Annotated in this window: 411 protein-coding genes, 4 tRNA genes, 3 rRNA genes, 8 pseudogenes and 1 riboswitch (2 of these 427 running past the window's edge); of the genes and pseudogenes, 168 read left to right on the top strand and 258 right to left on the bottom strand. The window is 69.2% G+C overall.

Features of this window, described 5'->3' with window-relative positions; translation table 11 throughout:
• Positions 1-812 carry the 3' portion of an AIM24 family protein gene (locus FOH10_RS10725; RefSeq protein WP_143980597.1) on the top strand. 580 nt of this gene lie to the left of the window's left edge, so the window shows 812 of its 1,392 coding nt (coding positions 581-1,392); the start codon falls outside the window, past its left edge; its stop codon occupies positions 810-812.
• 27 nt (positions 813-839) lie between these two features.
• Here FOH10_RS10725 and FOH10_RS10720 read toward each other — a convergent pair whose 3' ends face one another.
• The 3 genes from FOH10_RS10720 to FOH10_RS10710 are packed head-to-tail and all read right to left on the bottom strand — an operon-like array spanning position 840 to position 2,909.
• Entirely contained in the window at positions 840-1,682 is an 843-nt protein-coding gene (locus FOH10_RS10720; RefSeq protein ID WP_186000787.1) for an SCO6745 family protein, read from the bottom strand.
• A gap of 42 nt (positions 1,683-1,724) precedes the next feature.
• On the bottom strand, positions 1,725-2,075 hold the full coding sequence (locus FOH10_RS10715) for an HPF/RaiA family ribosome-associated protein (protein WP_029932244.1): 351 nt from the start codon (positions 2,073-2,075) through the stop codon (positions 1,725-1,727).
• A 57-nt stretch (positions 2,076-2,132) separates the two neighbouring features.
• The gene (locus FOH10_RS10710; protein WP_228811121.1) at positions 2,133-2,909 is read right to left on the bottom strand and encodes a helix-turn-helix transcriptional regulator; all 777 of its coding nucleotides are present in this window, start codon (positions 2,907-2,909) and stop codon (positions 2,133-2,135) included.
• Positions 2,910-3,185: 276 nt separating this feature from the next.
• Here FOH10_RS10710 and FOH10_RS10705 point away from each other — a divergent pair, with 276 nt between their 5' ends.
• Positions 3,186-4,073, top strand: a complete 888-nt coding sequence (locus tag FOH10_RS10705) for a DoxX family protein (protein WP_143980596.1) — start codon at positions 3,186-3,188, stop codon at positions 4,071-4,073.
• Positions 4,074-4,250: 177 nt separating this feature from the next.
• Here the strand turns inward: FOH10_RS10705 and FOH10_RS10700 are convergent, their stop codons facing one another.
• The gene (locus tag FOH10_RS10700; protein ID WP_186000786.1) at positions 4,251-4,709 is read right to left on the bottom strand and encodes a PaaI family thioesterase; all 459 of its coding nucleotides are present in this window, start codon (positions 4,707-4,709) and stop codon (positions 4,251-4,253) included.
• A 79-nt stretch (positions 4,710-4,788) separates the two neighbouring features.
• Here FOH10_RS10700 and FOH10_RS10695 point away from each other — a divergent pair, with 79 nt between their 5' ends.
• The gene (locus tag FOH10_RS10695) at positions 4,789-5,634 is read left to right on the top strand and encodes an NAD(P)H-binding protein (protein WP_143980594.1); all 846 of its coding nucleotides are present in this window, start codon (positions 4,789-4,791) and stop codon (positions 5,632-5,634) included.
• Positions 5,635-5,798: 164 nt separating this feature from the next.
• Here the strand turns inward: FOH10_RS10695 and thpD are convergent, their stop codons facing one another.
• The 6 genes from thpD to FOH10_RS10665 all read right to left on the bottom strand — a co-directional run bounded on the left by thpD (position 5,799) and on the right by FOH10_RS10665 (position 10,513).
• The gene (thpD, locus tag FOH10_RS10690; RefSeq protein ID WP_143980593.1) at positions 5,799-6,683 is read right to left on the bottom strand and encodes an ectoine hydroxylase; all 885 of its coding nucleotides are present in this window, start codon (positions 6,681-6,683) and stop codon (positions 5,799-5,801) included.
• 22 nt (positions 6,684-6,705) lie between these two features.
• On the bottom strand, positions 6,706-7,101 hold the full coding sequence (locus FOH10_RS10685) for an ectoine synthase (protein WP_029932238.1): 396 nt from the start codon (positions 7,099-7,101) through the stop codon (positions 6,706-6,708).
• A gap of 1 nt (position 7,102) precedes the next feature.
• A complete protein-coding gene (ectB, locus tag FOH10_RS10680; protein ID WP_143980592.1) occupies positions 7,103-8,374 on the bottom strand; it encodes a diaminobutyrate--2-oxoglutarate transaminase in 1,272 nt (423 codons plus the stop codon).
• The gene (ectA, locus tag FOH10_RS10675; RefSeq protein ID WP_342355920.1) at positions 8,371-8,841 is read right to left on the bottom strand and encodes a diaminobutyrate acetyltransferase; all 471 of its coding nucleotides are present in this window, start codon (positions 8,839-8,841) and stop codon (positions 8,371-8,373) included. Before ectA ends, ectB begins: the two co-directional genes overlap by 4 nt.
• A gap of 164 nt (positions 8,842-9,005) precedes the next feature.
• The gene (locus tag FOH10_RS10670) at positions 9,006-9,755 is read right to left on the bottom strand and encodes a sensor histidine kinase (RefSeq protein ID WP_143980590.1); all 750 of its coding nucleotides are present in this window, start codon (positions 9,753-9,755) and stop codon (positions 9,006-9,008) included.
• 26 nt (positions 9,756-9,781) lie between these two features.
• Positions 9,782-10,513, bottom strand: a complete 732-nt coding sequence (locus tag FOH10_RS10665) for a response regulator transcription factor (RefSeq protein ID WP_029932234.1) — start codon at positions 10,511-10,513, stop codon at positions 9,782-9,784.
• A 177-nt stretch (positions 10,514-10,690) separates the two neighbouring features.
• Between FOH10_RS10665 and FOH10_RS10660 the strand changes: the two genes are divergently transcribed.
• Together FOH10_RS10660 and FOH10_RS10655 are read left to right on the top strand one after the other, a co-directional pair.
• On the top strand, positions 10,691-11,083 hold the full coding sequence (locus tag FOH10_RS10660) for a DoxX family protein (RefSeq protein ID WP_143980589.1): 393 nt from the start codon (positions 10,691-10,693) through the stop codon (positions 11,081-11,083).
• Between the two features lie 219 nt (positions 11,084-11,302).
• On the top strand, positions 11,303-12,199 hold the full coding sequence (locus FOH10_RS10655) for an RNA polymerase sigma-70 factor (RefSeq protein WP_143980588.1): 897 nt from the start codon (positions 11,303-11,305) through the stop codon (positions 12,197-12,199).
• 28 nt (positions 12,200-12,227) lie between these two features.
• Here FOH10_RS10655 and FOH10_RS10650 read toward each other — a convergent pair whose 3' ends face one another.
• Positions 12,228-13,367, bottom strand: a complete 1,140-nt coding sequence (locus FOH10_RS10650) for a lipase family protein (protein ID WP_143980587.1) — start codon at positions 13,365-13,367, stop codon at positions 12,228-12,230.
• A gap of 119 nt (positions 13,368-13,486) precedes the next feature.
• Between FOH10_RS10650 and FOH10_RS10645 the strand changes: the two genes are divergently transcribed.
• The 3 genes from FOH10_RS10645 to FOH10_RS10635 all read left to right on the top strand — a co-directional run bounded on the left by FOH10_RS10645 (position 13,487) and on the right by FOH10_RS10635 (position 17,157).
• Positions 13,487-14,104 carry a TetR/AcrR family transcriptional regulator gene (locus FOH10_RS10645; RefSeq protein WP_143980586.1) on the top strand — a complete coding sequence of 206 codons (618 nt, stop codon included), beginning with the start codon at positions 13,487-13,489 and terminating at the stop codon, positions 14,102-14,104.
• 120 nt (positions 14,105-14,224) lie between these two features.
• A complete protein-coding gene (locus FOH10_RS10640; RefSeq protein WP_143980585.1) occupies positions 14,225-15,283 on the top strand; it encodes a DoxX family membrane protein in 1,059 nt (352 codons plus the stop codon).
• 143 nt (positions 15,284-15,426) lie between these two features.
• Complete coding sequence (locus tag FOH10_RS10635; RefSeq protein WP_143983999.1) at positions 15,427-17,157, top strand: FAD-dependent oxidoreductase; 1,731 nt, start codon at positions 15,427-15,429, stop codon at positions 17,155-17,157.
• 12 nt (positions 17,158-17,169) lie between these two features.
• Here the strand turns inward: FOH10_RS10635 and FOH10_RS10630 are convergent, their stop codons facing one another.
• Entirely contained in the window at positions 17,170-18,354 is a 1,185-nt protein-coding gene (locus tag FOH10_RS10630) for a DUF1444 domain-containing protein (RefSeq protein WP_143980584.1), read from the bottom strand.
• A gap of 16 nt (positions 18,355-18,370) precedes the next feature.
• Positions 18,371-19,861 (bottom strand): serine hydrolase domain-containing protein, encoded by a 1,491-nt coding sequence (locus tag FOH10_RS10625; protein ID WP_143980583.1) that lies wholly within the window; start codon positions 19,859-19,861, stop codon positions 18,371-18,373.
• Between the two features lie 36 nt (positions 19,862-19,897).
• On the opposite strand from FOH10_RS10625, the gene FOH10_RS10620 reads away from it, so the two are divergent.
• Positions 19,898-20,524, top strand: a complete 627-nt coding sequence (locus FOH10_RS10620) for a TetR/AcrR family transcriptional regulator (RefSeq protein ID WP_143980582.1) — start codon at positions 19,898-19,900, stop codon at positions 20,522-20,524.
• A 101-nt stretch (positions 20,525-20,625) separates the two neighbouring features.
• On the opposite strand, the pseudogene FOH10_RS35530 reads toward FOH10_RS10620, so the two are convergent.
• A pseudogene (locus FOH10_RS35530) lies at positions 20,626-21,102 on the bottom strand (arsenate reductase ArsC); the annotation flags it as partial.
• Between the two features lie 72 nt (positions 21,103-21,174).
• On the opposite strand from FOH10_RS35530, the gene FOH10_RS10610 reads away from it, so the two are divergent.
• Entirely contained in the window at positions 21,175-23,136 is a 1,962-nt protein-coding gene (locus FOH10_RS10610; protein ID WP_143980580.1) for a molybdopterin-containing oxidoreductase family protein, read from the top strand.
• Positions 23,133-26,114: an ATP-dependent RNA helicase gene (locus FOH10_RS35525; RefSeq protein WP_143980579.1), complete on the top strand. Its 2,982-nt coding sequence runs from the start codon at positions 23,133-23,135 to the stop codon at positions 26,112-26,114. The genes FOH10_RS10610 and FOH10_RS35525 overlap by 4 nt, the downstream gene beginning before the upstream one ends.
• 152 nt (positions 26,115-26,266) lie before the next feature.
• On the opposite strand, the gene FOH10_RS10600 is transcribed toward FOH10_RS35525, so the two are convergent.
• From FOH10_RS10600 to FOH10_RS10590, 3 genes are read right to left on the bottom strand one after another with little or no spacing between them, the layout of a single operon-like run.
• Positions 26,267-27,037 (bottom strand): SDR family NAD(P)-dependent oxidoreductase, encoded by a 771-nt coding sequence (locus tag FOH10_RS10600; protein WP_143980578.1) that lies wholly within the window; start codon positions 27,035-27,037, stop codon positions 26,267-26,269.
• 44 nt (positions 27,038-27,081) lie between these two features.
• Positions 27,082-29,442, bottom strand: coding sequence for a glycoside hydrolase family 65 protein (locus FOH10_RS10595; RefSeq protein ID WP_143980577.1), 2,361 nt, complete (start codon positions 29,440-29,442; stop codon positions 27,082-27,084).
• Entirely contained in the window at positions 29,439-30,191 is a 753-nt protein-coding gene (locus FOH10_RS10590) for a beta-phosphoglucomutase family hydrolase (protein WP_425326138.1), read from the bottom strand. Before FOH10_RS10590 ends, FOH10_RS10595 begins: the two co-directional genes overlap by 4 nt.
• Positions 30,192-30,373: 182 nt before the next feature.
• Between FOH10_RS10590 and FOH10_RS10585 the strand changes: the two genes are divergently transcribed.
• Together FOH10_RS10585 and FOH10_RS10580 are read left to right on the top strand one after the other, a co-directional pair.
• Complete coding sequence (locus FOH10_RS10585; RefSeq protein WP_244962062.1) at positions 30,374-31,081, top strand: response regulator transcription factor; 708 nt, start codon at positions 30,374-30,376, stop codon at positions 31,079-31,081.
• On the top strand, positions 31,078-32,361 hold the full coding sequence (locus FOH10_RS10580) for a sensor histidine kinase (protein WP_143980575.1): 1,284 nt from the start codon (positions 31,078-31,080) through the stop codon (positions 32,359-32,361). The genes FOH10_RS10585 and FOH10_RS10580 overlap by 4 nt, the downstream gene beginning before the upstream one ends.
• On the opposite strand, the gene FOH10_RS10575 is transcribed toward FOH10_RS10580, so the two are convergent.
• Entirely contained in the window at positions 32,294-33,454 is a 1,161-nt protein-coding gene (locus tag FOH10_RS10575; RefSeq protein WP_143980574.1) for a lactate 2-monooxygenase, read from the bottom strand. The two genes, FOH10_RS10580 and FOH10_RS10575, sit on opposite strands and share 68 nt — an antisense overlap.
• 110 nt (positions 33,455-33,564) lie before the next feature.
• Here FOH10_RS10575 and FOH10_RS10570 point away from each other — a divergent pair, with 110 nt between their 5' ends.
• Positions 33,565-34,599, top strand: coding sequence for an Lrp/AsnC family transcriptional regulator (locus tag FOH10_RS10570; RefSeq protein WP_143980573.1), 1,035 nt, complete (start codon positions 33,565-33,567; stop codon positions 34,597-34,599).
• Positions 34,600-34,607: 8 nt separating this feature from the next.
• On the opposite strand, the gene FOH10_RS10565 is transcribed toward FOH10_RS10570, so the two are convergent.
• On the bottom strand, positions 34,608-35,498 hold the full coding sequence (locus FOH10_RS10565) for a class I SAM-dependent methyltransferase (RefSeq protein ID WP_143980572.1): 891 nt from the start codon (positions 35,496-35,498) through the stop codon (positions 34,608-34,610).
• Between the two features lie 242 nt (positions 35,499-35,740).
• Positions 35,741-35,930, top strand: a riboswitch (cobalamin riboswitch).
• A gap of 29 nt (positions 35,931-35,959) precedes the next feature.
• Between FOH10_RS10565 and FOH10_RS10560 the strand changes: the two genes are divergently transcribed.
• From FOH10_RS10560 to FOH10_RS10540, 5 genes are read left to right on the top strand one after another with little or no spacing between them, the layout of a single operon-like run.
• Complete coding sequence (locus FOH10_RS10560) at positions 35,960-36,994, top strand: ABC transporter substrate-binding protein (RefSeq protein ID WP_143980571.1); 1,035 nt, start codon at positions 35,960-35,962, stop codon at positions 36,992-36,994.
• Positions 36,991-37,989, top strand: a complete 999-nt coding sequence (locus tag FOH10_RS10555) for a FecCD family ABC transporter permease (protein ID WP_244961864.1) — start codon at positions 36,991-36,993, stop codon at positions 37,987-37,989. Before FOH10_RS10560 ends, FOH10_RS10555 begins: the two co-directional genes overlap by 4 nt.
• Positions 37,986-39,053: a FecCD family ABC transporter permease gene (locus FOH10_RS10550; RefSeq protein WP_244961863.1), complete on the top strand. Its 1,068-nt coding sequence runs from the start codon at positions 37,986-37,988 to the stop codon at positions 39,051-39,053. Before FOH10_RS10555 ends, FOH10_RS10550 begins: the two co-directional genes overlap by 4 nt.
• On the top strand, positions 39,050-39,853 hold the full coding sequence (locus FOH10_RS10545; RefSeq protein ID WP_143980570.1) for an ABC transporter ATP-binding protein: 804 nt from the start codon (positions 39,050-39,052) through the stop codon (positions 39,851-39,853). The genes FOH10_RS10550 and FOH10_RS10545 overlap by 4 nt, the downstream gene beginning before the upstream one ends.
• The gene (locus tag FOH10_RS10540) at positions 39,850-40,470 is read left to right on the top strand and encodes a (2Fe-2S) ferredoxin domain-containing protein (RefSeq protein ID WP_143980569.1); all 621 of its coding nucleotides are present in this window, start codon (positions 39,850-39,852) and stop codon (positions 40,468-40,470) included. Before FOH10_RS10545 ends, FOH10_RS10540 begins: the two co-directional genes overlap by 4 nt.
• Before the next feature lie 157 nt (positions 40,471-40,627).
• Here FOH10_RS10540 and FOH10_RS10535 read toward each other — a convergent pair whose 3' ends face one another.
• The 8 genes from FOH10_RS10535 to FOH10_RS10500 all read right to left on the bottom strand — a co-directional run bounded on the left by FOH10_RS10535 (position 40,628) and on the right by FOH10_RS10500 (position 49,047).
• Complete coding sequence (locus FOH10_RS10535) at positions 40,628-42,082, bottom strand: NADH-quinone oxidoreductase subunit N (RefSeq protein WP_244961862.1); 1,455 nt, start codon at positions 42,080-42,082, stop codon at positions 40,628-40,630.
• A gap of 1 nt (position 42,083) precedes the next feature.
• Positions 42,084-43,577 carry a complex I subunit 4 family protein gene (locus FOH10_RS10530; protein WP_143980568.1) on the bottom strand — a complete coding sequence of 498 codons (1,494 nt, stop codon included), beginning with the start codon at positions 43,575-43,577 and terminating at the stop codon, positions 42,084-42,086.
• Positions 43,578-43,623: 46 nt separating this feature from the next.
• Positions 43,624-45,555, bottom strand: a complete 1,932-nt coding sequence (locus FOH10_RS10525; RefSeq protein WP_143980567.1) for an NADH-quinone oxidoreductase subunit 5 family protein — start codon at positions 45,553-45,555, stop codon at positions 43,624-43,626.
• Positions 45,556-45,559: 4 nt separating this feature from the next.
• Positions 45,560-45,862, bottom strand: coding sequence for an NADH-quinone oxidoreductase subunit NuoK (gene nuoK / locus FOH10_RS10520; RefSeq protein ID WP_143980566.1), 303 nt, complete (start codon positions 45,860-45,862; stop codon positions 45,560-45,562).
• A complete protein-coding gene (locus FOH10_RS10515) occupies positions 45,859-46,422 on the bottom strand; it encodes an NADH-quinone oxidoreductase subunit J family protein (RefSeq protein WP_143980565.1) in 564 nt (187 codons plus the stop codon). The genes nuoK and FOH10_RS10515 overlap by 4 nt, the downstream gene beginning before the upstream one ends.
• Positions 46,423-46,440: 18 nt before the next feature.
• Positions 46,441-47,364, bottom strand: coding sequence for a complex I subunit 1 family protein (locus tag FOH10_RS10510; protein ID WP_143980564.1), 924 nt, complete (start codon positions 47,362-47,364; stop codon positions 46,441-46,443).
• Entirely contained in the window at positions 47,357-48,286 is a 930-nt protein-coding gene (locus tag FOH10_RS10505; RefSeq protein WP_143980563.1) for a hypothetical protein, read from the bottom strand. The genes FOH10_RS10510 and FOH10_RS10505 overlap by 8 nt, the downstream gene beginning before the upstream one ends.
• 419 nt (positions 48,287-48,705) lie before the next feature.
• Positions 48,706-49,047, bottom strand: a complete 342-nt coding sequence (locus tag FOH10_RS10500; RefSeq protein WP_425326137.1) for an NADH-quinone oxidoreductase subunit A — start codon at positions 49,045-49,047, stop codon at positions 48,706-48,708.
• Between the two features lie 297 nt (positions 49,048-49,344).
• On the opposite strand from FOH10_RS10500, the gene FOH10_RS10495 reads away from it, so the two are divergent.
• Positions 49,345-49,560 (top strand): DUF6480 family protein, encoded by a 216-nt coding sequence (locus tag FOH10_RS10495; RefSeq protein WP_143983993.1) that lies wholly within the window; start codon positions 49,345-49,347, stop codon positions 49,558-49,560.
• Positions 49,561-49,697: 137 nt separating this feature from the next.
• Here the strand turns inward: FOH10_RS10495 and FOH10_RS10490 are convergent, their stop codons facing one another.
• Positions 49,698-50,600, bottom strand: a complete 903-nt coding sequence (locus FOH10_RS10490) for an alpha/beta hydrolase (RefSeq protein WP_143980562.1) — start codon at positions 50,598-50,600, stop codon at positions 49,698-49,700.
• A 339-nt stretch (positions 50,601-50,939) separates the two neighbouring features.
• Here FOH10_RS10490 and FOH10_RS10485 point away from each other — a divergent pair, with 339 nt between their 5' ends.
• Both FOH10_RS10485 and FOH10_RS10480 read left to right on the top strand, forming a co-directional pair.
• Positions 50,940-51,734 (top strand): ADP-ribosylglycohydrolase family protein, encoded by a 795-nt coding sequence (locus FOH10_RS10485; protein ID WP_244961860.1) that lies wholly within the window; start codon positions 50,940-50,942, stop codon positions 51,732-51,734.
• Between the two features lie 65 nt (positions 51,735-51,799).
• On the top strand, positions 51,800-52,645 hold the full coding sequence (locus FOH10_RS10480) for a 3-hydroxybutyryl-CoA dehydrogenase (RefSeq protein ID WP_039818716.1): 846 nt from the start codon (positions 51,800-51,802) through the stop codon (positions 52,643-52,645).
• Between the two features lie 75 nt (positions 52,646-52,720).
• Here the strand turns inward: FOH10_RS10480 and FOH10_RS10475 are convergent, their stop codons facing one another.
• Positions 52,721-54,712 carry an alkyl/aryl-sulfatase gene (locus tag FOH10_RS10475; protein ID WP_244961858.1) on the bottom strand — a complete coding sequence of 664 codons (1,992 nt, stop codon included), beginning with the start codon at positions 54,710-54,712 and terminating at the stop codon, positions 52,721-52,723.
• A gap of 309 nt (positions 54,713-55,021) precedes the next feature.
• Here FOH10_RS10475 and ligA point away from each other — a divergent pair, with 309 nt between their 5' ends.
• On the top strand, positions 55,022-57,013 hold the full coding sequence (gene ligA, locus FOH10_RS10470; RefSeq protein ID WP_143980561.1) for an NAD-dependent DNA ligase LigA: 1,992 nt from the start codon (positions 55,022-55,024) through the stop codon (positions 57,011-57,013).
• 124 nt (positions 57,014-57,137) lie between these two features.
• Here the strand turns inward: ligA and FOH10_RS10465 are convergent, their stop codons facing one another.
• Positions 57,138-57,614, bottom strand: a complete 477-nt coding sequence (locus tag FOH10_RS10465) for a MarR family winged helix-turn-helix transcriptional regulator (RefSeq protein ID WP_143980560.1) — start codon at positions 57,612-57,614, stop codon at positions 57,138-57,140.
• A gap of 92 nt (positions 57,615-57,706) precedes the next feature.
• Between FOH10_RS10465 and FOH10_RS10460 the strand changes: the two genes are divergently transcribed.
• From FOH10_RS10460 to FOH10_RS10450, 3 genes are all read left to right on the top strand, one after another.
• On the top strand, positions 57,707-59,281 hold the full coding sequence (locus FOH10_RS10460; RefSeq protein WP_244961856.1) for a DHA2 family efflux MFS transporter permease subunit: 1,575 nt from the start codon (positions 57,707-57,709) through the stop codon (positions 59,279-59,281).
• A gap of 185 nt (positions 59,282-59,466) precedes the next feature.
• A complete protein-coding gene (locus FOH10_RS10455) occupies positions 59,467-60,813 on the top strand; it encodes a diguanylate cyclase domain-containing protein (protein WP_143980558.1) in 1,347 nt (448 codons plus the stop codon).
• A complete protein-coding gene (locus FOH10_RS10450; protein ID WP_143980557.1) occupies positions 60,810-61,619 on the top strand; it encodes an SAM-dependent methyltransferase in 810 nt (269 codons plus the stop codon). The genes FOH10_RS10455 and FOH10_RS10450 overlap by 4 nt, the downstream gene beginning before the upstream one ends.
• A gap of 34 nt (positions 61,620-61,653) precedes the next feature.
• Here FOH10_RS10450 and FOH10_RS10445 read toward each other — a convergent pair whose 3' ends face one another.
• Together FOH10_RS10445 and FOH10_RS10440 are read right to left on the bottom strand one after the other, a co-directional pair.
• Entirely contained in the window at positions 61,654-62,874 is a 1,221-nt protein-coding gene (locus FOH10_RS10445; protein ID WP_143980556.1) for a cytochrome P450, read from the bottom strand.
• Positions 62,875-62,980: 106 nt separating this feature from the next.
• Positions 62,981-64,945 (bottom strand): heavy metal translocating P-type ATPase, encoded by a 1,965-nt coding sequence (locus FOH10_RS10440; protein WP_143980555.1) that lies wholly within the window; start codon positions 64,943-64,945, stop codon positions 62,981-62,983.
• Positions 64,946-65,040: 95 nt separating this feature from the next.
• Here FOH10_RS10440 and FOH10_RS10435 point away from each other — a divergent pair, with 95 nt between their 5' ends.
• Complete coding sequence (locus FOH10_RS10435) at positions 65,041-65,403, top strand: ArsR/SmtB family transcription factor (RefSeq protein ID WP_029932191.1); 363 nt, start codon at positions 65,041-65,043, stop codon at positions 65,401-65,403.
• A gap of 89 nt (positions 65,404-65,492) precedes the next feature.
• Here the strand turns inward: FOH10_RS10435 and FOH10_RS10430 are convergent, their stop codons facing one another.
• The 5 genes from FOH10_RS10430 to FOH10_RS10410 all read right to left on the bottom strand — a co-directional run bounded on the left by FOH10_RS10430 (position 65,493) and on the right by FOH10_RS10410 (position 70,170).
• Complete coding sequence (locus FOH10_RS10430; protein ID WP_143980554.1) at positions 65,493-65,999, bottom strand: SRPBCC family protein; 507 nt, start codon at positions 65,997-65,999, stop codon at positions 65,493-65,495.
• A gap of 112 nt (positions 66,000-66,111) precedes the next feature.
• Positions 66,112-67,329, bottom strand: coding sequence for an RNA polymerase sigma factor (locus FOH10_RS10425; protein ID WP_143980553.1), 1,218 nt, complete (start codon positions 67,327-67,329; stop codon positions 66,112-66,114).
• Positions 67,326-67,661, bottom strand: a complete 336-nt coding sequence (locus FOH10_RS10420; RefSeq protein WP_143980552.1) for a YciI family protein — start codon at positions 67,659-67,661, stop codon at positions 67,326-67,328. The genes FOH10_RS10425 and FOH10_RS10420 overlap by 4 nt, the downstream gene beginning before the upstream one ends.
• 120 nt (positions 67,662-67,781) lie before the next feature.
• Positions 67,782-69,083, bottom strand: a complete 1,302-nt coding sequence (locus tag FOH10_RS10415; protein WP_143980551.1) for a 2-hydroxycarboxylate transporter family protein — start codon at positions 69,081-69,083, stop codon at positions 67,782-67,784.
• Between the two features lies 1 nt (position 69,084).
• The gene (locus FOH10_RS10410) at positions 69,085-70,170 is read right to left on the bottom strand and encodes a tartrate dehydrogenase (RefSeq protein WP_143980550.1); all 1,086 of its coding nucleotides are present in this window, start codon (positions 70,168-70,170) and stop codon (positions 69,085-69,087) included.
• Between the two features lie 135 nt (positions 70,171-70,305).
• Between FOH10_RS10410 and FOH10_RS10405 the strand changes: the two genes are divergently transcribed.
• Positions 70,306-71,214, top strand: a complete 909-nt coding sequence (locus FOH10_RS10405) for a LysR family transcriptional regulator (protein WP_244961855.1) — start codon at positions 70,306-70,308, stop codon at positions 71,212-71,214.
• Between the two features lie 19 nt (positions 71,215-71,233).
• Here FOH10_RS10405 and FOH10_RS10400 read toward each other — a convergent pair whose 3' ends face one another.
• Both FOH10_RS10400 and FOH10_RS10395 read right to left on the bottom strand, forming a co-directional pair.
• On the bottom strand, positions 71,234-71,425 hold the full coding sequence (locus tag FOH10_RS10400) for a hypothetical protein (protein WP_143980548.1): 192 nt from the start codon (positions 71,423-71,425) through the stop codon (positions 71,234-71,236).
• A gap of 6 nt (positions 71,426-71,431) precedes the next feature.
• On the bottom strand, positions 71,432-71,671 hold the full coding sequence (locus FOH10_RS10395; RefSeq protein ID WP_143980547.1) for a hypothetical protein: 240 nt from the start codon (positions 71,669-71,671) through the stop codon (positions 71,432-71,434).
• 267 nt (positions 71,672-71,938) lie between these two features.
• On the opposite strand from FOH10_RS10395, the gene FOH10_RS10390 reads away from it, so the two are divergent.
• The 3 genes from FOH10_RS10390 (at position 71,939) to FOH10_RS10380 (ending at position 73,668) form a co-directional block, all read left to right on the top strand.
• Positions 71,939-72,847 (top strand): helix-turn-helix domain-containing protein, encoded by a 909-nt coding sequence (locus FOH10_RS10390; protein WP_244961854.1) that lies wholly within the window; start codon positions 71,939-71,941, stop codon positions 72,845-72,847.
• Positions 72,837-73,043 (top strand): DUF397 domain-containing protein, encoded by a 207-nt coding sequence (locus tag FOH10_RS10385; protein ID WP_143983990.1) that lies wholly within the window; start codon positions 72,837-72,839, stop codon positions 73,041-73,043. The genes FOH10_RS10390 and FOH10_RS10385 overlap by 11 nt, the downstream gene beginning before the upstream one ends.
• A gap of 322 nt (positions 73,044-73,365) precedes the next feature.
• The gene (locus FOH10_RS10380) at positions 73,366-73,668 is read left to right on the top strand and encodes a DUF6342 family protein (RefSeq protein WP_143980546.1); all 303 of its coding nucleotides are present in this window, start codon (positions 73,366-73,368) and stop codon (positions 73,666-73,668) included.
• A 75-nt stretch (positions 73,669-73,743) separates the two neighbouring features.
• Here the strand turns inward: FOH10_RS10380 and FOH10_RS10375 are convergent, their stop codons facing one another.
• Positions 73,744-74,331 (bottom strand): TetR/AcrR family transcriptional regulator, encoded by a 588-nt coding sequence (locus FOH10_RS10375; RefSeq protein ID WP_244961853.1) that lies wholly within the window; start codon positions 74,329-74,331, stop codon positions 73,744-73,746.
• A gap of 31 nt (positions 74,332-74,362) precedes the next feature.
• Entirely contained in the window at positions 74,363-74,965 is a 603-nt protein-coding gene (locus FOH10_RS10370) for a class I SAM-dependent methyltransferase (RefSeq protein ID WP_221937951.1), read from the bottom strand.
• Positions 74,966-75,093: 128 nt separating this feature from the next.
• Between FOH10_RS10370 and FOH10_RS10365 the strand changes: the two genes are divergently transcribed.
• The 3 genes from FOH10_RS10365 to FOH10_RS10355 all read left to right on the top strand — a co-directional run bounded on the left by FOH10_RS10365 (position 75,094) and on the right by FOH10_RS10355 (position 77,604).
• Positions 75,094-76,002, top strand: coding sequence for an NAD(P)/FAD-dependent oxidoreductase (locus FOH10_RS10365; RefSeq protein ID WP_186000785.1), 909 nt, complete (start codon positions 75,094-75,096; stop codon positions 76,000-76,002).
• 70 nt (positions 76,003-76,072) lie between these two features.
• Positions 76,073-76,711 (top strand): hypothetical protein, encoded by a 639-nt coding sequence (locus tag FOH10_RS10360; protein WP_143980542.1) that lies wholly within the window; start codon positions 76,073-76,075, stop codon positions 76,709-76,711.
• Between the two features lie 284 nt (positions 76,712-76,995).
• Positions 76,996-77,604 carry a class I SAM-dependent methyltransferase gene (locus tag FOH10_RS10355; RefSeq protein WP_143980541.1) on the top strand — a complete coding sequence of 203 codons (609 nt, stop codon included), beginning with the start codon at positions 76,996-76,998 and terminating at the stop codon, positions 77,602-77,604.
• On the opposite strand, the gene FOH10_RS10350 is transcribed toward FOH10_RS10355, so the two are convergent.
• The 6 genes from FOH10_RS10350 to FOH10_RS10325 form a co-directional block, all read right to left on the bottom strand.
• On the bottom strand, positions 77,596-78,975 hold the full coding sequence (locus FOH10_RS10350; RefSeq protein ID WP_186000784.1) for a glycosyltransferase 87 family protein: 1,380 nt from the start codon (positions 78,973-78,975) through the stop codon (positions 77,596-77,598). The two genes, FOH10_RS10355 and FOH10_RS10350, sit on opposite strands and share 9 nt — an antisense overlap.
• Positions 78,976-79,679: 704 nt before the next feature.
• Positions 79,680-79,756 (bottom strand) — tRNA-Pro (locus tag FOH10_RS10345).
• 153 nt (positions 79,757-79,909) lie between these two features.
• On the bottom strand, positions 79,910-80,116 hold the full coding sequence (locus FOH10_RS10340) for a hypothetical protein (protein WP_143980539.1): 207 nt from the start codon (positions 80,114-80,116) through the stop codon (positions 79,910-79,912).
• 145 nt (positions 80,117-80,261) lie between these two features.
• Positions 80,262-81,278, bottom strand: a complete 1,017-nt coding sequence (locus FOH10_RS10335; RefSeq protein WP_244961852.1) for an alpha/beta hydrolase — start codon at positions 81,276-81,278, stop codon at positions 80,262-80,264.
• A 3-nt stretch (positions 81,279-81,281) separates the two neighbouring features.
• Complete coding sequence (locus tag FOH10_RS10330; protein ID WP_143983988.1) at positions 81,282-82,223, bottom strand: acyl-ACP desaturase; 942 nt, start codon at positions 82,221-82,223, stop codon at positions 81,282-81,284.
• Between the two features lie 36 nt (positions 82,224-82,259).
• Positions 82,260-83,489: a lipase family protein gene (locus FOH10_RS10325; protein ID WP_143980538.1), complete on the bottom strand. Its 1,230-nt coding sequence runs from the start codon at positions 83,487-83,489 to the stop codon at positions 82,260-82,262.
• 312 nt (positions 83,490-83,801) lie between these two features.
• On the opposite strand from FOH10_RS10325, the gene FOH10_RS10320 reads away from it, so the two are divergent.
• From FOH10_RS10320 to FOH10_RS10310, 3 genes are all read left to right on the top strand, one after another.
• The gene (locus FOH10_RS10320; RefSeq protein ID WP_143980537.1) at positions 83,802-85,061 is read left to right on the top strand and encodes a PucR family transcriptional regulator; all 1,260 of its coding nucleotides are present in this window, start codon (positions 83,802-83,804) and stop codon (positions 85,059-85,061) included.
• Positions 85,062-85,230: 169 nt separating this feature from the next.
• Complete coding sequence (locus FOH10_RS10315) at positions 85,231-86,025, top strand: ACT domain-containing protein (protein ID WP_143980536.1); 795 nt, start codon at positions 85,231-85,233, stop codon at positions 86,023-86,025.
• An 85-nt stretch (positions 86,026-86,110) separates the two neighbouring features.
• Positions 86,111-87,121 carry an AurF N-oxygenase family protein gene (locus FOH10_RS10310; RefSeq protein WP_143980535.1) on the top strand — a complete coding sequence of 337 codons (1,011 nt, stop codon included), beginning with the start codon at positions 86,111-86,113 and terminating at the stop codon, positions 87,119-87,121.
• 1 nt (position 87,122) lies between these two features.
• Here the strand turns inward: FOH10_RS10310 and FOH10_RS34765 are convergent, their stop codons facing one another.
• On the bottom strand, positions 87,123-88,754 hold the full coding sequence (locus FOH10_RS34765) for a VOC family protein (RefSeq protein ID WP_186000783.1): 1,632 nt from the start codon (positions 88,752-88,754) through the stop codon (positions 87,123-87,125).
• Between the two features lie 186 nt (positions 88,755-88,940).
• On the opposite strand from FOH10_RS34765, the gene FOH10_RS34760 reads away from it, so the two are divergent.
• Positions 88,941-90,017, top strand: a complete 1,077-nt coding sequence (locus tag FOH10_RS34760) for a CSLREA domain-containing protein (RefSeq protein ID WP_186000782.1) — start codon at positions 88,941-88,943, stop codon at positions 90,015-90,017.
• 114 nt (positions 90,018-90,131) lie between these two features.
• Here FOH10_RS34760 and FOH10_RS10300 read toward each other — a convergent pair whose 3' ends face one another.
• Positions 90,132-91,115 (bottom strand): acyl-ACP desaturase, encoded by a 984-nt coding sequence (locus tag FOH10_RS10300; protein WP_143980533.1) that lies wholly within the window; start codon positions 91,113-91,115, stop codon positions 90,132-90,134.
• A 194-nt stretch (positions 91,116-91,309) separates the two neighbouring features.
• On the opposite strand from FOH10_RS10300, the gene FOH10_RS10295 reads away from it, so the two are divergent.
• Positions 91,310-91,915: a TetR/AcrR family transcriptional regulator gene (locus FOH10_RS10295; protein ID WP_143980532.1), complete on the top strand. Its 606-nt coding sequence runs from the start codon at positions 91,310-91,312 to the stop codon at positions 91,913-91,915.
• On the opposite strand, the gene FOH10_RS10290 is transcribed toward FOH10_RS10295, so the two are convergent.
• Positions 91,807-92,748: an alpha/beta hydrolase gene (locus FOH10_RS10290; RefSeq protein ID WP_143980531.1), complete on the bottom strand. Its 942-nt coding sequence runs from the start codon at positions 92,746-92,748 to the stop codon at positions 91,807-91,809. The two genes, FOH10_RS10295 and FOH10_RS10290, sit on opposite strands and share 109 nt — an antisense overlap.
• Positions 92,749-92,947: 199 nt before the next feature.
• Here FOH10_RS10290 and FOH10_RS10285 point away from each other — a divergent pair, with 199 nt between their 5' ends.
• From FOH10_RS10285 to FOH10_RS10275, 3 genes are read left to right on the top strand one after another with little or no spacing between them, the layout of a single operon-like run.
• Positions 92,948-93,532: a hypothetical protein gene (locus tag FOH10_RS10285; RefSeq protein ID WP_143980530.1), complete on the top strand. Its 585-nt coding sequence runs from the start codon at positions 92,948-92,950 to the stop codon at positions 93,530-93,532.
• Positions 93,529-93,861 (top strand): transcriptional regulator, encoded by a 333-nt coding sequence (locus FOH10_RS10280; protein ID WP_039817432.1) that lies wholly within the window; start codon positions 93,529-93,531, stop codon positions 93,859-93,861. Before FOH10_RS10285 ends, FOH10_RS10280 begins: the two co-directional genes overlap by 4 nt.
• A 49-nt stretch (positions 93,862-93,910) precedes the next feature.
• Positions 93,911-94,570 carry an NAD(P)H-binding protein gene (locus tag FOH10_RS10275; RefSeq protein WP_143980529.1) on the top strand — a complete coding sequence of 220 codons (660 nt, stop codon included), beginning with the start codon at positions 93,911-93,913 and terminating at the stop codon, positions 94,568-94,570.
• 144 nt (positions 94,571-94,714) lie between these two features.
• On the opposite strand, the gene FOH10_RS10270 is transcribed toward FOH10_RS10275, so the two are convergent.
• From FOH10_RS10270 to FOH10_RS10255, 4 genes are all read right to left on the bottom strand, one after another.
• Positions 94,715-96,817 carry an AMP-binding protein gene (locus tag FOH10_RS10270; protein ID WP_143980528.1) on the bottom strand — a complete coding sequence of 701 codons (2,103 nt, stop codon included), beginning with the start codon at positions 96,815-96,817 and terminating at the stop codon, positions 94,715-94,717.
• 104 nt (positions 96,818-96,921) lie between these two features.
• A complete protein-coding gene (locus FOH10_RS10265) occupies positions 96,922-97,623 on the bottom strand; it encodes a universal stress protein (protein WP_143980527.1) in 702 nt (233 codons plus the stop codon).
• Positions 97,620-99,755, bottom strand: a complete 2,136-nt coding sequence (locus tag FOH10_RS10260; protein WP_143980526.1) for a glycosyl hydrolase family 65 domain-containing protein — start codon at positions 99,753-99,755, stop codon at positions 97,620-97,622. The genes FOH10_RS10265 and FOH10_RS10260 overlap by 4 nt, the downstream gene beginning before the upstream one ends.
• Positions 99,756-99,841: 86 nt before the next feature.
• Positions 99,842-100,408 carry a hypothetical protein gene (locus FOH10_RS10255; RefSeq protein WP_143980525.1) on the bottom strand — a complete coding sequence of 189 codons (567 nt, stop codon included), beginning with the start codon at positions 100,406-100,408 and terminating at the stop codon, positions 99,842-99,844.
• A gap of 229 nt (positions 100,409-100,637) precedes the next feature.
• Between FOH10_RS10255 and FOH10_RS10250 the strand changes: the two genes are divergently transcribed.
• Together FOH10_RS10250 and FOH10_RS10245 are read left to right on the top strand one after the other, a co-directional pair.
• Positions 100,638-100,898, top strand: a complete 261-nt coding sequence (locus tag FOH10_RS10250) for a hypothetical protein (RefSeq protein ID WP_143980524.1) — start codon at positions 100,638-100,640, stop codon at positions 100,896-100,898.
• 354 nt (positions 100,899-101,252) lie between these two features.
• Positions 101,253-102,425 carry a Cmx/CmrA family chloramphenicol efflux MFS transporter gene (locus FOH10_RS10245; protein ID WP_143980523.1) on the top strand — a complete coding sequence of 391 codons (1,173 nt, stop codon included), beginning with the start codon at positions 101,253-101,255 and terminating at the stop codon, positions 102,423-102,425.
• Positions 102,426-102,639: 214 nt separating this feature from the next.
• On the opposite strand, the gene FOH10_RS10240 is transcribed toward FOH10_RS10245, so the two are convergent.
• Complete coding sequence (locus FOH10_RS10240) at positions 102,640-103,233, bottom strand: TetR/AcrR family transcriptional regulator (protein WP_143980522.1); 594 nt, start codon at positions 103,231-103,233, stop codon at positions 102,640-102,642.
• 76 nt (positions 103,234-103,309) lie between these two features.
• Here FOH10_RS10240 and FOH10_RS10235 point away from each other — a divergent pair, with 76 nt between their 5' ends.
• Entirely contained in the window at positions 103,310-103,900 is a 591-nt protein-coding gene (locus FOH10_RS10235) for a hypothetical protein (RefSeq protein ID WP_143980521.1), read from the top strand.
• A 15-nt stretch (positions 103,901-103,915) separates the two neighbouring features.
• On the opposite strand, the gene FOH10_RS10230 is transcribed toward FOH10_RS10235, so the two are convergent.
• On the bottom strand, positions 103,916-104,506 hold the full coding sequence (locus FOH10_RS10230) for a PadR family transcriptional regulator (RefSeq protein ID WP_244961851.1): 591 nt from the start codon (positions 104,504-104,506) through the stop codon (positions 103,916-103,918).
• Between the two features lie 22 nt (positions 104,507-104,528).
• Complete coding sequence (locus FOH10_RS35200; protein ID WP_221937950.1) at positions 104,529-106,340, bottom strand: PDR/VanB family oxidoreductase; 1,812 nt, start codon at positions 106,338-106,340, stop codon at positions 104,529-104,531.
• A 348-nt stretch (positions 106,341-106,688) separates the two neighbouring features.
• On the opposite strand from FOH10_RS35200, the gene FOH10_RS35520 reads away from it, so the two are divergent.
• The gene (locus FOH10_RS35520; RefSeq protein WP_244961849.1) at positions 106,689-123,017 is read left to right on the top strand and encodes a non-ribosomal peptide synthetase; all 16,329 of its coding nucleotides are present in this window, start codon (positions 106,689-106,691) and stop codon (positions 123,015-123,017) included.
• Positions 123,018-123,021: 4 nt separating this feature from the next.
• On the opposite strand, the gene FOH10_RS10180 is transcribed toward FOH10_RS35520, so the two are convergent.
• Positions 123,022-123,288, bottom strand: a complete 267-nt coding sequence (locus tag FOH10_RS10180) for a hypothetical protein (RefSeq protein WP_029932128.1) — start codon at positions 123,286-123,288, stop codon at positions 123,022-123,024.
• Between the two features lie 167 nt (positions 123,289-123,455).
• Here FOH10_RS10180 and FOH10_RS10175 point away from each other — a divergent pair, with 167 nt between their 5' ends.
• Complete coding sequence (locus FOH10_RS10175; RefSeq protein ID WP_143980519.1) at positions 123,456-124,850, top strand: MFS transporter; 1,395 nt, start codon at positions 123,456-123,458, stop codon at positions 124,848-124,850.
• 48 nt (positions 124,851-124,898) lie between these two features.
• Here the strand turns inward: FOH10_RS10175 and FOH10_RS10170 are convergent, their stop codons facing one another.
• The 8 genes from FOH10_RS10170 to FOH10_RS10135 all read right to left on the bottom strand — a co-directional run bounded on the left by FOH10_RS10170 (position 124,899) and on the right by FOH10_RS10135 (position 133,337).
• On the bottom strand, positions 124,899-125,138 hold the full coding sequence (locus FOH10_RS10170; protein WP_143980518.1) for a hypothetical protein: 240 nt from the start codon (positions 125,136-125,138) through the stop codon (positions 124,899-124,901).
• Positions 125,135-126,403 (bottom strand): MFS transporter, encoded by a 1,269-nt coding sequence (locus FOH10_RS10165; protein WP_143980517.1) that lies wholly within the window; start codon positions 126,401-126,403, stop codon positions 125,135-125,137. The genes FOH10_RS10170 and FOH10_RS10165 overlap by 4 nt, the downstream gene beginning before the upstream one ends.
• Positions 126,404-126,427: 24 nt before the next feature.
• On the bottom strand, positions 126,428-127,282 hold the full coding sequence (locus FOH10_RS10160) for a GAF domain-containing protein (RefSeq protein WP_143980516.1): 855 nt from the start codon (positions 127,280-127,282) through the stop codon (positions 126,428-126,430).
• A gap of 67 nt (positions 127,283-127,349) precedes the next feature.
• The gene (locus tag FOH10_RS10155; RefSeq protein WP_143980515.1) at positions 127,350-128,891 is read right to left on the bottom strand and encodes an FAD-dependent monooxygenase; all 1,542 of its coding nucleotides are present in this window, start codon (positions 128,889-128,891) and stop codon (positions 127,350-127,352) included.
• 42 nt (positions 128,892-128,933) lie between these two features.
• Positions 128,934-130,148: a cytochrome P450 gene (locus tag FOH10_RS10150; protein ID WP_143980514.1), complete on the bottom strand. Its 1,215-nt coding sequence runs from the start codon at positions 130,146-130,148 to the stop codon at positions 128,934-128,936.
• Positions 130,145-131,677 carry an MFS transporter gene (locus FOH10_RS10145; protein ID WP_051038023.1) on the bottom strand — a complete coding sequence of 511 codons (1,533 nt, stop codon included), beginning with the start codon at positions 131,675-131,677 and terminating at the stop codon, positions 130,145-130,147. The genes FOH10_RS10150 and FOH10_RS10145 overlap by 4 nt, the downstream gene beginning before the upstream one ends.
• Positions 131,674-132,348 carry an HAD family hydrolase gene (locus FOH10_RS10140; protein WP_143980513.1) on the bottom strand — a complete coding sequence of 225 codons (675 nt, stop codon included), beginning with the start codon at positions 132,346-132,348 and terminating at the stop codon, positions 131,674-131,676. Before FOH10_RS10140 ends, FOH10_RS10145 begins: the two co-directional genes overlap by 4 nt.
• Positions 132,345-133,337, bottom strand: coding sequence for a ScbA/BarX family gamma-butyrolactone biosynthesis protein (locus tag FOH10_RS10135; RefSeq protein WP_143980512.1), 993 nt, complete (start codon positions 133,335-133,337; stop codon positions 132,345-132,347). Before FOH10_RS10135 ends, FOH10_RS10140 begins: the two co-directional genes overlap by 4 nt.
• A 353-nt stretch (positions 133,338-133,690) precedes the next feature.
• Between FOH10_RS10135 and FOH10_RS10130 the strand changes: the two genes are divergently transcribed.
• Positions 133,691-134,428: a respiratory nitrate reductase subunit gamma gene (locus FOH10_RS10130; protein ID WP_143980511.1), complete on the top strand. Its 738-nt coding sequence runs from the start codon at positions 133,691-133,693 to the stop codon at positions 134,426-134,428.
• Here the strand turns inward: FOH10_RS10130 and FOH10_RS10125 are convergent.
• The 5 genes from FOH10_RS10125 to FOH10_RS10105 all read right to left on the bottom strand — a co-directional run bounded on the left by FOH10_RS10125 (position 134,343) and on the right by FOH10_RS10105 (position 140,009).
• Entirely contained in the window at positions 134,343-135,005 is a 663-nt protein-coding gene (locus tag FOH10_RS10125; RefSeq protein WP_143980510.1) for a response regulator transcription factor, read from the bottom strand. The genes FOH10_RS10130 and FOH10_RS10125 overlap by 86 nt on opposite strands.
• Positions 135,002-136,831: a sensor histidine kinase gene (locus FOH10_RS10120; RefSeq protein WP_244961847.1), complete on the bottom strand. Its 1,830-nt coding sequence runs from the start codon at positions 136,829-136,831 to the stop codon at positions 135,002-135,004. Before FOH10_RS10120 ends, FOH10_RS10125 begins: the two co-directional genes overlap by 4 nt.
• 197 nt (positions 136,832-137,028) lie before the next feature.
• Positions 137,029-137,340 carry a hypothetical protein gene (locus tag FOH10_RS10115; protein WP_143980509.1) on the bottom strand — a complete coding sequence of 104 codons (312 nt, stop codon included), beginning with the start codon at positions 137,338-137,340 and terminating at the stop codon, positions 137,029-137,031.
• 214 nt (positions 137,341-137,554) lie between these two features.
• Complete coding sequence (locus tag FOH10_RS10110; RefSeq protein ID WP_186000781.1) at positions 137,555-138,709, bottom strand: LLM class flavin-dependent oxidoreductase; 1,155 nt, start codon at positions 138,707-138,709, stop codon at positions 137,555-137,557.
• 46 nt (positions 138,710-138,755) lie between these two features.
• The gene (locus tag FOH10_RS10105) at positions 138,756-140,009 is read right to left on the bottom strand and encodes a family 2 encapsulin nanocompartment cargo protein terpene cyclase (protein ID WP_221937949.1); all 1,254 of its coding nucleotides are present in this window, start codon (positions 140,007-140,009) and stop codon (positions 138,756-138,758) included.
• 214 nt (positions 140,010-140,223) lie between these two features.
• On the opposite strand from FOH10_RS10105, the gene FOH10_RS10100 reads away from it, so the two are divergent.
• Positions 140,224-140,649: a hypothetical protein gene (locus FOH10_RS10100; protein WP_143980507.1), complete on the top strand. Its 426-nt coding sequence runs from the start codon at positions 140,224-140,226 to the stop codon at positions 140,647-140,649.
• Between the two features lie 67 nt (positions 140,650-140,716).
• Here the strand turns inward: FOH10_RS10100 and FOH10_RS10095 are convergent, their stop codons facing one another.
• A complete protein-coding gene (locus FOH10_RS10095; RefSeq protein WP_143980506.1) occupies positions 140,717-146,185 on the bottom strand; it encodes an ATP-binding protein in 5,469 nt (1,822 codons plus the stop codon).
• 223 nt (positions 146,186-146,408) lie between these two features.
• Here FOH10_RS10095 and FOH10_RS10090 point away from each other — a divergent pair, with 223 nt between their 5' ends.
• Positions 146,409-146,786: a hypothetical protein gene (locus tag FOH10_RS10090; RefSeq protein WP_143980505.1), complete on the top strand. Its 378-nt coding sequence runs from the start codon at positions 146,409-146,411 to the stop codon at positions 146,784-146,786.
• 80 nt (positions 146,787-146,866) lie between these two features.
• Here the strand turns inward: FOH10_RS10090 and FOH10_RS10085 are convergent, their stop codons facing one another.
• Positions 146,867-147,922 carry an AraC family transcriptional regulator gene (locus FOH10_RS10085; RefSeq protein ID WP_186000780.1) on the bottom strand — a complete coding sequence of 352 codons (1,056 nt, stop codon included), beginning with the start codon at positions 147,920-147,922 and terminating at the stop codon, positions 146,867-146,869.
• Between the two features lie 365 nt (positions 147,923-148,287).
• Between FOH10_RS10085 and FOH10_RS10080 the strand changes: the two genes are divergently transcribed.
• From FOH10_RS10080 to FOH10_RS10060, 5 genes are all read left to right on the top strand, one after another.
• Entirely contained in the window at positions 148,288-148,542 is a 255-nt protein-coding gene (locus FOH10_RS10080; RefSeq protein WP_143980503.1) for a hypothetical protein, read from the top strand.
• A gap of 312 nt (positions 148,543-148,854) precedes the next feature.
• On the top strand, positions 148,855-150,096 hold the full coding sequence (locus FOH10_RS10075) for an oxygenase MpaB family protein (protein WP_143980502.1): 1,242 nt from the start codon (positions 148,855-148,857) through the stop codon (positions 150,094-150,096).
• 26 nt (positions 150,097-150,122) lie between these two features.
• On the top strand, positions 150,123-150,434 hold the full coding sequence (locus FOH10_RS10070; RefSeq protein ID WP_143980501.1) for a hypothetical protein: 312 nt from the start codon (positions 150,123-150,125) through the stop codon (positions 150,432-150,434).
• A gap of 110 nt (positions 150,435-150,544) precedes the next feature.
• Positions 150,545-150,856 (top strand): DUF1707 SHOCT-like domain-containing protein, encoded by a 312-nt coding sequence (locus tag FOH10_RS10065; RefSeq protein WP_143980500.1) that lies wholly within the window; start codon positions 150,545-150,547, stop codon positions 150,854-150,856.
• 136 nt (positions 150,857-150,992) lie between these two features.
• Complete coding sequence (locus FOH10_RS10060; protein WP_143980499.1) at positions 150,993-151,199, top strand: hypothetical protein; 207 nt, start codon at positions 150,993-150,995, stop codon at positions 151,197-151,199.
• A gap of 158 nt (positions 151,200-151,357) precedes the next feature.
• Here the strand turns inward: FOH10_RS10060 and FOH10_RS10055 are convergent, their stop codons facing one another.
• The gene (locus FOH10_RS10055) at positions 151,358-152,023 is read right to left on the bottom strand and encodes an ArsR/SmtB family transcription factor (protein ID WP_143980498.1); all 666 of its coding nucleotides are present in this window, start codon (positions 152,021-152,023) and stop codon (positions 151,358-151,360) included.
• 92 nt (positions 152,024-152,115) lie between these two features.
• Here FOH10_RS10055 and FOH10_RS10050 point away from each other — a divergent pair, with 92 nt between their 5' ends.
• The 3 genes from FOH10_RS10050 to FOH10_RS10040 all read left to right on the top strand — a co-directional run bounded on the left by FOH10_RS10050 (position 152,116) and on the right by FOH10_RS10040 (position 153,868).
• Positions 152,116-152,325: a hypothetical protein gene (locus FOH10_RS10050; protein ID WP_143980497.1), complete on the top strand. Its 210-nt coding sequence runs from the start codon at positions 152,116-152,118 to the stop codon at positions 152,323-152,325.
• Positions 152,295-152,555, top strand: coding sequence for a hypothetical protein (locus FOH10_RS10045; protein WP_143980496.1), 261 nt, complete (start codon positions 152,295-152,297; stop codon positions 152,553-152,555). Before FOH10_RS10050 ends, FOH10_RS10045 begins: the two co-directional genes overlap by 31 nt.
• Positions 152,556-152,617: 62 nt before the next feature.
• Positions 152,618-153,868 (top strand): MFS transporter, encoded by a 1,251-nt coding sequence (locus FOH10_RS10040; RefSeq protein WP_143980495.1) that lies wholly within the window; start codon positions 152,618-152,620, stop codon positions 153,866-153,868.
• Between the two features lie 26 nt (positions 153,869-153,894).
• Here FOH10_RS10040 and FOH10_RS10035 read toward each other — a convergent pair whose 3' ends face one another.
• On the bottom strand, positions 153,895-154,368 hold the full coding sequence (locus FOH10_RS10035) for a MerR family transcriptional regulator (RefSeq protein WP_143980494.1): 474 nt from the start codon (positions 154,366-154,368) through the stop codon (positions 153,895-153,897).
• The gene (locus FOH10_RS10030; protein ID WP_244961845.1) at positions 154,365-154,757 is read right to left on the bottom strand and encodes a hypothetical protein; all 393 of its coding nucleotides are present in this window, start codon (positions 154,755-154,757) and stop codon (positions 154,365-154,367) included. The genes FOH10_RS10035 and FOH10_RS10030 overlap by 4 nt, the downstream gene beginning before the upstream one ends.
• A gap of 216 nt (positions 154,758-154,973) precedes the next feature.
• On the opposite strand from FOH10_RS10030, the gene FOH10_RS10025 reads away from it, so the two are divergent.
• Positions 154,974-155,852, top strand: coding sequence for an alpha/beta fold hydrolase (locus FOH10_RS10025; protein WP_143980493.1), 879 nt, complete (start codon positions 154,974-154,976; stop codon positions 155,850-155,852).
• A 68-nt stretch (positions 155,853-155,920) separates the two neighbouring features.
• On the opposite strand, the gene FOH10_RS10020 is transcribed toward FOH10_RS10025, so the two are convergent.
• Both FOH10_RS10020 and FOH10_RS10015 read right to left on the bottom strand, forming a co-directional pair.
• Positions 155,921-156,967: a terpene synthase family protein gene (locus tag FOH10_RS10020; protein WP_143980492.1), complete on the bottom strand. Its 1,047-nt coding sequence runs from the start codon at positions 156,965-156,967 to the stop codon at positions 155,921-155,923.
• Positions 156,964-158,010: an SAM-dependent methyltransferase gene (locus FOH10_RS10015; RefSeq protein WP_143983982.1), complete on the bottom strand. Its 1,047-nt coding sequence runs from the start codon at positions 158,008-158,010 to the stop codon at positions 156,964-156,966. Before FOH10_RS10015 ends, FOH10_RS10020 begins: the two co-directional genes overlap by 4 nt.
• A 190-nt stretch (positions 158,011-158,200) precedes the next feature.
• On the opposite strand from FOH10_RS10015, the gene FOH10_RS10010 reads away from it, so the two are divergent.
• From FOH10_RS10010 to FOH10_RS10000, 3 genes are all read left to right on the top strand, one after another.
• A complete protein-coding gene (locus tag FOH10_RS10010) occupies positions 158,201-158,776 on the top strand; it encodes a hypothetical protein (protein ID WP_143980491.1) in 576 nt (191 codons plus the stop codon).
• A 161-nt stretch (positions 158,777-158,937) separates the two neighbouring features.
• Positions 158,938-159,978, top strand: coding sequence for a transposase (locus tag FOH10_RS36255; RefSeq protein WP_143980490.1), 1,041 nt, complete (start codon positions 158,938-158,940; stop codon positions 159,976-159,978).
• A gap of 212 nt (positions 159,979-160,190) precedes the next feature.
• Entirely contained in the window at positions 160,191-161,279 is a 1,089-nt protein-coding gene (locus FOH10_RS10000; protein ID WP_143980489.1) for a hypothetical protein, read from the top strand.
• 70 nt (positions 161,280-161,349) lie between these two features.
• Here FOH10_RS10000 and FOH10_RS09995 read toward each other — a convergent pair whose 3' ends face one another.
• The 6 genes from FOH10_RS09995 to FOH10_RS09970 form a co-directional block, all read right to left on the bottom strand.
• Positions 161,350-161,925: a hypothetical protein gene (locus tag FOH10_RS09995; protein ID WP_143980488.1), complete on the bottom strand. Its 576-nt coding sequence runs from the start codon at positions 161,923-161,925 to the stop codon at positions 161,350-161,352.
• A 188-nt stretch (positions 161,926-162,113) separates the two neighbouring features.
• The gene (locus tag FOH10_RS09990) at positions 162,114-162,596 is read right to left on the bottom strand and encodes a hypothetical protein (RefSeq protein WP_143980487.1); all 483 of its coding nucleotides are present in this window, start codon (positions 162,594-162,596) and stop codon (positions 162,114-162,116) included.
• Between the two features lie 10 nt (positions 162,597-162,606).
• Positions 162,607-163,164, bottom strand: a complete 558-nt coding sequence (locus FOH10_RS09985) for a hypothetical protein (protein ID WP_143980486.1) — start codon at positions 163,162-163,164, stop codon at positions 162,607-162,609.
• A 317-nt stretch (positions 163,165-163,481) separates the two neighbouring features.
• Positions 163,482-164,066, bottom strand: a complete 585-nt coding sequence (locus FOH10_RS09980) for a hypothetical protein (RefSeq protein ID WP_143980485.1) — start codon at positions 164,064-164,066, stop codon at positions 163,482-163,484.
• 78 nt (positions 164,067-164,144) lie between these two features.
• Positions 164,145-165,086, bottom strand: a complete 942-nt coding sequence (locus FOH10_RS09975) for a hypothetical protein (protein ID WP_143980484.1) — start codon at positions 165,084-165,086, stop codon at positions 164,145-164,147.
• Positions 165,083-166,873: a hypothetical protein gene (locus tag FOH10_RS09970; protein WP_143980483.1), complete on the bottom strand. Its 1,791-nt coding sequence runs from the start codon at positions 166,871-166,873 to the stop codon at positions 165,083-165,085. The genes FOH10_RS09975 and FOH10_RS09970 overlap by 4 nt, the downstream gene beginning before the upstream one ends.
• 366 nt (positions 166,874-167,239) lie before the next feature.
• On the opposite strand from FOH10_RS09970, the gene FOH10_RS34755 reads away from it, so the two are divergent.
• A complete protein-coding gene (locus tag FOH10_RS34755; protein WP_186000778.1) occupies positions 167,240-167,413 on the top strand; it encodes a hypothetical protein in 174 nt (57 codons plus the stop codon).
• Positions 167,410-168,087: an HAD family hydrolase gene (locus tag FOH10_RS09965; protein ID WP_143980482.1), complete on the top strand. Its 678-nt coding sequence runs from the start codon at positions 167,410-167,412 to the stop codon at positions 168,085-168,087. The genes FOH10_RS34755 and FOH10_RS09965 overlap by 4 nt, the downstream gene beginning before the upstream one ends.
• A gap of 99 nt (positions 168,088-168,186) precedes the next feature.
• Here the strand turns inward: FOH10_RS09965 and FOH10_RS09960 are convergent, their stop codons facing one another.
• The 6 genes from FOH10_RS09960 to FOH10_RS09935 all read right to left on the bottom strand — a co-directional run bounded on the left by FOH10_RS09960 (position 168,187) and on the right by FOH10_RS09935 (position 172,761).
• Positions 168,187-169,389 (bottom strand): DUF3558 family protein, encoded by a 1,203-nt coding sequence (locus FOH10_RS09960; RefSeq protein ID WP_186000777.1) that lies wholly within the window; start codon positions 169,387-169,389, stop codon positions 168,187-168,189.
• Between the two features lie 169 nt (positions 169,390-169,558).
• A complete protein-coding gene (locus tag FOH10_RS09955; RefSeq protein ID WP_244961842.1) occupies positions 169,559-169,921 on the bottom strand; it encodes a recombinase family protein in 363 nt (120 codons plus the stop codon).
• A gap of 554 nt (positions 169,922-170,475) precedes the next feature.
• Positions 170,476-170,552: transfer RNA gene (locus tag FOH10_RS09950), tRNA-Pro, on the bottom strand.
• A 100-nt stretch (positions 170,553-170,652) separates the two neighbouring features.
• On the bottom strand, positions 170,653-171,006 hold the full coding sequence (locus FOH10_RS09945; RefSeq protein ID WP_143980480.1) for a DUF3703 domain-containing protein: 354 nt from the start codon (positions 171,004-171,006) through the stop codon (positions 170,653-170,655).
• Positions 171,007-171,094: 88 nt separating this feature from the next.
• Positions 171,095-171,817 (bottom strand): helix-turn-helix transcriptional regulator, encoded by a 723-nt coding sequence (locus FOH10_RS09940; protein ID WP_143980479.1) that lies wholly within the window; start codon positions 171,815-171,817, stop codon positions 171,095-171,097.
• Between the two features lie 14 nt (positions 171,818-171,831).
• Positions 171,832-172,761 (bottom strand): LysR family transcriptional regulator, encoded by a 930-nt coding sequence (locus FOH10_RS09935; RefSeq protein WP_143980478.1) that lies wholly within the window; start codon positions 172,759-172,761, stop codon positions 171,832-171,834.
• Between the two features lie 139 nt (positions 172,762-172,900).
• Here FOH10_RS09935 and FOH10_RS09930 point away from each other — a divergent pair, with 139 nt between their 5' ends.
• The 3 genes from FOH10_RS09930 to FOH10_RS09920 are packed head-to-tail and all read left to right on the top strand — an operon-like array spanning position 172,901 to position 176,987.
• Positions 172,901-174,286, top strand: a complete 1,386-nt coding sequence (locus FOH10_RS09930; RefSeq protein WP_143980477.1) for an MFS transporter — start codon at positions 172,901-172,903, stop codon at positions 174,284-174,286.
• A complete protein-coding gene (locus FOH10_RS09925) occupies positions 174,283-175,044 on the top strand; it encodes a 3-hydroxybutyrate dehydrogenase (protein WP_143980476.1) in 762 nt (253 codons plus the stop codon). The genes FOH10_RS09930 and FOH10_RS09925 overlap by 4 nt, the downstream gene beginning before the upstream one ends.
• A complete protein-coding gene (locus FOH10_RS09920; RefSeq protein ID WP_425326136.1) occupies positions 175,041-176,987 on the top strand; it encodes an acetoacetate--CoA ligase in 1,947 nt (648 codons plus the stop codon). Before FOH10_RS09925 ends, FOH10_RS09920 begins: the two co-directional genes overlap by 4 nt.
• On the opposite strand, the gene FOH10_RS09915 is transcribed toward FOH10_RS09920, so the two are convergent.
• Positions 176,965-177,564: a TetR/AcrR family transcriptional regulator gene (locus FOH10_RS09915; RefSeq protein WP_143980475.1), complete on the bottom strand. Its 600-nt coding sequence runs from the start codon at positions 177,562-177,564 to the stop codon at positions 176,965-176,967. The two genes, FOH10_RS09920 and FOH10_RS09915, sit on opposite strands and share 23 nt — an antisense overlap.
• Positions 177,565-177,713: 149 nt before the next feature.
• Between FOH10_RS09915 and FOH10_RS09910 the strand changes: the two genes are divergently transcribed.
• From FOH10_RS09910 to FOH10_RS09900, 3 genes are all read left to right on the top strand, one after another.
• Positions 177,714-178,574: an alpha/beta fold hydrolase gene (locus FOH10_RS09910; RefSeq protein WP_143980474.1), complete on the top strand. Its 861-nt coding sequence runs from the start codon at positions 177,714-177,716 to the stop codon at positions 178,572-178,574.
• 42 nt (positions 178,575-178,616) lie between these two features.
• A complete protein-coding gene (locus tag FOH10_RS09905; RefSeq protein WP_143980473.1) occupies positions 178,617-181,004 on the top strand; it encodes a beta-glucosidase family protein in 2,388 nt (795 codons plus the stop codon).
• A 220-nt stretch (positions 181,005-181,224) separates the two neighbouring features.
• Complete coding sequence (locus tag FOH10_RS09900; RefSeq protein WP_143980472.1) at positions 181,225-182,766, top strand: alpha/beta hydrolase; 1,542 nt, start codon at positions 181,225-181,227, stop codon at positions 182,764-182,766.
• Positions 182,767-182,833: 67 nt separating this feature from the next.
• On the opposite strand, the gene der is transcribed toward FOH10_RS09900, so the two are convergent.
• From der to steA, 11 genes and pseudogenes are all read right to left on the bottom strand, one after another.
• Positions 182,834-184,252, bottom strand: coding sequence for a ribosome biogenesis GTPase Der (gene der / locus FOH10_RS09895; protein ID WP_029928419.1), 1,419 nt, complete (start codon positions 184,250-184,252; stop codon positions 182,834-182,836).
• Positions 184,252-184,965: a (d)CMP kinase gene (gene cmk / locus FOH10_RS09890; protein WP_051037135.1), complete on the bottom strand. Its 714-nt coding sequence runs from the start codon at positions 184,963-184,965 to the stop codon at positions 184,252-184,254. Before cmk ends, der begins: the two co-directional genes overlap by 1 nt.
• Before the next feature lie 17 nt (positions 184,966-184,982).
• Positions 184,983-186,074, bottom strand: a pseudogene (locus tag FOH10_RS09885) (pseudouridine synthase); the annotation flags it as partial.
• 554 nt (positions 186,075-186,628) lie between these two features.
• Complete coding sequence (gene scpB / locus FOH10_RS09880; protein WP_143983980.1) at positions 186,629-187,315, bottom strand: SMC-Scp complex subunit ScpB; 687 nt, start codon at positions 187,313-187,315, stop codon at positions 186,629-186,631.
• Positions 187,316-187,992: 677 nt separating this feature from the next.
• Positions 187,993-188,916 carry a segregation and condensation protein A gene (locus FOH10_RS09875; protein ID WP_186000894.1) on the bottom strand — a complete coding sequence of 308 codons (924 nt, stop codon included), beginning with the start codon at positions 188,914-188,916 and terminating at the stop codon, positions 187,993-187,995.
• A 248-nt stretch (positions 188,917-189,164) separates the two neighbouring features.
• Complete coding sequence (locus FOH10_RS09870; protein ID WP_029928428.1) at positions 189,165-190,061, bottom strand: ParA family protein; 897 nt, start codon at positions 190,059-190,061, stop codon at positions 189,165-189,167.
• A 159-nt stretch (positions 190,062-190,220) separates the two neighbouring features.
• Positions 190,221-191,183, bottom strand: a complete 963-nt coding sequence (gene xerD, locus FOH10_RS09865) for a site-specific tyrosine recombinase XerD (RefSeq protein ID WP_051037133.1) — start codon at positions 191,181-191,183, stop codon at positions 190,221-190,223.
• A 212-nt stretch (positions 191,184-191,395) separates the two neighbouring features.
• Positions 191,396-192,058 carry an NUDIX domain-containing protein gene (locus tag FOH10_RS09860; protein ID WP_143980471.1) on the bottom strand — a complete coding sequence of 221 codons (663 nt, stop codon included), beginning with the start codon at positions 192,056-192,058 and terminating at the stop codon, positions 191,396-191,398.
• A complete protein-coding gene (locus FOH10_RS09855; RefSeq protein WP_143980470.1) occupies positions 192,055-193,797 on the bottom strand; it encodes a CTP synthase in 1,743 nt (580 codons plus the stop codon). Before FOH10_RS09855 ends, FOH10_RS09860 begins: the two co-directional genes overlap by 4 nt.
• Before the next feature lie 76 nt (positions 193,798-193,873).
• Complete coding sequence (locus FOH10_RS09850; RefSeq protein WP_143980469.1) at positions 193,874-194,797, bottom strand: copper transporter; 924 nt, start codon at positions 194,795-194,797, stop codon at positions 193,874-193,876.
• 7 nt (positions 194,798-194,804) lie between these two features.
• Positions 194,805-196,016, bottom strand: a complete 1,212-nt coding sequence (steA, locus tag FOH10_RS09845) for a putative cytokinetic ring protein SteA (RefSeq protein ID WP_029928437.1) — start codon at positions 196,014-196,016, stop codon at positions 194,805-194,807.
• A gap of 211 nt (positions 196,017-196,227) precedes the next feature.
• On the opposite strand from steA, the gene FOH10_RS09840 reads away from it, so the two are divergent.
• Positions 196,228-196,647 (top strand): SRPBCC family protein, encoded by a 420-nt coding sequence (locus tag FOH10_RS09840; RefSeq protein ID WP_029928439.1) that lies wholly within the window; start codon positions 196,228-196,230, stop codon positions 196,645-196,647.
• Positions 196,648-196,797: 150 nt separating this feature from the next.
• On the opposite strand, the gene recN is transcribed toward FOH10_RS09840, so the two are convergent.
• From recN to FOH10_RS09820, 4 genes are read right to left on the bottom strand one after another with little or no spacing between them, the layout of a single operon-like run.
• Positions 196,798-198,570 (bottom strand): DNA repair protein RecN, encoded by a 1,773-nt coding sequence (gene recN / locus FOH10_RS09835; RefSeq protein WP_143980468.1) that lies wholly within the window; start codon positions 198,568-198,570, stop codon positions 196,798-196,800.
• The gene (locus FOH10_RS09830) at positions 198,548-199,606 is read right to left on the bottom strand and encodes an NAD kinase (protein WP_081592396.1); all 1,059 of its coding nucleotides are present in this window, start codon (positions 199,604-199,606) and stop codon (positions 198,548-198,550) included. Before FOH10_RS09830 ends, recN begins: the two co-directional genes overlap by 23 nt.
• Positions 199,603-200,574 (bottom strand): TlyA family RNA methyltransferase, encoded by a 972-nt coding sequence (locus tag FOH10_RS09825; RefSeq protein ID WP_143980467.1) that lies wholly within the window; start codon positions 200,572-200,574, stop codon positions 199,603-199,605. The genes FOH10_RS09830 and FOH10_RS09825 overlap by 4 nt, the downstream gene beginning before the upstream one ends.
• Before the next feature lies 1 nt (position 200,575).
• Positions 200,576-200,845 carry a hypothetical protein gene (locus FOH10_RS09820; RefSeq protein WP_081592394.1) on the bottom strand — a complete coding sequence of 90 codons (270 nt, stop codon included), beginning with the start codon at positions 200,843-200,845 and terminating at the stop codon, positions 200,576-200,578.
• A 119-nt stretch (positions 200,846-200,964) separates the two neighbouring features.
• Here FOH10_RS09820 and FOH10_RS09815 point away from each other — a divergent pair, with 119 nt between their 5' ends.
• Positions 200,965-201,729, top strand: coding sequence for a class I SAM-dependent methyltransferase (locus FOH10_RS09815; RefSeq protein WP_143980466.1), 765 nt, complete (start codon positions 200,965-200,967; stop codon positions 201,727-201,729).
• Between the two features lie 287 nt (positions 201,730-202,016).
• Here the strand turns inward: FOH10_RS09815 and FOH10_RS09810 are convergent, their stop codons facing one another.
• From FOH10_RS09810 to FOH10_RS09780, 7 genes and pseudogenes are all read right to left on the bottom strand, one after another.
• Complete coding sequence (locus FOH10_RS09810) at positions 202,017-202,925, bottom strand: HAD-IIA family hydrolase (RefSeq protein ID WP_143980465.1); 909 nt, start codon at positions 202,923-202,925, stop codon at positions 202,017-202,019.
• 457 nt (positions 202,926-203,382) lie between these two features.
• Positions 203,383-204,309 (bottom strand): annotated as a pseudogene (locus FOH10_RS09805) (hypothetical protein); the annotation flags it as partial.
• A gap of 1,178 nt (positions 204,310-205,487) precedes the next feature.
• A 5S ribosomal RNA gene (rrf, locus tag FOH10_RS09800) occupies positions 205,488-205,604 on the bottom strand.
• A 97-nt stretch (positions 205,605-205,701) separates the two neighbouring features.
• Positions 205,702-208,813, bottom strand: a 23S ribosomal RNA gene (locus FOH10_RS09795).
• A 296-nt stretch (positions 208,814-209,109) separates the two neighbouring features.
• A 16S ribosomal RNA gene (locus FOH10_RS09790) occupies positions 209,110-210,628 on the bottom strand.
• Together the 16S, 23S and 5S rRNA genes form the textbook arrangement of a ribosomal RNA operon.
• Before the next feature lie 577 nt (positions 210,629-211,205).
• Positions 211,206-212,486 (bottom strand): tyrosine--tRNA ligase, encoded by a 1,281-nt coding sequence (tyrS, locus tag FOH10_RS09785; RefSeq protein ID WP_039818447.1) that lies wholly within the window; start codon positions 212,484-212,486, stop codon positions 211,206-211,208.
• Positions 212,487-212,666: 180 nt separating this feature from the next.
• On the bottom strand, positions 212,667-213,344 hold the full coding sequence (locus FOH10_RS09780) for a FadR/GntR family transcriptional regulator (protein ID WP_143980464.1): 678 nt from the start codon (positions 213,342-213,344) through the stop codon (positions 212,667-212,669).
• A 210-nt stretch (positions 213,345-213,554) separates the two neighbouring features.
• Between FOH10_RS09780 and FOH10_RS09775 the strand changes: the two genes are divergently transcribed.
• Entirely contained in the window at positions 213,555-215,069 is a 1,515-nt protein-coding gene (locus FOH10_RS09775; RefSeq protein ID WP_143983978.1) for a 2-isopropylmalate synthase, read from the top strand.
• Positions 215,070-215,159: 90 nt separating this feature from the next.
• On the opposite strand, the pseudogene FOH10_RS09770 reads toward FOH10_RS09775, so the two are convergent.
• From FOH10_RS09770 to FOH10_RS09755, 4 genes and pseudogenes are all read right to left on the bottom strand, one after another.
• Positions 215,160-215,612, bottom strand: a pseudogene (locus tag FOH10_RS09770) (Clp protease N-terminal domain-containing protein); the annotation flags it as partial.
• Positions 215,613-215,699: 87 nt separating this feature from the next.
• On the bottom strand, positions 215,700-216,323 hold the full coding sequence (locus tag FOH10_RS09765) for a DNA-3-methyladenine glycosylase (protein WP_143980462.1): 624 nt from the start codon (positions 216,321-216,323) through the stop codon (positions 215,700-215,702).
• A 45-nt stretch (positions 216,324-216,368) separates the two neighbouring features.
• Positions 216,369-217,266 (bottom strand): annotated as a pseudogene (locus tag FOH10_RS36250) (RNA polymerase sigma-70 factor).
• A 10-nt stretch (positions 217,267-217,276) separates the two neighbouring features.
• Entirely contained in the window at positions 217,277-218,446 is a 1,170-nt protein-coding gene (locus FOH10_RS09755; RefSeq protein ID WP_143980461.1) for an NAD(P)/FAD-dependent oxidoreductase, read from the bottom strand.
• Between the two features lie 233 nt (positions 218,447-218,679).
• On the opposite strand from FOH10_RS09755, the gene FOH10_RS09750 reads away from it, so the two are divergent.
• Positions 218,680-219,399, top strand: a complete 720-nt coding sequence (locus FOH10_RS09750; RefSeq protein ID WP_143980460.1) for a DsbA family oxidoreductase — start codon at positions 218,680-218,682, stop codon at positions 219,397-219,399.
• A gap of 192 nt (positions 219,400-219,591) precedes the next feature.
• Here FOH10_RS09750 and FOH10_RS09745 read toward each other — a convergent pair whose 3' ends face one another.
• A complete protein-coding gene (locus tag FOH10_RS09745; protein WP_143980459.1) occupies positions 219,592-220,758 on the bottom strand; it encodes a low temperature requirement protein A in 1,167 nt (388 codons plus the stop codon).
• Positions 220,759-220,895: 137 nt separating this feature from the next.
• Here FOH10_RS09745 and FOH10_RS09740 point away from each other — a divergent pair, with 137 nt between their 5' ends.
• Entirely contained in the window at positions 220,896-222,416 is a 1,521-nt protein-coding gene (locus FOH10_RS09740) for a multicopper oxidase family protein (protein ID WP_143980458.1), read from the top strand.
• Positions 222,417-222,427: 11 nt separating this feature from the next.
• On the opposite strand, the gene FOH10_RS09735 is transcribed toward FOH10_RS09740, so the two are convergent.
• The 5 genes from FOH10_RS09735 to FOH10_RS09715 form a co-directional block, all read right to left on the bottom strand.
• The gene (locus tag FOH10_RS09735) at positions 222,428-223,132 is read right to left on the bottom strand and encodes a flavodoxin family protein (protein WP_029928839.1); all 705 of its coding nucleotides are present in this window, start codon (positions 223,130-223,132) and stop codon (positions 222,428-222,430) included.
• 6 nt (positions 223,133-223,138) lie between these two features.
• Positions 223,139-223,564, bottom strand: a complete 426-nt coding sequence (locus FOH10_RS09730; RefSeq protein WP_143980457.1) for a hypothetical protein — start codon at positions 223,562-223,564, stop codon at positions 223,139-223,141.
• Positions 223,561-224,658 carry a molybdopterin-dependent oxidoreductase gene (locus FOH10_RS09725; RefSeq protein ID WP_143983977.1) on the bottom strand — a complete coding sequence of 366 codons (1,098 nt, stop codon included), beginning with the start codon at positions 224,656-224,658 and terminating at the stop codon, positions 223,561-223,563. Before FOH10_RS09725 ends, FOH10_RS09730 begins: the two co-directional genes overlap by 4 nt.
• Before the next feature lie 197 nt (positions 224,659-224,855).
• Entirely contained in the window at positions 224,856-225,554 is a 699-nt protein-coding gene (locus tag FOH10_RS09720; protein ID WP_143980456.1) for a TIGR04282 family arsenosugar biosynthesis glycosyltransferase, read from the bottom strand.
• Between the two features lie 124 nt (positions 225,555-225,678).
• Positions 225,679-226,344, bottom strand: coding sequence for a glycosyltransferase family 2 protein (locus tag FOH10_RS09715; protein WP_186000775.1), 666 nt, complete (start codon positions 226,342-226,344; stop codon positions 225,679-225,681).
• A gap of 124 nt (positions 226,345-226,468) precedes the next feature.
• Here FOH10_RS09715 and FOH10_RS09710 point away from each other — a divergent pair, with 124 nt between their 5' ends.
• Genes FOH10_RS09710 through FOH10_RS09700 form a run of 3 tightly spaced genes read left to right on the top strand, consistent with a single transcriptional unit; the run spans position 226,469 to position 229,669 of the window.
• Positions 226,469-227,944, top strand: coding sequence for a hypothetical protein (locus tag FOH10_RS09710; RefSeq protein ID WP_186000774.1), 1,476 nt, complete (start codon positions 226,469-226,471; stop codon positions 227,942-227,944).
• A 5-nt stretch (positions 227,945-227,949) separates the two neighbouring features.
• On the top strand, positions 227,950-228,648 hold the full coding sequence (locus FOH10_RS09705; RefSeq protein ID WP_039812861.1) for a response regulator transcription factor: 699 nt from the start codon (positions 227,950-227,952) through the stop codon (positions 228,646-228,648).
• The gene (locus tag FOH10_RS09700) at positions 228,638-229,669 is read left to right on the top strand and encodes a sensor histidine kinase (RefSeq protein ID WP_186000773.1); all 1,032 of its coding nucleotides are present in this window, start codon (positions 228,638-228,640) and stop codon (positions 229,667-229,669) included. Before FOH10_RS09705 ends, FOH10_RS09700 begins: the two co-directional genes overlap by 11 nt.
• A gap of 386 nt (positions 229,670-230,055) precedes the next feature.
• On the opposite strand, the gene FOH10_RS09695 is transcribed toward FOH10_RS09700, so the two are convergent.
• On the bottom strand, positions 230,056-231,111 hold the full coding sequence (locus FOH10_RS09695; RefSeq protein ID WP_244961840.1) for an NAD-dependent epimerase/dehydratase family protein: 1,056 nt from the start codon (positions 231,109-231,111) through the stop codon (positions 230,056-230,058).
• Between the two features lie 360 nt (positions 231,112-231,471).
• On the opposite strand from FOH10_RS09695, the gene FOH10_RS09690 reads away from it, so the two are divergent.
• From FOH10_RS09690 to FOH10_RS09680, 3 genes are read left to right on the top strand one after another with little or no spacing between them, the layout of a single operon-like run.
• A complete protein-coding gene (locus FOH10_RS09690) occupies positions 231,472-232,203 on the top strand; it encodes an ABC transporter ATP-binding protein (protein ID WP_143980454.1) in 732 nt (243 codons plus the stop codon).
• On the top strand, positions 232,200-232,985 hold the full coding sequence (locus tag FOH10_RS09685) for an ABC transporter permease (protein ID WP_143980453.1): 786 nt from the start codon (positions 232,200-232,202) through the stop codon (positions 232,983-232,985). Before FOH10_RS09690 ends, FOH10_RS09685 begins: the two co-directional genes overlap by 4 nt.
• Entirely contained in the window at positions 232,982-233,584 is a 603-nt protein-coding gene (locus FOH10_RS09680; RefSeq protein ID WP_143980452.1) for a TetR/AcrR family transcriptional regulator, read from the top strand. The genes FOH10_RS09685 and FOH10_RS09680 overlap by 4 nt, the downstream gene beginning before the upstream one ends.
• Before the next feature lie 108 nt (positions 233,585-233,692).
• Here the strand turns inward: FOH10_RS09680 and FOH10_RS09675 are convergent, their stop codons facing one another.
• Together FOH10_RS09675 and FOH10_RS09670 are read right to left on the bottom strand one after the other, a co-directional pair.
• Complete coding sequence (locus FOH10_RS09675; protein WP_228812302.1) at positions 233,693-233,917, bottom strand: Trm112 family protein; 225 nt, start codon at positions 233,915-233,917, stop codon at positions 233,693-233,695.
• A gap of 10 nt (positions 233,918-233,927) precedes the next feature.
• Positions 233,928-236,084 (bottom strand): hypothetical protein, encoded by a 2,157-nt coding sequence (locus FOH10_RS09670; protein ID WP_186000893.1) that lies wholly within the window; start codon positions 236,082-236,084, stop codon positions 233,928-233,930.
• A 288-nt stretch (positions 236,085-236,372) separates the two neighbouring features.
• Here FOH10_RS09670 and FOH10_RS09665 point away from each other — a divergent pair, with 288 nt between their 5' ends.
• Entirely contained in the window at positions 236,373-237,461 is a 1,089-nt protein-coding gene (locus FOH10_RS09665) for a glycosyltransferase family 2 protein (RefSeq protein WP_143980451.1), read from the top strand.
• Positions 237,462-237,470: 9 nt separating this feature from the next.
• Here FOH10_RS09665 and FOH10_RS09660 read toward each other — a convergent pair whose 3' ends face one another.
• The gene (locus tag FOH10_RS09660) at positions 237,471-238,070 is read right to left on the bottom strand and encodes a class I SAM-dependent methyltransferase (RefSeq protein WP_143980450.1); all 600 of its coding nucleotides are present in this window, start codon (positions 238,068-238,070) and stop codon (positions 237,471-237,473) included.
• A gap of 192 nt (positions 238,071-238,262) precedes the next feature.
• Between FOH10_RS09660 and FOH10_RS09655 the strand changes: the two genes are divergently transcribed.
• Entirely contained in the window at positions 238,263-239,690 is a 1,428-nt protein-coding gene (locus FOH10_RS09655; protein WP_143980449.1) for an RNA-guided endonuclease TnpB family protein, read from the top strand.
• Between the two features lie 65 nt (positions 239,691-239,755).
• Here FOH10_RS09655 and FOH10_RS09650 read toward each other — a convergent pair whose 3' ends face one another.
• Complete coding sequence (locus FOH10_RS09650) at positions 239,756-240,247, bottom strand: GtrA family protein (protein ID WP_372341645.1); 492 nt, start codon at positions 240,245-240,247, stop codon at positions 239,756-239,758.
• Positions 240,244-242,553, bottom strand: coding sequence for a hypothetical protein (locus tag FOH10_RS09645; RefSeq protein WP_425326135.1), 2,310 nt, complete (start codon positions 242,551-242,553; stop codon positions 240,244-240,246). Before FOH10_RS09645 ends, FOH10_RS09650 begins: the two co-directional genes overlap by 4 nt.
• Before the next feature lie 193 nt (positions 242,554-242,746).
• Here FOH10_RS09645 and rffA point away from each other — a divergent pair, with 193 nt between their 5' ends.
• The gene (gene rffA, locus FOH10_RS09640; protein ID WP_143980448.1) at positions 242,747-243,886 is read left to right on the top strand and encodes a dTDP-4-amino-4,6-dideoxygalactose transaminase; all 1,140 of its coding nucleotides are present in this window, start codon (positions 242,747-242,749) and stop codon (positions 243,884-243,886) included.
• 26 nt (positions 243,887-243,912) lie between these two features.
• Here the strand turns inward: rffA and FOH10_RS09635 are convergent, their stop codons facing one another.
• Complete coding sequence (locus FOH10_RS09635) at positions 243,913-246,858, bottom strand: AMP-binding protein (protein ID WP_143980447.1); 2,946 nt, start codon at positions 246,856-246,858, stop codon at positions 243,913-243,915.
• Between the two features lie 409 nt (positions 246,859-247,267).
• Here FOH10_RS09635 and FOH10_RS09630 point away from each other — a divergent pair, with 409 nt between their 5' ends.
• The 3 genes from FOH10_RS09630 to idi all read left to right on the top strand — a co-directional run bounded on the left by FOH10_RS09630 (position 247,268) and on the right by idi (position 250,272).
• Positions 247,268-248,674 carry a family 2B encapsulin nanocompartment shell protein gene (locus FOH10_RS09630; protein ID WP_143980446.1) on the top strand — a complete coding sequence of 469 codons (1,407 nt, stop codon included), beginning with the start codon at positions 247,268-247,270 and terminating at the stop codon, positions 248,672-248,674.
• Between the two features lie 150 nt (positions 248,675-248,824).
• On the top strand, positions 248,825-249,703 hold the full coding sequence (locus tag FOH10_RS09625; RefSeq protein ID WP_143980445.1) for a geranyl diphosphate 2-C-methyltransferase: 879 nt from the start codon (positions 248,825-248,827) through the stop codon (positions 249,701-249,703).
• On the top strand, positions 249,700-250,272 hold the full coding sequence (gene idi, locus FOH10_RS09620) for an isopentenyl-diphosphate Delta-isomerase (RefSeq protein ID WP_244961837.1): 573 nt from the start codon (positions 249,700-249,702) through the stop codon (positions 250,270-250,272). The genes FOH10_RS09625 and idi overlap by 4 nt, the downstream gene beginning before the upstream one ends.
• Before the next feature lie 6 nt (positions 250,273-250,278).
• On the opposite strand, the gene FOH10_RS09615 is transcribed toward idi, so the two are convergent.
• The 4 genes from FOH10_RS09615 to FOH10_RS09595 form a co-directional block, all read right to left on the bottom strand.
• Complete coding sequence (locus FOH10_RS09615) at positions 250,279-250,995, bottom strand: GntR family transcriptional regulator (protein WP_143980444.1); 717 nt, start codon at positions 250,993-250,995, stop codon at positions 250,279-250,281.
• Positions 250,996-251,058: 63 nt separating this feature from the next.
• Complete coding sequence (locus FOH10_RS09610; RefSeq protein ID WP_186000772.1) at positions 251,059-251,616, bottom strand: hypothetical protein; 558 nt, start codon at positions 251,614-251,616, stop codon at positions 251,059-251,061.
• Positions 251,617-251,715: 99 nt separating this feature from the next.
• Positions 251,716-252,939 carry a globin domain-containing protein gene (locus FOH10_RS09600; RefSeq protein ID WP_143980441.1) on the bottom strand — a complete coding sequence of 408 codons (1,224 nt, stop codon included), beginning with the start codon at positions 252,937-252,939 and terminating at the stop codon, positions 251,716-251,718.
• A 14-nt stretch (positions 252,940-252,953) separates the two neighbouring features.
• Positions 252,954-253,403 (bottom strand): RrF2 family transcriptional regulator, encoded by a 450-nt coding sequence (locus tag FOH10_RS09595; RefSeq protein WP_029928884.1) that lies wholly within the window; start codon positions 253,401-253,403, stop codon positions 252,954-252,956.
• 214 nt (positions 253,404-253,617) lie between these two features.
• On the opposite strand from FOH10_RS09595, the gene ilvA (FOH10_RS09590) reads away from it, so the two are divergent.
• Positions 253,618-254,847: a threonine ammonia-lyase gene (gene ilvA, locus FOH10_RS09590; protein ID WP_143980440.1), complete on the top strand. Its 1,230-nt coding sequence runs from the start codon at positions 253,618-253,620 to the stop codon at positions 254,845-254,847.
• 51 nt (positions 254,848-254,898) lie between these two features.
• Here the strand turns inward: ilvA (FOH10_RS09590) and FOH10_RS09585 are convergent, their stop codons facing one another.
• The 4 genes from FOH10_RS09585 to FOH10_RS09570 form a co-directional block, all read right to left on the bottom strand.
• Entirely contained in the window at positions 254,899-255,222 is a 324-nt protein-coding gene (locus FOH10_RS09585) for a DMT family transporter (RefSeq protein WP_029928888.1), read from the bottom strand.
• A 121-nt stretch (positions 255,223-255,343) separates the two neighbouring features.
• Positions 255,344-256,765, bottom strand: coding sequence for an argininosuccinate lyase (gene argH / locus FOH10_RS09580; protein WP_143980439.1), 1,422 nt, complete (start codon positions 256,763-256,765; stop codon positions 255,344-255,346).
• 31 nt (positions 256,766-256,796) lie between these two features.
• The gene (locus tag FOH10_RS09575) at positions 256,797-257,693 is read right to left on the bottom strand and encodes a class I SAM-dependent methyltransferase (protein WP_143980438.1); all 897 of its coding nucleotides are present in this window, start codon (positions 257,691-257,693) and stop codon (positions 256,797-256,799) included.
• Between the two features lie 35 nt (positions 257,694-257,728).
• Positions 257,729-258,931 carry an argininosuccinate synthase gene (locus tag FOH10_RS09570; RefSeq protein ID WP_039812818.1) on the bottom strand — a complete coding sequence of 401 codons (1,203 nt, stop codon included), beginning with the start codon at positions 258,929-258,931 and terminating at the stop codon, positions 257,729-257,731.
• A gap of 273 nt (positions 258,932-259,204) precedes the next feature.
• On the opposite strand from FOH10_RS09570, the gene FOH10_RS09565 reads away from it, so the two are divergent.
• Complete coding sequence (locus FOH10_RS09565) at positions 259,205-260,113, top strand: alpha/beta hydrolase (protein ID WP_244961836.1); 909 nt, start codon at positions 259,205-259,207, stop codon at positions 260,111-260,113.
• Here the strand turns inward: FOH10_RS09565 and FOH10_RS09560 are convergent, their stop codons facing one another.
• From FOH10_RS09560 to FOH10_RS09520, 9 genes are all read right to left on the bottom strand, one after another.
• Positions 260,114-260,893 carry a helical backbone metal receptor gene (locus FOH10_RS09560; protein ID WP_308212882.1) on the bottom strand — a complete coding sequence of 260 codons (780 nt, stop codon included), beginning with the start codon at positions 260,891-260,893 and terminating at the stop codon, positions 260,114-260,116.
• A 142-nt stretch (positions 260,894-261,035) separates the two neighbouring features.
• Positions 261,036-261,833 (bottom strand): maleylpyruvate isomerase family mycothiol-dependent enzyme, encoded by a 798-nt coding sequence (locus FOH10_RS09555; protein WP_143980436.1) that lies wholly within the window; start codon positions 261,831-261,833, stop codon positions 261,036-261,038.
• Between the two features lie 51 nt (positions 261,834-261,884).
• The gene (locus FOH10_RS09550; protein ID WP_051037122.1) at positions 261,885-262,406 is read right to left on the bottom strand and encodes an arginine repressor; all 522 of its coding nucleotides are present in this window, start codon (positions 262,404-262,406) and stop codon (positions 261,885-261,887) included.
• Positions 262,403-263,344: an ornithine carbamoyltransferase gene (gene argF / locus FOH10_RS09545; protein ID WP_039812809.1), complete on the bottom strand. Its 942-nt coding sequence runs from the start codon at positions 263,342-263,344 to the stop codon at positions 262,403-262,405. Before argF ends, FOH10_RS09550 begins: the two co-directional genes overlap by 4 nt.
• Positions 263,341-264,558, bottom strand: coding sequence for an acetylornithine transaminase (locus FOH10_RS09540; protein WP_039812806.1), 1,218 nt, complete (start codon positions 264,556-264,558; stop codon positions 263,341-263,343). Before FOH10_RS09540 ends, argF begins: the two co-directional genes overlap by 4 nt.
• Positions 264,555-265,454: an acetylglutamate kinase gene (gene argB, locus FOH10_RS09535; protein ID WP_143980435.1), complete on the bottom strand. Its 900-nt coding sequence runs from the start codon at positions 265,452-265,454 to the stop codon at positions 264,555-264,557. The genes FOH10_RS09540 and argB overlap by 4 nt, the downstream gene beginning before the upstream one ends.
• Complete coding sequence (gene argJ / locus FOH10_RS09530; RefSeq protein WP_143980434.1) at positions 265,451-266,662, bottom strand: bifunctional glutamate N-acetyltransferase/amino-acid acetyltransferase ArgJ; 1,212 nt, start codon at positions 266,660-266,662, stop codon at positions 265,451-265,453. The genes argB and argJ overlap by 4 nt, the downstream gene beginning before the upstream one ends.
• The gene (argC, locus tag FOH10_RS09525; RefSeq protein WP_143980433.1) at positions 266,659-267,717 is read right to left on the bottom strand and encodes an N-acetyl-gamma-glutamyl-phosphate reductase; all 1,059 of its coding nucleotides are present in this window, start codon (positions 267,715-267,717) and stop codon (positions 266,659-266,661) included. The genes argJ and argC overlap by 4 nt, the downstream gene beginning before the upstream one ends.
• A gap of 68 nt (positions 267,718-267,785) precedes the next feature.
• On the bottom strand, positions 267,786-268,928 hold the full coding sequence (locus FOH10_RS09520) for an alkaline phosphatase family protein (RefSeq protein WP_186000771.1): 1,143 nt from the start codon (positions 268,926-268,928) through the stop codon (positions 267,786-267,788).
• A gap of 117 nt (positions 268,929-269,045) precedes the next feature.
• On the opposite strand from FOH10_RS09520, the gene FOH10_RS09515 reads away from it, so the two are divergent.
• Positions 269,046-269,537: a nitroreductase/quinone reductase family protein gene (locus FOH10_RS09515; RefSeq protein ID WP_143980431.1), complete on the top strand. Its 492-nt coding sequence runs from the start codon at positions 269,046-269,048 to the stop codon at positions 269,535-269,537.
• Positions 269,538-269,571: 34 nt separating this feature from the next.
• On the opposite strand, the gene FOH10_RS09510 is transcribed toward FOH10_RS09515, so the two are convergent.
• The 7 genes from FOH10_RS09510 to FOH10_RS09480 all read right to left on the bottom strand — a co-directional run bounded on the left by FOH10_RS09510 (position 269,572) and on the right by FOH10_RS09480 (position 276,716).
• Complete coding sequence (locus FOH10_RS09510) at positions 269,572-269,931, bottom strand: DUF6188 family protein (RefSeq protein WP_143980430.1); 360 nt, start codon at positions 269,929-269,931, stop codon at positions 269,572-269,574.
• Positions 269,932-270,048: 117 nt separating this feature from the next.
• Complete coding sequence (locus FOH10_RS09505) at positions 270,049-271,086, bottom strand: hypothetical protein (RefSeq protein WP_143980429.1); 1,038 nt, start codon at positions 271,084-271,086, stop codon at positions 270,049-270,051.
• Positions 271,087-271,127: 41 nt separating this feature from the next.
• Positions 271,128-271,634 carry a PspA/IM30 family protein gene (locus FOH10_RS09500; RefSeq protein WP_143980428.1) on the bottom strand — a complete coding sequence of 169 codons (507 nt, stop codon included), beginning with the start codon at positions 271,632-271,634 and terminating at the stop codon, positions 271,128-271,130.
• 90 nt (positions 271,635-271,724) lie between these two features.
• Positions 271,725-273,170, bottom strand: a complete 1,446-nt coding sequence (locus tag FOH10_RS09495; RefSeq protein WP_143980427.1) for a GntP family permease — start codon at positions 273,168-273,170, stop codon at positions 271,725-271,727.
• 3 nt (positions 273,171-273,173) lie between these two features.
• Positions 273,174-273,800: a bifunctional 4-hydroxy-2-oxoglutarate aldolase/2-dehydro-3-deoxy-phosphogluconate aldolase gene (locus FOH10_RS09490; protein ID WP_143980426.1), complete on the bottom strand. Its 627-nt coding sequence runs from the start codon at positions 273,798-273,800 to the stop codon at positions 273,174-273,176.
• A complete protein-coding gene (locus tag FOH10_RS09485) occupies positions 273,797-275,458 on the bottom strand; it encodes an N-acyl-D-amino-acid deacylase family protein (protein WP_143980425.1) in 1,662 nt (553 codons plus the stop codon). Before FOH10_RS09485 ends, FOH10_RS09490 begins: the two co-directional genes overlap by 4 nt.
• Complete coding sequence (locus tag FOH10_RS09480; RefSeq protein WP_143980424.1) at positions 275,412-276,716, bottom strand: type III PLP-dependent enzyme domain-containing protein; 1,305 nt, start codon at positions 276,714-276,716, stop codon at positions 275,412-275,414. The genes FOH10_RS09485 and FOH10_RS09480 overlap by 47 nt, the downstream gene beginning before the upstream one ends.
• Positions 276,717-276,876: 160 nt before the next feature.
• Between FOH10_RS09480 and FOH10_RS09475 the strand changes: the two genes are divergently transcribed.
• From FOH10_RS09475 to FOH10_RS09465, 3 genes are read left to right on the top strand one after another with little or no spacing between them, the layout of a single operon-like run.
• Positions 276,877-277,905 (top strand): sugar kinase, encoded by a 1,029-nt coding sequence (locus tag FOH10_RS09475; protein WP_143980423.1) that lies wholly within the window; start codon positions 276,877-276,879, stop codon positions 277,903-277,905.
• Entirely contained in the window at positions 277,902-278,645 is a 744-nt protein-coding gene (locus FOH10_RS09470) for an IclR family transcriptional regulator (RefSeq protein WP_143980422.1), read from the top strand. Before FOH10_RS09475 ends, FOH10_RS09470 begins: the two co-directional genes overlap by 4 nt.
• 44 nt (positions 278,646-278,689) lie before the next feature.
• Positions 278,690-279,097 carry a RidA family protein gene (locus tag FOH10_RS09465; RefSeq protein ID WP_029928933.1) on the top strand — a complete coding sequence of 136 codons (408 nt, stop codon included), beginning with the start codon at positions 278,690-278,692 and terminating at the stop codon, positions 279,095-279,097.
• On the opposite strand, the gene FOH10_RS09460 is transcribed toward FOH10_RS09465, so the two are convergent.
• The 5 genes from FOH10_RS09460 to FOH10_RS09440 all read right to left on the bottom strand — a co-directional run bounded on the left by FOH10_RS09460 (position 279,087) and on the right by FOH10_RS09440 (position 285,907).
• Entirely contained in the window at positions 279,087-279,860 is a 774-nt protein-coding gene (locus tag FOH10_RS09460) for an alpha/beta hydrolase (protein WP_043600369.1), read from the bottom strand. The two genes, FOH10_RS09465 and FOH10_RS09460, sit on opposite strands and share 11 nt — an antisense overlap.
• A gap of 535 nt (positions 279,861-280,395) precedes the next feature.
• A complete protein-coding gene (gene pheT / locus FOH10_RS09455; protein ID WP_143980421.1) occupies positions 280,396-282,897 on the bottom strand; it encodes a phenylalanine--tRNA ligase subunit beta in 2,502 nt (833 codons plus the stop codon).
• Between the two features lie 28 nt (positions 282,898-282,925).
• Entirely contained in the window at positions 282,926-283,987 is a 1,062-nt protein-coding gene (pheS, locus tag FOH10_RS09450) for a phenylalanine--tRNA ligase subunit alpha (protein WP_143980420.1), read from the bottom strand.
• 189 nt (positions 283,988-284,176) lie between these two features.
• Positions 284,177-285,139, bottom strand: a complete 963-nt coding sequence (locus FOH10_RS09445) for a DUF8129 domain-containing protein (protein ID WP_029928939.1) — start codon at positions 285,137-285,139, stop codon at positions 284,177-284,179.
• A gap of 108 nt (positions 285,140-285,247) precedes the next feature.
• A complete protein-coding gene (locus FOH10_RS09440) occupies positions 285,248-285,907 on the bottom strand; it encodes a nitroreductase family protein (protein WP_143980419.1) in 660 nt (219 codons plus the stop codon).
• A 69-nt stretch (positions 285,908-285,976) separates the two neighbouring features.
• On the opposite strand from FOH10_RS09440, the gene FOH10_RS09435 reads away from it, so the two are divergent.
• Positions 285,977-286,363: a winged helix-turn-helix transcriptional regulator gene (locus FOH10_RS09435; protein ID WP_029928943.1), complete on the top strand. Its 387-nt coding sequence runs from the start codon at positions 285,977-285,979 to the stop codon at positions 286,361-286,363.
• On the opposite strand, the gene FOH10_RS09430 is transcribed toward FOH10_RS09435, so the two are convergent.
• Positions 286,317-286,835, bottom strand: a complete 519-nt coding sequence (locus tag FOH10_RS09430; RefSeq protein WP_143980418.1) for a DoxX family protein — start codon at positions 286,833-286,835, stop codon at positions 286,317-286,319. The genes FOH10_RS09435 and FOH10_RS09430 overlap by 47 nt on opposite strands.
• A gap of 35 nt (positions 286,836-286,870) precedes the next feature.
• Positions 286,871-288,322: an MFS transporter gene (locus FOH10_RS09425; protein WP_143980417.1), complete on the bottom strand. Its 1,452-nt coding sequence runs from the start codon at positions 288,320-288,322 to the stop codon at positions 286,871-286,873.
• A 103-nt stretch (positions 288,323-288,425) separates the two neighbouring features.
• Between FOH10_RS09425 and FOH10_RS09420 the strand changes: the two genes are divergently transcribed.
• Positions 288,426-288,995, top strand: a complete 570-nt coding sequence (locus FOH10_RS09420; RefSeq protein WP_186000769.1) for a TetR/AcrR family transcriptional regulator — start codon at positions 288,426-288,428, stop codon at positions 288,993-288,995.
• A gap of 56 nt (positions 288,996-289,051) precedes the next feature.
• The gene (locus FOH10_RS09415; RefSeq protein WP_143980416.1) at positions 289,052-289,399 is read left to right on the top strand and encodes a hypothetical protein; all 348 of its coding nucleotides are present in this window, start codon (positions 289,052-289,054) and stop codon (positions 289,397-289,399) included.
• Positions 289,400-289,469: 70 nt separating this feature from the next.
• Here FOH10_RS09415 and FOH10_RS09410 read toward each other — a convergent pair whose 3' ends face one another.
• The 4 genes from FOH10_RS09410 to infC all read right to left on the bottom strand — a co-directional run bounded on the left by FOH10_RS09410 (position 289,470) and on the right by infC (position 291,757).
• On the bottom strand, positions 289,470-290,273 hold the full coding sequence (locus FOH10_RS09410; RefSeq protein WP_143980415.1) for a TrmH family RNA methyltransferase: 804 nt from the start codon (positions 290,271-290,273) through the stop codon (positions 289,470-289,472).
• A gap of 114 nt (positions 290,274-290,387) precedes the next feature.
• Complete coding sequence (rplT, locus tag FOH10_RS09405; RefSeq protein ID WP_029928952.1) at positions 290,388-290,768, bottom strand: 50S ribosomal protein L20; 381 nt, start codon at positions 290,766-290,768, stop codon at positions 290,388-290,390.
• Positions 290,769-290,869: 101 nt separating this feature from the next.
• On the bottom strand, positions 290,870-291,064 hold the full coding sequence (gene rpmI, locus FOH10_RS09400; RefSeq protein ID WP_029928954.1) for a 50S ribosomal protein L35: 195 nt from the start codon (positions 291,062-291,064) through the stop codon (positions 290,870-290,872).
• Positions 291,065-291,133: 69 nt separating this feature from the next.
• Entirely contained in the window at positions 291,134-291,757 is a 624-nt protein-coding gene (gene infC, locus FOH10_RS09395; protein ID WP_081592384.1) for a translation initiation factor IF-3, read from the bottom strand.
• Positions 291,758-292,137: 380 nt separating this feature from the next.
• Between infC and FOH10_RS09390 the strand changes: the two genes are divergently transcribed.
• The 5 genes from FOH10_RS09390 (at position 292,138) to FOH10_RS09365 (ending at position 298,887) form a co-directional block, all read left to right on the top strand.
• Positions 292,138-292,509 (top strand): DUF1844 domain-containing protein, encoded by a 372-nt coding sequence (locus FOH10_RS09390; protein ID WP_029928958.1) that lies wholly within the window; start codon positions 292,138-292,140, stop codon positions 292,507-292,509.
• Between the two features lie 464 nt (positions 292,510-292,973).
• Positions 292,974-293,801, top strand: a complete 828-nt coding sequence (locus FOH10_RS09380) for an LppX_LprAFG lipoprotein (RefSeq protein ID WP_029928960.1) — start codon at positions 292,974-292,976, stop codon at positions 293,799-293,801.
• Between the two features lie 315 nt (positions 293,802-294,116).
• Positions 294,117-295,577 carry a fatty acid desaturase gene (locus FOH10_RS09375; RefSeq protein ID WP_029928962.1) on the top strand — a complete coding sequence of 487 codons (1,461 nt, stop codon included), beginning with the start codon at positions 294,117-294,119 and terminating at the stop codon, positions 295,575-295,577.
• Between the two features lie 176 nt (positions 295,578-295,753).
• Positions 295,754-296,866: a type III polyketide synthase gene (locus FOH10_RS09370; RefSeq protein ID WP_143983967.1), complete on the top strand. Its 1,113-nt coding sequence runs from the start codon at positions 295,754-295,756 to the stop codon at positions 296,864-296,866.
• A gap of 35 nt (positions 296,867-296,901) precedes the next feature.
• A complete protein-coding gene (locus tag FOH10_RS09365) occupies positions 296,902-298,887 on the top strand; it encodes an ATP-binding cassette domain-containing protein (protein WP_143980414.1) in 1,986 nt (661 codons plus the stop codon).
• A gap of 10 nt (positions 298,888-298,897) precedes the next feature.
• On the opposite strand, the gene FOH10_RS09360 is transcribed toward FOH10_RS09365, so the two are convergent.
• The gene (locus FOH10_RS09360; protein ID WP_143980413.1) at positions 298,898-299,749 is read right to left on the bottom strand and encodes a helix-turn-helix transcriptional regulator; all 852 of its coding nucleotides are present in this window, start codon (positions 299,747-299,749) and stop codon (positions 298,898-298,900) included.
• Between the two features lie 150 nt (positions 299,750-299,899).
• Between FOH10_RS09360 and FOH10_RS09355 the strand changes: the two genes are divergently transcribed.
• The gene (locus FOH10_RS09355) at positions 299,900-300,685 is read left to right on the top strand and encodes an SDR family NAD(P)-dependent oxidoreductase (protein WP_143980412.1); all 786 of its coding nucleotides are present in this window, start codon (positions 299,900-299,902) and stop codon (positions 300,683-300,685) included.
• A 128-nt stretch (positions 300,686-300,813) separates the two neighbouring features.
• Here the strand turns inward: FOH10_RS09355 and FOH10_RS09350 are convergent, their stop codons facing one another.
• From FOH10_RS09350 to FOH10_RS09340, 3 genes are all read right to left on the bottom strand, one after another.
• Positions 300,814-301,896 carry a DUF6585 family protein gene (locus FOH10_RS09350; protein WP_143980411.1) on the bottom strand — a complete coding sequence of 361 codons (1,083 nt, stop codon included), beginning with the start codon at positions 301,894-301,896 and terminating at the stop codon, positions 300,814-300,816.
• Positions 301,897-302,663: 767 nt separating this feature from the next.
• Entirely contained in the window at positions 302,664-305,741 is a 3,078-nt protein-coding gene (uvrA, locus tag FOH10_RS09345) for an excinuclease ABC subunit UvrA (protein WP_143980410.1), read from the bottom strand.
• Positions 305,742-305,851: 110 nt separating this feature from the next.
• The gene (locus FOH10_RS09340; RefSeq protein ID WP_063821475.1) at positions 305,852-306,685 is read right to left on the bottom strand and encodes a sigma 54 modulation/S30EA ribosomal C-terminal domain-containing protein; all 834 of its coding nucleotides are present in this window, start codon (positions 306,683-306,685) and stop codon (positions 305,852-305,854) included.
• 189 nt (positions 306,686-306,874) lie between these two features.
• Between FOH10_RS09340 and FOH10_RS09335 the strand changes: the two genes are divergently transcribed.
• Entirely contained in the window at positions 306,875-308,605 is a 1,731-nt protein-coding gene (locus FOH10_RS09335) for a GAF domain-containing sensor histidine kinase (RefSeq protein ID WP_143980409.1), read from the top strand.
• A 22-nt stretch (positions 308,606-308,627) separates the two neighbouring features.
• Here FOH10_RS09335 and FOH10_RS09330 read toward each other — a convergent pair whose 3' ends face one another.
• A complete protein-coding gene (locus tag FOH10_RS09330; RefSeq protein ID WP_228812307.1) occupies positions 308,628-309,818 on the bottom strand; it encodes a beta-ketoacyl synthase N-terminal-like domain-containing protein in 1,191 nt (396 codons plus the stop codon).
• Between the two features lie 191 nt (positions 309,819-310,009).
• On the opposite strand from FOH10_RS09330, the gene FOH10_RS09325 reads away from it, so the two are divergent.
• The 3 genes from FOH10_RS09325 to FOH10_RS09315 all read left to right on the top strand — a co-directional run bounded on the left by FOH10_RS09325 (position 310,010) and on the right by FOH10_RS09315 (position 314,090).
• The gene (locus FOH10_RS09325; RefSeq protein WP_342355918.1) at positions 310,010-311,350 is read left to right on the top strand and encodes a sensor domain-containing diguanylate cyclase; all 1,341 of its coding nucleotides are present in this window, start codon (positions 310,010-310,012) and stop codon (positions 311,348-311,350) included.
• Positions 311,351-311,359: 9 nt separating this feature from the next.
• Entirely contained in the window at positions 311,360-311,704 is a 345-nt protein-coding gene (locus tag FOH10_RS09320; protein ID WP_143980408.1) for an antibiotic biosynthesis monooxygenase family protein, read from the top strand.
• 88 nt (positions 311,705-311,792) lie between these two features.
• Complete coding sequence (locus tag FOH10_RS09315) at positions 311,793-314,090, top strand: HelD family protein (RefSeq protein ID WP_244961830.1); 2,298 nt, start codon at positions 311,793-311,795, stop codon at positions 314,088-314,090.
• A gap of 102 nt (positions 314,091-314,192) precedes the next feature.
• On the opposite strand, the gene FOH10_RS09310 is transcribed toward FOH10_RS09315, so the two are convergent.
• From FOH10_RS09310 to FOH10_RS09300, 3 genes are all read right to left on the bottom strand, one after another.
• Positions 314,193-314,645 carry a universal stress protein gene (locus FOH10_RS09310; RefSeq protein ID WP_039812738.1) on the bottom strand — a complete coding sequence of 151 codons (453 nt, stop codon included), beginning with the start codon at positions 314,643-314,645 and terminating at the stop codon, positions 314,193-314,195.
• A 446-nt stretch (positions 314,646-315,091) separates the two neighbouring features.
• Complete coding sequence (locus FOH10_RS09305; protein ID WP_143980406.1) at positions 315,092-315,508, bottom strand: DoxX family protein; 417 nt, start codon at positions 315,506-315,508, stop codon at positions 315,092-315,094.
• 75 nt (positions 315,509-315,583) lie between these two features.
• Positions 315,584-316,462 (bottom strand): AraC family transcriptional regulator, encoded by an 879-nt coding sequence (locus tag FOH10_RS09300; RefSeq protein WP_143980405.1) that lies wholly within the window; start codon positions 316,460-316,462, stop codon positions 315,584-315,586.
• A gap of 59 nt (positions 316,463-316,521) precedes the next feature.
• On the opposite strand from FOH10_RS09300, the gene FOH10_RS09295 reads away from it, so the two are divergent.
• Positions 316,522-316,992, top strand: a complete 471-nt coding sequence (locus FOH10_RS09295) for a VOC family protein (protein WP_143980404.1) — start codon at positions 316,522-316,524, stop codon at positions 316,990-316,992.
• Between the two features lie 26 nt (positions 316,993-317,018).
• On the opposite strand, the gene uvrB is transcribed toward FOH10_RS09295, so the two are convergent.
• Positions 317,019-319,184: an excinuclease ABC subunit UvrB gene (gene uvrB / locus FOH10_RS09290; RefSeq protein ID WP_143980403.1), complete on the bottom strand. Its 2,166-nt coding sequence runs from the start codon at positions 319,182-319,184 to the stop codon at positions 317,019-317,021.
• A 162-nt stretch (positions 319,185-319,346) separates the two neighbouring features.
• Entirely contained in the window at positions 319,347-319,787 is a 441-nt protein-coding gene (locus tag FOH10_RS09285; RefSeq protein WP_029928996.1) for a hypothetical protein, read from the bottom strand.
• 171 nt (positions 319,788-319,958) lie between these two features.
• Between FOH10_RS09285 and FOH10_RS09280 the strand changes: the two genes are divergently transcribed.
• Positions 319,959-320,483, top strand: a complete 525-nt coding sequence (locus tag FOH10_RS09280; RefSeq protein WP_143980402.1) for a ribonuclease FAU-1 family protein — start codon at positions 319,959-319,961, stop codon at positions 320,481-320,483.
• A gap of 115 nt (positions 320,484-320,598) precedes the next feature.
• Here FOH10_RS09280 and coaE read toward each other — a convergent pair.
• A pseudogene (gene coaE, locus FOH10_RS09275) lies at positions 320,599-321,528 on the bottom strand (dephospho-CoA kinase); the annotation flags it as partial.
• A 291-nt stretch (positions 321,529-321,819) separates the two neighbouring features.
• Between coaE and FOH10_RS09270 the strand changes: the two are divergent.
• Positions 321,820-322,032 (top strand): hypothetical protein, encoded by a 213-nt coding sequence (locus FOH10_RS09270; protein ID WP_029929002.1) that lies wholly within the window; start codon positions 321,820-321,822, stop codon positions 322,030-322,032.
• Positions 322,033-322,270: 238 nt separating this feature from the next.
• Here FOH10_RS09270 and FOH10_RS09265 read toward each other — a convergent pair whose 3' ends face one another.
• The gene (locus FOH10_RS09265) at positions 322,271-322,636 is read right to left on the bottom strand and encodes a DUF5655 domain-containing protein (protein WP_143980400.1); all 366 of its coding nucleotides are present in this window, start codon (positions 322,634-322,636) and stop codon (positions 322,271-322,273) included.
• Positions 322,637-322,737: 101 nt separating this feature from the next.
• Positions 322,738-324,198, bottom strand: coding sequence for a 30S ribosomal protein S1 (gene rpsA, locus FOH10_RS09260; protein WP_143980399.1), 1,461 nt, complete (start codon positions 324,196-324,198; stop codon positions 322,738-322,740).
• 284 nt (positions 324,199-324,482) lie between these two features.
• On the opposite strand from rpsA, the gene FOH10_RS09255 reads away from it, so the two are divergent.
• Positions 324,483-325,355, top strand: a complete 873-nt coding sequence (locus tag FOH10_RS09255) for a class I SAM-dependent methyltransferase (protein ID WP_143980398.1) — start codon at positions 324,483-324,485, stop codon at positions 325,353-325,355.
• 72 nt (positions 325,356-325,427) lie between these two features.
• Here the strand turns inward: FOH10_RS09255 and FOH10_RS09250 are convergent, their stop codons facing one another.
• The 8 genes from FOH10_RS09250 to FOH10_RS09210 form a co-directional block, all read right to left on the bottom strand.
• Positions 325,428-325,592 carry a type II toxin-antitoxin system antitoxin gene (locus tag FOH10_RS09250; protein ID WP_115061653.1) on the bottom strand — a complete coding sequence of 55 codons (165 nt, stop codon included), beginning with the start codon at positions 325,590-325,592 and terminating at the stop codon, positions 325,428-325,430.
• A 2-nt stretch (positions 325,593-325,594) separates the two neighbouring features.
• Positions 325,595-326,479, bottom strand: a complete 885-nt coding sequence (locus FOH10_RS09245) for an SPFH domain-containing protein (protein WP_029929010.1) — start codon at positions 326,477-326,479, stop codon at positions 325,595-325,597.
• A gap of 45 nt (positions 326,480-326,524) precedes the next feature.
• Complete coding sequence (locus FOH10_RS09240; protein ID WP_143980397.1) at positions 326,525-326,770, bottom strand: hypothetical protein; 246 nt, start codon at positions 326,768-326,770, stop codon at positions 326,525-326,527.
• Positions 326,771-326,804: 34 nt separating this feature from the next.
• Entirely contained in the window at positions 326,805-328,958 is a 2,154-nt protein-coding gene (locus FOH10_RS35510; RefSeq protein WP_244961829.1) for a dipeptide ABC transporter ATP-binding protein, read from the bottom strand.
• On the bottom strand, positions 328,955-329,974 hold the full coding sequence (locus FOH10_RS09225) for an ABC transporter permease (RefSeq protein ID WP_051037115.1): 1,020 nt from the start codon (positions 329,972-329,974) through the stop codon (positions 328,955-328,957). The genes FOH10_RS35510 and FOH10_RS09225 overlap by 4 nt, the downstream gene beginning before the upstream one ends.
• Complete coding sequence (locus FOH10_RS09220) at positions 329,974-330,987, bottom strand: ABC transporter permease (RefSeq protein WP_244962058.1); 1,014 nt, start codon at positions 330,985-330,987, stop codon at positions 329,974-329,976. The genes FOH10_RS09225 and FOH10_RS09220 overlap by 1 nt, the downstream gene beginning before the upstream one ends.
• Before the next feature lie 83 nt (positions 330,988-331,070).
• Positions 331,071-332,624 carry an ABC transporter substrate-binding protein gene (locus tag FOH10_RS09215; RefSeq protein ID WP_143980396.1) on the bottom strand — a complete coding sequence of 518 codons (1,554 nt, stop codon included), beginning with the start codon at positions 332,622-332,624 and terminating at the stop codon, positions 331,071-331,073.
• 235 nt (positions 332,625-332,859) lie between these two features.
• On the bottom strand, positions 332,860-334,260 hold the full coding sequence (locus FOH10_RS09210; RefSeq protein WP_143980395.1) for an FAD-binding oxidoreductase: 1,401 nt from the start codon (positions 334,258-334,260) through the stop codon (positions 332,860-332,862).
• Positions 334,261-334,331: 71 nt separating this feature from the next.
• Between FOH10_RS09210 and FOH10_RS09205 the strand changes: the two genes are divergently transcribed.
• Positions 334,332-335,225, top strand: a complete 894-nt coding sequence (locus FOH10_RS09205; RefSeq protein ID WP_143980394.1) for a LysR family transcriptional regulator — start codon at positions 334,332-334,334, stop codon at positions 335,223-335,225.
• A 219-nt stretch (positions 335,226-335,444) separates the two neighbouring features.
• Here FOH10_RS09205 and FOH10_RS09195 read toward each other — a convergent pair whose 3' ends face one another.
• From FOH10_RS09195 to FOH10_RS09180, 4 genes are all read right to left on the bottom strand, one after another.
• Positions 335,445-336,197, bottom strand: a complete 753-nt coding sequence (locus FOH10_RS09195; protein WP_029929023.1) for an amino acid ABC transporter ATP-binding protein — start codon at positions 336,195-336,197, stop codon at positions 335,445-335,447.
• A 26-nt stretch (positions 336,198-336,223) separates the two neighbouring features.
• Positions 336,224-337,186, bottom strand: a complete 963-nt coding sequence (locus FOH10_RS09190; RefSeq protein WP_143980393.1) for an amino acid ABC transporter permease — start codon at positions 337,184-337,186, stop codon at positions 336,224-336,226.
• Between the two features lie 9 nt (positions 337,187-337,195).
• Complete coding sequence (locus FOH10_RS09185) at positions 337,196-338,110, bottom strand: ABC transporter substrate-binding protein (RefSeq protein WP_051037114.1); 915 nt, start codon at positions 338,108-338,110, stop codon at positions 337,196-337,198.
• Positions 338,111-338,252: 142 nt separating this feature from the next.
• The gene (locus FOH10_RS09180; RefSeq protein WP_143980392.1) at positions 338,253-339,335 is read right to left on the bottom strand and encodes an isocitrate/isopropylmalate dehydrogenase family protein; all 1,083 of its coding nucleotides are present in this window, start codon (positions 339,333-339,335) and stop codon (positions 338,253-338,255) included.
• Positions 339,336-339,454: 119 nt separating this feature from the next.
• Between FOH10_RS09180 and FOH10_RS09175 the strand changes: the two genes are divergently transcribed.
• The gene (locus FOH10_RS09175; protein ID WP_143980391.1) at positions 339,455-339,958 is read left to right on the top strand and encodes a 2'-5' RNA ligase family protein; all 504 of its coding nucleotides are present in this window, start codon (positions 339,455-339,457) and stop codon (positions 339,956-339,958) included.
• A 964-nt stretch (positions 339,959-340,922) separates the two neighbouring features.
• Here FOH10_RS09175 and FOH10_RS09170 read toward each other — a convergent pair.
• On the bottom strand, positions 340,923-341,333 hold the full coding sequence (locus FOH10_RS09170; protein WP_143980390.1) for a single-stranded DNA-binding protein: 411 nt from the start codon (positions 341,331-341,333) through the stop codon (positions 340,923-340,925).
• Positions 341,334-342,275: 942 nt separating this feature from the next.
• A complete protein-coding gene (locus FOH10_RS09165; RefSeq protein ID WP_244961828.1) occupies positions 342,276-342,680 on the bottom strand; it encodes an NUDIX hydrolase in 405 nt (134 codons plus the stop codon).
• 140 nt (positions 342,681-342,820) lie between these two features.
• Between FOH10_RS09165 and FOH10_RS09160 the strand changes: the two genes are divergently transcribed.
• Complete coding sequence (locus FOH10_RS09160) at positions 342,821-343,477, top strand: HAD family hydrolase (RefSeq protein WP_143980388.1); 657 nt, start codon at positions 342,821-342,823, stop codon at positions 343,475-343,477.
• Here the strand turns inward: FOH10_RS09160 and FOH10_RS09155 are convergent.
• Complete coding sequence (locus FOH10_RS09155) at positions 343,474-344,748, bottom strand: NsdA family TPR-like regulatory protein (protein WP_143980387.1); 1,275 nt, start codon at positions 344,746-344,748, stop codon at positions 343,474-343,476. The genes FOH10_RS09160 and FOH10_RS09155 overlap by 4 nt on opposite strands.
• A gap of 160 nt (positions 344,749-344,908) precedes the next feature.
• Here FOH10_RS09155 and FOH10_RS09150 point away from each other — a divergent pair, with 160 nt between their 5' ends.
• The 14 genes from FOH10_RS09150 (at position 344,909) to trxA (ending at position 352,823) form a co-directional block, all read left to right on the top strand.
• A complete protein-coding gene (locus tag FOH10_RS09150; RefSeq protein ID WP_143980386.1) occupies positions 344,909-345,376 on the top strand; it encodes a hypothetical protein in 468 nt (155 codons plus the stop codon).
• Positions 345,373-345,633: a hypothetical protein gene (locus tag FOH10_RS09145; RefSeq protein ID WP_143980385.1), complete on the top strand. Its 261-nt coding sequence runs from the start codon at positions 345,373-345,375 to the stop codon at positions 345,631-345,633. Before FOH10_RS09150 ends, FOH10_RS09145 begins: the two co-directional genes overlap by 4 nt.
• Positions 345,630-345,896: a hypothetical protein gene (locus tag FOH10_RS09140; protein WP_143980384.1), complete on the top strand. Its 267-nt coding sequence runs from the start codon at positions 345,630-345,632 to the stop codon at positions 345,894-345,896. The genes FOH10_RS09145 and FOH10_RS09140 overlap by 4 nt, the downstream gene beginning before the upstream one ends.
• Positions 345,896-346,078, top strand: coding sequence for a hypothetical protein (locus FOH10_RS09135; protein WP_143980383.1), 183 nt, complete (start codon positions 345,896-345,898; stop codon positions 346,076-346,078). Before FOH10_RS09140 ends, FOH10_RS09135 begins: the two co-directional genes overlap by 1 nt.
• A gap of 58 nt (positions 346,079-346,136) precedes the next feature.
• Positions 346,137-346,391: a WhiB family transcriptional regulator gene (locus tag FOH10_RS09130; RefSeq protein WP_186000768.1), complete on the top strand. Its 255-nt coding sequence runs from the start codon at positions 346,137-346,139 to the stop codon at positions 346,389-346,391.
• On the top strand, positions 346,391-346,711 hold the full coding sequence (locus FOH10_RS09125; protein WP_143980381.1) for a hypothetical protein: 321 nt from the start codon (positions 346,391-346,393) through the stop codon (positions 346,709-346,711). Before FOH10_RS09130 ends, FOH10_RS09125 begins: the two co-directional genes overlap by 1 nt.
• A gap of 6 nt (positions 346,712-346,717) precedes the next feature.
• Positions 346,718-347,362 carry a DUF2637 domain-containing protein gene (locus FOH10_RS09120; RefSeq protein ID WP_143980380.1) on the top strand — a complete coding sequence of 215 codons (645 nt, stop codon included), beginning with the start codon at positions 346,718-346,720 and terminating at the stop codon, positions 347,360-347,362.
• Positions 347,363-347,408: 46 nt separating this feature from the next.
• On the top strand, positions 347,409-348,743 hold the full coding sequence (locus FOH10_RS09115; RefSeq protein WP_143980379.1) for an FtsK/SpoIIIE domain-containing protein: 1,335 nt from the start codon (positions 347,409-347,411) through the stop codon (positions 348,741-348,743).
• Positions 348,740-348,922, top strand: coding sequence for a hypothetical protein (locus FOH10_RS09110; protein ID WP_143980378.1), 183 nt, complete (start codon positions 348,740-348,742; stop codon positions 348,920-348,922). Before FOH10_RS09115 ends, FOH10_RS09110 begins: the two co-directional genes overlap by 4 nt.
• Positions 348,919-349,095 carry a hypothetical protein gene (locus tag FOH10_RS34750; RefSeq protein WP_186000767.1) on the top strand — a complete coding sequence of 59 codons (177 nt, stop codon included), beginning with the start codon at positions 348,919-348,921 and terminating at the stop codon, positions 349,093-349,095. Before FOH10_RS09110 ends, FOH10_RS34750 begins: the two co-directional genes overlap by 4 nt.
• Positions 349,095-350,768: a replication initiator gene (locus tag FOH10_RS09105; RefSeq protein ID WP_143980377.1), complete on the top strand. Its 1,674-nt coding sequence runs from the start codon at positions 349,095-349,097 to the stop codon at positions 350,766-350,768. Before FOH10_RS34750 ends, FOH10_RS09105 begins: the two co-directional genes overlap by 1 nt.
• 9 nt (positions 350,769-350,777) lie before the next feature.
• Complete coding sequence (locus FOH10_RS09100; RefSeq protein WP_143980376.1) at positions 350,778-351,002, top strand: helix-turn-helix domain-containing protein; 225 nt, start codon at positions 350,778-350,780, stop codon at positions 351,000-351,002.
• A 56-nt stretch (positions 351,003-351,058) separates the two neighbouring features.
• Positions 351,059-352,318: a tyrosine-type recombinase/integrase gene (locus FOH10_RS09095; RefSeq protein ID WP_143980375.1), complete on the top strand. Its 1,260-nt coding sequence runs from the start codon at positions 351,059-351,061 to the stop codon at positions 352,316-352,318.
• A 139-nt stretch (positions 352,319-352,457) separates the two neighbouring features.
• Positions 352,458-352,823: a thioredoxin gene (trxA, locus tag FOH10_RS09090; protein ID WP_029929033.1), complete on the top strand. Its 366-nt coding sequence runs from the start codon at positions 352,458-352,460 to the stop codon at positions 352,821-352,823.
• 143 nt (positions 352,824-352,966) lie between these two features.
• On the opposite strand, the gene FOH10_RS09085 is transcribed toward trxA, so the two are convergent.
• On the bottom strand, positions 352,967-353,410 hold the full coding sequence (locus FOH10_RS09085; protein WP_143980374.1) for a 2-isopropylmalate synthase: 444 nt from the start codon (positions 353,408-353,410) through the stop codon (positions 352,967-352,969).
• A gap of 384 nt (positions 353,411-353,794) precedes the next feature.
• Between FOH10_RS09085 and FOH10_RS09080 the strand changes: the two genes are divergently transcribed.
• Positions 353,795-354,136, top strand: a complete 342-nt coding sequence (locus FOH10_RS09080; protein ID WP_143980373.1) for a four-helix bundle copper-binding protein — start codon at positions 353,795-353,797, stop codon at positions 354,134-354,136.
• A 177-nt stretch (positions 354,137-354,313) separates the two neighbouring features.
• Here FOH10_RS09080 and polA read toward each other — a convergent pair whose 3' ends face one another.
• A complete protein-coding gene (gene polA / locus FOH10_RS09075; protein ID WP_244961827.1) occupies positions 354,314-357,055 on the bottom strand; it encodes a DNA polymerase I in 2,742 nt (913 codons plus the stop codon).
• A gap of 144 nt (positions 357,056-357,199) precedes the next feature.
• Between polA and FOH10_RS09070 the strand changes: the two genes are divergently transcribed.
• Both FOH10_RS09070 and FOH10_RS09065 read left to right on the top strand, forming a co-directional pair.
• The gene (locus tag FOH10_RS09070) at positions 357,200-357,526 is read left to right on the top strand and encodes a hypothetical protein (RefSeq protein ID WP_143980371.1); all 327 of its coding nucleotides are present in this window, start codon (positions 357,200-357,202) and stop codon (positions 357,524-357,526) included.
• Between the two features lie 56 nt (positions 357,527-357,582).
• Positions 357,583-357,655 (top strand) — tRNA-Trp (locus FOH10_RS09065).
• A 57-nt stretch (positions 357,656-357,712) separates the two neighbouring features.
• On the opposite strand, the gene FOH10_RS35505 is transcribed toward FOH10_RS09065, so the two are convergent.
• The 6 genes and pseudogenes from FOH10_RS35505 to FOH10_RS09040 all read right to left on the bottom strand — a co-directional run bounded on the left by FOH10_RS35505 (position 357,713) and on the right by FOH10_RS09040 (position 363,992).
• Positions 357,713-358,426 carry an ABC transporter ATP-binding protein gene (locus FOH10_RS35505; RefSeq protein ID WP_228812569.1) on the bottom strand — a complete coding sequence of 238 codons (714 nt, stop codon included), beginning with the start codon at positions 358,424-358,426 and terminating at the stop codon, positions 357,713-357,715.
• A 189-nt stretch (positions 358,427-358,615) separates the two neighbouring features.
• Positions 358,616-359,572, bottom strand: a pseudogene (locus tag FOH10_RS35500) (ABC transporter ATP-binding protein); the annotation flags it as partial.
• Positions 359,569-360,801: a branched-chain amino acid ABC transporter permease gene (locus FOH10_RS09055; protein ID WP_143980369.1), complete on the bottom strand. Its 1,233-nt coding sequence runs from the start codon at positions 360,799-360,801 to the stop codon at positions 359,569-359,571. The gene FOH10_RS09055 and the pseudogene FOH10_RS35500, both read right to left, overlap by 4 nt.
• Entirely contained in the window at positions 360,798-361,835 is a 1,038-nt protein-coding gene (locus FOH10_RS09050) for a branched-chain amino acid ABC transporter permease (RefSeq protein WP_143980368.1), read from the bottom strand. The genes FOH10_RS09055 and FOH10_RS09050 overlap by 4 nt, the downstream gene beginning before the upstream one ends.
• Positions 361,836-361,927: 92 nt before the next feature.
• A complete protein-coding gene (locus FOH10_RS09045; RefSeq protein WP_244961824.1) occupies positions 361,928-363,151 on the bottom strand; it encodes a branched-chain amino acid ABC transporter substrate-binding protein in 1,224 nt (407 codons plus the stop codon).
• A 214-nt stretch (positions 363,152-363,365) separates the two neighbouring features.
• A complete protein-coding gene (locus FOH10_RS09040; protein WP_029929050.1) occupies positions 363,366-363,992 on the bottom strand; it encodes an ANTAR domain-containing response regulator in 627 nt (208 codons plus the stop codon).
• A gap of 219 nt (positions 363,993-364,211) precedes the next feature.
• Between FOH10_RS09040 and FOH10_RS09035 the strand changes: the two genes are divergently transcribed.
• Positions 364,212-364,298 (top strand) — tRNA-Leu (locus tag FOH10_RS09035).
• Between the two features lie 303 nt (positions 364,299-364,601).
• Entirely contained in the window at positions 364,602-365,060 is a 459-nt protein-coding gene (locus tag FOH10_RS09030; RefSeq protein WP_186000766.1) for an NUDIX domain-containing protein, read from the top strand.
• 281 nt (positions 365,061-365,341) lie between these two features.
• On the opposite strand, the gene hutC is transcribed toward FOH10_RS09030, so the two are convergent.
• A complete protein-coding gene (gene hutC, locus FOH10_RS09025) occupies positions 365,342-366,115 on the bottom strand; it encodes a histidine utilization transcriptional repressor HutC (RefSeq protein ID WP_244961821.1) in 774 nt (257 codons plus the stop codon).
• A 206-nt stretch (positions 366,116-366,321) separates the two neighbouring features.
• On the opposite strand from hutC, the gene hutI reads away from it, so the two are divergent.
• Together hutI and FOH10_RS09015 are read left to right on the top strand one after the other, a co-directional pair.
• Positions 366,322-367,503: an imidazolonepropionase gene (gene hutI, locus FOH10_RS09020; protein WP_244961819.1), complete on the top strand. Its 1,182-nt coding sequence runs from the start codon at positions 366,322-366,324 to the stop codon at positions 367,501-367,503.
• A 138-nt stretch (positions 367,504-367,641) separates the two neighbouring features.
• Positions 367,642-368,139, top strand: a complete 498-nt coding sequence (locus FOH10_RS09015) for a hypothetical protein (RefSeq protein ID WP_143980366.1) — start codon at positions 367,642-367,644, stop codon at positions 368,137-368,139.
• A 35-nt stretch (positions 368,140-368,174) separates the two neighbouring features.
• Here the strand turns inward: FOH10_RS09015 and FOH10_RS09010 are convergent, their stop codons facing one another.
• Complete coding sequence (locus FOH10_RS09010) at positions 368,175-369,746, bottom strand: bifunctional phosphatase PAP2/diacylglycerol kinase family protein (RefSeq protein WP_244961818.1); 1,572 nt, start codon at positions 369,744-369,746, stop codon at positions 368,175-368,177.
• Between the two features lie 357 nt (positions 369,747-370,103).
• Here FOH10_RS09010 and FOH10_RS09005 point away from each other — a divergent pair, with 357 nt between their 5' ends.
• From FOH10_RS09005 to FOH10_RS08980, 6 genes are all read left to right on the top strand, one after another.
• On the top strand, positions 370,104-371,396 hold the full coding sequence (locus tag FOH10_RS09005; protein ID WP_143980365.1) for a hypothetical protein: 1,293 nt from the start codon (positions 370,104-370,106) through the stop codon (positions 371,394-371,396).
• 100 nt (positions 371,397-371,496) lie between these two features.
• Positions 371,497-372,333 carry a helix-turn-helix transcriptional regulator gene (locus tag FOH10_RS09000; protein WP_143980364.1) on the top strand — a complete coding sequence of 279 codons (837 nt, stop codon included), beginning with the start codon at positions 371,497-371,499 and terminating at the stop codon, positions 372,331-372,333.
• 381 nt (positions 372,334-372,714) lie between these two features.
• On the top strand, positions 372,715-373,644 hold the full coding sequence (locus FOH10_RS08995; RefSeq protein ID WP_186000765.1) for an SDR family oxidoreductase: 930 nt from the start codon (positions 372,715-372,717) through the stop codon (positions 373,642-373,644).
• A gap of 96 nt (positions 373,645-373,740) precedes the next feature.
• Positions 373,741-374,241 (top strand): monooxygenase family protein, encoded by a 501-nt coding sequence (locus FOH10_RS08990; protein WP_029929071.1) that lies wholly within the window; start codon positions 373,741-373,743, stop codon positions 374,239-374,241.
• A gap of 208 nt (positions 374,242-374,449) precedes the next feature.
• Positions 374,450-375,169: an arsenate reductase/protein-tyrosine-phosphatase family protein gene (locus FOH10_RS08985; RefSeq protein WP_143983959.1), complete on the top strand. Its 720-nt coding sequence runs from the start codon at positions 374,450-374,452 to the stop codon at positions 375,167-375,169.
• Between the two features lie 160 nt (positions 375,170-375,329).
• The gene (locus tag FOH10_RS08980; protein ID WP_244961814.1) at positions 375,330-375,692 is read left to right on the top strand and encodes a hypothetical protein; all 363 of its coding nucleotides are present in this window, start codon (positions 375,330-375,332) and stop codon (positions 375,690-375,692) included.
• 57 nt (positions 375,693-375,749) lie between these two features.
• Here FOH10_RS08980 and FOH10_RS08975 read toward each other — a convergent pair whose 3' ends face one another.
• From FOH10_RS08975 to FOH10_RS08925, 11 genes are all read right to left on the bottom strand, one after another.
• A complete protein-coding gene (locus FOH10_RS08975; RefSeq protein WP_244961812.1) occupies positions 375,750-376,661 on the bottom strand; it encodes an acyl-CoA thioesterase in 912 nt (303 codons plus the stop codon).
• 1 nt (position 376,662) lies between these two features.
• Positions 376,663-378,087, bottom strand: coding sequence for a pyruvate kinase (pyk, locus tag FOH10_RS08970; protein ID WP_172544850.1), 1,425 nt, complete (start codon positions 378,085-378,087; stop codon positions 376,663-376,665).
• 120 nt (positions 378,088-378,207) lie between these two features.
• A complete protein-coding gene (locus tag FOH10_RS08965; protein WP_029929080.1) occupies positions 378,208-378,876 on the bottom strand; it encodes an amino acid ABC transporter permease in 669 nt (222 codons plus the stop codon).
• Between the two features lie 14 nt (positions 378,877-378,890).
• Positions 378,891-379,646, bottom strand: coding sequence for an amino acid ABC transporter substrate-binding protein (locus FOH10_RS08960; RefSeq protein WP_143980361.1), 756 nt, complete (start codon positions 379,644-379,646; stop codon positions 378,891-378,893).
• Between the two features lie 191 nt (positions 379,647-379,837).
• Complete coding sequence (locus FOH10_RS08955) at positions 379,838-380,326, bottom strand: TM2 domain-containing protein (protein WP_029929085.1); 489 nt, start codon at positions 380,324-380,326, stop codon at positions 379,838-379,840.
• Positions 380,327-380,365: 39 nt separating this feature from the next.
• Positions 380,366-381,751 (bottom strand): prolipoprotein diacylglyceryl transferase, encoded by a 1,386-nt coding sequence (gene lgt, locus FOH10_RS08950; RefSeq protein ID WP_244961811.1) that lies wholly within the window; start codon positions 381,749-381,751, stop codon positions 380,366-380,368.
• Positions 381,752-382,331: 580 nt separating this feature from the next.
• The gene (trpA, locus tag FOH10_RS08945) at positions 382,332-383,132 is read right to left on the bottom strand and encodes a tryptophan synthase subunit alpha (protein WP_143980360.1); all 801 of its coding nucleotides are present in this window, start codon (positions 383,130-383,132) and stop codon (positions 382,332-382,334) included.
• Positions 383,129-384,394 (bottom strand): tryptophan synthase subunit beta, encoded by a 1,266-nt coding sequence (gene trpB / locus FOH10_RS08940; protein WP_143980359.1) that lies wholly within the window; start codon positions 384,392-384,394, stop codon positions 383,129-383,131. The genes trpA and trpB overlap by 4 nt, the downstream gene beginning before the upstream one ends.
• Before the next feature lie 8 nt (positions 384,395-384,402).
• The gene (gene trpC, locus FOH10_RS08935) at positions 384,403-385,221 is read right to left on the bottom strand and encodes an indole-3-glycerol phosphate synthase TrpC (protein ID WP_029929096.1); all 819 of its coding nucleotides are present in this window, start codon (positions 385,219-385,221) and stop codon (positions 384,403-384,405) included.
• A gap of 149 nt (positions 385,222-385,370) precedes the next feature.
• Positions 385,371-386,480, bottom strand: coding sequence for a TIGR02234 family membrane protein (locus tag FOH10_RS08930; protein WP_143980358.1), 1,110 nt, complete (start codon positions 386,478-386,480; stop codon positions 385,371-385,373).
• Positions 386,477-388,027: an anthranilate synthase component I gene (locus FOH10_RS08925; protein WP_081592374.1), complete on the bottom strand. Its 1,551-nt coding sequence runs from the start codon at positions 388,025-388,027 to the stop codon at positions 386,477-386,479. The genes FOH10_RS08930 and FOH10_RS08925 overlap by 4 nt, the downstream gene beginning before the upstream one ends.
• A gap of 141 nt (positions 388,028-388,168) precedes the next feature.
• On the opposite strand from FOH10_RS08925, the gene FOH10_RS08920 reads away from it, so the two are divergent.
• From FOH10_RS08920 to FOH10_RS08910, 3 genes are all read left to right on the top strand, one after another.
• The gene (locus tag FOH10_RS08920) at positions 388,169-388,474 is read left to right on the top strand and encodes a hypothetical protein (RefSeq protein ID WP_029929101.1); all 306 of its coding nucleotides are present in this window, start codon (positions 388,169-388,171) and stop codon (positions 388,472-388,474) included.
• Between the two features lie 167 nt (positions 388,475-388,641).
• On the top strand, positions 388,642-389,280 hold the full coding sequence (locus FOH10_RS08915) for a GNAT family N-acetyltransferase (protein ID WP_143980357.1): 639 nt from the start codon (positions 388,642-388,644) through the stop codon (positions 389,278-389,280).
• 73 nt (positions 389,281-389,353) lie between these two features.
• Entirely contained in the window at positions 389,354-389,815 is a 462-nt protein-coding gene (locus tag FOH10_RS08910) for a peroxiredoxin (RefSeq protein ID WP_029929104.1), read from the top strand.
• A 441-nt stretch (positions 389,816-390,256) separates the two neighbouring features.
• On the opposite strand, the gene FOH10_RS08905 is transcribed toward FOH10_RS08910, so the two are convergent.
• Positions 390,257-391,288 (bottom strand): NAD-dependent epimerase/dehydratase family protein, encoded by a 1,032-nt coding sequence (locus tag FOH10_RS08905; RefSeq protein ID WP_143980356.1) that lies wholly within the window; start codon positions 391,286-391,288, stop codon positions 390,257-390,259.
• A gap of 87 nt (positions 391,289-391,375) precedes the next feature.
• On the opposite strand from FOH10_RS08905, the gene FOH10_RS08900 reads away from it, so the two are divergent.
• From FOH10_RS08900 to FOH10_RS08890, 3 genes are all read left to right on the top strand, one after another.
• The gene (locus FOH10_RS08900; RefSeq protein WP_039812651.1) at positions 391,376-392,002 is read left to right on the top strand and encodes a TetR/AcrR family transcriptional regulator; all 627 of its coding nucleotides are present in this window, start codon (positions 391,376-391,378) and stop codon (positions 392,000-392,002) included.
• Between the two features lie 91 nt (positions 392,003-392,093).
• Positions 392,094-392,696 (top strand): permease, encoded by a 603-nt coding sequence (locus FOH10_RS08895; protein ID WP_143980355.1) that lies wholly within the window; start codon positions 392,094-392,096, stop codon positions 392,694-392,696.
• A 202-nt stretch (positions 392,697-392,898) separates the two neighbouring features.
• Positions 392,899-393,447, top strand: a complete 549-nt coding sequence (locus FOH10_RS08890; RefSeq protein ID WP_115061659.1) for a MarR family winged helix-turn-helix transcriptional regulator — start codon at positions 392,899-392,901, stop codon at positions 393,445-393,447.
• Between the two features lie 81 nt (positions 393,448-393,528).
• Here FOH10_RS08890 and hisI read toward each other — a convergent pair whose 3' ends face one another.
• From hisI to cynS, 5 genes are all read right to left on the bottom strand, one after another.
• Positions 393,529-393,876, bottom strand: coding sequence for a phosphoribosyl-AMP cyclohydrolase (gene hisI / locus FOH10_RS08885; protein ID WP_039812648.1), 348 nt, complete (start codon positions 393,874-393,876; stop codon positions 393,529-393,531).
• Positions 393,877-394,066: 190 nt separating this feature from the next.
• The gene (hisF, locus tag FOH10_RS08880; protein WP_029929117.1) at positions 394,067-394,840 is read right to left on the bottom strand and encodes an imidazole glycerol phosphate synthase subunit HisF; all 774 of its coding nucleotides are present in this window, start codon (positions 394,838-394,840) and stop codon (positions 394,067-394,069) included.
• Entirely contained in the window at positions 394,837-395,655 is an 819-nt protein-coding gene (locus FOH10_RS08875; protein ID WP_143980354.1) for an inositol monophosphatase family protein, read from the bottom strand. Before FOH10_RS08875 ends, hisF begins: the two co-directional genes overlap by 4 nt.
• A 3-nt stretch (positions 395,656-395,658) precedes the next feature.
• Positions 395,659-396,390, bottom strand: coding sequence for a bifunctional 1-(5-phosphoribosyl)-5-((5-phosphoribosylamino)methylideneamino)imidazole-4-carboxamide isomerase/phosphoribosylanthranilate isomerase PriA (priA, locus tag FOH10_RS08870; RefSeq protein ID WP_143980353.1), 732 nt, complete (start codon positions 396,388-396,390; stop codon positions 395,659-395,661).
• 62 nt (positions 396,391-396,452) lie between these two features.
• Positions 396,453-396,902: a cyanase gene (gene cynS, locus FOH10_RS08865; RefSeq protein ID WP_143980352.1), complete on the bottom strand. Its 450-nt coding sequence runs from the start codon at positions 396,900-396,902 to the stop codon at positions 396,453-396,455.
• Positions 396,903-397,118: 216 nt separating this feature from the next.
• Here cynS and FOH10_RS08860 point away from each other — a divergent pair, with 216 nt between their 5' ends.
• Positions 397,119-397,946 carry a formate/nitrite transporter family protein gene (locus tag FOH10_RS08860; protein ID WP_039812631.1) on the top strand — a complete coding sequence of 276 codons (828 nt, stop codon included), beginning with the start codon at positions 397,119-397,121 and terminating at the stop codon, positions 397,944-397,946.
• 55 nt (positions 397,947-398,001) lie between these two features.
• Here FOH10_RS08860 and hisH read toward each other — a convergent pair whose 3' ends face one another.
• The 4 genes from hisH to hisD are packed head-to-tail and all read right to left on the bottom strand — an operon-like array spanning position 398,002 to position 401,811.
• Complete coding sequence (gene hisH / locus FOH10_RS08855) at positions 398,002-398,646, bottom strand: imidazole glycerol phosphate synthase subunit HisH (RefSeq protein WP_143983957.1); 645 nt, start codon at positions 398,644-398,646, stop codon at positions 398,002-398,004.
• Positions 398,647-398,687: 41 nt separating this feature from the next.
• Positions 398,688-399,302, bottom strand: a complete 615-nt coding sequence (gene hisB, locus FOH10_RS08850; RefSeq protein ID WP_029929128.1) for an imidazoleglycerol-phosphate dehydratase HisB — start codon at positions 399,300-399,302, stop codon at positions 398,688-398,690.
• 29 nt (positions 399,303-399,331) lie between these two features.
• Positions 399,332-400,477, bottom strand: coding sequence for a histidinol-phosphate transaminase (locus tag FOH10_RS08845; RefSeq protein WP_143980351.1), 1,146 nt, complete (start codon positions 400,475-400,477; stop codon positions 399,332-399,334).
• Positions 400,474-401,811, bottom strand: a complete 1,338-nt coding sequence (gene hisD / locus FOH10_RS08840) for a histidinol dehydrogenase (protein ID WP_143980350.1) — start codon at positions 401,809-401,811, stop codon at positions 400,474-400,476. Before hisD ends, FOH10_RS08845 begins: the two co-directional genes overlap by 4 nt.
• A gap of 421 nt (positions 401,812-402,232) precedes the next feature.
• On the opposite strand from hisD, the gene FOH10_RS08835 reads away from it, so the two are divergent.
• Positions 402,233-402,640, top strand: coding sequence for an FHA domain-containing protein (locus FOH10_RS08835; RefSeq protein ID WP_186000764.1), 408 nt, complete (start codon positions 402,233-402,235; stop codon positions 402,638-402,640).
• 9 nt (positions 402,641-402,649) lie between these two features.
• Here FOH10_RS08835 and FOH10_RS08830 read toward each other — a convergent pair whose 3' ends face one another.
• Entirely contained in the window at positions 402,650-402,937 is a 288-nt protein-coding gene (locus tag FOH10_RS08830) for a putative quinol monooxygenase (RefSeq protein ID WP_143980348.1), read from the bottom strand.
• A 19-nt stretch (positions 402,938-402,956) separates the two neighbouring features.
• Positions 402,957-403,991 carry an aldo/keto reductase gene (locus tag FOH10_RS08825; RefSeq protein WP_221937947.1) on the bottom strand — a complete coding sequence of 345 codons (1,035 nt, stop codon included), beginning with the start codon at positions 403,989-403,991 and terminating at the stop codon, positions 402,957-402,959.
• 139 nt (positions 403,992-404,130) lie between these two features.
• Between FOH10_RS08825 and FOH10_RS08820 the strand changes: the two genes are divergently transcribed.
• Positions 404,131-404,985 (top strand): helix-turn-helix transcriptional regulator, encoded by an 855-nt coding sequence (locus tag FOH10_RS08820; protein WP_143980347.1) that lies wholly within the window; start codon positions 404,131-404,133, stop codon positions 404,983-404,985.
• A 141-nt stretch (positions 404,986-405,126) separates the two neighbouring features.
• On the opposite strand, the gene FOH10_RS08815 is transcribed toward FOH10_RS08820, so the two are convergent.
• Entirely contained in the window at positions 405,127-406,692 is a 1,566-nt protein-coding gene (locus tag FOH10_RS08815; protein ID WP_143980346.1) for a serine/threonine-protein kinase, read from the bottom strand.
• 220 nt (positions 406,693-406,912) lie between these two features.
• Positions 406,913-407,776, bottom strand: coding sequence for an arylamine N-acetyltransferase family protein (locus FOH10_RS08810; RefSeq protein ID WP_143980345.1), 864 nt, complete (start codon positions 407,774-407,776; stop codon positions 406,913-406,915).
• A 245-nt stretch (positions 407,777-408,021) separates the two neighbouring features.
• Between FOH10_RS08810 and FOH10_RS08805 the strand changes: the two genes are divergently transcribed.
• From FOH10_RS08805 to FOH10_RS08795, 3 genes are all read left to right on the top strand, one after another.
• Positions 408,022-410,511, top strand: a complete 2,490-nt coding sequence (locus tag FOH10_RS08805; protein ID WP_244961808.1) for an ABC transporter permease — start codon at positions 408,022-408,024, stop codon at positions 410,509-410,511.
• A gap of 59 nt (positions 410,512-410,570) precedes the next feature.
• Positions 410,571-411,749 (top strand): winged helix DNA-binding domain-containing protein, encoded by a 1,179-nt coding sequence (locus FOH10_RS08800; RefSeq protein WP_143980344.1) that lies wholly within the window; start codon positions 410,571-410,573, stop codon positions 411,747-411,749.
• Positions 411,750-412,010: 261 nt separating this feature from the next.
• On the top strand, positions 412,011-412,502 hold the full coding sequence (locus FOH10_RS08795; RefSeq protein WP_143980343.1) for a tellurite resistance TerB family protein: 492 nt from the start codon (positions 412,011-412,013) through the stop codon (positions 412,500-412,502).
• Positions 412,503-412,513: 11 nt separating this feature from the next.
• On the opposite strand, the gene nadC is transcribed toward FOH10_RS08795, so the two are convergent.
• From nadC to nadA, 4 genes and pseudogenes are all read right to left on the bottom strand, one after another.
• A complete protein-coding gene (nadC, locus tag FOH10_RS08790; protein ID WP_039812593.1) occupies positions 412,514-413,374 on the bottom strand; it encodes a carboxylating nicotinate-nucleotide diphosphorylase in 861 nt (286 codons plus the stop codon).
• A 277-nt stretch (positions 413,375-413,651) separates the two neighbouring features.
• Positions 413,652-413,969 (bottom strand): hypothetical protein, encoded by a 318-nt coding sequence (locus tag FOH10_RS36245; RefSeq protein ID WP_143983954.1) that lies wholly within the window; start codon positions 413,967-413,969, stop codon positions 413,652-413,654.
• Positions 413,970-414,413: 444 nt separating this feature from the next.
• Positions 414,414-415,718, bottom strand: a pseudogene (locus tag FOH10_RS36240) (L-aspartate oxidase); the annotation flags it as partial.
• Positions 415,719-415,797: 79 nt separating this feature from the next.
• Entirely contained in the window at positions 415,798-416,868 is a 1,071-nt protein-coding gene (gene nadA, locus FOH10_RS08775; protein ID WP_143980342.1) for a quinolinate synthase NadA, read from the bottom strand.
• 78 nt (positions 416,869-416,946) lie between these two features.
• Between nadA and FOH10_RS08770 the strand changes: the two genes are divergently transcribed.
• Positions 416,947-417,732 carry an NUDIX hydrolase gene (locus tag FOH10_RS08770; RefSeq protein ID WP_143980341.1) on the top strand — a complete coding sequence of 262 codons (786 nt, stop codon included), beginning with the start codon at positions 416,947-416,949 and terminating at the stop codon, positions 417,730-417,732.
• Here the strand turns inward: FOH10_RS08770 and FOH10_RS08765 are convergent.
• A complete protein-coding gene (locus FOH10_RS08765; RefSeq protein WP_143983953.1) occupies positions 417,695-418,402 on the bottom strand; it encodes a response regulator transcription factor in 708 nt (235 codons plus the stop codon). The two genes, FOH10_RS08770 and FOH10_RS08765, sit on opposite strands and share 38 nt — an antisense overlap.
• 148 nt (positions 418,403-418,550) lie before the next feature.
• Between FOH10_RS08765 and FOH10_RS08760 the strand changes: the two genes are divergently transcribed.
• Complete coding sequence (locus FOH10_RS08760) at positions 418,551-419,525, top strand: GlxA family transcriptional regulator (RefSeq protein WP_143980340.1); 975 nt, start codon at positions 418,551-418,553, stop codon at positions 419,523-419,525.
• A gap of 227 nt (positions 419,526-419,752) precedes the next feature.
• A complete protein-coding gene (locus FOH10_RS08755; RefSeq protein WP_143980339.1) occupies positions 419,753-420,529 on the top strand; it encodes an Rv0361 family membrane protein in 777 nt (258 codons plus the stop codon).
• 6 nt (positions 420,530-420,535) lie between these two features.
• Here FOH10_RS08755 and FOH10_RS08750 read toward each other — a convergent pair whose 3' ends face one another.
• Together FOH10_RS08750 and FOH10_RS08745 are read right to left on the bottom strand one after the other, a co-directional pair.
• Complete coding sequence (locus FOH10_RS08750) at positions 420,536-421,159, bottom strand: suppressor of fused domain protein (RefSeq protein ID WP_143980338.1); 624 nt, start codon at positions 421,157-421,159, stop codon at positions 420,536-420,538.
• Between the two features lie 96 nt (positions 421,160-421,255).
• Entirely contained in the window at positions 421,256-421,450 is a 195-nt protein-coding gene (locus FOH10_RS08745; protein WP_039812578.1) for a hypothetical protein, read from the bottom strand.
• A gap of 111 nt (positions 421,451-421,561) precedes the next feature.
• Here FOH10_RS08745 and FOH10_RS08740 point away from each other — a divergent pair, with 111 nt between their 5' ends.
• Positions 421,562-421,912, top strand: a complete 351-nt coding sequence (locus FOH10_RS08740; protein WP_029929176.1) for a hypothetical protein — start codon at positions 421,562-421,564, stop codon at positions 421,910-421,912.
• A 19-nt stretch (positions 421,913-421,931) separates the two neighbouring features.
• Here FOH10_RS08740 and FOH10_RS08735 read toward each other — a convergent pair whose 3' ends face one another.
• The 3 genes from FOH10_RS08735 to bioB form a co-directional block, all read right to left on the bottom strand.
• A complete protein-coding gene (locus FOH10_RS08735) occupies positions 421,932-422,645 on the bottom strand; it encodes a DUF2567 domain-containing protein (RefSeq protein WP_186000763.1) in 714 nt (237 codons plus the stop codon).
• A complete protein-coding gene (gene bsaP, locus FOH10_RS08730) occupies positions 422,645-422,878 on the bottom strand; it encodes a biotin synthase auxiliary protein BsaP (RefSeq protein WP_051037126.1) in 234 nt (77 codons plus the stop codon). Before bsaP ends, FOH10_RS08735 begins: the two co-directional genes overlap by 1 nt.
• 69 nt (positions 422,879-422,947) lie before the next feature.
• Complete coding sequence (bioB, locus tag FOH10_RS08725) at positions 422,948-423,961, bottom strand: biotin synthase BioB (protein ID WP_029929181.1); 1,014 nt, start codon at positions 423,959-423,961, stop codon at positions 422,948-422,950.
• A gap of 108 nt (positions 423,962-424,069) precedes the next feature.
• On the opposite strand from bioB, the gene FOH10_RS08720 reads away from it, so the two are divergent.
• Positions 424,070-424,654, top strand: a complete 585-nt coding sequence (locus tag FOH10_RS08720) for a TetR/AcrR family transcriptional regulator C-terminal domain-containing protein (RefSeq protein WP_029929182.1) — start codon at positions 424,070-424,072, stop codon at positions 424,652-424,654.
• Between the two features lie 9 nt (positions 424,655-424,663).
• Here the strand turns inward: FOH10_RS08720 and FOH10_RS08715 are convergent, their stop codons facing one another.
• The 3 genes from FOH10_RS08715 to FOH10_RS08705 all read right to left on the bottom strand — a co-directional run bounded on the left by FOH10_RS08715 (position 424,664) and on the right by FOH10_RS08705 (position 428,089).
• Positions 424,664-425,791 carry an alpha/beta fold hydrolase gene (locus FOH10_RS08715; protein ID WP_143980336.1) on the bottom strand — a complete coding sequence of 376 codons (1,128 nt, stop codon included), beginning with the start codon at positions 425,789-425,791 and terminating at the stop codon, positions 424,664-424,666.
• Positions 425,792-426,254: 463 nt separating this feature from the next.
• Entirely contained in the window at positions 426,255-426,938 is a 684-nt protein-coding gene (gene bioD / locus FOH10_RS08710; protein WP_143980335.1) for a dethiobiotin synthase, read from the bottom strand.
• Positions 426,935-428,089, bottom strand: a complete 1,155-nt coding sequence (locus tag FOH10_RS08705; protein ID WP_143980334.1) for an 8-amino-7-oxononanoate synthase — start codon at positions 428,087-428,089, stop codon at positions 426,935-426,937. The genes bioD and FOH10_RS08705 overlap by 4 nt, the downstream gene beginning before the upstream one ends.
• Before the next feature lie 108 nt (positions 428,090-428,197).
• On the opposite strand from FOH10_RS08705, the gene FOH10_RS08700 reads away from it, so the two are divergent.
• Positions 428,198-428,509: a hypothetical protein gene (locus FOH10_RS08700; protein ID WP_143980333.1), complete on the top strand. Its 312-nt coding sequence runs from the start codon at positions 428,198-428,200 to the stop codon at positions 428,507-428,509.
• Between the two features lie 34 nt (positions 428,510-428,543).
• Here the strand turns inward: FOH10_RS08700 and FOH10_RS08695 are convergent, their stop codons facing one another.
• Entirely contained in the window at positions 428,544-429,812 is a 1,269-nt protein-coding gene (locus FOH10_RS08695) for an adenosylmethionine--8-amino-7-oxononanoate transaminase (RefSeq protein ID WP_143980332.1), read from the bottom strand.
• Positions 429,813-429,969: 157 nt separating this feature from the next.
• Here FOH10_RS08695 and FOH10_RS08690 point away from each other — a divergent pair, with 157 nt between their 5' ends.
• Positions 429,970-430,914, top strand: a complete 945-nt coding sequence (locus FOH10_RS08690) for a bifunctional helix-turn-helix transcriptional regulator/GNAT family N-acetyltransferase (protein ID WP_244961801.1) — start codon at positions 429,970-429,972, stop codon at positions 430,912-430,914.
• Positions 430,915-431,135: 221 nt separating this feature from the next.
• Here FOH10_RS08690 and FOH10_RS08685 read toward each other — a convergent pair whose 3' ends face one another.
• Positions 431,136-431,576, bottom strand: a complete 441-nt coding sequence (locus FOH10_RS08685; RefSeq protein WP_143980331.1) for a MarR family winged helix-turn-helix transcriptional regulator — start codon at positions 431,574-431,576, stop codon at positions 431,136-431,138.
• A gap of 35 nt (positions 431,577-431,611) precedes the next feature.
• Here FOH10_RS08685 and FOH10_RS08680 point away from each other — a divergent pair, with 35 nt between their 5' ends.
• The 3 genes from FOH10_RS08680 to treY all read left to right on the top strand — a co-directional run bounded on the left by FOH10_RS08680 (position 431,612) and on the right by treY (position 436,852).
• Positions 431,612-432,163: a cupin domain-containing protein gene (locus tag FOH10_RS08680; protein WP_143980330.1), complete on the top strand. Its 552-nt coding sequence runs from the start codon at positions 431,612-431,614 to the stop codon at positions 432,161-432,163.
• Between the two features lie 148 nt (positions 432,164-432,311).
• Positions 432,312-434,438, top strand: coding sequence for a glycogen debranching protein GlgX (gene glgX, locus FOH10_RS08675; protein ID WP_425326134.1), 2,127 nt, complete (start codon positions 432,312-432,314; stop codon positions 434,436-434,438).
• Between the two features lie 11 nt (positions 434,439-434,449).
• Positions 434,450-436,852 carry a malto-oligosyltrehalose synthase gene (treY, locus tag FOH10_RS08670; protein WP_143980328.1) on the top strand — a complete coding sequence of 801 codons (2,403 nt, stop codon included), beginning with the start codon at positions 434,450-434,452 and terminating at the stop codon, positions 436,850-436,852.
• Between the two features lie 84 nt (positions 436,853-436,936).
• Here treY and FOH10_RS08665 read toward each other — a convergent pair whose 3' ends face one another.
• The 3 genes from FOH10_RS08665 to FOH10_RS08655 form a co-directional block, all read right to left on the bottom strand.
• Positions 436,937-438,145, bottom strand: a complete 1,209-nt coding sequence (locus FOH10_RS08665) for a DUF2235 domain-containing protein (RefSeq protein WP_143980327.1) — start codon at positions 438,143-438,145, stop codon at positions 436,937-436,939.
• A gap of 231 nt (positions 438,146-438,376) precedes the next feature.
• Complete coding sequence (ilvA, locus tag FOH10_RS08660) at positions 438,377-439,741, bottom strand: threonine ammonia-lyase IlvA (protein WP_143980326.1); 1,365 nt, start codon at positions 439,739-439,741, stop codon at positions 438,377-438,379.
• 157 nt (positions 439,742-439,898) lie between these two features.
• Positions 439,899-440,333: a nitroreductase family deazaflavin-dependent oxidoreductase gene (locus FOH10_RS08655; RefSeq protein ID WP_029929211.1), complete on the bottom strand. Its 435-nt coding sequence runs from the start codon at positions 440,331-440,333 to the stop codon at positions 439,899-439,901.
• A gap of 85 nt (positions 440,334-440,418) precedes the next feature.
• Between FOH10_RS08655 and FOH10_RS08650 the strand changes: the two genes are divergently transcribed.
• The gene (locus FOH10_RS08650) at positions 440,419-440,634 is read left to right on the top strand and encodes a hypothetical protein (RefSeq protein ID WP_143980325.1); all 216 of its coding nucleotides are present in this window, start codon (positions 440,419-440,421) and stop codon (positions 440,632-440,634) included.
• Between the two features lie 67 nt (positions 440,635-440,701).
• The gene (locus tag FOH10_RS08645; RefSeq protein ID WP_244961800.1) at positions 440,702-441,346 is read left to right on the top strand and encodes an MspA family porin; all 645 of its coding nucleotides are present in this window, start codon (positions 440,702-440,704) and stop codon (positions 441,344-441,346) included.
• 21 nt (positions 441,347-441,367) lie between these two features.
• On the opposite strand, the gene dnaE is transcribed toward FOH10_RS08645, so the two are convergent.
• On the bottom strand, positions 441,368-444,865 hold the full coding sequence (dnaE, locus tag FOH10_RS08640) for a DNA polymerase III subunit alpha (protein WP_051037125.1): 3,498 nt from the start codon (positions 444,863-444,865) through the stop codon (positions 441,368-441,370).
• Positions 444,866-445,174: 309 nt separating this feature from the next.
• Positions 445,175-446,323: a serine hydrolase domain-containing protein gene (locus FOH10_RS08635; protein WP_244961798.1), complete on the bottom strand. Its 1,149-nt coding sequence runs from the start codon at positions 446,321-446,323 to the stop codon at positions 445,175-445,177.
• Between the two features lie 253 nt (positions 446,324-446,576).
• Here FOH10_RS08635 and FOH10_RS08630 point away from each other — a divergent pair, with 253 nt between their 5' ends.
• Both FOH10_RS08630 and FOH10_RS08625 read left to right on the top strand, forming a co-directional pair.
• Positions 446,577-447,965 carry an alpha/beta hydrolase family protein gene (locus tag FOH10_RS08630; protein WP_143980323.1) on the top strand — a complete coding sequence of 463 codons (1,389 nt, stop codon included), beginning with the start codon at positions 446,577-446,579 and terminating at the stop codon, positions 447,963-447,965.
• Between the two features lie 59 nt (positions 447,966-448,024).
• A complete protein-coding gene (locus FOH10_RS08625) occupies positions 448,025-448,642 on the top strand; it encodes a class I SAM-dependent methyltransferase (RefSeq protein ID WP_143980322.1) in 618 nt (205 codons plus the stop codon).
• Between the two features lie 360 nt (positions 448,643-449,002).
• On the opposite strand, the gene FOH10_RS08620 is transcribed toward FOH10_RS08625, so the two are convergent.
• The 5 genes from FOH10_RS08620 to rarD form a co-directional block, all read right to left on the bottom strand.
• On the bottom strand, positions 449,003-449,224 hold the full coding sequence (locus FOH10_RS08620; RefSeq protein WP_143980321.1) for a hypothetical protein: 222 nt from the start codon (positions 449,222-449,224) through the stop codon (positions 449,003-449,005).
• A gap of 132 nt (positions 449,225-449,356) precedes the next feature.
• Positions 449,357-450,034 (bottom strand): response regulator transcription factor, encoded by a 678-nt coding sequence (locus FOH10_RS08615; RefSeq protein ID WP_143980320.1) that lies wholly within the window; start codon positions 450,032-450,034, stop codon positions 449,357-449,359.
• Positions 450,016-452,352, bottom strand: a complete 2,337-nt coding sequence (locus tag FOH10_RS08610; RefSeq protein ID WP_143983950.1) for a sensor histidine kinase — start codon at positions 452,350-452,352, stop codon at positions 450,016-450,018. Before FOH10_RS08610 ends, FOH10_RS08615 begins: the two co-directional genes overlap by 19 nt.
• 240 nt (positions 452,353-452,592) lie before the next feature.
• Positions 452,593-452,997, bottom strand: coding sequence for a VOC family protein (locus tag FOH10_RS08605; protein WP_143980319.1), 405 nt, complete (start codon positions 452,995-452,997; stop codon positions 452,593-452,595).
• Positions 452,998-453,109: 112 nt separating this feature from the next.
• Positions 453,110-453,994 (bottom strand): EamA family transporter RarD, encoded by an 885-nt coding sequence (gene rarD, locus FOH10_RS08600; protein ID WP_143983949.1) that lies wholly within the window; start codon positions 453,992-453,994, stop codon positions 453,110-453,112.
• A gap of 253 nt (positions 453,995-454,247) precedes the next feature.
• Here rarD and FOH10_RS08595 point away from each other — a divergent pair, with 253 nt between their 5' ends.
• Together FOH10_RS08595 and FOH10_RS08590 are read left to right on the top strand one after the other, a co-directional pair.
• The gene (locus FOH10_RS08595; protein ID WP_143980318.1) at positions 454,248-456,758 is read left to right on the top strand and encodes an HAD-IC family P-type ATPase; all 2,511 of its coding nucleotides are present in this window, start codon (positions 454,248-454,250) and stop codon (positions 456,756-456,758) included.
• A gap of 111 nt (positions 456,759-456,869) precedes the next feature.
• Positions 456,870-457,700, top strand: a complete 831-nt coding sequence (locus FOH10_RS08590) for a PhzF family phenazine biosynthesis protein (protein WP_143980317.1) — start codon at positions 456,870-456,872, stop codon at positions 457,698-457,700.
• 7 nt (positions 457,701-457,707) lie between these two features.
• On the opposite strand, the gene FOH10_RS08585 is transcribed toward FOH10_RS08590, so the two are convergent.
• From FOH10_RS08585 to lspA, 5 genes are all read right to left on the bottom strand, one after another.
• Complete coding sequence (locus tag FOH10_RS08585; RefSeq protein ID WP_143980316.1) at positions 457,708-458,619, bottom strand: ADP-ribosylglycohydrolase family protein; 912 nt, start codon at positions 458,617-458,619, stop codon at positions 457,708-457,710.
• An 83-nt stretch (positions 458,620-458,702) separates the two neighbouring features.
• Complete coding sequence (locus FOH10_RS08580; protein WP_143980315.1) at positions 458,703-459,113, bottom strand: hypothetical protein; 411 nt, start codon at positions 459,111-459,113, stop codon at positions 458,703-458,705.
• 209 nt (positions 459,114-459,322) lie between these two features.
• Positions 459,323-460,138, bottom strand: coding sequence for a hypothetical protein (locus tag FOH10_RS08575; protein WP_244961796.1), 816 nt, complete (start codon positions 460,136-460,138; stop codon positions 459,323-459,325).
• Positions 460,139-460,153: 15 nt separating this feature from the next.
• Positions 460,154-461,080, bottom strand: a complete 927-nt coding sequence (locus FOH10_RS08570; RefSeq protein ID WP_143980314.1) for an RluA family pseudouridine synthase — start codon at positions 461,078-461,080, stop codon at positions 460,154-460,156.
• Positions 461,077-461,373, bottom strand: partial view of a signal peptidase II gene (gene lspA, locus FOH10_RS08565; RefSeq protein WP_221938018.1) — the 3' portion only. Its footprint extends 219 nt past the window's final position; 297 of the gene's 516 nt are visible here — the last part of the coding sequence; the start codon falls outside the window, past its right edge — the gene reads right to left on this strand; its stop codon occupies positions 461,077-461,079. The genes FOH10_RS08570 and lspA overlap by 4 nt, the downstream gene beginning before the upstream one ends.

The raw sequence follows: 461,373 nt of genomic DNA, 5'->3' as shown, positions 1-461,373 counted from the left end.
CCGTCCCGCCGAGCCCCGGGTACGCACCCGCCCACCAGTCCCCCACGCCGGCACCGCACCGAGGAGCCCAGCCCATGCAGAGCGATCTGTTCAGCCCCAGTTTCGCCGAGGCGACCGGTCTCGGCATTCAGAAGCAGGGCAGCAAGATGATCAAGGTCGGCCTCGATGGCGAGGTCATGGCGCGGTCCGGATCCATGGTCGCCTACCAGGGTGAGCTGCGATTCCAGGCACTGGGCTCCGGTGGCATCGGACGCGCCATCCAACAGCGGCTCACCGGTGAGGGCGTACCGCTCATGAAGGTGTCCGGGCGCGGTGATCTGTTCCTCGCCAATGCCGCCGCCGAAGTGCACATCATCGACCTGGACGGCAGCGACGGCCTGACCATCAACGGGGCCAATGTGCTCGCCTTCGACCCGACGCTGTCCTACAACATCAAGCGGGTGCAGGGCGCGGCGGGCTACGCCAGCAATGCCGGATTCTTCAACTGCGTCTTCACCGGTCGCGGGCGCATCGCCATCACCACCGAGGGCACCCCGGTCGTGCTCCAGGTCGACCAGCCGACCTACGCCGACCCCCAGGCCGCCGTGGCGTGGTCCTCCAGTCTCCAGACCGGCGTCAAGCGCAATGACTCCTTCGGCCTGGGCCGCCTCATCGGACGTAGCACCGGCGAGGGTATGACGCTGTCGTTCTCCGGCCGCGGCTTCGTCATCGTGCAGCCGTCCGAACTGCCGCCCGGCGGCCTCATCGGCGGCACGGGCGGCGGTCAGGACGCCGGACAGAGCGGCGGCGCACTGGGCGGGCTGTTCAGTTAGCCCGCCCTGGATGGCGCCGAGGAGGACTCAGAGCGGATGCGCGCCCATGGGATTCGGGAACGGCACCGCACCGCCGCGGGAGACCAACCGGGCCGCGGGCGTGATCAGCTTCAGCATGTCCTCCGCGTCGGGGAGATCCCGATAGGCGTCGGCGGCCAGGGCGTCGGTGCGGGTCTCGACATGGACACGCAGCGCGCGGCCCGCATCGGAGAGCTCCTGTCCCGCAAGCAGTCCGCGCGCCCGCAGCCGGTCGGCCGCTGCCTCCCAGTCGTCCCGGCTCCAGCCGCGATTGTCGAGCCAGATCTGCTCGGGCGTCCCGGTGTCGGCGGAGAACAGCACGTGCGCCGCACAGCCGTCGATGCCCTCGGCGAGCAGACAGGCGACATGACCGTCCCCGCGATGTTCGCGCAACGCCGTCGCCGCCTGCCACAGCGCCGCGACCGGGGATTCCGGTTCGGGCACATCGCGATTGGCGGCGAACAGCGAACGTCCGCCGGGCGGTGCGGCGGCCACCGCGGCCCGCAGACCGGGCAGCACCCGCTCGGCCAGCTCCTCGATGTCCGGCGTCACCCGGGTCAGCGCCGCGGCGGCCGAACGGGCCCGATCCGCGAGGATGGTCTCGGGGTCGGCGTAGTCCCAGGCGTCCGGGATCGCCCGCCGCACCATACGCGGGTGGAAGTTGTAGAAGGTGGCCTCCACCACCCCGGGCCGGACCGCGCCGAACGGGGCCGCGCGGGAACCGAAGTAACCCATCCAGTACCCGCGCAGCCCAAGGGTTTTGCGATCGGCGATGCATTCGGCGGCGAAGTAGGTCACGGCGTGCAGCGGTTCGAGCGCCCGCCACATCTCACGAGCGAAAGCGTTGTCCATGACCTCGACCCTAACCCCTGACTTCACCTACATGAAGTCACATCACTCGGCCGGGATGTGCCGAATGCTCTCCCCGCCCTTGACATCTCGCTGCCGACCGAATCGGGAACTCAGCAGCGACACCATCTCGCGGGCCGCACCGTCATAGGCTTGCTCGATGGTTGCCGCCTTGTGCGTCACCACCACCGGCCCCTGACCCGCCGGACGGGCCTCCAGCGTGCACTTCTTGTCGTCCGCGCCGCCCTTGTCCCCGTTCTCGTCGTTCAGATAGACCTCCACGCGGGTGATCCGATCGCCGAACCGACCCAGCACGTCGGCGATCCGCTCCCGGGCCGCATCGAGCAGCCCCTGATCGCCTTCCACAGCCCTACCGGTATTGACCAGAATCTCCACGGAATCTCTCCTCTTCGAAATGCTCCGGGATGAGCCCCCTCCACAGTAGCCGTCCGCTCACCGCCGGACGCCGAGGAAGAACTGAATGTGTCCGGGATGACGGCCGTAATCCACGCGGAACATGTGCACCGCCAGCGAATATTCGGCACCGGAGTCGATATCGCGCAATAGCATACGTGGATCGTCGCGTCCATAGGTTGTCCCACCCGTCGCCCACATGGCGCGGAATTCCGGGTACGCGCCGAGTTCCTCCAGGAGATCACCGGCCCAGGCGGTATCGCCGGATTGGCCGATCAAACCGCGTAGCCAGTCCACCGTGAGCGAGGCTTCCCGCTCCCATTCCACCATCACCCGCCGCGAGTTCGCATTGCCGAAGAACCAGCGCAGAATACTGACATCCTCGACCAGCCCCGGGAATGCCGCCGCGTAGGAATCATTGCAGGCCAGCACATTCCACCGGGTGTCGACGAAGGCCGCCGGATTGGGCCCGTGCACCTCCAAGCCTGCGCGCATATCGTCGGAGATACCGGCCCGCAGGTCGTCGACGTCGGGAAACGTGTCGTCGTGGAGTCCGGCCAGATCGAACAGGTGGCGACGCTCGGCATCGGAGAGGGGATGCACGCGGTCGAGAAAGGTGCTGAGCGCCTCGATGACCTGTTTGGTGGGATGTTCGCGAGCGCCGCTCTCCAGGTGCGTGATATAGCTGGCGCTGACCCCGGCGGCGAATCCCAATCGTTCCCGGGAGACCCGGCGATCATCCCGCAGTTTGCGCAGCAGACCGCCCAGTGTCGGCGGGCGCGGTTCATCGGGTCGGTCGTCGGAAGGTATACGCAACAATGGATTCCGCTCCCCCTGTTACTCGGGTCCGCATCGCGCCGAAGGCACGCAATTCCGACCTGGACTGACGGCCAGAATCGTAAAACACCTGTCGCACACCTGTTACTTATACAGCAAGTTGTCAGCTACATCACAGATCGACGCAGGGCCGGATGAGCCGGCCCGTTTCGCGAACGCGCCCGCTCGGCGCGGTATGCCACCCTGGTGGGGCCGACCGACCGCAACCGCGGCCAGGAGCGCGGCGGGAGCACGACGCGATTTCGGAGGGAACCGATGAACCGAGAACGGCTCGCCCTGGCGTCCGGCTGGGCATACACCGCGGTCCGGGTGCTGCTGTCGCTGGCGATGATCGCCTTCGGCATGGTGAAAGTCGTTCCGACGCAATTCATCACCTTCACCCTGCCGGGCGCCATGCTGGTCCCTCTCGGTGATTCCTCGCCCTCGGGCATGCTGTGGAAGTTCATGGCGACCTCCACGCCGTACACGGTGATCACGGGCGCGGTGGAGGTGCTGGGCGGGCTGCTGCTCATCTTCCGGCGCACCACCCTGCTCGGGGCCCTGGTCTCGGCGGTCGCACTGGTCCAGGTGAGCATTCTGAACCTCAGCTACGGCGTGCCGGTCATCCTGACCCCACTGCTCATGCTGGCCATGGCCCTGGTGGTCGCACTGCCGTGGTGGTCGCGGCTGCTCGATGTGCTGATCCGCAACCGGGATTCGGTCGCCCTGCCCGAACCGCCCGCGGCGGGGCGGCGTCGCCGGCGGGCGGGAACCCTCGCCCACCTCGCCGCAGCCGCCGTCGTCATCGCCGCCATGGGGGCCAATGGAATTCGCAGCTACAACGACTACACCGAGCGGATCTCACCCCTGGACGGAGTGTGGGCGGTGGACACCTACGAGGGGGCCGGACCGCGCTGGGTGCGCCTAGCCATCGACGCCCGCCCCGCCGCTCAGCGCCTGGCCGTGACCCGCGACACCGGCGAGCTGCTGACCACCGAGCTGAGCATCGACGCCGCGACATCTCGACTGCGCCTGGACGATTCGACGCTCGACTACCGCCAGCACGACAGCACACTGCGGCTGACGGGAGAGTTCGACGGCACACCGGTCGATATCACCCTGCACCGCATTCCCCTGCGCGGCGAAACCCGCGACTTCCGCTGAGCGGCAGCCGCTCTGTTTCCACACCCGGCTGCGCACCCGACACCCACCGGCTCGGCCGCACACCCGCCCCCGACCCGGCCGCACCCTCCACCCGGGCCGCACGCCCGATACCTCAGCCCCGGCAGTGCGCTCGGTATCACTGGATGACGGGTGGCGGGTGATGGATGGCCGCGGGCGTCAGATGCCCAGTGCCGGAATATCACCCGGCCGGGCACCGTGCGCCAGGAAGTGTTCGGGCTCGACCACGATGAACAGGGCGTCGGCCGTGGCGGCGGTCTCGCCGTCGAGTTCCAGCCGCGCGGCGATGTGCAGTTTGCGGCCCTCGCGCCGGTCCAGCGCGGCCCGCACGGTGACCGGGCGGCCGAGTGGAATCGGCCGAGAGAACGCGATATTCAGCTGCGCCGTGACCGCCGGGAGCGTGTGCCCGAGCAGGATCGCGCCCGCCGCCTCGTCGAGCGCTGCCGAGGCCACGCCGCCGTGCACCAGTCCGGGCGCGCCCTGATGACACTCGTCGAAGACGACGGTGCCGGTGACCTCGTCACCGGACCGCCGGAAGTCGATGTGCAGCCCGGACCGGCTCTCCGGCCCGCAGCCGAAGCAGTTGCCGTGGTGTTTGGGCAGGATGGTCCCGGTCACGCACACTCCTTTATTTGAGAATCATATGTGTCCCGAATGTTACCCGAGCCAGCCGGTAGCGGAGCGATAGCCTGTGGCCATGACCGAAGTGATCGCCGTCTCCGGCGCGAGCGGGCAGATCGGCGGACGAGTGGCGCGCCTGCTCTCCGACGCGGGCCTGACCACCCGGCTGCTGGGCCGCACCCCCACCCGGATCCCGGCCATACCGGGCGCGACCACGGCCCGCGCCGACTTCGCCGACCCCGAATCCGTCACCACCGCCCTGGCCGGTGCGCACACCTTCTTCCTCGTCTCCGCGACCGAATCCGCCGACCGGGCCGCCCAGCAGGTCGCCGTGGTCCAGGCGGCCCGCGATGCCGGGGTCGAGCGCATCGTCTACCTGTCCTTCGTCGCGGCCGCGCCCGACTGCACCTTCACCTTCGGACGCGACCACTGGTACACCGAACAGGCCATCCGGGCCTCGGGGATGGAGTTCACCATCCTGCGGGACAACCTGTACCAGGACCTGATCCCGGCCTTCGCCGACGAGCACGGCGTCATACGCGGGCCCGCCGGTGACGGTGCGGTGGCCGCGGTCGCCCGCGCGGATGTGGCGGCCGCCGCCGCGGCCGTGCTCACCGGCAAGGGACACGCCGGCGCGATCCACGATCTCACCGGTCCGCGCGCCTTCACCCTGACCGAGGCGGCCGCACAGATGACCGAGATTCTGGGCCGCCCCTACCGCTACGACCCGGAAACTCTCGCGCAGGCGTACGCGTCCCGCGCGAAATACGATGCGCCCCCATGGGAGCTGGACGGCTGGGTGACCTCCTACGCGGCCATCGCCGCGGGCGATCTGGATACCGTCACCGATGCGGTGCGGAGGCTGACCGGACGCCCGCCCACCGATTTCGCGGACTTCCTCACCACGCTGCGCCGAACCTAGAACGCCAAACCTGGAGCACCGAATCCAGTGCGCCGAACCTGGCGCACCGGACCTGGTACGCCCGCCCGACCTGGTACGCCCGACCTGGCCTGGTACGCCCGACCTGGCCTGTAGACAGCATCGCACCCCGCCCGGATCCGAGCGGGGTGCGATGCCGTCATGAGTCAGCCGATGGGCGTGAAGTCCCGGCTGCCGATGTAGGTCGGCCGCGGTGTATCCGCCGCGAACGGCGCGACCAGCGCGTTCTCCACGCTGTTGAACACCAGGAAGATGTTCGAGCGCGGGAACGGCGTGATGTTGTTCGACGAGCCGTGCATGATGTTCGAGTCGAACAGCAGCGCCGAGCCGGCGGCACCGGTGAACTGGTTGATGCCGTAGGTGCTGGCCAGCTTGGTGATGTCGTCCTGGGTGGGGACACCGATCTGCTGCTCGCGCAACGAATCCCGGTAGTGCTCGGCCGGGGTCTCACCCTGGCAGGGCACGAAGGTGCGATGCGACCCGGGCATGAGCATCAGGCTGCCGTTGTAGGGATAGTTGTCGGTCAGTGCGATCGACAGGCTCACCGCGCGCGGAGCGGGCATACCGTCCTCCGCGTGCCAGGTCTCGAAGTCCGAATGCCAGTAGAAACCGGCCCCCCGGAAGCCGGGCATGTAGTTCACCCGGCTCTGGTGGATGTAGACCTCGGAACCCAGAATCTGTTCGGCGAGTCCGCGAATCCGGCTCTGGCGCACCAGATCCGCAATGGCGTCACTGAGCTTGTGCACCTCGAAGATCGAGCGCACCCGCCGCGACGTCTTCTCGATGATCAATCGCTCATCGAGCCACAGGTCCGGATCATCCGCCAAACGCCGGGTCTCCGCCGAGAATTCGGCGACCTCGGCGGGGTCGAGCAGCGCATCGATCACGGAGTAGCCGTAGGGCTCGAAGGTAGCCAGTTCCGGGGACTCGATGTGGCCCCACACCGTGGGATCGGTGCGCTCGATGTGGGCGCGCGGTGTGCTGGTCCGGGTCTGGTAGCGATCGATTACGGTGTTGTCCGACAGCGTCATTCGTTCCTGACTCCCAATCTCCCTACTCGGCGGCGACGGCGACCAACGGATAGACGCCGTTCTCGTCGTGGACCTCCTGTCCGGTGACAGGCGGATTGAACACGCACATCATGCGCATCCGCTCACGCACCTCGAGGCGGTGACGTTCGTGGCCGTCGAGCAGGTACATCGAACCCGGACCCAGCTCGTACTTCACGTCGTTGTCGAGGTCGACGAGCGTCCCCTCGCCCTCGACCAGCCACACCGCCTCGATGTGGTTGAGATAGTGGAACTCGTGCACGGTTCCGGCCTCGATGGTGGTCTCGTGGAAGGAGAAGCCGACACCGTCGCCCCCGAGCACGATGCGCTTGCTGCGCCAGCCCTCCCCGGCCACGTCGCGGTCGGTCCCGGTGATCTCCGCGGTGGTACGAACGATCACGTCAGGCCGCCTTTCCGGTGCAGACGGAATCCACGGCACCGGCCAGGATCTCCAGACCGTGATCGAGTTCGTCCGGGGTGACGGTCAGCGGCGGCAGCAGTTTCACCACTTCGTCCTCCGCACCGGAGGTCTCCACCAACAGACCGCGCTCGAAGGCCACCTGGCACACCTTGCCCGCCTGCGAGGCGTCGTCGAAGACGAGGCCCTGCACCAGACCGCGGCCACGCGTGGACAGGCCGTCGTAGGCGGAGGTCAGGCCGGTCAGCGCCCGCTCGGCGCGCGCGCCCTTCTCCAGGGTGGCCCGCTCCAGGGTGTCGTCGGACCAGAAGTGCTCCAGCGCCGCGCGGGCGGTCACGAAGGCCGGGTTGTTGCCGCGGAAGGTGCCGTTGTGCTCACCCGGCGACCACTGGTCGAGTTCGGGCTTCATGAGCACCAGCGCCATCGGCAGGCCGTAGCCGCCGATGGACTTCGACAGCGTCACGATATCCGGCTTGATACCCGCGATCTCGAACGAGAAGAACGGGCCGGTCCGACCGCACCCCATCTGCACGTCGTCGACGATGAGCAGGATGCCGCGCTCGGCGCACAGCTCCGACAGCTGGCGCAGCCATTCGGCGCGGGCCACGTTGACGCCGCCCTCGCCCTGCACGGTCTCGACGATGACGGCCGCCGGGGCGTCCTGACCCGACGAGGAGTCGTCCAGCACGCGCGCCATCCACGCCAGGCCGTCCATGTCGTCGAGGTAGCCGTCATACGGCATGGCGGTCGAATGCACCAGCGGAACACCGGCACCCGCGCGCTTGGTCGCATTGCCGGTCACCGACAGGGCACCCAGCGTCATGCCGTGGAAGGCATTGGTGAAGTTGAGGACCGCGGTGCGCCCGGTCACCTTGCGGGCCAGCTTCAGCGCCGCCTCGACGGCGTTGGCGCCGGTGGGGCCGGGGAACTGCACCTTGTACTCCAGCCCGCGCGGGGCCAGCAGGGTGCGGCGCAGGGTGTCCAGCAGATCACGCTTGGCGACGGTGGACATGTCCAGGCCGTGGGTGATGCCGTCGCGACCGATGTAGTCGAGCAGCGCCTCCTTCAGCACCGGGTTGTTGTGCCCGTAGTTGAGCGAGCCCGCGCCGGCGAAGAAGTCCAGGTAGTCCCGACCGTTCTCGTCGTGCAGCCACGCACCGCGGGCGGTGTCGAAGAGAGCGGGCCACGAGCGGCAGTAGCCGCGCACGTTCGATTCGAGATCCTCGAAGATGGTCATCGTCTCGGTGGTGGTCATCGGATCTCCTCCAGTGTGGTCGGCGGCGTGATGCGGTACAGGCGCTCGGCCTCGTGCTGGTCGGGGAAGTGCTCCCGCTCGAAGAGTGGATAGTCGGCGATGACGGCCCGGCGGCGACGCGTGAGCGAATTGAACATCGCGATGGAGGCCGGGTTGTCATCGGAGATGGTGGTCTCCAAGGTCGAAACCCCGTGGGCGGCACAGCTGTTCATCAGGGTGTCGAGCATTTCGACGCCCAGACCGCGGCCGCGGTAGGCATGGTCCACGGCCACCTGCCAGACGAACAGTACGTCGGGGGCTTGTGGACGGCAGTAGCCGATCACGAATCCGGCGATGTCACCGTCGATTTCGGCGACGACGGACGTTCCGGCGAAGTCGCGGCACCACATCAGGTACGCGTAGCTCGTATTGGTATCCAGCACGCGGGAATCGCGGGCGATTCGCCAGATACTGCCACCGTCCTCCACCCGTGGGGATCTGAGTGTGAACGTGGAGCCGTCGGGGGGTTCCACCAGAAGCTGATCGATAGTTACGGGGAATTGGCTGAATGGTGTCTTCATGACCATTTCAGAGTGGCGGCCGAATCTTGAGATGAACCGGTCGGCTTCATTGCGATCGTATGACGAGCCCGTTACCCGCGTGTGTCACATACCGGAAGTCGGATAATGAAACGTGCTCCGCCACCGGGACGTTCACCACATTCGACACGCCCGCCGTGCGCCGACACGGTCTCGGCCACCAGAGCCAACCCGATGCCGGTACCGGTCACCGTCCGACGTCCCGCACGCACCGTCGTAAAGCGATCGAAAACACGTTTACGATCGGCGACAGCGACTCCGGGACCGGCATCGTCGACCATGATGACGGCTTCGTCACCATTTCGTCGCAATGTGATCCCGACAATGCCGCCGCCGTGCCGCACGGCATTGTCGAGCAAATTGCCCACGGCACGTTCGAGTTCCAATTTCCGGCCGCGAATCATACTGTCCTGCACGACCGTCAATAATTCGGGTGCATGTTTTCGCCCGGATACCGTGTGAATCAATAATTCTTTCAGCGACAGCGGGTCGGCGTCGCCCGCATGCACCCCCGCCTCCATCCGGGCCAGGGCCAGCATGTCGTCGAGCACCCGGCGCAGATGTTCGATCTCGTCGGTGACCAGCCCCAGGGCCAGCCGGCAGCGCTCGGGCAGATCCGCCTCGTAGCGCTTCAGCACGCCGACACTGGTGATGAGGGTGGTCAGCGGAGTACGCAATTCGTGGCTGACGTCACCGACCAGTCGGCGTTCCCGCTCCACGCTGCTGCGCAGCGAGCGCACCACCGGTTCGAAGGTGCGCCGGCTCACCCACATGCCCAGGGCGAGTCCCAGGGCCAGGGCCACCACCGCGGTGACGACCAGGAGACCGATCACCGCTGGACGTCGAGTCGGTACCCCAGCCCTCGAACGGTCACGATGAGTTGCGGATCCGAGGCATCCCGCTCGATCTTGGTGCGCAGTCGCCGGATGTGCACGTCGACGATGCGCTCATCGCCGAAGAAGCCGCGATCCCACACCCGTTCCAGCAGGGTGCCGCGACTGAGCACCCGCCCGGCCGAGCCGGCGAGTTCGCACAGCAGCCGGTACTCGGTGAGCGTGAGGTGGATCTCCTCGTCACCACGGCGCACGATCCCGCTCTCGGTGGAGAGCACGAGCGGGTTGCCGGCCTGCTCGTCGAGCACCATGGTGCCCAGCTCGGAATCCGGATCCTCTTCCGCGGCAGCCTGTTCGGCGAACCGCGCGCGCCGGGCCACGGCGCGCATGCGCGCGGTGATCTCCTTGACCTCGAACGGCTTGGTGACGAAGTCGTCGGCGCCCGCCTCCAGCGCGGCCACCACGTCGTGGGTGTCGTCGCGGGCGCTGACCACGATGATGGGGACGTCGTGGTCGCGGCGGATCTCGCGGATGCAGGTGAAGCCGTCCATACCGCCCAGCATCAGATCCACGATCATGAAATCGGGTGCTCCGTTGTCACGCAGCTGCCTGAGCGCGACCTCTGCCTCCTCCGCCTCAGCGACGTCATAGCCCTCGTCCTCCATGGCCAACCGCAGGGCCACGCGAACGCGGTCGTCATCCTCCACGATCATCAGGTTCGCACTCATATCCCAATCCCAGCCGGACGCGGCTTCGCGTCCACCACGCACACCTCTAGTTCGTTCGGACAGTCCCGACAAAGTGGAGTACCCGGGTCCACCTCCGTCAAACTCGGACACCGCCGAACCTGTGGCGAACCCCCGCCGCTACCCCTACCGAGCAGCCGGTATGGCAGGGTGTCGCATGTGTCACATTCTCGCGCGCGGGCGGCCTCGGCCGCTTCCCTACGTTTGACCGTACTCCTGGGCGTGGCCGGCACCATGCACTTCCTCGCCCCCAGGTTCTTCGACGCCATCGTCCCGCGGTCGCTGCCCGGCAGCGCACGGACCTACACCTATGCCTCCGGCGTCGCCGAACTCGGGATCGCCGGGCTGCTCGCGGCGCCCCGCACCCGCCGCGCCGGCGGTGCGCTCGCGGCCCTGCTCTTCGTCGCCGTCTTCCCTGCGAACGTCCGGATGGCCGCCGACTGGTACCGCGATCCCGAACGTGCGCTGCCGCTCAAGGCCGGCGTGCTGCTGCGCCTCCCGCTCCAGGTGCCACTGGTGACCGAAGCGGTGAAGGTGGCACGCACCGGCTAGCGAGTCGGCCGACCGTGCGATCCCGTCCCCCTGGCGGCCGGACGACGGATGCACCGAGACCGAACGGGCCGTCCCGCTCGTGCGCCATGAGCTGTCGGGAGCGATCTGTGCCCGAACGCCGCGAGGCGTGGCGGCGATCACGGCCCCGGCGTGTCACATGCGCGGCGGCCGCGGAGTCTGGTGTGTGACATACGGTCGAGGACACGGACAGGAGTCACCATGCACGAGGCCGACGGCACGGATGCGGCCACCGCGGCATTCGTCACCCACCGCAACCTGCTCTTCACCGTCGCCTACGAGATACTCGGTTCGGCCGCCGACGCCGAGGACGTATTGCAGGAGACCTGGCTGCGGTGGACGGGCGTCGACCTGGACGCGGTGCGCGACGAACGCGCCTACCTGGTGCGGATCACCACCCGCCAGGCGCTCACCCGACTGCGCACGCTGGGCCGCCGCCGGGAGTCCTATGTCGGTCCGTGGCTGCCCGAACCGCTGCTCACCTCACCCGATGTCGCCGAGGACCTCGAATTGGCGGAGAGCGTCTCGATGGCCATGCTGCTGGTGCTGGAGACCCTCGCGCCCACCGAGCGCGCGGTCTTCGTCCTGCGCGACGTCTTCGACCTGGGCTACGACGAGATCGCCGCCGCCGTGGACAAGACCCCGGCCGCGGTGCGTCAGATCGCGCACCGGGCGCGGGCGCACGTGGCCGCGCGCCGCCCGCGCGGGGTGGTCTCCCCCGCCGAGACCCGGCACGCGCTGGACGCCTTCCAGGTCGCGGTGGAAACGGGCGACCTGCGCCGCCTGCTCGACATTCTCGCCCCGGACGTGGTGATGCTGGGCGACGGCGGCGGCATCAAGCAGGCCATCACCCGACCCGTGGTGGGCGCGCACCGGGTGGGCCGCCTGCTGGCCGGTGGTCTGGACCGGCACGGCGGGATGCTGACGGTCGAGCCGGTACAGGCCAATGGCTTCCCGGCCCTGGTCGTGCGGATCGACGGTGCGATCGACGGCATCGTGGCCGTGCGGATCGACGACGGTCTCGTCACCGGGCTCTACATCGTGCGCAATCCCGAGAAGCTGTCGCATGTGACATCCGAGACCGCCGTCAGCCGCTGAACCGGCGCGACCGGCGACCGATCCGCCTTCAGGCGAAGAGCCGGGCCACGAACGGCCTGCTGTCCGGCAGCGATGCCGCCATGGTCGCGCTGTGGTCCTTGCCGGGGTAGATGTGCACCTCGGGACGCACGCCGTGCGCTTCCAGATCGGCGATGAGCTTGGTGGTCAACGGAATCGGCACATCGGTGTCGTTGGTGCCCTGTCCGATGAACAGCGGGCGGTCGTATCCGGACATGGGCACGTCGAGCACGGTGCGCGCCCGTGCGATGAGATCGCCCTCGGCGAGCGGCCGCGCCAGCAGTTCGCCGAGCGCCACTCCGGCCGCGCGCTGGGTCATGGGCGCGTAGCACAGGGTTTCGGCGGCGGCCACCAGTTCCTTGCCGAGCGGCGACAGGTAGCTGTCCAGATCCAGATCGGGCAGCGCCGTGCGCAGACCGTTGAACACATAGGTGCCGTAGGCCGTCAGGGCGGCGGACCGGACGGGCATGCTGTCCGGGCCGAGCAGGCCGAAGACCTCGGCCACGTTGGAGGCCGGACCCGTCGCCACCGCGCCGCGGTAGTCGAGTTCGGGTGCGTAGCGGGTGGCCTGAGCGGCGGTGAAGACGGTCGCGCCGCCGCCCTGTGACTGCCCGATGGCCACCCACTTGGCGGCCAGCGAGGCATCGACCGCGCGGGCCGCGCGCACCATGTCGATGGCGGCGTTGGCCTCGGCGCGACCGTCCAGGTAGGCGTGTCCGCCCGGGGTGCCGAGTCCGATGTAGTCGGTGGCGACCACGGCGTAGCCCTGGTCCATCCAGGTGCCGAGGTAGTCCAGGTCGCGCTGGGAGCGGCCTGCGGTCGAGGGCGCGCAGGCGTCGCCCACGCCCACCGTGCCGTGTTCCCACGAGAGCACGGGCCAGCCGCCGGGCGGCGGCGTTCCGGCGGGGACGAAGATCGCGCCGGTGGACAGGGCGGGCGCGCCCGCGGAGTCCTGGGTCCAGTAGGTCAGCCGACGGGCCGATCCGGTGCCGGGGATCCACAGTTCGGCGGGCAGGGCCGCGTCGCTGACGACGGTGCCCGGTGCGGAGGTGTGCGCCGCGCTCGGCGGATCGGCCGCCGCGCTGCCCGCGAGCGGCGCGCTCGCCACTATCGCCGTCGAAACCAGGGTGAGTATTGCGCGTCGCGTCATCGCGGCCCTCTCGCATCGGTGAGCAAATGGTGTCACAGTGAGACACTTCGATCAGACTAACCGGAAAAGTGTCACGGTGTGACATCAAATAGTGTGGGTTGGACAACGAAGGGCGGGACATGCCGGAATCGGTCGGACTGCGCGAGCAGGAGAAGGCCCGCGTGCGCCGGGAACTCATGGACGCCGCGCTGCGGCTGTTCGAGCGGCAGGGGTACGAGCAGACCACCGTGCAGCAGATCGCCGACGCGGTGCGGGTCTCGCGTCGCACCTTCCACCGCCACTTCCCGTCCAAGGCGGCCGTGGTGTTCGGCCACGAGGAGGACCTCGTCGCCTTCCTGCTCGCGGCCATGGACCGGCGACCGCCCGAGGAGTCCGCGCTCACCGCGCTGCGCGGCGCGCTGCGCGAACTGCTCGTCCACGAACCGGATGCCGAACAGCGGCGCGAACAGGCCGCCACCGTCCGCCGCGCCCGCCAGGTGCTGATCACCAATCCCGAACTGCGACAGGAGAATTTCACCGGGGCGGTGCTGCGCCGCCACGTCCTCGCCGAGCACTTCGCCCGCCGCGCCGGACTGGCCGAGGCCGATCTGCGCACCCAGGTCGCCGCCGCGGCCTGCTTCGCCGCCCTGGGCGTCGGACTCGACCACTGGGTGGTGAACACCGACCGCTCGCTGTCCGCCCTCCACGAAACCCTGGACGGGGCCATCGCCACGCTGCAGGACGGCCTCGACGTCTGATCCGCGCCCGATACCGCCCTATACTCGGTAGCTACAGCGTTGCCCGCCGGTACGTTTGAATTCCGGCGCAGGAGATACCCACCGACAAAGTGACCTATTTCCGAAGCAAGGGGCCCGTTGATGTTGCTACGACGACTTGCCCGGCCGCTGCTGGCCTCCGCCTTTCTCGCGGATGGGGCCGACACGCTCATGCACCCGGACGAACGGGTGAAGGCGGCCAACACCCTCCTGGAGCAGCAGCGTGAATCCCGGTTCGCCGGGGTCGCCGAGAAACTGCCCGCCGATCCGGCCACATTGGTGAAAATCAACGCCGGCGCGCAGATAGCTGGCGGGGTGCTACTCGCCACGGGCAAGGTGCCGCGACTCGCCTCGCTGATGCTCGCGATGACCGTGGTGCCATCGGCGGTGACGAATCAGGATTTCTGGCAGGAGACCGATCCCACCCGCAAGGCGGCCAAGCGGACCGCGTTCTTCAAGGATATGAGCCTGCTCGGCGGCCTGCTCATCGCCAGCGCCGATACCGAGGGCAGGCCGTCGCTGGGCTGGCGCGGCCGCCGGGCCGCCCAGCGCACGGCCGCCGCCGTCTCGGCCGCCCTGCCGCTGGGCGCGAGTGACCACGCCGGTCCGGCCGTGCGAGACCGCCTGCACGACACCGCCGTTCGCGCCCGCCACGTAGCCGAGGTGGCGGCCTCGAAGGGGGCGGAGGTGGCCGGAACCGCCAAGGAGCGTAGCCAGGAGTTGGCCGAGGTCGCGCGCGAACGTGGACCGGAATGGGCCGAGACCGCCCGCGAGCGCGGCACCGAAATCGCCGAGATCGCCCGCGAACGCGGCTCGCACCTGGCCGAGATCGCCCGCGAACGCGGACCCGAACTGGCCGAGGCCGCCCGGGAACGCGGCAGCCATCTGGCCGAAATCGCCCGCGAACGCGGACCCGAGTACGCCGGTGCCGCCCGCGAACGCAGCGCGCACCTCGCCGAGGTCGCCCGCGAACGCGGACCGGAATGGGCCGAGACCGCCCGCGAGCGCAGCGCGCACCTGGCCGAACTCGCCCGCCAGCGCGGGCCCGAGGTCGCCGACGCGGCCAAGGGCCGGGGCGCGGAGTGGACGGCCCGCACCCGCCGCCGCGGCGAACGGATCGCGGGTTCGGCGCGCGGCCGCACCACCTCGCGCCGCCGGTAGTCGACCGCGGCGTCGCCACCCGCCTGGCCGAAAGTACCGATTTCCTGACCGCAGCTGTGTCCCGTCGCGGCCGTGACCGCTCCTACGGTGGAGCGAATTCGGCAGCGACGGCGAAAGGTACGGGCAGCGTGGATCTCGACGGCATGGGTGACGGCAAGGGTTTCGACTACGACGTACTCGTGATCGGTTCGGGGTTCGGTGGCAGCGTCACCGCGCTGCGGCTGACCGAGAAGGGGTACCGGGTCGGCGTACTGGAGGCCGGGCGACGCTTCGCCGACGACGAATTCGCCCGCACCTCCTGGCGGCTGCGCCGATTCCTGTGGGCCCCGAAGCTCGGCTGCTACGGCATCCAGCGGCTGACCCTGCTGAAGAACACCTTCATCATGGCGGGGGCGGGCGTCGGCGGTGGTTCGCTGGTGTACGCGAACACCCTGTACGAGCCGCCCGCCGCCTTCTACGCCGACCGGCAGTGGGCGCACATCACCGACTGGCGCGATGAACTGGCACCGCACTACGACCAGGCCAAACGTATGCTGGGCGTCACCGTCAACCCGGCCACCACGCCCACCGACCGGGTGCTGCGCGAGGTCGCCGAGGAGATGGGCGTTGGCGACACCTACCGTTCGACACCGGTGGGAGTGCTGTTCGGCGGCAAGGGAATCCGGCCGGGCACCGATGTGCCCGACCCGTTCTTCGGCGGCGTCGGCCCGACCCGCCGCACCTGCACCCACTGCGGCGAATGCATGACCGGCTGTCGCCACAATGCCAAGAACACCCTCGTGAAGAACTACCTGTACCTCGCCGAGGCCGCCGGTGCGGCGGTGCATCCGCTCACCACGGTGGTCGATGTGCGGCCGTTGGAGACCGGCGGCTACGCCGTCGAGACGGTGCGCACGGGCCGCTGGGTGCGCACGCGTCGGCGGGTGTTCACGGCCGAGCAGGTGGTGTTCTCCGCCGCGGCGCTCGGCACCCAGCGGCTGCTGCACCGGCTGCGCGATTCCGGTTCGCTGCCGCACATCTCACCGCGGCTGGGCTATCTGTCGCGCACCAATTCCGAGGAATTGCTGTCGGTGCGCACCCGTCGCCGGGGCTCGGACTACACCCGCGGTGTCGCGATCACCTCGTCGATCCATCCCGATGCCGACACCCATGTCGAGCCGGTGCGTTACGGCAAGGGCAGCAACGCGCTGGCGCTCATGGTCACCGCCATGGTCGGCTCCGACGACGGCACGCCGAACTGGCGGCTGTGGCTGCGGGAGATGCGCCGCGGGCCACGGGATCTCGCCACCATGCACAATCCCCGACGCTGGTCGGAGGAGATGATCGGCCTGCTGGTCATGCAGTCGGTGGACAATTCCATCACCACCTACACGCGGCGCGGGCTGTTCGGCCGCCGGATGACGACCAGACAGGGTGAGGGCGAACCCAATCCGAGCTGGATTCCGGCCGGACACGAGGTGGCGCGCCGGGTGGCCGACAAGATCGACGGTATTCCCACCGGCTCGATGAGCGCGGTGGCCGGTATCCCCATGACCGGACATTTCATCGGCGGCTGCGCGATCGGCGATTCCCCCGAAACCGGTGTGGTGGACCCCTATCACCGCCTCTACGGTCATCCGGGCCTGCACGTGATCGACGGCTCCACGATCTCGGCGAATCTGGGCGTCAATCCGTCGCTCACCATCACCGCCCAGGCCGAGCGGGCGGTATCGCTGTGGCCCAATCGGGGCGAGGCCGATCCCCGACCCGCCCCGGGCGCGCCCTATCGGCGGGTGCGACCGGTGGCCCCGGCACATCCGGTCGTTCCGGCGGCGGCACCGGCCGCCCTGCGGCTGCCGATCGTGGAGATCACCGGAGATCCGCAGCGCGCCTGAGGATCCCCCCGATCACAGCGCCACCGCCGCCGCGTGCAGCCGCGCCAGCGTCGCCTCGTCCGGCCACCGGCGCAGTTCGAAGCGCGGGGGATGCAGTCCCGGAATCGGCACCAGCCCCAGCAGCTGCACCACGGTATCGAACGGCACCGTGCACACCAGGTCGATCTCGCCGTCGGCGTCCATGCGCGCGAAGTGCACGTAATCGGCCTCGGGCAGCAGGTATTCCACGTCCTCGCCCACGATGGTGGAGGTGACCGGGCCGTCGTCGGTGGACTGGAACATGACCGCGCCGACCATGGCCGGTTCGACATCGCTGAGCGGTTCCAGATCGAGGTCCTCCTCGAATTTGGCGGTGAGAATCCGAGTCTGGATGCCGTATTCGGTCACCGCCAAGCCGCTGCGGGCCCGCCGCGCGTACTCGGGGGCCGGTTCCGGACCGGCCTGGTCGTAGGGCACCACCATGCCGTACTCGTCGAGGGTGTAGCCCTGCGGTGAGATGGGCCGGGCCGCCTCGCCGTACTGCTGTTCCACCATCTCGAAGACGGCGGGCAGCAGGTCCGGATCGTCGGGCACCACGAGCAGGGTGTGGTCGTCGGGGATGAACGCCACCGGGCGGTGCTCGCCCCCGGCGTAGCTGGCCAGCCAGCCGGGCAGCAACGGCCAGGAGCCGAAGTAGGCGTCCCCGTCGTCGACGAAGCGCAGCAGGCCGAGTTCCTCCGGTGATCCCGGGCGGGCCAGCTCCGCGAGATTGTCACGCGCGGCGGCGAATACGGCTTCCGGTTCGACGCCCCAGTCCCGCACCATGTCCAGTGTCACGTAGGCGCGGGTGCGGGGCAGGTCGACCACCACCGTCTCGTTGACGAACGGGAACGCGGGGCGGCTCAGCGGCGCGCTCATCCGGTCGAAGTCGTCCAGACCGTAGGTGACCGGCCGCAGCACGGCCCGCAGCAGCGGGCGCACCTGCGCCCAGTCCTCGGGCGCCTCGTCGGAGCTGGTCATGGCGGCCACGAAGTGGGCGATCCGTTCGGCGCGCTCGGCCGCCTCGTATCCGGCGCACTCCCGGAAGATATTGCCCAGATAGACGATTCGGTCACCGCTGTGCCGAATCGAGAACTCCTCCGCGAGATACTCCGCGTCCGTCACCCCGTGTGCCCGCAGACTCCCCAGCACCGCCTCGGCGAACCGCTCCTGCTCCATCCCCGCGCTCTCCCCATCATTCGTCCGTGCCGATCGCAGTTCGATTCTGCCGCCACCCACCGACAGCCCGCGCCACCACGGCCAGGCGCAGCACGAGCAGCAGAGTGGCGGTTCCGAGGACACCGTAGACGAGCCAGGCGATATCTGGGACCCACAGCGCCAACTGCCCGAGTCGCACTCCCATCCGCTCGGGCAATGCCAGCGCCAGGCCGTAGAGCAGGGCAGGTACGACCGTCAGCCAGACGGCGGTGGCGAGCGCGAGACGCCACCGGCCGTCCCGCCGGACCGGGCGGGTGAGGGCACGCGCGGTGAGTCCGGACGCTGTGATCAGGACGGCGAGGAGAGCGACCAGGACGCCGAGCATGAGCGCATAGGCCCGGTCGGGCGCGCGCGGAGTCGCGGCCGCGCCGGAAACCAGTTGCGCCAGGCCGAAACCGGTGTCCAGCAGCTGCGTTTCGTGCACGGGGCTGGAGACGTTGGTGAGCAGCACCACGGCCCGCTCCCGCTCGGGCAACAGGATCACCTGCGCGAAGAATCCGGGAGATGAGCCGCCGTGCCAGATCATGGGCGTGTCGGCGCCGTCCAGGGTCCAGCGCCGCCAGCCGAGGCCGTAGTAGGAGTCCGGACCGGTCCGCGCCGCTGGGTCGAACATGGCGGTGCGCTGGTCGGCGGAGATGCCGCCTCCACCGAGGGCGGCGCGGGCGAATGCGGCGGCGGCGCCGACGGCGCCGCCGAGATATCCGTAGCCCACGCCCGCCGGGTCGTAGCCGGTGGCGAACGGCACGGCCCGTCCGAAGACGAACCGATGCCCCCGGGGCACCCGCTCCGCGTCCACCGCGCTCGTCACGGCGGTACGCATACCGAGCGGATCGAGCACCCGTTCGGCGAGCACCCGCGCGAACGGCCTGCCGGTCACCGCCTCCACCACGGCCGACAGCAGCAGGTAATTGGTGCTCGAGTAGTGGTGGGTCGTGCCCGGCTCGCTCACCAGCTCCGCGGTGGCCAGTTCCGGCAGTACGTCGCCGGGTCGGCGATCCGGATCGGTGCGGTCGGTGTAGCGGGTGGTGGTCGCGAGGCCGCTGGTCTGTTCGAGCAGGTGGCGCAGGGTGATCCGGGCCGAGCGGGTCGCGTCGCGCAGCCGGAACGACGGCAGGTACGCGGTCACGGGCGCGTCGAGCCGCAGTTCTCCGGCCGCGGCCATGGCGGTGACCAGGGTGGCGGTGACCGGTTTGGCGACCGAGCCCCACAGGAACGGGGTCGCCGCGGTGATATCACCGCCGTCCCCGTCGTGCCCGAAGGTGCCGGTGTGCACGGTTCCAGATTTCTCCACCACGGCATAGGCGAGGCCCGGCAGCTCGACCTGGCTCATCCGGGTGCGCGCGAAATCGTCCATGCGCGCGTGCAGGTCGTCTCCGCTGGTGGGTTCGGATCTCGCGGTTGCACCGCTCAGCAGTAGCAGCGCGAGGACCGGCACCAGCCACCCCGCTCGCCGTAGCAATATGTTCATATTGGAACGGTAGTCATATGGCGGTATGGTTGTCACGTGCCGCGTTTCGCCGACCACGATCAACGCCGCGAGCAGATGGCTCGCGCCTTCCAACGCCTGCTGGCCAGTGACGGCCTCGCCCGCGTCACCTTCGCGCGCGTCGCCGCCGAGGCGGGTATCTCGGTCGGACTCATCCAGCACTATTTCGACGGCAAGGACGCCCTGCTGCGGTTCGCCTACGCGGACTGCCTGCGCCGCATCGATACCCGGATCGCCACCCGCATCGAGGCGGGTGAGGCGGCGCACGAACCGATTTCGACCATGCTGCTGGACTGCCTACGCGAACTGCTGCCCCTCGACGCGGAGCGGACCATCGAGTTCCGGGTGGAGCGCACCCTCTGGACCGCCGCCTTCACCGACGAATCCCTGGCCACGATCGCCGCCCGGGCCACCGCCGACACCCACCGGCGCATCGCCGCCGCCATCGACAACGGTAAGCACTGCGGCGAGGTCGATACCACGGTGGACAGCACCTCCGCCGCCACCATGATCCTGGCCACCACCCGCGGCCTGGCCGACGCCCTGGGGCTGGCCCCGTCGCCCGGCACGAGCGTGGCGGACGCGACGCTGCGCCCGCCGCTGGCGCTCGTATTCACCGGCGAATGCCGTTATCACGAGCGCTGATTCACGTCGGGTGCGGCATGCACCGTCACCGACATGACTCCGGACCTGCCCCATCGGGATCACCGAACCGGAGATCGACGCGACGCGCTGAACGCGACGTCTCACACCCGGGCCCGGTCCACCACCGGCAGGCCGAGGTCGGTGACCAGTCGCCGTACCCGCTGCTCGATGGAGTCGCGGATGGCCCGCACCTCGTCCATGTCCCGGTCGGCGGGATCGGGCAGCCACCACTGTTCGAAGCGGTGACCGGTCAGGATCGGGTCGGCGTCCCCGCAGCCCATATCGATCACCACGTCGGCGGCCCGCACGAGATCGTGGGTCCAGCGCTTCGGGTACTCGCCGGAGATGTCGATGCCCCGCTCCGCCATGGCGCGCACCACGAGCGGATTGAGCGCCGAACCCGGCGTGGAGCCGCCGGAGCAGCCGGTGGCGCGATCGCCGACCAGCCGGTTGAAGAATCCGAGCGCCATCTGGGAGCGCCCCGCATTGTGGGTGCACACGAACAGCACGGTGGGGCCCGCGGGGGCGTCGGAGGTAGGTGTCGGGGCGTTGACGGGACCGTCTGTCATCTTCCCCTCCTCTGGGTGTGGAGACCTGGGCCGGGCGCATGGCTGCGGCCGGGCATCCTCCGCCAGAATACGATCGTTTTCATGAAGGTTCTCGGCGCGTGCCCGCTCGATTGCCCCGACGCCTGCTCCTGGGAGGTGACGGTGGCCGATGGTGTCGCGGTGGGTCTGCGCGGAAACAAGGCGCATCCGGTCACCCGCGGCGCACTGTGTGTGAAGGTGAATCGCTATCTGGAGCAAGTCGATTCCCCCGATCGGCTGCGTCATCCACTGCGCCGCGTCGGCCCCAAGGGCGCGGGCCGGTTCGAGCGGATCGGCTGGGACGAGGCGCTCGACGAGATCGCCGAGCGAGTGACGCGGATCACCGCGGAGTTCGGTGGCGAAGCGGTGTGGCCGTTCCACGGCACCGGCAGTCTCGGTTACATCCAGGGGCTGGAGGGCTTCGCCGGACGGCGGTTCTTCAATGTGCTGGGAGCCAGCCTGCACGATCCGACCATCTGCTCGGTGGCGGGCGGGACGGGGCTGAAGTACACCCTCGGCACCTCCGGCGGCATGGATCCGGAGGACTTCGTGCATTCCCGGCTGATCCTGCTGTGGGGCACCAATCCGCTCACCTCCGGTCATCACCTGTGGAAGTTCATCCAGGACAGCGGCGCGTACACGATCGCCATCGACCCGGTGCGCACCCGTACCGCCGAGCGCTGCGACGAACACCTCGCCCCGCTGCCCGGCACCGATGCGGCGCTGGCGCTGGGACTCATGCACGTCATCGTGTCGCTGGGCGCGCAGGACGACGCCTACCTCGCCGAGCACACCGAGGGCTGGCCCGAATTCCGTTCCCGCATCGCGGAATACACCCCGGAGCGGGTGGCCGCGATCACCGGGCTGCCGGTGCGGCGCATCGTGGCGCTCGGGGAGCGAATCGCCCGCACCCGGCCCACCGCCATCCGCGCCTCGCAGGGCATGCAGCGCCACGACGGCGGCGGTATGGCGCTGCGGGCGCTGGCCTGCCTGCCCGGCGTCACCGGGGATTGGGCGATGCGCGGTGGCGGACTGCACTATTCGACCAGCGGGCATTTCCGGCTGCGGGACGCGGAGCTGCGGCGCATGGATCTGCTGCCGCATCCGGTGCGCACACTGTCCTCGACGCGGCTCGGCGAGGCACTGCTCGACACCGATGATCCGCCGGTCAAGGCGCTGTTCGTGATCGGCGCCAATCCGGTCGGGTCGAATCCGGATCAGCGCCGGGTGATCGAGGGGCTGCGGCGGGAGGATCTGTTCACCGTCGTGCTCGAGCATTTCGCCACCGACACCGTGGATTACGCCGATATCGTGCTGCCCGCCACCATGCAGCCCGAACATCTGGATGTGCTCGCCGGATACGGCCACCTGTACCTGGTGTGGAACGAGCCCGCGGTGGCACCGCCCGGTGAATGCCTGTCCACCACCGAGACATTCCGCCGCCTAGCCCGGCGTATGGGCATGACCGAACCGGCGCTCTACGACTCCGACGAGGAATTGGCGCGGCAGTTGTTGCAGGATCACGATATCGAGCGCTTGCGCGCCGAGGGATTCCTGAAGGTGGACAAGGGGCCCGTACCGGCGGGCAAGCTGAGCTTCGTCTCCGAGCGGGCGGTGCGCGCGGGGCACGAGCGGCTGCCCGATTACACGCCACCGGGCGATCCGGGCGACGGTCTGGTGCTGATTTCGGCTGCCTCGCACTACTTTCTGAACAGCACGTTCGGCGCGAATCCCGAATTGCGGCGGCGGGCGGGCGAAGCCACGGTCGCCGTCCATCCCGAGGACGCCGCGGACCGGGGACTCGCCGACGGCGCACCGGTGCTGGTGTCCAATGCCCGCGGCGGTTTCGAGGCCGTGGTCGCGGTCACCGATCGGGTGCGGCCCGGTGTGGCCGCCACCACCAGGGGCCGCTGGGCCAAGTTCTCCGGCGGTGCGACGGTAAACGCGACCATCGCCGAACGGGATGCGGACTACGGCGGCGGCGCGGTGTTCCACGACAATCGCGTGCGGATCACGCCGCGATGAGGCTGCCGGAGCTACCCGATCTGCCGGTCCGCGCGGCCCTGCCCGGGATCGTCGAGACGGTGCGGGAGCGCGGGACCGCGGTGCTGGTCGCGCCGCCGGGCACCGGGAAGACCACGCTGGTGCCGCTGGCGCTGGGCGCGGACAGCGCGGGCCGGGTGGTGGTGGCGGAGCCACGGCGGCTGGCCGCCCGCGCGGCGGCGGCGCGGATGGCGTCGCTGCTGGGCGAACCGGTCGGCGCGACGGTCGGCTATTCGGTGCGCGGCGAGCGGCGGGTGGGCGCGGCGACGCGCATCGAGGTGGTCACCTCCGGGCTGCTGGTACGCCGGTTGCAGGGGGATCCCGAGCTGTCCGGGGTGGGCGCGGTGGTTCTCGACGAATGCCACGAACGCCATCTCGACGCCGATCTGCTGCTGGCCCTGCTGCTCGACGCGCGTGCCGGACTGCGCCCGGACCTGCGGGTGCTGGCCACCTCCGCCACGGTGGCCGCCGACCGGCTGGCCGTGCTGCTCGGTGCGGACGAGGCCGCGGCCCCGGTGCTGGAGGTGCGCGGGCGGACCTATCCGGTGGATGTCGCCTATGTCCCGCCGCTGCCCCGCGAGCGCGCCGAGGCGCAGGTCGCCCGGGTCACCCGGACGGCGCTGGCCGACGCCGACGGCGATGTGCTGGTCTTCCTGCCGGGCGCGGCGGAGATTCGCCGCACCGCCGATCTGCTGTCCGGGGTGGACGCCGATATCGTCCCGCTGCACGGCCGTCTCGCCGCCGCCGCGCAGGACACGGCCCTGCGCCCCGGCACTCGGCGGCGGATCGTCTTGTCCACCGCGGTGGCCGAATCCAGTCTCACCGTGCCCGGGGTGCGCGCGGTCGTCGATTCCGGGTTGGCGCGCGTCCCCCGTGTCGACCACCGGCGCGGACTGTCCGGCCTGGCCACCGTCCGGGTTTCGGCGGCGGTGGCCGATCAGCGCGCGGGCCGCGCGGGCCGCGAAGCACCGGGGTGGGCCTGGCGCTGCTGGCCGGAATTCGAGCACACCACCCTGCCCGCCTTTCCGGAGCCGGAGATCCGCACCGCCGATCTGACCCGGCTCGCCCTGGAACTGGCGTCCTGGGGGATTCCGGACGGCCACGGCCTGGCCTGGTGGGACGCCCCGCCGCCGGGCGGCCTGTCCGCCGGGCGGGAGGTGCTGCGCGCCCTCGGCGCGGTGGACGCCGGCGGCGCCATCACCGCGCGCGGCCGCCGCATGGCCACCGTGGGCCTGCACCCCCGCCTGGCCCGCGCCCTCCTCGACGGCGCCGCCCTCGTCGGCCCCCGCCACGCCGCCGAGGTGGTGGCCCTGCTAGACGACGACACCCTCGCCACCGCCACCGATCTCGCCACCGCCCTGCGCACCCTGCGCCGCGACCGCCCCACCCGCTGGCAGCGCGAAGTGCACCGCCTCACCCGCCTGCTCGACCACCCCGGCACCCCGACCGACGAGTCCACCTCCTATGCGGCCGCCACCGAGCTGTCCACCGAACCACCATCACCCACAGCGACGTTCGACCGCGCGCAGGAAGAAGCACAACCATCCGCCGCGCACGACCCCGCGGCAGCGGACCCGCGAGCGCACCCGACGCACGACCTCGCGAAGACAACGGACACGCGAGCGCACCAGGAGGGCGATCACGCGACAGCAGTAGCCGATCGCGCGAAGATGAGCGGCATACGAGCCCCCACCTCGCACGGCCCCGCGACAACAGCAGAAACGCAAGCGCATACGGCAGGCGTTCGCACGAAATCAACGGACAAACAAGCGCATACGGCGAGCAGTACACCGAAAACAGCTGACGCACAGGCACATGCGTCCGTCGATATCGCGAAGGCAGCTGACACACATACGGCCGGTGATCGCGCCAGAACAGCTGACCCACACGCTCGTGCGGTGGACGATCGCACGAAAGCACCGGGCGTACACGCTGATACGGTGGGCGATCCCGCGCGGGTGGCAGGTATGCGAGCGCGCGCGGTGGACGATCCGGCGGTGGTGGTGGCGCTCGCGCATCCGGAGCGGCTGGCGCGGCGGCGGAGTGCCGGGTCGGCGACCTATCTGACCGCGGGCGGTACCGCCATGGCGCTGCCGCCGGGGTCGGGGCTGGGGGACGGCGAGTGGCTGGCCGTGGCGGTGGCGACACGCGATCCGGGCCGAGCGGAGGGGCGAATTCGGTTGGCCGCCCTGGCCGATGCCGAACTCGCGCGGCAGGCCGCGCCCGCGCTGCTGGCTACCACGGACGAGGTGGACTGGGTCGACGGGGAGGTGGTGGCGCGGCGGGTCGAGCGGCTCGGCGCGATCACGCTGTCGGCGCGACCGCTGCGGGATCCCGATCCGGCGCTGCTGGCGGCGGCGGTGCGGCGCGGGTTGCGGGAGCACGGGGCGGGGCTGCTGCGCTGGGATGCGGATGCGCACACTCTGCGGGCGCGGCTGGATTTCCTGCACCGCACCCTCGGCGCGCCCTGGCCCGCCGTCGACGACGACAGCCTGCTCGACGATATGGATCGCTGGCTGGGCCCCGAACTCGACACCGCGCGCCGCCGCGCCGACCTGGAACGCGTCGACGCCGGGCAGGCACTGCGCCGGCTACTGCCCTGGCCGGAGGCCGTCCGCTTCGACGAGTTGGCCCCCGAACGGCTGGAAGTGCCGTCCGGCAGCGCGATTCGCCTCGACTACTCCGCCGATCCCCCGGTACTGGCGGTGAAGGTCCAGGAGATCTTCGGCTGGACCGAACCACCCCGGCTGGCCGACGGCCGGGCGCCGATCCTGCTGCACCTGCTCTCCCCCGCCCAGCGCCCGGTCGCCGTCACCGCCGACCTGCCGTCCTTCTGGCGCACTGGCTGGCCCCAGGTCCGCGCCGACCTGCGCGGCCGCTACCCCAAACACGCCTGGCCGGAGGACCCCACCACGATGCCCGCGCACCGCGGCACCGCCCGCCGCGCGTCTCGCGGCTGAACACCCCGCATCCCGAGCGAGCGCAACGGTCCGGCCAGCACCCGGCGGCGACGCGCGGTGGGCCGACGCGTGCCCTCCTCGAATCCGCTGCGCACCGGCCCGCCCACAACGCACCGCCCGCGAGGTGCGCCGCGTCCGGGGCATTCGCCAGGTCAGACTCCGTAGCCGCCGTCCACGTCCAGCTTCTGGCCGCTGATGAAATCGGCGCGGTCGGAGGCGAGGAAGCAGACGGCCTCGGCGATGTCCTCGGCGTCGCCGAAGGTGCGCAGCGGGATGTTGTTCCGGGCCGCGTCCAGGGCGCGGGCATCCAGGTCACCGCTGCTGATGAGCCGGTCGGCCATGCCGTCGGTGGTCATGCCCGGGCCGACGCAGTTGGCGCGGATGCCGTAGCGCCCCTCTTCGGCGGCGATGGCGCGGATCGCGGCCTCGACCGCCGCCTTGGGGACCGAGGAGAGAGCGTCGCGGATGGGGAAGCGAGCCGTGGCGGCGGTGGTGATGGCGACGATGGTGCCGCGGCTGCTGCGCAGGGCGGGCAGGGCGGCGTGCACCGCGTTGAAGAATCCGGCGACGTCGGCGTCCACCTGGCCCCGGAGATCCGCGGGCGCGATACCGCTGAGGTGACGCATGGGCACGTGCGGCCCGGCCGCGTAGACGAGGGTGTGCAGACCACCGCATTCCCGCACCACCTCGCCGACCACCGCGGCCACCCGGTCCGCGTCACCGAGGTCGAGCTGCCATGCCCGGGCCGTCCGGCCGCGCTCGGCCGCCTCCCGCAGCACGGGGTCGAGCCGCTCCGGCGATCGGTGGTAGGTCAGCGCGACCGCGCTGCCGCGCTCGAGCAGCATGCGCGCCGTGGCCCGCCCCAATCCGCCGCTGGCGCCCAGTACCAGCGCCACACCATCGCGGTGGCCGAAATCGTCCATGGGTCATTGATAGCCCACCGAACCCAACCAAGCAACTGCTTGGTTCACGAGCGGGCCGCCCGCTGCCGTCGATACGGTTCACGCCCGGGCGGCACCGCGGGCCGCGGCACCCGCGCACCCTTCGGAATCGGAAAGCTGCGCGGCTCCTCGGCCAGCTGGAATCCGGTGCCGTGATGCGTCAACCGCAACGGGTCCCCCGACAGCAGGGTGTAGGTGGCGACATGGTCGTGGATCTCCACCGACAGCCGCCGCCCCCGCCACACCAGCCGGAACGCGATGCGCTCGAGTTCGTCGGGAAGCGCCGGGGCGAAGGAGATCTCGCCGTCGTGGTCGCGCAGCCCGCCGAAGCCGCCCACGCAGCCCAGCCAGGTGCCCGCCAGCGAGGCGATGTGCAGCCCGCTGCCGACATTGCCGTGCAGGTCGTGCAGATCGGTCAGCGCCGCCTCCACGCAGTAGTCGTAGGCCAGCGACAGGTGCCCCACCTCGGCCGCGAGCACCGCCTGCGCGGCGGCCGACAGGGACGAATCCCGGACGGTGAGCGCCTCGTAGTAGTCGAAGTTGCGCCGCTTCTGCTCGGCGGTGAACTCGTCCGGGCACAGATACATGGCGAGCGTCAGATCCGCCTGCTTGATCACCTGTTTGCGGTACAGCGCGAAGTACGGGTAGTTCAGCAGCAGCGGATAGTGCTCCGGCGGGGTGGCGGCGAAATCCCACCGGGCGTAGTGGGTGAAGCCCGCCGACTGCTCGTGCACGCCCAGTTCGTCGTTGTGCGGCACCAGCATTCGCGCGGCGCGGTCGCGCCAGCGCGCGGTCTCGTCGGCGTCCACGCCGAGTGCGCGGGCGGTATCGGGGTGGCGTGCGCAGGCCGCCGCGGCCGCGTCCAGGTTCCGCCGCGCCATCAGGTTGGTGTACAGGTTGTCGTCGGCCAGGGCGGAGTACTCGTCGGGGCCGGTCACTCCGGCGATGCGGAATCCGCCCGCGCCGTCCTCGTGGCCGATTCCGTCCCACAGTCGCGCGGTCTCGACCAGCAGTTCGACGCCGAGGTCCCGTTCGAACCGTTCGTCCCCGGTGGCCGCGACATAGCGCACCACCGCGTGCGCGATATCGGCGTTCACATGCACCGCGGCGGTCCCCGTCGGCCAGTAGCCCGACCCCTCGGCCCCGTCGATGGTGCGCCACGGGAACATCACACCCGGCTGCCCGAGCCGCCGCGCATGCTCGCGGGCCCGATCCAGGGTGGAGTGCCGCCAGCGCAGCGCGTCGCGAGCCACCACGGGCATGGTGTAGGTGAACACCGGCAGCACGAAGGTCTCGGTGTCCCAGAACGCGTGGCCGTCATAGCCGGTGCCGGTGAGCCCCTTCGCGGGGATGGCCCGGCTCTCGCCGCGCGCGGCCGCCTGGAGTACGTGGAACAGCGCGAAGCGCACCGCCTGCTGCAATTCCGGATCGCCGTCGATCTCGATATCGGCGTCGGCCCAGTAGGCGTCGAGGAATTCGCGCTGGCGCTGACGCAGTGTCTCCCACCCGGTTTCCATCCCGGCGGCCAGCGCCGCCTCCACCTGGGCGCGCAGGGCGGGGGTGGAGCGGCGGCTGGACCACCCGTAGGCGAGGTATTTGGTCAGCCGCACGCGGTCACCGCGGGCGAGATCCACCGCGATGGTCAGCCGCGCCAGATCGTCCTCGGCGTAGATCTCGCAGCGCGGCGTGACCGCCACGGCCAGTTCGTGATTCATGGCGGCCGCCATGCGCAGCCCGGAGCGTCGGGTGTGATGGCAGAGCGTGGCCGAGTGGTCCCGGGCGGTGGCGAAGTCCGCGGCCAGGGGCCGGTCCAGGGCCGCCGCCAGCCGCGGATCGTCGCGCGGCACGCTGATCGGCTCGTTGACCAGCAGGTCCGACTGCACCACCAGTTCGAGGTCCGCGTCCAGCGGTTCGACCTCGTAGTGGACGACCGCCAGGGCCCGCTCGGTGAAGGAGACGAGCCGTTCGGAGTGGATGCGCACCCGCCGCCCGGTGGGCGACTCCCAGACGGTGGAACGGCGCAGCGTCCCCGAGCGGAAGTCCAGGATCCGTTCGTGCGCAATGGTTGTGCCGTAGCGCAGATCCATGGGCTCGTCGTCGACGAGCAGCCGGACGATCTTCCCGTCGGTCACGTTGACCACCGTCTGCCCCTCCTCCGGATAGCCGTATCCGGCCTCGGCGTAGGGCAGGGTGCGTTTCTCGTGGAAGCCGTTGAGGTAGGTGCCCGGGGTGCCCACCGGTTCCCCCTCCTCCAGCGTGCCGCGCAGGCCGATATGGCCGTTGGAGAGCGCGAAGATGGATTCGGTGCGGTGCAGCGCGTCCAGATCCAGTCCTTGCCAGCGCAGGTGCCAGGGCGTGATCTCGAATCCGGGATCCGGTGCCGTCATATCCCGTCCCCGAGCCGGTCCAGATCCGGCACCACCACATCCGCGCCCGCGTCGCGCAGCGCCTGTTCGTGGCGGCCGTCGCGCATCCGGTCCACGCCGACCACGTACCCGAAGCCGCCGGCCCGCCCGGCACGCACGCCCGAGACGGCGTCCTCGAAGACGGCCGCGTGCGCGGGCGCGACGCCCAACGCCGCGGCGGCGGCGAGGAAGGAGTCGGGCGCGGGTTTCCCGCGCAGCGCACGCTGCCGGATGACGGTGCCGTCGACGCGGGCCTGGAACGCCTCGCCCAACCCGGCGGCGGCCAGCACGACCCCGGCATTGGCGGAGGAGGTCACCACCGCCACCGCGAGTCCGGCGGCCCGCACCGCCGCGAGATAGTCGACCGACCCCGGGTACACCCGCACCCCTTCCCGCTCCAGCAGGTCCAGCAGCAGGCGGTTCTTGGCCTCCCCGAGCGCCGTGACCGTCCACGCCTCGGGCGGGTCGTCGGGCGCGCCGTCGGGCAGTTCGATATCCCGGGATCGCAGGAACTCGCGCACCCCGTCCAGCCGGGGCCGACCGTCGACGTAATCCAGATAGTCGGTGTCGCTGAAGGGACGAAACCCTTCTCCCACATACTGTTCGAGGAATCCGTCGAAGGTCAGCCGCCAGGCCCGGCGGTGTACCGCGGCGGTATCGGTGAGCACCCCGTCGAGATCGAACAATCCGGCGGCGATGGATTCCGGCAGCCCTGGCACCTCTCGCGTCACCCGCCAGCGATACCCAACGGTCTGTCAGCCAAACGCGAACGTTCTAGCCATTCCCTAACCAAGTGTTAGCCGTACTCGAAATCCGACCCCGTACCGTCGCTCGGGTGTTCGTCCAAGCATCGTGCCCACTGCCCTCCACCACCCCTCGCGCCGAGCGATAGCTGCGCGTTCGCGGGTTTAGTCTGAGGGCTGTGGTGAGCAATCGCGTGCTGGTGGTCGACGACGACGCCCGGGTGTTGGCGTCGGTGACGCGCGGGCTTCGGCTCTCCGGATTCACCGTCGATACCGCCACCGACGGTGCGGCCGCGCTGCGGCGGATCGCCGCCGTGGCCCCCGACGCGGTGGTGCTGGATCTGAACATGCCCAAGCTGGACGGCGTCGGTGTGGTCACCGCGCTGCGCTCACTCGGCAACGAGGTGCCGATCTGCGTACTCAGCGCGCGCTCGGCCATCACCGACCGTATCGGCGCACTGGAGGCCGGGGCCGACGACTACCTCACCAAACCGTTCGACCTGGGCGAATTGGTGGCCCGGCTGCGCGCCCTGCTGCGCCGGGTCCCCGCGCCGGCCGCCCGGACCGCGGACCCGTCACCCATCGTGGTCGGCCCGCTGGTGATCCATCCGGGCAGTCGCCGTGTCTACGCCGACGACGTTCCGCTCGACCTGACCAAGCGCGAATTCGACCTGCTCGCCGCCCTGGCCACCGCGCCCGGGCAGGTGTTCAGCCGTGCGCAGCTGCTGCGGCTGGTGTGGCAGTACGACTTCGAGACCCAGACCAAGGTGGTGGACGTCTTCATCTCGTATCTGCGCCGCAAGATCGAGGCCACCGGTTGCCCGCGCGTGGTGCACACCGTGCGCGGGGTCGGATTCAGCCTGCGGGAGGAGCCGTGAGGCGGCCCGTCTCCCTGCGCACGCGCGTCGCGCTCGCCAGCGCGCTGTCCGCGGCCCTGGCCATCGTCGCCATGAGCGTGGTGTTCCTGCTCATCGTGCAGACCCGAACCGATGACGAACTCGATGCCGCGCTGCGCTCACTCGAGGTCGTGCGGGTGGACGGGACGGCGTCGGCGGCGGCCTGCGACGGCCGGGTGGTCCGCCTCGAACCGAACGGCGACGGCTGCTGGGAGCTGCCCGCCGATCTGCGCGAGGGCGACCGGGTGGATCTGGGACTCGCGGTACCGCGGGACGTGGTGGCGACGGCGGTGGAGCGCAGGCGATTCCACATCGTCGCCGTCGCGCTCTCGGCCATCGCGCTGGCCGCCGCGCTCGGCTGGTTCTTCGCCCACCGCAGTGTGCTGCCGCTGCGCCGGCTCACCGCGGCCACCAAGGATGTGGGCACCCGGCTGTCCCTGGACTTCCCGCGCCGCACGGCCACCACCGAGACCGCCGAGCTGGCCACCGCCATGGACCAGATGCTCGGCCGCATCGACGCCGAACGCCGCCACACCGCCGACGCGCTGGCCACCGCCCGCGATTTCGCGGCCACCGCCGCCCACGAACTGCGCACCCCGCTGACCTCCATGCGCACCGACCTTCAGGTGCTGTCCGGCATGGAGCTGCCCGCGGCGACGCGCGCCGAGATCCTCGCCGACGTGCTGGCCGCCCAGGGCTCCCTGGAATCGACCCTGTCCGCCCTGGAACGGCTCGCCCTCGGGGAGCTCACCACCGACGCCGACCGGGAGGAGGTGGATCTCGACGAACTCGTCGACGAGGTGGTCGACGACGCGCGCCGCCGTCACCCCGACGTCACCCTGATCTCCACTGTCCCGCAGCCGATTCGGCTGGCGGGCCTGGCCGCGGGCCTGCGCTCGGTGGTGGACAACGCCATCACCAACGCCATCCGCCACGGCGGCGCGACCCGCGTCGAGGTGGCGGCCCGCCGCGCCTCGGCCGGAACGGTCACCCTCACCGTGGACGACGACGGCACCGGAGTGCCGCCCGAGGAGCGCGACAAGGTCTTCGACCGCTTCTACCGCGGTCTCGACACCGAAACTCCCGGCAGCGGACTGGGACTCGCGCTGGTCGCGCAACAGGCCCGCCTGCACGGCGGCACCGCCGCCCTGACCGACAGCCCCCTCGGCGGGATCCGGTTGACCGTCACCCTCGCTACCGCACCGCGCGCAACGCCTCCGGGGTCAGGTCCTTCAGCGTCGGATAGCCGTCCACCGCCATGATCAGATCCGCCTCCGCGAGCAGGGTGCGCAGCACGTGCGCGATGCCATCGGCCCCGCCCAGCGCCAGACCGTAGGCGTAGGGGCGGCCGATGCCGACCGCCGACGCCCCCAGCGCTAGCGCCTTGACGATATCGGCCCCGGAGCGGACCCCGGAGTCGAACAGCACCGGCACCCCGCCCGCCGCGGCGACCACCTCGGGCAGCGCGTCCAGCGCGGGCAATCCCCCATTCGCCTGCCGCCCACCATGATTGGAGCAGTAGATGCCGTCGACCCCGCCGTCCACCGCGCGGCGGGCGTCGTCGGGGTGGCAGATGCCCTTGACGATGAGCGGCAGCTCGGTGAGCGACCGCAGCCACGGCAGATCGTCCCAGGTGAGCGGATTGCCGAAGAGCTGGATCCAGCGCAGGATGGCGGCCTGCGGGTCCTCCTCGGGGGTGCGGTCCAGTCCGGCGCGGAACACCGGATCGGTGAAGTAGTTGGCCAGGCAGTGCCCGCGCAGCTGCGGAAAGTTGCCGGTGGACAGATCACGCGGCCGCCAGCCGGTGACCCAGGTGTCCAGGGTGACCACGATGCCCCGGAAGCCCGCCTGCTCGGCCCGGCGCACCAGGCTGGCGGCCAGTTCGCGGTCGGTGGGCGTGTACAGCTGGAAGAAGCCGGGCGTGGCACCGAATTCGGCGGCGACCTGCTCCATCGGGTCGACGGTCAGGGTGGAGGCCACCATCGGAACGCCGGTGCGGGCCGCCGCGCGGGCGGTGGCCAGATCGCCGTGCCCGTCCTGCGCGCACAGTCCGATCACTCCGATCGGAGCCAGGAAAACCGGTGCGGGCCAGGTGGTTCCGAACAGCTCGACGGACAGGTCACGCTGTTTGGCCCCCACGAACATGCGCGGGATGAGCCCCCAGTGGTCGAAGGCGGTGACATTGGCGTCCTGGGTGCGCTCGTCGCCCGCGCCGCCCGCCACATACGACCACACCGAGGGCGGCATGGCCGCGCGCGCCCGATCCCGCAGCTCCGCGAAACTCACCGGCAGCGGCGGCACCACACCGCGCAACCCGTTGAAGTAGATCTCGTTCTGGTAGTCCCCGAACGCCATGGCCGACTGCCCGCCTTTCCGATGCGAACTTTCTCTGTGCTCGACGAGAGTGCGATACTGGGCTCCCACAGCGGTCCACGTGCAGGAAATCCACGCGAGAGCGGTAGTGAATGCAGGATCATTGCGAACCGATCGGTGAGGATGAGCTCGCGCTCATCCACGCCCTGCAATTGCGCCCCCGCGCCTCCTGGACTGAGCTCGGCGCGGTCCTGGGCGTCGACCCGGTCACCGCCGCCCGCCGCTGGAGTCGGCTGCGGGCGCGCGGGGCGGCCTGGGTGACGGTGTCCCCGGGACCGCGCCTGCTGGACCGGATCACCGTGGCCTATGTCGAGATCGATTGCGCCGCAGGTGAAGCCGCCACGGTGGCGGCGCGGTTGGCGACGCATCCGCATATGGTGACCATCGAGCGCACGGCCAGCGCCCAGCGGCTGTTCACCACCGTGGCCGCCGCCGATCTGGCCGCCATGTCGCGCTACACGCTGGACATCCTGCCGACGCTGCCCCACATCGGTGCGGTGCACGCCAGCCTGGTCACCCACATGTTCGCCGAAGGCGGCGACTGGCGCATAGACGCCCTGGATCCCGCGCAGCGCACCCGGCTCACCGCACCGCCCGCCCGGTCACCGGCCGATCGCGACCGCTTCCGGCTCACCGAGGTCGATCGCGCCCTGCTGGGCCTGCTGGCCCGTGACGGCCGCACGCCCTACGCCGAACTGGCCGCCGCCCTCGCGGTCAGCACGTCCACGGTCAAACGCCGGGTCGACGACCTCACCGGACTCGGCCTGTTCCGCTTCCGCTGCGATTTCGCCCGCCCGCTCGGCGGCTGGCCGGTCGCGGTCACCTTCCGCGCCACCGTTCCCGCCGCGGACCTCCCCCGTATCGGTCACGCCGTGGTGGCACTCCCCCAAACCCGCAACTGCGCCGCCACCACCGGCACCCACAACCTGCTCGTCCAGGCGGGCCTGCACACCATGAGCGATGTGCTGCGCTTCGAGAACACGCTCACCGCACTGCATCCAGCCATGACCATCGCCGAACGCGTCATCACCCTGCGCCACGACAAACTCCTGGGCCACCTGCTGGACCGCTACGGCCGCACCGAATCCGTGGTGGCGGCCGACATCTGGTCCGAACCCGGTGCCTGAATCGACGGTCAGCGCGGACGCCGGGCGACGACGGCGAAGTTCAATGGAACGCGCGGCGCGCCCGCGGGCAGCGTCCAGCCTTCCGGGCAGGCGACGAGTTCCGGGAAGGCGTGCCAGTCCATGTACGGCAGTTCGCGCAGCGACTCCGTCACGAGCCCGGCGTCCAGCAGGACCGTGACGATCTCCTGGAGGTCGTGCCGCCACTCGTGGTTGGTCGCGTGCGCGATCTGCCCCGCCGAACCCGGTGTGTAGCTGCCCGAATCGGTGTAGGTCTGTACGCCGCCGCCGGACAGATAGTCCTCGCTGATCTCCCAGGGTTCGAAGCCGAGCGCCCCGAGCAGCGGATGGTCGTCGCGGATGAGGAACACCCCGCCCGGTTCCAGCAGATCGTGGACGGATTGCGCCCACGCGTCGAGCTCCGGCAGCCACACGATGGTTCCGGCGCTGGTCACGATGGTGCTGAAGCGCCGGTCGAGCAGTGCGGAGGCGAATCGCGCGTCGCCCTCCACCCAGGTGATCTCGCGCCCGTCCGCCGCCGCGATGCGGGCGGCGTGGCGCAGCGAGTTCGGCGACAGATCCAGACCGTGGACGTCGACCGCCCCGAGCCGCGCCCAGGAGACGGTATCGGTGCCGATATGGCATTGCAGGTGCAGCAGCGACCGATCCCGGATGCCGGTGTCCGGGAGGTGCGGGGCCAGGACGGACAGATCGTTGCGCACCACCGTCGAGATGCGGGTCGGTTCGTTCAGGAATCCGTCCACGTCGTACATGCCCGAGCGCGCGTGCACGTCGGCGCGGTCGTCCCAGTTCGCCCGATTGTCGGCTATCGCGGTGTCATCGGCGATGGCGGTGTCGTCGGCTATGGCGGTGTCGTCGGCTGTCGGGGCGGCATCATGCATGCCGTCCGGTCTACTACCGCGGGTGGCCGTCGCACCACTGAATTTCGGCGACCTGGGCGCGCACCTCGTCGACGTGTTCGCCGCAGCCGGCCCACGTCGTCTTGCCACACGTCTCGCACGGCACCGGGTAGCACATGGATTCATCTCCTCACGTCGGCCGAGTCGAGCATACCGGCGGCATACCGGCGGTTCGCCGGCCGCACCTCCGGCTACGAGCGCGGATGCCCGGTTCGCGAACTCTGCTACATTCGCCGGGCCGTGGTGTTCGGGAAACCGGTGTGGAACCGGTGCGGCCCTCGCCACTGTGATCGGGAGCGACGAATCGTTCCGGGCGACAAGGTCGTCCGGAGCCACTGGGGCCCTGCCCTGGGAAGGTGGATTCGCCGCGCGACACCCGTCAGCCAGGAGACCGGCCACGGCGCTGTAGTGCCCGTTCCACGAGGACCTGGAAGGCGGTCGTCTTGACCACGTTTGTTTCCGCGCGCCTGCGGATCGGCGCGTTGCTCGCCGGTGCCGTCGCGCTCGCCGGGTGTGCGCCCGCGGCCGACACCGCTGTCGGCGACGCCGCCGTCACGCGCGTCAACTGCGGTATCGATATCGGCGTCGATGCGCCGCCGCAGCGCATCTATGCCGCCTATCAGCCGTCCATCGAGATCGCGCACGCCCTCGGGGTCACCGACCGCCTGGTCGGGACGGCCTTCCTGGACGCGGCGGTGCTGCCCGAATACCGGGACGCGCAGGCGAGCGTCCCGTACGTCGAGAAGCTGCCGAGCCGGGACGAATTGCTGTCCCAGCAGCCCGATTTCGTGCTCTCCGGCTACAACGGGGTGTTCGCGAAATCCGCTCAGGCCAGCGTCGGCACCCGCGCCAGCCTGCACGAACTCGGGGTGCGCACCTGGGTGCTGAGTCCGCTGTGCCCGAGCGCCGACGGACTGGCGGACGAGGCCATCGACCCGGCGACGGTGCGATTCGACAACGTGTACGCGGATCTGCGCGATCTCGGCGCACTATGGGGTGTGCCCGAACGCGCCGAGCAGGTGGCGACCGATCTGCGCGACCGGATCGAGGCGGTGCGCGCGACGGTCGCGGGAGCCGAACGCCCCCGGGTCGCGGTGGTGACGCCCAAGGACGACGGTTCCTACACCGTCGCGGGCGGCATCGACTTCGTCACCCGGATCATCGAGGCCGCGGGCGGGGTGAACGCCTTCGCCGACCTGACCGCCCGCCGCAATGTGCCGATCGGCGCGGAGGAGATCATCGCCCGCGATCCCGACATCATTCTGACCAGCCTGTGCTGCGAGGCCGGCTACACCCGCGCCGACGGGCAGTCGCAGGCCGACACCATCACCGGCAATCCGGCCTTCGCCAATCTGACCGCGGTGCGCGCGGGTGCGGTGCACCCCTTCCTGTTCGCCGATCGGGCGGCTGGGGTGCGAATCGCCCACGCGACCGAACTGGTCGCCGAGTTGATCCACCCCGATCTGTTCGGGCGGTGAGTCGCGGTCTGCGCGGCGTCGGCATGCCGGTGGCCCTCGTCGCGCTCGCCCTGGTCTGCCTCGCCTCGCTGCGGGTCGGGACGCATCCGATCACCGTCGATCAGGTGGCGGCGGCGTTCACCGACTTCCGGGGCACCGACGCGGATCGGGTGGTGCGCTACATCCGGCTGCCCCGCACGGTGGCCGGACTGCTGGCGGGTATCGCGCTCGCCCTGGCCGGGGCCGTCATGCAGGGGCTGACCCGCAATCCGCTCGCCGGACCCGGACTGCTGGGCATCAATTCGGGTGCGTCGCTGGCCATCGTGATCGCCATGGGCGTGCTCGGCCTGAGCGCGCCGGGCGGAGTCGTGTGGTTCGCCTTCCTCGGTGCGGCCGTCGCGGCGGTATTCGTCTACACGCTGGGGTCGCTCGGCTTCGGCGGCGCCACCCCGGTGAAGCTGGCCCTGGCCGGTGCCGCGTGCGCCGCGCTGTGCGGTTCCATCACCACCGCCGTCACGCTGCTGGACCGCACCACCTTCGACAACTTCCGGTTCTGGGTGGTGGGTTCGCTGACCCGCGCGGATATCGAATCCGTCTGGGCCATAACGCCGTTCATCGCCGTCGGGACCGTGCTGGCGGTGGCGGTGGCGCGCTCGCTCAACGCGCTCGCCATGGGCGAGGACATGGCGCGCACACTCGGCACGCGGCTGGTCACGGTGCGCGCGGTCGGCGCGGCGGCCGTGGTGCTGCTGGCGGGCGCCGCGGTGGCCATCGCCGGACCCGTCGCGTTCATCGGCCTGGTGATCCCGCATATCGCGCGGGCCCTGGCCGGACAGGACTACCGCTGGATCCTGGCCTGGTGCGCGGTGCTCGGCCCGACGCTGCTGCTGGCGGCGGATGTGCTCGGGCGCGTGGTCGCGCGTCCGCAGGAGATCCAGGTCGGCATCATCACCGCCTTCGCGGGATCGCCGTTCTTCCTCTATCTGGTCCGCACTCGGAAGGTCGCGACGCTGTGACGCCCATCCGATCCGCGGTGCTGCCGCCGGGCACCGTGCTGCTGCGCTCCCCCGGCGGACGGATAGTCGTTCGCGTACAACGCCGTTCGGCCCTGCTCACCGTGGTGTTCACGGTGGCCGCGCTGGTCGTGGCGGCGTGGTCGCTCACCGTCGGCCACTTTCCGCTCACCGTCGGCGATGTGCTGCGGGTGCTCGGTGGGGGCGGCACCCTCATCGAATACGACGTGGTGGTGCGGGATCGGCTGCCGCGTGTGCTCACCGGGCTCTGTGTCGGGGCCGCCTTCGCGGTCTCCGGCGCGATCCTGCAACGCGTCGCGACCAACCCGCTGGTCAGTCCGGAGATCATCGGGATCAACACCGGCGCGTCGCTGGGCGCGCTGGTGGTGAGCGTGGTGCTGGGCGGTTCCGGTCCGCTGCTGGTCGGCGGCGCGCTGGCGGGATCGCTGCTGGCCATGGCGATCATCTTGGCGGTGGCGACCAGGAACGGCCTGGACGGCTACCGGCTGGTCCTGGTCGGCATCGGTGTGACGGCCATGCTGTCGGCCGCCATCTCCTTCGTGCTGACCCGGGCGAACATCTACGAGGCGCACACCGCCGCCCGTTGGCTCACCGGCAGCCTGGCCAATCGCGACTGGAGCCATGTAGCGCTCGGGGTCGCGGCGTTGGCCGTGGTGACGCCGCCGCTGCTGGTGCTGGCCCGTACCCTGCGGCTGCTCGAACTCGGCGACGAGCTGGCGGCCACCCTGTCCGGACGCCGCGGACCGCACCGCACCACCCTGATCGTCCTCGCCGCGGTGGCGGCGACCCTGGCCACGGCGGCGGCCGGACCCGTCGCCTTCGTCGCACTGGTCGCTCCGCAGATCGTGCGGCGGCTGCTCGCCGAGCGCGATGCCGGGCTGGTCCCGGCCGCCGCGGCGGGCGCGCTGCTGGTGGTTACCGCCGATCTGGCCGCCCGGCGGTTGTTTCCCGCCGAACTCCCGGTCGGGGTGGTGACCGCCGTGCTCGGCGCGCCCGTACTCGTCTATCTCCTGGCCCGCGCAACCCGAATCGGACACGCTGGATGACCGCTCACCTCACCACCGCTCATCTCACCACCTCGGCGCTCACCCTCGCCTACGGCGACACACCGGCCGTCACCGACGCCACCGTGGACTTCCCCGCCGGGGCGCTGACCGTCATCGTCGGCCGCAACGGCTGCGGCAAATCGACCCTGCTGCGCGGGTTGGCCCGCCTGATCTCGCCCGCGGCGGGTGCGGTGCTGCTGGACGGCGGCGATATCGGGCGGCTGCCCGCCCGCACCCTGGCCCGGCGTCTGGGGATGCTGCCGCAGCAGCCGACCGCCCCGGACGGCATCACGGTCGCCGACCTGGTGGGCCGCGGCCGCCATCCGCACCAGCGCTGGTTCCGCCAGTGGTCCGAGGCCGACGAGGCCGCGGTGCACCGGGCCATGGCGGCCACCGACACCCTCGAACTCGCCGACCGCAGCCTCGACGAGCTCTCCGGCGGGCAGCGCCAGCGAGTGTGGGTCGCCTTGGCGGTGGCGCAGGATCCGGAGGTGCTGCTGCTCGACGAGCCGACCACCTTCCTGGATCTGACCCATCAGCTCGATGTGCTCGACCTGCTGCGAAATCTGTTACCGCGCACCATCGTCGTGGTGCTGCACGATCTCAATCTGGCCGCGCGCTACGCCGATCACCTGGTCGCGGTGCGGGACGGCCGCGTGGTGGCGCAGGGCGCGCCGAGCGAGATCGTGCGCCCCGATCTGGTGGCCGAGGTGTTCGACCTCGACTGCACCGTCATCGACGATCCGGCCACCGGCACACCCCTGGTGGTTCCCGCCGCGCGAAAGGTCCGTACCGCATGAGCCGCCGCCATATCCTGGTCGCCCGCCCCACGCCCGCCGGTGTCGACCTCCCCGCCGTCGAGGCGCTGGCCCGCGCCTGCGAGATGGGCTACGCCCTGCTGGATCAGGGTGAGCCGACCATCCACCAGGTGCTGGACGCGGCCGCCGACGACGACGTGCCGGTCACCCTCATCCCCCTGGCCGTCCCGCGCGACCGCTACCTGGAGACCTGGATCGCCCGCGCGGTGGCCAACTGGAAGGAAACCCGCGACCGCGACCTCGATCTCCGCATGACCGAGAGTATCGACGGCACAGCGGATTTCGCCGCCCTGATCCGGGCCCGCAATCAGGACGCGGGCACACCCGTCACGGCCAGCCCGCGTGCCTTCCGCAGCCCCGCCTGGTCGGAGATCCCCGAACACAGCACCCATATCCTGGTCTGCCGCGGGCCCCGCTGCACCGTCTACGGCGCGGCCGAACTCCACCGCACGCTGCGTGACACCCACCCGGATGCCCTGATCACTCCGACCGGCTGTCTGCATCCGTGCAATCTGGGTCCGCTGTACATCACCTACCCCGACGGCCGGTGGCATTCGGGGGCGGCGGTGGAGACCGCCGAGGCGGATCGGGTCGGTTAGCCGATCGTCAGCGGCACCGGCCGAGCTACGGGAAATCCACCGCGGCTCGGCGGGCAACCCCGATCGGCACGGCGGCAACCCAATCAGCACGGCGGGCAGCCAGATCAGCACGGCGGCAACCCAATCAGCACGGCGGGCAGCCAGATCAGCACAGCCGCTATCCGAATTCCAGTGCGTCCCAGACCGGTCCGGCGAGCAACCCGATCAGCACGGACAGCACGGCCGCCGCGTAGGCGGTGACGGCGGCCGCGCCCGGCGGGGACGGTTCGATATCGCCGCCGCCGCGCACGACCGGAACCACCCAGCGCAGGTAGTAGAAGACGCTGGCGACCGTATTGACCAGCGCCAGCACGGCCAACCAGCCCAGTCCGGCGTCGAAGGCCGCGGTGAAGACGGTCAGCTTGCCGACGAACACACCGGTGGGCGGGGTGCCGATCAGGCCGAACAGACACACCAGCAACGCCGTTGCGAGGGCGGGTCGACGCCGCAGCAGCCCGGTGTAGTCACCGAGGGCGCGCCGGTCGGGCAGCGCGCACACCACCGCGAAGGCACCGAGATTGGTCACCGCGTAGGCGGCCAGATAGAGCAGGATCGCGGGCACGGCCAACTCCGACCGGCCCACGGCGGCGACGCCGACCAGCAGGTATCCGGCCTGGCTGATGGTGGAGTAGGCGAGCAGGCGGCGAACATCGGTCTGGAAGAAGGCGGCGAGATTGCCCAGGGTCATGGTGGCGGCGGCGATGACCGCGATCAGCACCCCCCAGCGCAGCTCCCCGTCCGCCGACACCACCGTGCCGAATCGTGAGATCGCCACGATGGCACCAAGTTTCGGCACGGTGGTGACCACGGCGGCCACGGCGGCATGGGTGCCCTGGGTGACGTCGGGCACCCAGAAGTGCGCCGGTACCGCCCCGGCCTTGAACAGCAGCGCGCCCAGCAGTGCGACCGCGCCCACCGCCAGGGCGGCGCGCGGGGCCGTCGGCGCGGCCTCGGCCAGCGCCGAATAGGTGGTCGCTCCGCCCGCGCCGAGCACCAGGGCCGCGCCCAGCAGCATGGTGGTGCCGAACAGCGCGCCGAGCAGGTAGTACTTGAGGGCGGCCTCCACCCCCGCGGAGTCCTTCTCGAACGCCGTGAGCGCGTACAGCGGAATACTCGCCAGCAGGTAGGCGGTGATCAGCACCAGCAGATCGGCGGCTCCGGCCAGCAACACCGCGCCAAGTCCGGCCAGGGTCAGCAGCACCACGAATTCGGATTCGCGGGCGGCGGCCCGGGTGCCGGGCCACGACAGGGCCAGGATCAGCAGTAGGGAAACGGCCACCGTCAGACGTACGGCGTTGGTGGCGGTGTCGATATCGTAGGTGGCCTCGAAGATGGTGGCGGGCGGGTCGTTCCAGACCGCGACCGTCGTCACCAGGGTCGTGATCGCGGCGATGGCGGCGAGCAGCCGTACCGGCCACTGCCAGGTGCGCGGCAGGAACGAGCCGAGCAGCAGACCCAGCACCGCGGCGGCGGCCAGCGCCGCCTCCGGGGCGAGCGCCGCCAGATCCGCGCCCATCTCGCCGCTCGCGGCGAGCACGGCGACACCTCCGTGGGCCGCGCTGTCGGTCCCCACGTCAGCCCTCCACCAGCAGCCCGAGCATCCGAGCCGACGGTTCGATCACATCCAGCAGGAAGCGTGGAGCCAGCCCGATGACGAGGGACCCGGCGAGCAGCGGGATGATCGACCACGCCTCGGGCGCGGTGACATCGGTGAACTCACCGATGCGCTTCGGCCCCAGGAAGATGCTCTGATACGCCCGCAGCAGCAGCGCGGCGGTGATCAGAATACCGGTGAGCGCGATCGCCGTGAGTACCGGTGCGGGTGCGAAAGAGCCCAGGAATACCTGGAATTCGGCGATGAATCCGGAGAAGCCGGGCAGGCCGAGCGAGGCCATGGACGCGACCGCCGTGGCCGCGGCCAACACCGGGGCCGCGGCGGCGAGCCCGCCGAAGGCGTCCAGGTCGTAGGTCTCGCGCCGCGCGTACAGCACCCCCGCGATGAGGAACAGCGCCCCGGTGATGAGCCCGTGGCTGACCATCTGCGTGACCGCACCCGAGATCGCCAGCGTGCGCGCCTGTTCGGAATTGCCCGCCACCAGACCGGCCGCGCCCAGGGCGAGCAGGATGTAGCCCATGTGGTTGACCGAGGTGTAGGCGATCATGCGCTTGAAATTCCGCTGCGCCAGCGCGACCAGCGCGCCGTAGAGCACACTCACCACGCCGACGATCAGCAGCACCAGGGCGAAACGTCGCCACGCCTCCGGCAGCAGCGGCATGGCGATGCGGACGAAACCGTAGGTGCCCAGTTTCAGCAGCACACCGGCGAGCACGGCGGAACCGGCGCCGGGCGCTTCGGTGTGGGCGGGTGGCAGCCAGGTGTGGAAGGGCACCGTCGGAGTTTTGACGGCCAGGCCGAGCACGATCGCGGCCAGTGCGATCGAACCGCGTACCGTGTTGTCCGCCAACGGGTTCGCGGCCGTCAGTTCGACGATGTCGAAGGTGTGCGGGTCGGCGGCCAGGTACAGGATGATGAAGCCGAGCAGCAGCGCCAGCGATCCGATGAAGGTGTAGAGGAAGAACTGCAAGGCCGCCCGGCGCGCCTGCCCGTGGCCCCACCCGTTGATCACGAAGTACATGCCCACGATCGACAGATCGAAGAACACGAAGAACAGCACCAGATCCAGCGAGACGAAGACTCCCAGGCAGACGGTCTCGAGGAACAGGAACAGCGCGGCGAACCAACGCACCCGGCGGGTCTCCCGCAGCGAGTAGACCGCACACGCCAGGAACAGCACGGTCGTCATGGCGACCAGCGGCAGACTGAACCCGTCCAGGCCGAGGTGATAACTCGCCCGCAGGCTCGGAATCCAATCGACGCGTTCGGTGAAAGCGAAGTCGCCGGGTGCGGGCGGGGTTCGTCGGTAGGACCACCAGAGCGCCGCGACCAGCACGACTTCGGCCGCGCTCGCGGCCACCCAGGCCCAGCGGACGGCACGATCGCCCAGTCGGGGTACGGCGGCCAGGATCAGCGCCGCTGCCAGTGGTAGGAACACCAGCACACTGAGCATTCCGCACCTCCTCTCGTATCGGTCATCCCCTGTGTCCGTGTGGAACTCACGTCAGCACCAGCAGCACCGCTGCCAACAGCACCATGAGCACTGTCGCCTGGGCGTAGTACTGGTGCACCGCACCGGTTTCCGGACGTCGCGCCCACCGAGCCAACTCCCGTGCGCCCGCGGCGACGGCCCCGACAGCACGGGCGATGGCGCGTTCCGGGCCGTGGGTGGTCGCGCGGGCTGCCGCCATGCTCGCGGCAGCGGTTCCGCGCACCGCTGCGGCGAGCGCCCGGTCGTCGAAACCGGCCAGTCTCCTGGCGAGTTCGGCGACGCCCCGCGCGGCCGAGCCGGTCCCGGCGGCGAGCACCCGGTCGTCGAACCGGGCCAGTGCGTGCGCCGCCGCCAGGACCGGTGCGGCCACGAATCGACGCGCCGCCGATTCCAGTCCCAGCCACCCGGCGAGCGGGGCGGGCGCGGGAATGTCACCGCGCCAGCGGATCACGGCGGCCACCCCGGCGACCCCCGCCACGGCCACGGCCCCCGAGAGCAGCAGTTCCGGCCCGGTGATCGCCGGTGCCGGTATATCCAGCAGGGCGGCGAACTCCGTTCGGACCACCGGCAGGGCCGCCGCGCCGCCCACCACGGTGGCGGCGGCCAGTACCGGCAGCGGCAGCGCTTGCGCGGCATTCACTCGCCGCGTCCCGGTTTCCGCACCGTCCCAGTGCTTCTTGGTATCGGCGACCGGCCGCGACCACACCAGCGTCAGCGCGCGACCGGCGTACAGCGCACCGAGTACTGCGGCGGCGTATGCGGCGATGAACAGCGGCGTCGACGTCTCGTGTGCCGCCACCAGCACGCCTTCCTTGGTCGGCCACAGTGCCAGCGGCGGCACCCCGGCCAGCGCCAGTGCCCCGATCGTGAAGGTCACGCCGACAACGGGATACGCGCGGGCGGCCCCGCGCAGCCCGGTCAGGTTGCGGGTGCCGAGGGCGGTCAGCCACGCGCCCGCGCCGAGGAAGAGCAGACTCTTGGTGGCCGCGTGCGCCACCAGATGACCGGTGCCCGCCACCACACCGCCCATGCCCGCGGCCGCCACCATCAGCCCCACCTGCGCGCAGGTCGACGCCGCGAGCAGCTGTTTGAGGTCGCTCTGGCACACCGCCACCGCACCCAGCGCGACGGCGGTGGCCAGACCGCCCCAGGCCGCGACCGACCCGGCCCACGAGGTGGCGGCGAGCAGCGGCTCCAGGCGCAGCAGCAGATACGCGCCCGCCGCCACCATGGTGGCCGAATGCAGCAGCGCCGACACCGGACTGGGACCGGCCATGGCCCGCGACAGCCAGAAGCTGAACGGCAGCTGCGCCGATTTCCCGAACGCCGCCAACAGGATTCCGGCGGCCGCCGCATCCCGCCAGCCGCCGCCGGTCTCCGCCAGGGCATCGAGGGCCAGCGTGGCCGCTCCCCCGGCCAACACCGCGCCCGCGGCGAGATAGAGCCCCAGATCCCCGGCGCGCGTGGTGAGGAAGGCGACCAGGCCGGAGGCGGCCCGGCGCGGATCGGACCAGTGAAATCCGATGAGCGCGTAGGAGGCCGCACCCATGATCTCCCACGCCAGCAACAGCGTCACCAGGTTCCGCGCGGTCACCGTGACCAACATGGCGGCGGCGAACACCAGCATGAGTCCGTGGAAGCGCGCCGGCGGCTCGCCGCGCCCGAGATCACCGGCGGCGAAGACCAGGACGGCGGTGACGAGGGCGGCCACCGTCACGACCATGACGGCGGACAGACCGTCCACTCCGAGCGACAGCGGGATGCCGGAGAGCAGCGGCACCGATACCTCGCCGCGCCCGACGGCGTTCAGCGCGGCCAGCACCGTGGTCGAGGCGGCGACCACCGGTGCCGCGACGGGCGCGAGGCGGTCGGCGCGGCGACCGCACAGCAGCAGCGCGACCCCGGTCAGGGCGGGCAGCGTGATCAGCGACCACAGCACGGCCTCACCCCTTCAGATCCGTCGCATCGTCCACCGTGTCGATATCGCGCGCCCGGAAAACGATGGTGGCCACGGCGAATCCGGCCGCCATCTCCACCGCCATGGCCGTCACCGCGACCACCACCAGCACCTGCGCGTCGGCGGTCGGCCAGGCGAAGTACCAGAACGCGGCGGCGGCGACCAGCACCGCGTTGATCATGAGTTCGAGCCCCATCATGATCATCACGATGGACTGCTGGGACAGCACGCCGTAGAGCCCGACGCTGAACAGCGCGGCGGCCAGCACCAGGAATTCGGGCAGGTTCACGACCGCACCCCGCCCTCGACCGGATCGTCGGGTATCCGGCGGTCGAGCCGATCCCCGTAGCGGTCGTAGCGCCCCCGATGGGTGGCCAGTACCACCGTGGCCACCATGGTGGTGAAGAGCACCAGCCCGACGATAATCATCACCAGCATCTTCGAGCCCATCAGCGCCTCGCCCAGCGCACGGGTGGGATCGGCGGGCGGTGCGTCCTCCCGGCGCGGCCAGTCGACGAGCAGTGCCACGGCGCTCAGCGCGACGAACACCGTCCCCGAGATGACGAGCGCACCGATTTTGTTGTGCACCATGCTCATCGGCATGAGTCCGGCCGGATTCATCATGTACATGACCATGAACAGCACCATGATCACCATTTCCATGATCATCATGAGCACCACCAGGACTCCGAGGTAGGCCAGTTCGACCAGGAATACGGTGCCCGCCGCGAACAGGAACGACAGCAGCAGCGCGAAGGTGGCCCGCGCCATCGAATCCACCCGGAACACCGCCACCCCGGCGGCCACGGCTCCCACCGCGCACACCCAGAACAGGATGTGGGACAGCATCTTCCGACCTCCCGTCGCTCAGCGCAGCACCAGAAGCGAGACCACCAGGGCCTGCACCAGGGTGAGCGGCAACAACACCAGCCACGCCACCTCCATATAGCGCGACATGCGAATCGTGGGCCAGCGTCGACCCAGCCAGACCAGTACCGCCAGCACCGCAATGGTTTTCACCAGCGTCCACAGCCAGCCCGGCAGCCACGGCCCCGCACCGCCGCCGAGGAACAGCGGCACCGCCATGGCCGCCGCGGCCACGAACAGCACCCGCCGCGCCACCCGCAACAGCAGCCGGTCCGGCCCCGACACCTCGGCGAACACTCCCCCGGCGAGATCGGTGCCCGCCGGGGCGTCGAACGGCCGGGTGAACGCCATGGCGGGTACCGACAGCAGATAGACCGCGAAGGCCACCGGCATGATCAATACGAACCACCGGTCCTGTTGCGCCGCGACGACATCCGCGATCCGCAGCGAGCCCGCCCCGACAGCGGCGCAGGTCAGCGCGAACATGTGCGGCAGCTCGTAGGCCACCCCCTGCGCCACGAACCGATATCCGCCCACCAGCGCGAACACCGAGTTCGACCCCCACCCCGCCGACCACACCGCCACCCAGGCCACCACCTCGACCGCATTGAACCAGACCAGACTCACCCCGCCGTCCAACACGACGGCCCCGCCGACCGGCACCAGCGCGGCGGCCAGCACCCCCGCCAGCAGCAGGACGAGTCCGGCGGCACGCCACAGGAGTACATCCGCACCCACGATCCGGCGACGCTGCTGAACCAGCCCCAACACCACCGCCCGCCAGGGTGCACCCACCGCCGCCGCGACGGGCGCGCCCGCCGCACGGGCGCGGAGGACGGCGTCGGCCGTGGCGGTGCCCCAGGCCATGGCCAGCACGCCGGCGGGCAGCAGCACGGTCAGCCACCACGGTGCGAGCTCAACCATGGACGACCTCCCGCGGTGCGTGACACAGTACGTCCGGATCGGGATCGAGACCGGCCACGATCAACCGCGCCTCCGCGAGCGTGACACCGGCGAGAAGCTCCGGCAGTGCCGCCAGGGTCCAGGTCGTGCGGGTGGTTTCCGTCGCGGGGAAATCCGCTGTGCGCCGGGCGATCGCCGCATTCCACTCGACGCTCGCGCGATTCGACAGCAGCTGGCCGATCTCCGTGAGCCAGGCGTCGAGGCGATCCGCGGTGTCACCGGCCAGACCCGGCGGCGCTCCGGGGCCGTCCGCGATCGTCCCCACCCCGCGCAGTGACCACCGCAGCGTCCGGGACCGCCGGACCCGGCGAATCCACCTGTGCCCCAGTGATTCTCCTGCATCCGCAGGACCATCGGCCAGAACTCGGTCCCGCAGCAGACGCCCCGCCGCCGCGGCATCCTCCCACCCCGCGACGGTCAAGAGCGTCGCCACCGAATCCACCCGCCGCGCCACCGCATACCGACGCCTCATCCATCCGCCGTCCCCCGCCTCGACCCGCCCCACCCACGGCTCCAGCCAGAACGACCCAGCTCCCTCCGGCGCAGCCAGCGTGGAAACCTCTGCGCTGGAAACGATCCCACCCTGCACCCGAGCGGTGACCACCAATCCGGCGGGCCACCACGGCAGTACCGGCCCCAGCGATACGGTCACTTCGTCCAGCGTCAGCCCATCCCGATCCGCCGCCCGCTCGGCCATAGCCAAGCCCCCCGGCATCTCCACCCCCTCGTGCCCGTGCCCGCCGTGCCCGCCGTGTCCGCCGTGTCCGCCGTGCTCCGCATGCCCACCGTGCCCGTGCCCACCGTTCTCGTCACGTGCACTGCGCTCACGACGTTCGTCGTCCGCGTCGGGTTCGCCATGCGCACCGGTTCCACCGTGCTCCATCCGAGCACATCCGGCGTGGCCAGCGGATCGAGGGAGATCGCCGTCTACCGCAGGATGGACGGCCTGATCAGGTGCCTGACGGATCCGCGGGTGAGCCGGGTGCGACGGGAGTTCGCCACCACCCGCTCCGGATCTGAGCCCATCCCTCGCGGCAGCGAGTTCGGCTGCGGCCCAGTGTGGTTCGTGGATATCGACACGAATTCCGGGCAGGGGCATGGCCTCGTGGACGCGCCCGACGGCGTCCTCGAATTCCGCGTCCCCACGCCCGGCCACGATCAGCAGGTTGGCGGCGGCCGGACTGTCGGCCCACCGCCCCCCGTTCTCCCGCACCACGCGTTCGACGGCGACCCGCACACCCGCCCCTCCGGGAGCGACCGCCAACAGCGGCGCGATCGCCATCCGCCCGCGTAGCCATCGGGTCAGGTCCACCGCAGTGCCCCCTCACGCCAGGCGTAGAGCACCGCGACCATGAGCACAGCCAGGAATCCGAACATCTCGATGACCGCGCTCGAGCCGAGGTCGGCGACCACCACGGCCCACGGATACATGTAGGCCATTTCCATATCGAAGGCCAGGAACAGCATGGTGACCGCATACCACCGCACGTGATACCGCGACACCGCGTGCTCGCGCGGGGCCGCCCCCGACAGGAACGGCATCTGCTCCGCCTGCGGCGTGGGCCGTACGGCGCGGGCTGCCGCGTACAGCACCGCCGTGGACGCCAGCACGATCCCCACCAGTACGAGCAGATGCGGCACCACCGGCGATCACCTCCCGTCCGTGTACGAGCCGCCGCGTGATCCCGCGACCGCGTACCACCAGCGCCCCGGCCAGAGGGCATCTCCGGTGACGGTACCCCGCTGGCACCCGGCCAAACGGCGACCGCCACGCCGCAACATCACGCCAGCGCCCTGCGCACCGCCCGCCCCCGCGACCGATCCGGATTAGCTCCCCCGATGCCGGGTACCCGAGGCACACGACGCACAGCTATGCGTATCCCGACAGCCCCGCATCCGGGGACCGCAGTCGACCACGAGGAGTTGTCAGCAGTCGTGTCCATGGATCCCGCCCCCGAGCGCACCCCCGACCTCGAACCCGGCGGCGGAGTCGCCCCCGGCTCCACCCCGCCCGACACCCCGCAAACCTCCGGCCTCTCCGCCCCGGAGCCCCGCACCCGCCACCACTTCCCACCCACCGGAGTCCTCGCGATCACCGCGATCCTCCTGATCGTGGCGGTCTTCATCGTGGTCGCCATCGCCATCGCCGTCAGCTGAGTACGGCCGCCAACCCGATCTCGGGCGGCGCGCTGCCCACCGGGTCGGTACGGCCCTCCACGACGGAGCGGCCACCGTCGCGCGGTGGGCCGACCGCGCCCGCCGTCGGCCTGTGGCCCGACCTCGGGATGACCCGGTCAGACGTTGCTGCGCACCTGGTCGTCGGCCGGGGCTACCGCGTCGCGGAAGAGCGCACCCGCCGCGTCCGCGGCCGCGTCGATCAGCCGGGGATCGTCGTAGAAGTCGATCTGGCCGACCGAGTCCAGCCACAGTTCGGACTTCGGTGATGTCACCGCCGCGTAGAAGGCGCGCGCCCACGGCGGGACCAGCGCGTGTTCGGAGTGGACGAGCAGGAACGGCACCGCCAGTCGGGCGGCGGCTTCCTGTGCGTCGAAAACGGCTGAGTGTTCGAAGGATTCGACGGCGAAGGCATTGGTGTAGTTGGGTACGGCTCCGCGGTCGGTGCCGTAGTACTCGAATGCCTCGCGCAGCGGCATCGCGACGTCACCGTTGTCGGCCGCGACCGCCGGAATACTTTCGACCTCCCCGGTGGCGAGCCGCCGCTCCCGGGCCAGCCGTCCACGCTCGACCACGGCCGCATCCGGCGGCGCGGCCGCGGTATCCGGGTACACCCCCGCCACCCCGGCGAAGGCGCGAATCCGCGGATCGTCCGCAACCGCCCGCGCCATATAACCGCCTCCGGCGCAGACGCCGAGTGCGACAACGGGTTTCCCCGAGAACCGCGCATCTTGCTCCAGAGCCGATACCGCCGCTGCGATATCTGCGGCCTTGCCCAGCGGATCCTCCAACTGCCGCGGCACCCCCTCGCTCTCCCCGAAGGTGCGGTGATCGAAGGCCAGCGCCGCGAACCCCCGCCGCGCCAGCGCCGCCGCGTACACCCCCGCCGCCTGCTCCTTCACCGACGTCAACGGCCCGGTGGTGATCACCACCGCCGTCGGCTCCCCCTCCGGCAGATACAACGTGCCCACCAGCCGATCGCCATCGCGGGTGAACGTGAACGGAACTGTCGTGACTGTCATGCCGGCTCTCCCGATCCGTGTCGAAAACCTCTGTCTTCTCGTCGGATTCGACACTAGGCCCGCACCCGTGACATCGGTAGAAGGCACTTGTAGGTGCCCTTGGAACGGATCCGCGACTCCACCGGAGGCCGGCCTCGGCGCGGGTATTGCGATGGCCGCGGCTATTGCGATGGCATTGCGTGATTGGCACCATGGCAGCGGTATGTCATTGATTACCGATGCCGCTCGGGACAGTCTCGACGGCTTATCCGTAGGTGATGCGCTGGGCGCGCAGTTCTTCGTTCCGGGGCGTTCGGTACCCGAGCTACTCGCCGGTCGTCCACCGGCCGGTCCGTGGCCGTGGACCGACGACACCGAAATGGCCTGCTCGGTCTACGCGCAGCTCCGCTCCAGGACCATATCGACCACGACGCGTTGGCGGCGGCCTTCGCCGACCGCTGCGAGCCCTACCGCGGCTACAGCGGCGGCACCGTCGTCGTGCTGCACCAGATTCGCGACGGCCGCCCCTGGTCCGACGCCGCCGGCGCGCTGTTCGACGGACGCGGCTCCTGGGGGAACGGAGCGGCGATGCGGGTCGCTCCGCTGGGCGCGCGTTTCGCCGGGGATCCGGACCGTGCGGCGGCCCAGGGCGCGCGCTCGGCCGAGGTGACCCACCGGCACCCGGAAGCGATCCTGGCCGCCATGCTCGTCGCCGTCGCGGCGAGCCACGCGGCGGCCACCCGCGGAAAACACTGTCCACCAAGCGAACTGCTGGAAGCGGTGGAGCCGTACCTGATCGACGGTCGCACCTCGGACGGCCTTCGCCGGGCCCGACGTCTGCTCGGCCGATCGGTCGCCGAAGCAGCCTATGAGCTCGGCAACGGCGCTCAGGTCAGCGCGCAGGACACGGTGCCGTTCACGTTGTGGGCGGCGGCCACCTTCCTCGACGACTATCCGGCCGCCGTCACCGCGTGCGTCGAGGCCGGGGGCGATGTGGACACCACGGCCGCCATCGTCGGCGGCATCGTGGCAGCCCACACCGGAGTCGGAACCGGGGACGGCGTCCGCGGGGTGCCACCGTCCTGGCTGTCGGCACGCGAGCCGCTGCCGACCTGGGCGACCGACGCGGAGCGCTCACAACCCGCGCCCAGATGAATGTGGGTGCGCCCGATCGAGCAAGATGGGTCGGCGAGAATCCCGAGTACAAGGAGACAGCGACAGTGCAACGCATCGGAGTGATCGGCGGCGGAACCATGGGTGCCGGTATCGCGGAGGTGGCGGCTCGCGCCGGCGGATCGGTCCTGGTTCTGGAGCGCGACACCGAGGCGGCCGATGCCGCTGTGGCCCGGATCGAGAAGTCCCTGGCGCGGGCGGTGAAGTCGGGTCGGCTCGAGCAGGCCGCCGCCGACGAGGCTCGCGCGCGCATCACCCTGACCACGGCCATCGACGATTTCGCCGACCGCGAGCTGGTCATCGAGGCGGCCCCGGAGATCGAGTCGCTGAAGACGGACTTCTTCACCAAGCTCGACGGCATCGTCTCCCCCGAGACCATCCTGGCCACCAACACCTCCTCGATCCCGGTGATCCGGCTGGCCAATGCCACCGCCAACCCGGGCCGCGTGGTGGGCGTGCACTTCTTCAACCCGGTCCCGGTGCTGCCGCTGGTCGAGATCGTGGTGACCCTCAAGACCGACCGCGAGGTCGCCGACAAGGTGACCGCCTACGCCCGCGACATCCTGGGCAAGCGCACCATCGAATCCAAGGATCAGGCCGGTTTCATCGTCAACGCCCTGCTGATCCCCTACCTGTGCAGCGCGATCCGCATGTACGAAACCGGTTTCGCCAGCGCCGAGGACATCGACGAGGGCATGGTCAGCGGCTGCGCCCACCCCATGGGCCCGCTGCGCCTGACCGACACCGTCGGCCTCGACGTGACCCTCGCCGTCGCCGAATCCCTCTACGCCGAATTCGGCGAACCGCAGTACGCGCCCCCGGTCCTGCTGCGCCGCATGGTCGACGCGGGCTACCTCGGCCGCAAGACCGGCCGCGGCTTCTACACGTACTGATCCGCGCGGCGGGGTCGCCGGCCACGCCGTCGACCCCGATCGTGGCCGTTGCGGCGACCGGCGGCGTCCAGACCGCTACGGGGTGACGATATTGAAATTCGGGTCCGGGGTGTCGAGTACGCCCGTCAGCTGCCGCAGCTTGCCCGGATCACCGGAAACCCGCACGTCTCCCGACGCGATCGCGTCCTCCACCGGTTTCGCGCCGGTCAGCACGCTGATGAGGGTGGGTCGTGACAGGGTGAGGGTGGCGTCGGGATCGGGCCCGGTGAAGTCGGGTCCGACGACGAAGTGAATGAGCACACCATTGCGTAGTTCGGTGCGGTAGGTGGTGTTCTCGTCGGTGATGACCCAGTCGTTGACCATGTGCAGATCCCAGGCTTTCGGCCCGTCGACGAGGAAGGCCACCGAGTCGAAGACCTGGTCGACGGTGAGCGCGGCGATCATGGTCGGCGAGGTCGGTTTGGTCGGGGTGCCGAAGTTACCGTTGCGCAGTTCGTAGGCTCCCGACAGGTAGAAATTGCGCCAGGTGCCGTTCTCGGAGCCGTAGCCGAGTTGTTCGAAAGCGCTGGCCTGCAACATCTTCGCCTTCTCGTTATCGGGTTCGGCGAAGATCAGGTAATTGAGCAGCTGCACGGTCCAGCGGAAGTCACCGTCGTCGTAGGCGGCGCGTGCCTTCTTCAGCACCTCCTCGGCACCGCCGATGGCCTCGACGTGCCGCTTGCCCTCCTCGACCGGCGGGTGCTCCCACAGATGGGCGGGATTGCCGTCGAACCACCCCATATAGCGCTGGTAGACGGCCTTGACGTCGTGGCTGACCGAACCGTAGTACCCGTGGTTGTACCACTTGGCCTCCAGCGCGGGCGGCATCCGCATCATCTCGGCGATCTCGGTGCCGACGTAACCCTGATTCAGCAGACGCAGCGTCTGATCGTGCAGGTAGGCGTACGTATCACGTTGCAGGGACAGCCATTCGGTGATCCTGTCGGTGCCCCAGGTCGGCCAGTGGTGCGAGGCGAAGGCCACATCGGACTTGTCGGCGAACAGGTTGATGGCCTCGGTCAGGTACCGCGACCAGACGTGCGCGTCGCGCACCAGCGCGCCACGCAGCGTGAGGATGTTGTGCAGGGTATGGGTGGCGTTCTCGGCCATGCACAGCGCGCGGTGGTCGGGGAAGTAGAAGTTCATCTCCGACGGCGCCTCGGTGCCCGGGGTCATCTGGAATACGATGCGCACACCGTCGATCACCTCCTCCTGTCCGGTGGCGGTGATGTCACGGGTCGGCGCGATGAGGCTGACGGTGCCGGTCGAAGTGGTCATGCCCAGTCCCGCGCCGACCTGGCCCCGGTCATTGCGGGGCAGTGCCGCGCCGTACATGTACGCCGACCGCCGCGCCATCGCGGTTCCGGCGTAGATGTTCTCCGACACCGCATGGTCCATGAACCCCTGCGGTGCGAGTACCGGCACCCGCCCGGACCGCACGTCATCGATGGTGGTGACGCCCATGACGCCGCCGAAATGGTCGACGTGCGAGTGGGTGTAGATGACACCGACCACCGGTTTGTCACCCCGGTTGGCTCGATACAGGTCCAAGCCCGCCCTCGCGGTCTCGGTGGAGATGAGTGGATCGATCACGATCACCCCGGTATCGCCTTCGATCAGCGTCATATTGGACAGATCCAGCCCTCGGATCTGATAGAAGCCGGGCGTCACCTCGTAGAGCCCCTGCTCGAGCACCAACTGCGACTGCCGCCACAGGCTCGGATGCACCGAATTGGGGCAGGTGCCCTGAATGAAGGAGTAGGAGTCGTTGTCCCACACCACATTCCCGTTCGCATCCTTGACGACGTCGGGTTCGAGCGCGGCGACGAACCCACGATCGGCGTCGGCGAAGTCCTGCTGGTCGGAGAAGGGCAGCGCCGCGGTCGCCTGCTGCTGTCGATCGACGATATGACCGCTGGGGTCGATGGGTATCTTCCTCGCCTGCTCAGCTTCGGACGCCGCCGAGTCGTCACCGCAACCGCTCACACCCGCCCCCATCCCTGCCGCGACCACAGCGGCCGCACCCATGCTGAAAACGCTGCGCCGGGACAGATGGGGCCGAGGTGGCTCCGAGGTTTCACGCATGTCATCGTCGATCACTCACTTCCTCCTGCATCGAAGGGAATGCCGCCGAACCGATCGCAACTTCTGCACCGTCTACGCCGCTGCCACCCGCGCGTGGGCTGCACTGTGCATAGTGGCAGAGTGGCGGCGCGAACCATGGCTGAAGGCACCCCGTGTGTCGCGGTGCGGCGGCTGCGACTGCGGCTGCCGAATCGGGTCACTCGAGAACGTCTCGCACCTGCGTGTCGGTCGGTATCGGTAGCGTCTGCGGTTGTGGAGACTGGGGAACGCATACAACAGCTCGCGGACCGCATCATGGCGCTGCGGGACGCCTACTATCAGGGCTCGCCGCTGGTCGCGGACGCCGAGTACGACGCGATCGAGGACGAGCTGCGCGATCTGGTCGCGGCGCATCCGGAGCTGACGCCCGATCCGAATCCGCTGGAGCAGGTCGGCGCGCCGACTGTGCTGCACGCCCCGATCCGGCACGCGCGTCCCATGCTGTCGCTGGAGAAGGCGACCACGCCCGAACAGGTCGAGGCGTTCTTCAACCGCTTCCCCGGCCAGCCGGTGGTGGTGATGCCGAAACTCGACGGCCTGTCGCTGTCGCTGGTGTACGAGGACGGGCGGCTGACGCGGGCGGTGACCCGGGGCGACGGCACCACCGGCGATGATGTGACCGTGCTGGTCCGCGCCCTGGTCGACGGGGTGCCCGAGCGGATCGAGGCGCCGGGCCGGGTGGAGGTGCGCGGCGAGGCGGTGATGCTGCGGTCGACCTTCGCCGCCTACAACACCGCGCATCCGGACAAGCCGCTGATCAATCCGCGCAATGCCGCCGCGGGCACGCTGCGCGCCAAGGATCCGGCCACCGTGGCCGAACGCCGGCTGCGATTCTTCGGCTTCGATCTCGACACCTCCGCGGGCGGAGCGGCGCTCGATCTGGAGGAGGGTCTGACGACGCTGGGTATCGCGGGCGCGCAGATGCGCCACTGCACCGACGCCGCGCAGGCGCAGGCCGCCATCACCGCCATCGAGCAGGGCCGCAACGCGCTGGATTACGACCTGGACGGGGCGGTGCTGCGCCTGGCCGATCGTGATGCCTACGCGGCGGCCGGTACCCGGTCGAGCTCCCCGCGCGGCGCGCTGGCGTTCAAGTTCGCCGCCGAGGAGAAGACGACGCTGCTCGCCGACGTGGTCTGGGATGTGGGCAAAACCGGCAAGATCGTGCCGGTGGCCTGGTTGGAGCCGGTGTTCGTGGGCGGCACCACCGTCACCAAGGCGACCCTGGCCAATCAGGAGGTGATCCGGGCACGCGACATCAAGATCGGTGACACGGTGCTGGTGCGCCGTGCGGGCGATGTGATTCCGTTCGTGGCGGGCGTGCTCGACGCCTCGAAGCGCACGGGTGCCGAACGTGAGATCCTGCCGCCGACCGCCTGCCCCTCCTGCGAACAGCCGGTGACCGAACAGGGCAACAGCCGAGAACTGTTCTGCACCAACGTGTCCTGTTCCGCGCAGACGGTGCGGCGGCTCATCCACTGGGCCTCGCGCGCGGCCGCCGATATCGACGCCATCGGTCCGGTGTGGATCGAGCGCCTGGCCGAGGCGGGCATGCTGACCAACCCCTCGGATTTCTACACGCTGACCAAGGAGAGCCTGCTCGATTTCGACCGGATCGGCGAGGTCTCGGCCCAGCGCATGATCGATTCGATCGACGCCAGCCGCCAGGTCGGCCTGCGCCGCGCCCTGATCGGATTGGCGATCCCGATGGCCTCCGACGGCACCGCCGCCCGCCTGGCCCGCTCCGGTTTCGCCTCCCTGGAGGAGGTCGCCGAAGCGGGCGAGGAGCGCTTGGTGGCGGTGGAGGACATCGGCGCGAAGGTCGCCGCCTCCCTCATCACCCACCTCACCCGCCTGCGCCCGGAACTCGAGCGGCTACGCGCGGCGGGGGTCTCCCTCGACGTCCGCGAGGAGGACCTGCCGCCGGTCGTCGCGGCGGGCGCGCCCCTGGCGGGCAAGACGGTGGTCATCACCGGCGCGATCAGCGACCCGCGCTCCGGCGAGAAGGTCGCCCGCCCCACCTTCCAGCGCCTGTGCGAAAAGGCCGGTGCCACAGCGGCATCCTCGGTGTCGGCGAATACCGACCTGCTCATCACCGGTGCGGGCGTCGGCGACGCCAAGCTGACCAAGGCGGAGAAGCTCGGTGTGGAGGTCGTCGACCAGGGCCGGATCTGGACCATGCTGATCGACGCCAATATCGTCTGAACCCGCGCTGGCCAGGTGGTCCGCACCGCAGCCGATCCCGCGGGCGCGCAGTCTGCCCACGCACCGTCCCGAGCCCACCCTGCGTCGGAGACGCGCCGTCGACGCGGGGCGCGGCCGTGCGGGACTACTCGGACACCTCCGGGCCCACGAGGGCCGCGCCCAGTTCGACGAGGAGCTCCTCGAAGCGCAGCAGCAGTTCTGGTGGGTACTGGGCCAGGACCGCGTCCTGCCGGCGGTTGGCGGAATCGAAGAAGTCGTCGGCGAGTTTCTTGGCTCGCGCGCTGCACCGCAGCGTGACCACGCGGCGGTCGGCGTGCTCGCGGCCGCGGGTGATGTATCCGGCCCGTTCCAGGCGGTTCAGCAGGGCAGTCATGGCCCCGGAGGACAGTGCGATGCGTTTGGCGAGCAGGGCGGGTTGCAGCGGGGTGCCCGCCTCCTCCGCCGTGGCGATTTCCAGCAGCGCGAAGGCGTCGGTGGCGTGCACGCCGAGCGATTCAGCGAACCGGCGGCCGAGCTCGGTGAAACCCGCACCGTAGCCACGCAGCGCTTCCCCAAGCCTGTCCCGTTGTGCCGCAATGCTATTCGCCTGCTCTCGCGCCACCGCCGCGCCTCCTGTCCCCGACTACTCCGGATTGACAACTTACCGCGCCGCAAATTACCTTCACCATGAAGTTACTTTATCATGGAGGTATCTTGTCGACCGAAACAACCACTCCGACCACCCGCTCGTGGTTGGGGTTGATCGCGGTATCGCTCGGCGTGGCGTTGATCGTCGTGGATCTGACGATCGTGAACGTGATCGTCGCGCCGATCATCGATGACCTGTCCATCACCTCGACCGAGGCGCAGTGGATTCAGGAGTCCTATGCCATCGTCTTCGCGGCCCTACTGCTGCTCACCGGGCGGCTGGCCGATCTGTGGGGCGCACGCCGCCTGTTCCTGCTCGGGCTCGCCGTTTTCGGTGTGACGAGTCTGCTCGCCGCCGCCGCGCCGAATGGCGAATTGCTCATCATGGCGCGATTCCTGCAGGGCATCGGCGGCGCGATGATCCTGCCGACCTCGCTGGCCCTGGTGAACGCCACCTTCACCGGGCAGGACCGGAGCCGGGCCTTCGCGGTGTGGGGCTCGACCATCGGCGCGGCCGCGGCGGTGGGCCCGCTACTGGGCGGCTGGCTCGCCGGGTTCTCTTGGCGGTGGGCGTTCGGCATCAACATTCCGCTGGTGATCCTGATCGCGGTGGGCGCGCTGGCCTACCTGCCCACCACGCCACGTGGCCGGGGCGGGGTCGACGCTATCGGCGCCGTCCTGTCCGCACTGGGGTTGGGGCTGCTGGCGTTCGGGTTGATCGAGGGCCGCTCCTACGGCTGGTTCGCGACCACCGAACCGCTGCGTATCGCCGGATTCACCTGGGACAGCGGACCTTCGCCCGTCCTGGTCGCCTTCGCCCTGGCGGCGGCCGCGCTGGTCGCCTGCTGGCGCAGGCAGGACGCGCTCGCGCGGGCCGGCGCCGAGCCCCTCCTGGATACCGGACTCTTCCGCATCGGCTCCTTCCGCAAGGGCAATATCGTGACGCTGGTGGTCGGCATCGGTGAATTCGGCATCATCGCGGTGCTGCCGCTGTGGCTGCAGTTCACCCTGGACTACAGCGCGGTTCAGGCCGGTCTGGCCCTCGTTCCGCTCGCGGTGGGCAGCTTCTGCGCCAGCGGCGCGAGCTTTTCCCTGACGGCCTCGGTTTCCGCACTCGGCCAGGTCCGGATCGGCCTGGCGCTCGAGGCGGTCGGATTGACGCTGCTCGGCCTGTGCGCGGCGGCGGACAGCGCGTGGTGGCCGATCGCCGTCGCGTTGTTCGTCTACGGTGTCGGTGTCGGCTTCGCCACCGCCCAGGTGACCAATGTCGTTCTCACCGAGGTGCCCGCCGATCGGGCCGGACAGGCGTCCGGCGTGCAAAGCGCGGCACGGGAACTGGGTTCGGCCCTGGGCATCGCGGTGGTCACCACCGTCTTCTTCACCGCCCTCGACACGGGCCTGCGCGATCGGCTCGCCCCGGGCCAGGACGGTCTGGCCACCGCCGTGACCGACAGCGCCGGATCGATGATTCCCGCACTCGCCACCGATCCCGGCACCGCGGCCACCGCCGTGGCCGCCCGGGAAGCGATGACCTCCGGCCTCGGCATCGCCGCCTACCTCTGCGCCGCGCTGCTGGCGCTGTCCCTGGTCAGCACGGCGTTGCTCCCCACCGCGAACAAGCCCGCGAACACCGTCGCCTAACCGGGTCGACGCCCCTCGGGAATCGGTTCGGCTCGGCGTGGCCGGTCTCCGGCCGCAAGATCATCTTCCGCTGCGGCACAGCAGTATTCGTGGCGTCCAGTTCTTTTCGGGCGGTTCGCGACGAGGCATGGTAGAACGAGGTGATCGGCCGGGCCGACCTCGGCCGGGGACAGGGAGAGGACGGGGTGGGACCGATCGACGGTGCCGATGTGCGAGACCTGGCCCGTCACTGGCGGAAAGCGCTGTCGGACACCAGCTTCGTACCACGGGCGGCCGATGAGGTGGAGGATCTGTTCGGGCGGTGGATCCGGCGGCTCGCGTCGGCGCTCGACGGCGAGAGCTTCGACCCCGAGACCGGGTCCGAGATCGGGATCGGGCTGGTGGAGCTGGGATACAGCGCGCCCGTCGTCGTGACCCGCTCCGCCGCCGTACTGAACCGACTACCCACCCTGCTGCACCGACTACCGGAGTACACCTATCGCACCCGCCTCGCCGAACTCATCGGCGGCCTGGGCACCGGATACGCCGACGCGTTGCGCGAGCGCACCCTCGCCGAGCAGGAGGCGATCATGCGCGGAATCGCCGAGGCGCGGCATGCGACCGCGGAAGCCTTGCAGGCCAGCGAGAAACGCTTCCGGGTCATCTTCGACAACGCACCGGCCGCCATTGCCGTCGGCGACGTCTTCGGGCGGATCATCGACGCCAACGCCGCCCTCTGCACCATGCTGCGGCTACCGGTCGAGCGGCTGCTCGGCACCGCCGTGCTGGACTATCTGCATCCCGACGATCTGCCCGACGTCCAGGAGATGATCTACCGGGACCTGGTCACCTCCGGCACCGGAACCGTCCGTTTCGAGAAGCGATTCCGTACCGCCGACGGCGAATGGCTGTGGGGCGCACTGGCGGTGACCTTCGTGACCGGTATCGGCGACGGCCAGGACTATCTGCTCGCCATCGGCGAGGATGTCACCGAGCGGCGACGCGTGCAGTCGGCGCTGCATCACCAGGCGCGGCACGATCCGCTCACGGGGCTGCCCAACCGGCTGCTGCTGGCCGAGGAGTTCGCCGCCGTCCGGGAACGCACCGCGACCGAACTGGTCGGCCTGTGCCTGCTGGATCTGGATGGCTTCAAACAGGTCAACGACCGCAACGGGCACGGCGTCGGCGACCGGCTGCTGATCGCGGTGGCCGAGCGGCTGCGCGAGCGGGCGGGCTGCCCCGGCCGGTTGCTGGTCCGGCTCGGCGGTGACGAGTTCGTCGTGTTGATCACCCCGCCGACGACCACCCCGGATGTGATCGCCACCGCGCACGCGCTGATCACCGCGCTGGCCGAACCGATCCCGCTCGACGACGAGGCGATCGCCGTCTCCGGCAGCGTGGGAGTCACGGTGCGCCGTGCCGACTCCGGTGACCTCGACACCTTGATCGCCGCCGCCGACCGCGGCCTCTACCGCGCCAAATCCCGTCGGCGCGGCACCTGGACCCTCGACACCGATCCGATCACCACGACCGAAAGACGCGTATCCCCATGACCACCCTTCCCGACTGGGCCCCGCCCACCGTCGACCCCACCGTCCCGTGCGCGGCGCGCATCTACGACTACTGCGTCGGCGGCATGCACAATTTCGAGGTCGACCGCGAATTCGTGCGCCGTGGCTCGGTGCTGTGGCCGGAGCTGCCCTCGATCATGCGCGCCAACCGCGCCTTCCTGCGCCGCGCGACCCTGGAACTGAGCCGTGCGGGAGTGCGGCAGTTCCTCGACATCGGTTCCGGCATCCCCACCTCCGGCAATGTGCACGAGGTCGTCCAGGCGCTCGATCCGGCCGCACGGGTCGCCTATGTGGACATCGACCCGGTCGCGGTGTCGATGAGCCGGTCGCTGCTGACCGACGTGCCGAATACCGTTGCGGTGCACGGCGATTTCCGCAATATCGACGATATTCTCGCCGACCCGGATATCCGTGGGCTGATCGACTTCGACCAGCCCGTGGCCGTACTGCTGGTGGCCATCCTGCATTTCATCCCCGACTCCGCCGACCCCGCCGGTTTGATCGCCCGCATCCGCGACGCCCTGCCGAAGGGCAGCTATCTGGCCCTGTCGCACTTCAGCAGCGACGGACCACCCGAGGCGGTGCAGGGCGTCATCGATATGACCCGCGCGACGCCCACCCCACTCCAGTTGCGCCCCTACGATCGGGTGCGCGCGCTGTTCGACGGATTCGAACTCCTCGAGCCCGGTCTGGTGACTCTCGAGCGCTGGCGACCCGACGCCGAGGAGCCCGCCGAACCGGCCACCAACCGCTTCCACGACTACGCGGGCGTCGGCATGACCCGGTGACCACGCCGACGTCGATGCCCGCGCACCGAATCGGTCACTCGTAGGCGACCTTCCAGCTCTTGATGGCGTTCAGCCAGCCCGAGCGCAGCCGCACGGGCGGGGAGATCTCCCGCAGGTCGGGCATCACGTCGGCGATGGTGTCGAACATCAGGTCGATCTCCAGGCGGGCCAGATTGGCCCCGGCGCAGTGGTGATTGCCGGAGCCGCCGAAGGCGACGTGCGGATTGCGCTCGCGCAGGATGTCGAACCGGAACGGGTCGTCGAACGCGGACTCGTCGAAATTGGCCGAGGCGTAGAACAATCCGATCCGATCTCCCTTCGCGATGGGCTGGCCGCCGATCTCGGTGTCGCGCAGGGCGGTGCGCTGGATCGCCACCACCGGGGTCGCCCAGCGCACGATCTCGTCGGGCGCGGTGCGTGGACGCCGCGCCCGGTAGATCTCCCACTGCTCCGGATGGTCGACGAACGCCTTCATGCCGTGGGTGATGGCATTGCGGGTGGTCTCGTTGCCGCCGACGATGAGCAGCACCACGAACCACGCGAACTCCTCCGAGGTCAGGCCCGCGCCGTCGACATCGGCCCGCAGCAGTGCGGTGGCGATATCGTCGGCCGGGCAGCCGCGCTTGCGCTCGGCGAGGTTCCACGCGTACCCCATGACCCCGGCGGTGGCCATCCGGTGATCACCCTCGTAGTCCGGATCGTCGTAGCCCATCATCTGATTGGTCCACTCGAACAGCTGCGCGCGGTCGTCCTGCGGTACGCCCAGCAGCTCCGCGATGGCCTGCACCGGCAGCTCGCTGGCGACCTGCTCGACGAAGTCGCCGCCCCCGGATGTCCTGGCCTCCCGCACGATTCGTTCGGCGCGCGCCCGCAGCGCACCCCGCAGCGACTCCACCGCGCGCGGCGTGAATCCCCTGGCGATGATGCGCCGATACCGAGTGTGCTTGGGCGGGTCCATATTCAGCAGCATCGCGCGCTGGATCTCGATCTCCGCGCGGGTGGCATCGCTGGGCTGCCGGATGACCGCGGTGTTCTCCTCGGCGGAGAACACCTCCGGATTCCGCGAAATCTCCTTGATGTCTTCGAGTCTGGTGACGACCCAGTAGCCGCCGGTGTCGAACCCGCTGCTGGCGTCGGGCTGCGGATTCCAGTACACCGGTGCGGTGCGGCGCAATTCGGCGAACTCCTCGACGGGCAGCCGCTGGGCGAGCAGGTCCGGATCGGTGAAATCGAAACCGGGGGGCAGAGACGGCACGGAACCTCCTGTGACACATGAGCATCAGAAGTGAACCACGCCTGAACCAAAGTGGCGCGCCGGACGACCCACCTGAGACGGGCGACACCGTAGGCCGCGCGGCGACCTATGTGCCGCGCCGCCACGCGGATTCGCGCAGCAGCCGAAGACCGTTGAGCCCGACGATGATGGTGGAGCCCTCATGCCCGGCGACACCCAACGGCAGCGGCAGGTTGCCGACGAGGTCCCAGACCACCAGCACACCGATGAAGGTGGCGGCGATGGCGAGATTGGCGACCACGATGCGGTGCGCGCGCCGGGACAGGTTGATCACGGCGGGGACGGTGGTGAGGTCGTCGCGGACGACAATGGCGTCGGCGGCCCGCAGCGTCAGGTCCGCCCCGGCTCCGCCCATCGCGATCCCGACGTGCGCGGCCGCGAGCGCGGGGGCGTCGTTGATGCCGTCGCCGACGACGGCGACCTGCGCCCCGTCGGCTTGCAGCCGCCGCACCGCCTCGACTTTGCCATCGGGCAGCAGTTCCGCTTGGACGTCACCAATGTCGAGCCGTTCGGCGAGCCGCTCCGCCGCGATGCGGTTGTCACCGGTCAGCAGCACCGGCGCGGTACCGGTCACCACGCGGGTGGCGGCCACGGCCGCACCGGCCTCGGCCCGCGGCTGATCGGAAATGGCAAGTACGCCAATGGGTGCACCCGCACAGGTCACCACCACGGCCGTATGGCCGCGGCGCTGGAAGTCATGGACCGCGGCGGTCGCGACCCTGTCGACCTCGCCGCCGCGTCCGACCAGCAGCGCCGCCGGTGCGCCCACGCCTACGAGGCGGTCGCCCACCAGCGCCGAGACACCGTGTCCGGGCCGGGCGGTGAACTCCCCCACCGCATCCCATCGGAGTCCGCGGGCGTCGGCGGCGCGCACGATCGCCGTGGCGAGCGGATGCTCACTGGGGTGTTCGGCGGCCGCGGCCAGCCGCAGGAGTTCGTCGTCGTCGACACGCGGGTCCAGCGCGCGGATGTCGACGAGTTCGGGGGTGCCGCGGGTCAGGGTTCCGGTCTTGTCGAACGCGACCCGGGTGATGGTGCCCAACTGCTCCATGACCACCGCGGATTTGACGAGCACGCCGTGCCGTCCGGCATTGGCTATCGCGGCCAGCAGCGGCGGCATGGTCGCCAGTACCACCGCGCAGGGCGACGCGACGATCATGAATGTCATGGCCCGCAGCAGGGCGCGCTCGAGCGAATCGCCGAGCAGCAGCGGTATCGCGAAGACCGCGAGCGTGACGGCGACCATGCCCACCGAGTAGCGCTGTTCGATCTTCTCGATGAACAGCTGCGTCGCGGCCTTGGTCCGGCTGGCCTCCTCGACGAGCGCGGCGATGCGCGCGACGACCGAATCGGCGGCGCGGCGGTCCACGCACAAGCGCAGCATGCCGGTGCCGTTGATCGTTCCGGCGAACACCTCGTCACCGGTCGTCTTGGGCACCGGCAGCGGTTCGCCGGTGATGGTGGCCTGGTCGACGTCGCTGCCACCGCCGATCACGCTGGCATCGGCGGGAATTCGTTCACCGGGGCGCACGATCAGCACGTCCCCGATCTCTAGATCGGCCGCCGCCACCGTGTGCTCGCGGCCGTCCGCGGCGACCCGGGTCGCGGTTTCCGGGGCCAGGTCGAGCAGCCCGCGAATCGAATCCTCGGTGCGGGCGGTGGCCAGGGCTTCCAGCGCACCGGACGTGGCGAAGATGACGATCAGCAGTGCGCCGTCGGTGATCTGGCCGATCGCGGCCGCACCGATCGCCGCCACCACCATGAGCAGATCCACATCGAGGGTCTTCTCGCGCAACGCACGCAGCCCGGCCAGCCCCGGTTCCCATCCGCCCGCGGCGTAGCAGGCCAGGTACAGCGCCCACCGGAGCGCGTCCGGAGCATCCGCCAGCTGTGCGGTCAATCCGAGCAGGAACAGCACCGATGCCAGTGCCGCCCATCGCATTTCGGGCAGCGCGAACAGTCTCGTCCGGCGCGGCGGCGCGGCGGCCGGTACGGGTGCGGGGCGGTTCGGCGTCACGGTCGACACGGCCATGCGTCACCTCCGAGGCGAAGTCAGGGAACCCGGACACCATAGCAGAACATATGAAGACGTCTTCATGCGTTGTGTGCACGGTAAGCTACCTCGGTATGGGACACGGAGTCGAGGGACGCGACCGACCCGTGACGCGTTTGGACGCCGACGCCGCTGCGCACGTCGCCAACACCCTCCAGGCGCTGGCCACACCGAGCCGCCTGCTCATCCTGACCGAGCTACGTCAGGGCCCGCTGCCGGTGACCGAACTCGCCGACGCGGTCGGCATGGAACAGTCCGCGGTCTCCCACCAACTCCGCCTGCTGCGCAACCTCGGCCTCGTCACCGGCACCCGCTCCGGCCGCAGCATCATCTACAGCCTCTACGACAACCACGTCGCCCAACTCCTCGACGAGGCCGTCTACCACAGCGAACACCTCCGCCTCGGCCTGTCGGACCGGCCGGAGACCGCGGGGTAGCCGCGGTCGCGCCCGGCCGTCGCACCGCGCCCCCTCCGATACCCCGACGGGCGCGAGGCGGGCGCGGTGTTCCGTGATGTCGGTCGGATTCAGTACTTCGTGATGGGATCGCCGGTCCCGGTGGTGATCAACTGGGGCAGGCTCTCGGTGATGTAGAAATTCCAGCCGCCGTAGCACGCCTCGAAGCACTCCGATTCCCCGGCGCTGAGGCCCACATGGGTGAAGTGGAGGGTGGTGCCCTCCGGGGTGGCGGTGAGGTCGAAGACGACGTCGGTGCCGGTCCATTCGTCCTGGTCGTCGATGAAGGTGAGCACCGAGTCCACGACGTGCCAGACCACGCGTTCGCCGGGCACGGCCTCGGTGATGCGGAATCGGCAGTAGCGGATGCCGGTCTTGTCCCGAACGGTCTCGCCCGCGTACGCGCTGTCGTCGGTGAAGATGAATTCGTCGTGCCGCGCGACGGTGTCGCCGATAATGTTCTCGTTCCACCAGCCGCGCACGTCGGTGACGGCCGCGTAGACCTCGGCGGGGGTCCGGTCGACGGTCATGGTGGCGGTCAGGTGCTGGGTGTTCGACGTTTGCTGGGTGTTCGACATTGTCGTTCCTCTCCATCGGGTGGTTTCGCCCCACCGACGAAGGCCGATGCGCGGGATCGACATTGCCGCGAACTTTTTTCTCGAGAATCTTCCCCGATGGCCGCGACGCTGGTCAGAGCCCGCGCAATCGGTCGGTGAGGTAGCGACGCTCGGCATCGGTCGGGGCCAGCCGCAGGGCTTCCTCGTAGGCAGCGGCCGCCGCATCGGCCCGGCCGTCGCGGCGCAGCAGATCGGCCCGGGTCGCGGGCAGCAGGTAGTAGCCGTCCAGGCGTCCGGATGCGGCGAGTTCATCGACCAGCGCGAGACCGGCCGGGATGCTATCGGACATGGCCACCGCCACCGCGCGGTTGAGATCGACAACGGGTGAGGGAGCCAGTCGTGCCAGCTCGCCGTAGAGCAGCGCGATCTGCGCCCAGTCCGTGGCCGCGGCATCGGGCGCGGTGGCATGGCAGGCGGCGATCGCGGCCTGCACCTGATACGGCCCGGGTCGCCGCCGGGCCAGCGCCTCGTCCAGGATGGCCACACCCTCCGCGATCAGCGCACGATCCCACCGCGACCGGTCCTGATCCTCCAGCGTGACGAGCATGCCGTCGGCGGTGCGTTGTTCCCGGCGCGCCTCGTGCAGCAGCATCAGCGCCAGCAGACCGCGCGCCTCGGGTTCGGCGGGCAGCAGGCGAGCCAGCATCCGGGCGAGATGGATCCCCTCGGCCGTCAGCCCGCGCCGTCCGTCGGCGTCGCCGTAGCCCTGGTTGAAGATCAGGTAGAGCACCGCCAGCACCGCGGGCAGTCGGTGCGGCAGCAGTTCCGCGGGTGGCACCCGATACGGGATCCCGGCCTCGACGATCTTGCGTTTGGCGCGCACCAGGCGCTGCGCCATGGTGGATTCGGCGGTCAGGAACGCGCGCGCGATCTCGGCCGTGCTCAGACCCGCCAGCGTCCGCAGGGTGAGCGCGACCCGGGCCGGAAACGGCAGCGCCGGATGACAACACGTGAAGATCAGCCGCAGCCGTTCGTCCGGAATGGCCGCCGTGGACGGCTCGACCGGGTCCCGGATCAGCACGGCGAGCTGGCGCAGCTTCCTGTTCGCGGCCGTATCGCGGCGCAGCCGGTCGGTCGCACGGTTGCGCGCCGTCGTGGTGAGCCAGGCACCCGGGCGCTGCGGAACGCCGTCCCGCTCCCACGTCACCAGCGCCGCCGCGAAAGCGTCCTGCGCGCAGTCCTCGGCCAGCTCCCAATCTCCCGTCGCCCCGATCAGGGTCGCGACCACCTGCCCCCACTCGTCCCGATACGCCGCCGACACGGCGTCCCGAATCTCCTGCGGCGCGGTCATTCCCACACTGGCCGGACTTCGACGCACCCCCGGCTCGCATACGGGTGCCGCGCCGCGATCTCGATCGCCTCGTCCAGGTCCGCGCACTCGATGATGTCGATACCGCCGATGAAGTCCTTGGTCTCCGCGAACGGCCCATCGGACACCAGCGTCTCCCCGTCCCGCACGCGCACCGTCGTCGCATCGGCCACCGGCCGCAACCGCGCCCCGCCCAACGTACCGCCGCGCCGCTCCACCTCCGCCGAATACTCCGCGAACGCCGGATTCGCCGCGATCTCCGCCATACTCGGCACGATCGTCTCGTCGTCGCAGATCAGCAACACGTACTTCATGCCCCCAATATGCCGGATGGACCCATGGCGATCCACCGCCCCGCCATCCGACCCGTCGCGTTCCCCGGACCGGATCACCGATCCCGCCCGACCGGTAGCCATCCGGTCTGTACGGCGGGGTCAGTGCGGGATGACTCGGATCAACCAGGCCGCCGAGATGACTGTCGACACCCCGCCGATGCGCGTGGAGATCTGCGCGAACGGCATCAGGTTCATACGCTGCGACGCGGACAGGATCGCCACGTCGCCGGTGCCGCCGAGCCCGCTGTGGCACACGGTGACCAGCGCCGCGTCGATCGGGTACATCGCGATGACGCGCCCGACCACGAATCCCGTCGCCGCCATGGTCAGCACGACGGCCGCGCAGGCGAGCACATAGCCCGGTGACAGCACACCCATGACGCTGGCCAACGGCAGGTACAGCATGCCGAGACCGACCATGGTCGGGTAGATGAAGTGGCGCGAGATGATGCTGTAGACGGCGCGCGCGTCGGTCTCCGCCACCGCGGGGAACACGCCGAACAGCTTGCACAGCACCGACAGAACGATCACCAGTACCGGCGCGGGCAGGTGCACCACGTGCTCGAGCAGTGTGGCGAATACGAACAGGCCCGTAATGGTGAGTACGCCGAACGCGTAGTTCGGTTCGCGGTCGCTCACTTCCGGTGGCCGGGTCACCAATGCCGCGTCCGGAGACTTCACCAGCTGCCCACCGCCGTCCAGGGCTGGTCGGCGATCACCGAGCCGGCGCAGCGCGCCCGCGGTGATGATGGCGATGATATTCCCGATGATCGCGGCCGGAATCAGTTCGGCCACATAGCTTCCCGGCTCGCCACCGAGCGCGGACGCGTACGCCGACGACAGTGGGATGACGCCTTCACCGATCCCGCCGCCGATGATCGGCACCACGATGTAGAACAGCGCACGGTGGAAGTCGTAGCCGAAGGCCATCGCCGTCCCGAGTCCGGCGGCGACCGCGACCGCGGTACCGGCGATCAGCGGCGGGAAGATCCGCACCAGTCCACCGACCATCAACTGTCGGCTCATTCCCAGGATGCTGCCGACCACCAGGGTGCTGATCACGAAGTACAGCCAGTTGGCGTGCTTCATCAGCACCGTCACCGCGTCGAGGGTGTTCTGTTCGAAAGCGCCCAGGTAGACCAGAATCGACGGTCCCATCAGGCAGACCAGCGCTCCCCCACCGATTCTCGAAATGACCGGCAGACGATTGCCGAGCGGTCCGAGCAGCGTGCCGAGGCCGACGATCACCGCCAGTCCGCCGATCATGTTCTCCGGCACCGCGTCGAAGGCGCCCGCGACGACTACGACGGTGGTCAACGCCACCGGAACGAGCAGCGGCACCCCGTCCAGGCGCGGCAGACCGCGCCGCAATGTCCGGCCGGTCCTGTCCGTCAGACTCATGTCAACCCGCCGTACGTTCCAGTTGCGCGCAGATCGCCTTGCCCAGCGATTCGGTGGTGCCGGTGCCACCCAGATCCGGTGTCAGGGCGTTACGGCCCTGCGCCAGCACGGATTCCACCGCGGCCAGTACCGCGGCCGCGGCGGCGTGTTCGCCGAAGTGGTCGAGCATCATCGCGCCGCTCCAGATCTGGCCGATCGGGTTGGCGATGCCCTGCCCGGCGATATCGGGCGCGGAACCGTGCACCGGTTCGAATAGGCTGGGAAAACGGTTCTCCGGGTTGATGTTTCCGCTCGGAGCGATACCGATGGTGCCCGTACAGGCCGGGCCCAGATCGGAGAGGATGTCGCCGAACAGGTTGCTCGCCACCACGACGTCGAACCAGTCCGGATGCAGTACGAAATTCGCGGTGAGGATGTCGATGTGGAACTTGTCGACCGTGACGTCCGGGAATTCGGCGGCGACGGCCGTGACGCGTTCGTCCCAGTAGGGCATGGAGATGGAGATGCCGTTGCTCTTGGTCGCCGAGGTCAGATGCCTTCCCGGTCTGCGCTGGGCGAGTTCGAAGGCATAGCGCAGGATGCGGTCGACACCGGTGCGGGTCATCACCGTCTCCTGGACGACGGTTTCGCGGTCGGTGCCCTCGAAGATGCGGCCGCCGATGCTGGAGTACTCGCCCTCGGTGTTCTCGCGCACCACGTAGAAGTCGATCTCTCCCGGCGCGCGCCCGGCCAGCGGGCTGGTGACGCCCGGCAGCAGGCGCACCGGACGCAGGCTCACGTATTGGTCGAAGTGCCGACGGAATTGCAGCAGACTGCCCCACAGCGAAATATGGTCGGGCACCACCTCCGGCCATCCGACCGCGCCGAAGAAGATGGCGTCGAATCGCCGGAGTTCGTCGAACCAGCCGTCGGGCAGCATTTTCCCGGTTGCCGTGTAATAGTCCGCATTCGCGTAGTCGAAGTGCTCGAACTCGATCCTGAAATCGAACTCACCGGCCGCGGCGTGCAGTACTCGAATTCCCTCCGGAACGACTTCCTTGCCGATGCCGTCCCCGGGAATCGCAGCGACACGATACGTCTCACCCATCGTGGTGAATCTCCTTGATACCGCCCACTTTCGACTATCTGTGGGATGGGTCACAACGGTAGGCTTCGGTCGCTCGGCAAAGAAAGCGCTGACCGCGCAAAAGACTCTTTCCGAAACGGAAACAAGGGAGGCCCGGTGCGCGGCGGACTCAGTGACGACATCCTGTTCTTCGACATCCTCGCCCGCTGCCGCAGCCTCACCGAGGCCGCGCGCGAGTTCGGTGTCTCGGTGTCCGCGGTGAGCAAACGCCTGGCCCAGATCGAGGCTCGGCTCGGCGTCGCACTCATCCAGCGGACCACCCGCCGACTGACGCTCACCCCCGAGGGCCGCCGCTACGCCGCCGGTGCCGCGGCGATCGCGGCGCAGTTGGAGGAACTCGAGGATTCACTCACCGCACAGCACGACGAATTGCACGGACGTGTGCACATTCGCTCGACCATCGGGCTCGGCCGGGCGCACATCGCCGCGCTGGTCGCGGAATTCGTCGCCATCCATCCCGGAATACAGGTCGATCTGGAGCTTTCCTCGGTGCCACTCAATATCGCCGGCACCGGGTTCGATATCGACATTCACGTAGGCGCCCTACATGATTCCCGGCTCACCGCGACCCGCCTGTGCCGCAATCGCCGCATCGTGTGCGCCGCGCCGGAGTACCTGCGCCGACACGGCGCGCCTGCCGACCTGCCCGAACTCGAGCGCCACAATTGCATGGTCCTGAAGGAGAACGACAGCGACTATGCGCTCTGGCGATTCGAGCCGGAGGGGAAAGAAGCCGCGATCCGCGTCGCGGGCAATCTCGTCAGCAATGACGGCGATGTCATCACCCGCTGGTGCCTCGAGGGTCACGGCCTGATCATGCGCTCACTCTGGCACGTGGCCCTGCTACTGCGCGAGGGCACGCTGATCCAGGTGCTGGCCGATATCCCGACCCCCAGTGCCGATATCTACGCCGTCTTCGCCGCACCACCCGCCCTCCCCCGCCGCACCCGAGCCGTGATCGACCATCTGAAGCACGGTCTGAAGGAACGCATCACGTTCCCGTAGCCTGTCGCGCCGATTCCCGTCAGGGCCGGACGTTCTCGTTGCCGGTCCACCCGAGCCCCTCAGTGCCGGGCCGCGCGAAACGGCACGTGGACGGGTCGCAGTCACTGTGCAGCGCAACCACCGCCTGCTCCCCATAGGGCCGGACGGTCGACGGATCCAGCGCGCAGTCCGCCAGTTCGAGATTGCGCGGTGCCTCATACGTGAAACCCACTGCCGCTCACCTACGCCCGTGCTTACCGGCGACACGATGCCTGCCGTGCTCGACCGGCATCAGCACCCGATTACGGCGCAATCGCCCACACCGGACCAGAATCGCCCGCGCCGCCGCCTTCGCGGCGCACACGGTGACCGGGTGCTCCCGATGTAGCGCCCACACCACCACGGCCTCCCGCTCGGTCCAACGGTCCTTACCTGGTGCGGCGCAGTCCTCGAACGATGCGCCCTTGGCTACCAACATGATCGGCCTTCTGGTCGAGGGAATGTGGAGCCCCCGATGACCGGTACTGCCCGAACCGGAATCGAATCCTCCACCGAGAGGGGCACACTCAGCGCGATCCGAGCCGTGGACGAGGTTCCGAAGCCGGTCTGCGGAGTTCCCGGCCACCTGGGGTGAATCCATTCGTACGCTCCCCGAACGCAGTTTGAAAGATTTCATCTTGCCAGTTGCAGAAATTCCTGACGCGATTCCAAACCAACGCGCAGACTTGTTCCAAACTGTGACCACATGAATAGTGAGGCTCAGAAAATGACTGGATCCACGGTCCCGCGCAGGATGCTCGGCCGCCAATTGAAAAGGCTGCGGGAGCAGTCCGGCGTATCACCTTCAGCAGCAGCCAAGGCGATCGAGGTATCCACGCAGACCCTATGGCGCATGGAATCCGGTCAGCCGGGCCCGAAGCTCAAGGAGTTGTACGTCGGCGTCCTCTGCCGGATGTACGGAGCGAACAGCGAAGAGACGCAAGCCCTGACCGGGTTGGTGGCGGAGGCGAAGAAGCCGGGTTGGTGGCACTCGTACAGCGATGCCATTCCGGCGCACTTCGACCTGTTCATCGGCTTGGAGGAAGCAGCCAAGCGCTTGACCACCTTTCAGCTCACGCTCGTACCCGGGCTGCTTCAGACTCCCGAGTACCGGCGCGCCGTGGCCTGGGTCGAACTCCCGAATCATCCGACGCCCGAGGTCGATCGACTCGTAGAGGTTCACGAGCGGCGCCGAGCGAGGCTTCGAGACAACGGCGACCGGTTGAGCCTGGACGTCCTGCTCGCCGAATCGGCCTTGCATCACGAGGTAGGCGGTGCGGCGGTAATGGCGGGGCAGCTTCGGCATCTCGCGGAGATCGGCACGTTGACCAACGTTTCGGTGCGCGTGATCCCCCAATCCGTCGGAAGCCACATCGGGCTGATCACCGGATCGTTTGTGATGCTGGAGTTTCCGCCGCATCCGACATCCCGCCTGACCGAGCCGCCGGTCGCGTACGTTCAGGGTTACACCGGGGCGCTGTACCTGGACCAGCACACCGAGATCGGAAAGTATCGCGACGCCCTCGTGCGGCTGGGACATGTAGCGTTGGATCGAGAAAGGTCCAGGAGCCTGTTACTGGAGATGGTAAGGGAATATGAGCAGCGTGAACGTTGACCTGTCCGGCGCAGCGTGGTTCAAGAGCACACGATCCGCGACCCAGGACACCTGCGTCGAGGCTGCGCACCTGAGCGCGGGGCACGTCGGGGTCCGCGACAGCAAGAACCCCGCCGGACCCGCGCTGATCTTCACCCCCGGCGCATGGGACGCCTTCGTATCCCGCGTCAAGAATGGCGAATTCGACCGCCCCTGACCGGACGACTCCAGCCCCCGGACCCGCGAGAGTCCGGGGGCCTTTGTTTGCGACCACAACTCATCGACCATCCCGTATCGACCGGTCCGTATGTCGCTCGAATTATGCTGTGGCACAACATAATACGTAGTCCATGTTCGCGCGAATCGACAGATGCCGACCGTTCCGGCGGCCTATACTCATCCGTGGAACATCGATGATTCATCTTGTCGGAGAGCAACTTTCGGCCCACTCCCCCACCATTCCCGGGCCACCCTCCGCCGCCGTATCGGCGCACCAGAACTCGGGGACACCTCCCGGGAAACACAGATAGGAGATCATCATGCCCGACATCGACCTGGGCCTGGCGACCGACTGGGACGAAGGTGACACGCACGGCCGAATTCGGTTGCGGCAGAACCAGCAGTACCCGAGCTCACCGAAGAAGGACGTACTCATCAGCTCCCCGGTGAGCATCGAACTCTCGGTGAACACCAATTACAGCACTTCGCAGGAGGCGGACAAGATCTTCTTCACCACCCACCACGGCCACCAGAAGCGCATCATCGCGATCCTGGATTCAGACGGCAATCTCTCCATCGCCGGTCACATCCGAGAAGGCATCCAGGATCTGAAGTACACCTGACGTCGACGGTGCCACACACCGGCGTTGCGATGAGCTCTCCGGCCCGATCGGGGAACTCATCGGTCGGAGCCGCGCTCAGTGCCGGTCCACGGCTCCGACCACGCGCCGGAACAGCGTCTGCACCGCGGCGGTGACGTCGACATCCGGATGATGGTGGCACGGACCGACATACGCATGGGTCAGGAAGTCGGCGGTGAGTTCGGGGTCGGCGACATCGAACTCACCGGCGGCGGTGCCGTCGCGCAGCAGCGTCACCAGCAGCTCACGGGCGGCATACATCGGCTCCTCCCCACCCGCCGCGCCCAGTTCGTGGAACAGCAGATGATAGAGCTCGTGGTCGTCGCGTTCGACGGCCAACCAGTCGGCCACCAACCCGTCCAGTCGCGCGGTCCAGCTCAGCCCGGATTGCTCCAGGCGCGCCGCCGGTTCGGCGAGCATGCGCTCCCACATGCGTGACTGCAAAGCGGCGAGCAGTTCCTGCTTGGACGCGAAGTACAGATAGATGGTCCCCTTGGCGACCCCGGCGCGGGCGGCGGCCTTGCTCATCGTCAGCGCGTCGTACCCATCCGCGAGCAGCAGTTCGGCGGTCGCATCGAGGATCTGACGGCGACGCACATCCGGCGGCTGAAAGCGGCCGGTAGGCGTGGACCTCTCGGTGGGCACGAACTCTCTCCTCGGATCGACTGGCGTTCGGTCAGTGGCCGCTCCCCAGAATGTCATGCGCGGCGCGGGCGACGAGCACCAGCGCCGCTTCCCGAGGGACCGGCGATTCGTCGCCGCGATGCCGGTGCGCGGGAACGAGCACCCGCTCGAGCCGCTCGACACGCAGCCCTGCCGCCACGATCCCCTCGTCCAGCGCGGCAGCGGTGACCAACTCGCCCGGGCCCGCCCAGGTGGTGCGCTCCCCATCCCATTCGGCGAGGACGAGCGTGCCGCCCGGCGCGAGTGCCGCGGCGATGGTCGCATAGGTGGCGGCCTGCGCGGCCGCACCGACCGGTAGCGCGTACGAGCTGAGCACCAGGTCGTAGCGAATCTCGGGACGCCAGGTGACACTGTCGCCCAGGACGAGTTCCAGTTCCAGCCCGCGCGCACACGCGCTCGCGCGGGCGCTCGCCAAGGCTCGGGGCGCGATATCAACGCCGGTGACCCGCCATCCCCGCCGAACCAGTTCCAAGGCATTCCCACCCGCGCCGCAGCCCAGGTCGAGCGCGGTGCCGGGAGTCAGGGTGGCGGTATGGGCGAGCAGTGGCGTGTCCGGGGGGCATGGTGTCGCTGCCGTCGCCGCGATACACGGCATTCCAATCGAAATCGGCCATGTGATGAGCGTCTGACATGGGGTTTTCCTCAATGCTTGATATGACTGACCTTCAGTCATTAGTATGACCGTTGGTCAGTCGATTGTCGAGCCATTCGGAGGTACAACCCGTGAACATCACCCACTACGACACCGTGATCGTCGGCGGCGGCCCCGCCGGACTCACCGCGGCCATGGCCCTCACCCGCTACCGCCGCCGCACCCTGGTCGTCGAATCCCCCGAACCGCCGCGCAACGCCGCCTCGCACGGCATCCACGGACTGATCGGACTCGACGGCATCAGCCCGGCCCAACTGCGCGCCCGCACCTGGGCCGAACTCGACGCCTACGGTCTGGCCACCCGCGCCGACACCACCGCCGACGACATCACCCGCGACGAGGGCGGTTTCACCGTCACCCTCGGAGACGGCGGACGAGCGCGAGCCGCGACCGTACTGCTGGCGACCGGCATGGTCGACATCCATCCCGATATCGACGGGCTCGCCGCCTGCTGGGGCCGTACCGTCATCCACTGCCCCTTCTGCGTCGGCGAGGAGAACGCCGACCGCACCTGGGCGGTAATGGCCGGCGATCCGGACTTCGCGGCCATGATCCCGACCGCCTTCCGCGCCTGGACCTCCGATGTCGTGGTCATCGCCCCGCCAGAGCTGGAACGGGCCGACGAGATCCGCTCGCGCCTGCGCGAGCAGGGCAGCGACCTGATCCAGGGCGAGATCGCCCGCTTCGCACACCGCGACGGCGACCTGTCGGCGATCGAATTCACCGACGGCCGCGCACTCGCCCGGCAGACCCTGCTCTGGCACCTGCCGCAGCGACAGGTGCCATTGATCACCCGACTCAGCGAAACTCTCGGTCTGACACTGGATTCCGACGGCCTCGTCACCGTCGACCGCAGCCAGCGCACCTCGATCGACGGCCTGTACGCCGCCGGGGACCTCACCACGCTGTACCAGGGAGCGATGAACTCCGCCGGTGCGGGCGCGGCCGCCGCGGACGCCATCCACTTCGCCGACTTCTGATCGCCCATCCGCGCCCGAGCGGCACCGCACCCGTTCGCAGTGCCGCCGGAACCCGCACCCGGAGGTTCCCGTGCCCAGCCTCGCCACCGCCTTCCCCGACTACATCCAGCGCATCGGCGACCGCACCCCGCTCTACACCGCCGTCGCCGACCACACCGGCGCGCGGCGAGTCCTCTACCCCGGCAGCTACCTCGACATAGCACCGTCCTACGTGTGGCCCTCGGTCACCTATCTGGACTCGAATGCCCGGGCGCGCAAAGCATTCGCCGACCCCGACCGCCCCGGGTCGCTGGTACGCGCCCACCGCCGCTACCCCGCCGAACCCGACATCGAGTTCATTCCCGGGGACTACACCCGCACCCTCGCCGAATTACCCGGCGCACACTGGGATCTAGCCCTGTCCCTCTACGCCGGCCCCATCTCCGAGTACGTCGCCCACTGCCTGCGCCCCGGCGGCTGGCTGCTGGCCAACAACAGCCACGCCGACGCCGGCCTCGCCCACCTGAACCCGAACTTCGAACTCACCGCCGCCCTCCACCGCAACGGCAGCCGATACCGCCTCGTCACCGACGATCTCGACCAGTACTTCCAGCCCACCCGAACACCCCACCCCACCCGCACCCAACTCCGCACCGACGGACGCGGCGTCCGCTACACCCACCCGGCCGACGCCTACCTGTTCCGCAGGATGTCGCGGCCGTCCGACTGACCCGATCCGCCGCCGACGGGCTCCGCGATCCACAGCGTCACCATCGGCCCCGACGACGCATCGCGCGCTGCCGGCCACAGGATGCGAGCCTCCGCTTGCTCGGCTGTGAGCCCAGCGTCCGTCTGGCTGCCACGCTGAGCCGGACGAACCCTCGCTGAAGCTCATCGCCATCAGACTGGACGCGGTCCGAGGCCCCAGGCGATCTGTCACCGGGGCACGAAGCGTACGGCCGGCACGGCGGTGGCACAGTGGAACGGGTCCGGACCGAGCGAGGAGGATCAGACATGAGTGGTCGTACCCCGAGCCAGTGGGAGGAACTCATCGCGGCAGACCCGGCGCATTCGACGTGGTACGTGGAGCGCTTTCGGGCGCTGGCGGCCAAGGGCACCGATATCGTCGGTGAGGCGCGCATGGTCGATGCGATGCTCGAGCGTGGCAGTCGAGTCCTGGATGCGGGCTGCGGTCCGGGCCGGGTGGGCGGTTACCTGCATCGGGCCGGTCACACGGTGGTCGGGGTCGATATCGATCCGGTGTTGATCGCCGCGGCCGAACAGGACCATCCCGGCCCGACATGGATGGTCGGCGATCTCGCCGAACTGGACCTTCCGGCACGCGGCATCACCGCGGAGTTCGATGTCATCGTGTGCGCGGGCAACGTCATGACATTCCTGGCGCCATCCACCCGCACAGCGGTACTGACCGGATTCGCACGCCACCTCGCACCCACCGGCCGCGTGGTCGTAGGGTTCGGCGCGAATCGCGGTTACGAGATCGAGCAGTTCCTGGCCGACGCGGCACAGGCCGGCCTCCGCTGCGACCTACGCCTTGCCACCTGGGATCTGCGACCGTTCACCGACGAATCCGATTTTCTGGTGGCGGTGTTCTCACGATAACGAGGTACCGGTTGCGCGGTGTCGATGTCCGTCGCTGGCGCGAACCGCCGGGCGAGCGGCCGACCGTAGCGGGTCGGTACTGTCGCGTCCGATGACGTATACGGCCGCCGCCGCGGCCAGCAGTGAATAGCAGCTGGAGTAGAAGGGTACGGCGATGGCCGCCCACCAGGTCGGTATGTCGTCGCGAGGGAGCATGAACAGGCCGATGCCGATGGGGTGGGGTGCGTCCTGGAGTGGGGGACGGTCGGGGTAGTTCCACCACCAGCAGAAGCTGACGAGGAACACGATCGCCGCCGGGAACAGGCGGTAGCGTCCGGTGCTGGTGCGGGCGTGGTGGACGGCGAGGACGAACAGGGGGACGAACCAGATCCAGTGGTGGCCCCAGGAGAACGGGGAGGCGCAGGCCGAGGCCATTCCGGCGATGGTGACCGACAACAGCGTGTGGCCGCGGCGGTAGGCCAGCGACGCGGCGTGGAGACCGAGAAGGACCAGTGGTGTGGCGACGGCGAGCCACATCCACGTGGGTGGTACGTACACCGTCGAGGCGGGGCCGTGGACGGCGAAGCGGTCGGCGTCGAAGAAGCGCAGCAACTGGGCGAGGAGTCCATAAACCGATTGGTTGGCCGGTGAGTCGACCGGGCCGACCCGGGCGGGTGCGGTGAACTGCCGTGTCCAGTAGGTGGTGGAGTCGGTGGGCCGGATCAGGAACCCGATACCGATCGTCGCGGCGAAGGTGGCCGTGGCGGTCCAGAAGGCGCGCCACTGCCGGGTCCAGACAAGATAGACGAGGAAGAACGCGGGCGTGAGTTTGATGCCCGCGGCGATCCCGACCCCCACGCCGCGTGACAGGCTGGCGCGGGGTCGGGTCAGGTCCCACACCACCAGCAGCACCAAGAACACATTGATCTGCCCGAGCCAGATCGTCGATCGCACCGGCTCGAACGCGGTGCACACCACCGCCAGTGCGGTCGCGAACACCCAGGTGCGTGCGGTGTCGCGGTAGCGAAGGGCGCGCAGGCAGACCACGACGAGCGCGATCAGGGCGGCCATGATCGCCAGCCACCACAGCGTCTTGGCTACGACCGGTGTGGTCAGGGTGAACACCACGAACAGCAGTGCGGCGAACGGCGTGTAGGTGAACTCCATCTCGAAGAAGACCGGAGCGTCGTACAGGCTGGCCCCGTATCGGATCGCCGCACCGCCCGCGGTGTAGACGTATTGGTCGACGTCGTTGTCGAACAGCCCGTAGTAGGGGGCGCCGATCGGAATGGCGTACAGGTGCCATGCGACCGTGGCCAGCGCCGCGACGACCGCCACCACGACGGCACCGGTCGAGACCTGGTGGTATGCCTTCCCGGGATCGGTCGTCACCGGGGTTCGCCGTCTGTCGCACGTGCTCGTTGCCATCGTTGATCTGTGCCCTCACGTCGAGTGACATCCCTGCCATCAGGTCGCGCCGCGTGTGGCCTGCCACCCGCTCCCCTGACGCCCGGCCACGGCCGTCGGTCCGCGCCGGAACCTACCCCGGGCCGCCGGTATCCCGCCGTGACGATAGCCGATTCGTTGCCGATGTTGCGTGTACACGTCCGCCACTCGGCTCCACATTGCGGCGTACTCGCGCGAGGCGCTGGTCACAGGCGTGTTCTGCAACCCGAGTGCCTAGGTGCCACCATGCATGGTGCGGCGACGGCATCGAGGTGGCTACGCCGGAATCCGTCCAGGCCGGGAGTCAGATCGGCTCGGGAGCATGGTGGTTGCGACGGGCGTACACGGATGCGCAGCTGACCACCGATTTCGACCGAGAGCCGCATCGGGGTTACCTTGCGGCATCGAAATCGTCTCGGTGACAACGACTTTCAGGTAGAAGTCCTGTTGTCCGACATCGTATCGCGGTATCGCGCCGACGGACCCGCCGTCATGGCACGACGGTGCCGCCTCAGCGCTCGCCACCTTCGCGACCAGTCCGATCCTGCTCCGCTCCACCCACACCGACTCGCCGACTGCGTAGGCGTTGGAAGCTGCCGACAACCTGGCCGTAAAACGCGAATGGTCGGAGGCGGGAACCGCCTCCGACCTGGTCGGGCTGACAGGATTTGAACCTGCGACCACTTGACCCCCAGTCAAGTGCGCTACCAAGCTGCGCCACAGCCCGTTGCACCCGCTTGCGGGTGCTCGACGAGATTACCTCACTACCCCCCTCGGGAACCAAATCGCGAGAACAGGCCGGGTTGCGGGGGGCGGTGGACCGGGGGTCGGGCGGGCGGGAAGAAGCTGGGCTTCTTCCCGACAACCGCTGCCTGTGGGGTCAGGAGCTCGGGCCGCTGTGGCTGTGCTGGCCGCCGCGCTGTTTGGCCTCAGTGGGCTGGGCTTGGGCGCCCTTGCGGCCGGCCTCGTGCGGATCGGCGGAGTTCTCGCTGCCGAAGCTGCCGGTGCTGGCCTGGCCACCCTTGCGGGCCTGCTCCTCGGTGTCCGAGCGGTTCCCGAACTGGCCGGGATTCTTCGGATTCGCCATGACGGAACCTTTCCGTGCGTCGGTTCTACTTCGAGGTGGGCCGCGATGCGACCCTGTCGACGCACTACCCGGCGAGCCCCGGAATAACCCGCCGTGTACCGAACTTCCGACGCACACGCCAGCGGCCTGCGGCGATGGGCGAAAATCATTCCGCCGCAACGTCCAGCGCGCCCGCGAGGGTCCGCCACGCCGGTTCCAGCTGAGCCGCGAAATCCGGCCAGGCGTGCAGACCGGCCGGTGCGTAGTGGACGGTGGCGGGAATCCCCAATTGCGCCAGGCGCTGTGCGAACCGTTCGGTGCAACTGCGCGCCCCGGCCTCCAGAGCCACACCGCCGCCGGCTTTGCCGAGGGCGTCGGCGATATCGGGGGCCTGGGCGAGGGCGATGAGGTTCGCGGGGCCGGGCATACCGCTGGCGACCGACAGGTGGATGGTGGTTCCACGCAACTGCTCGGCGCCGAGCAGACTGTCGTGCGCCAACCAGTCCGGTGAGGTCGGTGGACCCCAGAGGTTGTCCACATTGCCGCCGCGGGAGCCCACCGTGATGCGGGTGATGGCGCGGCCGAGTTCGTCGGCGGTGGAGTAGCAGCCGCTCATTCCGGCCACGGCCCGATACTGGCCGGGGTGGCGTTGGGCGATCATCACCGCGCCCTGTGCGCCCATGGAGACGCCCGCGATGGCGCGGTGACCGTTGCCGCCGAGATAGTCCTCGACGATGGGCGGCAGCTCCTCGGTCAGGAAGGTCTCCCAGCGGTTGAGTCCGAGCTTCGCGTCGTAGTGGTGCCAGTCGGTGTACATGCTGCCCATGCCGCCGCTGGTGAGCACCACGTCGACCGGCTTGTCGGCGAAGAACTCCCGCGCGCCGCCCTGGGTGATCCAGTCGGAGGTGGCCTCGGCCTCCACGCCGTCGAGCAGGTACAGGGTGGGCCGGGGCGCGTTCCCCGCACCGCGCAGCACATCCACCGGCACCACGCGGCGCATGGATTCGGAGACGATATGCAGTCGCTCCCAACGGTTTCCGCGCACCTCGGTGTCCACCAGCTCGGTGCGCAGCACGGTGGGATCGGCGACCTCCACCGGGTCCGGCCACACCATCGGCGCCGCGATCACCGGGGCGACCGCCAGGGCCGTCGCCACCATCGCCGTGCCGATACTCGCGCGCACGGCTCAGCCCACCGCCGCCGCGGCCCGGGCCAGCGCCCGGTCGCGCTGTTCCTCGAAGCGGCGGGCCTTCACCTCGAGATCCTCGAGGTAGGCGTGCAGTTCCTCGCGGGCGCGTTCCCCCTCACCCGACAGGTCGGTGCGGTCGAAGACACGCCAGGTGCGCAGCACCGGTCGCAGCACCGAGTCCAGATGCTGGCGCAGATCGTAGATGCCGTTCTTGGCGAGCAGCACCGCGTTGCGCCGGAAACCCGGCTGGGTCAGGCCGGGCATCTGGAATCGGGTCACCACGTCGGTGATGGCGCGCAACATCTGATCGGGCGTGAGATCCAATGCGGCGGAGCCGATGCGGCGGTAGAAGATCATGTGCAGGTTCTCGTCGGTGGCGATACGGGACAGCATGCGCTCGGCGACCGGTTCGGCGCAAGCGATTCCGGTATTGCGATGACTGATACGGGTCGCCAATTCCTGCAATGTCACGTATGCGACACCGCTGAGGAACTGTGAAATCTGTTCGGGACTGGATATTCCGGTGGTCATATGCGCCATGCGCGCGCTCTCCAAGGCGACCGGATCGACAGCCCGGGTGACCACCAGATAGTCGCGCATGACGATGGCGTGCCGATTCTCCTCGGCGGTCCACCGGCCCACCCAGGTACCCCACGCGCCGTCCATCCCGAGGGTGTCCGTGATCTCCCGGTGATAGGACGGAAGATTGTCCTCGGTGAGCAGATTCGTCACCATGGCGGCACGGGCCACCTCGGACAGCGAGGATTGTTCCGGCTCCCAGTCGATTCCGCCCATGGCCGCGAAATTGCGGCCCTCGTCCCAGGGTACGTAGTCGTGTGGATTCCAGTTCTCGGCATGCCGCAGATGTTCGTTCAGATGCCGCTCGGCCACGGGCTCCAATTCCAGCAGGATTTCACGATCGGTCAGTGCGGTGAACAACACGTACTCCTCAGGCGGTGGCGATATTTCGATTCGTCAGCAGGTTCCGGTGGCCGTTTCCCCGCGGAAGCGGGCGTCGATCCAGGTCAGCACGTGCGGCAGCCCGAGCACGGCGGCGGTCAGATGGTCGGGGACCGGCACGGTCAGCGATTGCACCGTCACGCCCGCCGCACACCACCGTCGCACGGTGTTGTCAATCGCGTCCACCGGCACCAGTCCGTCGATGGGCGAATGCCATTCGAAGATCGGCATATTCGGTGTGCCGTCGTAGAGTTCGAGACTGTTCTCCTCCACCACGGCACGCGCCTCGCGGTCGTCGATCATGGAGGTGCTGGCGGCGAAGTCGAGTGCACCGCGCCCAGCGCCTGCTGCGAGCAGGTCGTTGGTGCAACTATTGGCGATCTGCTGCCGTACCAGCATGCCGCGATCGTTGAATTGGGAGCTGATCGGGAAGCGGCGCGGATATTCGCGTTCCAGCCCGAGCCCGGCCGCCAAGGCGAGGCCGAAGACCGGGTGCGCGCCGAGACCGAGGCTTTCCAGCATCTTCACCAGATTCATGGGCACCCCGCCCGCGGCGGCGCCGTCGATCCGCAATTCGGGCGCATAGGTTTTCGCCAGTGCCGCCGCCCAGGCCGTGGCCATGCCGCCACCGGAGTAGCCCGCCATCACCACCGGACTGCCGGAGAGCCGGAACTGCTCCACCCGCTGGACCGCCCGAATGCCGTCCAACGTGATCAAACCGCCCAGTTTCGCCGCGCCGTAGGCGAAGTTCGGCCCGAGATGGTCGGGCATGGCGATACTCCACCCCCGGCGCAGCGCGAAGTTGTAGGCCGGGGCCTCGCGCACCATGAGATTCGGGTCGTCGGTGTAGAGCACCCGCGAGACCGAGCACTGCGCGCCGAGGCCGTTGATGATGTGCTGATACGACAGCAGTGGACCGTCGATGTCGCGGTGGTGTGGAGTCAGCACCGTGGTGACCGCGGCGATGGGATCGCCGGCGGAATTCGTGGAACGGAACTTCACCAGGTTGATATCGGTATCCGGAAAGATCGGCAACGCCGGCATAGGTCGTATGTCCAGCACATCGCCGGGTGCGTACTCGGCGATATCCGCGGGTTGTGCGTAGAACGGATCCGGATCGGGGGCGGGGTAAATCGGCCGGGCCTGCGCCGCCGGTGCGAGTACCGCCACCAGCAATCCGGCCGCGAGCGCCACGGCCGTGCGAGACCAGATCCGAACCCTTCCTTTGCGTGCGTGCCGAAGCATATCCCGACTGCCCTTCGTCCACCCGCGAACCATGTCGGGAGAGGCTATTCAGTCGAGCGGCCGAAAGCAGCAGTCGATCGGAATCTCCTGATATCTCACAAGTTTCGGGCAGTACCGATGGTGATCGGGCCGTGATGTGTCCAGCCCGGGCGTTCTCGCCGAAATCCGCGCGGACACCGTTGTGAAGTGTCACAGTGGCGGTGTGCCGGGCACCGGCAATCCGACAGATCAGCCCGAAACCTACCGCCGACACCGGAGGCATGGTTAGTGTTATCCAGCCGCACAGGTAGTTTGGCGCGGAAGGAGTCAGCCATGCCCGTCGACAGCACCGAAAGGCCGGGTCTCACCTTTTCCGGGAGACCGATGTCCTCGCCGCTCAAGGACGTCTGGGCGCTGTCCCGGCAGATGGTGGGCCACTTCGTCGAGAACGTGGCACCCTGCGGAACCCTGCCCGGGGACGCCATCTACGGCGATGTCACCACCATTACCCGCACCTGCCTGGAAATCGCCGTCAGCATGCTGGACGGTCGCGATATTCCCGCCAAAACCGAGCGGCTGCACGAGGCCGCCGCACAGTGGGCGCGTGAGGGCGTACCCATCGACACCATCCACCACGCCATCCACGAGGGATTCAAGATCGGATTCGATCTGGTGGTCTCCGCCGCCACCGCACGCTATCGCGGTGACGACGAATTGCGGTTGTCCCCGGGCGATTACGACAACCTCATCGACGGGGCCAAGCTGGTGGTGGAGATGCTGGATCGGATGACCTCCACCGTCTCGCTGGCGTACGTGCGCGAATTGCGTTCCGTCGTCAGCGAACACCACACCGCCGTGCACACCCTGACCTCGGCGCTGCTCGGCGGCCATCCCACCTCCACCATGGCGCGCGAGTGCGGTATCGAGATCGCCGATTCGTATTCGGTATTGGCGCTGACGATCCCACCGCATCCCGAGGAATCCGATCCCACCCTGGACGGCAAGGTGGTGGCGCGTCGCAAGCTGCGCCGGGTACAGGCCGAACTCGCCACGCGCTGCGCGGATGCCGCACTGTCGCTGCTCAGCGTCGACGGCGGCACCATCCTCATCCCGGTGACGGCCAAGCGGCCCGAGGAGCTGGACGACCTGGTCACCGATCTCTCGCGCGCCGCGCGCGTGCCGATCACGGCCACCACGGTCAGTGCGACGCCGCCGGAGATTCCCACCGCCGCCGAACAGGCGCACGACCTGCTCGATATGGTGCACCGCCTGCACTGCGTGCGCGGCCTGTACCGCTTCGACGACCTGGCGCTGGAATACCAGCTCACCCGGCCGGGTCCCGGTCGCGAGTATCTCGGCTCGCTGCTCGATCGACTGGACGAACACCCGGAACTGCTGGAAACCCTGCAACGGCATATCGCCAACAACCTCAACCGGCAGCGCACGGCGCGCGTGCTGCATGTGCACACCAATACGGTGGACTACCGGCTCAAGCGCATCGCCCAGCTGACCGGATTCGACCCGACCCAGGCATCGGGCCTGTGGTACCTGCGTTCGGCCCTGGTGGCCCGGAGTTACCGCACCACAGCCTGACTCGCTCGGGAGCTCCCGGGGCAATCCGGGTGCTACCCGTCACTGTGTAACCGCCGCTGTGCGGCAGGCCACTAGAAAGCGCTAGGGCACAGCGCTTTTGCCGCCAACCTTCACTGTGTTGTTACAGCTGTGCACGGTGCCGAAACGTCGGTCGGCGACCGTGGTCAACATGAAGCGAACCGATGTCCTGGCCTGTGAGGTATGCGGACGTCTGCCGCATCCGCACCGCACCCGCCTGGCGCTGGCCAAGCTGGCGGCGGTGTTCCCGGTGGAGCTGGCGCTGCACGCCCTCGTCGTTCACTACCATCTGCCGTATCTCGCAACGGTTCTGGTGCTGACCGTCACCACCACCATCCTGGTCATCTGGGTGGTCGAACCCTCGGCCATGCGCATGCTCGGCTCCTGGCTGCACGGCCCGGAGCTGCGGCACCGCGACCATGTGCGCCGCGCCGACTATCTGTGGCGGATCCGCGTCCGCATCGACGACTCCCCCGGCCGCCTCGAATCGCTGGCCAAACATCTGGCCAACCGCCGCGCCAACATCCTCACCGTGCACGTGCACCATCTGGAGAACGGCGTCCTGGACGAGTTGGTGGTGTCCACTCCCGCCGATGTCACCACCCACACCCTGGAGACGGCCGTGATGCGCGCGGGCGGCACGGTGGTCGGCATCTGGCCCGCACCGGCTCTCGCACTCGTCGACGGCCAGACCAAGGCGCTCACCCTGGCCACCCGGCTCGCCGCCGATCCCGACGAACTCCCGCTGGTGATCGCCGAACTGCTCGGCGCGCAGTACGTCACGAGCACATCCGTATCCCGCACCCCCGGCGTCACCCTGGAGATCGACACCCACCCGGAGCTGCCCATGACCTTCGTCCGCGCCGGCGAGCCGTTCACCCCGGCGGAGATCGCCCGCGCCCACCGCCTCACCGACCTCGCGTTACTGGTCACCCACCAGCGCTGATACCGCCAACCATTGACTGATACTGCGCGTAACACTTAACGTGGGGGTGTGGTGCCGCAGGCACCCGTCGGAAAGGAGGACAACGGTGTCCACAATCACCGATGCGCAGTCGGACCCGGTGGCGGATCAGGCCGCCGAATACGCGCGCACACTCTTGCTGCTGTCGGAGGGGTCGGTGGACCGGCACTTCGATCCGTTCCACGATATCGATTGGGACAACCCCGATTTCGATCCCGACACCGGTCCCGAACGCTGGACGCTGCCCGCGATCGGCGATCTGCTCGGCGCGCACCCCTGGTATCGGGCGCTGCCGCTGGAGCGGCGCATCGCCATCGGCAAATACCGTCAGGCCAATGTCGCCAAGGTCGGCTTGCAGTTCGAATCGCTGCTGATCAGCGGCATGGTGCAGCACACCTTCTCGCTGCCCAACGGCTCCCCGGAATTCCGGTACTGCTCCCACGAGATGATCGAGGAGCACAATCACACCCTCATGTTCCAGGAGATGGTGAACCGCATCGGCATCGACGTTCCCGGCATGGGGCCGCTGGTGCGGCAGGTGCGCCATATCGTGGTGCCGATGGCGGTGTTCTTCCCGAACCTGTTCTTCATGGCGGTGCTGGCCGGTGAGGAACCGATCGACCACATCCAGAAGCAGGTGCTGCGGTCCGGGCAGGAGGTGCACCCGATCATACGCGGCGTCATGGCCATTCACGTGGCCGAGGAGGCGCGCCACATCTCCTTCGCCCACGAGTTCCTGGAACACCATGTGCCGGAAGCCAATCCGGTGAACAAGTTCGTCTTGTCGCTGGCCATGCCGATCGTCATGCGGATCGCCGGGCGGGCGATCGTCACACCGCCGCGCGCCTTCTTCGACGAGTTCGACATTCCCGACCGCGTGCGCAAGGAGCTGTTCTACGGATCGCCGGAGGCCAAGCAGACCTTCGCCGACTACTTCGTGGACGTGCGGGCGCTGGCCAAGCGCATCGGACTGATGAACCCGGTGGCCAAGCGGGTGTGGAAACTCCTCGATATCGACGGCCCCACCAGCCGCTACCGGTCCGAACCGCTGCGCGCGGGCGTGAGCAAGGTCGCCTGACTCACCGGCAGGTCGCCGCGAAGGCGGACAGTTCGACCCTCGGATGGTCGGCGGCGAGGCAGCTCACCGCCGCACCGTCCAGGGTGCCGGTGCCGAATTCCATGGCGACACTGCCGATCACACCCGTGTTGCGGGAGTCGATGAGCTTACCCCGCACCCCGGAGACCGAGGTGCGGTCGATGCTCCCGCGCATCACGTCGGTGTCGCCGACATTGACGATCGCCAGCCCGTTGGCCGCCGCGCCGGTGACCGTCGTGTCCCGGATGTCGAAGGTGAGCCGCGCCGTCGCGGGTTCCGGGCCGGTGGGCGTATAGCTGATGAGCCCGATGCCGTCGGCGCTGCAATCGCCGAAGCGCGAGTCGGCGACCTCGAGGTGGGTGCTGCCGGTGCGGCCGAAATTCGTCGTCACCAGGCAGCTGCCGAGGTTGGCCGGAATCACCGGATTGAGCACCGCCGCCGGGAAGGTGGAGTGGAAGGCGCTGACATTGTTCAGGGTCAGCGACTGCCGCGCCCCCTCGGTGCTGAGGTTGTAGCTCTCGATGATGTCGCCGCGCACATGCTCGAAGGTGCTGTTGCTGACCGTCACCCGGCTCTGCGGGGTGCCGTTGGTGGTGACGTACTCCAGACCGTTGGCGGAGAAATTGCCGTGACCGTCCCGGAACTCGTTGCGGTCCACCGTGACATCCATGACGGCTCGGCCCATGGGGTTGATGAACAGCCCTTCGCTGTCGGCCAGGTGATTGAGCGGCGACGACAGCGGGGCGACGCCGATCTGCTGGTTGCCCACCAGGTCGGCGGTCAGGCGCGCGGTGTCACCGGCCTGGAGCCCGAGGGCGAGGACCGACAGTTTGGCCAGTCCGAGGTTGATATCCCGGATGGCGTTGTCGCGCAACCGGGCGTCGACCACGCTGGTGCCGTGTGCGCGGATATCGATACCGTCGCCACAGGCGGTGTCGTGCACGATATTTCCTTCGATCCGGATGGTGCCGGTCGCCGCGGAGAAGTCGGCCATGATGGCCGCCCAGCCGTTGTTGAGGATGATGAACTCCGGCAGCGGATCCGCCGCCACGCCCACCGCGATGCCGGGCGGCAGGGTGAACGGCCCGATCATGAAGCCGTCGGCGCACCGCCGGTTGGTTCCGGTGACCCGATTACCGCTGATCACGGCGTCCGCGGCATCGTGCCCGTAGATGCCGCCGCGTTGTGCGCCGTCGATGACCAGATTGCGGACCTGGACTCCCGGGGCCAGCCGCACCGCGTCTCCGTCGTTGTCACCGGTGGTATTGGTGAGCCGTGGCAGTTCGGCCCCGTCGGGCGCACCGATGACCTCCGCTCCCCCGCCCACGAGCCGCTGCCCGGGTTTGAGCGCGATGCCGCCGTCCAGGGCCGCGGCCGCGGGCTGGATCACGATGGTGTCGCCCGCGCGGGAGGCCGCTGCGGCCCGGGCCAGGCTCTCGAAGGGTGCGCCCGCCTCCCCCGACCCGCCGGGCGCGGCACCCGCGCGCACATACCAGGTCATCGAATCCGGTTGTGCCTGAGCGATTCCCGTCGCAGCCGCGACACAGGCGAGCAGGGCGACCAGCGGAGCCGCCATGCGGGCGGTGCTGCGGCGGGTGTGTTCGTTGCTGATCATGACACTCCGGATTCGGCACAGGAATTGCCCATACCCTGCCAGTTCGGTTCGAAAACCGTCCATCCGGCAATCTGCCAGGATTTCTCCGCCGCCGTTGTGCACTCGACAGTAATCCGATCGTTCTACCTCGCCGCCCGAACGCCTTCTGCTACACCGGAGGACACCGATGCGAGAGTGGTTGTGCGTATGAAGATCTCCACAATATCCAGCGTCCTCACCGGAATTCTCCTCGCCCTGTGCACCGCCTCGCCGTACGCCGCGGCCGACTCCGGTTCGGCGGGCCCGGCCGTATTCACCGTATCCACCACGGCGGACGCACCGGCGGCGAATCCCTTCGACGGGCAGTGCCGCACGGACGCAGGGGAATGCACGCTGCGGGCCGCCGTCCAGGCCGCGAATGTGCGGCCGGGCAGCACCATTCACATTCCGGAGGGCCGCTATGTGCTGACCGTGCCGCCGAATCCGTGGAATGTCAACGGCCCGTTCATCGATCCGACCACCGGCGATCTCGATATCACCGCCGACACCACCCTGGTCGGCGCGGGCCGCGACCGCACCGTCATCGATGCCGCGCACATCGACCGGGTCATGCTCACCACCGCCACCGTGTCGATCAGCGATCTGACCGTCACCGGGGGCAGCGCCGCCCAGCACGAGATACCGTTCTTCGAAACCGGCGGCGGCGGTATCGCCAACTCCGGCAGGCTGCGCCTGGACCGGGTGCTCGTCACCGGCAATGCCGCCGACTACGGCGGCGGCATCTTCAATATCCCGGTGGCCGATATGCGGATGACCGACAGCATTGTCACCGGCAATTCCGCGGGCGAGGCGGGCGGCGTCCGCTGCGACAACACCTGCGTCTTCACCCGCTCGGCCATTACCGACAATCATGTCGTCAATCCGCATCGCAGCTGGTATCGCATCGGCGGATTCGCCGGGCGCGGCGGCGGTCTCGATATTCGCGGGGTCGGTGAGGTGGTACTCATCGACACCACGGTGACCGGTAATACCGCGTCCGACGGAGGCGGGGGGATCAATATCGCCCCCGCCTATCTCGACACGCTGCCCTACCAATTCACCGATGCGGTGAATCCCGGAATGGGCAGGCTCATCCTGCGCGGTTCGACCATTGCGTACAACACCGCGGGTATGGGTGAGCAGAATTGCAAGAAGGTCTTCGCCGTCATCATCTCCACGGGTGCCAATCGCAGCAATGACGACTCCTGCGATCTCACCGCGGCGGGCGACGAGGTCCATCCCTGACGAGAACGGAGGGAATCCGCCATGGGTTCGTTCAATGTCGGCGACTGGATGACCGCACTGGGCCAGGGTTTCACCTGGATCGTGTCCATCCTCGTCTCGGGGGCCACGGCGGGCTCATCGTGACGAGCGGACCGGATCGGCGGGTGACGCGCTTCGTGCCTGTTCCCGCGCCAGCGCCCGATCGCGCTGCTCCTCGAATCGGGGGATCTTGACGGTCTCCAGGTCCTCCAGGAAGGCCGCCAGCCGCTCCCGCGCCTGTTCACCGCGCGCACCGAAGTCGTTGCGGTCGAAGATGTTCCACTGCCGCACCACGGGCATGAGCACCTCTTCCAGATGCTGGCGCAGATCGTAGACGCCGTGTTTGGCCATGAGGACGCCGTTGCGGCGGAAGTTGGGCATCCCCGCGCCCGGCATGCGGAAGTTCTCGACAATGGTGTCGATGGCCTGCATGGCCTGATCCGGCACCAGATCCAGGGCCGCGCCGCACATGGTGCGGTAGAAGATCATGTGTAGGTTCTCGTCGGCCGCGATGCGCTGCAGCATGCGGTCGGCGACGGGGTCGTCGCACACCCGCGCGGTATTGCGGTGGCTCACCCGGGTGGCGAGTTCCTGAAAGCTGACGTAGGCCACCGAGTGCAGGAACCCCAGACCGTCGTCGAGGGCGGCGGCCGGGGCGCCGAATCCGTTGGTCATATGCGTCATGCGGTCGTGCTCCAGCGCCACGGGATCGACGCCGCGGGTCACCACCAGATAGTCGCGCAGGACGACGCTGTGCCGCTGCTCCTCCGCGGTCCAGCGCCCCACCCAGGTCCCCCAGGCCCCGTCCTGCGAGAAGTTCTCGGCGATCTCGCGGTGGTAGGACGGCAGATTGTCCTCGGTCAGCAGATTGGTGACCAGCGCCGCCTTGGCCACGTCGCTGAGCCGGGATTGCCCCGGCTCCCAGTCCACGCCATCCAGCATCGCGAAATTGCGGCCCTCGTCCCAGGGCACGTAATCATGCGGATGCCAGTCCTTGGACATCTTCAAATGCCGGTTCACGCACTCCCCGGCCACGGGTTCCAACTCGGTCAAGATCTCTCGCTGCGTCAATGCGCGCACACCGCACTCCTCGAACCGGTTCGGGGCCGCGTCGATTCGCGGCCTGAATCGCCCACACCACCAGGACGGCCGAGGCGCCGGTAGGGACGAACGTCCCGTCCAAGATCGGCTAATGTCATCACCGCCCCGACGGCTATGCTCGAAGCATCGACACACCGCGAAAACAGCCACGCCAGCGCCGGTCTCGGGAGACCGTGGCGGTGGTGCTGGAGGCCGCCGCGCAGCTGTTCTCCCGGGAGGGGCTGGCGGCGACCACCAATCGCATCGCCGACCGGGCCGGGGTGTCGATCGGCACGGTGTACCAATACTTTCCGAACAAACACGCCATCCTGCGCGCGCTGGCGCACGCGCACGTCGAGGAGGGCGGACGCCGCCTGGGTGCGGTGTTCCGGCGGCTGCGCGCCGAGCGGCCGCCGTTCCCCGAGACCCTGTACGCCATGCTGGACGCGGTGGCCGACCTGCACCGCGATCGCCCGGCGCTGCACGGCCTGCTGCACCGGCTCGCGCCGCGGCTGCCGGAGGAGGTGGCGGCGCTGCGCGCGTTCGAGGACCATCTGGTCGATGAGGTCGCCTACCACCTGGAACGGTGCGGGCGCGGTGGCGAGGATGTCGAACTGGCGGCCCGGACGCTGGTGCACGCGGTCGACGCGCATCTGCACCGGGTGCTCACCCGGCACGCGATCGACACCGATCAACTGGTGCGTTTCGCCGAACTGTTGGTACCCGATCCGGTGACGGCCGCGAGCACGGAGCGCAGCGCGCCCGCGAGTTCGGTCAGGCCGGGTTCCTCGATCGGGTAGTGGCCGCAGTTGGTGAGCAGCACCGCCTCGGTGGGTGCGGCGATTCGGCGGAGGAAGCGCAGGCTCAATTCCGGCGGCGTCCACCGGTCGGCGGCCGGGTGCACGAGGGTGACCGGCGCGGCCGTATAGCGTTCCGGCGGGGTGTGCGCGAAAGTCAGGAAGCTGGCGAGGAATCCGAGCGGGATGTGGACGCCGCCGCCCCGCGGATCGGTGGCGCACAGCCGCGACAGTTCCGGATTCAGACTCATCGCCCGCATATCGACCAGCCAGCGAATGGGGACGCGCACCCGTCCGAGGAGCGGGTCGAGCGCTCGCAGCACCGGCGCGAGCGCGGCCGTGGCACCGATGCGCGCGGCCGCCCGCCGCGCCGCCGGATCGGCGGGGTCGAGCAGACAGGTGGCGACCACATGGGCGATCCTCCCGGTGCGCGCCGCGACCTCGTAGGCCAGCATGCCGCCCATACTCGCGCCGAACAGCAGCAGCGGGCGCTCGTCGCGATCCCGTTCGGCGGCGACGAGATCACACAGCAACTCCACCCAGTCGCCGTAGCGCGCCCCGGCCGGATCGGGTTCGACGGTGTCGCCGTAGAGCGGCAGATCCGGGGACAGCACCTCGATCCCGGCCCGTGCGGCCAGCGCCGTCAGCGGCCACAGCGCGGCCGAGTAGCCGCCCGCGCCGTGGATCACCAGGGCGCGGGCGGGCGATTCGGGCGCGTCCGCCCGGGCGATGTGCACGCGGCGACCGCGCCAGGACCACCAGGTGGAGGTCGGCGGCGGCAGGGGTTCGCGGCGGTAGTCGGCGGGGAGGAAGTGGGCGTATCGCTCGAAGTCCATACCTCCAGCGTCATCGGTGCGACGGCGGGCGACAACTCGCGTTCCGCCGCTGCGTGGAAGCCAGCGAAATCACGCTGACCTGCGCTTTTTCCATCCTTCCGGACGGGAGGCCGGATGCTGCTCAGTTTTCCGGACGCCACCGCGTCAAGGGGCCTCACCACGCCTTGACCGACGTAGCTTTGCGGCGCAAAGTGAATATATGAACTCTGCATCACAAAGTAATCCCGGTTCCGAGCAGGCCCGGCAACTGGTGGACGATATGGAACACCTCACCCGACGCGGCTGGAAGCTGGCCGCCCCCATGTGGTTCCCCATGCTGTGCATCGCCGTCACCACCCTCGCGTCGGTACCGGCCGCCATCCTGTTCGAGGGCACGAACGCCATGGGCTGGTACTGGATCGTCGTCTCCCTCGCCGCCGCGCTCGCCTGCGGCTGGTACTTCTCCACCCGCCGAGTGCAGCTCCCGGATCTGCGGGGCGGCATCGTCATACTGGCCGCACTGGGTCTGCTGGTATCCACGCAACTGCTCGGCTGGTTCTACCGGGGTGAGTGGGCGCTGGTGGCCCCCTGGCTGGCCGTCGGCGTCGGACTCGCCGTCTTCGCGGCGGCACTGCGGTCGCTCACCACGGCCGCGGTCGCCCTGGCCAGCATCGCGGTCGCGGTCATCGTCGGCATCACCGAACCCGAGCACGGGTACGCGCTGCTCGCCCTGGTGGTCGGTGTCACCGCCGCGCTGGCCGCCATGGTGGAACTGGTCCGCACCGACGCCGGTACCGCCGCATGAGCGACCCGCACCCCTCGCTCGACCTCGACGATGTCGTGCACCAGCGCACCCGGCTCGGCATCCTGGCTCTGTTGCGCTCCGGTGTCTCCATGGAATTCGGTGTGCTGCGGGACAATCTGCGCCTCACCGACGGCAATCTGAACCGGCATCTGAAGGTGCTCGAACAGGCCGGGCTGATCACGGGCAACCGGGTCACCGGCCGCGGTCGACCCAAGACCTGGCTCGCCATCACCGCCGCGGGCCGCGACGCCCTGGATGCCGAACTCGCCACCCTGCGCGCCCTCATCGAGGCCACCGAACAGCCGGCGCCCGAGCAGGATGCGTCGTAGGCGCGTGGCCGACTGGTCTCCGCCGCACGGCCACAGGCATGATCGGGATATGAAGGTTTTCCAGATCGGTGCGGCCGGGGGTGTCGGACGGCGGCTCGCGCGGCTGCTGACCGACCGCGGCGACGAGGTCAGCGGCATGTATCGCAATCCCGAACAGGTCGAGACCGTGCGGGAATCCGGCGCCGTGCCGGTGCCGGGGGATCTCATCCACGATTCCGTCGACGAATTGGCGAAGAAGCTGGCCGGGCACGATGCCGTGGTGTTCTCGGCGGGGGCGCACGGCACCGGCATGGATCAGACCACCGCCATCGACGGCAAGGGCCTGGAGAAGGCCGCCGATGCCGCGGCGCTGGCCGGGGTGTCGCGATTCGTGCTGGTCTCGGTATTCCCGGAGGCGGGGCGAAATCGGGAAACCACCGAGGGTTTCGAGCACTACATGCGGGTCAAGAAGATCGCCGACGCCTATCTGACCCGCACCGACCTGAACTGGCTCATCGTCCGCCCGGGCACGCTCATCGACTATCCCGGCACCGGCCGGGTCAACGCCGGGCTCGCCATCGAGTACGGCAGCGTGCGTCGCGACGACGTGGCCGCCTTCCTCGCCGCCGCCCTGCACGAACCACGCCTGGACCGGATGCTCGTCGAACTCACCGGCGGACAGACCCCGGTGGACGAGGCCGTGGCCCGCCTGGTGACCGCGACGCCCTAGGCCCACACGACACCCCCTCTCGGATGCCGGGATTGCCCACGCTCGACGCCGTGAGTCGCCAGCGCCGGTTCGGCGGGTGAGCGTCTGAGCACGTCGGCATCGCGATAACCCAGCGCCGTGGGGGTGCTGCCCGGCCGCCGCACGTCATTCTCCGAGCCGGATCGCCTCGCCGGATGCCGCCGCGACGTCACCCTCCTCCGGTGTGATCAGCAGACGTTTGAGCACCTTGCCCGTCTCCCCGCGCGGCAGACCGTCGAGGAAGGCCACATCGCGCGGTACCGAGACGCGGCCGAGACGGTGGCGCAGGTAGCGGCGCACCATCTCCGAGTCCAGCCCGGCCCCGGCATTGCGCACCACGAACGCCGCCAGGCGCTGTCCGAAGTCCGGATCGGGCACGCCCACCACCGCGACCTCGTTGACCTGGGGCAGCTGGGCGAGCGCCTCCTCCACCGGACGCGGGAAGACGTTCTCCCCGCCGGAGATGATCATCTCGTCCTCCCGGCCCGCGATGAACAGCCGCCCGCTCACATCCAGATAGCCGAGATCGCCCGTATCCAGCAGTCCGTCGTTCTCCTCGGGTGGCACGGCATTGACATAGCCGTCGAACAGCATCTGGTTGCCGACGAAGATGCGGCCGGTGACGCCCACCGGCACCGGCCGCCGATCGTCACCCAGTACCGCGATCTTCGTGCCCAGCGGCGGTCGCCCGGCCGTCATGGGAGAGATGCGCAGATCCTCCGGCGTGGCGATGGTCGCCCACGACACCTCGGTCGAACCGTAGATGTTGTAGAGGATGTCGCCGAAGGTGTCCAGGAAGCGCAGCACCGTCGAACCCGCCAGCGGCGCACCGCAACTGGCCACGACGCGCAGGCTGGAGGTGTCGTAGCGCGCCCGCACCGCGGTCGGCAGGTCGAGCAGTCGCTGCGCCATGGTCGGCACCACCAGCAGGGTGGTGACCCGGTGCTCGGCGACGAGGCGCAGGGTGTCCTCCGCGTCGAACCGCGCGGGCAGCACCACGGTGGCCCGCAGCGCCGCGCCGAGTTGCAGTCCGGACAGCCCCCAGGTGTGGAACAGCGGGGCCGGTATGAGCATGGTGTCGTTCATCCGCAGCGGAATGCGCGAGAGCAGGGCGGCGAGGGCGCCGAAACCCCGTGCGTTCGGTCGCCGCGCGCCCTTGGGCGCGCCGGTGGTGCCGGAGGTGAGCACCACCAGCCGACCGGGCTGCGGCGGTTTGCGAAACCCCTTCGCCCCCAATTCGATCAGATCATCGATGGTGAGCCGCCCGGCCGTGGGCCGGTCGCCGTCCGTCGTCACCCGGGGGATGCCCTCGTGCAGATAGCCGACCAGCGATTCCAGCTCACCGTCGACGAACAGGGCCGAGAGCCGGTCGCGCTGCACGATCTCCTCGATCCGCCGCGCCGACAGTCCGGCATTGAGCAGCACCGTGTCCACGCCGAGTTTCCCGGCGGCGACCATGGTTTCGACCATCCCCGCGTGATTGCGCGCGAGCAGGCCGAGCGCGTCGCCGAAACGCAGCCCGAGCGCGCCCATGGCGTGGGCCAATGCGTCACTGCGCCGGTCGATCTCGGCGTAGGTGCGGCTGCCGTGCCCGTCCACCACGGCGACGCGATGGGGCGCGCGGGCGGCTCCGGCGGCGTAGGCGCCCGCGAGATTGAACCCCCAGCGCGCCAGTCCGCGCAGTTGCCGGACCACCAGGTCGGGACGGCTCGGGCCCACCACACCGGTCTCGAGCATCTGCCGGGCCACCCCGACCGCCCGCCGTACCCGCGAGTCCTCACCATTGACCGCGACCGAGGTCGCCTTCCCTCGCACGATATCGGCGGCGCGCTCCAATCCGGTTCGAATCCAGCGCACCACCGCGGATTTCGGCAACTCCGCCAGCCGGGGATGCAGCCGCCCGACGGCGAAGCAGGTCACCGTCACCCGCGTGCGCGCGTCGTCGCCGACCATCCGCACGGTCACGAAGCTGCCGCGGGCCGGACACTGCAATTCCAGGCTCTCGCCCGCGCGGCCCGCCCGCACCCGCACCTCGAGGATGGCGATACCGGTGTCCGGGGTGCCGATGCGAAAGAGCACCAGCGGATTTCCCTCGACCACGCCCACCTGTTCGCATGCCCCGATCCCGGGGTAGACGCGTGGATAGGTCTCGGGTTCGAGCAGCAGCGCCCACAGCGCATGCCTCGGAATCGCTATCTCAGCGGCCGCATCGAAGACATCGGTCACCACCGCAGCGCCACTCCTTGCCGGGCCCGCGCACACCAATCCGGTCGGGATCGCTCCGTTCTACCGATCCGCACGGCGGCGGGGAGTGGAATGCAGCGGTTCCCGGTCTATTCACCAGTCGCGGCCGAATCGCTTATGACCGAGCACAATCGGGCCCGCACGGGGATCACCATCACCGGGACCGCCGCCGCGTCGACCGCCGCGCGCACGGTGCGGGCGTGATCGGGGGCCAGACGCCGCGACCAGCCCAGGACGACCAGATCGGCCTCCCGCGCCGCCACCTCGACCACATGTTCGCCGGGTGCACCGCTGCACAGGGTGATCTCGGGGCACAAATGCGGTACCAAGGGGGCGCAGAACCGTGCCCGGAATTCCGCCTCCCAGGCTTCGCGGGCGTGCGCGGCCTGATCCCAGCACGCCGGTACGGTGCGTGCGTCGAACACGTGCAGCAGGACGAGTTCGATTCCGGCGGTGTGGAACAGCCGAGCGGTCTCCGACACTGCCCGCGCCGCCTCCTCGGTGCCGTCGAGCGGCAGCAGCACGCGTTCGATGGCGCCGGGCGTGCCGCCGGGCCGCGGTGTCACCACGGCGGGGACCAGAACCAGGGGATCGCGCGCGTGTTGGAGCAGCCACCAGACGTCGTCGAATCCGACGACGCCCATCAGCACGTCGGGATCGTCCAGGGCGTCGAGGAATTCGGCGTCCGAGGCGTCCTTCGGCGTGTACCGGGTGCCCAGTCGCAGGGATCGGGCCAGGTCGGCCGCGATCACCTCGGTGGTGGGTGCGGGCCGGACCAGGATATCGGTCATGGGGTCTCCTCATCGGTGGGCCACCAGGCCGCGCCGACGACGGGGTGTGCGGCGCGGTCGCCGACCGCCACGGTCACCGGGCCGTCGCTGTGCACGCCGACGCCGGTGTGGGAGATGTCGAGCCGGATGCGGCGGCCCAGGCAGTGGAAGGCCAGCCGCAGCCGCGGCCAGCGGTCCGGCAGCACCGGCCGCACCCGCAGCACGCCGTCGCGCACCCGGACCCCGGCGAAGCCGGTCAGCATCGCCTGCCAGACTCCGGCCACGGTGGCCATGTGCAGGCCCACCGCGGTGCTGCCGGTGCGATCGTCGAGATCGAGCCGCAGTGCCGCGCGCAGCATCTCCAGCGCGGCGTCGGCACGTCCGGCGCGTGCCAGCAGCGCGGCCATGGCGGCGGGTGACAGCGAGGAGCCGTGCGCGGTACGCGGACCGTAGAAGTCGAGGTTGACCGGCAGCGAACCGGGCACGGTCTCCTCGGGCACCAGGTGGTGCAGCATCAGCGCGTCGGGCTGTTTGATCAACTGCGAGCCCGTCACCCGACGCTGCCCGAGCAGGACGTCCACCGCCACCGGCGGCCGGGCGCCGACGTCGGCCATGGTGAGCGGTTCCAGCTCGAAGTATCCGGCGAACTGCTCGTAGCGGCCGTCCGGGTGCGCCTGGTCCACGATGTGCTCGGCCAGCTCCCGCCAGCGCGCGAATTCCGCTGCCTCCTCGGCGTTCCGGGGATGCAGGCGGGCGGCACGACGCAGATTCCAGCGAGCCATGACATTGGTGTAGGCGTTGTCGTCGACCGTTTCGTGGTACTCGTCCGGGCCGATCACGCGGTCGATGTGGCCGCGACCGTCCGCGTCCACCCGCACCCGCGCGGCCCAGTAGGCGGCGGTCTCGGTGAGCAACTCACGCGCGGTGGTGTGCGCGAAATCGGGACGCCCGCACCATTCGGCGAAATGATCCACCGCCCAGGCCACATCGGCGGTGATGTGCTCCTCGAGGTCGCCGGTGAGAATGGGAACCTCGGTGCCGCCGAGGAATCCGCTGCGCGGGGTGACGTCGAAGCCGTCGGCGGCCGACTCCCAGGGGAAGCGCGCACCGACGCGGCCGTCGGCGCGAGCGCGGGCACGCGCGCCCGGCAGCCGCCGCAGCCGGTAGGCGATCATGGCCTCGGCGGCGGCGGGATCGATACTCGCCATGGCGGGCAGCACGAAGGCGTCGGCGTCCCAGAACACGTGGCCGCGATAGCCGGAACCGGAGATGCCGCGCGCGCCCACCGCGGATTCGCCGTGCGCGCCCGCGTTGTTCCAGAGTTGGAAGAGCGCGAAGCGCACGCCCAGTTCGACTTCCGGATCGTCGGGCAGTTCGATGCCGACGGCGGACCAGCGCCGCGCCCACACCCGGCGGTGCTGCGCGAGCAGCTCGTCCACCCCCGCCTCCCAGGCGTGGCGCAGCTCGCGCAGGGCGCGGCTCGCGCCGCCGCCGTCGGCATCGGTGGCGCAGGCGGTGATGCGGTCCAGGCGCGCGGTGCCGTCGGCCGCGGTGAGCCGCTGGGAGGCCGCCGCGGCGATCCCACCGCCGGTGTCATCGGATTCGACTCGCAGACAGCGTGTTTCGGCGCCCAGATGCGGGGAGACCGCGGCGAGTTCGGTATGCCGCACCCCGGGTTCCGGCGGCGGTGGATGCAGCGGTGGGCCGGGGTCCAGCCGCCCGGCGTCCGCCTCGGCGCGCAGCACATGCAGGCCGGGCCGGTCGGCACACGCGAAGCGGAGGCTGTGAAAGTCCTGTCCCCCTCCGGTTTCGCTGTGGTGCAGGACGCCAGCATACAGGTCGAGGTAGCGCCGACCGCCCGCTACCGGAGGGTCGACGCCGAGGACCGTCCAGCGCGGCCCCTCCAGCAGATGCTGCTCGGGACCGGTTCCCGCGTACACCCCCTGGGCGAGAATGCCGGGCGCCGCGTCGATATCGGCATCCTCCGGCGCGCCGCGCGCCGCGATACCGCCCTCGGCGACGGTGAATACCGCGGCATCGGCGACCTCCGGGCGGTTCGCCTGCTGCGGTACCGTCCATCGCCGCGGATCATGGGCGCGCTCGACGGCATCGTCGTCGGGTGTCGCGTCCGGAGCTATGTCGAACAACCCCATTGTCGTTCATCTCCCTCGTCTTTCCTGCCCCGAAGCGGGCCATACCTCTACGATCCGCCACCCGGTCGCCCGGTGCCACCCCCTGGTTACGACAGTGCGCGGTAGGGGCCGCGGGTGGCCAGTGGGCGGTAGGTGGGCCGATGCGTACGCCGGTCGATGAACGGCGTGGCATCGCAGAACCGCTGCGGGAGTGGCGGGTTGGCAGGGCGCTGCACCACCGCGGGCTTGCTGGGCGGTCGCTCCGCCACCCCGGCAGGCGGCATGGTATACGGGTACCGCAGTGTGCTGAACTGAAATATCAAGCAGCACAGCGCAATCAGCGCGCCGACCAGCCACGCGGAGGCACCGGAGAATCCGATCTGCTTGAACCACACCGCAATCCCGGCGGACAGCAGTGCACCGACCGGAGCGGCCGCGCTCCACAACAGTCGGGCGGGCACGGCCCGCGCGGCAAGCACGCAGCCCACCCCCAGCCACCACGGCGGGCAGAGCGCGACCGCGGCCAGGCCGTGCAGCGGGGCGGTGAGCACCTGGAGCGTACCGGGATCCGGATGTCGCAACCAGCCGTCCACCACCGCGTTCGCGATCGAATAGGGTACGGCGACCGACAGTGCGGCGATCGCTGTCCAGCTGGTCCAGACCTTCGAATCCATGGGTGCTCCTCTGGCAGGGGGACGCGCCGGGATGAACGCCGACGTCCGCCCCGACCGGCGAGGCGACCGGGGTGCCGACCGTCTCTTCAGCTCTATCGCCCCCGCCCCCACGAATGTTGCCTCTCGGTAACCAGGCGCCGATGTGTCGTCCACCACCGGCCGTGGCGCACCCGCGCCAACCGTTCACTCCCCCATGGCCCCCGCCCCGTCCCGGGGTTAGTGTCGGACCATGGTGCGCACCGCTCTGGCCGCGGCGGATCCCGACGAACCAGACCACGCCGCGTCCACCACCCGCCCCCACCTGGGTGTCGTCCCCGGCACCCCCGATCCGGGCGAGCTGGATGCCGACCGTTTCGCTTACTTGGTCTTCACCGCGGCGGACGCACAGCGCCTGCCCGCCTCCGCCCGCCACCGCATCGCGGCCTACATCCACCTCCAACTGGCCACGCTGGAGGAGTTCGGCGACACCGCCGAATCCGCCGAGCACTGACCCGAAACCGTTACCGCGACCGGCGACTCGTTCCGCACAGCACGGACGCGGTAGCGACACCCGCTTGCCGCCGGACCGGGCGGCATCGACCGCGTCCTGGATGCTCTCCAGGGCGCGGATCACAAATCGGTTGGTGCGCCGCACCCGAGTTGTTACGGTGTGCGACGTGAATTCCCCGGAGGCGTCCGAACGATAGCCGACCGGCCCACGGGTCGGTCGGCGTAGCGAGCGCAGCTCCACCGGTCCCGTGCGCGACCGGTGAACACGGCCGTCTCGCGACGCCGGATGTGTTGTTCCACAACCATCTCAGGCGCCGTCCACGCGACGCGCCTCGAATACGGGGAGTCTTCTCTCATGCCCTTCGTGGTGTACGTTCTCGCCGCCGCGGTCTTCGCGCAGGGAACGTCGGAGTTCATGCTGTCGGGGCTGCTGCCCCGCATCGCGACGGATCTCGGGGTCTCACTCGGCGCCGCCGGGTTGCTCACCTCGCTGTTCGCCGCGGGAATGGTGCTCGGTGCGCCCACCATGGCCATGGTGGCGAGCCGCCTGCCGGTCGGGATCGCGGTCACCGCATTCCTCGGCCTGTTCGGCGCCGTCCACGTGATCGGCGCTACGACAACGGATTTCGGAGTACTGCTGGCGACCCGGGTGTTCGCCGCGATCGCGAACGCCGGATTCCTGGCGATCGTGCTGGCCGCACTGCCACGCTGGGTCGGTCCGGCGCTGGTGGGTCGGGCGACCGCGGTCGTGGTCTCGGGGGTGACGGTGGCCTGCATTGTCGGGGTGCCCGCGGGGACGCTGCTCGGACAGCTGTGGGGATGGCGGTCCGCCTTCTGGGCCGTCGCGGCCGTCAGCGCGCTGCTGCTGATGCCGGTGTGGGCGCTCGTTCCGCGTGGCGGCGACGAATCGGCCGCACCGCGAACGGCGGTGCGACGCGAGTGGGCGGTGGTCGCCGACCGCCGGGTGGTCCGTGCCGGGCTGATCGCGATCCTGGTCAATGCCGCGACCTTCGCCGCCTTCACCTATCTCGGCGCCATCACCGCCGATATCGGTGTGGATCCGTACTGGGTGCCGGTGGTGCTGGCGTTGTTCGGCGTCGGCTCCTTCGCCGGGGTGACGGTCGCGGGGCGGTACAGCGACCGGTACCGCGACCGGATCGTCACCGGCGGCACCGGCGCGCTCGTCGCGGTCTGGGCGGTCACCGCTCTGACCGCGCATACGCTCATCGGGCTGACGGTCATGGCGGCGGTGGCGGGCGCGCTCGCCTTCGGCGTCGGATCGACGCTGATCGCCACGATCGTGGGGACGGCCGCACCGGCCGCGCCCCGTATCGCGGGTGCGCTGGCGACCACCGCCTTCAATCTCGGTGCGGTACTCGGTCCGGTGGCCGCCGGAATGCTCGTGGACGCCACGCGGCGACCGGTGGCGGCGCTGTGGTGCGGCGCGCTGCTCGTCGCCATCGCCGCGAGCGTGCTCGTACTCGGTCGCCGCGACACCGCGGCGGAGGTGTCCACCGCGCCACGCTGAGCGCCGCTGTCCGTCGACATCCGTCCGCGTCCATCCGTATCACCCGGATGCCGACGGCACGGAGGCGTCGGCGGTTCGCCCTCTCGCGACACCGCGGAGTCATCGACTCCGCGGGGAGCCGCTGGTTCGGGACACCAGCGGCTCCCCGCGTCAGCAACTCCGGACGTCAGTAGCTTCGCGCGTCAGCAGCTTCACGCGTCAATGGCTCGACAAGTCAACGGCTCGGTCCCGCAAGGTCTTTCAGGTAGGCGCGCACGGTGGCTTCGATGCGTGCGGCGTCGGTGGGGGTGACGAGTTCGTGCAGGGCGATGCCGTCGATGTACGCGTGCAGGCGGGCGGCCTCGGTGGCGGGGTCGCGGGTGGTGTGCAGGTGGCCGGTCTCGGCGAGGTGGTGGCACAGCTGGCGGCAGAGGGCGGCGATGGCGCGCTGGGATCGCTCGGCGAGTTCGGCGAGACGCGGATGGGCCGGGGATTCGGCGATGAGCGCGACATTGACGCGCATCTCGGTGCGGCGCGTGTCGTCGGCGGGCAGCAGTTCGAGCAGCATGGCGGTGACCATGTCCACGGGGTCGGTCACGCCCGTGTGGGCGCGCACCCGCCGCTCGGCGTTGGTGTGAACCAACTCCATCGAGTAGGCGAGCAGATCGGCCTTGGTCGGGAAGCTGTGCCGCAGCGATCCGAGCACGATGCCCGCCTCCGCGGCGACCGTGCGCAGGGATACGGCACTGACGCCGCTGTCCACGATGAGCCGCCAGACGGCGGCGGCCACCTCGGCTCTGCGCTGGTTCTGGTCGATGGTCTTCGGCACGGATTCCATATTAGCTCAACTGTGCTAGATTGGAGTCCTGTTCTAGCACAATTGAGCTAATACGAGGGGTCGCGCGATGTTCGAACTACTGGGGGAACACCCCATCGCCGGAGTCATCCTGGCCTGCGAGGTCGGCCTGTGGGTGCTACTCGGGCTGGGCTTGGCACTGCGCTATCTCGCGCGCCTGCGGCGGCTGAGCACCGCTGTGCTGCTGGGCATTCCGCTGCTGGACGTGGTGCTGGTGGTCGCCACCGCCATCGATCTGCATCGCGGCGCGGTCGCCGATGCCACCCACGGGCTGGCCGGTGTCTACCTCGGTTTCTCGGTGGCCTTCGGTCCGACGCTGGTGCGCTGGGCCGACGCCCGCTTCGCCCACCGCTTCGCGGGCGGCCCGCCTCCGGTGCGGGCACCGAAATCCGGCCCGGCCCGCCGCCGATACCTCTGGCAGGAGTGGCTGCGGGTGGTGAACGCCGCGACCATCAGCTCCGCGACCCTGGGGCTCCTCGTCCTGTTCATCGCCTCGCCGGAGCAGGATCAGACCCTCATATGGTGGATCGGCCGCGTCTGGGTGGTCGCCGGGCTGTGGTTCGTCTTCGGACCACTGTGGGAATCCGGGCGCGGACACCGGGAACCGACCGATCGAGATCGGGTCGGCAGCAACGCCTGAACCCGCGCGACACCGTCAGCGTTCGTGCAGATCGTGCCAGAACTCGCCCAGCGAACGGGAGTCGCGGCGCAGGTGCTCGCCGAAGCGGGTGATGAAGCGGAGTTCGGCCTCGATGAGTTCCAGGCGGTAGTCGCACTCGATGAGAAAGATGGGATCGACGTCCTCGGCCGCCCGCACGATCGTTCGCAGTTCGGCGGCCGCGTCGTTCAGCGCGCGACGGCGACGGTCGAGGAGGTCGGGGAGCTCGTCCGGCGGCAGCACGACGATCAGCGAGAGCGCGGCCTGGAAATGCGAATACTCCTTGGCGGGCACGGCCACCAGCTCCCGCATCCGCTCCCGCAGTGCGACCCGCCCGGCCTCGGTGTGCCGGTAGACGGTGCGTTCGGGCCGCTGGCCCTGCCGTTCGGTGCGCTGGGCTTCGACATAGCCGGCGCGAACCAGCTGTTCGACGACCATGTACACCGAGGCGTGCTTGTAGTCCATACTGCGGGCGGCATTGCGATCCTTCAGCAGTTTGCCCAATTCATAAGGATGCATGGGCCTTTCGAGGAGGTACGCGAGCACGGTCAGGGCGAGCCAGTTGCGCAGCGGATCCCGGTTCGCCACCCGGTACCTCCTCTCGCCCGTCCTAGATGTCGAGCACGATGCGCTGCCCGTGCGCTCGCGATACGCAGGGGTAGATGATATCGGTGCGCTGGCGTTCGCCCGGGCCCAGCACATCGTCGCGATGGTCCGGCCGTCCGGCCAGCACCCGGGTGACGCAGCTGCCGCAGACGCCGTCCTCACACGACAGGTCGACCGCCGGATCGACATCCCGCAGGACCGAGAGCAGCGTCCGATCCTCCGGCACCCGCACCACCACTCCCGTGCGGCGCAGTTCGGCGTCGAAGGCCGAGTTCTCGACGCCGTCGCGCGCACTGGCCGCGAAGCGCTCCAGGTGGAGTGAGCCGTGCGGGCAGGCCGCCGCCATGGTCGCGGTGACGGCGTCGAGCAGTTCGGTGGGGCCGCAGCAGTACACCGCGACGCCGGGCGCGGTGTCCCGCAGCAGTGCCGCGATATCCGGGCGAGCCCGGGTGTCGGCGGGCAGCAGTGTCACCCGCTCCGGGTACCGGTTCCGCAACTCCGGCGCGAAGGCCATGGTCGACAGGGATCGGCCGCGATACACCAGACGCCAGTCCGCGCCCCGGGCCTGCACGTGCCGGATCATGGGCAGGAAGGGGGTGATCCCGATACCACCCGCGACGAACAGATAGGACGGAGCGTCGACGAGCGGAAAGTTGTTGCGCGGACCACGGATTCCGACGCGGTCGCCGACACGAAGGTGGTGGATCTCGAGCGAACCGCCCCGGCCTCGCGGCTCCTTGAGCACCGCGATGCGGTAGCACCCGGTGTCGGCGGGGTCGCCGTGCAGCGAGAACTGCCGCACCCGCCCCGACGGCAGCACCACGTCGATATGCGCGCCGGGCTCCCAGGGCGGCAGGCCGTCGTCATCCGCGGCGCGCAGCGTGAGGTCGACGGTGCCGTCCGCGACCATCCGGGTACCGGCCACCACGGCCGCGTGCGCAGGTTGCCGAACTCGCTTGCCCGTCACCGACTTTCGACCCCACCGCGTGGTGCCGCCCGGCTTGTACAGCGACAGCAGCACCGCGCCGATCAGACTCACGGCCGACGCGGCGAAACCCCACAGCGCCACATCGGCGGCCGCGGTGAGATCCGCCGGGGTGCCGCCGGTATCGGCCAGCACCGCGGCCTGCGCCGCCGCGGTCTCCAGGGCGTTGTGCAGGAATCCGAACGCCATCACCAGGATCGCGACCGCGATCACGAGTTTGGCCGCCAGCCAGTAGTACCGGATCACACCCCACGGCGTGGTGATCCCCAGGGCGAGGCCGGTGAGGAAGGTGGCGAAATTGCACCAGGGCAGCAGGGTGATGTCGAAGGCGGCCATCAATTCGTAGGCCACCCGGCTGGTGTCGATATCGGCCGCCGTCAGTGCGACGAAGGCCATGGCCGAGATCGCCACCGCGACACCGACCCAGCACGCCGCGGCGATCACGTGCGCGGCTACCAGCGCCTTGCGGGTGCGCGGGCGCACCCGCCCCGCCAGCAGCGCCAGCGCGGGCACCACCAGCCAGGTGCCGAACATGGCGATCAGATCGCCCACCGCGAATGCCTGCGCCAGCGCGAGGACCACCAGCGACCAGCCGAGCGCGAGCGTCACCGGCCGCGGCGGCGCGGGCCGCACGGTGAGCCACAGCGCCAGCCCCGCGCTCAGCACGGCGAGCACCACCCACAGCGGGCGATGCACCGTCGGCAGGTAGGGCGGGAAGACCGGCGGCACCGCCAGCGCGAGCAGGGCGGCGCAGCAGAAGGCGATCAGCAGCGCACGGGCGGGCCGCGCTGCGGTCGCGGTGCGGGGCCCGGTGGATGTTCCGACCGACATCGGGTACCTCGTTCCTGGATCAGTCGATATCGACTATTCGAGTATGCGAGCGACGATCGCGTGCCACATCCGGGATCTCCCTGACTTCACACCCCCATGGCGATCAATCCGGAATAGCCATGAGCTATCGATGCGCGAGATCGCTCCCGGCTCGGCGAATGGCTACGGATCGGCAACCCTCGACCGTCCCGGCCTGCGAAGAAAGCGGGTGAGTGCACACGGCTGGGCAACCTGTGGTCTGATATGTCCCCGAATGCCCCCAGAATCGATGTCTTCCCGGTCACTCACGGCCGGGTCCGTCGGTATCTACACACCACGGGCTCGACGCGAGAGGATTGCAGTACTCGAATGGACAGGGTTCGTCGCACCGTTCGAGAACGCAGCCGCCGCCGGTCCAGCAGCCCGCTGTTCGTACAGCTGCTCACCAGCGCGATCGAGAGCGCGTCGGATTCCATTGCCATCAGCTATGACCCGACCGGAGAGGTCGGCGCGCGGCGGGAGATCAGCTATCCGGAGCTGGACGCGTCGTCGTCGCGGCTGGCACGGGAGCTGATCGCCCGGGGCGTCGGGCCGGGCGACGTGGTCGCCATCGGGTTCACCCGCTCGGTCGAATCGGTGCTGGCGGTCTGGGCCGTCGCCAAGACCGGTGCCGCGTACGTGCCGGTCGATCCGACGCTGCCGCCGGAGCGCGCCGCGTTCATCGTGGCGGACTCGGGTGCGGTGCTCGGGGTGACCGGGACGCTGCCGACCGGACTCGATACCGCGATCGACTGGCTCGAACTGGATGATCCGGCGCAGCGGGAGCGGATCGCACGGCAGCCCGCACATCCGGTGTCCTATGTGGACCGGGTGCGCACCCTGACCGAACGGCATCCGGCCTATGTCATCTACACCTCGGGCTCCACCGGTCGCCCGAAGGGCGTCGTGGTGACCCACACCGGTCTCGCGCCGCTGGTGGCGGCCGCGCGCGAACGCTATCGCGTGGACGCCCACTCCCGGGTGCTGCACGTCTGCTCCCCGAATTTCGATGTCTCCGTACTGGAATTGCTGCTCGCGTTCAGCACCGGCGCGACCCTGGTGATCGCGCCCCCGACCGCCTTCGGCGGTGACGATCTCGCCCGGCTGCTGCGGAGCGCGCGGGTGACCCATATGCTCATCACCCCGGCGGCGCTGGAGACGGTCGATCCGGCCGGACTGGACGAGCTGCGGGTCGTGGTGGTGGCCGGTGACGCGTTCGGACCGACCCTGGTGCGCCGGTGGGCGGCCGGGCGGTCGTTCTGCAACGGCTACGGCCCCACCGAGGCGACGGTGCTCGCGACCAGCAGCGAGGCGCTCATCGCGGACGAGCCCGTCACCATCGGCACGGCGCTCCCGGGTATCGGTGCGGCGGTGCTGGATTCGCGGCTGCGGCCGGTACCCGACGATGTCGTCGGTGAGCTCTACCTGTCCGGCCCCGCACTGGCGCAGGGGTATCTCGGACGGCCGGGGCTGACGGCCGAGCGGTTCGTGGCCGGACCGTTCGCCGGGGCGGGCGCACGGATGTACCGCACCGGAGATCTGGTGCGCCGCCGCGCGGACGGCGCGCTCGAGTACGTGGGCCGCTCGGATTTCCAGGTGAAGATCCGCGGTTTCCGGGTCGAACTGGGCGAGATCGACGCCGCGCTCACCGCGCACCCCGATATCGACTTCGCGACCACGCTGGGCATCCGCGCCCCGTCCGGGGCGACGGTGCTGGTGTCGTATGTGCTGCCGTGCGCGGGCGTCGTCGTGGACACGGGCGAGCTCACCGCCTTCGCGGGCGCGTCGCTGCCGGGCCACATGGTGCCGTCGGCCGTCATCACACTCGACTCGATTCCGCTGACCCCCAACGGCAAACTGGACCGGCGGGCGCTGCCGGAGCCGGTGTTCGAGACGACGGTGTCCCGAGATCCGGTGGGGCCGTTGGAGACCGGCATCGCCGAACTGTTCACCCAGGTGCTCGGGGTGCGGGTCGGCGCGGAGGACTCGTTCTTCGCCGTGGGCGGTGACAGTATCCTCTCGATCCAGCTGGTGTCGCGGGCGCGGGCGGCCGGCATCGTCTTCACGCCGCGCGATGTGTTCGAACACCGCACCGTCGCCGCGTTGGCGCGGGTCGCGGTGGTGGGTGCGGACGCGGTGCCGACACTCGCGGAACTGCCCGGCGGCGGTGTCGGCGACATGCCGCCGACCCCGGTACTCGCGGCGCATCTGGCCGACGGCCGCTCGTACGGACGGTTCACCCAGCAACTGGTGCTCGCCCTGCCCGAGCGGGTGGACCGGGCCGGACTGGTCGCCGTGCTGACCGCGGTCCTGGACCACCACGACATGTTGCGTGCCCGGGTGCGGCGCGTGGACGGCCGCTGGGAACTGCGCGCCCTGCCGCCCGGTGCGGTGGCCGCGGGTGAGCTGCTCATCCGCGTGGACGCCCCCGCCGACCGCACGGTCGACGAGTTGAGCGAGATCGCCGGTGCCGCACTGGACTCCGCGCTCGACACCCTCGACCCGGCCACCGGTCGGATGATCGCCTGCGTCTGGCTGTCCCGCCCGGACGGCCCGGACGCACTCGTGCTCGCCGCCAATCACTATGTGATCGACGGTGTTTCGTGGCGCATCCTGATCTCGGACCTGGTCACCGCCTGGGCGCAGCACACGGCGGGCGGGCCGATCGCCCTGCCCGCGGTCGGCACCTCCTTCCGGCGGTGGGCGCACGGACTGGCCGAGGTCGCGGCCACCCGCGCCGACGAACTCGATCACTGGCTGCGGACCCTGGCGATCGCCGATCCCCCGCTCGGCACCCGGCCGCTGGACCCGCGCGTCGACACCGCGGCGACCGTCCGGCAGTTCAGTGTCGAACTGCCGCCCGCCGTCACCCACGCGGTGCTGACCGACCTGCGCACCCGCTACCGGGGCGGTGTCGACGACGGCCTGCTGGCGGCGCTGGCGCTGGCGGTGCGCACGTGGCGGGCCCGGCGTGGAATCGACAGCGCGGCAACGCGTATCCGACTCGAGGGACACGGCCGCGAGGAGCAGGTGGTGCCCGGCGCCGACCTGACGCGCACGGTCGGCTGGTTCACGAGCATGTATCCGGTGGCGCTGGATCTGTCCGGCATCGACACCGAGGCCGCCTGGCAGGGCGGAACCGCGACCGCCGCGCTGCTGAAGGCGGTCAAGGAGCAGCTCATCGCGGTGCCCGACCACGGCATCGGCTTCGGCATCCTGCGGTATCTGCACCCGGACGCCGGGACGCGACTCGCCGGCGATCTGGGCCAGATCGGCTTCAACTATCTCGGCCGCGTTTCGGCGGGCGATATCCCCGATGCCCTGGCCGACGGCGGTTGGCTGCCCACCGCCGACTGGGGTGAGCCGCGCGCGCACCAGGATCCGACCATGCCCGCACCCGCGGTGGTGGATGTCAACGCGGTGGTGACCGAGGGTGAGACCGGTGCGCGACTGTCCGCGTCGTTCGCCTACGCCGCCGAGATCCTCGACGAGGCGGCCGTGCGCGAGCTGGCCGCGGACTGGGTGGCGGCGCTGACCGTCCTCGCCGATCACGCGCACGATCCGACGGCCGGTGGCCTGACCCCGTCCGACGTCCCGCTGGTGCGGGTCCGCCAGGGCGAGCTCGAGCACTGGCAGACGTCGTATCCAGGGTTGGCGGACGTGCTGCCGCTGTCCCCGCTCCAGCTCGGGCTGCTGTTCCTCACCCAGGTGTCGGAGGCCGAGGCCGATCCGTACCTGCTCCAGTGGGCCATGGAATTGTCCGGCGCGGTCGATCTGGAGCGGCTGCGACGGGCCGCGCAGGGCATGCTCGACCGGCACGCGGTGCTGCGCACCGCCTTCGTCACCACCGCCGACGGCACCCCGGTGCAACTGGTGGCCGACGGCGTGGCGGTGCCGTGGTGCGTGCTCGACGGACCCGACACCGATCCGGCGGCGCTGCTGTCCGCCGAGCAGCGGCGCGGATTCGATCTCACGGTTCCCCCGCTGCTGCGGTTCACGGTGTACCGCACCGATTCCGGGCGCACCCATCTGGTGTTGACCGCGCACCATCTCCTGCTGGACGGCTGGTCCATGCCGCTGCTCATGAAGGAACTGCTGCTTTCCTATGCCGCGCACGGTGATTCGACGGTGCTGCCGCCGGTGCGCCCGTATCGCGACTATCTCGCGTGGCTGGCGCGCCGCGATCGGGACGCCGCCACCCAGGCGTGGCGCACCGCGCTGGAAGGCGTGTCGCCGACCCGGGTGAGCACGGTTCTCACCGGACCCACGGAACCGGATGCCGGACACGGGGTGTGTGCCGCCGACCTGACCGAGACCGAGACCGCCGCCCTGCTCGACGCGGCCGCGGCCGCCGAGGTCACCGTGAACACGGTGGTGCAGGCGGCCTGGGGGCTGGTGCTGGCGAGCTGTGTGGGACGCGACGACGTGGTCTTCGGCGCGGTGGTCTCCGGACGACCGCCCCAGCTCGACGGCGTCGACGATATGGTCGGCCTGTTCGCGAACACCATTCCGGTGCGGGTGCGCTTCGACGCCGACGAACCGGTACGGCACCTGCTGACCAGACTCCAGCACGAACAGGTCGCACTGCTCGACGCGCATCACATGGGCCTCACCGAGATTCAGCGCACCGCGGGTGCGGGCGAGCTGTTCGACTCGCTGCTGGCCTTCGAGTCCTATCCGGTGGACGCGGACGGACTGCGGCAGGCGTACGGCACCATCGACGGCCTGGAGATCGACGGCCTCCGGGCGGTGAACTTCACGCACTATCCGGTGGCCGTCGAGGTCGAGGTGGGAGCGCGGGTGCGCATCGCGGTGCAGTACCGCCGCGATACCGTCACGGCCGCGTGCGCGCAGGCGCTGGCGGACCGATTGCGGTCACTGGTCGGGGAATTCGTGGCGGCACCCGAGCGCACGCCCGCAGAGCTGGCCGCGCGGCTCGACGCCGGCGGCGACATGATCGCCCACGCCCGCTACTGGCGGGCGGCGCTCGCCGAGCTGCCCGAGGAGTTGAATCTGCCGGTGGATCGGCCGCGCACCGCCGCGGGCACCACCACCGTCGCACGGCTCGAGACCGACCTCGACGCCGAGATACGGCAGCTGCTCACGGATTTCGCGCGATCCCGGGACACCACCGTGTTCACCGTCGCGCACGCCGCCTTCGCGGTGCTGCTCGCCCGGCTGTCGGGCGCCACCGATATCGCCATCGGCGCTCCGACCGCCGCGAATTCGGCCGATATCGTGATGCTGCGGACCGCCGTGCCCGGTGGCGACGGTTTCGAACGGCTCGTCGCCCACGCCGACGACAGTGCCCGACAAGCCTTCACGCACGCGGACCTGCCCTTCGACGGCCCCGTGCGGACCATGGTGTCCGCCGGGCCCGCGCTCCCCGACCGCTCCTGCGAGTTGACGCTGCGGCTGCCCGAGCACGGCCGCACCGTCGAATTCGGTTATGCGCCGGAGCTGTTCGACCGGCCCACCGTCGAGGTGTTCGCGCGGCGCTTCCGACGCCTGCTCCGCGCCGCCCTCCGGGAGCCGTCGCGACCGGTCGGCGATCTGCCGCTGCTGGCGGCCGACGAACTGGCCCTGCTGACCGCGGTGGCCCCCGACGCCGTCATGGCCACCGGTCTGCTGCCGGACCTGCTCAGCCGCGGGCTGGCGCTGGGCGCGGACCGGGTGGCGGTGCGCTACCGGGGCCACTCCCTCGATTACGGCGAACTCGACTCCGCCAGTTCGCGATTGGCGCGCCTGCTGATCGACCGGGGCGTCGGCCCGGAGCAGTTGGTCGCCGTGGCGCTGCCGCGCTCCTCCGAGATGGTGCTCACCGTGCTCGCCGTCGCCAAGGCCGGTGGCGCGCACGTCCCGGTCGACCCGGCCCATCCGGTCGAGCGCATGCGGCACATGGTGACCGATTCCGGTGCGGCACTGGGCATCACCACCACCGAGTACGCGCACCGGCTGCCCGATGACATCCCCTGGCTGCTGCTCGACGATCCGGACATCGAGCGGGACCGCGCGGCGCGGTCCGGCGACGCGGTCTCCGAAGCCGATCGCCGTGCGCCACTACGCATGCACAATCCCGCCTACGTCATCTACACCTCGGGTTCGACGGGCCTACCCAAGGGCGTCACCGTCACCCATACGGGCCTGGGCGGGCTGCTCGACGAGGCGGTGCGGCGCTACGAGCTGGAGCCGCACCACCGCTTCCTGCACATCTGCTCACCGAGTTTCGATCCGTCGGTCCTGGAGTGGCTGTGCGCGCTGTCGGTGGGCGCGACGCTGGTCATCACGCCGCCGGAGATCATCGGCGGCACCGAGCTGGCCGAGCTGCTGCGCACCGAGGCGGTCACCCACGCCATCATCACCCCCGCCGTCCTGGGCACCGTCGATCCGAGGGGACTGGACGCGCTGGCGGTGCTGTCGGTGGGCGGCGATGTGACGACCCCCGAGCTGCTGGCCCGCTGGCAGCCGGGGCGGCGCTACCTGAACGGTTACGGCCCGACCGAGACCACCATCATCTCCTCCTACGCGGAACTGGAACCGGGACAGCGCATTACGATCGGCGAGCCGGTGCGCGGCATGTCCGCACTGGTGCTCGACGCCCGCCTGCGGCCCGTTCCGCCGGGCGTCGCCGGTGAACTGTATCTGGCGGGCGGCGGGCTGGCCCGTGGCTATCGCAACCGGCCCGGGGCGACCGCCGCCCGCTTCCTCGCCGATCCGTGGGGTGAACCGGGCGCGCGCATGTACCGCACCGGTGACGTGGTGCGCTGGTACGCCGCGCCGCACGAACGCGCCGGGAATGTCGCCGATCCCGCGGTGCGCTGGCAGCTCGACTACGTCGGCCGCACCGACACCCAGGTCAAGGTGCGCGGCTTCCGGGTGGAACTCGGTGAGATCGACGCGGTGCTCACCGCGCACGCCGATATCGACTTCGCGGTCACCCTGGGCCGGACGCTGCCGTCGGGAGCCACCGCACTGGTGTCGTATGTCCGCGCGGCACCGGGCCGCACGGTCGACACCGCCGCCCTCACCGCCCATGCCGCGGCTGTGCTGCCCGCGCATATGGTGCCCGCCGCGGTGCTGGTGATCGACGAGGTGCCGCTGACCGCCCACGGCAAACTCGATCACCGCGCCCTGCCGGAACCGGTGTTCGCGACGGCGGTGACGCGCGCGCCCCGGGGGCCGGTCGAGACCCGGCTGGCCGAATTGTTCGCCCAGATGCTCGGTGTCGCGTCGGTCGGCGTGGACGAGTCCTTCTTCGCCGTCGGCGGCGACAGCATCATGTCCATCCAGCTGGTGTCGCGGGCCAAGGCGGCGGGCATCGTCTTCACCGCCCGGGACGTGTTCGAACAGCGCACCGTGGCCGCCCTGGCCCGAGTGGCGAGCGTGGGATGCGATGCGGCGCCACCGGCACTGGCGGAGCTACCCGGCGGGGGCGTGGGCGAGATCCCGCTGACCCCGGTACTCGCGGAATTCCTGGCCACCGGTTCCGCCGACCGATTCGCGCAGACCATGGTCCTGGCGCTGCCGGAGGACATCGACCGCGCCGGACTGGTCGCCACGCTCGGCGCGGTGCTCGACCGACACGAGATCCTGCGCTCCCGGGTGTGGCGGGACGCGCACCGCTGGCGGTTCGAGACGCTGCCCCGCTCCGCCGTCGACGCCGAAACGCTGATCACGGACACGGCGGTGCCCGCGGACGTCGAACGCGCGGAACTAGCCCGGATCGGCGGTGCCGCGGTCGATTCCGCCCTGGCGGCGCTGTCCCCCGCCACCGGCCGGATGCTCGCCTGGGTGTGGCTGCGCCGCCCCGACGCCGCCGACGTGCTCGTCATCGCCGCGCACCACTACGTGATCGACGGCGTGTCGTGGCGCATCCTCATTCCGGACCTGGCCACGGCCTGGGCGCAGTATGCGGCCGGGCGGCCGATCGCGCTGCCGCCGACCGGTACGTCCTTCCGTCGCTGGGCGCACGGGCTGGTGGACGCGGCCCGCGACCGCGTCGGCGATATCGACTACTGGCTGGGAGTGCTGGCCACCCCGGACCCGCCGCTGGGCGCGCGGGCACTCGATCCCACCGTCGACACGCAGGCCACGCTGCGGTCGGTCACGGTGCCGGTACCGGCGGAGATCACCGAGGCGATCCTGACCACCCTGCCCGCCCGCTATCGCGGCGGCGTCAATGACGGGCTGCTGGCGGCGCTGGCCATGGCGGTGCGCGCCTGGCGGTCCCGGCGCGGCATCGCGGCCCCGGTGACCCGAATCCGGCTGGAGGGCCACGGGCGCGAGGAAACCGTGGTGCCCGGCGCGGACCTGAACCGCACCCTGGGCTGGTTCACCAGCGTGCATCCGGTGGCGATCGACCTGACCGGGCTGCCGGACACCGATCCGGGAGCGGTGGTCAAATCCGTCAAGGAACAGCTGCTCGCGGTGCCGGACAAGGGGATCGGCTTCGGCCTGCTGCGTCACCTCGAACCCACCGCCGCCGACCGGCTCAGCGGGGATATCGGCCAGCTCGGCTTCAACTATCTGGGCCGTACGGGCGTTTCGGCCGACGCCGTCGCGCACGACTGGATGCCGACCGCCGCGCTGGGCGACCTCGAGGTCGACTACGACCCCGCCGTGCCGCTGGGCACCGTCGTCGACATCAACGCGATCACCGCCGAGACACCGGACGGCCCCCGGCTCGAACTCGGATTCGGTTATGCGAGCGGCATTCTCGACGAGGCCGCGGTGACCGAACTGGCCGCCGACTTCGTCGCCGCGCTCACCGCGTTGGCCGAGCATGTGCGCGACCGCGCGGCCGGTGGGCTCACCCCGTCCGATGTGCCGCTGGTACGGGTGTCCCAGGCCGAGCTGGACCGTTGGCACGCCGACCATCCGGGCCTGTCGGACGTGCTGCCGCTAGCACCACTGCAGAATTCGCTGCGGGTGCTCATGGAATTGCTCGACGGCTCCGTCGACGCCTACATCATCCAGCTCGCCGTGCGCCTCACCGGAGATCTCGACACTCCCCGGCTGCGCCGCGCCGCGCGCGCCATGCTGGACCGGCACGCGAATCTGCGCTCCGCCTTCGTCGCCGCCGCGGACGGCACCCCGGTCCAGGTGGTGGTGGACGACCTGGAGGTGCCGCTGCGGGTCGTCGAGGGCGTCACCGAGGCCGAACTGCCGGAGCTGATCGCCGCCGAGCGGCGCCGCGGTTTCGACCCCGCGATCGCGCCGCTACTGCGATTCACGGTGTACGCCACCGATTCCGGGACGCGCCACCTCGTGCTCACCGGCCATCACATCCTGCTCGACGGCTGGTCCATGCCACTGCTCATGCGGGAGCTGCTGGTGCTGTACGCGACCGGCGGCGACACCGCGGCGCTGCCACCGGTCCGGCCGTATCGCGACTATCTGCGCTGGCTCTCCCAGCAGGATCGCCCGGCCGCGGCGCGCGCCTGGTCCGAGGCGCTGACCGGCGCCTCCCCCACCCTGCTCGCCCCCGAGCTGACCTGGCCCGCCGCGACCGGAACCGGTTTCGGGCGCTGTGATGTCGAGCTGTCGAACGAGCAGACCGCCGCGCTCACCGCCTACGCCGCCGCGGCCGAGGTGACCGCCAATACGGTGCTCCAGACGGCGTGGGGGCTGACCATCGCGGGCAGCACCGGTCGGGAGGACGTACTCTTCGGGGCCACCATCTCCGGCAGGCCCGCGCAGCTCGACGGCATCGGCGAGATGATCGGCCTGTTCGTGGACGCCATTCCGGTGCGCGTCCGCTTCGACGCGGGGACCACCGCACGGTCGCTGATCGACGGTGTGCAGGCCGAGCAGGCCGCCCTGCTGGACCATCACCATCTGGGGCTCGGCGCCATTCAGCGTGCGGTCGGACGCGGTGAATTGTTCGACACCATGCTGGTTTTCGAGTCCTACCCGGTGGATGTGGCGGGGCTGCGGCGAGCCGGTGCGGCCATCGACGGGCTGCGGATCGAGGACATCGAGGCCGAGGATTTCACGCACTATCCGATCACGGTGCTGGTCTTCCTGGAACAGCGCACGCTGATGCGGGTGAAGTACCGGCGCGACCTGGTCGCCGACGCGACGGCGCGGGCCGTCGCCGACCGCCTGCACCGGGTGCTGACCGGGCTGCTCGCGGACCCGGACCGCACGGCCGCCGCCTTCGCCCGGGAACTCGACCGCGAATCCGGCGACACGATCTCGCGCTCCCGCTACTGGCGTACCGCGCTGGCCGGACTGCCCGAGCGACCGGAACTGCCGGTACACCGGGCCGCTGGCCCGAATCCCCGTGGGCGCGTGACCTTCTCTATCCCCGCTCCGGTTCGGGCGGGACTGCACCGGCTCGCGGACCGCACCGGGGTGGCCTGGACCACGGTGGTACGCACGGTCGTGGCGGCGGCGATCGGGCGGCTGGCGGGTGTCGACGATATCGCGCTGGGCACCGCGCGGCCGGGCGGCGACCGCGCCGACCTGGTACTGCGGACGCGGGTGGACAACGCCGCCCCGTTCCGAGACCTGCTCCCCCGGGCGCACCGCGACGCGGTGGCGGCATTCGAGCACGCCGATATCGGACTCGACGAGGTCGCCGCGCTGATCGACGCCCGGCAGCCGCTGTTCCGGGTGGCGCTGTCCTTCCAGCGTCCACCGGACCCGCATGCCGATGTGGCACTGAGCATGTCGTCCGACGGCCAGGGTGAGCTGGCGTTCGCCGCCCGGGTCTTCGACACCGACGGCGCGACCGTCTTCGCCCGGCGGATGGTCCGGATGCTCGCGGCGGTCGCCGAGCGACCCGACACCCGGGTGGCGGATCTGCCCCTGCTCGTCGACGACGAGTACGAGCGCCTCACCCGCATGGGCGGCGGGGTGCCGACCGCCGTGGGCGCGCTGCCCGATCTGCTCACTCGGGGAACCGAATTCGGCCGAGATCGCGTCGCCGTACGCGCGGACGGTCGCTCGTACACCTACGGCGAACTGGACGACCACTCCTCCCGGCTGGCGCGGGTGCTGATCGAGCGCGGTGTGGGGCCGGACACCGTGGTGGCGCTGGCCTTGCGGCGCTCCTACCGCATGGTGGCGGCCATCTGGGCGGTCGCCAAGGCCGGTGGCGCGTATCTGCCGCTGGACCCCACCCATCCGGTGGAGCGCATCCGACTCATGCTGACCGATTCCGAAGCCGCCCTGGGGATCACGCTCACCGACCAGCTGCCCGCCCTGCCCGACGCCGTGGACTGGCTGACGCTCGACGATCCCGCCGTGTGCGCGGATCGGTCCCCGGCGGCGGTGACCGACACGGATCGCCGTGCGCCGCTGCGTCCGTCCCACGCGGCGTACGTGATCTACACCTCCGGATCGACGGGCCGCCCCAAGGGCGTCACCGTCACCCACGCCGGACTCGGCGCACTCGTCGGCCACTCCGCCGAACTGCTGCGGCTCGACCCCGATTCCCGCATGCTGCACGTCTGTTCGCCCTGCTTCGACCAATCGCTCGAGGAGATCGCCACCGCCTGCTACAGCGGCGCCACGCTGGTGCTCGCCCCGGCGGATACGGTCGGCGGCGCCGAACTGCACGAGCTGCTGCGCACCGAGCGGGTGACCCACACCATCATCACGCCCGCCCTGCTCGACACCGTCGACCCGACCGGGCTCGACGATCTCGCGGTGGTGTCCGCGGGCGGCGAGGCCACCACCCCGGACCTGCTGGCCCGCTGGCAGCCGGGGCGGCGCTTCCTCAACGGCTACGGCCCCACCGAGGCCACCATCGGCGCGACCTACACCACGCTGCGGGCGGGCGAACCGGTGTCGATCGGCCGTCCGATACCCGGCGGCTGGGCCGCGGTGCTCGACGACCGGCTGCGGCCGGTGCCACCGGGTGTGGTGGGCGAACTGTATCTGGCCGGTCCGGGCCTGGCGCGCGGCTATCACAACCGCCGCGCCACCACCGCCGAGCGATTCGTCGCGCACCCCTGGGGTGTGCCGGGCGAGCGCATGTACCGCACCGGCGATCTGGTGCGCTGGGTCGGCGTTCCGGCCGCCGGAGCGGTCGGCGGCACGCTGGAATACGTGGGCCGCACCGACTTCCAGGTCAAGGTTCGCGGATACCGCATCGAACTCGGCGAGATCGACGCGGTGCTCACCGCGCATCCGGAGGTGCGCGCCGCGGCGACCATCGGACGCGAGCACGGCGACGGCGCGGCGTCCCTGGTGTCCTATGTGGTGGGCCACGGCGTCGATACGGCGGAGCTGACCCGCTGGGCGGCGGATCGCCTGCCGTCGTACATGGTGCCCGCGGCCATTGTCGCGCTGGATGCGCTTCCCCTGACCGCCGTCGGCAAGCTCGACCGAAAGGCGTTGCCCGAACCAAGTTTCCACCCGCGCGCGTACCGAGCGCCCGCGACCGTGCCCGAGCGGACCGTCGCGGCGGTGTTCGCCGAGGTGCTCGGGCTAGAGCGAGTCGGCGCGGACGACGACTTCTTCGCACTGGGCGGCAACTCGCTGCTCGCCACCCGGGTCAGCGCCCGGCTCGGCGCGGCGGCCGGTGCGCCGGTGCCGGTGCGGCTGGTGTTCACCGCGCCGACCGTCGCGGGCCTGGCGTCCGAACTGGCGACGATCGGCGGCGCTCCGGCACGTCCCGCACTGGTGGCGGGCCCACGGCCGGAACGGATTCCGCTGTCTCCCGCGCAGCGGCGGATGTGGTTCCTCAACCGGTTCGACGCCGAATCCGCCGCCTACAACATCCCGGTCGCGCTGCGTATCAGCGGCGCGGTGGATATCGAGGCCATGCGACGGGCGTTCACCGATCTGGTGCTGCGCCACGAGATTCTGCGCACCGTCTACCCGCACCACGACGATGGACCGGTGCAGGTCGTGCTGCCGCCCGAGGACGGCGGCGTACCCCGGCTCGAGGTGGGCACGCTGCCCGCCGCCGAGGTCGCGTCGGCGGTCGCCGCCCTGGCGGCCACCGAATTCGACGTGACAGCGCGGGTGCCGCTGCGGGCGGCGCTGTGGCGGGTGGACGCCGACGAATTCGTGCTGGCCCTGGTCGTCCACCACATCAGCGGTGACGGCTACTCGGGCGGGCCGCTCACCCGAGATCTGGTGGCGGCCTACGCGGCCCGCGCCGCGGGCCGGGCGCCGGAGTGGAGCCCGCTGCCCGTGCAGTACGCCGATTACGCGCTGTGGCAGCGCGACCTGCTCGGCAGCGAAGCGGATCCGAACTCACCGGCGGCCCGGCAGATCGCCTACTGGCGCGACGCACTCGCCGGATTGCCGGACCAGCTGGATCTGCCCGCGGACCGTCCGCGCCCGGCGGTGCGGTCGTACGCCGGTGGGCGGGTCGAACTCGGTATCGACGCGAGCACCCATGCGGCGCTGGTGGAGCTGGGGCGCACGCGGGGCGCGACACTGTTCATGGTGGTGCACACCGCGTTCGCGCTCCTGCTGTCCCGGCTGTCGGGCAGCGACGACATCGCCGTCGGCACCCCTATCGCCGGGCGCGGTGCGGCCGAACTGGACGATCTCATCGGCATGTTCGTCAACACCCTGGTCTTCCGCACCCGCGTGGAGGCGGATCTGGATTTCACCGAACTGCTGGATCGGCAGCGCGACACCGACATCCAAGCGTTCGCACACGCCGATGTGCCGTTCGAGCGGCTGGTCGAAGTGCTGAATCCGGCCCGGTCCACCGCCCGGCATCCGCTGTTCCAGGTGGGTCTGTCCTTCCAGAATCTGGCCCCGGTGGCGATGGAGCTGCCCGGCCTGCGGGTGACCGCACTGTCGGCCGATCGGCAGCTGTCCCAATTCGATCTGCACCTGATCCTGGCCGACGCCTACGACGCGCACGGCGCGCCCGCGGGCATCGGCGGCGCGCTCACCTATGCCGCGGATCTGTTCGACGAGTCGACCGCGCGGGGTTTCGCGGACCGCTTCCTGCGGGTGCTCGACGCGGTGGTGGCCGATCCGCGCGTGCGGCTCGACGCCATCGATGTGCTGCTGCCCGCGGAGCGGGCGCGCATGCGCTCGGTGTGCGACGACACCGCGCATCCGACGGATGCGACCGAGACGCTGGTGTCACTGCTCGACGCCGCGGTCGCGGCCACCCCCGACGCGCTCGCCGTGGTGGCCGCCGACGGTGAGCGCTGGACCTACCGCGATCTCGACGTCCGGGTGAACCGGCTGGCGCGCCACCTGATCTCGCTCGGCGTCGGACCGGAATCACGGGTCGCGCTGGCCCTGCGGCGCTCCGTGCGACTGGTGGTCGCGATGTACGCGGTCAGCCGCGCCGGTGGCGCGTACGTGCCGGTGGATCCAGATCAACCCGCCACCCGCACCGACTACATCCTGACCACGGCGGCACCGGTGTGCGTGCTGACCGATACCGCAACCGGTTTCGCCACCGCCGCCGCACCGGTGGTCACCGTGGACGCGCTCGACGGCGATACGGCGAGCGCGGACCCGATCACGGCCGCCGAGCGGCGCGCGCCCGTGCGCCCCGGCCATGCGGCCTATGTCGTCTTCACCTCGGGTTCCACCGGCCGCCCCAAGGGCGTGATGGTGACCCACGGCGCGATTGTCAACCAGTTGCGCTGGAAGACAGCGGAATTCGGGATGACCGCGGCGGACGCGGTGCTGGTGAAGACGGCCGCGACCTTCGACCTGTCGGTGTGGGAGTTCTGGTCCGCCGCCGCCTGTGGTGGCCGTCTGGTGCTCGCCGCGCCGGACGGGCACCGCGACCCGGCCCACCTCACCGCCCTCATGGTCCGCGAGGGCGTCACCACCCTGCATGCGGTGCCGTCCATGCTGGAGGCGCTGCTGATGACCGGGCGGCTACCCGACTCCCTGCGCCGCATCCTGGCCATCGGCGAGACGTTGCCCGCCGCACTCGCACACCGCTACGTCGCCGCCGCACCGCAGGCGACCCTGGCCAACCTCTACGGCCCCACCGAGACGGCGGTGTCGATCACCAGCCATCGCGTCACCGCGGCCGATACCGCGTCGGTGCCGATCGGCGCGCCGGTGTGGAACAGCCGGGTGTACGTGCTGGACGCACGGCTGCGCCCGGTGCCGGTCGGTGTCCCCGGCGAGCTGTATCTGGCCGGGGCGCAGCTGGCGCGCGGCTATGTCGACCGCGCGCGGCTGACGGCCGAGCGCTTCGTCGCCGATCCGTTCCGGCCGGGTGCGCGCATGTACCGCACCGGCGATGTGGTGGCGTGGACCGCGGCCGGTGAACTCGACCATCGGGGCCGCACCGACTTCCAGGTCAAGATCAACGGCTTCCGCATCGAACTCGGCGAGATCGATGCCGTACTGGCCGCGCATCCGGAGGTCGACGCCGCGGTCACCGTGGGTCGGGAAACCCCGGCCGGGGCAACGGTTCTGGTGTCGTATGTGGTCGGAGTCCGGGACGGCGCGACGGATTCGGCGCGGCTGCTCGCCTGGGCCGCCGCGGCGCTGCCCGCGCACATGGTGCCCGCCGCCGTCGTGGTGCTCGACCGGCTGCCGCTGACATCGGTCGGCAAACTCGACCGAAACGCGCTGCCCGCACCGGAATTCGCGTCCCGCACCTACCGCGCCCCGGTGACGGCCCTGGAGACCACGGTCTGCGAGACCTTCGCCGATGTGCTGGGCCGCGATCGCATCGGCCTGGACGACAACTTCTTCGAGCTCGGCGGCAACTCCCTGCTCGCCACCGACCTGGTGGCCCGGCTGAGTACCGCCGTGGCCGAGGCGGTTCCGGTGCTGTGGATGTTCACCACGCCCACCCCGTCCGGCATCGTCGCACAGTTGCGCAACCGGGGCTCCGACAGTGCCGGTACCGAGGCCGCCTTCGATATCCTGCTGCCGCTGCACGGTGGCGACCCCGCCCGTGAACCGCTGTTCTGCGTCCATCCCATCGGCGGCGTCGCCTGGTCCTTCGCGGGCCTGGCGGCCCACACCGACCGACCGATCTACGGTCTGCAATCACCCGCACTCAGCTCGACCGCGCCCCTGCCCGATTCGATCGAGGATTGGGCGCGGCTGTACGTCAAACATCTGCGCGCCGTACAGCCCGACGGGCCCTATCATCTGCTGGGCTGGTCGCTCGGCGGTGTACTCGCCCACGCCATGGCGGTCCAGCTCCAGGACGAGGGCGAGCGGGTCGCGCTGCTCGCGGTCATGGACAGCCACCTGCACCGCACGTCGGCCGAAACACCCGGCGAACCGTCCCGTGCCGAAACACCCGGCACTGAAACACCCGGCACTGAAACACTCAGTGCCGCAAGGCCGTCCGTCACCGTGGCGGACCTGCTCGGCGGGCTGTTGGGCGAGCGCGCCGCCGACCTGGAGCCGGGCGCCGATCCGGACCCGGCCCGGCTGGCCGAGCTCATGCGCACGCTCCCGGAACCGTTCGGCTCCTTCGGCACCGACCGCATCGAACGCGTCGTCACCGCCGCGTTCGACTCGGCGGCCCTGGTCGCGGCCTATCGTCCGCGCCCCTTCGCCGGTGATGTCGTCTACTTCACCGCCGCGCTGGACGATCCGACCGGAACCAGCGGCGCGGCGACGTGGCGGGCGGCGGTCACCGGGGCGATCCACAACCACTCGGTGTCCACCACGCACTGGCGGATGACCACCGATGCCGCTCTCCGCCGCATCGCCGCGGCGCTCGACGACCGGTCCCGCTAGTCGATCACCGCCAGGGCAGACATCCCGCGGCGCGCAGCCGCGCCACCAGCCCGGAGTCGACCGTCGCGCTGGAACCCTGTCCGGCGGCGAGGGCCAGCGCCAGATCCGTACCCAGACCGGCGCCGATGGAGCAGCCGAGCAGGGTGATGTCGACGGATATCGTCTCGTCGCCGCCCCCGGGCGCGGGTTCGTCGGCTCCCGCCGTACCGGTCGCGGTCATGGTGGCCGCGGCGAGCGCCGCGGCGATTACGCCAGCCTTGATCGTTCGCACGGCAGGCAGAGTAGCCGACGTCACCGTACCCCCGCTTGCCATATACCCCCATGGGGTATACATTTCCGGTGTCGCGACGACCACCCGAGAGGAGACCGCCATGTGCGAGTGCCGATGTCCCCATGCCCGCGAACCGCCAGCCCAGCCCACTCCCAGGAAGTACCCCGATGCGTACCACGCCTTCGACCGCCACCCTGTTCGCCCATCACGACTATCTCCGACTCTTCGTCGCGCAGCTGTCCGCGCTGTTCGGCACCGGACTGACCACCGTCGCACTGGGATTGCTCGCCTACGAGCTCGCCGGTGGTGACGCCGCCGCCGTACTCGGCACCGCACTGACCATCAAGATGCTGGTCTACGTGACGGTCGCGCCGATCGTCGCCGCCTATGCCGATCGGTTCCCGCGCCGCGCGTTCCTGGTGTCGCTCAACGCCGTTCGCGCCGCGGTGGTGCTGGCCCTGCCGTTCATCGATCAGGTCTGGCAGATCTACGCACTGATCGCGGTGCTCCAAACCGCCTCGGCCGCCTTCACTCCGACCTATCAGGCAATCATTCCCGACATCCTGCCCGACGAGCGCGAATACACCCGCGCACTGTCCGCCGCACAGCTGGCCGCCACCATGGAGACACTGCTGAGCCCCGTACTCGCCGCCGCGGCCCTGGCCGTGATCAGTTACCACTGGCTGTTCGTCGGCACCGCCGTCGGTTTCGCCGTCTCGGCCGCCCTGGTGCTCGGCACCCGCGTTCCGAACGCCACCGGCGCGAACTCGGTCGGATTCGCCGACCGGATCGCGATCGGGATGCGCATCTTCGCCGCGACGCCCCGGCTGCGCGGACTACTCGGCCTGAATCTGGTGGTGGCCGCCGCCGGGTCGATGATCATGGTCAATACCGTCAACTACGTGCGCGACACCCTCGGCGGCACCCAGTCCGGCGTGGCACTGCTGCTGGCCGCCAATGGTTTCGGCACCATGCTCGTCGCACTGGCACTGCCGCGCGTACTCGACCGTCTCGGCGCACGGCCGGTCATGCTGACCGGTGCCGCCACCCTGGCCACGGCACTCGCCGCCGCCGTCACGCTCTCCCTGGCGGGCACGGGCGCATGGCGCTGGACCGCGGCCGCCGTGATCTGGGCCGTCGTCGGCGCGGGCACCGCCGCCGTTCTGACCCCCACCGGACAGGTCCTGCGGCGCTCCTCGCGACCGGCGGACCGCCCCGCCCTCTTCGCCGCCCAGTTCTCGCTCTCCCACCTGGCCTGGCTGATCACGTACCCCATCGCCGGATGGCTCACCACCGCCGCCGGTTTCACACCCACCTGGACCGTCCTCGGCGTCCTCGCGCTCGCGGGCATCGCGGTGGCCGCGCGGATGTGGCCGCGCCACGACCCGGAGGTGATCACCCACCTGCACGAGGTCGGCAGCATCGACCCGGTCCGCCTCGCCGACGCCGTGCGCGTGAGCGATCGGCACTACCGGCACACCCACCCCTATGTCATCGACGCCGACCATCCCCGCTGGCCCACGGCGGCGGACCGCACACCGCGGCCGGCGCTGGCGGCCTGACCACGTCGAATACCGCGGGCGCCCGGCATATCCGGGCGCCCGCCCACCTCACAGCAAATCGCGGGCGGGTGAGCCGGGCGTATCCGTGCCTGGCGCGGACACATCGGTGCCGTCCGGGGTGAACAGACCGGGAATGCCGAGTTCGGTGGCTGCCTCCAGGGAATCCCACCCTGCGGCAACGGCATTGGAGAACAGTTCCAGACGATCCTGCCCCGCGGCGGCGTATTCGTGGACGGCCGCGGTGTATCTGGCTCTGGCGGCGCGCAGCGCCTCTCGTGTCACGTTCACCTTGACCACACTATCGGCAAATTTCCAGCAACGGAACCCCGCGCCCGGTGATCTCGCCGCGCGGACGCCAGATTGGTCCAGGCGCTCACCAGCAGCAATACCACCACGTAGGCGGGAAGTACCAGGTCGGAGGTGGTGGTCATCTGCTCGAAGAACGGTGTGGTGCCGCCGAATACGGCGACGGTGATGCCATAGGGCAACGCCTGGCCGAGCGCGCGGTGCCGGGCGGGGAACAGCGCCGACATGCTGGCGGGCAGGGTGGCGCACAGGCAGGCCAGCAGCACGGTGGCGATGAGGATGACCGCCCAGTAGGTCACCGGGGTGGCGTGCTCCAGCAGCAGGTGCAGTGGAATGGTCGCGGCGGCCATGGCGAGGGTGCCGCCGAAGAGCGTGCGCCGCACGCCGATCCGGTCGCCGAGCAGACCGAACGCGGGCAGGGCCAGCGCGAAGACCACGGTCGCGCCGACACCGGCCCACAGCACCCCGTCGTCGTCCAGGCCCAGCACGGTCAGGGCGTAGGCGGTGGGCGCGGCGGTCCACAGGTAGTACGCGGAGGTGACGCCGACCGTCAGCCCCGCCACCACGGCCATCGGGCCCAGCAGCGCACGCCGGTCGCGCACCGGCCGGGGCTCGGATCCCCGCGCCGCCCGAGTATCCGGCAGCCGCAGCCGCAGCAGGAAGAACGCGGTGGCCGCGATCCCGCCCAGCAGGAACGGCAACCGCCACCAGCCGTCCAGCAGCGCCTGCCTGCCCAGGACCGATACCAGCACGGCCGCGAGCGCACTCGCGGCCAGCTTGCCCGCGGCGGCGAAGACATAGAACATGCTGGTGAACAGGCCGGTCCGGGCGGGCGGCGCGCACTCGTAGAGATAGGTCTGCGCCACCGGCAGTTCACCGCCCTGGGACAGCCCGAGCAGCAGCCGCCACACCAGCACCAGCACGGGTGCGGCCGGACCGATCACCGCCGTCCCCGGTGTCAGCGCCATGCCGTACGCGGCCGTCCCGGCGCCCGCGACGCAGACCAGCATGGCGATCCGCCGCCCGCGCCGATCCGCCAACCGGCCCAACAGCACGCCGCCGAGCGGGCGCGCCACGAATCCAGCGGCGAACACACCGAATCCGAAGAGCAGCGACCGCCGCAGGTCACCGGCGAAGAAGACCGGCGCGAAGTAGGCCACCAGCAGTGCGTACAGCACCCAGTCGTAGCTTTCCAGCGCGATACCGGCGCAGATGACACCCAGGCGGGGTGTGCGAACACGGGCCATGGTGTCTCCCCGGTCTATTCGGGACTACGGAGGTGGGATCACCCGCAGCGCAGTCGATTCGGGCAGTCCGGGCAACGGGATCGAGGGTCCGGCGGGCGCGGACGCCGCACCGCGCACCACCGCCGCGGGCAGGAAATCCGGTGGGGCGGTGAGCCAGGCCCGCACCCGCCCCGAGGCGGTGTGCACCAGCGCGGGGCGGGCGTCCGCCGCCACCGCCGCCAGCACGTCGGCGCTCAGCAGCTCCGCCGGTGTGGGCGGTTGGTCCGGCAACTCCTGGCTGATTCCGTGCAGCAGCAGTCGTCCTTCCCGATGAGCACCGCGAAAGGAATACCGCACCTTCATGATTCGGCCGTCCGGTCGACGCATGAGCCACTCCCCCGTTCCGGTGGCATCGGCTGCCGCGGTATCGATGGCGGCCAGCGCCTCGGCGATCTCGGGCAGCCCGATCAGGGTGGACAGCACCTCGGTGATGGACGGTTCGCTCGCGTCCGGGAATCCGTAGAACGCCGCCGTACCCGGATGGGGCACCGCCCGCGGTCGGCCGGGGTCGGTCACATCCCAGGTCCAGCCGAGCGCACCGGGCGGCGGTGGCGGGTTCTCATCGCGGCTGCCCAGCCACACCATGACCGCGTGCACCTGGCGGCCGGGGCCGAGAATCGGCCGGGCGTAGGCGAGCCGGGTACCGGGGGTGAGATCGACCAGCGTCTGCGAATCCTTGAGATTGTCGACCACGACGCCCACCAGCTTGTGCACCATGGCCAGCGAGCTGCCCCGGAACACATTGCTCAGCGGCCGCCACTTGCGCGCACGCGAACCGGCGGCAACCACTGTCGGGGCATCCGACAGTGTCTCGATGACCAGCCACTCACCATCACCCACCGCGATATCCCCGGCCCTCCATGGTTGCCGATGGTAACGAACATGGGCAGGATCCGCAGTCCAGAGATCAGCCAGCAAACTCACCTCGGCTCCCGCCCGAGCCCACCGGATCCCCGGCCGTCGCGGTGCCGAACCAGAAGGCGAGCGTGGCGGCGAAACCGGGGCGCAGCGCACCGCCGGTATCGCGGATACCGTCGCCGGACCAGGCGACATAGCCGTCCGGGCGAATGAGCACGACCGGCGGTATGCCCTCCGGCAGCCGGTCGACCACGACCACGTCCACGAGCGGGTGGGCGAGCGCGGCACGGTCGGCGGCCGTGCCAGCCGTCAGCAGCACCGCGCGTCCCGCCGTGAGCAGATCGCCGATGGTGCGCGCCCCCGCGCCCGGCACCTCGACGGTGAGGTTCGGGAAGAACTCACCCGCCCACGCACCGTCATCGGGCGCTCCCGGATAGCTCACCGATTCACCGTTGATGGTGTCGGCGAGCCGGTCGTGGGCGTCCGGATTGCTGAGCAGTTCCCGCACGAATCCGCGCAGCGGATCATGGTCGGGCGCGGGATTCATGAGCATCGCCTGCACGCGCGTGTTCTCCACCAGCCGCGCCGCCACCGGCTGTCGTTCGGTCGAATAGCTGTCCAGCATCGCGGGATTCGCGCCGCCACGCAGTACCGAGACCAGCTTCCAGCCCAGATTCACCGCATCCTGCAAACCGGTGTTGAGCCCCTGCCCACCCAGCGGGTAGTGCACGTGGGCGGCGTCTCCGGCCACGAACAGCCGCCCGTCCCGGTAGTCGGTGACCAGGCGGGTGAAGTCGCTGAATCTGCTGGTGTACTCCAGATCCCGCAATTCCACCGGCCGGCCGGTGATGCGCTCGACCGCCGCCGCGAACTCCGCCGCCGTGATCGGCCGCCGCCGATCGGGTTCCGGGCCGTCGAATTCGAAGGTGATGATGCGGCTGGAACCGAATCGGTTCAGGTTCAACAGCGTCCACCCGCGCGGGGTGGGCTGCCAGCCCGGCCGCAGCTGCTCCGGGTGGGGCAACCGCGCCATGCCGAGCATGGCGCGCAGGGTGGGCGGATACTCGACCGTGGGGAAGTCCCCGGATTCGCGGACGATACCGCGTGGGCCGTCGCAGCCGATCGCGTAATCCGCTGTGAGCGTGTGGCTCTCCGTCCCCTCACGAACGGAGAGCGTGACCCGGCCGGAATCCTGCCGGACCGCGGTGACGGTATGACCGCGCCGGATGAGCGCGCCCAGATTCGCCGCGCGCTCCCCGAGCGCCCGCTCCAGGTCGGCCTGGGCGAGCCCGATCATGACCGGTCCCTCGATGGCCCGGGTGCGCAGCGTGAGCCACGGATATCCGGCGAACTGAAAGGGCTCCCGCACGATGTCCCGGTAGTCGGCGTCCACCCGCGGGAAGCGCAGGATGCCGCGCCGCGCCAGGGTCTGAATGGCCCGCGCGTGATAGGTGCCCGCCTTGGGCTGCTCGCTCACCTCGGTGCGGGTCTCCAGCACCACGACCGAAACACCGTGCAGCGCGAGCTCCCCGGCCACCAGCATGCCCACCGGGCCGCCGCCGACCACGGCCACCTCACAGTGCTGCGTCATCCTCGGCTCCTTCCTGTCGGTCACATCCGTCACGTCGATCGGTTACCGGGGCCGGATCGGCAGTGCCGCGGGCCGCCGCAGTCCGATCCCGAAATCCCACGGCACCGCGGCGGGATCGACGGCGAGTTCGGCATCGGGACAGCGCCGGAACAGCTCCGTCAGCACCGCGATCAGTTCCATCTGCGACAGCGCCGACCCCATGCAGCGGTGCATGCCGTACCCGTATTGCAGATGCTGGCGCGCGGGTCGCTCCAGATCGATGACCAGCGGGTCGGGGAACACCTCCGGGTCACGGTTGGCGGCCGTGACCCACGGGTAGACGATGCTGCCCGCCGGCAGCGCGCCCGCGGCGGTGACCAGCGGATTGGTCAGCATGCGCGGGAACGCGCCCGGGGTGCCGAGCGGCATCAGGCGCAGGATCTCGTCCACCAGGCGTGGCACGTAACGCACCGGATCGGCGGCGACCCGCCGGTACAGCGGCGGATGCGCCAACGCGGCGTAGGCGGTCTTGGCGAGCATGGTGGCGATATTGTTGTCGCCGCCCAGCACGATGCCCATCACCGTGCCCTGCAACAGCCCGGTGTCCACGGCGGCGAACTCCGGTTCGGCCGCGCGGCGCTTGTAGACGGCCAGCAGACCGGTGTCGTCGTGCAGGCTGTCGTCGGCGAGCAGGCGACCGACCCAGCTCCACAGTTCGATCCACGCCGTCTCGATACCGGCGATATCGTCGCGATCGGCGTACTGCACGATGCGACCGCGCTCGTTCATCCAGGCGGCGTGTTCGAGCGGAACGCCGAGCAGCGCCAGGGCGGTCTGCGCCGGAACGACGCGGAACACATCACGGACCAGGTCGGGATCGGCCGCGGCGGCGAGTCGGTCGAAGGCCGCGGCGGCGAACCGGGCCACCGTCGGTTCCCAGGCCGACAGCGCGCGGGCGCTGAATTCGTGCGAGACGAAGCGGCGCACCACCCCGTGCACGGGTGCGTCCAGATTGATCAGCACCTCCGGAGCCCAGTTGGTCGGCATGAAGGACGGACCGCCGTCCACATTGCACAGTTCGCGGCTGGATGTGCTGTCCAGCAACAGGGTTCGCACATCGTGGTAGGCGCTCAGGCAGACGGCGGTGTGGCCGCTGGGCAGTTCGATGCGGTCGAAGCCGTCCGGTTCGTCCGGCAGTCGCCGCACGAACGGCTCGGGGGTGTCCAGGTGGGGGATGTCGGTGACGCGGATGCGGGTGTCGGGCAGGCTGAGAGTCATCGCGGGTCCTCGGATTCGGGTCGCAGCAGCACCGCGACCAGTAGGACGAACAGCAGGGAGAGCGCTGCCAGTACCCACAGCACGGGGTGGATGGCGCTGTTGTAGGCCGAGGCCAGCACGGCGGTGTCCACGGCGGGATCGACGGCGGACAGATCGCCGGCGGCGGTGGCGGCGGCGGCCTGGTCGACGACCGCCGGACCGAGTGTGTCGGGCAGCAGTTCACGCACCCGGCCGCCGACCACGGTGGCCAGCACCGAGCCGTACACGGCCACCACCACGGCCTCACTGCCGAGCCGCACTGTGGAGACCAGACCCGACACCATGCCCGCCCGGGCGGGCGGCACCGAACCGATGGCCTGGCCGTCGACGAGGCCCACCCCCAGTCCGAATCCCGCCCCGAGCAGCACCAGCGGGCCGACGATGAGTGCGATGTTCCGATCCACGCCGACCACGGTCAGCCAGGCCGCGCCCAGCACGTACAGCGCGACACTCACCGTGAGGATCACCCGTGGTGAAACACCCTGGTGGGCAAGGCGTCCGGCGATGATCGGGGCGACGACCACCGGCACCGTCATAATGAGCATGACCGCGCCGACGGTGGTGGTCGGCATATCCCAGACCACGGTCAGGAAGGTCGGGAAGTAGGTCAGCAGCGCCACGAAACCGACCGCACCCGCCACCGGCACCAGCAGCAGTCCGACCAGGGTGGGGTTGCGCAGCAGGGACAGATCCAACAGCGGATTGGCCGTACGCCGTTGCGCCGCGGCGAATCCCGCCAGCACGAGCACACCGGCGACCAGCAGCGCGAGGGTGCCCGGCCCGGCCCAACCCCAGGTGTTGGACTGCACGATGCCCGCGATCACCAGCGCCAGACCGGAGGCGAACAGCGCCGCACCCCGATAGTCGATGGGCGGCCGCTCGGCGTGCGCCACGTCGCGAATGCCGCAGACCGCCGCCAGCGCGAAGGCCAGCAGGATCAGCAGCGCGTTCACCGCGAACATGCCCGGCCAACCGACCAGCCCGATGGCCGCCGCGGAAATCGACGGCCCGAAGCCGAGCCCCACCCCGGCCACCGTGCCGAACAGGGCGAACACCCGGGTCCGCTCCGCTCCGTCGAATTTCGACGACAGCAGCGCGCCGCCGCAGGCGAAGATGGTGGCCGCACCGACCCCGGCCAGCGCGCGGGCGATATCGAGCACCAGGATGGTCGGGGCCACCGCGCTCACCACCGAGGCCAGGAAGAACAGGGCCGAGCCGACCAGGAAACCGCGGCGCAGTCCGAGATGGTCGGCGAGCGATCCGGCCACCAGGCTGAAGGCCGCGAAGGTGAGATTGAAACCGTTCACCACCCATTGCAGCTGGGCGGGGGCGTTGCCGAGGTCCTCGGCGATGCGGGGCAGTGCGACACCGGTGCCGGAGACTCCGGTGGGCACCACCAGCACGGCCACCAGCACCGCGGCCAGCAGCAGACCCCGCCGCTCCACCGGAAGGTGCTGCGCGACACCTGGTTTCACCATCGACTCGGTCATGCCCGCTCCCCCGTGACCGCGACGGACACCGGCGACGGCTCATCGAGCCGGGCGTTCAGCTCCGCGATCGCCTGCGCCGCGTCGACGAAGCGCACCGCGCGCCAGCCCGCCGCGATGGCGGCGGCGCAGTTCTCGGCGAGATCGTCCACCAGCACGCACTCTTCGGCGGGCACCCCGGCGCGTTCCCGCGCGAGGTCGAAGATGGCGGGATCCGGTTTGCGCACCCCGACCCGGCACGAGTCCACGATGTGGTCGACCGCGTCGTCGAGATCGACCATGCGCCGCCAGACCGGCTCCCACTCGACCACGTTGTTGGTGAGGATGCCGACCCGGTGACCACGCGCACGCAGGTCGAACACCAGTTGCCGCACAAGCGGATTCACGTCATGGCCGGCGAACCACTGCGCGCCGAACTCGCGTTCGCTGCGGGAGAGGTCGACAGCGGGATCGCGCTCACGCAGGGCGGCGTGCAGCCGATCCACCCACTCGGTCTCCGGCAGCATGGCCAGTTCGATCGGGGCCAGCGGCGCCACACCCAGGTCGGCGGCCACGCGGGCCATGGCCCATCGCAGCGCCGCCGGGGCGATGCCGGTCTTGCGTTCGTACGCCTCGAACAGCTCCGCGATGGGCGGCGAGAGCACGCCTCCGAAGTCGAGATACACCATGCTCATGCGCGCACCCCCGGCATCGGCGCGCGGCCCGGCCGCCGCAGTGCCACCAACCCCTCGGTGATCACGGCATCGCCCTGCACCATCTCGATGCTGAACTCGACGGTGTGATCGCCGGTGACCGGCAGCGGTTGCGCGCGGGCGCGGGTGGCCAGTTCGAGCTCGCCGAAGCGCAGGAAGGTGGCGCGCACGGTGGTGAGCACCAGGCGCTGCGGGGAGAGGCCGAAGAGCTCGTGCGCGGCCACCACCGCGGTCTGCCGGAACGCCTCGAAGATCACCGCGCCCGGAATGTGGTCCAGCGGATGGTCGAACAGGCTCGGATGGTGTTGGTCCACCACGATTTCCGCGTCCAGCACCGAGGTGTCGGCGGTGAATTCGCCGAGGACCACATTGTCGATGCTGCGCCGCCCCACCAGTTCCGGTGCCACCCGGCGTTCCAGCGGATAGGGGCGGGCAGCGGTCAGGTCCAGTGCCGCCCGCCCGCGGGTGCGCACCTTGTCCCAGGCCGCGCCCGGCATCCACTGGATGGCCATCTCCATGGTGGCGACCGAGGTGCCGTCGAGTTGGATGTCGATGGCCAGGGTGATGCCGATGACGACGTCGTCGCGCTGCTTCTCCTCGACGATGGTGGCGTCGAGGATGCCGTACCCGGGATGCGGTCGCACCACCAGCCCGGCCAGGTGGGAAATGCGTAGATTGCCGGTATTGAAGATGAACTTCTGATCCATGCCCGCGCCCACGTAGCGGTGCGCGATCAGGATCGACGCCTGCCGGGAGCATTCCAGCAGCAGCAGCGGATCGTAGGTCGCCGCCTCCGCCACGTGCTCGCTGTAGTAGCTGTGCTGGCGCGGCAACTGAATCCCCAGTCGGAACCGGGGGTACTTCTCGCAGATGATGTCGGTCAGGAACACCTCGCTGATGGCGCTGCGATGCACATGCTCGCGAGGTACGACGGTGGAATACGACAGTTGTGGCTCGATCACACGGGACATGGGTGCTCCGAGGTGGTTTCACGGTGTCGCACCGGCCAACGGCCCCATTGCCGGGCAGCAGCGAACATCCAGCCGAAACAGCGGAAAACCAACCAACGGCCTCGGGCATGGAGGGCAGGAGAAGGGCCGTCCAGCGACTCGCGATCGGTGTCGTTCACGCTACCGCACCCGCGACGGTGTTCAAGTTGTGCTCATGTGACGTACAACTCTGGACAGCGTGCGTATCATGTGCGGCGTCGCACCGTCGGCTCGGCACGGTTCCGCTCTTCGGGCCTTTCGGCACTTTTCCAGCATCCACCGGCATGCCACTGTGATCGCGACACGGCAGGACACGGACAGCAAGGAAGTCAGCCATGATGGTCGCGCTCTGGGTGTGGCTACCCTGCGCCGCCGCGCTCTCGTTCGTCATCGGCCATGTCTGGCGCTACCGCCACGACGGCTTCCGCTCACACCTCTACGGCCCGCGTCTGGACCGCGCCCAGCGCTTCGGTATTCGCGCCTTCCGCATCGGCGTCCCCCTGCTGTTCGCGGTACGAGTCGCCGAAGCCCTTGCCGCCGGGCCACATTCACGCCCCCAGGGCTCCCTCGGCGCCATCCTCCTGACACTCCAACTGGTGGCCGTCCCGCTGGCACTGGCCGGCGCGGGCCTGCTCCTGGTCCCGCCGCTGATCTCCGCCGACATCCGCTCCCGCGTCACTCCGGTGGACCGCATCACCCTGCCGGTCCTGGTCGCCACCATGACCACGGGCATCCTGGTCACCTTCGACACCGGATCCACCGACAACCGATACCGCACCGCCGAAACCCTGTTCACTTGGGCACGTTCCCTGGCCACACTGCACCCCGCCCCCGAGGTCATGCACCACGCCCCCGCCGTCTACCAGGCCCGCGCACTCGTCATCATGGCGCTGTTCGCGATCTGGCCCTACACCCGCCTCGCCGGAATCTTCACCATCCCGGCCCTGCACCTGGCCGGTCGGCTCGCCGCCGCGCGACGGCCTCGGATCACCGCTTCCCGGCGTCGAGGTGGCGCAGCACCGCCAGCACGCGTCGGTGATCGTCGGGCCCCGGCGGGAGATCCAACTTGGTGAAGATCGCGCCGACGTGCGTCTCCACCGTGCGCTCGCCGAGGAACAGCGCCGCGGCGATACCGCGGTTGGATTTGCCTTCGGCCATGAGCGCCAACACTTCACGTTCCCGGGGAGACAGATCGTCGATGGGCAGACGGCGGTGGTGCGGGCGGGCCATCATGCGGCTGATGAGGCCGGGGTCGATGGCGCTGCCGCCCGCCGCGACCCGGCGCAGCGCCTCCAGGAACTCGTCGATGTGGGAGACGCGCTCCTTCAGCAGATAGCCCAGACCGGCGGCGCTGTCGGCGAACAGATCCATCACATGCTCGGTTTCCACGTAGTGCGACAGCAGCAGGACCGCGGTGGCCGGGTAGCGGGTGCGGATCGCCCGGGCCGCGTGCACGCCCTCCAGGGTGTGCGTCGGAGGGAGGCGAATATCCACCACCGCCACCGCCGGATGTTCCGTGGCCACGATGCGCAGCAATGCCGTGGCGTCCGCGGCCGTACCCACCACCTCGAGCCCCTCCTCGCGGAGCAGGAGCGCGATACCCCGGCGCAGCAGGGCCGAATCGTCGGCGACGGCGACGGTGAGGGTCACGCCGTCACGCTCCGCAGGGGGAAGGTCGCGGTCACCGTGGTTCCCGCACCGGGCGGGCTGTGCACCTCGAAGGTCCCGCCGAGTGCCGCCACCCGGTCGGCCAGCCCGTCGAGCCCGCCGCCGGGTGACACCACCGCCCCGCCGCACCCGTCGTCGACGATGCGCAGGCGAAGCTCGTCTTCATCTGTCTCGCAACGGATCTGGACAGTTCTGGCGTCCGCGTACCTGGTGGCGTTGGTGACCGCCTCGGCGGCGACGAAGTACGCGGCGGCCTCGATGACGGCCGGTGGGCGGGACGCCGGCTCGCCCGTGACACGCACCGGCAGGACGGCCCGCTGCGCGAGCGAGTCCAGCGCCGCGGGCAGGCCACGGGCGGCGAGCATCGGTGGGAAGACGCCACGCGCGAACTCCCGCAATTCCGCCAGCGCGGTGTCCAGTTCGCCGACGCCCTCGGCGAGCAACGCGTCGCGGGTCGTGATGTCGCCCGCGCGCCGAGCCCGACCGAGCAGGATCGCGGCGGCCACCAGACGCTGTTGCGCACCGTCGTGCAGGTCGCGTTCGACGCGACGGCGCGCGGTATCGGCGGCGGTCGCGAGCCGCTCCCGGGAGCGGCGCACCTCACCCAGCTGCTCCTGGAGGTCGGCGCGCAGCCGGTCGTGCTCGAGCGCCAAGGCCGCGGCGGCGCGGACGGCGGCCAGCAACTCCGGATCGGCCGCCGGCAGTGCGGTGTCGAAGACCAAGGCCCCCACCGGAACTCCACCGCGTTCGAGCACCGTGGCCGATTGCGGTCCCCCCGGGACGGGCAGCGCGCGCCACCGACCCTCGGCGTCCACGAAGCACCCGTGCTCCGCTGCGTAGGTCCACAGCGCGAGGGTGGGGTCGCGGACCGCGCGCCGCAGGGCCGTCACGAAAGCCCCGGCGGGCGGCGCGGAGCCGATGGCGGTGACGGCGCTGCCGACCGCGACCCGCGCCAGCTGATAGCGGATCACCCCGAGCGCCACCGCGACCGGCAGCACCGCCGAGGTCGGATAGCGCAGATCCAGCAACCAGGCATTCTGCGATCCGGGAAAGCGCACGGCGGAGGCCAGGATGCCGACGGTGACCACGATCGCCACCAATCCGGCCGCACCCAACGGCAGGAAGGCCGACCGATAGGCGGGCGATCCGACGCGCCAGCGCCGGGCGATCACCACCGTCACCACGAGACCGCAGACCGCGGCCACCCCGCCGACGGTCAGCTGGACGACCGTGGCGATCGTCGGATCATGGTGCACCAGTAGCAGATTCACCGATGTCGACGGATACGGCGTCGCCACCGCACGCGGATCGAAGAACATCCATTCCACCGACACCCCGACGGTGGCCAGTACCCAGCACGCACCCACGAACCAGCGCTCCCAGCGATATCGCAGCCGACCGGTCGGAAAACCGAGCAGCACCTGAATCAATACCGGCAAATACAGGTTCGTCACCACGGCCGCGATCGTGAACAACGCCGGATCACTGGATCGCCGCAGTCCACCGAGCAGCCACAGCAGGCCCGCCACAATGATCAGCGGACCCGTCCACTCCCCCGGCCGCGCCCGCCATGCGATGAAACCCGCCGCCACGAACGCCGTTCCGGCACCCAGGAACAGCACCAACTCCCACACCCCGAACACCGGCGGGTACGGCCCCCGCGCCGCCACGAACGACTCCCGCGGACCCAGCAGCAATGTTCGCGCCGGATCGTGCATGGCCGCCGCCGACCAGTCCATCGCGACGACGACCGCGCCGACCACCAGCGCGGTCGCCAACACCACGGCGAAGGCCGCCCGACAATTCACCGCACACCCCGAAGCGCCATCCCGACCGCTCACAGCATGCGCCGTCCACCGCCCCGAAACCAGGGCCGGTGGTCATGCACCGCGGTCCGGTGCGCGACCGGGAGCCGGTTCTCGGACCGACCCCCGGCAACCCCTGCGCACCCGTGGCGGGCGGATGCGGGCCCGAATCACCCGTGGGATCTGGTCAGCGACCCCGGTCAGCCGACGAATCCGCCGGGAAACGCGATGCCGTCGCCCCCCAGACACACCCCGTTCACCCACCCCGGTGCCAGAAACGGCACAGCGGGTCCTCCGACACCGCCGCCCGGTGTGGTCGCGACACCGACGCCGGGCAGCCCGTACAGCAGACAGGTGGACGATTGATCCAGCGGATCGGTGGTGGTGACGATCCCCTGCGCTCCGGGTGCGACCAGGTCCGGATGGACATACGGGAAGGCCGAGGCGACCCCGGACCCGAGAACGGTCATCAACGCGACAGCGGCCGCGGTCCACAGTGCTCGCATTTTCATAGTTTTCCCTCCGATTATCGTGCACCGCAGCATATTTCGCCGCCTCGGTGCGAACTGTGAGCCGCTGCCGATCCGTCCTTCCCGGTCGGCGACCGCCCATCTCGAAGGTATGTCTCCCCACCGCCGCCCACCTCCGTGCTCACCCGGAGACGGCTCCGTGCCAACGCGGTCCGATCGGTGACCGAGGTCCGGGCCACCAGCTCACCGGGACGCGCTAGCCGGTCGGCCGGGAGCCCACGCCGCGGCGGAGTTGGGCGGCCAGCCAGAGCACCACGCCGTAGCCGAAGGCGGCGTCAGCGGCGGAGACCAGGGCGGAACTGGGGAAGACGATGGCGTGGCGCAGGCCCGCGTCGGCCAGGGCGCGCAGCCGGTTCAGGATGTCGCCGGGGGTGCCGATGGCCAGCCACTCGTGCAGGACCTCATCGGGTACCTCGGCGATGGCCTCGCGCACGTCGGTCGCGCTGAGGTGGTGTGGCATCAGGTCGATCAGGCCGCGGAAGTCCGGTCCGAAGGGGTGTTTCGCGCCGCAGCGGGTCCAGACCGCCGCCGGGGCGAACAGGCCCAGGTAGCGGACGGCCGGGGCGCGCAGGATGCGGCGCAGGCCCGCGGGTGTGCGGGCGGTGAGCATGGTGATCATCGCGGCGGGCACGATGGCCTCGGGATCGCGACCGGCGGCGCGGGCGGCGTCGTGCACCAGCGCGAGCCGGCGCTGATACTCGTCCGGGGACATGGATTCCCACGGATACCAGCCGTCGCCGTAGCGCCCGGTCAGCGCCAGCATGCGCGGGCCGTGCGCGCCGATCCAGAGGCGCGGCAGCCGGTCGGCGGGAACGGTGAGATCCATGGGGGCGCGGTCCAGGCGGTAGTAGCGGCCGGTGAAGGTCATGGGTTCGGTCGCGGTCAGGGCGGCGCGCAGCACCCGCAATGCCTCCTCGAACCGATCCACCGGCCGGTCCCACTCGAATCCGTAGGGCTCGAGGTTCTCTCGCTCACCGCATCCGATGCCGAGAATGGGCGCGCGCTCGGTCATATGCGCCAGAGTGAGGAAGGTCTGCGCCAGCAGTACCGGATGGCGGCGGTGCGGGTCGGTGGCGCCGACTCCCAACCGCACCCGCCCCGCGCTCGCGGCCAGATGCGCGAGCAGCGGGGCGAAGTCGAACTGCTCATCCGGGCTGCGCACCGTCTTCGCCTGCGGCGTGAAGTCGGCATCCCAGGCGGCCCTGGGGAACACGCTGATCAGATGATCGGTCGCCAGTACCGAATCCAACCGCCCGAGCCGTGCCATGCGCACCACGAATCGTGCCGCCCCCAGCGGCGGGTTGATCCCGGTGAGCGTACCGACGGCGAAGGATTTCCGCGCATCCGACATCACAGTTCTCCTGGCGATCATGGTGTGCCACAGCGCTGTTCGCGCGCTATCGATAGCGGGGATTGGTGTTGTGCCACTCGAACGAGCCGCCGATCCAATCGCGGACCCCGCGCAGGAACAGCTGCAATTCCGGCGACGGAATCGCCCGCAGCGCGCGATGTTCGGCCTCGAACTCCCGCACCGTGCGGTTGTGCAGGTCGACGGTGATCTCGGTGGCCTCGGCCAGCGAACAGCCGCGATCCGCCGCGATCTGCAACACCATATTGCAGACCGGATTCGCGTCGGCGGCGTCCTTCTTGACCGAGAGCAGATCATTGACGAGCACACACGCGGTGCCCGCCCGGAACGCGGCCCGGCGCACCCGTTCGTCGTAGAACAGATTCGCGGGCACCTCGTAACCCGCCACCGGGTCGATCAGCGTCATCGAGGTGTAGAACGAATCATGTTGGCGGGCGGCGAGATACTCCCACGCGGACGGCGCCTGCCCGGTGTGCCGCCAGGCCGCGTACGCGGTCCAGGACACGAACATGGAGAAGGTCGCGTAGCAGGCGCGCTGCACCTGATCCGGGGTCGCGTGGCGGCGCAGATTCGAGACGGCGGAATCGAAGGCGCGCAGTACCTTGTCGGTGCGCAGCGTCTCCTCCAGCGGCACACTGAATTCGCCCGCGTCGGGCACCGGGTCCAGCGCGGCCATGGCCATGGTCAGGCGCTGCGGCAGCCGGGTCGGATCCGCGCCCAGCGCCGAATCGTCGGCGTAGTAGTCGTCGGCCATCCACCACGCGGTGTTCATCTGGGCGGCGATCAGCAGCCGGTCGGGATCGTCGGAATCGGTGTGGGTCAACATGACCAGCCGCCCGTAGCCGGTCTCGCGCAGCTTGTCGAGTTCGTCGTCGGTGCAGCCGATGGATTCGGCCCACACCACCAGGCGGTCGTCGATCGCCGCGGCCAGATTGTCGTCGACGCGGGCGGCGGGCGGACAGTAGACCGGCGACGCGGAGCCGTCGCCCCATTCGAATTCGCGATAGGGCTCGGCATCGGCCAGCCGCCGAACCGGTATCCGAAACGCGCTCTCGCCCAACCGTTCCGCGAGATGCGCGGGGTTCGGGACGGCGGTGGCGATCGAGTCCCGCCCGGCGGGCGCGCATCGGTCCGTCCCATCCGGTTCCGGTGGAGCCGGTGTCACGTCCGGCCGCGTGGTGGAGAAGATCCTGGCGAGTTCGGTGCCCAGTCCGCGGGGCCCACCGAGTACCGGGGACCGCACCGCGCCGAGTGCACCGCTGTCGTTGTCGATTGTTGTCATCGTGCTGCTCCTGCCACGAGGGTCATCAGGTGGAGGCAATGCGTAGATGGAGAACACCATCGACTATCCGGCCTCGCGGCCGACGCCGCAGACGATTGCGTGATTCTCTCCGGAACTCCGATGACCGCCCATCGACATCGAATAGTCGTTCCGGGCCGCAGGACGGGACCAAAGTCCCTGGTGCGCGCCGTCCCGGCGGGTAGCGTCGACGATCATGAAGGCTGTTGCGCAGCACCTGCTCTGGTTCCTGCCGATGCTCTGGCTCGGCATGGTGCTGGCGATCTCATTCCTGGAGGCCCCGCTGAAATTCCGTGCGCCGGGCATCACCATCCCACTCGGCCTGGGTATCGGCCGCATCGTCTTCCGGGCGCTGAACACCGCCGAAGCGATGATCGCGGCGCTGCTGCTCGCCGCCGCCGGGGCGGTGGGCCCGACCCCGGCCACCTGGTGGTGGCTCGGCGGCGCGGTCGCCGTCCTGCTCGGTCAACTGGTCATCGTGCGGCCGGTGCTCACCCGCCGCTCCGACCGCGTGCTGGCGGGCGAGACGCTCCCCCGCTCCGGGGCGCACTACTGGTACGTCGGCCTGGAGGTCGGGAAGGTGGTCACGCTCATCGGGCTGGCCATCGCCGCGGCCCCCTGAGCCGCCCCGAAACCGACGAGGTCCGGCACACCGCTCGCGCGGCGTGCCGGACCTCGTCGGTGCGTGATCAGGCGGACAGACCGGCCTCGATGGCCTCGATGATGCGCGGCCGCAGTTCGGCGGCACGGATGATGGCGTCCACCGAGCCGACGTCGACGGCGCGCTGGATGTCGTGCACGCCGTCGAATTCCGCGGCCACCTCGCCGAGCTTCTCCGCGCGGACCGAGGCCCGCAGCTCGTCGAGTTCCGCCGTCAGCGCCGCGCGATCGGCGCCGATGGCATTGGCGGCCCGCTCCTGCAACTCCCGCACCCGCGCATCGCCTGCCGTGCGGGCGTTCACCTCACCGGAGAACACCACCGCCGCGGCGGGCGCGCCGCCCAGCACCGAGGCGTAGGAGCCCTCGATGGCGAGCACGGTCATATTCGGGTTGAGCGCCTTGGAGAACACCACGAACGCACCGCCGTGATACCGCGAGATGACGCAGAACACGATCGGACCGTCGAAATTCACGATCGCCCGGCCGATCTCGGCGCCGTACTCGAGCTGCAACTTGCGCATGGACTCCGGGGAGCCGTCGAACCCCGACAGATTCGCCAGCACCACCAGCGGCCGGTTCCCACTGGCGGTGTTGATCGCGCGCGCGGCCTTCTTCGACGAGCGCGGGAACAGCGTTCCCGCCGTGTAGGTGTCGGGTCCGTCGGTGGCCGGGAAGCCGCGGCGCGGCACCCCGCGGGACTCGATACCGAGCAGGCACACCGGAATTCCGCCCAGGTGCGCGTCCTGCACCACCGCGGTCTCGGCGTCGGCCATCCCGGCCCAGCGCTCCAGCACCGGGTGGTCCTGGTCGGCCAGCGCCCGCATGACGGTCCGAATGTCGAAGGGCTTCTTGCGATCCGGATTGGCGGTGGCGGAGAAGATCTCACCCACGGTGGTGAAATCACTGCCCGCCAGCGTGTGCGGGAAGGAGGAGACGTCGCGGTCGACCGGGTCGGTGGTCCGCGCCCGGCGCGGCGCCTGCTCGCCCGGGGCCACATAGGTGTGCTCGTAGTGCGACATGAGCACATCGCGGGCCGCGGTCAGGTTCGGCACCCAGTACTGCGCCTGCCCGTTCGGACCCATCACGCGGTCGTAGCCGCCGATGCCGAAGTTGTCCTCGGCCGAGACGCCGCCGGAGAAGTCGAGGGACTGCTTGCCGGTGAGCACCATGGCCGAATCCGGGGTCATCACCAGAATGCCCTTGGTGTGCATGAGCATGGTGGCCTCGGCGTTCCAGTACGGCTGCGCGCCGACATTGATGCCCGCGACCACGATATTGATCTCACCGCCGTCCTGGGTGAACTCGACGATGCGCTTGAGCGCGGCCGCCACCCAGTCCATGTTCTCGGTACCCGACTCCATGGAGATGCGCGCACCGGAGGACAGCGCGTACCACTCCAGCGGCACCCGCATCCGCTCGGCCAGATCCAGTGCCGCGATCACCCGGCGGCATTCCGGTTCCGACAGCGCGCCGAGGGATTTCGTCGGATCGCCGAGCAGCACCACGCGGGTGACGCCCTGCGGGTGCAGTTCGGTCGGGGTGGTGACCACACCGGCGACCATGGCCGCGGTATTGCGCCCCTTGGGCCGATCCACCGGCACCAGGGCGTGGTCGGCGTCGAGGTCGTATTCGGTGAATTCCCCGAGCAGACCGGTCAACTCGTACGGGTAGACGGTATTGCGGCTGCTGGCGCGCAGCACCTTCTGCCGGTACGCGTCGATCGGCTCGACCGGCTCGTCGGTGCGCTCGCCCACGCTCACCTGCGGGGTGCCGGTGGCGTCGAAGGAGATGCGGACCGCGACCTTGGTCAGCTCACCGCTGCGCGGATCGCGCTGCCGGGCGATGAGCAGGATCTCCTCCAGATTCGCGCCCACCGTCATCGGCAGCACGTGCCCGCCGATCACCGTCTCCAACTCCTCGCGGGTGACATCCACCGGAGGCCAGATGTACATGACGATGCGGTTGGTGTTGAAGCGCTTGGCCGACGGCCGCTGGGCCTGTGCCCGGCGAATCGAATCCAGGCAGGTGGCCACCGCGATCTCGGCCGTCGGCAGCGCCAGCAGGCGGCCGTCGTGCTCGCGCAGCGCGGCCAGGTCGCGCACCTGCGCGAAGGCGATGAGCCGTTCGTCGGAGGGATTCTCCTTGGCGACCGCGCGGAACAGGTACACCTCGTCGTTGTCCGAGGACGGCAGTCGGGTGAGGTCGAACTTGCGCAGCCGCTTCATCTGCATACGCTGCGCGATGAACGGGTGCAGACCGCGGATGAGCCGCTCCTCCGCCATCCCGGTCGCCGACGGCCGGAAGGTGAAGTGATGGTGCATGACCGCGCCGCCGCTGCCCGCGACGGTGGTGGTGATGCGGTGCACCTGGTTCGGAAGCGATTGCGCGGCAAGCTTTTCCTGCAGCGCCGCGGCCATGGCCTCGAAGTCCTCCGGCTGGTTCTCCCAGCTGAGGTAGATATCCGCCTCGATGGAGGCCGCGCCGCCGGACAGCTCGGCCAGCCCGCGCAGCGCGGTGTCGAGCGCGTCGAAGCGCACCGCCGCCGAGACCAGGGTCAGACCGCGGCGTTCGGCGACGACGTAGCGGCAGCCGCCGACCTCCTCGGCGCGCACCCCGATGAGGTCCTTGTTGCCGTAGTAGCGGCGGGTCAGCACCTCGAGCATGACGGTGTTGTCCACGCTGCCGCGCACCAGCCGCTGGCCGAGCAGCTTCACCAGCGGCTCGGTGCTGCGCACCATCTCCGCGATGCGGTCGGCGCGATCCGGGGTGTCCGGGTGCGCGTCGAGGTAGCTGAGCTGTTTGCGCACATTGGTGTACACGCGGGCACGGTTGCGCCGCAGCAGCGGCAGACCGAACCAGGCGTACACCACGCCGCGCGCCAGATCCGCGATCACCGGGAAGCGCACCTGGGTGGCGACCACCAGTCGCTCCAGCACCAGCCCGACCGGTTCGCGCAGCGCCTGATCCGGAACCGGCTCCCGCAGCCATTCGCGCAACAGGGTGGTGATGACGGTGACGGTGTCGGACGGGCGCTGCTGGGCCAGGAAGACGCGGAACACCGCACCCTCGAGGTCGGGCGTCCGATCCAACTCGGTGACGCCGTAATGGCTCAGCGCCTGGGACAGCTTGGCGCGGTAGGAATCCGGCAGACCCGCCCGCTCCGCGTCCAGGCTCTGCAGATAGCTGTGGAAGTACTCGCGGGCGCTGTGCACGTGCCCGTGGCCGCCGTCCTCGTCACCGGAGCGGTTGTGGCTCAGTTCGGCGAGATCGGCGAAGACCTCCAGCAGTTCCAGTTCCTCGGCGAGCGGGCGGCGGTTGTCCGCGATGGCGGCCCGGCGCGCGGTCAGGTAGTCCTCGACCACCCGGCGCTCATCGTGCGGGTCGACGTCGAAACCGAGCAGCAGGCTGCGCAGATCCTGCATGCCGCGCGCCAGCCGCTCGTGCGGCAGCACCGGCGCGGCCTCGCCGGGCAGGTCCAGGTCGACCGCGGCGGCGGTACCGGTCTCGGCCTCCTCGCCGTCCTCGACCAGCGGCTCCAGCCGCAGCAGCGGCGCGCCGGTCTCCACCTGGGTGCCGACCGAGACCGCGCATTCCTTGAGCCGGGCGCGGAACGGCGCGCGCAGCACCGTTTCCATCTTCATGCTCTCCAGCACCAGCACCGGTGCGCCCGCCTCGACCTCGTCGCCGACGGCCAGCGGGGTGGCGACCACCAGCGCGGGGGCGGGTGAGCGGACGACACCGCCCTCGTCGCGGCTGATGCGGTGCGTGACGCCGTCGAGTTCGACCAGGTGGATCGGCCCGTGCGTACCGGTGATCAGGCGATACCGGGTGCCGTTCACCACGATCTGCCCGGCGTGGCTGTCGAAACGCTCCAGATCGACATCGGCGGTGCGGATATCGCCGCCGGACTCGATGCCGATGCGGAAGCGGTGCGCGCCGATCCGGGCCACGCGCACCCGGTAGCCGACGCCGCGCAGCTTCAGATCGCAGGGGCGGCCGCTCTGATGCTGCACCTGCGGGCGACCGCCCGCCGCCGTGGACAGCAGGCGGTGCCGCTCGACCCGCTCGTCCTCCTCGTAGGCGTCGATGGCGGCCGCGGCCAGGGCGATGGCGGAGTGGCGGTCGGAGACCAGGCGGCCCTCGCCGCGCACCCGGTCGATCCAGCCGGTGTCGGCGCTGGCGTCGATCACCTCGGGCTGGTTCAGCAGCTCGAGCACGAAACTCTTGTTGGTGGCGCCGCCCTCGATGACGACCCGGGTCTCGGTCAGCGCGCGGCGCAGGCGGCCCAGCGCCTCGTCACGATTGCGGCCGTAGGCGATGATCTTGGCGATCATGGAGTCGAAGTCGGCGGGGATGGTGTCGCCCTCGCTGACCCCGGTGTCGACCCGGATGCCCGGTCCGGCGGGCAGATTCAGCCGGGCGATGCGGCCCGGGGCGGGCGCGAAGTCGCGGTCGGGATCCTCGGCGTTGAGCCGCGCCTCGATGGCGTGGCCGCGTTCGGCCGGGGGCTCACCCTCCAGCTTGCCGCCCGAGGCCACCAGCAGCTGCGCGCGCACCAGATCGAATCCGGTGGTGCACTCGGTGATCGGATGCTCGACCTGCAGGCGGGTATTGACCTCGAGGAAGGCGAACAGCTCGTCGCCGGGGTGGTAGAGGAATTCGACGGTGGCCGCGCCGCGGTAGCCCACCGCGACGGCCAGCCGTTCCGCCGACGCCTTCAGCTCGGCCGCCTGATCGGGCCGCAGCACCGGCGAGGCCGACTCCTCGATGATCTTCTGGTTGCGCCGCTGCACCGAGCAGTCGCGCACGCCCAGCGCCCAGGCGGTGCCCTGACCGTCCGCGATCACCTGCACCTCGACGTGCCGCGCGCCGGTGACGAGGCGCTCCAGGAAGACGACGCCGCTGCCGAACGCGCGCGCGGCTTCCTGCCGGGTGCGTTCATAGGCATCGACGAGTTCGGCCTCGCTGGTGATCTTCCGGATGCCGCGCCCGCCGCCACCGGCGGTGGCCTTCAGCATCAGCGGATAGCCGATCTGCTCGGCCGCGGCGACCGCGTCCTCCACCGTCTCGACTCCGCCGCGGCTCCACGGCGCGACCGGCACGCCGACCTCCTCGGCGATCAGCTTGGCGCCGATCTTGTCGCCGAGCTTGCGCATGGCCTCGGGGCTCGGGCCGATGAAGGTGACGCCGATCTGCTCGCACAGTTCCGCGAAGGCCGGATCCTCGGCCACGAAACCCCAACCGACCCAAGCGGAGTCGGCCTTCGTCGCGATCAGGGCCTGCTTCAGCGCCTTCAGGTCCAGATACGGGCGGGCGGACGCGGGACCCAGGTCGTATGCGATATCGGCCTCGCGTACGAAGGTCGAATTCCGATCGACGTCGGTATGCAACGCGACGGTCTCGATCGTCGATCCGGTCTCCGCAGCCAGGTCCCGAACAGCATGGATGAGACGCATGGCGGCCTCACCCCGGTTCACGATGGCGACACGGCTGAACACTCGCCGACTCCTTCCCACTCCACTACGTTGGCCCGATCGGGCGAGATGTGCGACTGGCTGTCCCGGGTAGTCTGCACCCTTACCCCACACATATGTACATGCGAGTCCGTGTTACCCGCGCGTATCGTCTCCGACTCGACGGTGAGCACGACGTCCGGGCCGCCTTGGCGGCGCGCCGAAACCGACCGACGGGGTACCCGAAGACCCCGCCGCACCGTGGGAGGTGGACCCCCTGACCGACATTCTCGACCTACTGCACGCCCGCTGTGCCGAAATCTCCGCCGAGGCGATCCTGCGCGGCGAGGACCACCCGACCGTCACCCTCACCACCCGGGAGGTCGCCGATCTGCTCAACCGCATCACCGAGCTGCGGCGCCACCACACCGACCTCGTCCACGCCCACCGCGACCTCACCGCCCGCCACAGCCTGATCAACCAGACCGTCCAGGACGCGACCACCGCACTCACCCGCATCACCACCGCCCTGGAGCAACGCACCGCCCACCCGGAGGCCCGCACCCGCCAGGTCCACACCATCGCCCGTGTCGCCGCCGAACGACTCGCCGCCGCGCACCCGCACGGCGACGACGCGGTGCGCTGACCTCCGTTCCCGTAGCGCGCATTCTCGATAGAACGGCGGCGGTATTGTCGGCTCGGCGGCGGGTTCGGTCCGTGGCGGGCTCAGTCCCGGTGTGGATTCGGACTTTTCGCCCTTTCCGGCCCGGAGCCGTTGCGGCGGGGCGCGATCTGCTCGGCGCGGGCGAAGCGGCCGGGGGTCTGTCCCGTCCACTCTCGGAACGCGGCCGTGAAGGCGGACGGGCTGGCGTAGCCCAGGCGGTTGGCGACGGTGTCGACGGTGAAGCCCGCGGCGAGCAGTTCCTCGGCGAGCATTCCCGTTGTCTCACAGACCAGTTCGCGGAAGGTGGTGCCCTCGTCGGCGAGGCGGCGGCGCAGGGTGCGCACGCTCATGTGCAGATCCGCGGCGACGGCCGCCTGGTCGACCGCGCCGCCGCGCCGGACCAGCAGGGCGCGCACCTGTCCGGCGAGTCCGATGCGCGCGCGGCGGCGCTCGACCAACCGCTCGCACATCCGCTCGTACTGGCGGCGCAGCACCGCGTTCGCCTGCGGCATGGGCCGCTGCAGATCCGCGCCGCGCAGGACGAGTACGTCGGCGGGTCGGTCGTAGACGATGTCGGCGATACCGAGCAGCACGCCGACCGCCTCGTACACCGGCGCGTAGGGCAGCGTCACCTCGAGCCGTTCCACGGGCACGTCCCAGCTCAACAGCTCCCGCTGCACCGTGCGCACCAGTGCGAGATCGCGCTCGATCGCGAAGCGCCGCACCCGTGCGGGCACGGCCTCGGAGTCCAGTCGCACCAGCACCCGATCCCCCGCGTCGGCGAGGCTGAAGCGGGTGTAGGCGAAGGAGAGATCGGCATAGCGGGCCCACAGTTCGGCCATTTCGCGTACGGTCGAGCAGCTGCTCAACGCGATGCCCAGGCTGCCGAGCATCGGCAGATGCACGGAGAAGCCGGCCAGCAGTCCCAACCCTGGTTCGTCGCCCGTCGCGGTGAGGATGTTGTCGACGATCCGGAACTCCTGCGCGATGTCGATCTCGACCTCCGGATCCTCCAGATCCGCGGCCGCCAGCCCGGTCCCGGCCAGCGCCTGCGCGGTGGTCATCGACCGGTTACCCGCGTAGTCGACGAGTACCGCCGCACTGTGTATCGAACGCACACACCATGAGTCGACGAGCATGCCGCAGATGATCTCCCATCGGACAGCAAGCGTGACGCAGTTCAGCAATTACATAGCTAATTCAAGAACATCCGGGCGTGTCGCACCGGCACCCGTGGCCGAAATCCGCAGAAGCATGGCCGCGCACCGACTCCGGAGCGCACCGCGCCCGCACTAACCTGATGCCCGGTGGGCCGCCCGCCCCTGGCGGCCCCCACGGTCCCCACCGACACGTGGGACCGATGCCGCACGCACAACCCCACCGGTGGGCGCGGAACCCAACCGCGACAAACCCTATCGGCCCACCGGTGGGCCGCGCACTCCCCCACCGCCCGACCCCCGGGCCCAACCTCCGGCGGAGACGTATGACGACGGCCGATACCGACGGCAGCGCCCTGCGCCTGCTGTCGACGATCCTCACCCACTTCGACAGCCTCGACGCCTTCCTCGCCCAACTCCACCACGAGCTCGACGGCCCCACCCAGATCCTGCCCCGCATCGACCCGGACACCGTGCCCGCACCGCACCCGCCCCGGCCGCCGATCCCCCGCATCTCGATCGGCAGCACGGGTCGCCACGCGCGCCGCGACACGCGACCCCCGTCCCGCTGGCAGACCTAGCCCTACCGCCGTTCGAACACTCGAATCCCCAGGTGCACGCCGCCTTTGGACCTTCCGCAAGACCCGGCGAGGTTGCGGCCACGGGGCCATGGCCAGCACACGCATACCCCCGCACCCACTGGAGCTGAGACAACCGATCCGGCGCTGCCGCCACCACCTACTGGGACAGCTCGCGCTCCGGCCGATAATCCGACCGATCACGGGCACCACCTTGTGATGGCCGCCACTCTGTGCTCTCATCAATGGTACGCAGACACGGTGAGCGTTTCAGTGCCTCACCCTCTGCGAGAGTCTCGATGAGGAGCAGTGGACATGGACGATCTCAACAGGCGATTCGCGCTGAAAGTCGGCGGGGCTCTAGGTGCTTTCGGTGCGTTGGCCGCCATCGCACCCGCGCGGGCGCAACCGTGGACCTGGTCACCGGAGGGGTCGGTGGCCGGAACCGGGAGCGGAACCGATCCGATGTATGTCTGGGACGCCGAAGCCGATCCGGTGATCGCCCGTCTCATCGACAGCGGCGACGTGCCTCGTGTCAACGAACTGCTGCGAACCTGGACCCGCAACGGGCAACCCCTGCCCGCGGGACTGCCGACGGAACTGCGCGACTTCATGGAGTACGCCCGGCAGCTGCCGCACTGGACCGACCCGGCGAAACTCGCCACCGCGGTGGACTTCAACAAGAAACGCGGCCTCTACCTCGGTGTGCTGTACGGGCTGGCCAGCGGAATGATGAGCACGGTCATCCCCAAGGAGGCCCGCGCGGTCTACTACTCCAAGGGCGGACACGACCTGCGCGACCGCATCTCCAAGACCGCCAAACTCGGTTACGACATCGGCACCCACAATGCCTACGCCCCCGACGGCGAAATGGTGGTGACCTGCGTCAAGACTCGGCTCGCCCACGCCGGGGTGCGGCATCTGCTGCCGCGGTCGCCGCACTGGAAGGCCATGGCCACCGAGGAGATTCCGATCAGCCAGAACGACATGATGGTCACCTGGCACAGCCTCCCGACCACGGTCATGAAACACCTCACCGCCTGGCGGGTGCCGATCCCGGGCAACGAATCCGACGCCTTCCTGCACTCCTGGCAGGTCGCCGCGCATATGCTCGGCATCCGCGACGAGTACATCCCCAACTCCTGGGCGGAGGCCGATTCCCAAGCGGCACAGGTGCTCGACCCGATCATCGCGGTGACGCCGGAGGGCGCGAAGCTCGCCGACCGGCTGCTCGGCCTGGGCAACCAGCTCGATCTGTCCATCGTCACCCGACCGGTACTCGGCGCGTTCACCCGCTTCCTGCTCGGCGACCGGATCGCCGACGGCCTGGGCATCCCCCGCGAACCCATCTGGGATCCGCTGCTGCGCGTGAGCTGGGGACCGTTCATCGCCGTCCGCGAGGGTGTGCTCGCCGTCGTCCCACCGACCCAGGAGGCGTACTGGATGTTCGACGAGTTCCTGCGCCAGGCCGCCCTGATCTACCTGGCCGACCTGCGCATGCCCATCAGTATCGAAATCCCCACCATGAACCGCGATCTCAGCCAACCCCCGCGCTGACCACTCACCTCCAGGAGTTCTCCCTCATGCGTACCCCCCTGCACATCGCCTTCGCCTCGATCGCGGCGGCCACCCTCGTCACCACCGCCGCCCAGGCAGCCGCCGAACCCGCCCCCGCACCGACCCCCGCGATCACCATCGCCGACGGCACCGGCTCCTCGGCCCTCGATTCCGGTTCGGCCGCGGCGGACTCCCTCGCCCTGTTCGCACAGCAGGGCAATGTCATCGGCATCCTCGCCCTCCTGGTCGCCGCGCCCCTGCACATCATGACCGGCGCCATCTGCGACATGGCCACCCTGTCCGCGCTGCCCAGCCCCTGCGCCCCCAGGGTGTACTGAGCCCGTCCGACACCGGCGCGGGTCCGATTCCACGGCCCCGCCGCGTTTGCCGACCGGCGCTCCCGGCTACCTCGAAACAGCAACCGCCACCGAACCGACCGGGAGACGCCATGCGCTTCGGACCGTCGCCCCGCGCCACCGACGCCGACCGCGAACAGGTCATCGGCCTGCTCCGAACCCATCTCGCGGTCGGCACCCTCACCCCGGAAGAGTTCTCCGCCCGAGCCGAATCCGCCACCCGCGCCCGCCGCGGCACCGACCTCGACCGCCTGACCCGCGACCTCCCCACCACCACGATCACGACAGAACGAAACCCCCTGCGCCCCTTGATCACCGGCGCCCTCGTCGCCGTCACCGCATTTCTGCGGCTGCTGGTCGTGGTGCTGGTCGTGATGGGGATCGGCGCGATGCTGGGCGGCTGACGACGACAGGGGCGATCCGGACCCGTCGCCCGGGCGCCGATGCCCCGGAAACCGGCGGCTGTGCCCGGCGCGATGCCACTGATAGCGTCCGACCCGCCAGCGACAAGCACTCGGCCACAGCGGAGGTCAGCAACTCATGCGCACACTGTCTCGTCCGATTCTCGTCCTCTGCACCGCCGCGGCCCTGACCAGCGGAGCCGCCGCACACGCCGATCCCACCGCCACCACACCGGTCTCCGCCAACGCGATGAGCTGGTCGGCCGAATGCGCGGCCGGGCTGCTCGCCGGATTGGTCGCCGCACTCACCACCGGTTCCTCCGCAGCAGTTGGCTGCCCTACCTGACAGCACCGCCCCTCGATCCCGCCCCTAGCGCGATCGGTCCCGGCCGTCACACCGCGCGCGACTCCACCGCGCCGGTCGGGGACGCTCCCGACCGTCATCGGCCCCCGGTCGGTTCGAACGGTTCAGCCATGGCTTTCTCATCGGTGACCGTCACGGCATCACCGCGAGACGCGCTCCACCGGTAGACCGGCCAACATCCACTCCAGCATGCCTTCCTCGAGTCGTTTGACTTCCCGCCCGGATCGCTGGGCGATCTCGACGGCGTCGGGTGCCATGACGCAGTACGCACCGCGGCAGTAGGCGACGATGTCGCGGTCGGCGGGGAGTTCGGCGAGGCGAGTGGTCAGTTCGGACAGCGGGATATTGATCGCGCCCGGGATATGGCCCGCCCGGTACTCCTCGTGCGGGCGAACGTCGATGAGGGTGACTTCTCCGGCGTCACGGCGGCGGATCAGTTCGTCACGGGTGATCGCGTCTTCAGGTGCGCCGAGGACGGCCGCCGCGGCGACGGCGACATCGGCCAAGTGGGCTTCGGCCACGGTCTGCACCAGGGCGAACAGGCGGGCGACGTCGGTTCCGGCCAGCCGGTAGTACTGGCGCGTGCCGTCCCGGCGGGCCCGCACCAGACCACCCGCCTTGAGCGCCTGCAGGTTCGCCGAGGCGGTGGTCAGGTTCATGCCGGTCGCGGTGGCGATGGCTTCGACGGTCCGCTCCCCCTGTGCGAGCAGGTCGAGGATCTGCAGCCTGCGACCATTGCCCAGCGCCTTGCCGACTCGGGCGATCTCGTCGAATAGGGCCGCCTTGCGGCCGGTCGGCTCACTCACGCTTGCTTCTCCAATACTCTATGGAATAACTTATTCTAATGCGTCGCCCGCCGCTCCTCCATGGCGGAGCCGGCCGAGTGGAACGAGGAGCCATGAGCAGAACCGTCGCCCTGCTCGGCACGGGTGTGGGCGGGTTGACCGCCGCCGCCACCCTGCGCGACCCCCTTCCCGCCACCGATCGAATCGTCCTGGTCGACCGTTCCTTCACCGACGTTCTCGGCCTCTCCCTACCGTGGGTGCTGCGTGGCTGGCGCACCCGGAGCAGATCACCGTGCAGCCCACCGAAGCCGAAGCCGCGGTGACCGCCCATCAGGTGGCGCGTTATCTCGGCTGCGACGCACCCGATTCCCGCTTCACCGGCGAGGGCGCATGCTATGTGGAGCTCGGCGGTGAACTCGCGGCCAAGGGCGAAGGCGATTTCCTCGCCCGGCCCGCGCCACGGGTGAGCCTGCGAGAACCGTCGACGGCCTACCACCGGGAGAAGGAGCAGCAGGAGCGAGACTGGTTGGCTCGCTGGAATATCCGTTCGTGATCCACCGCCCGGGACGCCCGTGAGGGTGCGCCCGGGCGCACAACGCTTCAGGAAGAACGCTCGTGTCGCACAGCACCACCGATATCCCCTCCTCCCCCGATCTCGCACTCGCGCAGCGCCGCGTCCTGACCGTGCTGGTGTCCGCGCAGATCCTCAGCGGCGCGGGGCTGGCGGCGGGGATCACGGTCGGCGCGCTGCTGGCACAGGACATGCTCGGGTCGACCAGTCTGGCCGGACTGCCCAGCGCCCTGTTCACGGCGGGCTCCGCACTCGCCGCCATCGTGGTGGGGCGGCTGTCGCAGGCGCGGGGGCGGCGGCCCGGGCTGGCCGCCGGGTACCTCACCGGCGCGGTCGGCAGTCTCGGTGTCATCGCCGCAGCCGTCGCGGACAATCCGGTCCTGTTGTTCCTCGCACTGTTCGTCTACGGTGCGGGCACCGCCACCAATTTGCAGGCCCGCTACGCCGGAGCCGATCTGGCCACGGCCTCCCACCGCGGCCGTGCCGTGTCCACCGTGCTGGTGGCCACGACGCTCGGCGGTGTCGTCGGCCCCAATCTCGCCGCTCCCACCGGAAGTCTCGCCGAGACGGTCGGCATTCCCCATCTGGCCGGGCCGTTCCTGCTCGCCGCACTGGCGTACACGCTGGCCGCGCTCGTACTCGCGGTATGGCTGCGACCGGACCCGCTGCTGCTGGCCCGGGAACTGGGCGGAAGTGATCCGGTCGCCACCGCGACCGACGACCTACCCGACACCGAGGGTTCCGGCACGGGCATCGCGACCGGCGGATTCGTGATGGCGCTGACCCAGCTGGTCATGGTGGCGATCATGACCATGACACCGGTGCACATGCTCCATCACGGACACGGCACCGCCGCCGCCGGACTGGTCATCGCCATCCACGTGGGCGCCATGTACCTGCCCTCCCCGCTGACCGGCTGGCTCGTCGACCGCTTCGGCCGCCTACCCGTCGCCGCCGCGTCCGGGGTGACCCTGCTGGCGGCGGGCATGCTCGCGGCCCTGTCCCCCGGCGACTCCGTTGCCCTGCTCGCGCTCGCGCTGGCTCTGCTCGGACTGGGGTGGAATCTCGGTCTCGTGGCGGGCACCGCCATCATCACCGACACGGTGCCGCTGGCCACGCGCGCCAAAACCCAAGGCGCGGTGGATGTCTCCATTGCCGTCGCGGGCGCCACCGGCGGTATGGGCTCCGGACTCATGGTCGCCGCCACCAGCTATCCGACCCTGGCACTGGTCGGCGGCGTGCTCGCGCTGGCCGTCGTCCCGACCGCCGCGCTCACCGCACGACGACACCGGTGATCCCGGACCGCACCCGGCCGTGAGAGCTACTCCCGCCGTGCCGCGCCGACCTGGCTGCCGTCAGCCGCCATGGTGTTCTCCGCCGCGCCATCGTGCGAGAAAGGCAATGGGCAGGAGGGAGATTCGCTGCACGCCAGCAGGTCATCGCACCCGGCCGCCACCGCCGCGCGCAGCGTGTCACGCCTGGCGGTGAGCTCCGCGAGCTCGGCCTCGATCTCGGCCAGCTTGGCCTCGGTTCGCGCGCGCAGCCCCACCCCGGGACGCCGCTCACCCCCGATCCGCATGGCGGCCAACAGATCCGCGACCTCGACGAGGGTGAAGCCCAGCCGCTGCGCGGCCTTGATCAACCGCAGCACGGTCACCGTCCGCTCCGGATAGATCCGATGCCCGCCCAGGGAGCGTTCCGGTGCGGCCAGCAGCCCGCGCCGCTCGTAGTAGCGCAAGGTCTGAATGTTCACCCCGGCCGCGCGCGCCACCTGACCGCTCCGCAGCCCGGTCATGCCGACCCGCCCGCAATCGCGCGGGCGGCCAGCCCGTCGAGCACGCCGACTCGCGCGGGTGGCACCTCGATGTCCATGCACACCGATCCTTCTCCGACAGTGGTGAATTCGAAGGCGAAGAACGAGCAGCAGTCCGACTCCACGGCAGCCAGCTCACGCGCCCGGGATACGGCGGTGCTGTCCAGATCCAGCCGCAACCGGGTCGGCGACACCCGCTCCACACCGTGCACACCGTCCCGGAAGAGCGCGTCGAATTCCGCGAGCCGCGACAACTGCCCCTCGGACGGCAGCGTGCACGCGTCCACCGCCACCCAGGCCCGATCCGAAACGCCTGCCACCGAGTCGATATCCATGTCGCCGATCCGGCGGATCGGTGATTCGTCGGCCATGACCCGCACCTCCTCCTGCGCGAAGACTCTGCTGAACGCTCTCCCCGAGGCTAAGCCTGTACCTCGGTACAGGATGCAACCTCGGCGCAGCCGAGCACCCTTGCCACCACTCCACATGTAGTACTACATTCCTAATCACTCCAATTGGAGTACTACACATTGGTCGGTCAGCTATTGGCTGCACCGCTGCGGCCGACCGGGGAAGGAACAGCCCTCATGCGCGACGTGAACCTCTGGAGTGAAGAGTTCGGCAGCCCGTCGGATACGCCGATCCTGCTGATCATGGGCTCGATGTCGCAGGGCATCCTGTGGCCCGACGAGTTCGTGGACCGACTGGTCGGCGGAGGCCGCCGCGTGATCCGATACGACCACCGCGACACCGGCAGATCGGACACCATCGATTTCGCGACGGCTCCGTACACCTGGCACGACATCAAGAACGACGTGTACCGGGTGCTGGACGCACACGGCCTGGACAGCGCCCACCTGGTCTGCCATTCGGCGGGCGGGCTGCTCGGCCAGTTCATCGCCGTGGAGCGGCCGGACCGCGTGCGGTCACTGACCGTCATCGGATCCTCACCCCTCGGCGGCGGCGAAGGTCAGGTCCTCATGCGCGCACTGCTGGGCCAGCCGCAACCCGAAGACAGCCTGCCCGAGCCGTCCCCGGAGTTCGTGGACTTCTACCGCACGCTGCTGGCCGCCCCACCGCCGGAGACTCGAAAAGCCCGGATAGACACCATGATCGCCGAGCAGCGCGTCCTGCACGGCGCCGAGCTGCCGTTCGACGAGAACGCGGCCCGCGCACTCCAGGAACGGATTCACGACCGCGCCCGCGACCTGTCGGCGGTAGCCAATCACCGGCTGGCCGCCGCGGCCGAACCGAACTTCGAACCGGTGGGCGTGCTGCACCGGGTGCAGGCGCCCACGCTGGTCATCGAGGGCAGCCAGGAACCGGTCAAGCGCGGCCACGGCGCGATCATCGCCGAACGGATCCCGAACGCGCGGTTGCTGATGATCGCGGGCATGGGCCATACGCTGCCGCCGCAGGTACACGAGAAACTCGCCACCGCCATCCACACGCACACCACGGCGTGATCGATCCGGCGCGCCCGGCGGCGACGGCCGCGAGGTACGCACATATCGCGTAGCCGCCGCATCGGACGTCAGCGGTCGACGTGGCCCGCTCGGGAGGACGAGTAGATGGTGGGTCGAGGAGTGAGCGAGATGGTTCCGCCGGTGACGAGGCTGCCGTCGTGCTGATCGCCGTGATAGCGGGTGGACAGCTGAGACCAGCGCAGGTTGCCCGTCATGGTGTAGGCGATCCCGCCCAGGTAGGCACGGATGTCGGACCGCGACCCCAGCGGACCGGCGCGGACCGCGTCGCAAGCGGCGACGAAGTCGGCTTCCGCCCGGTGGATCAGCTCGACCAGTGTATCGACGGCGTGCTGCAGGGTCAGGCCGTCGCGGTGCAGCAGAACCAGAATGAGGTTCATCGCCTCCTCGAGATCGAGTTCCTTGGCGAAGGAGTACAGGTCGTTGACCAGCGCGATATGTGCGATGGCCCGGGCACGGACGGTGCGGATCTCCGGTGCGTCGGCAAGCTCGCCCAGATCGATGCCCAGCGCGTACTCGACGTGGGTGGTGATCCACCAGCCGTAGACATTCGTGAGTCGTTCACGCATGTACCGGTCCGGGTCGAGCGTGATGCCGTCCTGCCGCCGCACCGCCTCGGCGAGGTGACTGTCGGCCATGTCCCGCCACGCTTGTCGGGATCTGCGCGCCAGGTGCGGCGTCATCCGCGCTTCGGCGGCCGATATCACGTCGTGTACGAACCGGTGCGCCGACCCCTCCGGTGGTCGATCGTCGTCGAAGACCCGGCACCAGCGTTCGTGCAGCCGGACGGTCGCCGCTCGGTCGGCGTGGATGCCCGGCTTGCTGAAGGTGTCGTCGTAGATGGTCACGCCCATCATGAGATTGACCAGATCGAACGTGCGGTCGCCGAGGGTATCCGGGTAGGCCAGGCAGCCGTAGTGCGGGATACGCTGCTGCAGGTACCGTTCGGTCCGGTCCGCATCACCGAAGTACTCCCGCAGGTAGGGGCGCGCGAACGCGCCCGACCGCGCGTCCAAGTCGGCGCAGTCACGATGACATCCGTGCGGCAGCCGGGTGACGACCTCCGGTAGGCGAAAACTGGTGGGCAGGGCGATCACCGGTCGTCCTTCCGCCGCAGCACGATGCTGTAGGCGGAGACCTGATCCCTGGCGAGGGCAGCCGACATATTGTCGGCCATCACCCGCAGCTCCTCCACCGGCCCCGACACGCCCTCCGGAAATGCCCGCTCGATATTCACTTTGACGTCCCGAAACCAGTGCGCCACATCGCCATTGGACGGTAGAACGCGCATGTCCCGAATCTCGAAGGAGTTGGCTTCCAGTACACCGGCGAAGTACTCCGGGGTCTTTCGGTTGCCGCATGCGAGCCGGTCGACCTCATCGGGAATCTCCGAGACGTAGGCATCCAGCCCGCCGGTCGGATCACCGCGAAAGAGAGTGTCGGAGATGATGACGATTCCGCCCGGAGCGACCCTGTCGGCCAAGGCCGCGACCGACGCCTCGTAGACGTCGTTCGGGAAATGCGTGTAGACACCACGAACGATCACCAGATCGTAGGGCTGCTCGGGATCGGGCAGCAGACCCACGTCCTGACCGTCGCACAGATACAGCGACACCCGGTCGAGCAGGTTGTGATCACTCAGATACCGTGCGCAGTAATCCAATTGGCGAGGGCTGATATTGATGGCATCAATGCGGAGGCACTCGGGGAACCGCCGGGCCAGCAGGTAGCAGAGAAAACCCCACCCGCAGCCCAGATCCAGCATCCTCCCGATGCGGGGACGGTCGGCCCCCAGCAGTCCGGCCAGTCCGAGCTGCCGATCGAAGAACCGAACACCCGCCTCTCCCAGCGACAAAGCCCGCGTCGCACCTTCGTAGACACCCCATTCGAACAGGCACGTGTCCCCCAGCACCTGCCGCCAGATCTCCGGGGAGTCGTCGTAGGTATGAACAACCTTGTCCCGATACGGGTTGGTTCGCGGACTGTCGACAACCGTGTAGCCCGCTGTGCCGCCCGACCCGGGAGCCGGAGGACATCGCCTGGTCCCGCGCGTTACACCCCCGGAGAATCGCGGCAGCGCAACGCCTTCGGTTCGCTGGTCGTGAAGTTCGAGCTTGCCGAGCGCTCTGTTCACTGTCATCACCGGTTCCGATCTCGTCGAGCACGAGCGAGGCGAATAACCGGTCTCAGGCTAGCGCGGACAGCGGCCCCGACGCCCTGACCGGTTGTGCCACACCGTGACCGATCGAGCCACGGTTCCCATCCCGAAGTGGGATGTGCATCGAATCCTCCGAAGGTGACTTGCCCGTCGACGAGGTTGGAGGTAGTCCATGGTGTGCTCGGCTCGTAGTCTCGCGCGTCGATGGCTGGTGGCGGCGGCTGCCGGGGTCGTCGTGCTCGGCGGTGTGGTGGCCGCCGGTCCGGCGGCGGCGGATTGGCCGGCGTCCCAGCAGAACTTCCGGATCGCGAGCGTGGGTGTCTCCGGTGCCTGTGTGAGCGTGGTGGGCGAAGACGTGGCTCTGCGGCCGTGCACGACGCCGGTCGGCGCAGATCAGACCTGGACGGCGCTCGACGGCACCTACTCGACGCGCCTCGGGAACCCCGCGACCCGCACCTGCCTGCTGTACGAGACCGACAACGGCGTGCACTTTCGGACCGTCGATTGCCGCGACACCAGACTCGGCAATCAGGAGTGGCGGTACGTCCTCGTCAAGGGGTATTCGGATCGCGGAGTGATCCACCAGCGCAACTTCGGACGCGGTCCCCTCACGTGCTGGAGTGCGTTCACCTCCGGGGACGGCTCGACCGGCACCGTCGGCGGGATACGACTGAACTCCGAGTGCGACTCGATCAAGGGCGATGCGCTGCCGCGAGCGAATATGTGGACGGTGACCCCCGTCGGCTGAGAATCGAGTGGCCGCGATGACTGCGCCGCGCATATCCGGCGTCAGTCAGGCCCGCGATCCAGTCGCGGCGGTCCACAATCGGCCCACGAATATGACCGGTCGGAGGCGGAAACCGCCTCTGGGTTCCCCCGAAGTAGTGGACATCCGAGATAGCGGGACCGATGGTCCCTGGAAGGATGTTCCTCATGCATCGTCCGCGTCGATCGTATTCGCCTGAGTATCGGGTGGAGGCGGCGCACCGGGCGATCGATGCCGGTCGGTCGGTGCGAGAGGTCGCTCGTGAGTTGGATCTGCACGAGAACCTGCTACACAAGTGGGTGCGTGACGAGCGCCGTCGCATGGCCGCGGCCGGAAAGACCGATCGCGGCGGTCGGGAGTCGAATGACAAAGGTGGGCAACCACTTTCCGACGACGAACGGGCCGAGTTGATGCTGTTGCGGGCAAAGGTCACCGAGCAGTGCGCCTATTTCGATGTGACCTGGATGGCCGAACTGCTCGGCGTATCGACCTCCGGCTACTACCGGTTCCTGCAGGTCCGAGCCGATCCGGAACCCTCGCCACGGCTGCAACGGCGCCGAGACCTGGAGGTGAAAAACCTCGCCCATCACCGTGCCTCGCGTGGCACCTACGGGTCGCCACGCATCACCGCGGATCTGCGGGCCGAGCGTGAGCGGGTCTCGAAGAACACCGTCGCGCAGGTCATGGCCGACCTCGGGATCGAGGGCATCAGCCCACGCTCGTTCAAGACCACCACCCACGTCGTGGCGAATCCCGATATCGAACAGCGCCTGGTCCAGGTCGTGCACGAGCACCAGCGCGTAGCGCCCATCGGTGAGAAGCATCTGCCCGTTCGCCTTGGTCGCCCAGTCGTTGCCAGGCGGACGCAACCACCACCCGCGGGCGACGATCTCCACAGCATGCAGACACCACTGCCGCGAGCTGAGGAATCCGGTCTTCTCCTTCACCGCCTTCGCGCCGACCACCCGGCACACCGGTTCGGGTACACAGCCTTTCCGCTCGAGCAGTGCCAGGAACTCCGCGACCAGCCTGGCGCGCGGTCGACGGTCGCAGGCGGCGGACGCTGCCGCATCGCGCGCGGAGGCATCGAGCTTGTCGAGATCGCTTTCCCAATCAACCAGCGCTCGATTCTTCCACCGACCGCCGACACCTCTGCTGAAACGTCTGGGCCGCAACGGGATTAGTGAACGGTAGACATGGTCGCTTCGGCTCTGATCGATACCGTCGACGTGGTCTCGGGCCGTTTGGATCACGACCACGGTCGCGCACCCGGTTGTAATGCTCACCAACCCCGCAGCCACCGTCGCCCGCGCCTCCGTCACCGCCGTGCGCACCGCGTCACCAACAACCCCGACCTGGAGCGGCGTTCGGGTTGGGGTCTCGAATGCTTTCGTGCGTGTCGGAGGTGCTCTCTACGCTGAGCGTCGTGCAGCGCGACGAATACCGGTACTGGTCCTCCGACAAGCGATTCGAGCACCTTCTCGATCAGCTCATGTCGCTGGATTTGGGTGCCTGGTCCGTCGGCGAGGTGCAGGACGCTCTGTCGACGCTGGGATGGAAGCTGCTCCCCGTGGATCCGCCTCAGGCGGTCGATCGTGCGCTGTGGCGCAAGCAAATCGTCGGGTGGGAATTGAGGCCGGGGCCGCGTGCCGGGTTTGCGACGGTGATGGTGTCCAACCGTGATCCGGCGCAGGCGGTCAAACTGACGGTGAATCTGTCGTCCGGCATCGACTTCGATATGGACTACAACGACGGTCCCGACTACGCGGAGGTCGCGTTCATTCAGTCGGCGTGGTGGATACTCCTGGCCCGCCTCGGGGGCGGTCCACCGGTGTGGAGCGGCCCCAGCGTGCGCCCGGCCGTCCGGAACTGGCCGGGTTTGCGCATGGTGTGGGAACGCCCCGGGACGAGCTGGGCCCTCGGGCTCGACAGCGACCAGGTCGTGCTGGAACTGATCTGTAGCGCCACCACTGGCAGCGCGCGCCAGGAGCCGAGCCCGGTATGGCACGCCACCGAACCCGCGGGGTCGTCGACGCTTGTCCGGCGCATACCGGGAACCAGATGGGCCGACGTTCACGCACGCCTCACCACCGCGTTGTGCACCCTGTGTACCGACATACCCACTCTCCCCGGCCAATTCGAACTGCGCCTGCGATCCGCTGCCGACCCCGCACGCGAGGTCGGCGCACGCAACCAAGGCAACGCTCTCGGGATCGACGCACCGGCAACGATCTCCAGCACTCCAGCGGACCACTGGATAACCCACGGGTGGACGCAGCAGAGCGACAAATGGTTTCAGTTCTTCTACCACGCCAGATTTCGAGCCGCGGAGGTCGCCGCCGCAGCCGAGCAGATGGTGAATGCTCTATCGGCGCTCGAGGTGGAACCCTCGGAGCTGGAGTACCACGGTTGCATCGATGCGCGGAACCGATTGCTGCGGCTCGACCTGCCCGTATTCAGCACCGACCACGACAGCGACCTCTAGCCGCGAGACATCCTGAACGACAGCAGTTCCCGCCGAGACGGTCGAGTTCGGTCTCCCGGTCGCGCTCATGTCAGTGCGCGCCCGCGCGTGCCGCCATGCGATCGACCAGCTGTATGGCATCTATCCCCGATGCGGGTTCGTCGGCGGTCCCTACCTGCACGGTCACCACCGTGCGACCGATCCGAGCCATGATCGAGTCCACCACGGTCACGATCGGTCTGCCCTTCATCGTGATCACTGCCTTGGTCCGCAGCGCGACACTATCCTCGCCCACCGTTCGGTAGTCCAGCAACGTGACCTCCACATCGATCGAATCACCATCGAGTTCCTCAGGTCCCGACCTCGACACCTCGGTCATGCAGGGTAGAAACCTCGGATGCCGCGGCGTCGCGAGGTCAGCAGCCGCCTCCTCGGCCGACGCCATGATGTCGACCTCCGACGAGATCACAACCTCCGGGTTGTTGTTCTTCGAGGCGAAACGAGTCTGCGCCCACGGCCCGGACCGCCCCGCCCGCACTGGGTCGAGACCCAGGCACGCGACGAGTTCCGGGGTCCACGGATGCTTCTCCTCCTCCGGGCGCGACGTATCGGACTCGACCTCCCGCGTCACCCGATACCCCCAGGGAAGATCGGCGAGCGACAGCAACACCGACTCGGCGGCCCGCCGATCAGCCTCCACACCCGAACTCTCAGCGGGGGCCTCCGCGGGTGAGCAGGCGAGGGCTGCTACCGACATCGAAACCCCCACGGCCACCAACGAACACCTCACCCATCTGCGCACCACACGATCACGCTATCGCGATTCCGGGCGCACGCGGCCCTGGGGACCGCGGATTACCGCACGAGCGGCGGATGCCCGCCCTGCTCACGAGGTTGGGTGGTGGCGGGCATCCGATGCCGCCACTCCATGACACCGACGAGCATGGTCGCCAGCCCGAGCACGAGAAGAGGTAGGCCCCAACGGAATCCGACGTAGCGGCGGGGGAAATCCGAGAAGTACACCGCGCTGGTGTTGACGTAGCCGACGCACAGCGCCAGCGGTACACCGAGGGCGACCACCACCGCCACACCGAGTATCCATCGCCCCAGCGCCCGTGCCTGGTAACGCCCCGGAAGCAGGGTGGTGACGACGATGGCGATGGTGCCCAGCAGCAACGCGGTGATACCCGGTACGCCGCGATCGTGCAGCGACCACAGCGACAGCGTGTCGCGGTCGCGGTTCACACTGAACAGCGGCGCGAACATGCCGGCGAGCACGGCAACCGCACCGACCGCGCTCACCATCTGGAGCGACTGACGTAGCGACCCCTCTGACATGGGCACCGTCCTACGAATCGGGAGGGAGGTGGATGTCCTGCACCGGGCGGGGTAATCCGGGCGGGTCATGGTCCCGGTCGACATCGAGCAGCCGGTAGGTGCGGACGCGCTCGGCGGCGCGGTGGTCGTTCAACTCGCCGCGGTGCTCGGGGTGCTCGTGGTAGAAGCGCAGCAGCCAATAGGTCGCGGGCGCACCGATCTTCATGAATCGGACGTCCACGCGCAGCACACGCGGGGTGGGGTGACGGTAGGAGCGCACGTCCAGCTTCAGCATTCCGCTTTCGTGCTGGGGCAGGGGCGTGATCGCCACGATGTCCTTCCAGGCGATCGAGGCCGCGAAAGGCAGTAGCCCGCGGGGCACGGTCACCGCGCGGGAGGTCAGGGTGAGGCGTCGAATCGATCTGTTGAGCACATAGCACGGCAGATACAGGGCCGTGACCACGACGATCACCGCGAGGACGATCGGTGCCGGGGCTCGGGCGCTGGCCGATGGCGGCAACTCGGTGAGCACGTCGGCGGCCAGCACGGTCGTGCACGACACGACCGTGCACGCGAGAAGGCCGGTCATCGCCAGCGTTGTCGCCGCGGACTGGGCGATCACGGTCCGGCCGGTCGTGGGTGTGATCTCGTGGCCGTCGACGTGCAGGCGGTCTCGGGTGTGCTGCCGGGATGGGTGCCAGTGCGCACAGGCACAGAAACAGCAGCCCGGAGGAGATCAGGAACAGTGTGGTCGGCCACCGGTACTGCTCGACGGTCCGGATACCGGACACGATCAGGTACAGCCCGACCGGGCTGAACGCCACCAGGCCCGCCCATTCCATGCCGGACAGTCCTTCACCCCAGCCATCCGGGACGGGGTAGTACGTGCGCACCGACCGGCGGCCGCTACTCGTCGAGTCCACGAGTCACCCGGATCAGCAACTGCACCGCCGCCGTGACCTGGTCATCGGACATAGCGAGCTGTCGCGTCTCCGGCCGGTCCCGCGAGTACTGCTGGTTGACATCGAAATCGCCGATCCAGTGGCCGATATAGGTTTTGACGCTGAGATGGCCCGTTTCGCGCTTGTCGCTCAGTAGCACCGGTGAGCTGTACCCGGGTTCCGGGTACAGCTCGGTGAGATCGACATCGTCGGCCGAGCTGCCGGTCCGCTTCATGCTGATGAAGCCGGACAGCTCCGAATCCGATTCGACTCGGCACACGACCAGCGGGGCCGAGTCCTCGGGCAGAGCGCGGTCGAGTGGCCAGTTCGAGCGTTCGATGCGGACCCCGACCGCTCCCACCCCGGCGAGGAAGTCCCGCACCGGTTCACACAATTCCCGCGAGGTGTGCGCACGCTTGGTGGTGGTCGCAGCTACCGCACTGGTCGGAGCTGTCGTGGCCCGACCGATATCCGGTGCGTCCGCGATGACCGAGCATCCCAGCAGCACAGGCGATATCGCCACCATCAGCAGTGGCGTGAAGTACCGCACCCGTCCCCCCAAACATCAACATCTAACACTCTCTCGAACAGTAGTCGACCACTTCCTGCGTCCACGTGTCATCCCCGGTCAGCGCGTGTTGATGGCGACGACCGCGGGCCGGTCGCACACGTTCGCGCCGACCGGGTCGGTGGGTGTGCTGGTGCGTTGCGACCCGTGTTCGCAGACGACGGCGACGACGTGGGAATCCTGGACCAGTACCGCGGACGGTTCGTCGATGCGCGCGTAGTCCGGGCCGATTCGGCTGCCATGGAAGAGCAGTTGGTGCCGGTGGGGGTCGTTCTTGTCGGGGAAGGACGTGTCGATCTCCGGCTTGCCGTCCAATGCCGAGGACACGACGGTCTGCGGCCTGCGTGGACCCTGATCGGGGTGCGGGCTCAGCGGATAGCCATTCGTGGTGGTTTGCGGGTAGTGGTCGATCTGAAAGGTCTCCACGTCGACCACGGTCGCCAGTGAGGGCTCGTTCTTTCGCGAGGTGTAGGCGGCGACGTAGCGTGCTCCGGCGTCCCGGATTCCGAACTTGGGTTCGGGCAGTTCACTCGGCAGGTCATAGGTGGTCCCGGTCGCGGTGTCGACGACAACCCACTGCTGCGGCCCCGCCGGCTGCCACTGATCCCACCGGATCACCAGATATCGTCCGGCCCGCACCCACTCCCCCAGGACCGCGTTCGGCCGGGTCACCTCCCACCGCTGTCGACCGGACGCGGCATCGAGAGCAACAAGCCGGTCGGCTAGGAACAGGAACACCGAGGCGTCGTCGGCGTCGTCCTCGGCGAGGCTCACCGGCGTCCCGCCGGCGTCGACGGCCGCGGAAACAATCTGGTATCCCGACAGCTGGTAAGGACCCGACAACGGGATCTGCCAGCGGATTTCGCCACGCACGCCACAGCTACCGGCGTCACAGAACACCGGCACGCGCTCGCGCGATCCTGGCCCGGTCCCGTCCTGCCCGCAGCCAGCGCCCGCCAGGAGCAGCACACCCGCGATGGCAGCCGTCGATAGAATCCTCATGCGCCGCACCGCCTTTCGGCGCAGGTGAACAGTGTCGCTGTGGTATCGACGGAGTAGTCACTCCTGGTCAGGAACCCTCGATGAATGAAATACCGCCACACCGCGACAGTGGGAAACCCCTCAGGGGAGACGACGAGTTGCAGCCAAGAACGGCCGAGCAGCGTGTCGCCGGACACGGCGAAGCGGTTCTCGTGCCAGTCCCAGTTCGCCAATCGGCGCACCTGATGCCGGGTGCAGTCGACGCTTTCGCAAACGTAGAGCACCAGGTCCGCGTCGGCGGGATCGACCGTGGCCAGCATCGGCATCCCGTCCGGACCGATGCTCAGCGCCGGCGGCGCGTGCCCATGGCCTGGAGTGGTGATCCGCGCGGTTCGTGGTGTGCGGCAGGTGATATCGGCGCAGACCGTGGTGTGGATCGACCCATCGTGCACGTCCTGGTAGGCGAGGACGATCTGCCCGTCCGGTGTCACTACGACCTGCGGCGGACCGGGGTTGTGCACCGCTTCGGGAACGACGGTGACCGTCTCGGCTACCGTGCCCGCCGTCACCGCGGTCAGCTTCAGCACACGATCGGCGGTATAGGCCAGCACCAGCGACCCGTCCGGGTGCTGGGTCAGCCGCGGCGCCCCACCGAACACGCTCATCTGCTCATAGGGCACCGTCACCGGCATCGCGCAGTCGCTGGGGGTGCAGTCGAACACGGAGAAGGTGTCTTCACGGGGCCCGTCGAGCAGGGCCGCGGCGAAGCCGGTAGCGGTCTCGGTCACCGAGGCAAACATTTGCATGAGCCCGTCGACGTGGCCGCTGTCCTCGTCGTAGCGGCGAATCTCGGTCTTCTCGCAGCTCGAGTCGTCGCCGAGGCAGTACCACGCCGTGATCCGCACGGCGGGGCGGGAACGCTCCTCATCGAGCCCGAATACGGTGCCCGCCCGCGTGATCGCGACAGCACGACCGGGCAAACCGTCGCTCACCGGCGCGTCGAACGGATACCACAGCCCAACCCCGACCCGCTGCGTCGTCGTCGCGACACCGGTGGCCGTGGCAGCGACAACCACCCCGAACGCCGACACCGTCGCAACCGCCACAGCAGCCACGCGTGTGCCCGCGGGACGTCGTGTGGCCGCCACGCCGACCTCCCGCCGCCACAGATGATTCATGACCAACACCGCCAACGCCGCCGCTACCGCGATGACCGCGAGCGGGATCCACGGCCGGTCTGTCTGGATACCGATCAACCAGTACACCGCGGCGGCAGCGGTCGCCACCGGCACGCAGCGCACCAGCACCTCCTGCTCCGGCCCGTCCAACGCGCGATCGACCACCGCGGTACGCGCCAGCCGCTCCGGAATCGCCGGAGACCAACGCGCCCACAGGGCCAGGCCGATCAGCGTCGCGGCCGTGAGGATCTGCCGATCCGATATCTCGGTCCACCGCATCACCAGCCACGCGACCCCACCCAGGCCCGCGACGACCCCGCACAACTTCACGGTCACCACGAGGCAGCCGAGCACCCGGTCGCGCCACGACCCGTCGACGGGGCTGCCCTCGCTGTCGCGGACATCCACCAGCGCGGCCACCACCACCGACCCCAGCGTCATCACCACCAGCAGGACACCGACAACGGCGTTCGCGACAGGCCAGCGCAGCGACTCCAGGCCCGTGTCGATACGCACCATGCGCGGGTCGGTGAACGAGATCCGGCCGAGGATCACCAGCACCGTCGCCATCACCGCCGCCGGTAGCACGATGATGCCCACGGCCCGCGCGAGCCGATACACGAAATTCACTGTCTCCCCCAGTCCCTCATCGCTCGAGACACAGCGGCCGCGAGAACGCGCCCCACCTGCCCGCACGTAGACTACAAGCGGATCATCAGCCAGCCCACCGTCAGTGGGGCATCACCGAGTACGGTCGGGGGAAACGGTGGTGCACATCGGCGCACGACCAGCACGTTGGGGCTCGCGTTCTCGCTCCCGATCCTCCCAGGCGGGCTCAGCAGCCGTCCGCGAACCCCTCTACGGTCTGAGTCAGCCTGTGCTGCGCGATCACTGAGTCGCCTTCTCCCTGCTGAGCCGCCGACAGCAGGAGCGGCTGCGGCGATCGGGCTCTACGGCTCGCTGCTGCGCCTGCTGACTGGCCTCGACACGCTCGAGGTGGCCGCCTCCTACCGGCCCTCCCGGCGCGCAGTAGCCAAGGGACTGCTGGTCTATCCCGCCGCGCCCGTGTCCTACTGGGCGGGCGGCGTGCGCGGGCTGGCCCGCCTCACCCGCGATGTGATCACCGGCCATGAGAGAGTGCAGCAGCGTACTCGGGAAGGCAGCGGATGAATCGTGACAGCGCACAGGGCGTGTTGCCGATCTTCTCCAAGTTCATATTCTTCGACTGGTACAACACCTTGTCCACCGCGAACTTCTGGGACAGCATCATCGGCAACGCTCGCCACCCGCTGTCCTCGCAGATGCGTGCTGCATTGGAAGATCTCTTCCGCCGACGCAAACCACTGGTCGGCGAGTGGATGCGCGGCAAATACACCGACGCCGAGATCATCGCGACACTGAACGTGCAGCTGCCAGCCCGCTACCGGACCGACTATCTGCTGCGAGAACTGCTACGCGACTGCCGCAACGCGCCAGTCGATCCGGATATGGCGAGAATCGTCCGCGCCCTGCGGCCTAGCGCGTTCCTCGCCGTGGCCAGCGACAACATGGCATGCTTCGTCCATGCGGCACCGAAAGTGCTCAGCGCAGAGCTGCATGTCGACGAACTGCTCGTATCAAGCGATGTCGGATCGTTGAAGAAAGAAGCCCCTCACCGATTCTTCGGCCCCACCCTCGACCGCTACGGCCTAGCCCCCGCTGACGCGCTCCTCATCGACGACTGCACCGACACCTGCGCGGTCTTCCGGTCCTGGGGCGGGACAGCGATCCACTTCACCAGCGCTACACAACTACGCCTCGAACTCGCACATCTCGTTCCTGCCGGACTGCCCGCCACTTACTGAGCATCATCCCGGCGAGGTCACACGGTGGTGCACCCGTTCAGCGATGCGGTGGCGATGGTCCTCACCGAGATCGGGGCCTTCCAACACTCGTAGAGCCGACTACGGTCGGCCTGGTGGCAGGTGCGGAGCCAACACTTCTCCGATCCCGGTGAGCGCGTCGCACACTGCGGCGTGACCCATGCCGCCGCTGTAGGACGGGCGTGATGCCCACGCCTGCATGCGGACCATCCCGACCGTGCCGCCCCCGCGTACGCCCTGGGGGATGTCGAAGGCGAGCATGCAGCCGGTATCGCCGTGCGAGGTCGAATCCACGCGCAATGCTCGTCGCCCACCGACGGTGACCGGCTGGAATCCGGTGTAGTGCGTGGGATGCTGATAGATCAATTGGGTGAACCTCTGCGCGGCTGTCGATTCGACATCGAGGGTGAATCCGTTGCCGTCCCAACGGCAAGAGGCGCTGTCCGCGAGCACCGTGCCGCGATCTTCCTTGGACGCGATGTCCAGCCCGGCACTCGTAATCGCCGAGTCGGCTAAGGTGCACGGATCCCAGACCTGCACCAGATCAGTGGTGGCGGGCGGGTCGTCGTCTTCCGGGGCCCCCGGTTGCAGCGTCCATCCGATCGTCTTCTGCGGCAGCGTGTCCTGTAGACCTCGGACGAGGGCCGCGGTGATCTGCTCGGCTCCTTCGGACAGATCCTTCGTCAGGTCCGTGGAGTCCGTGACCGGCATCTGCGGACCGCCGGACCAGTTCATGCCCGAGGTGGTGACATCGATGTCGATATTGCTGATCCGGGCGCGGGCCCTGGCCTTGGCCGCGTCGAGCCAGTCGCGACCGGTCCAGAGGATGGCGGTATCGCCGATGCCGGGTAGCGGTGTCGCTTCGCTGGTCTCGTCCATTCCGAGGGAGTCGGGTGTGGCGCTGGTCCTGAGCATGGTCCAGTGGGTGGGTGACTCGCCGACGGCACTGAGTTGGATCGTCACCGATCGGGCCAGCGGTCCGGCGGCCGGGTAGCTGTCGGTGCGCGGTACCGGTTGGTCCATGGTGAGCGCGCACGTGACACCTTGCACCATCTTGTTGTTCACCACGTACTGCGTTTGCATCCGACTGTCGGCGCTGTACAGATCGCCTGCGAACGCGTGCAGCGATGCCTCGAGCATCGTGTCCAGGCCATCGCACGCGGGCACGGAGGTGAAACCCGTTGGCGCGGCGGGTTCGTCGTCCTCGACGGAATATGTCAGCGAGCAGCCGGTGGCGATCGCGATGCTTGCGACCGCGGTCAGCACGATCAGCGCTCTTCTCATCGCCGGAATTCCCCCCATGTCGATCTTGACGTGCGCCAGCGACGGTAGCAGGTGCGATCAGGGTGAGCCCTCAGGTGCGAGGCCGCACGAGAATGTCAGTGGTGCGAGCTGGGCAAACGTCATTGGGTGTCAGTTCGGGTCGCATGAAGATGTCAGTAGAGCGGTTCGGTTAGGCCCGTGGGGTGGGGCTGCTGATGATGCGGTGGATGGTGGAGCGGCCGACGCTGTACTCCTCGGCCAGGTCCGCGAGGCTCGCGTCGTCGTCGGGGTCGTGATAGCGGCGATGGATCGTTTTGCGTGCCGCCAGAGGTCGTTTCGGCGCTTTGCCCTTGAGTCGGCCTTTCGCGCGGGCCTTGGCCATGTCCTCGCGGGTGCGCAGGTGGTTGAGGTTGGCCTCGAATTCGGTGACCATGGCCAGGGTTTGCAGGAAGAGCTTGCCGAACGGGTCGTGCCAGTCGTAGATCGAGGTGCCGAGCCCGAACAGCACGTCGCGCTCGCGCAGACCGGTCAGAATCTCCCCGGCTTCGGCCATTCCGCGCGAACCGGTCGAACTTCGTTGTCGTCAGCACCACCTGACGCCCGGTGATGGCCGCGGCGGCCGAGGTGACCGCGGCGAGCGCGTTATCGAGCCAGTGGTAAGCCTGCGGCCCTAGTCGAGATCGCCCCTTCCCCATCGCTGGGCAGCGGTGCCATCCACTGATTCTCGGCCGAAGTGGAACCGCCCTACTCGGTCAGGCAACGAATCCCGGAAGAGATCGAACATGCCATTCGCAGGCAGCCGGCCGGAGAGCACGGCGACTGGTCTGTCCGCGCCGACCTTCCGCAATGCCTCCAGCAACCTCTGGACTACCCCCAAAGTAGGCCTCGGCCCGACATGCCCGCAAACATCTGGCATCCGCTGGCGAACAGCCCATATGGGACGTTCACCGACCGCGCGGCGACGGTTTCCGAAGACGGCGTGAGACCACCCCACGCACCCGTTGACTACCCCTGTGCCCGTCAGCCCCGGCACACCCGGGGTAGGCGCTGTGGTCCACAATTGGTCCACAAAACGTGACCGGTCGGAGGCGGGAACCGCCTCCGACCTGGTCGGGCTGACAGGATTTGAACCTGCGACCACTTGACCCCCAGTCAAGTGCGCTACCAAGCTGCGCCACAGCCCGTGGCTACCGCCGTCGCGGTGCCGGATGAGATTACCTCGAGGAGGGGCGGATTCACCTAATCGGGGTGGGGGCGGTGTGTGGGCGCGGGGCTTCGTGCGGGTCAGCGGGTGGCGGTGATGCCGGCGTCGGTGAGGAGGCGGGCGAGGTCGGTGGGGATCGGCATGGGGGTGGTGGGGCCGACGGAGGTGCGGCCGGTGTTGCCGAGGGGGGCGCGGCCGAGGGCGGAGGCGATGGCGGCTACCGACAGGCGGACGAGTTGGCCGCGGGCTTCGGGGCGGTCGCGGGTGTGCAGGGCGAGGCGGAGCATGTGCCAGTGGGCGCGGGTGTGGGGCCAGGGCCAGGGTTGGGAGAGGATGTGGGCGCGTTCCAGGGCGTGCCATCCGCTGTCGGGGTCGGTGGTGCGGCGGGCGGTGGTGAGTTCGGCTTCGAAGGCGGCTCGAATGGCTGGCGGCATGGGGGCCACGGAATTCCTCCTGTGGGGCAGCGGTTCTGTCGCCGACCAGCCTTGTCCGAGGAGCGGCGGAAGAGCTTGAACGAACCTGCTACGGGATCGGTTCGACGATCCAGCGGATGCCGCGGGAGTCCGAGGGGGCGATGCCGAACATGCGGTGGCAGACACGATTCAGATGCGAGCTGTCGGCGAAGCCCGCGCCGTGGGCGGCGGCGGTGAGAGTGTGCCCCGCCGCGACCAGATCGATGGCGCGCAGTATGCGCAGCCAGCGGATGTAGGGGCGGAACGGTAGGCCCAGTTCGGCGGTGAACAGGTGGGACAGACGGCTTTCCGACAGATCGACCGCACGCGCCACGTCCGACAGGCGCAGCGGACCGGAGTCGAGGCGGGTGCGCGACAGTGCGACCGCTCGGGTCACGGCCGGATGGCGTCGCGGGGGCGGACCGGAATCCGCGGTTCCTTGAAATCGGCCCTCCCGGAACCACTTCGGGTCACCGGCCACCGTATTCGCGGCGCGAATCCAGGAATCGATGTCATCGGCCGTGAACTCGGTGAGCCGCTGCCCGGCGGCGAGGTCCGGATCCACCAGCACGAGTGCGCCGCCGGGCGCACCCGAGACGATGGCGTGCTCAACATGCGGTGGGATGAGCGCCGCACGGGCGCGACGTTCGGTGCCGTGCGCGTCGGCCAGCACCAACTCCCCCGCCCGCGCGATGACGACCTGCACGGTGCGGTGCGCGTGCGGAGCCGCGGTGCCGATCGCCCCGTTCAGCTCGAGCACCCCGGTCCGCACCCTGACCGTTCCGGACCACATGTCGCGAATCCCCCTCACCGCGTAGGCAATACGGTGCCTAGCAGCATGTCGCGTTCGGCGTGGACGCGGGCGCGCAGGGCGTCGACGACCTCGGCGACCTCGGGGCGGCGCAGCGCTTCGGCGCGGGTGACGAGCCAGTAGGACAGCCGGATGCCCACCCGGTCCGGGAGGACGCGGACCAGGTCGGCGTGGCGGTCGGCCATGAAGCAGGGCAGCAGGCCCAGTCCGGCCGCGGCGCGGGTGGCTTCGACGTGGACGAAAACGTTGGTGGAGGAGATGGATTCGCGCATGCCGTGGGCGAAGCTGGAGGCCAGGTCCAGGTCGTCGACCTGGAGCATGGAGTCGATGAAGTAGACGAAGGGCTGGCCGGTGAGGTCGTCGAGGGTGGCGGGAGCGCCGTGTTCGGCGAGATAGGCGCGGGAGCCGTAGAGGCCGAGGACGTAGTCGCCGAGACGGATGAGTTCGGCGCGGCGGACCTGTGGTTTGCCCACCACCACTTCGATATCCAGGCCCGAGCGTTGCAGTGAGGCGCGGCGGGTGGCGGCGACGATCTCCAGGGCGACCCCGGGATGTTTGCGCCGGACGTCGGCGACCGCGGGAGCGGCCAGGTAGGCGCTGAAACCGTCGGTGGCCGACAGGCGGACGACGCCCTCGAGGATGCGTTCGCCGCGGGCGTCCGGCGAGAGCGAGCGCACCGCGGATTCGATGGATTCGGCGGCGTCGAGGGCCTCCCGACCCAGCTCGGTCAGCTCCCAGCCACCGGCGCCGCGCGTCAGCACCCGGCCGCCCAGCGCCCGTTCCAGCGCGGCGATGCGGCGGGAGATGGTGGTGTGGTTGATACCCAGTTCCTCCGCCGCGGACACGTAGCGCCCGGTGCGACCGACGGCCAGGAGTACGAGCAGGTCATCCGCATTGGGACGGGGAGTGGCGGAGGTCACGGCCATTTCTGCATCTTTGCAGATACCCAGTGCGAAAGTGGGCATTGCGGGCGAAGAAATCTGCACGAATACTCTGAACAGTTCGAATCTTGTGGGCCGCATCACAGATGAGGGGTGATGCGGCCGAACGGTAAGGAGAAGTGCGATGAGCGTCGGCGTAGCCGGGCCGCGGCCGGGATCCGATCCCGCCCCCACCGGACTCCGAAGGGTGGTGGCGGCCTCCATGGCCGGGACGGTCGTGGAATGGTACGAGTTCTTCCTCTACGGCACCGCGGCCACGCTGGTGTTCAACAAGGTGTTCTTCTCCGAGAACACCAGCGAACTCGATGCGATCCTCGCGGCCTTCGTCACCTACGCGGTGGGTTTCGCGGCACGACCGCTGGGCGGCGTGGTCTTCGGGCACTTCGGTGACAAGTACGGGCGCAAGAAGCTGTTGCAGCTGAGCCTGCTGCTGGTCGGCGCGGCCACCTTCTTGATGGGCTGCCTGCCCACCTTCGGGCAGATCGGGTACTGGGCCCCGGCGCTGCTGGTGGCGCTGCGGTTCATGCAGGGCTTCGCGGTCGGCGGCGAATGGGGCGGCGCGGTACTGCTGGTGGCCGAGCACAGCCCGAATCGCAGCCGCGCCTTCTGGTCCGCGTGGCCGCAGGCCGCGGTGCCGATCGGCAATATGCTCGCCACCGTCGTACTGCTGGTGCTCACCTCGACGCTGTCGGACGCCGCGTTCCTGTCGTGGGGCTGGCGGGTCGCCTTCTGGCTGTCGGCGGTGGTCGTGCTGATCGGCTACTACATCCGGACCAAGATCACCGACGCGCCGATCTTCCTGGCCGCGCAGCAGCAGGCCGAGCAGGAGAAGGCCACCGGGTTCAGTGCCGTCGAGGTGATGAAGCGTTACCCGCGTGGGGTTTTCACCGCCATGGGGCTGCGGTTCGGCGAGAACATCATGTACTACCTGGTGGTCACCTTCTCCATCACCTATCTGAAGGTGCAGGTCGGGGCCGACACCACGGTGATCCTGTGGTGGCTGTTGGCCGCGCACGCGGTGCACTTCACGGTGATTCCCATGGTGGGACGGCTCAGCGACCGATTCGGCAGGCGGCCGGTCTATTTCGTGGGCGCGGCCACCGCGGCCACCTGGGGCTTCTTCGCCTTCCCCATGATGGACAGCGACCACAATGCCGTCATCCTGTTCGCCATCGTGCTCGGCCTGGTGTTCCACGCCTTCATGTACTCGGCGCAGCCCGCGATCATGGCGGAGATGTTCCCGACCCGCATGCGGTATTCCGGTGTGTCCCTCGGCTATCAGGTCACCTCGATCGTCGCCGGATCGCTCGCGCCGATCATCGCGGTGAAGCTGCTGGACAGCTTCGGCTCGTCGGTCCCGATCGCGATCTACCTGGCCCTGGCCTGCACGGTCACCCTCGTGGCGGTGTACTTCGCCCGGGAGACCACGGGCGCGGACCTGGCCGAGCTCGACCGCGCCGATGCCCGCAGCCTGGCCGCCTCGACCGATGCCAAGGCGGTGAGCGCGTGAGTGGCACCGCCACCGGCGATCTGACCGGTCGCACCGCACTGGTGACCGGCGGTGCGAGTGGGATCGGCGCGGCCTGCGCCCGGCAGTTGGCCGGGCGCGGGGCCGCGGTCACCATCGCCGATATCGACGGCGTCGCGGCCAAGGATCTGGCCGCCGATATCGGCGGCAGCGCATGGGAAGTCGACCTCGGCGACGTCACGGCACTCGAGGACCTGCGGCTCGAGGTGGACATCCTGGTGAACAATGCCGGCGTCCAGACCGTGAGCCCCCTGGCGGACTTCCCGCCCGAACGCTTCCGCGCCATGCTCGCGCTCATGGTGGAGGCCCCGTTCCTGCTCGTCCGCGCGGCACTGCCCGCCATGTACGAGCGCCGATTCGGGCGGATCGTGAATATCTCGTCCGTGCACGGGATTCGCGCGTCGGCGTACAAATCCGCGTATGTCACCGCCAAACACGCCCTCGAGGGACTGTCCAAGGTGACCGCGCTCGAGGGCGGGCCGCACGGAGTGACGAGCAATTGCGTCAACCCCGGCTATGTGCGAACTCCACTGGTGGACAAGCAGATCGCCGATCAGGCCACCGCGCACGGCATTCCCGAACAGGATGTGGTGGAGCGGATCCTGTTGACCGAGAGCGCGGTCAAACGGCTCATCGAACCCGAAGAGGTCGCCGAGCTGGTCGGCTGGCTCACCTCGAACGCGGCGGGCATGGTCACCGGCGCGTCCTACACCATGGACGGCGGATGGAGCGCGCGATGATGGATACCGCTGTGGCGCAGTGGACGCCGAGCGACACCGATATCGAGGCCGCGCGCATCACCGACTTCGCACGCTTCGTGACCGCCCGCACCGGCATGGATCTGCCCGACTACCGCTCGCTGTGGCAGTGGTCGGTGGACGACATCACCGGATTCTGGCGGGCGGTGTGGGACTACTTCGACCTCGGTCCGGCACCGGGCGCGGTGCTCACCGATGCGGCCATGCCGGGCGCGCGCTGGTTCCCCGAGGTGCGACTGAACTACGTCGACCAGGTGGTGCGGCAGGCTCGCACCGACCGGCCCGCCATTCTCGATATCGGCGAGGACGCGCCGGTGCGGGAACTGAGCTGGGCCGAACTGCTCACGCGTACCGGCGCTTTCGCCCGCACCCTGCGCGCGCAGGGAGTCCAGGCCGGGGACCGGGTCGCCGGATACCTGCCCAATATTCCGGAGGCGGTCATCGCATTCCTGGCCACGGCCAGTATCGGCGCTATCTGGAGCGCCTGCGGACAGGACTACTCCCCGCAGGCGGCGCTGGATCGGCTGGGGCAGTTGGAACCGGTGGTGCTGGTGACCGCCGACGGCTACCGCTACGGCGGCAAGGAATACGACCGGCGGGCCGAGATCGCTTCCATACGAGCGGGATTGCCGACGGTGCGGGCCACGGTCGCGGTGTCGCGGCTCGGGCACGCCGTACCGGGGGCGGTGCCGTGGGCGGACGCGTCGGCGGGCGGAACGACCGAATTCGCCACGGAGTCGGTGGCTTTCGATCACCCCCTGTGGGTGCTCTACTCCTCGGGCACCACCGGCAAACCCAAAGGCATCGTCCACGGCCACGGCGGCGTCCTGCTCGAACACCTCAAAGCCATCGCCCTGCACACCGACCTCGGCCCCACCGACACCTTCTTCTGGTACACCAGCCCCTCCTGGATGATGTGGAACTTCCAAATCGCCGGACTCCTCGTCGGCGCCACCATCGTCTGCTACGACGGCAGCCCCACCCACCCCACCACCGACACCCTCTGGACACTCGCCGCCACCACCGCCACCACCGTCCTGGGCACCAGCCCCGGCTACGTCCTGGCCTGCGCCAAAGCCGACACCCACCCCGCCCGCGACCACGACCTGACCGCCCTGCGCAGCATCGGCATCACCGGCTCCGCCCTGCCCCCGTCCTCCTCCCTGTGGCTACGCGACCACATCGGCGACCTCCCCGTCACCTCCATCAGCGGCGGCACCGACGTCGTCTCCGCCTTCCTCGGCGCCGTCCCCACCGTCCCCGTCTGGCCCGGCGAACTCTCGGTGCCCTACCTCGGCGCCGCCGTCGCCGCCTACGACGACCACGGCCACCCCGTGCACGGCGAGGTCGGCGAACTCGTCATCACCGCCCCCATGCCCTCGATGCCCGTCCGCTTCTGGAACGACCCCGACCACACCCGCTACCACCACGCCTACTTCGACACCTACCCCGGCATCTGGCGCCACGGCGACTGGATCACCATCACCGACCACGACAGCATCATCGTCCACGGCCGCTCCGACTCCACCCTCAACCGCAACGGCATCCGCATGGGCTCCGCCGACATCTACCAAGCCGTCGAAGCCCTCCCCGAAATCACCGAATCCCTCGTCCTGGGCATCGAACAACCCGACGGCGGCTACTGGATGCCCCTGTTCGTCGTCCTCACCGACGGCACCCACCTCGACGATCGCTTACGTGAGCGGATCGCCACCGCGATCCGGACCGAACTGTCGCCCCGGCACGTTCCGGACGAGATCATCGCGGCACCGGGTATCCCGCACACCCGCACCGGCAAGAAACTCGAAGTGCCGCTGAAGAAACTGCTCCGGGGAGCCGACCCCGACACCGTGGTGGCCCGTACCGCCATCGACGATCCGGCACTGCTCGACTGGTTCGCGGCTATCCGGCGATATGCGCGATGACCTGCTCGATGTAGTCGCCGAACAGCGCACCCATATCGACGGCGTCGGGATCGAGCAGCCACTGTTGCTGTAGGCCGTCCATCATCGCGAACACCTGCCGCGCAACGGCTTTGGTGTCGATATCGGCGCGCACCGTGCCCTCGGCGATTCCCGCGTCGAGGGCACGGGCCAAGCCCGACTCCAATCGGCGGTAGCGATCCGCCGCCCAGGCGTGCGCCGGATGGTCATCGGTCACCGACTCCCCCGTCACGACCGTGAACAGCTGCACGAGTCCGGGCACGTGCGTATTGTGTTCGACCAGCCGAGCCAGGCGACGCAGGGCGTCGGGACCCGATAGCGGCGCACCGAATTCCAGCCGCTCGGCGTCGAGCCGGTCGCGATACTCCAGCACCGCGGCCAGCAGTGCCGCCTTCGACGGGAAGTAGTGCAGCAGGCCAGGCTGGGACAGCCCGCACAGCTCGGCGATCTCGGCGATCGAGGAACCGCGAAACCCGTTCTCGGCAAAGGATTTCAACGCCACGTCCAGAATCAGCTCGCGGCGCGCCTCGCCGCGTGGGCGGCTGCGACGCTGCGCCATGACCTCCTCCTTCCGCCGTCTTCCAGGCCGACAGTAGCCGCGGCCGTGCCACCCCTCCGCATCGGCCACCCCAACCATAATATCTCGGATTGATAACATTACCGAGTGCCCGCTCGGTTAGCGGTGAATGCGCTGGCACACTCGATCCCATGAGCCAGGCCGCCGACGCACCCACCGATATCGTTCCCCTCACCCTCGACGGCGGGTACGGAACCCTCGCGGCCTGGGAAGCCGTGCCACCGCTCGGCGTCGACGCCCGCGGCACCGTCGTCCTGGTGCCCGGCTTCACCGGGTCCAAGGAGGATTTCGCCGCCATGCTGCCACTGTTGGCAGCCGCCGGATATCGGGCGGTGGCCTATGACCAGCGCGGACAGTGGCAGTCCGACGGGCCCGACCAGATCGACGGCTACACCATGGACGATTTCTCCGGCGATCTGCTGAAGGTCGTGGACCAGGCGTCCGGCCAACAGCCCGTCCATCTGGTCGGCCATTCCTTCGGCGGGTATGTCGCGCGGGTCGCGGTGGTGGCCCGGCCCGAGCGCTTCCGGACACTCACCCTGCTGGCCTCCGGCCCGTCCTCGGTGTCGGACATCAACTTCCCGCCGCCGAGCCTGGTCGCCCAGGCCGTCGAGGCGGGCGGTCAGGAGTTCATCTGGCAGCAGATGAGCAGCGCCCTGTTCGCCGCCGGTTCGGCCGATCCGGCGCGCATCGACTTCCTCCACCAGCGCATCCTGGCCACCAAGAAGGCCAATATCCTCGGCATTCTCCAGGTCATGGAGGTGCCGCCGCTGGCCGACCCCGCCGTTCTCCGGGCGGCGGGCGTACCCATTCTGGTCGCCTACGGCGATACCGGCGATCTCTGGAATCCCGAGGTGCACGAGCGGTTCGCGGCGGCCCTAGGCGCGCGCCGCGCGGTGTATCCCGGCGTCGGGCATCTGCCCAACGAGGATCGACCGGCCCAGGTGTGCACCGACCTGGTGGCGTTCTGGGACCACGCCGCCGCTCAGTAGCCCGATATTCGCCGACAATCGAGAGAAGGAACGGGACATCGCATGGACGACCTCATCGAGGACCTGCTCGCGAAACTCGACCTACCCGCCAAACTGCGGCTGATCTCGGGTGCGGGCATGTTCCGCTTCGCCGGTGATCCGGATATCGGCTTGGCCGAGATGCCCGTCTCGGACGGGCCGTCGGGCGTGCGTGGCGAATACTGGGACGAGCGTGACCCCTCGGTGAGTCTGCCGTCGGGTACCGCCGTCGCCGCCACCTGGGATCCCGAACTGCTCACCGAGATCGGCGCGCTCATCGCCCACGAGGCACGCCGCAAAGACGTGTACGCGGTCCTCGGCCCCACTGTCAATCTACATCGGTCCCCCTTGGGCGGAAGACATTTCGAATGCTTCTCCGAGGATCCGGTACTCACCGCCGACATGGCCGCGGCCTACGTGCGCGCCGTCCAAGCGCACGGCGTGAGCGCGTGCCCGAAACACTACGTGGCCAACGACTCCGAGACCGACCGCTTCACCGTCGATGTGCGTGTCGACGAGCGGGCGCTGCGCGAGCTGTACCTGTACCCGTTCGAGCGATGCGTCGACGCGGGCGCGTGGATGATCATGGACGCCTACAACTCGGTCCACGGCATCACCATGACCGAGAACCCGCTCCTGGACGAACCGCTCAAGGGCAGCTGGGGATTCGACGGCGTCGTGGTGTCGGACTGGACAGCGGTGCGCACCACCACCGCCGCCGCCCAGGGCACCGATATCGCCATGCCCGGACCGCCCATGCTCTGGGGTGCGCCGCTCGAGGAGGCGGTACGCCGGGGTGAGGTACCCGAAGCCGCCATCGACGAGAAGGTGCGACGCATCCTGCGCTTCGCCCAGCGCGTGGGCGCGCTGCACGGATCACCGCAGGCCACACCGGAATTCGACGACGAGCGGGCGCAGGCCCTGGTGCGGCGCGCCGCCGCCGCGGGCATGGTGCTGGTGCGCAATGACGGTGTGCTGCCGCTCGCCCCGGACACCACGGTCGCGCTGCTGGGACCGCACGCCGACCTGCCGCGCTTCATGGGCGGCGGCAGCGCCACCGTCATCCCCGCGCACACCACCACACCCGTCGAGGGCCTCGAAACCGTTCTCACCGTGCGACACACGCCCGGCGTGCGACTCGAGGAGAAGCTGATTCCGGTGCCGCTGGAACTGGTCACCGATCCCGACACCGGCACACCGGGAGTGAGTCTGCGCTACCTCGACGGTGACACCGTCATCGACACCCAGCACCGCACCGCCGGCAACCTCATGCTCTTCGGCGACCGCAAGGCCGCCACGGCGACGACCCTGGAGATCCGGGCGCGGCTGCGCGCCGACGTGGCCGGTGCGTGGCAGATCGGCGTCGGCACCCTCGGACAGGCCCGGCTGGAACTCGACGGCGAGACCGCCCTCGACGAGACCATCACCTTCGAGGGCACCGATCCGGTGGGCGCGATCCTCTACCCACCCCAGCGCGCGGTCACCCGCACCCTCGCCGAAGGGCAGGAGGTCGACGTCCGCATCACCGTCGCCGCACCACCCGCCATCCCGGGCCTCGGCGTCATTCTCGGTCTCACCTTCGGCATCACCCGGCCGCAGCGTCCCGCCGCGGAGGAATTCGCGGCCGCGGTGGAACTGGCGCGCACCTCCGATGTGGCGGTCGTCGTGGTCGGCACCACCGAACAGATCGAGTCCGAGGGTTTCGACCGCACCGATCTGCGCCTCCCCGGCCGCCAGGACGAACTGGTCGCGGCCGTCGCCGCCGCCAATCCGCGCACCGTCGTGGTGGTCAATTCCGGTGCGCCCGTGGAAATGCCGTGGCGCGACGATGTGGCGGCCGTGCTGCTGTCCTGGTTCCCGGGCCAGGAGTTCGGGGCCGCCCTCGCCGATGTGCTCACCGGCGCGGCCGAACCCGGCGGGCGACTGCCCACCACCTGGCCCGCACGCATGGCCGACGCGCCGGTGCTGTCGACCACACCGCAGGCCGATGGCACACTCCCCTACACCGAGGGCATTCACATCGGTTACCGGGCGTGGCTGAAATCCGGTGTGGCTCCGGCCTATCCATTCGGTCACGGGCTCGGCTACACCACCTGGTCGCTCGGCGATCTCAGCGTGGACGGCCGGACCGCCACGGTGACGGTCACCAATACCGGTGACCGCGAGGGCAAGCAGGTGGTACAGGCGTACCTGTCCCGGGCGGACAGCGCGGTGGACCGCCCCGTGCGGTGGCTGGCCGGATTCGCCGCCGTCACGGTCGCCCCCGGCGCTTCCCACACGGTGCGCATCCCCCTGCCACAGCGGGCTTTCGAGCATTGGACCGAGGCGGGCTGGACGACCGAACCCGGCTCGTTCACCCTCCACGTGGGCACGTCGGTGACGGATCTCCCGCTCACCGCCGAGATCAGCTGAACACCAACCGGTTCCAGCCGGATCGGACGCCTTCGAAGCAGGTGCCCGACCCGGCTTCCCGCCACCGAACATCCTTCGTCGTGGCTCGCTCTACCCCTTCGGGAGCGAGCACGACCCTGCCACAACATGTCGCGATTACATGCCTAAATGCGCATATCCGAGTATGGGGATATTTGAACTGCCGCTGGCACGGTTCATCCTCGTGCGGGCACGATGGAGTATGCGCAGAGGAGCACTGCTCGCGACAACGCTGCTGGCCGGACTGTTGCTGACGCCGACCGCCCCCGCCACCGCCGAAGCGACGGCGACGGAACTGGTCGCGCAGGCCGACGCCGCCCCGACCCCGATACTGAACTGGGCCACCTGCACCGAACCCGGGCTGGACCGATTCCAGTGTGCGACAGCCCGAGTCCCGCTCGACTACGCGAAACCCGATGGCGCGACCCTGGATCTGGCGGTCGTGCGGCAACCGGCCACCGACTCGGACCGGCGCATCGGCACCCTGTTCTCCGCCGCCGGCGGACCGGGTGGCTCCGGTATCGACGCGGCGCGTGATATCGGACTCGGATCACCGGAACTGGCACAGCGTTTCGACCTGGTCACCTTCGATCAGCGCGGGATCGGCCGCAGCGCACAGGTGCGCTGTTTCGCCGACACCGCGGCGCAGGAGGACTTCTGGTCGCGCTACGCGCCCCTGCCCACCTCGCAGCGGCAGTACGACGACCTGGAACGACTCAGCCGCGAACTCGCCGACAGCTGCGCCGCCCACTCCGGCGAGCTGCTCCCCCACCTCACCACCGTCGACGCCGCCCGCGATCTGGACCTGCTGCGCCGCGCCGTCGGCGACGCCGCCCTCACCTACGCGGGCGGATCCTATGCCAGCTACCTCGGCGAGATGTACGGGGCGCTGTTCGGCGAGCGGGTCCGCGCGCTCCGGCTCGGCGCCATGATCGAACCCGTCGGCTACACCGAGTACACGCTGACCAGCCTCGCCGAAGCGGCCATCGGAACCGAACAGGTGCTCACCGAGTTCGCCCGCCTGTGCGCCGAGGCCGGTTCGCCCCGTTGCGCTTTCGCGGGCGGCGAGGTGCGCGCCCGCAATCTGGCGCTGCTCGACAGACTTCGCGAGGGACCGATCACCGTCGGCTCCGGGGACGCCGCTCGCCCCGTCACCTACGCCGAATTCCTGCACGCGCAGGTCTTCCTGCTCTACGACCCCGAATACTGGCCCACGCTCGGAACCCTGCTTGCCGAAGTGGACCGCGGCGCGGACGGCGATCCCGGCACCGTCGCCGCCATTCTCGACACCACCCCGCTCACCGCCGCGTTCATGACGTCGTTCACCGCCATCACCTGCGCGGACGTCCGGCTCCCGAAAGACCCCGGCCTGTGGCCGACGCTGGCCCGCGTCATCGAATCCGCGGCCCCGACCTTCGGTTCGTACTGGCTCTATCCCGTCCAGGCGTGCGGAGCCTGGCACTCCCCCGCCGACGGCTACCCGCAGCGCTACACCGGACCATGGACCCTGAACACCGACACCCCCGCACTCCTGACGAACGCGCGCTTCGACCCGGCCACTCCGCTGTTCCGCGCCGAACACGCCCACCAGATCGTCGGCAATGCCCGCCTGGTCGTGCTGGACGGCTACGGCCACACCACATCCAGCACCTGCACCCGCGAACTGGGCGACGCGTACCTCATCGACCTGACGCTCCCCGCCCCCGGAACCACCTGCCCCGCCGACCGTGCCCCCTTCACCTGACCACCGCGAGGGGGAACTGGTGGTGGCAACGGCCGAGAGACCGCCGCCACCAGTTCCCCCTCGGGCGTCACTTCTTGCGTTCGCGCTTTTCGCGGACGCGGATGTTCACTCGGACGGGGGAACCGTCGAAGTTGAATTCTTCGCGGAGACGGCGTTCGAGGAAGCGGCGGTAGCCGGCTTCCAGGAAGCCGGTGGTGAAGAGGACGAAGGTGGGCGGGCGGGTGGATGCCTGGGTGGCGAAGAGGACGCGTGGGAGGCGACCGCCGCGCATGGGGGGCGGGGTGGCGGCGACGACTTCCTTGAGCCAGGCGTTCAGGCGGCCCGTCGAAATGCGCTTGTCCCAGGATTCCAGGGCGGTTTCCATCGCGGGCACGAGCTTCTGGACGGCACGGCCGGTGTGGGCGGAGATATTGACGCGCAGCGCCCACTGCACCTGCACCATCTCCCGCTCGATCTCGCGTTCCAGCGCCAGGCGGCGGTCCTCGTCGACCAGATCCCACTTGTTGTAGGCGATCACGAGGGCGCGACCGGCGTCGGCGACCATGCTGATGACGCGCAGATCCTGTTCGGTGATGGGCTGCGAGGCGTCGATGAGCATGACCGCCACCTCGGCGGCCTCCAGGGCCGACTTGGTGCGCAACGAGGCGTAGAACTCGTGGCCGCTGGCATTGCCGACCTTCCGGCGCAGCCCCGCGGTGTCGACGAAACGCCAAGGCTTGCCGCCCAATTCGACCAGGGAGTCGACCGGGTCGACGGTGGTGCCCGCCACATCGTGCACCACCGAGCGCTCGAAGCCCGACAGCTTGTTGATCAGACTCGACTTGCCGACATTCGGCTTGCCGATGAGCGCCACGCGGCGCGGGCCGCCGGTACCGCCGGTGCCCTCGCGCGGGGTTTCCGGCAGCACCGCCAGCAGGTCGTCGAGCAGGTCGCCGGTGCCGCGGCCGTGTGCGGCCGACACCATATGCGGTTCACCCAGCCCGAGCGACCACAGCGACGCCGCCTCGGCCTCACCCTTCTGGTCGTCCACCTTGTTGGCTACCAGAATGACCGGGGTCTTGCTGCGGCGCAGCGTCTTCGCGACGGCCTCGTCGGTGGCGGTCGCACCGACCGTGGCGTCCACCACCACGAGGATCGCGTCGGCGGTCTGCATGGCGATCTCGGCCTGGCGGGCCACCGACTGTTGCAGCCCCTTGGCGTCGGGCTCCCAGCCGCCGGTGTCCTGTACCAGGAATTTGCGCCCGGCCCAGTTGGCCTCGTAGCTGATGCGGTCGCGGGTCACGCCCGGCACATCCTCGACCACCGCTTCGCGGCGGCCCAGAATCCGGTTCACCAGCGTGGACTTGCCGACATTCGGGCGGCCGACGATAGCCACCGTCGGCATCGGCACCTGCTCGGCCTCGTCATGTTCACCGGCGAGTTCGGCCAGCTCCCAATCGGTTTCGTCGGCCCAGACGCCGTCTCCGGCAAAAGTATCCTGCGTCACTACGCACCTCCTGCCGAAATCTGCTGCCGCACCACGCGATACAGCTCGTCGATGACCTCGTCCATATTCAGCTCGCTGGTGTCCACCAGCACCGCGTCCTCGGCGGGGCGCAGCGGCGACACCTTGCGGGTGGAGTCGAGGTTGTCGCGGCGCTGCACATCGGCCAGCACCGCCGCGAAATCGTCACCGCGGCCCTCGGCGATGTTCTGCGCGTTGCGCCGCGTCGCCCGCGCCTCGGCGGAAGCGGTCAGGTAGACCTTCACATCGGCGGCGGGCAGCACCACGGTGCCGATATCGCGTCCCTCCACCACGATGCGGCCCGAGGTGGCGGCGATATCGCGCTGCAGGGCGACCAGTTGGTCACGCACCTCCGGCACCGCGGACACCGCGGACACCGCCTTGGTGACGGCATTGCCGCGAATCTCGGCGGAGACGTCCTCACCGTCGAGTTCGATGACCTCTCGGCTGGGATCGGTGCCGATGGACAGCGGCAGCTCCTTCACCGCCACCACGATGGCGGCGGCATCGGTGAGATCGACACCGCTGCGCAGCACGCGCAAGGTCGCCACCCGGTACATCGCCCCGGTGTCCAGGTAGCGGGCGCCGAGGCGGGTGGCCAGGCGTCGCGACACGCTCGACTTGCCGGTGCCGGACGGGCCGTCCATGGCGACGACCAGCGGGCCCGTACCCGTCAGCGCATCCTCGGCCACCATCGCACTCCTCACACCGTTCACAACGACACCGCCTCGTAGAGCTTCCCGATTTCGTCCCGACCCAGTACCCGCAGCGTGCCCGGGCGCTGATCGCCCAGTGCGACGGGTCCGATATTGGTGCGCACCAGCGCGGTCACCGGATGACCGACCGCGGCCAGCAGGCGGCGCACGATATGTTTGCGGCCCTCGTGCAGGACCACCTTCACCAACGACTTACCCTCGCCGACCTCGAGTACCTGGAAGCGGTCGACCTTGGCCGGACCGTCCTCCAGTTCGACGCCGTCGCGCAGACGCTTGCCGACCTCACGGCCGTGGATCTCACCGGCGACGGTGGCGAGGTAGGTCTTGGAGACCTCGAAGGAGGGGTGCATGAGGCGGTGCGCGAGATCGCCGTCATTGGTGAGCAGCAGCAGGCCCTCGGTGTCGGCGTCCAGGCGGCCGACGTGGAACAGGCGCTGACCGGCCACCACGCGCTCGGCGACGATATCGCCGACGCAGGGGCGGTTCATCTCGTCGGCCATGGTGGACTGCCAGCCCTTGGGCTTGTTCAGCGCCAGGTAGACCTGTTCGTCGCGGACCACCACCCGCACGCCGTCCACTCGCACCACGGCGTGATCGGGATCGATGCGCAGGCCCTGCTCACGCACGATCGCACCGTCGACCTCGACGCGGCCCTGGTTGATGAGTTCCTCGGCGGCGCGGCGGGAGGCCACCCCGGCCTTGGCGAGCACCTTCTGCAGGCGTTCGCCCTCACCCCACGGCAGCTTCTTCGGCCCCTGCGCTTCGGGCTCGACATGCTGGCGGCGGGCCGGTTTGGCATTGTTCAGCACCGGGCCGGTGACCACGATGCGCTGCGGCTTTGGCTGCTTCTGCTTGCCGGTGGTCGGCGCGGCATTGGTCCTGGCACTCGGGGCGGTGGTCGGACCGAACGGACGGCCGCCGCCGATCCGGCCGCGACTGCCGCCGAGATGATGCTCGCCCTGGCCCCCGCGCGCGCCCGCGCCACGGAAACCACCGCCCGCAGGGGCCGAGCCACGCGGGTTCGCGCCACGAGCGCGGACGGCACCACCCCGCGAACGGTCGGCACTGCGATCCCGATCGCCGCCACGCCCGCTGCCGCCACGACTCTGACCGCCGCCCCGATTCCACTCGCTACCACGCGAACCGCCACTCCGGTTCCACTCACCGCCTCGGGTGCCGCCGCCCGCGTTCCATTCGGTGCGGTCCCCGCCACGTGAGCCGCCGACCGCGTTCCGCTCGGTGCGGCCAGCCCGGCTACGGGAGCCACCGACCCCACGGCCGGTCTGGGAGCCGCCGCGCGTACCGCCGCCGCGGGAGTCGTCGTTCGACCAGGAGTTTCGGGAGTCGCCACCGTATGTGCGGTCGCCGCGGAAATCCGCTCCGCGCGAAGGGGTTCCGCGACCGCCCGGGCCGCGGCCCTGACCGGTGCCGCGGGTGTCCCACTGCGCGTTGCGGCCGGAGCCGCCTCGGGAGTCCCAGGACTGGGCGCCGCGGGTGCTGCCACCGCGGGTCGGCTGGGCGCCACGGGGGGATTCACCGCGGCCGCGTGCCGAACCGCCGCGGGGCGGTTCGAAACCACGTTTCCTACGATCCGGTGTGCCATCTCGGCGAGCGGGTGTATTCACGTTGTCCTAATTTCGGTTCATTCTTCGGTACCGAGGTCGATATCCGACTCGGTCGGTTTTCTCAGCTTGGTGTACCGGGGATCGGTCTCCAGGCTCTCGTTGATCTCGTCGATCAGATCCACCCCTGGGAGCAGGGGGGCCAACGGCGGCAGATCGGTCAGCGACGCGAGTCCGATCCGCTCCAGGAACAGCTCGGTGGTGACGTACAGGGTGCCATTGGTCTCCGGGTCGGCCCCGGCCTCCGAGATCAGACCTCGCGCCAGCAAGGTCCGGATCACGCCGTCCACATTCACGCCCCGCACCGCACTCACCCGTGCTCGCGTAACCGGTTGACGATAGGCGATAACGGCCAGGGTTTCCAAAGCGGCGCGAGTGAGCTTGGAGCGTGCGCCGTCCAACAGCATACGTTCCACATACGGCGCGAACTCCGTCCGCGTGTAGTAACGCCACCCGTCGCCCACGAATCTGAGATCCATGCCACTGCGCCGCGCGGTCAGCTCCGCCGACATCTCCCGCAGCGCCCGCTCGACCCGTTCGACCCGGTCGTCCAGCGCGGACGCCAGCATCTCCACCGCCGCCGGCGCGTCCACCACCAGCAGCATCGCCTCCAGCGCCGACCGGAACTCCGCCTCGTCGAGCCGCTCCCCCGCCTCGGACTCCTCGAACAGCGCCCCATCCGGAAACTCGCCTGGGTTCGGCGCCATGCCGGAGTGATCGGAATCTCCCGCCCCCGAGTCCTTCGACCCGGCGGGGAAGATCGAATCGGCGACGTGCTCCTCCGCGTTCTCACCGGGCTCCGACACTGGGCTGGACCGGTCGGCGACGGCGACGCTCTCATCCGCGCCCCCCGAGCGAGCAGCCGGTTCCACCCCGGAACGCCCTTCTCCCACCAGCTCACCATCCGCCGCCGACCCCGGCGTGCCCGCGCCGATGAACCCGTCCTCCGCAACGGCCGCACCGTGCTCCGGTATGGCTTCGCCGGACCGCTCGGGAGCGTCGCCAGGACCCGCCGGCCTGAGGGATACGTCGGCGACCGTGGACGTTCCGGCAGCAACGCCGGACTCCCCGTCGGTGCCGACCGCCCCTTCCTCGCGCGCCCACCGCGGGACGGACCGCGCCTGGAGGTCGCCGGACGTCGACACCCCGTCGGGTCTTCCGGCGGCTGCCGATGTTCCGGCAGCAGTGCGGCGCTCCCGATCGGCGCGCTCGCCTCCGTGGCCGGAGTCGGGCACGGCGTCCCCGGCGCTCGCCGCGAGTGGTACGGCTGCCGGGGTCGCCGCCCGAGCGGCGGATTCCGAATCCTGCCCCCGGGTGGCGGGTGCGACCGCATCCGGTGCGGGGGTGGCGGCCGATTGTGCGCCGGTGGGGTCTGTCACCTCGGTCACCCGTACTCCTCGTCGCTGATGGTGTCGTATATCGCGCCGCCGGTCTCCTTGGCCGCGCTGGGTTCGCCGGTCCAGCTGACCCGGAGCGGGCCGAGCGGATCGGGTTGCTCGAATTCGATATTCCTGCCCCGGTAGAGCTCGAGCAGCGCCAGGAAGCGGGCCACGATCTGCACCGGCACCTCGCAGTCGACGATCAGCTCGTGGAAGGTCGTCCAGCCGCCAGCGCCCTTGGCCTTCAGCATCTCCAGGATGATCGCCGCCTGTTCGGCGACCGACACGGCGTGCTGGTGGATGTGGTCGATCCCGACCGTGGGCACCGGCCGGGGCCGGAAGGCCGCCGCGGCGACCTCGGCGAATCCGGCCGCGTCAACTCCCAGGGTAACCTCCGGCAACAGGTCCAGGTAGCGCTCCTCGAGCGAGACCGCGCGCGGGTAGCGCTGGAGCGCGGCGGCTTCCAACTCGGCGAGCAGTTCGGCCACCTGCTTGAAGGCGCGGTACTGCAGCAGGCGGGCGAAGAGCAGATCGCGTGCCTCCAGGAGTTCCAGATCCTCTTCGTCGGTGACCTCACCGGAGGGCAGCAAACGGGCGGCCTTCAGATCGAGCAGGGTCGCCGCCACCACCAGGAATTCGGTGGTCTGGTCGAGGACCTTGTCCGCGCGCAGCCCACTGGCCTCGGCCTGTGCGGTCAAAGCCTTGGTGTAGGCGATGAATTCGTCGGTCACCTTGTGCAGGGCGACCTCGGTGACATCGAGGCGGCGCGAACTGATCAGCTGCAACAGCAGATCGAACGGACCCTCGAAGTTGCTCAGCCGCAGATGGAACTTGCCCGTATTGTCCGAACTATCCGGAGCTGCCGCGGTATCGGGTGATCCGGCGCCGGAAGCGACGGGTGCGGCCGATGCCGCGATATCGGAAACCACGGCGGTATCGGAATCACCGGCGATGTCGTCGACCACCGATGCCGCTCCGTCACGCTCCGCGAGCACTTCCCGTGCGTCATCGGGGTCGTCGGCATCGGATTCGTCGGCGCCGGAATCACCGGCACCGCGGGTTACCTCGGCAGCACCGGCGATATCGTCGACCACCGCGCCCGGCGGATCATCGTCGCGCGGCACGGCGGTATCCGCACCCGGCGTAACCTGCCCGGGCGCTGTCTCGGGGGAATCGTTCAACGGCCCGACCGGTGTATGACTTCCCGTGCCATGGCCCGATACGCTTCCGCGCCACCGGATTTCGGCGCCCAGGTGGTGATGGGCTCACCCGCGACGCTGGCGTCGGGGAACCGCACGGTCCGCGAGATCACGGTGTCGTAGACGAGGTCGCCGAACACCTCGACCACGCGCGTCATGACCTGGCGCGAATGCAGGAGACGGGCATCGAACATGGTGACAACGATGCCGTACAGGCTCAGCGCCGGATTCAACCGGTCCCGCACCTTCTCCACGGTGTCGTTGAGCAGGGCCAGCCCGCGCAGCGAGAAGTACTCGCACTCCATGGGAATGATCACGCCGTCGGAGCAGGCCAGGGCGTTCACCGTGAGCAGGCCCAGCGAGGGCTGGCAGTCGATGAGCACGTAGTCGTAGCGGTTGCGCAGCGGCGCGAGCGCCCGCCCCAGGGTCTGCTCGCGGCCGACCTCGTTGACGAGCTGGATCTCCGCGGCGGACAGATCGATATTGCTGGGCAGCAGATCCATACCCTCGACCTTGGTGCGCATCAGCACATCGTCCACGCCGATCTTGCCATTGCCGACCAGCAGGTTGTGCACGGTGTGGTCCAGATCGTGGTGCGCCACACCGAGTCCCGCCGACAGCGCGCCCTGCGGATCCAGATCGACCAGCAGCACCCGGCGGCCGTATTCGGCCAGCGCCGCTCCCAGATTGATGGTCGAGGTGGTCTTGCCGACCCCGCCCTTCTGATTGCACATGGCGACGATGAGCGCGTCACCGTGATGGTTGACGGGCGGAGGCTCCGGAATATCGCGTAGGGGCCGACCGGTCGGACCTAGTTCCGCGTTATCCGGTTGCACGTCCGGCGCCTCCCACAATGTCTGCGCGGCGGTTTCGATCCGCTGGCCCGCACCACCGGCTTTCGTCACGTCCGCTGCTCCTTCGACGTTCATGCCCTAACCCCGCCGCCCGTGCGGCAAGGTCCCTAATAGACGCTACCGCCTGTCCACGCAAGACCCCGGCTCGGACACGCACCCTAAAGCTGCACTTCAGACTGGTTACCGGGCCCGGGGATGAGCTGTCGCCCATACCTCGTGCAGCGTTCCGACGGTGACCAGAGTGTAGATCTGGGTGGTGGTCACCGAGGCGTGACCGAGAAGCTCCTGCACCACCCGCACATCCGCCCCACCGTCGAGCAAATGTGTGGCGAATGAATGGCGCAGCGTGTGCGGCGACACCTGCGCCGCGATTCCGGCGCGTTCGGCCGCGGCCTGCAGCACCTGCCAGGCACTCTGCCGCGATAGTCGGCCGCCCCGGTGATTGAGGAACAGCGCCGGATTTCCCTTGCCCCGCAGGGCGAGTGCGGGGCGGCCGCGCACCAGGTACGCGTCCACGGCGGCCAGCGCCGGGCGACCGATGGGCACCATGCGCTGTTTGCCGCCCTTGCCGCGCAGCACCACCGCGCGCTCCCCCGTATCGATATCGTCGACATCCAGGTCGATGATCTCCGAGATGCGCGCACCCGTGGAATACAGCAACTCCAGCAGGGCGCGATCGCGCAATCCGCGCGGCCCATCTGCGACATCGCCGCCGGCGGCATCCAGCAGCCGGGAAATCTGCTCGTACGGCAGCGCTTTCGGCAGGCGGCGGGCCGGGGCCGGGGGTTTCACCGGATGCGCCACATCGGCGCTGGTCATCCCCTCCGCCGCGGCGAACCGGTGCAGTCCGCGCACGGCCACCAGCGCCCGGGCCGCCGAACTGGCCGCCAGCGGGGGCCGTTCGGCGTCGCCGGAGCGCAGCGCCACCATGAAATCCCCGATATCGGTCTCCGAGACCGCCGCCAGTCCGGCGACGCCCCGGGCCGCCAGGAACTCCCGATAGCGTCCGAGATCACGGCGGTAGGCCGCGAGGGTATTGCGCGCGGCCCCCTTCTCGACGGTGAGATGGTCGAGGTAGGCGTCGATCTCCCGCCGCAGCGCATCGCGATCCCGGTTCTCGGCGGTGGTCGCGGCGGCAGTCACGGACCCATCATGGCAGTCCGCACCGACGGATTCGGCAGCGACGCCGCCCAGACCAGACCGCTCGGTCGGCGGGCAGACCCACCACCTCCTCTGGAGGACGCGTTCAAGCGGCAGGCCGAGATGGTGTCGACCGGCCCCGCGCGCGAGTCGGCGGCGCCGTCGCGCCAGGACGACGCGACAGCAGACCGCTCGCTACTTTTCGCTGGCTTCGCCTACTTTTCGCTGGCTTCGGCGGATTTCCGGGTCAGGAAGGCGGTCGGCATCTCCGGCCACGGCGCGTCGGCCGCCCGCAACGGCGCACCGGTCGCCCGCGCGGTCACCAGCGCCAGCAGTCCGGCCACGGCGGTGGCATTGGTGATCTCCCCGGCCAAGGCCGCCCGCACGGCCGCGTCCAGCGGCATGCGGACGACCTCGATATCCGCCTCTTCCAATTCCGGCTCGGGCCGCTCGGTCTCGGACAGGCCGGTGGCCAGATAGACCCGCAGCGCCTCATCGGTGAACCCCGGTGACAGCGCCACGTCCACCAGCACCGACCACTCCCGCGCGGCCAGACCGGTCTCCTCGGTCAGCTCGCGCCGCGCCGCCTCCAGCGGATCCTCCCCCGGCTGATCCAGCAGCCCGGCGGGCAGTTCCAGCAGGCGCCGCCCGAGCGGATGTCGATACTGGTTGATCAACACCACGGTGTCGTCGTCCTCGAGCGCCACCACCGCCACCGCGGGATGGTGCTCGATGACCTCGCGCTGGGCGACCCGCCCGCCCGGCATGGCCACCTCGTCCAGCCGCAGCGCGAGGATCGCGCCGGAGTACGCGGTGCGACTGTCGACGATGTCGAAGTCGTGGGTGCCGGGGGCCGAGTCGCCGTGCGCTGAGGTCATTTCGCTACTTTCTCACCCGCTTCGGCGGGCGCGGTATCCGGGATCTCCACCGGAAGCCGTTCGGCCGCCTTGTATTTCAGTGCCGCCGAGATGAGCGCCGCGAACAGCGGGTGCGGGCGCGTGGGCCGGGACTTGAGTTCCGGATGCGCCTGGGTGGCCACGAAGAACGGGTGCTTGTCCTGCGGCAGCTCGACGAATTCGACCAGATGCCCGTCGGGCGAGGTGCCGCTGAACTTCAGGCCGCTCTTGGCGATCTTGTCGCGGTAGGCGTTGTTGACCTCGAAGCGGTGCCGGTGCCGCTCGGACACCTCGGTCTCGCCGTACGCCTGCGCGACCACCGAACCCGGCTCCAGGACGGCGGAATACGCGCCCAGGCGCATGGTGCCGCCCAGATCGGCCTCACCGGCCACGGCCTGCTCCTGATCGGCCATGGTGGAGATGACCGGGTGCTTGGTGTCGGGCTCGAACTCCGCCGAGTTGGCGTCCTTGAGCCCCACCGTGCGCGCCGCCTCGATCACCACGCACTGCAGGCCCAGGCACAGGCCCAGCAGCGGAATACCGTGGGTGCGGGCGTAGCGGATGGCCCCGACCTTGCCCTCGATACCGCGAATACCGAATCCGCCCGGAATCAGCACCCCGTCCACATCGGACAGGTGCTGTTGCGCGCCCGCCTCGGTCTCGCATTCGTCGGACTGCACCCAGCGGATGTTCACCTTGGCCTTGGCGGCGAATCCGCCCGCGCGCAGCGCCTCGGTGACCGACAGGTAGGCGTCCGGCAGGTCCACGTACTTGCCGACCAGCGCCACGGTGACCTGTTCGCGCGGGTTGTGCACCCGGTCCAGCAGATCACCCCACACCGTCCAGTCCACGTCGCGGAACGGCAGGCCCAGCTTGCGCACCACGTAGGCGTCCAGGCCCTCGCGGTGCAGCACCTTGGGAATGTCGTAGATGGACGGCGCGTCGGGAGTAGACACGCAGGCGTCCACATCCACGTCGCACATGAGCGCGATCTTGTTCTTGAGCGGCTCCGGCACCTCGCGGTCACAGCGCAGGATCAGCGCGTCCGGCTGGATGCCGATATTGCGCAGCGCGGCCACCGAGTGCTGGGTCGGCTTGGTCTTGAGCTCGCCGGACGGGCCCAGGTAGGGCACCAGCGTCACATGCAGGAAGAAGCAGTTGTCGCGCCCCACCTCGTGGCGGATCTGGCGGGCCGCCTCCAGGAACGGCTGCGACTCGATATCGCCGACGGTGCCGCCGATCTCGGTGATGACCACATCCGGGATCTGACCCTGGCGATCCGGTCCCGCCATGGCGGTGATGCGGCTCTTGATCTCATCGGTGATGTGCGGGATGACCTGCACGGTGTCACCGAGGTACTCGCCGCGGCGCTCCTTCGCGATGACCGACGAATAGATCTGGCCGGTGGTGACATTGGCGTACCCCGACAGATCGCGGTCGAGGAAACGTTCGTAATGCCCGACGTCCAGGTCCGTCTCCGCGCCGTCCTCGGTCACGAACACCTCACCGTGCTGGAAGGGGTTCATGGTGCCGGGATCGACATTGAGATACGGATCCAGCTTCTGCATGGTGACGCGCAAACCACGCGCCGTCAGCAACTGTCCGAGGCTGGAGGCGGTCAGGCCCTTACCGAGTGATGAGGCGACACCGCCGGAGACGAAGATGTGCTTCGTGGCCGTCGTATTATGAGCGGAGCGCGCCGGAATCCGTGATTGACCCACGGGACTCCACGGTAACACGGATCCGCCGGGCTGTTCACACGCCGCGCGGACCGATCGCCACCGATTAGCTATCAGTTCAGCGTGGCATGGCCGCGACTGTGAGCGAGGTCGCCCGATCGCCGGTGCCGTATCGGCCGGTTCCGCCGCTCAACTGCTCGGCCAGCCCCAGCGCGGTGGTGAGGCGGCCGATCTCGTGGTCCACATTGTCGACGGTGGTGACCGTTGCTAAGGGGGCTTCGTCACGCGCCACCGCGATCGGTCCGGACCCGGCGGCCGCACCCGCGCGACCCGCCAGCACCACACCCGCCCCGCGCGCCTTCAGGCCACCGGCGAAGCGAGCGATGATGGTGCCGCGCTGGTTCTCGTCGGCGCGGACGCCGTCACCGGTGACGACCACCGCGAGATCGGCGGGGCGCACCTCCCCGGCCGGGGCGAGGAAACCGCCGCCGCGCAGCGTCTCCAGGGCCAGGCCGCGCTCCTGATCACTGCCGCGCGGCTGCCGGTTGGCTGGATCGGTGAGCAGCAGCAGGCCCAGCAGGTCACCGCCCAGACTGCCCTGATCGGTCGCGCCGGTGCCGAGCTGCGCGCCCGCGGGGACCAGATTGGCGACGGCGGTACGCAGCCGGTCGCCCTCACCCGAATCGGTGAAGGCGTTGGTGAGCGCGATCTGCCCGGTAACGGTCGCCCCGGCGGTGGTGAGCGATTTGGTGACCGCGTCCACATCCGCGAGATCGGCGTCGGGCGTGGTGAATACGATGACGCCGCGATCGGTCAGGCTGCCCGCCAACAGTTTCGGCGCCGCACCGGCGAGGAAGGCGTCGGCGGCCCGCAATTGCTCGGTGAGCCGGGCATTCTCGGTGCGCAGGTCCCCGGCCTGCCCGCCGCCCTCGCCCATTCCGGGTAGCAGTCCGTCGTTCGCGCGGGCGCCGAGCACCACGCCGACGGCGAGGGCCAGGAAGACCGCGGCGATCGACACGGCGTGGTAGCGAAGCGAAATCATGGGTCCCCTAGCTGCTTCGGTCGAGAAGGCCGCGAACCCAGAGTTCGAAGCGGTTCCAGGCGTCGATACCGGAATCGATCACCTCATTGCCCAGGTGCGTGGCCAGCAGCGCCACGATCAACGCCACCAGCGCGGCGAGCACCACCAGCGCGACCGCCCAGCCGGAGCCGCGCTGCCGGTACAGCGTGGCAACGGCTTTCGCGTCCATGAGCGTGGTGCCGATCTTCAGCCGGGTGAGGAAGGTGGCGGGATTCGAATCGCGGCGGCCGCGGTCGAAGAAGTCGTCCAGGGAGGCGGCGGCGCCGCAGGTGACGATGAGCGACGCCCCGTGGTGATTGGCCAGCAGCAGTGCGAGATCGGCGGCCGCGCCCGAGGACGGGAAGGTGGTCGCGCCGATGCCCAGATCCTGGATGCGCTCCAAACCCTTGGCGTGCCCGTCGGTATCGGCGGGCAGGATCACCTCGGCACCGCATTTGAGGGTGGTGGCGGTGATCTCCTCGGGATCGCCGACGATGAGGTCGGGCCGATACCCGTTGCGGGTCAGGGTGTCCGCGCCGCGTCCCACACCCACCAGGATGGGCGCGTACTCCTTGATGAACGGTTTGATGCGCTTGAGATCCTCGGCGTGATCGGAACCGTCGGCCACCACCACGACGTGGCGCTTGCGCATGTCGAGTTCGAGTTCGGGCACGCCGATGCCGTCGATGAGCAGACCGCTCTCGGTGCGGATGAACTCGATGGTGTTACCCGCGAACGCCTCCAGGTGATCGGCCAACCCGTTGCGGGCCTCGATCATGCGTTCGGCGATGGAGGATTCGGTGAGTTCCACGCACTCGACGAGGACCTCGGGCTCCTTCTTGGTCAGCTTGTCGCTGTAGACGACGCCGTCGTCGACGCGGACCTTCGCGCCGTCCTTGATGCGTTTGAACACATCGGTGGTGACGGTGTCCAGCAGCAGGATGCCATTGGCCACCAGCACTTCCGGGCCCAGATTCGGATAGCGGCCGGAAATGGACGGCGAGGCGTTGATCACCACCGCCACCCCGGCCTCGACCAGGCGGTCGGCGGTGAGGCGGTCGAGATCCATCTCGTCCAGCACCACCACGTCCCCGGGTCCCACGCGCTGGAGTAGACGCCGGGTATTGCGGTCGACCCGGGCGATCCCGGACAGGCCCGGCAGCGTCTCGGTGGGTTTCGACAACAGTCCCAGCATCTTCATAACGCCCGATGGTTACAGGAAAGTCTCAACCATTGGTGGAGGCGCGCCGCACCATCAATCACATTCGTCACTGTGATGCCACCATGTCCCGCCATCATGACCGAAAGCGACAGTGCCCGTGACCACAGGTACCGATATGCTCCGGGGCGTAGCTGTCCCGGACATTCAGGGGATTCGGTATGGCAGCTCGACCGAAGGAGACAATGCCGTCATGGCCAGCACCACCGTCGACACCGTGATCGCCGCCCCGCGGGAGGTCGTCTACCGGCTCTTCGCCGACCGCGACGCGATGGCAGCCTACCTGCCCATCCAGATCTCGCTCATCCAGCCCGGCGCGGGCGCCCCCTCCGGTGTGGGCGCGCGCTACAAGCTCGGCCTCGGCCCGGTCGGCGTCACGGAGGAGACCCTCGAACTGGTGCCCAATGAGCGCATGGTCTACCAGATCGTCGCGGGCGCGCCGGTGAAGCGGCATGTCGGCACCGTGACCTTCGCCGACGCACCGGGCGGCACCCGGGTGGTCTACACCATGGAATCCGAGCCCAGCCTGCCCGTTCCGGCCAAGGCCCTGGAGTTGGGTCTGAAGGGCCTTATCAACGCCTTTCTCAGTGGCGCTCGCAAAGCGGTGAAGTAGGGCGACCCCGCCTCCGACCGGCCCGTCTCCGCTCTGGAGGCGGGCCTCGCCACATTCCGGCTCGGGATTCCCGATGCGAGCCGCCACCGGGGTCGCGGCCGCGTACGTGGTATTCGATGGGTGTCGACGCCGCAGCCGTCCGATCACGAATCAGTCGGCCGCGCCGACCTTTTCGGCGTGCGCGGTGGTGAGCAGCTCCCAGGCGTGGGCGCGGCCGGTCTCGGTGTCGCCGAGACCGGCCAGCATGCGGGCCAGTTCGGCGACGCGCTCGTCCTGGGTGAGGGCGCGGACGCCGGAGTTGACGCCCTTGCCGTCGTCCACCTTGTCCACCACCAGGTGAGTGTCGGCGAAGGCCGCCACCTGCGGTAGGTGGGTCACCACGATCACCTGGTGGGTGCGCGCCAGGGTGGCCAGGCGGCGGCCGATCTCGACGGCCGCGCGGCCGCCGACCCCGGCGTCCACCTCGTCGAAAACCATGGTGGTGCCGTGCTCGGAACTGGCCAGCACCACTTCCAGGGCGAGCATGACGCGTGAGAGCTCACCGCCGGAGGCACTCTTGCTCAACGGCAGCGGCTGCGCGCCGGAATGCGCCGCGAGCCGGAATTCCACCTCGTCCACACCGGTGGAACCGGCATGCAGTTCCGAACCGTCCACCTTCAACGGCGCGGAATCCTGGGCGGCGGCCGGGAGCGGCCGCACCACGACCTCGAGTTTGGCGCGCCCCATGGCCAGGCCGGACAGTTCGGCGCTCACCGCGCTCGCGAGTTTGCCCGCCGCCTTGGTGCGCGCGGCGGTGAGTTTGCGCGCCGCCTCGCGTACCTTCTCCGCCGCGCTGTCGACCTCGGCCGACAGCGCCGACAGCGCCTCCTCGGAGACGTCCAGGGAATCCAGGCGGGTGCGCGCCTCATTCGCCCAGGCGATCACGCCGTCGATATCGGGGGCGTATTTCCGGGTCAGCGTTTTGAGTTCGGCCTGCCGGGTCAGCATGGTGTCGAGCGCACCGGGATCCGACGGCAGATCCGACAGGTAGGAGCTGAGTTCGGTGGTCAGGTCGACGACCACCGAGATGGCGTCGCCGAGGCGCGGGGCCAACCCCGCCAGCGCCGGATCCTCGGCGGCCTCGATGCGGGCGCGCGCGGTGCCCAGCAGATCCAGCGCACCGCCGCCCTCACCGGGGGCGTCGGCCGGACCGGCCAGCGCGTCGTGCGCGGTGGCGGCCGCCTCACGCAGCGAATCCAGATCCGAGAGCCGCCGCACCTCGGACACCAGGTGTTCGTCCTCACCGGGTTGCGGTGCGATGGCGTCGATTTCGGTCAGCGACTGCTTGAGCCGGTCGACCTCGAGTGCCAGTTCCCTACTGCGCGCGGTGCGTTCGAGCAGTTCGGTGCGGGCGTCGAGCCACTTGCGCCGCTCCTTCTGATATTTGCGCAGCAGCGGACCGACGCTGTCGGAGGCGAACTGGTCCAGGGCATGCAACTGCTGATCGGGCCGCTGCAGCCGCAACTGATCGTTCTGACCGTGCACGGTGAGCAGCGGCGTCGTGAAATCCGACAGCACCGCGGCCGGCACGCTGCGCCCGCCCAGGTGCGCGCGGGAGCGGCCGTCGCTGCCCACGGTGCGCACGGCGATGATGGAACCGTCGTCATCGCGTTCGGCGCCGGTGGATTCCAGCACCCCGTCCACTTCGGCGACGGCCCCCTCGTGGACCTCGTCGAGAGTGAAGCGGCCCTCCACCACCGCCCGCGACGCACCCAACCGAACCCGGCCGGGATCGGCGCGCGCACCGCTCAGCAGGTGCAGGCTGGTCACCACCATCGTCTTCCCCGCGCCCGTCTCACCGGTCAAACAGGTCAAACCCTCATGGAATTGCGCTGTGGCGGTGGAAATGACGCCCAGGCCGTCAATCCTGATCTCTGTCAGCACTCGTGCTCTCCGTTCGGCGGTGTTCGACGTCGCCTGCTCGGGGTCGCTGCGTGGGTACGCGGGCTTCCTCCTCCGCACCCATCCGGGCAGACGAGCGGCCCCGCCAGCCTGTCACGGGCAACTGGAATTTGCGCACCATCCGATCCGCGAAGGGTGCGGAATCCAGCCGCACCAGCAGTACCGGTTCGGTCCCACGGACCGCCTCGACCCGGCCGCCTCGCGGCAGTGCGAGGGTGCGTCGGCCGTCGAGGAAAACTATCGCATCGTGGCCCGTCGCAACGGTTTCCACCGCTATGCGCGAATCCGGGCTGGTCACCAGGGGGCGCGCGAACAGGGCGTGGGCATTGCTCGGGATCACCAGCAGCGCCTCGAGTTCCGGCCACACCACCGGACCGCCCGCGGAGAAGGCGTAGGCGGTGGAACCGGTGGGGGTGGCGACCAGCACGCCGTCACAGCCGAAGGACGAGACCGGGCGGCCGTCCACTTCGAGGACGACCTCCAGCACCCCCATCCGCGCCGAATTCTCGATACTGGCCTCGTTGAGCGCCCACCCGCGTTCGGTGATCGTATCGTCCACGCGCACGGTGACATCGATGGTCATGCGCCGCTCGATGCGGTAGTCGCGGCGCACCACCTGGGCGAGGGCCTCGTCCAGATTCTCGGCCTCGGCCTCGGTGAGGAAACCGATGCGGCCCAGATTGATGCCCAGCACCGGCACATTGGCCTCGCGGGCGAGTTCCGCCGCCCGCAGGAAGGTGCCGTCACCGCCGAGGGCGAGCACCATTTCGCAGCCGATGGCGGCTTCGGGGCCGTGCTCCATCACACGCACCGGATATCCGTCGGGGCGGCCCTGCTCGTCGGTGTCGAAGCGGGTGCTGTACGCCTCGTCCGCCAGCACCCGCAGGCCGATCCCGAACTGCTCGAAGATCTTCGCCACCCGGTGCGCGGTCTCGGTGAGTTCGGCGCGGCCGGGGTGGGCGATCAGCAGGATCTCCCGAGTCTTCGCGTCGTGCAACCGACCGCTCTCCCCGCTCACTGCGGACCCTCCTCCACCGCGCGCTGGATCAGCGCCGCCACCCGTTCCTCCTCGACCGCATCGTAGGCGGCGGCACCGACAGCCGCCGCCCCGGGCGCGGCCGGGAGACCGGTTCCCGCACCGTCTTCCGGCACGGACGGAACTCCCGGGTGCGCACTCGCGGACGGGTCCGCTGCGGCGCCGGCGATCGACCCGGTCGAATGGTCGGCGCCGGACGGCTCCTTGCGCAGCCAGAGGAAGTACTCCACATTCCCCGACGGTCCCGGCAGCGGGCTCGCGACCACGCCGTGGGTGCGCAGTCCCAGCCGTGCGGCGGCCGCGGCCACCGCACGCACCGCCTCCGCGCGCAGCGCCGGATCCCGCACCACACCGCCGGACCCGACGCGCTCCTTGCCCACCTCGAACTGGGGTTTCACCATCGGCAACAGATCCGCGCCCGGGGCGCAGCACAGTGCCAGCGCGGGCAGCACCAGGCCGAGGGAGATGAAGGACAGGTCCGCCACCACCAATTCGACTGTGCCGCCGATGAGTTCCGGAGTCAGGGCCCGCACATTGGTGCGGTCGTGCACCTCGACGCGGTCGTCGCTGCGCAGCCGCCAGACGAGTTGGCCGTAGCCGACATCGGCGGCCACCACCGCCGCGGCCCCCTTCGACAGCAGCACATCGGTGAACCCGCCGGTGGACGCGCCCGCGTCCAGACACCGCTTACCCGCGACGGTGACACCCTGCGGTTCGAACGCCGCGAGCGCACCCAGCAGTTTGTGCGCGCCGCGCGAGGCCCACCGCACCTCGTCGGGCTCCTCCCGCACCAGCAGCGGGGTTGCGGTCTCCACCCCCGTCGCCGGTTTGGTGGCGACCGTTCCGTTGATCAGGACGCGACCCGCCGAGATCAGCTCGACCGCGTGTTCCCGCGACCGCGCCAATCCGCGGCGAACCAGTTCCGCGTCCACTCGTGCGCGCCTGGCCACCTCAGATCTTGTCCACCGTTGCCAGGGCCTGCACCAAGACCTCGTGCGCCTGCTCGAGGATGCGGGCCCGCCGCGCGATATCGATCCCCTCGCCGCTCGAATCCCGCGCACCCGCGTGCAATTCCGCCAGCAACTCGTCGACCTCCGCGCGCACCCGATCCGGATCGGCGAAGTCCGCTTGATTCGCACCCGGCAGATGCTGACCGGGCAGTGGCGCCCCGGGGCGGGGGCCGGGCACGGGCGCATGCGGGCGTGGCGTGGGCGTAGTCATCGTGGCGACAACGCTACCGGAACTCACATTCGAACACACGTACCGCATCCCCTCCGATCCGGTCGCCGACCGGGCGCGCCGCGAAAATCGTTTGCCCCGGACTGCGAGGATCGACGGTTATGGGATGTGACTTCGACGAACTCGTGGCGGAGGCCGAGTCGGTATCGGTGGACGGCTGGGATTTCTCCTGGCTGGACGGCCGCGCCAGCGAGGAGCGCCCGTCGTGGGGGTACCAGAAGCAGCAGGCGCGGCGGCTGGCGCGGGCGCGCGCCGCCCTGGACATCCAGACCGGCGGCGGTGAGGTGCTGGCCGAGGCACCGACGTATCCACCGACCATGGTCGCCACCGAATCGTGGCCGCCGAATCTGGTGCAGGCCACCCGGCTGCTGCATCCGCGCGGGGTCGTGGTGGTCGCCGATCCGGACGAACCGCCGCTGCCCTTCGCGAACGACGCCTTCGATCTGGTGACGAGTCGGCATCCGGCCACCATCTGGTGGGCGGAGATCGCGCGCGTGCTGGAACCCGGCGGCACCTACTTCGCCCAGCACGTCGGCCCGGCCAGTGTGTTCGAACTCGTCGAATACTTCCTCGGGCCGCAGCCGCAGGCGCGCGGCGAACGCCATCCCGACACCGAGACCGGCGCGGCGCGGGCGGCGGGGCTGGAGATCGTGCGGTGTGAGCCGGAACGGCTGCGCATGGAGTTCCACGACATCGGCGCGGTGATCTACTTCCTGCGCAAGGTCATCTGGATGGTGCCCGGCTTCACCGTGGACGCCTACCGCGACCGACTGCGCGACCTGCACCAGCGGATCGAGCGGGAAGGCCCGTTCATCGCGTACTCCGCGCGCACCCTGGTCGAGGCGCGCAAGCCCGCGCGGCCGTAGGGGCAATCCGGCGCGCGAGGGCACCGCCGATATGCGGCGCAGGTGTTCGTGGCCGGATTCGTGCCGTTCCTGCCCGTAGTTCTCGGGCACTTCCCGCTTCGCATCGCACCCGGCGTCCTCGTGCTCGCCAGTTGTGTGTGGCGGGGTCTCTCCTCATCATCCGCGGCGCGCGGATCCGCGGCCGAGAGTCAGGTTGGCGCCGGAGTTCGACGATCCTGCCGCATTGCTGATCCTCCCGCCGTGCCGATCCAGCGGGTGGCCGACGCGCGGTCCGCCGGTCCGAGGTGCTATGCGGTGCGGGGCTCCGGCGGTGTGGCGACCGGTATCGCGCGGCCCGGGTGTCGCGCCAGCAGTTCGGCGATGCGGTCGGCGATGTCCCCACCGTCGACGGCGATCGGATCGTGTTCGGCCACGGGATGATTCAGAGCGTCGAGGGATTCCGCGACAAAGGTGGGGAGCCGGTCGGGCCGCCTGTTCAGGTCGGCGAGCGTGCTGACGCCGGTGAGCACCATGAGCGATTCCAGACCGGCGGTGAGGGCGCCGTCGATATCGGTGTCGAGACGATCGCCGACGACCAGGGCGGAGCGGGTTCCGGCACGTGCCAGCGCGTCCTCCATGAGCGGCGCGTGCGGCTTGCCCGCCACCGTGGGCTCACGATCGGAAGCGGTGCGCAGGGCGGCGACCATGGACCCGTTGCCCGGGGCCAATCCGCGCTCGTTGGGAAGGGTGGCGTCGGTGTTGGCGGCCACCCACAGCGCACCCGCGCGCAATGCGTAGGCGGCCTCGGCGAGATCGGCCCATGCGGTGTGCGGGGAGTGACCCTGCACCACGGCGGCGGGGGCGATGCCGTTGAAGCGCCGGACCGGTTGCAGGCCGACATCTTCCACCTCGGCCACCAGGTCGTCGGTGCCGACCACCAGCACGGTGGAGCCCGGCGCCAGGCGCGCGGCCAGCAGGTGCGCGGCCGCCTGCGCGCTGGTGACCACCTCGTCTTCGGTTGCGGTGAAACCGAGTTCGCGCAGATGCCGGGCCACGCCGGCACCCGAGCGACTCGCGTTGTTGGTCACGTACAGCAACCGCTGCGTCGCGCCCTCGCTCGACAGCGCCTCCGACGCACCGGGAATCGGAGCATGACCGCGAAACAGCGTGCCATCCAGATCCAACAGCAGCGCACCGAACCGATCCCGTAGCCGCATTCCGCCGCTCCCCTCTCTCGTTGTCCTGCCACCCGCGCCGCGAGACCAAACCTCAGCCGCGGTCGGACCGCTCGGAGTCGTCCGGCACGGTGTCGTCGCCGAAGTCGGCGGCCAGGGCGTCCGCGGCCGCCTCGGCATCGGTGACGGCATCGGCCAGCGCGGCGGTATCCGTGTCATCGCCGGTGGCAGCGGCCTCGGCGTCCGCGACGATGTCCGTCTCGTCGCCGGTAGCAGCGGCCTCGGCGTCCGCGACGATGTCCGTGTCGTCGCCGGTAGCGGCGGCTTCGGCGTCCGCGACAGTGTCCTTGTCGTCGCCTGTTGCGGCGGCCACGGCGTCTGCGACGGTGTCGTCCGCGGTGGTGTCCTTCGCGACGCTGCCGTCCTCGACGGAGTCGTTCTCGACGGAGTCGGCCTCGTCGTCATCGGTGAAGGCGGCGTTGCTGGCCCACTCGACGGAGTCCGGATCGGCCAGGTCGGCGGCGCGCTCCTCAGCGTCGGTTTCACCGTCGAGGTCGGCGGAGGCGGCGTTCATGAACCAGGTCAGGGCCTCCTCCTCGCGACCGGCGGCGAGGAGGGCCTCGGCGTAGGCGTAATCGAGGCGGGCGGCGGCCGAGCCGGTGCGGCTCGGGTCCAGGTCGGGAGTTTGCAGGGTGACGACGGCCTGGTCGTACTGACCGAGGTCCATGCGGGCGCCCGCGACCACGATGCGCAGTTCGGTGGCCTCGTCGCCCTTCAGCAGCCGGGCCTCATCGCTGCGGCCGAGTTCGATGGCGCGTTCGGGGCGGCCGAGGCCGCGCTCGCAGTCGGCCATGACGGCCAGCAAGCCCGCGCCACCGGACATGCGGCGGGCGGTCCGCAGCTCGGACAGCGCCTCCGCCCACTCCCCCGCGTGATACGCGGCGACACCGGCGGTTTCGCGCACCACGGCGATCCGCCCGGCCCGCTGCCGCGCCGCCCGCGCGTGTTCGAGCGCCTGCTCCGGGTCCTCCTCCAGCAGACGAGCGACCATCACCAGGTGCCGGGCCACGGTCTCGGCATTGTTCTTGTCCAAGCTCAGCAGATCACGGCGCACCGCACCGTCGAGATCGCCGGGCTGCACGTCCTCCGGCAGGGCGGGCTCGTCCGGGCGGGCCGGACGCCGATCGCTGCCGCGACCACCCGCGGCAGCACCTTCGCCGCCGCGGCGACGATCCGCGCTGTCCCGGTGGACATTCCGGCCGCCTTCGTCCTCGCGCCCGGCACCGCGGCGGTCATCACCGCCGCGCCCGAAACCGCCACGCCCCTCGTGCCCGGCCCCGCGACGATCCTCATCGCGGCCGCCGAAACCACGGCGATCATCACCACCGCGCCGATCCTCGTCGCGCCCGAAGGTGCGACGGTCATCGCGCCCGAAGCCGCGGCGGTCGTCGTCTCGGCCGCCAGCGCGACGGTCGTCGTCGCGACCGTAGTCCCGCCGCTCGCCGCCGCCGAAGCCGCGACGGTCGTCGCGCCCCGCGGAGTCACGGCCCGCGGAGTCGCGGCCCTTGAAACCGCCGTGGTCGCGCTTGTCGCCGCCGAATCCACTGCGGCCGAAGCCTTCTCGGTCGCCCCGACGCTCGTGGCCGCGCCCGGAACCCTCTCCGCGCCCGGCGTTGTCGCGACCGAAGCCCCGGCCACCGTCCCGCCCGGCGTTGTCGCGCGAGAAGCCGCCGCGATTACCGCCACGGTCGTCGTCACGACGGAAACCGCCGCGCTCGCCGCCCTCACGACGGAAACCGCCCCGGTCGCCGCCGAAGCGCGACCCACCGCGCTCGTCGTCGCGGCGTGGCCCCCGAGCATCATCACGGCGGAAGCCCCGGTCATCGTCACGACGACCGCCGCGCTCGTTATCGCGGCGGAAACCCCGGTCGTTCTCACGCCGGAAGCCGCCCCGATCGTCACCACGGGAGCCACCGCGATCATCACCGCGATGGAAACCACCCCGGTCGTCGCCGCGGCCGTAGCCCCCGCGCTGATTGTCGCCGCGCGAACCGCCGCGGTCGTCGTCCCGGCGGAAACCCCGGTCATTCCCGCGCCGGAAGCCGCCCCGATCGTCACCACGCGAACCGCCGCGATCATCACCGCGGAAACCGCCTCGGTCGTCACGTTCACCGCCGCGGCGGAAGCCGCGGTCGTCGTCTCGGCGGGAGTTCCCGCGTTCACCCTCGCGGCGGAAGCCGCCGCGGTTCTCGCCACGGCCGGAGCTGTCGCGGTTGTAGCCGCCCTCGCGGCGCGGACCGGACGCCCGGTCCTGGTCTCGTCGATCGCCCGCCGCGTCATCACGTCCCGAACGGTGGAAACCGCCCTGGCCCGATCCGCTGCTACGGCGGAACGGCTTCCTGCCGTCGTTCTGCTCCGACACGGTGATCCCTCTCTAGTCCTGTTGTGCCTGCCGTACCCGGCCGCGGCGCTGCGCTGCGCGTGAGGGCTGACGGGGGAACCCGCCAACTCAAATTCAATCACGCAGCGTCGAGCGTCCTCGCGGCACCGGGTGCTGAAACGCCGAAAGGGGACCCAGTGTTGGGTCCCCTTTCGTGAAGGATGTTCCGGCGGTGTCCTACTCTCCCACACCCTGTCGAGTGCAGTACCATCGGCGCAGGTGGCCTTAGCTTCCGGGTTCGGAATGGGACCGGGCGTTTCCCCACCGCTATAGCCGCCGTAACTCTATGAAACTGTCCACACCACGAACACCCCAACCCGGGGGTTCGAGCATGCGTGTGTTGTTTCAGATACCGCACAGTGGACGCGTAGCAGCTTTGTTGGTAAGTCCTCGGCCTATTAGTACCAGTCACCTCCACACGTTACCGCGCTTCCAGTTCTGGCCTATCAACCCAATGGTCTGTTGGGGGCCTTACCCCCTCGAGGGGGTGAGAAACCTCATCTTGGAACAGGCTTCCCGCTTAGATGCTTTCAGCGGTTATCCCTTCCGAACGTGGCCAACCAGCAGTGCTCCTGGCGGAACAACTGGCACACCAGAGGTTCGTCCGTCCCGGTCCTCTCGTACTAGGGACAGCCTTCCTCAAGTTTCTAACGCGCGCGGCGGATAGAGACCGAACTGTCTCACGACGTTCTAAACCCAGCTCGCGTGCCGCTTTAATGGGCGAACAGCCCAACCCTTGGGACCTACTCCAGCCCCAGGATGCGACGAGCCGACATCGAGGTGCCAAACCATCCCGTCGATATGGACTCTTGGGGAAGATCAGCCTGTTATCCCCGGGGTACCTTTTATCCGTTGAGCGACACCGCTTCCACATGCCGGTGCCGGATCACTAGTCCCGACTTTCGTCCCTGCTCGACATGTCTGTCTCACAGTCAAGCTCCCTTGTGCACTTGCACTCGACACCTGATTGCCAACCAGGCTGAGGGAACCTTTGGGCGCCTCCGTTACATTTTGGGAGGCAACCGCCCCAGTTAAACTACCCACCAGGCACTGTCCCTGAACCCGATCAGGGTCCGAGGTTAGAGGTCCAATACGATCAGAGTGGTATTTCAACGACGACTCCCACGACACTAGCGTGCCGCTTTCACAGTCTCCCACCTATCCTACACAAACCGTACCGAACACCAATACCAAGCTATAGTGAAGGTCCCGGGGTCTTTTCGTCCTGCCGCGCGTAACGAGCATCTTTACTCGTAATGCAATTTCGCCGAGTCTGTGGTTGAGACAGCAGAGAAGTCGTTACGCCATTCGTGCAGGTCGGAACTTACCCGACAAGGAATTTCGCTACCTTAGGATGGTTATAGTTACCACCGCCGTTTACCGGGGCTTAAATTCTCAGCTTCGCACCGAAGCGCTAACCGGTCCTCTTAACCTTCCGGCACCGGGCAGGCGTCAGTCCGTATACATCGTCTTACGACTTCGCACGGACCTGTGTTTTTAGTAAACAGTCGCTTCTCTCTGGTCTCTGCGACCCCGACCAGCTCCCACCGCAAAGGTGTTCACCAGCCCGGGTCCCCCTTCTCCCGAAGTTACGGGGGCATTTTGCCGAGTTCCTTAACCACAGTTCTCTCGATCGCCTCGGTATTCTCTACCTGACCACCTGTGTCGGTTTGGGGTACGGGCCGTGTACCAACTCACTAGAGGCTTTTCTCGGCAGCATAGGATCACTGAATTCGCCTCAATCGGCTACGCATCACCTCTCAGGCTATATGTCGTGCGGATTTGCCTACACGACGCCCTACCGGCTTACACCAGGTATTCCATCACCTGGCCCAGCTACCTTCCTGCGTCACCCCATCGCTTGACTACTACAATCAGGGTCCCGTGCAGCCACTTCCGGCTCCCCGAAGGGAGTCCATCCGCTTTTGGACGGTTAGCACAACTGATTCGCCATTGGGCGCGGGTACACGGGTACGGGAATATCAACCCGTTGTCCATCGGCTACGCCTGTCGGCCTCGTCTTAGGTCCCGACTCACCCTGGGCGGATTAACCTGGCCCAGGAACCCTTGGTCATTCGGCGGACGAGTTTCTCACTCGTCTTTCGCTACTCATGCCTGCATTCTCACTCGCGCAGCCTCCACAACTAGGTCACCCTGCTGCTTCCCTGGCTACACGACGCTCCCCTACCCACCCAGACTCCTGGCTCGAAAGCAAGATTAATGTCTGAGTGCCGCGGCTTCGGCGGTGTACTTGAGCCCCGCTACATTGTCGGCGCAGGATCACTTGACCAGTGAGCTATTACGCACTCTTTCAAGGGTGGCTGCTTCTAAGCCAACCTCCTGGTTGTCTCTGCGACCCCACATCCTTTTCCACTTAGTACACGCTTAGGGGCCTTAGCCGGCGATCTGGGCTGTTTCCCTCTCGACTACGAAGCTTATCCCCCGCAGTCTCACTGCCACGCTCTCACACACCGGCATTCGGAGTTTGGCTGACTTCGGTAAGCTTGTGGGCCCCCTAGGCCATCCAGTAGCTCTACCTCCGGCGTGAAACACGTGACGCTGCACCTAAATGCATTTCGGGGAGAACCAGCTATCACGGAGTTTGATTGGCCTTTCACCCCTACCCACAGCTCATCCCCTCAGTTTTCAACCTAAGTGGGTTCGGGCCTCCACGACGTCTTACCGTCGCTTCACCCTGGCCATGGGTAGATCACTCCGCTTCGGGTCCATAGCATGCGACTCTGGGCGCCCTATTCGGACTCGCTTTCGCTACGGCTACCCCACACGGGTTAACCTCGCCACATACCGATGACTCGCAGGCTCATTCTTCAAAAGGCACGCCATCACCCCACCACAAAGGAGGGCTCTGACGGATTGTAAGCGCACGGTTTCAGGTACTATTTCACTCCCCTCCCGGGGTACTTTTCACCTTTCCCTCACGGTACTAGTCCGCTATCGGTCACCAGGTAGTATTCAGGCTTATCGGGTGGTCCCGACAGATTCACAGCAGATTTCACGGGCCCGCTGCTACTCGGGAGTCATCCACGACAGAGAACACGTTTTCGCCTACCGGACTCTCACCGTCTACGGTTGGCCATCCCAGACCAATTCAGCTAACGCGATCTTTTCTGACTGTCGCTCAGTCCGGCAGAACTGAGAAGAATGATCCCACGACCCCGCATGGACAACGCCTGCCGGCTATCACATCCACACGGTTTAGCCTCATCCGCTTTCGCTCGCCACTACTCACGGAATCACTGTTGTTTTCTCTTCCTGTGGGTACTGAGATGTTTCACTTCCCCACGTTCCCTCCACACACCCTATATATTCAGGCGCGGGTAACACGACATCACTCGTGCTGGGTTTCCCCATTCGGAAATCCTCGGATCTCAGCTCGGTTGACAGCTCCCCGAGGCTTATCGCAGCCTCCTACGTCCTTCATCGGCTCCTGGTGCCAAGGCATCCACCGTACGCTCTTACACACTTACTAACAAAGATGCTCGCGTCCACTGTGCAGTTCTCAAACAACACACAAGCCTGACCCTTTACCCAGCACCAGCCACAACCAACGTTGCGCGGTATGACTGAAAGCCAGCCTCGTCGTTTTTGCCTGGAAAGAACGTCTGTTCTTTCAGGACCCAACAGTGTGTCGACTACATCCGAGCCAGGCTCGGCACATGTCAGTGTTCCACCCATGAGCGTCCGCCGGACCACGTTCGGGTCCGAAACGGTCTCTGACACACCCACAATCACCTGTGTGACGCAGTGTGTAGAAGTGCTCCTTAGAAAGGAGGTGATCCAGCCGCACCTTCCGGTACGGCTACCTTGTTACGACTTCGTCCCAATCGCCAATCCCACCTTCGACGGCTCCCTCCCACGAGGGGTTAGGCCACCGGCTTCGGGTGTTACCGACTTTCATGACGTGACGGGCGGTGTGTACAAGGCCCGGGAACGTATTCACCGCAGCGTTGCTGATCTGCGATTACTAGCGACTCCAACTTCACGGGGTCGAGTTGCAGACCCCGATCCGAACTGAGACCGGCTTTAAGGGATTCGCTCCACCTCGCGGTATCGCAGCCCTCTGTACCGGCCATTGTAGCATGTGTGAAGCCCTGGACATAAGGGGCATGATGACTTGACGTCGTCCCCACCTTCCTCCGAGTTGACCCCGGCAGTCTCTCACGAGTCCCCGCCATTACGCGCTGGCAACATAAGATAAGGGTTGCGCTCGTTGCGGGACTTAACCCAACATCTCACGACACGAGCTGACGACAGCCATGCACCACCTGTACACCGACCACAAGGGGGGCCGTATCTCTACGGCTTTCCGGTGTATGTCAAACCCAGGTAAGGTTCTTCGCGTTGCATCGAATTAATCCACATGCTCCGCCGCTTGTGCGGGCCCCCGTCAATTCCTTTGAGTTTTAGCCTTGCGGCCGTACTCCCCAGGCGGGGTACTTAATGCGTTAGCTACGGCACGGATCCCGTGGAAGGAAACCCACACCTAGTACCCACCGTTTACGGCGTGGACTACCAGGGTATCTAATCCTGTTCGCTACCCACGCTTTCGCTTCTCAGCGTCAGTTACTTCCCAGAGACCCGCCTTCGCCACCGGTGTTCCTCCTGATATCTGCGCATTTCACCGCTACACCAGGAATTCCAGTCTCCCCTGAAGTACTCTAGTCTGCCCGTATCGACCGCAGGCGCGCAGTTGAGCTGCACGTTTTCACGATCGACGCGACAGACCGCCTACAAGCTCTTTACGCCCAGTAATTCCGGACAACGCTCGCACCCTACGTATTACCGCGGCTGCTGGCACGTAGTTGGCCGGTGCTTCTTCTACAGGTACCGTCACTTGCGCTTCGTCCCTGTCGAAAGAGGTTTACAACCCGAAGGCCGTCATCCCTCACGCGGCGTCGCTGCATCAGGCTTTCGCCCATTGTGCAATATTCCCCACTGCTGCCTCCCGTAGGAGTCTGGGCCGTGTCTCAGTCCCAGTGTGGCCGGTCGCCCTCTCAGGCCGGCTACCCGTCGTCGCCTTGGTAGGCCGTTACCCCACCAACAAGCTGATAGGCCGCGGGCCCATCTCGCACCAGTAAACCTTTCCACCACAAACCATGCGATTCGTGGTCATATCCGGTATTAGACCCAGTTTCCCAGGCTTATCCCAGAGTGCGAGGCAGATCACCCACGTGTTACTCACCCGTTCGCCGCTCGTGTACCCCGAAGGGCCTTACCGCTCGACTTGCATGTGTTAAGCACGCCGCCAGCGTTCGTCCTGAGCCAGGATCAAACTCTCCGTTGAAGACTCTCGAAACACCCGAAGGTGAATCAGAAGAATAATCGAACCAGAGTCCGAAAACCTAGCAAAACAATCGCCAGCCGGAAATTAGCTGACTAAATGTCCGACACCCACACGGGGGTGTAAGCGCCGGAACCAAAAAATATTTGGCACTGACATTCATCGACACACTATTGAGTTCTCAAAGAACACACGCACACACCATCGAACCGATCTGATCGATTGTCCAGCGAGGCAACTTTTCCAGCCTAACCACCTGACCCCTCGGAGTCAAGTACCAGTTTCGGACTGGGGTGTTCGCGCCAGGCGCTCCTCGTCCAACCTCGTTCTCCGATCCCGTATTCCCTGCTCTGAGCTGGGGTTTCGGTCCCGGTCGGTGTCCGTGTCGCTCTGACCTGGAATAAGTTACGTGGCGGAAAACGGAACGTCAAATCGCCTGGTCGCGAAGGTGTTTGCGCAGGTCGCGAAGCCCCGAAACGACAAGATCGCCGGGTTGGGCCACGAGTTTGTGACCCAGCTCTCGGCGATCTCTTCCGCGCATAAGGGAGAAGGGGGCGGGACCGTGTCCCACCCCCTTCGTTCAGCCCGCTCGACGAACTCCCGCGAAGTTCTTCTTGCCGCGCCGCAGCACCAGCCAGCGTCCATGCAGGTAGTCGCCCTCCGCGGGCGTCCACTCCAGATCGGACACACGCTCGTTGTTCACCGACGCTCCGCCCTCGTTGACCGCGCGCCGCGCCGCGCCGCGGCTCTCGCACAGGCCGGAGGCGACCAGCAGGTCCACGATGGTGGCGGTGCCGTCGGCCTCGGCGACCTTGCCCTCGACCGCTGCCTCGGTCAGCGCCGCGGCCAGCGTGGACTCGTCGAGTTCACGCAGTTCGCCGCGACCGAACAGGGCCTGGCTGGCGAGCTGGACCGCGCGCGTGTGCTCCTCACCGTGCACCAGCGTGGTCATCTCCGCGGCCAGGCGACGCTGCGCCTCGCGGGCGTGCGGGCGCTCGACCGTGGCCTGCTCCAGCTCGTCCAACTCCTCCTTGGTGAGGAAGGTGAACCAGCGCAGGTAGCGCACCACATCGGCGTCGGCGGTGTTCACGAAGTACTGGTACCAGGCGTACGGGCTGGTCATCTCCGGATCCAGCCACAGGCTGCCACCGCCGGTCGACTTGCCGAACTTCTTGCCGTCGGCCGAGGTGACCAGCGGTGTGGTCAGGGCATGGACGGATTCGCTGTCCACGCGGCGGTTGAGCTCCACGCCCGCGATGATGTTGCCCCACTGATCGGAGCCACCGACCTGCAGGCGGCAGCCGTAGTTGCGGCGCAGCTGCACGAAGTCGTTGGCCTGCAGCAGCATGTAGCTGAACTCGGTGTAGGACATGCCGTCGGATTCGAGCCGCCGCTTGACGGTATCGCGGGCCAGCATGACGTTGATCGAGAAGTGCTTGCCGATATCGCGTAGGAAGGCGACGGCGCTCAGCGGGCCGGTCCAGTCCATGTTGTTGGCGATGATGGCACCGGTGGGCGAATCGTCGAGATCGACGAAGCGCTCTAGTTGGGAGCGGATGCGGCCGGCCCACTCGGCCACGGTGTCGGTGGAGTTCATGGTGCGCTCGCCGACATCGCGGGGGTCGCCGATCAGCCCGGTGGCACCGCCCGCCAGCACGATCGGGCGGTGCCCGGCCTGCTGGAAGCGCTTCAGGGTCAGCAGCGGGACCAGGTGCCCGGCGTGCAGGGAGGCCGCGGTCGGGTCGAATCCGGCATAGAGGGTCAGCGGGCCCTTCGCCAGGTCCGCACGCAGGGCGTCCAGGTCGGTGGACTGTGCGATCAGTCCGCGCCAGGTCAGTTCATCGATGATGTCGCCGCTCACGTCACCCCATCTTTCCGCACGGATACCGGAGACCTGCGCAGAGGTCTGCCATTCGGGAATCGGCCCCGGGCGGGCGCATGCGCGCCGGGGTCCGCCGCCGAGTGTGCGCGACCGCGGCCGGGACGGCCAGCGAGTTTCCGGGGCGTACCCGTCAGGAGACGGAACCGTTCGGTTCCCGAGCTAGTCGACGAAGGTCGCCTTGAGAGCGGTCAGATGAGCGCGGCTGGCGGTGGCGGCGGCCGTCGCATCGCGGGCTCGAATGGCCTCCACCAGTTCTTCATGGGCACGATTGTCGGCGCGAGCATCGGCCACCGGCCGGATGCGCAGCATCTCGACCATGGCCCGGCGCAGTCGCGGCACGAAGGCGTCGAACAGCTGGGTGAGGATGTCGTTGTGGGCGGCGGTGATGACCGTGCGGTGGAAGTCGGTGTCGGCGTCCACGAGCCGTTCGGCCGTGGCCCCCGCTTCGGCGCGGGCGCCCAGCGTCCGCCACAGTGCACGGAGGTCGGCGGGGGTGCGTCGGCTCGCGGCCAAGGCGGCGGCCTCGGTTTCGATGGCGATGCGCGCCTCGATGACGGTGACGATGTCGGCCCGGCGCAGCACGGTGTCCCAATCCTCGGTCACATCCAGGGCGGTGACGAAAACGCCCGCGCCCTGGCGGCTTTCGAGGACGCCGCGACCGGAGAGCTCGCGAATCGCCTCGCGCAGGGTGGAGCGTCCCACTCCGAGCTGCGCGGCCAGGGTGGTCTCCCCGGGCAGTTTGTGTCCGAGCGCCCACCGACCCGCGCGGATGTGACTCAGCAGTACCTCGGCGGCCTGCGCGGCGAGCGGATGCCGCTGTACCTGCGACACGGGTATCCCACCTCTCTACTTGTCTGAGGAGTTATCGGGCTCTAGTGTAGGCCGCATGCATACGGGTGCCCTGCTTCTCCTTCGCCGCCGCGGCGGGGTCTGATCGACCGGCACCCCGCTCGCGGGTCGCTGTGCCGTGCCGGTCGTCTCACCGACGCGAAGGAAGTACAGCACATGCCCACTCCCCCGATCTGGAACCGCCAGCAGCCCTCGGCCATGCCGTCGCACCGGTATCGCGATGTGTATCAGCGTGTTTCGGTTCCACTGACCGATCGACACTGGCCGTCGAACCGCCTCACCGCCGCCCCGCTGTGGGTGCCGGTCGATCTGCGCGACGGCAATCAGGCACTGGCCGAGCCCATGGATCCGGCACGCAAACGCCGATTCTTCGAACTGCTGATCACCATGGGATACAAGGAGATCGAGGTCGGCTACCCGAGTGCCTCCCGCACCGATTTCGAATTCGTGCGTCTGCTCGCCGACCAGGCGGTGGCCCCGGCGGATGTCACCATCGTCGTGTTCACCCCGGCGCGGCGCGACCTCATCGAGCGCACGATGGAGTCGATTCGCGGCATACCCAATCAGGTTGTCGTCCACATGTATACCGCCACCGCGCCGACCTGGCGCGATGTGGTCCTGGGCAGCTCGCGTACGGAGTTGGCGGACAGGATCGTCGCGGGCGGGCGCGACATCCTGGAACTGGCCGACGCCATGCCGAATGTGCGATTCCAGTTCTCCCCCGAGGTCTTCATGCTGACGGAACCGGATTTCGCGCTGGAGGTGTGCGACCGGATGACCACGCTGTGGGACGCCGGCCCGCAGCGGCCGGTCACCGTCAATCTGCCCGCGACGGTGGAGGTGGCGACGCCGAATGTGTACGCCGACCAGATCGAGTACATGCACCGGAATCTGGCGCGCCGCGACGGGGTGATCCTGTCGGTGCATCCGCACAACGACCGCGGTACCGGTGTGGCGTGCGCGGAGTTGGCGGTACTGGCCGGGGCGCAGCGGGTGGAGGGCTGCGTATTCGGCAACGGCGAACGCACCGGCAATGTGGATCTGGCGACACTGGCGCTGAATCTGCATGCGCAGGGCGTGGATCCGATGATCGACTTCTCCGATATCGACGCGATCCGCCGCACGGTGGAGTACTGCACGCGGATACCGGTGCACGAACGGCACCCGTACGCCGGGGATCTGGTGTACACGGCCTTCTCCGGAACCCATCAGGACGCGATTCGAAAGGGCTTCGCCGCACATCGCGAGCGGGCCGCGCGGCTCGGCAGGTCGGAGCGCGATATCGCCTGGGAGGTACCGTATCTGCCGATCGATCCGGCCGATGTAGGGCGGTCCTACGACGCGGTCATCCGGGTCAACTCGCAGTCGGGCAAGGGCGGGATCGCCTATCTGCTGCACACCGAATTCGGGCTGGAACCGCCGCGCCGGTTGCAGATCGATTTCGCGAGACATGTGCAGCGACACAGCGACGACAGCGGGGCCGAGGTGTCGGCGCAACAGCTGTGGGAGCTGTTCACGCGGGTGTATGTCGAGGTGTCGCCGCCGGGACCGGACGCGGAAGTGCTGTCGGAATCCCGCCAGCACATCGATCGCGGCACCGAGTCGGTGACGGTCACCTACCGGGAGTACCGGACCGCGGCCGGGGTGCGGTGGGTGGTGCGGATGGCCCCGGCTCGGGAAGCGGCCGTCTCAGGCTCCGGCATCACCGGATGAGGTGTCGCCGAGTCGCCGCTCCAGGTCGGCGACGCGGCTCTCCAGTGCCGTGATCCGCTGTCGCAGTTCCCGTTCGGCGGGCGGCGGCAGCTCGCGGGGGGCGGGTCCGGCGCCGCCGAAGTGCGCGAGTACCGCCTTGCGCACCCGGTCGGCGTCGGCACCCACCGCGACGAGGATCTGCGCGGCGACGCCCTCCCCCTCCCGGACGAGGGCGAGCAGCAGGTGTTCGGGGGCGATGGTGCTGTGGCGCAGCAGCAATGCCTCGCGCAGCGACAGCTCCAGCACCTTCTTGGCGCGCGGCGTGAAGGGAATGTGGCCGCTGGGCTCGCCCTCGGAGGTGCCGATCATGGTCGCGACGCGTTCGCGCAGGGCGGGAAGTTCGACGCCGAGGTCGGCGAGCAGCGCCGCGGTGGTCCCGTCCGGCTCGGCCGTCAGACCGAGCAGGATGTGCTCGGTGCCGATGTAGTTGTGCCCGAGCAGCCGGGCTTCCTCCTGGGACAGCACGATGACGCGGCGGGTGTTGTCACTGAATCGTTCGAACATGGAACCGCCTGTGGGGTGTGGTTTCGATTCCACGGTAGTCCGTGCGTGACCGTATCGGGGGCGAAACCTCTCGGGTTCGGCGCGCGATCAGGCCGGGCGGTCGAGTCGCGGAGCACGCGGGCTGCGCCGGTAGGCCGAGACCGCCGGGGAGTCGCGCAGCCACAGCCGCCACGGCTGATCGGCGGCGACACTGACGCCGACACGCGGGCCGACGCCGATGACGGAGGGGTCGGTGAGTTCCGGGCCGAGTTCGAGACGGATCGGCGATGCCGGATCGAAGAGCGGAGTTCCGTAGTCGGCCAAGGCGATTCCGAGCGCGCTGCCGAGATTGCCGGGACCGCGCGCCAGGGCGGCGTCGGTGCGGGCGGCGGGGCGGCGGGCCCGCGCCTGCTCGTGTCCGGCGGTGATCTCACCGGCGCGCAGCAGAACGGCGCTGGCCGTGCCGTCCGGACCGGTGGTGACGTTCACGCAGGTGTGCATGCCGTAGCTGAGATAGACGTACAGCATTCCGGCCGGCCCGAACATGATGGTGTTGCGCGGGGTGGGCCCGGGATACGAATGCGCGGCCGGGTCGGGCCACGGTCCGGACGGGTCGCTGCCGTAGGCCTCGACCTCGACCAGGCGCAGTGCCACCGGACCGGACCACAGCGTCGCACCGAGCAGTCGCCGGGCGGCGGACAGGGGTTCCACGGCGAGTTCTGCGGCGCTCACGGGCGTCCATTCTTCCCGATGCGTGATCTCGCCGGGTCGCCGCCGCTAGTGAACCCCGCCGGACGGACGGAGACCAGCGAGTTTGTCGGGGTTGACCTGGAAGCGCAGGTGCCAAATGTGCCCGTCGAGGATGTCGAAGGTGATGACGCCCACCGGATGGTCACCGAGCCTGCCGACAATGCTCAGTTCGCCGTTGACGACCACGGTTTCGAGGGTGATGCCGGTGAGTACGGGTTTGGCCAGGACGCCCAGCAGCCAGCGGGCGACGTGGTCGGGTCCGTGCAGCGGTCGGCGCGCGGCGGTGACCTTGCCGCCGCCGTCGTTCCACAGCGTGACCTCCGGGGCCAGCAGTTCCATGAGCGCATTGACATCGCCGCCGCGGCAGGCCGCCAGGAAGCGGTCGGTGACCCGGGAGCGCGCCGCGGTATCGGTGTCGAAGCGGGGGCGGCGGGATCGGACGTGCCCGCGCCCGGTGCCCGATCTGGCGGACGGTGGCCTCCGGCCGGTCCAGGAATCCGGCGATCTCACCGTGCGAGTAGCCGAACACCTCGCGCAGCACGAAGACCGCGCGCTCGACCGGGCTGAGTGTCTCCAGGACCACCAGCATGGCCGTCGATACGCTGTCGGCCGTCTCGGTCTCCTCGGCGGCCGAATCCGGGCCGGTGAGCAGGGGTTCGGGCAGCCACGGGCCGATATAGGTCTCGCGGGTGGCGCGGGCGGAGGTGAGACGGTTCAGCGACAGGTTGGTGACGGTCCGCACCAGGTAGGACTTCGGATGTTCGACCGAATCTCGATCCACCGCATGCCATTTCAGCCAGGCGTCCTGGAGGATGTCCTCGGCGTCGGCGACGCTGCCGAGCATCCGGTAGGCGGTGCCGAACAGCAGACGGCGGTGTTCGACGAAAGGGTCGGCGGCCGCCGTGTCGGGTGTCTCGTCCCACATGTCCTCATCCTCACCCAGCGCGCACGCCTCGGGACAGTTTCACCGCGACCGGCAGGCGCTTGCTCATCGTGATGAGTGGGATCGGGCTGCTGCTCACGCTGTCCTTGTAGAACACCGCCGCCCGGCCGCGCAGGTACCAGCGTCCGGGGGTGTCGTCGGCCCGGACGAACTGGATGACCGCGTCCTTGCGGCCCAGGCTGAGCGGCTGGTGGAAGTAGCCGAACCGGAAGTGCCGCAGCGGCTTCGCCCGCAACAACCGGGTGATGGCGTCGGCGGTGTAGGCGGCGGTGGGCATTCCGCTCTGGCAGGTGCCGTGCAGTGTGCCCCAGGGCATGCGGACCGCGGCCGCGTCACCGACGGCGTGGATCTCGGGATGGGAGACCGAGCGCAGGGTGGCGTCGGTGACGATGCGCCCGCGGGCGTCGGTCTCGACGCCCGCGCGTGCGGCCAGCGGCGGAACCCGGACACCGGTGGTCCACAGGGTGAGGTCGGAGCCGAGGTGTTCGCCGGTGTCCAGGCATACCGCCTCGGGCAGCACCTTGGTGGCGCGCACGCCCACCCGGCGGACGATGCCGAGCCGGTCCATGGCGCGCTCGAGGTGGGCCCGTGCGCGCTCCCCCATCATCGATCCGGGTCGGCTGTCGGTCACCAGGGTGACGGTGAGCCCGGGGTGGCTTTCCGCGATCTCGGTGGCCGCCTCGATTCCGGTGAGTCCGCCGCCGCAGACGGTCACGGTGCCACCGGTCGCGGCCACCTCCGCGAGGCGCCGGGAGAACCGGTGTGCCCGCCGGGGATCGTCGACGGTCCACGCGTGTTCGTCGGCGCCCGGCACCAGCGCGGTATCGGTGCTGCTGCCCAGGGCGTAGACGAGGGTGTCATAGCCGAGGGTGGCGCCGTCGTCGAGGGTGACCGTCCGCGCGGTCGGATCGATGGCGGTCGCGGCGGCCTGCCGGAACACCACGCCGGAGCCGTCGAGCACCGTGGGAATCGAGTGGTGCGCCAATTCCTGGCCGGCGGCGACCTGGTGCATGCGCAGTCGCTCGGTGAAGCGCGCCGACGGGTTGACGAGCGTGATTCGCACCGGCAGCCGTCGTGTGCGCCGCGCCAGCCGGGCAGCGGTGAGCATGCCGGTGTAGCCCGCTCCCAGAATGACGACCTCGTGGATCTCGTCGTGGTTCATATCTGCCTCACACGTACTCGTTCTTCGCTGTCGACCATGGGACAGGGCAGCCTCCGAGAACGTGACAGCCCGCGACTGTGACCCGCGTCACTTCACCGGGAAGGCTGTGTGCGGGTGCCGGAGTGATGCGGACCATGGAACATTCGCGCTGGTCACCTGGTTGCACCAGAGCGGTGCCGCGGCACTCGCGGGCGGTCATCGGCGTCCGCGCCGAATCGTTGGAATGAGGTGTGATGGCCGTACAGGTCGAGGTCTGGACCGATATCAACTGCCCGTTCTGCTATCTGGGCAAGCGGCGGTTCGAGGAGGCACTGCACGACTTCCCGCATCGCGACCAGGTACGGGTGGTGCACCGGTCCTTCGAACTGGACCCCACCCTCGGCAAGGGGCACAGCGATGCGGTGATCCCGTACATCGCGAAGAAGTACGGCATCAGCGAGGCACAGGCCGCGGCCAATGAGCGCGGTATCGGAACGCAGGCCGAGGCGGTGGGGTTGACCTATCGGACCGAGGGGCGCGATTTCGGCAGCAGCTTCGATATGCACCGGCTGCTGCACTTCGCGCTGGCGCAGGGACGGCAGGAAGCGCTGCTGGACGCGCTCTACGAGGCCAATTTCGCGGATGCGCGGCCGCTGTTCGGCGATACCGAGCGCCTGGTGTCGGTGGCGGTGGGCGCGGGTTTCGACGAGGACCGGGTGCGCGCGGTACTCGCCGACCCGGACGCGTACGCCGAGGCGGTACGCGCCGATGAGGCCGAGGCGGCCCGGCTGGGTGCGCGCGGCGTGCCGTTCTTCGTCTTCGACCGCACCTACGGCGTATCGGGCGCCCAGCCGCCCGAGGTGTTCGCGCAGGCGCTGGATCGGGCATGGAGCGAGCGACAGCCGCGACTCGAGGTGCTGGACGGCGAGGATGCCTGCGGCCCCGACGGATGCGCTGTGCCGCAGCGGGATTGAGCCATACAAGCGGGTGATCCGGGGTGGGGCGCGCGGCCGGCCGCCCCGCATCGGCGACCGACCGCGCGTGCCGCGACGCCCTGCGCGCGGTGGCGTGCGGCGGGACGAGATGCCCGGTGACCCGACACCCCGAAAGTCGTACCGGGCCGACCATAACCCACCCCGACGCCGGTTAGAAGCTGAAGCGTTTCACTACTTTTGGGGGCTGGACGGCAGATAGCGACTGTGCTCTCCCCCGCGCACGCCGACGATATCGTCGGCGATGACGAAACCGTAGGCGACCAGGATCAGCGCCACGAGCTGCGCCCACGCCACCCACACCACCCCGACGCCGGCGGTAGCCACCGTGGCGAACGCCGCGATCAACCGCCACCACGGCCGTGGCAGGCCGAGCACCAGCCGAAACGCCCACTGTCCCACGAAGAACAGTGCCACCCCGCCCGACAGCGCCAACGCCGCCGCGGCGGGCAGCCGCGCACCGCCCTCGCTGATGCTCAATTGCAGTCCGGCGGCGGTCATCACGATGCCGATCACGAGCGGAATCAGCGCGTAACCGTAGGCCAGCACCGCGGCACGGGGCCGAGCGGCCGCGGGCAGGGCACCCAGCACCTGTTCCCCGCGCTCGTCGTCGAACCCGAAGAAGGCCCACCACAGTACATACGCGAGAGTCAGTGCGAGCGCGACCATTCCGGCCAGGCCGAGGGTGAGGTCCAGCCCGGCCAGACCCGAGCCCACCGCGAGAATGGACTCTCCGATCGCGATGATCACGACCAGTCCGTGCCGCTCACAGAAGTGGCTGGCCCGGATCACGAACCCACTCGTATCGATGAGGTACGGCGTGACGATCTGCACCAGTATCGCCAGCGCCCACAGTGCGTAGCGCGGCCAGCCGTGAATCAGCCCGCCCGCCACCACGAGTCCGGCCGAGAGGCCGTTGAACGCGGCCAAGCGCACCACCGCCGGGGTGACCGAGGCGCCCCCGTTCGAATAGAACAGCCCGGTGTGCACCGTATTCACGAGCAGATAGCCCAGCCCGAAGGCCAGCCCGGAACCGTGGAACGCCTCGGGAACGGCGAGGGCGATGACGAGGAAGCCGAACATGCCCACCATGAGCCAGGTGCGCCGCACCGATGTACTCGGCGCGACCTCGTTGGTGAGCCACACGTACCCGGAGTACATCCACCAGATGACGCCGAACATCAAGGCCACCTGACCGAACTCCACCCAGCCCGGGTGGTGGGTGTAGACGTGCGAGAGCTGGATGATGGTGAAGACGAAGACCAGGTCGAAGAACAGCTCCAGGGTGGAGACGCGGAGCTGTCCGCCGTCGGCGGCTTCGGTGGGATGTGTACTGCTCACCCGGCGAGAGTAGAGCGATCCGTACGTCGCCGCCCGTTGACCCGCGGGGCGTGACGCGCGATTTCAGGGTGGGTTCGGGGGCGATCTCCGGGCTTTGCCGGATGTGGCGTCTACCTGCTGTTTTCTAGCTTCGAGGGATGTCATCGGTACGCAGGTCGCGCATGCGGCGGATACTCCTCGGCGGCGCGGCGGTTCTCGTGGTCATCATCGTCTCGGTCGCGGGCGGATTCGCCTGGGTGTATTCCACGGCGGACATCTCCACCGTCGGCACGGTGGACTTCGACCGCGAACTCGCGATACCACCGCTCGCGCCGTCCCGGGTCGACACCGATGGCACTCGGGTCTTCGAACTCGAGATGCATTCGGGGCAGCGCGAATTCGAACCGGGTGTGGTCACGCCGACGTGGGGGTTCAATGGCGATCATCTCGGTCCGACACTGCGGGCGCGGCGCGGTGAGCAGGTGCGGGTGACCGTGCGCAACTCACTGCCGGAGCGGTCGTCGGTGCATTGGCACGGTATGCACCTGCCGGCGGAGATGGACGGCGGGCCGCATCAGCCGGTGGCGGCCGGGGCGACGTGGACACCGCACTGGCTGGTCGATCAGCCCGCGGCGACGCTCTGGTACCACCCGCATCCGCACGGGGAGACCGAATCCCATGTGCGGCGCGGGCTGGCGGGCATGTTCATTCTCGACGACGACGCTGCCGACGGGTTGGCGCTGCCGCGCGACTACGGGGTGAACGATCTGCCGATCATCGTGCAGGACGTGCGTTTTCGCGGCGGCGAGCTGAACGGGACCCACCAGATGTTCCGGGACGTCGGGTTTCTCGGGGACCGGATCATGGTCAACGGCACGCTGTCGCCGTATCGCGAGGTGGGCGACGAGCTGATCCGGCTGCGTCTGCTCAATGCCTCCACGGCCCGCGTCTACAACTTCGGCTTCGCCGACGACCGGCCGTTCGCGCTGATCGGCTCCGACGGTGGACTATTGGAACGACCGGTCGAGCTGAACCGGGTCCAGCTGTCACCGGGTGAGCGGGCCGAGATCGTGGTGCGGATGCGACCCGCCGAACGGGTGGTGCTGCGGGGCTACCCCTTCGACGCCGGGCTGGACTTCTTCGGACAGCGCTTCGCCGGCGGCGACGACCGCTTCGACATCCTCGAGTTGCGGGCCGCCGAGACCCTGCGCCCCGCACCCGGGGTGCCCGAAGCACTGGTGCCCGCGCAGACCCCCGACGGCTCGAATGCCGTGCGGGAGCGCACCTTCGATCTTCAGTTCGCCCAGATCAACGGCAGGCCCATGGATATGGATCGGATCGACGAGACCGTCACCCAGGGCACCACCGAGATCTGGACGGTGCGCAATACCGACGGCATGCCGCACAACTTCCATGTGCACGATGTGCAGTTCCGGGTGCTGACGGTGGACGGTTCACCACCGCCCGCCGCTCTGCGCGGGCCGAAGGACACCGTGTACATCGCGCCGGGCGCGACCGTGCGGCTCGCCCTGCGTTTCGACGGGCCCGCCGATCCGGATACGCCCTACATGTACCACTGCCATCTGCTCTGGCACGAGGATCTGGGCATGATGGGGCAGTTCGTGGTGGTCGAACCGGGCGGGTCCGCCGGGACGCCGCCGCGCCACGGCGGACACTGAGCGGTGACCGCTCAGCGGTATTCCGGATTCTCGAAGTCGAAGCGGCAGCCCGCATCCCATTCGCTGCGCTGGTTGCCGTGCGCCGGGAAGCCGCCCGCGTCCACCAGAATGCGGGCCAGGTGCATGAGATTCCACGTCATGAAGGTGGTGTTGCGGTTGGTGAAGTCGTTGTCGGGGCCGCCGGAACCCGGGTCCAGGTAGGACGGTCCGGGTCCGGCTTCGCCGATCCAGCCCGCGTCGGCCTGCGGCGGGATGCTGTAGCCGATGTGCTGGAGGCTGTAGAGCACGTTCATGGCACAGTGTTTGATGCCGTCCTCGTTGCCGGTGATGAGGCAGCCGCCGACCCGCCCGTAGTAGGCGTACTGTCCGGCGTCGTTGAGCACGCTGGAGTTGGCGTAGAGCCGCTCGATCACCTGCTTCATGACGGAACTGTTGTCGCCCAACCAGATCGGCCCCGCGAGCACCAGAATATGGGCGTCCATGACCTGCCGTTGCAGGGCGGGCCAGGCGTCGGTCGCCCAGCCGTGCTCGGTCATATCCGGCCAGACGCCGGTGGCGATATCGTGGTCGACGGCGCGGATGTGGGAGACGCTGACGCCGTTCTTCGCCATGATGTGCGCCGACAGGTCGATGATCCCCTGGGTGTTGCTGCGTTCCGGGGAGCGTTTCAGCGTGCAGTTGATGAACAGGGCGCGCAGGTCGCTGAAATCGGGCATGGCTGGCTACCTTTCGAGTGTGCCGCGGTGGGGTCGGCCGCGGTGGACGGTGACCGTGGCCAGGGCGACCAGGGTCCAGACGGTGACCAATGCGAGGGCAAGCCCGAGCAGATAGGGCCGGTCGCGAATGGTGGGATTATCGGCGTTGGCGCCGCCGGGTGCGAGTACCGGCACGGCGATGAGCAGCAGGGTGACGGTGGCGACCGCACCGCACGCGGCCGGAGCCCAGGCGCGCGGCGGCAGCACTCGACGGCCCGCGGTGCCGATGACCGCGCACAGCGGCGCGAAGACCGCGTCGTGGACGAGAATGCCGCCCGCGAACCAGAAGACGATCGAGATCATGTCGGTGCGGCTCATTGCCAGCAGGTCGGTGATGCCCAGCGCCGCCAGCCACAGGCCGAGCAGCACGAGCAGTACGCGGATCGGGGTCACGGCAACTCCTCGATACGGGACAGCCATTTGGTCTGGAGGACGCCGGGGCGATTGGGGGCGATGAGACGGCACGGGTAGCCGTGGTCGAGATTCAGATCGGCGTCGCCGATGCGGAGGGCGACCAGGGTGTCGGCGGCGACCACGTGCGGGCGCGGCAGCACCGAGGTGCGGTAGCTGCCGCTGTCCTCCAGCGAGGTGAATCGCACACTGCCACCCCGGTATTCGCCGACGGCGGCGAGCAGGTCGCGCAGGCGCACCCCGGACCAGCGGGCGGTGGCGCTCCAGCCCTCCACACAGGCGATCGGCAGATCGGCGGTGTGCTGCGGCAAGGCCGCCAGTTCCGCCCGGGTGAAGGTGCGACGGCGCTCGCCGACGGCGACGGTGAGGGCGTAGTCGGCGGCGGTGGCGCGCTGCTCCACCCCCGCCTCCAGGGCGGTGCGATTGATCGGAACGCCCTGGGGTCCATGGCCGCTGCGCGGGGCGAGGACGGCGATGCGGCGCAGGTACGGCACCGTCTGGCCCGCCGTCGACAAGCCCGCCACCAGGGCGGCGACGGCGGCGGCACCCAGCAGCGTGCGGCGCGAGATGCCCTGGCCTGCCGGGGTTTCGCTGTCGGTGCGACCTCGCAGGGCCGCGCGGATCACCGGCAGTTTCACCGCCAGGTGCACGGCGAGCGCACCGACGGCGATATAGGCCATGGCGTAGTGCGTGGTGGTGAAGAAGAATCGCCACGGATAGTTCTGCGCGGTATTGAACAGTCCGGTGACGAGTTGGAAGATCACCGCACCCACCAGCACCGCGATCGACCCCCGCTCCAGGGCGCGCACCGGATTGCCCAGCAGCGGGCGGGCGAACAGGCGCGGGTACACCGACCAGAGCTTGACCAGCAGCAGTGGAATGGCGACGACACCGGAGACGACGTGGGTGCCCTGGGTGACGCGGTAGAGCCAGACCGGGTACGCGGGCCAGGCGAACCACTGCGGCGGATGCTGGATCCAGTGGCTCAGCAGGCCGGTGGCGAAGCAGATGAGTATCGCGGTGCCCAAGGCGATTCCGACGCGCGCGGCCACCTCCGGGCCACGCGCGGGCGACATCCGGCGCGCGATGGCGGCGGGCAGCAGCAGCTGCCTCGGCCCTCCTGCGGGCGTGGTCGAAACCGCCGACGCGGCGCGATCGGTCGGGTCGCCGCTCAGGCTGTGCGGCTCACGGTTCTCGGCGCGATCGGCCCGATCACCGCCCGGGGCCTGCGGGTCGAGTCCGGGTGCCGGATCGTCCGGTGGCTCCGGGGTGGTCATGGGACGAGTTCCGGGTGCGCCGCACGGTGCCGGCGCATGGCCGTGCCGAAGCGGCCGTGTGCGTCGGCGGCGACCTGGAGGGCGTCGGCGTAGGTGTCGACGTCATTGAGTACGGGCAGGTCGTGGACGCGGTAGTGGCTGCGGTGCAGCAGGTCTCGGGTGAGTTCGCCGGTGCGGGCGGTGGACATGGGCACCTCGGCGAGAGCGGGGGCGGCCCACGGGTCGGTCCAGCCCAGCGCCCACCAGCCGCCGTCGGCGGCGGGCCCGAACACCGCGTCGGCGGGACCGGTGAGCCGAGCCGCCGCGCCGGTCAGCAGTTCCGGGGTGACCTGCGGGGTGTCCATGCCGATCTGCACGATCGGCAGGCCGAAGCGAGCGGCGTCGGCGTGGGCGTGGGCCAGGCGCTCGGCGAAGCCGTGGCCGCGCTGCGGCACCACGGTGAAATCGGCCAGCGCGCGACCGATGTCGTCGGCCGCCTCGGCCGCCGCCAGGTCCCCCGTCCACGCGACCACCCGGTGCCGGACGGCTGCGGCGCGCATGGCGTCGAGGGTGTCCAGCAGGGCGGCGGCGGCCAGGCGCGCACCCTCGTGCGGTGTCAGGGGCGGAGTGAGGCGGGTTTTGGCGAAGCCCGCGATGGGCGCTTTCGCCACCACGAGCAGGGTGGCGGGCAGTCGCTCGGCAGACGGTGCGGTCATCGGGTCCTCCTGCGGTGGGCGGCGGGCGCCAGGCCCCGCAGCGGGTACGGACGGACGTGTCGCGACGGCCTCGGACCACGCGGCGCGAGCGGTCGGGTGGGCGGCACGAGTCCCGTGCGTCCTGTCATCGGACGCTCCAGAAGTCGCGGATGGCTCGTAGGGTGCCGCGCACCGAGCCGGAGATCTTCGAGACGCCGTGGGTTCGGGGGCGGTAGGCGATATCGCGTTCGATGAGTGACCAGCCCGCCCCGGCCGCGGCCACCAGCAGTGCCAGCGGGTAGCCGGAGCGCGGGTGCAGTGGGCCGAGGGCGAGCAGGCGGTCGCGGTGGGCGACGCGCATGGCCGCCACGTCGTGGACGGGCAGACCGTAGTGGTGGCGCAGGCGGGCGGCCACCAGGGCATTGCCCAGGCGGGCGTGCCAGGGCCAGGCGCCGCGACCGGCGGGGCGGCGACGGCCGACGACCATATCGACCTGGGGCGTCAAATCCGCTACCAGGGTGGACAACTCGCGGGGGTCCATGGAGCCGTCACCGTCGAGGACGGCCACGATATCGGTGCGGGCCGACCGCACACCGGCGTGCACGGCACTGCCGTAGCCGGGGACGGGCTCGGTGACGACGGTGGCCCCGGCGGTGCGGGCGACCGCGGCGGTGTCGTCGGTGGAACCGTTGTCCACCACGATCACCCGATAGCCCGCGGGGATTGCCGTGAGTACGCCAGGGAGCGCACCGGCTTCATCGCGACACGGAATCACCACCGTGACGCAGGATTCCTCGTTCGATTCGGTCACGCCTAGACCGTAGGCCCGCGCGGGCCGGATGAACCCCAACACACCGATGACGAAAGTATGACGGGACCTGTGCGAACGCCCAGATCAACCGGCTCCGGGGTACCTCGCGGCCTAGGGTGGGTGCGTGCGGAACACTCCCGTCATCACGCCTTCCCGACCGTTTACGCGCCGGGCCGATCTCGGCTGGGCGGTCGGCGCGGCCCTGTTGGTCGCGGCCGCCGTGGCCTTTCCGCGAATAATGGGCAAACAGTGGCGGGATCGGCTGTACGCCGGAGCCGCACCGCTGTTCGGCGAATGGCTGCCGCATATCGGCTGGGGCACCGGTCCGGCCGTCGCCATCGCGGCGCTGGTGATCGTGTACGGCCCCGGCCTCGCCGCACGCCTGTCCTGGCGGCGGCTACTCGCCGTCACCTGGCTGACCTCGGTCGGGTGGGCCGGTGCGCTCGCCCTGGTGGACGGCTGGCAGCGCGGCTTCGCGGGACGGCTCACCAGCCGCGACGAGTACCTGCACGAGGTCGGCGGGGTCACCGATATCGCGGCCATGCTGCGCGGATTCTCCGCGCGCATCCTGGATTTCCAGCCCGACTCCTGGACCACCCACGTCTCCGGGCATCCGCCGGGGGCACTGCTCGTCTTCGTCCTGCTGGACCGGGTCGGACTGGGTGGCGGCGGTTGGGCCGGACTGCTGTGCGTCCTGGTCGGTTGCGGTGCGGCCGTGGCCGTTCTGGTGACGCTGCGGGCATTGGGCGCGATGGAGCGCGCCCGCGCGGCAGCGCCCTTCCTGGCGCTCGCCCCGGCCGCCATCTGGCTGGCGGTGTCCGCGGACGCGCTGTTCGCCGGGGTCACCGCGTGGGCGGTGGCGCTGCTGGCGGTCGCGACCCGGCACGGCGCGCGGTGGGTGCCGGCCGCGGTGGGCTCGGGGCTGCTGTTCGGCTTCGGGCTCTATCTCAGCTACGGCCTGGTGCTCATGGCGGTGCCCGCACTGGCGGTACTCGCGGCCCGCGGGCTGCGCCCCGTGTTCCCGGTGGTGGTCGGCATGCTGCTCGTGGTGGGCGCGTTCACGGCGGCCGGGTTCTGGTGGTTCGACGGCTATCACCTGGTGGTGGAACGGTACTACCAGGGCATCGCCAGCGAACGGCCCTACTCGTACTGGGTCTGGGGCAATCTCGCGGCCACGGTGTGCGCGGTCGGGCTGGCCTCGGTGGCCGCGCTGCACCGCGTCGCCCGTGCACTGCGGCTGTCCGCGGTCGGGCTGTCGACGGCGGAGCGAGGTGGCCCCGCCACTCGCGAGCGGCAGGCGGCAGGGCGCGAGGCGAACGCGCGCGGAGCGAGCGTGCGCGGGAGTGCGGTACCGGCGCTGCGGCGGTGGCGGGCGGTGGTCGATCCGGCGGCGCTCCTGGTGGCGGCGGGGTTGGCGGCGCTGCTGCTGGCCGATCTCAGCGGGCTGAGCAAGGCCGAGACGGAACGGATCTGGCTGCCGTTCGGGCTGTGGGTGATCGCGGGGACGGCCCTGCTGCCGCGGCGGGATATGCGGGGGTGGCTGGCCGTGCAGGCGGTCGGGGCACTGCTCGTCAACCATCTGGTACTCACGAATTGGTGACTGTCATGCGCATTCTGGTGGCCGATGATGATCCCGTGGTGCGGGAGGTGGTGCGGCGGTATCTGGAACGGGACGGACTGGAGGTGGTGGAGACGGCCGACGGGCCGCAGACCGCGGCGGTATTGGCGCGCAACGACATCGACCTCGCCATCCTCGATGTGATGATGCCGCCGCCGGACGGCATCGACCTGGTGCGCATGGTGCGCGGCGGGCCGCATCCGGATACGCCGATCATCCTGCTCACCGCGCTCGGCGAGGAGGACGACCGGGTGCTCGGATTGCAGTCCGGCGCCGACGATTACGTCACCAAGCCGTTCAGTCCGCGCGAGCTCGCGCTGCGGGTGGCGTCGGTGCTGCGCCGCGCCCGGCCCGCCCCGAGCGCCGAGCAGGTGCTGCGCAGCGGGGATATCGAGGTGCGGCCCGCGGCGCGCGCCGTACAGGTGGCCGGGGTGCCGGTGGAGTTGACCGCACGCGAATTCGATCTGCTCACCTTTCTGCTGACCCATCCGCACCGGGTGTTCAGCCGCGACGAACTGCTCGCGGAGGTGTGGGGGTGGACCTTCGGCGACCTGTCCACGGTGACCGTGCACATCAAGCGACTGCGCGCCAAACTCGGTGCCGCGCATCGCATCGACACCGTGTGGGGGCGCGGATACGCCTGGGGCCGCACCGATTCCGGTGAGGATACGCCGCGTGCCGACTGACACCCCTGGCCTCATCGGCTACGCGCTCGCCGGATCGCTGCCGGTGGTGGTGGTCGGCGCGCTGCTGCTGCGCTACACCCGCAATCGCGCCATGACCACGAGTATGGCCGTGCTGGTGCTGATTCCGACGCTGGCGACGCTCAGCGGCGTGGTCGCGGTGAGCGGGCTCATGTTCGACGACGCGCTGGCCCGTACCGCCACCGTCCTGGGGGTGGTCACGGCGGTGACGGTGCCCGCGGCCATTCTGCTGGGGCGGGCGCAGGCGCGGGCCACGGTGTGGGAGAAGCAGATGCGCGAGCGGGAACGGGCCGCGGAGCAGTCGCGGCGGGAGCTGATCGCGTGGGTGAGCCATGATCTGCGCACCCCGCTGGCGGGGGTCCGGGCCATGGGTGAAGCGCTCGCCGACGGGGTGGTCGACGAGGGTGACGAGGTGCGCAGGTACGCCGAACGCATTGTGCGCGAGACCAATCGGCTCTCCGCCATGGTCGACGACCTGTTCGAGATGTCGAAGATCAATGCCGGGGCGCTGCGGCTGTCCCTGGAGCCGGTGGACCTGCGCGAGCTGATCGACGAGGTACTGGCCGCCAACCAGCCGACCGCCCGGCGCGCCGGAATCACCCTCACCGCACGGCAACCCGAGCACCGCATCGTGGTGGCGGGCAGCGACCGCGCCCTCACCCGGGTGCTCACCAACCTGGTCGCCAATGCCATCGCCCACACGCCACCCGGCGGCCGGATCGAGATCGCCGCGGGCGCCTCCGACGGCCACGCCTGGACCCGCGTGGACGACACCGGGCCCGGCATCTCCCCTGTCGATCTGCCCCGCATCTTCGAGGTCGCCTACCGCGGCACCTCCGCCCGCTCCCCCGGCGCGGCCGAACTCGGCAGCAGCAGCGGCATGGGCCTGGCCATCGCCGCCGGGCTCGTGGCGGCCCACCACGGCGAGATCCACGCCGAGAATCGCGACCGGGGAGCCCGATTCGAGGTCCGGCTGCCCCTGCTCGGCAACGGCGAGGGGTAGGCCGAGGCGTCCTCCGCCACCGCGAGGGCCGCCCGCGGCGACCGAGCTTCCACAACCTGCCGAGGCCGACCCCGATCGAACGGTCGGCCGAGCGCGGCGGACAGCGCGACCACACTGTGCCTGCCCGCCGCCGGTTCGCGACACCGGCGGCGTGGGTCGAGCCCCGATGGCGGAGTTCGGAGCACCGCTCGCGAACCGCGTCCGGTACGGCCCGCGAGGACCCCGGGGAGCGAGACCGGAAGCCGACGACCACGTGCGAGCACTCCGAGCGCACGGCTCCCGACTCCGGCACGCCGCTCACGGCGCCGCAACCGCCCGTGGCTGTCGGCCGCACGAGGGTCCGGCCTCGGGGCTCACGGCTCGGGCTCACGCCTCGAGGCTCGGGATTACCAGGTCGGGATGCCGGAGCCGGATGCGGATCGCAGTGGGGCGGAGGCGAATTCGGTGAGGCCGGCGGTGGGGGTGGTGGCGGCGGTGAAGTCGAGGAGGTGGTGGGCGCGGGCGGGGCTGGCGACGATGTGGCGGACGTCGCCGGGGCGGTAGTCGGCGGTGACCACCGGGGGTTTGCCGCCGTGGGCGGTGGCGAGGACGGCGGCCACCTCGCCGATGGTGATGGGGTGGCCGGAGGCGATGTTCAGGGGGACGAAGGCGTCGAGTGGGCGTTCGAGGGCGGCCAGATTGGCGGCGGCGATATCGCGGACGTGCACGAAATCGCGGGCCTGGCGGCCGTCTTCGAAGACGCGGGGTGCTTCGCCCGCTTCCAGGGCGGAGCGGAAGATGGCCGCCACGCCGGAATACGGGGTATCCCTGGGCATCCCGTCGCCGTAGACATTGTGGTAGCGCAGCGCGGTCACGGTGGCACCGATGGCGGTGGCCCAGGCGGCGGCATAGTGCTCCTGCGCGAGTTTGCTCGCGGCGTACAGGCTGCGCGGGCGCAGCGGGGCGTCCTCGTCGACCGGAGCCCAGTGCAGCGGTGCGCCATCCGCACCGAGGTGGTCGAAGCGGCCCCCGTCCAGGTCCGCGCGGGTGCGCGGTGCGGGCTCGACCCGCTCACCGTTCCGGTCCACATAGCTGCCCTCGCCGTACACCACCATGGACGAGGCCAGCACCAGGTGGCGGCAACGCGCCCGGTCCATGGCGGCCAGCAGCACCGCGGTGCCGAGATCGTTGTGACTGGCGTAGGCGGGCGCGTCCTGGGCGCTCACCCCCGCACCGACCACGGCGGCCTGATGACACACCGCGTCCACCCCGCGCAGGCATGCGTCGAGCGCCTCCGGATCGCGCACATCCGCCCGCTCGACACCGCGCGGCGGCGCCGCCTCGGCCCCGTGGGCGGCGGGCAGCATCACGTCGAGCGCCACGACCTCATGCCCGGCATCGGTGAGGGCGCGGTGGATGTGGGAACCGATGAAACCGGCCGCGCCGGTGAGCAATACACGCACAGGTGTCCTCCGTAGCTGTGGCTCGCTGGACCCGGGTACCGGGTGAGTGTGGTCATGGCCTGTCCGGCGACGGCCGCCGATCCGGGAAACTCCGGCGCACACGACAGACATATCCGCGATTGTGGTGCCCACGGCCGTCGTTCGCGGCCCGACAGGCCGCCGACACGCGGGCCGTCAGCCTTTCGTCACCATCGCATCCGCACACGCGGGGAGCGCCGCAGGATCGGTCCGATTCGTCGGGGCGAATCGGGTGGGCGGCGCGCGGGAAGCGGATTCGAATCGGGTCTTGTGTCGCGGTCGGTTCGGGTGCAGAATTCATCGCATAGTGAATTCAACACTCGATGAATTGCAGGTGGTCCCATGACGACACCGAACTCCACGCCCGCCATCGACGTCGACACCCTGTGCGTCGTGCGGGGCGGGCGGCGGGTACTCCACGACATCACGCTGACCGTGCCGCGCGGTCGCATCACCGGCCTGCTCGGACCCTCGGGCTGCGGGAAGACCACGCTCATGCGCAGCATCGTCGGCACCCAGATCATCGAGTCGGGCACGGTGCGGGTGCTGGGTGAGACGGCCGGGTCGCGTGGGCTGCGCTCGCGGGTCGGCTATGTGACACAGGCTCCGAGCATCTACGACGACCTCACCGTCACCGACAATGTCTCGTATTTCGGTGCGATGTACGGCGCTTCGCGGGATCAGGTGGCCGAGGCCATCGCCGCCGTGGGGCTGAGCGACCACGCCGGGCAGCGCGGCAACCAACTCTCCGGCGGTCAGCGCACCCGCACCTCGCTGGCCTGCGCCCTGGTGGCCGATCCGGAGGTGCTGATTCTCGACGAACCCACCGTCGGCCTGGATCCCGTACTGCGCGTGGAACTCTGGAAGGAATTTCACGCCCTCGCCGAGCAGGGCCGCACGCTGCTGGTCTCCAGTCACGTGATGGACGAGGCCGAGCACTGCGATCAACTGCTGCTCATGCGCGACGGTCACCTGCTCGCCCAACTCAGTCCGGACGAACTACGTTCCGACACCGGCGAATCCAGCCTGGAGAACGCGTTTCTCGCCCTCATCGAGATGGGAGGACGGTCATGACCACCACGACCCGACCCACCGGCCCCCGACCGCTGGCCTGCTACCGCGCCACCACCCTACGCATTTTGAAGCAGCTGCGCGCCGACCATCGCACCGTAGCGATGCTGCTGCTGGTTCCGGCGCTACTGCTGACCCTGCTGTACTTCGTGTACCAGAACTCACCGACGCCGCCGGGCGCGCCGCGGGTGTTCGACCGGGTCGGCATCAGCATGCTCGGCATCCTGCCGTTCATCGTCATGTTCCTGATCACGGCCATCGCGATGCAGCGCGAACGCACCTCGGGCACCCTCGAACGGCTCATGACCACACCGCTGTCCAAACTGGATCTACTGGCCGGATACGGTTCGGCCTTCTCCATCGCGGCGGGCGCGCAGGCGGGCGTCGCCTGTCTGGTGTCGTTCTGGCTGCTGGATCTGCGCGCCGCGGGCAGTGTCTGGCTGGTGCTGCTCATCGCGATCGTCGACGCCGTCCTCGGGGTGGCGCTCGGTCTGCTGGCGAGCGCCTTCGCGCGCACCGAATTCCAGGCCGTACAGTTCATGCCCGTGATCGTCGGACCTCAGTTCTTCCTGTGCGGCCTGCTGGTGCCGCGTGAACAGCTGCCCGACTGGCTGGAGGTGATCAGCGATGTGCTGCCGCTGAGCTATGCGGTGTCGGCCTTGCAGGATGTGTCGAACAATCCCGGGGCCACCGGCGCGATGTGGCGGGATCTGCTCGTCGTGGCGCTGTTCGCCGCCGCCGCACTGGGTCTCGGCGCGGCGACGCTACGCCGGAGAACCGCGTGACGGAGCGCGGAGGACGCGGCGGACGGCGGCCCGGCCGATCCGGCACCCGGGAGGCGATCCTCGACGCCGCCCGGGTGCGTTTCGCGGAGGTGGGATTCGACCGGGCGTCGATACGGTCCATCGCCGGTGTCGCCGGGGTGGATCCGGCGCTCGTGCACCACTATTTCGGCACCAAACAGCAATTGCTCACGGCCGCACTGGATATCCCCGCCGATCCGAGCATCGTCACGGGGGCCGTCGCCGCCGCGCCGCTGGATCGGTTGGGCGACACCATCGTCCGCACGGTCGTCGGAGTCTGGGATTCGCCCCTCGGTGTGCGGGCCGTGGCCGCCTTCCGCAGCGCGCTGGGCGGAGGCGATCCGGCGCTGGTGCGGACCTTCCTGCTCGATGTGGCACTGAAAGACGTTCGCGCCCGGGTGGATTCACCCCCAGGCACGGGGGCGCGGCGGGTGGTGCTGGCCGCCTCGCAGCTCATCGGTGTGCTGATGGCGCGCAAGATCCTCGAGGTCGAACCGCTCGCCTCCATGTCCGTGGACGAGCTGGCCGCCGAGGTGGGTCCGACGCTCCAGCGCTACCTGACCGGCGACCTGCAGACCTGACCAGCGCTGGACGGCCGCGTCCCGCGATCCCGGGGCGCTGGCAGCGGCCGCGGCCATGCTCCGAACTCACGGTGGGGATCCGTGTCCTCGCGGCTCCGTGCCCGCGGCTCAGTCCTGGACGATGAAGGCCGTGTGTTCCTCGTCCGACACCTCGCGCGCCTCGTCGACGAGCAGGACCGGGATGCCGTTGTCGATCGGATAGGCGCGGCGCAGGCGCGGGTTGTAGAGCAGCGCGGCCCCCTGGTCGTCGTGGACCAGCAGCAGCGGGCCCTTGTCCTGCGGGCAGGCCAGCAGGCTGAGCAGGGTCGAGTCCAAGGTGATGTCCTCCGGCATGACCGATAACCTACCGGGCCGCGGCGGCACGCTCACCGCCCGGTGCGGGCGGCGACTCCTCCGCACCGTCGGTGCGCCGGGTGCGCAGATACCACCACTGCGACACCGCCAGGCCGAGCACGCCGGCCGCGCCGGTGGCCAGCCCGATCTTCCAGCCCGGCGGCCGCCAGGTCAGCACCAGCTCGGCGGACTCGGTCCCGGCCGGAATCCGCACGGCCACGAAGGATTTGGCGACGGTCGAGATGGGCACCGGCCGCCCGTCGAGGGTGGCGCGGTAGCCCGGCCAGCCGAGACGGGCGAACACCACCTGTCCGCCCCGCGCCGAGGACACCCGCACCCGGCTGGTGGTGTCGGTCTCCGATACCGAGGTCGCGGTGGCATCGCGGGTGGCCGAGACGCGGCCGTTCTCGGTCGAGACGAGCCCGGCCACGCGTTCCAGCACCCAGATGTAGCGGTCCCCGGGCAGATCCACCCACCGCCACCCCGGCGGCGCGTCCTGGGCGCGCACGTCGGGGAACAGCGCCCGCTGCACGACCACCCGGTCCAGCTTCATCAGATCCACCAGCGGGCGGCCGGTGGTCGGCTCCGGCGCGAAGAGCCGCCGGTAGGCGTCCGGGCACACACTGGAATCCCACCGCATGCACAGCAGTTTGCCGAAGTAGAAATGGCCGGTCGGGGTGTACCCGTTGACATAGTCCAGTTCGAGCGATTTGGCGTAATTGCCGAAGACCAGTGAGCCGTACGCCCCGTCCAGGCTCTTGTCCTCCGGCCGTACGAGTGCGCGATCGGCGAGCTGAATGGTGGTGCCCGGGAAGTCCGGGAAGGCCCGCGCCGCATCGGATCGGTTCGTCGGCATGTGGTACGACATGGGTGTCGGCTGCGCGGCGCGCACCTGCCAGTAGGCGATCGGGAACATGACGGCCAGGACCGCCGCGCAGGCGGCCGCGCTCCCCCGCGTCCGCGCCAGCCACACCACCGCCGTCCCCGCCGCCGCGACGACGATCACCGACACCACGTGCCGGACCATATTGTGCGGATCGGCCGAGAACGAGCGCACCCACAGCGCCAGGATCAGCACCCCCGCCGCCACGCCGCGCTCCCGCCAGCGCGTGACCGTCCCGAACCGCCCGAGCAGCACGCACACCAGCACCAGCAGCGCGATGGCGATCATGGGCAGCACCCGCGCGGGCCAGCGCAGCGGGCCGATGGTGCCCGGCCCGGCCGCCCACAGCAGCATGACGATCGCGAACAGGCCGACGGAGACGAACTCCCGCCAGTGTTCGCGCGCCGCCCGCCAGTCCACGAACGCCAGCGCCGGAATCAGGAACCAGGCGATATAGGTGACCGGCATGGGTTGCACATATCCCCACCAGGAGGGAAAGGCCGGCAGGGTGGACGGCAGGCTGGCATTCAGCGATTCCGACCAGGGCACCGTGAGGAACTGGTCGTTCATGATCTGCGCGGATCCCCGCCAGGTCACCTGGGCCGACAGCATGGACGGCAGAAAGACCAGCAGCCCGGCCAGTCCGGCGCACGCGCTCACCGCGGTCAGCCGCACCACCGCCCACCGGTCCCGCCGCGACACCAGCTCGCCCACCGCCACCGCGCCCAGCATGAGCGCGGCCTCGATGGCCGGGAAGATGTACTGCGTGGAAATGGTCAGATAGAGAAAGACGAAGACCGGTATCGGCCCGCCCTCGCCGCGCGTGTACCGCACCGCCGACGCCCACGCGTGCACCAGCCAGGCGGTGCCGGTGAGCGCCGTCATCCAGCTGGCCTCGTCGAAGAACAGGAAGAATCCGGACAGCGGGAAGGCCACGCCCGCCACCGCCGCCCACGCGGGCCGGGCGCCGTAGACCAGGCAGATGCGGTACACACCCAGCGCCGCGATGATCGAGAAGACCAGTTTGACCAGCGTGGCGTACAGCGCCATATTGTCGAAGGACGGTGCGAGCAGGTCGATGAGCAGCTGCGGCGGATTGAACAGTCCCGCATCGTCCATGGTGTTGTTGCCCGACATCCACTGCTCGGGCCACAGCACCGGGAACTCTCCCGCCCGCAGCGCCCGCCCGAGCCCCACCCACAGGCCGGTGTACTGGGATTCGGTGTCGTCGGTGTAGAAGTGCCTGGCATTGGCCAGCAGTACCGCCGCGTAGCCCAGCAGCACGCCCAGCACGGTGACCGCGCCCCAGCGCAATACCGCTCGGCGGGAATCGGATTCACCCGCGCCGCGGTCCGGGTCGGGGGCGACCCCGTCCGAGGTCCCCGTCGAGACTGCACTGCCCGTCACGAGTTCCCCACCCTACCGGCAGTCACGGTTCGCGGCAGGGCGCGACGACGCGGCCGCTGCCCTGGAAGGCCGTGCGCACCGTGTTAGAGTGCTCGACGGCTCGGGCTCCAGCCAGTCCTCGAGGAGCACCGGCACGCGTACCGTCATCGAAAGTCGATTCAGCTGATGCCGATTCCCTCCCGACGCACGTACCACTCCGACGTCGACACCGCGGAGCATCCGATCCGGCCCGGTATCGACCGGCCGCACGCGGTCTCGGTGGTGGTTCCGGTGTACCGCGGCGAGGACACCATCGCCGCCCTGGTCGCCGAACTGCACGCGTTGACCGAGGCCACCACGACGCCGGGCGGCGTCCCCTTCGCGGTCTCGGAGATCGTGCTGGTGCACGATCACGGTCCGGACCGCTCCGATGTGGTCATGCAGGAGCTGCGCGCCGCCTACCCGGAGGTGCGCGCGGTCTGGCTGAGCCGCAATTTCGGACAGGACGCGGCGACCATCGCCGGAATGTCGGCGGCGCGCGGGGACTGGATCGTCACCATGGACGAGGACGGGCAGCACGATCCGGCGTTCATCGGCGCGTTCCTGGACGCCGCGCTGGAGCGGCGCGCCGACCTGATCTACTCCAAGCCGACCAATACCCGCCCGCACGGCTTCCTGCGCAATCTCACCTCGCGCGGCGCGAAACTGGTGCTGGCCACCGTCTTCGCCTTCCCGGATTCCACCCGCTTCGAGAGCTACCGGCTCATCCGCGGCGATATCGGCCGCCAGCTCGCCGATGTCGCCTCCAATGGCGTGTATCTGGACGTGGCGCTGACCTGGGTGGTGGGCACGGTCGCCCAGGTGCCGGTGGCGCTGCGCGCGGAGGGCCGGGAGGAATCCGGCTACAACTACCGCCGCCTGTTCTCGCTGTTCTGGAAGATGGTGCTGTGCAGCGGGACCCGTGGCCTGCGGCTGGTGAGCATGTTGGGCGTGACGCTGGCGCTGGCGGGGGTGGCGCTGGCCGCCTTCGTGGTGTTCCAGGTGCTCACCCGGGAGAACTGGGCTCCCGAGGGCTGGGCGTCCACCATCGTGGTGCTGCTGCTGTGTTCGGGCGCGATCCTGTTCTCCCTCGGCCTGATCGCCGAGTACCTGGGTGTGGCACTGCACGTCCTGGTGGGCAAACCGCTGTATCTGACCGTGGATTCGCCGACGCCGCGCCCGGATGCCGACCGGGCCGCGGCCGCCGACCGCGAGATCGAGCACGTCGGCGGCTGACCGCTCGGCTCAGGGCTTCAGCAGGTAGAGCTTCTCCCGTCCGCCCGCGATGAGGCGGCGCTCCTCGACGTGTTCGGGGAAGCCGCGGAACAGTTCGTCGAGGGTCTCCTCGTCGAAGCGCAGCGGCCGCGCGCCGTCCCCGGCGTCGGTGAGACGTCCGCCGAGCCCGGCCATGGCGCGATGGCGGGTGGCGGTCAGATTCCGGACCGGTTCGGCGACGATCACCCGTTCCCGCGCGGCGTCGAGCATGCGGTCCAGCACCGGTTCCGGATCGGGCAGGAAGTGGTAGAGGCTGCCCTGCATGATGACGTAGTCGGCGGCGGGCAGCGGGGTGTCGGCGCGCAGATTCCAGACCTGCCCGCTGCCGCCCGCGCGGATCAGCCGGGCGATGAAGCGCTCGTTGAGGTCGAGTCCGGTGTAGCGCACCGCCTTCTGCCGCAGGTACCGGGTGTAGAGGGTGGCCGGGCCGCAGCAGAGATCGAGCACCGCGGCGTTCTCGGGAACCAGGGCGGCGATGGCGCGATACCGCGCGCCGTAGTGTCGGCCGTACAGCCCCCGCATGAGTAGTTCGTAGACGGTTCCGTACCGGTAGATGAAGCTGGTGCTCACGTCGATCCTGAACAGTTGGCGGACAACGTCATCCGTTGCACGAACTATGCCATCTGTCCGGTTCCAGCGCCCACCGTGTGGCGGGCGTCTCACGCGCACTGCCTGTTTGTGAACTGGTCGTTTCGTGTCGTCCGGTGCTGGTCGGACCGACCCCGGGTTTGTTGTCAGTGGCGTGTGCCACACTCGCCGGTGATGAGCAGGCACACCACCTTCCGCTACCGCCTCGAGCCCACCGCCGAGCAGCACGCCACGCTGGCCCGGCACGCGGGCGCGGCGCGGTTCGCGTTCAACCAATGCCTGCACCTGGTGAAAACCGCCCTGACACAACGCACAACCGATCCCGAGCATCCGGTGCCGTGGACGGGGTTCGGTCTGATCAACGCGTTCAACGCCTGGAAGAAGACCGAGGCCGCCGGGCGGGTGTTCACCGTCGACACCGCCGGGGTCGCGCGGGTGCGGGTGACCGGTTTGGTGTGGCGGGATCAGGTGTGCCAGCAGGTGTTCGAGGAAGCCGCCGTCGACTGCGGCCGCGCCCTGACCAACTGGTCAGACTCGCGTACCGGTCGCCGCAAGGGCAGACGAGTCGGGTTTCCCCGCTTCAAGTCCAAACGGCGTGCGCCCCGGGCGTTCCGGCTGCGGAACAAGCCTGCCAAGAACGGCCGTCCGTCGATCCGGGTCGGTGACGGCGATACCCCCCGCTCGGTCACCCTGCCCGGCCTCGGAGTAATCCGCGTACGGGACGACACCCGCCGGTTGCGGCGGATGCTAGCCAAACACCGCGCGAGAATCCTGTACGCCACCGTCACCGAGCGGGGTGGCCGGTGGTGGGTCAGCGTCGCCACCGAAGCCGCCGACCTGCACCCCGCCCACCAGCACCGGCCCCGCGACCCCGGCGACGAACACGGCTGGGTCGGGGTGGATCGGGGGTTGTCGGCGTTTCTGGTCGCCGCCACCGCCGAAGGTAGTGAGGTCGCTCGTATCACCGCGCCCAAGCCCCTCGCGGCCGGGCTGGCCCGGCAACGTCGGTTGTCGAAAGCACTGTCCCGCAAAAAGAAAGGATCCCGCAACCGAGACGAGGCCGCCGCGCGGCTGGCCCGGCACCATCGCAAGACCGCCGCGATCCGTCGTCACTTTCTGCATGAGGTCACCGGCATGCTGGTCAAGACCCACGACCGGCTCGTCGTCGAGGACCTGTACGTGGCCGGCATGCTCCGCAACCACACTCTAGCCCGTGCTATCGGTGATGCGGGGTGGGCCGAGTTCGCCCGCATCCTGCGCTACAAACAGGATTGGCGGCACGGCAGCGTTGTCACCGCTGGTCGGTGGTTCCCGTCGAGTAAACGCTGCTCTACCTGCGGCACCGTCAACCCGGAGCTGGTGTTGGCCGACCGGGTGTTCGCGTGCGGGTGTGGGCTGCGGCTGGATCGGGATGTGAACGCGGCGGTCAACCTCGCACACTGGCCGGCCACGGTGAAAGACGTATCTGGATCCCCGGACCTCCCAGCAGGGGGCCGGGTCACCAAAGCCCGCCGACGGGAAGGCGCTGACCGACACCGTTCGGGTGTCGGTGTAACCGGCCCGGTGGACGCGGGAACCGGCACTCACCCGCTCGCGGTGTGAGTGCCCGGACGCCCGAGAAGGGCGCTGTCGAAACAGCCCGTCAACCCGGGTGAATCAACAGGCTGTCAGTGTGAGCGGCGGAACGAGATGTGCCGGTGTCCGAAGAAGCTGGCGACGGCGACCAGGCCCATCACCACCACGGCGGCGGGCTTCTCCGGACAGTGCAGCACCGACACCGCCACCTGGAGCAGCAGGAGGTTCAGCGCCAGCCCACCGGAATTGACGCCGACGAAGGCCACGAAATCGCGCAGGGCGTGCCCGCGCACCCGGAACACCAGGGTGCGGTGCAGCACGAAGGCCACCACGATGCTGACGGCATAGGCCAGCGCGGGGGCCAGCGCCACCGCGGCCGCCTTGGCGACATGGCCTTCCAGCACGGTCAGCCAGAGCACGGTGAGCACCATGCCGAGCGCGGTGTTGAAGCCGCCCACCAGGGCGAAGGCGACCTCCTGCCGCCGCACCAGACGCAGGAGCAGGCCGGGCGGGGCGTCGGCGGCGGGCTCGGCGATGACACCGGAGTCCACCGTCAACTCGGGTGAGTAGTCGGCGGTGCTCACGAAACCGAGCCTGCCAGTTCACGTTCCGGTTCGCCGGAGGACTCGCCGGGGGATTCCGGCGCGTCCTCACGCCGCGACCGCAGGTAGAGCCATTGCAGCACCGCGATTCCGGCCACGCCGAGGGCACCGGTGGCGATACCGATCTTCCAGCCGGGCGGACGCCAGGTGAGCACCAGTTCCGCGTCCCGGGTGCCCGCGGGGACATCCACGGCCACGAAGGAATTCGCGACCGTGGCGAAGGGGATGTCCTGTCCGTTCAGGGTGACGCGGTAGCCGGGCCAGCCCAGCCGGGCGAACACCACGCGGCCGCCGTCGTCGGAGCTCACCCGCACGCGGCTGGTGGTATCGGTTTCCGCGATCGACGTCGCGGTGACATCGCGGGCGTCGGCGACGCGGCCGTTCAGACCCGACACGGGACCGCCGTCGCGCTCCAGCACCGAGATCCACTGGTCGTGACCCGGGTAGTCCACCCAGTGCCAGTCCGGCGGGGCGGGTTGGGTGCGGGCGTCGGGGAACATGGCCCGCTGCAGGACCACCCGGTCCAGCAGCATGAGGTCCACGATGGTGCGCCCGGTGGTCGGTTCGGGGGCGAACAGGCGGCGGTAGGCGTCCGGGCAGGTGCTGCCGTCCCAGCGCATGCACAGCAGTTCACCGAAGTAGAAGTGCCCGTTGGGGGTGTAGCCCTGGACGTAGTTCAGTTCCAGATCCTTGGCGTAGTTGCCGAAGACCAGGGAGCCGTAGGCGCGGTCGAGCGATTTATCCGCCGGGCCGATCAGACCGCGATCACCGAGCTGGATGTTGCGGCCCGCGAAATCCGGGAACGCCGCCATGGCCTGCTGCCGGTCGGCGGGCAGATTCCACGACATGAGATTCGGCTGCACCGCGCGCACCTGGACGAACGCGATGGGGAACATGGCGGCGATGGTCAGCAGGCAGGCCGCCGCGATACCGCGGGTGCGGCCCAGCGCGACCACGGCCGCGGTCAGCGCCGCGACCACCACCGCCGCGAGCACATGCCAGCCGATACGATGCGGGTCGGCGGAGAAGGTGCGCACCCACAGCAGCAGGATCAGCACCCCGGCCGCGATACCGCGCCCGCGCCAGTCGCGCACCGTGCCGAACCGGCCCAGCAGCACGCACACCAGCACCAGCAGTCCGATGGCCAGCATGGGCAGTACGCGGGCGGGCCAGCGCAGCGGTCCGATGGTGCCCGGTCCGGCCGTCCACATGAGCGCCATGACGGCGAACAGCGCGATGGAGATGAACTCCCGCCAGTGCTCGCGCGCCCGCCGCCAGTCCACGAAGGCCAGCGCCGGAATCAGGAACCAGGCGATATAGGTCATGGGCAGCGGCTGCACATAGCCCCACCACGAGCTGAACGCCGGATAGGCGCTGGGCAGACTGGCATTCAGCGATTCCGACCAGGGCACCGTGAGGAACTGGTCGTTATTGATCTGCGCCGTACCGCGCCAGCTCACCTTGGCCGAGAGCATGGACGGCAGGAAGGTGAGCAGTCCGGCCAGGCCCGCGCAGCCCGCCGCCACCGCCAGCCGCAGCACCGGCTTCCAGGCGCGCCGCGTGACGAACTCGCCCACCGCCACCGCGGCCAGCATGAGCACCGCCTCCACGGCCGGGAAGATGTACTGCACCGAGATCGCCAGGTACAGGAAGACGAATACCGGAATCGGACCGCCGTATCCACTGCGGCGTGGGCGGGCCCCTCCGTGGTGACGCGAGCTGCCGCCTCCGGGTCCATCGCCCCCGCCGGGCCCGCGCACGTACCGCACCGACGACGCCCACGCGTGCAGCATGTACGCGGTGCCGGTGAGCGAGGTCATCCAGCTGGCGGTGTCGAAGAAGAGGAAGAAGCCGGAGAACGGGAAGGCCACGCCCGCGACCGCCGCCCACTGCGGGCGCGCGCCGTAGACCAGGCAGACGCGGTAGACGCCCAGTGCCGCGAGGATGGAGAAGAGCAGTTTCACGATGGTGGCGTACACGGCCAGATTCGGCACCGAGGGCGCGATCAGGTCGATCAGCAACTGCGGCGGGTTGAACAGACCCGCCTCCTCCATGGTGTAGTTGCCCGACATCCACTGGTCGGGAACCATGACCGGGAAGGTGCCCTCGCGCAGGGCGCGGCCGAGCATCACCCACAGTGGGGCGTACTGGGATTCGGTGTCATCGGTGTAGAAGTGGCGCACGTCGGCCGACAGCACCGCCGCATAGCCGAGCACCACGCCGATCGAGGTGACGAACCCCCACCGGAACACCGCACGCCGCGTACCGAGAATTCCACTGTCCACCACGAGTTCCAGACCCTACAGGCAGGCCCTCGGGAAGCGCACCGCACCCGGGCGCGCGCGGCGGCCCGGGCACCGGCGGCGATGCCGATTCCCGGCCGCCCCACCGTGTTAGAGTTCGACGCTCGGGCTCTGCCGTTCGGCATGTGGTCGGACGATCCGGGGCCGTCGCCGACCGCCATGAGGGGACCGAACTCCGGTGAGCACCGAACGCATTATCTTCAGCCGCCCGTTCCGGGCGAGCCGGGAGCTGGCGAATCTGGAGGCCGTGCTCGCCTCGGACCACAGCCACGGCGACGGCCGGTTCACCGCCGCGGCCACCGCCAAGCTGAAGGCCATCACCGCGGCCCCGCACGCCCTGCTCACCACCTCGTGCACGCACGCCCTGGAAATGGCCGGGCTGCTGCTGGAACTCGGGCCCGACGACGAGGTGATCGTCCCCAGTTTCGCCTTCACCTCCACCGCCACCGCCATGGCGCTGCGCGGGGCGACGGTGGTGTTCGCCGATATCGACTCCGCGACCGGCAATCTGGATCCGGACGCGGTGGCGGCCGTGGTCACCGAGCGCACCAAAGCCATCGTGGTCATCCACTACGGCGGGGTGGGCGCGGAGATGGACCGGCTGCTGGATCTGGCCGCCACCCACGGCTTCGCCATCATCGAGGACAATGCGCACGGTCTCGGCGGCACCTGGCGGGGGCGACCGCTGGGCACCATCGGCACGGTCGGCGCGCTGAGTTTCCACGACACCAAGAACGTACACTGCGGTGAGGGCGGCGCGGTGCTGCTCACCGATGACATCCTGATGGCGCGGGCGGAGATCATCCGGGAGAAGGGCACCGACCGGGCGCGGTTCCTGCGCGGTGCGGTGGACAAGTACTCCTGGCAGGACATCGGCTCCAGCTACCTGCCCAGCGAACTCAATGCCGCGGTGCTGGACGCGCAGCTGAGCGAGTTCGACACCATCCAGGCCAACCGGCACCGGGTGTGGGACGCCTACGCCGCCGGACTGCCGGATTGGGCGCGCCGCAACGATATTCGCCTGATGACCGTGCCCGCCGACCGCGAGCACACCGCACACCTGTACTACCTGCGGGTCCCCACCGAGGACCGCCGCGACGACCTCATCCGCCACCTCGCCGACCGCGGCATAGTGGCCCCGTTCCACTACGTACCGCTGGACTCCAGCCCGGCCGGACTGAAGCTGGGCCGCACCCCGGTGCCCTGTGTGCGCAGCGCCGAATTCTCCGGCACCGTGGTGCGGCTGCCGCTCTGGCCGGGCCTGTCCGACGTCCAGGTGCGGCGCGTGATCGAGGAGGTCACCGCCTTCACGGTGTAGCCGCGCGGCTACCGGTGCGGACGGGCTCAGTCGTACAGGCGCTGCGCCAATTCCTCCGTCAGCACCTCGTACCGGTCGGATTCCCGGTTGTACCACCAGGTCCGGTCCCCGGGGCGCGGACGGCCCTGGGCCTGGACCGCGCGCGTGGAGGGGCGGAAGGTGGAGCTGCGCGGGATCTCGTCGACCACGTAGACCAGATCGGGGCGCTGGTCCGGGGGCAGGGCGCGCAGGGCCTCGCCGACATCCTCGGCTTCGAGGCGGTAGCCCGCGCGGACGCTGAGGGCGGCCACGGCGAGGGTGCGGTCGCCGACCGGAAGTCCGTACGCCACTTCCATATCCACGGCCGTGATGTCGTTGAGCACATCGACGATCGGGTGGGTGTAGACCGGCCCGCGCGGGGTGTGGATGACGGTGTCGCGCCGGTCCATCAGCCAGTAGTCGCCGTCGCTGTCGCGGCGGAAGAGGTTCTCCGTCGGCATCCAGGCGTCGCCGGGCGCGAACACCCCGCGGAGGCCGCCGCGGGAGAGGTCCACCGAATCGGAGGCGGTGCCGATGAGCAGACCCACCTCGTTGTCGGCGCAGCGCCGCGCGAAACCCGAGTCCTCGACCAGGATCTCGTCGGTCCTGGAGTCGTAGGCGATGAGTTCGACCTTGGCGGTGCCGGGCACCGGCCGGCCCTTGGAGCCGATCTTCTGTCCGGACACGTTCGCCAGCACCACATCGCCTTCGATGGAGGCGTAGAACTCCAGCACCCGCGCGGGGGCGAAGCGCTCCTGGGTGCGCCGCCACAGCCCGGCGGGCATCCCCGAGCCGATGAACAGGCGGATGGGATGTGAATGACCGTTCGGGAAGGTGTCGGCGTCGAGGATGTCGCGCAGCATGGTCCAGGTGTAGGTGACCACGGTGACGCCGTAGCGGTGCACCTCCTCGGCGAACCGGGCCGGATCCAGCGACCGCGCCAACGCGATCCGGCTGCCGCCCGCGATGGCCCCGCCCAGACTCACCAGCAATCCAGACGAATGGTGCAGCGGCGCGAGGCAGTACACGGTGTCGCGGCGATCCAGATCGGCCGCGGTGGCGGTGCCGAAGGCCGACAGCGCCCAGCGGTGGTTGGTGATGTACTTGACGTCGAAGCGGTCACCGGTCCCCGTCACCAGGACGAAGGCCAGCTCGCGCGCCAGCCCCGGATTCGGCCGATACCAGCCGGGCAGGGCGACCGCGGCCGGGTCGATCTGCTCCATGTCCACCACATCGCCGCCGAGCGGGATGTCCAGGCCGCGACTCTCGCCGCCGCCCAGCACCAGGGTGCGCAGCCCGGTCGCGGCGGCGTCACGCAGATTCTCCGGATCGGCGATGAGCAGTCTGGTATCGGTGAGCGCCACCGCCTGCGCGAGTTCGCTGCCGGGCGCGAGCAGTACCGCCACCGCACCCAGTCGCGACAGCGCGGCGATGGTCACCAGGGCGCTGGGCCGGGTCTCCATGACCACGCCGACCCGGGTGGCCGGGCGCACGCCCACCGACACGAGTCCGCGCACCACATTGTCGATGCGGGTGTTGACCGCGGTATTGGTGTGCACCCGGTCGTCGAAGAGGAAGCATTCACGCTGCGGTGCGCGCCGCGTCTGCTCGTCCATCAGGCGACCCAGCGAGATCCGGGTGTGCGACTGGATCATGCCGAGGCGGGTCAGGCGCGGCAGGGCGCGCGCCGCCTCCCCGGTGAGCTCCACCGATCCGCGCAGCGAATTGCTCGCCACGGTCTCGAGCGTCTTGCCGATGCTGGTTCCGGCCTCGGCCAGGGTGGCGGCGGCGTGCACCACCCGGGTCAGGGTCGACCGCTGTCCGTTGCGCGCCACATGCTCGGCCATGGGCGCGATGTCGGCGGGGAGTTCGCCGTGGCCGTCCGCCCAGCGCACCCAGTCGCGCACCAGCGGCCAGGTGCGGGCGGTGGCGGTGCTGCCGGCGACCAGGCCGAAGTGTCCGGCGACCAGGGAGGCCTCGTAGACCTCGGCATTGGGCGCGGCGCGCTTGATGCCGCGCACCGCGGCGGGCTGGCCGATGTCGTCGACCTCGCCGACGAAGGCCAGGATCGGGCATTCGATATCCGCCAGGGAAATGGGCTGGTCGCGAATGACGAAACCGCCCAGCATCATTCGATTGTGCTGGACGAACTGCTCGAGCAGGTCGGTGAGCGCCGGACCGGGGTAGCCGAGCCACCCCTCGGCCTCCAGGAAGCGACGCTGCCGCTCCTTGGGCAGCAGCGCCTCGCGGTTGTGCAGCTGACGCAGGAAGTCCAGCCGCGCCCGCGCCGTCTTCACCGGGTCGAGGGCCTGGAAACCCAACCGCACCATGGAGTCGGTGATGGGCAGCCGGGTGAGCACATGGTCGGCGAGGAATTGCGCGACATCGGCGGCCAGCCCGTGCGGCAGCCCCAGCGGCATCCCGGCCACGATGTCGACCGGGCTGCCGAAGGTGACGATGCTGTCGACGTCCTTCCCGCCGCGATAGGCGGTGGCCTGGTAGGCGAACATGCCGCCCTGGGAGTAGCCCATGAGATGCACCGCGCGCCCGGTGATCTCGGCGACGGTGTCGATGGCGGCGCTCACGGCCAGCACGTGGTCGGCCAGATCCCGCTGCCAGCCACCCTCTTCCACCGCCGGGGATCCGAAATCCACCACCCAGCAGTCGATTCCGGCGGCGTCGAGAATTCCCACCGCGCCGTCGGCGGCATTCACGTCCCACAGTTCGGCGCTCACCATGAGCGGCGGCACCAGCACCGCGACCGGGCGGCCCGGCGCGCTGCTGTCGGGGAAGTAATGGCGCAGGCGATACATGCGCTTCCGCTCGACGACCTCGTACGGCGACGATTCGATGTCGTGAGCCAGCCCCCCGAACCGGATCACCTCGAGCCCGTTCTGCGCGGTGGCGACCAGCCGCTGCACGGGCCCCACGACGGACTTGGAATTGAATTTCACGACTTCTCCCAGACATACCTCGACGTGACCTGCGTCACCCGCCCCAACGCGTTCAGACGAGCTTGTCACATGGTCAGCCTACTTCGTGGGCGCTGTGAGCAGCGCCATGCGGCCACCGGCGCGTCCTACACGAGTGAAGGAATTTGCCGCCCTGGAACTATCCCGGACGGTATTCATGCGGCCGCGTCGAAATTGCGGCACACGTCATGAAACTGCGGGCACAGGATTATTCCCGCATTCCGCTGCGGCTCGCCGAGTCGGCGATCTACCATCGAATCGCTGGAACGCACTGTCGCGCATGTCATTTCACTCAAACCGACTAATTCGCGGGCAGCTACCGCCTGCTATATCGCCGTGACCATCACCGGCCGTCGCGCCCAGGCGGCAATTCGAGGGTGAGGACTTCAGCATGACCATAGAAATGCCCGTCCAGGCCGAGACCAACGGCCGGAAGAGCCTCAGCACCGGCGCCGCCCACCAGTTGGCGCACACCACCAAATCCGAACCCCAGATGCAGGGCATCAGCTCGCGCTGGCTCACCCGATCACTGCCGTGGGTGCAGGTGAAAGGCGGTATCTACCGGGTCAACCGGCGGCTGACCTACACCGTCGGCAATGGTGAGGTGGAATTCCTCATCGACGGCGGCAAGGCCCGCGTCATTCCGGAGGAACTGACCGAAATGCCGCAATTGCATGATTTCGACGATGAGGAGATCCTCGGTGCCATGGCGCGCCGCTTCGAGCAGCGCGATCTCGAACCCGATACGGTCATCGCCGAATTCGGCAACCCCATGGACCAATTGCTGCTGATCGTGCACGGCAAGGTCGCCAAACACGGCACCGGCGAGTTCGGCGAACACACCAAGGTCGGAATGCTGTCGGGCGGAGACTATTTCGGCGATCGGATGTTGATCGACCCGAATGCCATCTGGCCGGTCACCCTGAAGACCGTCACCCCCGTCACGCTGTTGGCGCTGCCCCGCACCGCCTTCCAGGAACTGCTCGACAACGCACCTCCGCTGCGCGATCGACTCGCGGCCGTGGCCGCCTCCGCACAACGCCCGCAGAACAAATACGGCGAGGCCGAGATCAATGTCTCCTCCGGCCATTCCGGTGAACCACTGCTCGACGGCACCTTCGTCGACTACGACGCCGCACCGCGCGAATACGAACTCAGCCTGGCGCAGACGGTGCTGCGGGTGCACACCCGGGTCGCGGATCTGTTCAACGACCCGATGGATCAGGTCGAACAGCAGCTGCGACTGACCATCCAGGCCCTCTACGAGCGTCGCGAATACGACCTGGTCAACAATCCGGATTTCGGGCTGCTGCACAACTGCGATCTCAAGCAGCGCATCTACACCGAATCCGGTCCGCCGACGCCCGACGATATGGACGAACTGCTGTCCATGCGGCGCAGCACCAGGCTGTTCCTGGCACATCCCAAGGCCATCGCGGCCTTCGGTCGGGAGTGCAGCAAGCGCGGTATCTATCCGGATCCGGTGGAGGTCGACGGGCACCGAGTGCCCGCATGGCGAGGGGTGCCGATCTTCCCGTGCGGAAAGCTGCCGGTCAGCGACACTCAGACCACCTCGATTCTCGCCATGCGCACCGGTGAGAAGGACCAGGGCGTGATCGGCCTGCATCAGACCGGAATCCCGGACGAGTACGAGCCGAGTCTGAACGTGCGTTTCAAGGGCATCGACGACCAGTCGCTCATCTCCTACCTGGTGAGCTGCTACTACTCGGCGGCGGTCCTGGTACCCGATGCCCTCGGCATTCTCGACAACGTGCTGGTCGCCCGGCAGACCGACTGATCGACAGCCGCGCGCATCGGCTCCAAGTCGAAGCGCTCCAGCCGTTTTCGCAGCCAGCGCCACCAGCCCGACAGCGCGTTCGCCCGTGCGGCGCACGCGTTCCCCCCGTGCGCCCATCGCACGTAGTCTCCACCGAGAGGATGATCTGCCATGACCATGCTCCATCACGACGCCGAGAACAGCCCGGTCCTGCGCACCGACTTCCAGCGATCGGTCGCCGCGTACTGGAACGACAACCCCAACGACGATCGGGTGAACACCAAACTCGGCGAGGTCGACGGGCTGTACCACCACCATTACGGGGTCGGCGAGCCGGACTGGTCGGTCATCGAGGGTCCGGAGGAGACCCGGCAGGAACGCCTCGTCCGGGAACTGCACCGGCTGGAGACGGCACAGGCCGATCTGCTGCTCGACCACCTCGGCGACGTGCGGCCCGGCGACCGGCTGATGGACGGGGGATCCGGGCGGGGCGGCACCAGCTTCATGGCCAATCAGCGGTTCGGCTGCGCCGTGGACGGGGTGACCATCTCCGAGTACCAGGCCGGATTCGCCAACGACCAGGCGCGCGAGCGCGGCGTCACCGACAAGGTGCGATTCCACTTCGCCAATATGCTGCACACCGGTTTCGAGGCCGGGTCCATGCGCGGCATCTGGACCAATGAGACCACCATGTACGTGGACCTGTTCGAGTTGTTCGCGGAGTTCACCCGGCTGCTCGAACCGGGCGGGCGCTATGTGGTGATCACCGGCTGCTCCAATGACGTGACCGGCGGGCGCTCGGCCTCGGTGAGTTGGATCGACGCCCACTACGGGTGCAATATCCATCCGCGCAGCGAGTACTTCAAGGCGCTCGCCGCCAACAATCTGGTGCCCATCGCGGTCACCGACCTCACCCCCGCCACCATTCCGTACTGGGACCTGCGCACCCATTCGGAGCTGGCCACCGGGGTGGAGAAGCCGTTCCTCACCGCCTACCGGGAGGGCAGCTTCCAATACCTGCTGATCGCCGCCGATAAGGTGGGTAGGTGACCCTCGAATCCCCCGGCCTCGGCGCGGCCACCGATCGCGAAGCCCTGCCCGTCGAACTCGTCGACGAGCGCGGCCGTGCGATCGGGGCCTGCCCGGTGGCGGAGGCGCACACCGCACCGGGGCGGCTGCACCGCGCGTTCTCGGTCATGCTCTTCGACGCCGCCGGGCGGATGCTCCTCCAGCAGCGGGCCGCGGTGAAGACGCGCTTCCCGCTGCTGTGGACCAATACCTGCTGCGGCCATCCCGCCCCCGGACAGCCGGTGGCCGAGGCCGCGGCGGTGCGGTTGCACGAGGAGTTGGGTGTGGCGGCCGATCTCGCCGAGGTGGGCACCTTCACCTATCAGGCGACCGACCCCGGAACCGGGCGCGTCGAATACGAGTTCGACCACGTGCTCATCGGTCGGCTCGACGGCTTTGCGCCGCAACCGAATCCGGACGAGGTGGAGAACCTCACCTGGCTGCGCCCGGACCAGCTCCGGGCCGCGCTCACCCACTCCCCCGAGGCCCACACCCCGTGGCTGGCACGGGTGCTGGAGATCGCGGACCACGCGGTCCGATCGCGGGGCTAGAGACCCTCACGCCGAGCGCTCATCCGGTGCCAGCAGGCCCGTATCGGTCGGCAGGGTCGCGATGACCTGTTCGAGACGCTTGTGGTGCTGTTCGGCGGCGAGCAGCAGCCGATCGACGTCGCGGGACAGGAAGGCGTCGAGCATGACGGTGTGGTCGCTGTGCAGGCGCAGGCGGTCGGCCGCGCTCACGTGCACCATAGGCTGCACGGGTTCGGTGACATTCCACGCGGATTCGAGCATGTGCAGCAGCCGGAACATGCGCGAGGGGCGGGTGAGCGCGGTGTGGAAGGTGCGGGAATGGCGATGGTAGGCGACCGCGTCGCCGTCTCGAAGCGACTGTTCCAGTAGCGCATTCGCGTCGATGAGGGCGGTGCGCTCGGCGGTGCCGGCATTGGTGGCCGCGGCGACGAGGGACGCGGTCTCCAATGTCTGTCGCACCACATAGATTTCGCGCAGCTCCGCGGACGTCAGCCGGGCCACGGAGTACCCCAGGCCGGGTTCGTGTACGACCAGCCCCTCCCCGATGAGGGTCGCGAGCGCCTCCCGCACCGGAATGTGGCTGACGCCGAAGAGTTCCGCCACCTCACGGAGCGGGATGAGAGTGCCCGGCGGCGCCGCCCCGTCCAGAATGAGCCGCCGCAGATCACTCAGGATGATGCGGGGGCGGCCCGGTGCACCGGCCACCAGCGTGGCCAGCAGGGCGGTGTGTCGTCGTGCGGGCATGGCGCCACGCTAGGCGGCGCATGTTGGTTTTCTCGGTCGTCCATGTCACGAACAGGAAAAGCGTCAACCGAGCATGGCGGCCCGCACCCAGCCGACACCGGTCCGCACGCCGGGGCCCAGGCAGCCCATGACCATCTCCGGTGTCATCATCTCGTAGCCCGCCGTGATCCGGACCCGCCCGCCCGCACCCGGACCGGCGACGATCTCCAGCTCACCCACGCTGGGCTGGGCCATGGTCACCGGCCACCATCCCCACACGGTGCTCACCGCACCGTTGGACCAGGTGATGTGCACGGTGATCGGACCGTCCGCGGGATGCATGCAGTCCGACCACGCCTCGTGCACGCCGGTGAAGGTGCCGCCGGTGATACCGGGCCACCCGACGCAGTCCCGCAGCGATCCGACCGAGGTGAAGGTCATCGGCTTGGGTGTCATGTCGATGCCGCCGTGTACGGCGGTCCAGCGGAAGTCGCCTTCGGCGCAGCCACCCACCACCGGCGGCGCGGCCGGAGGCGGCACCACAGCCGCAGCCGCAGGCGGCACCGCCACACCAGTCAGGGGCGGCACCGCCGCCGCGGGGGCCGCGATGGCGAACGCGCACGGCAGCATCGCGAGAATCATCCAGGATTTCCACACGGTTGCGGACATTAACGCAGGTCAGCAACCATGCGTTGGATGCACCGTCGGATCGTCGTTTCCGAGCTCGCGATGATCGCCCGACTATGCGTCCAGCAGCCAGTCATTGGGGGCGAACAGTTCGAAATGCACGCGCCCGGCCGGGATTCCGGCCGCCAGCAGCTGTGCGCGCACCGCTTGCAGGAATCCGGTGCCGCCGCAGAGGTAGTAGTCGGCGTCGGCGGGCAGTGCCACCTCGGCGAGGTCGAAGGTCTGCCCCTCGGCCTGATACCAGGTGCGGTAGTCGACGTCGCGCAGATCGGCGGTGAGCGCCCGGACGCGGTCGCGCAGCGGATGCGTGGCGGCCGAGCGATCGCAGTGCAGCACCACGGTGCGCCGGGTGGACCTCGCGGCGGCCAGATACTCCAGCATGCCGACCATCGGTGTCACGCCGACCCCGGCGGAGATGAGCACCACCGGCGTGCTGGCCGCGGTGTCGAGGGTGAGGTCACCGAACGGCAGCGTGACCTCCAGGCGGGTGCCCGCCGCGGCATGGCGGTGCAGCCACGACGACACCTCCCCCTCCGGTGTGCCCCGCTCGGCCGCCACCCGGCGCACGGTGAACGCCAGCCTGCCCGTGCCGGGCGCGTTGACCAGGCTGTACTGACGCAACTGCCGGGCGCCATCAGGAAGCAGCGCACCGACCGAAATATATTGCCCGGGACGGAAATCGGGCAGCGGCCGGGTCGGATCCTCGGCTTCGACGACGAAGGTGACCACGCCCGAGGCATCCTCGACGCGGTCGACCACGCGGGTCCAGCGGAAGACATCGCCCGCCGCCACCCCGGCGGCCCGGTAGAGCCCCTGTTCGAAGTCGATGAGGGTGGTGGCCATGAGCCAGTACACGCGATCCCAGGCGGCGGCCACCTCGGCGGTCACCACCTCCGCGCCCAGCACCTCGACGATGGCGGCGAACAGATGCTCGTGCACGATCGCGTACTCGTCGGCGGTGACCCCGAGCGAGGCGTGCTTGTGCCCGATGCGGGAGAGCAGTTCGCGCGGATGCGGCAGGTCCGGATTCACCAGATGGGTGGCATAGGTGGCGATGGAGGCGGCGAGTGCGCGCTGCTGCGCGCCCTGCGCCTGATTGCCCCGGTTGAAGCGGTCGCGAATGAGCTCCGGGTGGGCGGTGAACATCTTGCGGTAGAAGAGTGGGGTGATCTCGTCGATCCGGGCGCCCACCAGCGGCAGGGTCGCCCGGATCATCGCCGCGTGTTCGGGTTCCAGTTCCGGAACGACGTCCAGGGCCGGATCCATTGCGGTCGTCATGCTGTCTCCTCGTGCTAGCGGTCGACTGCCGGAGTGGCCGACAGATGCAGCAGTTCGACGGTCCGCGCGGTCACCAGATCGGCGAGCGTGTAATGGTCGAGCTCCCGATAGAACGCCTCCTGCGCATTCCGGAGAACATGTCGCAAACGGCAATTACTCGCCAATGGACACGGATGCTCGCCGAGGCATTCGACGACTTCGGCATCTCCCTCGAGACCGCGGACTATCGCGCCCACGGTCGCGGCGCGTCCTTCGTCGGTGAGGAAAATACCGCCGGAGCGCCCGCGATGGGAGGCGACGAAGCCGAGTTCGGCGAGCCGCGAGACGGCCTTGGCGACATAGTGCTCCGAGGCATTGACCTGTCTCGCAACCAGTTTCGCTGTCACACGGGTATCGGCTTCGCTGCTGACCGCGAGGCGCATCATCGCCCGGAGTCCGAGATCGGTGAACCGGGAAAGCTGCATGGCTATACCGTACGTAATTCGGACAGTAGAAAGCGCATTCAGCGCGTGTGCCCTTTAATACGCTGTGCCGCGCATATTTTGTCGGTTCGGTCACAAGGACTAATTACTCTATTCCGCGCCCCGCGGCCTTGGTATGGCTACCATGTGGCCAACCCGTGGCAGCCGGGGCGGATATCGGTGCCCGGCGCGACGCACGCCACACCCGGCTGGCAGCATGGCGGCCATGGATCTGGTCAGCGTGGAACGTATCGAGGACGCGGCGAAACTCCTCGCCCCCGTGGTGCGCCGGACGCCGCTGGTGGCGTCGCGGGTGCTGTCGGAGCGCACCGGCGTGGAGGTGCGGCTGAAATGCGAGAATCTGCAACGCACCGGATCGTTCAAACCGCGCGGGGCCTACAACCGCATCGCGAATCTGCCGGCGGACGAGCGGGCGCGCGGCGTGGTGGCGGCCAGCGCGGGCAATCACGCGCAGGGTGTCGCCTGGGCGGCCACCTCGCTCGGTATCGACTCCACCGTCTTCATGCCCATCGGCGCATCGCTGCCAAAGCTGGTGGCCACCCGGGCCTACGGGGCGACCGTGCATCAGGTCGGTGCGACCATCGACGAAGCACTCACGGCCGCACTGGATTTCGCCGGGCAGACCGGAGCCACCCTGATCCACCCGTTCGACCACCCCGATATCGTGGCCGGGCAGGCGACGGTGGCGCTGGAGATCCTGGACCAGATGCCGGACGTGGGCACGGTGGTGGTGCCGACCGGCGGCGGCGGGCTGCTGGCCGGGATCGCGGTGGCGCTGCGCCATCTCGCCCCGCAGGTTCGGGTGATCGGTGTGCAGGCCGCCGAAGCCGCCGCCTGGCCGGGTTCGCTCGCGGTGGGCCGCCCGGTGCCCCTGGACCGTATGACCACCATGGCCGACGGTATCGCCGTGGGCCTGCCGGGGGCGGTGCCGTTCGCCCATGTGGCCGAACACGACACCACCATCGTCACGGTGGACGAGGACGCGTTGTCGGGCGCCCTGCTGCTCTGCCTGGAGCGGGCCAAGCTGCTGGTGGAACCGGCCGGTGCCGCGGCGGTGGCGGCGCTCATGACCTGCCTGCCCGAGGAACTCGAGCTACGGGGTCCGGTCTGCGCGGTGCTGTCCGGAGGCAATGTCGACCCGCTGCTGCTCACCCGCGTGGTCGGCCACGGCCTCAGCGCCGCCGGCCGCTATCTCGCACTGCGGGTGACGATCTCGGACCGTCCCGGCAGCCTCGGTGCGCTGCTGGGGGAGGTCGGCCGCACCGGGGCCAGCGTGCTGGATGTGGTGCATTCCCGCACCGGGGCGTGGCTGGAGGTCGACGAGGTGGAGGTCGCGCTGACGCTCGAGACACGCGGCGCGGCGCACCGGGACGATGTGCTCCAGGCGCTGGCCGACGCGGGATACGCGGTGCGCGTACAGGACTGAGCACGCACCGTGCGCCGACGGGTCGCCACCGGCCCGGCGGCGCGCCACCGGTCAGTGTGCCCCACCGAGTTCCAGCGCCAGCACGCCCGCGATCACCAGCCCGATGCCACCGACCTGGACCAGGGTGAGCTTCTCGTTCAGGAACAGCGCGCCGATGACCGCCACCGCCACCACGCCCACCGCCGCCCAGATGCCGTAGGCCACCCCGACCGGCATCCCGCGCTTCAACGCCTGCGACAGGCAGTAGAACGCCGCCCCGTAGCCGATGACCACGATGGTCGACGGCACGGGTTTGGTGAATCCCTCCGACAACTTCAGCGATACCGTCGCGGTCACCTCGGAGGCGATGGCCAGCGCCAGAAACAGCAGAGTCATGCCCGGGAGCGTATCCCGCTCGCGACGGCCCGCATCGGTGACGATGCGGAGGGCCCAACCCGCCCGGGGAACGCATGTGACGCGCCGGGCGTCACCACCGCCCGGTGCGCTCGGCCGGGCGTCAGCTCAGCCAGTCGCGGTGGGCGGTGGCGGCGGCGCGCACCTCGTCGAGTTGCTTGGCGACCTGCACGCCCGCGGTGCCGCCGCGGGCGTTGCGGGAGGCGATGGAGCCCTGCACGGTCAGCACCTCGCGTACGGCGGGGGTGAGGGCCGGATCGACGGCGGCGAATTCGGCGTCGGTGAGTTCGTCCAGGCCGACGCCGCGCGCCTCGGCGGCGCGCACGCATGCCCCGGCCGCCTCGTGCGCGACGCGGAACGGGACGCCCTGGCGGACCAACCATTCGGCGATATCGGTGGCGAGGGTGAATCCGGCCGGGGCCAGTTCGGCCATGCGGTCGGTGTGGAAGGTCAGGGTCGACACCAGTCCCGCGATGGCGGGCAGCAGCAGTTCCAGCTGCGCCACCGAATCGAAGACGGGTTCCTTGTCCTCCTGGAGGTCCCGGTTGTAGGCGAGCGGCTGCGCCTTCAGGGTGGCCAGCAGGCCGGTGAGGTTGCCGATGAGGCGGCCCGCCTTGCCGCGGGTCAGCTCGGAGACGTCCGGATTCTTCTTCTGCGGCATGATGGACGATCCGGTGGACCAGGCGTCGGCCAGGGTGATGTAGCCGAATTCGGGGGTGCTCCAGATGATCACCTCTTCGGCCATCCGGGACAGATCCACCGCGATCATGGCGAGGACGAAGGCGGCCTCGGCCGCGAAGTCCCGGGCGGAGGTGGCGTCGATGGAGTTGGCCGCGGCGGCGTCGAAATCCAGGTCGGCGGCAATGGCTTCCGGGTCCAGCCCGAGCGAGGATCCGGCGAGTGCCCCGGATCCGTACGGCGACACCGCCGCCCGCTTGTCGAAGTCACGCAGCCGCTCGATATCGCGCAGCAGCGGATGCGCGTGCGCCAGCAGGTGATGCGCCAGCAGCACCGGTTGCGCGGCCTGCAGATGGGTCTTGCCCGGCATCACCGCGCCCGGATGCGCGGCCGCCTGCGCGACCAGCGCGTCCACCACCTCGAGGACGCCGAAGGCGATGCGCCGCACCGCATCCCGCAGCCACATCCGGAACAGCGTGGCGACCTGGTCGTTGCGCGACCGCCCGGCCCGCAGTCGGCCACCGAGTTCGGCGCCGACCCGCTCGATCAGTCCGCGCTCCAGCGCGCCGTGCACGTCCTCATCGGATTCCAGCGGTCCGAACGCCCCCGATGCCACATCGGCGGCCAGGCGGTCCAGGCCCGCGAGCATGCCGTCCAGGTCACCGTCGGACAGCAGACCCGCCTTGTGCAGCACGCGCGCATGGGCTTTCGACGCCCGCACGTCGTAGGGTGCCAGCGCCCAGTCGAAATGCGTCGACTTGCTCAGCGCCGCCATGGCCGCCGCGGGCCCCGACGCGAACCGACCACCCCAGAGCGCGCCCTCGTTCGTGCCGTGCTGCTCGGTCATCGTGTGCTGTCTCCTCCGGGTCGGATCGTGGTCACGGGTGGATCGCTGTCATGAGTATGTGCCTGGCCATTTCGTCGGCCGTGAGTTCGGAATCGACGTCGCGGCCGTGGCGGGTGAGGACTTCGCGCGGGTCGCCGGGCGTGACGACCCAGCCCCGCTGCCGGAACCAGTCCACCGGGTGGTTGCGGCCCTCGAAGGGATACCACAGCTGGTGCACGTCCACGTGCACCCCCTGTTCGGCCATGAACCGGGTGCGTTCGCGGTCCAGTGCGTAGGCCCGCTCGGACCGTTCGCCGGACATGTTGAGCGCCACCCGGCTCCCGGGCGCGCTCAGCGCGACGATATCGCCGAGCAGCCGGTCCTGCGCATCGGCGGGCAGATAGCGCAGCAGCCCCTCGGCCAGCCAGGCGGTGGGCAGGTCCGGGTCGAAACCGCTGTCCCGCAGCGCCTTCGGCCAGTCCTGCCGCAGGTCGGCGGCCACCGTGCGCCGCCGCACGGTCAGTTCACCGTCGTAGGCGGCGAGCGTCTTCGCCTTGAACTCCAGCACCTTCGGCTGATCGATCTCGAATACCGTGGTGCCAGCGGGATACTCGAGGCGGTAGGCGCGCGCGTCGAGCCCGGCCGCCACGATCACGAACTGCCGGATACCGGCGTCCGCGGCGGCGCGGAAGTACTCGTCGAAGTACAGCGTCCGCGCCACCACGAAACTCCACAGCTGGGTCAGGGCCTCGGCGACCGACTCCTCGTAGTCGCCGCGGCCCATGCGCTGCCAGACCGGCGAGTCGACGGCGGTCACCAGGACCTCCGCGTAGGGGTCGTGGAACAGCGCGTCCGGGCGACGGCTCTCCGCCGCCCGCATGGCCGCGACCCCGAGCGCGGTCGCACCCACGCTCTCGGTGATATCCCAGTTGTCGTCGTCGGTCCGCACGGCGGCCTCCTTCCGGGTGATCCCCGGGTTCGAGGCTACTTCTTGCCGAGGTCGCGGCGGGCGGCGACCTTGGAGGACAGGCCGTGGATCTGGACGAAGCCCTTGGCCAGGGACTGGTCGAAGGTGTCGCCCTCGTCGTAGGTGGCGAGGTTGAAGTCGTAGAGGGATTCGTCGGAGCGGCGGCCGTTGACGACCACATTGCCGCCGTGCAGCACCATGCGCACGTCGCCGGAGACATGCTGCTGGGTTTCGGCGACGAAGGCGTCGAGGGCGCGCTTGAGCGGGGAGTACCAGAGGCCGTCGTAGACCAGCTCGCCCCAGCGCTGCTCGACCTGGCGCTTGTAGCGGCCCAGCTCACGTTCGATGGTGACCGCCTCCATCTCCTGGTGGGCGGTGATGAGGGCGATGGCGCCGGGGGCCTCGTAGATCTCGCGGCTCTTGATGCCGACGAGCCGGTCCTCGACCATGTCCAGGCGGCCGACGCCCTGGCGGCCCGCCCGCTTGTTCAGTTCGGTGATGGCCTCGAGCATGGTGACCGGGCGGCCGTCGATGGCGACCGGCACACCCTTGTCGAAGGTGACGATGAGTTCGTCGGGGGCCTCGAAGTTGACGGTCGGGTCGACGGTGTAGTCGTAGACGTCCTTGGTGGGGGCGTTCCACAGATCCTCGAGGAAACCGGTCTCGACGGCGCGGCCCCACAGGTTCTGGTCGATGGAGAACGGCGACTTCTTGGACACGTTGATCGGCAGGTTGTTCTCACCCGCGAACTCGATGGCCTTCTCGCGCGTCCAGGCGTAGTCGCGGACCGGGGCGATGACCTTCAGATCGGGGGCGAGCGCGCCGATGCCGACCTCGAAGCGCACCTGGTCGTTGCCCTTGCCGGTGCAGCCGTGCGAGACGGTGTCCGCGCCGTGGTACTCGGCGGCCTCGACCAGGTGCTTGACGATGAGCGGCCGGGAGATGGCCGAGACCAGCGGGTAGCGGCCCATGTAGAGGGCGTTGGCCTGGATGGTCGGCAGGCAGTACTCGGTGGCGAACTCGTCGCGCGCGTCGACCACGATGGATTCGACGGCGCCGCAGTCGAGGGCGCGCTGGCGCACGTCGTTCATGTCCTCGCCGCCCTGGCCCAGGTCGATCGCGACCGCGATCACCTCGGCACCGGTCTCCTTGCCGATCCAGCTGATGGCAACGGAGGTGTCCAGCCCGCCCGAGTAGGCGAGTACGACGCGCTTGGTCATAATCCGTGTGCTCCTCGATTAGTGCGTATGAGTCTGTGCCGACCGGCCGCGTTCGCCTCCGGCTCCCTGCGCCGCGGCCCGCTCCGTCGTCCTGCAAATGATTATGCACGACGATGCAAGCCCATTCATAACCGGGGTCCCGAACCACAGCACACGGCAGCTCCGGTCCTGCGCGCCGCCGTCGCCCGCAACACCTCCGACACGGCACGAAGCACCGCCCGCAGGCACCATGAACCCTGGGAATTCCATTGCGGCGGTTGGTACAACGGAAGAGTGAGTGCTTCGAGAATCTGGTTGCTGCTGGTGTGTGCGGTCGCCGCGACCGTGGTCGCCGTCCGGCCCGCCGCGGCGGCTCCGGAGCTGGCCGAGACCACGGTGCTGGACGTGTACTCCCCCGCCATGGACCGCGTCGTCTCCAATCGGGTGATTCCCGCCGCGCACGCCGGTGCGCCGACGCTGTACCTGCTCACCGGCGCGGGTGGCGGTCAGGACGGGATCTCCTGGTGGGACGACACCGATGTCAGGGAGTTCTTCGCCGACAAGAACGTGAATGTGGTGATGCCGATCGGGGGCGCGTTCACCCTGTACACCGATTGGATCGCCGACGACCCCATCGCGGGGCGCAACAAGTGGCAGACGTATCTCACCGGTGAGCTGCCGGCCGCGGTCGACGCCCGGTTCGCGACGAGTGGCCGCAATGCCATCGCCGGGGTGTCCATGAGCGCCGGCTCGGCGATCGACCTGGCCATCCAGGGCGGTGACCGGTACAGCGCGGTCGCCTCCTACAGCGGTTGCCCGTGGACCTCCGACGCCGCCGGGGTGGCGATGGCCGGTGCGGTGGTGCTGCGCGGGGGCGGCAATCCGGCGAATATGTGGGGGGTGCCCGGCGGCGAGGTGTGGCGTGCGCATGATCCGTATCTGCACGCGGAGCGATTGCGCGGTAAGACGGTCTACCTGTCGGCCGCGTCCGGCGTGCCCGGTGTGATCGACCGCAACGGGCTGCCCTCCCCCGTCGTCGAGGCCATCGCCAGTTCGTGCACCGCGGCGTTCGCCGCGCACCTGTCACGGCAGGGTATGACACCGATCCACGTCGACCGCTCCGCCGGATCCCACACCTGGGGCCAGTTCCAAACGGACCTGCACGACTCCTGGCCGCATCTGGCCCGTGCCATCGGCGCCTGATCAGACCCGAAACGCCTGCGCCAACCGCGCGTCGAGCCGCTGCCGCGCGGTGGCGAGCGAGGGGCCGTACCAGGTGAGGGCGCGCCCCTCCACCAGGGCCACCGGGATACCCGGAAATGCCTCCGGCCCATCGGTTTCGGTGAACACGTACGGCTCGTCGGGAAGTACGGCGAGTTCGACACCGGCGGTGAGCTCCCGCTCCGACAGGGTGGGATAGCGCTCCGGCCGATCCGCGTGCACGAGTCGCAGCCCCAGCCGCCGGGCGAGATCGCCGGTGAAGGTGTCGCGCCCGACGACCATCCAGGGATCACGCCACACCGGAATCACCGCGTCGCGCAGCGTTTCCGGTGGCGGCGGCGACCATTGCGCGCGTGCGCGCACCAGCCATTCCGGATCTCCGGCGTCGAGCAGCAGTCCGAAAAGCCGTTCCAGGGACGAGAATGCCTCCTCCAACGTCCGAATCCTGGTCACCCACACCGCGATTCCCATACCCCGCAAACGCTCGACGTCGATGCGCCGGTTCTCCTCCTGATTGCACACCACCACATCCGGTGCGATCGCACCGATTCGACGCACGTTCGGGTTCTTGGTGCCCCGGACGCGCTCGACCGGCAGATCGGACGGATGCGTACACCACTCGGTAGCGCCCACCAGCAGATCCGGGCAGGTGACCGCGATCGCCTCGGTCAAGGAGGGGACCAACGACACCACGCGCCGCGCCGGCCGCCGCAGCGGAACCGGCGCACCGAGATCATCGAGCAGTTCGGTGGGCACGGACACGCTCAGCGGGGTAGGACGGAGGAGAGTCCACTGACAATGCCGTAGAGGGTATCCACGACCAATCCCACGGCCAGACCGGTGTACACCGACAACAGGTTGGGGTCCATGTCGGTCCAGGGTAGCGCGTTGGCTCGCGGTCCCCTCATCCGAAGGCGACGCGGTCGAGCCAGCCGGTGAACAGCTCACCGTCACCGAGGACCTCGATCGCGGCCGATTCCGGCGTGCGCCGCCGGTAGATGACGAGCAGCAGCTCGGTCAGCGGCCCCCGCACCGCCACCGCGCAGCGCTCGTGCGCCCGCCGCCAGGTGATGCCCGCACCGGTCAGGTCGATCACCCATTCGGCTTCCAGCTCCTCCGGCACATCGGTGGCGTGCAGGTGCAGGGTGCGGCCCGGGCCGAACAGTTCCCGGACTCGCGGGCGCTGCTCGAGCAGGTCGGGCAACGAGCACAGCTCCAACCATTCGTCGATGGCGTCGGCCGCGAGATCCGGCTCCACCGCGAACTCCGCGCCGACCGCGAGGGTGGCGTCGGCGCGATGCACGAGTGCCTCATGAGTGAACCGACGCGCATAGAAATCGCTGGACCGCACGCCCGGCACCGGAGTCCACAGCGGCAGTCCCTCGCCCGCCGCGGCCAGCGCGCCGGACAGCCGAGCCGACGTCTCGCCCAGCCACGGATCGATATCGGCGGACTTCTCGTCGACGAATGCCGACAGCTCCCGGAACTGGAACTCGTCCTCCGGCAGCGGCTCCTGCACCCGGCGCTGCACGGCGGCGGCCGCCCAGCACTGGCCGCCGCCGACATGGCGGGCGAGCTGGCCGAGATTCCACTCCGGGCAGGTGGGGACCGGGGTGGTCAGATCCGCGTTCTCGATGGCGGTGCGGAGGTGGTCGGTCTGGGTGATGATCTCCATGGTGTAGCGGTCGTAATCCAGAGGCATGGGACCACCGTAGATCGAACGCCGGGGCGCGCCGCCGCATCAGCGCCGGTTTCAGGCCAATTGCTCGATCTTGGCGGCCAATTCGGCCCCGCTCATCGGCTCCCGGGCGATGACGGCGATGGTGTCATCACCCGCGATCGTTCCCACGATCTCCGGCAGTGCGGCCCGATCCAGCGCACTGGCGAGAAAATGCGCCGCACCCGGCGGTGTCCGCAGAACGGCGATATTGCCGCTGGCGTCAGTGGAGACCAGCAGGTCGCCGAGGAGCTTGGACAATCGCTCGGTTCCGCCGGTCACCCCGCGCACCGGACTGCCGTCCTCGGGAACGACGTACACCCCGGCCCCGCCGTCGGCGGCACGCAGTTTCACCGCACCGAGTTCGTCGAGGTCACGGGACAGCGTGGCCTGGGTCGTCTCGATGCCTTCGGCCGCGAGCAGGGTCGCCAGCTCGGTCTGGCTGCGCACCTCGTGCTGGGACAGGATGGCGATGATGCGGGCCTGGCGTCCCGCTCGTGTTCGCGCGATGGCCGCACCCGAACGGGTGGGCGCGGCCGACCGTCGCTCACCGCTCACCGCGCACCGCCCTCGAATTTCTCCAGCAGCCACACCAGCAGCGCCTTCTGGGCGTGCAAGCGGTTCTCGGCCTCGTCCCAGACCGCGCTGTGCGGACCGTCGATCACCTCGTCGGTGATCTCCTCACCGCGATGCGCCGGAAGGCAGTGCAGGACGGTGACATCCGGTGCGGCACGGGAGAGCAGGTCGGCGTTGACCTGGAAGGGCCGGAACGGGGCGACGCGGTCGCGGCCGTCGTTCTCCTGGCCCATGGACATCCAGGTGTCGGTGACCAGGGCGTCCGCGCCCTCGGCCGCGGCGAGCGGGTCGTTGGTGAGGGCGATCTTGGCTCCGGTCTCGGCGGCGCGCGCCCGCGCCGATTCGACGATCCACGGCAGCGGCTCGAACCCCTCGGGGGCGGCGATGGTGACGTTCAGTCCGGCCGTGACGCCGCCGAGCAGCAGCGAGTGCGCCATATTGTTCGCGCCGTCGCCGAGGTAGGTGAGGTTGCGCCCGGACAGGTCGCCCTTGCGCTCCTTCAGCGTCTGCAGGTCCGCCAGCACCTGGCACGGGTGGAACTCGTTGGACAGCGCGTTCACGACGGGAACCGTTGCGGCCGCGGCCATCTCGTCCAGGCGGGTCTGTTCGAAGGTGCGCCAGACGATGGTCTCCACGTAGCGGGAGAGCACCCGCCCGGTGTCGGCGAGGGTTTCCTCACGGCCCAGCTGGGTGTCGCGGCCGTCCACCACGACGGCGTGCCCGCCCAGCTGTGCGATACCCATCTCGAAGGAGAACCGGGTGCGGGTGGAGTTCTTCTCGAACATCACCGCCACCCCGCGCGGCCCCGCCAGCGGCTTGCGGCCCTGCGGGTTCTGCTTCAGTTCCGCGGCGAGAGCGAGGATTTCGGCCTGTTCGGCGGGCGTGACGTCGTCGTCGCGCAGGAAATGCCGGATGGTCACTGTGGGGTCCCCTTCGCCTTGGCCTGCGCGGCGTCGAGGATGCCGGGCAGGTCGGACAGGAAATTATCGGCCTGGGTTTCGGTGAGCACCAGCGGCGGCGCGAGCCGAATCACGTTCGGTTTGGCGGGATTGATGAGATATCCGGCGTCGCGGGCGGCCTCGTCGACCTGCGCCGCCACCGCGTCGGTGAGTTGGATGCCGATGAGCAGCCCCGCCCCGCGCACATGGTCCACCAGCGGGTGGTCGAGGGCGTCGATGCCGTCGATCAGTGTCTTGCCGAGCGTCTCCACATGGGTGAGCAGATCCTGCTCGTCGATGGTGCGCAGCACCGCGAGCGCCGCCGCGGCGCATACCGGGTTGCCGCCGAAGGTGGTGCCGTGCAGGCCGGGCGTGAGCAGTTCCGCCGCCGCGCCCTGCGCCAGCACCGCGCCGATCGGCAGTCCGCCGCCGAGCCCCTTGGCCAGGGTGATCACGTCGGGCACGATGCCCGCGGCCTGATGCGCGTAGAAGTGGCCGGTGCGCCCGATCCCGGTCTGCACCTCGTCCAGGATCAGCAGCGCCCCATGCTGTTTGGTGATGGCGCGGGCCCGGGCGAGATAGTCGGCCGGGGGCACCACGACACCGCTCTCCCCCATGATGGGCTCGATGAACACCGCCGCGGTCTGATCGTCCACCGCCGCCGCCAGTGCCTCGGCGTCGCCGTAGGGTACGTGCACCACGCCGGGCGGCATCGGCTCGAACGGAGCCCGCTTCGAGGGTTGGCCCGTCAACGCCAGTGCGCCCATGGTGCGTCCGTGGAACGCCTCCTCGCAGGCGACGATCTTCGTCCGGCCGGTCAACCGCGAGATCTTGAACGCCGCCTCGTTGGCCTCGGTGCCGGAATTGCAGAAGAACGCCCGCCCGTGCCCGTCTCCGCTGTGTTCAGTGCCGAAGCGCGCGAGCAGCCGCTCGGCGAGTTCCAGCACCGGTTCGCTCGCATACAGATTCGAGGTGTGCCCGAGCGTGCCCAACTGCTGGGTGACCGCCTCCAGAATGGCCGGATGCGCGTGCCCCAGGCTGTTCACGGCGATACCGCCGAGGAAGTCCAGGTAGCGCTTGCCGTCGGCGTCGTACACCACCGCGCCCGCACCGCGCACCAGCGCGACCTTCGGGGTGCCGTAGTTGTTCATCAGCAGGGTGGACCACCGCTGCTGCAGGTCGGCTGTGTTGGTCATACATACTCCTGAGCCGGGGTGACCATCGTGCCGATGCCCTCCCCCGTGAATAGTTCCAGCAGCACCGAATGCGGCACCCGGCCGTCGATCACGTGCGCGGTCGGCACCCCGCCGAGCACGGCGCGCAGGCAGGCTTCCATCTTGGGCACCATGCCCGCATCGAGGCGCGGCAGCAACTTCTCGAGTTCGGCGGTATCGATGCGGCTGGTCAACGACGACCGGTCGGGCCAGTCGGTGTACAGCCCTTCGACATCGGTGAGCACCACGAGTTTCTCCGCGCCGATACCCTGTGCGAGCGCCGCCGCGGCGGTGTCGGCATTGATGTTGTGCACCACGCCGTCGGCATCGGGCGCGATGGTGGACACCACCGGAATTCGGCCCGCACCGATGAGATCCAGCACCGCATCGGGATTGACGGAGGTGACGTCGCCGACCAGGCCGATATCGGTGGCGACGCCGTCCACGTCGACGGTGCGGCGGGTGGCGGTGAACAGGTGGGCGTCCTCACCGGAGATGCCGACGGCGTACGGGCCGTGGGCATTGATGAGCCCCACCAGTTCCCGGCCCACCTGACCGAAGAGCACCATGCGCACGACATCCATCACCTCGGGTGTGGTGACCCGGAAACCGCCCCGGAACTCGCCCCGCAGTCCGAGTTTGGTCAGCATGGCACTGATCTGCGGACCGCCGCCGTGCACCACCACCGGATGTACGCCGACGGTGCGCAGGAACGCCATATCGGCGGCGAAGGCGCGTTTGAGTTCGTCGTCGACCATGGCGTTGCCGCCGTATTTGACGACCACGATCTTGTCGTGGAACTTCTGCAACCAGGGCAGCGCGTCGGCGAGGACGTGCGCCTTGTCCAGCGCCGAGAGTTGTTCGTGCAGTGGGTTCATGAGCTGTAGGCCGAATTCTCTTCGACGTATCCGTGCGAGAGGTCCGTGGTGCGAATGGTGGCCTCGCCCGCGCCCAGGCCGAGGTCCACGACCACGTGGATGTCCGCCCCGGACAGGTCCACCTCGCGCGCGCCGGGAGCGCCGGTGCCGTTGACGCACACCGGACTTCCGTTGAACGACACCGAGATCAGGTTGGGGTCGAGGTCGATCGGCGCGATGCCGACCGCGGCCAGCACCCGGCCCCAGTTCGGATCCGAGCCGAAGAACGCCGTCTTGACCAGGCTGTCGCGGGCGATGGCGCGGGCACCGGTGAGCGCCTGATCCTCATCCACCGCCCCGGTGACGGTGACCAGCACCCGCTTGGTGACGCCCTCGGCATCCGCCATGAGCTGGCCGGCGAGATCGTCGCAGATCGCGAGCACGGCGGCGTCGAGTTCCGCCTGGGTCGGCGCGACCTCGCTGGCGCCGTTGGCGAGCAGCAGCACGGTGTCGTTGGTGGAGCAGGAGCCGTCCACGTCGAGGCGGTCGAAGGTGCGTCCGGTGGCCTTGCGCAGCGCCTCGTCCAGCTGGGCCGGGGTAGCCACGGCATCGGTGGTCAGCACCACGAGCATGGTGGCCAGCGACGGCGCGAGCATGCCCGCACCCTTGGCCATGCCGCCCACATTCCACTTGTCCCGGTGGTGGAAGGCGGCTTCCTTGGGCACGGTGTCGGTGGTCATGATGGCCCGCGCGGCCTCCGCGCCGCCGGAGAGCCCGCCGCCCATCTCGTGCACGATCTCGGTGACGGCGGGAATCAGCTTGTCCATGGGCAGCCGGTCGCCGATGAGGCCCGTGGAGCAGACCGCGATCTCACCCGCACCGGTCTCGGTGCCCCAGTTGCTCAAGGCTTTCGCGAGTTCCTCGGCGGTGGCGTGGGTGTCCTGGAATCCGCCCGGACCCGTACACGCGTTCGCGCCACCGGAATTCAGGATGACCGCGCGCAGCCGACCACCGGTGAGCACCTGCTGCGACCACAGCACCGGCGCGGCCTTCACCTTGTTGCGGGTGAACACGCCCGCCGCCGCGTATTCGGGACCTTCGCTGAAGACGAGTGCCAGATCCGGCTTGCCGCTGGCCTTGATGCCCGCGGCGATACCGGCGGCGCGGAAGCCCAGCGGCGCGGTGACGCCCTGGGTCCGAACCAGCTTGCCGTTCTCGAATGTCGTCACGGTGCCACTCCTACGGTGGAAAGTCCTGCGGTCTCGTCGAATCCGACGGCCAGATTCATGGATTGCACCGCGGCGCCCGCGGTGCCCTTGGTCAGGTTGTCGATCGCGCCGACCACCACCAGCACCCCGGCGTCGGCGTCCACCTGGACCTGGAGGGTGACGGCATTGGAGCCGAGCACCGAACCGGTCTGCGGCAGGCGGCCTTCCGGCAGCAGGTGCACGAAAGGCTCGTCGGCATAGGCTTTCTCGTATACGGCGCGGGCCTCGGCGGCGTCCACCCGCACCGGCGCGGTGCAGGTGGCCAGGATGCCGCGCGCCATGGGCGCGAGGATGGGGGTGAAGGAGACGGTGACGTCGACGCCTCCGGCGGCCTTCAGGTTCTGTGCGATCTCCGGGGTGTGCCGGTGCGCGCCCGCGATGTTGTAGGCCCGCGCGGAGCCCATCACCTCGGATCCGAGCAGCCCCACATCGAGTTTGCGCCCCGCCCCCGAGGTGCCGGTCACCGCGACCACGTGCACGCTCGGTTCGATGATGCCGGCGGCCACGGCCGGGGCCAGCGCCAGACTCGCCACGGTCGGGTAGCAGCCCGGTACGGCGATGCGCCGCGCCCCGCTCAGGGCAGCACGGCCGCCCGGCAGTTCCGGCAGCCCGTAGGGCCAGCTGCCCGCGTGCGGGCTGCCGTAGTACTTCTCCCACGCCGCCGCGTCGGTGAGCCGGAAGTCCGCCCCGCAGTCGATGACGACGGTCGACTCCGGCAGCTGCTGCGCGAGGGCCGCCGACTGGCCGTGCGGCAGCCCCAGGAAGACGACGTCGTGGCCCGCCAGTTCGGCGGCGGTGGTGGGTGCGAGCACCCGATCGGCCAGCGGCAGCAGATGCGGCTGCAGTTCGCCCAGCGCCGTACCGGCGTTCGACCCCGCGGTCAGCGCCCCGATCTCGAGGCGCCCGGCTCGGTAGGCTGGATGCCCGAGCAGCAGGCGCAGCACTTCGCCGCCCGCATATCCGCTCGCACCGGCTACCGCGACCCGTACCGTGGGCCCACCCGAGGTATCCACCATGTGATGATTATGCACGAACGTGCAAGCTCATTCACGCGTGGGTGCCCGATCCGACCCGTGAGGTCGGTTCAGGGCCGGAACACCAGCAGCGGAACATGCATTTCGGCCGAGGTCAGCGAGCCGTGATGGCCGACCATGCCCGATTGCAGCGGTTCGACGGCCGACCGCACGATGCCCGCGCGCTGACGGGCCACCACGACCAGATCGCCGATGCGGTCGAAACTCTCCGGAGCGATGACCGGACCGAACCACCCGCGCTGGATGGCATCCGCGCGCAGCACCACGTCGAACCGGTCACCGAGGAGTTCGGACCAGGCGGCGGCGACGTCCGGGGCCGCGGCGTCCAGGGTGTAGACGTGGCGGGCGCGGGGTTCGCCGCCCAGATCGCCGACGCCGTCGGCCAGGGCCGGATCGGTGTCGAAGTCGATGCGCTCGTCGACCTCCACCATGCCGTGGTCGGCGGTGACCAGCAGCGCGGCGTCCGCGGGCAGTCGTTCGGCGATGGCCTGCGCGGCGCGATCGACATTGGTCAGCTCGAATTTCCACGCCGGTGAGCCCGGACCGCGCACGTGGCCGGTGGTGTCCAGGTCGGCGTGGTAGGCGTAGACCAGGGAGCGGTCGCCCTGTCGCAGCGCGGTGAGCGCGCCGTCCACCAGATCGCCCAGGGAGACGTCGAAGCGGAAGTCGCTGCCGCGGAAGGCCGCCCGGGTCAATCCCGATCCGGCCTGGAATATCGGCCCGACCTGGGTGACCGCGACCCCGGCCGCCGCGGCCCGCTCGAACACCGTCGCCCGGGGCTGGAATTCCTCGGGGGACAGTTCCTTCAGCAGATCGACCTTCGGCCCGGCACCGAACAGGCCCCACTTCAGCGGCGTCATCAACCGATCGTGTCCGGGCACCCGCAGCAGGTACCCCACCAGACCGTGCTCCCCCGGCGGCACGCCGACACCCAGGGATGTCAGGCTGGTCGTGGTCGTGGTCGGGAATCCGGCGGTCAGGCTCCGAGGATCGGCGCTGGCCAGGAATGGCGCGACATCGGCATGCTCGGCCAACTGTTCGGAGCCCAGCCCGTCGATCAGCAGGACGCACACGCGCCGCGCGTCCAATCGCAGTCCGAGCCGGTCGGTCTCCCCCGGAATTCCCAACCCGGCCAGGAGCGAAGGGAACAGATCGGACAGCGATGCCTGTCCGTAGCGCGGCACAGTGAACACGCCTCCCACCATCCCAAGATCACAGACGGCGGGCAAGGATGGCCGCGACCGACGCTGACGGACTACCAAGCAGTCGGTAGGGTAAGTGCGTCAACGCCACCGGCACGAGGAACAGGTATGGCAGACAAGCAATCCGACGTCCCGCTCCGGCTGACCGGACGGTTCAACCACTTCGCGAGCACCCGCCTCGGGCCGGTGACGCGGTTCTACGCGCGACTGCACGGCAGGCTCTACACCCGTTTCGGCGGCTCCCGCTTCACCACCCTCGAGGGCAAACCGGTCTTCCGCCTGACCGTGCCCGGCCGCAAGTCCGGCGAGCCCCGCCCGGTCATGCTCATGCTCGTCCGCGACGGCGACGACCTGCTGGTCTGTGGTTCCAACGGCGGCAACCCGGGCGAGCCGAACTGGTGGAAGAACCTCATGGCCGCGGGCACGGCACAGGTGCAGGTCGGACCGGAGACGTGGCCGGTCGCGGTGCGCCTGGTCGAGGACGAGGCGGAGTACGACCGACACTGGCGCACCCTGGTGGCCGGCTACCCCAACTTCGCCACCTACCAGGCCCTGAGCCCGCGCCGCTTCCCCATCGCGGTGCTGCGCCGTACGGACTGAGTGCCGCACGGCACGAGTACGGTCAGGCCACCGTTCAGGTGGACCAGACCGCGAGTTCGCCGCCCGGCATGGAGACGGCCAGGTAGTTCGGGCCCGTGAGCGACCATGCCTCGAAGTACCGGTCCGGCTCGATCACCACCGTGCGGCCGGTATCCAGGGTGAGGTGGAGGCCGCCGGAGTCGGGGACGGTGGCCGTGGTGATCACACCGTCGAGCAGGACCACCAGGTCACCGTTGTCGCGGGACGGGTCGCCGACGACGAAGTGTTCGATGCCGTTGGATGTTTCCACGGCGAGTTCGCCGCCGATGTGCAGTTCGTATTCGCCCACGCCGAGGGCGAGCAGTGGCTCCGTCGACAGTACGCACAGGTTCCGGCCGGTGATCGGCAGTTCCATGTTTCCTCCTCGGGCTCTGTGTCCACTGTGCCCGAGGGGCGGACCGGTGCGCCGGGGGCGCTCCGGTCCGTGCGCGGCCTCATAGCGCGGCCGCGACTGTGAGCCGTCGCACTCCGGTCAGGCGTCGGCGAGAATGCCCAGCACCTGCTCGGACAGGAAGAACGGCTCCAGCCGCTCGCGAATCAGCTTGGACAGCACACCGTTTCGCTTGGCCTGCTCGATGACCGCCGGACCGTAGCGCAGGATCTCCCCGGCGATGTCCTCGCCCGAGAGTCCGAGTTCGGGCAGCATGGCGGCGAGGGTGTGATCGCCGTACTTGGTGAAGAACACGTCCACGCATTCGTCGACGAGCAGCCCGAAGTACTCCTTCTCGCGGGTGGTGAGCGCGATCTGGTAGATGATCACGGCCAGTTCGCGCAGTTCCTGCTGCGAGAGGTATTCGCGCAGACCGCTCACCGGCTCCCCGGCGTGCAGATCCCAGAATTCCATGGCGGCGTCGTGCACGGGCGCGTCGCGCAACATCTCGCGAATCGCGTTGTTGGTGCGCTTCAGCGCGAATTGCGCTCCCTTACCGGCCATTTCGCCGAGGAAGGTGCCGTCACCGGCGGCCTTCTCGGCGGCCTTGCGCGCCTGCTTGGCGGCCGAGGTGCCCAGCGACACCAGCGATCCCACACCCGGGATCTTGCCCGCCATCTGCCGATTGGACTCCATGAAGTCGTTGATCAGCTTGTCCACGAACTTCGAGGCCACAGTGGCGATGAGCGGACTCTCGGTGAGCCGCTCCAGAATCCGCTCCTGCGCCTGGTGCATGCCGAAGATCTTCTCCAGCAACTGTTCGACGGGTTCGCGGTCCACCACGTCACCGAGGGTGTACTCGTTGTTCTCGGCGATATTGTCGTAGATGGAGTCGGCGAAGACGCTCACCAGATCCCGCAGCACGGGGCTGCCGCCGATCAGGTTGATCACAGTGGCGACGGTCTGCTTGGCCTCGTCGATTCCGACGACCTCGCGGAAGACCATGGTGTCGGCGACACCGAGCACTGCCTCCACATCGCGGGCGACCACCTCGGCGAACCGGTCGCCGCTCACTTCTCCGACAAGGTATTCGACCTGGGCGTCCAGGAGTCGTTCTGCGATCTCACGCGGCTCGGTCATCGGCTTCCACCCATCTGCTGATCCGGGACCGCCCGCGCAGACTACGGTTGATCGGAGTCCTGTTCGTGGACCGATTTCCGGATCTGCTCGAGGCGTTCCCGCGCGGCCTTCTCCCGCGCATCCCACTGTTCGGCGACGCTGCGGCCCACAGGTGTCTGCCGATCCAATTCGCCCATCCCCCGCGCGGTGCCGTAGCGCTGCTCGACCTTATCGCGAACTGACTCGAAAGTAGGGACTCCACCGGGCGAATAGCCCCCGACCGCTTCGATACCCGGCGTCGGCTCCGGTATGCCTGCGGTCACAGGAGCGGCCCCGACCTGCCCGAACGCCCCCGGCGCGTCAGGCTGTGGATAGTTCGCGCCAATCTGAGTGTCCGTACTCACACCCACCGCGACCGGCACATGACCGGTGGTCGCGGCCAGTGAGGCCGCCACCTCGTGCAGCGCCCCCAGGGCGGCGCGACCATCGGTGGCGGCGGCCACAACGGCGGCCACGTCGGCATCGGACAGGCCCGAGAGGGCTCTCGCGAGTTCACCGGCATCAGTCATAGAGCCAGGTTACGCACCGAATCGGACATTCGGCGCGAAGTAATAGCGGCGGGCTCTGGTTCCCGCCGCCATCGACCACCGTCGAACGCCTCAGGCGAGGAGCGCGAACAGCAGGCCCGCGACCGCGAAACTCACCACCGAAAGCACCGTCTCGAGCACCGTCCAGGTTTGCAGCGTCTGCTTGACGGTCAGGTTGAAGTACTTGGCGATGATCCAGAACCCGCCGTCGTTGACGTGGCTGAGGATGATGGAACCCGCCGCGATGGCCATGGCGATGAGCGCCAGCGCCAGCTGCGAGTATCCCTGGTCGGCCAGCAGCGGGGCGACGATGCCGCCGGTGGTGACGATGGCCACCGTCGCCGATCCCTGCGCGATGCGCAGCCCGCAGCTGATCAGGTAGGCCAGCACGATGACGGGCAGCCCGGCCGCGGACATGGTGTCGGCCAGGGCCGCGCCGATTCCGGTGGCGGAGATGACCTTTCCGAAGAACGCGCCCGCGCCGACGACCAGCAGCAGCATGCCGATGGGCCGCAGCGATTCTCCGGTGAGCACACCCAGTTCCTGCACGCTGGACCCGCGCCGGATGCCGAGCACGTAGAAGGCGATGAGCACCGCGACCAGCAGTGCGACGGCGGGCGTGCCCAGGAAGGTCAGCACGGCCAGCGCACGCGAGCCGTCGTCGAGAATCTGGCTGCCGAAGGTCGCGCCCAGAATGAGCAGCAGCGGTACGGCGATAATGGCCCCGATGAGCGCGACGGAGGGCGCTTTCTGTTCCAGCACACCGGTTTTCGGATCGGTCGCGGTACCAGGCCCCTCCCCGGCGGCCGACTGACGCGGCCGCACCAGGAAGTCCGCGGGCACCTCGACGTGCACGCGCTTGCCGATCCAGCCGCCCCACACGATGCCCGCCGCGATGAATCCCGGGATGCCGCAGACGAATCCGATCAGAATGAGCCAGCCCAGGCTGACCCCGAGCAGGCCGCCCAGGGCGACCGGCCCCGGATGCGGCGGCAGGAAGGCGTGTGTCATGGACAGGCCCGCCAGCATGGGCATGGCGTACAGCACCAGTGACCGAGCCCCGCGTGTGGCGGCCACGTACACCAGCGGCGCGAGGACGAAGATGCCCACGTCGAAGAACACCGGAATGCCGAAGATGAGGCCGAGCAGGCCCATGGCGATGGGAGCGCCCCTGTCGCCGAAGAGTTTCAGCAGTTTCTCGGTGAGCACGTCCGCGCCGCCGGAGCGTTCCAGGATCGCACCGAGCACGGTGCCGAGGCCGATGATGACCGCGATATGGCCGAGAATGCCGCCGAATCCCGTCTCCAGCAGGGATTCCCCGGCTTTCAACGGTGTTCCGACAATGGTGGAGACCGGCAGTCCGGCGGCCAGGGCCAGGCCGAGGCCGGTGAGCAGCAGGGCGATGAACGGCTCGAGCTTGAACCGGATGATCGCGAGCAGCAGCACGGCGATGGCGAGCCCGCACAGCACCAGCAGCCCGGGGGTGGTGGTGCGCAGCCAGTCGACGGTGGCGCCCATGGGTTACCTCACTTCAAGGGATCGAACGAACGAGGCCGCGCGCGAGGCGATGGCGGACCAGCGGCCCGCGGCGACATCGGAGGGTGCGACGACATCGGTTCCGGCCGTGACGGCCACCGCGCCGTGCGCGAGGAAATCGGCGGCATTGGCCGCGTTGACGCCACCGGAGGGAATGAGATCCGCCTCCGGGAAGGGGCCGCGCAGATCCTTCAGATAGCCCGGCCCGAGGGCGCGGGCGGGGAAGATCTTCACCGCCGCCGCGCCCAGATCGAGTGCGGCCATGACCTCGCTGGGTGTGAAAGCGCCCATGACGACCGGGATGTCGCGCCGCACGGCCACCGCGGCGACGGCGGAGCGCAGTCCGGGCGTCACCAGGAAGCGCGCGCCGCTGTCGATGGCGGCCTCGGCCTGGTCGGCGGTGAGCACCGTGCCCGCACCCACCACCGCATGCGCGGACTCGGCGGCCTTGCGCAGGCAGTCCAGCACGCCGGGGGTGGTGAAGGTGAGTTCCAGTGCTCGAATTCCAGCCCCCGCCAGGGTATCCGCGAGTGCGAGCGGATCGGGGATCTCGGGCGCGCGCACGACCGTCAAGACGCGATCGGTGCGGATCACCTCCAGGGCGGTGGTCACCGGGTCTCCTTCCGCTCGGAATTCATGCGCAGCGCGCGACCGGCCAGCGCGCCGGTGGGTGTCCCGCCGTCGAGGGCGAAGACGCCGTTGACGAGGACGTGGGAGATGCCGCGCGCCTGCTGTTTCGGCTCGTCGAAGGTGGCGGTGTCGGCAATGGTGGCCGGATCGAAGATCACCAGATCGGCGGCGTACCCGGCACGGATGAGCCCGCGGTCGCGCAGTCGCAGCCGCTCGGCGGGCCGTCCGGTGAGGTGGTTGACGCAGTCCTCGAGTTCCAGGTGCCCGAGTTCGCGCACATAGTGCCCGAGGTAGCGCGGGAAGGTGCCCCACGCCCGGGGATGCGGCCGCTCACCGACGAGCAGGCCGTCACTGCCGCCCATGTGACGCGGGTGGCGCATGATGGCGCGCACGTTCTCCTCGTGGCCGACATGCTGAAGAATGGTGGTGCCCAACTGGTCTCGGGTCAGCAGGTCGAAGAACACCGCCACCGGCGGCAGGTCGCGGTCGACGGCGATCTCGCTGACGGTGCGGCCGACGTACGCTCCGAGTTCGGGGTTGCGCACGCCGCTGAGCTGGATGGTGTCCCAGTCGACGGTCACGCCGTGGCAACCGTCCGAGCCGTTCACGGTGACGTCGGCGGCGATGCGCACCCGCTGGACCGGGTCGGCGATGCGGGCCAGCGCGGCATCCGGCCCGCCGGACATGACCCAGCTCGGCAGCAGCGCCGACAGCGTGGTGGAGCCGGGTAGATACGGGTACGTGTCGAGGCTGATATCGCAGCCCGCGGCCAGTGCGTCGTCGATCATGGCGAGCAGTTCCGGTGCGCGCCCGCGATTCTCGCCGAAGTTCATGGTGGCGTGGGTGAGGTGCACCGCGCAGCCGGTGCGCCGGGCCAACCCGATCATCTCGGCGTAGGCGGCCAGTGCGCCCCTGCCGTAGGAGCGGGTGTGCGGCGCGTAGAAGCCGCCCGCTGCCGCGACCACCTCGCACAGGGCCGCCAATTCGTCGGTGTCGGCGTACATTCCGGGCGTATAGGTGAGGCCGCTGGACATGCCGACCGCGCCCTCGGCCAGGCTGCGTGCGAGCAGCTCGCGCATGATGTCGATCTCGGTGGGCGTGGCGGGCCGCTGTTCCGGGCCGACGACGAGCAGCCGCAGCGTGCCCTGCGGCACCAGGTAGGCGGCATTGGGGGTGATGCCCCGGTCCAGCCGGTCCAGGTACTCCCCCACCGTGCGCCAGTCGAAGTCGAGATCCGGGTCGCCGTTCCACCCGGCGATCTGGCGACGCACGATATCGAGGGTGGGCCCGTCGACGGGAGCGTAGGACAGGCCGTCCTGTCCGATCACCTCGGTGGTCACCCCCTGACTGAGTTTGGGGAAGTGGCCCGGATCGGTGAGCAGGTGCAGATCCGAGTGGGCGTGCATATCGATGAAACCCGGTGTGAGCACCAGGGATTCACCCTGCACCACCCGGTCGGCGGCGGCGATCGAGCCGGGTTCGGCGAGTGCGGTGATGCGGCCGCCGTCGACCAGGACGTCGCCGCGCCGGCGCGGCGCGCCCGTCCCGTCGATGATGTCGATATCGCGAATCAGCAGTTCGGACACGGTCGCCTCAGAAGTAGGTGTGCAGCAGATCGACCACGCGAGGCCGTTCGGCATCGGCATCGTCGATCACGGGTATGAGCCGCCACTTGTCGAAGGCGGTGCAGGGATGCGACAGCCCCAGCCGCACCACGCTGCCGACCGGCACCTCGTGCGGCGCAGCGCCGGGCAGTCGCAAGAAGGTGTGCTGGTCGTTGAGCGCCGACACCGTGGCCCCGGCGGGCAGTGCGCGCACTGCCGGTCCCGCGATGCGCTGCGGGACCGGCAGCCCCTCATCGAACGGGAGATCGCGCTTGCCGGCATCGAGCAGCGCCAACTCCGGTTCCGGCCGGGAGACGGTGCGCGCCCACCCGTGCATGGCCGAGCGCAGCGGGCGCTCGGTGTGGCCCGCGGCGAGCGGGGAGATTCCGGCGTAGAAGCCGTCATCGTGGATCAGGTACGCACCGGAGCGCAGCACCACCGTGGTCGCGACGCCGCGTGCGCCGTCCTCGTCCGCGAGTCCGGCGAGGTGTTCGACCACCAGTTCCGGGTAGGCGCTGCCGCCCGCGGTGATCACGGCCGCGCCCGGATACAGTCCGGCCGCGGCGATCTCACCGTGCAGACGGGCCAGATCGTCGAGGTAGCGGTGCACCGCTGCCAGCGCACCGTCGGTTCGATCGTGGGCGAGGGCGCCCTCGTAGCCGCCGACGCCGCCGAGGCGCAGCCGCTTCGACGCGCTGATCGCCGCGGCGATCTCGAATCCGCCCCGCACCGAACGCGCCCCGGTGCGCCCGTGCGGTCCGCCCAGTTCGACCAGGACGGTGAGCCGATCGGTGTACGGGGCGGACTCCAGAACGCGGTCCATGAGTTCGACGGTGGCGACACTGTCGGCCCAGCACAGGAATTCGACATCCGGATGGGTCGCCAGCTCCGCCGCCACCCAGTGCAGCGCGACCGGATCGACCAGGGCATTGGCCAGCAGGATGCGCTCCACACCGAAGGCGCGGGCCACCTGCGCCTGCCAGCCAGTGGCCAGGGTGATCCCCCACGCTCCGGCGGTGAGCTGCCGCTCCCACAGGCGCGGGGCCATGGTGGTCTTGCCGTGCGGGGCCAGTCGTACCCCGGCGGCGCGGGTCCAGTCGGCCATGACGGCGAGGTTCGATTCCATGGCCGCGGCGTCCACGCTCAGGAGCGGAGTGGCGAGGTCGTCGAGATGCGGTGCGGTGTCCAGGTATTCGCGCACGGTCAGCCCCCACGCGGTGGGCGGGAGGGACTTGTGTTCCGGACCCAGCCTGCGCTCGTCCAGCGCGGCGACGGCGTCCTTGTCGATGGCCACGGAACTCCCTTCGGTATTCACGGTTCGCGGCGGGCGGCGAGATAGCCGCTATGCATTGCATATTTCGCAACGCTTGTTGCGTAATGTGTAAGTGGTGGTTAGTCTGCACGGGATGGCCGAAAGCCGCAAGGGTTCGAAGGGAGTTCGTGTGATCTGGCCTATGCCGAACCGGCCGCGGGCGGTGACCGTGGGCGAGGGACTGGCCGTGCTGGTGGCCCAGCCGGGACCACTCGAGGACTCCCCCGTCTTCGAGCGCGGGGCGGGCGGCGCCGAGGCCAATGTGGCGGCCGTGCTGACCCAACTCGGGGTGCCGACGGCCTGGATCTCCCGCGTCGGCGACGACGGCTTCGGCCGGTACCTGGTGCGGCATCTGGGCGAGCGCGGCGTGGACGTCTCCGCCGTGGCCGTCGATACCGACCGGCCCACCGCCGTCTATGTGAAGGAGCGCGGCGGCGGCTCGGGCACGCCCGGCGATCTGGCGGCCGGTGCCAGTCGAATGCTGTACTACCGCACCGGATCCGCCGCCAGCGCGCTGTCCCCCGCCGATCACGAGGCGGCCGCCGCCCTGCTCGACGGCTGCGAGGTCGTCCACTTCACCGGCATCACCACCGCGCTCTCGGATTCCGCGACGGCGCTCACCGACTCCCTGCTCACCCGGCCCCGCGGCGACCGGCTGCTCAGCTTCGATCTGAATTACCGTCCGGCGCTGTGGCATCGGCGCACCGTGGACGCCGCCGAGGTGCTGGCCCGGCATGTGCGCGGCGCCGATGTGGTGTTCCTCGGCTCCGACGAGGCCGCGGCGGTCTTCGGCACCGGCGATCCGGATCGGCTGCGCGCACTGTTCCCGCAGCCGCGGCACCTGGTGGTCAAGAACGACGCGCACGCGGTCATCGGCTTCCTCGGCGAACGCCGACTCGAGGTGCCCGCCCTCGCCCTGCGCGTGACCGAACGCATCGGCGCCGGAGACGCTTTCGCGGGCGGCTATCTGGGCGCGCTGCTCCAGGGCAGACCGCACGAGCACCTGCTGCGCTTCGGACATCTGTGCGCCGCGGCGGCACTCACGGCCGTGGGCGACGGCGCCGAACTCCCGCCACCGGCCCGATTGGCGTCGCTGGCCGCCCTGGACGCCGCCGAATGGGCCCGACTGCGTTACCCCGACGCCGTCGTGACCGAGAATGTGGCCTCATGAGCCAGAGTCTCCAGCGCGCGCTGACCATCCTCACCGAACTGGGTGCGGACTCGAAATCCCTGGACGAGTTGGCCACTCGGCTGGGTGTGCACAAATCGACGGTGCTGCGGCTGTTGCAGACCATGGAGGGCGAGCGATTCGTCACCCACGACGCCGAACACCGCTACCGGCTGGGATCACGACTGTTCGAGCTGGCCAATCATGCGCTGGAGAGCCGAGATATCCGCACCGTCGCGCGAGCGCATCTCACCGAGCTCAATGCCGCCACGGGGCAGACCATCCACCTCGCGGTCTACGAGTCCGGTGAGGCGGTCTACATCGACAAACTCGATGCGACACAGAGTGTTCGGATGTACTCGCGGGTGGGCCGACCCGCACCGCTGCACTGCACCGCGGTCGGCAAGGTGCTCGTCGCCGCGCAGCCGCGCACGCGGTGGCGGGCCATTGCCGAGGGCATCGAGTACACACGGTTCACCGATCGCACCATCGCCGATCCGGACGCCTACCTGACCGAACTGGAACTCGTCGCCGCACAGGGATATGCGGAGGATCACGAGGAGCACGAGAGCTTCGTCAACTGCATCGGCGTCCCGGTCCGCGACGGCACCGGGGCGGTGGTGGCGGCGCTGTCCATGTCGGTGCCGGACATGCTTCTCGATCACGATCAGGTGCTCGCCCAGCTCCCCCGGGTGCGCGCCGCCGCCGACGCCGTCTCCGCCGAACTCGGCTGGAGCCCGTGACATCACCATCGACATCCGAGCCGTTGACACCCGAAAGGTTCACCATGAGTGAGAAGATCGCCATCCGCACCACCGCCGCGCCCGCACCCGCGCACACGTTCTCCCAGGGGGTGCGCAAGGGGCCGTTCGTGCAGGTGTCCGGGCAGGGGCCGGTGGATCCGGTCACCAACGAGTACCTGTACCCCGGCGATGTCGCCGCCCAGACCACCCGCACCCTCGACAACGTGAAGGCCATCGTGGAGGCCGGTGGCGCGAGCTTCGACGATGTGGTGATGCTGCGCGTCTACCTCACCAAGCGCGAGGATTTCGCGATCATGAACGACGCCTACGGTGCCTTCGTCACCGCGCACACCACCGGCGATGTGCTGCCCGCGCGCACCACGGTGTTCACCGGTCTGCCGCGCGCGGAGATGCTGGTGGAGATCGACGCGGTGGCGATCGTCAGCGCGTGATGCCGAGACTGGCCGCGACCCAGGCGGAGAGGGTCGCGGCCCACTCCGGTTGCGCCACCACCTCGTTGTGGCCCGCGCCCGGAAACACCACGAGCCGTTTGGGTTCCGGCGCGGCCGCGTACAACTGCTCCCCCATGCGCAGGGGCAGCAGTTCGTCGTTGTCGCCGTGCATGATCAGCACCGGCGCACGCAGGTTGCGGATACGGCGCAGACTCGGGTAGGCGTCGGGCACGAAGAGCTTCGGCAGGATCGGGTAGACCGCCGCGGCCGCGTCCCGCAATCCGGTGAAGGTGGAGATCAGCGCCAGCGCGGCGGGCGGATAGGCGGTGGCCAGTTCCAGCAGCACCGCGCCGCCCAGCGACTTCCCCAGGTAGACAATCCGATTCGGGTCCACCCCGGGCCGCTCCAGCAATGCCGTCCGGGCGGCCCGAGCGTCCAGGTAGGTGCCCTGCTCGCTCGGCCTGCCGGTACTGCGCCCGTATCCGCGATAGTCGAAGATCAGCACATCGAATCCGGCCCGCGACAGCAGCGCCAGAATCGGCGACCGGTCCCCGATATTCCCCGCGTTCCCGTGCGCGAACAGTATGTGCGCCACCGGTTCTCCCCGCGCGGGCACCCACCACGCGTCGATGGTCTCGCCGTCCCCGGTCCGCAGCCGCAACTCCTCGTAATCGGTCCCGTACACCGCGGGCGTCAACTCGATCCGCCGCTGCTGCGGCAGGAACGTGAGCAGATTGAGCACGGGCCGGGCGGGATGCTGCATGGTCTCTTCCTACCAGGAGGTCGGGGCCACGGTTCCGCTGCCCGCCGGAGTGTCCGCCGACACCGGTACGGCGGTGTCGGCCGACACGCGGAGGCTGGAAAGTTCGTACCCGCAAACGGTCTCAGGGCCGCTCGACCCACAGTTACAGTGTGGCCACCTCTTTTCGAGGGGGGTGGCGACCTGGCCTGATCCGCGTCGCCCCGCCAGAAAGGAGGTGGTGGGTCATGGGGAAGCATTCCCGCACACAGGAAACCCCGGTCGACTGGGCAGTAGTATCGTTTGCCTCTGCTGCTGCAGTCGCCGGGGTCGTGTGCCTGATCCGACTGATACGTCGGTTTAGGTAACCCACACGGGTCGGGTGCCGTAGGAGCGGCACCTGACCCTCTCAGCCATCACACGGGGTGACGTCGTTCATGATACGCGATCGCCGGACGACACGACAGCGAAACGCGCAGAACGCTGCAGGTCACCGCGATGACGACGGCCCGGATCCACGCGGATTCCGGGCCGTCGTCTGCCGTCGTCTGCCGATGTGTCAGCTGCGCAGCACCGCTCCCACCGCACCCGCCGCCGCGGTGACGGCGGCGTCGCGGGCGGCGCTGGCCTCGTCCTCGGTGAGGGTGCGGTCGGGGGCGCGGAAGCGCAGCGCGTAGGTGAGGGATTTGCGGCCCTCGCCCGCCTGCGCGCCCTCGTAGACGTCGAACAGGGCGATGTCCTCGAGCAGGTCACCCGCACCGGTGCGCAGCGCGGATTCCACGGCGGCGGCCGGGGTCGATTTCTCGACGCTGACCGACACGTCCTGCAGGACTGCCGGGAAGGCGGAAACCACGGGGGCGGGCCGGTTCTCGCGCAGCGGCAGGGCGTCCAGGTCGAGTTCCAGGGCGCAGGTGCGCGGGGGCAGACCCGAGCGCTCCAGCACCGCGGGGTGCAGTTCGCCCGCATGGCCGACCACGGTGCCGTCCACCACCAGTTCCGCGCAGCGGCCCGGATGCCAGGGCAGGTACGCGGCGGTGCGCCGCTCGATCGCCACTCCGGCGGCGTCGGCGATGGCGTCGACCAGTGCGAAGGCGTCGGCGGCCTCGACCTGGCGGCCCTGCCCCCACGGGCCGCGCGGTTCGCGCTTACCGGTGAGCACGGCGGCGATGTGCACCGGCTGCTCGGGCAGCGAGCGCAGCAGGGTGCCGATCTCGTCTTCGGTGGGGCGGCGGTCCACGGGCAGCGGATCGACGGCTCCGGTCTCGCTACCGGGCAGCACCACCTGGGCGATGCCGTAGATGGCGATATCCCGTGCGCCGCGCGAGATATTGCGACCGGCGACCTCCAGCAGTCCGGGCAGCAGGGTGGAGGCGAGGTCGGGGCGCTCGGCGTCGAGCGGGTTGAGCACCTTCAGTGTCGTGCGGCGCGAATCGTCGGCATCCAGGCCCCAGGTGTCGAAGACGGTGGCGGACATGAAGACCGGCGGCGGCACCTCCACGGCCCCGGAGAAGGCCAGCGCCTTGCTCACGGCACGGCGGCGGCGCTGATCGGCGGTGAGGCCGCGCCCGGCGGGGGCGGTGGGCAGCACCGACGGGATCTTGTCCAGACCCTCGAGGCGCAGCACCTCCTCCACCAGATCGGCCGGCTGCACCAGATCCGGTCGCCAGCTCGGCGGGGTGACCACCAGCTGACCGTGGCCGGACTCGCTGACATCGACGTCCACGGCGCAGCCCACCTGCTGGAGGCGACGCGCGGAGGTGCCGGGCTCGTAGGTGACGCCCGCGGTGCGGTCGGCCAGATCCAGGTCCATGGCGATGGGTGCGGGGGCCGGGGTCGGCACCCGCACGTCGGTGAGCACGGATTCCACGGTGCCACCGGCGATCTCGGCCAACAGGGTGGCGGCGCGGTCCAGCGCGGCGAGGTTCAGCTCCGGGTCCACCACGCGCTCGAAACGGCGGCTCGCCTCCGAGCCCAGCTTGTGGCGGCGCGCGGTGCGGGCGATGGCGACCGGGTTCCAGGTCGCCGCCTCCAGGATCACGTCGGTGGTGGCGTCACCGACCTCGGTGCTGGCCCCGCCCATGATGCCCGCGAGCGAGATGACGCCCGAATCATCGGCGATCACCACGTCTTCGGCGTCGAGGACGCGTTCGGCCTCGTCCAGGGTGCGCAGCGTCTCGCCCTTGTTGGCACGGCGCACCACGAAACCGCCGGTGACCTTGGCGGCGTCGAAGGCGTGCAGCGGCTGGCCGAGTTCCAGCATGACGTAGTTGGTGACGTCGACCGCCGGGGAGATGGGCCGCACGCCCGAGAGCAGCAGTCGCCGCTGCAACCACCACGGGCTCACGGCCTTCGGGTCCACCCCGGTGACGCGGCGCACCGCGAACCGGGTGCACAGCGATTCCGGATCGATCTTCACCGACCAGGCCGGTTCCTCGGCGTCGGGCAGCAGGCGTACGGCGGGATCGGCGTATTCCAGGTCGAAGCCGCAGGCCAGTTCGCGCGCCAGGCCGCGCGCCGAGAAGGCGTAGCCGCGGTCGGGGGTGATGGCCAGTTCGATGACGGTGTCGTCCAGGCCGAGCAGCTCATTGGCGTCGGTGCCCGGTTCGGCCGTGCCCGGTTCGAGCACCAGGATGCCGCTGTGGTCCTTGCCGATACCCAGTTCGGCGACCGAGCAGATCATGCCATTGCTGGTGTGCCCGTAGGTCTTCCGCGACGTGATCTGGAAGCCGCCGGGCAGCACGCCACCCGGCAGCACCACCACGACCAGGTCGCCGACGGCGAAATTCCGAGCGCCGCAGATGATCTCCTGCAACTCCGGATTGCCGACATCGACCTTGCAGAAGCGGATCGGCTTCTTGAACTCGGTCAGTTCGGTGATCTCCGCGACCCGGCCCACGACCAGGGGCTTGTCGATCTCGCCGCCGACCGGCCGCAGCCGATCGACCTCTTCGACCTCCAGCCCGACCCGGACGAAACCGGCGTCGAGTTCCTCCGGCGTCACCGACCACTCGGGGGTGGTCCGCCGCAGGATTTCCGTCAGCCACGACTGCGCTACTCGCACTTTTTCGCTTTCCTCGTTGGGTCGGGGATCAGGACTGGATGCCGAACGGCAGCGTGAACCGCACGTCGCCCTCGACGATGTCGCGCATATCGGGCAGGCCGTTGCGGAACTGCAGGGTCCGCTCCAGGCCCATGCCGAAGGCGAAACCGGAGTACACGTCGGGATCGATGCCGGAGGCGATGAGCACCTTCGGATTCACCATGCCGCAGCCGCCCCACTCGACCCAGCCCGGCCCGCCCTTCTTGTCCGGGAACCACACGTCCACCTCGGCGGACGGTTCGGTGAAGGGGAAGAAGCTGGGCCGCATGCGGGTGGTGGTGTCCGGGCCGAACAGCGCCCGCGCGAAGGCGTCCAGGGTGCCCTTGAGATGCGCCATGGTCAGCCCCTTGTCCACGGCCAGACCCTCGACCTGCGAGAACACCGGGGTGTGGGTGGCGTCGAGCTCATCGGTGCGGAAGGTGCGCCCCGGGCACACCACGTAGATGGGCAGCTCGCGCGAGAGCATGGACCGCACCTGCACCGGCGAGGTGTGCGTGCGCAGCACCTGCCGCGAACCCTCCGGCGCGATGTGGAAGGTGTCCTGCATGGTGCGCGCCGGATGATCCGGCAGGAAGTTCAGGGCGTCGAAGTTGAAGTGTTCGGTCTCGACCTCCGGGCCCTCGGCGACCTCCCAGCCCATGCCGACGAACACATCGGCGACGCGCTCGGACAGCACGGTGATGGGGTGGCGTGCGCCGACCGCCGCGCGCGACGCGGGCAGCGTCACGTCGATGGTCTCGGCGACCAGCACGGCGGCATCGCGCTCGGCCAGCAGCTCCCGCTGCCGCGCCTCGAACGCCTGCGACACCCGCTGCCGGGCGACATTGACGCGCTTGCCCGCGTCGGCCTTCTCCTCCTTGGGCAGGGTGCCCAGCGACCGCTGTGCCAGTGCGATGGGCGACTTACCGCCCATGTACTCGGTTTTCGCGGCCGCCAGTGCCTCCAGGTCGGCGGCCGCGGCAAACGCCTTCTCGGCTGCTTCCGCGGCGGCGGCGAGCGATTCCTCGCTCAATGCCGCGGTCTGCTCGGCACGGTCGATATCGTCGGCCACGATGTCCGTCTCTCCCCTGGGCTGGTACGAGTAGGGCGGATGCCCACCAAACATTCTTGCTGGTGGAATCCTAGGCGACGCACGCAGCCCATCTCACCCGCATTTGCCCGCGCCACGACGGACGTGGCGCGGGACACCTACCGCGCGGGTGAACGCGGTGGTCGAGAGACGGTGGACGGTACCGGAAGCTCAGTTGCGCCCGGTCACATCCTGCGCGATCGCCGCGAGCCGGGTCTGGGCCGCGGAGACCACGCCGTGCCGATTCTTGTGCGCCTCCTCGTAGGCCACCACGGCGCGGACGTCGGCCGGTTCGGTCAGCTCCTTGATGGCGGCGACGGCCTGGTTGACGTTCAGCTCCTCGTAGTCGTCGATCGGCAGTTCGTCGGGGTCGAGCACGCCGGTGCTGGTGCGCAGGGCGTGCAGGGCGTCGGCGGCGCTGTCGGCGCCCTCCCGGCGGGCGACCCGCTCGGCCGTCTCCAGGGCGGCGTCACGGGAGGCCGAGATGGTCCGGACGGCGATATCACCGGCGTGCTGGCCGCGCTCGAGCAGGTCGCCGAGTGCGGGCGGGGTGGTGCGGAAGGTGTCCAGGGCGCGGTCGATGCCGCGCACCGACAGCGTGACCGGCACGTTGACCAGCCGCATCGTCGCGCCCGTGGCCGCCTGCAGCGGGGTGCGGCGCAGGGCGGCCGGACCGCCCAGCGCGTCCTCGGCCAGCACGGTGGTCAGCCACTCCACGGTGGCCGAATGCGCGGTGATCAGTCGATCCGCCAGCGCCACCACATCGGGCCGCCGCGCGGCGGTGGCCAGGGCCTTGATGTAGCGGGCGCGGTCGAGGAGCTGGTGTTCCAGGGCGAGGTCGCCGAGCAGCGCCTCGTCGAACGGCTGCGCCTGTTCGACCAGCGCCTTGATCGCGGCGACGAGCCGACCGAGGAAGGGACCGACCAGCTGCGGCACGCCGCCGAGTTCGCGGATGGCGGATTCGATGGCCTCCACCCGGCGGCGGGCATTGTCGGCGTTCTCGGACAGTTCGCGGCGCACCGCGTCTGTCCGAGCCTGCGCGACACGGGTTTCGGCGATCTGGATCTCGGTGTCGGTCAGATCGCGGACGGTACGCAGCTGGGCCAGCAGGGTCGTGATGTCGCGTGTGCTCATGGTTTTCGTCCTTAGTCGCGTTGACATCGCATCGGCGCACCATTGCACCGCTCTGGTGACTACCCCGCTGTAGCGTCCGAAACGTCGTGCCGGGCCGCGGATCCGGCCCTATCGGCCGCCGGTGCGCGCCGGATAGCGGTCGCGGAACACCGTCGCCGTGACCGGACGGCGGCCGGGATGGGCACGCCGCTCCGCGGGATAGCCCACCGACATGAGCAGGGCGATGGCGAGGTCGTCGCGATCGTCGATGCCGATGGCCTTCTTGACCCGATCCTCGTCCCAGCCGTTCATGGGCGAGGTGGCCAGGCCGAGTTCGGTGGCGGCGAGCATGGTGTAGGTGGCGGCGATCACGGCGTCCTTGATCGCGTATTCGCGCAGCAGGTCGCGCTCGGCCAGCGACTGCTGGAATCGGCTTGCCGCCGTGTCGAATCCGGAGATGAACTCCTCGGTCCAGGCGCCATTGCGGCGGGCGAGGTCGAAGACATCGGTGCGGTCGGCGCGCCACGCCTGCGGTTCGGCGACGAAGACCAGCATGACGGGGGCCTCCTGCGGCTGCGGCTGCCCGTCGGTGGCCCGGACCAGATCCGCCCGGACCTCCGGATCGGTGACGACGACCAGCGAGCGGTCCTGGAGATTCCAGCTGGAGGGGGCCTCCATGGCCAGTTCGGCCAGGGTGTCGAGAGCGGCGGCGGACACCGGGTCCGGGCGGTAGTGGCGGATGGTGCGGCGGGTACGGATGGCCGTGGCGACGGACATGATGTTGGTCATGTCTCTCACTATTGGAGAGTTACCGCCTTCTGGGAAGAAGGCACTAATTGGTGCGCTACTCTCCTACAGGTGACAACCCTGGTGGACTCGTCGGGACTGATCGCCGACTGCTATTCCGAGAAGTGCCCGACCCGACAGGTCCTCGACCACATCGCGGGCAAATGGACCGTGCTCATCGTGGACGCGCTCATGGAGCGCGGCACCATGCGCTACACCGACCTCAGCCGCCGCATCGGCGGGGTCTCGCAGAAGATGCTCACCCAGACGCTGCGCATGCTCGAAACCGACGGGTTCGTCACCCGCACCGTGCATCCCACCATTCCGCCGCGCGTCGAGTACGAACTCACCGCACTCGGCCGCAGCCTCGCGGAACCGATCGCGGCACTGCGAGACTGGGCCGAGCGGAATATCAACGAGATAGAGCGGGCGCGGCGGGCGCACGCCGCGCCCGAATGAGCGGGACCGCCACCCCGGCCGCCCAGAGTGCGACCGCGATGTAGACGATCTGCTCGGGCAGGCGGAACCACAGCGGTGTGGCCGGATCACCGTTGAGCGGAATATCGTTCACCGCCACGTAGATGTTCGCGGGGGTCATGAGCACGAACAGCACGGCCAGGCCGATGCCCGCGACGCGGCGGGTACGGGTGACGATCAGCCCCAGCGCGCCGAGCAGTTCCAGGACCCCGGTCACGTAGACCAGGGCACCGGGGAACGGCAGGGCCGACGGGACCATGGTGGTCAGGTCGTCGTGGCTCGGCATCACATCGATACTGTCGGGCGCGAAATGCGCCGCGCCGGTGAACATCAGCAGTACGGCCAGGCCGTGGGCGAAGGACACCCGCCAGGTGCTGAAGCGGCGGACGCCGAGTGCGCCCAGCAGGCGGAAGGCCAGGGTCGGGACGACCATGAGCATGAGGGTTCCGAACATGAGACGCTCGCAATCGAATCGGTGGGCAGGTGGAATCAGGCCGCGAATTCCGCGGCGGGGGTGCGCTCTTCGAGGAGCGCGGGGCGGGGGCGGCCGGGCAGCAGCAGGGCGATGAGCCCGCCGACCGCGACGATGGCCGCGCCGACCCACACGGCGGGCACCAGTCCGTCGGTGTAGGCGTCCGGACTCAGATACGAGCCGTAGGAGGAGAAGACCGACGCCAGCACCGCCACGCCCATGGCCACGCCGACCTCGCGAATGGTGTTGTTGGTGCCGGAGGCCATGCCCTGATCGGCGGGGTCGGCGCTGGCCATCACCACCGCCGAGGCGGGCGCGAAGGTCAGGCCCATACCGATACCGCCCAGCAGGAACGGCGGCACCAGGGCGGCGTAGGCGACGTCCCCGGTGGTGACCAGCGCCATCCAGGCCAGCGCCACCGCCAGGCACAGCTGGCCCACCGCGATGAGCACCCGCGCCCCCACCCGGTCGACGACGAGTCCGGCCAGCGGCGCCACCACCATCGGGGCCAGCGTCCACGGCAGCGTGCGGATACCGGATTCCAGCGGCGAGAGTCCCTGCACCACCTGGAAGAACTGCGCCAGCAGGAAGATCGAGCCGAAGACACCGACGGAGAAGGCGAACAGGGTCGCGTTCACCGCACTGAACCCGCGCGACCGGAACAGCCGCAACGGCAGCATGGGTTCGGGCGTGCGCCGCTCCCACAGCACGAACGACAGCAGCAACACCGCACCGCCGATCAGTCCGGTGAGCACCCCGGCCGAGGTCCAGCCGTCGTCGGCCCCGTGGATCACGCCCCACACCACGGCGAGCACACCGCCGGCCGAGAGCACCAGTCCCAGCACATCCGAACGCCGTGCGCCGCCGAAGGATTCGCGCAGCGCCCAGGCCGTCAGCGGCAGCGCCAGCAGTCCGACGGGCACATTGATCCAGAAGATCCACTGCCAGCTCAGCCCGTCCACCACGGCGCCGCCCACCACCGGGCCGAGTGCGACACCGAGACCGGAGATGCCGCCCCAGATGCCGATGGCGGCGCTGCGCATCCGTTCCGGGACCGCCGCCGACAGCAGGGTCAGTGACAGCGGCATCACCGCCGCCGCCCCGAAGCCCTGGATCGCTCGGGATGCGATCAGCATCCACGGTTCGGTGGCCAACGCACAGGCCGCCGAGGCGAGGGTGAACAGCGTGATACCGGCCAGGAAGACGCGGCGGCGGCCCAGCCGGTCGCCGAGGGCCGAGGCGGTGAGCAGCAGCGTCGCGAACGACAGCGTGTAGGCATTCACGAACCACTGCAGGTCGGTCAGGGATGCGCCGAGTTCGGCGCGGATGACCGGCAGCGCATTGGTCACCACGAGGTTGTCGAGCGTGACCATGAACATGGGAATTCCGACCGCGGCCAGGACCGCGGCGAGCGGGCGGGGTGGCGCCGGGGGCGCGACGGCCGGGGCGGTGGTGAGGGTGGAGGACATACCCGAGATCCTTAAGTTGTTATCCACTGATAACTTACTGCCGAAAGAGTATGCATCCGCTGATAACATGTCAAGGCATACCGAGACGGAGGAGATAGCGAATATGACCAGGACCCGGATGACGGCGAGCGAACGCGGCGAACAGGTGCTCACCGCGGCGATCGGAGCCTTCGCCGAATCCGGTTACGCCGCGACCAGAACCGATGAGATCGCGCGCCGCGCGGGCGTCTCACAGCCGTATGTGATCCGCCTGTTCGGCGGTAAGCGACAGCTGTTCCTGGCCGCGCTGCAGCGCGTGTGCGACCGCATCGAGGAGATCTTCCGCACCGCCGCCGCGGCAGCCGCCCCCGACGCCGCACCCGCCGAACGCCTGGCCGCCATGGGCGAGGCGTTCCACACCTTCCTCGCCGAACGCGAACTCGGCCTGGTGCTGCTGCACGGCTTCGCCGCCAGCTCCGATCCGGAGATCGGCACCGCGACCCGCGACCGCTACGGCCGGATGTACTACCTGGTCCGCGACCTGACCGGCGCGTCGGTGGCCGAGACCCGCCGCTTCATGGCCACCGGCATGCTACTCATCGACATGGCCGCCATGGGAGCCATCACCGGGGACGGCTTCGGCACCGAGTGGGCCGCCGAGATCGTCACCGATCTCGCCGAACACGACGACTGACCGCGCTCTCGGTCGGCGACACCCGGGACCCGCCGAAAACCGATACCGTTGTGCGCATGGGAATCTGGACCCGCGAGCCGACACTGGACGACGGGGAGAACGTCACCTGGCGACGGCCCGCCAATCGCACCCAGGGCGGTCGCGCCGTAGGTGGAACGCTCTACCTGACCTCCACCCGACTGCGGTTCGAACCGAACCGGATGGACGCGCTCATGGGCGGCCGATCCTGGTCGGCCCCACGCACATCCGTCACCGCGGTCGGCACCGAGGCCCGCACCGGTGGCCTCTTCGACGGCGGCATGCGCAACCGGTTGCGCGTCGACCTGCGCGAGGGTGCGCCGGAACTGTTCGTCGTCGGCAAGCTCGACGAGACGATCGAGACGCTGCGCGCCGCTCTCGGCTAGCCGCCCCTTCCGAAAACACCGGCGGCACAGCCGGATGACGCTGGCGACGCGACCACGGCGCCCCGGACCGTCACCGCCCGCACTGGACCCGGGCGCTCGCGTAGAGGCAGATGGCCGCGGCGGCGGCCAGGTTGAGGCTTTCGGCGCGGCCGTGGATGGGAATGCGCACCCGGTGGGTGGCGCGGGCGGCGACGGCGCGGTCCAGGCCGTGCGCCTCGTTGCCGAACAGCCAGGCGACGGGGCCGCGCAGGATGTCGTCGGCGTCGTCGAGGTCCACCTCGCCGCGGGCGGTGGTGGCCAGGACGGCGATACCGGCCGCCTCCAGCGCGTCGAGGGTGGCGTCGATATCGCGTTCACGGGCGACGGGGACGTGGAAAAGGCTTCCGGCGCAGGCGCGGACGCATTTACCGTTGTGCGGGTCCACCGAATCACCGGCGAGCACCACACCATTCGCGCCGACCGCGTCGGCGACCCGGATGAGGGTGCCCGCATTGCCGGGGTCGGCCATCGCCACCGGCACCGCCAGCATGCGCGGCGACGCGTCCAGTACGGTGCGCAACGGCACGTCGACCTGGCGGCAGACCGCGACCAGGCCGGGCGGGGTCACCGTCTCCCCCAACGTTTCCGCCGCGCGGTCGCTCACCAGCGTGGTGCGCACGCCCGTCGCGGCCGCACCGGCGACCAGTTCGTGTTCGCGCCCGGCGGCCTTGGCGGAGTAGAAGAGTTCCTCGACGCGCCCGGTATCCAGCGCCGCCGCCACCGAGTTGGCCCCCTCGGCGAGGAAGAGCCCGGTCTTGCGGCGGGTGTGGGCGCGGTGCAGTTTCACGGCGGCGACGACCCGCGAGTTGCGCCAGTCGATCGCTTCAGCGGTCACGGCTGCCCCGTCCTTTCCCACCCGTCGACAGTGACAAAGCGACGACCCGCGGAATGCGCTCGAAGAGCGCGTCCACGGGTCGTCGCGAGAATTCGGTTGTCACGCAGCCGCGAATCAGGCGGCGGGGGCGTTGACATCCTCCGGCAGCGCGGCCTTGGCCACGGCCACCAGACCGGCGAACGCCTCGGCGTCGGAGACGGCGATCTCGGCGAGGTTCTTGCGGTCCACCTCGACACCGGCGGCCTTCAGGCCCTGGATGAAGCGGTTGTAGGTGATGTCGTTCAGACGCGCGGCGGCGTTGATACGAGCGATCCACAGCTTGCGGAAGTCACCCTTGCGCGCGCGGCGGTCGCGGTAGGCGTAGGTGAGCGAGTGCAGCTGCTGTTCCTTGGCCTTGCGGTACAGCCGCGAGCGCTGGCCGCGGTAGCCCTTGCTGGCCTCGAGGATGGAACGGCGCTTCTTCTGAGCGTTGACGGCCCTTTTGACGCGTGCCACTTGTCAGTCCTTGATCGAATCGTGGGCGCTGCGGTCGCGCCCGGAGTTGGTCGGTTGAAAGCGTCCGTAAACGGATCGCGGATGGCTGCCTCAGCCGGAGATCAGAGGCCGAGCAGCTTCTTGACGCGAGCGACGTCCGCCTTGGCGACGACCTCCACGCCGTCCAGACGACGAGTCCGACGGGTGGGCTTGTGCTCGAGCAGGTGGCGGCGGTTCGCCTGCTGACGCAGCAGCTTGCCCTTGCCCGACAGCTTGAAACGCTTCGACGCGCCGCTGTGGCTCTTCATCTTCGGCATGGAATCCTCGTATCTGTCTCATACCGGCGGAACACAGACGTGTCCCACCGGTGCTACCTGAATCGTTCGTTACTGCGGTTTGTCCGCCTGCGCCGGAGCCGGCGCGTCGGCGGAGGCCGCAGGGGTGGAGCTCGGCGCGCTGCCGGCCTGAGCCGTCTTCTGCGCCTGCACCCGCGTCTTCGCACCCTTGTGCGGCGCGAGGACCATCGTCATATTCCGGCCGTCCTGCTTGGCCGAGGTCTCGACGTAACCGAATTCAGCGACGTCGGAGGCCAGCCGCTGGAGCAACCGGTAACCGAGTTCCGGACGCGACTGCTCGCGGCCGCGGAACATGATCGTCACTTTGACCTTCGAACCCGCCTGCAGGAACCGAAGGACGTGACCCTTCTTGGTCTCGTAGTCGTGATCGTCGATCTTCGGACGGAGCTTCTGCTCCTTGATCACGGTCTGCTGCTGGTTCTTCCGCGACTCGCGCGCCTTCTGCGCGGTCTCGTACTTGAACTTGCCGTAGTCCATGATCTTGCAGACCGGCGGGCGCGCGTCCGGTGCGACCTCGACGAGGTCGAGGTCCGCCTCCATGGCGACGCGAAGTGCATCTTCAACACGCACGATCCCAACCTGCTCACCCCCCGGTCCGATGAGTCGGACCTCCGGGACGCGGATGCGATCGTTGATGCGGGTCTCAGTGCTGATGGGGCCTCCTAGGTCAAGCGGTGTCGTCCAACGACCGCAAACGCTTAAACTGCAACCCCAATTTCAACACGAAAGCCCCGTGTCGGTATTTCTCCAACACGGGGCCCGAGTCGACCGGCCTGCGACGCAAACAGCTCGCATCGCACCTGTGCAGGAAAAATCCCACACGAGGAACCCATCAGAAAAAGATGGGCGACCGGACCGTCGAGCCTGGTAGTGACCGGCTGACGGTGGGAGTCGGGCTCCACTTGAAGCCCCGGGTCGATCGCAGGAACCGATCCGGGACGGTCGTCGCAGGTCAGTCTAACAGCTGCGGCACGATCCGCCGAATCGGTCCCCCCGAGACCATTGACAAGCCGCTCGGTGCCATGCTCATAGCTATGAGCGAGGCGACTGCTAATCCGGAATCGGACCTCATCGACGGCGAGTTGAGCGTACGCGAGCTGGCCGAGATCCCGGCCGTCGAGGTCATCAGCCGGGCCGCGGTCATGTTGATGAGCTCCGCCGCGGAGAAGCTGGGGCTCGGCGAGGCCGATCCCGCCGCCAGCCCGCACCTCGATCTGGACGAGGCCCGCCGCGTCATCACCGCCCTCGCGGGCCTGGTGACCGCCTCGGTCGAATACCTGGGCCCGCACGCCGGTCCCATCCGCGACGGACTCCAGTCACTGCAGCGCGCCTTCCGCGAAGCCTCCGAACATCCCGACGCTCCGGGTGCGGGGCCGGGCGAGAAGTACACCGGCCCGGTGTACTGACCGCGCCCGCCGCGGCGGTAGCCCAGCGGTTGCGAGATGCACCGGAGGCCAGCCTCTTCGACGAGTTGGCGCATATCGAGGCCCCTATGTCGACCTACCCACGGGCCACTGGCCGATGTTCTCGCGCCCCAAGGATCTCGCCGAGCTGATTCACGGAATTACCGACCGATGAGCCGCGATTAACGCTTCGCGCGATCGAATCGATTGTCAGACGGCACCGCCACCGCGGCGGCGCTGAGCGTTGCCTGATATTTGCCAGTCGACGGCACAAGTGTGAAACAGCAACTACGAACATGGTTGCCTGGGAATAGTTCTCGCTGCACTTCCGACTCGATATGCGTAATGTCTTGCGCGGCCTATGATCGTGCCCGGCCTGTGCCAGGCCCGGACATAGGACGCAAACCGCTCGGGCAGTCCACTGCCCACCAACCGGGTCGTACGAGAACTCTCAACGGGGGTTGAACATGATTGAACTGTTGACGCGCCAGCGGACACCGCGCCGCTCGCGCACACGGGCCGGGATCGCCCCGGTCGTGCTGGCGGCCTCGGTCGTCGCCGCACTGGTCTCGGGCTGCTCCAGCGGCTCCGATGATCCCGCCACCACCGCGGCCACCCCGCCGCCGACCGAACTGCCCGACGGCGCGCAGATCGTGCAGGAATCCGCCCGCACCACCCAGACCCTGCAGTCGGTGCACCTCACCCTGAACGTGAACAACATCCCGAACCTCCCGGTGGAGATGGTGGACGCGGATGTCACCAACCAGCCCGAGGGCTCGGGGCAGGCCATGGGCGAGGCCAAGGTCCGCACCGCGGAGAACGAGCCCTTCATCGAGACCAAGTTCCTGGTCGTCGACAAGACCCTGTACGCGGCGCAGGACGGCGTCAAGTACGCCCCCATCGGCCCCGCCGAGAAGATGTACGACCCCGGCGTCATCCTCGACAAGGACAAGGGTCTGGCCAATGCCATTGCGCAGGTGCAGAACCCGCAGGTCCAGGGACGGGAGAAGGTCAACGGCGTCGATACCGTGAAGGTCACCGGCACCATCAGCGGGTCGGTCATCGATCCGATCGTGCCGCGCGTCGGCGACGGCGTCGGTGAACTCCCGATCACCCTGTGGATCCAGGACGTCGCACCGCCCACCACCTCCGCCGCTCCCCTGCCCTCCACCGCCGCCTCGCCCGGCACCGGACCGAATCTGATCAAGGCCGAGGTCACCAAGGATCAGGGCAGCATCGAGCTGGAACTGTCGGACCACGGCAAGCCCGTCACCGTCGCCAAGCCCGCGGGCTGACGGCGGCCACGAGCCCACGCTCGTGGATCGGAACCGGTCCGGGAAAGCGCCAGGGCGGCAAGGATTGCCGCCGCGCGCCCCGGACCGGCTGTCGTTCCCGGGTCCGGCGAGCGGCACTCCGCTCGCGACCCGATGAGATATGAGACTCGCGAATCCCGGCACGGCCGGTTACGTATTCGGCCCGGGCGGCGATATCTGTGCGAACCGCACGTCCCGTCCGGCCCGCTGTAAGAGATTGTTCAGTGGAATGCAAGGCGCGGCAAGGACGATACGGTCCGAAGGCTATCGACTTGCTCGCGCGCGTGGAGGAATGACATGACCGACCGCCCAGACGTAGAGGAGCGGGAATTCCGTCGTCCTCCCCGTCCCGAGGGCCCGCCTCCGGTCTCCAATGTGTGGGTGTACAACGGTCGAGCCTACGACCTCAGCGACTGGATTTCCAAGCATCCGGGCGGCGAGTTCTTCATCGGCCGCACCAAGAATCGGGATATCACGTCGATTGTCGGTTCCTATCACAAGAATCCGGAAGGAATCGCCAAACTCATCGAGCGCTACGCACTCGACCGCGAAGCGCTGCCCGAGGACATCCATCCGAAGGCCAACGCGCCCGACTTCCTGTTCAAGGAGGGCTTCGACAGCTGGCGCGACACCCCGAAATACCGCTTCGACAACAAGGACGACCTCCTCCACAAGGTGAAGGCGCGGCTCAAGGATCCCGAGCTGGCGGCCCGCATCAAGCGGATGGACCGGTACTTCGACATCGTCGTCGCACTGTTGGCCGTCGCCTACTTCGCCGTACAGGGTCTGCGGCTGTGGGATACCGGCTGGATGCCGTTGCCGCTGTTCGTCGTGCTGATGGTGCTGCTGCGCAGTTCGCTGGCGGGCTTCGGCCACTACGCCATCCACCGTGCCCAGAAGGGCATGAACAAGATCTACACGAATGCCTTCGACCTCAACTACGTCGCGCTGGCCTTCGTGACCGCGGACGGGCATGCCCTGCTGCACCACCCGCACACCCAGAGTGAAGTCGATATCAAGAAGAACGTCTTCACCATGATGATGCAGGTCCCGCGCCTGTACCGGGTGCCCGTGCACACCGTGCACAAGTTCGGGCACACCGTCACCGGCATGATCATGCGCCTGCTCGACGTCTGCCGCCTCACCCGCAAGGTGGGCATCAAGGACATGTACGGCACCTGGGGCGGCGCGCTGCCGCACTTCATCGGCTCGTTCGGGGTGCGGTTCCTGCTGGTCGGCGAGCTGGTGGTGTTCACCCTGGCGGGCGACTTCTGGGCCTGGGCACTGCAATTCGTGATCACGCTGTGGATCAGCACCTTCCTGGTGGTGGCCAGCCACGACTTCGAGATGGAGACCGAGGAGATCGAGTCGAACACCGAGGACTGGGGCATCAACCAGCTCGAGCAGGCCTACGACCTGAAGGTGGTCGGAAACCGCTATGTCGACTGCTTCCTCTCCGCGGGATTGAGCTCGCATCGGGTGCATCACGTACTGCCCTATCAGCGCAGCGGATTCGCCAATATCGCCACCGAGGACGTTTTGCGCGAAGAGGCGGCGAAATTCGGAGTCGAATGGCTGCCCGCCAAGAGCTTCTTCACCGATCGCTTTCCCAAACAGATTCGCACCTACATCCTCGCGCCCTCGGACGAGGCGAAGGACAAGAAGTGGGGCCTGGTGCGGGAGCACTGTTCACCGTCGGCCTTCAAGACCTGCGGAATCTACATGGTCCAGGGTTTCACCGGAATCGGAACGGTCTGAACCGATTCCGTTGCGGGCGATCACGTCACTGTTCGGCACGGGGGCCGATCGCCCGATTCTTATCGAAAGAAGGGGAGAATTTCGTGTCCGTCACCATCGACGAGGGGGGCATCGAACCCACGGGGGCCATTTCCCACCGTAGCGAGGGCGAAGGGTTCGCCTACGATCTCGTGCACATGCTACCCACCCCGCCGACCACGGTCGGCGTGATCGAGGGCATCGCGACCGGGTCGCCGAGCGGGGTCTTCGATCAAGCCGAGGCGGCCGGTCGGGTGGCGGAACTGTTCGCCGATCCCGCTCAGCGGGCTCGCATTCCACGCGTCTACCAGAAGACCCGCATCGACACCCGCCACCTCGTGGTCGATCCGCTCGACGATCGGTTCCTGCCCTTCAGCCGCCGACCCGGCACCATCCGGGAGCGCATGGACCTGTTCTACGAGCACGCGGTGCCGCTGGCCGTCGACGTGGCCCGGCACGCGCTGGCGGGGGTCGCGGATCCCGCCGCCGAGGTCGGCCAGCTCATCTTCGTGACCAGCACCGGCTTCATCGCGCCTGGCGTGGACGTGGCGGTGGTCAAGCAGCTGGGATTGTCGCCGACGGTCGGGCGCATCGTGGTGAACTTCATGGGCTGCGCGGCCGCCATGAACGGCATTCGCACCGCCACCGATTACGTGCGGGCGCATCCGGACAAGAAGTCGCTGGTCATCTGTATCGAACTCAGTTCGGTGAACGCGGTTTTCGACGACGATGTCAACGACGTGATCATTCACAGCCTCTTCGGTGACGGCTGCGGGGCGGTGGTCATCGGCGCGAGTCAGGTGCACCAGCCGCTCGCACCCGGCCGGGTCGTCATCCGGGACAGTTTCAGTCAGCTGTTCGACGATGCCGAGGACGGCATCGTGCTGCGCGTCAACGACGACGGCATCACCTGCGAGCTGGCCGAGAGCCTGCCGCACTACATTCTGCGCGGCGTGGATCCGGTGGTCACCGAGGTACTGCACCGCAACGGCCTGCACAAGACCGATATCGACCTGTGGGCCATCCATCCGGGTGGGCCCAAGATCATCGAGGAATCCGCGCGCTCGCTGGGCATTCCGGTCGAACGGGCGGAGCTGAGCTGGAACGTGCTCGCCGAGCACGGCAATATGCTCAGCGTCTCGCTGATCTTCGTGCTGGAGCGGATGATCCAGCAGTCCGAGACCGCCGCCCCGATCTCCACCGGGGTGGCCTTCTCCTTCGCGCCGGGTGTCACCCTCGAAGGGTTGATCTTCGACATCATCCGCCACTGATCGACCTCGTCGCTGTCGAAAAGAGCGCAGTAGCAATGCAACTCATCAGATTCCTGTTCTCGATCTCCTGGATGCGGATCGCGGCCGTCATCGCCGCGGGCCTGATCTGCGGTGTGGCCAACACCTATCTGCTCACCCTGATCCGCGGGGTGGTCTCCCCCGAGCCGCACCCGAACATCACGCTGCGGGCCTTCGTCCTGACGGCGATGGTCATCCTGGTCAGCGGGGTGGCGTCGCAGGTGCTGCTCATCCGGCTGGCCCAGGACGCCATCTACCGACTGCGGGCGGAGCTGAGTTCCGGAATCGTCTCGGCCCCACTGGAACATCTGGAACGGCTCGGCATGCACCGCCTGATGGCGACGCTCACCGAGGACGTGCGGTCGCTGTCACAGGCCGTGACGGCCATTCCGAGCATCTGCATCGACGTGGCCACCATCGTCGGCTGCTTCGTCTACCTCGCGGTGGTGTCCGGGCCGATCTTCGCGGTCACCGTGGCGGGCACGCTGCTCGGCATCGCCTGCGTGGAGATGTTCCTGAAGCGGGTGCGCCGGATCTACCAGGAGGCGCGGGAGAACGACGACGCGCTACTGCGTTCGTTCCAGGCGGTGACACTGGGCATCAAGGAACTCAAGCTGCACCGGGGCCGCCGCCGCGACTTCATGGACAAGCATCTGCTGGGCACCGCCGAGCGGCTGCGCTCCCAGAATGTCGAGGCCGGGTCGAAATTCGCGCTGGCACAGGGGCTCGGACAGGTCCTGCAGCTGGCGACCATGGCGCTCATCCTGTTCGTGCTGGCCGCCGCCATGAACCTGCCCAAGGAAGTCATGATCGGGTACGTGCTGGTGACCACCTTCCTGTCCATGCCCATGCAGAACTTCATGCACCGGATTCCGGACCTGCTGCGCGGCGATGTGGCGCTGGCCAAGATCCGCACCATGAACCTGTCCATGGAGACCATGCACGACGAGCAGCGGCTGCCGTTCGGCGATCGGCCGCCGGTCACCGCGGCGCGGCTGGAACTGGTGAATGTCGGCTACAGCTATGTGGCCGAGCGGCCACCGCTGTTTCCGACGCCGGGAGCCGATGGGCCACCGCCCGTGCCGGGCCGAAAGGCGGGCAGTCCGGGTGGGCATCCGGCCCTGCCGGGCGGGCCGCTCACACCGGGCGGACGGCCCGGCAGCCCGGCCGGACATCCCGGCGGGCAGGTCGGACCGGGTGGTCACGGGGGTCCGCCGCCGGGAGGTCCGCACGCCGGGGGTCCCGGTCCGCTCGGCGGCGGGCCGGGAGCGCACAACGGGACGCTGCGACCCGATGTCAACGGCAAGCAGCGAATCGTCCACGGCGGCCATGACGGTCGGCCCGTTCCGCTGGACGCACCACCGCCCGAACGCGCCTCCGACGACGACGGTGGGTTCCGCCTCGGCCCCATCGACCTCACCTTCGAGCCGGGCCAGATCACCTTCATCGTGGGCGGCAACGGCAGCGGTAAATCCACCCTGGCCAAACTGATCACGGGGCTGTACGTGCCGCGCAGCGGGTTCGTGGAGTTCGACGGCGAGCAGATCAACCACGAGAACATCGAGTGGTTCCGGCAGAACTGCTCGGCCATCTTCACCGACTTCCACCTGTTCGAGGACTATCTCGGCTTCGACCGCCCCGGTATCGACGACGAGGTGCGGCACTACCTCGAGGAGTTGCAGATCGCGCACAAGGTGACCGTGCGCGACGGCCGACTGTCCACCATCGACCTGTCCCAGGGGCAGCGCAAGCGGCTGGCGCTGCTGACCGCGCTGCTCGAGGATCGCGCCGTCTACCTGTTCGACGAGTGGGCCGCGGATCAGGAACCCCGCTTCCGCGACGTGTTCTACCGCGAGATCCTGACCAAGCTCAAGGAGCGCGGCAAGACGGTCATCGTGATCACCCACGACGACCGGTACTTCGATCTCGCCGATCAGCTGGTGAAGCTGGACTACGGTCGGCTGGAAGAGGTTTCGACGCCGGCGGCGGTGGCGGCCGAGTAGTGGCGGCCGGTCAGACCGTGGCGAGTTCTGCCGCTCGTAGAAGTGCATCGAGTCGCCCGGCGGTCTCGGTGCCGGGCCGGGGATTGTAGAACTCCAGGTACCAGTCCGGGCGGTCGATGACCGCCAGGGTGGTCTTGTCGAAGATCAGGTCGCCGACCTCGGGATGCTGGACCGCCTTGACCGACCGAGTGGGGGCGGCCACATCGTGGCGCTCCCACAGCCGCGCGAATTCCGGACTGACCGTGAGCAATTCGTCGATCACCCGGGCGAAGGCCGGATCACCCGGGGCGTGGGCCGCGTCCGCGCGGTAGGCGGCCACCACCTCCGGGGCGATGGCCGCCCATTCGGTGTGCCGGTCGCGGTAGCGCGGATTGGTGAAGAACGAGATCAGGCAGTTGTGGTCGGCATCGTCGTAGCCGAACACGGCGGTCGATCCGGCGTTGACTGCCATGATGTTCCAGTAGCGGTCCCGCAGGATCGCCGGTCGCGGTGACCACGAGTCGAGCAGCTGCCGCAGTTCGGGTTCCACGGCGGTCGCGGTGCCGTGTGGACGCGGCGGACGCAACCCCGCCAGCACGAACAGGTGCGCCCGCTCGGCGTCGGACAGCCGCAGCGCCCGGCTCACCGCGTGCAGGATCTCGTCGGACACATTGATATCGCGCCCCTGCTCCAGCCAGGTGTACCAGGACACCCCGACCCCGGCGAGCTGCGCCACCTCCTCACGCCGCAGTCCGGGCGTGCGCCGCCGTCCCGAGGTCACCAGCCCGACATCGCCGGGGGTGAGCCGGGCGCGCCGGGTGCGCAGGAAGTCCCGGAGCTGCGCGTGCCGTTGCTCTTTCGCCGCCGCGGATTCGCTGACCATGCCCAGCACAACGCGGCGACCCGCCCGGCTACTCCCGAACCCACCGAATATTCCCGAACGCCCGGACGACTTCGTCGCCAGCCTGGTGGTGATGAACCCGGGTTGATCGCGCACTGTTTGCACTCCGGCGCGCTGACCAGACTCGACGGCATGACGCACAGCACTTCCCGATTCGAGAACAAGATCGCGCTCGTCACCGGCGGCACCAGCGGTATGGGGCTGGCCGCCGCGCGGCGGCTGCTGACGGAGGGCGCGACCGTCGTCATCACCGGGCGGGACAAGACCCGGCTGGACGCCGCCGTCGCCGAACTGCGGTCCGCGGCGGGCGGGTCCGAGGACCGGCTGCTCGCGGTGCGGGGCGATGTGGCGGCACTGGCCGAGATCGACACGCTGGTGGACGTGGTGCGCGAGCGCTACGGCCGGCTCGACGCGGTCTTCGCCAATGCGGGCGTGGCCTCGTTCCAGCCCAGCGCCGAGATCACCGAAACCGAATTCGACCGCGTGGTGGACATCAACTTCAAGGGCGTGTTCTTCACCATCCAGAAGACCCTGCCGCTGTTGGCCGACGGCGGCGCGATCGTGATCAACGCCTCCTGGACCCTGCACCGCGGCATGCCCGGCGGCGCGCTGTACGCGGCCACCAAGGCCGCCGTCCACAACCTGGCCCGCACCCTCGCGGCGGACCTGGCCCCCAGGGGAATTCGGGTGAACTCGGTGAGCCCCGGCTACATCGAAACCCCCATGTTCCACGACAACGTCTCCCCCGACGCCGCCACCGAGGTCGTGGCCGCCGTCGCCGCGGGCCGCACCGGCACCGCCGACGAGGTGGCGGCAGCCGTCGCCTTCCTCGCCTCCGACGAGGCCGGCTACATCAACGGCCAGGACCTCGTCATCGACGGCGGCCTGGTCGCGGCCATCCCCGGCGCGATGGTCTGACACGGCCTGCCGCACGACCGGGGGGCGACGGGTGCTACGACAGCGCCCTCTCCGCCCGGGCGGTGCCGTGGATGCGGAGTCTGCGTTCGTCCACCGCGCTCGGGGCGAGTCCTGGTCGTGGTCGACGTTCAGCCCTGTCGTTCCCGGTCTCGCCGCAACCGTTCGACGGCCTTCGCGACACAGGTCGCACGGTCCGCGCCGGGGAGCTTCCCGCGCTCATAAGCGATCAACCGCTCAGCGGCCGCATGGTCCTTCATCACCATGGTGAGCAGCACCTGGAACTCGTCCGGCGTGGCCACCGGCACAGTCGGCGCCGGTCGCGACGCTGGTCGCGGCGCCGGTCGGCGGGTACCCGGCCTGCGATTCTCGGCGAGCAGCCGGTGCGCCAGCGTCAGGAATACGTGGATATTGGGAACCTTGCGGACCGGAATACTGATCGGCATGAGCCGACGCTCTCCCCCGTATACACACAGATTGCCGTGCCGCACCTCGATCTGGTGGACCTGAGACCACCGGACAGACTTGGCACCGACACCGACCTCGTACGTTGTCAACCGGAGCGCGCCGAACACCACGATCTCCCCCCGGTACAGCTCCTCGACCGCGGCGGGCAGTTGGGCCGCCGTCACACTTTCCTGGATGACAGCGCCCCAACGGGCGGCGTTGGGCAGTCCACCTTGCGAATAGTCTTGCAGTCGCAGTTGCTCGCCCTCGACATCGAGCAGGGTGTAGTCATGGGTGGTCTTGGTCTCCAACAACCCGTACAACATATGCCGGACGTGCTCCTGATGAACCACCGTCGTGTCATAGCGCACGGCGCGTACCTCGTCATTGTGGGCGAATACCAGGCCGCGATCGTAGAGATCCAGCCGGACCGCCCGATACGTCGCGGGTCCGAACAGGCTCTGGTGCATGCTCTTCACGAACGCGACCCCGAGCAGCAGAGTCAACGGCACCAAGACCACCAGACCGACCACGTTTCCGGCCTTGCCACCCATTTGGTCTGTGCGGGTGAGGAGTTCGCTGATCATAACCACCACTGTCGTGGCGAGTAGTGCCACGACGATCCCCAGTATCAGCATCCAGCCCTGAATCCTGGCGACCATGCGCGCATGAACCTCACGATGAGCACCCAGGTCCGCGTCGTACGCGGCCTGACGCACCCGATCGCGCAGTGCGTGCTCGTCGTACCCCTGCAGATCCACGACCATCGAACTTCCTATCCGAGGCGACCCGAGCCACTGCCCCGGAGGTCTTCCCCATCCCATCCAGATCGCCCGAAACGGCGTCAAGTGCACCGCCGCGGCGCAGCGGGTCCGATGCACGAACCGGGGAGCCGGTCCGAACCGGCGATTCGCACGCTAATGGCTGTCGGTCGCACCCGCCATGGGGAATCCGGTTGATTCGGTCGTGACCGACGGTCCTGCGGCAGCCGCCCGGTGATCCGATGTCGCCCCGCCGAACACCGGCCGCTCGCACCGGTTGACACATCCATACGGCCGACGATATGGGCCGGCACATATCGGCAGCGTATCGAAAACCCGAAAGGCGTCGAAAAGGCTTCCACACCTTGACTTTCGGCAAACACAAGGTCCGGGCGCTGCTACCGACCGTGTCGAGCGAGACAGCTCTCGGCCCCGCCGGACCACCAGGGCCGCCGTCCGCAAACTGGTCCGCACCCCCGCGTCCGCCCTGGCCCCCAAGGGATTCGGGTGTACTCGGTGTGCCCCGCGCACCTCGACGGCCAGCACCTCGTCATCGACGGCGGCTTGGTCGCGGCCATTCCGGATGGCTCGAGCGATGCCGTCACGGATCGCGGCGGGAGGTCGCGGACACGCGACCACGTGTCAGCGGACGTGTGCGGGGTGAACGCGGGTGACCGCTCGAGTCTCGACCCGAGCTACTCCGGTCACCGAGTGGCCCGGAGCCGAAAAGTTCCGGGCCACTTGCCATTCGCCACCAGTGGACGCCCCGGCGGCTAGCGCAGGGCGGCGGCCTTGCGGCGGGCGGCGGCGGCCTTCTTGGCAGCGGCCTGTTGTTCCGGGGTGGTTTCGGACTTCGTGGTCGCCCGCTTGGTGGTGGGCTTCTTGGCCGCCGGGGCGGCTGTGGTCTTGGTCGGGGCTGTCTTGGTCGCGGCCTTCTTGGTCGCGGCAGTCTTCTTCGCGGGTGCGCCGTTGGTGGTGGCCTTGGTGGTGACGGTGCTCTTGGCCAGGACCTCGCGCAGGAACTGGCCGGTGTAGCTGTCGGGGACCGCCGCGACATCCTCGGGGGTGCCCTGGGCTACGACCGTGCCGCCGCCGGAACCGCCTTCGGGGCCCATGTCGATCAACCAGTCGGAGGTCTTGATGACGTCGAGGTTGTGTTCGATGACGATGACCGTATTGCCCTTGTCCACCAGGCCGTTGATGACCGCGAGGAGTTTGCGGATGTCCTCGAAGTGCAGGCCCGTGGTGGGCTCGTCGAGGATGTAGACGGTGCGGCCGGTGGAGCGCTTCTGGAGTTCGGCGGCGAGCTTGACGCGCTGCGCCTCACCGCCGGACAGCGTCGGCGCGGACTGGCCCAGGCGCACATAGCCGAGGCCGACGTCGACCAGGGTCTTGAGGTAGCGGTGGATGGAGGTGACCGGTTCGAAGAACTCCGCCGCCTCCTCGATGGGCATGTCGAGAACCTCGGCGATGGTCTTGCCCTTGTAGTGCACCTCGAGGGTTTCCCGGTTGTAGCGCGCGCCGTGGCAGACCTCGCACGGCACGTACACATCCGGCAGGAAGTTCATCTCGATCTTCAGGGTGCCGTCACCGGAGCACGCCTCGCAGCGGCCGCCCTTCACATTGAAGGAGAAGCGGCCGGGCTGATAGCCGCGCACCTTGGCCTCGGTGGTGGCCGCGAACAGGGTGCGGATCTTGTCGAACACCCCGGTGTAGGTGGCCGGATTCGAGCGCGGGGTGCGGCCGATGGGCGACTGGTCCACCTGCACCAGCTTGTCCAGGTGGTCGAGTCCGTTCACCCGCTGATGCCGCCCCGGCACCTGCCGCGCGCCGTTGAGCTTGTTGGCGAGCACCGTGGCGAGAATGTCGTTGACCAGCGTGGACTTTCCGGAACCGGAGACGCCGGTGACCGAGGTGAGCACACCCAGCGGGAAGCTCACGTCGATGCCGCGCAGATTGTGCTCGTGCGCGCCGACCACGGTGAGCTGCTTCTTCCTGTCGATCGGCCGCCGCACCAGCGGCACCTCGATCTGCTCCCGCCCCGACAGGTACGCGCCCGTCAGCGAGGTCTTGTCTTCCAACAGCCCGGGATACGGTCCGGAGTACACCACCTGGCCGCCGTGCTCACCCGCCATCGGGCCGATGTCGACCACCCAGTCCGAGGAGTGGATGGTGTCCTCGTCGTGTTCGACCACGATCAGCGTATTGCCGAGATCCCGCAGCCGCGTGAGGGTTTCGATGAGCCGCCGGTTGTCGCGCTGGTGCAGGCCGATGGACGGCTCGTCCAGCACGTACAGCACGCCCACCAGACCGGAACCGATCTGGGTGGCCAGCCGGATGCGCTGCGCCTCACCGCCCGACAGCGTGGCGGCGGCCCGCGACAGCGTCAGATACTCCAACCCCACGTCGAGCAGGAAGCCCAGCCGGGCCTGGATCTCCTTGATCACCTGCGCGGCGATCGCGGCCTGGCGCTCGTCCAGGGTCAGTGCGTTGAGGAAGCGCGCCGCCTCGCCGATGGACAGATCCGAGAGATCCGCGATGGATTTGCGCTCCGCACCGGTTTTCAGCGTGACGGCCAGGATCTCCGGCCGCAGGCGCGCGCCGTTGCACACCGGGCACGGCACATCGCGCATGTACCCGTCGTAGTGCTCCTTCATCTGCTCCGATTCGGTGTTCTCCATGCGCCGCTGCAGGAACGGCATCACACCTTCGAAATCGGCGTAGTACGAGCGCTTGCGGCCGTAGCGGTTGGTGTAGGAGACGTGCACCTGATCGGAGCTGCCCTCCAGCACCGCCTTGCGCGCCTTGGCCGGCAGGTCCTGCCAGGGGGTGTCCATGGAGAAGCCGATGGCCTCGGCCAGACCCGACAGCAGCCGGGTGAAGTATTCGGCGGTCTGCCCGCGCGACCACGGGGCGATCGCGCCCTCGTTGAGGCTCAGCTCCGGATCGGGCACCACCAGTTCCGGATCGACCTCCTTGCGGATGCCGAGGCCGGTGCAGTCCGGGCACGCGCCGTAGGGCGAGTTGAAGGAGAACGAGCGCGGTTCCAGATCCTCGATGTCGAGGGGGTGACCGTTGGGGCAGGCCAGCTTCTCGGAGAAGCGGCGCTCCCGGTCGTGCGCGTGCTCGTCACGGTCCACGAAGTCCAGCACCACGATGCCGTCGGCCAGCCGCAGCGCGGTCTCGATCGAATCCGTCAGGCGCTGCTTGGAACTCGGCTTCACGGCGAGGCGGTCGACGACCACCTCCACATCGTGCTTCTCCTGCTTCTTCAGCTTGGGCGGATCGGTGAGCGGATACACCACACCGTCCACCCGGACGCGCGAGTAGCCCTGGGTGTTCAGCGATTCGAACAGGTCGACGAATTCGCCCTTGCGGGTGCGCACCACCGGCGCGAGCACCTGGAACTTGATGCCCTCGTCCATGGCGAGCACCTGGTCGACGATCTGCTGCGGCGTCTGCTTCTGAATGTGCTCACCGCAGACCGGGCAGTGCGGGGTGCCCGCGCGGGCGTAGAGCAGGCGCAGATAGTCGTAGACCTCGGTGATGGTGCCGACGGTGGAGCGCGGGTTGCGGTTGGTCGACTTCTGGTCGATCGACACCGCCGGGGACAGTCCCTCGATGAAGTCCACATCGGGCTTGTCCATCTGGCCGAGGAATTGCCGGGCGTACGCCGACAGCGATTCCACGTACCGGCGCTGTCCCTCCGCGAAGATGGTGTCGAAGGCCAGCGAGGACTTGCCCGAGCCCGACAAGCCGGTGAACACGATCAGGCTGTCGCGGGGTAGGTCCAGGTCGACCCCTTTGAGGTTGTGCTCCCTCGCACCGCGCACAGTCAGGTGTTCCGCCACAGGGCTGTCCTTCCAACGTTTCGGCATCCAGAGTTACCCCCGACGCCATGCTATGCGCGCCCACCGACAAGTTTCGCGGCGCGCACTGCGACGCTGGTCAACCGTGGAATTCAGTCGAAGATAGGGACGCGCCGCACCGCGGTCGCGCTCTGCACCGTGGGCCGGAAGCAGGCACTGCCCACGATACGGGACTGCGCGGCCCGGTCGCCGCCGCTGCGCTCATCGGTGGCGGGGGTCACCAGTCCGAGGTCGCCGTCGAAGCGGCGGTATAGAAGCCGCCCCCGGCCGGTGTCGGGATGGCCGAAGAACAGGTACGGGAGTCCGCGGCGGCAGAGCCGGTCGGCGGCCTCGTCGTCGGTGAGATTCGGTATGCCGTCCCGCTGCCGCAGCGTCCGGACGCCGAGCGGTCCGGTCCAGCACACCACCGCGTCCGATCCGGACTCGGCGTCGGTGAACAGATGCGCGTCGTAGTCCATGGCGTCCAGGACGCGCGCGGCGTGCGCCGCCGAGATCACCTGGAGCCGGCGGTCCTTGCGCCGTACGATCGGTCGCGGCTCGCTGACCACGGCGAGTGTGGGCCGGGCAGGGTCGGGCCACGGTCGGGATGGCTCCTCCGGCCCACACTCGAGGCGCAGATCGAGACGTTCCAGCGCGAAGGTCACCGCGAACCGTCCCGGTCCGGCGACCTGCACCCGGTATTCCGTGCCCACCGAGCGCAGCACCACCTGCACCAGGGTGGGTGCGTCGGTCGTGGACCACTCCAACCGCGCCCGCACCGCGCCCTCGACGCCATGCCTGCGCAGGATCCGGCCCAGACCGCGCACCACCCTGGTGACCTCGGTGGCGGGCGCCGGACCGCGGGTGGCGACTACGAAGTCGGGATCGATACCGCTCGACCACACGTCGTATGCGCCCATCGCCGTCCCCGCTTCCTTGTCGATCACGACTGTTGATCTCGATCCGGCAACCCTCGTCTATGGCAGCACTCCGACCGCATGACGTGACAGGGCCTAAAGTCCCCACTCGGTCATATTTCAGTAAAATTTTCCTGCAAAACCGTGGCGAACCCCCGTGGCGGCCCGCGACCGCTCGTAGGATTCCGGTACCGAGTGCGTCACGCCGGAGGACCGCCCATGGCCGACCATTCCCGCACCGGCTCCTACCGAGTACGGGAAACCTTGTCGCAGTTACGATTACGAGAACTCCTCACCGAGGTCAAGGACCGGGTCGAGCAGATCATCGACGCCCGCGACCGCATCGACGGCCTGGTCGAGGCGATGCTCACGGTCACCGCCGGACTCGATCTGGACGACACCCTGCGCACCATCGTCGGCGCGGCGACCGAACTGGTGGACGCCCGCTACGGCGCGCTGGGCGTGCGCGGACACGGCGAACGGCTCACCAACTTCATCGTGCACGGCATCGACGAGCGCACCCGCACCCGCATCGGCGCCCTGCCCGAGGGGCACGGCGTCCTGGGCGTGCTGCTGCGCCAACCGGTATCGCTGCGGCTCGAGGACCTGGCCGGCCATCCCGCCTCGGTCGGCTTCCCGAGACACCATCCGCCCATGCACAGCTTCCTCGGCGTCCCGGTGACCATTCGCGGGGAGACGTTCGGAAACCTGTACCTCACCGAGAAGTTCGGCGGCCACCCGTTCACCGAGGACGACGAGGTGCTGGTGCGGGCGCTGGCGGCGGCGGCCGGTATCGCCGTGGACAATGCCCGACTCTACGAATCGGCCCGGACCCGACAGGCGTGGATCGAGGCCACCCGCGATATCGCCACCGACTTCCTGGCCGGTACCGAACCCGGCCGGGTGCTGGCCCGGATCGTGTCGCACGCACGGGAACTCACCGGCTCGGACCGCGCCGTCCTGGCCGTCGTCGCCGACCCGGAGGCCCCACCCGAGGAGGACCCCGAGGTGGTGGTGGCGCAGTGGTCCGGTCCGGGAGCCGAGCACGCCGGCCGCACCGCGCGCACCGCCGGCACCGTCCTCGGCGCGGTGCTCACCGACCGCACCCCCGTGCGCTGCGACGACGCCCGCCGGATCGATCTCGGCGTACCGCACGGCGACGCCGGGCCCGCCCTGGCGCTGCCGCTGCACACCACCGATTCCACCCTGGGTGTGCTGATCACGCTGCGCACGGCCGGGTCCGCGCCCTATTCCGACGAGGTGACCGACCTCATCGCCGCCTTCGCCGATCAGGCCGCACTCGCCATGCGACTCGCGGTGGCGCAGCGGCGGATGCGTGAACTCGACATCCTCACCGACCGTGACCGCATCGCCCGCGATATGCACGACCATGTCATCGGGCGGCTGTTCGCCATCGGCCTGTCCCTCCAGGGCACCGTGCCACGCGCCCAGGAAGTCGTGGTGCGGCAGCGGCTTTCGGATGCCGTCGGCGAGCTACAGGAGGTGGTGGCGGAGATCCGCACCTCCATCTTCGACCTGCACGGCGGCGCGGAGCACAGCACTCGACTACGCCGCCGCCTCGAACGCGCGGTGCGGCAGCTGACCGCCGCCACCGCGGTCCGCGCCGAGTTGCACGTCAGCGGACCGCTGTCGGTGGTGGAACCAGGACTGGCCGAACACGCCGAGGCCGTGGTGCGGGAGGCGCTCGGCAATGCCGTCCGACATTCCGGCGGCGACCGGGTCACCATCGATATCGGCGTCGCCGACGACCTCACCGTCGTGGTGGCCGACAACGGCCGCGGCATCGCCGAGCAGATCGTCCCCAGCGGCCTCACCGATCTCGCGCGCCGCGCCGAGAAGTCGGGCGGCCACCTCGCGGTCTATCCGTGCCGCGACGCCGACGGCGTCGTCACCGGCACCAAACTGCGGTGGTCCGCGCCCCTGCACTGAGGCCGCGAGGCCGCCGCCGAAATCAGCGCGCCGGACCCAGCACCACGGCGGAATTGTGCCCGCCCATCCCGAGTGCGGTCTTCAGCGTGATGCCGCCGCTCATGGGGGTCGGGCCGTCGAGTAGTCGGGCGTGTGCGGCCGCCACGATCGGGGCGGCCGCCACGATGCCCCGGTCGTAGCCGATGGCCGCGGCCGCGACCTCCACGCCCGCCGAGGCGGCCTGGCAGTGACCGGCCAGCGGTTTGAGCGCCGTGACCCAGGGCCGCCCTCCCAGAATCCGTTCCAGCACCGCGGTCTCGGCGTCGTCGCACTGTTTGGTGCCGGAGCCGTGGGTGTTGAAGTAGTCCACCTGATCCGGCCGGATCCCGGCATCCGCGAGCGCCCGGTGCACGCAGTCGAAGATCTGCTCGTGTGAGGGATCCACCGAGAGCACGTGGTAGGCGTCATTGGACATGGCGCCGCCCAGCACGCTCACGTACGGCCGGTCGGCGTCGCGGGTGAGGACGAAGCCGACCGACGCCTCACCGAAGCCGAACCCGCGACTGCCCTCCTGGAAGGGGCGGCACGCCTGCAACGGTTCGGTGTCGTCCACCGCCGCGCCCAACTGCACGAACGGCTCGACCATATCCGGCGTGGCGGACAGATCGCTGGCCACCACCAGCACGTCGTCGGCGAAACCGCTGTCCAGCCACAGCTTGGCGGTGATCAGCGCGACATTGCTGGAGCTGCACGCCGCGGTGACGTTCATGGACGGGCCGTGGAATCCGAACTCCCGCATGAGCATGGCGATGGGTGTGGAGGGCAGCAGGCGCAGATAGTCGCGATTGCGGCGTCGAGCCCCGTCGACAACGTAGAAGTCGCGCCATTCGTAGACGTCGCCGAGCACGATGGCGTGCAGCAGTCCCACCCGCCGACCGGGCCGCCAGCCGCGCTCGGTGGCGTCGGCGACGGCCTCGCGCGCCGCCTGCTGCACAGCACGCCCGTAGCGACTCGGACTCACCGCCGAATCGCCGCCGTCGGGGACACGCGCGACCCATCCCTGTCGATCGCGATCAGGCCCGTACCCTGGAAAGAGCCGGGCGGCGGGCTTACCGCTCAGCAAACCCTCCCAGAGGGTCTCGCGGCCCCAGCCGTAACCGGTGACCGCGCCTATCCCGGCGATGGTCATATGATCTTGGTGCTGTGCCGTGGACTTCGACGTACTACTGGTCATGCATCGCTCCTTCGCGAGCTGGTGCCTGTAATGATCACCAATCGGGTCCCGATGCAGTGCGGGATCGTGATTCATTCAATACCGCCGGGACTGTGCAGCGCTGCCACCCGGCACCACAATGATCCCGTGCTCCAAGGACAATGATCCCGTGCTCCACCGACGTAGGTCGACGACGATCAGGGGGTACAGACGTGGAAGTGGGTAACGATCGGGCAAACGACCCGACCGATGCCGAACAACTGGCTCAGCGGTACCGATCCCTCGTCGAGCACAGCCCCGACGGGGTGGTGGTGCATGAGCGGGGCATCCTCGTCTACGCCAATCCGGCAATCGTCCGGTTACTGGGCGCGGACAGTACCGAGGACCTCGTCGGTCAGCCGGTGACCCGCTTCGTCGACCCGAAATCCGTCCCCGGCATGCTGGCTCGCATCGGCCGCCTCACCGAGGCCGGCGCCGCCTCCGAACCCGCCGAGATGACCCTGGTCCGCACCGACGGCAGCCTGCTGGACGTGGAAACCGTCTCGGTGCTCACCGCCTGGCACAACCGGCTGGCGTACCAGGTGGTCATCCACGATCTGTCCGCCCAGCGCGCCGCCGAGGCCGCGCAGCGCCGGGCCGAACAGCACTTCACCACCGTGGTCTCGCAGCTCGAGGAGGGCGTGGTGGTGATCGACCGGCAGGGCCGCATCGAATCCATCAATCCGGCGGCGCTGCGCATCTTCGGCCACGAGGGCGAGGATCTGGTCGGCACCCCGATCTACGCGCTGCCGCTGACCCTGCTCGACGCCAACGCCATGACCCTGCCGCCCACCCGGCATCCGGTGGCGCGCACCCTGGCCACCGGGGAGACCGTGGTCGGCTACGTGTTCGGCGTGGACCGGCCGGACGGGCAGCGCCGCTGGCTGTCCGGGTCGAGCCGTCTGCTCAATCCCGGCGACCCGCAGTCCTCGGCGGTGTCGTCGTTCAACGACATCACCGAATTCCGGGCCAGCCGAAGGCAATTGGAGTATCAGGCCACCCACGATCCGCTCACCGGGCTGGCCAACCGGGCGCTGGTGCTCTCGCGGCTGGCGGCGGCGCTGGGCACCACCGAGGATCTGCCGGTGTCCACGGTGCTGTTCATCGACCTGGACGGTTTCAAAGCCATCAACGACACCCTCGGCCACGCTATCGGCGACACGGTGCTGCAGATCGTGGCGCAGCGTCTGCAGCGCGGCCTGCGCACCGACGACATCGTGGGGCGGATCGGCGGCGACGAATTCCTGGTGCTGCTGTCCGGCCGCACTCTCGGCGAGGATCTGGAGGCGCTGGTCGCACGCCTGCGCCAGACCATGGCCGAACCGATCATCGCGCGCGGCCACCGCATCCAGGTGGACGCCTCCATCGGCATCACCCCGCTGCACCCCGGCGACTCCCGCACCCCCGAGGCCGTCCTGCACGACGCCGACGTGGCGATGTACCGTGCCAAGCCGCCGGGCCACCGCGACAGCTCCCCCGTGACCCGGCGGCCGAACAACACCCACGCCTCCTGAAAGCCGCGCATGATCCTCGAGCACGCCCTGCTGCCGGTGCGCCCCGGACAGTCCGCCGACTTCGAAGCCGCCTTCGCCCGTGCCCGGCACATCATCGCGGGTATGCCCGGATTCCGATCGCTGTCGCTGTCGCGCTGCCTGGAGCGACCCGACACCTATCTGCTGCTGGTGGAGTGGGATCGGCTCACCGACCACACCGAGGGTTTCCGCGGTTCGGCCGAATATCGGGAATGGAAGGCGCTGCTACATCCGTTCTACGAGCCGTTTCCCGTGGTCGAGCATTTCGCCCCGGTGTCCGAGCTCACCACCGCCGCCTCACCTGCGAATACGGCGGTGTCGCCGGAGGGGAACTAGACTCGACTGCTCTGTTCTCGAACGTTGCGCGTGTATCCGCGCGGTGACAAGGAGTTCCGTTTTGCCCGACCTCACCGAGGAGCGTCCTGTGTCCGCGACCGACTCCGACACCGCGGAGCTGGAGCGGGAACAGCGGCATCTGACGCTGCTGTACGAGCGGCTGGACGGGATGCGCCAGTACGCGCAGCGCCGACTACGCACCGTCCTGCTGGAAACCGGCGGCACCCCGCAGGCCCGCAGCGAACGCGAATCGTTCACCCAGCTCTACCACGAGGACCTGGCCAAATACGATGCCGCCGAGCACGGCCTGTGCTTCGGGCGCATCGACCTGGCGGCCACCGCGGACGGTGAGCCGAGCGGGAACGGCGACGGCGAACACCGCTATATCGGCCGCATCGGCATCCTCGACGAGGACGCCGACTACGAAACCCTGCTGCTGGACTGGCGCGCGCCCCTGGCCCGGCCGTTCTACCTGGCCACCACCGCCGCACCGGACGGGGTGACGCGGCGGCGCCACATCCGCTCGCGCAATCGCAAGGTCACCGCGGTCACCGACGAGTACCTCGACCTGGCGGCCGCCCAGCGCGCGGGGGCCATCGACTCCGACGGCGGGGTAGGCAGCGAGAGCGCCCTGCTGGCCGCGCTCAACGCCGCCCGCACCGGGCATATGAACGACATCGTCGAGACCATTCAGGGCGAGCAGGACGCCATCATCCGCTCCGAGCACAAGAGCGTGCTGGTGGTGCAGGGCGGGCCGGGCACCGGCAAGACCGCGGTGGCGCTGCACCGCGCCGCGTATCTGCTGTACACCTACCGGCAGCAGCTGGACAAGGCGGGCGTGCTCATCATCGGGCCGAACTCCACCTTCCTGGACTACATCGGCCAGGTGCTGCCCTCCCTCGGCGAGACCGGCGTACTGCTGTCCACCATCGGTGACCTGTATCCGGGAGTCCGTGCGACGCTGGAGGATTCGCTGCGCGCGGGTGAGCTCAAGGGTTCGCTCGACATGCTCGACGTGTTGAAGAAGGCGGTGCGGGACTGGCAGGAGGTGCCCGCGGAGCCGATCCGGCTGCACTTCGACGGACACGATCTGACCCTGGACCGCAAGATCGTCACCAAGGCGCGCGGGCGGGCCCGGTCCTCGCGCCGGCCGCACAATCTGGCCCGACCGGTGTTCGCCGCCGCGGTGGTGGACGCGCTGACCGACCAGCTGGCCGAGCTGATCGGCGCGAATCCGCTGGGCGGGCGCAATCTGCTGTCGCAGACCGATCTCACCGAGATCCGCGACGAGATGCGGGCGGATCCGGAGATCCAGCGGGCCATCGCACGGCTGTGGCCCATCCTCACCCCGCAGGAGGTGCTGGGCGGGCTGTGGGCCGATCCCCAGCGCCTGGCCCGCGCCGCCGGAAAGCTCACCGACGAGGACCGCCGGGAGCTGCGGCGCGGTGACAGCGGCGAGTTCTCCCCCGCCGACGCGCCGCTGCTGGACGAACTGGCCGAACTGCTCGGCGTGGACGATACCGAGGAGCGCGAGCGCGCCCGCCGCCGCTGGCGGGCCCAATTGGCCGAGGCGCAGGACGCCCTGGACATCCTCACCGGTTCGGCGCCGCAGGATCTCGAGGACGAATTGGATCCCGAGATCCTGATGGCCTACGACCTGATCGACGCCAGCCAGCTGGCCGAGCGGCAGCGGGTGGGACGGCGTGAGACCACCGCCGAACGCGCCGCCGGCGACCGCACCTGGACCTACGGGCATGTCATTGTCGATGAGGCGCAGGAGCTTTCGGAGATGGCGTGGCGAATGGTGATGCGCCGCATCCCGAATCGCTGGATCACCGCCGTCGGCGATGTGGCGCAGACCGGCGATCCGGCGGGTGCCTCGTCGTGGCAGCAGGTGCTGGAACCGTATGTGGCGCGGCGGTGGAAGCTCACCGAGCTCACCGTCAACTACCGCACCCCGGCCGAGATCATGGCGGTGGCCGCGGATGTGCTGGCCGAGATCGACCCCGGGGCCAGTGTGCCGCGCTCGGTGCGCGACTCCGGGTTCACGCCCGCCGCCCACCGGGTGGAGCCGAGCGGGCGCGCCGACGAGGTGAAGCGACTCGTCGCCGCCGAGGCCGACCGCCCCGGCACCACGGCGGTGATCGCACCGCACGATCTGGTGGCGGAGCTGTCCGAGGTGGGCGGCGACTCGGTACGGGTGCTCACCGTCCACGATGTGAAGGGTCTGGAGTTCGACGCGGTCATCCTGGTCGAGCCCGGTCGGCTGCTCGGCGAGTCGCCGCGCGGGCTGAACGACCTCTATGTGGCCCTGACCCGCGCGACGCAGCGACTGGCCGTGGTGCACACCGAGGACCTGCCCCCGGTACTGCACCGGCTCGCCTGAGTTCGCGCTGCCGACAGCGCCGCGGCCCGTACCCCGGTCGGGTACGGGCCGCTCGCGTCTTCGATGAACCGGGCTCGGCGGTGCCGACGCCCCGGACGGGGCTCAGCGCACGGTGTGCACGATCAGCACATCGGTGCGGGACTTGCGCGCCACATCCGACGGGACCGAGCCGAGCAGACGGCCGGTGATGGTGTTGAGGCCGCGGTTGCCGACGACCAGCAGATCGGCCTCGACCTCCTTCATCAGCGACAGCAGCGATTCCACCGGCTCGCCGACGACGGACTTCTCCACGACATTGGCGGCACCGGCGGCGACGGCCTTCTCGCGGGCGATCCGCAGGATCTCGCTGGTGGGTGCCGAGCCGCGCACCTGGTAGGCCTCGTCCTTGAGCACATCGGCGGCCGCGGCCACATCCCGGTCGTCGGTCGGGTAGTACGCACAGGCGATGTACAGGGTGGCGCCCTCGTCACCGGCCAGTGCCGCGGCCCGCTCGACGGCGACGTACGACGAGTTCGAGCCATCGGTACCGACGACAATGCTCCGGTAGGCGGTCATTCTCTCCTCCAACGTGAGTCGGGTGCGGACACCGATACGTGGTGTCACGGCAACTTCGCCTGACAATAGCGGCATATCCGGCGGAACTTTTCGATATCGCCGCACATCACACTTGTGTGCCGTCACAGCATCAGCACACATTCCGCTGTGTCGCAGCGACACGACCCGCGCTACCAGCACTTGTCGCGCATATCCCGACGCCGCCGGAAATAGCCGAACGTTATTGCGGCCGTGGGATATTCGTCACAAACAGCGGTGGACCCGGATAGGGAGCGGCCCGCCCGCCGCGGATTATCCGGGGCGGGCGGGCCGGGTGATCAGCTCGTGGATCAGGGCCACGGGCGGTGATCGGCCCAGAACAGCCCCAGAATCCAGCCGATGAGGTCCATGCGTTTCACTCCCTGTCGAGCACGATATTGCGCTGCGATACTAGCGCGCCGCCACGCTCAGCCGAGGTGGAAAAGAGGTTCGGTCACCGTGATTCCGAGTTCGGGAGTATGGGCGAAGAAGGCGAACAGCATGAGCGCCGCACCCGCCAATGCGATGTCCTTGTTGAACTGGATCATCTCGGTCTGCTTGGCCGTGGCGTCGGTTTCCTTCCAGAAGGCGTGCATGAGGAAGGCGGTCGGCACCAGGAACAGCACCAGCAGCAGCGAACCCAGGTCCGCGAAGATGCCGAACAGCACCATGAGCGCACCGACCAGCATCAGGACACCCGAACCCGCCACCGCGAGCTTGGGTGAGGGGATGCCCTTGGCTTGCGCGTATCCGGCCATGGCGTCGGCCTGCGTGAGATGCCCGATGCCTGAGCCGAGGAAGAGAACGACGAACAGGACCCGTCCGATCAACACCACAACATCCATTGCCAGCTCCTCTGTCGGGTTGACTGCCGGGTACCCGTTCGGGTGATATGGCAACCAACTAGCCGTGGGATGTGCTCATTCCTGCGAGGAGGCTAGCGAGGCGCGGGCGTATTCCAGCGGAGGCATACCGATCTCCGCGGCGAACTCCTTGCAGAAGTGGGCCTGATCGAAATAGCCCAGCTCCACGGCCAGGTCGGCGAGGTCGGTGGTGCGCCCCTGGGCGAGCAGATACGCCCCGTCCTGCAGCCGGTAGCGACGCAGCACCCACTTCGGACCCGCGCCGACATAGCGGCGGAACAGACGCTGCAGGGTGCGGACCGGGACGTCGAAACGATCGGTGACCTGGTCCACGCGGGTGAGTTCCGGATCGTGCTCCATGGCGTCGACGATGCGCAGCACCAGCTGGTACGCCGTATCGTCGACGATCGCCCGGCGCTGGGCCACCTCGCGGAAGAAGTCCTCCACGAGCAGGCGGCGGTCGGCGGGGGTGGTGGCGGCGAGCACCTTGTCGGCGAGCCCGACCGCCTCCGGCAGCACCTCGGTCAGTTCGACGGCGGTGTCCCGAATGGCCCCGACATCCATTCCGGTGAACGCGCCGAATCCGCCCGCGCGGAACTTCACCCCGAATGTCTCACCCTCACCATGCAATTCGCGGACGTACTTGCTGGTGGTGACGCCGGTGACGAAGCCGCCGCGATGACCGGGCTCGCGCTCGAAGGTCATGTTGACGGCCGGGTAGGACAGGATCTCGGCGCGATAGGGCGGCATACCGCGCCGATCCCAGCGCACCGCCCAGTACCACTCGACATACCGGCTCACCTCGGGCCCGGCCGCCGATCGCTCATGGCTGTAGACCCGCAGCTGCTCCCGCGGCCGCAGAATGCCCTTCGCGGTCTCGGGCGGCACCCGCCGCAGGGCGAAGGGGGCGGCGGGGTCGGGCGGGTCGGCGTTCATCGGTGGGCTGTCGCATTCTTACAAGACCGGGGCGGGGCCGGGTGGCGAGACTGGTTGCCATGAGCGAAACCGTGAATCCCATTGCCCCGGGCTACCATTCGATCTCCTGCTTCCTGGTCGTCCCGGACGGCAACAAGGCCATCGAGTTCTACACCGCGGTCTTCGGCGCGGAACTCGTCACCCGCAACGATCTCCCCGACGGCCAGCCCGCACACGCCGAACTGCGGATCGGCGATTCCACCTTCCAGCTCGGCGTCCCCATGCCCGATCACGGCGTGCGCCCTCCCGAAGCGGGGTGGGTGCACTCCAGCGTGATCCACTACTGCCCCGACGTGGACGCGGTGGCGAAACTCGCCCGCGAGCACGGGGCGCGCGAGGTCGGAGATCCGGAGACCTTCGTCAACGGCGAGCGCTTCAGCCGCGTCATGGATCCCTTCGGCCACCGCTGGATCGTCATGACCCGGGTCGAGAACGTCTCCCGCGAGGAGGCCGACCGCCGGGTCAACGAGTGGATGGCCCAGCAGGGCTGACGCGGTCACGAGAACGACCTCGCCCGTCACGACAGTCCGGCGGCGTCCATACCGCGCAGTTCCTTCTTGAGGTCGGCGATTTCGTCGCGGAGGTGGCCCGCGAGCTCGAACTGCAGTTCGCGGGCCGCGTTCATCATCTGGTCGGTGAGCTCCTTGACCAGGTCGGCCAGTTCGGCGCGCGGCATATTCTTCACATCACGGCCCTCGTAGACGCCCGCCGAGACGGCGCGGCCGGGTTCGCCCTGGGCGCGGCGGCCGCGCGAGGCATTGCGACCCGAACCGCCGACCTCGACCTCGGTCTCCTCGGCTTCGCGGTAGACCTGATCGAGGATGTCGGCGATCTTCTTGCGCAGCGGCATCGGATCGATGCCGTGCTCCTCGTTGTAGGCGATCTGCTTGGCGCGGCGGCGCTCGGTCTCGTCGATGGCCTGGCGCATGGAGTCGGTGATCTTGTCGGCGTACATGTGCACCTCACCCGACACATTGCGGGCGGCGCGGCCGATGGTCTGGATGAGCGAGGTGCTCGACCGCAGGAAGCCTTCCTTGTCGGCGTCGAGAATCGCGACCAGCGACACCTCGGGCAGATCCAGCCCCTCGCGCAGCAGGTTGATGCCGACCAGCACGTCGTACTCACCGAGCCGCAGCTGACGCAGCAGTTCCACGCGGCGCAGCGTGTCGATCTCGGAGTGCAGGTAGCGCACCCGGACGCCGAGGCCGAGCAGGTAGTCGGTGAGGTCCTCGGCCATCTTCTTGGTCAGCGTGGTGACCAGGACGCGTTCGTCACGTTCGGTGCGCAGCCGGATCTCGTGCACCAGATCGTCGATCTGCCCCTTGGTCGGCTTAACCACCACCTGCGGATCCACCAGCCCGGTGGGGCGGATCACCTGCTCCACGAATTCGCCGCCGGTGCGGCCCAGTTCGTACGGGCCGGGGGTGGCGGACAGGTAGACGGTCTGCCCGATGCGGTCGGCGAACTCCTCCCAGGTGAGCGGCCGATTGTCGATGGCCGACGGCAGCCGGAAACCGTATTCGACGAGATTGCGCTTGCGCGACATATCGCCCTCGTACATACCGCCGATCTGCGGCACGGTGACGTGGGATTCGTCGATGACGAGCAGGAAGTCGTCCGGGAAGTAGTCGAGCAGGGTGGCGGGCGCGGATCCGGCGGGGCGGCCGTCGATATGGCGGGAGTAGTTCTCGATACCCGAGCAGAAGCCGACCTGCTTGATCATCTCCAGGTCGTACTGGGTGCGCATGCGCAGCCGCTGCGCCTCCAGCAGTCTGCCCTGCTTCTCCAGGTCGGCCAGCCGTTCGTCGAGTTCGACCTCGATATCGCGCACCGCGCGCTCCATGCGCTCGGGTCCGGCGACGTAGTGGGTGGCCGGGAAGATGCGCACCACGTCCACCTGCCGCACCACATCGCCGGTGAGCGGATGCAGGTAGTACAGCGCCTCGATCTCGTCGCCGAAGAACTCGATGCGCACCGCGAGTTCCTCGTAGGACGGAATGATCTCCACGGTATCCCCGCGCACCCGGAAGGTGCCGCGGGTGAAGGACATGTCATTGCGCGTGTACTGCACATCCACCAGCAGCCGCAGCAGCCGATCGCGGTCCACCTCGGTGCCCACCTCGAGCTGGATGGACCGGTCCAGGTAGGACTGCGGCGTGCCCAGACCGTAGATGCACGACACCGACGCCACCACCACGACATCGCGCCGTGACAGCAGACTGGACGTGGCCGAATGCCGCAGCCGCTCCACATCGTCGTTGATGGAGCTGTCCTTCTCGATATAGGTATCGGTCTGCGCGATGTACGCCTCGGGCTGGTAGTAGTCGTAGTACGAGACGAAGTACTCGACCGCGTTGTTCGGGAGCATATCCCGCAGCTCATTGGCCAACTGCGCGGCGAGGGTCTTGTTCGGGGCCATCACCAGTGTCGGCCGTTGCAGCCGCTCGATGAGCCACGCGGTGGTCGCCGACTTGCCGGTGCCCGTGGCGCCCAGCAGCACCACATCGCGCTCCCCCGAGTTGATCCGCCGCTCCAACTCCTCGATGGCCGCGGGCTGGTCACCGGCGGGCCGATGCTCGCTGACCACCTGAAACCGGCCGTCGGCCCGCTCGATCTCACCGATGGGCCGGAACTCCGAATGCGCCAGCGGCAGATCATCGGGGATCTCGGTTGCGAAAGCCATGCTCACCAGCCTAGAACCAGGCACCGACAAAGTCCGCCGGAGCGGGCCCGGACCGGGGCGAACGCGCCGTCGGTCCGTCGTCGGCGCGCAACGAGCGGAGCCGCCCGGCTCGAATCAGGTTCGAGCCGGGCGGCTCCGGTTCCCGGACTGCCAGACCTCCGACTAACCGGACAGGCTCGGGAGCAGGCCGCCCAGGCCGCCGCCGCAGGCGCTGCCCGAGGCGCTGCCGGAGCCACCGCTGGATTCGGCCACCTGCACGGTGATGGAATCGCTGATCAGGATCTGGCGGGCCTCCAGCCGGTGGCTGCCCGCGGTCTGCGGGGTCCACTTGATGCTCACCTTGTTGCTGAGCAGTGACGGGCTGACCGGGCTGCCCGGAATCTCCTTGCCGTTGTCGGAGAACTTCACCGAGCTCAACCGATCCACCTCGACCGAGGCGGTGAGCGTGTAGGTGCAGCCGACCTTGTGGTCCTTGCCCGACACCTCGAGATTGCCGACCCATGCGCCGGCCTGGGGCGCGGCCAGCACGATGGTCGCGGCCACGGCGCCGAAGGTGGTCAGTCCCATACCTACCCGCCGCGCGCGGGTCCCCTGTGCGTTCATACTCTGCTTCCCTTGTCCTACCGCTCACCGGTGTGAGCTAGCCGCACAGTATCGAAACAGAAATGTTTCAGATCGGGTTTTCCCAGAAATCGCCGCGGGAAATCTCACGCCGCGAGCGACGCGACCCACACTCCCCTGGACGATCTCCGCGCGAACAGCGATGCTGAGTGCATGACCCAGGCGCCCACGGTGGACCTGCACCGACCGAAGGTGGAGTACTTCAACGTCGACGAACTCACCAATATCGACCCCAAAGGCTTCGTGCGGAGCGTCGAGCGTTACCACGTGGAGCCCTGGGGGCTGTACATGGCCCGCACGTCCGACCATCCCGAATTCCACTACATCGAATCCTGGCTGCTGCCGAAACTGTCCCTGCGCGCCACGGTATTCCACTTCACCCCGGCGCATCTGCGCGATCAGGACTACTACGTGGACATCGGCGAGTTCAGCCAGGTGGAGCCGACCACGTGGAAGTCGGTGGACCACTACCTCGATCTGGTGGTGCGCACCGGACGCGAGGTGGAGCTGCTCGACGTGGACGAGCTGCTCGCCGCCCACGCCGCCGGCTATCTGGATCTGGATCGGGCGCAGCGGGCCATCGAGATCGCCACCGCCACCATCGACGGAATCGCCCGGCACGGCCATGATTTCGAAGCCTGGCTGGGCGCACAGGGCATCAAGCTCAGCTGGCTGTAACTCCCTCAGTCGGCTGTAGTGCCGAACGGCTCGGCCAGGCGACCGGAGCCGCAGCCGGCCGCCGACGCCGTGGCCGACAGCCGGGCCGTCCGATTCAGTCCGCGGCCGAGATCAGCACCCGCGCCGGGCGGCCCGGATCCGCATTCGCGTGCAGCCGTTCACCTTCCGTCACCTGAGCCGCGCCGACGACGGGAAAACCGATATCCGCCAGGCGATCCCGCAGCCCGTCGGCCACCGCCGGGCCCGCCACCGTGATCCGGATGTCGATGACGTCCTCGGCGGGCTTGCCGGGCACGGCGGTCGGGCCGATGTGGTCGATGGCCGAGGCGTCGGCGGCGCAGGCGACGGCGAGACGGGCGATGATGCGCCGCGCCTGCGCCCCCCACTCCGGATTCGCCTCCACCACAGGCGGATCCACCGGCAGCACCGGCGTCCGGGTGCGCAGATTGCGCTCGAAGGGCACCAGCCGCTCCTCCCAGAGCCGATGCACCGCGGCGATCACGGCATCCTCCGCGCCATTGTTGTCCAGCAGCACATCGGCGGTGGCCCGACGCTGCTCGTCGGTGGCCTGAGCGGCGATGCGGGCGCGCGCATCGGCCTCGTCCACCCCGCGGAACTCCACCAGTCGGCGCACCCGGGTCTCCTCGGCCGCGTCCACGATCAGCACCAGATTCATGAACGGTGCCAGACCGTTCTCCACGAGTAGCGGAATATCTTGCACCACAATGGCGTCCGCCGGTGCGGCGGCGATCAGTTCGGCGGTGCGGCGACCCACCAGCGGATGGGTGATGGAATTGAGCGTGGTCCGCGCCGCATCGCTGGCGAATGCCTTGGCCGCCAAGGCCGGACGGTCCAGACTGCCGTCGGCGGCGAGGATATCGGAACCGAAGGCGTCCACGAGGGCCGCCAGCCCCTCGGTGCCCGGTGCGACCACCTCCCGGGCGATCACATCGCTGTCCACCAGCACCGCGCCCCGTGCGACGAGGCTGCGCGCCACCGTGGACTTGCCCGCTCCCATGCCTCCGGTGAGACCGATTCGCAACATTCGACCAGTCTCGCATCCGGCACGCGATCGGCGCGCAGCGGGCCTTTACCAGCCGAAAAAGGTGATTACCCACCGGGCCCGGCAATTCCACTTCCCCGCGCCGAGTTTTCCCATTCCGTAATAATTACGAGACCGGCCCGCAACTATTTTTCACCAATCCCGACCCCCCGTCGGCAACATTCCGACACGCCAGGGAGAATGTCACGGAAAATCCGGTACGGCACACTTTTGTTCCGCTAAGGTTCGCCGGAGGCGATACCCGGCCGGTTACACGCAAGCAAAGGAAGTTCAGTGGGCACCAAAAACATCCAGACGGGTCGCCACCGTCTGGGCCTGGCGGGCACAGTGCATTGCATCGAGATCCCCGCCGTCGCAGCCGCTCTCGCCGAGCATCGCCGTTCGTGGCTGACCATGCTGATCAGCCCCGCCCGCCACAGCTTCGCAGCCATGCGCAAGCGTTCCGCCGAGGCCGCCGCGCACTGGGTGCCCGCCACCGCCAGCTGAGCCTGTCACGCGCACCGGCGCACCGGTCGCGATTCGTACGCGATCCCGGGTCAGGTGTCGCGTCTCGCGCGGCACGGGCAATGCGGCACGGCGAATTCCTGGTACCGGATGTGCGGCGTCGCGTCGGAAATTCACCGGGAACTCGAATCCCCGCTCCCGTGGATCGACGCTGCGGATTCTCGCCAATTCGCGCGAATATGCAGAGGGTAATCGCGGAAGCGGGCGATTGGGGTGCGGACTAACCGGCGTTCTCATACGCCTCCGCCAGCCAACCTCGTACCTCGTCGTCCACCTGGTCGGGTTCGCGTAGCTCGAGGTGATGGGTCCAATGCGCGGTGGCCGGGTGTGCGACCTCTTTGAAACGGGGCGAATCCATTCGGTACGGCAGCTCGATGGTCAGCACCGCGGGCACATCGGATCGCACGTACCGCCCGGGCCGCCACACCTGCGCGAAGGCGCGCCCGCGCCGGAACCCGATCTGGCTCTTGCTGATCCGCATCTCCGCGGCCCCGGCCGCCGCGATGGCGGCCCGCACCGCCTCGGCGATACGGGCACCGGTCTCGTCGCCGTCGAAGAACTCCGCGATTCCCTGCGCGACAGCCATTGCCCCACCCTACGCCGCGGGTGGGGCCCGGAAACGCAATGTCCCCCGGGTCCGTCAGGACCCGGGGGACATGCAGCTCAGCTCACGCCATCAGGCGTGAATCAGGCGTTGCCCGACAGCTTCTCGCGCAGGGCGGCCAGCTGGGCATCGCTCGCCAGCGAGCCACCGGCGGACTCGTTGGTCTGCGCGGCCTGCGCGCCGCTCTCGGAGGAGTAGTTGGACGAACCGCCGTTGGCGGCCTCGGCCGCGGCGTCGGCCGCCATCTTCTCCATCTGAGCGGTGTGCATCTTGTGGCGACGCTCCGCCTCGGCGTAGCGGGACTCCCACTCCTCGCGCTGCTTGTCGTAGCCCTCGAGCCATTCGTTGGTCTCGGGGTCGAAGCCCTCGGGGAAGATGTAGTTGCCCTGCTCGTCGTAGCTGTCGGCCATGCCGTACTTCGACGGATCGAACTCGGCGGAGTAGTCCTCGTTGGCCTGCTTCAGCGACAGCGAGATCCGGCGACGCTCCAGGTCGATGTCGATGACCTTGACCATGGCGTCGTCGCCGACGGCCACGACCTGGTCCGGCACCTCGACGTGGCGCTCGGCCAGCTCGGAGATGTGGACGAGGCCCTCGATGCCCTCCTCGACGCGCACGAACGCGCCGAACGGAACCAGCTTGGTGACCTTGCCGGGCACGATCTGGCCGATGGCGTGGGTGCGGGCGAACTGACGCCACGGATCTTCCTGGGTCGCCTTGAGCGACAGGGAGACACGCTCGCGGTCCAGGTCGACGTCGAGCACCTCGACGGTGACCTCGTTGCCGACCTCGACGACCTCGGACGGGTGGTCGATGTGCTTCCAGGACAGCTCGGAGACGTGCACCAGACCGTCCACGCCACCCAGGTCCACGAAGGCACCGAAGTTGACGATGGAGGACACGACGCCCTTGCGGACCTGGCCCTTCTGCAGCTGGTGCAGGAACTCGCTGCGCACCTCGGACTGGGTCTGCTCCAGCCAGGCGCGACGCGACAGCACCACGTTGTTGCGGTTCTTGTCGAGCTCGATGATCTTGGCCTCGATCTCCTTGCCGACGTACGGCTGGAGGTCGCGGACACGGCGCATCTCGACCAGCGACGCCGGGAGGAAGCCGCGCAGACCGATGTCCAGGATCAGGCCGCCCTTGACGACCTCGATGACGGTGCCCTTGACGGCCTCGTCACGCTCCTTGAGCTCCTCGATCGTGCCCCAAGCCCGCTCGTACTGAGCACGCTTCTTCGACAGGATCAGGCGGCCTTCCTTGTCCTCCTTGGTGAGAACGAGGGCCTCGACCTCATCGCCCACGGAAACGACCTCGGCCGGGTCGACATCGTGCTTGATGGACAGTTCGCGGGAAGGGATGACGCCTTCGGTCTTGTAACCGATGTCGAGAAGGACCTCGTCGCGGTCGACCTTGACGATGGTGCCTTCGACGATATCGCCGTCGTTGAAGTACTTGATCGTCTTGTCGATAGCGGCGAGGAAGTCCTCGGCAGAGCCGATGTCGTTGACGGCTACCTGCGGCGAGGTGACAGTGGTGGGCATGTGTTGGGAGGCTCCGGACGGATTGTGGTCGGTAGTGGACATGTGGGCTTTCGGTATTGCTGCGAACACACAGCGATGGAACTAACGTTGGCTCATGCCACAGCGCGTCGCTGTGGCGGAGCACAACGCTGCACTCAAAGCATGCGGACTCACAGCACGAATCTCCGCCGATACCCAGGTCTTGCGATCCGAGTACAGTAGACACTCGCGGAAAACAGCGTACGCGACGTCAGTTGCACCAAGCAAACACGGGTCCACCCCGCGCGGGTCGATAGGGTGCTGCCATGTCCGAAGATCATCGCGTGCTGCCCGACGACGCCCGCCACGCCGAGGCCAATGCCCTGCTCGGGACCACGGGGGTGACCCGCGCCACGATCGACTCGGCGGCGAGCCAGCGCGCCAGCCGCCGCTGGTGGGACGCCGATGCCGGACAGTATCACGACACCCATGCGGATTTCCTCGGCGTGGACTCGCCGACCGGGGAGTTCGTGTGGTGTCCGGAGGGGCTGCACGAGGGTGACTGGCGGCTGCTCGGCGACATCACCGGCAAGCGCGTGCTGGAGATCGGCTGCGGGTCCGCGCCGTGCTCGCGCTGGCTGGCCGCGCACGGCGCGCATCCGGTGGGCCTCGATCTGTCGCGCGGCATGCTGGAGCGCGGGCTCGCGGCCATGGCGGCGGGCGGGCCGCGGGTGCCGCTCGTCCAGGCCGGTGCCGAGGAGTTGCCCTTCGCCGACGCGTCCTTCGACATCGCCTGTTCGGCCTTCGGCGCGGTGCCCTTCGTGGCGGACTCCGCGCGGGTGATGCGGGAGGTGGCGCGGGTGTTGCGGCCCGGCGGGCGCTGGGTGTTCTCGGTCAACCATCCCATGCGCTGGATATTTCCCGACGACCCCGGCCCGGAGGGGCTGCGCGCGGCCATCCCCTACTTCGACCGCACCCCTTATGTAGAGGTGGACACCGACGGCGAACCCACCTACGTCGAACACCACCGCACCATGGGCGACCGCGTCCGCGAGATCGTCGCCGCGGGCCTGACCCTCCTCGACGTCATCGAACCCGACTGGCCGGAATGGCTCGACCGCGAATGGGGCCAGTGGAGCCCCCTGCGCGGCGAGATCTTCCCCGGCACCGCCATCTTCATCACCGAGAAACCGGCCTGAGAAGAGCCGCCACTTCTCCACGAACACCCGCGTGCCCCTCCCGCTTGCGGGAGGGGCACGTTTTCCCTTGCGCTACTTCGGTTCTCGGCCGGCCTGTTTGAGCGCCAGGCGTAGGGCGTATTCGATTTGGGCGTTGATGCTGCGGAGGTCGTCGGCGGCCCACTGGGCGATGGCCTCGTGGACCGCCGGGTCCAGGCGCAGCAGCACCTTCTTCGGCTCGCGCTTGCCCTGGGCCATGGTCAGTTGTAGAGGGTGCCGGTGTTGACGACGGGCTGGGTGGGCCGGTCACCGCAGAGCACGACCAGCAGATTGGAGACCATGGCGGCTTTGCGCTCCTCGTCGAGTTCGACCATGCCCTGATCGGTGAGGCGTTCCAGGGCGAGCCCGACCATACCCACCGCTCCCTCCACGATGCGGGTGCGGGCGGCCACCACCTGGGCGGCCTGCTGGCGGACGAGCATGGCCTGAGCGATCTCCGGGGCGTAGGCCAGGTGCGTGATGCGCGCTTCCAGGACCTCGATTCCGGCCATCTCGGTGCGGTCGCGCAGTTCGGCGGTGAGCTCTTCGGCGATCTCCTTGCCGTCGCGCAGGCTGGTGCGGTCGTCGTCGTGGGCGTCGTAGGGGTGGATGGTCGCGAGGTGGCGCACGGCGGCCTCGGACTGGGTCTCCACGTACTGCTCGTAGTCGTCCACGGCGAAGGCGGCCTTGAAGCTGTCGACGGCCTTGTAGACGACCACCGCGGCGATCTCCACCGGATTGCCGTCGGCGTCGTTGACCTTCAGCTTCTGGGTCTCGAAGTTGCGCACCCGCAACGAGATTCGCCGCCGGTCGGTGAGCGGCACGGTCCAGAAGAAGCCGGGCTCGCTGACCGATCCGATGTAGCGGCCGAAGAACTGGATGACCCGCGCCTCATTGGGGTTGACGATCACCAGGCCGCTCAGCGCCAGCAGCGCGGAGATGCCGATCAGCGCCGCCACCCCGGCGACCGCGAAGGCCCCCGCATTTCCCTTGTCGGCCCCCGCGCCGATACAGACCGCCGCCACCGCGCTCGCCGCCGCGACGACGGCGACCAGCACCGACAGCATGAGGAACCCGTTCATCCGAAAGGCCGGACGAAGCTCCATGACATCCTCCCAATATCGAAGTGATATCACGACAATAGCGCAGCGCTAGCATCCTGCCAAGCCGGACGTGCACTGCCAGCCGCGGTGCGAGACAGTGAGCAGCGGACGTATGCCCGCGAGATCGCGGCGGGCGTCGACATCGCGGCGGGCGTCGACATCGCGGAAGGTGTCGACATCGCGGCGGGTGTCGACATCGCGGCGGGCGTTGCACCGCGGCGGGCGAATCGCGACGGCATTGAGTACGCCCCCGGGAATGACAGCGCCCGCGATCCTGCGATCGCGGGCGCTCATCCGGTGTGCGTTATCCCTTGTCAGGCAGCCGGGTTCAGCCGCCGTGGTCGGTGGCGAACAACTCGGCGGTGGCCGCGCGGCGACGGCGCTGCTCGACCGGGTCCGGGACCGGCACCGCCGCGACCAGCCGCCGGGTGTACTCCTGCGTCGGACGCCGCAGGATGTCGTCGCGCCCGCCCGCCTCGACCACGGCGCCGTTGCACAGCACCACGATCCGGTCGGCGAGCTGGTCGACCACCGCCAGGTCGTGGCTGATGAACAGGCAGGCCCAGCCGAATTCGGCCTGGAGTTGCGCGAACAGTTCCAGCACCTTGGCCTGGACGGAGACATCCAGCGCACTGGTCGGCTCGTCGGCCACCAGAATGTCCGGATTGAGCACCAGGGCGCGCGCCAGACTGGCCCGCTGCCGCTGCCCGCCGGACAGCTCGTGCGGGTACCGGTGCTCGGTGCCCGCGGGCAACTGCACATCATCGAGCAGGAATCGCACCCGATCACGCAGCGCCTGCCCCTTGACCACCTTGTGCACGACCAGCGGTTCGGCCACACAGTCCCCGACCGTCATACGCGGATTCAATGACGTCGCCGGGTCCTGGAAGACGAACCCGAGCCGCCGCCGCAGCGGCCGCAGCCGCCGCTCCGACAGCCCGGTGATCTCCTGCCCCAGCATCCGCACCGACCCCGACGAGGGCCGTTGCAGGGCCGCCACACAGCGGCCGATGGTGGACTTCCCGGAACCGGATTCGCCGACCAGCCCCAGGGTCTCGCCCCTGTCGATGGTCAGGCTCACCCCGTCCACCGCCCGGAAGACCGGGCGACCGAGCGCGCCCGGGAACTCGACCACCAGATCGGTGACCGCGAGCACCGGATCACCCCCCACCGGCGTGGGCGACGTGAGCGGGCCGCGGGCAACGGGTTTCGCCACCGGGATTCGACCGGCGCGAGGAGCGGCCGAGCCGCCCGCACCCGGCAGCGCCCCCGCCGATCCCGACGAGTCGACCGCATCCGACCGCGCCTCCTCGCTCGTGCTCCGATGCGTCGCACCGGGACTCGACGAACCGCCCGTGCCCGCCGCCTCGGCCGCGGAGTCTCGCGGACCCACGGTGGACGCCCCGTTCGCCGCGTCCAGCGCACCCATGGCGCGCGGACCGCCCGCCGCATTCGGACCATCCGCCGCATCACGACGATCCGCCGCATCACGACGATCCGCCGCATCACGACGATCCGCCGCATCACGACGATCCGCCGCGCTCGACCCATCGAGCGCGCGCGGACCGTCCGCCGATTCCGCGCCCGCCTCCGCATGCTCGGATTCCCCGGACGCGAGCGCCCGTTCCTCGGGCGGCAGTACCGCCGTATCCGTAGGCGCTTCGATCCGCCGCCCGCCCAGATGCGGTACGGCCGCCAGCAGGGCCCGCGTGTATTCGTGTTTCGGGTCGGCGAACAGTTCGTCCACGGACGCTGTTTCGACGACCCGCCCCTCACGCATCACCACCACCCGGTCGGCGAGGTCGGCGACCACGCCCATATTGTGGGTGATGAGCACGATGGCGCTGCCGATGCGGGTGCGCAGATCCCGCAGCAGTTCCAGGATTTCGGCCTGCACGGTGACATCCAGGGCGGTGGTCGGCTCGTCGGCGATGATCACCTTGGGTTCGCAGGCGATGGCGATGGCGATCATCACGCGCTGCTTCTGCCCGCCCGAGAGCTGATGCGGGTAGTAGTCCACGCGATGGTCCGGGTCCGGCAACCCGACCATGCGCAGCAGTTCCACCGCGCGCGCCCTGGCTTGTTTGCGCGTCAGCTCGGTATGCGCACGCAGCACCTCCGCGATCTGATAGCCCACCGTGAACAGCGGATCCAGCGCGGCCCCGGGCTCTTGGAACACCATGGAGATGGCCCCGCCGCGCAGCGCGGTCAGCTGCCGCTCCGACATGGCCGTAATGTCCTTGCCGCCCAACGACACCAGGCCCTCGACATGTGCCGTGGCGGGCAGCAGGCCGATGGCGGTGCGCGAGCTCACCGACTTCCCGGAACCGGATTCGCCGACGATCGCGAGCACCTCCCCCGGCCACACCTCGTAGGACACCTCGCAGACCGCCCGCACCGCACCGGCATCGGTGGCGAAGGTGACCGACAGCGAGTCGATGGCCAGCGCCGGTTCGGCGGCGGCGGTGCTGGTTTCACTCATGCGTCGGCCTCCCGTGCCAGCGCCGCCTTCTCCACCGAGGTCGGCGCGTTCACCGCCCGGCGGGTGCGCAGCAGCGGATTCAGTACTTCGTTGAGGCTCTCCCCCGCCAGCGTGAGCCCGAGCACCACCAGCACGATGGCCGAACCGGGCAGGATGCACGTCCACCAGATGCCGTTGGACACGTCGACAATCGACTTGTTGAGGTCGTATCCCCATTCGGCGGCCTGGGTCGGTTCGATGCCGAAGCCCAGGAAGCCCAGGCCCGCGAGGGTGAGGATGGCCTCCGCGCCGTTGAGCGTGACGATCACCGGCAGCGACTGGGTGACGTTGGCGAGGATGTGCCGGAACAGGATGCGCGGCGTGGACGCACCGGTCACCCGGGCCGCGTCCACATACGGTTCGTTCTTCACCGCGACCGTCGCATTGCGCACCACCCGGAAGTACTGCGGTACGAAGATCACCGTGATGGCGATGGCCGCCGACAGGATGCCGCCCGCGCCGCTGGATTGGCCGCCCGCCACCATGACCGACACCACAATGGCCAGCAGCAGCGGCGGGAAGGCGTACATGGCGTCCATGAACAGCACCAGCACGCGGTCCACCCAGCGCCCGACGTAGCCGGACACCAAACCCAGTGGCACGCCGACGAACAGCGACAGCACCAGGGAGACGGCGATCACCGCGAGCGCGGTGCGCGCACCGTAGATCACCCGGGAGAACACGTCCTCACTGCGCACCGAGGTGCCGAACCAGTGTTCGGCCGAGGGCGGCTGCTGTGCCGCGAAGGCCACGCCGTCGGCCGACTGGTCGGCGAATCCGTAGGGCGCCAACACCGGTGCGAACACCGCGACCACGATGAACAGCGCGACCAACCCCAGTCCGAACAGCAGGGTGACGCGTTGCAGCCCGTGTGTCATGCCGATGAGACGCAGGCCCGGCAGCCCGCGCCGTCGGCGCACCACGGTCGGGGCGGACACCGGGGTGCTCGTCTCGGTGACCGTTTCCGATGCGGTCATCAGAACCTCACTCTCGGATCGACCAGTGCGACGACGACATCGATGAGGAAGCTCGTCACCGCCACCAGCACCGCGATGAACGCGACGATGCCCTGCACCGCGATGAAGTCCCGGCTGCTCAGATATTCGGCGAGTTGATACCCCAATCCCGGCCAGTTGAAGGTTCTCTCGGTCAGCACCGCCCCGCCGAGCAGCATGGCGACCTGCATGCCCATCACCGTCACGACGGGAATCAGGGCGTTGCGGAAGGCGTGTCGCCCGGTCACGGTGCGCGGGGAGAGCCCGCGCGCCCGGGCCGCGTCCACGTAGTCGCTGCGCAGCGTCTGGATCAGATTCACCCGCACCAGGCGCAGGAACACGCCACCGGTGAGCAGTCCGAGCGAGATCGCGGGCAGCACCGCGTGTTTCAGTACATCCGCGAGATGCCCCATATCGCCGTACAGGATGGCGTCGATCACCAGGATGTTGGTCTTCGGTGAGACGTGCATCAGATCCAGTTCGACGCCGGCGCTGGCCCGCCCGGACGCGGGCAGCCAGCCCAGCTTCACGGCGAAGATCAGCTTGAGCACCAGGCCCACGAAGAACACCGGTGCCGCGTAAGCCAGGATGGCGAACAGCCGCAGCCCCACATCCGAGCTCGAATCTCGGTGCGTGGCAGCGTATCTGCCCAGTGGTATGCCGACCGCGAAGGCGATCAGCAGCGACCAGAACACCAGTTCCACGGTGGCCGCGCCGTAGGTCAGCACCACGTCGGTGACGACCCGGTTGTCCTGGGTGCGCCCGAAGTCCAGCCGCACCAGGTCGGTCAGGTAGTCCCAGTACTGGACCAGGATGGGCCGGTTGAATCCGGCCGCCTCCTTGCGCGCCTCGATCTGGTCGGCGGGCAGCCGTCCGCCCACCGCCGCGGTGATCGGATCGCCGATCACCCGCATGAGGAAGAAGACGACGGTCACCAGAATCCACGCGGTCGGCACGATCAGCAGTGCGCGCACACCGAGGTAGCGCAACAGCACACCGTACCGAGAACCGCCGCCGCCCTTGTTGTTCCGGCGGGAAGGAGCCGGGGCGGCCGGCTCCTTCACCTTGGCCGTGGCCGTCACTTGCTCAGCACGCCGAACCGGAATCGGAAGGAGGGATCGAGTGTCTGCTCCAGACCCTGGATGTCGTTGCCCGCCACCGCGATCTGCTTACCGGCCAGCAGCGGCACGATGGAGATGTGGTCGCGGGCCAGGTCGGCCTGCACCGCTTCGATGATCGCCAGGCGCTTGGTCTTGTCGGGTTCGGTGGACTCGGCGACCAGCTGCGCGGTGATGGCCGGGTCCTCGAAGTGGTTCTGCAGGAAGTTGTTCGGGCCGAAGAACGGGGTCAGGTAGTTGTCCGGGTCGGCGAAGTCCGGGAACCAGCCCAGCTGATAGATCGGGTAGGCGTCGCGGGCGCGTTCGCGCTGGTAGCTCACCCATTCGGTGGACTGGAGGTTGACCCGGAACAGGCCGGTGGACTCCAGCTGGGTCTTGATGGCGGCGTACTCCTCGGAGCTGCTGCTCCCGTAGTGATCCGAGTTGTACTGCAGGTTCAGATCGACCGGGGTGGCGACTCCGGCGTCGGCCAGGAAGCGCGCTGCGGCGTCTTTGTTCGGCTGCGCCCCGTAGATCTCCTTGAACGGCTCCACCGCACCCGGGAAGCCTTGCGGCACCGAGGAGTACGCGGGGGTGTAGGTCCCCTTGTACACATTGGTCGCCAGCGCCTCACGGTCGATGGAGGAGGCGATGGCCTTGCGGATGGCGAGCTTCTGTTCGGGGGTGTCGCCCGGCATGGTGTTCATGTTGAAGACGAAGTACCGCAACTCACCGCCGGGCCCCTCGTGCACCGTCACATTGCCGTCGGCGCGCAGTGAGTCCACGTCGGTCGGGGTCAGGCTGCGCCACGCCACGTCGATCGCGCCGTTCTGCACGTCGAGCTTCATATTCTCGGTGGTGGCGTAGTACCGGGTGGAGATGGTGTCGGTCTTCGGGGTGCCCAGCGCCCCGTTGTAGTCCGGATTCGCCTGGTACTCCACCAGTTTGTTCTTGTCGTAGCTGACGATGGAGTACGGGCCGGAGAACGGCTTGCCGTTCACCACCTCGTTGTCGTCCAGCACCCGGTCGGCGGGGAAGACCTTCTCGTCCACGATGGGTCCGGCCTGCGTGGTGAGCACGGCCGGGAAGGTCTGGTCGTTCGCCTCCTTCAGGGTGAAGCGGACGGTGCGCTCGTCGACCGCCTCGGTCTTCTCCAGATTCCCCAGCAGCGAGGCCGGTCCGTTGGGGTCGTTGATCCCCAGCATGCGGTCGAAGGAGAACTTGACGCTGGCGGAGGTCAGCGGATTGCCATTGGCAAATGTCAAACCCTCACGCAGCGTGCAGGTATAGGTGGTGGGATCGGTGAATTCACACTTCTCGGCCGCGTCCGGCGTGGGGGTGGTCTCCCCCGGCGGCAGGTTCAGCAGGAATTGATAGACCTGGGTCTCCGGCAGCAGCGACCCGTTGTCGTAGGCGGCGGCGGGGTCCAGCGAGAAGATCTTGTCGGTGGTGCCGACCACGATTCCCTCACCGCCCCCACCGCCGGTGCGGCCCGAGCCGCAGCCCGCCACCGCGAGCACTGCCAGGCCCGTCATTCCTAGTGCCGCAACACTTCTCGCTAGCCCAGGCCGATTCGGCCACCCGCGTCCAGCCGGTCTTGTCATCTCGAAACCCTCATCTCGAAACCGCTGCCGACGACCCCGGATCACAAGACCGATGCGACAACGGTGAACCTTCGGTATGGCGGGCACAGTACCGACGGGTAATTGCCGCTATGTTGCGTTTGCAAAGAATCGTGCCCGCATTGATGGGATGATGATGGAAAAATTGTCACGCCCCGGTTACTTCACGATCGACCTCGGGTTTCCGCACCGTCGCAGGTTGCGCCGGACGGATATTCCGGTTGCTCCGGAACAGATTCCGGGGGTCGTGGGTCGCCTTGAGCGCGGCGAGGCGTTCGTAGGTGTCGGGCGCGTAGCCCCGCCGCGTCTGCTCCTCGTCCGCCCGCGCGCCACCGCCGTACAGGAAGTTCAGGTGATGGCCGAGCGTCCACGGGGCGAGTCCGGCACGGATATCCGCCAACCGCTCGTCGACTCCCGGTTCGGGGGCGCCGATCACGCGGGCGACATATTCGGCCTCCCGGTGGTCCACCGCGATACCGGTCGGCCCGGGGCGGCGCAGCGCACCGCCCAGGTGTCGGAGTCCGGCGACGACGGGCACACCCGAATCCGGTCCGGTGCGGTCGAGGAAGGTCGCGGCCGCCTGCGCCGGTAGCGCGCTCAGCAGGGCGTTGGTGGCGGTGTAGGCGTGCGGGTCGGCCGGATCCCGGTGAATGCCATAGCTTTCGGAGTAGGGCATGGCGCGCAGATCATCGGCGAGCCGAGCGCCGACCGCCCGCAGCGGGGCCACCAGGCGCTCACCCTCGGCCTCGTCGCCGGTGTAGGCGAGGGCGATGGTGGCGGTGTAGCGCCCGCGCAGAGGTTCGGGCACCTGCGGGATATTCGGGATGGTGAGCATGGTGATGGCGGAGGTCATCGACTCCGGCAGGTCGTCGGTCCACAGCCGCCAGGCCTCCAGCGCCGGTTCCACCAGCCGGGTGTCGAAGGTGAGCTGGCCGCCGTACACCCGCGTGAGCGGCATCAACTCCAGTTCCAACGCGGTGACCACGCCGAGGTTGCCGCCGGTGCCGAGTACGGCGCCGAACAGCTCGTCGCCGGGGACGAGGCGGCGCAGGCGGCCGTCGGCCGTCACCAGTTCGACGGCGCGCACATGGTCGGCGGCATAGCCGAATTCGCGGGCGAGGATGCCGATCCCGCCGCCGAGGGTGTAGCCGACGACGCCGACCGTCGGCGAGGAGCCGTTGAGCGGGGCCAGTCCGTGCGCGGCGGCCGCCTCGACCAGCGCCCCGGAGCGGACACCGGCGGCCACCCGGGCGGTGCGGGTCGCGGGGTCGATCCGGATATCGGTCATCCGCCGGGTGCTGATCAGCACACCGCCGTCGGCGGCCACCGACAGACCGTGGCCGGTGGCCTGGACCGCGATCGGAAGCTCATGGCGGGCAGCGTATTCCACGGCGGCACGCACGTCCTCGGCATGCAGTGCGCCGACGATCAGGGCGGGTCGGTGGGTGTAGGCGGTCTGGAAACCGGCGAGTTCCGCGTCGAAGCCGGGCTCGCCCGGACGGAACACCGGGCCGGTGGTGGTGGGTTCGGTCGTGGCTGCATTCGTCATGACTCCGACTCTGCCGACGCGAGCTCGATAACTCCAACAGATAGTTCTGCTGGCTTCTAGAATTAGTAGTTATGGAACTGCGGCAGCTGCGCTACTTCGTCACCGTGGCCGAGGAGGCCAACTTCACCCGCGCCGCCGCGCGCCTGCACCTGGCTCAGCCGGGCTTGAGCGCCCAGATCCGCCAGCTGGAACGCGAACTCGGACAACAGCTTCTGGATCGGTCCGGCCGCACGGTCACGCTCACACCGGTGGGTGCGGCGGTGCTGCCGCTGGCGCGCGCGGCACTGACGGCGACCGAGCGCATCACCCACACCGTCGACGAATTCACCGGACTGCTGCGCGGCCAGGTTCGGGTGGGCATGATCTCCGGGGCCGCCACCGACGAATTCGACGCGGCCGGGGTGCTGGCGGCCTACCACCGCGATCACCCCCAGGTCGGGATCAGCCTCACCGAGGACACCTCCGACCGCATGCTCGCCGCCCTGGGACGCGGCGAACTCGATCTGGCCATCATCGGCGACAGCGGGGCGGAGCTGGATCCCGCCGTGGCCGCCGAGACCGTCCTCGACACCGCCATCGTCGCCGCGGTGGCCGCCGACGACGCGCGGTTCGGCCCCGGACTCACCCTGTCCGAGCTGTGCCGCCACCAGCTCATCGCCCTACCGCGCGGCACCGGCATCCGCGGCGTCCTCGAACGCGCCTGTGCCGCAGCGGGACTCACCCCCGATATCGCCTTCGAAGCCGCCGCTCCCCCACTGCTCATGCGATTGGCCGCCTACGGTCTCGGGGTGGCGGTCGTACCGGAGCCGACCGAGACCGAGGCGGCGGCGATGGGCGTGCGCACCCTGCCGCTGACCCCCGCCCTGCGCGGCCGCCTGATCCTGACCTGGCGCACCGACCGCCCGCTCGCGCCGGCGGCGAAAGTCCTACTGGGACAGCTGCGCATCGCGCTCACCGCTCGCTGACACCCCGCGGAAACACCACACGACGCGAGCCCGTCGTACGCGACAGCGACACGACCAACATCCCACCCGGGCCGACGGAGCCGCCCCAACCGCTCCCGCGACAACTCGACCCGCGACAACTCGACCCGCGACAACTCGACCCGCGACAACTCGACCCGCGACAACTCGACCCCGCTCCGGCGGTGCGGAGCGGGGCCGATCGGGTAGGGCGTTGCGTCCCTAGAGGATCCGGGACAGGAAGGTCTTGGTGCGCTCGTGCTTGGGATCGGCCAGTACCTCGCGCGGGTTCCCGGCCTCCACCACCACGCCGCCGTCCATGAACACCAGTTGGTCGGCGACCTCGCGGGCGAAGCCCATCTCGTGGGTCACCACCACCATGGTCATGCCGTCGGCCGCGAGTTCCCGCATGACGCCCAGCACCTCACCGACCAGTTCCGGATCCAGCGCCGAGGTGGGCTCGTCGAAGAGCATCAGCTTGGGATCCATGGCCAGCGCCCGGGCGATGGCCACGCGCTGCTGCTGACCGCCGGAGAGCTGGGCGGGATAGGTGTCGGCCTTGTCCGCCAGGCCGACCCGGTCCAGCAGCTCCCTGGCCCGCGCCACCGCCTTGGCCTTGGCGATCCGCTTGACCTGGGTGGGTGCCTCGATGATGTTCTCCAGCGCCGTCCGGTGCGGGAACAGGTTGAAATGCTGGAACACCATGCCGATATCGCGGCGCTGGCGGGCGGCCTCGCGCGGATGCAATTCGTAGAGCTTGTCCCCCTTTTCGCGGTAGCCGACCAGCTCGCCGTCCACGTACAGCCGCCCGGCGTTCACCTGCTCCAAGTGGTTGATGCAGCGCAGGAAGGTGGACTTGCCGGAGCCGGACGGGCCGATCAGGCACAGCACCTCACCGCGCTGCACCTCCAGCGTGATGCCCTTGAGCACCCGCAGCGCGCCGAAGTTCTTGCACACCCGGTCGGCGCGCACCATGGGCGTCGCGGTGTCGGATGTCGCGGTCACTTGCCCTCCTCCACCACGTGCTGCTGGGAAGCCATGGCCCGCAACTGCTTTCCGGTCAACTGCCGCGACGAACCGCGCGAGTAGTAGCGCTCCAGGTAGAACTGGCCCACCATGAGCACGCTGGTGACCAGCAGATACCAGGTGGCCGCCACCAGCAGCAGCGGCACCGGCTGGAAGTTCACGCCGTAGATGTCGCGCGCCCGGCCGTACAGGTCGGTGGTCAACGGAATCGCCGTGACCAGCGAGGTGGTCTTGAGCATGGAGATGAGCTCGTTGCCGGTGGGCGGAATGATCACCCGCATGGCCTGCGGCAGCACGGTGCGGCGCATGGTCTGGGACCACGACATGCCCAGCGCCACCGACGCCTCGCGCTGCCCCTCACCCACGGAATTCACACCGGCACGGACGATTTCGGCCATGTACGCGGCCTCGTTGAGTCCCAGGCCGATCACGGCGAACAGGAACGGGGCCCGCCAGTCCAGCACATTGAAGTCCGCGAAGGACGGACCGAACGGCACCCCGATGGTGATGGTCTGGTACAGCCCCGGGAACAGGCCCCAGAACACCAACTGCACGTACACCGGGGTACCGCGGAAGATCCAGAGGTAGACCCACGACACCGACCGCAGCACGGGATTCGGCGACAGCCGCATGATGGCCAGCACCACGCCCAGCACCACACCGAGCACCATGGCCAGCATGGTCAGCTCCAGCGTGACCAGCGCGCCTTCCAGAATCCGCTTGTCGAACAGGTAGTTCGCGTAGGTGTCCCAGTGGTAGGCGGGGTTGGTCGCCGCACCGTAGAGGAACAGTCCCAGCAGCGCCAGGATGATCGCGGCGGCGATCCACCGGCCCGGACGCCGCAAGGGGATGGCCTTGATGGGCTCCGGCTCGGTACCGGCCGCAGCCGCCGCCGCGGTGGCGGCGGCGGACTCCGGCTTCTCGAACTTATCGGACATCGTGTGTGATCAGCCCTGTGCGCCGTTGATGACCGACTTGGCGATCACGCCCTCTTCGACGCCCCAGTTCTCGGCGATCTGCCGGTACTGGCCGTTGTCGATCAGATGCTGCATGGCCTGCTGCAGCACCGGGGCCAGCGGCGAGCCCTTCTTGACCGGCCAGCCGTAGGGGGCGGAATCGAAGATCGGACCGGCGGCCTCGATCACCTTCGCGTCCTTGTTGGCTTCCTTGATGGCGTAGGCGGTGACCGGCGAATCGGCCGACATGGCGTCCACCTGGCCCTGCACCAGTGCGGTGGCGGCGGCGCTCTGCTCGTCGTAGGCCACCTTCACGATCTCCGGCTTGCCCTCGGCGATGCACTTGGCGCTGCGCTCGGGAATCTCGTCGGTGTCCTGAACGGTGGTGCGCTGCACCGCGACTCGCTTACCGCAGGCGTTCTCCGGGTCCACGTCCGAGCCCACCTTGCGAGCCCACTGGCTGCCCGCGTTGAAGTAGGTGACGAAGTCGGCGGTCTGCTCGCGCTCCTTGTTGTCGGTGAACGACGACATGCCGAGGTTGTAGGTGCCGACCTCGATGGACGGGATGATCTTCTCGAAGTCGGACTCCTGGTATTCGGCGGTCACACCGAGCACCTGGGCGATCGCGTCCATCAGGTCCACGTCGAAGCCGATGATCTCACCGGTGGCCGGGTCCTTGAACTCGTTGGGGGCGTAGGGCACATTGACGCCGACGATGAGCTTGCCCGAGTTCTTGATGTCCTCCGGCAGCTGCGCCGCGATGGCGTCCACCTTGCTGATGCCCTCGACCTTGGCGACCTCGGGGCCGCTGCTCTCGGTATTGCTGCACGCGGTCAGCACCAGGACGCCGCCGGCGAGCGCACAGGCGGCCCGCAGGGCACGCCCGCGGAAAAATCGAACAGACACAGGTCCTCCACAGTTCGGTTACGCGACATCCGGGCGTCGCCCGCCGTTCGAAACGTAGACGAGTCGGACATTCCGCGCGGATCGGTAACGGAAGATTAATCCGCGACACGCTGGCGCGTGCCCGTTACGCGCCGGACATCGCTCACCAGCGGTGCAGACGTGCCCGCACCTGCTCGGTGAATTCGGTGGTAGATGCTAACCCACCCAAATCGGATGTGGCGACTCCGGCCCGCAACGTCTCCGCAACCGCGTTGTCGATGCGATCGGCGGCGCGGTGCAGTGCGGAACGGCCGTCGCGGTTGGCCAACCAGCGCAGCATCATGGCGGCGGAACGGATGAGCGCGAGCGGATTCGCCCGGTTGTGCCCGGCCAGGGTGGGTGCCGCGCCGTGCACGGCCTGCGCCATGGCGTGGGTGTCCGAGCAGTTCAGCGACGGTGCCATCCCGAGCGAACCACTCAGCTCACCCGCCAGGTCGGAGAGGATGTCGCCGAACAGGTTCTCGGTGACCAGCACATCGAAGGCGCTCGGCGTGCGCACCAGCAGGGCCGTGATCGCATCCACGTGCTCATCGGTCACCTCGACGTTCGGATACCGTTCGGCGACCTCGTAGCACACCTCGCGGAACAGTCCCGTGGTCAGGGGCAGCACATTCGCCTTGTGCACGATGGTGACCTTCTTGCGCCGAGTCTCGGCCACCTCGAAGGCGAGCCGGGCGATGCGTTCGATGGCCGCGCGGGTGAACACGCCGACCGCCAGGGCCACATCCGGGGTCGGCCGGAACTCGCCCGATCCGGCATACATATTGCGGTCGGCGTAGAGGCCCTCACTGTTCTCGCGCACGATGACCAGATCCATGTCGGCCGCCACCGCCCGCACCCCCGCCATCCCGCGCGCCGGGCGGATATTGCCGTACAGACCGAACCGCTTGCGCACCGCACCCGCGGGCGGCAGCCCGGTTCGGTACTCGGCCGGGTAGGACGCGCTGTCGTGCGGACCCATGATCCACGCGTCCACTCCTTCCAGACCCTTCAGCGTCGCCTCGGGCACCGGATCCCCGAATTCCGCGATGGCGGCATGCCCGATCAGCAGCGGCACCCATTCCACCGCCGGCATCCGCACCACCTCCAGCGCGTCGTCCACCACCTCGCGGGCAGCGCGCACCACTTCCGGACCGATCCCGTCCCCCTCGATCAGTCCCAGCCGCAGATTCCCGCCGTCACTCATGCCGGTAATCCTCCCGCAACCACTGCGATTCCGCCGAACCGGCCCGAATCATCCGCGTCCGGTCCGCGCGCCCGCGCCGCCGCTCGCCCGCTGCCGATATCCCCGCGTATCGTCCACCTGTGGTCCAGTCGGTCGAACTGATCCTCGACGAGGCGGCGGAAGCCACCGTCCGCGAACAGTGGCGTCTGCTGGCCGACGCCGGCCTGCACTCCCCCGACGCGACCCACCGCCCCCACATCACCGTCGCCGTCGCCCGCGAAATCTGGCCCCGCCTGGACACCTCCCTGGCCCGCCAACCCTTCACGCCCCTCCCCGTCCGCCTCGGCGGCCTCCTCGTCTTCGGCGCCCGCCGCCCGATCCTGGTCCGCGCCGTCGTCCCCTCCCTCCCCCTCCTGGATCTACAACGCCGATTGTTCGGTGTCATCTCCCCCTGCCCGGGTATCCCTTCGAACGTGCGTCCCGACGCGTGGACCCCACATGTCACACTGGCCAGGCGTGTGACCCCGGCCCAGTTGCCGATGGCCCTGGAGGCCGTCGGCTGGGACGGGGATTTCCCGGCTACGGTTGTGGGCATTCGGCGGTGGGATGGGGAACGGCGGGTGGAGTGGGCAATCTCCACCTAATGCGTTGTGGCCCATGGCATTTAAGTGTCGCGCCACACTCCTTGTCGGACCCTGCAATTCCCGCTGCTTCCTGTCTAATCTGACGGTCAATCTTCCGAAGTGTGTGCCTTGTTCGTTCCGGGGAGCATGGTTCCTGCACTGACATAGCGGTCGGGACTACAACGCTACGTCTCAGGCGTCCCCTGCTCCCTTGGGGGCGTTCACGTCGGCGCGCAGCGTTTGGTGATCAAGTTTGTGGCCATCACGGGAGTGATCGACGCCCCTACCGTCCAAGCGCTTTGGCTCAAACGTGGTGTGGAGACGGGTAACCCCCGATAGCCTGTGTCCGTCACTTCCTTCTTAGGGTGCAACGACAAGTTCGTCTGTGGTGACGGCCGTTGCTCCCCAACTAGGAGGTGATGCCGTGTCGACACGGCGAAGAATTCAAAAGAAGACCCCGAAGACCTCGGCAGCTTGGAATGTATTCGCCGAGGTCTCCGTAGGGTACTCAGGCTCGGGGCTCCTGCTTGTAATGCTCATGCAGGGGGCTGCACTCACTGTGTTGCTGTTGCGCTGACCTGACGCAGGGCGGTGCCGTTGCAGCGGTGCCGCCCTGTTCATAGTCAAGTTTCCGGGCCATAGAATTCCCCCCTAGAGGAGAATCCGCCATCACGCTACCTCAACAGCCCGCGCATGGAGGGGTTATTCATGGGCTGTCCACCCTTCTCCTCTCCCTGCTTCCTCGTACTGGCCGCTTCTCTGCGGAGGGAGGGCGTGTCAAGGGTGGGCGTAGCCCATCGGCGTAGCCGACGCGTAGCGCCCTTGACTCGTCCTCCTGGAGCGAGACAATCGGGCCTACGAGGAGGCGGGGAGACTCTTCCGCGGGGTTGGTTCAATACGTAATAGGCGAATTCGGCAGTTGTTCGCGTGAGGTGTGGCCGGTGACCGGACCCGGTGGTGCCAGGTCCGATCACCGGTGTCGGGGTCAGAACGGGGGTTCGTTGGCGTCGATGGGGCTGGCGGGGCTGCGGCGCAGTCGTTCGATCTTCGTGGCCTGGCCTTTCAGGTCGACGGCGACCGTGTCGGCGGTCAGTTGCAGGGCGGCATGGGGTTTGGAGTCCTGGCCGATGTAGGGGTCGGCGATCAGGCGGTGTCCGGTGACGGTGACGCGGCAGCCTTTGTCCAGGCTGGCGGCGGTGGTCTCGGCCAGGTCGCCCCAGCAGGCGACGCGCACGACGGTCTTGTTGGCGTCGACCCATTGGTTCTGGTCGCGGTCGAACCGGCGGTCGTTGGCGATGACGACGAAGTTAGTGACGAGCTTGCCGGTGGGTGTCGCCCGCGAGCTGGGTTCGTCGGCGAGGTGGCCGGTGATGGTGACGGATACGGTGCTGGGCACGTTGGTGACCTCCTGGTGACGGAGCCGGTAGCGGTGTCGGGCTCTCGGTGTCTGGTGGGACGGGGGTCGGCGTGGTGGGCACCGCGCGGTCGCGTCAAGGCTCGCCGTGGATTCATCTCACGAAAAACATTGGGCGGCAGCACGATTGGGAGATGAATGCGCGGTGACTCTGCTTGGTCTTGGCGGGGCCGTGTGGGGTCTGCCATGGTGGCATCCGGCCTGCCGGGCACCGAGAGATCGGTACTGCGGGGCTGTGTCGGCGGGAGGTCGGCGGCGGGTCCGGTGCTGGAGCTGGCGGCGTCGGCGGTCGGCTCGGCGGGGAACGCGTCTCGGGGGTGATGGCTGCCGGTGAGGGCGTCACCAACTTCGTCGGCATGGTCAAGGGCTGTTGGTGCGGGCGTGAGCGGAACCGGTGGGGCGACGCCGACGAGACGGTCGTGGGTGGCGTGTGCTGGGGCGACCTGGCTGGGGCCGGTGCCGATGGGCTGGGCGAAGGCTGCTGGGGCGCTGGCGGCGGGCACCGGGTGATGGTCGGGGCCTGCGTCGGCCGGGGCTCGAAACGTCGTGGCGGGCTGTGACTGGGTGCCGTCACGGTGGCTGGCGGGCTGGAAGGTCGGGGCGCGGGGATCGGGCGGCGGTGCCGTGGGCACGGTGGCGCTGTCGGTGGCGGCGAATCGGCGGGCTGGTCTCGGCGGCGGTGGTCGGGGTTGGTGCTGGCGGGTGTGGTTGCTGGGTGCGGCTCGGGCGGGCGACTGCCGGAGTCGACTGTTACGTGTCATGGCGGCGTGCAGCGGGCGACGCGACGCGCCGACGCGCCCGGGCGACGCTTCATCAGCCCGGGTTGCGCGGCGAAGCGTGGCGCGGCGCGCGCAGCGCGCCGCCTTGATCCTGTAGGGCGAAATTCGGCAGTGGCTGGTGTCCGCAGCTATCGCCCGGCGTGCCTCATGGCATATCGGGATCGATGTACGGTTCAGACTGCGTGAGTGCCCACTCGATCCGCTTCCGCTGACTCGGGTCCATCGTGAGCGACGGAATCCGTTGCGCTGGAACCCATTCGACCTCACGGCTTTCGCTGCTGGGCGTCGGATGCCCGCCGATCGGTTCGCCGCGATAGATGATCGTGAACTCTTGGCGAACCTCGTCGTTGCTCGTGTAGTGGATGACATGGGTCGGGTCGGTGAAGATGCCGACGAGACCGGTGAGCCGGATATCGACGCCGGTCTCTTCTCGCGTCTCGCGGACAGCTGTCCGGCTGAGCGATTCCCCTGGGTCGTGAGCACCGCCCGGCATGGACCAGTTGCCGTTGTCGGTTCGGCGGATCAATAGCACATCGTCGCCGCGTTGCACGAAGGCGCCAGCGCTGGGGCGGACACTGTTCGCGGCGGGTGCGTTCGGGTCCTGGTGGTAGTCAATCCTGTGGCCCATGTCGATCAGCGTACTGAGGGCCTTTCCGTGCTTGGTCGGTCCGGCGCGTAGGGTGAGGAACCGTGATTCGCGCTGTGGTTTTCGATGTGGGCGAGACGCTGGTTGACGAGACTCGCGAGTACGGGACCTGGGCCGATTGGCTCGGGGTGCCGCGCCATACATTCGCCGCGGTGTTCGGTGCCGTCATCGCTACGGGCCGCGACTACCGGGAAGCCTTTCAGGTGTTCCAGCCGGGTTTCGATCTGACACAGCAGCGCCAAGCACGTGCGGATGCGGGCCAGCCTGAAACCTACGGTGAGGATGACCTGTACCCGGATGTGCGGCCCGCGCTCTCCAAGCTCCAGGAGATGGGCGTATGGGTCGGCATCGTCGGCAACCAAACCGTTAGGTCCGGCAAGATTCTGCGGAGCCTGAACCTGCCTACGGACTTCATCGCGACCTCTGATGACTGGGGCGTGGAGAAACCGTCACTGGAGTTCTTCGCCAAGGTCGTCGAAACCGCACCATGCCCTGCCGATGAGATCGTCTACGTCGGTGATCGCATCGACAACGACGTAGCTCCCGCGAAGCAAGCCGGGATGCGGACGGCCTATCTTCAGCGTGGGCCGTGGGGCTGGATTCTCCGCGATAGGCAAGAGGTCGCGGACCTGTCCGATTGGATGATCCGCGACCTCAATGAGCTGCCGAATATCGTTGCGAAAGAAAACGACTCAGTCTAGCCAACCAATGCATTGACGGTCGTGTGCCAGTCGTACAACCTGTCGTCCAATGCGCGGACGGCGGGCAAGGAATCCCACTGGCGTAGCGTCTGACGGACCGCCTTGATCCGGTCCATTGCTGTTGCGTACCAAGTTCGCCCGAGGTGGTCCAGAGCGTCTTCCAGGTGCAGGCACGCCTGTTCGGGATTGTTCTCAAGAATGGCGGCGGCAGCGAGGTCCGCGAGGTAGACGGCCCGCTGTTTGATCGCGTCCTCGGGAAGGTCTGCCAGCACCTGTTCGAGAGTCTCGCGAGCTTCCCGCCCGCGGCCTGCGATAAGCAGGGTGTTGCCCTTGAACCCTGCGAGGCGGGTCGGCGAGAACCAGTCCATCCATGCGGGTGATGGGTTCGCTTCGGCGTCGTGCTCGCGGTAGCTGTCTTCGGCGTGCTGAATGAGTTTCAGTGCACGGCGGGTGTCGCCGAAGCGGGTTTCAACCTCGGCCTCGACTGCGTCCAGCCATGCGACCATCTCGGAGCTCGCGTTTCCTCGTCGGGCGAATGCCCGCGCCGCACGCATATGGTCTCGGGCTTCTTCTGCCCTGGCTGCGTCACCGGAGAATGCGGGCGCGAACGCCATGTGAGCGAGCACCGCCGCACCGAGTAGCGCGTCGTCTGCTTCGTGTGCGGCTTGGAGAGCAACGACCATGCTTGGCTGGGACAGCTCGGGTTGCTGAAGATCGAAGAACTCGATACGCCCGGCGAGGAGACTGGACTCCGCTACGGCTCGCGCCAGCATTGCACGACTCTGGTCGGGCACCTGGGCAAGAAGTTCGATACCCAGTTGCGCGTGATCGGCGACCGACCGGTGCAAGCGCGTTGCGGGTATCGACCAATAGAGGTGTCGGTACGAGACAGTGATTGCCATGAAATCGGTTGCCGCAGAGGCCGGTAGGAGCGTTGTCGAAGTTCCGGGCAAACGCTGACCGAGGCGATTTCCCTTGGCAAAGTGCGTGTCCGATCGTTTTGCGGAAGGGCTTGCGCCTTCCTCCCACGGAGGGGTGAATCCCAGTTCGGTGATCGGTCGCTTGAACAGCGCTTCGAGTGCGTTGGCGTGCTCCGGGTTCGGCCACGGCGGTTCGGCCGATTCCCACCGACGCACCGTGCGAGCGTTCACGGATACCCGCAGGCCAACGGCCCGCGCGGCATCGTTCACCGCTTCCGCTAGCGCGGCCTGAGATCGATATCCGAGAGCTTGTCGTGCCGCACGGAGCGCGGCGTTGCCTGGCGACGTCATGCCCTCATCCTAGTCCCTTAAGAGGACATTGACAGCCGAATAGGACATCAGTGGCTCACTAATGTCCCCTTGAATGGCCTTCTTTCGGACATTGCGCTGGCTGAGCATGGATTCAGGCGCATATGGCGTCGGTCACAACCAGCAAGAAGGAGTTCGTGGGATGGCTTTGAAGGATGTGTGGTTCCGGCCGGAGTTCGGTGAGGCGTTCCCGATGGGCTTGTTGCTCATGGGTGCGGTGGAGCCGATGACGGAGTTCAGCCGGGATCGGAACGCGCCCAAGCGTCAGAAGGTGGACCTGGACGACGACGGCAACGGCACGGGGAAGCGGCTGTGGAAGGGCACGGTCATGGACCCGTCGGGTATGGGCGCGAAGAACGCCTCGTTCGACGTGACGTTCGTGGCGGATGTGGCTCCGGTGCCCTCGGCGGATGCGTTGTCGCCGAACGTGTACCCGGTGGTGTTGGAGGGCTTGCAGATCAAGCCGCGGGTGGTCGGCAACGGCGAGTTCAAGTCGATCGGCTGGTACATCCGCGCGACGGGGATCGTGGGCGACACCTCGGGCGCGAAGCAGGCTCCGGCCGATGTTCCGTCGTCGCGTCCGGCGCGGGATGGCAAGGCGGCGGCGTGATGTCGAATTTCATGATCTCGGTCAGTGCCACTGGCCTGCGCAAGGTCGAATATTGCCCGGCCGATGTCTGGGAGGCCAGTAGCGGCAGTCGGTACGACATTCCGGCGATGGTGTCGGTTGTCTTCGAGGGCTCCGACGTGCGGATGTCGCTGGACATCGCCGATGCTGATGCGTTGATGTCGGCGTTGGCGGTAGCGCTGGTGGAACACGCGGTGGCACAGCGTAATTCCGGCTCGGGTCCGAAGGCGGTGGCGTGATGGCACTGTCTGCGTGGATCGACTGGCTGGTCGTGGCGTTGTCGCTGGCGGGTCTGGCGAGCTTGGTGGGGTTCGGTCTGGCTCGGTTCCTGCTTCTGGAGGCGAAGGTTGCTGCGCTCGATGAGTGCATCGCGCGACGGCTGGAGGAGGAGTACGAGGCCGACGTGCGGGCGGTTCGTCACGCTCTCGCGATCTTGGACGGTGAGGTCGAGATGCCGGTCCATGGCGGCGGGTTCGCCGAGGAGTCCGGGGAGGTGGCGTGATGACGACCTCCGAGCAGCGGGTACGGGCGCGTAAGACCCGTATACCCGAGCAGGCGGCGGCCGGTCAGGGCGTGAAGCCGTCCCGGTCGCGCAAGGTCACCCCGAAGGACATTCCCGCGACCTGGCGGTGTGAGGGCCAGTTGTCGCTGTTCGATCGGGACGGCGGTGAGCGTGATGCGTAGGTTCGTAGCCCGTCCCGGGTTTGATCCGCATTTCTCGCCGTTGCGGGCGTGCGCGGGCATGGACACCGAGGTGTTCTTTCCCCTCAGCGATGCCGCGGCGCTGGACGCGCAACTGGTGTGTGCGGACTGCCCGGTGCTGACGGAGTGCGCGGCGTGGGCGTTGCGGGCAGGTGTCACCGATGGCGTGGTCGCGTCGGTGTGGCTGCCGGGCCTCAACGGCCGCCGGGGCTTGCCCGCGATGCGTCGTCGCCTGATGCGGGTGGCTGCGACCGGTCGACCCGATACCGAGGACGCGCGGCGGGAGGTGGCGTGATGGTCGACAAGCCTGTGAATCCCTGGCTGGTGCTCGGCGCGATCGTGGCACCGATCCTGATGGTTCCGGCGGCGTTGGTGGTGCTGGCGTTCGGGGAGCGTCCCGATACCGCGGAGTCGGGGCCGGTGGTGACGCTGGCGGCTGAGCCGGTGGCGGCCGATTGCGTGATGTTCTGCGAACCCGTGCTGGCCGCGCCCGCGACCACTGCCCCGTCTGCTCCCAGTGAGTCACCGAACAGCGGGTTCATGCGCAACGAGCCGCCGCTGCCCTCGGGTGGCGAACTGTGCCGACTGTTCTGCGACCTCGGGCCGTGGAGGTGAGCAGCGATGACAACCAAGGCCACGGTCACGCTCGTAGTGCGGGTGCTGGCCGTGGCCGCTATCGCCGGTGTCGCGATCGCCGCGTTCCGCCTGTCGTTCGTGGCGCTGCGGGAACTGGCGGTGGCGGCCAACATCCCCGCCGGTGATGCCTGGCTGTTCCCGGTGATCATCGACGTGACCACCGCGACCGCCGCGGCCACCGCGCTGCTGGTGGACGACTCGGGTGTGCGCCGCTGGTTCGTCGGCGTCCTGGTCGTCGGCACCGGGGTGTCGATCGCCGGGAACGCGGTGCACTCGCTGATGGTCGGCCCGTCCCCGCTGGGCTGGGGTGCGGCGGTGGTGGCGAGCCTGCCGCCGGTCGCGCTGCTGGTCCAAACCCATGCCCTGTTGCTGCTGTTCCGCCTCTCGGCCGCCCCGGCGCCGCTGCCGGTGGCATCGGAATCGACGGTGCCCGAACCGATCTCGGACTCGATCTCGGACTCGGAGGCCGACGAGCCGGTACCGGTACCCGTGGAGGCTCCCGCACCCGCCGCTCCGACTCCGCCCGCCGATCCCGTTCCGGTCCGTCCCCCGCGTCCTGCCGTAGCCGCGGCGGCACCGGTGGCGCGGGCGGTTCCCCTGATCGCTTCCGCACCACTGCCGGTGCGCTGACTCCCGTTGTCCCGCTTCGTTTCTCAGCTTCCAGGAGGTCACTCCCATGTCTCTGTCGTCTGTTCTGCAATTCGCCGTTCCCCTCGCGGGTGGGCTCGGATTCGCCGCGTGGATCATGCCCGGCCCGTGGCATCGTCCGCAGGTGCGGCCGGCCGATCCGGCCGCGATCATCGATGAGGCACCGGTGGAGTTGCGGACCGCGGTGCTGATGGTCGCTGATCCCGCGCAGACCGTGACCATGTGGGCGGCGCTCGGGCTGGGCAGCGAGAACACCGGATTCCCGGTCCTGGAGTGCTGGGACTACACCGAGCAGGGCCTGTCCGCCGATGTGCTGGCTCTGGCGCGGCACAACGTCTCCGACTGGAACAACGACGCGATCCGGGGCCGGTTGTCCAATTACCTGGGTGCGGAGCAGGTGACGGTGACCGCACCTGCTCCGGGCTGGGTCCGTCTCCATGTGCGGGTGTTCGACACCCTCGCCGCTCCGGCAGCGTTGCCGTGGGTGGTCCCCAACGCTGTGGACTTGGAGGCGGTCCCGGTCGGTGTCCGCGAGGACGGCGGGCCGTGGCTGCTGCGCCTGCTCTACGCGCACGTCCTGGTTGCGGGCGCGACCGGTTCCGGGAAGGGCTCGGTGCTGTGGTCGATCCTGGCCGGTATCGGGCCTGCGATCACTGCCGGGCTGGTGGATGTGTGGCTGGCCGACCCCAAGGGCGGCGCGGAGTTCGGGCGCGGGGCCGATCGGCTGTTCATCGAGTTCGCGATCGATTCGGCGACCATCCTCACCATGCTCGGCAAGGCCGTGAACGTGATGGACGAGCGGCTGTCACGGATGCGGGAGGCCGGTATCCGCAAGCTGACCCCGAGCACCGACGAACCCCTGATCCTGATCATCATCGATGAGGCGGCGTCGCTGTCGTCGTATGCCACCCGCGACGATCAGGAGAAGTTCCGGCAGCTGACCGGGCTGCTGCTGTCCAAGGGCCGCGCCGCCGGTATCACCATGGTGTCGGCGTTGCAGGACCCGTCCAAGGACACCATGCCCAACCGGCAGCTGTTCCCGGTGCGGGTCGGGCTGCGCCTGGACGAGCCGACCCAGAACGCCATGGTCCATGGCCAGGGCGCGAAAGACCGCGGTGCCCGCTGCGACGAAATCTCCGAAACCACACCCGGTGTCGCCTACGTCGGCGAGGACGGCTCTACCGCGTTCGTGCGGGTCCGCGCGTTCTACGTCACCGACGACGACGCCGACGCCATCGTGAACATCTACTCCCCGGCACCGCAGATCACCGGTCCCACCGAGGACTACAGCGATTTCGACCCCGACGACCTCGGCGACGACATCCCCGGCGACGGATACACCGGGACGGGGGTAGCGGCATGAACGGCGTTGTGCACCTGCGCCTCTCGGGCGAGTTGGCCGATATCACGGCCGTGCTCGCGAACCTGGTCGGCTCCCACGCGTTCCGGCTCGACGTCAACCCGCGCACCTACCTCAACCGCGGCGGCGGGGTCCGCGTCTACGCCGACATCTCGATTCCCGAGCAGGAGATCCCGCGATGAACACCCCCAACGAACTGGCCCTAATGATCTGCGAAGTCCGCGGCCACCAATGGGACAGCTGGCTTCCCGGCGGACGCTGCCTGTGCTGCGGCGTCCCCGCCATCGAAGTCCTGGCCTGGGACGACTCCGGGCAGCTGCTCGGCTACATCCCCACCGACACCAAGGAGCACTGATGAGCACCGACGCCACTGCTCAGCCTGGATCCGCTGCCGCGCGCCGCGCCCTGCCGGATTTGGTCGATATCGCGCAAGCCGCGGCGGAGAAGTACGACGTGTGCCGCCGCCCGGTCGCCATGCGCGTGCTCGACCCGCACACCGGGGCCATCACCTACGAGGGCGCACCCTGCAAATCCACGGTGGAATCGGTGTGCCCGGCGTGCGCGAAAAACGCTCGCGCCCTGCGCATGACCCAATGCCGCGAGGGCTGGCACCGCGACACCGAACCCGTCGACCCCAACCCGGCCCCGACCGCCGCGCAGATCGATGTCCTGTCCGCCCGCGCCGATCTGGTCGACGCCTACCGCACCGCGAAAGGCGAGGGCGACACCGAATCCGCCGACGCTATCCGCGAGGTGATCCGGGACCTGGATGTCGAGCTGCGCGAATCCGGGCTGCGGGGACGGCTGCCCGATCCCGACACCACCGCCCGGCCGCGGCGGAAGCGGTCGACGCGTCGGCGTCAGGACGCACCGGACCTGCCCCGCAACAAGGTCACCAAACGCACCATCGGACAGGTGTACGCGGGCAAGCACTGCCCCGGCATGTTCATCACCCTCACCCTGCCCTCCTACGGCCGGATCAACCGCGTCGGCGCGAAAACTCCGGACGGCAAGGTGTGCTCCGACGGGTCGCCGGTGCATCCGGACAGCTACGACTACCCGCGCGCCGCGCGTGACACCGTGCATTGCGCGGCCCTGTTCGACCGGTGGGTGCAGAACATGCGCCGCGCGCTCGGCTACGACATGCAGTACTTCGCGGTCGTGGAACCCCAGAAACGCGGTGCCCCGCACCTGCACATCCTCACCCGCGGCGCGATCTCCCGCGATCTGGTGCGGCTGGTCACCGCGGCCACCTACCACCAGGTGTGGTGGCCGCACTTCGACCATGCCGTCTACACCGATGACGCCATGCCGGTCTTCGACGGCGGCACCTTCCTCGACCCGCGCACCCGGCGGCCGTTGCCGTCCTTCGATGACGCCCTCGATGTGATCGGCACCTGTGACGACATCGACCCCGCGCACACGCTGCGGTTCGGTGTCCAGGTCGACCCGCGCGACATTCGCGGCATCGTGCCCGGCGACGACGCGAACAAGACCATCCACTACGTCACCAAGTACCTGACCAAATCCATCGGCGAAGTCCTCGACACCGACTCCGCCCGCACCGCCGCCCACTACGAACGGCTCCACGCGGAACTGAAGATCACACCGTGTTCGCCGCGCTGCGGGGTGTGGCTGCGCTACGGCATCGTCCCGCGCGGCGCCAGTGACAAGACCGTGCCCGGCCGCTGCCGCGGCAAAGCCCACCGCCGCGCCACCCTCGGCCTGCCCGGCCGCCGTGTACTGGTCTCGCGCCGCTGGACCGGGAAAACCCTGCCCGATCACCGCAGCGACCGCGCGGAATTCGTTCGGCAACTCCTGGCCCAGGTCGGCATCCTCACACCCGACACCAGCCACCTCCAGATCCGGCCCGTGGATCCCGGCGACTGGGAACGACCGCTGCGCGAGCACCTGATCATGGGCGCGATCGCGAAACGCTCGGCTTGGCGAGCGCAATACCTACAAGCCAAGATCGCAGTGGATGAGCTTGGGGCACAACAGAATTCACCAACCCTGGATGCGGCGTGAGGAGGAGTCATGGAAGGCCGTGAACAGCAGTACGACAGTGAAGCCGTGGGACCTACGTGGCTGACCCGTGAGGAGGTGGCGCAGCGAACCCGCTTCACGGTCAAGACGCTCGCGAATTGGGCCGCGCAGCATCCGCCGAAGGGGCCGCGGTTCGTCAAGGTCGGTTCGCGGTGCCGGTACCCGCTGGCTGATCTGGTGGCCTGGCAGCAGGCGCAGGGCGGGGAGGCGGCGTAATGCCTCGGGCTGCGCTGGAACCGGGTGCCTATCCACCGCGGTACAAGCTGGAGCCGGTGAAGGGGCCGGATGGACTCTGGCGGCTCACCGAGGTTCGGCACCGGTCCTACAGCGGCGTCTACGTGCGTACCAGCGGGGTCGGGGCTACGAAGGATGAGTGTCTGGCGGACTGGGATGCGAAGTTTCAGCGCAACCGCTACAAGGGGTCGGTGCGTCGCCAGCGGCGGGGTTCTGTGGAGGTGCGGTTCAAGCCGACCGACAAGATGAGCGCGGTGTTCGCGCACTACATCGATCTCCAGAAGCAGCGTTTGCGGCGGGGTGAGATCAAGCAGCGGACCCTGTACCTATACCAGATGGCGATCTATCCAAGCAACGATTGGCGGGCGAAGCAGGATGCGGTGAAGCTCGAAACCGAGTTGGGCTCGTTCTCCATCGCGGAGATCGGCCGACCGTCCGAGTTGGCGGCCTATATTGAGGACATCGCGCTGGTCGCGCCGGGCATGGCCTACCGGCATCACAACATCCTGACGGCGTGCTTCCGATTCCTGACTCTGCAAGGGCTGTTCGACGACTCACCTATGCGGCTGGTGCCGCGGCCCGGTTCCGGGGCCGGTGGACAACGGGCATTGTCGGCCGGTGAGCGCGCGGTGTTCGTGAAGCTGCTCGCGGATAGGAGCAGGTGGCCGCGCCATCACCGCTATCTGCTGCCCTTCGGGCTCACCGTGTTCGGCACCGGTGTCCGCCCCGGTGAGGCGCTGGCGCTGCGCTGGATCGACGTGCCGGAGCTCGATGCCGATACGGTGCCGCGCGTGACGGCGCATATCTGCGGCACGGTCGTGAAGCATGTCGGTGAGAAACCCTTTCGGCAAAGCACACGCAAATCCGGTAACCCGTATTACGTGGTGCTCCCGCACTGGCTCACCACCGTGTTGCGCGCTTGGAAGCGGCGGTGCGCGCCGATCGATGAGACCGAACTCATGTTCACGCTCAAGGGGCGGCCCGTCGACTGGGACAACGCCGGGTATGCCCTGGACTGCGTCACTGCGGGCAGCGAACTGGAGTGGATGACATGGGGCAACCTGCGCGATACGGTGGCGACGGAGGTGACCGGCAAGACCGGCGACCATCGCCGCGCGTCCGCGCAGCTGGGCCACACGGAGGGTTCCACGATGGCGATCCGCCACTACATCGACCCGCAGGGCTACAAGCGTGAGGCCGTGGACAACACCGAGGTACTCGACGGTCTGTTTCCTGAAAATGACGGCAATCTGACGATTCTGACCTGGTTCTCGGCAAGCATGAACCCCCTGAGCTGAGGGTAGGTCGTTTTTACCGGCTACGGTTGTGGGTATACGACGGTGGGACGGTGATCGGCGGCGCGAGTGGCCGGTCGGGTAGGGAACACAACCGCATCGTCCGGTGTTGGACCGGGCGAAACCGACACGAGAGGATGCCATGGCCACCCAGACTCTTACCGAGCAGAACTTCGATGAGGTCGTGACCGGAAACGACGTGGTGCTCGTCGATTTCTGGGCCGATTGGTGCGGCCCGTGCAAGAGCTTCGCACCGACCTACGAGGCGTCGTCCGAGAAGCACCCCGATGTGGTGTTCGGCAAGGTCGACACCGAGTCGGAGCAGGGGCTCGCCGCCGCGGCGCAGATCCGCTCGATTCCGACCATCATGGCCTTCCGCGAGGGCGTGCTCGTCTTCGCGCAGCCCGGCGCGCTGCCCCCGGCCGCGCTGGAGGACCTCATCGGTCAGGTCAAGGATCTCGATATGGAAGAGGTCCGCAAGCAGCTCGCCGAGCAGCAGTCACAGTAGAGCGCGGCACCGACGCATGAGCGCCGCACCCGAGATCGGGTGCGGCGCTGCTGTTTTCGAGCCCGTCGTTTCGAGGCCCGTCGTTTCGATGCCTGGACAGCGCCGCACCCCGCCACCGTCGGGTAGCGGGGTGCGGCACTACCTCAGAAGTGGGTTCCGAGGTGGTTGATGCCCGCGATCATGGCGCGGATGGCGGATTCGGCGCCGTCGTCGGCGAGGGCGGCGCCCCAACCGCGACGGTTGTTGAACTCGCACTGGACGAAGGTGGCGATGCCCTCGTCGGTGCGGCGCTGGTGGAAGGCGAGGATCTCGACCGGATAGCCCTCGTCGTAGAGGGCCGAGGTCAGCGTCGCCACCGGACTGCCCGCCGCCACGACGGTGCGCAGGTGGTTGGCGATCTCGAGGGTCGCCGTGTAGCGCCCGCCGGGTCCGTGGTGCCCGATGGGCGTCCACTCACTGAGCTTGACCGGGCCTTCGTGTTCGCAGTACCGGTCGTAGAACTCGGCGGGGGTGAGGTCGCGGCATTCGGCCCGCAGGCTCGCGGGGGCAGCGGCGATGAACGTGTGGGTATCGATGGTGATGGTCATGGTGAGGTTTGGTCTTCCCGAATCTTCCGAGGAATGGCAGAGGGGACCAGCGAAAATCAAGAGCAGAGTGGCCGCAGCGAGGGGGCCGGTCCGAATCAGACCCCGCTACGGCGGGCTACTACGAGAATTCGCGCCACAGCCACCATCGCGGTGAGCGGAAGAAGCGCGGCGCGGTCGCGGTCGGCGACGTCGAGCGCTGCGCTGCGGCTGTAGGCGGGATTCGGCACGGCGTCGAGCTTAAGGGGACATCTCGGGGATAGCAACCATATTCCGCGCCGACCCACGAGTAACTTTCACCACGGTCGCAGCGGCATGCCTGCGGGACTCTCAGGACCCCGTCCACGACAATGGGCAAATCAGCAGCTAATCAACGGAAGAGGTGCCATGCCCGATCCCACGTTCCAGCGCACCATCGACCATCTCCTCCGCTGCCACCGCACCTGCCGACACCAGATCCACGCCGATCCGGATCCCGGCGCGACCCACGTGGACCGGCGGCATACCGCCATGCTGACCGATGTGTCCGAACTGAGCCGCCACACGGCCGACCTGCTGGACCGCGACTCCCCCTGGGCGGCGTGGCTGTGCGAATTGACCCGCGACGCCTGCATCGACCTCGCCGAGCAGTGCGAACAGTACGGCGAGCGGGCCTGCGCGGACATCTGCCGTGCCACCGCGCTGGCCTGCGCGTTGATAGCGCCGAGCACCCTCCCGCAAAACTCCTGACCATCCCCCGACACGCGACCGTGCACGCCACATTCCGGCGTGCAGTCGGAAGCCGGTACGCACCCGGCCGATACCGCCGAAACAACACAGCCGGTTGCGTCGGCGGCGACGCACCGATTCACGCGGGCGCACCGCCCGTGCGCGCGATGCTCACGGGCGGTGCGCACCCACGGTCGGTCAGTGCGCGGCCGCGTCCCAGCTGCGGCCCACGCCCACCGACACCTCGAGCGGCACCGAAAGGTCGATGGCCTTCGACATATGTTCGCGGGCAAGCGATTCCAGCGCTTCACGCTCCCCCGACGCCACCTCGAAGACGAGTTCGTCGTGGATCTGCAGGAGCATGCGCGACTTCAGGCCCGCCGCCCGGATGGCGCGCTGGGTGTCGATCATGGCGACCTTGATGATGTCGGCGGCCGTGCCCTGGATGGGTGCGTTGAGCGCCATGCGTTCGGCTGCCTCGCGGCGCTGACGGTTGCTGGAGTCCAGGTCCGGCAGGTAACGGCGGCGGCCGAACAGGGTTTCGGTGTAGCCCACCTTGCGCGCCTGCTCGACGGCGTCGCGCAGATAGTCGCGGATGGCGCCGAAGCGGTTGAAGTACACCTCCATCTGCGCCTTGGCCTCCTCGGCGCTGATCTTCAACTGCTGCGACAGGCCGTAGGCGGACAGACCGTACGCCAGGCCGTAGGACATGGCCTTGATGCGGCGGCGCATTTCCGGGTGCACCTCCGCAAGCGGAATGTCGAACGCCTTGGACGCCACGAAGGTGTGCAGGTCCTCACCGGAGTTGAACGCCTCGATCAGGCCCTCGTCCTTGGACAGGTGCGCCATGATCCGCATTTCGATCTGGCTGTAGTCGGCGGTCATGAGCGATTCGAAGCCGGGGCCGACCACGAAGGTGTCGCGGATGCGGCGACCGGTGTCGGTGCGGATCGGGATGTTCTGCAGATTCGGCTCGGTGGACGACAGCCGTCCGGTGGCGGCGATGGTCTGATTGAAGGTGGTGTGGATACGGCCGTCGTCGGCGACGGATTTGAGCAGGCCGTCCACGGTCACCTTGAGCCGGGTGGCGTCGCGATGCTCGAGCAGATGTTGCAGGAACGGGTGCTGGGTCTTCTCGTACAGGCCCTCCAGCGCGTCGGCGTCGGTGGTGTAGCCGGTCTTGGTGCGCTTGGTCTTGGGCATGTCGAGCTCGTCGAACAGCACCACCTGCAACTGCTTGGGCGAGCCGAGGTTGATCTGCTTGCCGATCACCTCGTAAGCGTTGTTCGCGGCCTCGGCGACCCGGTCGGCGAATTCGCGCTGCAACTGTTCGAGCTGATCGGCGTCGACGGCGATACCGGCCTGTTCGAGATCGGCGAGCACGGCCAGCAGCGGCAGTTCCATATCGCGCAGCAGGGCGGTGGACTCGATGCGCTCGAGTTCCTCGTCGAAGGCGGCGGCGAGGTCGGAGACCGCCTGGGCGCGCAGGATCTCGGTCTTGGCGAGCTCCTCGTCGACCTGGTCCTCGTCGTCGAGCAGGGACAGCTGGGCCGCGCCCGAATCCTCCACTCGCAGTTCGCGCTTGAGGTAGCGCAGCGACAGATCGTCGAGGGTGAAGGTGCGCTGGCCCGGCCGGACCAGGTAGGCGGCCAGGGCGGTATCGCTGGTGAGGCCGCCGAGGGCCCAGCCGCGGGCGCGCAGCGCGTGCATGGCCGACTTGGCCTCGTGCAGGGCCTTGGGGGTCTCCGGATCGGCGAGCCAGGCGCCGAGCGCGGCCTCGTCCTCCGGGGTGAGGGCGTGGACGTCGAGGTAGCCGCCTTCGCCGTCGGCGGCCGCGATGGCGATGGCCTTGGTGTCGCCATTGACCGGATGGCCGATGCCGACCACCGAAACGCCGTGGCGCTGACCGGCTTTGGCGTGTTCGGCCAGCCAGTCGGCGACCGAGCCCGGAGCCAGGGTGCCGCCGCTGATCTCGAATCCGGCCTCGGCCTCGGGTTCCACCGGGGCGAGGGTGTCGAACAGGCGGTCGCGCAGGACGCGGAATTCCAGGTCGTCGAACAGGGAGTGGATCTTCTCCCGGTCCCACGGCTGCATGGCCAGCTGGTCGGGGGTGTAGGGCACCGGCACATCACGCACCATCTCCGTGAGCTGCCGGTTGAGCACCACGCTGGACAGGTTGGCGCGCAGCGCGTCTCCCACCTTGCCCTTGACGGTGTCCACCTTGTCCACCAGTGCGGCCAGGTCGCCGTATTCACGCACCCATTTGGCGGCGGTCTTCTCGCCGACGCCGGGAATGCCGGGCAGGTTGTCACTCGGGTCGCCGCGCAGCGCCGCGAAGTCGGGATACTGCGCCGGGGTGAGCCCGTACTTCTCCTCCACCGCCGCCGGGGTGAACCGGGTCAGCTCGCTGACGCCCTTCTTCGGGTACAGCACGGTGACATCGTCGTTGACCAGTTGCAGCGAATCCCGGTCGCCGCTCACGATCAGCACCCGGTATCCCTGCGGCACCGCCTGCGTGGTGAGCGTGGCGATGATGTCGTCCGCCTCGTACCCCTCCATCGCCATGGTGGGAATCCCGAGCGCCCCCAGCACCTCCTGGGTGATCTCCACCTGCCCCCGGAACTCGTCCGGCGTGGTGATCCGGTTCGCCTTGTACTCCGGATACGCCTCGGTCCGGAACGTCTTCCGGTTCACGTCGAACGCCGCCGCCACATGTGTGGGCTTCTCGTCCCGCAGCAGATTGATCAGCATCGCCGTGAACCCGTACACGGCATTGGTGGTCTGCCCGCTCTGCGTCTTGAAGTTCTCCGCCGGCAGCGCGTAGAACGCCCGATAAGCCAGCGAATGCCCATCCAGCAGCAACAACGTAGGCCGCTCCCCCACATCGGCGGTAGCGGTGGACGCAGCACTCGGACGCTGATCGATAGAGGCAGGAGTCACGCACCAGAGTCTAGGGACGTCCACCGACAACCGTACGCACCGGGCGCGAACCGGTCCCGACGCCGACCGAATCGGTGCACTCCCACCGGCACCGGCCCGCCGACGACTCGGCATCGGACCGGTCGTCGCCGTATCCTCACAGCCGTGTGCGACCGGGCCGCGGCATTGCGTGAACTGTACGACGTGTTCGCACGGGTCCCACGCCCCGACGTGATCGACGGCTGCCCGCACTGCGTCGCACCGGACGAGGGACGCCGTCTACTGGATGAGCCGATCCGATCGCTCACGCCGGAGGCGTTGGCCCGATACGCCGCGAAGGCGATGAGTACCTGGGGCGGCGTCGACGACTTCCGCTACCTGCTGCCCCGGTTGCTGGAGCTGGCGGCCGGGCGGGAGTGGCGCAGCTCGTACTGGTCGGGGGCGGCGGCGGGGCGGTTGGACGCGTGGTTGGAGCGGCTCGGTTTGGGGTGATGGAAAAGCGATTTCGTCCCGGCGCGTGATGTTGGTACGGTAGTCGCGCGCAACGAAGGGGCGTAGCTCAATTGGCAGAGCAGCGGTCTCCAAAACCGCAGGTTGCAGGTTCAAGTCCTGTCGCCCCTGCAAAGAGTGTCGGGCCGGTCATCCGTGGATGACCGGCCCGACGCGTATGTCGCCGGTTCAGCCGACGCCGAGGTAGGCGGATTTGATGGCGGGGTCGACCAGGAGGTCGCGGCCGGGTCCGGACTTGGTCACCTCGCCGGTTTCCAGGATGTAGGCGCGGTCGCTGCGGGTGAGGGCCTGCTGGGCGTTCTGTTCGACCAGCAGGACCGTGGTGCCGCTGTCGTTGATCTCGGTGATGATGCGGAAGATCTGCTGGATCACCATGGGGGCCAGACCCATCGACGGCTCGTCCAGGAGCAGGAGCTTCGGGCGGGCCATGAGGGCGCGGCCGATGGCGAGCATCTGCTGTTCACCGCCGGAGAGGGTGCCGCCGACCTGGCGGCGGCGCTCGGCGAGGCGGGGGAACAGCTCGAAGACCCAGTCCAGGGTGGAGTCGTACTCCGACCGCTGTTTGAACGGCCGGGCGTAGCAGCCCATGTCCAGATTCTCCTGGACCGTCATTCCCGGGAAGACGCCGCGCCCCTCGGGAGCCTGGATGAGCCCGGCCAGCACCCGCTCGTGCGCCTTCATACGGGTGATGTCCTTGCCCTCGAACAGGATTCGCCCCCTGGTCAAGGGCAGCAGGCCGGACAGGGCGCGCATGGTGGTGGTCTTGCCCGCACCGTTGGCGCCCAGCAGGGTCACCAGCTCACCGGAGCCGACATTCAATGAGATACCGTGCAGCGCTTGGATTCTGCCATAGTTGACGACGATGTCGTCGACTTGGAGCAGCGCCGACTCCCCCTCCTGGGCCGTCGCTCCAGCGCTCTTGCGCAGCGTGACAGCCGATTCCGTCGACGAGGTGCGACCGGGCTCGCCGGTGTCGGCCGCCGCGGAATCCGTATCCTCCGCCGCGGCGACATCGGCCGCGATCTCCTCGGCCTCGGCACCCTCCACGACGTCCTCGGCAGCCACCTCGGCGGCCGGACTGTCCTCCGGCACACCCAGATACGCCGCGATCACCGCCGGGTCCTCGCGGATCTGCTCCGGTAGCCCGTCGGCGATCTTGCGCCCGAACTCGAGCACCACGATCCGATCCGTCACGCCCATGACCAGCCGCATATCGTGCTCGATGAGCAGTACGGTGAAGCCGTCGTCACGGATCTTGCGAATCAGGTCCATGAGCGCGGACTTCTCGCTGGGATTGAAGCCGGCGGCGGGTTCGTCCAGGCACAGCAGTTTCGGCTCGGTGGCCAGCGCCCGCGCGATCTCCAGCCGACGCTGGTCACCGTAGGACAGGTTGCGCGCCTTCTCCACCGCGCGCGGCGCGATGCCGACGAATTCCAGCAGCGCCATCCCGCGCTCGATGGCGTCGTGCTCCTCGCGCCGGTGGCGGGCGGTGCGGAACAACGCGCCGGGCACCGAAGTCCGGTGCCGCGCATCGGTTCCCACCACCACGTTCTCCAGCGCGGTCATCTCCTCGAACAGCCGGATGTTCTGGAAGGTGCGTGCGATGCCGAGGCGGGTGATCTCGTTGCGTTTGGTCTTGGTGAGCGGCTTCCCGTCGAAGGTGACGGTGCCCCCGCTCGGCCGGTAGACCCCGGTGATGGCATTGAAGCAGGTGGTCTTGCCCGCCCCGTTGGGCCCGATGAGCCCGAGGATCTCGCCGCGTCGGATCTCGAAACTGACCTGATCCAAGGCCGTCAGGCCGCCGAACCGCACGGTCAGGTCGTCGGTGCGCAACAGCGGGGCGCCGACCGCGGTCTCGATCTCGCGATGCGGTGCGACCACCTCGGCGACGGCCGCCGCACTGCCCAGACCGGGCACCACCTCGGAGACGTCCACGGTGCCGGTGCTCTCGGCCTCCGGGGCCTCGGTGTATCCGGCCGCGAAATCCTCGTTGTCGTACAGCGCGTCGCCCGCGCCGGGCCCGGTCATCGCCGTGCTCCCGTCGTAGCCGGCGCCGCCGGTTTGTGCACTGCCCGGTACACCTGCCGCCCGTAGGCGAGCAGCCGCTGCCGGACCGGGAACAGACCCTGCGGTCTGAAGATCATCACCACCACCAACGCGAGACCGAAGAACAGATACTTGTAGTCACCGAGCGACTGATCACCCACCTCCACCGACATGAACCGGTTCGGCAGGTACACCACCAGGAACGCGCCCACGATCACCCCGAGCTTGTTGCCCTGACCGCCGATGACCACGGCGCACAGGAACAGCATGGAGTTGATGATGTTGAACACGCCCGGATTGATGTACTGCACCTGGCCCGCGTACAGCGCACCCGACAGACCGCCGATGGCCGCGCCGATGGTGAAGGCCCACAGTTTGAACTTGAAGGCGGGCACCCCCATCATCTCGGCGGCGTCCTCGTCCTCGCGGATGGCCACCCAGGCCCGGCCGACGCGGCTGCGCTCGAGATTGCCCACCAGCACCAGGACCAGGATCACCAGCGCCATACCGATCCAGAACCACCAGGTGCCGGAGTTGGCGCGGTCCAACAGATTTCCGCTCTCGGAGTCGCCGAGATTTCCGGAGGAGAAGTAGCCGCCCGGATGGTCCTCCGATTCACCGACCCGCGGGTAGGCGATACCGGACAGACCGAGGCTGCCATTGGTGATGTCACCGAGATTGTCGGCCAGCAGCCGCACGATCTCACCGAAGCCGAGAGTCACGATGGCCAGGTAGTCGCCGCGCAACCGCAGTGTCGGCGTCCCCAGGATGAGCCCGGAGATGGCGGTGAGCAGAATGGCGATCGGCACACAGGCCAGCCATGCCCATTTGGTATTGAGGAAGCCGCCGTCGGTTTGATTCCACGGACTGTTCGGGCTGGTGAGCAGGCCCACCGAGTAGGCGCCGACGGCATAGAAGCCGACATAGCCCAGATCGAGCAGACCCGCCTGTCCCACAACGACATTCAGGCCGATGGCGATGAGTGCCGTCATGGCGAACTGCGCCATCACACCGCCGAAACTGGTGCCCGGGGTGTCGAGCAGCGGCGGCGGGAACAGTGGCAGCAGCGCCAGCGCCACGATGGCCGGTACGCCGACGGCCCACTGCGCGGGCCGGGACAATCCGCCCCACCAGGAACGCAGTGCATCGCCGACACCGCGCATGGTCCGCTCCGTACCCTGCGGCCGGTCGGTCGTCTTCGGTTCGCTCATGCGCGGGCCCTCCCCAGACTCTCACCCAGAATGCCGGTCGGCCGGAACATCAGCACCGCGACCAGCAGCACGAAGGCGACCACGTCGCGCCATTCGGTGCCGAACAGGATCTGCCCGTACATCTCGGCCAGCCCGAGCAGCAGTCCGCCCAGCAACGCGCCCCGCAGGTTGCCGATGCCGCCCAGCACGGCGGCGCTGAACGCCTTGATGCCCAGAATGAATCCGCCGGAGTAGATGATGCCGTTGGGCACCCGCAGCGTGTACAGCAGCGCCGCGGCACCGGCGAGCAGGCCGCCGATGAAGAAGGTCAGCATGATGACCCGCTCGCGGGAGACGCCCATCAGGGTGGCGGTATCCGGATCCTGCGCGACCGCGCGCACGCCGCGGCCGAATTTGGTTCGCTGGATGAAGAGTTCGGCGGCAACGGCGAGCAGGACCGCGGCAAGGATGATGACGACCGCGGTATTGGTGACTGCGGCATCGAAGACGGTGAACAGTTCGGTCGGCCGCACCAGCATGATCGGCTGTTGGGCGTTGGTACCGCCGAAACCCGGCCAGATCTTCGGCAGTATGTAGTGCACGATCTCCTGCAGAACGAACGACATGCCGATCGCCGAGATCAGAAAAGCGAGCCGCTTGGAACCGCGTTTGCGCAATGGCCGATAGGCGACCCGCTCCAATCCGACCGCGGCGCCGCCGGAGACCAGCATGCCGATCACCATGGCCGTGCCGAGATACACGATCGTCAATCCGGTGCCCTGCGCGTAGACGTTTCCGCTGGCCCCGAAACCGAGCAGCATCAGTCCGATCAATTGACCGAACATGCCCAGCATGAATACTTCCGAATGGGCGAAATTGATGAGGCGCAGTACACCGTAAACCAGGGTGTAGCCCACCGCGACCAGAGCGTAGATCGAACCATAGGTGAGACCGTCGACGGTGAGCCGCCAGAATTGGTCGATCACACCGGTGACATTGAAATCGATGGACCCGTTCGCCAGCAGGGTCACACCGGCCAGTGCTGGTGAAGACATTCGTTACTTTCGCCGTGGAGGAAACAGCGTGTGCCGGACGGGCCCGACAACCGGCCCACCATTCCGGCACACGCTGTTTCGAATCGGTGCTGCTACTTGACCTCGTACATCCAGATCAGTGCCTTCTCCAGCTCACCGGTCGGGCCCCACTTGTACTCGCGGGCCAGGCCCTGCCCCTGGTAGGTGCGCACGTACTCGACCATGTCGGCGCGGTTCACCTTGCCGGCGACAATGCCCTTCAGCATGATCGTGGTCAGGTCGTAGCCCTCGGTGGAGTAGGTGCCCGGGTCGTAGCCGTTGAGGTCCTTGTACGCCTGGGTGAACTCGTCCGGCGAGGGACCACACGGGCAGGAGATGAGCGCGCCCTCGGCGGCGTCGCCGGCCTGGCGCACGAACTCCACATCCTTGGCGCCGTCATCGGAGATGAATTCGGCCGTCACTCCGCCCGAGCGCAGCTGCTGCACGAACGGGGCCGCCTCGGCGTAGTAGCCCGCGTAGTAGATGGCGTCCGGCGCGGCGGACGACAGCTTCGACACCGCGGCGGAGAAGTCCTTGTCGCCTTCCTTGACGTTGACCGCGCAGCTCGGATCGGCGACCGAACCCAGGGTCTCGGTCAAGGTCCGGGCCAGGCCGACACCGTAGTCGGTGTTGTCCGCGACGACGCAGATCTTCTTGTACTTGCCGGTCTGCAGCAGGTAGTTGGCGACCGCCGGGCCCTGGATGCCGTCATTGCCGAGGCCGCGGAAGAAGGTCTTCCAGCCGTTCTTGGTGAGATCGACATTGGTGGCCGACGGGGAAAGCGCCAGCAGTCCGGCATCGCTGAGCACCTGACCGGTCGCCTTGGTCTCACCGGAGAAGGTCGGGCCGAGCAGACCGACGATCGACGGGTCGTTGATGATCGTCGGGATGACCTGGGTGGCCTTCTGCGGATTGCCCTCGGTGTCGAATTCCTTCAGCGTCACCTGGCAGTCGGAATTGGCCTTGTTGAACTCGTCGATGGCCAGCTTCGCGCCACGGACGATATTCAGGCCGAGATTGGCGTTGGGGCCTGTCAGCGGGCCCGCCATGGCGATGGACTGCGGGGCGCACTTGGCATTGCCGTCACCGGCCGGGTCGGCCGCGGCCTTGGAATCGGCGGCGGCCACCTCATTGCCGTCCAGGTCGACCTGGACCAGCGGCTGGATACTGAGCCCGCCGCCCTCGGTACCGCTGTCGGTCGATTTGCTGCCGCATCCCGCCAGCGCGAGCGCCGCTGCCGCCCCGATGACCACCGCGCGTGCCATGCGCCCGCGCCGCAGGGAAGACGTGCGCGTCATTGAACCAAGCACGATTCACCTCTATGTTCTGTACTCCCCGGCTCGCCGAGGGGGCCGCCCTCATCATGTCGACCCGGTCAGAACATAGCCCCGCCGCGTTAGCTGCGCATCACATTCGCATCAGTCGTGTGACATCGAGACAAACTATTTTCCCGCCCGTGTTGCCAGGGCGTTAAGGATCTACGGTCCGCCCCGGCAACATAGCGGTTAACTATTACTTGGGTGCGAGATTCTCCAGCACCACTTCGGCGACCGCCTTCATGGTGGTGCGTCGGTCCATGGCCGTGCGCTGTATCCACTTGAATGCCTGCGGTTCCGATAGCCCCTGCGTCTGCATGAGCACACCCTTGGCACGCTCCACCAACTTGCGGGTCTCGAGCCGGTCCGCGAGATTGGCGACCTCCCCCTCGAGGGCCGTGATCTCATGGAAGCGGCTGGCGGCCAGCTCGATGGCGGGCACCAGATCCGACTTCGTGAACGGCTTGACCAGGTACGCCATCGCACCGGCGTCCCGCGCCCGCTCCACCAGGTCACGCTGGCTGAACGCGGTCAGAATCACCACGGGGGCAACGCGTTTCGAGGCAATCTCGGCGGCGGCATCGATCCCGTCCCGCCGCGGCATCTTGACGTCCATGATCACCAGATCGGGACGCAGTTCCTCGGCCAGGTCGACCGCCTGCTGGCCGTCACCCGCCTCACCGACGACGTTATAGCCCTCCTCGGAGAGCATCTCGACCAGATCCATCCGGATGAGGGCCTCGTCCTCGGCGACCACCACCCGCTTGGGGGCGGACGGCGCGGAGTCCTTCTTCGCGCCCGCGCCCCCTGCTGTCGTTCCCATAGATAGACCCCTGTCGCTTCCGATAACCAACACCGACGCTGCTCGTCCGACGCCACCCTCGCCGACCGGCACGCATCCGAGTAACCCAAAGACTACCGCCCACCTCCGCCCACAACCCATCTACCCAGCGCAAACCGACCAGTATCACAACGTCACCCCCCGATCCCCGGCGTGGTTAGGTCCCCAGCCAGATCACCCGCTATAGTTTTCACCCGGTGCGCCGGGTTGGCGGAACTGGCAGACGCGACGGTCTCAAAAACCGTTGTCCGAAAGGACGTGTGGGTTCGAGTCCCACACTCGGCACCAAGGTCAGGGGTCGTTTCCGAGATCAGCGGAACGGCCCCGTTCTCATGCGGTACACAGTTGGTGCGCGGCAACCCGCGCATCGGCCTCCGTACCCGCGGCGACGGCGTCCAGGCCGTTCGGGAACACATGCCCACAGGGGTCCAGGACCAGCAATGGCGGTCTTGCACCCCAGCATTCGCTGTACGACTTCGATATTCGCTCCGGCACCGATCGCCGGCGATGCCGCGGCGAGATGCGAACAACCGGTCAGGACAACCAACCGGGGACATCGAGTGCCGAGGGGCACCTATACCATCGCCACGCATGAGCACCGAGCCGGTTTCGCGCCTGGCGGCTCCGCGCGTTGCCGCCGGGGCGATCATCGTGCGGGAGTCGTCAGTACTGCTGGTGCGGCCCACTTACAAAGACCACTGGGATATCCCCGGCGGATATGTCGAGATCGGTGAGTCTCCTGCGGACGCCTGCCGCCGGGAAATCCGGGAGGAGTTGGGAATCACCGTGCGCGACTTGGGTTTCGCGGCGGTGGATTGGGCGCCGGACAGGGCGGGCGACAAGCTGCTCTTCCTCTTCGCGGCGCCCGAACTCGATGGTGTGGATGTCGCTCGGTTGCGATTTCCCGATGGCGAGTTGGCCGAGGCTCGTTACGTGCGACTGCCGGATCTGGAGCGATATACAGTGCCGCGGCTGGTACGGCGGATCAGAGCAACGGTTCGAGTTATCGACTCGGGCGGGTTTCCGATCTATCTCGAGAATGGGGAATGAGACGGGGCCTGCTCCCGCGACGGAAGCATCCCACCGCACTCGAAGCCGCGTCCGCCGCCGCCAGCACCACTCCATCACATCTCGAAACCGGACCACAGCCGGTCCGACGGCCGGAACCGAGCCCACGGCACCCAACCCGGCGTCAGCGACAGTCAGGCAAGGCACACGACGCCACCCCACTTCCAATTCATTTCATCGCTTCCGCAATCCACTCCGAAGCGAGATGTGCAATACCCCTGCGCCACTACGGCTTCCCGCGCAGCGAACCAGTTCAGGGTGATTCAGCGCCCGAATATCCCTTCGAGGCGGTTGCGGGAGCCCGGGTGGAGGAGGCGGGCGACGCTTACGAGGCCGGTGGCGGACCAGGTGCGGCGGCGGATGAGGAGGCAGGGTTCGGTGGGGGTGATATGGAGGTGGCGGCATTCGTCCGGTGTTGCCAGGACGGCTTCGACAATGTGCTCACCGCGGATCAGCGGGGCAACGCGGCTGAGGTAGTCGTTGGGGGTGGTGGCGGTGAAGTCCTGGGCCAGGTAGTCGGGGGCGGCGGTGGGGTTGACGTAGCGATCCTCCAGTTGGATCGGCGTGCCGCCCTCGTAGTGGACGAGGATGGAGTGGAACGCTGTGGCGCCGAGGGAATCTCGCAGGTGGGTGTGGTCGGGGGCGATGGTCTCGGCGCGGACCAGGATGACCTCGGTGTGGTGGCGGTGGCCGCGGCGGGCGATGTCGTCGGCGATATTGCGGACCTCGAACAGGGGTGAGGACGCCTTGGCGCCGCCGACGAAGGTGCCCACTCCCGCCGTGCGCACGATCAGGCCCTCGGCGGCGAGTTCGCGCAGGGCACGGTTGACGGTCATGCGGGACAGGCCGGTGGCGGCGACGAGCTGATGTTCCGACGGCACCTGATCGCCCTCCACCCAGCGGCCCGAGCGGATCTGCGCGGACACCAGGTTCTTGACGCGCTCATAGGCGGGCACGGCCTCGCCGCCCGACTGTTCGAACAGTGCGGCCAGTTCGCCGTCGACCGCCGCCATACCGCCCAACCGCTCCTCGCCCATCCATTGCTCCGGCCCCGCAGCCTACCGGCCACACCACGGCCCTTGACGGCTGTATATACAGGAATATACAACTGGACGGCACCGCTTCCGGCGCGTCGCGGGTGTCGATCGCCCACGGCGGCGAGATCGGCATGGGACGCTCGACCACACCGGAGGCGTGGGCAGCGCGGCGCGGGCATCTCGCTCGAGGCGGAAAGGAATTCACCGTGGCATCGTTCGTCGTCTCGAATATCGGGACGCTCGTCACCAATGATCCGGAACTCGGCGCGGGGCCACTCGGGGTGCGCCGTGATGCGGCCATCGCCTTCGCCGACGGACGGGTGAGCTGGGTGGGAGACAGCGCCGCCGCGCCCGCCGCCGACCTCGGGGTGGATCTCGGCGGGCGAGCGCTGCTGCCCGGCTTCGTGGAGAGCCACTCGCACCTGGTGTTCGCCGGGGACCGGGCCGAGGAGTTCGCGGCGCGCATGACCGGGACGCCGTACACGGCGGGCGGTATCCGCACCACCATCGAGGCCACCCGCGCCGCCGACGACACCCAGCTGGAGAACACGGTGCGGCGACTGATGGCCGAGGCACTGCGTTCGGGCAGCACCACCGTCGAATGCAAGACCGGGTACGGGCAGACCACCCGCGACGAACTGCGCGGCGCACTGGTGGCGGGACGATTCACCGAGGAGGTGACCCTGCTCGCCGCCCACGTTCCACCGCCGGAATACGCGGGTCGGGCCGACGACTACGTCGTCATGGTGTGCGATGAGATGATCGAAACCGTTGCACCGCACGCCACCTGGATCGACGTGTTCTGTGAGCGCGGCGCGTTCGACGAGGAGCAGTCCCGCGCGGTGCTCCGGGCCGGCGTGGCACACGGGCTGGTGCCGCGGGTGCACGGCAATCAACTCGGCACCGGACCGGGAGTGCGACTGGCCGTCGAGATGGGGGCCGCGTCGGTGGACCACGTCACCTATGTGACCGATGCGGATATCGACGCGCTCGCGAGCAGTTCGACAGTGGCGACATTGTTGCCGGGAGCCGACTTCTGCACCCGCAACGCCTACCCCGACGCCCGCGCCCTACTCGACGCCGGTGTGACGGTGGCCCTGGGCGCGGACTGCAATCCCGGCACCAGCTACACCACCAGCCTGCCGTTCTGTATCGCGCTCGCGGTGCGGGAGATGAAGATGAGCCCCGAGGAGGCGGTGTGGGCGGCCACCCTGGGTGGCACGAAGGCGCTGCGCCGCACCGATATCGGACGATTGAGCATCGGCGCCCGCGCCGATGCGCTCGCGCTCGATGCCCCGTCCTATCTGCACCTCGCCTACCGGCCCGGGGTGGCGCTGGTGCGCGAGGTCTGGAAGGACGGCGATCTCGTCGGACGCCACACCGCGTGACCGGTCGACTCCGCTCACGTCGCCCACCCACGGCCGCATTCGCCGAGAATTAGCTATTCACTACTCTCGGTAACGGTAGCTATTCCGAGCGAGATGGCACCATGCGTACGAATCTCCCATCCCGAGCAGGAGGTATGGATGCGCCGGACCTCGAAGTCCCTCATGATCGCCAGCCTGTTGCCCGTCGTCGCGGCAGCCGGTTGCGCCAGCGACGACACGAAGACGAACTCCTCCCCGGCCGGCACGACATCCACAACCACCACGACAGCGCCGACCGCCACCGGCAACGACGATCCCGGTGAAGCGACCGGTGCGGAACGCGTTCCGCTGGGTCAGACCAAGGTCGTGATCATGCCCGCCGACGCCGTCCTCGATATCAAGGGGCTTCAGGAGTGGGACCGGTCCGCGCTGCGGTGCACCGCGACCAGCACGTCCGGCGAGGGGATCGAACTGCTGCCGCCGCCCGCCGACGCCGAACCCGAGCAGGGCGCACAGGGCGCGACCTGGGTACCGCTGTGGACGGTCGGCGCGACACCCGGTGAACTGACCATCGGATGCAGCGACCCCGAGGGAAAGATCCCCGACAGCGCGAACAGCTTCGTGCGGGTGGTGCCGCGCGGCATCTGGTTCGGCTGAGCCCGCCCCCTGGCGGCCTGAACCGCTGGCGGCGCTCAGCTCGGACGGCGCGGGCGGAAGGCGTCGAGCAGCCAGGGCGCGCGGCGGTGATGCGGGCGATAGCGGTTGGCCCACAACGGATTCGATTCGTCGCGACGGTACACGGCGAGCTCGCCGGCGATGGCGTAGCGCAGGTGGGTGGTGTCGCCGATGACCTCCCCGTCGGTGGCGAGGGCCTCCGGGGCGGGCAGCTGCACCAGCAGCTCCGGCAACTGGCGTTCGCCGTAGACCCGACTGTGGCCGATGGCCCCCAGCAGCAGCGCCACCACCGCCCGTGCCCGCGACCAGCGCAGGTCGGCGCGCAGCCAGCGCACGTCGAGCAGTCCGGAATCGAGGCGGTCGCGGAAGGCGGGCACCGCGCCGTGCGGGTGATACGGGCCGTTGCCGACGAACAGGAACCACACCCGCTGCCAGCGGCCGTCCAGGCAGATCTCGATGGGTTGGGCGCGACGCAGCGTCACCACCAGGGCGGCGGCGAAGGCGGGCCACTTACCCCAGCGGTGCTGCCAGCGCTCGCGCAGCCGCACCAGTTCGGGATAGGTGCCGATGCTCGAGGTGTTGATGAGATGGCGGGTGTGTGTCTCACCCTCGGCCTCGTATTCGACGCTGGCGATATCGACGGCGACCGCCTCACCCACCCCGGTCGCGTCGATGACCTCGCGCAGGTCGTACACGCCGAGGTCGCGGGCGAAGTGATTGAGGGTGCCGGTGGGGATCACCACCAGCGGCAGTTCGTGGCGCAGCGCGACCGCGGCCACCGAGGCGACCGTGCCGTCACCACCGGCGACGCCCACCGCCAGCACCGGCGCCTCGGCGTCGGCGATGGCGCGGGTGAGCTGTTCCGCGGCATCCAGGTCGCGCTGGGTGCGCAGGACGGTGGCGGCGGGCAGCGCGGCGCGAATGTCGTCGGTCGGGTCGTAGTCGGGGTCGCCGGAGACCGGGTTCACCATGACGACGAGGCCCTTGCCCTCCACCAGCACGGGGGCCTCCCGCACCGGACGGGCCAGCGCCTCATCGGATTCCCGCACCGGCCACCAGCGCCGGGTGGCCAGCGCGATACCGGAGCCGACCGCCGCGCCGACCAGCACATCGGAGCCCCAGTGCACGCCGGTGTGCACCCGCGAATAGGCGACGGTGGCGGCCAGCGGCGCGACCGCCAGCGCGGTGCGGGGACTTTCCAGTGCGACGGCGGTGGCGAAGGCCGCCGCGCAGGCGGCATGCCCGGACGGAAAGGACGACGATGTCGGCGCGGGCACCAGCCGCCGGTACATCGGCAGCACCTCGGCGGCCGGCCGGCGGCGGGCGATGAGCGTCTTGAGCCCGACATTGACGGTGAGACTGGCCCCGGCCACCGAGGCCACGCCGCGCATGGCCGCACGGCGCGGTGCGCCCTTGCGTGTTGCCAGCAGGGCCGCGATACCCAACCACAGCATGCTGTAGTCGGCGCTGTTGGTCAGTCGCAGCAAACCGCTGTCCATTCTCGACGCGGGCAACTGCGCCACGGCACCCTCGATCGTTCGATCGAATCGGCCGACCTTCCGGAATTTGCTACGCACCCAGCTACTCACCAGCTCGACATTACCGATTCCCCCGGCACGACACCGTGGTGGGCGGATTCGCCCCTGCAACAACAGTATTCGGCCACGCGCCGCCGCGCCACCGCTGTGCCGGCACCGCGGAACCCCGATCGGTGCACTCCGGCCGAACGGGGCCGCCGCCGGACCGAGCGCGCGTCCGCCCGCCACCGAGGCGCTGGGGTGAACGCGGCGGTGCCCGCCGCCGACACCCGGCCGCCTGCGTGGGCGCGGCGGCGCACGCCGATATATTCGGCGGGAAAGGGCACGGCCACACGCGGACGGCCGTTCGAGGTGCGGCCGAAGCCGGACAGCCGTCGAACACCGAAAGGCGATATGCACTGGGATCAGATGACCGACACGGTCGAGGACCTACGCAAGCGGGCGACGCGGCTGCGGCGCGGCGTCGGACAACTCGGGGTACTCGAGTCGATCATCGACGCGGCCGACGGGCCGTGGCTCGGGGCCATGGACGCCGATGGGCGCGGGGCGGCGGAGCTGCGCATGCACCTGGTGGGGCGCTACCGCCTCACCGTCGTGGTCACCAGCGCCGGGAAGATCAGCCACGTGCAGCTGAACACGCCCGTCGCGGGGGCGGCCGGTGAGCGGGTGCTCTCCCCCAAGCCCGCCCTGCGCAAGGGCTGGGACGAGCACGAGAAGATGCCCAAGCAGCCCGCGTGGCTCGACTACGTGGTGGAGTGGGTGGAGAACGCCAGCGGCGCGGTGGGCCGCCACGCCATCGTGGAATGGCGGCTGCGCGGAGCCGACCGCCAGCTGGCCGCCATGAACGACACCATCGACACCCTGCGCGCCAACCTCGTCGAACGTGAGGCCGCCCGCGACGAGCTGGCTGCCGAGGTGGCCGACCTGCGCGCGGAACTGGTCGCGCTGGTGGAGGAACTGGAGGGGGTGATCTCCCGCAGCCGGGCCGACGACGCGGCCGCCACCGCGAACGACGCCGTCACGCCGGAGACCTCCGAGCCCGAGGCCCCGCCCGCCGTCCCCGAAAACCTTGCGCAGGAGGCAGAGTCGTTCCCGACCCCGCGGGCGGCCGGGCCACAGCCGCCCGCCGCCGAGGCGGGGACGCCCGAGCGCACCGCGAACGCGGACCCGGTACCGCTCCCGACCGCGAGCGGGCAAGTTCCACCCACACCGGAGCCGGAGTCCCGAACAACCCGACCCACACCAGCGCCAGAGTCCCGAACAACCCGACCCACACCGGAGTCCGAGGCGGTACCGGCCCCCTCGGAGTCCGAGCGCACACCGCGCTCCCCCGCACACGTGTCGGAGTCCTTGCCGCCCCCGCACACTCCCGGGTCCCGGCCGCCCGTCCGCGAGGCGGACTCGCCCGAGCGCACTCCGGACCCCGAGCCGCAATCGCACTCGGCGGAGGTCGGGCAGGCTCCGCCGACGCCGGAGCCCGGGACGACCCGCCCCGTACTCGAGTCCGAGGGGACACCGTTCCCCCCGGTATCCGACCACTCGCCGCGCACATTCGCCGCCACAGCACAGGAAACCCGCGCGCCCGACATGACCCGGCACGCACCGGACGCCGAGCTGGCTTCGGATGCTCCCGTGGCTGTACCGCCGTCGGTACCGGAGCTCCCGCCGCATGCATCGGTCGGCGACGCGCCGGAAGCATAGGGACGGATCAGTGGGCGCCGGTGCCGAGCCGGGGTCGTTCCGGCTCTGACCGTGGAGCCGAGCGGGATGCTGTGGACGGGTTTCGTCGTTGTCGTCATCCGTGGACAGTGCATCCGAGCGGCGGCGGGAACAGCTGCGGGAATTCTTGCGGAGTCGGCGGGAGCGGTTGACTCCCGGTGATGTCGGGATGCCGGTGGTGGGGCGGCGGCGGACGCCGGGGTTGCGGCGGGAGGAGGTCGCGGTGCGGGCCGGGGTGGGGGTGTCCTGGTATACGTGGCTCGAGCAGGGGCGGGATATCACGGTGTCCGGTGAGGTGCTGGACGCGATCGCCGGGGCGCTGCTGCTGAACGAGGTGGAGCGGGCGCACCTGTATCTGCTGGCGGGGTTGAATCCGCCACCGGCGGCCGGGCGCACCGAGGGTGCGTTGACCCCGGCGGTGCGACAGCTGCTCGACGCCTGGGGGTGGCGGCCCGCCGTGCTGCGGGACCGGGCCTGGAATGTGCTGGCGTACAACGAGTCCGCAGGGACGGTGTTCGGTTTCGACGACCGAGCGCACAATTGTCTGCGGACGTTCTTCACCAACCCCCGCTATCGGGCCCTGCCCGAGGTGTGGGCCGATGCCGCGCCCGCCGTGGTAGCCGCCTACCGCGCCGACGCCGCGCACTTCCCGGGCGACCCCGCCTTCGACCGGGTGATCACCGAATTACGCACGGCCAGCCCCGAATTCGCCACACTCTGGGACCGGCACGAGGTCGGGGTGCCGGTGCAGGCCGTGAACGCCCTGCGGCATCCCGAGGCCGGTGACCTGTTCTTCGACGCCACCACGCTCACCGTCACCGACCGCCCGGACTGGTCGCTCATCCTCTACGACCCGCGGCCGGGCACCGCTACCGCCGCGCGCCTGGAAGCACTGCACCCGCACCTCGCCGACCGGTAGATCCGATGCCGGTGGGGCGCAATGCCCGCTGTGCAGCGCCGATCACGCACACGGTGGCTGGGGCGGTGCTGGTGGTGCACGCCCTGTGTGCAGCGCCGATCGTGCAGACGGCGGCCCGGCGATGTCGATGGGCGGGACGGAGTGTCAGCCATGCGAGGCTGGTGTCAGGCCGGGTCCGCCAGGATCGAGATCCATACGACCGGTGTGCTGCGCATCGCGATGCGGCTGCCCCGCCGAGCGTGCGGCGTGGCTGTTCATCGCTTGCGAAGAAACCCGCACCGGCAGGTGGTTCGGCACCCCCGCTGCCCGCCAGCCGGGTGGTGCCACGCCTACGATAACTCCGCACTGTATCGGCCGCGCACCGCCGAGCACGCTGAAGCCATGATGCACAACAGTTTCCGCTACCACGGCAAGATCGCGCTCATTACCGGCGGCACCAGCGGGATGGGGCTGGCCGCCGCGCGCCGCCTGCTCACCGAGGGCGCGCGGGTGATCATCACCGCCCGCGACCAGACCCGCTTGGACGCGGTCGTCGCCGAACTCGGCGGCCGAGGAGCAGGCCACGCCGCAGAACCGGACAGCCAGCGAACGGGCCACGCCGCAGAACCGGGCGACCAGCGGACGCGGCACGCCGCCGAGGCGCGCGGCCAACGAGCGGCCCACGCGGTCGACGCGCGCGACGAGTTGCCGGATGACGCCGTCGAACGTGCCGGGCGGGTGCTCGGGATCCCCGGCGATGCCACCGATCTCGCTGATCTCACTGCCTTGGCCGCCACCATCCGTGAGCGCTTCGGCCGCGTGGACCTCGTCTTCGCCAATGCGGGCATCGGCGCGTTCCAGGCCATCGACGAGGTCACCGAGGCGGAGTTCGCGCGCGTGGTCGACATCAACTTCAAATCGGTGTTCTTCACGGTGCAGCAGATGCTTCCGCTGCTGTCCGATCGGGCCGCCGTCGTCATCAACGCCTCCTTCGCCGTGCACCGCGGCGCACCCGACGCCGCCCTCTACACCGCCACGAAGGCGGCGGTCCACAGCCTCGCCCGCACCGTCGCGGCGGAGCTGGCTCCCCGGGGGATCCGGGTCAACTCGATCAGCCCCGGGTACATCGACACCCCGGCGTTCCGCGCCGAAGCCTCCGCGGAGGCGCAGGCGGCGGCCGCGTCGCTGGTCGCGGCGGGCCGGATCGGCGATCCCGACGAGATCGCCGCGGCCGTCGCCTTCCTCGGTTCCGACGAGGCCGCCTACATCAACGGCCAGGATCTGTCGATCGACGGCGGCCTGACCTCTGTCATTCCGGCGGCCATGGTGTGAGTCGCAGCGGCCGCGCGCGGACATGACCGCAGGGGTGAACCGTCGCGGCACGTATTTCGTATCCCCGGGGCAGAAGGCTCATCACGGAGGTCGCGCGTGCGTGTCAACAGGGTGACGGTTGATCTGTCGGAGTATCCGGATCTGGTGGTGATCTACCTCGGCATGCGCGTGCGCACGCCCCGGGGCATGCTGCGACTGCTCGGGGTGGGCCCGAAGCTGTACAGCTCGCACCGGGACCGGCCGGATGGGCTGCTGCACCACGAGGACATCGTGTGGTCGCTGTTCCCGCCGCACTGGGGTGCGCGCCAGTACTGGCGGGATCTGGAGAGCCTGGAGCGGTGGACGCGCTCGGATCCGCACCGGCAGTGGTGGCAGCGGTTCCTGCGCGATTCCGGCGGGACCGGCTTCTGGCACGAGGCGTATTTCGCGCGCGGGGGCATCGATTCGGTGTACGACGATATGACCCCGGCGACGGGGCTGGCGCGTTTCGCACCCACCGTCCCCGCGCGCGGGCGCATGTTCTCCACCCGCGGGCGCGTCCAGGCGGCCGAGCCCACCGTCGCGCCCGTGGTCGACGAGGACAGCTACTATCGGTGATCGCCCGCCGCGCCCGTTCCGCCGAGGCCGGCACGCGCGATTCCGCCGGCGCCGCCACGCGCATGGCGGCGATCACCGGGCGCGCGGGAAGGCGAACGCCAACAGTGGGCGACAGACACCGAACGCGCGGATGAATATCCTGGTCGAGAGGTGTGATTCGGTCAGGAGAGCATTCCCAGCGGTGGCGAGTGCCAATACGGTTACCGCCATGCACGTCCTGTTCGTCTGCTCCGGAAATGTCTGTCGATCGGTGATCGCGGAGCGACTGACGCTCGCCGTCGCCGCCGAACACGGACTGTCCGATCTGACCGCCGAGAGCGCCGGGGTGCGCGCCCTGGTCGGATTCCCGGTGGAACCCTTGGCCGCGGAGACCATCGCCGGACTGGGCGGCCATATCGAGGGTTTCAAGGCGCGCCGGCTGAAGCCGGAGATGGTGCGCCGCGCCGATCTGATCCTGGCCATGACCGAGCAGATCCGGGAGAAGGTGCGCGAGATCGAACCCTCCGCCGCACCACATACTTTCACCCTGCTGGAGGCGTACCGGATCGCGAAGGTGAGCGGGGCGCGCACGGTCGCGGCCCTCAATCAGGCCCGCAATGATCTGGCCCTGGTCGGCCGGGAGAACATCGCCGATCCGGTCGGGCTGTCCCCGCAGGCGTATTGCGAAGTGGGCGACCGCATCGCGGAAGCGCTGGTCCCGCTGCTGTTGGCATTGCACGCGCATGAGCATCCGCAGGCCACCATCCACCCTCGCGCGGCCGTCGAGGAGGCTGGTGCGGCGCGACCGGCCCTGCTCCTGCTCCCCGGCGGTCGCGATTCCTCGGCCCGGCACGCGGAGGGCGCACCGCGCGAATCCGGTGTGGCATCCGGAGAACCGGTGCGATCCGGCACGGAATCGGCCGTGAGGGTTGCCTCTTCGCGGTTCTAGGCGCAGACTCACAACAGAACACCAGCGTGTCAATGGACCTGTCTGCCGCAAACGTCCGGTAAGGGGCTACACTCCCCGCGGATACTCCACCCGGTTAGACACCAGAACAGGACTGAAGGACATGCCGAAACGCATTTCGGATGTTTCGCTCCATGTTTACGTGACACCGCAGACCCTCGACCGTGTCGTGGGCACCGTCTGCCGCGTAGTGGATGAGCATGTGGCCGATCGCGATCTGTTCGCCTGGCGGTTCACGCTCCCCGTGGAAGCCGACGATCCGACCCACCGCCTGCTCGAAACCCAATGGCGGATGGACCATCCCGACGCGGAACCCGGCGAGCGGCGCACCTACGAGATCGCGCTCAACCTCGTCGGCGACGCACGCCTGCTGACCAAGGCGGCCATCGCCCGCCTGGAAGAGCGCCTGGTATTGGGACTGTCGGCGGACGAACCGTTCCCCTATGTGATCCGCGCTCTCCAGCGCGAGAGTTTCGACCTCGAAGAGAACCGCGAACGCCTCTGAACGGCAATCGGGCCGTACCCCACCGGGTACGGCCCGACAACGTTCCTGGGGCGTGCTTCAGCGGCGCGCCGGGAAGTGGCGGATCACGCCCTCCTGCACCGTACTGGCCAGCAGTTCACCGGCGCGCGAATAGAAGTGCCCGCGCGCCAGCCCGCGTGATCCGGCGGCCACCGGCGACTCCGTGGCGTACAGCGCCCAGTCGTCGAAGCGGAAGGGACGGTGGAACCAGATGGAGTGGTTCACCGTCGCCGCGATGATGCGGTCCAGCCCCCAGGACAGGCCGTGCGTGGTGATGATCGAGTCCAGCACCGTGGTGTCCGACGAATACGCCAGCGCCGCAACATGAATCAGCGGATCGTCGGGGAGCGCCCCGTCGGTGCGCATCCACACCCGATTGTGGTTGAGCTTCTCCCCCGTGCCCTTGAGGATCCAGGCCGGATCGTTCGTGTACCGCATATCGATGGGATGCGGTGCGTTCACGAACATCTCCAGCCGGTCCTCGAGTCCGGCGAAGGTCTCCTCGATCCGCGGCAGCCCCTCCGGATCGGGCACCTCGGGCAGCGGCACCCCGTGCTCGAGGCCCTTGCCCCAGTCCTGGAAGGCCGCCAGCATGACGAACAGTTCCTGATCGTCCTGGAAGGCGGTCACCGTCCGGTTGGCGAAGGCGCGCCCGTCGCGGTGCCGGTCCACCCGGTACTCGATCGGCTTCTTGGGATCACCGCCGCGCACGAAATGCGCGTTGACGGCGTGCACCGGGCGTTCGGGTCCGACGGTGCGGCCCGCGGCGATGATCGCCTGCGAGACCAGCTGCCCGCCGAAGGTGCGGCTCCACACCTTCTCCGGATGGTGGCCGATGAAGATGTCCGGCCCAGCCTCCTCGAGGTCGAGCAGCTCCAGCAGCACTTCCAGATCGGCGGCCCGGGACAGCGCTCCCGGCTCCGCGATCTCCTCGCCCAGTGACGCACTCACCTCAGTGATCCTCCTCGCCGATACGGTGAACGTGAATCATATTGGTGGAGCCCACGGTTCCCGGCGGCGAACCCGCCACGATGACCACCAGATCACCCTTCTTGTACCGCCCGATGGACAGCAGCGCGTGATCGACCTGATGGATCATCTCGTCGGTATCGGCCACTCGCGGCACGATGAAGGTCTCGGTACCCCAGGTCAATGCCAGCTGGCTGCGGATCTCCGGCTGCGGGGTGAAGGCCAGCAGCGGCAGCGGGGTGTGCAGGCGGGCCAGGCGGCGCACCGTGTCACCGGACTGCGTGAAGGCGACCAGGGCCTTGGCATTGAGCCGCTCGCCGATATCGCGGGCGGCGTAGGAGATGACGCCGCGCTTGGTGCGGGGCACGTGGGTCAGCGGCGGCACCCGGCTGGAGGTCTCGCCCTCGACCGCGTGCACGATGCGGGCCATGGTGCGCACGGCCTCGATCGGGTACGCGCCGACGGAGGTCTCACCGGAGAGCATGACCGCGTCCGCACCGTCCAGCACCGCGTTGGCAACATCGGAGGCCTCGGCGCGGGTGGGCCGGGAATTGGAGATCATCGACTCCAGCATCTGGGTCGCCACGATGACCGGCTTGGCGTTCTCACGCGCCATCTGGATGGCCCGCTTCTGCACCAGCGGCACCTGCTCGAGCGGCAGCTCCACACCCAGGTCGCCGCGCGCCACCATGATGGCGTCGAAGGCGAGCACGATGGCCTCGAGATTGTCGATGGCCTCGGGCTTCTCCAGCTTGCCGATCACCGGGACGCGGCGGCCGACGCGATCCATCACGTCGTGCACCAGCTCCACATCCGAGGGCGAGCGCACGAAGGACAGCGCGATGAAGTCCACGCCCAGCTTGAGGGCGAATTCCAGGTCGTCGATGTCCTTCTCGGACAGCGCCGGGACGGAGACGTCCATCCCCGGCAGCGAGACGCCCTTGTTGTTGGAGACCGGGCCGCCCTCGGTCACCCGGCACACCACGTCGTTACCCTCGACGTGGTCCACGGTCAGCCCGACCTTGCCGTCGTCGACCAGCAGCCGGTCGCCCGACTTGGCGTCCGCGGCCAGTTCCTTGTAGGTGGTCGACACCCGGTCGTGGGTGCCCACCACATCGTCGACCGTGATGCGGACGACCTCACCGGTCGCCCAGAAGGTCTTCCCGTCTCCCTCGAACCGGCCGAGGCGGATCTTCGGTCCCTGGAGATCGGCGAGAATACCTACCGCGCGGCCCAGATCGTCGCTGGCCTGACGCACCTTCTTGTAGTTCTCGGCGTGATCGGAGTGCTCGCCGTGGCTGAAGTTCAGCCGCGCCACATCCATTCCGCTCTCGACGAGTTCCCGAATCCTTTCCTCGGACGACACCGCCGGTCCGAGCGTGCATACAATTTTCGTCCGTCGCATCACACGTCAACCCTAGACCTGCCCACACACTCCCGCTCACCGGGCACACCGCAACAGTGGGCGGCGGCCGGATGAACAGCGAGCGTGGCGCGCGTCACGCTTGGAGGAATGCCCAGCAACCCCTCAGCGAGCGACGTGACGCGCTAGACGAGTCTCCAGTCCGGACTGCGCGAATCCGAGGATCAGGCAGATGACCCAGTAGTAGACCGCGGCCACGCCGTAGAGGGCGAAGAAGTCGAAGGTCGGGGCCGCCGCCAGCTGGGCGGTGCGCAGCAGTTCGGTCACCAGGATGGTCGAGGCCAGCGAGGTGTCCTTCACCAGCGAGATGAGGGTGTTGGACAGCGGCGGCACCGCGATGCGGGCAGCCTGCGGCAGGATGATCATCCGCAGCGCCTGCGGATAGGTCATGCCGACCGCGTACGACGCCTCCCACTGCCCGTGCGCCACCGACAGGATGGCCGCACGGATCACCTCGGCGGCGTACCCGCCCACATTGAGGCTGAACGCGATGACCGCCGCCGGGAACGGGTCGATCACGATATCCAGCTGCGGCAGCGCGTAGAACACGATGAACAGCTGCACCAGCAGCGGCGTCCCGCGAATGATCGAGATGTAGAACCGGGCCGGCGCGGACAGCAGCCGGACCGGCGACATCCGCGCCAGCGCCACGAACAGCGCGAGCACCAGCCCGATGACGAAGCTGATGGCGGTCAGCGGCAGCGTCTTGGTGACGGTGGCCTCCAGCATGGGCCAGAGGTTCTGCCGAATGAGATCCCAGGTGGCGGCATCCATCTTCGGTGCGGCGTCTACTTCGAGACGTCGACGCCGAAGTACTTCTCGGAGATCCGCGCCAGGGTGCCGTCGGCCCGCAACTCCGCCAGGGCCTGATTCACCTGGTCGATGAGCTCCTGGGAATCCTTGCGGGCGGCGAACACCTGCTGGGAGACCTCACCGGTCTTGCCCGCGACCCGCACCTCGTTGGTGCTGTGCTGCTTGGTGTACTCGGCCACGGCCAGGGAGTCGTTGACGGTGGCGTCCACGCGGCGGGTGTTGAGCAGCTGGATGGCCTGCACGAAGCCCTCCACGCCCTCGACCTTGCAGCCCGCGTCACCGGCCACCTTCGACCAGTTGGAGGTGGTCGACTGCGCGCAGACCTTGCCGTTCAGATCGGCGAGGGAGGCGATGTCGGTGGTGTCCTGGCGGGTGACGATGACACCCTCGGAGACGGTGTAGGGCTGCGACAGCGCGTACTTCTCGGCGCGGGCGGGGCTCGCGGTCACCTGGTTGGCGACCAGATCGAAGCGCTTGGATTCCAGGCCCGCGAAGATGGCGTCCCAGGGGGTCTGCACGAATTCCACGGAGCGGTCGAGCTTGTCGGCGACGGCGGTGATGACCTCGACGTCGTAGCCGGTGAGCGCGCCGTTGTGTTGATAGCTGAACGGAGAGTAGGTGCCCTCGGTGCCGACCTTCAGCACGTTCGGGTCGTCGTCGTTGCCACCGCAGGCGGTGAGCCCGGCGGCGGCGACGATGGCGAGTACGGCGGCGAACAACTTACGGCGCACGGTGAACCTCTCCTCGAGCGTGGGCAGGCCACGCGACAGACAACCGGTACAGGGTACGCCGGGAACCGACCGTCCGGGACCTCAACGATTGCCGTGCGCGCAAACCTGGTGCGATCGACGCCGGAGATGATAGCGACGGGCGGGCGGCATCGACGTGTCGACGCCGCCCGCCCGGGCGCGTGTCCTTCGAATCAGTCGCGCAGCGGACGACCGTAGGGATCGGGCACCTTGCCGATGAGGATGAGGATGCCGTCGATCAGACCCCAGATACTGCCGATACCGCAGGTGAGCACGGTGACCACGATCTGCCACACGGCGATCTGGTTGTAACCCAGATAGAAGCGGCCGATACCGAAACCACCCAGGAAGATCTGCAGCAGACCCGCGATGAGCTTCTGCTTGTCCGACAGCGGGGTGCCGTAGATGTCGCGGCCGTACGGTGCTTCCGGATCGACCCCCGGGCCGAACTGCGCGGGCGGGTAACCGCCGGGCTGACCGTAACCCGGCTGAGCGAAACCGGGCTGACCGTACCCGGGCTGCGGATACTGCGGCTGCGACTGGCCGTAGGGCTGCTGGGGCTGCTGGGCGTACGGATCGGCGCTCTTGCCCAGATCCGGACCGGTGCCCGGCGCACCGTACTGCGGCCCTTGGCCGGGCTGCTGCTGATAGGGATCGGTCACGGTGTTCTCCTCATCGATACTGCGATACCGCGCGGGCGGTCAGGACTTGGTGTCGTCCGTGTCGCCGGACTTGGCGGGGTCGGTCTGCTCGGGCCGGGTTGTCGGGGATGCGGGCTTGGCGGTCTCTGCGTTCTCGGACGGGTTATCGTCCGCGGGGTCGGTTTCGTTGTCGTCGGATTCCGTGGACCCCGAGCCGAACGCCTTCTCCGCGGGTTCCGTGTCCGTGGGTTCCTTGTCCGTGGGCTCCTTGTCCGTGGGCTCCTTGTCCGTGGAGTCCTTCTCCGTGGACTCCTTGTCGGCGGCCTCCTTATCCGTGGCCCCCTCGCCGGTGGGCTGCCGCCCGGCTGTGGCTTCGGCGTCCGCGGCCGCCTCGGTCTCGGCCTCCGTGCCCTTGGTCAGCGGCACGCTGTCGTCCTCGGCGCTGTCACCCTCGGCGGCATCACCGGCCGCCGTGGCCGTCGCCGCGGTGGCGGCCCCGGCGGCACCGTAGGCGCGCAGCTTCGACAGCTGCCACGGCCACGGGCGGTCGTCCTTGGAGCGCAGCTGCTCGGCCGTTTCGCGCCCCTTGGTCGCCAGCACGAAATACGCTATCGCACAGAGGAATACGATGGCAGAGGTGAAGGAGTTGACGCGGATGCCCGCGATGTGGGTGGCCTCGTCGTCACGCAGCAGCTCCACCCAGAAGCGGCCGAAGCAGTAGACCGCCACGTAGAGCGCGAACAGGCGGCCGTGGCCGATGCGGAACTTCTTGTCCAGGTAGAGAAGTGCGGCCACGCCGAGCAGGTTCCACACCAGCTCGTAGAGGAAGGTGGGGTGCACGACCTTCTCCACCACGCCGGTGGAGACGCCGTCCATCATGTCGAGCTGACCGTTGGCATCGAAGCGCAGGTAGATCTCCAGGCCCCAGGGGACCGTGGTCTCCCGGCCGTAGAGCTCCTGATTGAACCAGTTGCCGAGGCGACCGATGGCCTGCGCCAGCAGAATGCCGGGCGCGATGGCATCGCCGAAGGCGGGCAGCGGGATTCGGTAGATGCGGCAGGCGATCCAGGCACCGACGCCGCCGAGCAGCACCGCACCCCAGATCCCTAGGCCGCCCTCCCAGATCGCCCACCAGTCGCCGGTGGCGTTCGCCCCGAAGTACTTCTGCCAGTCGGTGGCCACGTGGTACAGCCGTCCGCCGACGAGACCGAACGGCACCGCGAACATGGCCACATCGAGGACCGTGCCGCCCTCTCCCCCACGCTGCTGCCACCGCTTCTCGCCCAGCCAGATGGCCGCGACGATGCCGATGATGATGCACAGCGCATAAGCACGCAGCGGGAACGGCCCGATCTCCCAGACACCGCGCGGCGGTGAGGGAATATAGGCCAGGACGTCGGCGGCACTGCCGGACAGGACACTGTCAGCCAGGACTCGATAGGTCACGGCCCCAACCGTAGCGGAAGCGGCCCGCCACGCACGGAACGCGGGCACGCCCCGCCGACTCGGCACGCCGCGCACCGCCGCATCCACCCGCCCACCGCACGCGGATCGAACAGCTCGAACGGCCGGAATATCCGCACGGCCGGAGCCGCCCATGCGGAATCCGGAAGCGCGGATGAACCGGTCGTAGCGTGGGCGTTGAGCGTGGTACCGCAAGCGGCGAAATCCCACCCGACGAACGGGGGCGATGACCCCGGGAGGTCCGGGTGTGGCGCGGGCAATCTCTTGAGATCACCGCCGGACTCGCGGGCACCCGCCACGGCTACCTCGGCGACTGGCGCGGGGTGAGAAGGCCCCGGAACCGCCGCGCTGCGGTAGCGCTGGCCGACGCGCTGCGGTAGCGCTGGCCGACGCGCTGCGGTGGCGCGGCGTCGGGGTTCACCGGGTGGCCGTGGCGGTCTTGTCGGCGATCGTCATGGTTCGGCCGTTGGGGCCGTGCCGGGTACTGGTCGAGCGCTGGCTCCAGGGCTGCGGCACTCCAGCGAACCGAGGCGATCCGGGCGACCGCCGCACCGTTGCGCGGCTAGGAGGGCACCCGCGCCGACCGCACGCCCTGTGCCAGTTCGGCCGTGAGCGAGCGCACCGCGTGCAAGCCCTGGGCGGCGGCGGTGACCAGGGCCGAGCCGACGATGACGCCGTCGGCGTAGGCCGCGATCTCGGCGGCCTGGGCTCCGTTGCGCACGCCCAGGCCGACACCGATCGGGATATCGGAGTGGGTGCGGATGCGGGCACACAGGGCGGGGGCCATATCGGAGACGGCGTCGCGCGCGCCGGTCACACCCATGGTGGAGGCGGCATAGACGAAACCTCGTGACGCTTCCAGGGTTTTGACCAGACGCTCCTCGGTGGAGGACGGTGCCACCAGGAAGATGCGGTCCAGATTGTGGGTGGCCGACGCGATGAACCAGTCGTCGGCCTCCTCCGGAATCAGGTTCGGCGTGATCAGCCCGAGACCGCCCGCCGCCGCGAGATCGCGGGCGAAGGTGTCGACGCCGTACTTCAGCACCGGATTCCAGTAGGTCATGACGACGGCCTTGCCGCCCGCCGCGCTGATGGCCTCCACCACCCGGAATACGTCGCGCACCCGCACGCCGCCGCGCAGCGCCTGTTCGGCGGCCGCCTGGATGGTGGGGCCGTCCATCACCGGATCGGAGTAGGCGACACCGACTTCGATGACGTCGCAACCGGATTCGACCATGGCGGTGCAGGCGTCGATGGACCCCTGGAGGTCCGGGTAGCCGGCGGGCAGATAGCCGATGAGCGCCGCGCGGTTCTCCTCGCGGGCCGCGGCGAAGGTGTTGGCGAGATTGGACTGCTGGCTCACTGCTGCGCCTCCGGGTCGTCGAACAGCCCGAACCAGCGGGCGGCGGTGTCCATGTCCTTGTCGCCGCGACCGGACAGATTCACCAGGATGATCGCGCCAGCACCCAGCTCCCGGCCCAGCTGCAACGCGCCCGCCACCGCGTGCGCGGATTCGATGGCCGGGATGATGCCCTCGGCGCGCGAGAGCAGCAGCAGCGCGTCCATGGCCTCGGTATCGGTGATCGGCCGGTACTCGGCGCGCCCGCTGTCCTTCAGGTAGGCGTGCTCGGGGCCGACCCCCGGATAGTCCAAACCCGCTGAGATGGAATGGGATTCGATGGTCTGGCCGTCCTCGTCCTGGAGCAGGTACGAGTACGCGCCCTGAAAGGCCCCCGGGCTGCCGCCGGTGAAGGTGGCGGCGTGGCGGCCGGTGTCGACGCCGTCGCCCGCGGCCTCGTAGCCGATCAGCCGCACGTTCGCGTCGTCGAGGAAGGCATGGAAGATGCCGATGGCATTGGAGCCGCCGCCCACGCACGCGGTGACCGCGTCGGGCAGGCGGCCGGTCTGCGCCAGCACCTGGGCGCGCGCCTCCATGCCGACGATGCGCTGAAAATCGCGCACCATCAACGGGAACGGATGCGGACCGGCGGCGGTGCCGAAGCAGTAGTAGGTGCGGTCGGCGTTGGTGACCCAGTCGCGCAGCGCCTCGTTGATGGCGTCCTTGAGGGTCTGCGAACCGGAGGTCACCGACACCACCTGCGCGCCAAGCAGCCGCATGCGAGCCACGTTCAGCGCCTGCCGGGCGGTGTCGACCGCGCCCATGTAGATGACGCATTCCAGGCCCAGCAGCGCGCACGCGGTGGCGGTGGCGACGCCGTGCTGACCCGCGCCGGTCTCGGCGATGACGCGGGTCTTGCCCATGCGCTTGGCCAGCAGCGCCTGGCCCAGCACATTGTTGATTTTGTGAGAACCGGTGTGGTTCAGGTCTTCCCGCTTGAGCAGAATGCGCGCGCCACCGGCGTGCTCGGCCAGTTTGGTGCATTCGAACACCGGCGACGGGCGGCCGGTGTAGTCGCGCTGCAGGCGGTCGAGCTCACCGAGGAAGTCCGGGTCGAGCCGGACCTTCTCGTATTCGGCGGTGACCTCCTCGATCACCGCCATCAGCGCCTCGGGGACGTGGCGGCCGCCGTAGACGCCGAAATGGCCGCCCAGGTCGGGCTCGTGCGCGCTCTTGTTCGCGACGCCGTCGCTGGCCTTGGGCAGGGTGTCGTTCGTCGGTGTCATCTCGTCTCTCACCGGCCCCGGCGCACCGGCTTCGGGCAGGACGGATGGGTGCCGGCCGTCACCAGCTCGGCCACGGCGGCGCGAGGATCACCGCTGGTCACCAGGCCCTCGCCGACCAGGACGGCATCCGCGCCCGCACCGGCGTAGGCCAGCAGGTCGGCGGTGCCGCGGATACCGGACTCGGCCACCCGGATGACCTCACTGGGCAGGCCGGGCGCGATGCGGGCGAACACGTCCCGATCCACCTCAAGGGTCTTCAGGTTGCGGGCGTTCACGCCGATCACGGTGGCACCGGCGGTGAGGGCGCGATCGGCCTCCTCCTCGGTGTGCACCTCGACCAGGGCGGTCATGCCCAGCGATTCGGTGCGGTCGATGAGCGAGGACAGCACGTCCTGCTCCAGGGCCGCCACGATGAGCAGGATGACGTCCGCGCCGTGCGCACGGGCCTCGTGGATCTGGTAGGGCCCGACGATGAAGTCCTTGCGCAGGATCGGGATGTCCACCGCGGCGCGCACGGCGTCCAGATCGGCGAGGGAGCCGTGGAAGCGGCGCTGTTCGGTCAGCACGCTGATGATGCGCGCACCGCCGTCCTCGTAGGCCCGGGCCAGGTCGGCCGGATTGGCGATATCCGCGAGCGCGCCCTTCGAGGGGCTGGCACGCTTCACTTCGGCGATCACGCCGATCCCGTCCTCGTGCAGCGCTGCCTTCGCGTCGCGGGGCGAGGGTGCCGCCGCGGCAGCCTTCTTGACGGCCTGGAAATCCAGGAGGGCTTCCCGTGCGGCCACATCCGCGCGGACCCCGTCGAGAATCGAGTCGAGTACCGTCATCTGGCTCGAATCCTTTCTGGGGAGACGGACTTGCTGCCTGAGAATCCCCCCAGGCGCTGTCTCACCGATGCTGATAAAGAGTAAATGGCTATCTCCGCGTCGTTGACGGCGGGGGCGGTACGGGGGCTTGGTCCGGTCTCCACCGCTGTTCAGCGAGTCGGGCGACCGGCCGACCCGGTATCCGGATCATCGTGCGCGGCAGAGGTATTGGCGGCCTCGTCGGTGGGGTCGTCCCCGGCGTCGAGGGCATCCCAGAGCACTCGGCCCGACAGCTGTTCACCGGGGGCGGGCTGTGACGCGGATTCGGCGCGGCGCGGCGCCGTCTCACCGGCACCCCGCTGGTCCGTCCGAGCGGCACGCCGCTGGTCCGTCTGAACGGCACGCCGCTGGTCCGTCTGAGCGGCACGCCGCTGGTCCGTCTGAGCGGCACGCCGCTGCGCCACCTCGGCGGCGGCCGCCGAGCGCCGGACGGCGGGGTTGTCGTATTTGCCGGACAGTCGGCCGGTATCCGACGGCATGCGCACCAGCAGCACCCCGGCCAGGAAGGCGGCGACCGCGCCCACCAGCGCCACCACGGCGGGTGCCGTCGCGGTCTGGGTGCTCACCACATGTTCCCAGTCGCGCAGTTCGGCCAGTCGACCGGCCCGCTCCGCGAGCTGTCCCTCACCTCTGAGCAGGGCGTACTCCGGCACCGCGGCCACGGCGGCGAGCAACGCGACCACCACGCCGACGATTCGGCGCGGCCAGCCGCGGGTGGCGAAGACGGCCGCGATGGTGGCGACCAGGGCCAGCGCCAGCGGAGTGAGCGCACCGAACCAGGTACCGCCGTCGAGGTCGATATCGCGCGGCGCACCGAGTTCACTGCTGACCCCGATGCTCACCCACGTCATCCGCGAGGACGCCCACAGCGCCCCGGCGGCGACGGCCAGCAGCAGCACCGCCACGATCGGCTTGCGCTGACGCGGTGTATCCGACTGCGCCCCTTGCTCGTCGGCGACCGCTCCAGCTTCGATCTCGGCCCGAATGACGGGATCGACGGAGCCGGAGACGGTTTCCACGACCGATGTCGAATCAGGCTGCGCGGCGGATGGATTCGAGGTGGCGGATGTCGCCGACCCGGCACGTTCGGCAGTGGCGCCGCGCGGCGCAGACGTCGCCTCCGTGCCCGCGTCCGGAGCGGCGGGCTCCCCGGCGCCGGCTGCGGCAGGCTCCGGTGGGGTGTCCGGTTCCCGGCTGCGCGGGTCGGCAGCATCGCTCATAGCGTGCCGCCCTGTCCGTCCGGGCGGTAGGCGCGGACCGTCTGGGCGGCGGCGACGGCCTTGAGGACGGCCATGGCCTTGTTGCGGGATTCGACGTCCTCGTAGTCGGGGTCGGAGTCGGCGACCACGCCCGCGCCCGCCTGCACGTAGGCGATGCCGTCCTTGAGCAGGGCGGTGCGGATGCAGATGGCGGTATCGGCGTCGCCCGCGAAATCCAGGTAGCCGACCACGCCGCCGTAGATGCCGCGGCGGGTGGGCTCCAACTCCTCGAGCAGTTCCATGGCGCGGACCTTCGGCGCGCCGGAGAGGGTGCCCGCGGGGAAGCAGGCGCGCACCGCGTCGAGGGCGATGCGGCCCGGGGCCAGGCGGCCCGAGACCGTGGACACCAGGTGCATGACGTGGCTGTAGCGCTCGATGTGGCGGTATTCGGTGACCCGCACGGTGCCCGGTTCGCAGACTCGGCCCAGATCGTTGCGGCCGAGGTCGACGAGCATGAGGTGCTCGGCGTTCTCCTTCTCGTCGGCGAGCAGCCCCTTCTCCAGCAGCAGATCGTCCTCCTCGGTGGCCCCGCGCCAGCGGGTGCCCGCGATGGGGTGCGTGGTGGCGAGGCCGTCCTTCACCGTGACCAGCGATTCGGGACTGGAGCCGACGATGGAGAAGGCGGTGCCGCCGGACCGGTCCGGGATGTGCATGAGGTACATGTACGGGCTCGGGTTGGAGGCGCGCAGCATGCGGTACAGATCCAGCGGGCTGCCGTCGTAGTCCATCTCGAAGCGCTGCGACAGCACCACCTGGAACGCCTCCCCCGCCTCGATCTCCTTGACCAGGCGGCGCACGCCCGCGCCGAACTCCTCGGAGGTGCGCTGGCGGCGGAACTCGGGCTCGGGGCGTTCGAAGACGGAGACGGTGGAATCGGCGGGGGCGGCCAGGGCGGCGGTCATGCGGTCCAGGCGGGCCACCGCGTCGTCGTACGCCTCGTCCACGCGCTCGTCGGTGCCGTTCCAGTTGACGGCATTGGCGATGAGGGTGATGGCTCCCTCGTGGTGGTCGAAGGCCGCCAGGTCGGTGGCCAGCAGCAGCACCAGCTCCGGCAGTTCGAGATCGTCGGCGGCGATGACGGGCAGGCGTTCCATGCGGCGTACCGCGTCGTAGCCGAGATAGCCGACCAGGCCGCCGGTGAGCGGGGGCAGACCGGGCAGTCGTTCGGTGCGCAGCAGTTGCAGCGTCTCCCGCAGCGCCTCCAGGGGCTCACCCCCGGCGGGGGCGTCGGCCGGCACCTGCCCGAGCCAGGTCGCCTGCCCGTTCTCGACGGTCAGCGCGGTGGGACTGCCCGCGCCGATGAACGACCAGCGCGACCACGATCGCCCGTTCTCGGCCGACTCCAGCAGGAAGGTTCCCGCCCGGTCGGCGGCCAGTTTGCGATAGGCCGAGAGGGGAGTTTCCGAGTCCGCCAACACCTTTCGAATCACCGGAACGACCCTGTGATCGGCCGCGAGCAGGCGGAACTGTTCGCGGGAGGTGGTGGTGGGAGTGGAGGAACCGCGCATTGCCCCATCATTCCAGGCCGGTCGATCGGCATCGAATCCCGCTCCCCGCACAGCCGGAGCCATACCGGCCGCGAATAACAGTGGCGGTGATCACTACACTCGCCACACGCGGTATCCCTTATCGAGAGGAGTTCAACACCGATGTACCCCTCGCAACCGGTCGCACCGGAGGGTCCCCGGCACGCCAGTCCGCAGGTCGGCCCGGGTGGGCACCCGACCCAGCCGCCCCGGATGATGAATATGAACCCGGCCGCCAAGCCCAGCGCCCTCGCCTCCTTCGTCACCTATGTGAAGGCACTCGAGGCGCTGGATCCGCGCCGCTTCCCGGACGAGTACGCCGAGCACGCCGACCGCATCCGCGAGCTCAAGCCCTTCCTCCGGGCCCACGGCATCCTCGATGTCATGGAGATCAAGAACCCGGACGTCGCCGCCCTCATCGGCGTCTGACCCTCACCGGGCGTCCGATACGCACAGGCGATTCGGCCCGCGCACATCGCTGTGCGCGGGCCGTGCCGTGTGGTGCGGCGTGCCGTGTCGGCGCGCGCCGTGGCTCCCGGAACGCTGATCCAACCGGAGCGGAGCGGGCCACTCCGCTCGGGACTATGCTCGCCGCCATGCGAGTTCGCGCGTTCCACGCCGCCGACCGGGACGCTGTGCACGAGGTGTCGGTGCGGGCCGGAGCGGGATCGCCGTCCGGAGTGCTGTGGGGAGATCCGGAGTCGGAGATGGCGGTGTATCTGGATCCGTACATGGATCTGGAACCCGATTCGCTGCTGCTGGCGGAGTCGGATGGGCGGCTGGTGGGGTATCTCGCCGGATGCCTGGACGGGACGCGGTTCCCCAGCGAGGAGGAACGGATCGAGCGGGCCATCCGAACGTATCGCCTGCTCCGGAAGCGGACGGCACGGGCGTTCTTCCTGCGCAGCGCCGTGGATATGGCGGCCGCCAAGCTGCGGCGACGGCCGACGGCCGGGGATTTCGTCGATGCGCGGTGGCCGTCGCATCTGCATATCGGCCTCGTCCCCGAGGCGCGCGGCACCGGCGCGGCCGAGGCGCTGATGCGGCGGTGGTTCGAGCGGCTCGACGCGCACGGCTCTCCCGGCTGTCATCTACAGACCCTGGTCGAGAACACCCGGGCCGTGCGGTTTTTCACCCGGACCGGATTCGTCACGCACGGCGTGCCCGCCGAGGTGCCGGGACTTCGGTACCGAGGCGCGCGGGTACATCAGCTGACGATGGTGCGCCCCGGCTGAACGGCGACCGGCCCTCGTCGCCCGACCGGTTGCGGCGGCCCGCCGGTGCCCGACGTCCCGTAATGTCTCCGGCATGAAGGCAGGCCAGCTCGCCCCGAGTTTCAAGCTTCCCGATCAGACCGGCACCGTGCGCTCGCTCGACGAACTGCTCGCGGACGGCCCCGTCGTGCTGTTCTTCTACCCCGCCGCCAATACCCCGGTGTGCACCGCCGAGGCATGCCACTTCCGCGACCTCGCCGCCGAATTCGCCGCCGCGGGCGCGACCCCGGTGGGCATCAGCACCGACTCGGTGCAGACCCAGGCCGGTTTCGCGGGCAAACAGAACCTGGGTTACCCGCTGCTCTCCGACAACGACGGCGCGGTAGCCGCCGAATTCGGCGTCAAGCGCGGCCTGCTGGGCAAACTCTCCCCCGTCAAACGCACCACCTTCGTCATCGACCCGGACCGCACCATCGCGACCGTGATCAACAGCGAACTGCGCGCCAACGTCCACGCCGACGACGCCCTGGAGTTCCTCCGCAACCGCGCGAAGTAGCGCCGACCGCATACGGCGGTAGCACCACCGATCGCGACCAGGCGACGGCGTGGGCGGCGGCGATCAGCACAGCACCAGGACGCTGCCCGCGTAGGCGACGACGATGAGGGTGGCGGCGGCGAAAGCCGGTTGCAGCAGCCGTCTTTCGAGATAGCGCGGCCGCGCGGCAGGACGGCCTGATCCGAGGCTGTGACGGCCGGGCCGCCGCAGCCGTGGGGCACTCCAGGGGCGGGGACGGGCCTGCGGCCGCGGCCGTGAGACGTTCCCTATGCGGGGGCCGCCGCCCGGCGATCTCAGCCATGCAGCGCCCCTGGCGCGACGGCGGTCGCCGGTGCGCGGGGACGCCGTTCCAGGCAGCGGTCGGTTCTGCGACTTCAGTTTTCGGCGGATCAAGCCGATGGCGGTGAGGATTGCGGTGAGGAGGAGCATCGCGGGGGCCGGTCAGGCGGCGGGGGCCGGGTGGGGGTTGGTGGTGCCGCGTGGGAGGCGGCGGCGGGCCGGGCCGGGGTCGGGGACCAGGTCGAAGCGGATGAGGCTGTCGGCGGTGTCGAGGAGGGTTTCGGCGAGGGGGCGCATGGTCCAGCCGAGTTCGCGGCTCGCCTTCTCGGCGCTGACGGATTCGTCGCGGCCGAGGTAGGGGACGGCGGTGCGGGCGGTGGCGTCGAAGCGGGCGGCCAGGCGGACCAGCCAGTCCGGCAGGGCACGGGCGGTGATCCGGTAGCGGCCCGCCAGGATGCGAGCCATGTGCGGGAGTGACACCTGATCCCCGGCCAGGATGTAGCGGTTGCCCGCGGCCGCCGGTACCTCCATGGCCAGGCGGTGTCCGACCGCCGCGTCCCGCACGTCCACGGTACAGAAGTTCAGCCGCGGTACACCGGGCATCTCCCCGGCCAACACCAGGCGCAGACCCTCCACCGAGGTGCCGACCCGCGCGTTCCGCACCGGCCCCAGGATCATGCCGGGATTGACCACGGCGAGTTCGAATCCCGGTGTGGCATGGGCGAAGTCCCAGGCCGCGCGTTCGGCGAGCGTCTTGCTCTTCTCGTAGGCGTCGCAGACCGCCGGGTCCGACCAGTCCACCTCGGTGCACAGTCCGGTGTGCCCGACCCGCACCGCCGCGATCGACGACGTGTACACCACCCGTTCGACCCCGGCGTCGCGCGCGGCGCTCAGCACCCGCCGCATGCCCTGCACGGCCGGACGCACCAGTTCGTCCTCGTGTTCGGGCGTGCCGAGCGGGAACGGCGAGGCGGTGTGCAGCACATACCGGCAGCCCGCCACCGCCTCGGCCCAGCCGACATCGCTGCTCAGATCCGCCTCCACCAACTCCACGCCGCGCAGGTGCGCGGTGGCGGCGGAATCGGCGAGCGAGCGGACGGTGCCGCGCACCGCGTAGCCGTGCTCCTGCAATTCGGCGACGACATGCCCGGCGAGATACCCCGAAACCCCGGTCACAAGAACACGATCCGTCATGGCCGAGCTCCAATCTAAGCGATGTTCAGAATCTAATCAATGTATAGATTGGCGAGACCCCGGCCGTCAACCCCTTACGCTCATGCCATGTCGACGAAGTCCCGCTACCACCACGGCGCGCTCCGAGAGGAGCTCATGCGCGCATCCCTCGAGCTGATCGAATCCGAGGGCTTGGCCGCCGTGAGCCTGCGCCGCGTGGCCCGCGAGGCCGGGGTCAGCCCCGGCGCGCCCTACCACCACTTCGCCGACCGCGCCGCACTCATGACCGCGCTGTCCACCCAGGGGTTCGAACTGCTGCGCGCGGAACTCCAGACCGCCCGCGACCGGGCCGACACACCCATGGCGCGCCTGGCCGCTCTCGCCGACGCCTACGTGCGCTTCGCCCGCGAGCGGCCCGCCCACTTCCGCCTCATGTTCCGGCCGGAGCTGTCGCACTCGCACAAGCATCCGGAGACCAGCGCGGCCGGTGACGCCGCCTTCGCCGTACTGGCCGACACCGTCGCCGAGGCCGCCGCGGCCGGGGCGCTGCCCACCGACGAGGCCGATATCCTCGCCATGACCTGGTGGAGCCTGGCCCACGGACTGGCCTCGCTCACCCTCGACGGCAAACTCCCCGATCGGGCCGCACAGCTGGGGATGACGGTGCCGGACCTCAGCGACCGGGTCACCCGACTCTTCGCCGACCTGGTCGATTCCACTCGGACACGACGCTGACCCAGCCCACCGAAGCACTGCGGCGCAACCCACCGCGCCCCCGCCGAGCGACCTCCTAGCAAACCCCGCGGTACGGGCCTACGCTGTGCCCATGACGACGCCGATCGAACAGCCGACCGAAGGCAGGAGTTCCTTCGCCACCTGGCGCAATCGCATTATCGGGGTGCTGGTGCTGGCCCTGGTGCTGTGGCTGGCGTATCTCGTTCTGGCCGCGTTCATCCCGCGCTGGTGGGCCCAGCGAATTGCGGAAATGGTGCATTCCAGCTTCTCCAAGGGCATCTGGTACGGACTCGTCTTCGGGTTGGTCTGCACGGCCGTACCACTGTTCCTCATCCTCTTCTCCACCATGGTCTGGCGGAAACGGGGTGGCCGGTTCGTCGCCGGTGCGCTGGTGGTTCTCGCCATCGCGGTGGCCGTGCCGAACCTCATGACGCTCACCATCGTGCTGGGCAACAGCAGCGCCGCCCACGCCGGTGAGCGCATTCTCGACGTGGACGCCCCGGGCTTCCGCGGCGCCTGCCTGGCGGGCGCCATCGCGGCCGCGATCCTGTTCGCCCTCACCGCATTTCTGTTGGCTCGCAGGGGCTTCCGTCGACATCGTGCCGTCAAGCAGCGGGCCGCGCAGGAAAAAGCGCAACTCACCGCCGATGCGCCGGACCCGGCACCGGCACCGTCGGAGCCGCGCGAGCACTGAGCGAGCCACCCCGGCGACACGCGCCGCCACGTGAGTGATGTCACGTCATTCAGTAACGCCCGTGACGTATGAGCGAAATCGTGGCAAACTTTGTTTGCGGGTGACTGCACGTTGAAGCTCCGAGGGTCGCGGACACGCTTCGACGATCGACAGTCACTTGGCTGCTACGAGAGGGCACACGGTGACCAAGTGGTTGAATCCAATGGAACAGCGAGCTTGGCGTACTGTCATCGCGCTGACCACCCGGCTGCCCGCCGCCCTGGATACCCAGTTGCAACGCGAATCCGGGATTACCCATTTCGAGTACTTCGTCATGACCCTGCTCTCCGAGGAGCCGGGCCATCGATTGCAGCTGAGCGAGCTGGCGCGAAAGGCAAACGCATCGCTATCGCGACTGTCGCATGTGGTGTCGAAGCTGGAGCGGCTCGGCTGGGCGCAGCGCGCCACCATGGCGGGCCGCCGCGGCGCACAGGCCGTACTCACCGACGCCGGATTCCAGAAGGTGACCGAGGCCGCGCCCGGTTATCTGGATACGGTGCGCGGCTTGGTATTCGACGGTTTGGACGAGGAGCGCACCCGGGAGCTGCTGGAGCTCGGTGAGCTCCTGGTGGCGCAGATGGAGCGTGGAATCAACCGTGGCATAGGGCGATCCGGCCGAGGCGGCGGCGGCGCGGACGGCCGGGAGTACCTGCTCCCGGACAATCACATCGCCCCGGCGGCACCCGACGGCGATACCCTCGGCAATCTCTAGCCCGAATCTCCAGCCCGCCCGCGCGACGCCCACCCGATCCGAAGCCGACTCGGCCGCAGGCGGATTCGCGCGGTCGCGCGCTCAGGCCGTCGCGGTCAGCAGCACATCGCCGTCCCAGCAGGTGTGGGTGCCGGTGTGACAGGCCGCGCCCTCCTGGTCGACGATGAGCAGGATGGCGTCGCCGTCGCAGTCCAGGCGCACCTCGTGCACGTACTGGGTGTGCCCGGAGGTCTCCCCCTTCACCCAGTACTGCCCGCGCGAACGCGAGTAGTAGGTGGCCTTGCGGGTGGCGAGCGTGCGAGCCAGCGCCTCGTCGTCCATCCACGCCATCATGAGCACATCACCGGTGGACTTCTCCTGGGCGATGGCGGCGACCAACCCGGCCTCGTTGCGCTTGAGGCGGGCGGCGATGGCGGGTTCGAGACTCATGATTCGGTTATAACAGGGCGGACGACCCGACCCGCATGCGGCCCGGTCATGGGCCGCTCCCGCGGCGGCTGGCCGTTGGAGCCGCACACCATGCGCTCGCGCCAGCGCGCCGAACTGCGGCAGTTTCCTCGCCGCCCGGAACATCCCGGCGAGCCAGCCGATGTACGTGGTGTTCGGGCGGGCGGGCTGATCAGCGGACGGTGATGCCCTCGGTGCGCATGGCGTCCTTCACATCCTTGATGGTCAGATCACCGAAGTGGAAGACGCTGGCGGCGAGCACCGCGTCGGCACCGGCCCGCACGGCGGGGGCGAAGTCGTCGACCTTGCCCGCGCCGCCGCTGGCGATGACCGGCACGGTGACCGCCGCGCGCACCGCGCGGATCATGGTCAGATCGAATCCGGCCTTGGTGCCGTCGGCGTCCATGGAGTTGAGCAGGATCTCGCCGACGCCCAGTTCGGCCCCGCGCACCGCCCATTCCACGGCGTCGATGCCGGTGCCGCGCTTACCGCCGTGCGTGGTCACCTCCCAGCCGGACGGGGTCGGCTCCTGCCCCTCCGGCACCGTGCGCGCGTCCACCGAGAGCACGATGCACTGGGAGCCGAACCGTTCCGACATCTCGCGCAGCACTTCGGGTTTGGCGATGGCAGCGGTATTGACCGACACCTTGTCCGCGCCCGCGCGCAGCAGCCGGTCCACATCGTCGACGGTGCGCACGCCGCCACCCACGGTGAGCGGGATGAAGATCTGCTCGGCGGTGCGGGTCACCACGTCGATCATGGTGCCGCGGTCGCCGGTGGAGGCGGTGACGTCGAGGAAGGTGAGTTCGTCCGCGCCCTGGGCGTCGTAGGTGGCGGCCAGTTCGACCGGATCACCGGCGTCGCGCAGATTCTGGAAGTTGACGCCCTTGACCACGCGGCCCGCGTCCACGTCCAGACAGGGAATCACGCGTACTGCCAACGTCATTGCCTCACCTCTCCTCGGACCTGATCGACGCAGGCGGCGATCATGTCCAGTAGTTCCTCGTGCACACCGGGCGCGGCCGCCAGCACCGAACCTGATTCGATGGTCCAGTCGCGCCCCAGCAGATCGGTGACCACCCCGCCCGCGGCCCGCACCAGCGCCACCCCGGCGGCGTTGTCCCAGGCGTGATGGCCGAACACCACGGCACCGCCCAGAATCCCGGATGCCGTGTACGCCAGGTCGATTCCGGTGGAGCCGTGCATACGCAGGCGACCGGACAGGCGGCTGAGCGCACCCAGCAGATTGAAGCGGAAGCGCCCGGGGATGCGGCCCTCACCGTCGAGGTTGAACGCGCCGAAGCCGATCATGGCGTCGGAGAGCCTGCTCGTCGACAGTGGCGGCAGCGGTGCGCCGTTGAGCAGCAGCGGTCCCCCGGCAGCGGCGGCGTAGCGCTGCCCGAGCACCGGCAGCCAGGTCAGCCCCAGTACCGGGACGCCGTCCTCGACCAGCGCCAGCAGCATGCCCGAGAGCGGATGTCCCGCCGAATAATTGAAGGTGCCGTCGATGGGGTCGAGCACCCACGCGGTCCCGGAGGTCAGCTGCGGACCGCCGAATTCCTCACCGTGCACCGGGATTCCGGTGCGCTCGTGCAGCTGCCGCGAGATCTGGCGTTCCAGTTCCAGGTCCAGGGCGGTGGCGAAGTCGCCGCGGCCCTTCTGGACGGCGCTGGGCGCGCCGAGCCCCTCCACGAAACGCGGTGCGGCGGCGTCGAGTACCTCGCTCGCGACGGCGAGCAGCGCGGTGCGGTCGGCGGCCATCCGCTAGCGGACCGCGTCGAGCGCTTCGGGCAGGGTGAAGCGGCCCGCGTACAGCGCCTTGCCGATGATCGCGCCCTCCACCCCCTCGGGTACCAGGGTGGCGATGGCGCGCAGGTCGTCCAGGGTGGACACGCCGCCGGAGGCGATGACCGGCGCCTCGGCGGCATTGGCGACCTGGCTCAGCAGGTCCAGGTTGGGGCCGGTGAGGGTGCCGTCGCGGCCCACGTCGGTGACCACGTAGCGGGTGCAGCCGTCGCGCTCCAGCCGCTCGAGCACCTCCCACAGATCACCGCCGTCGGTGACCCAGCCGCGGCCGCGCAGCCGCCATTCGCCGTCGATGAGCTTCACGTCCATGCCGATGGCGATGCGGTCTCCGTACTCACCGAGCACGCGCGCGCACCACTGCGGATTCTCCAGCGCGGCGGTGCCGATATTGACCCGGGCGCAGCCGGTGGCCAGCGCCGCCTTCAGCGAATCGTCGTCGCGGATGCCGCCGGACAGTTCGACCTTGACATCGAGTTCGCCGACCACCTCGGCGATGAGATCGCGGTTGCTGCCCCGCCCGAAGGCGGCGTCGAGGTCCACCAGATGCACCCACTCGGCCCCGGCTTCCTGCCAGGCGTGGGCGGCGTCGCGCGGCGAACCGTAGCTGGTCTCGCTTCCGGCCTCGCCTTGAACGAGGCGGACGGCTTCACCATTGGCGACATCGACGGCGGGTAGCAGCACAAGACTCACGGAACCACCTTAGTGGTTGCCGGTCGGCGGCCCGCCGTCGGCCCGCACCGGGGAGACGCCGGTCACCAGCGATAGTCGAGGAACTTGCCGTCGAAGGTGACCACCACGCGGTCACCGTCCGGATGCGGGCGGCGGCTGATGTCGACGGTGAAGTTGATGGCACTCATGATGCCGTCGCCGAACTCCTCGTGGATGAGTTCCTTGAGCGCCGGTCCGTAGACATTGACGGCCTCCACGAAGCGGTACACGGTGGGATCGGTCATGATCTCCGGATCGACGGTGCGGGCGGGCTGCCGCACCAGCGCCTCGGCGACCGCGTCATCGAGGCCGAGCAGACCGCACACCTTCGCCGCCTGCTCCCCGGTGAGCGGATGCCGTCCCAGCAGGGCGGCGGTGGTCCACACCAGTGGCGCGTCGATGGCGGCCGCCAGCTCCGCCCACGTGTGCCCGCCGCGGATGCGGGCCGTGGTGACGAGGTCGGCGGCCTCGGTCTTGCTCATCATCGGGGTCATCGAGATCTCCTGTATCGGAAGCGAACTCCGCCACCCTGCCACAGCGCCAGCGGTCGACCGCCGCTGGAAACACACTGTTCACCGCACCGGTCACCTGCCGGAAACCCGTACCGGAATGTGAGGTTCGGGAAACATCGGGGCGGCGGTGAGGTCATGGCTGGGCAACAACCGGTGCCCAGAATCGGCATATCCCCACCGATCGAAGGAACACCCCACATGTCGTATCTGAAACCCGCCGAGTTCGTCACGAAGATGGTGGACGCCGGCCAGGACAAGGCGCTGATGTCCACCCGCGACACCGTGATTCGCGCGTACATGGCGGGTGCGATCCTCGCACTCGCCGCCGCGTTCGCCGTCACCATCACCGTGCAGACCGGCAATCCGCTGCTGGGCGCGGTGTTGTTCCCCGTCGGCTTCTGCATGCTCTACCTGCTCGGCTTCGACCTGCTCACCGGGGTGTTCACACTGGTGCCGCTGGCCTGGCTGGACCGGCGGCCGGGCGTGAATCTGCGGGCCATGCTGCGCAACTGGGGGCTGGTGTTCGTCGGCAACTTCGCCGGGGCGTTCACCGTGGCCGTCATGATGGCGATCATCGTGACCATGGGCTTCGCCGTCGATCCCAACGAGGTCGGCCAGAAACTCGGTGACATCGGCGAATCCCGCACCGTCGGCTACGCCGAGTACGGCGCTTCCGGCATGCTCACCCTGTTCATCCGCGGCGTGCTGTGCAACTGGATGGTCTCCACGGGTGTGGTGGCCGCCATGATGTCGACGTCGGTGTCGGGCAAGGTGATCGCCATGTGGATGCCCATCATGCTGTTCTTCTACATGGGCTTCGAACACTCGATCGTCAATATGTTCCTGTTCCCCTCGGGCCTGCTGCTGGGCGGCGACTTCTCCATCGGGGACTATCTGCTGTGGAACGAGATCCCCACGGTGGTCGGCAATCTCGTGGGCGGGCTCACCTTCGTCGGCCTGACCCTGTACGCCACGCACCGGCGCACCGCCGCATCCAAGCCGGTCGAAGAGCCGGTCGCGGTCTGACGCCCGCGCGTTCGGACGCCGCCGACCGCTCCGGGAGCGGTCGGCGGCCGAGAGCTCAGAGTGAGCGCACCCAGTTGCGCAGCAGCTGCGCGCCCGCGTCGCCGGACTTCTCCGGGTGGAACTGGGTGGCCGACAGCGGGCCGTTCTCCACCGCGGCGAGGAACGGGACGCCGTGTTCGGCCCAGGTCAGCTTGGCCGGGGCGATGGTGCCGTCGCCGTTCCACTCCCACTTCTGCGCGGCGTAGGAGTGCACGAAGTAGAAGCGGGTGTCGGCGTCCATACCCGCGAACAGCACGCTGTCCTCGGGAGGCCGGACGGTGTTCCAGCCCATGTGCGGCAGTACGGGGGCGTCCAGGCGCTCCACGGTCCCGGGCCATTCGGCGCAGCCCGCGGTCTCGATGCCGTGCTCGACCCCACGCTCGAACAGGATCTGCATGCCCACGCAGATGCCCAGCACCGGTCGGCCGCCCGCCAGCCGCTTGCCGATGATGCGCTCGCCGCGCACCTCCCGCAGGCCCGCCATGCAGGCCGCGAACGCGCCGACGCCGGGGACCACCAGGCCGTCGGCGTTCAGCGCGATATCAGGATCGGCGGTGACGGTGACCTCGGCCCCGGCGCGCACCAGGGCGCGTTCGGCGGAGTGCAGATTGCCCGAGCCGTAGTCGAGCAGGGCCAGTCGCTTCGTCCGCCCACTCGTCATCCGGCCACCGCCGTCCACGGAATCGCCGCGCGATGTCGTGTTCACAGCGCCCCCTTCGTGGAGGGGATACCGCTCACGCGCGGGTCGTATTCCACCGCGGCGCGCAATGCGCGTGCTACGGCCTTGAATTCGGCCTCGGTGATGTGGTGCTGGTCGCGGCCGTAGAGCACGCGCACGTGCAGGGCGATGCGGGCGTTGAGCGCGATGGACTCGAAGACGTGGCGATTGATGATCGTCGAATAGGACGCGCCCGGGCCAGCGCTCGGAATCACGGTGTGCAGCAGGTGTTCCGGCTCCCCGGTGTGCACGCAGTAGGGGCGACCGGAGACGTCCACCACCGCGTGGGCGAGGGTTTCGTCCATGGGGATGTAGCAGTCGCCGAAGCGGCGGATGCCCTTCTTGTCGCCGAGCGCCTGGTGCAGCGCCTGCCCGATGACGATGGCGGTGTCCTCCACCGTGTGGTGGGCCTCGATCTCGATATCGCCCTTGGCGTGCACGGTCAGGTCGAAGCTGCCGTGCTGGCCGAAGGCGGTCAGCATGTGGTCGTAGAACGGCACGCCGGTGGCGATGTCGGTCTTACCGGAGCCGTCGAGGTTGAGTTCGACGACGATGCTGGATTCCCGGGTGGTGCGTTCCACCCGTGCGATTCGGTCCATGCTCGCTTCCTGCGGTGAATCGGACACGGTCATCGGGCGATCAGCTCCTCGGCCGCCAATTTCTCGCTGGCGCGCAGGAATTCGTCGTTCTCCGCGGCCAGCCCGATGGTGGCGCGCAGATAGCCGGGGATGCCGACATCGCGAATGAGCACACCCTCGTCGAGGTAGCGCTGCCAGGCGCGCGGGGCATCGGCGAAGCAGCCGAACAGGATGAAGTTGGCGTCGGACCCGATGACGTCGAAGCCGAGCGTGCGCAGTTCCGCCGTCACCCGATCGCGTTGGCGCGCGAGTTCGGCCACGCTGCCGAGGGTTTCGTCGGCATGCCGCAGCGCCGCCCGCGCCGCGGCCTGGGTCACCACCGACAGGTGGTAGGGCAGCCGCACCAGCAGCAGCGCGTCGATGACGGCGGGTGCGGCGGCCAGATAGCCCAGTCGTCCGCCCGCGAAGGCGAACGCCTTGGACATGGTGCGGGTGACGACGAGTTTCGCCGGGTACCGGTCGATCAGGGTGATGGCCGAGGGCGCGGCGGAGAACTCCCCGTACGCCTCGTCCACCACCACGATGCCGGGGGCGGCGTCGAGGATCCGCTCCAGGTCGGCCAGCGGAATGCTGTGTCCCGTCGGATTGTTGGGGCTGGTCACGAACACCACGTCGGGGCGGCGCTGCGCGATCACCCCGACCGCGTAGTCGATATCGAGGGAGAAGTCGCCGCCGCGCTTGGCCTCCACCCATTCGGTGTCGATGCCCTCGGAGATGATCGGGTGCATCGAGTAGGAGGGCACGAAACCCAGTGCGCTGCGGCCCGGTCCGCCGAATGCCTGCAACAGCTGTTGCAGGATCTCGTTGGATCCGTTGGCGGCCCACACATTCGACACGTCCACCGCGACACCGGTCTGCCGGGTCAGGTAGGCGGCCAGATCGGCGCGCAGGGCCACGGCGTCGCGGTCCGGGTAGCGGTGCAGGTCGACGGCGGCGGCGCGAATGGATTCGGCGACGTCGTCGACCAGCGCCCGGCTCGGCGGGTGCGGGTTCTCATTGGTGTTGAGCTGTACCGGCACCGTGAGCTGCGGTGCGCCGTACGGCTTCTTGCCGCGCAGATTGTCCCGCAGCGGCAGGTCCTCGAGGGTGAGGCCCGCGCCGGGAACGGCCGCGGTCGGCTCGGTGCGCGCGCTCACGACAGTGCTCCGAAGCGCACCTGCACGGCCTGCCCGTGCGCGGGCAGATCCTCGGCGTTCGCCAGGGCCACCACATGTCCGGCGACGTCCTTCAGCGCCGACTCGGAGTAGTCGACCACGTGGATGCCGCGCAGGAAGGTCTGCACGCTCAAACCCGAGGAGTGCCGGGCGCAGCCGGCGGTGGGCAGCACGTGATTGGAGCCCGCGCAGTAGTCGCCGAGGCTGACCGGCGACCACGCGCCCACGAAAACGGCTCCGGCGCTGCGGACGCGGGCGGCCACGGCGGCCGCGTCGGCGGTCTGGATCTCCAGGTGCTCGGCCGCGTAGGCGTTCACCACGCGCAACCCCTGGTCGATATCGTCGACCAGCACGGTGCCGGACTGCTTGCCCGACAGCGCCTCCACCACTCGGTCGTGGTGCTTGACCACCGCCAGTTGCGCGGTCAGCGCCGCGTCCACGGCATCGGCCAGTTCCGCGCTGTCGGTCACCAGCACGCTGGCGGCCAGGACATCGTGTTCGGCCTGGGAGATGAGGTCGGCGGCCACATGCGCCGGATCGGCCGTGGCGTCGGCCAGGATGGCGATCTCGGTGGGCCCGGCCTCGGCGTCGATGCCGACCAGGCCGCGGCACAGCCGCTTGGCAGCGGTGACGTAGATATTGCCGGGCCCGGTGATCATGTCGACCGGTGCCAGCTGCGTGCCGTCGGTATCGGTGCCGCCGTAGGACAGCAGCGCCACGGCCTGCGCGCCGCCGACCGCCCACACCTCCTCGACACCGAGCAGCTTGGCGGCGGCCAGAATGGTCGGGTGCGGCAGGCCGCCGCAGCGGGCCTGCGGCGGCGAGGCCACCACCAGGGATTCCACCCCGGCGGCCTGCGCGGGCACCACGTTCATGACCACGCTGGACGGGTAGACGGCATTGCCGCCCGGCACGTACAGGCCGACGCGCTCGACGGGCACCCACCGTTCGGTGACGGTGCCGCCGGGCACCACCTCGGTGGTCGTGTCGGTGCGGCGCTGATCGGCGTGTACGACGCGGGTGCGCTCGATGGCGACCTCGAGCGCGGTGCGCACGGCCGGGTCCAGTTCGGACAGTGCCCGGTCGAGTTCGGCGGCGGGTACCCGCACGCTGTCGGGGGTCACCCCGTCGAACTTCGCGCTGAACTCCTGCGCCGCCGCGACGCCCCGATCGCGGATGGCCTCCACGACCGGCCGCACGTGATGCAGCACCGAGTCCACGTCCACTCCCCCGCGCGGCAGTGCCGAGCGAAGTTCAGCAGCGGTGGGCGTACGTCCGCGCAGATCCACGCGGGCGAGCTCGATGCGGCTTGTCATAGCGCTGTGCAGTCCTTGTCTGTGCTGATCGGTCGTGCTGATCGAGGTTGCCGAACGGGGCGTGAACACCCGATTCGTCCACTTGACAGCCTATCCGGCCCACGCCAGCGGGTTTCCGGCGGCCGCGCGACGCGGGTGACCCGCTGGTCATGCGGGTGAACGGCGCGCGCATCCGCGCCGAGACGCCGCCGTCACGGCCGATTCGCGCGGGTCACCGTTGTGTTTCCGCCGCTCGGAGGCGGGCGTACCGGACCGGTGCGCCCGATACCATCGACAGTGGCGCGAATTACGCGGCGTGACCGGGATTCGAGCCGAACGATCTGCTCCGAGCGCGCGGTGCCGAGGGTGGACGCGGCCGGATCCTCCGAACGGCACCGGACGCCTGTCACCCGATGCGCCGACGATAGTCCGAGGAGCTGGAGTGAACACAGATCCGGAGACCGATGCCCGGCGCGGCACCATCCGTCACCACCGTCCGCCCATCCCGCTACGGCGACCACATCGCCCCACCGTCGATCCGGTTGGTGCGGAATCCGATTCGATTGCGGCACTGCGACTTTCCGACGGCCGGGTGCTGCTGGTGCCCGCGTGCGGCCTGCGCATCGGCCGCACCCGGGACAACGATCTGGTGCTGGACGATCCACGGGTCAGCCGCACGCATGCCCGCCTGGTGCTGCGCGGCACCGGGGTGGTGATCCACGACCTGCGATCGGTGAACGGGGTGTACGTGAACGGCGCTCAGATCACCGGCCACGTCACGCTGTCGCACGGGGACGTCCTGAATATCGGCATCACCACCCTGCGATTCGAGCGGATACCGAGCCGGTAGGCGCGGACCTCACTCGTCCACGAGTCGGCGGATGACCATCGGCTCGGCCAGGATCTCGTCGAGCACGCCCCGCACATGGTGGAAGTGCGGGGTCTCGAAATGCTCGTCCAGCGCGGCGGCCCCGGTCCACTCCTCCACCAGCACCATGTGGGCGGCGTCGTTGGGGTCCACGAACGGCCGGTAGACCAGGCAGCCGGACTCCGCCAGCGACGGCTCGATCATGCCCTCGAGTGCGGTGCGCAGCCGGTCCTCCCGACCGGTGCGGGCGCGAAATTCGGCGATGACGTGCAGGGTCATGATGTCGTCTCCTTACGGGTCAGGGGCGGGCGGGGCCGGTGCCCGCGCCGGTGGTGGTGATGGCGGTGGCGATCTCGTCGAGGTCGGCCGCGGTCAGCGCCAGCTCGCGAGCGCCGATCCAGCCGTCGATCTGCGTCGGGGTGCGCGCACCGACGATGGCCCCGGTGACGCCCGGCCAGGCGGTGGCCCAGGCGAGGGCTACTTCGGCCACGCTCACGTCGTAGCGGGCCGCGATGGGGCGCAGCGCGTCCACCAGGGCGAGGTTGGCGGGCAGGTCGGTGGTGAAATCCGGGCTGCCGCTGCGCCAGTCGTCGGGCGCGAGCACCCGGTCGGCGTGGAACGCACCGGTCAGCAGGCCGGACTGGAGCGGCGAGTAGACGATGACGCCGGTGCCGTGGGCTCTCGCCCAGGCGATTTCGGGTGCGGCGGTGCGGTTGACGGCCGAGAACGGCGGCTGGATCGCGTCCACGTGCGCGATGGATTCGGCGATGTCCAGCTGTGCCGCATCGTGATTCGACAGACCGATGGCGCGAACCTTGCCCTCCTTCTTCAGATCGGCCATGACCTGCCAGTACTCCGCCAGCGGGGTGGCGTTGGCGGAAACCTCGGCTTCGCCCTGGTAGACGAACAACTCGCCGGTGTCGGGCCAGTGCACCTGGTAGAGGTCGATGTGGTCGACGCGCAGGCGGCGCAGTGACGCCTCGAGTTCGGCGCGCACGGTATCGGGGCGCATGATGCGCCGCGGCGGGCCGGTGCGGTCGTCGCCGGGTTCCCAGATGAGGCCGGTCTTGGTGAAGAGGTAGGGGCGGTCGACCTCCGGCAGCTCGGCCAGGGCGCGACCGACCAGTTCCTCCGCATGGCCGAGCCCGTAGGCGGGCGCGGTATCGAGCCAATTGATGCCGCTGCGCACCGCGTGGGTGATGGCGGCGATGGAGTCGGCGTCATCGGTGGCTCCCCACGAGTACTGCCAACCGGCTCCCGAGATGACCCAGGTGCCGAGGCCGAGCGGGGTGATATCCATGCCGGTGTCGCCGAGCGGGCGGGTGGCGTGCATTCGACTCTCCTGTTCGAGGCCGGATCGGTTCCGGCCACGATGTCCACACTCGTCCGCCGCGCCGCGCCGAAACAGCGCCGCACCAGCCTGGGCACCGCAGGACCAGGACGGTCCGGCGCACGGCTCGGATACTGGACGCATGGTCATGGATCGACGGGCGGAACTCGGTGAATTCCTGCGCTCCCGGCGCGCACGGCTGCGACCGGACCAGGTGGGGTTGATCGACCACGGGGTGCGGCGGCGGGTGCCGGGTCTGCGGCGCGAGGAGCTGGCGCTGCTGGCCGGGGTCAGCGTGGATCACTACGTGCGGCTGGAACAGGGCCGCACCCTGCACTTCTCGGAATCGGTGCTGGACGCGGTCGCACGCGCGCTGCGACTGGATCCGGTGGAACACGAGCACCTGTATCGCCTGGCACGGCCCTGGTCGGGCACGGAGAGGCCGGGTACGCAGCGGGTGCGGCCCGGGCTACTGCGGCTGTTGGAGGCGGCTCCGGAGGTGCCCGCCTACATCGTCGGGCGCGGTACGGCGGTGCTGGCGTGGAATCGCGCGGCCGCCGTGCTGCTCACCGACTTCGGCGCGCTCCCGCCGCACGAGCGCAATCTCACCCGGCTGGTGTTCCTGGACGAGGGCATGCGCGACCTCTACGAGGACTGGCCCGCCAAGGCCGCCGACGTGGTCGCCTATCTACGCCTGGACGCCGCCCGCAATCCCGGCGATCCGGCCGTCACCGCCCTGATCGACGACATGTGCCGGGACAGTGCGGAATTCGCCGAACTGTGGCGGCGTCACGACATCAAGGACAAGACCCACGGGCGCTACGTGTACCGCCACCCGATGGTGGGCCGCATCGATCTCGGCTACGAAACCCTGCGCCTGCCCGACGATCCCGATCAGGGGCTGGTCGCCCACACGGTGGAGCGGGGCTCCACCAGCGAGGTGGCGCTGCGGCTGCTCACCAGCATCGACGCACCCGCCGCTACCACGAGACGCTGAGCCGCCACAACGCTGAGCCTCACAAGCGCCGAATTCTCACGGAAGCCGACCCGTCACGAAAAGCCGAGCGGGACAACGAGAGCGGCGGGTGACGCGTGATCGCGTCGCCCGCCGCCGGTCTGTCGCTACCCGGTGTCGCCGCTACTTGGTGTTGCTGTCGATCTGTAGCGAACCGCTGCCCGGATCGACCACGCGCAGGTCGAACGGCTTGGACTTGCCGCCGTAGGTCAGGTTCGCCAGCCGCATATCGGCCGCACCGGCACCGTCGTTCTGGCCGGAGATATCGCGATAGCCGTTGATCGGGTTGGCTTCCCAGTACTCACGGAAATCGCTCTGCCCGCCGTACACCGCCTGCGCGGCGGGGGTCAGCATGGCCCAGGCCGAGCCGTAGTTCTTGGCGAGCAGCGCGTTGTAGAAGTCCTCGATGGCGCTGCCGGCCTGACCGATGCCGACGGTTCCGACATTGCGCGCCGAGCCGAGCGCCACCGAATCCTCGGTGGTCTGCGGGGTGCCGGTCACCTTCGAGGTGGTGGGGCCGCCCGCGTCGGTGCCCGAACCGCCTTCGCCGCCACCGGAATTGAGCATGGCGGCGACCACGCCGCCGACCACGATGAGCACACCCACCACGGCGATCCAGACGAACTTGCGGCTGCCCGGCTCGCCGGGGTGCGGTTCCATGGCGGTGTGCGTGGCGGGGCCGTGGGAGGCCGGGGGCCGGGGCGGCGGGGTGGACTCCAACAGGGCCGCGGCACTCACCGCGCCGGTGGGAATGTCGGCGCTGGCGGACGGGCGGCGGTCGATGGGCCGGGTGGGCTGACGCGGCGGCGCGGGGCGGCGCGGCGCTTCCGGTCCCCGCTGCTGGGGGCGGCGGGCGGCCAGCACGCGGGTGGCGTCCGCATCCGGGCCGACCTCGGCGAAGTCCGCCATGCGGTCGCGCACCTCGTGCATGCTCGGCCGGTCCTCCGGCTCGAAGCTCAGCAGGCGGCGCAACAGATCCTCCAGCGGACCGGCGTTGCGCGGCTCGCTCAGCTGACCGTTGGCGGCCGCGTACAGCAGCGCGAGCGGATTCGGGTTGGTGCCGTAGGGCGGTTCCCCCTCCAGCGCGTGGAACAGCGTCGCGCCCAGGGCGAAGACGTCGGCGGCGGGGGTCGGCTCGGCTCCGCGCGCCACCTCCGGGGCGAGGTAGGCGGCGGTGCCGGAGATGAGTCCGGTGGCGGTGAGGGTCACATCGCCCTTGGCCTTGGAGATGCCGAAGTCGGTGATCTTCACCGCCCCGTTGTCGCCGAGCAGGATGTTGCCGGGCTTGACGTCCCGGTGCACGATGCCCGCGCGGTGGGCGGCGATCAGCGCCGAAGCCACCTGCTCGCCGATGCGCGCCACCTGCGGCAGCGGCAGCGTGCCCTGCGAGGACAGCACGACGGCGAGACTCTGCGAGGGCAGGTACTCCATGACCAGGCACGGGTCGCCCTCGTGCTCGGTGATGTCGAAGACGACGATGGCGTTGGGATGCTGGAAGCGGGCGGCGTTGCGGGCCTCTCGGGCCGCGCGCTGGCGCACCACGTCCTTATCCGCTTGGGACAGGGTCGGCTGGGTGAGGATCTGTTTGATCGCCACCGACCGTTCCAGCCTCTCGTCGACGGCTCGCCAGACGACGCCTGTGCCGCCGCTACCAATCCGTTCGACCAGGCGGTAATGCCCTGCGATCACTTGGCCGGTTTCGATGGCACTACTCCGAAGTTCTCCGCGATGAATGACTGTGTCGGGGCGGTTGCCCGCGTGTTTCCCCGCACGAGTGTAGCGGGCCGCGCGCGTCGCGCCGACGTCAGCGCGAGATATGACTGAGATCTCGCTGAGATCCTCGTCGCATTCGGGTGATTATCGCGTTACCAGCTGGGGAAACGCGCGTGTCGGTGTGCGGTGAGGATCACTATTCCCGACGCGCCGCCCACTGCCCGCGCGCCAGTTCCGCCGCGTCGGCGTCGGTGAGTTCGATATCGAAGACCTCGGCGAGGATCTTCGGCAGCTCGGCGAGCTCCAGTTCGCGCGTATCGCCGCTGCCGTCCGGATACTCCGTGGTCCAGACGGTGCCGTCGAGGACGTGGTGTACCTCCGGCAGGAAGCGCTGCACGAACGGGCGGGTGGTGAACGGGGAACGCGGCGAGGTCGAGACGAAGTGGTTTCCGACCGCGTAGTCGATGCGGTACTGCGGGCTCACGGCGACGGTGTGGCGGTCGACCCAGCCGTCGCGGCCGAACTGGTGCAGCGTCCACTGCTCCACGTCGAGGGGTCCGTGCGCGCGGTCGAGCCGGTAACGCCAGGCGCCGAGGGCGAATTCGCCCCGGTCGGCGGTGAGCTCGACGGGCGCCAGGGGGCCGAAGCCGAAGCCGACGTCGGTCAGCCAGGCGCGGTCGTCGATGACCACCCGCAGCAGGGCGTGGGTGGCGGGCCGCAGCGCGGTGGCACCCATGGTGACCCGGCCGGACAGTCCGGTGAATTCGAATCCGAGCCGCTCCAGCGCGGCGGCGAACAGGCCGACATGCTCGTAGCAGTAGCCGCCGCGACGGCGGCGAATCAGCTTGTCCTGCACCGATTCGACGTCAAGGGGGATATCGCGGCCGAGGATGACCTCGAGGTTCTCGAACGGAATGCCGGTGGTGTGCGCGTAGGTCAGCCCGCGCAGGGTGTCCAGGGTCGGCGTGCGGTCCCCCGTGTACCCGATCCGCGCCAGATACGCGTCCAGATCCAGGTCGTCGCCGTTCCACCCGTACGAGGGGTCCGCCGGGGCGCTCATATCTCCTCCGTCCACTGCCGCAATCGATTCGATCAACACCGTGCGGACCGAAGATGTTCCGCGCCAGCCTGCCAGCCCACCGGCAGCACGGTCACGACGGTGATTCCGTGGGCACGGCGGGTACCGCACCGCCGCCACGCGATCGCGTGGACAGTGGTGACCGGGCGATTTAGCCTGGGACCGCGCGACGGCGCGCGGTGGGGAGGCGGGACCATGACGGATTCGATGCGGAACCGGGCGCGGTCGTGAGTGCGTCATGGGATCGACTACGACTGTTCACGGTGCGGGAGTTCACCGTGCACTGGGGGCGGACGCTGGCGACGGTCGCGGTGGTGGCGGTGTCGGCGGCCTTCCTGGTGGCCGTGTTCGCCATCTCCGGTTCGGTGACCGGTTCGATGCAGCGGCTGACCGCCGGGCTGGCGGGCACCGCGGACCTGGAGGTCTCCGGAGTCACCGACGCCGGATTCGCGCAGTCGCTGCGCGATGAGGTGGCGGCCGCGCCCGGGGTGGCGGCGGCGGTGCCGCTGCTGCGGGCGAATCTGCCGGTCGACGGCGAGCGGGTGCTGCTGCTCGGCATGGACGGGTCGGGTGCGGCACTGGGCGGCGAACTGAGCGGAGCCGTGGCCGACGACGTGGTCGGGTCGCTGCTCGGCGTATCGAACGGCGTGCTGGCCGGTCCGGACCTCGGCTATGCGAAAAATGATGTGTTCCAGCTGGGTTCGGTGCGGGTCACGGTCGCCGCCGTGCTCGCGGACGCGGAATCGGGGCGGTTCAACGGCGGCCACTATGTGGTCGCGCCGCTGCCGCTGGCGCAGCGGATCGCCGGGCGCACCGGACAACTCGACTCCATCATGATCGTGGCGGCACCGGATGCCGACGCGGGAGCGCTGCGTGCGACCGTGGATGCGGTGGTGGCCGGGCGGGCGATCGTCGCCGAACCCATGGCGCGCGCCGCGGATACCGGCAACGGCGTGCTCATGCTGCGCTTCATGGCCGCCATGGGGGCCGGTATCGCCTTCGTGGTGTCGGCCTTCCTGGTCTACAACACGATGAGTATGGCGCTGGCGCAACGCCGTCCGGTGATCTCCATGCTGCGGGCCATCGGCGGCGGCAAGCGCACCATCGTGCGCGACACCCTCGCCGAGGCGGCCGTGGTGGGACTGGTCGGCGGGGCCGTGGGCGGGCTGCTGGGGATACTCGCGGGGCGCTGGGCCATCGGCCTGCTACCGCCCGCCGTCACCCAACTGGTGGAGGTGCGGCTGGAGTACATCCTGCCGGGTTACGCGGTGCCGGTGGCGATCACGGCGGCGGTGCTGACCAGCGTCGGGGCCTCGGCGGTGGCGGCACGGCAGGTGTACCGGGTGGCTCCGGTGGAGGCGCTGGCACCGGTCGGGGTGTCGCGGGCCGATGCCGGATCCGGGTGGACGCGGCTCGCCGCCGCGGTGGCGGTGCTGGTGCTGACGGCGGCGACCCTGCTGGTGGTGCGCGCGCAGCTGGGCGTGTTCTCCGCTGTCGCACTGGGTTTCGCGTTCGGCGCGCAGATCGCGCTGGCCTTCCTGCTCACCGGGCCGATCGTGGCGGCGACCGCGGCGGTGGCGCGGCGCGGCGGCGGGGCCGGGGTGCTCGCGGCGGTGAATATCGAACGCGCGCCCCGGCGGGTGTGGGCCACCCTCATGACCGTCACCATCGCCGTGGGTATGACCGTGACCATCACCGGAGCGAATGACGACGCCGTGCGCGGGGCGCGCGACAGCCTGGCCAGTCTCGGCGACAGCGAGCTGTGGGTGAGTCCCACGCCGGAGGATCAGACGCCCACCGACCTGCTGCCGCCGGAGGTGGCCGAGCGGGTGGCGGCGGTGCCCGGCGTGGCGCGTATGACGGAGGGGCAGTTGGCATTCGCCGCCTTCGGCGGCACCAAGGCGCTGCTGTACGGCGTGGCCCCGGGCAGCAACTACCCCATGTTCCGAGCGCTGCGCGCCGAGGTGGGGCAGCGGCTGCTGGCCGGTGAGGGCCTGGTGCTGTCCCGCTCGCTGGCGGGCCAACTCGGGGTGGCCGCCGGGGATACGGTGACCCTGCGGACGCCCAGCGGAGAGAAACGCGCCGCGGTGCTCGACACCGTGTCCTATTTCTCGGCGCTGGCGGGCACCGTGGCCATGAGCCTGGACCTGATGCGGGACTGGTTCGACCGCCCCGGATCGACCACTCTGCAGATCGACGCGGCCCCGGGCACCGATCTCGAACAGCTGCGCTCCGACCTGCGCGCGGCCGCCGGACCCCGGGTCTTCGTCTACTCCGGGCGCGAGGCCCTCGACGGCATCAGCGCCTCCATGACCCAGGCCATGGCCCTGGCCCGCGCCATACTGGTGATCACCGCCCTCATCGCCGCGACCGCCCTGCTCAACACGCTCATGCTGGCGCTGCTGGAACGCCGCCGCGAACTCGGCATCCTGCGCGCCGTCGGCTCCACCCGCCGCTTCGCCCTGCGCATGATCCTCACCGAGGCGGCCGCCATCGGTGTGGTGGGCGCGGCCCTCGGTCTCGTCTTCGGGTTGATCGAACAGTTCCTCTATGCCGCCATCGCCACCGACCTGCTCGGCATCGAGATCACCGCCCGACCCGGCCCGCTGCTCCCGGTCTTCGTGGCGGCGGCATTGGCCCTGAGCCTGCTCGGCTCGATTCCGCCCGCCCTGCGCGCGGCCCGGCTGAATATCGTGGACGCGGTCGCCGCGGACTGACATGGTGACATCCCGGCCGGAGACGGGCGGATGTCGGAGCCAGCCGCTACCATTCGCCCATGCGTTCGATCGATACCGCGCAGCGGCGCGCTCGACTGGCGGTTCGGCATCTGCTCGCTCCCGAGGCGCGGGTGGACGATGCCGCCGAGATCGCGCGGGCGATGGTGGTGCTGCACGCCACCGATCCGGCGACGGTGTTCCTCTCGGTGGCCGCGCGCAGCCGGACGGTCGAACCCGGGCATGTGGAGAAGGCGCTGTACGAGGATCGGACGCTGCTGCGCATGCTGGCCATGCGGCGCACCATGTTCGTGGCACCGATCGACCTGGTGCCGGTGTTGCAGGCGTCGTGTGCCGACGCGCTGGCCGCCAAGCAGCGAAAGACGTACGGGCGCTTCGTGGAACAGGCCGGGGTCGTCGACGGGGACATCTCGGCGTGGTGGGCCGAGGTGGAGGCGGAGACACACCGGGCGTTGCTGGCGCGGGGCGCGGCGACCGGCGCGCAGTTGAGCAAGGACGTGCCGCGGTTGCGGACACAGGTCGACACCGCACCGGGCAAGTCGTATTCGAAGCCGACGAATATCACCACCTGGGTGCTGGTGACCCTGGGCGCGGAGGGGCGGATCGTGCGCGGGCGGCCCAATGGGTCGTGGTCCAGCAGCCAGTACACGTGGTCGCCCATCGAATCCTGGCTGCCGGACGGTATCGCGGCCATGTCCGCGGACGAGGCGCGGGCGGAGTTGGTGCGGCGGTGGCTGCATCGGTTCGGCCCGGCTCCGGTGAGCGATGTCAAATGGTGGACCGGATGGACCGCCGCCGAGGTGAAGAAGGCCCTGGCACGGCTGGACACCGTCGAGGTCGCGGTGGACGGCGGCACCGGACTGGTGCTCGCCGACGATCTGGACCCGGTGGCCGCGCCGGAGCCGTGGGCGGCGCTGCTGCCCGCCCTCGATCCGACGCCCATGGGGTGGCAGGCGCGCGATTGGTATCTGGGCGCGCACGGTCCGGCGCTGTTCGACCGCAATGGCAATGTGGGGCCGACCGTGTGGTGGGACGGGCGCATCGTCGGCGGCTGGGCACAGCGCGCCGACGGTGAGATCGTGTGGCGGCTGCTGGAAGACGTCGGCTCCGAGGCGCAGCGGCACATCGAAGCCGAGGCCGCCCGGCTCACCGACTGGTACGGCGAGGTCCGCCCGACTCCTCGCTTCCGCACCCCGCTGGAGCGGGAACTCACCGCTTAGCGGGCGCACACCGCGTTACCGGCCCACCGCCGCAGGTCGCGCCCGTAGTGAGGGCGTGAGACCTGCGGCGAGCTATCCGAGGCGGCGCGGAGGTCACACCTGCTGTCGCACACGGGTTCCGTTCGGCCGCTACATCTTCCGTTTAATCCTTCAAAATACGTCGGGTGTCGGGTGGACGGTCCCGCTGTTAGGGTCTGCACGTACATCTGCATGTCCGGGGCGCGGGGGGCGCTGGCCCGGTCTTCCCATTCGGAGAGTGTCATGGCCTTCCTGAACCGCTTCCTCTACAACGCGCGCACGATCAGCGAGCTGGTCGATCAGGCGCCGAAGTGGCGGGAGCAGTTGCTGGCCAAGCGCACCGAGTTGCGCGGCGGCTCCTTTCGGGACGCCACCATGGGGATCTGCGCGCTGGTGGCGGCCGCGGACGGCAGTATCGATCCGGTCGAGCGGATGCGGGTGGCGCAGCTCATCGGCGCGGATCCGGTACTGCGCCAGTTTCCGGTGGACGAGCTGCGAAATCTCTTCGAGGACAACTGCAATCGGATCGCCATGGATCCGGCGTTCGGCCGCGCCTACGTCATGCAGCAGGTCGCCAAGTGCACCGGCAAACCGGCCGAGGCGCGCGCCGTCGTGCAGTTGGGCATCATGATCGGCAATGCGGACGGCGGCTTCGACCAGCACGAGGCGGCCACCATTCGGGAGGCCTGCCAGGTGCTGCTGCTGGACCCCGAGGAGTTCGGGCTCCCCGACTGACGCGCCGGGCCTTACATGTCCAGGCCGAGGTCCAGCACGCGCACGGAGTGGGTGAGCGCACCGACGGCCAGATAGTCCACGCCGGTGCGGGCGTAGTCGGCGGCGGCATCCAGGGTGAGACCACCGGAGGATTCCAGCTTGGTGCGCGGTGAGCGGGTGTCGCGGCGCTGCACGGCCGCTTGGGTTGCCCACAGCGGGAAGTTGTCCAGCAGCACGAGTTCCACGTCCTCGGCGAGCACGGCGTCGAGTTGCTCCAGGCTGTCCACCTCCACCTCGCATTCGATGGCGGGGTTCAGAGCGCGCACCGCCCGCAGCGCCGCCACCACCGAACCGGCGGCGACCACGTGATTGTCCTTGATGAGCGCGGCGTCGCCGAGCCCCATACGGTGGTTCACCCCGCCGCCGACGCGGACCGCGTACTTCTGCAGCGACCGCAGACCCGGCAGTGTCTTGCGGCTGTCGCGGATGCGGCAGTGGGTGCCCGCCACGGCATCCACCCAGGCGGCGGTGGCGGTGGCGATTCCGGAGAGGTGGCAGACGATATTGAGCAGGGTGCGCTCGGCGGTCAGCAGTCCCCGGGTGGGAGCGACGACGCCGAGCACCGCGTCACCCGGCCGCACCCGGGTGCCGTCCGGCACCCGCTCGGTGACCTCGTAACCGCCCGCCCCGATCACCTCGTCCAGCACCAGCAGGCCGATATCGAGCCCGGCCACGGTGCCCTCCTGCCGCGAGACCACCGCCGCCTTCACCACGGCATCCTCGGGCACCGTCGCGACGGTGGTGATATCGGGCCCGTAGCGCAGATCCTCGTCGAGGGCGGTGCGAATGAGCGCGACCACCTCGTCGCGGTCGAGTCCGGTATCGAGAGTCATCGCTGCACTCCTGGATCGATGGAACGAGCACCGGGCCGGGTAACGGCGGTGCCGGGTAACGGGAACAGGGCCGCCATCCGCGCGTGCCCGGCGGCGCGGACACGACCGCGCCCGGCAGCGCGGATACGACCGCGCCCGGCGGCACGGGCACGACCGCGCCCGGCAGCGCGGATACGACCGCGCCCGGCAGCGCGGGTAGGACCCTTTTCGGCCGTGCGATGCGCCCCCGAATGCCAGTCGGCGGCACCGGATTCGGCTGTCGCGGCCATGGGCGGATTCACGACGCGGCGGTGGGTACGGCGGTGCGCGACCATGTGGGTTCCTCCCAGCCGTCGGTGAGCAGCTGCGGCCGACCGTCCTCGCCGAGCCGCACCCCGATGCTGCGGCGCTGCTCCGTGCGGGGCTCCGGATGGTCCGAACGGGTGTGGCAGCCACGGCTTTCCGTGCGCGCCGCCGCCGCGACCAGCAGGACGCGGGCGGTGAGGGTGAGTGCGGCATCCTCGATATCGGCGGCGGTCACCGTGGCGGAGGTATCGGTGCCGCACCGCGATTCGCCGACCGTGGCATCCGGACCACCGTGATACCCGCGCGTCATGGGGTGCGTCCCGGCCCGGTGCTCGTCGGCCGCACCGCCGTACGGACGGTGGTGCGCGGCTTCCGCGTCGACACGGTATCCGCGAGCCGCGCTCCCCCGGCCGCCCCCGGGCAGTCCGCCCGGCGCGCTGCCGCCCTTGTCGCCGCCCGGCCCGCGCGATGCGTAGCCGCCCGCGGCACCGCCCGAACCGCGTGCAGCGGTGCCGACCGCGTCAACCCCCGGCCCGCGTGACGCAGTACCGCTCCCGTGATCGCTCGGTCCGCGCGAGGTGGTGCCGCCCACGTCGTCGCGCGTGGCGTGCGATTCGCGCACCGGTCCGAACGGCGAGGCGAGTGGCACACCGATTCCGCCGTCCGGCCCGGGGGCGGCGATATCGATTGCGCCGGAATCGGTTCCGGTGCCGCTGGCGGCGAGCAGTTCGAGCAGGCGCAGCACGCCCTCGCGCAGGCCGTCGCCGTCGCGGACGACGGAGGCGCGGTCGGTCATCAGTCGTTGCAGGGCGGTGCGGTCGACGCGAGGCAGGTGCAGGGGGCCGATCTCGGTCACGGGGTCGGCTGCTCCGAGGCGTTCGGTGGCCGCCGCGCCCGCGCGTTCGCCGACCACCAGGCCCTCGAGCAGGCTGTTGGAGGCGAGCCGGTTCGCGCCGTGCAGGCCGGTGCGCGCCACCTCGCCCGCGGCGTACAGGCCGGGGACGGTGGTGCGGCCGTGGGTGTCGGTGACCACGCCGCCGCACTGGTAGTGGGCGGCGGGGGCGACCGGGATGAGTCCGGTGCGCGGGTCGATGGCCGCGGCCAGGCAGGAGGCGGTGATGGTCGGGAACCGCTGGGCGAAACCGTCGATGGCGCGGGCGTCGAGATAGACGTGCTCGGTGCCCAGTTCGCGCATGCGGGCCGCGATGGCCCGCGACACCACGTCGCGCGGTGCGAGGTCACCGCGCGGGTGCACGCCGGCGGTGACCGAATTGCCCTCGGTGTCCACCAGAATCGCGCCCTCACCGCGCACGGCCTCGCTGATGAGCGGTCGCCGCCCCAGCCCACCGCGCGCGTACAGCACGGTCGGATGGAACTGCACGAACTCCAGATCCGCCACCACCGCGCCCGCGCGCAAGGCCAGCGCCACGCCGTCGGCCGTCGCCCCGGCGGGATTGGTGCTGCACGCGTACAGCTGCCCGAGCCCGCCGGTAGCCAGCAGCACGGCGGGCGCGTGCACCACACCGAAACCCCGGTCGGATAGGGCGAGTACACCGCGCACGCCGCTCGGCCCGGTCAGGATCTCGACCGCGGCCGCACCGAAGATCACCGGCAGGCCCGCCGCGTTCAGCGCCCGCTGCACCTCGGCCCCGGTGGCGTCGCCCCCGGCGTGGATGATGCGCCGCGTACTGTGTCCGCCCTCGCGGGTCCGCGAGACCTGCCCGTCGCGCCCGAGATCGAAGACCGCGCCCAGATCGGTGAGCGCGGCGACGGCATCCCGCCCGCCCTCGACGATCGAGCGGACCGCGTCCACATCGCACAGTCCGGCCCCGGCCACCACGGTGTCGTCCACATGCGACTCCACCGAATCCCCGTGCGGAGCGACCACGGCGATCCCGCCCTGCGCGTACTGCGTGGCGGTATCGGTCGGCCCGCCCTTGCTCAGCGTGAGCACCCGCAGCCCGCGCAGCGACGCGGTACGCGCGGCGGTCAGCCCCGCCACCCCGCCGCCCACGACGACGAGATCGGCCTCGGCCTCCCAGTTGATCGTGATACTCACCGGATCTCTCCCTTCCCGGTGGTCGTGCGCGCCCCCGGCCCGGCGGCCGTGTGGGCCGCCGGGAGCTGGGGGCCGACTGTCACTCGCCGCCGCCCGGGTTGCCGATCTCGATCATGCGCTGCACCGAGTTGCGGGCCAGGGCGGCGGTTTCGGGGTCGACGTGGACCTCGTCGCGGTTCTCCACCAGGGAGCGGAGCAGGGCGGCGGGGGTGATCATCTTCATGTACTTGCAGGAGGCGCGGTCGTTGACGGCCTGGAAGTCCACGCCGGGGGCGGCCTTGCGCAGCTGGTGCAGCATGCCGACCTCGGTGGCGACCAGCACCTGGTTCACTGTGCCCGACTCGCCGCTGCGCGAGCTCCGCGCCGCCGCCGCCTTGGCGGCGTCGATCATGCCGCCGGTGGACAGGATGTGCACCCGGTCGGCCGGGAACTCGCCCGCGCCCGCGAGGTAGAGCGCCGAGGTGGCGCAACCGCATTCGGGGTGCACGAACAGTTCCGCGTCCGGATGGGTGCGGGCCTGCTCGTTCAGCTCGTCGCCGTTGATTCCGGCGTGCACGTGGCATTCGCCCATCCAGATGTGCATGTTCTCGCGTCCGGTCACCCGCTTGACGTGCGCGCCCAGGAACTGGTCCGGCAGGAACAGCACCTCCCGGTCGGGGTCGATGGAGGCGACCACGTCCACGGCGTTGGAGGACGTGCAGCAGATATCGGTGAGGGCCTTCACCGCGGCGGTGGTGTTGACGTAGGAGACCACCAGCGCCCCCGGATGTTCGGCCTTCCACGCGCGCAGTTCGTCGGCGGTGATGGAGTCGGCCAGTGAGCAGCCCGCGCGCTGATCGGGGATGAGCACCGTCTTCTCCGGGCTGAGGATCTTGGCGGTCTCGGCCATGAAGTGCACACCGCAGAACACGATGGTGTCCTCGGGGGCCTCGGCCGCGATCCGGGACAGCGCGAGGGAGTCACCTACGTGATCGGCGACGTCCTGAATCTCGGGCAGCTGGTAGTTGTGCGCGAGGATGGTGGCATTGCGTTCGCGCGCCAGTCGCTTGATCTCCCGCGCCCACTCCGGAGTGGCCTCGACTCCCCCGAAACCCGACGGTCCATCGGTGATGCGCTCGGTCAGCGGCATCATCGCACCCAGTGCAGCCATGGTCCGGCTCCTAACTCTCATGCGTCCGGCAGCTTCGCCGATTCGCATACACCCGGTTTTCGACTTAGAATCGAAAACGTGGCCCATCGTAGCACCATCCACGAATCGCTCACCGCGGTGTTCCAGGTTCGCCGCTTCCCCGAGGGCATCACCGCAGGTAGTGACGTTTCCGAGGCTTCAGGGACTTCGGGGGCCGAGGCACCGCGTCGATCGCTGGATCGCCGCTGCCCGCCCGGGCAACGCACCGAACTGGCGGTGCTGCTGTGGGAGCGGGCCCTCGATCCGGCCAAGGGCACCTGGTCGCTGCCGGGCGGGCGGCTGCGCGACGACGAGGACCTCGACTTCTCCGCCGCCCGCCAGCTCGCCGAGAAGGTGGATGTGCGTGAGCTGACCCACCTGGAGCAGCTGTCGGTGTTCAGCGACCCGCACCGGGTGCCCGGTGATCGTCGCATCGCCTCGGCCTATCTGGGTCTGGTGCCGCTGACCGCCGACCCCAAATTGCCACCGGACACCCGCTGGCATCCGGTGTCGGCACTGCCGGACATGTCCTTCGACCACGGGGTGGTGGTGGGGCACGCCCGCACCCGGCTGGCGGCGAAGCTCTCCTACACCAATATCGCCTTCGGCCTGGCCCCGGCGCGCTTCACCATGTCCACCCTGCGCGAGATCTACTGCGCGGCACTCGGATACGAGGTGGACACCACGAATCTGCAACGGGTGCTGTCGCGCCGCGGGGTCATCACCCCCACCGGCGCGACCGCCTCACCCGGCCGGACGGGTGGCCGTCCGGCCGCGCTCTACCGCTTCACCGACACCGAGATCCGCGTCACCGACGAATTCGCCGCGCTGCGCCCGCCGAGCTGACCACCTCGGGCTGGGTAGCCCAGCGGTAGCCGAACCCGCGCACCGTGGTGATCAGTCCGGGCCGGTCGAGTTTGGCGCGCAGGGTCGAGATGTGCACGTCCAGGCTGCGGGAGACGGCGAGAAAGGCGTCACCCCAGATGCGATCCATCAGGATCTCCCGGCTCACCGCCTGCCCCGGCCGCTCCACCAATGCCTCCACCAGCTCGAATTCCTTGTGGGTGAGCAGGATCGGCGCGCCGGCCACGGTGACCTCCCGGGCCACCGGATCGACGCGCACGTCACCGGTGTCCACCACCGCGGACCGGGCCGCCGCCTCCGCCGCGGTGCGGCGCATGGCGTGTTCGATGCGTGCCACCAGTTCGCCGATCCGCGGCGGTTTGACCAGACAGTCGTCGGCCCCACCGCGCAGCCCCCGCACGATGGTCCGTTCGTCGTCGTCCTCGCTGAGCAGCACCACCGGTATCGAACTCACTTCGCGCAGCCGCCGCAGTGTGGTCAGGCCACAACCGTCGGGCAGCTCCAGATCCAGCAGCGCGGCATCGTAGTCACGGTGGCCGAGCAGCAGATCGGCTCCCCGGCGTTTGCGTTCGGCGTCGAAACCCCTTTCGGTCAACATATCCACCAGCGCATCGCCGGATATGTCGTCGTCCTCGATCAGCAGCAACCGCACCCGTCCCCCCGGACTTCGGTCGGTCACCACACTCTCCGTCATTGTCCTCATCCGATCTCCTCCCGAATCGGTCACGAGTCCAAGAGATTAGGACAGGCTTACCGGTAGGGGCAGTAGCGAATGCGACGGGTTCAGTAGCATGCGCGACATGAACGTCGCGGTATTCGTGGTCGACGGCGTCGCCGACTTCGGTTACGCGGCGCTGATCGAGACCTTCAGCATGGCGAACGGATTGCGGGATCGACTCCCGCAGCCACCGCCCCCATGGCGGGTGCACACCGTCTCCTTCGGCCACCGGGTCCGTTCCGGCAACGGACACTCCGTAACCACCACACCCCTGGCCGAGCTGCGCGAGGAGGTCGATCTCGTCATCGTGCCGGCGGTGAACGTGCTCGACGCGCAGGCACTGATCGGTCTGGTCTCGGCTCCGCACAGCAGGCCGGTGCTCGAACACATCCGGCGGACCCACCATGCCGGCGGGCGGCTGGCGGCCGCCTGCACCGGCACCTTCTTCCTCGCCGAGGCCGGGGTGCTCGACGGTGCGCCCGCGACGACGAGCTGGTGGCTCGGGCCGAGCTTCCGCCGCCGCTACCCCCGGGTGGTCCTGGACGAGAGCCGCCTGCTGTGCCGGGGCGGCCGGATCACCACCGCCGGGGCGTCACTGTCCCATATGGACCTCGCCCTGTCGCTGGTGCACGGCCGGTCTCCGGCGCTGGCCGAGCTGACCGCCCGCTACCTGGCGCTCGGCAACCGGGACACCCAGGCCGCCTTCGCCATTCCCGAGGTGGTCGCCCGCGGCGACGCGCTGGTCGCCGCCTTCGAACGCTGGGTGCGCGCACACCTGTCCGAACCGCTGCACATCGCGGCCGCCGCCCGCGAACTGGGCACCACCACGCGCACCCTGCAACGCGCCACCCGCGCCGAAATCGGCCTGACACCCCGCGAATTCGCCAACGACATCCGTTTGGAGCGGGCCGCGCACCTGCTGCGCACCACCACGCTGACCGTCGACTCCATCGCGGCACACGTCGGCTACTCCAGCCCCGCCACCCTGCGCACCCTGGTGCGCCGCCGCCACGGCATGACCCTGGCGGAACTGCGCGCCGCGCGCGGGCCGTGGTGACGGCCGACCCGAAGAACTCACGGTGCCGAATTCTCGCAGCCCGGCGGCGAAATGGCGGGCTCGCGAATCTCAAACGTATGTAAAAACACCCGCGGGCATTACCGGCGCGGTGGACGGCGGTGATTGAATCGCGGCGGCGTCCGTTTCGACGCGTCGTGCGATCATCGGCCGCGCATCGGTGCGGCGGTCCGCGATTCTTTTCCGCTGAGGTGTACAGGATTTGACAGATGAGTGACCCACGCCAGCCGAACCCCTACCAGCAGCCGGGCGGATGGCCGCCGCATCCGGCGGGCGGGCAACCACCGCAGCGGTTCGGACCGGGGCCCCAGCAGCCGATGCCCGGCGCGCCCCAGCAGTACGGCGCCCCGCAGCAGCACGGCGCACCCCAGCAGCACGGCGCCCCGCAACAGTACGGTGCACCCCAGCAGCACGGCGCTCCGCAGCAATACGGCGCTCCCCCACAGCAATTCGGCGCGCCCCGGCACCAGCAGCCCGGCATGCCGCAGCAGCCCCATCCGGGTGCACCGCAGCCGCAGTTCGGACCCGGGCCCGGCGGCTACCCGCAGCAGCCTCCGAGCGGCGGCAAGAATCAGATGCCGCTGATCATCGGCGGGGTCGCGCTGGTGGCCGTGCTCGGCATCGGTGCGGTGTTCCTGCTCTCGGGTTCGGGCGGCGGCATCGTCGGCGGCTCGGACGACCCGCGCGATGTGGCGGAGGACTTCGTCAACGGCGGCGCGAAGAACAAGGACCTCATCTGCCAGTCGGACCTGTCGATGATCGAGAGCGTCGACACCGGCGGCATCACCGCCACCAATGTGCCCAAGGTCGACTCCAAGACGACCCTGAAAAGCGTCGACGTGCCCTCGGGCGCGGACGAGGGCACCTTCACCGTCGACGTCGAGGTGAACTTCGGCGGCCGCACCAACACCCAGTCACTCACCTACGACCTGGTCAAGGAGAACGGTGAGTGGAAGGTGTGCGGGATCGGCGACGCGCTGAAGTAGCCGCGCTCAGCCGCGCCCGATCAGCGAGGGCCGATCGGCGTCGGTGACGTAGAGCGGCAGGTCGGCGGCGAGCCGGGCCAGCAACGCGGGCGCCCTGCCGCCCAGCGCAGCCTGGTACTCGTCCAAGGTCAGGCCCACCACCTGGAGGAAGCGCAGACTGCCGTGCGGGGTGCCGATCTCGCCGAGTTCCGGGTCGACCGTGAAGGCCATGGCGCGGATGGCGCTGTCGGGGCGGTCGCCGGCCAGCGGGCCGCCCGCCTTCATGGTGTGGCCCGGCTCGAAACGGTTCTCGCTCTGGAATACGTAGCGGCCCAGCGTCTGCAGCAGCTGCGCGGGCCACAGCGGCGGCTGCGACTCGGCCGTCGACCGGACCACGCGCATGGTGAACTCGAATCCCCAGCCCGAGGTGTGCGGTTCGGCGGACTCCTTCTCGTACAGTTCCGACATGCCGTAACCGACGTAATGCCAATGCGCGATCGGGTCCGTCCGACCGAAAATGCTGATGCCGTCGAGCGGATCCGGGCCGCCGAGCGCCCACGGCTGCTTCGTACCCAGGTGGAACGGCGTCGCCTCGCCGTACAGCCGACGCAGTGCACCGTCGATGGCATCCCAGCCCGTTGCGCTTTCCATGCCGAGTGACCCTACGGCCGGACGACCGCCACCACCACGGTCGGACGGCTCAAATCAATGTAAAAACAAGTGCCGGAACGGTTCCGGCGACCATGGTCACCACTGTTGTTCGCGCCCACGATGTTTGGTGGTGCGGCGGTAGCGCCGACCGCTGGGGATCGGCTGGGCCGCGTTGGAGCGGCGCAGGGCGTGGCGCTGCCGCCACGCGGTCAGGTCGGCCCGTTCCGAGGGGGCGACGGCGGCCCGCTCCGGCGCGACCGGGTCGTCGGCGCGCTGCGCGGCGGTTCTCATGGTGGTCTCCCGATCGGATGTGTTGCTGTTCGACGCCCCACGGTAGGTGTGGGAACGGGGCGGGGCCAGTGATTTTCGGGCCGCGATTTCCGGGCTGGCTAGACTGGCCCGATGCCCTTGGTAGACGTCACCTACGCGCCGAGTATTCCCGACACCGTGCTGCGCGAACTGGCGGAGGTGCTGCCGCATGCGGTATCGGTGGCGGTGGAGTGCCCGGAGGAGCCGTACGACGGCGATCTGCAGCCCGGTGACGTGGAAATCCGGTTCCGGCCGCTCGGACCGTTCGACCGCAGTGGACTCGATGTGGTGATCGAGGTCCGGTCCAAGTACTTCGCGAGCCGCGCCGAGAACCGGCAGGAGCGGGTGGACGGGCTGCACGCGGCCATCGAGAAGGCGGTCGATCTCGACGATTTCGGGATCTACCTGTCCCTGCCGGTCGCCGCGTGGGCACAGAGCGAATGACCCGCGGCGCGAACGAGGTTCAGCGGTCGGGATGGCCCCGACCCGCACCCTCGTACGGCATCGGCCCGAAGCCCTGCACCGAGCCGCCGTTCGCCCCCGGACCGCCGTAGGGCCCGTAGCTGATGGCCGAACCGTAGGGTCCGGGCGCGAGCAGGCCGCGGCGCGGCGCTTCGCCGCCGAAGGGCTGGAACTGTCCGCTGCCCAGATCGTCGGCCACGCTCAGGGCCGACCAGATGAGCACCAGCAGCGTCGCCACCAGCGGTTGCGCGATGAGGGCCTGCCAGGCGGGCACGGTGGGCGCGAGTTCGACGATCGACCCGACCGCCGGATTCTCCGGGCGCGGGTACAGCACCTCGGCGGCGGCCTCGCCGACCAGGCGCATGACGAACGCGCCCAGCAGCGAGCCGACCACCAATCCGGCCAGCAGTATCGGCCCGCGCACGCGCCGCCACCGCCACGTGACGGTGGCAGTGAGCACCCCGGTCACCATGCCGACGAGAACGAAGACGGCCAGCGCGTCGAACTGGTGCGCGCTCTCCCCGGTCAGCACCGCACCACGGTCCGGCTCCACCACCACCAACCGTTCGGCCGGGGCCAGGAAGGCCCACACCATCGCCGCCATCGCACTGACCGCGGTGACGCCCGCGACGACCAGCGCGGCCGCCCGGCGTTCCCGCCGCAGCACCTCGGTCCGCGTCCCGGAGGCTCCGGGTGGAGCGAATCCCGGTGCCACTACCGGTGTTCCAGACTCTTCGAGTCCAGCACCCCGTGGCGCGAGCATTTCGCCCACCAACCGTCCGGACTCACCTGCACGATCATGCGGCGGCCGCACTGCTCGCAGTAGCGCGGCGGTTCCAGCCCGAGCGCGGCGGCGGCCGGGACCGGATCGTCCGCGCCGGGTTCGATCAGCTTGCCGGTGAACGGGTTGTACAGCGCCACGCGCGCGGTGACCTCGTCCGTTTCCATGTCCACGACATTACCCATGTGCGCACCCACTTCCCGGTATGCGGTTGCCCAATCGATATGCGATGCGCACTACAGGGTTTCGTTGAGCGCCTTGATCGGCATCTTCAGCTCGCCCAGCAGATCGAGGTCGGCCTCGGCGGGACGGCCCAGTGTGGTCAGGTAGTTGCCGACGATGACGGCATTGATGCCGCCCAGAATGCCCTGCTTGGCGCCCAGGTCGCCGAGGGTGATCTCGCGACCGCCCGCGAAGCGCAGGATGGTGCGCGGCAGGGCGAGCCGGAAGGCGGCCACGGCGCGCAGCGCGTCGGCGGCGGGCAGCACCTCCAGATCACCGAACGGGGTGCCCGGCCGCGGGTTGAGGAAGTTCAGCGGCACCTCGTCGGGTTCCAGTTCGGCCAGCTGGGCGGCGAATTCGGCCCGCTGCTCCAGCGATTCGCCCATGCCGAGGATGCCGCCGCAGCACACCTCCATCCCGGCCTCGCGCACCATGCGCAGGGTGTCCCAGCGCTCCTCCCAGGTGTGCGTGGTGACGACCTGCGGGAAGTGCGACTTGGCGGTCTCGAGGTTGTGGTTGTAGCGGTGCACGCCCATGGCGGCGAGCTGGTCGACCTGCTCCTGGCTCAGCATGCCCAGCGAGCAGGCGACCTGGATGTCGACCTCGTTGCGAATGGCCTCCACGCCCGCGGCGACCTGCGCCATGAGGCGCTCGTCGGGGCCGCGTACGGCGGCCACGATGCAGAATTCGGTGGCTCCGGTCTTGGCGGTCTGCTTGGCGGCCTCGACCAGGCTGGGGATGTCGAGCCAGGCGGCGCGCACCGGCGACTGGAACAGGCCGGACTGCGAGCAGAAGTGGCAGTCCTCCGGGCAGCCGCCGGTCTTGAGCGAGATGATGCCCTCGACCTCGACCTCGGGACCGCACCACTTCATGCGCACGTCGTGGGCGAGGGCGAGCAGTTCCTCGAGCCGGTCGTCGCCGAGGCGCAGCACCGCGAGGGTCTGCTCCTGGGTCAGGCCGATGCCCTGTTCGAGCACCTGCTCGCGGGCGATCGCCAGAATATCGGTGTTGACGGCTACCTGGGTCACAGCGCGAAATCCCTTCGTCCGGCCGATGCGGCCGAGCAACTTGAACGGTGTTCAGGGTAGGCTAGCAGCCGCGAACGTGAGCCGAAACACGAAGGGTCGGGATTATCCGTGCAGCTGCACCGCACCGATGTGGTCGACGGGGCCATCGCCATTCTGGACCAGTACGGTCTGGCCGATCTGACCATGCGGCGCCTGGCCGGATCGCTGCATGTGCAGCCCGGGGCGCTGTACTGGCACTTCCCCAACAAGCAGGCGCTGCTGGGCGCGGTGGCCGACCGCATCCTCGCCCCCATGGACGAACCCGTGACCGCCGACGAATGGTCCGGGCAGCTCGGTGAACTGGCGCATCGGCTGCGCTCATGCCTGCTGGCCTACCGGGACGGGGCCGAATTGGTCTCCGCCACCTACGCTTCCCGCCTCACCACCTCGAAAGGCCGCGAGCGCATGGCGAGTGCGGCCATTCGGGCCGGAATGACCAGGGAGGAGGCCGATCTCGCGGCCTTCACCCTGCTCTACTACGTGCTCGGACAGACCGTGGACGAGCAGGCGCGCATGCAGATGGATTCGGTGGGCGCGCTGGCCGACGAGCATTCGCCGCTGTACGACACGCCCGACGCGACGGCCCGTTTCGACTTCGGGCTGCAACTGTTCGTGAGCGGGGTGCGACATCTGCTGGGCACTCGCATCCGCTGAATCCGGACCTCAACCGGATGCCATGGGGGTGCGTTCGATCAGGCGGACGAACGGCACGATCTGTTGCAGGATCACCGCGTTGTACTCGGCCGGGCGTTGCTTCGGATTGGCGTGACCGGTGGTGCGCGTGGTCACCACCAGCAGGGTGCCGTCCGGGCCGCCCACCCGGTCGATGAGCGCCCGGTGGGTGTAGGTGACGTCGACTATGTAGTCGGCGTAGGGGTTTCGAGGGCGGATGAACACGATGGCCGGGCGGGGTTTGCCGTCGGCGGGTTCGGCCAGCGCGCGCAGATGGTTCACCGCGCCCCCGGCCACGATCGCCTTGAACTGGGATTCGATCAGCCCGGTACTGGCCACATCGGTGGTGAGGATCTTCTCGCGCAACGAATCCCGCACCGCCTCGCGGAAGTCGTCGGGTTCGATGCCGTAGCGACCGCCCTGATATCGGTCACGGCGGGAATAGGTTTCGGCGATCAGCCGCAGCAGCCTGCTCTCGCGCGCACCGGGGAACCAGCCCACCCAGCGCATGAGCTCCTCCCCCTGGTCGCGGCTCTCCCGGCGCACGGCGTGCAGGTCGATCGGGGTGCAGTCCAGCAGTACCGCCAGCACCTGCCGGGAACTGGCGGTGTGCAGGTGGTGCGCGATCTCCAGGGCGATGACGCCGCCCATACTGTGACCGGCCAGCACCACCTTCGGTATGTGCGCGGCCTCGGTGACCCGCACGATGAGATCGGCGATGACCTTGGTGTCGATACCGGTGTTGTCGTAGCGCACCGCCCACACCGAACCGAGCTGGCTCAACGTCGGTAGCGCGCGGGCGGTGTCGGTGGCGTCGAGCGAGCCCAGACCGACCAGATCGAACACCGCGGTATCGGCCGCCGCCGCGCCGGAGGGCCCGGCGATGGGCAGGACCGCGGGTGCGGTGCGGGCCAGCCGCGCCCGCTCGGGGGCGACATCGAGTCGCCAGTACTGTGCGAACAGCGCGAGGAACAGCAGCGGTATCACCGCGAACCGGGCCGCGATCCGCAGCCCGCGCCGCTCTCGCCACCGGGTTCCGAATCGGGTTTCGCGCAGCCGCGCCCGCCGCCGCTCGTCGTCGTACTCTGCGGCGCCGGACGGATGTGGATAGGCCCACATACCGATCCACTGTAGGCAGGGATCGCCCGGTGATCACACCGCCGGAGCGCCGCCGCGGCCCCGAAGTTCGAACGACGCGAGGGATCACAGGCGGGCGACGGCGATCCCACGTGCGACGACACCATAGTCAACCGCGCACCAGCGATCCCCACCACGAGCACGTGCCACAGCCCGCCCCCGTGGCGGCGGCCCCCACGGCGCGCGCCCACGTCCGCGCGTCAGCGATACCGCCCACCGCGCGTGGGCTACGCGTGATACGCGTGGTGGCGGGCCCCACGGCGCGCGCCCACGTCCACGCCTCAGCGATACCGCCCACTGCGCGTGGGCTACCGCGATCCGCGTGGCGGCGACTCGATCGCCGGTGCGGTACCAATGCGCTCCGGATCAAGCGTCGCGACCGAACTCACGGCAGCCGGACACCATCCGGTCGGGGCCGAGGCCATGGACCGCGCGTGCCGACGGTTCAGCCGGGCAGGTAGCGGGCGCGCCAGTCGGCGTCGAACCAGTCGGGCGCGGCGGCGGCGAAGCGGGCGGCGGGCCAGGAGCCGACGCCGGAGGGGAGGGTGCCGACCAGGTCGACGCCGGTGACGGCGGGCAGGTCGGCGCGATTGCAGGTGGCGGCGAGGTCGGGTTCGTCCGGCCAAGCGCCGATGACCAGGCCCGCGCACGGGACACCCGCCGACGCCAGTGTGCGCGTGGTCAATTCGCTGTGGTTCAGGGTGCCCAGCCCGGCGGCGGCCACCAGCAGCACCGGTGCGCCGAGCTGCTGCGCCAGGTCGAGCAGGGTGAATTCGCCCATCCGCACCAGCAGGCCACCCGCACCCTCCACCAGGGTGAGATCGGCGTCGGCCAGCGATTCCACCGCCGCCGCCGTATCGGCGAGGGTCAGCAGCGGCCGGCCGCAGCGGCGCGCGGCGGTATCGGGGGCCAGCGGATCGGGATAGCGCGCCAGTTCCAGGGTGCGGGTGACCCCGCTGAGTCGTTCGACGACGGCCAGGTCACCGGGTTCGCCTGGCGCGACCCCGGTTTGGGCGGGCTTGCACACCGCCACCCGCGCCCCGGCCGCGCGTGCGGTCGCCGCCAGCGCGGCGGTGACCATGGTCTTGCCGACATCGGTGGACGTGCCGGTTACGAAGAGAACGCTCATGCCGGAACCGTCTGCTGTCCGCGCGCCCGCGCCAGCACCTCGCCGAGAACCGTTGCGATGGTGTCGAGTTCGGCGGGGGTGAGGTCTGCGCGGGCGGTGAGGCGCAACCGTGAGGTGCCCTCGGGGACCGAGGGCGGGCGGAAGCAGCCGACGCTCAGGCCCCGGTCTCGGCAGGCGACGGCGGCGTCGTAGGCGAGTTGCGCCTCGCCGAGCACCACCGACACCACGGCCGAATCGGGTTGTGCCACACCGGCGATCCGGGCCAGGTCGGCTGCCCGGTCGAGTACCCGACCGGCCAGGGCGGGGTCGCGGCGCAGGACGCCCAGGGCGGCGCGGGCGGCTCCGACGGCGGCGGGGGCGAGTCCGGTGTCGAAGATGAACGTCCGGGCGGAGTCGATGAGGTGGGCGCGCACCCGCTCGCTGGCGAGGACCGCACCGCCCTGCGCGCCCAGGGCCTTGGACAGCGTCGCGGTGATCACCAGATCCGGTTCGCCCGCCAGCCCGCATTCGTGCACCAGCCCGCGACCGCCCATGCCGCGCACGCCGAGTCCGTGCGCCTCGTCCACCACCAGGACCGCGCCCCGGGCGCGGGTGACGCGGTGCAGTTCCCGCAGCGGCGCGAGATCGCCGTCGGCGCTGAAGACCGAATCGGTGAGCACCAGGGCGCGTTCCTCGACGCGCCGGGCCAGCAGCCGGTCCACGGCGTCCACGTCGCGGTGCGGGGCGATCTCGACCCGTGCCCGCGACAGACGGCAGGCGTCCACCAGCGAGGCGTGGCTGCCCGCATCCGACACCACCAGCGCACCGCGACCGGCCAGCGCGGTGACCACGCCCAGATTGGCGGCGTAACCGGAGGCGAACACCAATCCCGCCGGTGCGCCGACGAATTCGGCGAGTTCGGTTTCCAGCAGTTCGTGTTCGGCGGTGGTGCCGGTCACCAGCCGCGAACCCGTGGCACCCGCGCCCCAGCGCCGCACCGCCGCGACCGCGCCCTCGATCACCTCTGGATGCCGGGTGAGCCCGAGGTAGTCGTTGGAGGCCAGGTCGATGGCCGCGCCCTCGGACACGCGCGGCCGCAGTTCGCGGCGCAGCCCGGCGCGCACCCGTTCCGCGGCGCGTTCGTCCAACCATCGCAAGGGATCGACACTCACAGCTCCGCAGCATACTTGAACACCGTTCAGGGTGGGGTGGAGCGGGTCGGATCGGCCATACCCGCGGCCCGACGTCGCTATCCTGGGAAACCGAGGTAGGAGAGATGTATGCCACGTTGGGCAATAGTGGTCGAACAGACAACCGGCTTCGGAGAGAACAGGATCTGGTCCCCCAAGGTGCTCGCCGAGGTGGTCGGAACCCGGGAACAGGCCGTGGCCAAGTTGTCGGAACTGGTCGGCAAATTCGTTCCGGACCACCCCAAGCTGGTCAGCCGTCGCACCGTGCTGCGCGACGGCGACAACTACATGCTCATCGCCCGCGGCTGGTCCGACGATTTCCACTGTCTGTTCCGGGTGTGGGAGGTGCTGTCGGACAGCGAGGAGCAGGAGCGGCTGCGGGAACGCCGCGCCAACCACTGATCAGCGCGAATCACCGACCGGCGCTGACCACCGCTCAGGCGGCGGCCGCAGCCAGCATGGCGGCGGTGATCCGGCGCACGTCCTCGGTGGTGCTGATGAACGGCGGCATGCAGTAGATCAGATTACGGAAGGGCCGCAACCACACTCCGGCGTCCACGGCGGCGTGGGTGGCCTTGCGCATGTCGACGGGGTGGTCGAGTTCGATGACGCCGATCGCGCCGAGCACCCGCGCCTCCACGACCCCGGGGAGGTCGCGGGCGGGCGCGAGCCCGGCCCGCAGTTCGGCCTCGATGCGGCCGACCTCGCCGCGCCAGTCCCGCGACAGCAGCAGTTCGATGGAGGCGACGGCGACCGCGCACGCCAGCGGGTTGCCCATGAAGGTCGGCCCGTGCATGAGCCCCCCGTGTGCGGCACTGAGGGTTTCGGCGATCTCGGCGGTGCACAGCGCCGCGGCCAGGGTCAGGTAGCCGCCGGTGAGCGCCTTGCCCACGCACAGCACATCCGGGCGCACGCCCGCCTGGTCGGCGGCGAAAAGCGTTCCGGTGCGGCCGAATCCGGTGGCGATCTCGTCGAAGATCAGCAGGATGCCGTGTTCGTCGCAGAGGCGGCGCAGGTCGGTGAGGTATCGGGGGTCGTGGAAGCGCATGCCGCCCGCACCCTGGACGACCGGTTCGACGATGACGGCGGCCAGTTCGTCGGCGTGCGCGGCGAGGGCGCGCTCGAGTTCGGCGACGTAGTCGGGCTCGTAGTCGCGCGGCGGGGCCGGGACGAAATGCTGCGGGGTGAGTACGTCGGTCCACAGCGCGTGCATGCCGCCCTCGGGATCGCACACGCTCATGGGTGTGAAGGTGTCGCCGTGGTAGCCGCCGCGCCAGGTGAGCAGCCGGTGTTTGCCCGGGCGGCCACGCGCGCGCCAGTACTGCAGGCACATCTTCACCGCGACCTCGACCGAGACGGATCCGGAATCGCAGAGGAACACCTTGTCCAGCCCCGCGGGTGTGTGCTCGACGAGCAGTTGGGTCAACCGCGCGGCAGGTTCGTGGGTGAGGCCGCCGAACATGATGTGGCTCATCCGGCGCGACTGGGCCAGCAGCGCCGCGTCCAGCACCGGATGCCGGTAGCCGTGCACCGCCGCCCACCACGAGCTCATGCCGTCCACCAGTTCCCGGCCGTCGGCGAGGGTGAGGCGGGTGCCGGCGGCGGATTCGACCACCAGGGGTTCGGTGGTGGCCGGGAAGCCGCCGTAGGGATGCCAGACATGGGCGGCGTCGAGGGCGGTGATCTCGTCGGGGGTCAGTGCCACGGGTGCGGTCCTTCGCCAGGTGTCGTGCCCCGCCCCGGAGTCCGCCGGGCGCGAGCTTGAACGCCGTTCAAGTTACCACCGCACCTTTCAGGACGCGGCCACCCGGCGTAATCTGCTGGACAGAACTCTTTGACTGAGTCAAAGGATTGGAGCCGAGATGCGCACCTCGACCGACACCGCTCCGGATATGCGGCAGATCGCCGCCGTCCGCGCCTTCAACCGCCGCTACACCCGGGTGATCGGCGTACTGCGCGAGGGCCTCGTGGACACCCCCTTCTCGCTCACCGAGGCGCGAATCCTGTTCGAACTGGCCGATTCCGGCCCCCTGGAAGTGGTGACGCTGCGCCGGTCCCTCGGCCTGGACCCCGGCTATCTCAGCCGTATCCTGGCCCGCTTCGAGACCGACGGACTTGTCGAGCGCCGCCGCGCCGAACGGGACCGCCGCATCCAGGAGGTGCGACTCACCGACCACGGCTGGGACACCTTCGCCGATCTCGACAACCGCTCCAGCCGCGATACCGCCGCACTGCTCGCCGACGTTCCGGCCGCCGACCGCGAACGGCTGATCGCGGCCATGCGCACCATCGAGCACATCCTCGAACCCGCCTCGGACGCACCGGCGTTCACGCTGCGCGCCCCCGGCCCCGGCGACCACGGCTGGGTCGTCCACCGCAATGCCGTGCTCTACGCCGCCGAATACGGCTGGAACGCCGACTACGAGGCTCTCGTCGCCCGCATTGTCGCCGACTATCTGAAAATCCATGACCCGCAGCGGGAACGGGCCTGGATCGCCGACCGCGACGGCGAACCGCTCGGCGCGGTGTACTGCATGCGCGACTCCGACGCTACCGCCCGCCTGCGCCTGCTGCTGGTGGAACCCGGCGCCCGCGGCCTCGGCGTCGGCACCGCCCTGGTGGACGCGTGCCTCACCTTCGCCCGCGCGGCCGGCTACCGCGAGATCGTGCTGTGGACCAACGACGTCCTCACCGCCGCCCGCCGCATCTACGAACGCGCGGGATTCGAACCGGTGGAGTCGAATCCGCACCACAGCTTCGGCGTGGACCTGATCGGCCAGACCTGGCGGCGCGTACTGACTCCCTGACACCGGACATACCCCCCGCCACGCAGCACGCCACGACCGCCGCATCGTCCGCCCCGGATGCGGGCTGGTCGACCATCGACTCCTTCGCACGCCCGGTGCACTGACCGCCAGCGAGCCGGGGTGCCTGGCGACCCGTCCGGCGTCAAGGCTTCGGAGCGTCAGCACTTCCGCCGGGCAGCACACCAACCGGCCGATACGCCAACCGCCTGCGTGGCAAGGCGTCACCCCGTCACGGCGGCGCGGGCGCGGTCGAGTTGGCGGCGGAGTTCGGCGAAACCGCTGTCGCCCAGGGCGTCGGACAGGCGGGCTTCGATCTCGGCGAGTCGCCGGGCCGCGGTGGCGAGGGCGGCGCGGCCCGAGGCGGTGAGGACGACCAGGCGGGCGCGGCCGTCGGCGGGGTCGACGGTCCGGGTGACGTAGCCGCAGCGCTCCAGGTGGGTGACGAGTTCGCCCATGGACTGCTGGGTCATGCCGGCGGCGTCGGCGAGGGCCGTGACGCGCGATCCCTCGGGCTCGAAGTGGCGGAACACCGCGTAGTGGGCGGGGCGCAGGTCGGGGTGGAGTTCGGCGCGCAGTGCGCGGTTGAGCTCGTCTTCGACGGCACGGGTGGTGCGGACCAGCAGTTTCAGGATGGACTCCGGCGATACGGACGGTTCGGGCATTGACATATTATGAAGGGTACCTTTGTAATTGAGGAATGGACGAGCGCACACTCACATTCCGCAACGGCCACCGGGTCACCCTCGTCGCGGAGGGCACCGATGAGCACGGCCCCTATCTGCGGCTGCGCCATCTGCTGCCCACCCCCGGCCGCCAGGCGGGACCGCACTGGCACCCCACCCTCGCCGAACGGTGGACGGTGCGCCGAGGCGCGCTGCGCTTCCGCATCGACGGCACGGAAGTGATCGCGCGGCAGGGCGATTCGGCCGTCGCACCCGCCGGGGTGGTGCACGAGTCCTGGAACGAGGCCCCCGACACCGAGATCGACCACGAGATCCGCCCGCCACTGCACCACTGGGCCATGTTCGAACTCTGGCACGCACTCGACGCCGCCGGAAAGACCACCGTGGCCGGCCGCGTCCCCCGCGACCCACTGGCCCTCGCCCTGCTGTGGGACTACCAGGACGGCTATCTCGGGGGCATCCCGCCGCGACTCCAGCGCACCGTCCTCGGCGGCCTGGCCCGCCTCGCCCGCGCCCTCGGCTACGAACGCCGCTGGCTGCGCACGTCGGCCGCCGCGACACAGTAGCCGGGCGCCACCGAGCGAACACCCGGCGCACCGGGACGGCCGGACAACCCGCGCCCCGTCGTGCGCCGACCGCGCGGCGAGCCACGCCGATCCCCCGCGCGGCAGCGGAGCCCACCACACCACCGGCCCGGCTCCGGCCGATACTGTCATGGCTATGCCGTCGTCCTCCGCCACTCCGGACCGCACGCCACTGGGCGTCTGGCCGGGCACCGCGTACCCCCTGGGCGCGACCTACGACGGCGCGGGCACCAATTTCTCGCTGTTCTCCGAGGTGGCCGAGCGGGTCGAACTGTGCCTCATCGACGACCGCGACCGCGAGCAGCGGATTCCGCTCGACGAGGTGGACGGGTACGTGTGGCACTGTTACGTGCCCGCCATCGGCCCCGGCCAGCGCTACGGTTTCCGGGTGCACGGGCCGTTCGAACCCGAGCGCGGACTGCGCTGTGATCCGAGCAAACTGCTGCTCGACCCCTACGGCAAGGCATTCGACGGGCAATTCGACAGCCATCCCGCCCCGTACACGCCGGGCCGGGACTCCCTCGGCCACACCATGACCGGCGTGGTGATCAACCCGTACTTCGACTGGGCCGACGACCGCTCGCCCAAACGCCCCTACCACGAGACGGTCATCTACGAGGCCCATGTCAAGGGCATGACCGTCACCCACCCCGAGGTGCCGCCGGAACTGCGCGGCACCTACGCCGGGATGGCGCATCCGGCCATCGTCGACCATCTGCGCGGCCTCGGCGTCACCGCCGTCGAACTCATGCCGGTGCACCAGTTCCTCCAGGACCGCGTGCTGCTGGATCGCGGCCTGCGGAACTACTGGGGCTACAACAGCTTCGGCTATCTGGCCCCGCATCACGAGTACGCCGCCAACCCGGCCCCGGGTGCGGCCGTCACCGAGTTCAAGGCCATGGTGCGCGCCCTGCACGCCGCCGGTATCGAGGTCATCCTGGACGTGGTCTACAACCACACCGCCGAAGGCAACGAATTCGGGCCCACCATCGGCTTCCGTGGCATCGACAACGCCGCCTACTACCGTCTCGTGGACGACAATCCGCAGCACTACATGGATTACACGGGCACCGGGAACAGCCTCAACGTCCGCCATCCGCACACCCTGCAACTGATCATGGATTCGCTGCGCTACTGGGTGCTCGACATGCACGTCGACGGGTTCCGCTTCGACCTGGCCGCCACCCTGGCGCGCGAACTGCACGATGTGGACCGGCTGTCCACCTTCTTCGACCTGGTGCACCAAGATCCGGTGGTCAGCCAGGTCAAACTCATCGCCGAACCCTGGGACGTCGGCGAGGGCGGCTATCAGGTCGGCAACTTCCCGGTGCTGTGGACCGAATGGAACGGCAAATATCGTGACACCGTGCGGGATTACTGGCGCGGACAACCGGCGACCCTGGGCGAGTTCGCCTCCCGGCTGACCGGCTCCTCGGACCTGTACGAGACCACCGGCCGCCGCCCCGGCGCGTCCATCAACTTCGTCACCGCGCACGACGGTTTCACCCTCGCGGACCTGGTGTCCTACAACGAGAAACACAACGAGGCCAACGGCGAGGGCAACCGCGACGGCGAAACCTACAACCGCTCCTGGAACTGCGGGGTGGAGGGCGAGACCGACGATCCCGCCGTGCTCGCACTGCGCGCCCGGCAGCAGCGCAATCTGCTCGCCACGCTGCTGCTGTCCCAGGGCACGCCGATGCTGCTGCACGGCGACGAATTCGGTCGCACCCAGCGCGGCAACAACAATGCCTACTGTCAGGATTCCGAGCTGTCCTGGATGGATTGGTCGCTCATGCGCACGAATGCCGATCTGCTCGCCTTCACCCGCCGCGCCGTCGCGCTGCGCACCGCGCATCCGGTGTTCCGGCGGCGGCGCTTCTTCGACGGCCGCCCCGCCCCCGAACACGCCCATCCCGGCGATATCGGCTGGTTCACCTCCGAGGGCACCGAGATGACCGCCGCCGACTGGGACAACGGCTTCGGACGGTCGCTGACCGTCTTCCTCAACGGCGACGCCATCGCCGAACCCGGGCCGCGCGGGGAACGCATCACCGACGATTCGTTCCTGCTGTGCTTCAACGCCCACGACGAACCCCTGCCCTGCACCCTGCCCGACCCGGACCACGGCGCCGAATGGACTGTGGCGCTGGACTGTTCGACCCCGACCGGAGCCCCACCCGACCGCGTATACCACGCCCGCACACCCGTGGAAGTCCCCGCACGCTGCCTGCTCGTCCTCCGCCGTACTGCATGATCGATACAGCCATGACCAGCCTTGAACACAGCACCGACGCCATCGCCCGGCGCACCCCCGTGCGCAGCACCTACCGGCTGCAGCTGCGACCGGACGCGCTCACCTTCGCCGACGCCCGCGCCATCGCCGAATACCTGCAGCAGCTGGGGATCTCGCATCTGTACCTGTCCCCCGTCCTGACCGCCATGCCCGGCTCCACCCACGGCTACGACGTCACCGACCCCACCACGGTCTCGGCGGCGCTGGGCGGCCCGGCCGGTTTCAAGGCGCTCTCCGACGAGGTGCGCGGGCGCGGCATGGGCCTGATCGTGGATCTGGTGCCCAACCACGTGGGTGTGGCCGATCCACGGCAGAACCCGTGGTGGTGGGATGTGCTGCGCAACGGCAAACAGTCCCCGTACGCGCACTACTTCGATATCGACTGGAGTACCGGCAATGGTGCGGGCGGCCGGATCGCGCTGCCGGTACTGGCCGGGGAGACCGATGTGGCGGCGCTGAGCGTGGACCGCACCGGGCCCGAACCCATGCTGTCGCTGCGTGATCTGCGTTTCCCCATCGCGCCCGGCACCGACGGCGAGAACGCGCTGCGCACGCACGACAAACAGCACTATCGGCTGGTCACCTGGAAGTCCGGGCTGTGCGGATATCGGCGCTACTTCACCGTCGGCGGGTTGGCGGCGGTGCGGCAGGAGGAGACCGCCGTCTTCGACGCCACCCATCGGGAGCTGGCCGCCTGGTGCGAACACGATCTCATCGACGGCGTGCGAGTCGACCATCCGGACGGACTGGCCCGGCCCACGGAGTATCTGACCCGGCTGCGGCGACTCATCGGACCGCAGCGGCTGCTGCTGGTGGAGAAGGTGCTGTCCAATCGCGAACCACTGGACGCCACCCTGCCCATCGACGGCACCACCGGCTACGACGCGCTCGCCGACCTCGGCGGCGTGCTGCTCGATCCGGACGGCGAGCCGGCGCTGACCGAACTGTCCAGGCAGTTCACCGGGCACGGCAGCGACCGCGCCTGGTTCACCGAGCAGGAGCACCGCATCAAACGCGCGGTGGCCGAGACCATGCTGGTGCCGGAGATGCGGCGGCTGGTGGCGGCGATCAAGCGCGACGCCAAGGCCGAGACCTGCGACACCATGGCGCTGACCAACGCCACCATCGAGGTGCTGTCGTTCATGCCGGTGTACCGCACCGACTACGCGCCGCTGGCCGGGATGGTGGGCGCGGTGGTGGCCGAGGTGGCACGGCGCAACAGCGAACTGACCACGCCGCTGCAGGTGCTGGTGACGGCGCTGGCGGTGGGCGGCGAGGCGGCCACGCGCTTTCATCAGGTGGGCGGGGCGATCACCGCGAAAGCGGTGGAGGACACCATGTTCTACCGGGCGGCCCGGCTGGTGTCGCTCCAGGAGATGGGCGCCGATCCGGTGCGCTTCGGCTGCTCGCCCATCGAATTCCACCTCGCCAACGCCGAGCGCGCGACGCGCTGGCCCGCCGGTATGACCGCACTGTCCACGCACGACACCAAACGCGGTGAGGATGTGCGCGCCCGCATCGGGGTGCTGTCGCAGGTGGCCGACACCTGGGCGCAGGCGGTGACCGCCTGGGACGAGATCGCACCCGGCCCCGACGGCGCGACCACCCTGTTCCTGCTGCAGAACATGTTCGGCGTCTGGCCCGCCGACGGCCGCCCGGCCGCCACCGTACCCGGGCTGCGCGATCGGCTGCACCTGTTCGCGGAGAAGGCGATGCGCGAGGCCGGTACCCGAACCTCCTGGGAGGAACCGGATATCGAGTTCGAGCAGGCGGTGCACCAGTGGATCGACACCGTGATCGACGGCCCGGTCGGCGCCGAACTCGGGGATCTGGTGGCCGATCTGGCCCCGCACGCCTGGTCGGACTCGCTGGCGCAGAAGCTGCTGCAACTCGGCGGCCCGGGTATCCCGGACGTCTACCAGGGCTGCGAATTGTGGGAGGATTCCCTCGTCGATCCCGACAACCGCCGCCCCGTCGACTTCAACCACCGCAATCTGCTGCTGCAATCCCTCACCGGCACACCGGATCTCGACCCATCCGGAGCGGCCAAGATGTGGATCGTCGCCTACGCCCTGTGGTTGCGCCGCGAACGCCCCGAATGCTTCGTCGGCGGCACCTACACCCCGCTGTTCGCCACCGGCGACCACGCCCAGCGCCTCATCGCCTACGCCCGCGGCCGCCGCGGCGAACCTCCCGAGGTCATCGTCGCCGCCACCCGCCACAGTGTGGCGCTGGCCGAAACCGGTTGGACCGATACGGTTCTCGACCTCCCGCAGGGTGACTGGACCGACCGCCTCACCGGCCACACCTTCTCCGGCCGCGCCCGCCTGGAGAAGCTCTTCGCCCGACTCCCGGTGGCCCTGTTGGTGCGCTGACGTACAGGCTGGGCCGAGGAGGGACTGTTCGAGTACCGCGGGCGACCTCGGACGGCACCGTCAGGGTGCCCTGCCATCGCTCGGTCAAGCCGGTGCAGGTAGTTTCTCCGCTCCGCGGTCGGCGGTGTCGCCGTTCGCGGTGTAGGTCGGCGCCGGGGCGGGCGGTAGGTCGATGGGTTCGACCAGATCCGCCGGAATCGTGTTCGCTGCGCCACCGTGATCGAGCAGCCAACGGCGCAGGTTGTCAGGGGTGTAGCCGTCGCGGAGGCGGACCGTGGAGGCGAAGTAGACACTCCGGTCGGTGTGGTGCAGGAGTTTGCGCCAGGAGTCCCAGTAGAAGCGGGGCGTGCGCCATTTCCGGACCAGGCGGACGTAGTTCAGGATGCGGAAGCCCAGGCCCAGGGAGTCGTGGCGTTTGTGGTGCTCGACGGGGACGCAGTGGCTCATGAGGGAGCGCAGCCGGTCGTGGTCGAATTCCAGGCCCTCGGCCTCGGCCTCGCGGATCATCCAGTGCAGGGTGGTGTCGGAGAGGCCGCATTCGGGGTAGCCGCCGCCGATATCGCTGTGCACGCCCTCGAACCAGACCTGTTTCACGCGGTCGGTGCGGCGATACTTCTCGCCCAGTTCGACGGGGATCTCCCAGAGGCACGGTTCGAAGGCGCGGCGGCGTTCGTCGATGGCGAGGGCCTGGCGGGCGCAGTGCACCACACTGGACAGCCGCACATCGTGGAAGCGATGCCGCCAGGCGGTGACACCCGGAATGCCCATGGCCCCAACGGTATCGAACACGCCGAGGAAGTTGATCTTCGGTCGTTCCGGATACGCGTAGCGCTTCCGAAAGCGTTCCCACTCGGGCGGATCCGGATCGTCGATATGCTTCTTGCGCTGCTTGTAGATGCGCTGGGCATCGCGGTACCTACCGCAGATCATGGCCTCATCGGTGAGAATGCCCAGCCGCGTGATCATTCCGGCGAGACTGCGCGCGGTGTACGCACCGCGGCTGAACCCGAAGATGAATATCTCGTCGCCCGGCTTCCAGTTCAGCGCCACCTGCCAGTACGCCGACCACAGATTGGCCTCCAGACCGAGTCCGAACGCCCCGCCCAGCAGCCGATCCGAGGTGAATCCCCCGGCACCGGGACCGGAGACGTAGAACACCCGCTGGCCCACGGTGCTCCCGCTCTTGTCGGTACCGGTGATGCGCACTGTCTGCGCGATTTTCACGATATTGGAGACCGTGTCGTCGGACTCGGCCTTCCAGGTGCCGTCACAGCACACTACGAGCCGTTTCATGGAACGTATCCTCCCGCCCAGGACGTTCGGTTTCGTGCGTAGTCGACTACTCGAATCATCGCGACGCCCCCGAACCCCCGTTAACCCCGTGACAATCCCCCGGGAATGACGGCCTACATTCTGCGATACGCCGCCGCCCGCCGCGCGGCGAACCGGAAAAGAGCCGACCGGAAAGAGACGGCCCCGAGCCGTGATCGACTCGGGGCCTGGACGTTCGAATTCGGGTGGGGCTCAGGTGAGGTAGCGGTAGGCGGGTGAGCCCGGCTCCAGCCGCTCACCCTGGATGGGCGATGCCTCCATGCGCTTGAGCAGCGGCCCCAGCGCGTCGGGAGCGCCCAGTTCGATGCCGACCAGCGCCGCACCGGTCTCCCGGTTGTTGCGCTTGACGTATTCGAACAGGGTGATGTCGTCCTCCGGGCCGAGCACCTCGTCCAGGAAACGCCGCAGCGCCCCCGGCTCCTGCGGGAAGTCCACCAGGAAATAGTGCTTCAGCCCCTGGTGCACCAGCGATCGCTCGATCACCTCGCCGTAGCGCGACACGTCGTTGTTGCCGCCCGAGAGCAGGCACACCACCGTGGACCCGGGTTCGATGTCGACGACCGACAGCGCCGAGACCGACAGCGCCCCGGCCGGTTCGGCCACGATGCCCTCGTTCTGGTACAGCTCCAGCATGGTGGTGCAGATGGCGCCCTCGTCGACCTGCATCATGCGGAAATGCCCTGCGCCGGGCAGGGATTCGGTGGTGGTGAGCAGTGGCAGCGAGGCGTGCGAACGCACCCGGCCGCCGAACCGCGACACCGCCTGATACGGCACCGCGCCGATACGGCGCACCGCCGCCCCATCCACGAAGGGATCGATCTCGGGCAGGGTGACCGGGCCGCCCGCCACCATGGCGGCGGTCATGGAGGCGGCCCCGGACGGTTCCACCCCCAGGATCGCGGTGCTCGGCGACCGCTCCCGCAGATAGGTGCCGACACCGGCGAGGCAGCCGCCGCCGCCCACCGGCACGATCACCAGATCGGGGGCGCTGCCCAGTTGCTCCAGGAATTCGGCGGCGATGGTGCCCTGCCCGGCCGCGGTGCGCGGATCGTCGAAGGGGGGAACCATGGTCGCGCCGGTGCGCTCCACATCGGCGGCCGCAGCGGCCGCGGCGGCGTCGTAGGTGTCGCCGACGGCGATGAGATCGACGTATTCGCCGCCGTGCACGCGGATGCGGTCGCGCTTCTGCTTCGGCGTGGTGGTCGGAACGTAGATGCGACCCGAGATACCCATGGCCCGGCACGCGAAGGCCACACCCTGGGCGTGATTTCCGGCGCTGGCGGTGACCACGCCCGCCCGGCGTTCGGCGGCGGTCAACTGGACGATCAGGTTGTAGGCGCCGCGCAGTTTGTAGGAGCGCACCGCCGTGAGATCCTCGCGCTTGAGGTAGACCTCGGCACCCGTCGCCGCCGACAGCCGCGCGATCCGCTGCAACGGCGTCGGCTCGATAATGTCGGAAATTCGCTTCGCGGCAGCATCGATCTCGTCCGCCGTCAATGCGGGCGGCGGCGTGGACACTTTCTCTGCGACTTCGAGCGGATTCGACACCCGACCCATGCTAGCGGGCAGGTCGCGACGAGATTTCGGCGACCGGTCCCAAGCGGGCACGACCACCGCCGGGAAACCGCGCGCGATCACCGCCGGGAAACGACAAACCGCCCGGGCGCGTGGTCCACGCACCCGGGCGGCCGTCGAGGGATGTGCGAGTGTCCGCTCAGCGCGGGGTCAGCACGAAGACCGGGATCACCCGGTCGGTCTTCTTGGTGTACTCGTTGTAGTCGGGCCACACCTCGGCGGCGCGCTGCCACCACTGTTCCCGCTCATCACCGAAGACCTCACGGGCGTCGTAATCCTTCACCACCGCGCCGTCGCGCAATTCGACGTGCGGATCGGCCTTGATGTTCCAGTACCAGACGGGATGCTTCGGTGCGCCGCCGAGCGAGGCGACGACCGCGTACTCACCATTGTGTTCCACCCGCATGAGCGGGGTCTTACGGAGTTTGCCGGACTTCGCGCCCCGCGTGGTCAGCAGGACGATGGGCTTGCCCTGCATGGTGTTGGCCTCGGCCCCGTCGGATGCCTCATACTTCTCGGCCTGTTCACGGGCCCAATCGGATGTGCTGGGTTCGTACTCTCCGGTTAGTGGCATGCACGAGCAAACAGCCGGTGGTCCTGTTATGTTCCCGACAAGAAGTTCGCTTGGCCGAACTTTCACCGCCGGGTACCCTGAGCACATGGCAGTGGTTCACCCGACGCGAATGGCGCGCTCCCACGGCGCGACCGTGGATATCGCGGGCTCGGCCTGGCCGGTGTACAAACTCGAGGCGCTCGCCGCCGCCCTGGTGATCGGACTGGTCCTCGCCCTCATCACCGGATCGCTCCAGCTCGCGGTCCTCACCGCTGCCACTGTCGCGAGCATTCGCTGGCTGGTGGGCCGCGCCCGCGGCTGATTACGATTCCACCCCGGTCAGCGTGTCCTACCTGGCTTGATACCGTTCGGCTACTACCTTGCGTGGGGTGGTCGCACGCTCAGGGATCATCTGTTTCGCTCTGACCGTCAGCGCGGTCCTCGGCGCCCCCGTGGCGCGGGCCGATATCCAACCCCTGCCCCCACACGAACGGGTGTTCGCCTCACCGATCGGCAGTTTCACCGTCGGACACAAGGACGAGTCGGTACATCGGATTCCGCCGCTGAACCAGGTGGGCACCACCCGTGAGGCACTGGTCAGCAATACCGTCTACGGCCGCATCGACGGCGGGGCCACGGGCACGCTGGTCGCCGGATACCACGTCGGCTGCGCGGTGAACCTGAACAACGGTGCGCTGGGGCTCAATTCCAGCATCTACCCCGACGATGTCCTGCCCGACGTCGGCACCGGCGGCACCAACCCGATCCCCTACCTCAACGGCCAGACCGGCATTCAGACCTATGTGGCCCCGGTGCTCACCGCCACCCTCGCCCCCGGCGAGGTCAAGGAGGTGAAACTCACCGAGAAGCAGGTCGTCCCGGGCGATACCGCGTGGGCCATCACCCGGGACTTCCACATCATCGTCAACAGCTGCACCGGTCCGGTCAGTATCCGCAGCTACTCGTACATGCAGGTGACCTCGACGCTGGTGGACGACTCCGGCGGGGTGTTCGGCGACCCCACCTGGCTGTGACCGGCCGGACCGATAGGCCGATCAGCCGGTCAGGCAGCCCGGACCCAGCAGCGCCTTGAGATCGCCCATGAGCGCCGAGGACGGCGAAACCCGCAGATTGTCCGCCACTTTCAGCACCGTGGTGCGGTCGCGGGAGCCGACGTGGCGGATATGCACGTCGGCGGTGCCCGGATGGCTGGTCAGCACGCGCTTGAGCTTGCCGATCTTCTCCGGCGTGCACAGGCGGGTCGGAATGGTCACCGACAGCGGCTTCTCCACGCCGATGGCCGACAGATCCGGCACCACCAGGTCGTTGGCGATGAGCGAGACCCGGTCGTCGCGGGCGGAGACGCGCGCCTTCACCAGCACGATGGCGTCCTCGGTGACATCCATGCCGAAGACCGAATAGGACTGCGGGAAGAACAGCACCTCGATACCACCGGTGAGATCCTCCAGTTGCGCCGACGCCCAGGGCAGGCCGTTCTTGTTCACGCGACGGGTGACATTGGCGAAGATGCCGCCGATGGTGACCTGCGCGCCGTCCTTGACCTCGCCCTCCAGAATGGCCGGGATCTGGGTGTCCGACTGCGCCGCGAGCACGTGTTCGACGCCGTTGAGCGGATGCCCGGACACGTACAGGCCCAGCATCTCCCGCTCCAGGGCGAGTTTGTGCTTGGTCTCCCACTCCTCGTCGGGCACCTTCACATTGAAGACGCTGGCCACCGAGTCGTCGCCGTCGTCGAGTCCGCCGAAGAGGTCGAACTGGCCCATGGCCTCTGCCTTCTTGGTGGACATCACCGCGTCGATGGCATCGGAGTGCACCACCAGCAGGCCCTTGCGCGGATGCCCCAGCGAATCGAATGCGCCCGCCTTGATCAGCGATTCGGTGACCTTCTTGGTGCAGGCGATGGCGTCGATCTTGTTGAGGTAGTCGGAGAAATCGGTGAACTTCGACTTCTCCTTGCGCGCGGCGATGATCGAGGCCACCACGTTCGCGCCGACATTGCGCACCGCGCCCAGGCCGAAGCGAATGTCGTTGCCCACCGAGGCGAATTCCATCTCGGACTCGTTGACGTCCGGCGGCAGCACCTGGATGCCCAGGCGGCGGCAGTCGGCCAGGTAGACGGCGGCCTTGTCCTTGTCGTCACCGACGGAGGTGAGCAGACCGGCCATGTACTCGGCGGGATAGTTGGCCTTGAGGTAAGCGGTCCAGAAGGACACCAGACCGTAGCCCGCGGCGTGCGATTTGTTGAACGCGTAACCGGCGAACGGGAGAATCGTGTCCCACAGCGCCTTGATGGCGGGCTTGCTGAAGCCGTTCTCCAGCATGCCCTTCTCGAAGCCCTCGAACTCGGCCTCGAGCACCTCGGCCTTCTTCTTGCCCATGGCGCGGCGCAGAATATCGGCTCGACCGAGCGAGTACCCGGCCACCTTCTGCGCGATCTGCATGATCTGCTCCTGATACACGATCAGGCCGTAGGTGTCGCGCAGAATGTCCTTCAGGGGCTCCTCGAGCTCCGGATGGATGGGTTTGACCTCTTGCCGCCCGTTCTTGCGGTCGGCGTAGTCGTTGTGGGCGTTCATGCCCATGGGGCCGGGACGGTACAGCGCCAGCACGGCCACGATGTCCTCGAAGCCGGTGGGCTGCATGCGCCGCAGCAGATCGCGCATGGCCCCGCCGTCGAGCTGGAAGACGCCGAGGGTGTCGCCGCGGGCGAGGAGTTCGTAGGTGGCCGTGTCCTCCAGCGCCAGGGTGTCGAGGTCGATGTCGATACCGCGGTTGGCCTTGATGTTCTCCAGGGCGTCACCGATGACGGTGAGGTTGCGCAGGCCCAGGAAGTCCATCTTCAGCAGGCCGATGGCCTCGCAGCTGGGGTAGTCCCAACCGGTGATGATGGCCCCGTCCTGGGGGCGCTTCCACACCGGGATGGCGTCGGTGAGCGGCTCGCTGGACATGATGACCGCGCACGCGTGCACACCGGCGTTGCGGATCAGGCCCTCGAGGCCGCGCGCGGTCTCGTAGATCTTGTTGACGTCCGGGTTGGTGTTGATGAGCTCCCGGACCTCGGCGGCCTCCTTGTACCGCTCGTGCTCGGGATCCATGATGCCCGCGAGCGGAATGTCCTTGGCCATGATCGGCGGCGGCAGCGCCTTGGAGATCTGGTCGGCGATGGCGAAGCCGGGCTGGCCGAACTGGACGCGCGCGGAGTCCTTCAGCGCGGCCTTGGTCTTAATGGTGCCGAAGGTGATCACCTGGGCGACCTTGTCGCTGCCCCACTTCTCGGTGGCGTAGCGGACCATCTCACCGCGACGGCGATCGTCGAAGTCGATATCGATATCGGGCATGGACACGCGCTCGGGATTGAGGAAGCGCTCGAACAGCAGCCCGTGCGGGATGGGGTCGATATTCGTGATGCCCATGGCGAAGGCGACCAGCGAGCCCGCCGCCGAACCACGACCCGGGCCGACGTAGATGCCGACCGAGCGGGCGTACTTGATGAGGTCGCCGACCACCAGGAAGTAGGCCGGGAAGCCCATCTGGATGATGACGTCGAGTTCGAACTTCGCGCGGTCGACGTACTCCTGCGGCACCCCGTTCGGGAAGCGCCACTCCAGGCCGCGCATGACCTCCTTGTGCAGCCAGCTGGCCTGCGTCTCGCCCTCGGGCACCGGGAAGACCGGCATCCGGTCGCGGTGCGCCCAGACCTCCTCGTAGGACTGCACCCGCTCGCCGATGAGCACCGTGTTGTCGCAGGCCCCGGGCACTTCGGCATCCCAGAGGGCACGCATCTCGTCGGCCGACTTGAGGTAGTAGCCGGAGCCGTCGAATTTGAAGCGGGTCGGATCCGAGAGCGTCTTGCCGGTCTGAATGCACAGCAGCGCCTCGTGGTTGGCCGAGTCGGACTCGTGCACGTAGTGGCAGTCGTTGGTGGCCAGCGGCGGAATGCCCAGTTTCTCGCCGACCATGAGCAGGCCCTCGCGCACCCGGCGCTCGATGGACAGGCCGTGGTCCATGATCTCGAGGAAGAAGTTCTCCGGCCCGAAGATCTCCTGCCATTTGGCCGCGGCCTCCAGCGCCTCGCGCTCCTGGCCGAGGCGCAGCCGGGTCTGCACCTCGCCGGAGGGGCACCCGGTGGTGGCGATGATGCCCGCGGCGTGCTCGGCGATGATCTCGGCGTCCATCCGCGCCCACTTGCCGAGCTGACCCTCGATCGAGGCCAGCGACGACAGCTTGAACAGGTTGCGCAGACCGGTGGCGTTCTCCGCGACCATGGTCATATGGGTGTAGGCGCCCGAACCGGAGACGTCGTCGCTCTTCTGCGACGGATCGCCCCACTGCACGCGCTTGGTGTTGAAGCGGGATTCGGGCGCGATGTACGCCTCGATGCCGATGATCGGCTTGATGCCCTGTTTGACGGCGGTGTTGTAGAACTCCGACGCGCCGTACATATTGCCGTGGTCGGTCATGCCGACCGCGGACATGCCGAGGCGATGCGCTTCCTTGAACAGTGGCGTGATCTTCGCCGCGCCGTCGAGCATCGAGTACTCGGTGTGGTTGTGGAGATGCACGAAGGAACCCGACGAGGCTGACACGCAGACATACTAAGCGTCCCCTCCGACAGGTTTTGACTCCGCCACACGTCGCGACTGGTGATACGGCGTGCCGCGCGGCGTGTCGTGGTGGAGATCACGGAAACCGCCGCTACGCATGGATTTCCGCCGAGAATGTGCACCCCCCGCGGGTTCGGGCGCGGGGGGTGCGGGCTCCGGGACTCGTAGGCGCAGGGGGAATCGCGAGTCCCGGAACGGTCGCGGCGGGCGTCGCCGGTCCGGACCGGCGCGCCGCGCTCAGGCGGCGCGGCGAGTGGTGGTCGGGATCGCGCGCCGGGCGGCGGCCCGCGCGCCGCGCACCGCCAGCGGCAGCACCCAGGCCGAGGCCAACTGGTCGGCGCTGAGGGTGCCCACGCCGAGCCGGTTGTGCACGAAGCCGACCGAGAGACCCGAGCGCGGGTCGGCCCAGCCGAAGGAGCCGCCCAGTCCGATATGCCCGAAGCCCGCGCGCGCACCCGGCATGGGCAGCGAGTGGTAGCCCATCCGCCACAGCATCGGGATGTAGAACAGGGCGTGGTCGAGCCGGTAGCTCTCCACCTTGCACAGCGCCTTGACGGTCTGCGGGGAGAGATAGCGGCGGCCGTTCACCATGCCGCCGTCGGCCAGCGCCCCATAGAGGGTGGCCAGTCCGGACGCGGTGCAGACGCCGTTGCCCGCGGCCAGTTCGGTCGCCAGGATCGGCGGATCGTCACCGTCGAGCAGCGCCTCCAGCCCCGGGAGGAACAGCGCGCGGGCGGCCGCGCCCGCCGCGCCCGGAATGCCGTAGGCCCGGCCGAGCGCCATGGCGGCATAGGGCGCGCCGACCAGTTCCAGGCGCGAGCCCGCCACCGCGGCGACCCGGGTGGCCGAGCCCGGGGCCGGGCGGCCCAGATGGATGCCGTCGGTGCCGAGCGGTTCGGCGACCTCGGTACGGAACAGATCGGCCATGCCGCGACCGGTGACGGAGCGGGCCAGCCCGCCGCACAGCCAGCCGAAGGTGAGGGCGTGATAGGTCGGAACACCCAGCAGGTGGTCGGGTTTCGCCGCGGCCAGCCGCTCCTCCATGAGCCGGTGGTCGAGCACCTCGTCGAGCCCGCGTGCGATGGCGGGCAGCCCGGACAGTCCGGCGCGATGGGACAGCAGCTGCCGCACCGTGATCCGGTCCTTGCCGTTGGCCCCGAATTCGGGCCAGTACTCGGCGACCGGTGCGGCGTAGTCGATGAGGCCGCGGTCGGCGAGGCGATGGATCACCGTGGCCGCGATGCCCTTGGTCGCGGAGAACACGATGCTGCCGGTCTCCGGACCCCACGGGCGGCCGGTTTCGCCGTCGCCGATCCAGATGTCGACCAGGGGCTCGCCGTGCCGGTGCACGGCCAGCCCACCTCCCGCACCCGGTCTGCCGCCCATGATCCTCGCGAAAGTTCGTACAAGAGGGGCGAATTCGGCGGCGGCGGCACCGCCGACACCAGCCGGAAGGGATGCGGCACCGGGGAGGGAAGCGACATTGCTCACACCGTCCACGGTACGGAGGCCCGGTCGGCGGCGGCAACGACGGAACCCGCCCTGTTATGTCGGACGTCCGAGTGGTTATCGATGGTGTCCGACCGGTTATCGGCCCGTAACCGAAGCGTCCGCGTTCCGGTCATGCGTAGGGTGAGGTATGCGCACGCTGCGGTCACTCCTGTTGATCCTGTCCGCCGTCGTCGCCCTGGTGGCGGCGGGATGCGGAAAGGACGACGCCACGCCGACACCCGAGCAGGTGAGCGGCGACTGGCACGGCAGTATCGAACTCCCCGGCCGCCAGCTCGCCATCGGGGTGAACTTCGCCAATGACGGCGAGGCCACCGTCGACATTCCGGAGCAGGGCGTGGCCGCCGCGCCGTTGACCGGGGTGAGCGCCGATCCGGACAAGGTCACCTTCAGCATTCCGGACGTCCCGGGCGATCCGAAGTTCGAAGGGACCTACAACCGCGACAGCGACACCATCGAGGGCGAATTCAGCCAAGGCGGACAACAGTTCCCGCTGCAGCTGACCCGCGGACAGGTGGAGGGTCCGGCGCGACCGCAGGAACCGCGGGCGCCGTTCCCGTACGCCACCGAAGAGGTGTCCTATCCGAGCGGGGAGATCACGATCGCGGGCACGCTGACCCGGCCCGAGGGCACCGGACCGTTCCCCACCGTCGTGCTGATCACCGGCAGCGGACCGCAGGACCGCGATGAGACGCTGCTCGGACACAAGCCCTTCCTGCTGCTCGCCGACACCCTCACCCGCGCCGGATACGCGGTGCTGCGCACCGACGACCGCGGCGTCGGCGGAACCGGCGGCAATCTGGAACACGCCACCTATCAGGAGCTCACCGACGACATCATCGCCGGGATGAACTACCTGCGCGGCCGCGACGATATCGACGCCCGTCGCATCGGCTTGCTCGGCCACAGCGAGGGTGGCTACCTCGCCCCGCTGGCGGCGGCGCGACCCGACAGCGGGGTGGCGTTCACGATCCTGCTGGCCGGTCCGGCGGTGCCGGGTTCGGAGGTGCTGCTGGAGCAGAACCGGCTCATCATGGCCGCCCAGGGGGCGACGCCCGAGGAAATCAGCGAGCAGATCGGCTTCGTGTCGGGCCTGATCGCCATCGTCCGCACCGGCGATCTGGAGGCGGCCCGCCGGTACGTGCTCGAGCACAACAACAGCCTCCCGGAGGACGAGCGCTCACCGGAGGAGGCCGCGGCGCAGATGGCGAGCCCGTACATGGCGGCGCTGCTGAACTACGATCCCGCCCCGGCACTGTCGGCACTGCGGGTGCCGACGCTGGCCGTGTACGGCGGCAAGGATCTCCAGGTACCACCCGCCCAGAGCGAAGGACCCATGCGGAATCTGCTGGCGGACAATCCGGATGCCACCGTCCACACCTTCGACGGGCTCAACCATCTGCTGCAGCCGGCCGACAAGGGCACGCCCGACGAGTACGCGGCCATCGAGACCACCATGGACCCGGCCGTACTGGACTATCTGTCGAACTGGCTCACCGAGCGGATGCCGCCGCGCTGAGTCGCGGTTCGGCGGTTTCGGCACTGGCGGCCGGGCCCCGACCTTGGGAGAGTGAGAAGGTGGGTATCTACGAAGACCGCATCCTCCCCCGCCTCGTCGACCTCACCTGCGGTATGCGGGCGCTCGATCCGCTGCGCGAGCGAGCCTGCGCCGACCTGCGCGGGCGGGTGGTCGAGATCGGGTTCGGCTCCGGCCGCAATGTGCCGCTGTACCCGAGCGCGGTGGAGTCGGTGAGCGCCGTCGAACCCGCGGATCTGGGCTGGCGGATGGCGGCGCGGCGGGTGGCGGCCGCACCCGTCCCGGTGGAGCGCTCGGGACTCGACGGGCAGCGGCTTCCATTCGCCGACAACACCTTCGACTCGGCGCTGTCCACGTGGACGCTGTGCACCATCCCGGATGTGCTGGCGGCGCTGGCCGAGGTGCGGCGGGTGCTGCTGCCCGGCGGCACGCTGCACTTCGTCGAACACGGACTGGCTCCCGATCCCGGCGTCCAGACCTGGCAGCATCGCCTCAACCCGATCCAGAAGACGGTGGCGGGCGGGTGCCATCTCAACCGCGATATCCCGGAACTGTTGACCACCGCCGGATTCGAACTCCGCGAGATGGACCGCTTCTATCAGGAGGGAGCGCCCCGACCCTACGGCGCGCTGTCGCTGGGCGTGGCTGTGTCGAACTGAAGCCGGCGGCCGCCCGGTGACGACACCGCGCCCCACGGACCCGGGCGAGACGCGTGGATGAGCCGCTGCGCTGTCTCCGTGATGCCCGTGCGCGTATGCACAGCTGCGACGCATCCCCGGCCGCTGCGGGCCGAGCGGACCCGACGGCGTGCGCCGGGCGGCGTGAACCGGCAGCGTGCGCCGGACAGCACGTTGCGGTCCGCTTCCATCAGAAGGGGGCGGCGCGGCCCTACGGCACGCTGTCGCTGGGCGTGACTGTCTCGAACCGAGCGCGGCCGCGCCCGATGACGGCGCTGAGCCCCGCGGACCGGGCGGTACGCGCGGGTGGGCAGGGCAGGGATGGTCGGGGCGACGAGCCCGTCACTGTGCGGACAGGCCCGCGGAGAGGGAGGCCAGTGCGCATTCGGGCGGGGTGGGGTAGATGAGGATGCAGGCGAAGCCGACCGGTTCGGCGGTGTGCGGGGCCGCCGGGAGTGCCGGCTCGGCGGGGGTCAGGGGGACGGCTGTGGCCGGGGCGATAGCGGCGAAAGGGGCGGCGGCCAGGGCGAAGGCCAGGGCGGCGATGCGGAAGCGGTTGCGCATGAGCGTGATTCCCAACTATTGAAATACAAACGTTTCGGAGCAGGGTACCCGTTGTCGCCGGCTCCGGCGGGGCGATCGCGGCGGGCGCAGAGCACTCCCCTTCGACCCAGGACTCGGAGTGACTCCGTGACGCTAGGCGGTGGCACCCCGGATGGCGATGTACTCCTGCTCCGGGCGGCCGGTACTGCCGTAGCGCAACTGCATGCGGACCTCACCGGAGGCGACGAGCAGGGCCAGGTACCGCTGGGCGGTGGCGCGCGAGACGCCGGTGACGGTGGAGACCTCGGCGGCCGAGAGCGGGGAGGCGGCGACTCGCACCGCGTCCAGGACCAGTTCCCGGGTGGTCGAGGAGGCCGCCGCGGCCGGGGCGGTCGGCGGCGTCGGACGCAGCGCCTCCAGGGCGGCATCCACCTCGCGGGCGGTCACCTCGGTGGCGGACAGGATGCGGCGGTAACGGGCATAACCGGCCAGGCGTGCGGCCAGGGCGGTGTGGTCGAACGGTTTCACCAGGTACCCGAGCGCACCCGCGCTGAGCGCGGCGCGCACGGTCTCGGCCTCGGTGGCCGCCGTGAGCACCATGGCGTCGAAGTGGATCTCGCGCACCAGGTCGATCCCCGAACCGTCCGGCAGATACACGTCCACCAGGGCCAGATCGAAGCTGTGCGCGGCGATCGCCGCCCGCGCCGCGGCGAGCGTGGTGGCGGTCGCGCCCACCGTGAATCCCGGTAGCGCCGTGACGATCCCGGAATGCAGGTTCGCCACCCGGAAGTCGTCGTCCACGACGAGCACATTCACATCGTCTCGGCCCACGCCACATCTCCTCTCACCAGCACACCCGGCATCCGGGCGATGAACTCGGCCCCCCGCAACCTCCCCGCCGTGCCGGCATCGGATACAGCGGCACCCGACTCGGCGGCACCGGCCACGGCACCAACCGGCCCGGCACCAACCGCTCCGGCATCGACGCACCGACTCCCGCGAGGCGCTGATGCACCCTGCCCCACGTCGCGGGCCCGGGCATCGCCCGACACGGCATGGTGCGCCTTCGCCGCCGCGGCGGGCGGTTCGAAGCGCGCGGGCCCCGCTCCGGTCTCCGCCAAGGGGCTTGCCCCCGAACTGGGTTCGGTGTCGCCACGCTCGAACCCGCCGGACAGCCCCGCGCCGAGCACGGTGCCGCAATCTCCCGGCTCATCGGCACCGCCGGGAGCAGCAGCACCGGTCGCGGCACCGCCGGGCACCGCAGCACCGGGAACGGCAGCGTCGGACACCGCAGCACCGGAAACGGCAGCGTCGGACACCGCAGCGTCGGGTGCGGTATCGCCAGCTGTGCGCTCGCCGTGCTCGGCACCGCCAGCCAGGACGGCACCGGGGACGGCACCGTCGGTCGCGACAGCACCGGGCACGTGAGCACCTGCCACACCATCGCCGGTGGTGCCGGCATGGGGCGGGGTGTCGCGGCGTGGGGAATCGCCGCGGGAGGGCTTGCCGTGTTGGGCGGGGTGGCTGGCGGGTGTGTCGGGGAGTGGTTCGGATTCCGCCCTCGGTGTCGCGGCTGGGCCGCCGAGGGAGGCGAGGCGGATGTCGCCGCCGTGGGCGCGGGCCAGTTGGCGGGCAAGGGCGAGGCCGATGCCGCGGCCGCCGGGGAGGCCGGAGTCGGGGCGGGTGGAGACGCCCTCGGTGAAGATGGCGTCGGCGAGGGCGGGCGGGACGCCGGAGCCGCTGTCGGCGACGGTGAGGTGCAGGGTCGAATCCTCTTGGACCAGTTCCACTTCCACCACGGCGGGCGGTTCGCCGGTGCGTGCCGCCTCGATGGCGTTGTCGAGCAGGTTGCCCAGGACGGTGGTGACGTCCACGGGCACGGCGAGATTGCCGTCTATCCAGGTGTTGGGGCCCAAGCGCAGGGTGACGCCGCTTTCGCGGGCGTGCGCGGCCTTGGCGGCGAGGAAGGCTTGCAGGTAGGGGTCGTGGACGGCGTCCATGCCGGGCAGCGCCGCGCCGAGCGGTCCGGACCCGAGCAGGTCGTCGATGTACTGCGCCGCCGCCGCGGGCCGATCGGTGTGCAGCAGCCCCGAGATCAGGTGCAGCCGGTTGGCGAATTCGTGACGCTGGGCGCGCAGGACGGTACTCATGGAGCGGACCGCGTCGAGTTGGCGGGTCAGCGACTCGATATCGGTGCGGTCGCGCGCGCTCAGCACCGCGCCGAGGCAGCGGCCGTCGCGGCGCACCTCCCGCGCGGTCACCACCACGATGCGATCGCCCACCATGGCCTGCACCGGCACCTCATCGGCGGCCCGGAAGACCTCGAGCACCCGCGGGGTGAGGCCGAGTTCATCGACGGCACAACCGGTTTCGCCGGTGATGCCGAGCAGCCGCCGCGCTTCCTCGTTCACCACGGTGACCCGCCAGGCGGTATCGGCCGCCACCACGCCCTCCCCGATACCGTGCAGCACCGCATCCTGTTCGCGCACCAGTTCGGCCAGCTCGCGCGGTTCCAGACCGAGCGTGAGCCCGTGCCAGCGCCGGGCCAGCAGCATCGAGCCGAGCACCCCGGCCAGCAGCGCGCCACCCGCCAGCAGTCCGGCCCGGCGCAGGTCGCCCAGAAGTTGGTCGTGCACCGCCGCCGTGGAGATGCCGACGCTCACCTCCCCGACGACGTGGGCGCTTCCCGGTTGCAGCACCGGAACTTTCGCGCGCACCGACTCGCCCAGCGTGCCGTGCTCCTGAATCACCACCTCGCGGCCCGCGAGCGCGCCGGAGGGGTCGGTGCTGACCCGCTCCCCCAGCCGCGTCGAATCCGGATGCGCGAGCCGGATCCCGGCCTCGTCGGTCACCACCACGAACAGCGCACCGGTGCGGGCGCGGGCGTCCCCGGCGATGCGCTGCACCGGCCCGACCGCGAGTTCGGTCTCCATCTCATCACCCGGCAGTGAGGTTGCCAGCGAGTAGCGGTACACCTGCTCGCGCAGCGCCGGCTCCGAGGCGACGGTGCGGGCGATCGCCAGCGCACGCTGCCCGTACTCGCCGGACAGTCGCTCGTTGCTGACGTAGGCGAACATGCCGAACGCAATGCCCAAGGTCAGCGTGACGACCACTACCTGGAGCAATACGATCTGCGTCCGCAGCCGCACCTCACCCACGAAGGGTCGGGTACGACGGCCGAACACACTCACCGCGCCAGTGTAGGCAGACCGGCGGGTTCGTATCGGGTGGCGAGCACAATGCGCACAACGCACATTTCGCGGGTTTGCACGGAATGTGCGAGCCCCGCTCCTCCGCTTCCGGGGCGTCGGCGGCGTCGCCCATGCCCCCGACGTGCGGCGGCCGCACCCGGGCGCGGGTGCGGCCGCCGGATCGACAGCGGTTGCGGACTAGTCCCGGTCCGGCCAACCGCCGTACGGCACGGTGATCAATTCCATATAGTGGCCGTTCGGATCCTTGAAGTAGATGCCGCGACCACCGTCGTTGTGATTGATCTCGCCTTCGTGCTGACCGCGCGGATCGGCCCAGTAGGTGATCCGATACCGCTCGATCTTCTCGTACGCGGCGTCGAACTCCGCCTCCGAGACCAGAAAGGCGTAGTGCTGCGGTTGAATCCCGGTGGGGATATCGGGCGGGACGTCGGCGAAGTCGAAAGTGACCCCGTTCGCCGCCCGGATCGGAATGAAGTGCCCGACCGGGGCACCCACCTCCAGACCCAGAATGTCCGCCCAGAATTCCGCGGATACTCGTTTGTCGGTACAGCCGACGATGGTGTGATCGAACTGAATGGGCAAAGGATTTCTCCTGTACTCGTGACGGTCCCGACCCCGGGCCGGTACAAGTCGACCAACGGGAGCACCGCCACGGGAACCAAGCTAACGCAACGAGATCGACTCGTTCAAGTGATCACGCACTCCGGCGCGAACGCCGCACGGCATCGGCGGTGAAGATCGCCAGCGCCACCCAGATGAGCGCGAAACCGGCCCACCGCGACGGCGGCATGTCCTCGTGCACCACGAACACGCCCCAGGCCAGCTGCAGACCCGGCGTGATGTACTGCAGGATTCCCATGGTGGACAGTGGAACCCGCTGCGCCGCCAGGGCGAACAGCAGCAGCGGCACCAGAGTCACCGGACCGGTGGCCATGAGCAGCGCGGTATGCGGGACGCTCGATCCGATGGCGGCCTGACCGGTCACCCCGAGCACGATCACCGCGGTCAACGCGAAGGGCGCGGCGACCAGGCCCTCGGCCGCCAGTCCCGGCAGCGGCTCCAGCCGGATCACCTTCTTGACCAGTCCGTAGGTGGCGAAGGAGCAGGCGAGCACCAGCGCGATCCAGGGCGGCCGCCCGTAGTCCACGGTCAGCACCACCACGGCCGCCGCGCCGAGCCCGAGCGCCACCCACTGCGCGGGCCGCAGCCGCTCCCGGAAGATCACCACCCCGAACGCGACCGTCACCAGCGGATTGATGAAGTAGCCGAGCGCGCATTCCACCACGTGCCCGGAGATCACCCCGCCCACGTAGACGCCCCAGTTGAGGGAGATGGCGGCCGACGCGGCCGCGGCCATGCGCCAGGTGCGCGCACTGATCGCGCGCAGTTCACGCAGGCGACCCGCGACCGCCAGCAGGGTGAGTGACACCACCAGGGTCCACAGAATCCGCTCGGCCAGCACCTCCACCGGTCCGGCGAAGGCGAGCAGTCCGAAGAAGGCCGGGAACAGCCCCCAGCACAGATAGGCGCCGCCGCCGAAGAAGACGCCGAGATCCCGGCCGCGTGCGGTGCGCGCCACGGGAGCGGTGTCGACCGACGTCACCTCGGGGTTCGCCCCGAGCGCCTCGGCGCCCGAGCCCGGTTCCGATACCTGTCCGCTCGCCACTTGCTCAACGTTAGCCTCAGCAACGACCCCGAATCATCCGGATTATCGGAACCGGCTCGCGGTCGGTCGCGCACGCCGCGGTGAGACGGCCGCCGATTTCCGCGTGCACGCGCTGGCGGACCCGTGCGCACGGGCAAATTCTCCCCGGCGTTCTAGGCTTGTCGGCATGTCGATCACCGCGCAGGCTCCCGAGAGCCCGCCCGCGCTGGGTCTCACCTCCGCAGAGGTCGAGCAGCGCCGCCGGGACGGTTTGACCAATGACGTGCCCGAGCGCGCCAGCCGTTCGGTGCGCGACATCGTGCGGGCAAACGTCTTCACCCGCATCAACGCCATCCTGGGTGTGCTGTTCATCCTGGTGATGGCGACCGGTTCGATCATCGACGGCATGTTCGGCCTGCTCATCGTGGCCAACAGCGCGGTCGGCATCATCCAGGAGGTCCGGGCCAAGAAGACCCTGGACAATCTGGCCATCGTCGGCCAGGCCAAACCGGTAGTGCGCCGCGACGGCGCCGCCGCCGAGATCGCGCCGCAGGAGGTGGTGCTCGACGACATCATCGAACTCGGGCCCGGCGACCAGATCGTGGTGGACGGCGAGGTGGTCGAATCCGAACTGCTCGAGGTCGACGAGTCACTGCTCACCGGTGAGGCCGACCCGATCGACAAGGCGGTCGGCGCACCGGTCATGTCCGGCAGCTTCGTGGTGTCCGGCAGCGGGGCGTACCGGGCCACCAAGGTCGGCAAGGACGCCTACGCCGCCAAACTGGCCGAGGAGGCCAGCAAGTTCACGCTGGTGAACTCCGAACTGCGCAACGGCATCAACACCATCCTGAAAGTCATTACCTACCTGCTGATTCCGGCGGGTCTGCTGTCCATCTACAACCAGCTGGTCTCCAGCGGGGAGTCGTGGCGGCCCGCGGTCAACGGCATGGTGGCGGCCCTGGTGCCCATGGTGCCCGAGGGCCTGGTGCTGATGACCTCCATCGCCTTCGCGGTGGGCGTGGTGCGGTTGGGACGGCGCAAATGCCTGGTACAGGAGCTACCCGCCATCGAGGGCCTGGCCCGCGTGGACGTGGTGTGCGCGGACAAGACCGGCACCCTCACCGAGAACGGTATGCGCCTGGCCGAGATCCGGCCGGTCGGTGCGGGCACCGGCGCTGGGAGCAACGGTGCTGGGGCCAACGGTGCCGGGTCCAACGGTTCTGGGACCAACGGTGCCGGGGCCAACGGCGATGACGAGCTGAAGCGGGTGCTGGCCGCCATGGCCGCCGACGATCCGCGGCCCAATGCCAGCGTGCTGGCCATCAAGGAGGCGCTGCCGGACACCCCCGGCTGGCGGCCCACGGGGGTCGCCCCGTTCTCCTCGGCCAAGAAATGGAGCGGCTTCTCCTACGGCGAGCACGGCAACTGGCTGCTCGGCGCGCCCGACGTCCTGCTCGACCCGGAATCCGAAACCGCCGCCACCGCACAGGAAATCGGCGCGCAGGGCCTGCGCGTGCTGCTGCTGGCGCGCAGCGACCGGCCGGTGGACGCCGCCGACGCGCCCGGTGTGGTGACCGCGGCGGCGCTGGTGGTGCTGGAGCAGAAGGTGCGCCCCGACGCCCGGGACACCCTGGACTACTTCGCCTCCCAGCACGTCGACATCAAGGTGATCTCCGGCGACAACGCCGTCTCGGTGGGCGCGGTGGCGTCCTCGCTGGGGCTGACCGGCGGCGAGCACGCCGTGGACGCCCGCAAGCTGCCCGAGGATCGCGACCAGCTCGCCGACGTGCTCGAGCAGCAGACCACCTTCGGCCGGGTGCGCCCGGATCAGAAGCGCGCCATGGTCGCCGCGCTGCAATCGCGCGGGCATACCGTCGCCATGACCGGTGACGGCGTGAACGACGTACTGGCGCTGAAGGATTCCGATATCGGCGTGGCCATGGGCGCGGGCAGCCCGGCCACCCGCGCGGTGGCCCAGATCGTGCTGCTGGACAACAAGTTCGCCACCCTGCCGTACGTGGTGGGCGAGGGCCGCCGGGTGATCGGCAATATCGAGCGCGTCTCGAATCTGTTCCTCACCAAGACCGTGTACTCGGTGGTGCTGGCCTTCCTCATCGGTATCGCGGGGGTGGGCTCACAGATCTTCGACTACGAGTCCATCGGCTATCCCTTCCTGCCGCGACATGTGACCATCGCGGCCTGGTTCACCATCGGCATCCCGGCGTTCATTCTCTCGCTCGCGCCGAACAACGAGCGGGCCCGCACCGGATTCGTGGGACGCGTGATGCGCCTGGCGATTCCGTCCGGCGTGGTGATCGGTGTCATGACCTTCATCGCCTATCTGCTCGCCTACGAGGGACCGGACGCGAGCGAGACGGCGAAGGTGCAGGCCGGGACGACCGCGCTCATCACCCTGCTGATCATCGCGGTCTGGGTGCTGGCCATCGTGGCCCGCCCGTGGGTGTGGTGGAAGGTGCTGCTCATCGGCGGCTCCGTCACCGGCTACCTCATCCTGTTCTCGGTGCCCTTCGCCCGGGAGTTCTTCAAGCTGGACCCCTCCAACGTCACGCTGACCACGACGGCCTTCGTCCTCGGCGGAATCGGCATCGTGCTGGTGGAGCTGGCGTGGTGGGTCAGCGCGCGGCTGCGCGGTGAGGCGCATCCGCTGCTGCCGGCCGCGCCGGGTGAGAAGGTCTGAGCCGGGACGGTATTCGCGGCGGCCGCACCGACGAACTGGTCGCATGGTTCGGCTCGCCGTGAACGCCCTTGTGCCAGGTCGTCATTGAATCGACGGGGTACTTTGGGCGGCATGGAGGTTCTCCTGCATCAGATCGACGCGTTCGTCGACGCCCCCTTCTCCGGCAATCCGGCCGCGGTCATGCCGCTGCTGTCGTGGCTGCCGGACGACCTGCTGCAGCGGCTCGCCGAGGAGAACAACCTCGCCGAAACCGCCTTCTACACCTCGGCGCTACCGCCGGAGGCCGGGGCCGCGCCGGATAACGCGCCCGCGTTCCACCTGCGCTGGTTCACCCCGGCCGTGGAGGTGGATCTGTGCGGACACGCCACGCTCGCGACGGCCGCGCAGATCCTGGAGGATATGCATCCCGGCTCCGACCGCGTGCACTTCTACACCCGCAGCGGATGGCTGCGGGTGGACCGCGCCGCCGACGGCGGTCTCGTCATGGACCTGCCCGCCGTCACCTCCCGGGAACTCGATCTGACCGCGGAGATCCCGCGCGCACTGGCCAAGGCCATCGGAGTGCGGCCCATCCGTGCCCTGGACGGCACCGATATCGTGCTCATGGTCACCTCGGAACTCGAAGTGCGCGAAGCACATCCGAACTTCGCGGCCTTCCCCAGCCTGCACCGCGGGGTGATCGTCACCGCCGCGGGTGAATCGGTCGACTTCGTCTCCCGCTTCTTCGCCCCCGGAGTCGGCGTACCCGAGGATCCGGTCACCGGGTCGGCGCACGCCCAGCTCACCCCGATCTGGAGTGCCGATCTGGGCCGCACCGCCCTCACCGCGCGGCAGCTCTCACCTCGGGGCGGAACCCTGGGCTGCACACTCACCGGCGACCGGGTGCAGCTGACCGGTCGGTGCCGCCGTTACCTGGACGGGGTCGTGCGCCTGCCGGATTGACGCCGGTTCAGCGCGTGACCACGCGTTCGGTCAGGGTCAGCAGATCGGCGGCGGTATAGCCCGGATAGCCGTGCAGGACGGTGCGCCAGTGCTCCGGAATGGCGGCGGCGCCGTGACGGGCGCCCAGCAGACCGCCCGCGATGGCGGCGGTGGTATCGGTGTCACCACCCGCGCGTACCGCCAATTCCAATGCGCCCGGCAGCGTTTCGTCGTGGGTTATGGCCCACCAGGCGGTTTGCAGGGCGTGCACCACCCAGCCGTTCTTGGCGAAGTCCGCCGGGGTGCCGTGTTCGGCCTTGTCCAGCAGCGGCCCCCAGAAGTCGGCGTCCACGACCGACAGCGCCTCGCGCACACCGTCGTAGGTGCCGTGCAGCACCGCGTGCCGGATGGCCAGCGTCCACAGCGCGCACGCGTCCATGGCGTGCGGGTCGTAGTGGGTGAGCGAGGACACCATGCGCGCCGCCAGCACGCAGTTCTCGGCATCGTCGAGGTAGGCCAGCGCCACCGGCGCGGTCCGCATGAGCGAGCCGTTGCCCGCCTTCAGCCCTTCCAGGGTGTGGGCGCGGACGCGCATGTCGCGGGCGGTGCCGTCGCGCCATTCGAGCACCGCCCGCGTCTGATTCCCGATGTCCTTGGGCCGCGCGTCCCACCACGCCACGAATTCGGCCGCCACCGCGTCGAGCCCGGCCTCCTCGTGCAGATTCCCCGCCTCCGCCGCCGCCCGGGCCACCGCGACCGCCATGGCGGTGTCGTCGGTCCACTCCCCCGGCTCCCAGCGAAAGGTCCCGCCGCCCTTCATGTGTACGGCCACATCCGGCCCCGGATGGGTGAACTCGTATCCGGCCCCCAACGCGTCCCCCGCCGCCGTCCCCAGCAACACCCCCGCCGCCCGATCGGCCTGCCGCGCGGTCAAATCCATAACCCCAACCTCCACTGGCGAATCCGAGTTCCACCCCACTGTGTCACAGCACTCCGACACCGCCCCGTCCCGGTGCCAGCCGGTCAGCGCTGCAACACCGCGACCAGGACGATGGTGAGCGGAATCAGCACGGCGGCGGCGATTATCGCCGCGTACACGCCCGCGCCCGGTCGCTCGCACTCCCGGAAGTCGGCGGCCCCGGCGCTGTAGATCGTGCGCGGGGCGGCGTAGTAGAGCCACACCGGACCACGCGTGGTGTCGATATCGAGCACCGCCCGGCCGACCGACCACAGCGCGTATTGCGACCACAGCTGCGCACGAAACCGCCCGACGGGCACCATGATCCGATTCTCCCCGGGCCGCAGATCGAACCGCAGACCGGGCGCGAACTCGACCAGCATCGGCGCGCTCCCGTGCCGCAGGCGAATCGGCTTGGACGCCACCACCGTGACCGGCACCCACGGCGGTGGCTGCGGGCTGCCCTGAGCTCTCATGCGCTACCTCCCGCGCCGATGCTATCGCGCCACCCCTGAGACCTCGAGGCGCGCACACCCCTGAGACCTCGAGGCGCGCACCGCCCTTGGCCAGCGCCCGAACGGCGGAAGCGCGCCGAGCCCGCATAGTCGGACGGATCGGCGACGCCGCGCGCGCAACGGTCACCACCGCGCGATGCCGGTGACGGCGCGGTCTCACGGTCGACCGGTCAGTTCTCGGGGACCGGACCGTCATCGGGGCCGGGGACGACGTGGTCCCGGTGTCGCGGGAGCAGCGGGACGAGGGCGTAGGTGCCGCCGCCCGCATCGGCGGGGAGGGCCTCGATCGCGCGGATATCGCTGTGGGCGGCCAGCTTTCGCAGTTGGTCGAGGGTGCCGCGGATATTCAGGCCCACCACGCAGGCGCAGCCGGCATCCAGGCGGGTGGCGGCCAGGCGCAGGGCGGCGGCGGTGCGGGCGTCGGGGGCGGTGGCGGCCTCGGCGCGCAGCAGGGCGGCGGCGGACCGCGCGGACGCGACGGCGGGGGCGTCACCGGACGGCACCGTGATGGTGGTGACCGGGATGTATACCCGCGGGATGTCGACGTGCAGCAGCACCTGTGCGATGCGCAGGCCGTCGGTGTAGGCGGGAATCCGGTCGGCGGTGACGGGTGCGGCGAACGAGAGCAGCGCCCAGTGCTGATCGGAGTCGTTGCCGCGCAGAGACTCTCGGGCGCGATCCAGGTAATCCGACACCCGCTCACCGTGATCGGGTCCCAGACGGTCGGTGGTCACGACCGACCGCACCGGCGGCTGCGCCCATCCCAGCACCAGCAGCAACACCGCGAAAACCACACCACCGAGGACGATTCCGGCCCGCCGCACGACGGGAGCGCGCAGCCCGAACTCACCGCGCGCACCTCGCAGCGCCCCCGCTCCCGGGCGGCCCGCATCGTCGGGGCCGCCGACACCACGGGCACCGGACCCAAGGCCGTCGCCTGCGTGGTCGTGCCCGGTGCCGTCGTCGCGCGCGGGTCGGGAGGTCATCGGTTCGCGGCCGGACTACGCACTGCGCAGCACGTCGAGGGCGTGTTCGAGATCGGCGGGGTATTCGCTGGTGATCTCGATCCAGCGGCCGTCGGCCGGATGGTTGAAGCCGAGCTGGCGGGCGTGCAGCCATTGGCGTTCCAGGCCGAGGCGTTCGGCCAGGCGGGGATCCGCACCGTAGGTGAGGTCACCGCAGCAGGGATGCCGGATGGCCGAGAAGTGCACGCGAATCTGGTGGGTGCGACCGGTTTCCAGGTGGATGTCGAGCAGGCTGGCGGCCTGGAACGCCTCGATGGTGTCGTAGTGGGTGACGCTCGGACGACCGTCGGCGGTCACCGCGAACTTCCAGTCGTTGCCGCGCGCCCGTCCGATCGGTGCGTCGATGGTGCCGCTGGACGGGTCCGGATGGCCCTGCACCATCGCGTGATAGCGCTTGTCCACGGTGCGGTACTTGAACGCGCGCTTGAGCTGGGTGTAGGCGTGCTCGGACTGCGCCACCACCATCACCCCGGAGGTGCCGACGTCGAGCCGGTGCACGATGCCCTGACGTTCGTGCGCCCCGGAGGTCGAGATGCGGTAGCCCATGGCGGCCAGCCCGCCCACCACGGTCGGCCCGGACCAGCCCACCCCGGTGTGCGCGGCCACGCCCACCGGCTTGTCCACCGCCACGATGTCGTCATCGGCGTAGAGGATCTTCATCCCCTCCACCGGGGTGGCCTCCACGGTGAGTTCCCGTTTGGGCTCAGGGAATTCGACCTCGAGCCAGGCCCCGGCCGTCAACCGATCGGACTTCCCGGCCGCCACCCCGTCGAGCTGCACCGAGCCGTCCTCGGCCAGCGCCGCCACCGCCGTGCGCGACAGCCCCAGCAGCCGCGACAGCCCGGCGTCGACGCGCATACCGTCGAGCCCGTCGGGCACGGGCATGCTGCGGGTCTCCCTCATACCGTCTTCTCCTCGGTGTTCTCCTCGGCCGACTGCCGGTGCGTGCGGGTGCCGTCCGGCTCGAACCCGAAAACGGTCAGCACCACCAGCAGAATCGCACCGCACACGATGGCGGAGTCGGCGACATTGAAGACCGGCCACCAACCGACGGCCAGGTAGTCCACCACATGCCCCTGCAACGGTCCGGGCGCGCGGAATAGCCGATCGATGAGATTGCCCAGCGCCCCGCCGAGCACCATCCCGAGCCCGATCGCCCACCACAGCGACCGCAGCGTGCGGCCGATGCGGATGAC

The organism is Nocardia otitidiscaviarum (assembly GCF_007362295.1).
Lineage (GTDB): Bacteria > Actinomycetota > Actinomycetes > Mycobacteriales > Mycobacteriaceae > Nocardia > Nocardia otitidiscaviarum.
The sequence above is the reverse complement of the archived record's forward strand: the minus strand, read 5'-3'. Positions and strand labels throughout refer to the sequence as shown.

Coding starts and splice junctions, on each gene's coding strand:
- FOH10_RS10720 (WP_186000787.1), bottom strand. CDS start 1,682: ATGGACAACGCTTTCGCTCGTGAGATGTGGCGGGCGCTCGAACCGCTG.
- FOH10_RS10705 (WP_143980596.1), top strand. CDS start 3,186: ATGAACCGAGAACGGCTCGCCCTGGCGTCCGGCTGGGCATACACCGCG.
- FOH10_RS10695 (WP_143980594.1), top strand. CDS start 4,789: ATGACCGAAGTGATCGCCGTCTCCGGCGCGAGCGGGCAGATCGGCGGA.
- thpD (WP_143980593.1), bottom strand. CDS start 6,683: ATGACGCTGTCGGACAACACCGTAATCGATCGCTACCAGACCCGGACC.
- ectB (WP_143980592.1), bottom strand. CDS start 8,374: ATGACCACCACCGAGACGATGACCATCTTCGAGGATCTCGAATCGAAC.
- FOH10_RS10665 (WP_029932234.1), bottom strand. CDS start 10,513: ATGAGTGCGAACCTGATGATCGTGGAGGATGACGACCGCGTTCGCGTG.
- FOH10_RS10655 (WP_143980588.1), top strand. CDS start 11,303: ATGCACGAGGCCGACGGCACGGATGCGGCCACCGCGGCATTCGTCACC.
- FOH10_RS10650 (WP_143980587.1), bottom strand. CDS start 13,367: ATGACGCGACGCGCAATACTCACCCTGGTTTCGACGGCGATAGTGGCG.
- FOH10_RS10645 (WP_143980586.1), top strand. CDS start 13,487: ATGCCGGAATCGGTCGGACTGCGCGAGCAGGAGAAGGCCCGCGTGCGC.
- FOH10_RS10640 (WP_143980585.1), top strand. CDS start 14,225: ATGTTGCTACGACGACTTGCCCGGCCGCTGCTGGCCTCCGCCTTTCTC.
- FOH10_RS10635 (WP_143983999.1), top strand. CDS start 15,427: ATGGGTGACGGCAAGGGTTTCGACTACGACGTACTCGTGATCGGTTCG.
- FOH10_RS10630 (WP_143980584.1), bottom strand. CDS start 18,354: ATGGAGCAGGAGCGGTTCGCCGAGGCGGTGCTGGGGAGTCTGCGGGCA.
- FOH10_RS10625 (WP_143980583.1), bottom strand. CDS start 19,861: ATGAACATATTGCTACGGCGAGCGGGGTGGCTGGTGCCGGTCCTCGCG.
- FOH10_RS10610 (WP_143980580.1), top strand. CDS start 21,175: ATGAAGGTTCTCGGCGCGTGCCCGCTCGATTGCCCCGACGCCTGCTCC.
- FOH10_RS35525 (WP_143980579.1), top strand. CDS start 23,133: ATGAGGCTGCCGGAGCTACCCGATCTGCCGGTCCGCGCGGCCCTGCCC.
- FOH10_RS10600 (WP_143980578.1), bottom strand. CDS start 27,037: ATGGACGATTTCGGCCACCGCGATGGTGTGGCGCTGGTACTGGGCGCC.
- FOH10_RS10595 (WP_143980577.1), bottom strand. CDS start 29,442: ATGACGGCACCGGATCCCGGATTCGAGATCACGCCCTGGCACCTGCGC.
- FOH10_RS10575 (WP_143980574.1), bottom strand. CDS start 33,454: ATGGCGTTCGGGGACTACCAGAACGAGATCTACTTCAACGGGTTGCGC.
- FOH10_RS10570 (WP_143980573.1), top strand. CDS start 33,565: ATGCAGGATCATTGCGAACCGATCGGTGAGGATGAGCTCGCGCTCATC.
- FOH10_RS10565 (WP_143980572.1), bottom strand. CDS start 35,498: ATGCATGATGCCGCCCCGACAGCCGACGACACCGCCATAGCCGACGAC.
- FOH10_RS10545 (WP_143980570.1), top strand. CDS start 39,050: ATGACCGCTCACCTCACCACCGCTCATCTCACCACCTCGGCGCTCACC.
- FOH10_RS10540 (WP_143980569.1), top strand. CDS start 39,850: ATGAGCCGCCGCCATATCCTGGTCGCCCGCCCCACGCCCGCCGGTGTC.
- FOH10_RS10530 (WP_143980568.1), bottom strand. CDS start 43,577: ATGCTCAGTGTGCTGGTGTTCCTACCACTGGCAGCGGCGCTGATCCTG.
- FOH10_RS10515 (WP_143980565.1), bottom strand. CDS start 46,422: ATGCTGTCCCACATCCTGTTCTGGGTGTGCGCGGTGGGAGCCGTGGCC.
- FOH10_RS10510 (WP_143980564.1), bottom strand. CDS start 47,364: ATGGTTGAGCTCGCACCGTGGTGGCTGACCGTGCTGCTGCCCGCCGGC.
- FOH10_RS10505 (WP_143980563.1), bottom strand. CDS start 48,286: ATGGAGCACGGTGGAACCGGTGCGCATGGCGAACCCGACGCGGACGAC.
- FOH10_RS10495 (WP_143983993.1), top strand. CDS start 49,345: ATGGATCCCGCCCCCGAGCGCACCCCCGACCTCGAACCCGGCGGCGGA.
- FOH10_RS10490 (WP_143980562.1), bottom strand. CDS start 50,600: ATGACAGTCACGACAGTTCCGTTCACGTTCACCCGCGATGGCGATCGG.
- FOH10_RS10475 (WP_244961858.1), bottom strand. CDS start 54,712: ATGGGTGCGGCCGCTGTGGTCGCGGCAGGGATGGGGGCGGGTGTGAGC.
- FOH10_RS10450 (WP_143980557.1), top strand. CDS start 60,810: ATGACCACCCTTCCCGACTGGGCCCCGCCCACCGTCGACCCCACCGTC.
- FOH10_RS10440 (WP_143980555.1), bottom strand. CDS start 64,945: ATGGCCGTGTCGACCGTGACGCCGAACCGCCCCGCACCCGTACCGGCC.
- FOH10_RS10435 (WP_029932191.1), top strand. CDS start 65,041: ATGGGACACGGAGTCGAGGGACGCGACCGACCCGTGACGCGTTTGGAC.
- FOH10_RS10430 (WP_143980554.1), bottom strand. CDS start 65,999: ATGTCGAACACCCAGCAAACGTCGAACACCCAGCACCTGACCGCCACC.
- FOH10_RS10425 (WP_143980553.1), bottom strand. CDS start 67,329: ATGACCGCGCCGCAGGAGATTCGGGACGCCGTGTCGGCGGCGTATCGG.
- FOH10_RS10420 (WP_143980552.1), bottom strand. CDS start 67,661: ATGAAGTACGTGTTGCTGATCTGCGACGACGAGACGATCGTGCCGAGT.
- FOH10_RS10415 (WP_143980551.1), bottom strand. CDS start 69,083: ATGAGTCTGACGGACAGGACCGGCCGGACATTGCGGCGCGGTCTGCCG.
- FOH10_RS10410 (WP_143980550.1), bottom strand. CDS start 70,170: ATGGGTGAGACGTATCGTGTCGCTGCGATTCCCGGGGACGGCATCGGC.
- FOH10_RS10395 (WP_143980547.1), bottom strand. CDS start 71,671: ATGTTGGTAGCCAAGGGCGCATCGTTCGAGGACTGCGCCGCACCAGGT.
- FOH10_RS10390 (WP_244961854.1), top strand. CDS start 71,939: ATGAATAGTGAGGCTCAGAAAATGACTGGATCCACGGTCCCGCGCAGG.
- FOH10_RS10380 (WP_143980546.1), top strand. CDS start 73,366: ATGCCCGACATCGACCTGGGCCTGGCGACCGACTGGGACGAAGGTGAC.
- FOH10_RS10370 (WP_221937951.1), bottom strand. CDS start 74,965: ATGCCGTGTATCGCGGCGACGGCAGCGACACCATGCCCCCCGGACACG.
- FOH10_RS10355 (WP_143980541.1), top strand. CDS start 76,996: ATGAGTGGTCGTACCCCGAGCCAGTGGGAGGAACTCATCGCGGCAGAC.
- FOH10_RS10340 (WP_143980539.1), bottom strand. CDS start 80,116: ATGGCGAATCCGAAGAATCCCGGCCAGTTCGGGAACCGCTCGGACACC.
- FOH10_RS10325 (WP_143980538.1), bottom strand. CDS start 83,489: ATGCTTCGGCACGCACGCAAAGGAAGGGTTCGGATCTGGTCTCGCACG.
- FOH10_RS10320 (WP_143980537.1), top strand. CDS start 83,802: ATGCCCGTCGACAGCACCGAAAGGCCGGGTCTCACCTTTTCCGGGAGA.
- FOH10_RS10315 (WP_143980536.1), top strand. CDS start 85,231: ATGAAGCGAACCGATGTCCTGGCCTGTGAGGTATGCGGACGTCTGCCG.
- FOH10_RS34765 (WP_186000783.1), bottom strand. CDS start 88,754: ATGATCAGCAACGAACACACCCGCCGCAGCACCGCCCGCATGGCGGCT.
- FOH10_RS34760 (WP_186000782.1), top strand. CDS start 88,941: ATGAAGATCTCCACAATATCCAGCGTCCTCACCGGAATTCTCCTCGCC.
- FOH10_RS10290 (WP_143980531.1), bottom strand. CDS start 92,748: ATGGACTTCGAGCGATACGCCCACTTCCTCCCCGCCGACTACCGCCGC.
- FOH10_RS10285 (WP_143980530.1), top strand. CDS start 92,948: ATGAACTCTGCATCACAAAGTAATCCCGGTTCCGAGCAGGCCCGGCAA.
- FOH10_RS10280 (WP_039817432.1), top strand. CDS start 93,529: ATGAGCGACCCGCACCCCTCGCTCGACCTCGACGATGTCGTGCACCAG.
- FOH10_RS10275 (WP_143980529.1), top strand. CDS start 93,911: ATGAAGGTTTTCCAGATCGGTGCGGCCGGGGGTGTCGGACGGCGGCTC.
- FOH10_RS10265 (WP_143980527.1), bottom strand. CDS start 97,623: ATGACCGATATCCTGGTCCGGCCCGCACCCACCACCGAGGTGATCGCG.
- FOH10_RS10260 (WP_143980526.1), bottom strand. CDS start 99,755: ATGGGGTTGTTCGACATAGCTCCGGACGCGACACCCGACGACGATGCC.
- FOH10_RS10255 (WP_143980525.1), bottom strand. CDS start 100,408: ATGGATTCGAAGGTCTGGACCAGCTGGACAGCGATCGCCGCACTGTCG.
- FOH10_RS10250 (WP_143980524.1), top strand. CDS start 100,638: ATGGTGCGCACCGCTCTGGCCGCGGCGGATCCCGACGAACCAGACCAC.
- FOH10_RS10245 (WP_143980523.1), top strand. CDS start 101,253: ATGCCCTTCGTGGTGTACGTTCTCGCCGCCGCGGTCTTCGCGCAGGGA.
- FOH10_RS10235 (WP_143980521.1), top strand. CDS start 103,310: ATGTTCGAACTACTGGGGGAACACCCCATCGCCGGAGTCATCCTGGCC.
- FOH10_RS35200 (WP_221937950.1), bottom strand. CDS start 106,340: ATGTCGGTCGGAACATCCACCGGGCCCCGCACCGCGACCGCAGCGCGG.
- FOH10_RS35520 (WP_244961849.1), top strand. CDS start 106,689: ATGGACAGGGTTCGTCGCACCGTTCGAGAACGCAGCCGCCGCCGGTCC.
- FOH10_RS10175 (WP_143980519.1), top strand. CDS start 123,456: ATGCGTACCACGCCTTCGACCGCCACCCTGTTCGCCCATCACGACTAT.
- FOH10_RS10165 (WP_143980517.1), bottom strand. CDS start 126,403: ATGGCCCGTGTTCGCACACCCCGCCTGGGTGTCATCTGCGCCGGTATC.
- FOH10_RS10155 (WP_143980515.1), bottom strand. CDS start 128,891: ATGACGCAGCACTGTGAGGTGGCCGTGGTCGGCGGCGGCCCGGTGGGC.
- FOH10_RS10150 (WP_143980514.1), bottom strand. CDS start 130,148: ATGACTCTCAGCCTGCCCGACACCCGCATCCGCGTCACCGACATCCCC.
- FOH10_RS10145 (WP_051038023.1), bottom strand. CDS start 131,677: ATGACCGAGTCGATGGTGAAACCAGGTGTCGCGCAGCACCTTCCGGTG.
- FOH10_RS10140 (WP_143980513.1), bottom strand. CDS start 132,348: ATGAGCATGGTGTATCTCGACTTCGGAGGCGTGCTCTCGCCGCCCATC.
- FOH10_RS10135 (WP_143980512.1), bottom strand. CDS start 133,337: ATGTCCCGTGTGATCGAGCCACAACTGTCGTATTCCACCGTCGTACCT.
- FOH10_RS10130 (WP_143980511.1), top strand. CDS start 133,691: ATGATGGTCGCGCTCTGGGTGTGGCTACCCTGCGCCGCCGCGCTCTCG.
- FOH10_RS10115 (WP_143980509.1), bottom strand. CDS start 137,340: ATGAAAATGCGAGCACTGTGGACCGCGGCCGCTGTCGCGTTGATGACC.
- FOH10_RS10110 (WP_186000781.1), bottom strand. CDS start 138,709: ATGTCGGATGCGCGGAAATCCTTCGCCGTCGGTACGCTCACCGGGATC.
- FOH10_RS10105 (WP_221937949.1), bottom strand. CDS start 140,009: ATGACAACAATCGACAACGACAGCGGTGCACTCGGCGCGGTGCGGTCC.
- FOH10_RS10100 (WP_143980507.1), top strand. CDS start 140,224: ATGAAGGCTGTTGCGCAGCACCTGCTCTGGTTCCTGCCGATGCTCTGG.
- FOH10_RS10080 (WP_143980503.1), top strand. CDS start 148,288: ATGACGACGGCCGATACCGACGGCAGCGCCCTGCGCCTGCTGTCGACG.
- FOH10_RS10075 (WP_143980502.1), top strand. CDS start 148,855: ATGGACGATCTCAACAGGCGATTCGCGCTGAAAGTCGGCGGGGCTCTA.
- FOH10_RS10070 (WP_143980501.1), top strand. CDS start 150,123: ATGCGTACCCCCCTGCACATCGCCTTCGCCTCGATCGCGGCGGCCACC.
- FOH10_RS10065 (WP_143980500.1), top strand. CDS start 150,545: ATGCGCTTCGGACCGTCGCCCCGCGCCACCGACGCCGACCGCGAACAG.
- FOH10_RS10060 (WP_143980499.1), top strand. CDS start 150,993: ATGCGCACACTGTCTCGTCCGATTCTCGTCCTCTGCACCGCCGCGGCC.
- FOH10_RS10050 (WP_143980497.1), top strand. CDS start 152,116: ATGAGCAGAACCGTCGCCCTGCTCGGCACGGGTGTGGGCGGGTTGACC.
- FOH10_RS10035 (WP_143980494.1), bottom strand. CDS start 154,368: ATGACCGGGCTGCGGAGCGGTCAGGTGGCGCGCGCGGCCGGGGTGAAC.
- FOH10_RS10030 (WP_244961845.1), bottom strand. CDS start 154,757: ATGGCCGACGAATCACCGATCCGCCGGATCGGCGACATGGATATCGAC.
- FOH10_RS10025 (WP_143980493.1), top strand. CDS start 154,974: ATGCGCGACGTGAACCTCTGGAGTGAAGAGTTCGGCAGCCCGTCGGAT.
- FOH10_RS10015 (WP_143983982.1), bottom strand. CDS start 158,010: ATGACAGTGAACAGAGCGCTCGGCAAGCTCGAACTTCACGACCAGCGA.
- FOH10_RS10010 (WP_143980491.1), top strand. CDS start 158,201: ATGGTGTGCTCGGCTCGTAGTCTCGCGCGTCGATGGCTGGTGGCGGCG.
- FOH10_RS36255 (WP_143980490.1), top strand. CDS start 158,938: ATGGTCCCTGGAAGGATGTTCCTCATGCATCGTCCGCGTCGATCGTAT.
- FOH10_RS09990 (WP_143980487.1), bottom strand. CDS start 162,596: ATGTCAGAGGGGTCGCTACGTCAGTCGCTCCAGATGGTGAGCGCGGTC.
- FOH10_RS09985 (WP_143980486.1), bottom strand. CDS start 163,164: ATGACCGGCCTTCTCGCGTGCACGGTCGTGTCGTGCACGACCGTGCTG.
- FOH10_RS09975 (WP_143980484.1), bottom strand. CDS start 165,086: ATGAGGATTCTATCGACGGCTGCCATCGCGGGTGTGCTGCTCCTGGCG.
- FOH10_RS09965 (WP_143980482.1), top strand. CDS start 167,410: ATGAATCGTGACAGCGCACAGGGCGTGTTGCCGATCTTCTCCAAGTTC.
- FOH10_RS09960 (WP_186000777.1), bottom strand. CDS start 169,389: ATGAGAAGAGCGCTGATCGTGCTGACCGCGGTCGCAAGCATCGCGATC.
- FOH10_RS09955 (WP_244961842.1), bottom strand. CDS start 169,921: ATGGCCGAAGCCGGGGAGATTCTGACCGGTCTGCGCGAGCGCGACGTG.
- FOH10_RS09945 (WP_143980480.1), bottom strand. CDS start 171,006: ATGCCGCCAGCCATTCGAGCCGCCTTCGAAGCCGAACTCACCACCGCC.
- FOH10_RS09940 (WP_143980479.1), bottom strand. CDS start 171,817: ATGTGGTCCGGAACGGTCAGGGTGCGGACCGGGGTGCTCGAGCTGAAC.
- FOH10_RS09935 (WP_143980478.1), bottom strand. CDS start 172,761: ATGGCCGTGACCTCCGCCACTCCCCGTCCCAATGCGGATGACCTGCTC.
- FOH10_RS09930 (WP_143980477.1), top strand. CDS start 172,901: ATGAGCGTCGGCGTAGCCGGGCCGCGGCCGGGATCCGATCCCGCCCCC.
- FOH10_RS09920 (WP_425326136.1), top strand. CDS start 175,041: ATGATGGATACCGCTGTGGCGCAGTGGACGCCGAGCGACACCGATATC.
- FOH10_RS09915 (WP_143980475.1), bottom strand. CDS start 177,564: ATGGCGCAGCGTCGCAGCCGCCCACGCGGCGAGGCGCGCCGCGAGCTG.
- FOH10_RS09910 (WP_143980474.1), top strand. CDS start 177,714: ATGAGCCAGGCCGCCGACGCACCCACCGATATCGTTCCCCTCACCCTC.
- FOH10_RS09905 (WP_143980473.1), top strand. CDS start 178,617: ATGGACGACCTCATCGAGGACCTGCTCGCGAAACTCGACCTACCCGCC.
- FOH10_RS09900 (WP_143980472.1), top strand. CDS start 181,225: ATGCGCAGAGGAGCACTGCTCGCGACAACGCTGCTGGCCGGACTGTTG.
- cmk (WP_051037135.1), bottom strand. CDS start 184,965: ATGGTGGCCGAGGATGCGCTGACGGGTACGGGCCCGCTGGTCGTCGCC.
- scpB (WP_143983980.1), bottom strand. CDS start 187,315: ATGGCGCCGAACCCAGGCGAGTTTCCGGATGGGGCGCTGTTCGAGGAG.
- FOH10_RS09860 (WP_143980471.1), bottom strand. CDS start 192,058: ATGACCTCAGCGCACGGCGACTCGGCCCCCGGCACCCACGACTTCGAC.
- FOH10_RS09850 (WP_143980469.1), bottom strand. CDS start 194,797: ATGATTTCGCTTCGCTACCACGCCGTGTCGATCGCCGCGGTCTTCCTG.
- steA (WP_029928437.1), bottom strand. CDS start 196,016: ATGAAGATGCTGGGACTGTTGTCGAAACCCACCGAGACGCTGCCGGGC.
- FOH10_RS09840 (WP_029928439.1), top strand. CDS start 196,228: ATGGCCAGCACCACCGTCGACACCGTGATCGCCGCCCCGCGGGAGGTC.
- FOH10_RS09820 (WP_081592394.1), bottom strand. CDS start 200,845: ATGACTACGCCCACGCCACGCCCGCATGCGCCCGTGCCCGGCCCCCGC.
- FOH10_RS09815 (WP_143980466.1), top strand. CDS start 200,965: ATGGGATGTGACTTCGACGAACTCGTGGCGGAGGCCGAGTCGGTATCG.
- FOH10_RS09810 (WP_143980465.1), bottom strand. CDS start 202,925: ATGCGGCTACGGGATCGGTTCGGTGCGCTGCTGTTGGATCTGGATGGC.
- FOH10_RS09775 (WP_143983978.1), top strand. CDS start 213,555: ATGCCGTCGCACCGGTATCGCGATGTGTATCAGCGTGTTTCGGTTCCA.
- FOH10_RS09755 (WP_143980461.1), bottom strand. CDS start 218,446: ATGAACCACGACGAGATCCACGAGGTCGTCATTCTGGGAGCGGGCTAC.
- FOH10_RS09750 (WP_143980460.1), top strand. CDS start 218,680: ATGGCCGTACAGGTCGAGGTCTGGACCGATATCAACTGCCCGTTCTGC.
- FOH10_RS09740 (WP_143980458.1), top strand. CDS start 220,896: ATGTCATCGGTACGCAGGTCGCGCATGCGGCGGATACTCCTCGGCGGC.
- FOH10_RS09735 (WP_029928839.1), bottom strand. CDS start 223,132: ATGCCCGATTTCAGCGACCTGCGCGCCCTGTTCATCAACTGCACGCTG.
- FOH10_RS09725 (WP_143983977.1), bottom strand. CDS start 224,658: ATGTCGCCCGCGCGTGGCCCGGAGGTGGCCGCGCGCGTCGGAATCGCC.
- FOH10_RS09720 (WP_143980456.1), bottom strand. CDS start 225,554: ATGACCGCACCGTCTGCCGAGCGACTGCCCGCCACCCTGCTCGTGGTG.
- FOH10_RS09705 (WP_039812861.1), top strand. CDS start 227,950: ATGCGCATTCTGGTGGCCGATGATGATCCCGTGGTGCGGGAGGTGGTG.
- FOH10_RS09690 (WP_143980454.1), top strand. CDS start 231,472: ATGACGACACCGAACTCCACGCCCGCCATCGACGTCGACACCCTGTGC.
- FOH10_RS09685 (WP_143980453.1), top strand. CDS start 232,200: ATGACCACCACGACCCGACCCACCGGCCCCCGACCGCTGGCCTGCTAC.
- FOH10_RS09675 (WP_228812302.1), bottom strand. CDS start 233,917: ATGCCGGAGGACATCACCTTGGACTCGACCCTGCTCAGCCTGCTGGCC.
- FOH10_RS09665 (WP_143980451.1), top strand. CDS start 236,373: ATGCCGATTCCCTCCCGACGCACGTACCACTCCGACGTCGACACCGCG.
- FOH10_RS09655 (WP_143980449.1), top strand. CDS start 238,263: ATGAGCAGGCACACCACCTTCCGCTACCGCCTCGAGCCCACCGCCGAG.
- FOH10_RS09630 (WP_143980446.1), top strand. CDS start 247,268: ATGACCATAGAAATGCCCGTCCAGGCCGAGACCAACGGCCGGAAGAGC.
- FOH10_RS09625 (WP_143980445.1), top strand. CDS start 248,825: ATGACCATGCTCCATCACGACGCCGAGAACAGCCCGGTCCTGCGCACC.
- FOH10_RS09615 (WP_143980444.1), bottom strand. CDS start 250,995: ATGCCCGCACGACGACACACCGCCCTGCTGGCCACGCTGGTGGCCGGT.
- FOH10_RS09610 (WP_186000772.1), bottom strand. CDS start 251,616: ATGATTCTCGCGATGCTGCCGTGCGCGTTCGCCATCGCGGCCCCCGCG.
- FOH10_RS09600 (WP_143980441.1), bottom strand. CDS start 252,939: ATGACGACCGCAATGGATCCGGCCCTGGACGTCGTTCCGGAACTGGAA.
- FOH10_RS09595 (WP_029928884.1), bottom strand. CDS start 253,403: ATGCAGCTTTCCCGGTTCACCGATCTCGGACTCCGGGCGATGATGCGC.
- ilvA (WP_143980440.1), top strand. CDS start 253,618: ATGGCGGCCATGGATCTGGTCAGCGTGGAACGTATCGAGGACGCGGCG.
- FOH10_RS09585 (WP_029928888.1), bottom strand. CDS start 255,222: ATGACTCTGCTGTTTCTGGCGCTGGCCATCGCCTCCGAGGTGACCGCG.
- argH (WP_143980439.1), bottom strand. CDS start 256,765: ATGACCGAGCAGCACGGCACGAACGAGGGCGCGCTCTGGGGTGGTCGG.
- FOH10_RS09570 (WP_039812818.1), bottom strand. CDS start 258,931: ATGACCAAGCGCGTCGTACTCGCCTACTCGGGCGGGCTGGACACCTCC.
- FOH10_RS09555 (WP_143980436.1), bottom strand. CDS start 261,833: ATGCCTCTGGATTACGACCGCTACACCATGGAGATCATCACCCAGACC.
- FOH10_RS09540 (WP_039812806.1), bottom strand. CDS start 264,558: ATGACCAACACAGCCGACCTGCAGCAGCGGTGGTCCACCCTGCTGATG.
- argB (WP_143980435.1), bottom strand. CDS start 265,454: ATGAACCCACTGCACGAACAACTCTCGGCGCTGGACAAGGCGCACGTC.
- argC (WP_143980433.1), bottom strand. CDS start 267,717: ATGGTGGATACCTCGGGTGGGCCCACGGTACGGGTCGCGGTAGCCGGT.
- FOH10_RS09515 (WP_143980431.1), top strand. CDS start 269,046: ATGGCAGACAAGCAATCCGACGTCCCGCTCCGGCTGACCGGACGGTTC.
- FOH10_RS09510 (WP_143980430.1), bottom strand. CDS start 269,931: ATGGAACTGCCGATCACCGGCCGGAACCTGTGCGTACTGTCGACGGAG.
- FOH10_RS09505 (WP_143980429.1), bottom strand. CDS start 271,086: ATGACCGAGCCGCGTGAGATCGCAGAACGACTCCTGGACGCCCAGGTC.
- FOH10_RS09500 (WP_143980428.1), bottom strand. CDS start 271,634: ATGACTGATGCCGGTGAACTCGCGAGAGCCCTCTCGGGCCTGTCCGAT.
- FOH10_RS09495 (WP_143980427.1), bottom strand. CDS start 273,170: ATGGGCGCCACCGTCGACTGGCTGCGCACCACCACCCCCGGGCTGCTG.
- FOH10_RS09485 (WP_143980425.1), bottom strand. CDS start 275,458: ATGCCGAACGGCCTCGCGTGGTCGATCTGCTGCACACCTACTTCTGAG.
- FOH10_RS09475 (WP_143980423.1), top strand. CDS start 276,877: ATGCCGAACCGGCCGCGGGCGGTGACCGTGGGCGAGGGACTGGCCGTG.
- FOH10_RS09470 (WP_143980422.1), top strand. CDS start 277,902: ATGAGCCAGAGTCTCCAGCGCGCGCTGACCATCCTCACCGAACTGGGT.
- FOH10_RS09465 (WP_029928933.1), top strand. CDS start 278,690: ATGAGTGAGAAGATCGCCATCCGCACCACCGCCGCGCCCGCACCCGCG.
- FOH10_RS09460 (WP_043600369.1), bottom strand. CDS start 279,860: ATGCAGCATCCCGCCCGGCCCGTGCTCAATCTGCTCACGTTCCTGCCG.
- FOH10_RS09445 (WP_029928939.1), bottom strand. CDS start 285,139: ATGAGCACACGCGACATCACGACCCTGCTGGCCCAGCTGCGTACCGTC.
- FOH10_RS09440 (WP_143980419.1), bottom strand. CDS start 285,907: ATGACCAACATCATGTCCGTCGCCACGGCCATCCGTACCCGCCGCACC.
- FOH10_RS09430 (WP_143980418.1), bottom strand. CDS start 286,835: ATGTTCGGAACCCTCATGCTCATGGTCGTCCCGACCCTGGCCTTCCGC.
- FOH10_RS09425 (WP_143980417.1), bottom strand. CDS start 288,322: ATGTCCTCCACCCTCACCACCGCCCCGGCCGTCGCGCCCCCGGCGCCA.
- FOH10_RS09420 (WP_186000769.1), top strand. CDS start 288,426: ATGACCAGGACCCGGATGACGGCGAGCGAACGCGGCGAACAGGTGCTC.
- FOH10_RS09415 (WP_143980416.1), top strand. CDS start 289,052: ATGGGAATCTGGACCCGCGAGCCGACACTGGACGACGGGGAGAACGTC.
- rpmI (WP_029928954.1), bottom strand. CDS start 291,064: ATGCCGAAGATGAAGAGCCACAGCGGCGCGTCGAAGCGTTTCAAGCTG.
- FOH10_RS09390 (WP_029928958.1), top strand. CDS start 292,138: ATGAGCGAGGCGACTGCTAATCCGGAATCGGACCTCATCGACGGCGAG.
- FOH10_RS09380 (WP_029928960.1), top strand. CDS start 292,974: ATGATTGAACTGTTGACGCGCCAGCGGACACCGCGCCGCTCGCGCACA.
- FOH10_RS09375 (WP_029928962.1), top strand. CDS start 294,117: ATGACCGACCGCCCAGACGTAGAGGAGCGGGAATTCCGTCGTCCTCCC.
- FOH10_RS09370 (WP_143983967.1), top strand. CDS start 295,754: ATGCTACCCACCCCGCCGACCACGGTCGGCGTGATCGAGGGCATCGCG.
- FOH10_RS09365 (WP_143980414.1), top strand. CDS start 296,902: ATGCAACTCATCAGATTCCTGTTCTCGATCTCCTGGATGCGGATCGCG.
- FOH10_RS09360 (WP_143980413.1), bottom strand. CDS start 299,749: ATGGTCAGCGAATCCGCGGCGGCGAAAGAGCAACGGCACGCGCAGCTC.
- FOH10_RS09355 (WP_143980412.1), top strand. CDS start 299,900: ATGACGCACAGCACTTCCCGATTCGAGAACAAGATCGCGCTCGTCACC.
- FOH10_RS09350 (WP_143980411.1), bottom strand. CDS start 301,896: ATGGTCGTGGATCTGCAGGGGTACGACGAGCACGCACTGCGCGATCGG.
- FOH10_RS09335 (WP_143980409.1), top strand. CDS start 306,875: ATGGCCGACCATTCCCGCACCGGCTCCTACCGAGTACGGGAAACCTTG.
- FOH10_RS09330 (WP_228812307.1), bottom strand. CDS start 309,818: ATGACCAGTAGTACGTCGAAGTCCACGGCACAGCACCAAGATCATATG.
- FOH10_RS09320 (WP_143980408.1), top strand. CDS start 311,360: ATGATCCTCGAGCACGCCCTGCTGCCGGTGCGCCCCGGACAGTCCGCC.
- FOH10_RS09310 (WP_039812738.1), bottom strand. CDS start 314,645: ATGACCGCCTACCGGAGCATTGTCGTCGGTACCGATGGCTCGAACTCG.
- FOH10_RS09305 (WP_143980406.1), bottom strand. CDS start 315,508: ATGGATGTTGTGGTGTTGATCGGACGGGTCCTGTTCGTCGTTCTCTTC.
- FOH10_RS09300 (WP_143980405.1), bottom strand. CDS start 316,462: ATGAACGCCGACCCGCCCGACCCCGCCGCCCCCTTCGCCCTGCGGCGG.
- FOH10_RS09295 (WP_143980404.1), top strand. CDS start 316,522: ATGAGCGAAACCGTGAATCCCATTGCCCCGGGCTACCATTCGATCTCC.
- uvrB (WP_143980403.1), bottom strand. CDS start 319,184: ATGGCTTTCGCAACCGAGATCCCCGATGATCTGCCGCTGGCGCATTCG.
- FOH10_RS09285 (WP_029928996.1), bottom strand. CDS start 319,787: ATGAACGCACAGGGGACCCGCGCGCGGCGGGTAGGTATGGGACTGACC.
- FOH10_RS09280 (WP_143980402.1), top strand. CDS start 319,959: ATGACCCAGGCGCCCACGGTGGACCTGCACCGACCGAAGGTGGAGTAC.
- FOH10_RS09265 (WP_143980400.1), bottom strand. CDS start 322,636: ATGGCTGTCGCGCAGGGAATCGCGGAGTTCTTCGACGGCGACGAGACC.
- rpsA (WP_143980399.1), bottom strand. CDS start 324,198: ATGCCCACCACTGTCACCTCGCCGCAGGTAGCCGTCAACGACATCGGC.
- FOH10_RS09255 (WP_143980398.1), top strand. CDS start 324,483: ATGTCCGAAGATCATCGCGTGCTGCCCGACGACGCCCGCCACGCCGAG.
- FOH10_RS09250 (WP_115061653.1), bottom strand. CDS start 325,592: ATGGCCCAGGGCAAGCGCGAGCCGAAGAAGGTGCTGCTGCGCCTGGAC.
- FOH10_RS09245 (WP_029929010.1), bottom strand. CDS start 326,479: ATGGAGCTTCGTCCGGCCTTTCGGATGAACGGGTTCCTCATGCTGTCG.
- FOH10_RS09240 (WP_143980397.1), bottom strand. CDS start 326,770: ATGAGCGCCCGCGATCGCAGGATCGCGGGCGCTGTCATTCCCGGGGGC.
- FOH10_RS35510 (WP_244961829.1), bottom strand. CDS start 328,958: ATGAGTGAAACCAGCACCGCCGCCGCCGAACCGGCGCTGGCCATCGAC.
- FOH10_RS09225 (WP_051037115.1), bottom strand. CDS start 329,974: ATGACCGCATCGGAAACGGTCACCGAGACGAGCACCCCGGTGTCCGCC.
- FOH10_RS09215 (WP_143980396.1), bottom strand. CDS start 332,624: ATGACGGGCCTGGCAGTGCTCGCGGTGGCGGGCTGCGGCTCGGGCCGC.
- FOH10_RS09210 (WP_143980395.1), bottom strand. CDS start 334,260: ATGACGAATGCAGCCACGACCGAACCCACCACCACCGGCCCGGTGTTC.
- FOH10_RS09205 (WP_143980394.1), top strand. CDS start 334,332: ATGGAACTGCGGCAGCTGCGCTACTTCGTCACCGTGGCCGAGGAGGCC.
- FOH10_RS09195 (WP_029929023.1), bottom strand. CDS start 336,197: ATGGTGCGCGCCGACCGGGTGTGCAAGAACTTCGGCGCGCTGCGGGTG.
- FOH10_RS09190 (WP_143980393.1), bottom strand. CDS start 337,186: ATGTCCGATAAGTTCGAGAAGCCGGAGTCCGCCGCCGCCACCGCGGCG.
- FOH10_RS09180 (WP_143980392.1), bottom strand. CDS start 339,335: ATGAGTGACGGCGGGAATCTGCGGCTGGGACTGATCGAGGGGGACGGG.
- FOH10_RS09155 (WP_143980387.1), bottom strand. CDS start 344,748: ATGACGTCGCCAGGCAACGCCGCGCTCCGTGCGGCACGACAAGCTCTC.
- FOH10_RS09150 (WP_143980386.1), top strand. CDS start 344,909: ATGGCTTTGAAGGATGTGTGGTTCCGGCCGGAGTTCGGTGAGGCGTTC.
- FOH10_RS09135 (WP_143980383.1), top strand. CDS start 345,896: ATGACGACCTCCGAGCAGCGGGTACGGGCGCGTAAGACCCGTATACCC.
- FOH10_RS09130 (WP_186000768.1), top strand. CDS start 346,137: ATGGACACCGAGGTGTTCTTTCCCCTCAGCGATGCCGCGGCGCTGGAC.
- FOH10_RS09125 (WP_143980381.1), top strand. CDS start 346,391: ATGGTCGACAAGCCTGTGAATCCCTGGCTGGTGCTCGGCGCGATCGTG.
- FOH10_RS09120 (WP_143980380.1), top strand. CDS start 346,718: ATGACAACCAAGGCCACGGTCACGCTCGTAGTGCGGGTGCTGGCCGTG.
- FOH10_RS09115 (WP_143980379.1), top strand. CDS start 347,409: ATGTCTCTGTCGTCTGTTCTGCAATTCGCCGTTCCCCTCGCGGGTGGG.
- FOH10_RS09110 (WP_143980378.1), top strand. CDS start 348,740: ATGAACGGCGTTGTGCACCTGCGCCTCTCGGGCGAGTTGGCCGATATC.
- FOH10_RS34750 (WP_186000767.1), top strand. CDS start 348,919: ATGAACACCCCCAACGAACTGGCCCTAATGATCTGCGAAGTCCGCGGC.
- FOH10_RS09105 (WP_143980377.1), top strand. CDS start 349,095: ATGAGCACCGACGCCACTGCTCAGCCTGGATCCGCTGCCGCGCGCCGC.
- FOH10_RS09100 (WP_143980376.1), top strand. CDS start 350,778: ATGGAAGGCCGTGAACAGCAGTACGACAGTGAAGCCGTGGGACCTACG.
- trxA (WP_029929033.1), top strand. CDS start 352,458: ATGGCCACCCAGACTCTTACCGAGCAGAACTTCGATGAGGTCGTGACC.
- FOH10_RS09085 (WP_143980374.1), bottom strand. CDS start 353,410: ATGACCATCACCATCGATACCCACACGTTCATCGCCGCTGCCCCCGCG.
- FOH10_RS09080 (WP_143980373.1), top strand. CDS start 353,795: ATGCCCGATCCCACGTTCCAGCGCACCATCGACCATCTCCTCCGCTGC.
- FOH10_RS09055 (WP_143980369.1), bottom strand. CDS start 360,801: ATGAGCGAACCGAAGACGACCGACCGGCCGCAGGGTACGGAGCGGACC.
- FOH10_RS09050 (WP_143980368.1), bottom strand. CDS start 361,835: ATGTCTTCACCAGCACTGGCCGGTGTGACCCTGCTGGCGAACGGGTCC.
- FOH10_RS09045 (WP_244961824.1), bottom strand. CDS start 363,151: ATGACGCGCACGTCTTCCCTGCGGCGCGGGCGCATGGCACGCGCGGTG.
- FOH10_RS09040 (WP_029929050.1), bottom strand. CDS start 363,992: ATGGGAACGACAGCAGGGGGCGCGGGCGCGAAGAAGGACTCCGCGCCG.
- FOH10_RS09030 (WP_186000766.1), top strand. CDS start 364,602: ATGAGCACCGAGCCGGTTTCGCGCCTGGCGGCTCCGCGCGTTGCCGCC.
- hutC (WP_244961821.1), bottom strand. CDS start 366,115: ATGGGCGAGGAGCGGTTGGGCGGTATGGCGGCGGTCGACGGCGAACTG.
- FOH10_RS09015 (WP_143980366.1), top strand. CDS start 367,642: ATGCGCCGGACCTCGAAGTCCCTCATGATCGCCAGCCTGTTGCCCGTC.
- FOH10_RS09005 (WP_143980365.1), top strand. CDS start 370,104: ATGACCGACACGGTCGAGGACCTACGCAAGCGGGCGACGCGGCTGCGG.
- FOH10_RS08995 (WP_186000765.1), top strand. CDS start 372,715: ATGATGCACAACAGTTTCCGCTACCACGGCAAGATCGCGCTCATTACC.
- FOH10_RS08985 (WP_143983959.1), top strand. CDS start 374,450: ATGCACGTCCTGTTCGTCTGCTCCGGAAATGTCTGTCGATCGGTGATC.
- FOH10_RS08965 (WP_029929080.1), bottom strand. CDS start 378,876: ATGGATGCCGCCACCTGGGATCTCATTCGGCAGAACCTCTGGCCCATG.
- trpB (WP_143980359.1), bottom strand. CDS start 384,394: ATGACACCGACGAACGACACCCTGCCCAAGGCCAGCGACGGCGTCGCG.
- trpC (WP_029929096.1), bottom strand. CDS start 385,221: ATGACGGTACTCGACTCGATTCTCGACGGGGTCCGCGCGGATGTGGCC.
- FOH10_RS08930 (WP_143980358.1), bottom strand. CDS start 386,480: ATGAGCGATGCTGCCGACCCGCGCAGCCGGGAACCGGACACCCCACCG.
- FOH10_RS08925 (WP_081592374.1), bottom strand. CDS start 388,027: ATGCGCGGTTCCTCCACTCCCACCACCACCTCCCGCGAACAGTTCCGC.
- FOH10_RS08920 (WP_029929101.1), top strand. CDS start 388,169: ATGTACCCCTCGCAACCGGTCGCACCGGAGGGTCCCCGGCACGCCAGT.
- FOH10_RS08915 (WP_143980357.1), top strand. CDS start 388,642: ATGCGAGTTCGCGCGTTCCACGCCGCCGACCGGGACGCTGTGCACGAG.
- FOH10_RS08910 (WP_029929104.1), top strand. CDS start 389,354: ATGAAGGCAGGCCAGCTCGCCCCGAGTTTCAAGCTTCCCGATCAGACC.
- FOH10_RS08905 (WP_143980356.1), bottom strand. CDS start 391,288: ATGACGGATCGTGTTCTTGTGACCGGGGTTTCGGGGTATCTCGCCGGG.
- FOH10_RS08900 (WP_039812651.1), top strand. CDS start 391,376: ATGTCGACGAAGTCCCGCTACCACCACGGCGCGCTCCGAGAGGAGCTC.
- FOH10_RS08895 (WP_143980355.1), top strand. CDS start 392,094: ATGACGACGCCGATCGAACAGCCGACCGAAGGCAGGAGTTCCTTCGCC.
- FOH10_RS08890 (WP_115061659.1), top strand. CDS start 392,899: ATGGAACAGCGAGCTTGGCGTACTGTCATCGCGCTGACCACCCGGCTG.
- hisI (WP_039812648.1), bottom strand. CDS start 393,876: ATGAGTCTCGAACCCGCCATCGCCGCCCGCCTCAAGCGCAACGAGGCC.
- hisF (WP_029929117.1), bottom strand. CDS start 394,840: ATGACGTTGGCAGTACGCGTGATTCCCTGTCTGGACGTGGACGCGGGC.
- FOH10_RS08875 (WP_143980354.1), bottom strand. CDS start 395,655: ATGGCCGCCGACCGCACCGCGCTGCTCGCCGTCGCGAGCGAGGTACTC.
- cynS (WP_143980352.1), bottom strand. CDS start 396,902: ATGACCCCGATGATGAGCAAGACCGAGGCCGCCGACCTCGTCACCACG.
- FOH10_RS08860 (WP_039812631.1), top strand. CDS start 397,119: ATGTCGTATCTGAAACCCGCCGAGTTCGTCACGAAGATGGTGGACGCC.
- hisH (WP_143983957.1), bottom strand. CDS start 398,646: ATGACGAGTGGGCGGACGAAGCGACTGGCCCTGCTCGACTACGGCTCG.
- hisB (WP_029929128.1), bottom strand. CDS start 399,302: ATGGACCGAATCGCACGGGTGGAACGCACCACCCGGGAATCCAGCATC.
- hisD (WP_143980350.1), bottom strand. CDS start 401,811: ATGACAAGCCGCATCGAGCTCGCCCGCGTGGATCTGCGCGGACGTACG.
- FOH10_RS08830 (WP_143980348.1), bottom strand. CDS start 402,937: ATGACCCTGCACGTCATCGCCGAATTTCGCGCCCGCACCGGTCGGGAG.
- FOH10_RS08825 (WP_221937947.1), bottom strand. CDS start 403,991: ATGCACGCCACCCGCCCGCTCGGCGACACCGGCATGGATATCACCCCG.
- FOH10_RS08820 (WP_143980347.1), top strand. CDS start 404,131: ATGGTCATGGATCGACGGGCGGAACTCGGTGAATTCCTGCGCTCCCGG.
- FOH10_RS08810 (WP_143980345.1), bottom strand. CDS start 407,776: ATGAGCGCCCCGGCGGACCCCTCGTACGGGTGGAACGGCGACGACCTG.
- FOH10_RS08800 (WP_143980344.1), top strand. CDS start 410,571: ATGCGTTCGATCGATACCGCGCAGCGGCGCGCTCGACTGGCGGTTCGG.
- FOH10_RS08795 (WP_143980343.1), top strand. CDS start 412,011: ATGGCCTTCCTGAACCGCTTCCTCTACAACGCGCGCACGATCAGCGAG.
- nadC (WP_039812593.1), bottom strand. CDS start 413,374: ATGACTCTCGATACCGGACTCGACCGCGACGAGGTGGTCGCGCTCATT.
- FOH10_RS36245 (WP_143983954.1), bottom strand. CDS start 413,969: ATGACGCGCGGGTATCACGGTGGTCCGGATGCCACGGTCGGCGAATCG.
- nadA (WP_143980342.1), bottom strand. CDS start 416,868: ATGGCTGCACTGGGTGCGATGATGCCGCTGACCGAGCGCATCACCGAT.
- FOH10_RS08760 (WP_143980340.1), top strand. CDS start 418,551: ATGAACGTCGCGGTATTCGTGGTCGACGGCGTCGCCGACTTCGGTTAC.
- FOH10_RS08755 (WP_143980339.1), top strand. CDS start 419,753: ATGAGTGACCCACGCCAGCCGAACCCCTACCAGCAGCCGGGCGGATGG.
- FOH10_RS08750 (WP_143980338.1), bottom strand. CDS start 421,159: ATGGAAAGCGCAACGGGCTGGGATGCCATCGACGGTGCACTGCGTCGG.
- FOH10_RS08745 (WP_039812578.1), bottom strand. CDS start 421,450: ATGAGAACCGCCGCGCAGCGCGCCGACGACCCGGTCGCGCCGGAGCGG.
- FOH10_RS08740 (WP_029929176.1), top strand. CDS start 421,562: ATGCCCTTGGTAGACGTCACCTACGCGCCGAGTATTCCCGACACCGTG.
- bsaP (WP_051037126.1), bottom strand. CDS start 422,878: ATGGAAACGGACGAGGTCACCGCGCGCGTGGCGCTGTACAACCCGTTC.
- FOH10_RS08715 (WP_143980336.1), bottom strand. CDS start 425,791: ATGTGGGCCTATCCACATCCGTCCGGCGCCGCAGAGTACGACGACGAG.
- bioD (WP_143980335.1), bottom strand. CDS start 426,938: ATGAGCGTTCTCTTCGTAACCGGCACGTCCACCGATGTCGGCAAGACC.
- FOH10_RS08700 (WP_143980333.1), top strand. CDS start 428,198: ATGCCACGTTGGGCAATAGTGGTCGAACAGACAACCGGCTTCGGAGAG.
- FOH10_RS08690 (WP_244961801.1), top strand. CDS start 429,970: ATGCGCACCTCGACCGACACCGCTCCGGATATGCGGCAGATCGCCGCC.
- FOH10_RS08685 (WP_143980331.1), bottom strand. CDS start 431,576: ATGCCCGAACCGTCCGTATCGCCGGAGTCCATCCTGAAACTGCTGGTC.
- FOH10_RS08680 (WP_143980330.1), top strand. CDS start 431,612: ATGGACGAGCGCACACTCACATTCCGCAACGGCCACCGGGTCACCCTC.
- glgX (WP_425326134.1), top strand. CDS start 432,312: ATGGCTATGCCGTCGTCCTCCGCCACTCCGGACCGCACGCCACTGGGC.
- treY (WP_143980328.1), top strand. CDS start 434,450: ATGACCAGCCTTGAACACAGCACCGACGCCATCGCCCGGCGCACCCCC.
- FOH10_RS08665 (WP_143980327.1), bottom strand. CDS start 438,145: ATGAAACGGCTCGTAGTGTGCTGTGACGGCACCTGGAAGGCCGAGTCC.
- ilvA (WP_143980326.1), bottom strand. CDS start 439,741: ATGGGTCGGGTGTCGAATCCGCTCGAAGTCGCAGAGAAAGTGTCCACG.
- FOH10_RS08655 (WP_029929211.1), bottom strand. CDS start 440,333: ATGCCACTAACCGGAGAGTACGAACCCAGCACATCCGATTGGGCCCGT.
- FOH10_RS08650 (WP_143980325.1), top strand. CDS start 440,419: ATGGCAGTGGTTCACCCGACGCGAATGGCGCGCTCCCACGGCGCGACC.
- dnaE (WP_051037125.1), bottom strand. CDS start 444,865: ATGCTCGACGGCGCGGCGAAGATCACGCCACTGTTCAAGGAAGCGCAT.
- FOH10_RS08635 (WP_244961798.1), bottom strand. CDS start 446,323: ATGGGCGGCAGACCGGGTGCGGGAGGTGGGCTGGCCGTGCACCGGCAC.
- FOH10_RS08630 (WP_143980323.1), top strand. CDS start 446,577: ATGCGCACGCTGCGGTCACTCCTGTTGATCCTGTCCGCCGTCGTCGCC.
- FOH10_RS08620 (WP_143980321.1), bottom strand. CDS start 449,224: ATGCGCAACCGCTTCCGCATCGCCGCCCTGGCCTTCGCCCTGGCCGCC.
- FOH10_RS08595 (WP_143980318.1), top strand. CDS start 454,248: ATGTCGATCACCGCGCAGGCTCCCGAGAGCCCGCCCGCGCTGGGTCTC.
- FOH10_RS08590 (WP_143980317.1), top strand. CDS start 456,870: ATGGAGGTTCTCCTGCATCAGATCGACGCGTTCGTCGACGCCCCCTTC.
- FOH10_RS08585 (WP_143980316.1), bottom strand. CDS start 458,619: ATGGATTTGACCGCGCGGCAGGCCGATCGGGCGGCGGGGGTGTTGCTG.
- FOH10_RS08580 (WP_143980315.1), bottom strand. CDS start 459,113: ATGAGAGCTCAGGGCAGCCCGCAGCCACCGCCGTGGGTGCCGGTCACG.
- FOH10_RS08575 (WP_244961796.1), bottom strand. CDS start 460,138: ATGACCTCCCGACCCGCGCGCGACGACGGCACCGGGCACGACCACGCA.
- FOH10_RS08570 (WP_143980314.1), bottom strand. CDS start 461,080: ATGAGGGAGACCCGCAGCATGCCCGTGCCCGACGGGCTCGACGGTATG.